At 50.2% G+C, this 461,373-nt stretch carries 419 protein-coding genes, 8 tRNA genes and 2 pseudogenes (2 of these 429 cut by a window edge); 222 read left to right on the top strand and 207 right to left on the bottom strand.

All coding sequences use genetic code 11. The features are described 5' to 3' along the window. A protein-coding gene (locus tag AZF00_RS09895; RefSeq protein WP_008249890.1) for a GNAT family N-acetyltransferase crosses the window boundary here: on the top strand, nt 1–1,911 show its 3' portion. The gene continues 189 nt to the left of window position 1, outside the view; 1,911 of the gene's 2,100 nt are visible here — the last part of the coding sequence; its start codon lies beyond the left edge, outside the window; its stop codon occupies nt 1,909–1,911. Nucleotides 1,912–1,920: 9 nt separating this feature from the next. After that, nucleotides 1,921–2,319: an HIT family protein gene (locus AZF00_RS09890; RefSeq protein WP_008249911.1), complete on the top strand. Its 399-nt coding sequence runs from the start codon at nt 1,921–1,923 to the stop codon at nt 2,317–2,319. Between the two features lie 22 nt (nt 2,320–2,341). Here the strand turns inward: AZF00_RS09890 and AZF00_RS09885 are convergent, their stop codons facing one another. After that, nucleotides 2,342–4,261, bottom strand: a complete 1,920-nt coding sequence (locus AZF00_RS09885; protein ID WP_008249913.1) for a B12-binding domain-containing radical SAM protein — start codon at nt 4,259–4,261, stop codon at nt 2,342–2,344. 220 nt (nt 4,262–4,481) lie between these two features. On the opposite strand from AZF00_RS09885, the gene AZF00_RS09880 reads away from it, so the two are divergent. Beyond that, nucleotides 4,482–4,904 carry an SRPBCC family protein gene (locus AZF00_RS09880; RefSeq protein ID WP_197465649.1) on the top strand — a complete coding sequence of 141 codons (423 nt, stop codon included), beginning with the start codon at nt 4,482–4,484 and terminating at the stop codon, nt 4,902–4,904. Here AZF00_RS09880 and AZF00_RS09875 read toward each other — a convergent pair. Beyond that, on the bottom strand, nt 4,901–6,169 hold the full coding sequence (locus AZF00_RS09875; RefSeq protein WP_008249917.1) for a CinA family nicotinamide mononucleotide deamidase-related protein: 1,269 nt from the start codon (nt 6,167–6,169) through the stop codon (nt 4,901–4,903). The genes AZF00_RS09880 and AZF00_RS09875 overlap by 4 nt on opposite strands. Nucleotides 6,170–6,314: 145 nt before the next feature. Here AZF00_RS09875 and AZF00_RS09870 point away from each other — a divergent pair, with 145 nt between their 5' ends. After that, nucleotides 6,315–6,701 (top strand): hypothetical protein, encoded by a 387-nt coding sequence (locus AZF00_RS09870; protein WP_008249919.1) that lies wholly within the window; start codon nt 6,315–6,317, stop codon nt 6,699–6,701. 159 nt (nt 6,702–6,860) lie between these two features. Here the strand turns inward: AZF00_RS09870 and AZF00_RS09865 are convergent, their stop codons facing one another. Both AZF00_RS09865 and AZF00_RS09860 read right to left on the bottom strand, forming a co-directional pair. Further along, a complete protein-coding gene (locus AZF00_RS09865; RefSeq protein WP_231856150.1) occupies nt 6,861–7,073 on the bottom strand; it encodes a DUF2789 family protein in 213 nt (70 codons plus the stop codon). A 140-nt stretch (nt 7,074–7,213) separates the two neighbouring features. After that, the gene (locus tag AZF00_RS09860; RefSeq protein ID WP_062383698.1) at nt 7,214–7,987 is read right to left on the bottom strand and encodes a glucose 1-dehydrogenase; all 774 of its coding nucleotides are present in this window, start codon (nt 7,985–7,987) and stop codon (nt 7,214–7,216) included. Nucleotides 7,988–8,105: 118 nt separating this feature from the next. On the opposite strand from AZF00_RS09860, the gene AZF00_RS09855 reads away from it, so the two are divergent. Then, a complete protein-coding gene (locus AZF00_RS09855) occupies nt 8,106–8,516 on the top strand; it encodes a hypothetical protein (protein WP_040803167.1) in 411 nt (136 codons plus the stop codon). Between the two features lie 72 nt (nt 8,517–8,588). Here AZF00_RS09855 and gltA read toward each other — a convergent pair whose 3' ends face one another. Beyond that, nucleotides 8,589–9,872: a citrate synthase gene (gene gltA, locus AZF00_RS09850; RefSeq protein WP_008249928.1), complete on the bottom strand. Its 1,284-nt coding sequence runs from the start codon at nt 9,870–9,872 to the stop codon at nt 8,589–8,591. A 521-nt stretch (nt 9,873–10,393) separates the two neighbouring features. Between gltA and sdhC the strand changes: the two genes are divergently transcribed. The 15 genes from sdhC to AZF00_RS09775 all read left to right on the top strand — a co-directional run bounded on the left by sdhC (nt 10,394) and on the right by AZF00_RS09775 (nt 28,659). Continuing rightward, a complete protein-coding gene (gene sdhC / locus AZF00_RS09845) occupies nt 10,394–10,768 on the top strand; it encodes a succinate dehydrogenase, cytochrome b556 subunit (RefSeq protein WP_008249930.1) in 375 nt (124 codons plus the stop codon). Then, nucleotides 10,762–11,130 carry a succinate dehydrogenase, hydrophobic membrane anchor protein gene (gene sdhD, locus AZF00_RS09840; RefSeq protein ID WP_008249933.1) on the top strand — a complete coding sequence of 123 codons (369 nt, stop codon included), beginning with the start codon at nt 10,762–10,764 and terminating at the stop codon, nt 11,128–11,130. The genes sdhC and sdhD overlap by 7 nt, the downstream gene beginning before the upstream one ends. A 3-nt stretch (nt 11,131–11,133) precedes the next feature. Further along, complete coding sequence (gene sdhA, locus AZF00_RS09835) at nt 11,134–12,906, top strand: succinate dehydrogenase flavoprotein subunit (RefSeq protein WP_008249934.1); 1,773 nt, start codon at nt 11,134–11,136, stop codon at nt 12,904–12,906. Between the two features lie 16 nt (nt 12,907–12,922). Then, nucleotides 12,923–13,639, top strand: a complete 717-nt coding sequence (locus tag AZF00_RS09830) for a succinate dehydrogenase iron-sulfur subunit (RefSeq protein WP_008249937.1) — start codon at nt 12,923–12,925, stop codon at nt 13,637–13,639. A gap of 268 nt (nt 13,640–13,907) precedes the next feature. Next, complete coding sequence (locus AZF00_RS09825; protein WP_008249939.1) at nt 13,908–16,742, top strand: 2-oxoglutarate dehydrogenase E1 component; 2,835 nt, start codon at nt 13,908–13,910, stop codon at nt 16,740–16,742. Between the two features lie 60 nt (nt 16,743–16,802). Continuing rightward, nucleotides 16,803–18,005 (top strand): 2-oxoglutarate dehydrogenase complex dihydrolipoyllysine-residue succinyltransferase, encoded by a 1,203-nt coding sequence (gene odhB, locus AZF00_RS09820; RefSeq protein ID WP_008249941.1) that lies wholly within the window; start codon nt 16,803–16,805, stop codon nt 18,003–18,005. 86 nt (nt 18,006–18,091) lie between these two features. Beyond that, the gene (gene lpdA, locus AZF00_RS09815) at nt 18,092–19,528 is read left to right on the top strand and encodes a dihydrolipoyl dehydrogenase (protein ID WP_008249942.1); all 1,437 of its coding nucleotides are present in this window, start codon (nt 18,092–18,094) and stop codon (nt 19,526–19,528) included. Between the two features lie 140 nt (nt 19,529–19,668). Continuing rightward, the gene (sucC, locus tag AZF00_RS09810) at nt 19,669–20,835 is read left to right on the top strand and encodes an ADP-forming succinate--CoA ligase subunit beta (protein WP_008249944.1); all 1,167 of its coding nucleotides are present in this window, start codon (nt 19,669–19,671) and stop codon (nt 20,833–20,835) included. Further along, nucleotides 20,835–21,707 carry a succinate--CoA ligase subunit alpha gene (gene sucD, locus AZF00_RS09805; protein ID WP_008249945.1) on the top strand — a complete coding sequence of 291 codons (873 nt, stop codon included), beginning with the start codon at nt 20,835–20,837 and terminating at the stop codon, nt 21,705–21,707. The genes sucC and sucD overlap by 1 nt, the downstream gene beginning before the upstream one ends. Before the next feature lie 149 nt (nt 21,708–21,856). Beyond that, the gene (locus AZF00_RS09800; protein ID WP_008249948.1) at nt 21,857–22,453 is read left to right on the top strand and encodes a TetR/AcrR family transcriptional regulator; all 597 of its coding nucleotides are present in this window, start codon (nt 21,857–21,859) and stop codon (nt 22,451–22,453) included. A 22-nt stretch (nt 22,454–22,475) separates the two neighbouring features. Next, complete coding sequence (locus AZF00_RS09795; RefSeq protein WP_062383696.1) at nt 22,476–24,155, top strand: acyl-CoA dehydrogenase family protein; 1,680 nt, start codon at nt 22,476–22,478, stop codon at nt 24,153–24,155. Nucleotides 24,156–24,257: 102 nt separating this feature from the next. Then, complete coding sequence (gene htpG, locus AZF00_RS09790; protein WP_008249954.1) at nt 24,258–26,162, top strand: molecular chaperone HtpG; 1,905 nt, start codon at nt 24,258–24,260, stop codon at nt 26,160–26,162. A 97-nt stretch (nt 26,163–26,259) separates the two neighbouring features. Next, a complete protein-coding gene (locus tag AZF00_RS09785) occupies nt 26,260–27,276 on the top strand; it encodes an NAD(P)H-dependent glycerol-3-phosphate dehydrogenase (RefSeq protein WP_062383692.1) in 1,017 nt (338 codons plus the stop codon). Between the two features lie 36 nt (nt 27,277–27,312). Beyond that, nucleotides 27,313–27,792, top strand: coding sequence for a SixA phosphatase family protein (locus AZF00_RS09780; RefSeq protein WP_008249958.1), 480 nt, complete (start codon nt 27,313–27,315; stop codon nt 27,790–27,792). Nucleotides 27,793–27,801: 9 nt separating this feature from the next. Further along, a complete protein-coding gene (locus AZF00_RS09775) occupies nt 27,802–28,659 on the top strand; it encodes an alpha/beta fold hydrolase (protein ID WP_008249960.1) in 858 nt (285 codons plus the stop codon). 82 nt (nt 28,660–28,741) lie between these two features. Here the strand turns inward: AZF00_RS09775 and folE are convergent, their stop codons facing one another. After that, complete coding sequence (gene folE / locus AZF00_RS09770) at nt 28,742–29,290, bottom strand: GTP cyclohydrolase I FolE (protein WP_008249962.1); 549 nt, start codon at nt 29,288–29,290, stop codon at nt 28,742–28,744. Nucleotides 29,291–29,438: 148 nt separating this feature from the next. Between folE and prmB the strand changes: the two genes are divergently transcribed. The 5 genes from prmB to AZF00_RS09745 all read left to right on the top strand — a co-directional run bounded on the left by prmB (nt 29,439) and on the right by AZF00_RS09745 (nt 33,501). Beyond that, on the top strand, nt 29,439–30,353 hold the full coding sequence (gene prmB / locus AZF00_RS09765; protein WP_062383689.1) for a 50S ribosomal protein L3 N(5)-glutamine methyltransferase: 915 nt from the start codon (nt 29,439–29,441) through the stop codon (nt 30,351–30,353). Nucleotides 30,354–30,458: 105 nt separating this feature from the next. After that, nucleotides 30,459–31,559 (top strand): chorismate synthase, encoded by a 1,101-nt coding sequence (gene aroC, locus AZF00_RS09760; RefSeq protein WP_062383687.1) that lies wholly within the window; start codon nt 30,459–30,461, stop codon nt 31,557–31,559. Between the two features lie 7 nt (nt 31,560–31,566). Further along, a complete protein-coding gene (locus AZF00_RS09755) occupies nt 31,567–32,730 on the top strand; it encodes an MFS transporter (RefSeq protein WP_062383684.1) in 1,164 nt (387 codons plus the stop codon). A 66-nt stretch (nt 32,731–32,796) separates the two neighbouring features. Continuing rightward, entirely contained in the window at nt 32,797–33,228 is a 432-nt protein-coding gene (locus tag AZF00_RS09750) for a hypothetical protein (protein ID WP_008249971.1), read from the top strand. A 48-nt stretch (nt 33,229–33,276) separates the two neighbouring features. Further along, nucleotides 33,277–33,501, top strand: coding sequence for a hypothetical protein (locus AZF00_RS09745; protein ID WP_008249973.1), 225 nt, complete (start codon nt 33,277–33,279; stop codon nt 33,499–33,501). A 9-nt stretch (nt 33,502–33,510) separates the two neighbouring features. Here AZF00_RS09745 and AZF00_RS09740 read toward each other — a convergent pair whose 3' ends face one another. Continuing rightward, nucleotides 33,511–34,029: a glycine cleavage system transcriptional repressor gene (locus tag AZF00_RS09740; RefSeq protein ID WP_062383681.1), complete on the bottom strand. Its 519-nt coding sequence runs from the start codon at nt 34,027–34,029 to the stop codon at nt 33,511–33,513. Between the two features lie 78 nt (nt 34,030–34,107). On the opposite strand from AZF00_RS09740, the gene AZF00_RS09735 reads away from it, so the two are divergent. From AZF00_RS09735 to tusA, 4 genes are all read left to right on the top strand, one after another. Beyond that, nucleotides 34,108–34,413: an MTH1187 family thiamine-binding protein gene (locus AZF00_RS09735; RefSeq protein ID WP_062383677.1), complete on the top strand. Its 306-nt coding sequence runs from the start codon at nt 34,108–34,110 to the stop codon at nt 34,411–34,413. A gap of 27 nt (nt 34,414–34,440) precedes the next feature. Next, a complete protein-coding gene (locus AZF00_RS09730; RefSeq protein WP_082793667.1) occupies nt 34,441–35,283 on the top strand; it encodes a class I SAM-dependent methyltransferase in 843 nt (280 codons plus the stop codon). Then, on the top strand, nt 35,276–35,500 hold the full coding sequence (locus AZF00_RS09725) for a YheU family protein (RefSeq protein ID WP_008249978.1): 225 nt from the start codon (nt 35,276–35,278) through the stop codon (nt 35,498–35,500). The genes AZF00_RS09730 and AZF00_RS09725 overlap by 8 nt, the downstream gene beginning before the upstream one ends. Before the next feature lie 72 nt (nt 35,501–35,572). Then, the gene (tusA, locus tag AZF00_RS09720) at nt 35,573–35,806 is read left to right on the top strand and encodes a sulfurtransferase TusA (protein ID WP_008249979.1); all 234 of its coding nucleotides are present in this window, start codon (nt 35,573–35,575) and stop codon (nt 35,804–35,806) included. A gap of 33 nt (nt 35,807–35,839) precedes the next feature. Here the strand turns inward: tusA and AZF00_RS09715 are convergent, their stop codons facing one another. After that, on the bottom strand, nt 35,840–36,523 hold the full coding sequence (locus AZF00_RS09715; protein WP_008249982.1) for a hypothetical protein: 684 nt from the start codon (nt 36,521–36,523) through the stop codon (nt 35,840–35,842). A 171-nt stretch (nt 36,524–36,694) separates the two neighbouring features. Between AZF00_RS09715 and AZF00_RS09710 the strand changes: the two genes are divergently transcribed. From AZF00_RS09710 to AZF00_RS09700, 3 genes are read left to right on the top strand one after another with little or no spacing between them, the layout of a single operon-like run. Then, nucleotides 36,695–37,189, top strand: coding sequence for a gamma-glutamylcyclotransferase family protein (locus AZF00_RS09710; RefSeq protein WP_082793666.1), 495 nt, complete (start codon nt 36,695–36,697; stop codon nt 37,187–37,189). Beyond that, nucleotides 37,182–37,745 (top strand): elongation factor P hydroxylase, encoded by a 564-nt coding sequence (locus AZF00_RS09705; protein WP_062383674.1) that lies wholly within the window; start codon nt 37,182–37,184, stop codon nt 37,743–37,745. Before AZF00_RS09710 ends, AZF00_RS09705 begins: the two co-directional genes overlap by 8 nt. A 60-nt stretch (nt 37,746–37,805) precedes the next feature. Further along, nucleotides 37,806–38,921, top strand: a complete 1,116-nt coding sequence (locus tag AZF00_RS09700; protein ID WP_082793665.1) for a 4-phosphoerythronate dehydrogenase — start codon at nt 37,806–37,808, stop codon at nt 38,919–38,921. Here AZF00_RS09700 and AZF00_RS19345 read toward each other — a convergent pair. Further along, nucleotides 38,887–39,039, bottom strand: a complete 153-nt coding sequence (locus AZF00_RS19345) for a PA1571 family protein (protein WP_156474856.1) — start codon at nt 39,037–39,039, stop codon at nt 38,887–38,889. The genes AZF00_RS09700 and AZF00_RS19345 overlap by 35 nt on opposite strands. Nucleotides 39,040–39,171: 132 nt before the next feature. Here AZF00_RS19345 and AZF00_RS09695 point away from each other — a divergent pair, with 132 nt between their 5' ends. Then, complete coding sequence (locus AZF00_RS09695) at nt 39,172–40,305, top strand: ATP-NAD kinase family protein (protein ID WP_008249989.1); 1,134 nt, start codon at nt 39,172–39,174, stop codon at nt 40,303–40,305. Beyond that, nucleotides 40,298–41,251: a class I SAM-dependent methyltransferase gene (locus AZF00_RS09690; RefSeq protein ID WP_008249991.1), complete on the top strand. Its 954-nt coding sequence runs from the start codon at nt 40,298–40,300 to the stop codon at nt 41,249–41,251. The genes AZF00_RS09695 and AZF00_RS09690 overlap by 8 nt, the downstream gene beginning before the upstream one ends. A gap of 28 nt (nt 41,252–41,279) precedes the next feature. On the opposite strand, the gene AZF00_RS09685 is transcribed toward AZF00_RS09690, so the two are convergent. After that, complete coding sequence (locus AZF00_RS09685) at nt 41,280–42,515, bottom strand: pyridoxal phosphate-dependent aminotransferase (protein ID WP_008249993.1); 1,236 nt, start codon at nt 42,513–42,515, stop codon at nt 41,280–41,282. 195 nt (nt 42,516–42,710) lie between these two features. Between AZF00_RS09685 and msrB the strand changes: the two genes are divergently transcribed. The 4 genes from msrB (at nt 42,711) to AZF00_RS09665 (ending at nt 43,853) form a co-directional block, all read left to right on the top strand. After that, nucleotides 42,711–43,103, top strand: coding sequence for a peptide-methionine (R)-S-oxide reductase MsrB (msrB, locus tag AZF00_RS09680; protein WP_008249994.1), 393 nt, complete (start codon nt 42,711–42,713; stop codon nt 43,101–43,103). A gap of 166 nt (nt 43,104–43,269) precedes the next feature. Beyond that, nucleotides 43,270–43,345 (top strand) — tRNA-Glu (locus AZF00_RS09675). A gap of 175 nt (nt 43,346–43,520) precedes the next feature. Then, nucleotides 43,521–43,596: transfer RNA gene (locus AZF00_RS09670), tRNA-Glu, on the top strand. Between the two features lie 181 nt (nt 43,597–43,777). After that, a tRNA-Gly gene (locus tag AZF00_RS09665) sits at nt 43,778–43,853 on the top strand. Between the two features lie 112 nt (nt 43,854–43,965). Here AZF00_RS09665 and AZF00_RS09660 read toward each other — a convergent pair. Continuing rightward, nucleotides 43,966–44,358: a PA2817 family protein gene (locus AZF00_RS09660; protein WP_008249997.1), complete on the bottom strand. Its 393-nt coding sequence runs from the start codon at nt 44,356–44,358 to the stop codon at nt 43,966–43,968. Between the two features lie 128 nt (nt 44,359–44,486). Between AZF00_RS09660 and AZF00_RS09655 the strand changes: the two genes are divergently transcribed. The 3 genes from AZF00_RS09655 to queF are packed head-to-tail and all read left to right on the top strand — an operon-like array spanning nt 44,487 to nt 47,080. Continuing rightward, nucleotides 44,487–45,401 carry an ABC transporter ATP-binding protein gene (locus tag AZF00_RS09655; RefSeq protein ID WP_008249998.1) on the top strand — a complete coding sequence of 305 codons (915 nt, stop codon included), beginning with the start codon at nt 44,487–44,489 and terminating at the stop codon, nt 45,399–45,401. Between the two features lie 32 nt (nt 45,402–45,433). Further along, complete coding sequence (locus tag AZF00_RS09650; RefSeq protein ID WP_008250000.1) at nt 45,434–46,207, top strand: ABC transporter permease; 774 nt, start codon at nt 45,434–45,436, stop codon at nt 46,205–46,207. A 42-nt stretch (nt 46,208–46,249) separates the two neighbouring features. Then, a complete protein-coding gene (gene queF, locus AZF00_RS09645) occupies nt 46,250–47,080 on the top strand; it encodes an NADPH-dependent 7-cyano-7-deazaguanine reductase QueF (protein WP_008250001.1) in 831 nt (276 codons plus the stop codon). Between the two features lie 13 nt (nt 47,081–47,093). On the opposite strand, the gene AZF00_RS09640 is transcribed toward queF, so the two are convergent. Next, entirely contained in the window at nt 47,094–47,501 is a 408-nt protein-coding gene (locus AZF00_RS09640; RefSeq protein ID WP_008250002.1) for a response regulator, read from the bottom strand. A 195-nt stretch (nt 47,502–47,696) separates the two neighbouring features. Between AZF00_RS09640 and AZF00_RS09635 the strand changes: the two genes are divergently transcribed. The 4 genes from AZF00_RS09635 to AZF00_RS09620 all read left to right on the top strand — a co-directional run bounded on the left by AZF00_RS09635 (nt 47,697) and on the right by AZF00_RS09620 (nt 49,853). Beyond that, nucleotides 47,697–48,023 (top strand): hypothetical protein, encoded by a 327-nt coding sequence (locus AZF00_RS09635; RefSeq protein WP_008250003.1) that lies wholly within the window; start codon nt 47,697–47,699, stop codon nt 48,021–48,023. After that, nucleotides 48,023–48,292, top strand: a complete 270-nt coding sequence (locus AZF00_RS09630; protein ID WP_008250004.1) for a hypothetical protein — start codon at nt 48,023–48,025, stop codon at nt 48,290–48,292. The genes AZF00_RS09635 and AZF00_RS09630 overlap by 1 nt, the downstream gene beginning before the upstream one ends. Nucleotides 48,293–48,360: 68 nt before the next feature. After that, entirely contained in the window at nt 48,361–48,993 is a 633-nt protein-coding gene (locus AZF00_RS09625; RefSeq protein ID WP_008250005.1) for a dUTP diphosphatase, read from the top strand. A gap of 2 nt (nt 48,994–48,995) precedes the next feature. Next, nucleotides 48,996–49,853 (top strand): hypothetical protein, encoded by an 858-nt coding sequence (locus tag AZF00_RS09620; protein WP_008250006.1) that lies wholly within the window; start codon nt 48,996–48,998, stop codon nt 49,851–49,853. Nucleotides 49,854–49,870: 17 nt separating this feature from the next. Here the strand turns inward: AZF00_RS09620 and AZF00_RS09615 are convergent, their stop codons facing one another. From AZF00_RS09615 to rne, 11 genes are all read right to left on the bottom strand, one after another. Next, on the bottom strand, nt 49,871–50,158 hold the full coding sequence (locus AZF00_RS09615) for a 4a-hydroxytetrahydrobiopterin dehydratase (RefSeq protein WP_008250008.1): 288 nt from the start codon (nt 50,156–50,158) through the stop codon (nt 49,871–49,873). Further along, nucleotides 50,155–51,255 carry a tRNA (uridine(54)-C5)-methyltransferase TrmA gene (gene trmA / locus AZF00_RS09610; RefSeq protein WP_008250010.1) on the bottom strand — a complete coding sequence of 367 codons (1,101 nt, stop codon included), beginning with the start codon at nt 51,253–51,255 and terminating at the stop codon, nt 50,155–50,157. Before trmA ends, AZF00_RS09615 begins: the two co-directional genes overlap by 4 nt. Further along, entirely contained in the window at nt 51,252–52,256 is a 1,005-nt protein-coding gene (locus AZF00_RS09605) for a glycosyl transferase family protein (RefSeq protein ID WP_143829391.1), read from the bottom strand. Before AZF00_RS09605 ends, trmA begins: the two co-directional genes overlap by 4 nt. A gap of 22 nt (nt 52,257–52,278) precedes the next feature. After that, a complete protein-coding gene (locus tag AZF00_RS09600; protein WP_008250012.1) occupies nt 52,279–52,614 on the bottom strand; it encodes a TusE/DsrC/DsvC family sulfur relay protein in 336 nt (111 codons plus the stop codon). 1 nt (nt 52,615) lies between these two features. Further along, nucleotides 52,616–52,825 carry a sulfurtransferase complex subunit TusB gene (gene tusB / locus AZF00_RS09595; protein WP_062383669.1) on the bottom strand — a complete coding sequence of 70 codons (210 nt, stop codon included), beginning with the start codon at nt 52,823–52,825 and terminating at the stop codon, nt 52,616–52,618. Between the two features lie 54 nt (nt 52,826–52,879). Next, nucleotides 52,880–53,233 carry a sulfurtransferase complex subunit TusC gene (tusC, locus tag AZF00_RS09590; protein WP_062383666.1) on the bottom strand — a complete coding sequence of 118 codons (354 nt, stop codon included), beginning with the start codon at nt 53,231–53,233 and terminating at the stop codon, nt 52,880–52,882. Beyond that, nucleotides 53,230–53,637 (bottom strand): sulfurtransferase complex subunit TusD, encoded by a 408-nt coding sequence (gene tusD, locus AZF00_RS09585; RefSeq protein WP_008250015.1) that lies wholly within the window; start codon nt 53,635–53,637, stop codon nt 53,230–53,232. The genes tusC and tusD overlap by 4 nt, the downstream gene beginning before the upstream one ends. A gap of 39 nt (nt 53,638–53,676) precedes the next feature. Further along, entirely contained in the window at nt 53,677–54,348 is a 672-nt protein-coding gene (locus AZF00_RS09580; protein ID WP_008250016.1) for a Bax inhibitor-1/YccA family protein, read from the bottom strand. 91 nt (nt 54,349–54,439) lie between these two features. Beyond that, a complete protein-coding gene (locus tag AZF00_RS09575) occupies nt 54,440–55,666 on the bottom strand; it encodes an EAL and HDOD domain-containing protein (RefSeq protein ID WP_062383663.1) in 1,227 nt (408 codons plus the stop codon). Between the two features lie 212 nt (nt 55,667–55,878). Further along, nucleotides 55,879–55,968 (bottom strand) — tRNA-Ser (locus AZF00_RS09570). 152 nt (nt 55,969–56,120) lie between these two features. Then, on the bottom strand, nt 56,121–58,970 hold the full coding sequence (gene rne, locus AZF00_RS09565) for a ribonuclease E (RefSeq protein WP_062383660.1): 2,850 nt from the start codon (nt 58,968–58,970) through the stop codon (nt 56,121–56,123). 531 nt (nt 58,971–59,501) lie between these two features. On the opposite strand from rne, the gene rluC reads away from it, so the two are divergent. Beyond that, nucleotides 59,502–60,455 carry a 23S rRNA pseudouridine(955/2504/2580) synthase RluC gene (rluC, locus tag AZF00_RS09560; protein ID WP_062383657.1) on the top strand — a complete coding sequence of 318 codons (954 nt, stop codon included), beginning with the start codon at nt 59,502–59,504 and terminating at the stop codon, nt 60,453–60,455. Beyond that, on the top strand, nt 60,455–61,102 hold the full coding sequence (locus AZF00_RS09555) for an HAD-IA family hydrolase (RefSeq protein WP_062383654.1): 648 nt from the start codon (nt 60,455–60,457) through the stop codon (nt 61,100–61,102). Before rluC ends, AZF00_RS09555 begins: the two co-directional genes overlap by 1 nt. Before the next feature lie 4 nt (nt 61,103–61,106). Here the strand turns inward: AZF00_RS09555 and AZF00_RS09550 are convergent, their stop codons facing one another. Then, nucleotides 61,107–61,706, bottom strand: coding sequence for a Maf family protein (locus tag AZF00_RS09550; RefSeq protein ID WP_062383653.1), 600 nt, complete (start codon nt 61,704–61,706; stop codon nt 61,107–61,109). A gap of 163 nt (nt 61,707–61,869) precedes the next feature. Between AZF00_RS09550 and AZF00_RS09545 the strand changes: the two genes are divergently transcribed. From AZF00_RS09545 to AZF00_RS09415, 27 genes are all read left to right on the top strand, one after another. Continuing rightward, entirely contained in the window at nt 61,870–62,403 is a 534-nt protein-coding gene (locus AZF00_RS09545; protein ID WP_008250022.1) for a YceD family protein, read from the top strand. 26 nt (nt 62,404–62,429) lie between these two features. Beyond that, nucleotides 62,430–62,609 (top strand): 50S ribosomal protein L32, encoded by a 180-nt coding sequence (rpmF, locus tag AZF00_RS09540; protein ID WP_008250024.1) that lies wholly within the window; start codon nt 62,430–62,432, stop codon nt 62,607–62,609. A gap of 8 nt (nt 62,610–62,617) precedes the next feature. Beyond that, nucleotides 62,618–63,625, top strand: a complete 1,008-nt coding sequence (plsX, locus tag AZF00_RS09535) for a phosphate acyltransferase PlsX (RefSeq protein WP_082793664.1) — start codon at nt 62,618–62,620, stop codon at nt 63,623–63,625. Nucleotides 63,626–63,650: 25 nt separating this feature from the next. Next, entirely contained in the window at nt 63,651–64,595 is a 945-nt protein-coding gene (fabD, locus tag AZF00_RS09530) for an ACP S-malonyltransferase (RefSeq protein WP_062383648.1), read from the top strand. Between the two features lie 25 nt (nt 64,596–64,620). After that, nucleotides 64,621–65,358 carry a 3-oxoacyl-ACP reductase FabG gene (gene fabG, locus AZF00_RS09525; RefSeq protein WP_062383645.1) on the top strand — a complete coding sequence of 246 codons (738 nt, stop codon included), beginning with the start codon at nt 64,621–64,623 and terminating at the stop codon, nt 65,356–65,358. Nucleotides 65,359–65,571: 213 nt separating this feature from the next. Beyond that, a complete protein-coding gene (gene acpP, locus AZF00_RS09520) occupies nt 65,572–65,808 on the top strand; it encodes an acyl carrier protein (protein ID WP_008250062.1) in 237 nt (78 codons plus the stop codon). A gap of 133 nt (nt 65,809–65,941) precedes the next feature. Then, on the top strand, nt 65,942–67,186 hold the full coding sequence (gene fabF, locus AZF00_RS09515; protein WP_008250063.1) for a beta-ketoacyl-ACP synthase II: 1,245 nt from the start codon (nt 65,942–65,944) through the stop codon (nt 67,184–67,186). 8 nt (nt 67,187–67,194) lie between these two features. After that, the gene (gene pabC / locus AZF00_RS09510; RefSeq protein ID WP_062383642.1) at nt 67,195–68,019 is read left to right on the top strand and encodes an aminodeoxychorismate lyase; all 825 of its coding nucleotides are present in this window, start codon (nt 67,195–67,197) and stop codon (nt 68,017–68,019) included. Next, a complete protein-coding gene (gene mltG / locus AZF00_RS09505) occupies nt 68,012–69,067 on the top strand; it encodes an endolytic transglycosylase MltG (RefSeq protein WP_062383639.1) in 1,056 nt (351 codons plus the stop codon). Before pabC ends, mltG begins: the two co-directional genes overlap by 8 nt. Next, a complete protein-coding gene (gene tmk, locus AZF00_RS09500) occupies nt 69,068–69,724 on the top strand; it encodes a dTMP kinase (RefSeq protein WP_062383638.1) in 657 nt (218 codons plus the stop codon). It begins immediately after the preceding gene. Then, a complete protein-coding gene (locus AZF00_RS09495; protein ID WP_062383635.1) occupies nt 69,717–70,706 on the top strand; it encodes a DNA polymerase III subunit delta' in 990 nt (329 codons plus the stop codon). Before tmk ends, AZF00_RS09495 begins: the two co-directional genes overlap by 8 nt. Nucleotides 70,707–70,772: 66 nt before the next feature. Further along, nucleotides 70,773–71,123, top strand: a complete 351-nt coding sequence (locus AZF00_RS09490; RefSeq protein ID WP_008250068.1) for a PilZ domain-containing protein — start codon at nt 70,773–70,775, stop codon at nt 71,121–71,123. A gap of 77 nt (nt 71,124–71,200) precedes the next feature. Continuing rightward, a complete protein-coding gene (locus tag AZF00_RS09485) occupies nt 71,201–71,977 on the top strand; it encodes a TatD family hydrolase (RefSeq protein ID WP_062383632.1) in 777 nt (258 codons plus the stop codon). Nucleotides 71,978–72,073: 96 nt separating this feature from the next. Continuing rightward, nucleotides 72,074–73,192 carry a glycine cleavage system aminomethyltransferase GcvT gene (gene gcvT / locus AZF00_RS09480; RefSeq protein WP_062383629.1) on the top strand — a complete coding sequence of 373 codons (1,119 nt, stop codon included), beginning with the start codon at nt 72,074–72,076 and terminating at the stop codon, nt 73,190–73,192. Nucleotides 73,193–73,203: 11 nt separating this feature from the next. After that, nucleotides 73,204–74,265: a beta-N-acetylglucosaminidase domain-containing protein gene (locus AZF00_RS09475; RefSeq protein WP_062383627.1), complete on the top strand. Its 1,062-nt coding sequence runs from the start codon at nt 73,204–73,206 to the stop codon at nt 74,263–74,265. Between the two features lie 119 nt (nt 74,266–74,384). Then, nucleotides 74,385–76,532, top strand: a complete 2,148-nt coding sequence (gene fadB / locus AZF00_RS09470) for a fatty acid oxidation complex subunit alpha FadB (protein WP_062383624.1) — start codon at nt 74,385–74,387, stop codon at nt 76,530–76,532. Nucleotides 76,533–76,550: 18 nt separating this feature from the next. Beyond that, nucleotides 76,551–77,726 (top strand): acetyl-CoA C-acyltransferase FadA, encoded by a 1,176-nt coding sequence (gene fadA / locus AZF00_RS09465; protein WP_008250073.1) that lies wholly within the window; start codon nt 76,551–76,553, stop codon nt 77,724–77,726. A 186-nt stretch (nt 77,727–77,912) separates the two neighbouring features. Beyond that, nucleotides 77,913–77,997 (top strand) — tRNA-Leu (locus tag AZF00_RS09460). An 80-nt stretch (nt 77,998–78,077) separates the two neighbouring features. Further along, nucleotides 78,078–79,406 carry a trigger factor gene (gene tig, locus AZF00_RS09455; RefSeq protein ID WP_062383621.1) on the top strand — a complete coding sequence of 443 codons (1,329 nt, stop codon included), beginning with the start codon at nt 78,078–78,080 and terminating at the stop codon, nt 79,404–79,406. A gap of 121 nt (nt 79,407–79,527) precedes the next feature. Continuing rightward, entirely contained in the window at nt 79,528–80,160 is a 633-nt protein-coding gene (gene clpP, locus AZF00_RS09450; protein WP_008250075.1) for an ATP-dependent Clp endopeptidase proteolytic subunit ClpP, read from the top strand. 119 nt (nt 80,161–80,279) lie between these two features. After that, nucleotides 80,280–81,554: an ATP-dependent Clp protease ATP-binding subunit ClpX gene (gene clpX / locus AZF00_RS09445; RefSeq protein ID WP_008250076.1), complete on the top strand. Its 1,275-nt coding sequence runs from the start codon at nt 80,280–80,282 to the stop codon at nt 81,552–81,554. 180 nt (nt 81,555–81,734) lie between these two features. After that, nucleotides 81,735–84,161, top strand: a complete 2,427-nt coding sequence (gene lon, locus AZF00_RS09440) for an endopeptidase La (protein WP_008250077.1) — start codon at nt 81,735–81,737, stop codon at nt 84,159–84,161. A 146-nt stretch (nt 84,162–84,307) separates the two neighbouring features. Next, a complete protein-coding gene (locus AZF00_RS09435) occupies nt 84,308–84,580 on the top strand; it encodes a non-specific DNA-binding protein Hbs (protein ID WP_008250078.1) in 273 nt (90 codons plus the stop codon). A gap of 113 nt (nt 84,581–84,693) precedes the next feature. Beyond that, nucleotides 84,694–86,571 (top strand): SurA N-terminal domain-containing protein, encoded by a 1,878-nt coding sequence (locus AZF00_RS09430; protein ID WP_008250079.1) that lies wholly within the window; start codon nt 84,694–84,696, stop codon nt 86,569–86,571. Nucleotides 86,572–86,627: 56 nt separating this feature from the next. After that, the gene (locus tag AZF00_RS09425) at nt 86,628–87,431 is read left to right on the top strand and encodes a 4'-phosphopantetheinyl transferase family protein (protein ID WP_008250082.1); all 804 of its coding nucleotides are present in this window, start codon (nt 86,628–86,630) and stop codon (nt 87,429–87,431) included. A gap of 20 nt (nt 87,432–87,451) precedes the next feature. Further along, nucleotides 87,452–88,627, top strand: a complete 1,176-nt coding sequence (locus AZF00_RS09420; protein WP_008250084.1) for a phosphoglycerate dehydrogenase — start codon at nt 87,452–87,454, stop codon at nt 88,625–88,627. Nucleotides 88,628–88,655: 28 nt separating this feature from the next. Then, complete coding sequence (locus AZF00_RS09415; RefSeq protein WP_008250087.1) at nt 88,656–89,198, top strand: DUF1285 domain-containing protein; 543 nt, start codon at nt 88,656–88,658, stop codon at nt 89,196–89,198. A gap of 81 nt (nt 89,199–89,279) precedes the next feature. On the opposite strand, the gene AZF00_RS09410 is transcribed toward AZF00_RS09415, so the two are convergent. Both AZF00_RS09410 and AZF00_RS09405 read right to left on the bottom strand, forming a co-directional pair. Beyond that, complete coding sequence (locus AZF00_RS09410) at nt 89,280–90,458, bottom strand: sulfotransferase family protein (protein WP_008250089.1); 1,179 nt, start codon at nt 90,456–90,458, stop codon at nt 89,280–89,282. A gap of 44 nt (nt 90,459–90,502) precedes the next feature. Continuing rightward, nucleotides 90,503–90,967: a hypothetical protein gene (locus tag AZF00_RS09405; RefSeq protein ID WP_062383618.1), complete on the bottom strand. Its 465-nt coding sequence runs from the start codon at nt 90,965–90,967 to the stop codon at nt 90,503–90,505. 299 nt (nt 90,968–91,266) lie between these two features. Here AZF00_RS09405 and istA (AZF00_RS09400) point away from each other — a divergent pair, with 299 nt between their 5' ends. Continuing rightward, nucleotides 91,267–92,811 carry an IS21 family transposase gene (gene istA / locus AZF00_RS09400; protein WP_040802637.1) on the top strand — a complete coding sequence of 515 codons (1,545 nt, stop codon included), beginning with the start codon at nt 91,267–91,269 and terminating at the stop codon, nt 92,809–92,811. Nucleotides 92,812–92,852: 41 nt separating this feature from the next. Then, entirely contained in the window at nt 92,853–93,611 is a 759-nt protein-coding gene (gene istB / locus AZF00_RS09395) for an IS21-like element helper ATPase IstB (RefSeq protein WP_008246814.1), read from the top strand. Between the two features lie 28 nt (nt 93,612–93,639). Here the strand turns inward: istB (AZF00_RS09395) and AZF00_RS09390 are convergent, their stop codons facing one another. Further along, a complete protein-coding gene (locus tag AZF00_RS09390) occupies nt 93,640–94,179 on the bottom strand; it encodes a hypothetical protein (protein ID WP_062383616.1) in 540 nt (179 codons plus the stop codon). A 65-nt stretch (nt 94,180–94,244) separates the two neighbouring features. On the opposite strand from AZF00_RS09390, the gene AZF00_RS09385 reads away from it, so the two are divergent. From AZF00_RS09385 to AZF00_RS09370, 4 genes are all read left to right on the top strand, one after another. Next, the gene (locus AZF00_RS09385) at nt 94,245–94,895 is read left to right on the top strand and encodes a TetR/AcrR family transcriptional regulator (RefSeq protein ID WP_008250095.1); all 651 of its coding nucleotides are present in this window, start codon (nt 94,245–94,247) and stop codon (nt 94,893–94,895) included. 459 nt (nt 94,896–95,354) lie between these two features. Beyond that, complete coding sequence (locus tag AZF00_RS09380; protein ID WP_008250097.1) at nt 95,355–96,548, top strand: sulfotransferase family protein; 1,194 nt, start codon at nt 95,355–95,357, stop codon at nt 96,546–96,548. 28 nt (nt 96,549–96,576) lie between these two features. Then, a complete protein-coding gene (locus AZF00_RS09375) occupies nt 96,577–97,773 on the top strand; it encodes a DUF1214 domain-containing protein (RefSeq protein WP_008250099.1) in 1,197 nt (398 codons plus the stop codon). A gap of 80 nt (nt 97,774–97,853) precedes the next feature. Continuing rightward, nucleotides 97,854–98,630: an SDR family NAD(P)-dependent oxidoreductase gene (locus tag AZF00_RS09370; RefSeq protein WP_008250100.1), complete on the top strand. Its 777-nt coding sequence runs from the start codon at nt 97,854–97,856 to the stop codon at nt 98,628–98,630. 60 nt (nt 98,631–98,690) lie between these two features. Here the strand turns inward: AZF00_RS09370 and AZF00_RS09365 are convergent, their stop codons facing one another. Beyond that, nucleotides 98,691–100,346, bottom strand: a complete 1,656-nt coding sequence (locus AZF00_RS09365) for an electron transfer flavoprotein-ubiquinone oxidoreductase (protein ID WP_008250101.1) — start codon at nt 100,344–100,346, stop codon at nt 98,691–98,693. A 385-nt stretch (nt 100,347–100,731) separates the two neighbouring features. On the opposite strand from AZF00_RS09365, the gene AZF00_RS09360 reads away from it, so the two are divergent. The 3 genes from AZF00_RS09360 to AZF00_RS09350 all read left to right on the top strand — a co-directional run bounded on the left by AZF00_RS09360 (nt 100,732) and on the right by AZF00_RS09350 (nt 103,147). Next, a complete protein-coding gene (locus AZF00_RS09360) occupies nt 100,732–101,481 on the top strand; it encodes an electron transfer flavoprotein subunit beta/FixA family protein (RefSeq protein WP_008250102.1) in 750 nt (249 codons plus the stop codon). Then, a complete protein-coding gene (locus tag AZF00_RS09355; protein WP_008250103.1) occupies nt 101,481–102,410 on the top strand; it encodes an electron transfer flavoprotein subunit alpha/FixB family protein in 930 nt (309 codons plus the stop codon). Before AZF00_RS09360 ends, AZF00_RS09355 begins: the two co-directional genes overlap by 1 nt. Nucleotides 102,411–102,574: 164 nt before the next feature. After that, a complete protein-coding gene (locus AZF00_RS09350; RefSeq protein WP_050985191.1) occupies nt 102,575–103,147 on the top strand; it encodes a YceI family protein in 573 nt (190 codons plus the stop codon). 22 nt (nt 103,148–103,169) lie between these two features. On the opposite strand, the gene AZF00_RS09345 is transcribed toward AZF00_RS09350, so the two are convergent. The 3 genes from AZF00_RS09345 to AZF00_RS09335 all read right to left on the bottom strand — a co-directional run bounded on the left by AZF00_RS09345 (nt 103,170) and on the right by AZF00_RS09335 (nt 106,605). Continuing rightward, a complete protein-coding gene (locus AZF00_RS09345) occupies nt 103,170–104,336 on the bottom strand; it encodes a cation:proton antiporter (RefSeq protein ID WP_008250112.1) in 1,167 nt (388 codons plus the stop codon). A 153-nt stretch (nt 104,337–104,489) separates the two neighbouring features. Next, complete coding sequence (locus AZF00_RS09340) at nt 104,490–104,969, bottom strand: DUF934 domain-containing protein (protein ID WP_008250113.1); 480 nt, start codon at nt 104,967–104,969, stop codon at nt 104,490–104,492. Further along, complete coding sequence (locus AZF00_RS09335; RefSeq protein ID WP_008250115.1) at nt 104,962–106,605, bottom strand: nitrite/sulfite reductase; 1,644 nt, start codon at nt 106,603–106,605, stop codon at nt 104,962–104,964. Before AZF00_RS09335 ends, AZF00_RS09340 begins: the two co-directional genes overlap by 8 nt. 291 nt (nt 106,606–106,896) lie before the next feature. Here AZF00_RS09335 and AZF00_RS19705 point away from each other — a divergent pair, with 291 nt between their 5' ends. Next, entirely contained in the window at nt 106,897–107,028 is a 132-nt protein-coding gene (locus AZF00_RS19705) for a hypothetical protein (protein WP_257722003.1), read from the top strand. Nucleotides 107,029–107,174: 146 nt separating this feature from the next. Here AZF00_RS19705 and AZF00_RS09330 read toward each other — a convergent pair whose 3' ends face one another. Next, nucleotides 107,175–107,942, bottom strand: a complete 768-nt coding sequence (locus AZF00_RS09330; RefSeq protein ID WP_008250117.1) for a response regulator transcription factor — start codon at nt 107,940–107,942, stop codon at nt 107,175–107,177. 386 nt (nt 107,943–108,328) lie between these two features. Here AZF00_RS09330 and AZF00_RS09325 point away from each other — a divergent pair, with 386 nt between their 5' ends. The 4 genes from AZF00_RS09325 to AZF00_RS09310 all read left to right on the top strand — a co-directional run bounded on the left by AZF00_RS09325 (nt 108,329) and on the right by AZF00_RS09310 (nt 113,580). Continuing rightward, the gene (locus tag AZF00_RS09325; protein ID WP_008250119.1) at nt 108,329–110,761 is read left to right on the top strand and encodes a TonB-dependent receptor; all 2,433 of its coding nucleotides are present in this window, start codon (nt 108,329–108,331) and stop codon (nt 110,759–110,761) included. A gap of 107 nt (nt 110,762–110,868) precedes the next feature. Beyond that, nucleotides 110,869–111,801: a DUF7064 domain-containing protein gene (locus AZF00_RS09320; RefSeq protein WP_008250127.1), complete on the top strand. Its 933-nt coding sequence runs from the start codon at nt 110,869–110,871 to the stop codon at nt 111,799–111,801. 86 nt (nt 111,802–111,887) lie between these two features. After that, complete coding sequence (locus AZF00_RS09315) at nt 111,888–113,039, top strand: phosphotransferase family protein (RefSeq protein WP_197465648.1); 1,152 nt, start codon at nt 111,888–111,890, stop codon at nt 113,037–113,039. Further along, the gene (locus tag AZF00_RS09310) at nt 113,029–113,580 is read left to right on the top strand and encodes a hypothetical protein (RefSeq protein ID WP_008250129.1); all 552 of its coding nucleotides are present in this window, start codon (nt 113,029–113,031) and stop codon (nt 113,578–113,580) included. The genes AZF00_RS09315 and AZF00_RS09310 overlap by 11 nt, the downstream gene beginning before the upstream one ends. A 114-nt stretch (nt 113,581–113,694) precedes the next feature. On the opposite strand, the gene AZF00_RS09305 is transcribed toward AZF00_RS09310, so the two are convergent. Both AZF00_RS09305 and metH read right to left on the bottom strand, forming a co-directional pair. Next, nucleotides 113,695–113,916, bottom strand: coding sequence for a DUF2970 domain-containing protein (locus AZF00_RS09305; protein WP_008250130.1), 222 nt, complete (start codon nt 113,914–113,916; stop codon nt 113,695–113,697). A gap of 90 nt (nt 113,917–114,006) precedes the next feature. Continuing rightward, nucleotides 114,007–117,705, bottom strand: a complete 3,699-nt coding sequence (gene metH, locus AZF00_RS09300; protein WP_008250131.1) for a methionine synthase — start codon at nt 117,703–117,705, stop codon at nt 114,007–114,009. A gap of 149 nt (nt 117,706–117,854) precedes the next feature. On the opposite strand from metH, the gene nfuA reads away from it, so the two are divergent. From nfuA to AZF00_RS09280, 4 genes are all read left to right on the top strand, one after another. Continuing rightward, nucleotides 117,855–118,457 carry a Fe-S biogenesis protein NfuA gene (gene nfuA, locus AZF00_RS09295; RefSeq protein WP_008250132.1) on the top strand — a complete coding sequence of 201 codons (603 nt, stop codon included), beginning with the start codon at nt 117,855–117,857 and terminating at the stop codon, nt 118,455–118,457. Between the two features lie 70 nt (nt 118,458–118,527). Further along, a complete protein-coding gene (locus AZF00_RS09290) occupies nt 118,528–118,944 on the top strand; it encodes an acyl-CoA thioesterase (RefSeq protein ID WP_008250134.1) in 417 nt (138 codons plus the stop codon). A gap of 3 nt (nt 118,945–118,947) precedes the next feature. Then, on the top strand, nt 118,948–119,412 hold the full coding sequence (locus tag AZF00_RS09285) for a YchJ family protein (protein WP_008250141.1): 465 nt from the start codon (nt 118,948–118,950) through the stop codon (nt 119,410–119,412). Between the two features lie 35 nt (nt 119,413–119,447). After that, a complete protein-coding gene (locus AZF00_RS09280; RefSeq protein ID WP_008250142.1) occupies nt 119,448–120,191 on the top strand; it encodes an endonuclease/exonuclease/phosphatase family protein in 744 nt (247 codons plus the stop codon). A gap of 192 nt (nt 120,192–120,383) precedes the next feature. On the opposite strand, the gene AZF00_RS09275 is transcribed toward AZF00_RS09280, so the two are convergent. Then, nucleotides 120,384–121,463, bottom strand: coding sequence for a 3-deoxy-7-phosphoheptulonate synthase (locus tag AZF00_RS09275; protein WP_008250144.1), 1,080 nt, complete (start codon nt 121,461–121,463; stop codon nt 120,384–120,386). 219 nt (nt 121,464–121,682) lie between these two features. Here AZF00_RS09275 and AZF00_RS09270 point away from each other — a divergent pair, with 219 nt between their 5' ends. Continuing rightward, nucleotides 121,683–121,892 (top strand): hypothetical protein, encoded by a 210-nt coding sequence (locus AZF00_RS09270; protein WP_143829393.1) that lies wholly within the window; start codon nt 121,683–121,685, stop codon nt 121,890–121,892. After that, a complete protein-coding gene (locus tag AZF00_RS09265) occupies nt 121,892–123,223 on the top strand; it encodes a class I SAM-dependent RNA methyltransferase (RefSeq protein ID WP_062383613.1) in 1,332 nt (443 codons plus the stop codon). Before AZF00_RS09270 ends, AZF00_RS09265 begins: the two co-directional genes overlap by 1 nt. 14 nt (nt 123,224–123,237) lie before the next feature. Here AZF00_RS09265 and AZF00_RS09260 read toward each other — a convergent pair whose 3' ends face one another. The 11 genes from AZF00_RS09260 to gloB form a co-directional block, all read right to left on the bottom strand. Continuing rightward, nucleotides 123,238–123,717 (bottom strand): low molecular weight protein-tyrosine-phosphatase, encoded by a 480-nt coding sequence (locus AZF00_RS09260; RefSeq protein WP_008250151.1) that lies wholly within the window; start codon nt 123,715–123,717, stop codon nt 123,238–123,240. A gap of 58 nt (nt 123,718–123,775) precedes the next feature. After that, nucleotides 123,776–124,927 (bottom strand): methyltransferase, encoded by a 1,152-nt coding sequence (locus AZF00_RS09255; RefSeq protein ID WP_062383611.1) that lies wholly within the window; start codon nt 124,925–124,927, stop codon nt 123,776–123,778. Nucleotides 124,928–124,930: 3 nt separating this feature from the next. Further along, nucleotides 124,931–125,824 carry a tyrosine-protein phosphatase gene (locus AZF00_RS09250; RefSeq protein ID WP_008250155.1) on the bottom strand — a complete coding sequence of 298 codons (894 nt, stop codon included), beginning with the start codon at nt 125,822–125,824 and terminating at the stop codon, nt 124,931–124,933. Nucleotides 125,825–125,831: 7 nt separating this feature from the next. Next, nucleotides 125,832–126,920 carry an AraC family transcriptional regulator gene (locus AZF00_RS09245; protein WP_050985192.1) on the bottom strand — a complete coding sequence of 363 codons (1,089 nt, stop codon included), beginning with the start codon at nt 126,918–126,920 and terminating at the stop codon, nt 125,832–125,834. Between the two features lie 184 nt (nt 126,921–127,104). Further along, nucleotides 127,105–128,139 carry an ABC transporter ATP-binding protein gene (locus AZF00_RS09240; protein ID WP_231856201.1) on the bottom strand — a complete coding sequence of 345 codons (1,035 nt, stop codon included), beginning with the start codon at nt 128,137–128,139 and terminating at the stop codon, nt 127,105–127,107. Further along, nucleotides 128,109–129,107 (bottom strand): ABC transporter ATP-binding protein, encoded by a 999-nt coding sequence (locus tag AZF00_RS09235; RefSeq protein WP_008250166.1) that lies wholly within the window; start codon nt 129,105–129,107, stop codon nt 128,109–128,111. Before AZF00_RS09235 ends, AZF00_RS09240 begins: the two co-directional genes overlap by 31 nt. Beyond that, entirely contained in the window at nt 129,104–130,906 is a 1,803-nt protein-coding gene (locus AZF00_RS09230; RefSeq protein WP_008250171.1) for an extracellular solute-binding protein, read from the bottom strand. Before AZF00_RS09230 ends, AZF00_RS09235 begins: the two co-directional genes overlap by 4 nt. Then, nucleotides 130,899–131,951 (bottom strand): ABC transporter permease, encoded by a 1,053-nt coding sequence (locus AZF00_RS09225; RefSeq protein WP_008250172.1) that lies wholly within the window; start codon nt 131,949–131,951, stop codon nt 130,899–130,901. The genes AZF00_RS09230 and AZF00_RS09225 overlap by 8 nt, the downstream gene beginning before the upstream one ends. Continuing rightward, on the bottom strand, nt 131,948–132,979 hold the full coding sequence (locus AZF00_RS09220) for an ABC transporter permease subunit (protein WP_008250173.1): 1,032 nt from the start codon (nt 132,977–132,979) through the stop codon (nt 131,948–131,950). The genes AZF00_RS09225 and AZF00_RS09220 overlap by 4 nt, the downstream gene beginning before the upstream one ends. A 53-nt stretch (nt 132,980–133,032) precedes the next feature. Next, nucleotides 133,033–134,616, bottom strand: a complete 1,584-nt coding sequence (locus tag AZF00_RS09215) for a lytic transglycosylase (protein WP_008250174.1) — start codon at nt 134,614–134,616, stop codon at nt 133,033–133,035. Nucleotides 134,617–134,793: 177 nt separating this feature from the next. After that, nucleotides 134,794–135,573 (bottom strand): hydroxyacylglutathione hydrolase, encoded by a 780-nt coding sequence (gene gloB / locus AZF00_RS09210; RefSeq protein ID WP_008250176.1) that lies wholly within the window; start codon nt 135,571–135,573, stop codon nt 134,794–134,796. An 83-nt stretch (nt 135,574–135,656) separates the two neighbouring features. Here gloB and AZF00_RS09205 point away from each other — a divergent pair, with 83 nt between their 5' ends. The 7 genes from AZF00_RS09205 (at nt 135,657) to gspG (ending at nt 141,745) form a co-directional block, all read left to right on the top strand. Continuing rightward, nucleotides 135,657–136,436: a class I SAM-dependent methyltransferase gene (locus tag AZF00_RS09205; protein WP_008250178.1), complete on the top strand. Its 780-nt coding sequence runs from the start codon at nt 135,657–135,659 to the stop codon at nt 136,434–136,436. Further along, nucleotides 136,429–136,881 (top strand): ribonuclease HI, encoded by a 453-nt coding sequence (rnhA, locus tag AZF00_RS09200; protein ID WP_062383608.1) that lies wholly within the window; start codon nt 136,429–136,431, stop codon nt 136,879–136,881. The genes AZF00_RS09205 and rnhA overlap by 8 nt, the downstream gene beginning before the upstream one ends. 2 nt (nt 136,882–136,883) lie before the next feature. After that, on the top strand, nt 136,884–137,615 hold the full coding sequence (dnaQ, locus tag AZF00_RS09195) for a DNA polymerase III subunit epsilon (RefSeq protein ID WP_062383605.1): 732 nt from the start codon (nt 136,884–136,886) through the stop codon (nt 137,613–137,615). Between the two features lie 149 nt (nt 137,616–137,764). Next, entirely contained in the window at nt 137,765–139,480 is a 1,716-nt protein-coding gene (locus tag AZF00_RS09190) for a FimL-related protein (protein ID WP_062383602.1), read from the top strand. A 13-nt stretch (nt 139,481–139,493) separates the two neighbouring features. Beyond that, a complete protein-coding gene (locus AZF00_RS09185; RefSeq protein ID WP_008250187.1) occupies nt 139,494–140,141 on the top strand; it encodes a hypothetical protein in 648 nt (215 codons plus the stop codon). Between the two features lie 60 nt (nt 140,142–140,201). After that, the gene (gene sohB, locus AZF00_RS09180; RefSeq protein ID WP_008250189.1) at nt 140,202–141,230 is read left to right on the top strand and encodes a protease SohB; all 1,029 of its coding nucleotides are present in this window, start codon (nt 140,202–140,204) and stop codon (nt 141,228–141,230) included. A gap of 11 nt (nt 141,231–141,241) precedes the next feature. Further along, nucleotides 141,242–141,745 (top strand): type II secretion system major pseudopilin GspG, encoded by a 504-nt coding sequence (gene gspG / locus AZF00_RS09175; protein ID WP_050985193.1) that lies wholly within the window; start codon nt 141,242–141,244, stop codon nt 141,743–141,745. Nucleotides 141,746–142,046: 301 nt separating this feature from the next. On the opposite strand, the gene AZF00_RS09170 is transcribed toward gspG, so the two are convergent. The 11 genes from AZF00_RS09170 to AZF00_RS09120 form a co-directional block, all read right to left on the bottom strand. Beyond that, on the bottom strand, nt 142,047–143,741 hold the full coding sequence (locus AZF00_RS09170) for a Na(+)/H(+) antiporter subunit D (protein WP_008250192.1): 1,695 nt from the start codon (nt 143,739–143,741) through the stop codon (nt 142,047–142,049). Continuing rightward, nucleotides 143,728–144,012, bottom strand: a complete 285-nt coding sequence (locus AZF00_RS09165) for a hypothetical protein (protein WP_008250195.1) — start codon at nt 144,010–144,012, stop codon at nt 143,728–143,730. Before AZF00_RS09165 ends, AZF00_RS09170 begins: the two co-directional genes overlap by 14 nt. Beyond that, a complete protein-coding gene (locus AZF00_RS09160) occupies nt 144,009–145,484 on the bottom strand; it encodes a proton-conducting transporter transmembrane domain-containing protein (RefSeq protein WP_008250197.1) in 1,476 nt (491 codons plus the stop codon). Before AZF00_RS09160 ends, AZF00_RS09165 begins: the two co-directional genes overlap by 4 nt. Beyond that, entirely contained in the window at nt 145,484–146,959 is a 1,476-nt protein-coding gene (locus AZF00_RS09155; RefSeq protein ID WP_008250199.1) for a monovalent cation/H+ antiporter subunit D family protein, read from the bottom strand. The genes AZF00_RS09160 and AZF00_RS09155 overlap by 1 nt, the downstream gene beginning before the upstream one ends. Further along, nucleotides 146,953–147,309 carry a cation:proton antiporter subunit C gene (locus AZF00_RS09150; RefSeq protein WP_008250200.1) on the bottom strand — a complete coding sequence of 119 codons (357 nt, stop codon included), beginning with the start codon at nt 147,307–147,309 and terminating at the stop codon, nt 146,953–146,955. The genes AZF00_RS09155 and AZF00_RS09150 overlap by 7 nt, the downstream gene beginning before the upstream one ends. Next, the gene (locus AZF00_RS09145) at nt 147,306–148,259 is read right to left on the bottom strand and encodes a Na(+)/H(+) antiporter subunit B (protein WP_008250201.1); all 954 of its coding nucleotides are present in this window, start codon (nt 148,257–148,259) and stop codon (nt 147,306–147,308) included. Before AZF00_RS09145 ends, AZF00_RS09150 begins: the two co-directional genes overlap by 4 nt. A gap of 72 nt (nt 148,260–148,331) precedes the next feature. Next, complete coding sequence (gene mnhG / locus AZF00_RS09140) at nt 148,332–148,646, bottom strand: monovalent cation/H(+) antiporter subunit G (protein ID WP_008250219.1); 315 nt, start codon at nt 148,644–148,646, stop codon at nt 148,332–148,334. Beyond that, on the bottom strand, nt 148,639–148,920 hold the full coding sequence (locus tag AZF00_RS09135) for an MrpF/PhaF family protein (RefSeq protein ID WP_008250221.1): 282 nt from the start codon (nt 148,918–148,920) through the stop codon (nt 148,639–148,641). Before AZF00_RS09135 ends, mnhG begins: the two co-directional genes overlap by 8 nt. Then, nucleotides 148,917–149,387 (bottom strand): Na+/H+ antiporter subunit E, encoded by a 471-nt coding sequence (locus AZF00_RS09130; protein ID WP_008250222.1) that lies wholly within the window; start codon nt 149,385–149,387, stop codon nt 148,917–148,919. Before AZF00_RS09130 ends, AZF00_RS09135 begins: the two co-directional genes overlap by 4 nt. Before the next feature lie 564 nt (nt 149,388–149,951). Continuing rightward, the gene (locus AZF00_RS09125) at nt 149,952–150,704 is read right to left on the bottom strand and encodes a phosphatase PAP2 family protein (protein WP_008250225.1); all 753 of its coding nucleotides are present in this window, start codon (nt 150,702–150,704) and stop codon (nt 149,952–149,954) included. Beyond that, nucleotides 150,691–152,322 (bottom strand): phosphoethanolamine transferase, encoded by a 1,632-nt coding sequence (locus AZF00_RS09120; protein WP_008250227.1) that lies wholly within the window; start codon nt 152,320–152,322, stop codon nt 150,691–150,693. Before AZF00_RS09120 ends, AZF00_RS09125 begins: the two co-directional genes overlap by 14 nt. A 365-nt stretch (nt 152,323–152,687) precedes the next feature. Between AZF00_RS09120 and AZF00_RS09115 the strand changes: the two genes are divergently transcribed. The 12 genes from AZF00_RS09115 to AZF00_RS19800 all read left to right on the top strand — a co-directional run bounded on the left by AZF00_RS09115 (nt 152,688) and on the right by AZF00_RS19800 (nt 167,578). Beyond that, complete coding sequence (locus tag AZF00_RS09115) at nt 152,688–153,188, top strand: 5' nucleotidase, NT5C type (RefSeq protein WP_008250229.1); 501 nt, start codon at nt 152,688–152,690, stop codon at nt 153,186–153,188. A gap of 694 nt (nt 153,189–153,882) precedes the next feature. Continuing rightward, entirely contained in the window at nt 153,883–154,617 is a 735-nt protein-coding gene (locus AZF00_RS09110) for a tyrosine-type recombinase/integrase (protein ID WP_008248132.1), read from the top strand. 340 nt (nt 154,618–154,957) lie between these two features. Next, on the top strand, nt 154,958–156,502 hold the full coding sequence (istA, locus tag AZF00_RS09105; RefSeq protein ID WP_040802637.1) for an IS21 family transposase: 1,545 nt from the start codon (nt 154,958–154,960) through the stop codon (nt 156,500–156,502). A 41-nt stretch (nt 156,503–156,543) separates the two neighbouring features. Continuing rightward, on the top strand, nt 156,544–157,302 hold the full coding sequence (gene istB, locus AZF00_RS09100) for an IS21-like element helper ATPase IstB (RefSeq protein WP_008246814.1): 759 nt from the start codon (nt 156,544–156,546) through the stop codon (nt 157,300–157,302). A 220-nt stretch (nt 157,303–157,522) separates the two neighbouring features. Beyond that, nucleotides 157,523–158,113, top strand: a complete 591-nt coding sequence (locus tag AZF00_RS09095) for an SLATT domain-containing protein (RefSeq protein WP_008250235.1) — start codon at nt 157,523–157,525, stop codon at nt 158,111–158,113. Further along, nucleotides 158,011–159,441, top strand: a complete 1,431-nt coding sequence (locus AZF00_RS09090) for an RNA-directed DNA polymerase (RefSeq protein ID WP_197465731.1) — start codon at nt 158,011–158,013, stop codon at nt 159,439–159,441. The genes AZF00_RS09095 and AZF00_RS09090 overlap by 103 nt, the downstream gene beginning before the upstream one ends. A 319-nt stretch (nt 159,442–159,760) precedes the next feature. Continuing rightward, the gene (locus AZF00_RS09085; protein WP_008250239.1) at nt 159,761–160,549 is read left to right on the top strand and encodes an RNA polymerase sigma factor; all 789 of its coding nucleotides are present in this window, start codon (nt 159,761–159,763) and stop codon (nt 160,547–160,549) included. Next, on the top strand, nt 160,546–161,154 hold the full coding sequence (locus AZF00_RS09080; RefSeq protein ID WP_008250240.1) for a hypothetical protein: 609 nt from the start codon (nt 160,546–160,548) through the stop codon (nt 161,152–161,154). The genes AZF00_RS09085 and AZF00_RS09080 overlap by 4 nt, the downstream gene beginning before the upstream one ends. A 1-nt stretch (nt 161,155) precedes the next feature. Next, nucleotides 161,156–164,587 carry a UvrD-helicase domain-containing protein gene (locus tag AZF00_RS09075; protein WP_008250242.1) on the top strand — a complete coding sequence of 1,144 codons (3,432 nt, stop codon included), beginning with the start codon at nt 161,156–161,158 and terminating at the stop codon, nt 164,585–164,587. A gap of 95 nt (nt 164,588–164,682) precedes the next feature. Next, a complete protein-coding gene (locus AZF00_RS09070; RefSeq protein WP_008250245.1) occupies nt 164,683–165,849 on the top strand; it encodes a multiubiquitin domain-containing protein in 1,167 nt (388 codons plus the stop codon). Beyond that, nucleotides 165,846–167,252, top strand: coding sequence for a ThiF family adenylyltransferase (locus AZF00_RS09065; protein WP_008250246.1), 1,407 nt, complete (start codon nt 165,846–165,848; stop codon nt 167,250–167,252). The genes AZF00_RS09070 and AZF00_RS09065 overlap by 4 nt, the downstream gene beginning before the upstream one ends. Then, nucleotides 167,249–167,578 (top strand): ubiquitination-like system serine protease family protein, encoded by a 330-nt coding sequence (locus tag AZF00_RS19800; protein ID WP_008250248.1) that lies wholly within the window; start codon nt 167,249–167,251, stop codon nt 167,576–167,578. The genes AZF00_RS09065 and AZF00_RS19800 overlap by 4 nt, the downstream gene beginning before the upstream one ends. Nucleotides 167,579–167,947: 369 nt before the next feature. Here the strand turns inward: AZF00_RS19800 and AZF00_RS09055 are convergent, their stop codons facing one another. Together AZF00_RS09055 and AZF00_RS09050 are read right to left on the bottom strand one after the other, a co-directional pair. Then, complete coding sequence (locus AZF00_RS09055) at nt 167,948–168,868, bottom strand: NAD(+)/NADH kinase (RefSeq protein ID WP_008250252.1); 921 nt, start codon at nt 168,866–168,868, stop codon at nt 167,948–167,950. A 16-nt stretch (nt 168,869–168,884) separates the two neighbouring features. Next, entirely contained in the window at nt 168,885–169,922 is a 1,038-nt protein-coding gene (locus AZF00_RS09050; RefSeq protein WP_008250253.1) for an SPFH domain-containing protein, read from the bottom strand. Between the two features lie 176 nt (nt 169,923–170,098). Between AZF00_RS09050 and AZF00_RS09045 the strand changes: the two genes are divergently transcribed. The 3 genes from AZF00_RS09045 (at nt 170,099) to AZF00_RS09035 (ending at nt 172,205) form a co-directional block, all read left to right on the top strand. After that, nucleotides 170,099–170,803, top strand: coding sequence for an NUDIX hydrolase (locus AZF00_RS09045; protein ID WP_008250254.1), 705 nt, complete (start codon nt 170,099–170,101; stop codon nt 170,801–170,803). 51 nt (nt 170,804–170,854) lie between these two features. Next, nucleotides 170,855–171,325 (top strand): 5' nucleotidase, NT5C type, encoded by a 471-nt coding sequence (locus AZF00_RS09040; RefSeq protein WP_008250257.1) that lies wholly within the window; start codon nt 170,855–170,857, stop codon nt 171,323–171,325. 130 nt (nt 171,326–171,455) lie between these two features. Next, nucleotides 171,456–172,205, top strand: a complete 750-nt coding sequence (locus AZF00_RS09035) for a metallophosphoesterase (protein WP_008250260.1) — start codon at nt 171,456–171,458, stop codon at nt 172,203–172,205. A 335-nt stretch (nt 172,206–172,540) separates the two neighbouring features. Here AZF00_RS09035 and AZF00_RS09030 read toward each other — a convergent pair whose 3' ends face one another. Together AZF00_RS09030 and AZF00_RS09025 are read right to left on the bottom strand one after the other, a co-directional pair. Next, on the bottom strand, nt 172,541–173,965 hold the full coding sequence (locus AZF00_RS09030; protein WP_008250262.1) for a DEAD/DEAH box helicase: 1,425 nt from the start codon (nt 173,963–173,965) through the stop codon (nt 172,541–172,543). A gap of 4 nt (nt 173,966–173,969) precedes the next feature. Further along, on the bottom strand, nt 173,970–174,320 hold the full coding sequence (locus tag AZF00_RS09025; protein ID WP_231856200.1) for a VspR family transcription factor: 351 nt from the start codon (nt 174,318–174,320) through the stop codon (nt 173,970–173,972). A gap of 250 nt (nt 174,321–174,570) precedes the next feature. On the opposite strand from AZF00_RS09025, the gene AZF00_RS09020 reads away from it, so the two are divergent. Beyond that, complete coding sequence (locus tag AZF00_RS09020) at nt 174,571–174,828, top strand: helix-turn-helix domain-containing protein (RefSeq protein ID WP_040803601.1); 258 nt, start codon at nt 174,571–174,573, stop codon at nt 174,826–174,828. Here the strand turns inward: AZF00_RS09020 and AZF00_RS09015 are convergent. Next, nucleotides 174,825–175,778 carry a site-specific integrase gene (locus tag AZF00_RS09015; RefSeq protein WP_008250274.1) on the bottom strand — a complete coding sequence of 318 codons (954 nt, stop codon included), beginning with the start codon at nt 175,776–175,778 and terminating at the stop codon, nt 174,825–174,827. The genes AZF00_RS09020 and AZF00_RS09015 overlap by 4 nt on opposite strands. A gap of 262 nt (nt 175,779–176,040) precedes the next feature. Between AZF00_RS09015 and AZF00_RS09010 the strand changes: the two genes are divergently transcribed. Then, nucleotides 176,041–177,084 (top strand): DNA-binding protein, encoded by a 1,044-nt coding sequence (locus AZF00_RS09010; RefSeq protein WP_008250276.1) that lies wholly within the window; start codon nt 176,041–176,043, stop codon nt 177,082–177,084. Nucleotides 177,085–177,190: 106 nt separating this feature from the next. Here AZF00_RS09010 and AZF00_RS09005 read toward each other — a convergent pair whose 3' ends face one another. The 6 genes from AZF00_RS09005 to AZF00_RS08985 all read right to left on the bottom strand — a co-directional run bounded on the left by AZF00_RS09005 (nt 177,191) and on the right by AZF00_RS08985 (nt 184,509). After that, on the bottom strand, nt 177,191–177,511 hold the full coding sequence (locus AZF00_RS09005) for a P-II family nitrogen regulator (protein WP_008250279.1): 321 nt from the start codon (nt 177,509–177,511) through the stop codon (nt 177,191–177,193). Nucleotides 177,512–177,604: 93 nt separating this feature from the next. Continuing rightward, complete coding sequence (locus AZF00_RS09000; protein ID WP_008250281.1) at nt 177,605–180,748, bottom strand: efflux RND transporter permease subunit; 3,144 nt, start codon at nt 180,746–180,748, stop codon at nt 177,605–177,607. Nucleotides 180,749–180,837: 89 nt separating this feature from the next. Then, entirely contained in the window at nt 180,838–181,773 is a 936-nt protein-coding gene (locus AZF00_RS08995; RefSeq protein WP_008250282.1) for an efflux RND transporter periplasmic adaptor subunit, read from the bottom strand. Further along, a complete protein-coding gene (locus AZF00_RS08990) occupies nt 181,770–183,110 on the bottom strand; it encodes a TolC family protein (protein ID WP_008250284.1) in 1,341 nt (446 codons plus the stop codon). The genes AZF00_RS08995 and AZF00_RS08990 overlap by 4 nt, the downstream gene beginning before the upstream one ends. An 83-nt stretch (nt 183,111–183,193) precedes the next feature. Then, entirely contained in the window at nt 183,194–183,532 is a 339-nt protein-coding gene (locus AZF00_RS19340) for a hypothetical protein (protein WP_143829398.1), read from the bottom strand. A gap of 59 nt (nt 183,533–183,591) precedes the next feature. After that, nucleotides 183,592–184,509, bottom strand: a complete 918-nt coding sequence (locus tag AZF00_RS08985; RefSeq protein WP_418112956.1) for a cation efflux transmembrane domain-containing protein — start codon at nt 184,507–184,509, stop codon at nt 183,592–183,594. Between the two features lie 52 nt (nt 184,510–184,561). Here AZF00_RS08985 and cadR (AZF00_RS08980) point away from each other — a divergent pair, with 52 nt between their 5' ends. After that, nucleotides 184,562–184,960, top strand: coding sequence for a Cd(II)/Pb(II)-responsive transcriptional regulator (gene cadR, locus AZF00_RS08980; protein ID WP_062384851.1), 399 nt, complete (start codon nt 184,562–184,564; stop codon nt 184,958–184,960). Between the two features lie 202 nt (nt 184,961–185,162). Here cadR (AZF00_RS08980) and AZF00_RS08975 read toward each other — a convergent pair whose 3' ends face one another. From AZF00_RS08975 to AZF00_RS08955, 5 genes are all read right to left on the bottom strand, one after another. After that, nucleotides 185,163–185,528 (bottom strand): hypothetical protein, encoded by a 366-nt coding sequence (locus AZF00_RS08975; protein WP_008250293.1) that lies wholly within the window; start codon nt 185,526–185,528, stop codon nt 185,163–185,165. A 114-nt stretch (nt 185,529–185,642) separates the two neighbouring features. Then, on the bottom strand, nt 185,643–186,224 hold the full coding sequence (locus AZF00_RS08970; RefSeq protein WP_008250295.1) for a c-type cytochrome: 582 nt from the start codon (nt 186,222–186,224) through the stop codon (nt 185,643–185,645). Nucleotides 186,225–186,285: 61 nt separating this feature from the next. Then, nucleotides 186,286–186,624: a hypothetical protein gene (locus tag AZF00_RS19600; protein WP_008250297.1), complete on the bottom strand. Its 339-nt coding sequence runs from the start codon at nt 186,622–186,624 to the stop codon at nt 186,286–186,288. Between the two features lie 51 nt (nt 186,625–186,675). Next, on the bottom strand, nt 186,676–187,521 hold the full coding sequence (locus AZF00_RS08960) for a copper resistance protein B (protein WP_008250299.1): 846 nt from the start codon (nt 187,519–187,521) through the stop codon (nt 186,676–186,678). Continuing rightward, nucleotides 187,518–189,371 (bottom strand): copper resistance system multicopper oxidase, encoded by a 1,854-nt coding sequence (locus AZF00_RS08955; RefSeq protein ID WP_008250301.1) that lies wholly within the window; start codon nt 189,369–189,371, stop codon nt 187,518–187,520. The genes AZF00_RS08960 and AZF00_RS08955 overlap by 4 nt, the downstream gene beginning before the upstream one ends. A 175-nt stretch (nt 189,372–189,546) precedes the next feature. Here AZF00_RS08955 and AZF00_RS08950 point away from each other — a divergent pair, with 175 nt between their 5' ends. The 12 genes from AZF00_RS08950 to AZF00_RS08895 all read left to right on the top strand — a co-directional run bounded on the left by AZF00_RS08950 (nt 189,547) and on the right by AZF00_RS08895 (nt 203,918). Further along, nucleotides 189,547–190,239 (top strand): heavy metal response regulator transcription factor, encoded by a 693-nt coding sequence (locus AZF00_RS08950; RefSeq protein WP_008250303.1) that lies wholly within the window; start codon nt 189,547–189,549, stop codon nt 190,237–190,239. A gap of 40 nt (nt 190,240–190,279) precedes the next feature. Beyond that, nucleotides 190,280–191,641 (top strand): heavy metal sensor histidine kinase, encoded by a 1,362-nt coding sequence (locus AZF00_RS08945; RefSeq protein ID WP_008250310.1) that lies wholly within the window; start codon nt 190,280–190,282, stop codon nt 191,639–191,641. An 84-nt stretch (nt 191,642–191,725) separates the two neighbouring features. Then, nucleotides 191,726–192,343 carry a class I SAM-dependent methyltransferase gene (locus AZF00_RS08940; protein ID WP_008250311.1) on the top strand — a complete coding sequence of 206 codons (618 nt, stop codon included), beginning with the start codon at nt 191,726–191,728 and terminating at the stop codon, nt 192,341–192,343. 240 nt (nt 192,344–192,583) lie between these two features. Continuing rightward, nucleotides 192,584–192,964 (top strand): BlaI/MecI/CopY family transcriptional regulator, encoded by a 381-nt coding sequence (locus AZF00_RS08935; RefSeq protein WP_008250312.1) that lies wholly within the window; start codon nt 192,584–192,586, stop codon nt 192,962–192,964. A gap of 2 nt (nt 192,965–192,966) precedes the next feature. Beyond that, entirely contained in the window at nt 192,967–193,920 is a 954-nt protein-coding gene (locus AZF00_RS08930) for a M56 family metallopeptidase (RefSeq protein WP_008250313.1), read from the top strand. Between the two features lie 9 nt (nt 193,921–193,929). Further along, nucleotides 193,930–195,237 (top strand): TolC family protein, encoded by a 1,308-nt coding sequence (locus AZF00_RS08925; protein ID WP_008250314.1) that lies wholly within the window; start codon nt 193,930–193,932, stop codon nt 195,235–195,237. Next, on the top strand, nt 195,234–196,466 hold the full coding sequence (locus AZF00_RS08920; protein WP_008250315.1) for an efflux RND transporter periplasmic adaptor subunit: 1,233 nt from the start codon (nt 195,234–195,236) through the stop codon (nt 196,464–196,466). Before AZF00_RS08925 ends, AZF00_RS08920 begins: the two co-directional genes overlap by 4 nt. 10 nt (nt 196,467–196,476) lie before the next feature. Then, nucleotides 196,477–199,584 (top strand): efflux RND transporter permease subunit, encoded by a 3,108-nt coding sequence (locus AZF00_RS08915; protein WP_008250331.1) that lies wholly within the window; start codon nt 196,477–196,479, stop codon nt 199,582–199,584. Nucleotide 199,585: 1 nt separating this feature from the next. Next, a complete protein-coding gene (locus AZF00_RS08910; protein ID WP_231856199.1) occupies nt 199,586–200,461 on the top strand; it encodes a HupE/UreJ family protein in 876 nt (291 codons plus the stop codon). A gap of 14 nt (nt 200,462–200,475) precedes the next feature. Beyond that, entirely contained in the window at nt 200,476–200,823 is a 348-nt protein-coding gene (locus AZF00_RS08905; RefSeq protein WP_008250334.1) for a DUF6488 family protein, read from the top strand. Nucleotides 200,824–200,833: 10 nt separating this feature from the next. Beyond that, the gene (locus tag AZF00_RS08900) at nt 200,834–201,181 is read left to right on the top strand and encodes a hypothetical protein (protein ID WP_008250336.1); all 348 of its coding nucleotides are present in this window, start codon (nt 200,834–200,836) and stop codon (nt 201,179–201,181) included. A gap of 562 nt (nt 201,182–201,743) precedes the next feature. After that, complete coding sequence (locus tag AZF00_RS08895; RefSeq protein WP_197465730.1) at nt 201,744–203,918, top strand: TonB-dependent receptor family protein; 2,175 nt, start codon at nt 201,744–201,746, stop codon at nt 203,916–203,918. Nucleotides 203,919–204,048: 130 nt separating this feature from the next. Here AZF00_RS08895 and AZF00_RS08890 read toward each other — a convergent pair whose 3' ends face one another. The 6 genes from AZF00_RS08890 to AZF00_RS08865 form a co-directional block, all read right to left on the bottom strand. Beyond that, on the bottom strand, nt 204,049–204,906 hold the full coding sequence (locus AZF00_RS08890; RefSeq protein WP_008250340.1) for a sterol desaturase family protein: 858 nt from the start codon (nt 204,904–204,906) through the stop codon (nt 204,049–204,051). A 71-nt stretch (nt 204,907–204,977) separates the two neighbouring features. Continuing rightward, a complete protein-coding gene (locus AZF00_RS08885) occupies nt 204,978–205,733 on the bottom strand; it encodes a helix-turn-helix domain-containing protein (protein WP_008250342.1) in 756 nt (251 codons plus the stop codon). Between the two features lie 300 nt (nt 205,734–206,033). Beyond that, the gene (locus AZF00_RS08880) at nt 206,034–209,219 is read right to left on the bottom strand and encodes an efflux RND transporter permease subunit (RefSeq protein ID WP_008250343.1); all 3,186 of its coding nucleotides are present in this window, start codon (nt 209,217–209,219) and stop codon (nt 206,034–206,036) included. After that, on the bottom strand, nt 209,213–211,240 hold the full coding sequence (locus AZF00_RS08875; RefSeq protein WP_008250344.1) for an efflux RND transporter periplasmic adaptor subunit: 2,028 nt from the start codon (nt 211,238–211,240) through the stop codon (nt 209,213–209,215). The genes AZF00_RS08880 and AZF00_RS08875 overlap by 7 nt, the downstream gene beginning before the upstream one ends. Further along, on the bottom strand, nt 211,237–212,655 hold the full coding sequence (locus tag AZF00_RS08870) for a TolC family protein (protein ID WP_008250345.1): 1,419 nt from the start codon (nt 212,653–212,655) through the stop codon (nt 211,237–211,239). The genes AZF00_RS08875 and AZF00_RS08870 overlap by 4 nt, the downstream gene beginning before the upstream one ends. A 680-nt stretch (nt 212,656–213,335) precedes the next feature. Further along, the gene (locus AZF00_RS08865) at nt 213,336–213,611 is read right to left on the bottom strand and encodes a metal/formaldehyde-sensitive transcriptional repressor (protein ID WP_008250346.1); all 276 of its coding nucleotides are present in this window, start codon (nt 213,609–213,611) and stop codon (nt 213,336–213,338) included. Between the two features lie 73 nt (nt 213,612–213,684). Between AZF00_RS08865 and dmeF the strand changes: the two genes are divergently transcribed. Together dmeF and AZF00_RS08855 are read left to right on the top strand one after the other, a co-directional pair. Continuing rightward, nucleotides 213,685–214,620 (top strand): CDF family Co(II)/Ni(II) efflux transporter DmeF, encoded by a 936-nt coding sequence (gene dmeF / locus AZF00_RS08860; protein ID WP_008250347.1) that lies wholly within the window; start codon nt 213,685–213,687, stop codon nt 214,618–214,620. A 571-nt stretch (nt 214,621–215,191) separates the two neighbouring features. Further along, nucleotides 215,192–215,602, top strand: a complete 411-nt coding sequence (locus tag AZF00_RS08855; protein ID WP_231856210.1) for a YkvA family protein — start codon at nt 215,192–215,194, stop codon at nt 215,600–215,602. A gap of 231 nt (nt 215,603–215,833) precedes the next feature. On the opposite strand, the gene AZF00_RS08850 is transcribed toward AZF00_RS08855, so the two are convergent. Both AZF00_RS08850 and AZF00_RS08845 read right to left on the bottom strand, forming a co-directional pair. After that, nucleotides 215,834–218,059, bottom strand: coding sequence for a DUF5916 domain-containing protein (locus AZF00_RS08850; RefSeq protein WP_008250350.1), 2,226 nt, complete (start codon nt 218,057–218,059; stop codon nt 215,834–215,836). Nucleotides 218,060–218,112: 53 nt separating this feature from the next. Beyond that, on the bottom strand, nt 218,113–218,706 hold the full coding sequence (locus AZF00_RS08845; RefSeq protein WP_197465729.1) for a hypothetical protein: 594 nt from the start codon (nt 218,704–218,706) through the stop codon (nt 218,113–218,115). 571 nt (nt 218,707–219,277) lie between these two features. Between AZF00_RS08845 and AZF00_RS08835 the strand changes: the two genes are divergently transcribed. The 3 genes from AZF00_RS08835 to AZF00_RS08825 are packed head-to-tail and all read left to right on the top strand — an operon-like array spanning nt 219,278 to nt 222,230. After that, nucleotides 219,278–220,303 (top strand): IS630 family transposase, encoded by a 1,026-nt coding sequence (locus tag AZF00_RS08835; protein ID WP_062383594.1) that lies wholly within the window; start codon nt 219,278–219,280, stop codon nt 220,301–220,303. Between the two features lie 51 nt (nt 220,304–220,354). Next, nucleotides 220,355–221,839 carry a phosphoethanolamine transferase gene (locus tag AZF00_RS08830; protein ID WP_082793663.1) on the top strand — a complete coding sequence of 495 codons (1,485 nt, stop codon included), beginning with the start codon at nt 220,355–220,357 and terminating at the stop codon, nt 221,837–221,839. Then, nucleotides 221,832–222,230 (top strand): diacylglycerol kinase, encoded by a 399-nt coding sequence (locus AZF00_RS08825; protein WP_008250356.1) that lies wholly within the window; start codon nt 221,832–221,834, stop codon nt 222,228–222,230. The genes AZF00_RS08830 and AZF00_RS08825 overlap by 8 nt, the downstream gene beginning before the upstream one ends. A gap of 2 nt (nt 222,231–222,232) precedes the next feature. Here AZF00_RS08825 and AZF00_RS08820 read toward each other — a convergent pair whose 3' ends face one another. Both AZF00_RS08820 and AZF00_RS08815 read right to left on the bottom strand, forming a co-directional pair. Further along, nucleotides 222,233–223,669, bottom strand: a complete 1,437-nt coding sequence (locus AZF00_RS08820) for a histidine kinase dimerization/phospho-acceptor domain-containing protein (RefSeq protein ID WP_008250358.1) — start codon at nt 223,667–223,669, stop codon at nt 222,233–222,235. A 105-nt stretch (nt 223,670–223,774) separates the two neighbouring features. After that, nucleotides 223,775–224,446 carry a response regulator transcription factor gene (locus AZF00_RS08815; RefSeq protein ID WP_008250359.1) on the bottom strand — a complete coding sequence of 224 codons (672 nt, stop codon included), beginning with the start codon at nt 224,444–224,446 and terminating at the stop codon, nt 223,775–223,777. A 528-nt stretch (nt 224,447–224,974) separates the two neighbouring features. On the opposite strand from AZF00_RS08815, the gene AZF00_RS08810 reads away from it, so the two are divergent. The 4 genes from AZF00_RS08810 (at nt 224,975) to AZF00_RS08795 (ending at nt 228,886) form a co-directional block, all read left to right on the top strand. Next, complete coding sequence (locus AZF00_RS08810; protein ID WP_008250362.1) at nt 224,975–225,715, top strand: phosphatase PAP2 family protein; 741 nt, start codon at nt 224,975–224,977, stop codon at nt 225,713–225,715. A gap of 118 nt (nt 225,716–225,833) precedes the next feature. Next, nucleotides 225,834–226,730, top strand: coding sequence for a polysaccharide deacetylase family protein (locus tag AZF00_RS08805; protein WP_008250364.1), 897 nt, complete (start codon nt 225,834–225,836; stop codon nt 226,728–226,730). Between the two features lie 309 nt (nt 226,731–227,039). Next, complete coding sequence (locus AZF00_RS08800; protein ID WP_008250366.1) at nt 227,040–227,888, top strand: hypothetical protein; 849 nt, start codon at nt 227,040–227,042, stop codon at nt 227,886–227,888. Between the two features lie 95 nt (nt 227,889–227,983). Further along, nucleotides 227,984–228,886, top strand: coding sequence for a DUF368 domain-containing protein (locus AZF00_RS08795; RefSeq protein WP_008250368.1), 903 nt, complete (start codon nt 227,984–227,986; stop codon nt 228,884–228,886). A 174-nt stretch (nt 228,887–229,060) separates the two neighbouring features. Here the strand turns inward: AZF00_RS08795 and AZF00_RS08790 are convergent, their stop codons facing one another. From AZF00_RS08790 to AZF00_RS08745, 10 genes are all read right to left on the bottom strand, one after another. Further along, nucleotides 229,061–230,773 (bottom strand): BamA/TamA family outer membrane protein, encoded by a 1,713-nt coding sequence (locus tag AZF00_RS08790; RefSeq protein WP_008251058.1) that lies wholly within the window; start codon nt 230,771–230,773, stop codon nt 229,061–229,063. Between the two features lie 157 nt (nt 230,774–230,930). Beyond that, nucleotides 230,931–233,948 (bottom strand): efflux RND transporter permease subunit, encoded by a 3,018-nt coding sequence (locus AZF00_RS08785; protein WP_062383588.1) that lies wholly within the window; start codon nt 233,946–233,948, stop codon nt 230,931–230,933. Beyond that, nucleotides 233,945–234,997: an efflux RND transporter periplasmic adaptor subunit gene (locus tag AZF00_RS08780; RefSeq protein ID WP_062383585.1), complete on the bottom strand. Its 1,053-nt coding sequence runs from the start codon at nt 234,995–234,997 to the stop codon at nt 233,945–233,947. The genes AZF00_RS08785 and AZF00_RS08780 overlap by 4 nt, the downstream gene beginning before the upstream one ends. Then, on the bottom strand, nt 234,994–236,199 hold the full coding sequence (locus AZF00_RS08775; protein WP_156474855.1) for a TolC family protein: 1,206 nt from the start codon (nt 236,197–236,199) through the stop codon (nt 234,994–234,996). Before AZF00_RS08775 ends, AZF00_RS08780 begins: the two co-directional genes overlap by 4 nt. A 188-nt stretch (nt 236,200–236,387) precedes the next feature. Beyond that, nucleotides 236,388–237,104: a phosphatase PAP2 family protein gene (locus tag AZF00_RS08770; RefSeq protein WP_062383575.1), complete on the bottom strand. Its 717-nt coding sequence runs from the start codon at nt 237,102–237,104 to the stop codon at nt 236,388–236,390. 5 nt (nt 237,105–237,109) lie between these two features. Next, nucleotides 237,110–238,543 (bottom strand): phosphoethanolamine transferase, encoded by a 1,434-nt coding sequence (locus AZF00_RS08765; protein WP_231856209.1) that lies wholly within the window; start codon nt 238,541–238,543, stop codon nt 237,110–237,112. A 253-nt stretch (nt 238,544–238,796) separates the two neighbouring features. After that, nucleotides 238,797–239,255 carry an RNA methyltransferase gene (locus AZF00_RS08760; RefSeq protein WP_231856198.1) on the bottom strand — a complete coding sequence of 153 codons (459 nt, stop codon included), beginning with the start codon at nt 239,253–239,255 and terminating at the stop codon, nt 238,797–238,799. Nucleotides 239,256–239,345: 90 nt separating this feature from the next. After that, nucleotides 239,346–242,366 (bottom strand): Tn3 family transposase, encoded by a 3,021-nt coding sequence (locus AZF00_RS08755; RefSeq protein ID WP_082793662.1) that lies wholly within the window; start codon nt 242,364–242,366, stop codon nt 239,346–239,348. Between the two features lie 25 nt (nt 242,367–242,391). Continuing rightward, nucleotides 242,392–243,033, bottom strand: a complete 642-nt coding sequence (locus AZF00_RS08750; protein WP_197465728.1) for a Cu(+)/Ag(+) sensor histidine kinase — start codon at nt 243,031–243,033, stop codon at nt 242,392–242,394. Next, nucleotides 243,020–243,712 (bottom strand): heavy metal response regulator transcription factor, encoded by a 693-nt coding sequence (locus tag AZF00_RS08745; RefSeq protein WP_062383565.1) that lies wholly within the window; start codon nt 243,710–243,712, stop codon nt 243,020–243,022. Before AZF00_RS08745 ends, AZF00_RS08750 begins: the two co-directional genes overlap by 14 nt. A 293-nt stretch (nt 243,713–244,005) precedes the next feature. Here AZF00_RS08745 and AZF00_RS08740 point away from each other — a divergent pair, with 293 nt between their 5' ends. The 12 genes from AZF00_RS08740 (at nt 244,006) to AZF00_RS08685 (ending at nt 259,173) form a co-directional block, all read left to right on the top strand. Continuing rightward, a complete protein-coding gene (locus AZF00_RS08740) occupies nt 244,006–245,826 on the top strand; it encodes a copper resistance system multicopper oxidase (RefSeq protein ID WP_062383563.1) in 1,821 nt (606 codons plus the stop codon). Further along, complete coding sequence (locus AZF00_RS08735; protein WP_082793661.1) at nt 245,823–246,770, top strand: copper resistance protein B; 948 nt, start codon at nt 245,823–245,825, stop codon at nt 246,768–246,770. The genes AZF00_RS08740 and AZF00_RS08735 overlap by 4 nt, the downstream gene beginning before the upstream one ends. Before the next feature lie 41 nt (nt 246,771–246,811). Next, nucleotides 246,812–247,123, top strand: coding sequence for a hypothetical protein (locus AZF00_RS08730; RefSeq protein ID WP_062383560.1), 312 nt, complete (start codon nt 246,812–246,814; stop codon nt 247,121–247,123). 32 nt (nt 247,124–247,155) lie between these two features. Further along, nucleotides 247,156–247,740 (top strand): c-type cytochrome, encoded by a 585-nt coding sequence (locus AZF00_RS08725; RefSeq protein WP_062383556.1) that lies wholly within the window; start codon nt 247,156–247,158, stop codon nt 247,738–247,740. Nucleotides 247,741–247,762: 22 nt separating this feature from the next. Next, complete coding sequence (locus tag AZF00_RS08720; protein WP_082793660.1) at nt 247,763–250,099, top strand: heavy metal translocating P-type ATPase; 2,337 nt, start codon at nt 247,763–247,765, stop codon at nt 250,097–250,099. Beyond that, complete coding sequence (locus AZF00_RS08715; protein ID WP_062383549.1) at nt 250,096–250,335, top strand: DUF2933 domain-containing protein; 240 nt, start codon at nt 250,096–250,098, stop codon at nt 250,333–250,335. The genes AZF00_RS08720 and AZF00_RS08715 overlap by 4 nt, the downstream gene beginning before the upstream one ends. Nucleotides 250,336–250,398: 63 nt before the next feature. Next, nucleotides 250,399–250,941: a DUF411 domain-containing protein gene (locus tag AZF00_RS08710; protein WP_062383546.1), complete on the top strand. Its 543-nt coding sequence runs from the start codon at nt 250,399–250,401 to the stop codon at nt 250,939–250,941. Beyond that, nucleotides 250,938–252,266, top strand: coding sequence for a TolC family protein (locus AZF00_RS08705; protein ID WP_231856197.1), 1,329 nt, complete (start codon nt 250,938–250,940; stop codon nt 252,264–252,266). The genes AZF00_RS08710 and AZF00_RS08705 overlap by 4 nt, the downstream gene beginning before the upstream one ends. 11 nt (nt 252,267–252,277) lie before the next feature. Next, on the top strand, nt 252,278–253,903 hold the full coding sequence (locus AZF00_RS08700; RefSeq protein ID WP_062383545.1) for an efflux RND transporter periplasmic adaptor subunit: 1,626 nt from the start codon (nt 252,278–252,280) through the stop codon (nt 253,901–253,903). Beyond that, nucleotides 253,896–257,018, top strand: a complete 3,123-nt coding sequence (locus AZF00_RS08695) for an efflux RND transporter permease subunit (RefSeq protein WP_062383541.1) — start codon at nt 253,896–253,898, stop codon at nt 257,016–257,018. The genes AZF00_RS08700 and AZF00_RS08695 overlap by 8 nt, the downstream gene beginning before the upstream one ends. Before the next feature lie 277 nt (nt 257,019–257,295). Continuing rightward, nucleotides 257,296–258,558, top strand: coding sequence for a putative porin (locus AZF00_RS08690; RefSeq protein ID WP_062383538.1), 1,263 nt, complete (start codon nt 257,296–257,298; stop codon nt 258,556–258,558). Between the two features lie 12 nt (nt 258,559–258,570). Continuing rightward, nucleotides 258,571–259,173: a cytochrome c5 family protein gene (locus AZF00_RS08685; RefSeq protein WP_062383535.1), complete on the top strand. Its 603-nt coding sequence runs from the start codon at nt 258,571–258,573 to the stop codon at nt 259,171–259,173. Nucleotides 259,174–259,268: 95 nt separating this feature from the next. Here AZF00_RS08685 and AZF00_RS08680 read toward each other — a convergent pair. Next, nucleotides 259,269–259,571 (bottom strand): annotated as a pseudogene (locus tag AZF00_RS08680) (tyrosine-type recombinase/integrase); the annotation flags it as partial. Between the two features lie 130 nt (nt 259,572–259,701). Between AZF00_RS08680 and AZF00_RS08675 the strand changes: the two are divergent. Beyond that, nucleotides 259,702–260,913 (top strand): annotated as a pseudogene (locus AZF00_RS08675) (DUF4158 domain-containing protein); the annotation flags it as partial. A gap of 210 nt (nt 260,914–261,123) precedes the next feature. Here the strand turns inward: AZF00_RS08675 and AZF00_RS08670 are convergent. The 8 genes from AZF00_RS08670 to AZF00_RS08640 form a co-directional block, all read right to left on the bottom strand. Further along, nucleotides 261,124–262,125: a DNA-binding protein gene (locus AZF00_RS08670; protein ID WP_008251014.1), complete on the bottom strand. Its 1,002-nt coding sequence runs from the start codon at nt 262,123–262,125 to the stop codon at nt 261,124–261,126. A gap of 155 nt (nt 262,126–262,280) precedes the next feature. Next, nucleotides 262,281–262,622, bottom strand: coding sequence for a YnfA family protein (locus AZF00_RS08665; protein ID WP_008251016.1), 342 nt, complete (start codon nt 262,620–262,622; stop codon nt 262,281–262,283). 3 nt (nt 262,623–262,625) lie between these two features. After that, a complete protein-coding gene (locus AZF00_RS08660; protein ID WP_062383532.1) occupies nt 262,626–263,513 on the bottom strand; it encodes a cation diffusion facilitator family transporter in 888 nt (295 codons plus the stop codon). 74 nt (nt 263,514–263,587) lie between these two features. Continuing rightward, complete coding sequence (locus AZF00_RS08655; RefSeq protein ID WP_008251023.1) at nt 263,588–266,704, bottom strand: efflux RND transporter permease subunit; 3,117 nt, start codon at nt 266,702–266,704, stop codon at nt 263,588–263,590. A 12-nt stretch (nt 266,705–266,716) separates the two neighbouring features. After that, a complete protein-coding gene (locus AZF00_RS08650; RefSeq protein WP_008251025.1) occupies nt 266,717–267,682 on the bottom strand; it encodes an efflux RND transporter periplasmic adaptor subunit in 966 nt (321 codons plus the stop codon). Nucleotides 267,683–267,735: 53 nt separating this feature from the next. Continuing rightward, entirely contained in the window at nt 267,736–269,007 is a 1,272-nt protein-coding gene (locus AZF00_RS08645; protein WP_008251026.1) for a TolC family protein, read from the bottom strand. Between the two features lie 60 nt (nt 269,008–269,067). Next, on the bottom strand, nt 269,068–269,433 hold the full coding sequence (locus AZF00_RS19155; RefSeq protein ID WP_081482686.1) for a hypothetical protein: 366 nt from the start codon (nt 269,431–269,433) through the stop codon (nt 269,068–269,070). 40 nt (nt 269,434–269,473) lie between these two features. Then, complete coding sequence (locus tag AZF00_RS08640) at nt 269,474–270,370, bottom strand: cation efflux transmembrane domain-containing protein (protein ID WP_008251027.1); 897 nt, start codon at nt 270,368–270,370, stop codon at nt 269,474–269,476. A gap of 70 nt (nt 270,371–270,440) precedes the next feature. Between AZF00_RS08640 and cadR (AZF00_RS08635) the strand changes: the two genes are divergently transcribed. The 4 genes from cadR (AZF00_RS08635) (at nt 270,441) to AZF00_RS08620 (ending at nt 276,961) form a co-directional block, all read left to right on the top strand. Next, nucleotides 270,441–270,866 (top strand): Cd(II)/Pb(II)-responsive transcriptional regulator, encoded by a 426-nt coding sequence (gene cadR, locus AZF00_RS08635; protein WP_008251028.1) that lies wholly within the window; start codon nt 270,441–270,443, stop codon nt 270,864–270,866. Between the two features lie 2 nt (nt 270,867–270,868). Further along, entirely contained in the window at nt 270,869–272,119 is a 1,251-nt protein-coding gene (locus AZF00_RS08630) for a site-specific integrase (protein WP_008251029.1), read from the top strand. 29 nt (nt 272,120–272,148) lie between these two features. After that, on the top strand, nt 272,149–275,157 hold the full coding sequence (locus tag AZF00_RS08625) for a Tn3 family transposase (protein WP_008251030.1): 3,009 nt from the start codon (nt 272,149–272,151) through the stop codon (nt 275,155–275,157). Nucleotides 275,158–275,728: 571 nt separating this feature from the next. Continuing rightward, a complete protein-coding gene (locus tag AZF00_RS08620) occupies nt 275,729–276,961 on the top strand; it encodes a tyrosine-type recombinase/integrase (protein WP_008248003.1) in 1,233 nt (410 codons plus the stop codon). Nucleotides 276,962–277,102: 141 nt separating this feature from the next. On the opposite strand, the gene AZF00_RS08615 is transcribed toward AZF00_RS08620, so the two are convergent. Continuing rightward, the gene (locus AZF00_RS08615) at nt 277,103–277,963 is read right to left on the bottom strand and encodes a SprT-like domain-containing protein (protein ID WP_008248002.1); all 861 of its coding nucleotides are present in this window, start codon (nt 277,961–277,963) and stop codon (nt 277,103–277,105) included. 184 nt (nt 277,964–278,147) lie between these two features. On the opposite strand from AZF00_RS08615, the gene AZF00_RS08610 reads away from it, so the two are divergent. Then, entirely contained in the window at nt 278,148–281,210 is a 3,063-nt protein-coding gene (locus AZF00_RS08610) for a Tn3 family transposase (RefSeq protein ID WP_082793659.1), read from the top strand. 492 nt (nt 281,211–281,702) lie between these two features. Here AZF00_RS08610 and AZF00_RS08605 read toward each other — a convergent pair whose 3' ends face one another. From AZF00_RS08605 to AZF00_RS08560, 10 genes are all read right to left on the bottom strand, one after another. Beyond that, entirely contained in the window at nt 281,703–282,026 is a 324-nt protein-coding gene (locus tag AZF00_RS08605; protein WP_008247997.1) for a ssr3402 family protein, read from the bottom strand. A gap of 13 nt (nt 282,027–282,039) precedes the next feature. After that, a complete protein-coding gene (locus AZF00_RS08600) occupies nt 282,040–282,333 on the bottom strand; it encodes a hypothetical protein (protein ID WP_040802709.1) in 294 nt (97 codons plus the stop codon). A 198-nt stretch (nt 282,334–282,531) separates the two neighbouring features. Continuing rightward, entirely contained in the window at nt 282,532–283,560 is a 1,029-nt protein-coding gene (locus tag AZF00_RS08595) for a hypothetical protein (protein ID WP_008247992.1), read from the bottom strand. Continuing rightward, nucleotides 283,561–283,977: a hypothetical protein gene (locus AZF00_RS08590; RefSeq protein ID WP_008247990.1), complete on the bottom strand. Its 417-nt coding sequence runs from the start codon at nt 283,975–283,977 to the stop codon at nt 283,561–283,563. It lies immediately after the preceding gene. 65 nt (nt 283,978–284,042) lie between these two features. Then, nucleotides 284,043–284,630 carry a hypothetical protein gene (locus AZF00_RS08585; protein WP_008247975.1) on the bottom strand — a complete coding sequence of 196 codons (588 nt, stop codon included), beginning with the start codon at nt 284,628–284,630 and terminating at the stop codon, nt 284,043–284,045. A gap of 250 nt (nt 284,631–284,880) precedes the next feature. Further along, nucleotides 284,881–285,507 (bottom strand): superoxide dismutase family protein, encoded by a 627-nt coding sequence (locus AZF00_RS08580; RefSeq protein ID WP_008247972.1) that lies wholly within the window; start codon nt 285,505–285,507, stop codon nt 284,881–284,883. 53 nt (nt 285,508–285,560) lie between these two features. Further along, nucleotides 285,561–286,928: an MBL fold metallo-hydrolase gene (locus AZF00_RS08575; RefSeq protein WP_008247970.1), complete on the bottom strand. Its 1,368-nt coding sequence runs from the start codon at nt 286,926–286,928 to the stop codon at nt 285,561–285,563. A gap of 209 nt (nt 286,929–287,137) precedes the next feature. Next, on the bottom strand, nt 287,138–287,596 hold the full coding sequence (locus tag AZF00_RS08570) for a hypothetical protein (RefSeq protein ID WP_008247967.1): 459 nt from the start codon (nt 287,594–287,596) through the stop codon (nt 287,138–287,140). A 415-nt stretch (nt 287,597–288,011) separates the two neighbouring features. Then, nucleotides 288,012–288,512 (bottom strand): AP2 domain-containing protein, encoded by a 501-nt coding sequence (locus AZF00_RS08565; protein WP_008247965.1) that lies wholly within the window; start codon nt 288,510–288,512, stop codon nt 288,012–288,014. Nucleotides 288,513–288,767: 255 nt separating this feature from the next. Next, nucleotides 288,768–289,520: a lipoprotein intramolecular transacylase Lit gene (locus AZF00_RS08560; RefSeq protein ID WP_008247963.1), complete on the bottom strand. Its 753-nt coding sequence runs from the start codon at nt 289,518–289,520 to the stop codon at nt 288,768–288,770. A 159-nt stretch (nt 289,521–289,679) separates the two neighbouring features. On the opposite strand from AZF00_RS08560, the gene AZF00_RS08555 reads away from it, so the two are divergent. After that, nucleotides 289,680–290,549, top strand: a complete 870-nt coding sequence (locus AZF00_RS08555; protein ID WP_008247961.1) for a CPBP family intramembrane glutamic endopeptidase — start codon at nt 289,680–289,682, stop codon at nt 290,547–290,549. Nucleotides 290,550–290,627: 78 nt separating this feature from the next. Here the strand turns inward: AZF00_RS08555 and AZF00_RS08550 are convergent, their stop codons facing one another. The 3 genes from AZF00_RS08550 to AZF00_RS08540 all read right to left on the bottom strand — a co-directional run bounded on the left by AZF00_RS08550 (nt 290,628) and on the right by AZF00_RS08540 (nt 293,444). After that, nucleotides 290,628–291,236 (bottom strand): glutathione S-transferase family protein, encoded by a 609-nt coding sequence (locus AZF00_RS08550; protein ID WP_008247960.1) that lies wholly within the window; start codon nt 291,234–291,236, stop codon nt 290,628–290,630. 69 nt (nt 291,237–291,305) lie between these two features. Then, on the bottom strand, nt 291,306–292,463 hold the full coding sequence (locus AZF00_RS08545) for an iron-containing alcohol dehydrogenase (RefSeq protein WP_008247958.1): 1,158 nt from the start codon (nt 292,461–292,463) through the stop codon (nt 291,306–291,308). A gap of 177 nt (nt 292,464–292,640) precedes the next feature. Further along, on the bottom strand, nt 292,641–293,444 hold the full coding sequence (locus AZF00_RS08540; RefSeq protein ID WP_008247955.1) for a hypothetical protein: 804 nt from the start codon (nt 293,442–293,444) through the stop codon (nt 292,641–292,643). A gap of 701 nt (nt 293,445–294,145) precedes the next feature. Between AZF00_RS08540 and AZF00_RS08535 the strand changes: the two genes are divergently transcribed. Continuing rightward, complete coding sequence (locus AZF00_RS08535) at nt 294,146–294,598, top strand: hypothetical protein (protein WP_008247945.1); 453 nt, start codon at nt 294,146–294,148, stop codon at nt 294,596–294,598. A gap of 171 nt (nt 294,599–294,769) precedes the next feature. On the opposite strand, the gene AZF00_RS08530 is transcribed toward AZF00_RS08535, so the two are convergent. After that, nucleotides 294,770–295,960, bottom strand: a complete 1,191-nt coding sequence (locus tag AZF00_RS08530; protein WP_008247943.1) for a TMEM143 family protein — start codon at nt 295,958–295,960, stop codon at nt 294,770–294,772. A gap of 139 nt (nt 295,961–296,099) precedes the next feature. Between AZF00_RS08530 and AZF00_RS08525 the strand changes: the two genes are divergently transcribed. The 3 genes from AZF00_RS08525 (at nt 296,100) to AZF00_RS08515 (ending at nt 298,400) form a co-directional block, all read left to right on the top strand. Next, complete coding sequence (locus tag AZF00_RS08525) at nt 296,100–296,987, top strand: cation diffusion facilitator family transporter (RefSeq protein ID WP_008247941.1); 888 nt, start codon at nt 296,100–296,102, stop codon at nt 296,985–296,987. Nucleotides 296,988–297,149: 162 nt separating this feature from the next. Continuing rightward, nucleotides 297,150–298,094, top strand: a complete 945-nt coding sequence (locus tag AZF00_RS08520; protein ID WP_008247939.1) for a sodium-dependent bicarbonate transport family permease — start codon at nt 297,150–297,152, stop codon at nt 298,092–298,094. A gap of 3 nt (nt 298,095–298,097) precedes the next feature. Further along, a complete protein-coding gene (locus AZF00_RS08515) occupies nt 298,098–298,400 on the top strand; it encodes a P-II family nitrogen regulator (protein ID WP_008247937.1) in 303 nt (100 codons plus the stop codon). A 96-nt stretch (nt 298,401–298,496) separates the two neighbouring features. On the opposite strand, the gene AZF00_RS08510 is transcribed toward AZF00_RS08515, so the two are convergent. The 5 genes from AZF00_RS08510 to AZF00_RS19470 all read right to left on the bottom strand — a co-directional run bounded on the left by AZF00_RS08510 (nt 298,497) and on the right by AZF00_RS19470 (nt 306,169). Continuing rightward, nucleotides 298,497–301,634, bottom strand: coding sequence for an efflux RND transporter permease subunit (locus AZF00_RS08510; RefSeq protein ID WP_008247935.1), 3,138 nt, complete (start codon nt 301,632–301,634; stop codon nt 298,497–298,499). A gap of 95 nt (nt 301,635–301,729) precedes the next feature. Beyond that, on the bottom strand, nt 301,730–302,689 hold the full coding sequence (locus AZF00_RS08505) for an efflux RND transporter periplasmic adaptor subunit (RefSeq protein WP_008247927.1): 960 nt from the start codon (nt 302,687–302,689) through the stop codon (nt 301,730–301,732). Next, nucleotides 302,686–304,047 carry a TolC family protein gene (locus tag AZF00_RS08500; protein WP_040802704.1) on the bottom strand — a complete coding sequence of 454 codons (1,362 nt, stop codon included), beginning with the start codon at nt 304,045–304,047 and terminating at the stop codon, nt 302,686–302,688. Before AZF00_RS08500 ends, AZF00_RS08505 begins: the two co-directional genes overlap by 4 nt. Nucleotides 304,048–304,131: 84 nt before the next feature. After that, nucleotides 304,132–304,494 carry a hypothetical protein gene (locus AZF00_RS08495; protein WP_008247922.1) on the bottom strand — a complete coding sequence of 121 codons (363 nt, stop codon included), beginning with the start codon at nt 304,492–304,494 and terminating at the stop codon, nt 304,132–304,134. A gap of 109 nt (nt 304,495–304,603) precedes the next feature. Next, nucleotides 304,604–306,169, bottom strand: a complete 1,566-nt coding sequence (locus tag AZF00_RS19470; protein ID WP_008247920.1) for a sigma-54 interaction domain-containing protein — start codon at nt 306,167–306,169, stop codon at nt 304,604–304,606. 193 nt (nt 306,170–306,362) lie between these two features. On the opposite strand from AZF00_RS19470, the gene AZF00_RS08485 reads away from it, so the two are divergent. From AZF00_RS08485 to AZF00_RS08430, 12 genes are all read left to right on the top strand, one after another. After that, nucleotides 306,363–307,394, top strand: coding sequence for a sulfate ABC transporter substrate-binding protein (locus tag AZF00_RS08485; RefSeq protein WP_008247919.1), 1,032 nt, complete (start codon nt 306,363–306,365; stop codon nt 307,392–307,394). 41 nt (nt 307,395–307,435) lie between these two features. Continuing rightward, nucleotides 307,436–308,305: a sulfate ABC transporter permease subunit CysT gene (gene cysT / locus AZF00_RS08480; protein ID WP_008247911.1), complete on the top strand. Its 870-nt coding sequence runs from the start codon at nt 307,436–307,438 to the stop codon at nt 308,303–308,305. Continuing rightward, on the top strand, nt 308,302–309,162 hold the full coding sequence (cysW, locus tag AZF00_RS08475; RefSeq protein WP_008247899.1) for a sulfate ABC transporter permease subunit CysW: 861 nt from the start codon (nt 308,302–308,304) through the stop codon (nt 309,160–309,162). Before cysT ends, cysW begins: the two co-directional genes overlap by 4 nt. A 26-nt stretch (nt 309,163–309,188) precedes the next feature. Beyond that, entirely contained in the window at nt 309,189–310,343 is a 1,155-nt protein-coding gene (locus AZF00_RS08470) for a sulfate/molybdate ABC transporter ATP-binding protein (RefSeq protein WP_008247897.1), read from the top strand. A 73-nt stretch (nt 310,344–310,416) separates the two neighbouring features. Then, complete coding sequence (locus tag AZF00_RS08465) at nt 310,417–310,689, top strand: heavy-metal-associated domain-containing protein (protein ID WP_008247895.1); 273 nt, start codon at nt 310,417–310,419, stop codon at nt 310,687–310,689. Between the two features lie 11 nt (nt 310,690–310,700). Further along, entirely contained in the window at nt 310,701–313,172 is a 2,472-nt protein-coding gene (locus tag AZF00_RS08460; protein ID WP_008247893.1) for a heavy metal translocating P-type ATPase, read from the top strand. A 1-nt stretch (nt 313,173) separates the two neighbouring features. Further along, nucleotides 313,174–313,590 carry a Cu(I)-responsive transcriptional regulator gene (cueR, locus tag AZF00_RS08455; RefSeq protein ID WP_008247891.1) on the top strand — a complete coding sequence of 139 codons (417 nt, stop codon included), beginning with the start codon at nt 313,174–313,176 and terminating at the stop codon, nt 313,588–313,590. 80 nt (nt 313,591–313,670) lie between these two features. Next, on the top strand, nt 313,671–314,105 hold the full coding sequence (locus AZF00_RS08450; RefSeq protein ID WP_040802701.1) for a hypothetical protein: 435 nt from the start codon (nt 313,671–313,673) through the stop codon (nt 314,103–314,105). A 149-nt stretch (nt 314,106–314,254) separates the two neighbouring features. Next, the gene (locus tag AZF00_RS08445) at nt 314,255–316,180 is read left to right on the top strand and encodes a copper resistance system multicopper oxidase (RefSeq protein WP_050985169.1); all 1,926 of its coding nucleotides are present in this window, start codon (nt 314,255–314,257) and stop codon (nt 316,178–316,180) included. A gap of 2 nt (nt 316,181–316,182) precedes the next feature. Continuing rightward, complete coding sequence (locus tag AZF00_RS08440; RefSeq protein ID WP_231856195.1) at nt 316,183–316,902, top strand: copper resistance protein B; 720 nt, start codon at nt 316,183–316,185, stop codon at nt 316,900–316,902. 52 nt (nt 316,903–316,954) lie between these two features. Next, a complete protein-coding gene (locus tag AZF00_RS08435; protein ID WP_008247887.1) occupies nt 316,955–317,302 on the top strand; it encodes a hypothetical protein in 348 nt (115 codons plus the stop codon). A gap of 24 nt (nt 317,303–317,326) precedes the next feature. Then, nucleotides 317,327–317,875: a c-type cytochrome gene (locus AZF00_RS08430; protein WP_008247886.1), complete on the top strand. Its 549-nt coding sequence runs from the start codon at nt 317,327–317,329 to the stop codon at nt 317,873–317,875. A gap of 15 nt (nt 317,876–317,890) precedes the next feature. Here the strand turns inward: AZF00_RS08430 and AZF00_RS08425 are convergent, their stop codons facing one another. From AZF00_RS08425 to AZF00_RS08390, 8 genes are all read right to left on the bottom strand, one after another. Next, on the bottom strand, nt 317,891–320,290 hold the full coding sequence (locus AZF00_RS08425; RefSeq protein ID WP_008247885.1) for an efflux RND transporter permease subunit: 2,400 nt from the start codon (nt 320,288–320,290) through the stop codon (nt 317,891–317,893). A 15-nt stretch (nt 320,291–320,305) separates the two neighbouring features. Continuing rightward, nucleotides 320,306–321,058: an MlaA family lipoprotein gene (locus tag AZF00_RS08420; RefSeq protein WP_008247880.1), complete on the bottom strand. Its 753-nt coding sequence runs from the start codon at nt 321,056–321,058 to the stop codon at nt 320,306–320,308. Between the two features lie 217 nt (nt 321,059–321,275). Then, nucleotides 321,276–322,262 carry a D-Ala-D-Ala carboxypeptidase family metallohydrolase gene (locus tag AZF00_RS08415; RefSeq protein WP_008247879.1) on the bottom strand — a complete coding sequence of 329 codons (987 nt, stop codon included), beginning with the start codon at nt 322,260–322,262 and terminating at the stop codon, nt 321,276–321,278. Further along, on the bottom strand, nt 322,263–323,909 hold the full coding sequence (locus AZF00_RS08410; RefSeq protein ID WP_008247878.1) for a L,D-transpeptidase family protein: 1,647 nt from the start codon (nt 323,907–323,909) through the stop codon (nt 322,263–322,265). 40 nt (nt 323,910–323,949) lie between these two features. Further along, complete coding sequence (locus tag AZF00_RS08405) at nt 323,950–325,452, bottom strand: GGDEF domain-containing protein (protein WP_008247867.1); 1,503 nt, start codon at nt 325,450–325,452, stop codon at nt 323,950–323,952. Between the two features lie 102 nt (nt 325,453–325,554). Continuing rightward, nucleotides 325,555–326,361 carry an acyl-CoA thioesterase gene (locus AZF00_RS08400; RefSeq protein WP_008247866.1) on the bottom strand — a complete coding sequence of 269 codons (807 nt, stop codon included), beginning with the start codon at nt 326,359–326,361 and terminating at the stop codon, nt 325,555–325,557. A 68-nt stretch (nt 326,362–326,429) separates the two neighbouring features. Further along, on the bottom strand, nt 326,430–328,058 hold the full coding sequence (locus tag AZF00_RS08395; RefSeq protein ID WP_008247862.1) for a long-chain-fatty-acid--CoA ligase: 1,629 nt from the start codon (nt 328,056–328,058) through the stop codon (nt 326,430–326,432). Between the two features lie 310 nt (nt 328,059–328,368). After that, entirely contained in the window at nt 328,369–328,764 is a 396-nt protein-coding gene (locus AZF00_RS08390; RefSeq protein ID WP_008247861.1) for a nuclear transport factor 2 family protein, read from the bottom strand. Nucleotides 328,765–328,911: 147 nt separating this feature from the next. Between AZF00_RS08390 and AZF00_RS08385 the strand changes: the two genes are divergently transcribed. Beyond that, the gene (locus tag AZF00_RS08385) at nt 328,912–331,035 is read left to right on the top strand and encodes a carboxy terminal-processing peptidase (protein ID WP_143829334.1); all 2,124 of its coding nucleotides are present in this window, start codon (nt 328,912–328,914) and stop codon (nt 331,033–331,035) included. 53 nt (nt 331,036–331,088) lie between these two features. Here the strand turns inward: AZF00_RS08385 and gorA are convergent, their stop codons facing one another. From gorA to AZF00_RS08350, 7 genes are read right to left on the bottom strand one after another with little or no spacing between them, the layout of a single operon-like run. Continuing rightward, entirely contained in the window at nt 331,089–332,459 is a 1,371-nt protein-coding gene (gene gorA / locus AZF00_RS08380; RefSeq protein ID WP_008247852.1) for a glutathione-disulfide reductase, read from the bottom strand. A gap of 54 nt (nt 332,460–332,513) precedes the next feature. Further along, nucleotides 332,514–333,917 (bottom strand): siroheme synthase CysG, encoded by a 1,404-nt coding sequence (cysG, locus tag AZF00_RS08375; RefSeq protein WP_008247851.1) that lies wholly within the window; start codon nt 333,915–333,917, stop codon nt 332,514–332,516. A 3-nt stretch (nt 333,918–333,920) separates the two neighbouring features. Continuing rightward, nucleotides 333,921–335,225 carry a serine--tRNA ligase gene (serS, locus tag AZF00_RS08370; RefSeq protein WP_008247850.1) on the bottom strand — a complete coding sequence of 435 codons (1,305 nt, stop codon included), beginning with the start codon at nt 335,223–335,225 and terminating at the stop codon, nt 333,921–333,923. Between the two features lie 45 nt (nt 335,226–335,270). After that, on the bottom strand, nt 335,271–335,648 hold the full coding sequence (gene crcB, locus AZF00_RS08365; protein ID WP_008247849.1) for a fluoride efflux transporter CrcB: 378 nt from the start codon (nt 335,646–335,648) through the stop codon (nt 335,271–335,273). Between the two features lie 45 nt (nt 335,649–335,693). Continuing rightward, on the bottom strand, nt 335,694–336,956 hold the full coding sequence (locus tag AZF00_RS08360) for a replication-associated recombination protein A (protein WP_050985174.1): 1,263 nt from the start codon (nt 336,954–336,956) through the stop codon (nt 335,694–335,696). Nucleotides 336,957–336,991: 35 nt separating this feature from the next. Then, a complete protein-coding gene (gene lolA, locus AZF00_RS08355; protein ID WP_008247846.1) occupies nt 336,992–337,594 on the bottom strand; it encodes an outer membrane lipoprotein periplasmic chaperone LolA in 603 nt (200 codons plus the stop codon). Between the two features lie 11 nt (nt 337,595–337,605). After that, nucleotides 337,606–339,906: a DNA translocase FtsK gene (locus AZF00_RS08350; protein WP_008247843.1), complete on the bottom strand. Its 2,301-nt coding sequence runs from the start codon at nt 339,904–339,906 to the stop codon at nt 337,606–337,608. Nucleotides 339,907–340,146: 240 nt separating this feature from the next. Between AZF00_RS08350 and trxB the strand changes: the two genes are divergently transcribed. From trxB to infA, 4 genes are all read left to right on the top strand, one after another. Then, nucleotides 340,147–341,097 carry a thioredoxin-disulfide reductase gene (trxB, locus tag AZF00_RS08345; RefSeq protein WP_008247842.1) on the top strand — a complete coding sequence of 317 codons (951 nt, stop codon included), beginning with the start codon at nt 340,147–340,149 and terminating at the stop codon, nt 341,095–341,097. An 18-nt stretch (nt 341,098–341,115) separates the two neighbouring features. Then, complete coding sequence (aat, locus tag AZF00_RS08340; RefSeq protein ID WP_008247841.1) at nt 341,116–341,841, top strand: leucyl/phenylalanyl-tRNA--protein transferase; 726 nt, start codon at nt 341,116–341,118, stop codon at nt 341,839–341,841. After that, a complete protein-coding gene (locus AZF00_RS08335) occupies nt 341,793–342,542 on the top strand; it encodes an arginyltransferase (RefSeq protein WP_008247840.1) in 750 nt (249 codons plus the stop codon). Before aat ends, AZF00_RS08335 begins: the two co-directional genes overlap by 49 nt. A gap of 131 nt (nt 342,543–342,673) precedes the next feature. Next, nucleotides 342,674–342,892 carry a translation initiation factor IF-1 gene (gene infA, locus AZF00_RS08330; RefSeq protein WP_008247839.1) on the top strand — a complete coding sequence of 73 codons (219 nt, stop codon included), beginning with the start codon at nt 342,674–342,676 and terminating at the stop codon, nt 342,890–342,892. Nucleotides 342,893–342,902: 10 nt separating this feature from the next. Here the strand turns inward: infA and clpA are convergent, their stop codons facing one another. Both clpA and clpS read right to left on the bottom strand, forming a co-directional pair. Next, nucleotides 342,903–345,182 carry an ATP-dependent Clp protease ATP-binding subunit ClpA gene (gene clpA, locus AZF00_RS08325; protein ID WP_008247837.1) on the bottom strand — a complete coding sequence of 760 codons (2,280 nt, stop codon included), beginning with the start codon at nt 345,180–345,182 and terminating at the stop codon, nt 342,903–342,905. A 31-nt stretch (nt 345,183–345,213) separates the two neighbouring features. Further along, nucleotides 345,214–345,543: an ATP-dependent Clp protease adapter ClpS gene (gene clpS, locus AZF00_RS08320; protein WP_008247835.1), complete on the bottom strand. Its 330-nt coding sequence runs from the start codon at nt 345,541–345,543 to the stop codon at nt 345,214–345,216. A 213-nt stretch (nt 345,544–345,756) separates the two neighbouring features. Here clpS and cspD point away from each other — a divergent pair, with 213 nt between their 5' ends. After that, nucleotides 345,757–345,972 (top strand): cold shock domain-containing protein CspD, encoded by a 216-nt coding sequence (gene cspD / locus AZF00_RS08315; protein WP_008247833.1) that lies wholly within the window; start codon nt 345,757–345,759, stop codon nt 345,970–345,972. Nucleotides 345,973–346,022: 50 nt separating this feature from the next. Here the strand turns inward: cspD and icd are convergent, their stop codons facing one another. Continuing rightward, complete coding sequence (gene icd / locus AZF00_RS08310) at nt 346,023–347,279, bottom strand: NADP-dependent isocitrate dehydrogenase (RefSeq protein WP_008247831.1); 1,257 nt, start codon at nt 347,277–347,279, stop codon at nt 346,023–346,025. A 152-nt stretch (nt 347,280–347,431) separates the two neighbouring features. On the opposite strand from icd, the gene AZF00_RS08305 reads away from it, so the two are divergent. The 7 genes from AZF00_RS08305 to AZF00_RS19150 are packed head-to-tail and all read left to right on the top strand — an operon-like array spanning nt 347,432 to nt 353,794. Continuing rightward, nucleotides 347,432–348,082 carry a pseudouridine synthase gene (locus AZF00_RS08305; protein ID WP_008247829.1) on the top strand — a complete coding sequence of 217 codons (651 nt, stop codon included), beginning with the start codon at nt 347,432–347,434 and terminating at the stop codon, nt 348,080–348,082. Between the two features lie 46 nt (nt 348,083–348,128). Next, complete coding sequence (locus AZF00_RS08300) at nt 348,129–348,575, top strand: NUDIX hydrolase (protein ID WP_008247827.1); 447 nt, start codon at nt 348,129–348,131, stop codon at nt 348,573–348,575. Next, nucleotides 348,575–349,690: a tRNA 2-thiouridine(34) synthase MnmA gene (gene mnmA / locus AZF00_RS08295; RefSeq protein WP_008247824.1), complete on the top strand. Its 1,116-nt coding sequence runs from the start codon at nt 348,575–348,577 to the stop codon at nt 349,688–349,690. Before AZF00_RS08300 ends, mnmA begins: the two co-directional genes overlap by 1 nt. Next, nucleotides 349,687–350,340, top strand: a complete 654-nt coding sequence (gene hflD / locus AZF00_RS08290) for a high frequency lysogenization protein HflD (protein WP_008247822.1) — start codon at nt 349,687–349,689, stop codon at nt 350,338–350,340. The genes mnmA and hflD overlap by 4 nt, the downstream gene beginning before the upstream one ends. Before the next feature lie 58 nt (nt 350,341–350,398). Then, on the top strand, nt 350,399–351,763 hold the full coding sequence (gene purB, locus AZF00_RS08285; RefSeq protein ID WP_008247820.1) for an adenylosuccinate lyase: 1,365 nt from the start codon (nt 350,399–350,401) through the stop codon (nt 351,761–351,763). Between the two features lie 5 nt (nt 351,764–351,768). Next, nucleotides 351,769–352,902 (top strand): cupin domain-containing protein, encoded by a 1,134-nt coding sequence (locus AZF00_RS08280; protein ID WP_008247816.1) that lies wholly within the window; start codon nt 351,769–351,771, stop codon nt 352,900–352,902. Then, entirely contained in the window at nt 352,880–353,794 is a 915-nt protein-coding gene (locus tag AZF00_RS19150; RefSeq protein WP_008247815.1) for a GNAT family N-acetyltransferase, read from the top strand. The genes AZF00_RS08280 and AZF00_RS19150 overlap by 23 nt, the downstream gene beginning before the upstream one ends. Before the next feature lie 7 nt (nt 353,795–353,801). Here the strand turns inward: AZF00_RS19150 and AZF00_RS08270 are convergent, their stop codons facing one another. Then, entirely contained in the window at nt 353,802–354,119 is a 318-nt protein-coding gene (locus AZF00_RS08270) for a Rieske (2Fe-2S) protein (RefSeq protein ID WP_008247813.1), read from the bottom strand. A 135-nt stretch (nt 354,120–354,254) separates the two neighbouring features. On the opposite strand from AZF00_RS08270, the gene AZF00_RS08265 reads away from it, so the two are divergent. The 5 genes from AZF00_RS08265 to fusA all read left to right on the top strand — a co-directional run bounded on the left by AZF00_RS08265 (nt 354,255) and on the right by fusA (nt 362,153). Next, on the top strand, nt 354,255–356,288 hold the full coding sequence (locus tag AZF00_RS08265) for a beta-propeller domain-containing protein (protein ID WP_008247811.1): 2,034 nt from the start codon (nt 354,255–354,257) through the stop codon (nt 356,286–356,288). Between the two features lie 194 nt (nt 356,289–356,482). After that, nucleotides 356,483–357,145 (top strand): DUF305 domain-containing protein, encoded by a 663-nt coding sequence (locus AZF00_RS08260; protein WP_008247809.1) that lies wholly within the window; start codon nt 356,483–356,485, stop codon nt 357,143–357,145. Nucleotides 357,146–357,199: 54 nt separating this feature from the next. Next, on the top strand, nt 357,200–358,630 hold the full coding sequence (locus tag AZF00_RS08255) for an LVIVD repeat-containing protein (protein ID WP_008247807.1): 1,431 nt from the start codon (nt 357,200–357,202) through the stop codon (nt 358,628–358,630). A 265-nt stretch (nt 358,631–358,895) separates the two neighbouring features. Further along, nucleotides 358,896–359,951 carry a UDP-3-O-(3-hydroxymyristoyl)glucosamine N-acyltransferase gene (gene lpxD, locus AZF00_RS08250; protein ID WP_008247798.1) on the top strand — a complete coding sequence of 352 codons (1,056 nt, stop codon included), beginning with the start codon at nt 358,896–358,898 and terminating at the stop codon, nt 359,949–359,951. Between the two features lie 111 nt (nt 359,952–360,062). Next, nucleotides 360,063–362,153 carry an elongation factor G gene (gene fusA / locus AZF00_RS08245; protein ID WP_008247797.1) on the top strand — a complete coding sequence of 697 codons (2,091 nt, stop codon included), beginning with the start codon at nt 360,063–360,065 and terminating at the stop codon, nt 362,151–362,153. Nucleotides 362,154–362,278: 125 nt separating this feature from the next. On the opposite strand, the gene AZF00_RS08240 is transcribed toward fusA, so the two are convergent. Further along, nucleotides 362,279–363,058 (bottom strand): crotonase/enoyl-CoA hydratase family protein, encoded by a 780-nt coding sequence (locus AZF00_RS08240; RefSeq protein WP_008247795.1) that lies wholly within the window; start codon nt 363,056–363,058, stop codon nt 362,279–362,281. A gap of 93 nt (nt 363,059–363,151) precedes the next feature. Next, nucleotides 363,152–363,754: a TetR family transcriptional regulator gene (locus tag AZF00_RS08235; protein ID WP_008247793.1), complete on the bottom strand. Its 603-nt coding sequence runs from the start codon at nt 363,752–363,754 to the stop codon at nt 363,152–363,154. Between the two features lie 202 nt (nt 363,755–363,956). On the opposite strand from AZF00_RS08235, the gene AZF00_RS08230 reads away from it, so the two are divergent. Together AZF00_RS08230 and AZF00_RS08225 are read left to right on the top strand one after the other, a co-directional pair. Then, on the top strand, nt 363,957–365,123 hold the full coding sequence (locus AZF00_RS08230; RefSeq protein WP_008247792.1) for an alkane 1-monooxygenase: 1,167 nt from the start codon (nt 363,957–363,959) through the stop codon (nt 365,121–365,123). A 63-nt stretch (nt 365,124–365,186) separates the two neighbouring features. Beyond that, nucleotides 365,187–367,736 (top strand): TonB-dependent receptor, encoded by a 2,550-nt coding sequence (locus AZF00_RS08225; RefSeq protein ID WP_008247790.1) that lies wholly within the window; start codon nt 365,187–365,189, stop codon nt 367,734–367,736. Between the two features lie 70 nt (nt 367,737–367,806). On the opposite strand, the gene AZF00_RS08220 is transcribed toward AZF00_RS08225, so the two are convergent. Beyond that, entirely contained in the window at nt 367,807–368,475 is a 669-nt protein-coding gene (locus AZF00_RS08220) for a TetR/AcrR family transcriptional regulator (protein ID WP_008247788.1), read from the bottom strand. A gap of 90 nt (nt 368,476–368,565) precedes the next feature. Here AZF00_RS08220 and AZF00_RS08215 point away from each other — a divergent pair, with 90 nt between their 5' ends. From AZF00_RS08215 to AZF00_RS08180, 8 genes are all read left to right on the top strand, one after another. Next, nucleotides 368,566–370,029 carry a flavin-containing monooxygenase gene (locus AZF00_RS08215; protein WP_008247787.1) on the top strand — a complete coding sequence of 488 codons (1,464 nt, stop codon included), beginning with the start codon at nt 368,566–368,568 and terminating at the stop codon, nt 370,027–370,029. A 10-nt stretch (nt 370,030–370,039) separates the two neighbouring features. Continuing rightward, a complete protein-coding gene (locus tag AZF00_RS08210; protein ID WP_008247785.1) occupies nt 370,040–370,906 on the top strand; it encodes an SDR family NAD(P)-dependent oxidoreductase in 867 nt (288 codons plus the stop codon). Next, the gene (locus AZF00_RS08205; RefSeq protein ID WP_008247783.1) at nt 370,903–371,844 is read left to right on the top strand and encodes an alpha/beta fold hydrolase; all 942 of its coding nucleotides are present in this window, start codon (nt 370,903–370,905) and stop codon (nt 371,842–371,844) included. Before AZF00_RS08210 ends, AZF00_RS08205 begins: the two co-directional genes overlap by 4 nt. A 71-nt stretch (nt 371,845–371,915) precedes the next feature. After that, a complete protein-coding gene (locus tag AZF00_RS08200; protein ID WP_008247782.1) occupies nt 371,916–372,734 on the top strand; it encodes an SDR family NAD(P)-dependent oxidoreductase in 819 nt (272 codons plus the stop codon). Nucleotides 372,735–372,825: 91 nt separating this feature from the next. Continuing rightward, entirely contained in the window at nt 372,826–374,370 is a 1,545-nt protein-coding gene (locus AZF00_RS08195) for a purple acid phosphatase family protein (RefSeq protein ID WP_008247780.1), read from the top strand. 318 nt (nt 374,371–374,688) lie between these two features. Next, entirely contained in the window at nt 374,689–375,801 is a 1,113-nt protein-coding gene (locus tag AZF00_RS08190; RefSeq protein WP_008247779.1) for an AAA family ATPase, read from the top strand. Then, on the top strand, nt 375,801–376,520 hold the full coding sequence (locus AZF00_RS08185) for a hypothetical protein (RefSeq protein WP_008247777.1): 720 nt from the start codon (nt 375,801–375,803) through the stop codon (nt 376,518–376,520). Before AZF00_RS08190 ends, AZF00_RS08185 begins: the two co-directional genes overlap by 1 nt. 215 nt (nt 376,521–376,735) lie before the next feature. Further along, nucleotides 376,736–377,644: a DUF808 domain-containing protein gene (locus tag AZF00_RS08180; protein WP_008247776.1), complete on the top strand. Its 909-nt coding sequence runs from the start codon at nt 376,736–376,738 to the stop codon at nt 377,642–377,644. A gap of 99 nt (nt 377,645–377,743) precedes the next feature. On the opposite strand, the gene ppsA is transcribed toward AZF00_RS08180, so the two are convergent. Continuing rightward, on the bottom strand, nt 377,744–380,116 hold the full coding sequence (ppsA, locus tag AZF00_RS08175) for a phosphoenolpyruvate synthase (RefSeq protein ID WP_008247774.1): 2,373 nt from the start codon (nt 380,114–380,116) through the stop codon (nt 377,744–377,746). A 129-nt stretch (nt 380,117–380,245) separates the two neighbouring features. Here ppsA and ppsR point away from each other — a divergent pair, with 129 nt between their 5' ends. Both ppsR and AZF00_RS08165 read left to right on the top strand, forming a co-directional pair. Further along, on the top strand, nt 380,246–381,064 hold the full coding sequence (gene ppsR, locus AZF00_RS08170; protein ID WP_008247773.1) for a phosphoenolpyruvate synthetase regulatory kinase/phosphorylase PpsR: 819 nt from the start codon (nt 380,246–380,248) through the stop codon (nt 381,062–381,064). Then, on the top strand, nt 381,064–382,266 hold the full coding sequence (locus tag AZF00_RS08165) for a patatin-like phospholipase family protein (protein WP_008247771.1): 1,203 nt from the start codon (nt 381,064–381,066) through the stop codon (nt 382,264–382,266). Before ppsR ends, AZF00_RS08165 begins: the two co-directional genes overlap by 1 nt. A 32-nt stretch (nt 382,267–382,298) precedes the next feature. Here the strand turns inward: AZF00_RS08165 and AZF00_RS08160 are convergent, their stop codons facing one another. The 6 genes from AZF00_RS08160 to AZF00_RS08135 form a co-directional block, all read right to left on the bottom strand. Then, the gene (locus AZF00_RS08160) at nt 382,299–382,751 is read right to left on the bottom strand and encodes a YiiD C-terminal domain-containing protein (RefSeq protein ID WP_008247769.1); all 453 of its coding nucleotides are present in this window, start codon (nt 382,749–382,751) and stop codon (nt 382,299–382,301) included. A 17-nt stretch (nt 382,752–382,768) separates the two neighbouring features. Further along, complete coding sequence (gene meaB, locus AZF00_RS08155; RefSeq protein ID WP_008247767.1) at nt 382,769–383,740, bottom strand: methylmalonyl Co-A mutase-associated GTPase MeaB; 972 nt, start codon at nt 383,738–383,740, stop codon at nt 382,769–382,771. 87 nt (nt 383,741–383,827) lie between these two features. Further along, a complete protein-coding gene (scpA, locus tag AZF00_RS08150) occupies nt 383,828–385,987 on the bottom strand; it encodes a methylmalonyl-CoA mutase (RefSeq protein ID WP_008247765.1) in 2,160 nt (719 codons plus the stop codon). A gap of 76 nt (nt 385,988–386,063) precedes the next feature. After that, nucleotides 386,064–386,477, bottom strand: coding sequence for a methylmalonyl-CoA epimerase (gene mce, locus AZF00_RS08145; protein ID WP_008247763.1), 414 nt, complete (start codon nt 386,475–386,477; stop codon nt 386,064–386,066). Between the two features lie 54 nt (nt 386,478–386,531). Then, entirely contained in the window at nt 386,532–389,339 is a 2,808-nt protein-coding gene (locus AZF00_RS08140) for a biotin/lipoyl-containing protein (protein WP_040802696.1), read from the bottom strand. A 103-nt stretch (nt 389,340–389,442) separates the two neighbouring features. Next, a complete protein-coding gene (locus tag AZF00_RS08135; RefSeq protein ID WP_008247759.1) occupies nt 389,443–391,176 on the bottom strand; it encodes an acyl-CoA carboxylase subunit beta in 1,734 nt (577 codons plus the stop codon). Nucleotides 391,177–391,509: 333 nt separating this feature from the next. Between AZF00_RS08135 and AZF00_RS08130 the strand changes: the two genes are divergently transcribed. After that, entirely contained in the window at nt 391,510–392,853 is a 1,344-nt protein-coding gene (locus AZF00_RS08130; RefSeq protein WP_008247757.1) for an anthranilate synthase component I family protein, read from the top strand. 28 nt (nt 392,854–392,881) lie between these two features. Here the strand turns inward: AZF00_RS08130 and thrH are convergent, their stop codons facing one another. The 4 genes from thrH to AZF00_RS08110 form a co-directional block, all read right to left on the bottom strand. Next, nucleotides 392,882–393,499: a bifunctional phosphoserine phosphatase/homoserine phosphotransferase ThrH gene (gene thrH, locus AZF00_RS08125; RefSeq protein WP_008247755.1), complete on the bottom strand. Its 618-nt coding sequence runs from the start codon at nt 393,497–393,499 to the stop codon at nt 392,882–392,884. Between the two features lie 261 nt (nt 393,500–393,760). Beyond that, complete coding sequence (gene cysB / locus AZF00_RS08120) at nt 393,761–394,735, bottom strand: HTH-type transcriptional regulator CysB (RefSeq protein WP_008247752.1); 975 nt, start codon at nt 394,733–394,735, stop codon at nt 393,761–393,763. A 71-nt stretch (nt 394,736–394,806) separates the two neighbouring features. Next, nucleotides 394,807–395,718, bottom strand: a complete 912-nt coding sequence (locus AZF00_RS08115; protein ID WP_008247750.1) for a 5'-nucleotidase — start codon at nt 395,716–395,718, stop codon at nt 394,807–394,809. A 46-nt stretch (nt 395,719–395,764) separates the two neighbouring features. Beyond that, on the bottom strand, nt 395,765–397,216 hold the full coding sequence (locus tag AZF00_RS08110) for a trypsin-like serine peptidase (protein WP_197465727.1): 1,452 nt from the start codon (nt 397,214–397,216) through the stop codon (nt 395,765–395,767). A 66-nt stretch (nt 397,217–397,282) separates the two neighbouring features. Here AZF00_RS08110 and alr point away from each other — a divergent pair, with 66 nt between their 5' ends. Beyond that, nucleotides 397,283–398,359 (top strand): alanine racemase, encoded by a 1,077-nt coding sequence (gene alr / locus AZF00_RS08105; protein ID WP_008247736.1) that lies wholly within the window; start codon nt 397,283–397,285, stop codon nt 398,357–398,359. A gap of 60 nt (nt 398,360–398,419) precedes the next feature. Here the strand turns inward: alr and AZF00_RS08100 are convergent, their stop codons facing one another. The 4 genes from AZF00_RS08100 to AZF00_RS08085 all read right to left on the bottom strand — a co-directional run bounded on the left by AZF00_RS08100 (nt 398,420) and on the right by AZF00_RS08085 (nt 402,112). After that, nucleotides 398,420–399,766, bottom strand: coding sequence for an alanine/glycine:cation symporter family protein (locus AZF00_RS08100; RefSeq protein ID WP_008247734.1), 1,347 nt, complete (start codon nt 399,764–399,766; stop codon nt 398,420–398,422). A 42-nt stretch (nt 399,767–399,808) separates the two neighbouring features. After that, nucleotides 399,809–400,852 carry a 1-aminocyclopropane-1-carboxylate deaminase/D-cysteine desulfhydrase gene (locus AZF00_RS08095; protein ID WP_008247732.1) on the bottom strand — a complete coding sequence of 348 codons (1,044 nt, stop codon included), beginning with the start codon at nt 400,850–400,852 and terminating at the stop codon, nt 399,809–399,811. Nucleotides 400,853–400,903: 51 nt separating this feature from the next. After that, nucleotides 400,904–401,242, bottom strand: a complete 339-nt coding sequence (gene yajC / locus AZF00_RS08090) for a preprotein translocase subunit YajC (protein WP_008247730.1) — start codon at nt 401,240–401,242, stop codon at nt 400,904–400,906. Between the two features lie 99 nt (nt 401,243–401,341). Continuing rightward, the gene (locus AZF00_RS08085) at nt 401,342–402,112 is read right to left on the bottom strand and encodes an exodeoxyribonuclease III (RefSeq protein WP_008247728.1); all 771 of its coding nucleotides are present in this window, start codon (nt 402,110–402,112) and stop codon (nt 401,342–401,344) included. 164 nt (nt 402,113–402,276) lie between these two features. On the opposite strand from AZF00_RS08085, the gene AZF00_RS08080 reads away from it, so the two are divergent. The 3 genes from AZF00_RS08080 to AZF00_RS08070 all read left to right on the top strand — a co-directional run bounded on the left by AZF00_RS08080 (nt 402,277) and on the right by AZF00_RS08070 (nt 405,005). Next, nucleotides 402,277–402,759 (top strand): nuclear transport factor 2 family protein, encoded by a 483-nt coding sequence (locus tag AZF00_RS08080; RefSeq protein ID WP_008247727.1) that lies wholly within the window; start codon nt 402,277–402,279, stop codon nt 402,757–402,759. A gap of 23 nt (nt 402,760–402,782) precedes the next feature. Beyond that, a complete protein-coding gene (locus AZF00_RS08075; protein WP_008247726.1) occupies nt 402,783–404,471 on the top strand; it encodes a class I adenylate-forming enzyme family protein in 1,689 nt (562 codons plus the stop codon). Between the two features lie 93 nt (nt 404,472–404,564). Further along, a complete protein-coding gene (locus AZF00_RS08070) occupies nt 404,565–405,005 on the top strand; it encodes a YkvA family protein (protein ID WP_008247725.1) in 441 nt (146 codons plus the stop codon). Between the two features lie 60 nt (nt 405,006–405,065). On the opposite strand, the gene bcp is transcribed toward AZF00_RS08070, so the two are convergent. The 10 genes from bcp to AZF00_RS08020 form a co-directional block, all read right to left on the bottom strand. Then, nucleotides 405,066–405,539 carry a thioredoxin-dependent thiol peroxidase gene (bcp, locus tag AZF00_RS08065; protein WP_008247724.1) on the bottom strand — a complete coding sequence of 158 codons (474 nt, stop codon included), beginning with the start codon at nt 405,537–405,539 and terminating at the stop codon, nt 405,066–405,068. 33 nt (nt 405,540–405,572) lie between these two features. Next, nucleotides 405,573–407,039: a DNA recombination protein RmuC gene (locus tag AZF00_RS08060; protein WP_008247723.1), complete on the bottom strand. Its 1,467-nt coding sequence runs from the start codon at nt 407,037–407,039 to the stop codon at nt 405,573–405,575. A 69-nt stretch (nt 407,040–407,108) separates the two neighbouring features. Further along, nucleotides 407,109–408,026: a PhzF family protein gene (locus AZF00_RS08055; RefSeq protein WP_008247722.1), complete on the bottom strand. Its 918-nt coding sequence runs from the start codon at nt 408,024–408,026 to the stop codon at nt 407,109–407,111. Nucleotides 408,027–408,157: 131 nt separating this feature from the next. Next, complete coding sequence (locus AZF00_RS08050) at nt 408,158–408,739, bottom strand: NUDIX hydrolase (protein ID WP_008247721.1); 582 nt, start codon at nt 408,737–408,739, stop codon at nt 408,158–408,160. A gap of 23 nt (nt 408,740–408,762) precedes the next feature. Continuing rightward, the gene (locus AZF00_RS08045; RefSeq protein ID WP_008247719.1) at nt 408,763–409,239 is read right to left on the bottom strand and encodes a flavin reductase family protein; all 477 of its coding nucleotides are present in this window, start codon (nt 409,237–409,239) and stop codon (nt 408,763–408,765) included. 130 nt (nt 409,240–409,369) lie between these two features. Further along, nucleotides 409,370–409,822 carry a molybdopterin synthase catalytic subunit MoaE gene (moaE, locus tag AZF00_RS08040; protein WP_197465753.1) on the bottom strand — a complete coding sequence of 151 codons (453 nt, stop codon included), beginning with the start codon at nt 409,820–409,822 and terminating at the stop codon, nt 409,370–409,372. 10 nt (nt 409,823–409,832) lie between these two features. Further along, nucleotides 409,833–410,093 carry a MoaD/ThiS family protein gene (locus AZF00_RS08035; RefSeq protein ID WP_062383522.1) on the bottom strand — a complete coding sequence of 87 codons (261 nt, stop codon included), beginning with the start codon at nt 410,091–410,093 and terminating at the stop codon, nt 409,833–409,835. Next, on the bottom strand, nt 410,090–410,584 hold the full coding sequence (moaC, locus tag AZF00_RS08030) for a cyclic pyranopterin monophosphate synthase MoaC (RefSeq protein ID WP_062383518.1): 495 nt from the start codon (nt 410,582–410,584) through the stop codon (nt 410,090–410,092). The genes AZF00_RS08035 and moaC overlap by 4 nt, the downstream gene beginning before the upstream one ends. Nucleotides 410,585–410,646: 62 nt before the next feature. Continuing rightward, a complete protein-coding gene (locus tag AZF00_RS08025; RefSeq protein WP_221301629.1) occupies nt 410,647–411,297 on the bottom strand; it encodes an MBL fold metallo-hydrolase in 651 nt (216 codons plus the stop codon). 251 nt (nt 411,298–411,548) lie between these two features. Further along, nucleotides 411,549–411,911, bottom strand: a complete 363-nt coding sequence (locus AZF00_RS08020; protein ID WP_008247701.1) for a hypothetical protein — start codon at nt 411,909–411,911, stop codon at nt 411,549–411,551. A 407-nt stretch (nt 411,912–412,318) separates the two neighbouring features. Here AZF00_RS08020 and AZF00_RS08015 point away from each other — a divergent pair. Both AZF00_RS08015 and rrtA read left to right on the top strand, forming a co-directional pair. Further along, nucleotides 412,319–412,408 (top strand) — tRNA-Ser (locus AZF00_RS08015). Nucleotides 412,409–412,585: 177 nt separating this feature from the next. Beyond that, nucleotides 412,586–413,191, top strand: coding sequence for a rhombosortase (gene rrtA, locus AZF00_RS08010; protein ID WP_008247699.1), 606 nt, complete (start codon nt 412,586–412,588; stop codon nt 413,189–413,191). Nucleotides 413,192–413,240: 49 nt separating this feature from the next. Here rrtA and AZF00_RS08005 read toward each other — a convergent pair whose 3' ends face one another. The 15 genes from AZF00_RS08005 to AZF00_RS07935 form a co-directional block, all read right to left on the bottom strand. Beyond that, complete coding sequence (locus AZF00_RS08005) at nt 413,241–414,014, bottom strand: hypothetical protein (protein ID WP_008247697.1); 774 nt, start codon at nt 414,012–414,014, stop codon at nt 413,241–413,243. Nucleotides 414,015–414,202: 188 nt separating this feature from the next. After that, nucleotides 414,203–414,276, bottom strand: a tRNA-Cys gene (locus AZF00_RS08000). A gap of 129 nt (nt 414,277–414,405) precedes the next feature. Further along, nucleotides 414,406–414,481 (bottom strand) — tRNA-Gly (locus AZF00_RS07995). Between the two features lie 134 nt (nt 414,482–414,615). Further along, a complete protein-coding gene (gene pgsA / locus AZF00_RS07990; protein ID WP_008247695.1) occupies nt 414,616–415,176 on the bottom strand; it encodes a CDP-diacylglycerol--glycerol-3-phosphate 3-phosphatidyltransferase in 561 nt (186 codons plus the stop codon). A gap of 41 nt (nt 415,177–415,217) precedes the next feature. After that, nucleotides 415,218–417,077, bottom strand: coding sequence for an excinuclease ABC subunit UvrC (gene uvrC / locus AZF00_RS07985; protein ID WP_050985168.1), 1,860 nt, complete (start codon nt 417,075–417,077; stop codon nt 415,218–415,220). An 18-nt stretch (nt 417,078–417,095) separates the two neighbouring features. Further along, a complete protein-coding gene (gene uvrY / locus AZF00_RS07980) occupies nt 417,096–417,740 on the bottom strand; it encodes a UvrY/SirA/GacA family response regulator transcription factor (protein WP_008247691.1) in 645 nt (214 codons plus the stop codon). A gap of 67 nt (nt 417,741–417,807) precedes the next feature. Further along, a complete protein-coding gene (locus AZF00_RS07975; RefSeq protein ID WP_040802695.1) occupies nt 417,808–418,431 on the bottom strand; it encodes an alpha-ketoglutarate-dependent dioxygenase AlkB family protein in 624 nt (207 codons plus the stop codon). Next, on the bottom strand, nt 418,397–419,413 hold the full coding sequence (gene murB, locus AZF00_RS07970; protein ID WP_008247687.1) for a UDP-N-acetylmuramate dehydrogenase: 1,017 nt from the start codon (nt 419,411–419,413) through the stop codon (nt 418,397–418,399). Before murB ends, AZF00_RS07975 begins: the two co-directional genes overlap by 35 nt. Continuing rightward, nucleotides 419,413–419,910 carry a low molecular weight protein-tyrosine-phosphatase gene (locus AZF00_RS07965; protein WP_008247682.1) on the bottom strand — a complete coding sequence of 166 codons (498 nt, stop codon included), beginning with the start codon at nt 419,908–419,910 and terminating at the stop codon, nt 419,413–419,415. The genes murB and AZF00_RS07965 overlap by 1 nt, the downstream gene beginning before the upstream one ends. Then, on the bottom strand, nt 419,910–420,674 hold the full coding sequence (gene kdsB / locus AZF00_RS07960) for a 3-deoxy-manno-octulosonate cytidylyltransferase (protein WP_008247681.1): 765 nt from the start codon (nt 420,672–420,674) through the stop codon (nt 419,910–419,912). Before kdsB ends, AZF00_RS07965 begins: the two co-directional genes overlap by 1 nt. A gap of 45 nt (nt 420,675–420,719) precedes the next feature. Further along, nucleotides 420,720–421,706 carry a tetraacyldisaccharide 4'-kinase gene (gene lpxK / locus AZF00_RS07955; RefSeq protein ID WP_008247680.1) on the bottom strand — a complete coding sequence of 329 codons (987 nt, stop codon included), beginning with the start codon at nt 421,704–421,706 and terminating at the stop codon, nt 420,720–420,722. Nucleotides 421,707–421,712: 6 nt separating this feature from the next. Further along, nucleotides 421,713–423,515, bottom strand: coding sequence for a lipid A export permease/ATP-binding protein MsbA (gene msbA, locus AZF00_RS07950; protein WP_008247679.1), 1,803 nt, complete (start codon nt 423,513–423,515; stop codon nt 421,713–421,715). 42 nt (nt 423,516–423,557) lie between these two features. Then, entirely contained in the window at nt 423,558–423,989 is a 432-nt protein-coding gene (locus AZF00_RS07945) for an ExbD/TolR family protein (RefSeq protein WP_008247678.1), read from the bottom strand. Beyond that, nucleotides 423,989–424,624 (bottom strand): MotA/TolQ/ExbB proton channel family protein, encoded by a 636-nt coding sequence (locus tag AZF00_RS07940; RefSeq protein WP_008247677.1) that lies wholly within the window; start codon nt 424,622–424,624, stop codon nt 423,989–423,991. Before AZF00_RS07940 ends, AZF00_RS07945 begins: the two co-directional genes overlap by 1 nt. Nucleotides 424,625–424,688: 64 nt before the next feature. Then, nucleotides 424,689–426,974: a DNA internalization-related competence protein ComEC/Rec2 gene (locus AZF00_RS07935; protein ID WP_008247676.1), complete on the bottom strand. Its 2,286-nt coding sequence runs from the start codon at nt 426,972–426,974 to the stop codon at nt 424,689–424,691. 104 nt (nt 426,975–427,078) lie between these two features. Between AZF00_RS07935 and AZF00_RS07930 the strand changes: the two genes are divergently transcribed. After that, nucleotides 427,079–427,600, top strand: a complete 522-nt coding sequence (locus tag AZF00_RS07930; protein WP_008247675.1) for a DUF2062 domain-containing protein — start codon at nt 427,079–427,081, stop codon at nt 427,598–427,600. A gap of 21 nt (nt 427,601–427,621) precedes the next feature. On the opposite strand, the gene AZF00_RS07925 is transcribed toward AZF00_RS07930, so the two are convergent. The 3 genes from AZF00_RS07925 to AZF00_RS07915 are packed head-to-tail and all read right to left on the bottom strand — an operon-like array spanning nt 427,622 to nt 430,811. After that, the gene (locus AZF00_RS07925) at nt 427,622–428,842 is read right to left on the bottom strand and encodes a lipoprotein-releasing ABC transporter permease subunit (protein WP_062383515.1); all 1,221 of its coding nucleotides are present in this window, start codon (nt 428,840–428,842) and stop codon (nt 427,622–427,624) included. Continuing rightward, the gene (gene lolD, locus AZF00_RS07920; protein ID WP_008247666.1) at nt 428,842–429,546 is read right to left on the bottom strand and encodes a lipoprotein-releasing ABC transporter ATP-binding protein LolD; all 705 of its coding nucleotides are present in this window, start codon (nt 429,544–429,546) and stop codon (nt 428,842–428,844) included. Before lolD ends, AZF00_RS07925 begins: the two co-directional genes overlap by 1 nt. A 14-nt stretch (nt 429,547–429,560) precedes the next feature. Then, on the bottom strand, nt 429,561–430,811 hold the full coding sequence (locus tag AZF00_RS07915; protein WP_008247664.1) for a lipoprotein-releasing ABC transporter permease subunit: 1,251 nt from the start codon (nt 430,809–430,811) through the stop codon (nt 429,561–429,563). Nucleotides 430,812–430,948: 137 nt separating this feature from the next. On the opposite strand from AZF00_RS07915, the gene AZF00_RS07910 reads away from it, so the two are divergent. Then, nucleotides 430,949–432,070 carry a 3-deoxy-7-phosphoheptulonate synthase gene (locus tag AZF00_RS07910; protein WP_008247662.1) on the top strand — a complete coding sequence of 374 codons (1,122 nt, stop codon included), beginning with the start codon at nt 430,949–430,951 and terminating at the stop codon, nt 432,068–432,070. A gap of 19 nt (nt 432,071–432,089) precedes the next feature. Here the strand turns inward: AZF00_RS07910 and nqrM are convergent, their stop codons facing one another. The 9 genes from nqrM to AZF00_RS07865 form a co-directional block, all read right to left on the bottom strand. Further along, nucleotides 432,090–432,329: a (Na+)-NQR maturation NqrM gene (gene nqrM, locus AZF00_RS07905; RefSeq protein ID WP_008247660.1), complete on the bottom strand. Its 240-nt coding sequence runs from the start codon at nt 432,327–432,329 to the stop codon at nt 432,090–432,092. Nucleotide 432,330: 1 nt separating this feature from the next. Then, nucleotides 432,331–433,392, bottom strand: coding sequence for an FAD:protein FMN transferase (locus AZF00_RS07900; RefSeq protein ID WP_040802897.1), 1,062 nt, complete (start codon nt 433,390–433,392; stop codon nt 432,331–432,333). After that, on the bottom strand, nt 433,352–434,575 hold the full coding sequence (gene nqrF / locus AZF00_RS07895) for an NADH:ubiquinone reductase (Na(+)-transporting) subunit F (RefSeq protein WP_008247651.1): 1,224 nt from the start codon (nt 434,573–434,575) through the stop codon (nt 433,352–433,354). The genes AZF00_RS07900 and nqrF overlap by 41 nt, the downstream gene beginning before the upstream one ends. 23 nt (nt 434,576–434,598) lie before the next feature. Continuing rightward, on the bottom strand, nt 434,599–435,207 hold the full coding sequence (gene nqrE, locus AZF00_RS07890; RefSeq protein ID WP_008247650.1) for an NADH:ubiquinone reductase (Na(+)-transporting) subunit E: 609 nt from the start codon (nt 435,205–435,207) through the stop codon (nt 434,599–434,601). Next, entirely contained in the window at nt 435,207–435,872 is a 666-nt protein-coding gene (locus AZF00_RS07885) for an NADH:ubiquinone reductase (Na(+)-transporting) subunit D (RefSeq protein WP_008247648.1), read from the bottom strand. Before AZF00_RS07885 ends, nqrE begins: the two co-directional genes overlap by 1 nt. Before the next feature lie 3 nt (nt 435,873–435,875). Further along, nucleotides 435,876–436,643 carry a Na(+)-translocating NADH-quinone reductase subunit C gene (locus tag AZF00_RS07880; protein WP_008247647.1) on the bottom strand — a complete coding sequence of 256 codons (768 nt, stop codon included), beginning with the start codon at nt 436,641–436,643 and terminating at the stop codon, nt 435,876–435,878. Further along, on the bottom strand, nt 436,636–437,832 hold the full coding sequence (locus tag AZF00_RS07875; protein ID WP_008247646.1) for an NADH:ubiquinone reductase (Na(+)-transporting) subunit B: 1,197 nt from the start codon (nt 437,830–437,832) through the stop codon (nt 436,636–436,638). Before AZF00_RS07875 ends, AZF00_RS07880 begins: the two co-directional genes overlap by 8 nt. 3 nt (nt 437,833–437,835) lie before the next feature. Continuing rightward, complete coding sequence (locus tag AZF00_RS07870) at nt 437,836–439,176, bottom strand: Na(+)-translocating NADH-quinone reductase subunit A (RefSeq protein ID WP_008247645.1); 1,341 nt, start codon at nt 439,174–439,176, stop codon at nt 437,836–437,838. Between the two features lie 232 nt (nt 439,177–439,408). Continuing rightward, on the bottom strand, nt 439,409–440,875 hold the full coding sequence (locus AZF00_RS07865; RefSeq protein ID WP_418112929.1) for a glyceraldehyde-3-phosphate dehydrogenase: 1,467 nt from the start codon (nt 440,873–440,875) through the stop codon (nt 439,409–439,411). 162 nt (nt 440,876–441,037) lie between these two features. Here AZF00_RS07865 and mfd point away from each other — a divergent pair, with 162 nt between their 5' ends. Then, nucleotides 441,038–444,481 carry a transcription-repair coupling factor gene (gene mfd, locus AZF00_RS07860; protein ID WP_008247643.1) on the top strand — a complete coding sequence of 1,148 codons (3,444 nt, stop codon included), beginning with the start codon at nt 441,038–441,040 and terminating at the stop codon, nt 444,479–444,481. A 43-nt stretch (nt 444,482–444,524) separates the two neighbouring features. Continuing rightward, the gene (locus AZF00_RS07855; RefSeq protein WP_008247642.1) at nt 444,525–445,289 is read left to right on the top strand and encodes a CsiV family protein; all 765 of its coding nucleotides are present in this window, start codon (nt 444,525–444,527) and stop codon (nt 445,287–445,289) included. Between the two features lie 43 nt (nt 445,290–445,332). Here AZF00_RS07855 and AZF00_RS07850 read toward each other — a convergent pair whose 3' ends face one another. Both AZF00_RS07850 and AZF00_RS07845 read right to left on the bottom strand, forming a co-directional pair. Continuing rightward, nucleotides 445,333–446,076, bottom strand: coding sequence for an S-methyl-5'-thioinosine phosphorylase (locus tag AZF00_RS07850; protein WP_008247641.1), 744 nt, complete (start codon nt 446,074–446,076; stop codon nt 445,333–445,335). Next, complete coding sequence (locus AZF00_RS07845) at nt 446,069–447,187, bottom strand: mechanosensitive ion channel family protein (protein ID WP_008247640.1); 1,119 nt, start codon at nt 447,185–447,187, stop codon at nt 446,069–446,071. The genes AZF00_RS07850 and AZF00_RS07845 overlap by 8 nt, the downstream gene beginning before the upstream one ends. Nucleotides 447,188–447,442: 255 nt before the next feature. Here AZF00_RS07845 and AZF00_RS07840 point away from each other — a divergent pair, with 255 nt between their 5' ends. The 3 genes from AZF00_RS07840 (at nt 447,443) to AZF00_RS07830 (ending at nt 449,033) form a co-directional block, all read left to right on the top strand. Continuing rightward, complete coding sequence (locus tag AZF00_RS07840) at nt 447,443–447,763, top strand: DUF6763 family protein (protein ID WP_040802689.1); 321 nt, start codon at nt 447,443–447,445, stop codon at nt 447,761–447,763. A 245-nt stretch (nt 447,764–448,008) separates the two neighbouring features. After that, nucleotides 448,009–448,611 (top strand): transcriptional repressor LexA, encoded by a 603-nt coding sequence (gene lexA / locus AZF00_RS07835; RefSeq protein ID WP_008247638.1) that lies wholly within the window; start codon nt 448,009–448,011, stop codon nt 448,609–448,611. 5 nt (nt 448,612–448,616) lie between these two features. Further along, on the top strand, nt 448,617–449,033 hold the full coding sequence (locus AZF00_RS07830) for a SulA-like leucine-rich domain-containing protein (protein ID WP_008247637.1): 417 nt from the start codon (nt 448,617–448,619) through the stop codon (nt 449,031–449,033). Nucleotides 449,034–449,081: 48 nt separating this feature from the next. Here AZF00_RS07830 and AZF00_RS07825 read toward each other — a convergent pair whose 3' ends face one another. The 5 genes from AZF00_RS07825 to AZF00_RS07805 form a co-directional block, all read right to left on the bottom strand. Further along, nucleotides 449,082–449,345 carry a hypothetical protein gene (locus tag AZF00_RS07825; RefSeq protein ID WP_008247636.1) on the bottom strand — a complete coding sequence of 88 codons (264 nt, stop codon included), beginning with the start codon at nt 449,343–449,345 and terminating at the stop codon, nt 449,082–449,084. Between the two features lie 91 nt (nt 449,346–449,436). Beyond that, nucleotides 449,437–449,922: a hypothetical protein gene (locus AZF00_RS07820; RefSeq protein ID WP_008247634.1), complete on the bottom strand. Its 486-nt coding sequence runs from the start codon at nt 449,920–449,922 to the stop codon at nt 449,437–449,439. After that, nucleotides 449,923–452,625 carry a type I DNA topoisomerase gene (topA, locus tag AZF00_RS07815; RefSeq protein ID WP_008247632.1) on the bottom strand — a complete coding sequence of 901 codons (2,703 nt, stop codon included), beginning with the start codon at nt 452,623–452,625 and terminating at the stop codon, nt 449,923–449,925. Nucleotides 452,626–452,742: 117 nt separating this feature from the next. After that, on the bottom strand, nt 452,743–453,000 hold the full coding sequence (locus AZF00_RS07810; RefSeq protein WP_008247630.1) for a DUF1653 domain-containing protein: 258 nt from the start codon (nt 452,998–453,000) through the stop codon (nt 452,743–452,745). Next, nucleotides 452,987–453,472: a hypothetical protein gene (locus AZF00_RS07805; RefSeq protein WP_008247629.1), complete on the bottom strand. Its 486-nt coding sequence runs from the start codon at nt 453,470–453,472 to the stop codon at nt 452,987–452,989. Before AZF00_RS07805 ends, AZF00_RS07810 begins: the two co-directional genes overlap by 14 nt. 84 nt (nt 453,473–453,556) lie before the next feature. Here AZF00_RS07805 and AZF00_RS07800 point away from each other — a divergent pair, with 84 nt between their 5' ends. Next, a complete protein-coding gene (locus tag AZF00_RS07800) occupies nt 453,557–453,997 on the top strand; it encodes a universal stress protein (RefSeq protein WP_008247627.1) in 441 nt (146 codons plus the stop codon). A 22-nt stretch (nt 453,998–454,019) separates the two neighbouring features. Here AZF00_RS07800 and AZF00_RS07795 read toward each other — a convergent pair whose 3' ends face one another. After that, nucleotides 454,020–455,915 (bottom strand): ATP-binding cassette domain-containing protein, encoded by a 1,896-nt coding sequence (locus tag AZF00_RS07795; RefSeq protein WP_008247626.1) that lies wholly within the window; start codon nt 455,913–455,915, stop codon nt 454,020–454,022. 96 nt (nt 455,916–456,011) lie between these two features. On the opposite strand from AZF00_RS07795, the gene AZF00_RS07790 reads away from it, so the two are divergent. After that, complete coding sequence (locus AZF00_RS07790) at nt 456,012–457,949, top strand: transglycosylase SLT domain-containing protein (protein WP_008247625.1); 1,938 nt, start codon at nt 456,012–456,014, stop codon at nt 457,947–457,949. Here AZF00_RS07790 and AZF00_RS07785 read toward each other — a convergent pair. From AZF00_RS07785 to AZF00_RS07775, 3 genes are all read right to left on the bottom strand, one after another. Continuing rightward, the gene (locus AZF00_RS07785) at nt 457,946–458,752 is read right to left on the bottom strand and encodes an MOSC domain-containing protein (RefSeq protein ID WP_008247624.1); all 807 of its coding nucleotides are present in this window, start codon (nt 458,750–458,752) and stop codon (nt 457,946–457,948) included. The two genes, AZF00_RS07790 and AZF00_RS07785, sit on opposite strands and share 4 nt — an antisense overlap. Then, nucleotides 458,749–459,021: a glutaredoxin family protein gene (locus AZF00_RS07780; RefSeq protein ID WP_008247623.1), complete on the bottom strand. Its 273-nt coding sequence runs from the start codon at nt 459,019–459,021 to the stop codon at nt 458,749–458,751. Before AZF00_RS07780 ends, AZF00_RS07785 begins: the two co-directional genes overlap by 4 nt. Before the next feature lie 84 nt (nt 459,022–459,105). Continuing rightward, nucleotides 459,106–460,410 (bottom strand): ammonium transporter, encoded by a 1,305-nt coding sequence (locus AZF00_RS07775; RefSeq protein ID WP_008247621.1) that lies wholly within the window; start codon nt 460,408–460,410, stop codon nt 459,106–459,108. 457 nt (nt 460,411–460,867) lie between these two features. Here AZF00_RS07775 and AZF00_RS07770 point away from each other — a divergent pair, with 457 nt between their 5' ends. Beyond that, on the top strand, nt 460,868–461,373 hold the 5' portion of the coding sequence (locus AZF00_RS07770) for a TrmH family RNA methyltransferase (protein WP_008247620.1). It continues 262 nt past the right edge of the window; the window shows 506 of its 768 coding nt (coding positions 1–506); it begins with the start codon at nt 460,868–460,870; its stop codon lies beyond the right edge, outside the window.

Below are 461,373 nucleotides of genomic sequence, written 5' to 3'. Positions count from 1 at the left end.
TTGTGCGGGCTTACGCCTAGCAAAACAGAAAATACGCTTGGCAGTGAGTATTCGTCGCTGCTTATCAATGCGCATAATCACCAAAAACTTAATGATTGGCTGGCTGCCGCGGGCTGTTTAACAGCGGGTGGTGTGCTGTTATTACTGTGTCCGCGCTTTTCTGAGTGGCCGGGCTATTTTAGCGATCAGTCAAACTTCGGCAATGTTCGGCCCTCTGTTTTTATGCAGCGATTGCTTCGACTCGCGGTCGGCCTAGAAGGCTGCTTCATTTGGGATCAAGAAAATGGCTTCAGTGGTAATGCGCCAAACACAGGTGATAAATGGCGGAAAACCCTGCCAACACCTAGCCAAATCGCTACCTTAGCTGCGATTAAAACCGTCGCGACGGGGCGGGCAAAGCGGCCCTTGGTGATTCGTTCAGACCGGGGCCGGGGTAAAACCAGCGTCCTCGGTTTGGCGGTGGCGGCGCTTTTTGCATCAGAAGATAATGACTGTCGACGAGTACTAATTACCGCGCCGAGCTTTGCTGCGGTGAAAGGCGCCTTTGAACATTTAGCCGGCGTGCTCACTGCGACGCAATGGCGTGACGACAGTTGCTTTGTTGGAGCTAATTTTCTCAAGTACTTGCCTTTTGATGAGGCGCTAAAAAGCCGTGATCACTGGGATTTAGTGCTTGTTGATGAGGCGGCCGCACTCCCCGTGGCAGGTTTGCGTGCCTTGCTGCTTCGCTGTCCTCGTATTGTTTTTTCCAGTACGGTTCACGGCTATGAGGGCAGTGGCCGTGGCTTTGATATTCGATTTAAGGCGATATTAGACGCTGAGCGACCTCAGTGGCGGCGGCAATCCTTGGTTGAGCCGATCCGTTGGGCGGTGGATGATCCGCTGGAACAGGCCTTGAATACCTTATTTTTATTGAATGCCGAGCCACGGTCTGGCGACGACGAGCACGGCGAGCTGACGGTTCGCGTTGTTGATCGCGAGGCGCTATGCAACGATGATTTATTGCGCCAAGTATTTGGCTTGCTGGTGCAAGCCCATTACCAAACCACGCCACAAGATTTACAGTATTTGCTTGATGGTGACGCAGTGTTAATTATTGCCCTTCGCGGCAACTGTGTTCTGGGTGTTTGCCAATTATTGCCCGAGGGCGATTTTGCGGAGGACTTGGCCGTAGACGTGATTAAAGGTCGGCGACGCCCAGCGGGGCATCTGGCTGCACAGCGCTTAGCACATTGCAGCGCCGAATCAGGCTATCTAACGGCGAAAAGTTTGCGCATAAATAGGATTGCAGTAGCGGCGGATTGGCGTCGCAAGGGGCTAGGAATGGCCATGCTGACGGCGGCGGAACGCTATGCACGCAGCCGAAATATTGCGTATTTGTCTTCGAGTTTCGCGGCGGACTTGCAAGTAATAAATTTTTGGTTGGCACAGGGTTTCGCTCCGGCCTATTTGGGTAGTCGTCGCGACAGTGCTAGCGGTTTGTATTCACTGATTGTCGTAAAAGGCCTCAGCCCACCGCGAGACGCGGCGGCGGTGCGACTCGCGCGACAATTGAATAAGGATTTGAGTTTCAGTTTAGCGAGTGTTTATGTTGGGCTAGGTCCAGATTTACTTATCGTTTTACTTGCGTCAACGCGAGATCCTGCGCGCGTTGTGCCGACATCAGCCGTTGTGGCTGCACAGCGCTACTGCGACGGTGAACTGATTTTCGAACAGGCGGCAGCAAGCTTGGCGCAGTTATGTTTAGCTTGTGATTTACGGGCAGTGAGCGATGCAGACTTGGCTGTTGCGCGCTTATTATTGGGCCATGATTGGGCTGCCATCGCGGAGCAATTTGCCTTAACGGGCAAAGCTGACATCGAGCTAAATCTTAAACGCATATTTAAACAATTAATTTCTACCCTAGTGTGAGGTTTTATTATGTCGACGCTTTTTACGAAGATTATTCAAGGTGAATTACCCGGCCATTTTGTGTGGGAAGATGAGCAGGCTGTCGCTATTATGACAATTGCGCCGATTCAGGCCGGACATGTTCTCGTTATTCCCCGTCAAGAAGTAGACCATTGGGATGATCTGCCTGAAGCTCTTGCCGCGCATTTGATGGCTGTTAGTCAGACCATTGCCAAGGCAATTAAGAAGGCATTTTCGTGTCAGCGTGTCAGCATGATGATTATTGGCCTTGAGGTGCCCCACACACATTTGCATTTAGTGCCAATCAACACCATGGAAGATGCCAACTTCGGTAATGCTAAAATGGCAGAGCAAGAAGACCTCGCCGCGGCAGCTGCAAAAATTCGCGCGGCCTTAGCAGCGAGTTAAGGCCTGAGGAGTCAACTTAGCCTCACTGAGGACTGAGCTGAGGTTTAACATTGGGATGTATAATTCGCACGGTTTGCAGCTCAATCGTGGGGCTAAGTATTTCGCCCCGCAGCCAGCCACCGCCGTCGGGGTCTTTCAGAATAGTACCGACGCCCCCCGGGCTTTTAATTTTGAAACGTTGGGCTTTAGGTGACAGGTCTTCGGGCGTTGGCAAACTCAGGCAGTCGAGTGCCGTTTTACTGCTGATAACATCGAAGTTGAAGCTGTACTCGGTTTCAGTCGGCCCGCCAACGCGGGGTGATAGGGCTTGATCTAAATCGATAATATTGGCAATGGCGTCGCTATGTTGCTTGCAATTTGCGGCATCCAAATAGGCAAAGACCTGCTGACGAAGCAGTGTGTACAGCGCATCAGGGTTTTGCAATATAGCCGTGTAGAGGCGGGCCCTGTTTTCATAGACCACCATGCGATCACTTAAATCAATATCACGTAATTCATTTTGGTATTCTGCGCAGACGGCGCGTAGTAAATTGCGCAGCAGTGGTGCGGTGGTGATATTGTCTTGCAGGGCTAAGTAGCGAATCGATAGCGGAAGCAGGTGGCCGTGGGCAAATAAAATGTGCGCAGTAATCAAAAAATAGCCTTCAATACCTTGGTCGCGATCAAAGGTATGGCAAGCGACCACATACTCGCCCTTGGCTTTGCCATAGCCAGCGACAGGAATAGTTTCGATCTTATATTCGTCGCGTCGCTCATAAAACTCAGTGCCGGGCAGCAGTGTATAGGCAAAGATATTCAAGTTGGGGAAGGTACGCAGTAATTGATCTAAATTACGTTCGAACTCCGGTAAATTGTCGCCAGGTAAGCCCCATATTAGCTCTGCCGCAATAGGAACGCCCTCGCTGGCCATCTGTTTGGCGATGGGTTCGTATTTGTTGGCGCCCATATTTTTGCGGTTACTTAATTCCAAGGCCAGTGGGGTCAATGTTTGCAAGGCCAGTTGGTAGTGGGGGAGCAGGCCATTGCGGTGTAATAGCAATACAATATCTTGAACCCGCGGGCTGTGTTTTTTTGACCAAGATGTTGCGAAGCTACTCGGTAGGCCGGTCTCGGCCTTGAGTTCACAAATGTACTGGGCTTTTTCGAGGTCTTCTTTTAATGCACCAAAGTTGGAATCTGCCAACCAGATGTCTTTAATGCCAGCGTCGACTATACGACGCCAATCGCTGCGTACTCGCTTCATAGAAAACTGATACATCTTGGTGCCAATCGCACCGGTTCCCCACTCGCAAAACGCACATTTAAACGGACAGCCTCTGCTGGTCTCGTAGGATATTGAGTCGTACAGACAGTTGCCATCCGCATCGACCAAGTCAATAACATCAAGTGCCGACGGCAATTCGTCAAGCAGAGTGCGCCGCTGGCGCTCTGGAGTTTTGACTATCTCGCCATTTTCTAAAAACGCGAGGCCTTTAACGTCTGTCCATGGATTGCCTAGAGGGGTGTCCAGAATTTCCTGAAAGGTGGTTTCGCCTTCACCGAGAATAATTAGGTCAATAGGGTCTTCAAATAGATAATCTTCGGCTTGTTGAACATGGGGGCCGCCGGCGATACAGAGCACCTCGGGGCAGGCAACTTTTATTTGATGGATTAAACTTAAAAATTCCGCCGCGTTCCACGTGTACATACTAAAGCCAACTACTGGTCGTTGGCCTGCGTCTAATGCTGATTTTAACATGGGTAATACAGTGTTGTGCCATTGGCTCTGCCAAGCGGCAACCGCGTCGCTATCGCGAAAATGTATCAACTCTAACTGATACTGTGATGTGTGTTTTCCATAGGCTTGGTAGTAAGCCTTAAGTCCGCCGGTAGTCGTCGGTGCGGCCCAAAATTGATCAGAATCCATGCTGAACAGGAATACGGGGCAGGGCAGTGCATTCATTATTATTTCATTCCGGCAGAGGCCTTAGTCTTGCCAAGGCGCGGCGTCATTCGGTGTTGGAAATGACTTACTTTAGCTAAGAGTAGCAGCCTTTTGAATACCGACCTATTACCGAATTGTCATAAATAGTGCACGGGGCTACGCCGTTCGGGTGAGGTTGCGCCGCCGCTTATCCGGCATGATTATCGCGACTTTTATAGACAATGGCTGGACTCGAAAAATGGTAAACGTACATTTGGCACGTGATTTTGATATTGCTGCAGACAAGGTGTGGGCCCTGTTAGAAGATTTTGGCAATATTAGTTGGGCGCCGGGCATCGATAAAACCGAGGTTATCGGCGAGGGTGTTGGTATGACACGCCGTCTACACATTGCCGGGATGGAGCCTATTGACGAGGTGTTAACGGCGATGGATAAATCGGCAATGACGTTTTCCTACAATATTCCCCGAGGCATACCGATGCCGGTCACGGATTACTCAGCCAATGCCAAAGTGACTCCCTTGGGTGAGGGGCGTTGCCATGTTGACTGGTACGGTCGCGCGGAGCCCGTTGGCATAAGCGAAAAGGAGCTTGGCGCGATGCTAACCGGTACCTATGAAATGTTGCTCCAATGGATTCACGATCACCTGACTGCGGCTTAACGTTGGTAGCGTTTTAGTAAATCAGGGCCTTCAGGAAGATCGAGAACAAAGCGGCGCACCAAGTCCAGGCTTAAGGCCGCTACCCAGTTTTGGAAACCTGTGCGCTCAAAGGGCAGGTGGAAGCGCTGGGTTTTGAGGTTTTGAGCTGTACCCCAAGCGATCCATACGGTGCCGACCGGTTTTTCAGGGCTGCCGCCATCGGGCCCGGCGATACCGGTTACCGCAATTGCGATATCAGCGCCGGTGCAATCAAGGGCGCCTAGTGCCATTTGTCTAACGACAGTTTCGCTAACGGCACCCTCGCTTGCCAACGTCGTTTTTGAAACCTTAAGCAGCTGGTTTTTTACGGCATTGGAGTAGCTAATAATTGCGCCGGGGAAAACCTGAGAGGCGCCGGGAATACTGGTTAGCTGCGATGCAATAAGGCCGCCAGTGCAAGATTCGGCAGTACATATCTGTAAATTTTTCTGCTTTAACGCATTTATGGTCGCTAGCGGCAGGTTAATTGGCAGCTCGCCCAGTAGATGGTCGCCCATTAGTTCGGCGACTTTTGCTCGCCACGGCGCAAGTTCGGCGCTTGCATTTTCGCCTCTTGCCGTCAGCTTGACTTCCAAAACCGGCATGGACGCCCGAAATCCGAGCTCGATGTCTGCTGGCCAGTCTGCCAATTTTTCATTAACGAGTTCTTGAATGGCGGATTCACCTAAACCAAATACGCCTAAGCGTATGGTTTTTATATGGTCTGAGTGGAAAAGCGTGACCAGCTCGGGAATTATTTCATTCGCGAGCATTGGCTTTAATTCACTGGGTACGCCGGGTGTTGCTAAAATGAGGCAGTTGCGATGTCGTAATTTAATGCCAACGGCGCTGCCTTTAGCATTGGCAATAATCTCACAGCCCTGGGGTAACATCGCTTGTTTGCGATTAGATGCATTTAGGGCGAAGCCTCTTAATGTGCACCATGCTGTTAGGTGGTTTAGTGCTTCTGGGTGTTCAGCAATGGCCGTGTTGGTGACCTTGGCTAGGGCGACTGCGGTGAGGTCGTCAACGGTAGGGCCAAGCCCCCCATTAATGATAAGCACGTCTGCAGCTGTGCAGAGCTGATCGATTTCATCACATAGAATGCTTAGCTCATCGCCCACCGTTACTTTTTTGTTGATGCGCCAGCCAAAATCTTTAATTTGTTCAGCGAGCATGGCGGAGTTGGAATCTATAATATCGCCGGCCATCAGTTCATTGCCGGTGAGGAGCAGGTTTAGCTTCATTCAATTCACATCCATTTTGATCGTTGTTTAACGGTGGCGCTAAGCGGTATATTTAGCGGAGTAAGCCGTTTAGTCATTGATAGCATAGTAATGTTTTTTGGGCCTATGCTCTAATGATTGTCGTTATTATCCTGAGAGGAAGGGTATGAAGTTGTCGTCAGGGGAAATTCTTGCTGGATGCATTGTTCTTGTGTTACTGGTGTTTGAGGTGTGGCAATACCTGGATGCCAAGGCCTACCGAGAGACGATGAATGCCCAGTTGGTATTGTTGTCGACGCGGGTAGACAGTGTTGATGAGCGGGTTCAGCTGGCACGAGATAAACTCGATAAGTTGGAGCAGTCGTCTCTTGGTGGTTTGATTGAAAATGCCAACGACGCTTTGATTCAGGGCTGGTCGGCAATGATTGATACGGTAGAAAAAGAGCTACAACGCGCTAAGAAGGGGTTTGATAAGCCGGCCGGGAATGCCGGTGGGGGTGCTGATCCTCAAGCTGATCCGTCGTTAACGCCAAATGGTAACGGGCCACTGTAGGGTGCTGCCAATGGCGTGGAACAGCATAAATGCATGATTTTTCGCCACGAACAACGCTTTAAGTGGCTGTCTTATCCGAAGATCGCGTATATTGGATTAGACGAGAGCGCCCGCTAAAAGCCTTGTTCGTGTCCCGCCTTTTAAACGACGGTTTGTTACCTAGTAGCGTAGACGGGCATCAAGTTCATCGACTATTTCAGCCCATTCGGCGTCGAGGTCAATGGACTCCTTCAGTAACTTTGCCTGTGCGGGCTTCCAAAAACTGGCTTCATGAATCATCAACCCTCTGGGAAGTGGGCGGTGACGTACAATGAATCGTTCTACTTCTTCGTCGCTGTCGGGCAGGCCGAGCTGTTGAAAAAGCATATTCATTGTGTGTAGTTCGGTTTCCATCATGTCCTCCGTAGGTGAGCGCGGTGTTGCTAAGCCCAATATAGAAGACCCCGCGCTAGCTTTCCAGTATTTGTCGGCAAGCGCGGTGAGAATAATTAGCCGTCCTTAAAAGAACTACCTTAGGAACTTGGTAAAAGATCTAATCGCATGCCTGCGCTCCAGCCGCCATCAACAATAAATTCTGCTCCTGTTGAATAGCTGCTGTCGTCTGAGGCTAAAAACAGCGTGGTGTTGGCGACTTCTATCGGGAGGCCGACACGGGGGAGTGCGTGATTGGCATAAAAAGCATTGTCTTCGGCGGTGGGCCCAGTTTTTCCCTCAGCACCATGCATTGCGGTAAAGACCCCGCCGGGGTGCACAGTGTTGACTCGAATATTATAAGGGCCTAGCTCGAGGGCTGCGGATTTGCTGATGCCTCGCACCGCCCATTTACTCGATACATAAGCGGATAAGCCGTTCTTTGCTTGAAGTCCGTCGATAGAGGAGATATTGATAATAGACCCGCCTCCGGCGCGCTTCATTGGTTCAATCGCCGCCCGAATACCGAGGTATGTACCTAGCTGATTAATTTGGATTACCCGCATATAATCGGCCGCGTCGGAGTCTTTAATTGCGGCAATATGAAGAATTCCAGCATTGTTAACGACGGTTGTTAGTGGGCCGATGGCTTCAGCCGCACGGCTTAGGCGTGCCCAGTCGTCTTCATTAGATACGTCTGCGTGAACATAATAGGCGTTATTGCCAAGCTCCTGAGCGAGTTGTTCACCCGCATCATCAAGAATGTCGGCGATAATGACGCTAGCGCCGTGCTCAATAAAAAGTTTAGCGGTAACTGCGCCCATACCGCGCGCTGCGCCGGTAATAATGGCAACTTTGCCAGTGAGTCTTTTCATGATTTTGGTATCTAATTTCGAGTGAACAAGGCGCTCACTTTAGCGATGGTTTTTTTTGCAGGCCATGCTCCAAGTGGACGATGCGGCGCTAGTAAGAGTAATTTTTTGGGGATAATGAATGCGTTTGGTCGTAATCGTTGGTTTGTATCACGTTTTAACAGCCTGTCAGGCTAGGGAGTCTGTTCAGAGTGTTATGCCGGTAGCGGGTAAGCAGATCGTTGAAAAAGTGGCTGTGTTAGCGGAAGAGTCACCGTCGCCACGCGGGAGTGCAGTTGTGCCTATTCCTGTTTTGGATCTGAGTTTGCCGAGAGCAACTGGAACTGTTATTCAAGATATTTGGGACGACGGTGCGCGAAGCCGCTATCGCGTTGGGGAGTGGTTTAATACGGATGCTAGTCGTAAAGACGCTCGACTCAAAGTCAAATCTAAGCTGCTGTTAAAAGAGGCTACTGAGTTGGAGTATTCCTTCAGTAGTTTTGCGGACAGTGTTAATGGCGCCGAAGTCGGTTTTGAATATAAAACCCGTTAAAAGCTTGTGCTACCGAATTTTAGGCAATAAAAAAGGTCGCCTAGGCGACCTTTTTTATTACTTTCATTTAGCTTAACGCTTTTCTAGGCTGACAAAATCGCGCTGGGCAGGGCCGGTATACAGCTGGCGTGGACGACCGATGCGGTAGCTACCGCTGATCATTTCATTCCAGTGTGCAATCCAGCCTGGGGTGCGGCCCAGAGCAAAGATTACAGTGAACATGCTAGTCGGGATGCCAATTGCCTTGAGGATAATGCCTGAGTAGAAATCGACGTTTGGATAGAGTTTTCTTTCAATGAAGTACTCATCTTCCAGTGCGATTTGCTCCAAGCGTTTAGCAATTTTCAGTAATGGGTCATTTTCTAGGCCAAGTTCAGCCAATACTTCGTCAGCGGCCACTTTCATTACCTTGGCGCGAGGGTCAAAGTTTTTGTAAACGCGGTGACCAAAGCCCATTAGGCGGAATGGGTCGTCTTTGTCTTTAGCTCTTGCCACGAACTCGTCAATGCGCGAAGCATCGCCAATTTCGTTGAGCATATCCAGTACGGCTTCGTTGGCGCCGCCGTGAGAAGGGCCCCACAGTGCAGCGATACCCGCAGAAATACAGGCAAAAGGATTGGCGCCAGTTGAGCCGGCGAGGCGCACAGTAGAAGTAGATGCGTTTTGCTCGTGATCGGCGTGCAATAAGAAGATTTTATCCATTGCTTTGGCCAGTACAGGGTTTACATTGCTTGGCTCGCAGGGGTTGCCGAACATCATGTGCAGGAAGTTTTCTGAATAGCTCAGGTGGTTCTGCGGGTACATGAAAGGCTGACCAATGGTGTATTTATAGGTCATGGCCGCCAAGGTTGGCATTTTTGCAATCAAGCGAATGGCAGAAATTTCGCGGTGTTTCTCGTCAGTGATGTCGAGTGAGTCGTGGTAGAACGCAGACAGTGCGCCAACTACGCCACACATGATCGCCATGGGGTGAGCGTCGCGACGGAAGCCTTTGAAAAAGGTGCTCATCTGGTCATTGACCATGGTGTGCATGCGGACTTTATTGAAAAACGCTTCTTTCTGATCGGCATTTGGTAGCTCGCCGTACAGTAACAAGAAGCAGGTTTCTAGGTAGTCAGACTGCTCTGCCAGTTCCTCAATGGGGTAGCCGCCGTGCAGAAGAATGCCTTTATCACCGTCGATATAGGTGATTTTAGACTCGCAGGCTGCGGTAGAGACAAAACCGGGGTCGTAGGTAAAGTAACCATTGCCCGTCAGGGCGCTGACTTCGATGACGTCGGGGCCGATGGTGCCGGAGTGGACTTTAAGGTCCAGTGTTTTACCATCGATACTCAGACTTGCTTTCTTATCGCTCATTGTGACGGGCTCCTGTAACTTTTAGCTAGCTTGTGGCGTTAGCTTCCTATGTCTAGCATTCGGCATGGTATTGCGTGAATGTAACACTGGAAGGTCCGCTTACGCGGGAGTGACAAATATAGAGAGATGAAATGTTTTGTCAACGGTGAGAACATTTTAACGTGCAATTGTTGTAGATGGAATTGTATTTGTGGTTTGAATCAGTGATTTTCTTGGGTGGATGTCTGTTTGCGTCTTTTTTTGTGCACAATTAGTTCTGGGAAAGACCTCCTATGGCGCCATAATGGTGCGAAATGATGTCTTAAGCCCTTGATATTGGAGTTTTTTGCCGTAAGCGAGGGGCGTTTTGGGGGGTTTGTAATTGCTCGGGCTTGGCCCTATAATGCGCGGCGTTTCTTGTGGGGTTTATTACTGCCTTGCACATACTGAAACTCAGCCGAATATGAGATTCGGAGATTTATTGATCCACTTCCTTTAAACCGCTTGAGAATTCGAGCCAGAAATTAAAAGTGTGGCAAACCGTGAACGATAAACGACCTGTAAATCTGGATATCGGGACAATCGCACTGCCGATTACCGCATATACCTCTATTTTGCACCGCGTGAGTGGTGTTTTTCTTGTAGCTGGCGTTGCCCTGCTGTTTTGGTTGCTTGGCACCAGTCTTGATGGTCCTGAGGGCTTTGAACAGGCAAAAGCTTGTTTGGCTTCGTTCTGGGGTAAGTTGAGCCTTTGGATTGTGTTAGTTGGTTTGAGCTATCACTCGGCGGCGGGTGTTAAACACTTGGTGATGGATGCCGGTATTGGTGAGTCGATGGAAGGCGGCGAAACTGGCGCGAAATTAGTTCTTGCTGCAACAGCAGTATTGGCGGTGCTTGCGGGGTTGTGGATATGGTAAATTCAGTAACGAATTTGGGTCGCAACGGCTTAGCAGATTGGCTGGTGCAACGTGTTAGTGGTGTTGTGCTGCTGGCTTATATGCTGGTGGTTGGTTTTTACCTGCTTTGCAGTGGCTCTGATTTAAGCTACGAGCAGTGGAGTGGCTATTTCGACAGCACTTTTATGCGTGTGTTTAGTACCGCAGCAGTTTTGTCCATTGTGTCTCATGCATGGATTGGTTTGTGGTCGGTATCGACCGACTATTTAACAGAGCGACTAATGGGTGGCCGAGCGACGGTTTTACGCTTGGCATTTCAGGCAGCTTCGGCTGTTGTGTTGTTCACCTACCTCGTTTGGGGCATCCAGATTCTTTGGAGTTAAGCAATGGCTAATATTCGTACAATTTCTTTTGATGGTGTGATTGTTGGTGGTGGCGGTGCAGGTATGCGCGCGGCACTGCAGTTGGCGCAGTCAGGCTATAAAACAGCAGTAATCTCTAAAGTATTCCCCACGCGTTCACACACGGTATCTGCGCAGGGTGGTATTACCTGTGCAATTGCCAGCTCTGACCCCCAAGATCAGTGGCAGTGGCATATGTACGATACCGTTAAAGGCTCTGATTACATTGGTGATCAGGAAGCGATTGAATATATGTGTCAGGTTGGGCCGGAAGCGGTTTACGAACTGGATCACATGGGTATGCCGTTCTCGCGTACTGAAGAAGGTCGTATTTATCAGCGTCCTTTTGGCGGTCAGTCTAAGAATTTCGGTGAGGGCGGTCAGGCTGCTCGTACCTGCGCAGCGGCCGACCGTACTGGTCATGCACTGTTGCACACCCTTTATCAGGGCAATCTGAAAAACAACACGGTGTTTTTCAATGAGTGGTACGCCACTGACTTGGTGAAAAACGAAGACGGCGAAGTCGTTGGCGTTATCGCTATTTGTATTGAAACTGGTGAAGTGGTTTACGTTAAGTCTAAGGCGACTGTATTTGCTACCGGTGGTGCTGGCCGTATTTACGCCTCTACTACCAATGCCCACATCAACACCGGCGACGGTGTTGGCATGGCGCTGCGTGCTGGCTTCCCAGTGCAAGATATTGAAATGTGGCAGTTCCACCCCACCGGTATAGCCGGCGCGGGTGTACTTGTTACTGAAGGCTGTCGCGGTGAGGGTGGTTACCTCGTCAATAAAGACGGCGAGCGTTTCATGGAGCGCTACGCGCCAAACGCCAAAGACTTGGCTGGTCGCGACGTTGTTGCTCGCTCAATGACCTTGGAAATTCTTGAAGGCCGCGGTTGTGGTCCTAATGGCGATCACGTTTATCTGAAGCTGGATCACCTTGGTGAAGAGGTTCTTGAGAGCCGTTTGCCCGGTATTTGCGAGTTGTCACGTACATTCGCTCACGCCGATCCAGTAAAAGAGCCAGTGCCAGTTGTCCCTACTTGCCACTACATGATGGGTGGTATTCCCACCAATGTTAACGGTCAGGCCTTGACCGTTGATGCAGATGGCAACGACACCGTCATTCCTGGTTTGTTTGCCTGTGGTGAAGTGGCTTGCGTATCGGTACACGGCGCTAACCGTTTGGGCGGTAACTCGCTGTTGGATCTTGTGGTATTTGGTCGTTCGGCCGGCTTGTTTATTGAGAAGAGTCTGCGTGAAGGCGTTGAAATGCGTGATGCTTCCGAGGCTGATATTGAGCGCGCGATGAGCCGCTTGAATAAGATCAACAACACGACCGGTGGCGAGAGTGTTTCCGCACTGCGCACTGAGTTGCAGACCATCATGCAGAACCACTTCGGCGTTTTCCGTCGCGGTGACTTCATGCAAGAAGGCATTAAGAAGCTGGCCGAGCTGCGAGTGCGTATCGATAACGCGCACTTGGAAGACAAGAGTAATGCCTACAATACCGCGCGTATTGAAGCCCTTGAACTTCATAATTTGTTTGAAGTGGCTGAAGCAACGGCGATCGCTGCTGAAGCGCGTACTGAAAGCCGTGGAGCCCATGCTCGTGAAGATTTCACTGAGCGCGACGACGAAAACTGGCTGTGTCACTCAGTTTACTTCCCCAGCGAGAAGCGGGTAGGTAAGCGTGCGGTTAACTTCACGCCGAAGACACGCGAAGCGTTTGCACCAAAAATTCGTACGTACTGATTCAGGGGAAACGAACATGTTGAAAGTCAGTCTCTATCGTTACAATCCTGAAGTCGATCAGGAACCGTACATGCAGGAAGTCGAACTGGATACCGGTGGCAAAGACCTCATGGTATTGGATGTTCTTGAACTGTTAAAAGGCAGCGACCCGTCGCTGGCTTACCGCCGCTCATGCCGTGAAGGCGTGTGTGGTTCAGATGGTATGAATATCAATGGCAAAAACGGTTTGGCCTGCGTTACGCCAATTTCCGAAGCCCTGAAAAACGGCAAAGGCGGCAATAAGCTGGTTTTGCGTCCGCTGCCAGGCCTGCCTGTTATTCGCGACCTCGTTATCGACATGAGTCTTTTCTACAAGCAATATGAAAAGATTAAGCCTTTCTTGCTGAATGACACGCCAGCGCCCGCTATTGAGCGTCTGCAGTCCCCAGAAGAGCGCGCCAAGCTTGACGGTTTATATGAGTGCATCCTGTGCGCTTGCTGCTCAACCGCTTGTCCGTCATTCTGGTGGAACCCAGATCGTTTTATCGGGCCCAGCGGCTTGCTGCAGGCTTACCGCTTTTTGGCGGACAGCCGTGACACCGCAACAGAAGAGCGCCTGAGTGATCTCGACGATCCATTCAGTGTGTTCCGCTGCCATGGTATTCAGAACTGTGTGAACGTTTGTCCTAAGGGCTTGAACCCAACTAAGGCAATTGGTCACATTCGGAATATGTTGCTAAGCAGAGCAACTTAAGTATTCCCCCGGCCTCGGCCGGGTATAAAAAACTCTGCGAAATGTAAGTCCTCGGGCGCTGTTCACGAACGGCGCTAGAACAATACAACTCGGTGCTTACCGGCACTTTACGAGCTAAAAAGCGTATTAAGAGGGAAGGGACGTTCCCTGTGGTGCGAGTCGGTTCTGCGGCGTACACTGAATGCTGCTGGACTTCACAGGATGAAAAAGGCCTTATCGGGCAATGATCATTCGGACTGCCACTTCCCTTGCTACTAGGTGGACAGGAATGCAGAAAAATTCGATGGAGCTACTCTGGAAAAGCTCCCATATATCCGGCGGAAATGCGACTTACGTAGAAGAGTTGTATGAGGCCTTCCTCACTGATCCAAACGCTGTTTCTGATGAATGGCGTAGCTATTTTCAACAATTACCCCGCGTTAGTGAAAACACAACTCACGATATCCCTCATTCGCCAATTCGCGATCATTTTGCGCAATTAGCAAAGACCCCTGTTCGCTACAATGGCGCAGTCAATAACGAAGTTAGTGACCACGAGCGCAAGCAGGTTAGGGTTATTCAGTTGGTCAGCGCCTATCGTCAGCGCGGTCATCAGGAAGCCCAATTAGATCCTCTGGGTCTCTGGCAGCGGCCCCGAGTCCCGGATCTCGAATTGCAGTATCACCAGTTAAGCGAAGCCGATTTTGATACCGTCTTTCAAACCGGTAGTCTTTACATTGGTAAGGACCAGGCAACGCTACGTGAAATTTACGACTCCTTGCGGGCAACCTACTGCCGTTCGGTGGGCACTGAATTCATGCATATTGTGGATACCCGTGAGCGCACGTGGATCCAACAGCGCATGGAGAGTGTTCGCTCTCAGCCGCAATACGGGCTCGAGACCCGTACTCATTTGCTCGAGCGATTGACCGCGGCAGAGGGCTTGGAAAAATCTTTAGGCTCTAAGTATCCCGGTACTAAGCGTTTCGGTTTGGAAGGCGGTGAAAGCTTAATTCCAATGATGGATGCGATGATCCAGCGTGCCGGTGCTTATGGCGCCAAAGAGATTGTGATTGGTATGGCTCACCGTGGCCGCCTTAATCTTTTGGTAAATATTCTCGGCAAGAGCCCTGCGGAATTGTTCGACGAGTTTGAAGGCAAGGTTAAGTACCAAGGCTCTGCGGACGTTAAATATCACCAGGGTTTCTCATCTAATGTGATGACACCGGGTGGCGAAGTGCATTTGGCGCTGGCATTTAACCCCTCGCATTTGGAAATTGTGTCACCGGTAGTAGAGGGCTCTGTACGGGCCCGTCAAGATCGCCGCAACGATCCCATTGGCGACAAAGTGGTACCCATTGTATTACACGGTGATGCGGCGTTTGCCGGTCAGGGTGTGGTCATGGAAACCTTCCAAATGTCCCAGACCCGCGCATATAAAACTGGCGGTACGGTACACATTGTTATTAACAACCAAGTTGGTTTTACCACCAGCCTACAGGAAGATGCCCGCTCTACAGAATACTGTACTGATGTGGCAAAAATGGTGCAGGCGCCAATCTTCCACGTTAATGGTGACGATCCCGAAGCGGTGTTGTTCGTTAGCCAAATGGCTGCCGACTACCGCCAGGAATTTAAAAAAGACGTGGTTGTGGATTTGATTTGCTACCGTCGTCGCGGTCATAACGAAGCGGATGAACCGTCCGGTACGCAGCCGTTGATGTACAGCAAAATTAGCAAGCAGAAAACGACTCGCGAGCTGTATGTGAATAAGCTGCTCGACGAAGGCATTATAGACAAGGCTCTCGCAGAAAAAATGGCGGACGATTACCGCCAGGCGCTAGATAATGGCGAACATGTTGCAAAAAGCCTAGTGATGCAGCCCAACTCAGAAATGTTTGTCGACTGGACACCATACCTTGGCCATGCCTGGGATGTGGCTGGCGATACATCGATTGACGCCAAGCTGCTGAAAGAAGTTTCTGAAGCGGTGAACGCGGTCCCAGAAGGTATCGTGGTGCAACGTCAGGTAGCCAAGATATATGAAGACCGCCGCAAGATGGCCGTTGGCGCGATGGATATTAACTGGGGCTTTGCTGAAGTCCTCGCCTATGGCACCTTGCTTAAACAAGGGCATAAGGTTCGTTTGACAGGCCAAGACGTTGGGCGTGGTACGTTCTCGCATCGTCATGCCGTGCTGCACAGCCAAAACGACGGTAGTCGCTACGTGCCACTGCAAAATATGAGCGCCGATCAACCGAGCTTCTCTATATTTGACTCGCTGTTGTCTGAAGAAGCCGTGCTTGCTTTTGAATATGGTTATTCAACTACTCAGCCAGACTCACTGGTTATTTGGGAGGCGCAGTTCGGTGATTTTGCCAACGGCGCTCAAGTTGTTATCGACCAATTTATTAGCAGTGGTGAGCTCAAGTGGGGCCGTTTGTGCGGCTTAACAATGTTGTTGCCCCACGGCTACGAAGGTCAGGGACCTGAGCATTCTTCGGCGCGTTTGGAACGCTTCCTTCAGTTGTGTGCAGAACACAATATTCAGGTTTGCGTGCCGTCGACGCCGGCGCAGGTTTATCATATGTTGCGACGCCAGGCGATTCGCCCATTGCGTCGGCCTTTGGTGGTGATGTCGCCTAAGAGTTTGTTGCGACATAAAGAGGCTGTGTCGACACTTGAAGAGTTAACTACTGGTCAATTCCAAAACGTGATTGATGAGACCGATGACATCGATAAGTCTAAAGTCACGCGCATGTTATTGTGCAGTGGTAAGGTGTATTACGATTTACGTGCTGCGCGCCGGGAGCACGGCAAAGACTCTATTGCGATTGTGCGCTTGGAGCAGGTGTACCCGTTCCCTTACGATGACTTGCGAAATGCGATTGCACAGTACCCGAACTTGAAAAAGGTCGTTTGGTGCCAAGAAGAGCCCCGTAACCAAGGAGCGTGGTATAACAGCCGCCATCGTATGACACGGGTAATTCGCAGCTTTAAGCCAGAAAAGAACCTATTGTTAGGCTATGTTGGCCGAGAGCCTTCGGCGTCGCCTGCAGCGGGTTATATGGCTTTGCATTTGGCGCAACAAGAAAAATTCATCACTCAGGCACTCAAGCTTTAACCGTGTCTGCACACTTATAGAGACTGTCTCGTACAGCAATATTAATTGACAGGAAAGATAATGAGCATTGAAATTAAAGCGCCAACATTTCCAGAATCCGTTGCCGATGGCTCTATTGCGACATGGCATAAGCAGGTAGGCGAAGCAGTGCTGCGTGATGAGCCGCTGGTCGATATAGAAACCGATAAAGTGGTGTTAGAAGTTGTGGCGCCCGCTGACGGCGTACTAAAAGAAATACTGAAACCAGAAGGCGAAACCGTGCTGAGCGACGAAGTGGTTGCTCTTTTTGAAGAAGGGGCGGCGGCGTCTGCAGCGAGTGCTCCAGCTGAAGCCGAAGCGGCGCCCGCTGCCAGTGCGCAAGATTTAAAAATTAGTCCAGCTGCGCGTAAAATGCTTGAAGAAAAGGGCATTGATGCGGCTGCGGTTACTGGCACCGGTAAAGGCGGTGTGATTACCAAAGAGGATGTGGTCAATCACAAGCCCGCGGTGTCTACTTCAGCGCCAAGCGCAGCTGCTGCTAAGCCTTCGGCTCCTGTTGCTGTCGATGTGCCTGCCGGTGAGCGTGTAGAAAAGCGGGTGCCTATGACCCGCCTGCGTAAGCGTATTGCCGAGCGCCTGCTGGAAGCGACCCACACCACCGCCATGTTGACGACCTTTAATGAAGTCAATATGAAGCCAGTTATGGATCTGCGTAGCCAGTACAAAGATTTGTTTGAAAAGTCGCACAATGGCACGCGTTTAGGTTTTATGGGCTTTTTTGTTAAGGCCGCGTGTGAAGCATTGAAACGCTTCCCCGCTGTGAACGCGTCCATTGACGGCGATGATGTTGTCTACCACGGTTTCCAAGACGTGGGTGTGGCTGTATCTACCGAAAAAGGTTTGGTTGTTCCAGTACTGCGCGACGCAGAAAACATGAGCATGGCCAAGATCGAAGAAAAGATTAGAGAGTACGGTCTGCGCGCTAAAGACGGCAAACTTAGCATGGAAGACATGACCGGCGGTACATTCACGATTACCAACGGTGGCGTGTTCGGTTCATTGCTATCTACGCCGATTTTGAATCCACCGCAAACCGCGATTTTGGGCATGCATAAAATCCAAGATCGACCCATGGCGGTGAACGGGGAAGTCGTTATTCTGCCAATGATGTACTTGGCCTTGTCTTACGATCATCGCTTGGTCGATGGCAAAGACGCCGTACAGTTTTTGGTGGCAATAAAAGACCTCATTGAAGATCCGGCGCGGATTTTGCTCGAAGTCTAAAGCCCCTTACGCGGCGCTTGAATCAGTTTGATTGCTGTGAGCGTCGCTATGCGCTCTCTCAGCACAAAAGGAAATAGGACAACACAATGTCAAAATTTGATGTGGTAGTAATCGGTTCCGGTCCCGCGGGCTATGTGGCCGCGATTCGCGCAGCTCAACTGGGCTTAAAAACCGCGTGTATTGAAAAAAATCGCAATAAAGAAGATAAGCTTGCCCTCGGTGGCACCTGTTTAAACGTAGGCTGCATTCCGTCTAAAGCCTTGCTGGATAGCAGCTATAAGTACCATGAAGCCAAAGATGCACTCGGTGTTCACGGTATTAGCACTGGTGATGTGGCAATTGATGTGCCAGCCATGATCAAGCGTAAAGACGGCGTTGTCGCGCAGATGATCGGCGGTATTGGCGGTTTATTTCAGGCTAATGGCGTGACGGCAATTGAAGGCGCGGGAAAAGTATTGGCGGGTAAAAAAGTTGAAGTGACTGCCGCTGATGGTAGCGTTTCAGTTTTAGAAGCTGACAATATTATTATCGCCGCAGGCTCTGTGCCGGTTGCTATTCCGCCTGCACCGGTCGATCAAAATATTATTGTAGATTCAACCGGCGCTCTAGAATTCCAAGAAGTGCCAGGCAAGTTGGGCGTTATTGGTGCTGGCGTTATTGGTTTGGAGCTGGGTAGCGTATGGTCGCGGCTCGGCAGTGAAGTAGTTCTGCTGGAAGCGCTAGAAAGCTTTTTGCCTGCGGTAGACGGCCAAATTGCCAAAGAAGCGGCTAAAGTTTTTAAAAAGCAGGGGCTTGATATTCGCTTAGGCGCCCGTGTTACCGGTACTAAAATTGTTAAAAAGCAGGTTGAAGTTAGCTATACATTTAAGGATGAAGAGAAGACCGAAATCTTTGATAAGTTGATTGTGTGCGTTGGCCGCAAGCCTTTAAGCACCGGTTTATTAGCCGCCGATTGCGGGGTTAACTTAGACGAACGTGGTTTTATTTTTGTTAATGATTATTGCGAGACCGATGCTGCCGGTATTTACGCGGTAGGTGATATTGTTCGCGGACCTATGTTGGCGCATAAAGGCTCGGAAGAGGGCGTTATGGTCGCCGAGCGTATCGCAGGCCACAAAATTGCGATGAATTACGACTGCATTCCTTCTGTTATTTATACTCATCCTGAAATTGCGGGTGTTGGTAAAACCGAAGAACAGCTCAAAGCCGATGGCATTCCCTACAAAGTGGGTACTTTCCCCTTTGTCGCGATTGGTCGCGCGGTAGCTGCAAACGACACGACTGGCATGGTGAAAATGCTAGCCCACGAAGACACCGATCGTATTCTTGGCTGCCATATTATTGGTGCCAGTGCGGCGGACTTGGTACAACAAGTTGTAATCGCTATGGAATTTGGCTCCTCAGCAGAAGATATTGGCCTGACCGTATTTGGTCATCCAACTCTTTCTGAGGCTGTTCATGAAGCTGCTTTGGCAGTAAATGGTCAGGCTATACACATGCCAAATCGCAAGAAGCGTAAATAGATTTGCGGTAGTGCGCGAAATTCGGGAAAATACGCATCCCGATTTCGCGTTGTTATTGCAATGTGCAGAGGGAGCGGGCCAAGTCACTGACAGGATCTAACTCGCTTAACACTTCCACAGACCGAGATGGTAATTCCAACATGAACCTTCACGAGTACCAGGGCAAACAGTTGTTTGCCGAATACGGGCTACCTGTTTCTACAGGTTATGCCTGTGATACCCCGGAAGAAGCTGCCGCAGCAGCTGATAAGATTGGCGGTGATAAATGGGTTGTTAAAGCCCAGGTTCACGCCGGTGGCCGAGGCAAAGCTGGCGGCGTTAAGCTGGTTAGCAGCAAAGAAGAGATCGCGGCATTTGCTGAAAAGTGGCTGGGCAAAAACCTGGTAACCTATCAGACCGATGAGCACGGTCAGCCAGTGTCTAAAATCCTAGTTGAATCTTGCACTGATATCGATCAAGAATTGTACTTAGGTGCCGTTGTAGACCGTTCATCACGCCGTATCGTTTTCATGGCATCTACCGAAGGTGGTGTTGAAATCGAGAAAGTTGCAGAAGAGACTCCAGAGAAGATTCTCAAAGCAATTATCGACCCAATGACTGGCGCACAGCCATACCAGGGTCGCGAGCTGGCCTTCCAGTTGGGTTTAAACCCAACACAGGTTAAGCAGTTTGTTAAGATTTTCTTGGGCTTGGCACAATTGTTCCAAGACAAAGATTTAGCCCTGATGGAAATCAACCCACTGGTTATTACTAGCGAAGGCAATCTGCACTGCTTGGATGCCAAATTGGTTGTTGATGCCAACGCGATGTACCGTCACCCTGAGCTGAAGGCAATGCATGATCCTTCACAGGAAGACGAGCGCGAAGCGCGCGCGGCAGAATGGGATCTTAACTACGTTGCTCTAACCGGTAACATCGGTTGCATGGTAAACGGCGCAGGTCTGGCCATGGGTACCATGGACATCGTTTCTCTGCACGGTGGTTTCCCTGCTAACTTCCTTGACGTTGGTGGTGGTGCAACTAAAGAGCGTGTTACTGAAGCCTTCAAAATCATCCTCGAAGACACCAATGTTAAAGCGGTATTGGTTAACATCTTCGGTGGTATCGTGCGTTGTGACCTGATTGCCGAAGGTATTATCGGTGCAGTCAAAGAAGTGGGCGTAACCGTACCGGTTGTGGTTCGTTTAGAAGGTAATAATGCAGAGCTGGGTTCTAAACTGCTGTCTGATTCTGGCCTCGATATCATCGCGGCAACCAGTCTAACTGACGCGGCTGAGCAAGCTGTTAAAGCAGCAGGGGGCAAATAATGTCTATTCTTATCGACAAAAACACCAAGGTAATCTGTCAAGGTTTCACTGGTGGTCAGGGTACTTTTCACTCTGAGCAAGCAATTGCTTACGGTACGCAAATGGTTGGCGGTGTAACGCCAGGTAAAGGCGGCACTGAACATCTTGGTCTTCCAGTATTTAATACTGTTAAAGAAGCGGTTGACGCAACTGGCGCAGACGCATCAGTTATTTATGTACCGGCAGCGTTCTGTAAGGATTCTATCCTTGAAGCAGCTACTTCTGGTATTAAGCTTATCGTATGCATCACTGAGCACATCCCAGTAATGGATATGCTTGAGTGTAAAGTGAAGTGTGACGAGATGGGCGTTCGCCTAATCGGACCTAACTGCCCAGGTGTTATCACCCCAGGTGAATGCAAGATCGGCATTATGCCTGGTCACATTCATTTGCCAGGTAAAGTCGGTATCGTATCTCGTTCAGGTACTCTGACGTACGAAGCGGTTAAGCAGACTACTGACTACGGTTTTGGCCAGTCTACCTGTGTTGGTATCGGTGGTGACCCGATCCCAGGCTCTAACTTCATCGATATTCTTGCTTTATTCGAAAAAGACCCTAAGACCGAAGCGATTGTGATGATCGGTGAGATCGGCGGTTCTGCTGAAGAAGAAGCGGCTGCTTACATCAAAGCAAACGTAACTAAGCCTGTTGTATCTTACATTGCGGGTGTAACTGCACCTGCTGGTAAGCGTATGGGTCACGCTGGCGCAATCATCTCTGGCGGTAAAGGTACTGCTGATGAGAAGTTTGCTGCCCTGCAAGACGCAGGCGTTAAAACAGTTCGTTCATTGGCGGACATCGGCAAAGCACTGAAAGAAATTACCGGCTGGTAAGTTCCCAAAGCGTTGTTAGAAAAGGCGGCTTCGGCCGCCTTTTTGCGTTTTAGTGATTCACTTTGTGACGATGCGTATTATTTAAAGAGAGCGCTTGTTTAAAGAAATGAATCATGATTCACTTGTTTGGTGTAAGGTAGGTAAATGGCATGGCGTATCGGGAAACGGATTTAGTTAGGCAGCGAAAAGTAGCGCAAAAATCCGGTTTATTGCATACCGCTGAAACCCTTGTGCGAAAGGGCGGTTTTGGCGCCTTAACAATTCAGGCGGTCGCCGAAGGTGCTGGGGTCGGGGTCGGTACGGTTTACCGTTATTTTAGCGGTAAGGATGAGCTTGCGACGGAAGTGTTTAAACGCGCGACGAGCCGAGAGGTCAGTGCCGTGCGAGAGGTGCTGAATGGCAGTGGTGGTCCGACTGCATGTTTGGCTGCTGCGGCAGAGGTGTTTGCCGTGCGTGCCTTTGCTGCACCCAAATTGGCGTGGGCGCTAATTGCAGAGCCGGTAGACCCCGCGGTAGATCTCGCTAGATTACAGTATAGAAAAACCTACACAGCCCTGTTTGAAACTGTGGTTCAGGCGGGTATAGCAAATGGGGAGTTTGCGCCTCAGAGCGCGGGGCTTTCTGCGGCGGCCTTGGTTGGCGCTATGGCGGAAAGCTTATTGGGGCCCCTGGATAACCGAGCTTGCGATGCGGATACGATAGCCGCGTTGCGATTATTTTGTCTGCGCGCCGTTGGTGCGCAATGATGATGTTTTAGAGGAATAAGAGATGCCAGTGATCAACTCAAATACGAGTGCCGATACCGTAAACCCCGCAGATACCCACGAGGTTTTTAATCAATCACTGGCCTTGGAAAATTACAATCTTTACAGCAGTGATCTCCCGTTGCGGCAAGCCCTCAAGGCCAATGGTGATATTGACGAAGGCCTGCTTAGCGCCTACGGCGAGCGCTGCGGTCGCGCAGATGTTATTAACTGGGGTTATGAAGCCAACGACAATAAGCCTCAACTCGACACCCATGACCGCTTTGGTCATCGCGTGGATTTAGTTCGGTTTCATCCCGCCTATCATCAGTTAATGGATATGGCCTTAAGTGCTGGGATTCACTCTGGCCCCTGGCGGAAGGGCGCCAAACACGCTCACGTTCAGCGCGCCGCGCTAAGTTATATGCAATCGCAAATAGATGCCGGTCACGGCTGCCCTTTAACCATGACCTTCGCTTCGGTGCCGACGCTAAAATTAACGCCGAGCCTTGCCGATACGTGGCTGCCTAAAATTCTAGAAAACGCCTATCAGCCTGACAATATTCCCTATTTTGAAAAGCGCGCCGTGACCATTGGCATGGGCATGACTGAAAAGCAGGGCGGATCTGATGTTCAGGCCAATACCACATTGGCAACGCCACTCAGCGGCCGTGGCAGCGGCGCGCTTTATGTGTTAAATGGCCATAAATGGTTTTTGTCCGCACCAATGTGTGACGCGTTTTTGATGCTGGCAAAAACAGACGGCGGGCTAAGCTGCTTTTTGGTACCACGGTGGCGTGAGGATGGTCAGAAAAACGGTCTGTATTTACAGCGACTTAAGAGCAAAATGGGTAATGTTTCTAATGCCTCTTCTGAAGTGGAACTGCGTCAGGCACATGGCTGGATGGTTGGCGAAGAGGGCCGGGGCGTCCCCGCGATCATTGAGATGGTCGCGCTAACTCGCTTCGATTGTATGGTTGGCTCTAGCGCTGGTCAGCGTCAGGCGGTGGTGCAGGCCGTACACCACGCGCGCAATCGCCAAGCGTTTGGCGCGCGACTGATTGATCAGCCGCTAATGCAGAATGTATTGGCCGATTTGCAACTAGAAGTAGAGGGTTCCTTGGCGCTGACCATGCGCATGGCAAGGGCCTTAGACAATGCTGATGATCCCGCTGAGCAGCTATTAATGCGCTTAGGCACCGCAGTTGGCAAGTTTTGGATTTGTAAGCGTACGCCCGGGCACGCTTACGAGGCGATGGAATGCTTGGGTGGTAATGGTGTCATTGAAAACTGCATTATGCCGCGGCTGTACCGCGAGGCGCCGATCAATGCCATTTGGGAAGGTTCGGGTAATATTCAGGCACTTGACGTACTGCGGGCCATTGCGAAAACGCCCGCGGTGCTGGAGCAGTGGTTTGCGGAGCTGGCCAGCTCGGCAGGCCTTTTCCCAGACTTGGATCGTGCCGTAGAGACGTTGCAGGACGCGTTTAAAAAGTTGCGAGATCCAGCCTGTCAGGCGCGGCAATTAGTCGAGCAACTTGCGTTGACCATGCAAGCATCGCTATTAGTGCGCTACGCGCCTCCTGCCGTTGCAGAAGCCTTTATACGTTCGCGGTTGGCGGGGCGGCAGGCCATTTACGGCTGTCTTCCCGATAGCCTTGATCTAGGAGTGATACTCGAACGGGTGCTGCCGGAGCAATATTAAGTGGTACTGAACTCTTGAAAACCATCTAAAAGTCCCCATCTTTCAAATACTGTCCGTCTTAAGCGGCGGACATACTTAATTTAGTATTAAAAGGTGGAAATAATGTCAACAGCAGAAAAAGAAACTCTGGGTTTTCAAACTGAAGCCAAGCAAATGCTTCAGTTAATGATTCACTCAATGTATAGCAATAAAGAAATTTTTCTTCGCGAGCTGATTTCTAATGCGTCCGATGCCGCAGACAAGCTACGTTACGAAGCGCTTGCCGATGGCGCGCTCTACGAAAACGACCCCGATTTACGTATCCGTATCACCCTCGATAAAGACGCCAATACCCTGACCCTGAGCGACAACGGTATTGGTATGTCCCGCGAGGAAGTGATTAATAATTTGGGCACCATCGCCCGGTCCGGTACTGCCGAGTTTTTGAAAAATCTCAGCGGTGATGGCAAGAAGGATTCTCAGTTGATTGGCCAATTCGGTGTTGGCTTCTACTCGGCCTTTATCGTTGCGGAGCGGGTTGAAGTGCTGACTCGCCGCGCCGGTTTAACTGCTGCAGACGCAGTGCGTTGGGAATCTACCGGTGAAGCTGATTTCTCTATTGAATCGTGTGAAAAAGCCGATCGCGGAACCACCGTAATTCTGCATTTGCGCAAAGAAGATACTGAATTCACCGATGATTGGCGGGTGCGCTCAATTATCAAGAAATATTCAGACCACATCAGTATTCCCGTGCAAATGCTAGAAAATGTCCCTGCCGCTAAAGAAGGCGAAGAGCAGAAAGTGGCCGAGTTTGAAGCGGTAAACAGTGCCACTGCCTTGTGGACGCGTTCGCGTAGCGAGGTTACTGACGAAGAATATCAAGCCTTTTACAAGCATGTGAGTCACGATTTCAGCCCAGCCCTTCACTGGAGTCACAACAAGGTAGAAGGTAAGTTGGAATATACCAGCCTGCTGTATCTTCCTGGTCAAGCGCCGATGGATCTGTGGAATCGCGACGCGGCGCGGGGTTTGAAACTCTATGTGCAGCGCACCTTTATCATGGACGACGCTGAGCAATTCCTGCCTTTATACCTGCGTTTCGTGAAAGGGGTTATCGACTCGAATGACCTGTCTTTGAACGTATCCCGCGAAATACTGCAGCAAGACCCAGCGGTTGATGCAATGAAAAGCGCTTTAACCAAGCGTGTACTGGATATGTTAAGTAAACTCGCCAAGAGCGATGTCGAGAAATACCAGAAATTCTGGAAAGCCTTTGGTCAAGTAATGAAAGAAGGCCCCGCAGAAGATTTCAGCAATAAAGAAAAAATCGCCAAATTGCTGCGCTTTGCCACGACCCACGACAATAAGGCTGAGCAAACCCATTCGCTGGAAGACTATGTCGCTCGGATGAAAGAAGGCCAAGCCAAGATTTATTACGTAGTTGGCGAAAGTCACAAAACCGCTTCTAGTAGTCCTCATCTGGAAGTGTTCCGCAAGAAGGGCATCGAAGTCTTGTTACTGTCTGAGCGAGTAGATGATTGGTTGATGAACCACCTCGCGGAGTTCGACGGCAAAGCTTTCCTCGATGTCGGTCGCGGTGACTTAGACTTGGGTGACCTTGAAGACGAAGCTGAGAAGAAGGCGCACGAGGCATCTGCTGAGGCACATAAGGACTTGGTTGAGCGGGTAAACACCGTACTGACTGATAAGGTCGAGAAAGTTCGAGTGACAAGCCGCTTAACGGAGTCGCCAGCCTGCTTGGTGGTTACTGAAGACGATATGGGCGCGCAAATGCGCAGAATGTTAGAGGCGGCAGGTCAGGCGCTGCCGCCAAGCAAGCCCGTTTTTGAGCTCAATCCTGAGCATCCCCTGGTGCTTAAGCTTGACAAAGAGGCTGATGAAGACCGCTTTGCCGATTTGGTTGGCATTCTCTTTGACCAAGCGCATTTGGCTGAGGGGGCGCAGCTGGATGACCCAGCGGGCTATGTACATAAGCTCAATAAATTACTGCTAGAATTAAGTGCGTAAACTATAAATTAAGGCGGCGAAAGCCGCCTTTTTTGTATTAGAGAGTATTGCTGCAGTGCTAGACTCCCTAATAATAACTAGCGGGTAGAAGTAAACTATGACCACAAAACATAAGGTTGCCGTTATTGGCGGGGGTAGTTTTGGTACTGCGATTGCCAATATTATTGCCGATAATGGCCACGACATCTGCCAATGGATGCGAACTCCAGAGCGGGTTAAAGAAGTAAATGAGCAACATACTAACGAAGTTTATTTACCCGGCATTTCATTAAATCCAGCGCTGCGTGCCAGTGCCGATTTACGTGAAACCGTGGCTGGCTGCGATACCGTGTTCTTCTCTATTCCGAGCAAGTCCAGTCGCGAAGTAGCACGGCAGCTGGCCGACTGTATCGCACCCGGAACGATTTTAATCAGTACCACCAAAGGTATTGAGTTTGAAACTAATAAGTTAATGAGCGAAGTCCTGCTAGAAGAATTGCCGCAGGTTAGGGTGGGAATTTTGAGCGGCCCGAATTTGGCAAAGGAACTCGCGGCGCGAATGATTACCGGCACTGTGGTGGCGAGTAAAGACCCTGGTGTTACCAGTACGATTCAAGACTTGCTGCAGTGTTCCTACTTTCGGGTATACGCCGGCAGTGATATGTATGGTGTCGAGCTGGCTGGTGCTTTGAAAAATGTTTACGCCATCACCGCGGGTATGGCGGCGGCACTGGGGTGCGGACATAATACAATTAGCATGCTGATAACTCGCAGCTTGGCTGAAATGAGCCGCTACGCGGTTATTAAGGGTGCAGACCCACTTACTTTCCTGGGCTTGGCCGGGGTCGGTGATTTATTTGTTACCTGCACCTCGCCGCTTAGTCGCAACTACCGTGTCGGTTTTGAGCTGGGGCAAGGGCGCGATCTTAATGAAGTAGTGGCTAGTTTGGGGCAAGTCGCGGAAGGCGTAAACACGCTGCGATTAATGAAAGAGCAGTCAGAGTTGCTCGATATCTATATGCCTTTGGTACATGGACTCTACGATATTATTTACAATGGCTGCAAGGTTGGTGACGTTATTGGCACCATGATGTGCGCTGAACAAAATCGTGATGTGGAATTTACCCTGCAATAGCAGATACAGACTGTTTAGAGCTTATATTAGGGGCTTATGGAAATTTTGCTAGTACGCCACGGCGCGGCGTCGTGGGACACTCAAACCGATATTGAACGAACCTTGACTGCGGCGGGTAAAACAGAAATCTGCGCTGCGGCGGAGTGGTTGACGGCCAGTCAGTGGCAGCCGGAGGAGCTGTGGGTTAGCCCTTATAAGCGAGCGGTAGAGAGCGCCGAAATATTTAATCGGCAATGGCAGCTGCGGCCGCGGATAAAATCCTCGCTTACCCCAGAGACGCCCTTGTCCGAATTAGAAGCGATGTTGGCGACATTTAGTGGCGAGCGTTTGATGTTGGTCGCCCATAATCCCTTGTTGAGCAATGCAATAAATCATTGGCACGGCGGCGACGCGCAAAGTTACTGGGGCATGCAAACGGCGAGTATGGCCATGATGCAGGGCGACGTGTTTAGTCAGGCTTGTGCCAGCTTGCAATGGCTGCGGCACTTCCCCAATTACGACCATAATGGGCGCTAAGGCGGATTTATGTCGATAGCGCAAGAGCGCCAGTTTTTTATTGATGGAATGACGATCAGCGCCAAGCAGTGGGGGAATAGTGGTGTCCCCGCCATTGCCCTTCACGGCTGGCTAGATAATGCGGCCAGCTTCGACGCCTTGGCGCAGGGCTTACCCGAGCTCAAGTTGCTAGCATTGGATTTGCCTGGTCACGGTTTGAGTGACCACAAACCCGCCTCAGGTAGTTATGCTATTTGGGATGATTTGCGTTTTGTTCTGGCTGTTGCGGAGCAGATGGCTTGGCCGAAATTTGTACTGATCGGTCACTCGAGAGGGGCGATAATGGCTAGTCTGCTGGCTGGGGCGATGCCGGAGCGGATTTCACATTTAATCTGTCTTGATGGATTTCTCCCGCCACCAGAAGACCCAGCTAATTTCCCTGTTCAGCTCGGTCGCTATGTGCGTGATTTTGCCCAGTTTGGTAGTGGCGATAAAGGCTATATTGCCTTGTCTGATGCGGTAGCGGCCCGGCGCGCTGCAACGCCGATGTCGGAATTGGCGGCTCGCCTAATTGTTGAGCGCGGCAGTTACGGTGGCGAGGACGGGCGGGTGTATTGGCGCAGTGATCGCCGGCTTAAACTGGCCTCGCCAGTGAAGCTTGGCTTGGCGCAGTTGCAGGCCAATATGGATGCCATTGTGGCGCCCAGTATGCTTGTCGTTGCTGATCAAGGTTTCGGGCGTGTATTAAACACATTGCCGCCAGCCTTGCTGAGTGGCTTTGAGGTTCAGCATATTGAAGGTGGGCACCACTGTCATATGGATGAGCAAGCGCGGCAAATAGCGCAGTGGGTGAAGACATTTGTAGGCTTGGGTCTGACTAACGACTAAGTCTGCGAATAGCTGGCCCTGAGCTAAGACGAAAAAAAGCCCCTTTTAGGGGCTTTTTTGCTACCAAGCTGCTTGGACTTTATTAGGCAGGCCGGTTAATTAGCGACAGAAACTCTGTGCGGGTTGCGTTATTGTCTTTAAATACGCCTAGCATGGCACTCGTGCGCATAATCGAATTTTGTTTTTCTACGCCGCGCATCATCATGCACATATGGCGAGCTTCGATAATAACGCCGACACCCTCTGAACCGGTGACATCCATAATAGTCTTGGCTATCTGCGTTGTCAGGCCCTCTTGAATCTGTAGCCGGCGGGCGTACAAGTCGACAATGCGCGCCACCTTCGAGAGACCTAGCACTTTGCCGCTGGGAATATAGGCTACATGACATTTGCCAATAAAGGGCAGTAGGTGGTGTTCACACAATGAGTAAAGCTCAATGTCCGAAACCACTACCATTTCATTGCAGTCAGAGTCGAATAGGGCGTCGTTAACAACGTCTTTTACACTGCGACGATAGCCTTCGGTCAAAAATTCAAAGGCTTTGGCCGCGCGAGCTGGGGTGTCGAGCAAACCGTCTCGGGTGGGATCTTCGCCAATCTTTTTTATGATATCTGCAAACGCTTTTTCCACGTCACTTCCTTAGCGCGTTGTCGGGGAACGAATAGTAACAAACAGACCCTCAGCTGCCAAATGCTGAGGGGTCTTTAGTTATAAATAGGTGCAGGATTATTCTGCTTGAGCAGTGTAAAATTGGTTTTTATCTGAAGGGAGTAGGTTTGTGACAAGTAACGACGAGATAGGTCGAGAGCTGCATACTCTCCGAGATTATTTGCGCTGGGCCATTAGCGAATTTGGACGTGCCGGCATATTTTTTGGTCACGGCACCGACAATGCCTTTGACGAAGCGAGAATACTGGTATTTCACGGACTTCACTTGCCTTTGGACATGGATCCGGCCTTGCTCGACGGCCGTTTGACACTCGTTGAACGGCAGAAAGTCCTGGCGCTTATTCAGCGCCGGGTAGAAGAGCGCTTACCTGCTGCTTACCTCACCAACGAGGCCTGGTTTGCAGGTTTGTCGTTTTATGTCGACGAGCGGGTTTTAGTGCCACGCTCACCGATTGCCGAGCTTATTGCCCAAGAGTTTGAACCGTGGCTGTCCGCGCGCCCCCAGCGAATTCTTGACCTGTGCACTGGCAGCGGTTGCATTGGTATCGCCTGTGCTTACCAATTTGACGAGGCCATGGTCGATTTAGTGGATATTTCGCTGGATGCGCTTAATGTCGCCGATATTAATATTGCCCGTCATGAATTGGGGGATCGGGTCAGTGCCGTGCAGTCTGATGTGTTTGACCTGCTTGGCGGTCAAACCTATGACCTCATTGTCAGCAACCCCCCCTATGTCGACGCTCAAGACTTAGCAACGATGCCCGCTGAATATCACCGCGAGCCGACGCTAGGCCTAGCCTCTGGCCCCGATGGCCTGGATATTACCCGGCGTATTCTGCGCGAGGCGGCAAACCATCTCAACGAGGAGGGTGTTTTAATTGTTGAGGTGGGCAATAGCTGCGTGGCGCTTGACGACGCGTTCCCAACAGTGCCGTTTATGTGGCTCGAATTTGAGCATGGCGGTCACGGCGTATTTGCCATGAGTCGTGAGCAATTGCTTGAATATGCAGAGAGTTTTGCCTGAAGCTCTGACCTTGGTCGAGCTTTACCGTATAATTCTCCATCAGTAATTTGGCTGGTCGCGAGTAACTGCGCGGTAAGTCGTCAATGAATAGCGTTGGGATAATCAATGTCAGGTAATAGCATCGGTAAATTATTCTCGGTCACCACCTTTGGTGAGAGCCACGGCTTGGCGCTGGGCGCCATTATTGATGGCTGCCCGCCGGGTCTTGAATTGAGTGAAGCCGATTTGCAGTTCGATCTTGATCGTCGCAAACCGGGTACCTCGCGCTATACCACTCAGCGTCGTGAAGACGACGTGGTTAAGATTTTGTCTGGGGTGTTTGAAGGCAAAACCACCGGTACCTCGATTGGCCTGCTAATTGAAAACACCGATCAGCGCTCCAAAGATTACGGCAAAATCAAAGACCGGTTCCGGCCAATGCATGCCGATTACACCTACCAGCAAAAATACGGCAGCCGTGATTACCGTGGCGGTGGGCGCTCGTCTGCACGTGAGACCGCTATGCGGGTGGCGGCTGGTGCGGTTGCCAAAAAATATTTGGCCAGCCACTGCGGTGTAGAAGTGCGCGGCTATTTATCTCAACTTGGTCCAATCGCAATTGATAGCGTAGATTGGAGCGTAGTTGAAACCAATCCCTTCTTTTGCCCAGATGCCGATAAAGTGCCGCAGATGGAAGAGTATATGCAGAAGCTGCGTAAGGCTGGTGATTCGGTCGGTGCTAAGCTCACCGTGGTAGCTAGCGGTATGCCAGTGGGTTTGGGCGAGCCCGTATTCGATAGGCTCGACGCCGATATTGCCCATGCGTTAATGGGCATCAATGCGGTGAAAGGTGTTGAGATTGGCGCTGGTTTTGATTGTGTGGATGCACTGGGTAGTGAGCATCGCGACGAGCTTACGCCTCTGGGATTTACCTCGAATAACGCAGGTGGCATTTTAGGCGGTATTTCTAGCGGTCAAGATCTGGTGGCGCATTTGGCCTTGAAGCCGACCTCCAGCATTTTGATCCCGGGGAAAACGGTTGATATTGACGGCAATGCCGTTGAGGTCATTACAACTGGCCGTCACGATCCATGCGTCGGCATCCGCGCGGTGCCTATTGCGGAGGCAATGGTCGCTATTGTGTTAATGGATCACTTGCTGCGCAATCGTGGGCAAAATAGTGGAGTGCATTCGGCTACCCCGGTAATTCCCGCCGCCGCATCTTGATGCCGGTATGACTGCTGCGCTGCCGTACTGGCGTTTGTCGGGATTTTATTTCTTTTATTTTGCTCTTTTAGGTACCTGGGTGCCGTATTGGTCCCTGTACTTAAAGTCCTTGGGCTTTAGTTCAGAAGAAATTGGAATTCTGACATCCTTAGTGATGCTCACCAAAATACTTGCACCCAGCTTATGGGGTTGGTTGGCTGACAGCTTTGGCTATCGCAGCCGTATTATTCGCGTCGGTGCGTTTATGGCGATGCTGGCCTTCTCTGGCGCGTTTTTACGTTCGGACTTTTGGTGGCTAGCCGGCGTCATTATAAGCTACAGCTTTTTCTGGAATGCGGTGCTGGCACAATTTGATGTGCTCACTTTATCTCATCTTGCCGGTCGCTATGGTCGTTACAGCCTCATTCGGGTTTGGGGTTCTATTGGCTTTATTGTTGCCGTTATTGGTGTCGGTTGGTGGCTAGACAACCACCCGATTGGTCAGCTGCTTTATCTCATCACCATTTTACTCAGCGGTATATGGCTGGCGAGTTTGTTGGTGGTAGAAAAGCCGGGTGGCTTGCGCCAAGACGCTGAGCGGCAATCGCTTAAAGGTATTTTGCGACAACCCGCCGTCATTGCTTTTTTTGCGGTGAGCTTTTTTCTGCAATTATCCCATGGTCCGTACTACACCTTTTTCAGTATCTACCTCGAGGCGCAGGACTATTCGCGTAGCTTAATAGGTAGATTGTGGTCGCTTGGTGTTATTGCTGAAGTTCTGCTGTTTTTGTTTATGCATCGACTCTTGGCGCGGTATAGCTTGCGCGGAATTGTGCTGTGGAGTGTGGGGTTGTCCGCGTTGCGTTGGCTGCTTATAGCGTATTTTGTTGAACACGCCGCAGTTTTGGTGCTGGCGCAATGCTTACACGCGGCCAGTTTTGGCAGCTTTCATGCCGCCGGCATTGAAGTTATTCGCCACTGGTTTACCGGCCACCACGGTCAGGGTATGGCTATGTACAGCGGCCTTAGCTTTGGTTTGGGGGGCGCTGCTGGTGCTTTGCTAAGCGGCTGGGGCTGGGATATTAGCGCGCAGCAATGTTTTGTTGCCGCTGCGGCGGCCGCAATTATTGCCTATATTGTGGCCTGGTTCTGGTTTGACGTAAAAGCGGAGCCGGAAGCGGCTTTAGAGTAATAATCTACTGGCTGCCAAGCGAAGGCTTTTGTAGACTCGCAGTGAGTTCTTTAAACAGGTAACACCATGGCCCAGGAATCCGTCGTTTACGGTTGCATTACTGATATGCTGTTCGCCCGAGATCTCGCTGCATTAGATAATCGGCGAGATAATAATCAGCTGGTTACGGCCTTGCTGCCCGCGGCTGAAGACTGGCCACTCTTGTGCCGAGAAATGTTTTCGGCGCCGCGTCCCGCCATTGATTTTGGCGGCTGCCAAACCGACGTCATTCATTTTGGTAGCTCTTATAAAGCCATTGAGCACGAGTGGGATGAGTGGCTGCGGCAGTTCGAAAATATGCTTCACAAAATGTACTGGGTTAGCGCTACGGTGCACTTACAAACGGCTTATAACGGTACGCATACTTTTGTATGGCAGGCGGAAGAAGATTTTCACGCGCCGGGGCAGGGGGCGGGTAAATTGCGCTGCGAGTGGGTGCGAGAGGATATATTGGGTTGATAAAGGGGTGCTGGCACTCGGAGTTTTTCTTTTAGCAAAAGGTTTAGCGTGGATAACACTGTCATTCAAGATTATGTAAAAACCTTTAAGCGTTACCGCACGCCCGTGTTGGCGGTGTTGGCAACGCTAATGCTCGTGTCCTCGGCGGTGTGGACCTTTGACGTGCCCTGGCAGGATATTGCTAGCTACTTCTTGCTCTGCGTCGCTGGCGTTAGCGTTGTCGCGCTGCTCTCGGCGGCGCTGGTTTTTACCGTAAAGCGGTTGCGGGGTTAACCCTGCAAATTAGCTTACAACAATATCAACATCGAGTTGCTCGGCAATTGCGTCGAGGCTGTCTTCCAGTTCGTCAAAATCACAGCCTGCGGGCATTTGTGCGCTAACATGGGCCTCGAATAGGGCGTCACCGCTCATGGCGGCACTGGTGATGTTAGAACTCATTTCTATTACGTTAATCTGTTGCTGTTTAAGGGCGCGGCTAACTTCGCGGACAATGCCCGGACGATCATTACCCAAGATGTGCAATTTACATTGCTTGCCACTCGCGCCGGGTGCGGGGTCGCTGACACCGGGCTGAATGTGGATGGTTAAGCCCTCTATATTTAAGCTGCAAAGTGCATTGCTGAGCTCGTCAATGTCCGTTTCATTAACGGCCACCCGAACGATGCCTGCAAACTGCCCGGCAAGTTGGGTCATACGGCTTTCCAGCCAGTTACCTTGATGGTCGGCGACAATGTCTGCGAGGCGTTCAACGAGGCCGGGGCGGTCTTGTCCTAAAAAAGTAAAAACCAATGAGCTGTTCACGGCGTACCCTTATTCTTTATTGGAGTGCTGATACTAGAGTATAGTCTGGGCAGATTGCGAGTGTAAGTGGGGATTTGTATGAAGGTGATTGTGGATTTTTGCATCATTCCCCTCGGCGGGGAATTGTCGTTGACCCCCTATATTGCTGAGTGCCAAAAAATCATTGCCGGCTTGGGTCTAGAGCATCATCTGCATGCCTACGGCACTAATATAGAAGGTGAGTGGGAGGTGGTGATGGATTCGGTTAAACGCTGTCATCAGCGTGTGCACGAGATGGGCGCGCCGCGAATATCGACTCAGCTTAAAATTGCGACGCGCAGCGATAGAGACCAAACTATGGTCGAAAAAGTTAATCATGTGCGGGACTATTTAGCGCAGTCTTAAACCCAGCAATAAATGAGGGATCAAGCAATGACAAAAAAAGTATTGCCACAGGCTCGGATATTTTTTGGTTTTTTTATGTTGCTGGCGATGCTTGCTGCTGAAGCCGAAACGCTTAGGGAAGCTCCTAGTTGGCCAGGGGTTGTTGATGGCGCGCACCGCAGCGCCGAGAATCGTGCGCGAGATGTTTATCGGCACCCAGTTGAAACCTTGATGTTTTTTGGTGTGCAGCCCTGCGACACAGTCGTTGAGTTATGGCCAGGCGCAGGGGGCTGGTATACCGAGATACTGGCACCTATGTTGCGCGATTGCGGCAAGCTTTATACCGCCCATTTTGCTCAAGACAGCGATGTCGGCTACTACCAAAAATCTCGCCGCACCTTTGAACTAAAATTGGCGGCGAATCCTGGTGTTTATGACAAACTATCGGTGACCACCTTACAAGCGCCCAAATATCTTGCCATTGCCCCGGCAGGAAGTGTTGATAAGGTACTGACCTTTCGCAATGTCCATAACTGGTTAAAGGCGGGTGTTTCCGAACAGGTATTTGCTGCGGCGTTCACGGCCTTGAAGCCGGGCGGCATTTTCGGTGTTGTTGAGCATCGGGCAGATCCTGACGCAAGCATCGCGGAGATGGTAAAGAGCGGCTATGTTAGCGAACAGTTGGTGATTGCTCAGGCTGAAGCGGCTGGCTTTTTATTGCTGGAAAGCAGTGAAGTTAACGCGAACCCAAAAGATGGTCATGACCACCCCGAAGGGGTATGGACGCTCCCGCCGAGCTTACGCTTAGGCGAAAAGCAGCAAGCAAAATACTTAGCCATTGGCGAAAGTGATCGAATGACTCTTAAATTTGGTAAACCTGTACATGAATGATAATGACTATGTTGAAATCCCCTGGCAAAAGCTCAGTCCCGACGCCTTTCAGGGTATGCTCGAAGAGTTGGTGAGTCGCGAGGGTACCGATTACGGTGAGCAAGAGCTGAGTACCGAAGCGAAAATAAGCCAGTTGCGTCAGGCTCTGACGCAAAAGCGCGCAGCGATTGCTTTTTGCCCTGACAGTGAAAGTTGGACGGTTATCGCCAAGGACTAAAGCCTAAAGTTCCTTGTGCTTTGAGCTTAAGAGCGGCAATCGTCGCTGTTACTAATTGATTTGGACAGAGTAATGACAATAGCAGTAGATCACACACTGGATACCTGCGGCCTGTTTTGCCCGGAACCGGTGATGATGTTGCACAATAAAATCCGTGATATTGCCTCCGGCGACGTACTGGAAATTATTGCTACCGATCCCGCGACGACCCGTGATATCCCGAAATTTTGCAATTTCCTTGGCCATACCTTGCTGGCTAAAGAAGAAAGCGACAAACAATATCGCTATTTTGTTCAAAAGGCCTAAACAGCGAACATAATGCTGTGTAGGCCTGCTTGTTTAGGATTGCAGTAACTGGCTTAGGGCGCGGGTAGCAACTGGGCCGCCGGCCTTAATCTGATTGGCAATGTGATATTGAAAGAAATAGCGGAAGGTTGGGGCGTTCTGTACGGCAAATAGACAGGCATCGCCGATCAGAATAGGGAAATGCGTGGCCAACTTGATATTCGCCACCATACCTTCTAAATCGCCATTTTGCTGTAAGCGCCAACTGATGACGGGTTGCAGCTCAAATTCTTTATTTTCGCCCAGCAGGGCCGCGTGACTGCCAATAAAGTCAGGGAATTCCTGTATAAACCCGCCGTCGGCTGGCAGCGGGTAATTTACCATGGCGTCGAGCGCAGCTAGGTGATGTGGAGGCACCTCGCTAAATCGCCGCTCTTTAGCGGGGTCGTAATAGCCCTGAGACTGGCCTGAAGCGGGATCAAGCAAATCAATACAGCGCGCAACACCATTAAGCCAGGGTAGCAAAGCGACATCTTTGCCATTGGCCAGCCGCGCCCAGCCTAAGATCTTGACCGCGTAGAGTTTGTCGCGGCTAAGCACGTGGTGGGCATAGAGTAGGCAGAGGCCTTCGTATTCGGGAGAAACCCGGAGGATTTTATGTTGCTCAACGCGGGATGGCCGCTGAGGAAATGGGATAATCTTCGCGGAGGAAGACTTGCAGGGGTTACGTGGAGCCATAACATCATTCCTCACGTAGCGGGCGGTACATTGCGCGGCTAAGGTCTGAAGCACGTGGCTAGAGGTGCAGAATCACCTCATTGCTCGCCATGCTCAGTTGCAAAGACGGTGCGCGGATGTCCCTTTCTGTTAAAATTACTCCCTGTTTCCTGTTTTGCCAAGTGCTTCAAGATGAGTTTTTACTATTTTGCCTATGGTTCTAATATGAACCCCGCCCGAATGCAGGCGCGGGGTCTGGTGTTTAGCGCTGCCGAAAGCGCTCGCCTGCCAGGTTACCGCCTCGCCTTTAATAAGCGCTCGCACTGCACGCCCGGCGTGGCCTACGCCAATGTCGTGCACAGCAGTTATGGCGTAGTAGAAGGCGTTTTATATGCCCTGGTAAATCCGGATGCGCTCAACATAATGGATGGCTTTGAGGGCACGCCAGTGCGCTATAGTCGTGAGTTAATGGCGGTGCAAACGGCGACGGGCGCAAAATCTGCGTGGATTTATGTTGCGAATCCCGCCTATGTTGAAGCGGGCTTGCTGCCGGAAAGCAATTACTTAAACCATTTATTGGCCGGCGCAGCGCATTTGTCTCCCCAATATTTAGTCATGTTGCAGGCTCAGGCCTGCCGCCCAGCCGTTCAGCTTCTTGGTGATAAAGGCCTGCTTTACAATGCGTGAATCCCTTGGCGCTGATGTTGGTCTGGGGAGTGAGCGCATATGCGAGATATTTGCTACTTGCTTTGCGACAAGCTACAAAACAGTGTTGGTCGGCGGGGGGGAAGAGCCGTTTTATCAGCCTGCGACCGAGTCTGATGGCCATCATAAAATTGTCTATCGCGCAGATTATGCCGCCAGCGCGCTTCACGAGGTAGCGCATTGGTGTATCGCAGGGGAGGCGCGGCGACGGCTTCCAGACTATGGCTATTGGTATGAACCGGATGGTCGTAATAGCGAGACTCAGCGTATTTTTGAGAGCGTTGAAGCGCGGCCGCAGGCTTTGGAGTGCTTGTTTAGCCTGGCTGCCGGTCGCCAATTTCGGGTGAGTATCGATAATCTCGGTGGCGATTCGTTCGATCCATTTCCCTTTCAATTGGCTGTTTGGCAGCAGGTGCAATGCTATCTGCGCCGAGGTTTACCTGGGCGCGGGGAGCAATTTCGGTGGGCTCTGGCGCGCGCTAGTGGTTCAGAAACCGACCTGGCGACGATTAATATACCTTTGGAATATATTGCATAAAATGTATTAAATTCATTTGGTTAACGATATTTTTTGATATTTATTCTAGGATAAAAGCAATTGAAAATTGTAGTGGATGAAAACATTCCCGGTGCCGCGCAGTGCTTTGCTCAGTTTGGCGAAGTAGTGACTCGCAGCGGGCGACAGATTTGCCCGGCAGATGTGCAAGATGCCGATGCATTAATCGTGCGCTCAGTTACCAAGGTCAATAGGGCCCTGTTAGCCGGTACGCCAGTGCGGTTTGTTGGCTCGACCACAATCGGCAGCGATCATCTCGATAGCGAGTATTTGCGTGAGCAGAATATCCACTTTTGCACGGCGCCGGGTTCCAACGCTGAGTCAGTGGTAGATTATGTGCTCAGCGTGATCTGCACCCTTGAGGGATTGCTGGAAACGCTACTGGGGGGCGGGCGAGTTGGTATTGTTGGTTATGGCAATGTAGGTAAGCGGCTAGGACAGCGCTTGAGTGCTATCGGAATTCCCTGGCTGGCCTACGATCCGCTGCTCGACCCAAAACAACATCCTTGCTTGGCAACCCTAGAAGAAGTGGTAAATAGCGCGCTGCTGAGTTTACATGCGCCCTTAACGGTGTCGGGACTGTTCCCGAGCTTTCATATGCTTGATGCATTGTTGTTAGCCGCTATGCCAGCGAGTAGTGTGCTTTTGAGTGCTGGACGAGGGGAGGTGGTCGCCACCGACGAGTTGCTTAGTTTAATGGACTGCAGGCCGGATATCCGCTTGGCGCTCGATGTTTGGGAGGGGGAGCCGACGTTTTCGTCGGAATTGGCGGCGCGCTGCGCAATTTCAACCCCGCATATCGCTGGATATAGCCTTGATGGCAAAAAAACGGGCTTGCGGATGGTTGCGAGCGAATTGGCCGCCTTCCTTGGGCAATCATTGCATGTCGATGACAGTGAGGCAGCGGCGTCGGCGCTAGTTGTGAGCTGTATTGGCGATGACGCGCTCAGCGTGATTCGCGAGGCGGTATTGGCGGTGTATGACGTGTCTAGCGATAGTCAGCGCTTTCGCGAAATCATTCACACACCTGATCGCAGTGAGCAATTCGATTTGTTGCGCAAACATTATCCACCGCGCCGAGAATTAGGCTACTGCCATTTACACGCCGAGAATGCCGCAATGACTAATTTGCTGCACGCTCTGCAAGGCGGCAAATAAACTCAGCGTCACTGTCTTGTAGCGCCATTAAAGCGCTTTCGATCATCGCATCGCTGATCGGCACCTCTCGGCCATTGTGGTCGATAATTGCGCCGAGGTAGTTATCTTGCTGATCCACATTGCTCTCCTATGCGTGTTAAGTTGATGAATACTTGGATTTATTGGGCCACGATATGCAGCCGATGTACCTAAGTAATTTACGCAATTACGCGCTTTTGGTTCACGACTTTACATTTTTAGAAGGGAATACATGTTTAAGTTAGGCTTAATCGTAAACCCCGTGGCTGGCGCGGGCGGCCCTCTTGGCTTAAAAGGAAGCGATGATTTGCGCAGCAGCGATGGTCGTGCGGAAGCGCGTGCCCTGCGTTGCTTGGCGCATCTGGCGGCTCGGGCTAAGGGGCGGCTCACGGTGTTTGGTTATAGTGGCGCTATGTCGGCCCATACCAGTTTGGGTGATCATGATGACAGTGATTTGGCTGGTCTTCACTTTGTCTCGGTAGGCTGCCCGGCTTCTATCGACGAGACTAGGGCAGATGATACCAAGGCCGCGGCGCAGGCCTTATTGGCCGTTGGGGTAGATTTACTGCTCTTTGTGGGGGGCGATGGCACCGCGCGGGACGTTTTTGCCGCAGTAGGCTCTAATCTGCCTGCTTTAGGGGTACCCGCCGGTGTGAAAATGCATTCTGGCGTTTATGCGGTAAGCCCAGAAAGTGCTGCGGATATCGTATTGGCGCTTCTTGATGGCGGCTTGGTCGATATTGACCTTGCTGAGGTGCGCGATATCGATGAACTTGCCTTCAGGCAGGGACAGGTACGTTCTAAGTATTACGGTGAATTATTAGTGCCTCGGGTCGGCGGGTTTTTGCAACATGTGAAAGCTGGCGGGCGTGAGGTAGAGGAGCTGGTGGTCGCAGATATAGCCGACGAAGTCATTGCCGAAATGGAGGCGGATACCTTGTATTTGGTTGGGCCGGGCAGTACCACTCAGGGCGTAATGCTCGCCCTTGGCTTGGAAAACACCTTGCTGGGTTTCGATTTAATTAAGGATCAGCAATTATTGGCTAAGGATCTCAATGCCGAGGATATCGCCGCTGCTTTGTCGAATCATCGCGGCCCAGTCAAAGTATTGATTACAGCTATTGGTGGCCAAGGTCATATCTTAGGTCGAGGTAATCAACAGTTAAGTCCAGAGCTGATTCGCCAGATTGGCAGGGAAAATTTTATAGTCTTGGCGACCAAAACTAAGATAAGCGGCTTGGCTGGCCGCCCACTGCTGGTCGACAGTAATGATTTGGCTTTAGATAAATCCTGGGAGGGCTATATTCGGGTGATTACCGGTTATCGCGACGCAATAATGTATAGGGTGAGTGCATCGGGTGAGTGATTTTAAGGCGTTTGTGAAGCAAAGTAATTTCGCCCAATGGCCACAAAAAATACAGCAGGCAGGGGATGCACTGCGGCTGTTTCACGGGCGCGGTCAATGCTTCGTGGATTTTGAATACTTCAGCGTCGACTACTTTGAGCCAGTGCTCTGGATTGTTGTTTATCGCGAGCCAGAAGCCGAATTTTGGGCGGCCTTTTGTGGCGCACTCAAGGCCGAGCTTGGTGCGGTCTGCGCCGCTGCTATAGTTCAGAGTCGATATCATGACTCTCCAGCAAGCTATTGTTTATGGGGAGATATACCTAATAATTTCTCGGTAAAAGAAGGGGCGGCGGAATACCTAGTTGATCTGGCGGCAAAACAAAATATTGGCTATTTCATGGATATGCAGCCCACACGGGAGTGGCTGGCAGATCGGGCCGACGGCAAGCGAATTTTAAATCTGTTTGCCTACACCTGTGCTTTTTCGGTGGCCGCAGAATTGGCTGGCGCGACGCGGCTAGTGAATATCGACATGAGCAAGGGCGCGCTGCAAGTGGGTCGCGAAAACCACCGCCGCAATGACGCGCGATTAACGACCAGTGGTGAGGAGGCCGAACTCAAATTTTTGGGTCACGATATTCTTAAGTCCTGGGGCCGTCTGCGTAAGCTTGGGCCTTACGATATTGTGATCTGCGATCCACCGTCGTTGCAGAAAGGCAGCTTTGACGCCGTGAAGGATTACCCTAAGTTAGCACGACGCTTTAGGGAGTTGTTGCCCGAGGGCGGTGATATTGTGGCTTGCTTGAATGCGCCGTATTTAGATGAAGCGTTTTTGCGGGAGATAATGGCGGTTCATTGCCCAGAGGCTGAGTTTGTCGCGCGCTTGGCTGGGCGGGAAGATTTTCCTGAATTAAATTCGGATCGTGCCTTAAAAGTGCTGCACTATCGACTCGCGCCCCAAGTATAGGCCACGCAAGTCGATGTGGTCGGCCGCTTCAGCCGGTCTTGGTTTTAAGCTGCTTGCGGTAGCGTGCCAGGAAGTTGCCTAGGCGTTCAATAGCATCAGCTAAGTCCAGCTTGTTGGGCAGGAATACGAGGCGGAAATGATCCGCATCTGGCCAGTTAAAGCCTGAGCCCGGTACCAGTAATATCCGCTCCTGATTCAGCAATTCAAGAATCATCTTTTCATCGTCTTTAATTGGATATATCTCGGGGTCTAACCGTGGGAACATATAAATTGCGCCCTCGGGTTTGGTGCAGCTAACGCCGGGAATTTCATTTAGCATCTTATGAGCGAGATCGCGCTGCTCCAGCAGTCGACCACCTGGCAGAATCAGCTCATTGATACTCTGGTAGCCTCCCAGTGCAGTTTGAATAGCATGCTGGGCGGGTACGTTGGCGCACAGGCGCATCGACGATAGGATGTTTAAGCCTTCGATATAGTCGGTGGCGCGGTCTTTGGCACCGGACACAATCAACCAGCCGCTGCGAAAGCCAGCGAGTCGATAGGCCTTAGACAGACCATTGAAGGTCAGGCACAAAATATCGGCTTTGAGGCTGCCAATGGGAATGTGCACCGCCTCATCGTAGAGAATCTTGCTATAGATTTCGTCGGCAAACACCACCAGGTTGTGTTCTTCGGCTATGGCGACGAGCTGCTCAAGTAGCGCACGGCTATATACCGCACCGGTGGGGTTATTAGGGTTAATGATGACAATGGCTTTGGTGTTCGGCGTAATCTTGCTCAGAATATCGTCGACCGACGGCTCCCAGTTTTGCTCCTCTTGGCAAAGATAGTGCACGGGTGTTGCCCCGGAAAGGGAAACAACCGCTGTCCACAGTGGGTAATCCGGTGCTGGAATTAGCACTTCGTCGCCTTGATTCAGCAGCGCCTGGGTCGCTAAGCTAATCAGTTCGCTGGCGCCGTTACCTAGGTAGATGTCGCCAACTTCAACGCCGGGAATGCCGATTTTCTGGCATTCTTGCATTACCGCTTTGCGGGCGCTGTACAGGCCCTTGGAGTCGCTGTAGCCCTCGCTGTCTGGCAGCATTCGGATGACGTCTTGAATGATTTCATCTGGGGCGTTAAAGCCGAAGGGAGCGGGGTTGCCAATATTGAGCTTGAGGATGCGGTAGCCTTCCTCTTCTAACTCATTGGCGCGTTCGAGTACTGGGCCGCGAATGTCGTAGCACACGTTGTTTAATTTTTTCGACTTGCTATAAAGAGCCATGTCCTGCCTTCTTAATCGGCTGTTATGCCAGATTTTATGTCCGTGTTGGCGGTGACACCTTGTGGTGTCGCGCTGGTAGTGCTTAACCTAGAATGCTAAATTTGCTCAAGCGATTAATACTGGTGAAGTATGGAAGCGCCAAAACAGAGTGCATCGATTATACGGTGTTGTAGTGCCCAAGGTGGAGAGCTTTTCGTGGAAAAAATAGTGAAATCTGAGCAAGAATGGCGGGAACTTCTCTCTAATGAGGAGTTTCAGGTTTGTCGGCAGAAAGGAACTGAGCGCGCGTTTACGGGTGAATATAACGATGAAAAAACAGCGGGCACCTATAAATGCCGTTGTTGCGGCTTGGCTTTATTTACTTCAGACACCAAGTACGACTCGGGTTCCGGTTGGCCGAGTTTTTATCAGCCAAGTAAAGAGGACGTTGTGGCAGTTAATAGAGACATTAGCCATGGCATGGTGAGAGAAGAGGTTGTTTGCGCCCGCTGCGATGCGCATTTAGGGCATGTTTTTCCTGATGGGCCTGCGCCAACGGGGCAGCGCTATTGTATTAACTCGCTGTCGCTGAAATTAGAATCAAAATAAGCTGGCTACTTGTTGCGCAGTTTGGCTGTTAATTGGTCAAAATAGGCGCAAAATTGGATTTATTTCACTTTAAATGTAAAAGCGACTTGACGTCGGCGCCTAAGGTTTCTAGAATTCGCGCCACTTTCAGACATCAAGTGACTCGGAGTCTGGAAGGGTTTGCGGCGTCCCCTTCGTCTAGTGGCCTAGGACACTGCCCTTTCACGGCAGTAACAGGGGTTCGAGTCCCCTAGGGGACGCCATTATTCAGCTTTGCTGATATGTCGGCACAGCGAAAAAGAGAAGCAGAAATGCTTCTCTTTTTTTTTGGAAAAAATTTGAAATTGGCATGAAAATATCCTTGACGGGGTGGGGTAGGCGCACTAGAATGCGCGCTCTTTCAAGGACAGCAGCTTTGTTCTGGAAAGAGCTCGCGGCGTCCCCTTCGTCTAGTGGCCTAGGACACTGCCCTTTCACGGCAGTAACAGGGGTTCGAGTCCCCTAGGGGACGCCATTTAATTTGCGTCACAGCGCGTAAATTTGTCAGTTTACAGTTGATCTGTTAATTGACAGTTTGATGAAAACTTTTTATTATGCGAGCCGCTTAGGTTTGACGTAAAAAGACTGTTTAATCAAGGCTGTACGGCATATGTGAAATTGATTTAAACTAGCTTTTAAATCTCATGTCGTGATTTGCGGGAATAGCTCAGTTGGTAGAGCGCAACCTTGCCAAGGTTGAGGTCGGGAGTTCGAGCCTCCTTTCCCGCTCCAAATTCTAAAAAGCGAAGCGTCTGCTTCGCTTTTTTTTCGTCCGTGCTTTTTGCGCTTAACGTGCGCCATGCATGACCGCCAGGGAGCAGTCCCAGCGGTGCGTTCCTGTTGCTCAATGCATGCCAAATTGCTGGGCGCGGATGTTGCGATACGAGGTGTTTGAATCCTCCGCGCTCTGTTCGTAATACAGCTCTTCAATGTTTTGATAGCGCTCTAGCTCATCGTCGCCAAGATAGTGCAGGCAGTCCCCGCCAAAAAACCACAGAAGATCGCGATGCATATGCGGGGTGATGTCTGGGTAGTGGCTGATAATGTGCGTTATAATGTCTTGGCCGAGGTTGATGTAGTCGTCGCTTTTTGCGAAGTCGGCTTCGAGCTTAGCAAGCTTGTCGAGTAGTTCTGTATTGCTTTCTTTGCTATGCGCAGGGTGCTCAGGGAGAATCTTGGCGCCGAGCGCGTGCAGCTCGCTACAGAGTTGCAGATAGTATTCATTTCGTTTTGTCACGGGGTCTCCAAAGCGGATTATTGCAGATCAGTTCTGCGAGTAGACTTCTGCTGTCTAGTGTATTCCATCGAGCTGGCGTGGCAAAATAGTCGGCTTATCAAATGAGAACCAGATTTAGGAAATCCATTATGGCGATTGCCCTAGAGATTAAGGGATTACGCAAGGTTTATGACAATGGTTTTGAGGCGCTAAAAGGCATTGATTTAGAAGTTAAAGAGGGCGATTTTTACGCCCTGCTGGGGCCAAACGGCGCAGGTAAATCGACTACGATTGGTATTGTGTCGTCGCTGGTTAAGAAAACCGCTGGCGAAGTGCGCATCTTTGGCCACTCAATTGACAGTGAATTGGCTGCGGCGAAACGTGAAATTGGCTTGGTTCCTCAGGAGTTCAATTTCTCTAGTTTTGAATCAGTCTGGGATATCGTGGTGAATCAGGCGGGCTATTACGGTTTAAACCGTAAAGTGGCCGGCGAGCGCGCCGAGAAATATTTAAAAAAGCTGGGGCTGTGGGATAAGCGTAAGGTCGCTTCGCGAATGCTGTCCGGGGGCATGAAACGGCGTTTGATGATCGCCCGGGCCTTGGTGCATGAACCCCGGCTATTAATTCTCGACGAGCCCACCGCGGGTGTAGATATAGAGCTACGCCGCTCGATGTGGGAATTTCTCACCGAAATTAATCGCAGCGGCACCACCATTATTTTGACCACCCACTACCTGGAAGAAGCGGAAAGCTTGTGTCGCCATATTGCGATTATTGATGCTGGCGTCATCGTTGAAAACACCACGATGAAAGCGCTGCTTAAACAGTTGCAGAAAGAGACCTTTATCCTCGATGTTCGCGATGGCATTAAGACCGATATCAGCGTTCCTGGTTTTGAGACGCGTATGGTCGACGAGCACACCCTTGAGCTGGTGCTGAATAAGGGGACGTCACTCAATGAGGTATTTGTGGCCTTGAATGGCAGTGGTATTGAGGTGAGCAGTATGCGCAATAAGGCGAATCGGCTTGAAGAGTTGTTTGTGGCGTTGTTAAACGCCAAGTAGCCCGCCCACGTATTGATAAGGATGAAATATTAATGACATTAGCAGAGCAGTGGGTCGCGTTTTATACGATCGTCCGCAAAGAGATTAGACGCTTTTTGCGTATTTGGATGCAAACCTTGTTGCCGCCCGCCATCACTATGTCGCTGTACTTTGTGATATTTGGTGCCTTGATCGGCTCCCGTATTGGGCAAATGGGCGGCTTCAGCTACATGGAATTTGTGGTGCCGGGCTTGATCATGATGTCGGTAATTACCAATGCTTACTCCAATGTAGTGTCATCGTTTTTTGGCGCAAAATTTCAACATTTTGTCGAAGAAATTTTGGTGTCGCCAATGTCGAATAACACCATACTCTGGGGCTTTGTTCTTGGCGGAGTGACGCGCGGTTTGCTGGTCGGCATTATTGTTACAGCGTTGTCGCTGTTCTTCACCACATTGCATATCCAGCACATTGGGGTAACGATTGCGATTGTGTTGATGACCTCAATCATGTTTTCGCTGGCGGGCTTTATTAATGCGGTTTTCGCCAACAACTTTGATGACGTCTCTATTGTGCCGGTCTTTGTTTTGACGCCGTTAACCTATTTGGGCGGTGTATTTTACTCCATCGATTTACTCCCTGAGTTTTGGGCTGGGGTGTCGCGCTTGAATCCTATGCTCTATATCGTCAATGCCTTCCGCTATGGCGTGCTGGGCGTGTCTGATGTGAATGTCACCACGGCCTTTATCATGGTTGGAGTGTTTACTTTAGCGGCATATGCATATTGTATGCATCTTCTGCGTACGGGCACTCGCCTGCGTCAATGAATTGTCTCTGGGGTAGTGGTTTAGTAAAAAAACGGATGAAACATGAGTGAACAGCTAAGTCATGGGCCACTAGGCGAGCAGGTAGATTATCCCAGTCAATACGACCCGAGCTGCTTGCATCCAATTGTTAGGCAGGCGGGGCGTGATGGTTTAGGGCTTGGTGATGTGTTGCCCTTTGGCGGCGTGGATATTTGGAATGCCTATGAATTGTCTTGCTTAAACGAGCAGGGCAAGCCCTTGGTTGCCTGTGCCGAGTTTCGGGTACCGGCCCAGTCACCTAATATCATCGAGTCAAAATCCTTTAAGCTTTACCTTAACTCGTTTAATCAAACTCGTTTAAGCGGTCTAGATGCCATGGCCGAAATGCTGCGCCACGATTTGAGCCTGGCTGCCGGGGCCGAGGTCCAGGTAGCAATCTATTGTCCCGAAGATTGGCCCGCCAATTACAGTATTGCGCTACCACGCGGCGAGTGTATTGACGGTCTAGATATTTGTCCGGATAGCTATCAACCGAGCCCGAGCTTATTGTCTGCGAATACCGGCAATGTGATCGAGGAGACCCTGTACAGCCATTTGTTGCGTTCTCGCTGCCCGGTGACTTCACAGCCCGATTGGGCAAGTATTGAAATTAGCTACCGTGGGCCGCGTATAAATCAAGAGGGTTTGTTAGCGTATTTGGTGTCTTTTCGTGAGCATGACGATTTTCATGAGCAGTGTGTTGAACAGATCTTTAGCGATATTAGTCGCTACTGCGCACCGGTGCGGTTAACGGTTTACGCTCGCTACCTGCGGCGTGGTGGCTTGGATATTAATCCTTGGCGAAGCAATGATGACTTGGCGAGTCCAGAGAATCGCCGAGGTGCGCGGCAATGACGATTAAGGCTACTTAAGCACCTTCCCGCCAGTCAGAGATGACCGCGGCCAGCTTTTTTAAATAGCTATTGAAATTGGTGGACTTGCTGATAAACGCATCTGCACCGAGGGCAATGCATTCGCTTCGCTCCCGATAGGACACAGTTTGCATCACGATATAAATGTGATCGTAGCGCTTATCTTCGCGGATGAACTGTAGAGCCGACTTCCCATTCATTCGTCGCATGCTGATGTCTAGAAATATGACATCGGGGAGTTCGCCATTTTTTTTGTGGTCGAGTTCATTGAGAAGTATTTCACCGTCGTCAATTTCACGCAGCCGCAGCTGTGTACCCAAGCGGCTGAGGGTTTCTTTGAAAATGATTCTGTCGGCCTTGGAGTCATCAACTATCCAGAAACTCGGGCTTCGGGTTTCAGTCATGCAGGTTTTCCCATTCGAAGCGGGTACTTCGCCTAGGGTAGTGATGACAGCATTCTTGAGCTGTAGGGGATTTCCCGTATGTGGTCGGCGCCTTGCGGGCCGATAGTATGCTGATGATAGGTAGTTGAACGGATTCCCTGTAGCGGGGCTTGGCAGCATAATTGCCTGCATATTTAATGCGCTCAGGAGTACCACATGCTTATCGCAAGTTACTTGCTAGGCTATGACGAGGACGGAAGTGTACGCCATATCGCGGTCGATAATATCCTGCCAGACGTAAAGCAGAGTTTTGATTACACCCTTTATCCGCGCGAATCGGCAAAAGGTCAGGAGATTCTCGATTTGGTCTTGTTGTTTGCCGAGGCTGACGAACACCGTAAAACTATCTGCTTACCTAATCTCCCGCTTCCCGTAGCGAGTCACTTGCTATCAGGTCAGCCTTTGCAAATAATTGATTTTGCTTATGGTCGGGTCGTGCGCTTGGCCTTCGACGCGCCCGTGTCTCAGCAGCGTTGTGCCTGATGAGTTTTTGGCGGAAAAGTAAATCCAGTGCCCTCGAAGCGAAATGCTATTCAATGCATGGCCCTCAGTCGACGATTAGCTTGTGTCCGATCAGTCAGCGCCTGAGCTATTCTGCTAATTTTTCTGCGCAGACTCCCGAGTCAATTGCCGGGCGAATTCAAGAGGACTACCGCTTTTCTCCCGACGCGGATACCCTAAATTATTTTATTAGCTTGTCCGAGCGCCTAACTAAAGCAAACGATGCGAAAGTGAAAGCGGCTAAACTGTAAATTTCCACTGCGTTCGCCACCATCCTTGTTTATCATGTTCCCCTAGATTTTAATTTATTGGGGTTCCCGTGTCAGATATAAATAATCGCCAAGCGTTTGTCACCATGCTGGGCCTGCAAGATCGTATGAATTCCAAGGTTCACGCTGAGTGGCGAAGCCAAGGTTTTGCTTGGTATCGCGCGGCGTGGATCGAGTGTGCTGAATTAATGGATCACTACGGTTACAAATGGTGGAAAAAACAACAGCCTGATATTCAACAAGTACAGTTAGAAATTGTTGATATCTGGCACTTCGGCTTGAGCGCTATGTTCAGAGTGGGCGCAGATGTTGATGAGCTAGCCGATGAAATTGTCGCCGAACTCGGTAATTACCGCGCTTCTGGTAAAGATGTATTGGCGGCAACGGAGTCGCTCGCAGCTTACTGCCTAACTGAAAAAGCCTTTTCGGTGAGTTTGTTCTGGGACCTTATGGCCGCGGCCGAGCTGAACTTTGATCAGCTCTATAAACAGTACGTGGGTAAAAACGTGCTGAATTTTTTCCGCCAAGATCACGGTTATAAAGACGGTAGTTACATCAAAATCTGGCAAGGTGAAGAGGACAATGTCCATCTTGTGGAAATACTGGTTACAGCCGATATGGCATCGCCGCAATTTGCTGACGATGTCTACCAGAGCCTAGCTGCTCGCTACCCCGTGGTTTAAAGATGTCTGTGGATAAAGTTTCTACTTCAGCGCTCGCTAAACTTGGTGAAATACCGGTTCAACAGCTGTTTTCAGTGCTTAAAGATTACGGTTGGATTCGCAAAGCGGACGAGGGCTGGTTCTTAACCGCCAAAGGTGAGTTTGAGGGCGGTAGCTATGTCAACAGCAAGCGTTACGGCCGCTATATTGTCTGGCCGTCAACGCTCTTAGATCACCCGCTTTTTCAAGCCTTAGAAAGCAATAAACTCCTGTCTGCCGCTGCCTTGGGGCGAGCTGAGGGGTTTAGCGGTCGAGAGATCAACCGGATGTTAGTTGAACTGGGCTGGCTAAAGCCCAGTCACCGGGGTTGGGAGTTGACCGAGCAGGGCATTAAGGAGGGGGGGCAAGTCTTTGAAAATCAGCAAAGCAGTTTGAGTTATGTGCTGTGGCCCGAAGATATTCCGCTGCGAGGGGGCTTTAAGCGCATCTTGGCACTCTGCAAGCCTGATGCCCCAAGTGGCGGTGATTTATTTGCTGCGACGAGCCTAGAATTGCGCAGTATTGATGGCAAGGCGTGTAAAAACCAGGGTCACTGGGCAATTGCGCAGTGGCTGTACCTGGCTGGCCTACGTTACGCCATGTACCGTGCTTTGCCAGTAGCGGAGTTGTTAGTCAGTGATTTTTACCTGCCACAAAGCGGCGTGTATATCGAGTATTGGGGAGCAGATGATCACTCTGATATTATTTCTGCCCGCATGCGTCGGGCTGAACTGTGTAAAAAATTGGGTTTTGCAGTGGTCGACGTGCACCCCGAAGACATGGCAAATTTAGACGACTATTTGAGTCGTCACCTGCAAAGTCTTGGGGTCGATTTTTACTAAGATTCGCCTTGGCTAAACTAGCGACTTAGCTCCTGCTTAATGGCTTCGGCTAGGGCGAGATCTTTGGCGCTTAAACCGCCAGCATCGTGGGTGGTCAGAGCGATGCTAACTTTTTTGTAAACATTGCTCCATTCCGGGTGGTGATCAATTTTTTCGGCGCGCATGGCTACCCGAGTCATAAAGGCAAAGGCGCTGATGAAATTATCAAACTCCAAATCAGTGCAAAGTTTTCCGTCGCGCAACTCCCAACCTTTTAATTCTGATAATGCATCGCTGACTTCTTGCTCGGTAAGTTTAACGGTCATATCACGCCCTTTTTTATAAGAAATACACCACATTCCATATGGTGAGTGTACGGGAACTGGTCAAACAGCGCGAAGTCCTTTACCGCGTGTGATTTTGTTAATATTTCCAAATCTCGGTGTAGGGTCTCGGGGTTGCAGGAGATATAAACGATACGGGGGAAACGAGCAATAAACGCTCGGCTCGCTTCATCTAGACCGGCTCTCGGCGGATCGACGAACACGGTATCGATTGCGTAGCTGTCCAAATCAACATTGGCCAAGCGGCGGAAGCTCCGCTCCTTGTTTAGGGCCGAGGTTAGCTCCTCACTCGACATACGCAGCACTACCGCGTTCTCTACTGCGTTCATGGCGAAGTTCTCGTGGGCGGCCTTTACCGAGGTTTTGGAAATCTCGGTGGCAAGTACCCGACGAAAATGACTGGCCAGTGGAATTGTAAAATTACCGTTGCCACAATACAGCTCGAGTAAATCTGTTTGGGGGTTGTGGCCACAGCGGGCTTTGGCCCAGCTCACCATTTTGGCATTGACTTGGCCATTAGGCTGGGTAAATCCGCCCTCGTATTGGTGGTAGGCGTAGTGCTGGCCATCGACAGGCAGCTGCTCGAGTACGTAGTCTCTCCCCAAAACCAGCTTCTGCTTTTTACTGCGGCCAATAATTTGAATATTGAATTTGGCTGCAACGGTTTGCGCGGCAGCTTGCCACTCGTCGTCTAAGCGGCGGTGGTAAATTAAGGTGACCAGAGTATCGCCGCTTAGCGTACTCAGAAAATCAATTTGGTATAGCCGCTTACTCAGTGCTAGCTGCTCGCCTAAGGCCTGCCGCAGCGGCTCCATAAGCTCACATATCGCGCGCGAGGCCGTGGGGAAGTGCTCGATGCGCACTGGCACTCTCGGCTCGGCTGGATCAAACATGGCGTAAAAGAAGCTGTCACCTTCGTGCCAAATGCGGAACTCAGCGCGCAGGCGGTAATGCTCGGCGGGCGATGGGTAAACTTCTGGCTCTGGCAGTTGGAGGTCGGCGAAGAGTGCGCTTACTGCGCCGACTTTGTCAGTGAGTAATTGTGGGTATTTCGCAGGGTCTAGTGGTCTAAAACTCATATTGATTCCGTGGCTGTGGCGGTAAGCCGCTTGCGGTTACGCTGTTGCCATATTGATTGGGCACTCGCGAGGCATTCTGTTTGACTCAGCTCGGGATTGCGTAATTGCAAAGCGATGGCGATAGTGCCTTGAATGGCGAGGCGACCATATTCGGTAACGTCATCGTCACGCCACGCGTTTAATAGATCGCTTAGGGCTAAAGTCTCAAGTTTTTCTTGGCGGCCCTCGATCATGCGCGGCCATTCCGATTCTGCTAATACACCATTGTGAACAGTTTTTACTCGGCAAGTTGCCTCGGGCTTGCGCTCGGCTTCACCCGCTTCGCCTTTAAAGACAACGGCGTGGGCTTGCGCTAATAAAGCGGCGGCTTGTTGGTGGTTGTCAGCGTAGGCAGGGTGAAAAATACTTTGTATTGAGTAATCCGCTGCTAGTGGATTAAGCAGCCGAGATAAGGTGTGTACTGGTGAGCGCAGGCCAAACTGCGCGCGGAGATCGATCATGCGCTGCAGGGGCAAGGAGAAGCGCCCGAGGGGCAAGTAAGCAAAGTTGCGGCTGTCTAGCTTTAGGCTGACATCCTGCCAGTCCTGAGCGCAGGGCTCGCCCAAGGCGTTTAGCACCTGCTCGCTATAAACTCGGTCGGCAGTGTGGCCTGCTGCGCCGTGCATGAATACCCGCAAACCGCTGTCGGCCAACGCGAGTGCGGCGAGGAGATACCAGGGCTGTTGGCGCCGCTTGCCGGCGTAGCTTGCCCAGTCTAAATCTGCCGCAATTACGGGTGCATTGAGGGTTTCGCGAATTGCGCGCACAAACCCTGCCAGCTCTTCGCAACTTTCTTCTTTTACCCGCAGCAGCATAAGAAAGGCGCCTAGCTGCACGTCTTCAACCTCGCCCCGCATAATCATGCCCATTGCGGCGTAGGCTTCGTCAGCACTGAGCGAGCGCGATCCAGTCTTGCCTTTACCGAGAATGCGAACATATTGCGCAAAAGGGTGTTCCATCATAGTGTTTTTAGCTCGGATTAATTTACAGGCAGTTGTCGGGGCGGGGCAGCCCGGCAATTTTACTGAGTAACTTTGCCGGGCTGCCGGGAAAGTGCTTAAGAAAATACAGGCTGTTACCCTTGTCGTCGCCGAGCGTTAGCTTGGCGTATTTTATCAGTGGCCGCATCGCGGGGGACAGGCCAAATTGCTGATAATAGTGCTGTACGAGCTGGATTAATTGCCAGTGGCTATCGCTAAGCTTAATGTCGGCTTCCGCGGCGAGCTCCTCGGCGACGGCGGGGGACCAATCTTTGAGGTCTTTGAGAAAGCCATCAGGGTCGGTGGCGATGCTGCAGCCATTTACGATTATCGCCGCCATCTTACCAGCTCAAGCAGTGACGGTGCTGCGCGCAGAGCGCGACAAAGCCAGGGTAGTCGACCAGCGTTATCGCCGCAATTGGGCTTATTCCGCGACGATCAACGTCGTCGCTCAATGCCGAAATACGAATATTGCGGTGCTCAAGTGTAATTTGTGTTGCGGCAAGCACGACGGCGTCTTCGATAAGGATAAGAGCATCACCGTCGCTCATACTGAAAAGGCATCGGTTTAGGCTGCTCGGGCTGCTTAATATATGTAGGCTCACCTAAAAACTCTGTATTCGATCGGCGCTGCGCATTAAGTCAGCGAGTTCTGTGGCGGAGAGGGCTTTAGCGTGGGGTGCCAAGTTTGTGGCTGATATGTTTCTGCTCGTGCAGTCGTCACTAAGGTAATAGATATTCTCAATTTCGTACAGCGGCAGAGCATTGATTACACCGATATGCGGTTTTTTTTCGGTATTGCCTTTATCTTGCGTATTGAGTAATTGATAAATCGCATCTTGAGCAAAAACGAGGCTGACGTGTTGATCGAATGCGGCGCTGGCCAAAGCCATATCCAATGCTTCTCGGGCAATGCTGTGACCGTAGGGTGCTCGTGTAAACAAATACAAAAATGTCACTGGGCATTACCGCCAAAGCGAATGACGCGGTCAGCATTTTGGCATGCGTCTACCCACTGACCTAGGCCGCCAATGCTAAAGCCATCAGCCAAGTTGTGGCCGTCAAGTTCGTAGCGGGCAGCTTCTTTTGCGTCCACAATGCCGCGGCGCAGCGCACTGGAAATACAGACAACTAAATCTAAATCAAAGGTTTTCTGCAAGTTTGTCCACTGCTTCGGTACCGCAATTTCATCTTGAGGAGGCGTCGTAAAGCGATTGGCGCAATGCACACCATCGTTAAAGAAAAATACCCGGTAAATTTGATGACCACTATCGAGGGCTGCTTGGCAAAAACGTAGGGCAGTTAAGCTAGATTGGTCGGTACAGGGTTGGCCGCTGACGAGTAAAGCGAAACTGAGGCTCATGAGAGCCTCAGTTGAGTTGCAGGTGCACTTAGGGGGTGATTAATCATCGCTACCAAAAATGCCAAGCAAATGCAGTAAGTGTACAAACAGATTGTAAATATCCAGATAGAGGGCGACGGTCGCGCGAATATAATTTGTTTCGCCGCCATGGATGATTCTGCTGGTATCAAACAAAATCAAACCAGACATAATAAATACGGCTGCGGCTGAAATTGCCAGCGATGCCGCGGGCACCTGGAAAAATAGGTTCGCAATGCTGGCAACGACCATGACCAGCAAACCGATCATCAAAAAACCGCCGAGAAAGGAGAAGTCTTTACGGGTAGTTAATACATAGGCTGAAAGGCCAAAGAACACCAGGGCGGTGCCGCCAAGAGCCTGCATTACTAGCTCGCCGCCATTGGGTAGCGAGAGGTACATTTTTAGCATTGGTCCGAGGGCTGCACCCAATAGGCCAGTGAATACAAATATGGCAATAATGCCTTTGCTTGAATCTGCGGTTTTGTGGACTACAAACAGCATGACAAAGCCGAGTATGGACAAAACTAGTCCAGTGCCATGGCCGATGTTGAGGGCCATTGCCAGGCCAGCGCAGAGTGCGCTAGTGACAAGGGTCATGCCTAGCAGCATATAAGTATTGCGCAGCACCTTGTTGGTTTCGAGAACGGGCTGGGCGTGCGCGCCTGTCTGAAAGACCGATTTGTCTTGCATGGATGACTCCGTAGTAAAAGAAGGGTTAAAGCTTTGGCAATCATACTTCGTGGGGTGTTACGACTGCAAGCCTATGCATGCCAAGGTTAACTTAGCTTAATCCAGTTAATCTTAATTGCTGGCTAACCTCGGTAAATGCTTTACTTTGAATATCGGCAAGGTCCGCTAGGCTAATATCGGGCGATAAGGCTGTAATTTGGGGCCAATTGCCCTTGCTTAGGGCAATTGCAAGGTCGAGAATTTCACCGTAAGCTCCCGAGTGATCGAGGAGGGCCGCCGTCATGGTTGCGGATAAGCCAAGTTTTGAGCAAACGTCTTCCAGCGGGATGTCTATAAAGGCGTCTAGCAGTGAAAACATGCCAGTAGTGTATGCGGTGTGCTGATCTGCGTCGCCATGTTTTTGCGCGAGCAATTGGCACAAATAGGCGCGCGATAGTGCTTGCTCTAACAGGGCGCGGGGTTTGTGGTCTAGGCGACCCAGCGCCAGCATAGTGGCCCACGACTTTATGCGATTGACTCCAGCCATGGTGGCCGCATGATGCACCGAGGTGATTTCTGTCACTTTTGCAACGCTGGCCGAGTTCATGAACTGCAGAATGCGGTAGCTTAGCTGTGGGTCGCTTTGAATCGCGCTGCTGATATCCAGCATCGTGTTTTCGTCATTGCTTAATACTTTCAATAAGCGCATAACCGCAAATTGGCTGTCATTGTTGCGTTTACCGAATAAAGGGGCTGGCCGACTGAAGAAAAAGCCCTGAAAAAGACTGTAGCCTTCTTCTTTGCAGCGCTCAAACTCTTTAACGGTTTCAACCTTTTCTGCTAGCCAAATCAAGCCATCGCGCTGGTGTTGCTGCAGCAATGATGCAGAACTGTAGCCGGGTAATAAATCACTTATATCCACTTTAACGATGTCAACGTAGGGGAGCCATTTGCCCTGTTCGGGGTCGCCAATATAGTCATCTAGGGCGACTTTAAAGCCGAGCTTACGAAGTTGCTGAACGGCTTCAATATTGGCTGGTGTGGCAGAGATATATTCAAGCACTTCACAGACGAGCTGTTGGGCTTGCACTGCGGGAGGGTTGCACAACCAAGACTCAGTGAGATTAACGAAAGCGGGGAGCCCATTGGTAATGGCGTCGATGCCGAGGTCATGAAAGGCGCCAATTAAAACTTCGCCCGTCGCCATAGTGCCATTTTCGTTTTGTGATTTTAGTGAGTCTATTTCGACTGAGCGGCAAAGCAATTCATAGGCTACGGTTTTTCCGTACCTATCTAGTATGGGTTGGCGGGCCATTAGCAGTGTGCTGCTGTCACTCATTAATAAGTCTCATGCCCATTGCGTTGCTCGGCGCTTATACATCGCGCTGTTAGACGGCTAGGGAGTGCGTCTGCTGAACATTCATTTGAGTAGAGTGTAGTGTTTAATGCGGACGTAGCGAGGACGCGCAATTAATTGGCGCATATTAACGGTTTGGATTGCAGTTTATAACGTGGGCTTGTACGTAGAGGGGGCTAACGAGGTGCTAAAAGTGGCGGAGGGGCAGGGATTTGAACCCTGGGTTGGGATGAACCAACGCCGGTTTTCAAGACCGGTGCAATCGACCACTCTGCCACCCCTCCGCAGCAGTTGCGAATTATACAGAGCTTGTTAGGCGAAACAAGCGGTATTGAGAAAAAGACTTATAAATCAGTTTGATGTATTAGGATTTGCTTAAATTTTAGGCAATAAAAAGCCCGGCACAGGGCCGGGCTAGTGGTTTTAGGCGCTTTGCTTAATTGCGCGGATCGTTTGCTGCTCGGGGTGCAGCAGGGCGATTCGGGCTAGGTTGAGCAATTATGCTTGGATCGAGTTTCGGTGCTTGCGGCTGCGATGTAACGATCTCAAGGGCTTTTAGCGGTTTTGGCGCCACTCTTGGGTCATTGCTTGCGCGGCCTACAGGCCGTGGCTTGACAGCTGCTGTTTCGCTAGCAGGCGTCTTTGCGACAGGCTTACTCACCGGTTTAGCGATTTTTTCCGCAGCTGGCTTAGCCTGTGGTGACGTATCTGCCTCGGTCTCGATTTCCGCGCTCGCTACCGTGGCTGGTATTTCTTTATCTGCGCTCGTAGCGACCTCGGGTGCAGCGACGACCTCAGAGGCTGCTGCCGTTTCTACGGTAGCTTCTGGCGCGGGAGCTGGCTCGCTAAATGTGCTGGCGACAGGTTCCGCTGGCTTAATTGTGACAGCTTCTGGTGCTGGCGCTGCAATGACGGGCTCTGGGGTGGGCGCTGCAATTGGAGCTGCTTCAGTCTGCACAGTGTTCTCTGTGGTCTTTTCGGCGGCAACAGCAGGGCTTGGTGGCGCCTCTGTTGCTACGGTCTCGTTTTGCTCTGGAACAAAGCGAGCGGTGGTTGTTGGGGTGATCGGCGTGAACTCATTCTCTTCAGCCGTGGGTTTTTTTGCCGCTGGAGCGGTATTTGCGGGCTTGGTTTCTGGCGTTGCGGTTGCTGCTTTTTCCGCAATAGCGGCATCAGTAGCGTCCGTCGCCTTGTTGTTTACTTGATTCTCAGTAGCGACGGCGGTGTCATCGCTGGGCGCAGGGGTCCGACGACGCTCTTGCTGATTGCGCGGTCTGCGGTTGCCTGGGCGGCGCTTTGGTCTCGCTTGGCCTTCATTCTCGGTGTTCGCTGGTGTTTCAGCCGCTTCGATTGGCGCCTCTACTTTAGCTGCTTGGGCCTCGACGCGGTTGCTGCGGTTATCAGTTACTCGGTTATCGTCGCGCGCTTGACGCTGGTCGGGGCTGCGGCGATTGCGACCACCACGATTGTTGCGATTTCCCTGACGAGGGTTGTTGCTATTGCGGTTGCCTTCGTTGCGGCGTTTGGGTGCTGGCGCTGGTTCGGGCTCTGGCTCGGGCTCGGCGGTTTTAAATAGCCCGCTTAGGCTTTTGCCTAGTTTGCTGAAAAAGCCTTCGCCGGTTGCGGCAGGTGTCGCAGGGGTTTTTGCTGCTACCGCTTCGGTGGCAGCGGGTGCTGGGGCCTTGGGGGCGAGGGTGCGAACGACGGCGGCAGCGGGTGCAGGTGTCGAAACAACTTCGTCAGAGATTTCTTTTTCGGCTTCGAGGTCGGCTACTATCTTGTAGCTGATCTCTTGTTCGTCACCGAGATCGCTTTCGCGCAGGCGAACCACTTCAAAGTGGGGGGTGTCGAGCGCTGGAGTTGGGATAACCATGACCCGCACGCCGCTGCGTTGCTCGATATCGTATATTGCGGTGCGCTTTTCGTTAAGCAAGTACGATGCAACATTGACTGGCACAATGGCGCGAATTTCAGCGCTTTTCTCTTTGTTTGCTTCCTCTTCGACGAGGCGAAGAATGGATAGTGCGAGAGAGTTGGTGTCGCGAATAGTACCCTGACCGCTGCAGCGTGGGCAGACTTTGGCGCTGGTTTCACCCAGTGACGGACGCAGGCGCTGGCGAGACATTTCTAATAAGCCAAAGCGAGAGATACGGCCGATTTGAATGCGGGCGCGGTCTGGCTCCATCGCATCGCGAACGCGATTCTCGACTTCCCGCTGGTTTTTTGCCGCCAGCATGTCGATGAAATCGACAACAATTAAGCCGCCGATATCGCGCAGCCGCAGCTGGCGAGCAATCTCGTCAGCTGCTTCTAAATTGGTTTGCAGAGCAGTTTCTTCAATGTCTCCGCCCTTCGTAGCGCGGGCCGAGTTAATATCGATAGAAACCAATGCTTCGGTAGGATCGATAACAATCGAGCCGCCAGAGGGGAGTTGCACTTCACGCTGGAAAGCCGATTCGATTTGGCTTTCGATTTGGTAGCGGTTGAAGAGGGGTACTTGATCCTTATACAGGCGAATCTTGCTCTTAAAGTGCGGCATTACCTGCTCAACGAAATGCATGGCTTCGTTGTAGGACTCTTCTGAGTCGATTAAAACTTGGTCGATATCGTCGCGAAGATAGTCGCGAATAGCACGGATAATGACGTTGCTTTCTTGCAGGATCAGGATCGGTGCCTTGCGCTCCTCAGATGCTTGCTTGATTGCCGACCAGAGGTGCAGCAAATAATCTAAATCCCACTGCAGCTCTTCTGAGCTGCGGCCAACCCCAGCGGTACGGACAATAACGCCCATCGCATCGGGGATGTTGATTGAGTTTAAAGCGTCGCGTAATTCAGTGCGCTCGTCGCCCTCGATGCGGCGAGAGATGCCGCCGGCTCGTGGGTTGTTGGGCATTAAGACCATATAGCGGCCAGCGAGGCTTATAAAGGTAGTGAGGGCTGCGCCTTTATTGCCGCGCTCTTCCTTTTCTACCTGAACAATGACCTGAGTGCCTTCTTTGACAAGATCTTTAATTTTGGCGCGACCGCCGCTGCCATCGGCAGGGTTGCGGTAGAAGTATTCTTTAGAGATTTCTTTGAGGGGTAGAAAGCCGTGGCGCTCAGCACCAAAATCGACAAAGGCGGCTTCAAGGCTTGGTTCTACGCGGGTTATGGTCCCTTTGTAGACGTTGGCTTTCTTTTGTACGCGGGTGCGATTTTCGATATCCAGGTCAAACAAGCGTTGGCCATCGACGAGGGCAACGCGCAACTCTTCTGGTTGAGTTGCGTTAATAAGCATTCTTTTCATGAGCTAAAAATCCCAAAAGCCGGGATTTGTCGGGCCGCTCATGCGATTGAGCATCTTTAAGCGTTCTGATGTAGGCTGTATTAGCTGGTGAGGCTGCTGATTTATTGCTGCGTGCACCTTGTACATCAGTGGGGCCGCGTTGCCTGGCCGTTATATTCCAGTTCGCTTATTCTGGCCTTGAGGCCTTCTGCGCTGGGCGTCTTTCATCTATTACTGTTGGGCGCAATTTGCGGCGCCAGTATTGGTAACGTTCTTTACGTCGCTTTCTCAGAGTTCTATCGCACTTGCGGTGCTAACAAATATCGGCAGCACTATTATTTAATGTACCGACACTACGGTAGAATGCCCGCCGGTACACTGCTATTCACTTATGTAAATAAGGCTATGCGAATGTGTCGCAATCTTTGCCTTAGTATTAGCCGGCGGTCTTCCCTCTCATCACAGCCCTGCTGTGGTGGGAACCGGACCCGGTTGCTACCGGGCGACTATACCAGTAATCAATAACTAACTCAATGAGTTACAGGAGTGTACGTGGAATCCGAAAAAGTCATCAATCCCGTGGTTCGTTTGGTGGCGGTCGAGGCTGACTATGTCGGTCAGCGTATCGATAATTTCTTAATGAGAGAGTTAAAAGGTGTCCCTAAGTCTAGGATTTATAACCTTTTAAGGCGGGGCGAGGTGCGGGTGAATAAGTCTCGCGCGAAACCAGATTACAAATTGCAAACCGGCGACGTCGTGAGGGTGCCGCCGGTGCGAGTGGCGGTGCGTGAAGAGTCCGCCGTTCCGCTGGGCTTGGATGCCGGTTTGCGCTCGGCGATCCTGTATGAAGATGCTGGTTTGCTGGTTATTAACAAACCGTCGGGCTTGGCTGTGCATGGTGGTAGCGGAATATCCTTGGGTTTGATTGAAGCGCTGCGGCAAATGTATCCCGAGCAGCGCCATCTGGAATTGGTGCATCGTCTTGATCGTGATACGTCGGGCTGCGTAATGGTTGCCAAAAAACGCAGCGTGCTCAAGCAGCTTCATGAGCTATTAAAAGCGCGTAAAGGTGTCGATAAGCGTTATTTGGCGCTGGTTGGCGGTAAGTGGCCAGCTCGGAAGCAGCAGGTGAATGCGCCGCTGCAGAAAAATGTGCTGTCGTCGGGGGAGCGCATGGTGCGGGTTGAGCTTGAGGGTAAAAAGTCGGTAACCGAATATACCCTGCTGCGCCGAGTTGCTGGCGCTAGTTTGATTGAGGCGCGACCTGTCACTGGGCGAACTCATCAGATTCGGGTGCACTGCCAATACGCGGGCTATCCGATTCTTGGCGACGATAAATACGGCGATGACGGGGCGGACGCGAATTTCCGCAAGCTTGGTTTGAAGCGCTTGTTTTTACATGCTCATTCTTTGGCGTTTACTTTAGATGGTAAGCGAATCTCGGTGGTGGCGCCGCTGCCTCCAGAGTTAGAGAAAGTATTAGAAAATGCGGGTAGTGAATTGTAATGCTTATAATTTTTGATTGGGATGGCACGATATTAGACTCCAGCGATAAGATTGTGGCCTGCATGCAGGCTGGGGCGCGGGAGTTTGGCGTGGAAGAGCGCGCCGCTGAGGACATTCGCAATATTATCGGCCTGGAGCTGAGCATTGCTATTGCTGCTTTATACCCAGAGTTGAGCGCGGATGAGGTTGAGGCGTTGCGGGCGGCCTATGTTCGCAGCTTTATTTTGGCAGATCAGCAGCCCTGCCAGATGTTTGCTGGCGTTGAAGAGAGCTTGCGGGCTTTAAAAGCAGCTGGTCATGATTTGTGCGTTGCAACGGGTAAGAGTCGTCGCGGCCTAGATCGGGTTTTTGCTGGCTTACCGATAAGCTCGCTGTTTAGTGCGAGTCGCTGTGCTGACGAAACTGCGTCAAAGCCCGATCCACTGATGCTTGCGCAGTTGTGTGCAGAGCGGGGTTACGAACCGACATCGGCGCTGATGGTGGGTGATACCGAGTACGACTTAGAGATGGCAAGCCGTATTGCTATGCCAAGCGTGGGTGTTTCTTACGGCGTGCATAGCGTTGCGCGGCTGCAGCGTTGGCAGCCTTTGGCTGTTATTGATTACTTCTCTGGCTTGCTACCTATTGTGGGTGAGCTGTCTCGCTGAGTGTTTATAGTAGGGGGTAGTCTTCTTCTTTTAAAAAGTCGATAAGCCGGATCAGTGGTAGGCCTATTAGGGTGTTTGGGTCATCGCTGTGGATGTGCCGAAATAGGCTAATGCCGAGTCCCTCTGCTTTAAAGCTGCCAGCGCAGTCGAGGGCGGGTTCTCTCTCGGTGTAACGCTCAATTCCTAAGGAGTTGAGGGTGCGAAATGCCACCGTTACCGTTTCTACGCTAATGTGCTGCTTGCCGGTTTGGCTGTTTAGTAAGCAAATTCCGGTGTGAAAGAGTACTTCGCGGCCAGAGCATTTGCTGAGCTGGTTTTGAGCGCGAGCCCTGGTGCCGGGTTTGCCGAGAATTTGTCCATCTAGCTCCGCGCATTGGTCGCTGGCGATGATGAGTGCACAGGGAAACGATTCAGCTGCGCTAAGTGCTTTGCTGATGCTTAGTCGTCTCGCCAGCGCGGTCGCTGTCTCGTTGGGTAGTGGTGACTCGTCGATATTGGTGGCGTGGCAGTGGGGGTGCAGTCCGATTTTTTCCAGCAGTATACGTCGATAGCTGGAGCCCGATGCCAAGATCAAGGGGAGTGGCTGTGGTGTGGCTGGCGGCATTTACGGTGCTTCTTTATTGCTGGGTATGATTGCTAATCTTAAACTTTTACAGTGGCCAGTCGCCAGCTTTGATGCGGAAGCCCTTGATCGCACTTGGTATTAGGCTCGTTGCAGGTGTTTTTGCTTTGACAACAGGGGGGGAAGTCCCTATTATTGCGCGCCTATGCAAAGACAGCCCCTACCTAAGTTCGTTGATGCTCGGAAATTTGTTGCTGGTGGCATGGAAATTCACGCCTCGCAACAGGTCGCTGATCTCAGCCGGTTTGCTGCCGGACTCGCTAATACTAGCGGTTCGGTAGACGTAGACTTGCGCTTTTTTCGAAGTGAGCAGGGGTTTAAGTGTATAGTCGGTACTGCTGTCAGTCAGGTTGATGTTCTGTGTCAACGCTGCATGGAAGCAATGCCTATATGCATTGAGGCTGAATTTAATTTAGCCATTGTGTGGACAGACGAGCAAGCCAAAGCACTGCCGAAATCACTGGATCCTTTGATTTTAGGCGAAGACGAAGATTTGGTTTTAGCGGATTTGCTGCAGGATGAGCTGATCATTAATACTCCTTTTGTTAGCTATCACGATGACGCTGTTTGTAAAGTGTTTGAACTGGAATCAGAACCTGAGCCAGTTAAAGTGATAAGCGATGCAGAGGAAGGCGATACGCCGTTTGCTATTTTGGGGCAGTTAAAACCCCGCGATTAATCTCTATTATGAGGAATTTTTAGGCCATGGCTGTTCAAAAAAGTAAAGTGACACGTTCACGTCGGGGTCAGCGTCGTTCGCATGACGCATTGACTGGTCCAACTTTGTCTGTGGATCAGACCAGCGGTGAGAAGCATCTCCGTCACAATATCACTGCGGATGGCTTTTTCCGTGGTCGCAAAGTTGTCGCTGGTAAAGACGACTAAGTATTTGCGTGGCATCGCTGCGACTCGCCGTTGATGCAATGAGCGGAGACCACGGTCTCCGCTCTTCTATTCCTGCCACTGTAAATGCGCTGAATCTCAATTCAGCTCTTCATATCCTCTTGGTCGGCGATGAGCCTGCCATTACGCTTGCGCTTGCCAGTGAAAAATTTGATTCGACTCGCTTAAGTGTTCATCATGCGCCCGATGTCGTGGCCATGGATGATCAACCCAGTCGAACACTTCGTAGCAAAAAAAATTCCTCAATGTACATTGCTCTTGAGCTGCTTCGCGACGGTATTGTTTCCGCTGTGGTCAGCGCTGGGAACACTGGCGCGCTCGTTGCTATGAGTTGTGTTGTGTTAACGCGTTTACCTGGCATCAAGCGCCCGGCCATCTGTGCGCCGGTTCCCGCCGTGAGCGGCCATACTTTCCTGCTTGATCTTGGTGCCAACGTCGAATGCGATGCCCAGCAATTGCATCACTTTGCGCAAATGGGCTCGGCCTTGTGTCGGGTTCTTGATGGCAGTGAGTCGCCTCGCGTAGGGCTATTGAATATCGGCTCTGAGCTGACTAAGGGAACTGCGACCATACGGGATGCTGCTGAACTTATTAGTGCGGATTCTCGTTTGAATTATTGCGGCTTCATTGAGGGTGGCGATCTGTTTTCGGCGGACGTCGATGTGGTTGTTTGTGATGGTTTTGCAGGCAATGTGGCGTTAAAGGTCTGCGAAGGTACGGCAAGTTTTATAGCGAGCCAGCTGCGAGCTCGATTCAAAAAAAACTTATACGGTATGTTCGTGGGCCTTTTGGCTCGCCCTGTAATCACGGCGTTCCAGCGCGACATTAATCCCGATCGCTATAATGGCGCGGCACTGCTTGGGCTTAACGGCATTGTCGTAAAAACCCATGGCAGTTCCGGCGCGCAAGGATTTCAGTCGGCAATTCGTCAGGCCGCAAGGGCGGTTCGCAATGATTTGCAGGCTCAAATCGAAAAGCAATTAGAAACAACATCTTAAAACTCACTGATTAAGGATACATGGAATGAATACCCAGCAACTTGCCTTGGTTTTCCCCGGTCAGGGCTCGCAAAAAGTCGGTATGCTAGCTGAGCTTGGCGCCGCTTTTCCCTCTGTTAAAGCGACTTTTGCCGAGGCCTCCGCGGCCTTGGGCTACGATATGTGGGGTTTGGTGCAAAATGGCGAGCAAGCCCAGCTTAATCTAACTGAAACTACTCAGCCGGTATTATTGACCGCCAGTGTTGCGGTATGGCGTTTGTGGTGTGAGCAGGGAGGCTTGCAGCCTTCTTTGATGGCCGGTCATAGTCTTGGTGAATTTTCTGCCTTGGTTTGTGCTGGTGCAATTGATTTTGCTGACGCGGTGCGCTTGGTGCATGCGCGTGGTCAGTATATGCAAACAGCGGTGCCCGTGGGCGAGGGCGCGATGGCGGCCGTGTTGGGCTTGGATGATGCGCAAATTATTGATATTTGCCAGCAAGCGTCAGCGGCGGGCGTGGTTGAGGCGGTAAATTTCAATTCGCCGGGTCAGGTTGTAATTGCCGGTAAGGTGGCGGGTGTCGAAAAGGCGATTGAGTTACTTAAGGCTGCAGGGGCTAAGCGCGCACTGCCCTTGCCGGTAAGCGCACCTTTCCATACCTCTTTGATGCGACCAGCGGGCGAAAAATTGGCTGAAGCTTTAGCTGCTATGAGTTTGCAATCACCAAAAATCCCAGTAGTGCACAATGTGCACGGCAAAACTGAAAGCGATCCCTCGGCGATCAAGGTCTTGTTGGTGGAGCAGATTTACAGTGCGGTAAAATGGGTGTCTTGTGTTGAGGCGATGGCTGCAGCGGGTATTACGACGACTATAGAAGCTGGCCCGGGTAAAGTGTTGAGCGGCTTGAACAAGCGCATAGAAAAATCGCTAAGTTGTTTGAATATTGAGTCACCCGAAACACTGGCTGCGGCACTGGAAGCTGTTGCCCAATAAATTAATTCTATTTAGGAGCGGGAAAATGACAGCGAAAGTAGCATTGGTCACAGGCGCAAGCCGCGGTATTGGTCAGGCAATCGCTATTGCGATTGGCAATATGGGTTATCAGGTTATTGGCACGGCGACAACAGACGGTGGCGCCGACGCAATTACCGAACATTTTAAGGCTAGCGGAATTAGCGGCGTCGGGATGATGATGAACGTGTCAAACACTGAGTCGGTAGACGCGACACTGAAGGCGATTACTGAACAGTTTGGCGCGCCAGCGGTGTTGGTAAATAACGCCGGTATCACCAAAGACAACTTAATGCTGCGCATGAAGGACGATGAGTGGTATGACGTTATCGACACCAATCTCAACTCGCTTTACCGCTTAAGTAAAGCCTGTTTGCGCGGTATGACTAAGGCCCGCTGGGGTCGCATCATTAATATTAGCTCCGTGGTTGGCGCAATGGGTAATGCTGGGCAAACCAATTATGCTGCGGCTAAAGCGGGTATGGATGGCTTCACTCGCGCGCTGGCGCGGGAAATCGGGTCGCGAGGTATCACCGTTAATGGGGTGGCGCCAGGATTTATCGACACCGATATGACCAAAAAGCTGGGTGACGATCAGCGCGAGGCGCTAAAAACTCAAATACCGCTGCAGCGCTTAGGCAGCCCGGAAGAGATTGCCGGGGTAGTGGCTTTCTTGGTAAGCGATGTTGCAGGCTATGTTACTGGTGAAACAATCCATGTTAACGGTGGCATGTATATGGCGTAAACATATGCTCAGGAAGGAAAAATCTTGCCTGAGCGTGAATTTTTCATATTTTTCTATGCACAAGCGGCATCAGTCGCGGTAGAATGAGCGCCGAAGTGCTGGCGATATGAAACACAATTTTTCGGTGGTCATGCTTTTGGCTTGTGGCCAAGTTAAGTGGCCACCGGGAAGCAGGCCCAAAATTTTAATATCAATTAGGAGTCACCAACGACCATGAGTAGCATTGAAGAACGCGTCAAGAAGATTGTTGCAGAGCAACTGGGTGTTAAAGAAGAAGATGTGTCAGAGTCTGCATCATTCGTAGAAGACCTCGGCGCAGATTCGCTGGACACGGTTGAACTGGTAATGGCTCTGGAAGAGGAATTTGAAACTGAGATTCCTGATGAAGAAGCTGAAAAAATTACCACTGTTAGACTGGCCATTGATTACATCAAAGCCAATCTTCAGTAAGTAATATAACGGCCTAGCCGTTTAAAAAGCCGTCTCTATGTAATGTAGAACGGCTTTTTTTATGTCTGAACGTGTGGCATCCGTGTCTTAAAATAGAGCGTATACAGCACGTGCTTGGAGTCGGGAGAGTATTATGGATAAGAGAAGAGTTGTCGTCACCGGGATGGGCATAATCAGCCCACTTGGAAATTCAGTAACTGAAACTTGGCGCAATATTCTTGCGGGGAAAAGTGGTATCGCGGCAATTGATCGCTTCGATGTTAGCGAGTTTGCCACCCGTATCGGGGGCGCCATAAAAAATTTCGACATTAATGACTATATGTCTGCCAAGGAAGCCAAACGTTTTGACCCGTTTATTCACTACGGTGTGGCGGCAGCAGAGCAGGCTCTTGAAGATTCGGGTATCGAGGTCAATGACACGAACGCCCACCGTATAGGTACCGCGATAGGCTCTGGCATTGGCGGCATAGGCCTGATAGAAAACAGCAGGCAGATATTAAATAATGGCGGCCCGCGCAAGATATCGCCGTTTACGGTACCCGGCGCCATTATTAATATGATCGCTGGTGTTGTTGCTATTAAGCACAATCTGCAGGGGCCGAGTATTGCGATCGCAACGGCGTGCACAACAGGTACCCACAATATCGGTATGGCGGCGCGGATGATCGCCTACGGAGACGCTGACGCAATGTTGGCGGGTGGTGCCGAAATGGCAACCACCCCGGTGGGTTTGGGTGCGTTTGCGGCGGCCCGAGCCATGTCGACCCGCAATGATGATCCCGAACGCGCAAGTCGGCCATGGGATAAAAACCGTGACGGTTTTGTACTTGGCGATGGCGCTGGGATGTTGATGTTAGAAGAGTATGAGTTTGCCAAACGCCGCGGTGCGCATATTCATGCTGAGATCTTGGGTTTCGGTATGAGCTGCGATGCCTTTCACATGACCTCGCCGCCAGAAGACGGACGCGGCGCGCGCGCGGCAATGCAGAGCGCCTTAGACGATGCACGCTTAAATGCCGATCAAGTCGATTACATCAATGCCCACGGCACCTCTACGCCCGCCGGAGATGTTGCGGAAAGCCGCGCCATTGAAAGCCTATTGGGCCCTGCAGCCGAAAAAATTGCAGTGAGTTCAACCAAGTCTATGGTCGGGCATTTGCTGGGGGCATCAGGCGCGGTAGAGGCTATATTCTCAATTTTAGCGCTGCGTGACCAAGTTGCGCCACCGACGATCAACCTCGATGACGTGGAGGAGGGCTGCAATTTAAATTACGTGCCCCACACGGCACAGCCACGCAAGTTGCAGCGGGTGTTGTCCAATTCCTTTGGTTTTGGTGGCACTAATGGCAGCTTATTGTTTGGCCAACTCAGTAGTTGAGTAAACTAATGACGTCGGCAAGCTTGGTGAATGGCCAGTTCGCCAATAGTATTAGCCTCGATAATCGAGGCCTAGCCTATGGCGACGGTCTATTTGAAACGATATTGGTTCGCAATGGTTCTGCGCTGTGGCTGGATGAGCATCTCCAGCGTTTAGCGCAAGGAGCCCGCCGCTTAAGCATTCCCTGTGATACCGATGTGCTCGCCGGGGACTGCTCGCGATTAATAGCGAATGTAGGCGCTAACGATGCAATTTTAAAAATTGTACTGACTCGCGGCGCCGTAAACCGGGGTTATAGTCCCCTAGCGGCGGCGTCGCATCGGATTGTTAGTCTATCTCCCTTGGCGCCAGTGGCAACGGGATATTGGCAGCAGGGCGTTGCGCTTGGCTTGTGTCAAACTCGGCTGGCTCGCCAACCGCAGCTTGCCGGTATCAAGCACCTTAACCGTCTAGAGCAGGTGCTGGCGGCGGGGGAGATGCAACGCCGGGGATTTGATGAGGGCCTGGTGCTTGATGAGGCCGGCAAAATTATCGAAGCCACTCGGAGTAATGTGTTTATGGTGGTAGCGGGCTGTTTAGTTTCTCCTAGCTTGAATGATTGTGGTGTCAACGGCATTATGCGCCAGCAGATCCTCTCTACGGCTAAGCGAATAGGGCTGCGGGTGGTCATCGGGGCCGTGGAAATGTCGACACTACGTAAGGCCGACGAGGTATTTATTTGCAATAGTGTTATCGGTATTTGGCCAGTAATAAAAATAGAATGTATGCATAAGGCCATAGGTCCGATGAGTCGACAGTTACAGCGGGAGTTTGAGTCACATTTCTATGCTTAAAGTATTTAAAGCCCTGCTGGCGCTATTATTCCCTCTCATACTCACTGCGCTGGCCTTGGTGTGGTATCTCAATTCTTATCTTAATAAGCCTTTACCGCTAGCAGAAAGTACCGAAGTTTTTGTTTTACCACCGGGTACTGCGTATTCGAGTATGGTGACGCTACTCGCAGAGCGCGGCTGGATAAGTAAACCTTATGTATTGAAAATATATGGTCGTCTGCACCCTCAGGCTGCCGATATAAAAGCGGGTGAGTATCGTTTTGAGGAAGGTATGACTGTCGCTGAAAGTTTGGCGATGATGCGCTTAGGTGACGTGGTTCGCCATCAGCTGACGCTTGTGGAAGGTTGGACCTTGGCTCAGTTGCTGCGTTACTTGGAGACGCAAGATTTACTTGAGAAGCAAGAGCTAAGTCAAAACGCTGACCTGTGGGCGCAATTAAATATTACCGAACCCATGGCGCAAGAGCCCGAGGGTTTGTTTTTCCCCGATACTTATGACTACTATCGCGGCGACAAAGTGAGCCTAATTTTGACTCGAGCCTACCAGCGTATGCAAAGGGTGCTGGCTGACGAATGGGAGGCTCGCGCTGATAATCTACCCTACGCTAACCCCTACGAGGCCTTGATTATGGCCTCGATTATTGAAAAGGAAACCGGCGTTGCATACGAGCGGGCAGAAATTGCCGGGGTGTTTGTGCGGCGCCTGCAGACAGGAATGCGTCTGCAAACCGACCCAACCGTGATTTACGGCTTAGGCGACAGCTATCAGGGTAATTTGCGAGGCTCGCATCTGCGGGACGACAGCAATACTTATAATACTTATCGGCAAAATGGCCTTCCTCCCAGTCCCATTGCATTAGCAGGGCGAGAAGCGATTTACGCTGCCTTGCACCCGGCGGATGGCGACGCGGTATTTTTTGTTGCTAAGGGCGACGGTACCCATTATTTTTCGGCTACCTTGAAAGAGCACGAAGCCGCAGTAAAACGCTATCAAGTGCAAAAGCGCCGCGCGGATTACCGCTCGGCGCCACCGCTTCCGGAGAAATAAATGAACACGCCAGCCAAAGGCCGCTTTATCACTGTTGAAGGCACTGAGGGCGTAGGTAAATCGACTAATATCGCTTTTATTTGCCAGCTGCTCGACGCAGCGGGAATTCCTTATATTGTTAGTCGGGAGCCTGGCGGTACGCCTCTCGCAGAAGAAATTCGCAATACCTTAGTAGTGCCCCGCGAAGAGACGATGTGCGAACTCACAGAGTTACTCTTGGTATTCGCAGCCCGCGCTCAGCACATTAATCAGGTAATTGTACCTGCGTTGGCACGTGGCGAATGGGTTTTGTGCGATCGTTTTACCGATGCTACCTTTGCTTATCAAGGTTGGGGGCGGGGCTTGTCTACCGATGTTATTGCCAGCTTAGAAACGATGGTGCAGGGCGTATTAAGGCCAGATTGCACCGTGCTGCTCGATGCCCCTGTCGACGTGGGTATGGCCAGAGCCAGCGAACGGGGTGATCTCGACCGTTTTGAACAAGAAAAACACGATTTCTTTGAAAAGGTGCGCGAGGGCTATTTGGCGCGGGTTGCCGCCGAGCCGCAGCGGTTTAAACTAATTGATGCCAGCGCAGACCTAGCGAGCGTGCAAGGAGACATTGCCGCCGCCCTGAAACCGCAACTAGCAGCGTATCAGGTCGCCGCAAATGTCTGAGCCACAACATGCCTACGCCTGGCAAATGGCGCAGTGGCAAGATGTGCAAAAGCAGATCCGCGCTGAGCGTTTGCCCCACGCCTTATTGTTGAGTGGCCCCAGTGCGATTGGTAAATTGCGATTTGCCCAGGCCCTAGCGGCCTATTTGCTGTGCGAATCACCGGGAGAATTGGCAGCTTGTGGACAATGTCGCAGCTGTCATTTTCAAAGTGATGCTTCCCATCCGGATTTTCGCGAGATTTCTCCCGAGGAAGGGAAGCGGCAAATAGGCGTCGATCAAGTGCGCAGCTTGCAACATTTTTCGGCCCAACACGCTCATCGTGACGGTGGTCGGAAGCTGGTGCTTATACACCCCGCTGAGGCGATGAACGCGAATACCGCCAACGCATTGCTTAAAACCCTTGAAGAACCGGCCAGCGGCACGCTACTCATATTAGTCAGTCACAGCAGCAGCCAGCTGCTAGCGACAATACGTTCGCGCTGTTTGCAATTAAGCTTTGGTATTCCGAGCCCCGAGCTCACTGAGCCATGGTTGCGAGATTATGTCGGCGATCAAGCCATGGCACAACGCCTATTAGCGGAAGCGGGTGGGCGGCCTCTGGCGGCGCGGCAGGTCTTTGACGACGATGGTTTGGCAAGTCGCGAGCGTTTTGACAAGGGCTTGATGGCCTTAGTAGACGGGCAGCGCAGCCCTTTGCAATTTGCGGAGGAGATGCTAGACGCAGATATATTGCAGGTGCTCGACTGGTGGGTGGCGCGCTTACTGTCGCTGTCTCGCTACCAATTGGCAGACCAAGCTTTAACTGCCGAGAGTTGGCGGCGCTTTAAATCGCTTCCAGCAAAGAGTGTCATCGGCAGTTTAGAGCGCGCCCTGAAACTGCGGAGTAGTTTTAGCCGTGGCGTTGCGCTGAATAAGCGCTTGATATTGGAAGGCGTATTCCTCGAGTGGGCGCAATTGTGCCAAAGTCGTGCGGTTGCTTAAACATATTGCTATGATGCCAATATCAACACGTTATAACGCTTCAATTCCGCAGGGTGGTTTACATTTATGAGTGGTGCGCAGGGTGCACGCAATGGCATTTTGTCACTGACTATTCGTGACAAGGCCGTATTGTATGCGGCGTATATGCCTTTTATTCGCGACGGCGGTCTTTTTGTGCCGACAACCAAGCCTTACAAGGTTGGCGACGAAGTGTTTATGCTGTTAACACTAATGGATGAACCCGAGAAATTGCCTATTGCCGGCAAAGTTGTGTGGATAACGCCACGCGGTGCACAGAGCAATCGCGCGGCTGGTGTCGGTGTTCAATTTGTTGGCGGGGACGGTATTGCTAACAAAAAAATTGAATCCTATCTTGCCGGTATCATTGAATCAGACAAGCCCACTCACACGATGTAAATCGGCGTGTCGCGTAGATTTTATTTACGTGTCGGATCTACGTTATATCTCAAACCAGAATGCCAAACGAGAAGTTCATGCTTGTAGACAGTCATTGTCATCTTGATCGTATTGACCTCAGCCCTTATGACGGGAGCCTCGATGCTGCGGTTAAAGCCGCCACTGAGCGGGGGGTTGACCGTATGTTGTGCATCGGTATCGATCTTAATAACGCGCCAGCGGTGGTGGCGATTGCTGAAAAATTTCCAAATATTTACGCTTCGGTAGGTATTCATCCTCTGGATATCGCTGACGAAATTTGCTCTAAGCAGACGCTGTTGGCGCTGGCAGATCATCCCAAAGTTGTTGCCATTGGTGAGACGGGATTGGATTATTACTACAGCAGTGAGCGCAAAGAAGAGCAGCAACAAAGCTTTACCCAACACCTACAGGTGTCGGCCAGTTGCGGAAAACCCACAATAGTGCACACCCGCGATGCGCGTGCCGATACGTTGAAGCTGATTGCTGAACATGGCTCGGCTGAGGTGGGTGGCGTGCTGCACTGTTTCACGGAGTCGTGGGAAATGGCTGAAGCCGCACTCGACATGGGTTACTACATTTCTTTTTCAGGCATCATAACCTTTAAGAATGCGCAGGAATTGCGTGAGGTTGTCCGCCGGGTGCCTATGTCGCGCTTACTTGTTGAAACCGATTCGCCATATCTTGCGCCGGTGCCTTACCGGGGTAAAAAAAATGAACCGAAATACGTTGTTGAAGTAGCCGAGTGTGTTGCCGAATTGAAAGGCTTGTCTTTTGCTGACGTTGCCCAGCAAACCACCGCAAATTTTGAACAGCTGTTTTCCTTGGGGCGCTGATAGTCCCGCCCCCGACGTTGATAAGTGAATTTAGCGAATTTGTGTTCTGTTGGCCATTGCCTAGCCTATCAGTCGCAAATCCTTTCGGAGATGTAAATGACCGTTGAAGTATTAAAAACCACTGCCCTAAATGCATTACACCGCGAGCTTGGCGCAAAAATGGTGCCGTTTGCAGGGTATGATATGCCGGTGCAGTACCCCATGGGTGTAATGAAAGAGCATTTGCAAGTGCGTAATGCGGCGGGCTTATTTGATGTGTCGCATATGGGGCAGATTCGCTTGCGCGGAGAAAATATTGCGCAAGCGCTGGAAGCCTTGATGCCGCAAGATGTGTTGGGTTTGCCACTTGATCGCCAGCGCTATGGCTTGTTAACAAATGAGCAGGGCGGCATTCGCGATGATCTTATGTTCGCCAACTGCGGCGACAGTTTTATGTTAGTGGTGAATGCCGCCTGTAAAGACCAAGATTATGCGTGGCTGCGGCAGAATTTACCGGAATCCATCAGCATGGAAATGCTGGTGGATCAGGGCTTGCTGGCATTGCAGGGGCCAGCCGCGCGGCAGGTGATGGCACGTTTGGCGCCAGCGGCTGCCAATATGGTGTTTATGGATACGCTGTCCTGTCAAGTTGCTGGCATTGATTGCTGGCTGAGTTGCTCCGGTTACACCGGCGAAGATGGTTTTGAGATATCCGTTGCTGCCGCTGACGCAGAAAAGTTAGCGCGCCTTTTATTGGCCGAAGACGAAGTGGAGTTTATTGGCCTCGGTGCCAGAGACTCGCTGCGTCTAGAAGCGGGCCTATGCCTTTATGGTCATGACATGGATGAGAGTATTTCGCCCGTCTCCGCCAATTTGCTGTGGGCGATCTCCAAGGTGCGGCGTCCCGGTGAGGCGCGGGCCGGAAATTATCCCGGCGCAGCTGTTATCGCCAAACAATTAGCTGAAGGCACCGCAGAAAAGCGGGTCTTGCTCGACGTTGAAGGGCGAGCGCCAGTGCGCGAGGGTGTTGAGATCGTCAATGCTGAGGGCAGTGTGCTTGGGCGAGTCAGTAGCGGCGGTTTCGGTCCGAGTATCGGGCGCCCTATAGTGATGGCCTACGTCGCAACAAAAGCACTCAGTCAGGGTGAGGCGCTCTACGCCAGTGTTCGAGGTAAATTATTGCCACTAACGCTACGTAAAAGCCCTTTTGTTGAGCAGCGTTATTATCGCGGTTAAAGGATATTAATATGGCATTTGCGCCCGGACTTATTGAAGGCTTCTACGGTCGCCAATGGACGTGGGCGCAGCGTTTTTCACTGCCGGGACTGCTGCGTCAATGGGGTTATGGTAGCTACATTTACGCGCCGAAGGCCGATGTTAGTCTACGCAGTGAATGGCCACAGGATTTTAGCGCAAGTCATCGTGATAATTTATTAATACTGGGCGAACACTGTCGTCGCTCGGGAATTTCGTGGGGGCTAGGCCTTTCGCCTGCGGGCCTTCAAGCCAATTACACGCCGACAGACAAAATCAAACTAGCGCGTAAAATTGCTGCAATCGCTGAGCTAAAGCCCGATATTTTGTGGGTGTTATTTGACGATTTACCCGCCGGAAATCCGCAACTTGCTGAAAACCAGCTGGCGGTGGTCAATGATATTCGCGCCCAGCTTCCCCAGGTAAAGCTCGCGGTTTGTCCGAGCTACTATAGTTTTGATCCAATTCTTGAGGAGTTGTTTGGTCGCTGCCCCGATAATTACTTTGCGGATTTGGATGCTGGCTTAGCTCCCGATATCGATTTGCTGTGGACTGGGAATCGCGTTATTAGCGAGGCGTATTCCGAAGAGGATATGGCACGAGCCACAGCATTGCTCGGGCGAAAACCCCTGCTTTGGGACAACTACCCAGTTAATGACGGGCGTAAAACCAGTCGTTTTCTGCATTTGGCTCCCTTTACTGGGCGACCTTGGCAGTTGTCGGCATGGTGCGCCGGTCATATGGTTAATCCAATGAATCAATTTCATTTGTCGGGCCTAGTCTTGCCAACGCTGGCAGCCGTCTATACTGGCAGGGCAGGCTATGATTCTGAGCAATTGTTAGATTCCGTGCTTAGCCCGTTACCCGCAGTATTGGCGTCATTGCTGAAACGAGATATGACGATATTTCAGCGGCAGGGCCTAGATGGCCTCAGCGAAAATGCAAAACAGCGCTATATTGCAGAGTACGCAGCTGTGCGGCACCCTGTAGCTGAGGAAGTTTGTGATTGGTTAGGTGAGGGCTATCGATTTGATCCGGCGTGTTTAACCGATTAAATAGCGGCTTAGCTTGCCAAGGTTTTGGTAATAAGGTAGTTTTAGCGCGCGATGTTTACATGGAAAACATGGGGCGTACGGTAAATGCCGTCGCCACAAACTCAATTTGAGGAACAACGATGATTTATCAAGGCAAGGCGTTAACTGCAAAATACCTAGAAGATGGGATTGCAGAGCTCTGTTTCGACCTTGAAGGCGATTCAGTAAATAAATTTAACCGTGTAACGCTTCAGGAGCTGGGTGAAGCCACCACGGCCCTTGCGGAGGAAGCGGGCCTCAAAGGGGTTTTGGTTACCAGCGGAAAGTCGGTATTTATTGTTGGTGCAGATATTACCGAATTTACGGAGCTGTTCAAGCTGCCAGACGCCGAGTTACGCGGCTGGGCTCAGCAAGCCAATGATGTCTTCAACGCATTTGAAGATTTGCCAGTACCAACGGTTGTCGCGATTAACGGCGTTGCCTTGGGTGGCGGTTTTGAAATGTGCTTGGCCTGTGATTACCGGGTTATGTCAACGGCAGCCATTGTTGGCTTGCCAGAAGTAAAATTAGGGATTAACCCTGGTTTTGGTGGCACAGTGCGTTTGCCGCGCGTCATCGGCTGCGATAACGCGATGTTGTGGGTAGCCACTGGCAACCAACAGAAGCCAGATGCCGCTTTAAAAGATGGCGGTGTCGATGCCGTTGTCGCACCTGAGTTATTAAAAGAGGCTTCTCTAGACTTACTGAAAAGTACTATTGCCGGTGAGTTTGACTATAAAGCGCGCCGCGTAGAGAAAACCACGCCGGTTAAGTTGAATGACATTGAGCGAATGATGTCCTTTACCACTGGTAAAGCAATGGTTGCTCAGCAAGCTGGTCGCCATATGCCTGCTCCCCTGACTGCCGCTAAGTCAATGGAACGCAATGCCGGTCTCAACCGCGCAGAAGCGATTGAAGTTGAGATAGATCACTTTATTAAGTTAGTACGCACGCCACAATCTGCAGCGCTGGTTGGTTTGTTCTTAAGCGAGCAGGCAGTGAGCAAAGCTGCGCGTGGTTTTGCCAAAGCCGGTGGCGATGTTAAGCAAGCAGCCGTGCTGGGTGCGGGCATAATGGGCGGCGGTATTGCCTATCAGTCCGCTTATAAGGGCACACCAATCTTGATGAAGGATATTGCCGAAGCGGGTATTGAGCTGGGCATGAAGGAGGCGGGCAAATTGCTGGCCAAGCGTGTGTCTCGCGGCCGTATGACCGCTGACAAAATGTCTGCGGTATTGAACAGCATTCGCCCATCATTGAGCTATGACGGTTTCGACAAGGCAGACGTTATCGTCGAGGCCGTTGTTGAAAACCCAAAAGTGAAGCGCGCAGTACTTGCTGAGACCGAAAAACATATCCGTAAAGATGCGGTTTTAGCGTCGAATACATCTACAATTTCCATTACACATCTCGCGGAAGCTCTTGAAAGACCAGAGAATTTCTGTGGTATGCACTTCTTTAATCCAGTGCATGCAATGCCTTTGGTTGAGGTTATTCGCGGTGAAAAAACCAGCGAGTCGACTGTTGCTAAGGTTGTTAAGTACGCACTCCAAATGGGTAAAACCCCAATTGTCGTTAACGATTGCCCGGGCTTTTATGTAAACCGCGTACTGTTTCCTTATTTTGCTGGCTTCGACATGCTGATTCGCGATGGCGCCGATTTCCGCAAAGTCGACAAGGTGATGGAAGGCTTCGGTATGCCAATGGGTCCAGCTTATTTGATGGACGTTGTGGGTATTGATACCGGCTACCACGCCGCTGAAGTCATGGCTGACGGTTTCCCAGATCGGATGCGTCACGACTTTACCGGTATTTCGCAGATGATGTTTGAGGCCAAGCGTTACGGTCAGAAAAACGGCATTGGCTTCTATCGCTACGAAGAAGACAAGAAGGGCAAGCCCAAGAAGTGTGAAGACGACACTGCCCTGGAAATGGCAGCTAAAGCCAAGCAAGCCAGTGTTGAGCTGAGCGATGACGACATTCAGGCGCGGATGATGATACCGATGTGTATCGAAACCGTGCGCTGCATTGATGAAGGTATCTTGCGTGACCCAGCTGACGCCGATATGGGCTTGGTTATGGGTATTGGCTTCCCTGTATTCCGCGGTGGCGCGTTGCGCTATATCGATCAGATGGGTGCTAAAGCATTCTGCGAAATGGCTGACCGCTATGCAGATCTCGGGCCCTTGTACCAGCCTACTGCCAGCCTGCGGGCGATGGCGGCGAATGGCGAAACTTTCTTTAAATAATCGGGCGGAGATACAGTAATGACTTTTAAAGCAAATGATGTGGTAATTGTCGATTGCGCCCGTACCCCAATGGCGCGCTCTAAAAACGGCGTGTTTCGGAATGTACGTGCTGAAAATTTATCGGCGGCCCTGATTGATGCGCTATTGGCGCGCAATCCCGGTGTGGATCCGGCGAGTTTTGAAGATGTGATCTGGGGCTGTGTGAACCAGACGAATGAGCAGGGTTGGAATATTGCGCGAATGATTTCTGTGCTTACCAAGCTTCCTCATGAAGTAGCGGGGCAGACTGTGAGCCGTTTGTGCGGTTCTTCAATGTCTGCACTGCACACCGCTGCTGGCGCAATTATGAGTGGCTGCGGTGACACCTTTATGGTCGGTGGCGTTGAGCATATGGGTCATTTGGCCATGAACCACGGTGTTGACCCTAACCCGCAGGCGAGCAAATACGTGGCGCGCGCTGCAGGCATGATGGGCATGACCGCCGAGGCGCTCGGCATGATGCACGGCATTAGCCGCGAGCAGCAAGACGCCTTCGGTCTGCGCTCGCATATGCGCGCGACTGAAGCGCAGGCTAAGGGACTCTTCGATAATGAGATTTTTGCGATGGAAGGCCACGCTGAAGACGGTCGCAAAATATTGGTGAAAGCCGATACCACGGTTCGCCCTGAAACGACGCTAGAGAGTTTGGCGCAGCTGCGCCCAGCATTTGACCCTCGCAACGGTACTGTAACGGCAGGCACTAGCTCGCAGATCGCCGATGGCGCCTCTGCAATGATCGTGATGTCTGGTCAGCGGGCAATGGATCTTGGTTTAACGCCGCGGGCTAAGATCACGGCAATGGCCGTTGCTGGTGTCGACCCGTCAATCATGGGCTATGGTCCAGTTCCGTCAACCCATAAAGCGCTTAAGCGCGTTGGGATGAGCATGGACGATATCCAGACCGTAGAGCTTAACGAGGCGTTTGCCGCGCAATCTCTGCCTGTGCTTAAAGACTTGGGCTTGCTGGATAAAATGGACGACAAGGTTAACCTTAATGGCGGTGCGATTGCCCTGGGTCACCCCTTTGGCTGTTCAGGTACCCGTATTGTCACTACCTTGTTGAATGTTATGGAGCAACGCGACACGTCAGTAGGTTTGGCGACTATGTGTATTGGTATGGGGCAGGGCATTAGTACGATTATCGAGCGCGTCTAAGTGCTCCTTTGGCGTATTCTTAGCAGTGAAATTGTCATTAATTAAGAATACGTCTGAAATTGTGTCGCAGCTTCGCTTGATCGCGGTCATGGGCTGTGGCACAATCTCGTTCCTCGCGGGACTGAGGTCCTGCGATTTTGTTTGTAAACCGAGATAATTCAATACCTTAAGTCGGTTTACGGGTGTGCGGATGTGGTGAAATTGGTATACACGCCAGATTTAGGTTCTGGTGCCGCAAGGCGTGAGAGTTCGAGTCTCTCCATCCGCACCATTTCAAAGAATTCTTATGAATGGCCGCTTCGATGCCGAAGTGGCCATTTGTGCTTATAAGACCTGTTTTGAGGATCATCGATGCAAGTTTCCGTTGAAACGACTTCTGGCCTAGAACGCCGTCTGATTGTAGGTGTTCCTGCCGCCCGTGTAGATGGCGCAGTTGATAGCCGTCTGCAAAAAGCTGCAAAAACCGTAAAGCTTGATGGCTTCCGTCCCGGTAAAGTGCCGATGAGCGTGGTTCGCCAGCGTTTCGGCCAGTCGGTACGCATGGAAGTACTCGGCGAAGTAATGAATGAGTGCTTCTACGAAGCCATTCAGCAGCAAGAGCTAAAGCCTGCTGGTCGCCCAGAAATCGAGCCAAAAAGCTTGGAAGCCGGTAAAGACATTGAGTTTGTTGCCACTTTCGAAGTATTCCCAGAAATCGAAGCCAAAGATTACAGCTCGATTGTGGTGAAAAAGCCGGTTGCCGAAATCACTGCCGCTGATGTCGATAAGATGATCGAAAATCTGCGCTCTCAGCGTGCTGATTGGAGTGTTGTTGAGCGCACCGCAGCCGATGGCGACAAAGTTAATATCGACTACCTTGGCACTAAAGATGGTGTAGAGTTTGAAGGTGGTAAGGCTGAAGGTTCTGATCTAGAGCTCGGTTCTGGCCGTATGATTCCTGGCTTTGAAGCGGGAATCGAGGGGATGGCAGCCGGAGAAGAAAAGGTTATTGCCGTGTCTTTTCCTGAGGACTACCACAGCGAAGACCTTAAGGGCGCTGCGGTTGAGTTTAAGATTACCTTGAACTCTGTTAGCGCCAAAGAATTGCCTGAACTCAATGAAGAATTGTTTGAGGCTTTTGGTGTGAAAGAGGGCGGTTTAGACGCTTTTCGCGCTGAAGTAGAAAAAAATATGGCTCGGGAGTTGAAAAATGCGACTAAGTCCCGCATTAAGAACCAAGTCATGGAAGGTGTGCTAAAGGTGCATTCTGATTTGCAGGTGCCTAAAGCGCTTGTTAGTCAAGAGATTGAGGCTTTGCGCGGACAGCAAATGCAGCAGTTTGGCGCAATGGCTGAAAAGCTTAATGCAGCAGACATCCTTCCCGACGAGCTTTTCCGTGATAACGCGGAGCGTCGTGTTAAATTAGGCTTGGTACTCAATGAGCTAATTAGCGCAGAAGGTATTAAAGCCGACGCAGACAAGGTTCGCGCTGCTCTTGAAGAGATGGCGGCTAGCTTCGAAGATAAAGACGAGATTATCAATCACTACATGGGTAACCCCCAGCAGCTTCAGCAGATCGAAGGTATGGTCATTGAAGAGGAAGTTGTTGAGAAATTGCTTGAAAAATCGAAGGTTAGCGAAGAAACTTTAAGCTACGAAGAAGTTATGTCGCCACCGGCGGAAGAGGCAGACGCGTCTTAATTTGCTAGATTGCTCTGCTTATCTGCGAACAAGCGACTGAGCCTTAGGGTTCCGTCGCTTGTTTTTTTTCTGGTAGGTGAAAAATCCGCTTACCCATTAACGATACGGAAGAGTGTTTACTATGTCGCGCAACTCGATTGACGGTATCAACAATAATTCTATTACTAATCTAGGCTTGGTGCCTATGGTCGTCGAACAGACGGCGCGGGGCGAGCGCTCCTATGATATTTATTCGCGTCTTCTTAAAGAGCGAGTGATTTTCTGTGTTGGTCAGGTTGAAGACCATATGGCTAACCTAATCGTGGCTCAGTTGCTGTTCTTGGAATCAGAAAATCCAGATAAAGATATTCATTTATACATAAATTCGCCAGGTGGTTCGGTAACGGCAGGCCTGTCTATTTATGACACCATGCAATTTATTCGTCCCAATGTGAGCACCATGTGTATTGGCCAGGCGGCCAGTATGGGCGCGTTCTTGCTGAGCGGTGGCGAAAAAGGTAAACGCTTTATTCTGCCAAACGCTCGCACAATGATTCACCAGCCCAGTGGTGGTGCTCAGGGGCAGGCAACGGATATCGATATTCAAGCGCGGGAGATTCTGATTATCCGCGAACGCTTGAATCATCTTATGGCTCAGCACACTGGCCAAAGCTATGAAACCATTGCTAAGGACACTGAGCGGGACAACTTCATGAACGCCCAGCAGTCTTGCGATTACGGCTTGGTTGACCAAGTTTTGACTGACCGCAAATAAGCGCACCACACATTGCCGCAGGTTTGCACTTAAGTGGGCAAACTTGCAAAAATAGCTAAAAGGCGTCATCTTTACCCTAAGGTGGATATCGCCATGCAAATAGAACAAGGTGGGAATGAATGAGTAGCAAAGACGGCACAGACGAAAACGGCAAGCTGCTGTACTGTTCCTTCTGTGGTAAAAGCCAGCACGAAGTCCGCAAGTTAATTGCTGGCCCGTCTGTTTTTATCTGTGATGAATGTGTTGACCTATGTAACGACATTATTCGCGAAGAAGTGCAGGAAGCGGCGAGCGAAGCTGGTCGCGACAAGCTACCAACGCCGCAAGAAATTAATCATACGTTAGATCAGTATGTTATTGGCCAAGTGCGTGCAAAAAAGGTGCTCGCAGTAGCGGTCTATAACCATTACAAGCGCTTGCGTGTAGGCGAAAAAGGCAAAGACGATATCGAGCTGGGCAAGAGTAATATATTGCTGATTGGTCCGACCGGTAGCGGCAAGACCTTGTTGGCAGAGACTTTGGCGCGACTGCTTGATGTGCCTTTTACTATTGCTGACGCAACCACCTTAACCGAAGCCGGTTACGTGGGTGAAGATGTTGAAAACATCATTCAAAAGCTGCTTCAGAAGTGCGATTACGATGTAGAAAAGGCCCAAATGGGCATTGTTTATATCGATGAAATCGATAAGATCTCGCGGAAGTCGGATAACCCATCAATTACACGTGATGTATCGGGTGAGGGTGTGCAGCAGGCGCTGCTGAAGTTAATCGAGGGCACTGTTGCATCTGTGCCGCCGCAGGGTGGCCGCAAGCATCCCCAGCAGGAGTTTTTGCAGGTCGATACCTCGAATATCCTGTTCATCTGTGGTGGCGCCTTTGCTGGCCTAGATCGCGTTATCCGTGATCGCTCTGAAAAAGGCGGTATCGGATTCAGTGCAGAGGTTAAGAGCAAGAGCGAAGCTCGCAATGTTGGTGAAATACTGGCTGATGTTGAACCGGATGATTTGGTGCGCTATGGCTTGATTCCAGAATTTGTTGGTCGTCTGCCAGTGATCGCAACGCTGGAAGAGCTTGATATCGATGCATTGGTCAGCATTCTGACTGAACCCAAAAATGCGCTGACCAAACAGTATTCCAAGCTTTTTGATATGGAAGGTGTGGAAGTTGATTTCCGGGAAGACGGCTTGCGCTCAGTTGCTGAAAAGGCAATGACCCGCAAAACCGGTGCTCGTGGTCTGCGTTCGATTTTAGAGTCCGTACTACTTGATACTATGTACGACTTGCCTTCAATGGAAAACGTCAGCAAAGTTGTCATAGATGGCTCGGTAATCAAGGGCGATTCTGCGCCAATCTTGGTTTACAGTGAGCAACGCAAGGTCGCTCCGGAAGAATAAACCCCGCTCCAAAGCCGCCGCGTGAGTTATTTTCGCGGCGGGTCTCTTTTTTGTCACAATCTTTGCTAGTCAAGTCTTGTTTTTACTGTGCTAAGTCCCCATCTTAGGCTTAAGCTGTCTGTATTACAGGCGAAATATCCGTTGTGTCCGGATTGTACAAATATTATGCGAGGCGATTAAATGGCCGATAAGCGAGAAATACAGGAGCTGCCACTGCTTCCTTTGCGCGATGTGGTGGTTTACCCCCATATGGTGATCCCCCTGTTCGTTGGGCGCGATAAGTCGATACGCGCACTTGAACTGGCCATGGCAAGCAATAAGGAAATTGTGCTTGCTGCACAGCGCAATCCAGATCTAGATGAGCCAGGTACCGACGACCTTTACGATATTGGTACTGTTGCCAATATCTTGCAGTTGTTGAAGCTTCCTGACGGCACCGTGAAAGTTTTAGTTGAGGGCAGCTACAGAGCTGTGCTCAACGCCGTTACTGCCGAAGAAGATTATTTCAGTGCAGAAATTGATGTATTGGAAGAGATTAAAATTGGGGAAGAAGAATCCGAAGTCATGTTGCGTTCGGCGATCTCCCAATTTGAGAAATACATTAATCTCAGCAAGAAAATTCCCGCCGAAGTGCTCACATCGCTGTCGGGTATAGACGATCCCGGTCGCCTTGGCGACACCATTGCCGCCCATATGAATATGGCGCTTGAGCAGAAGCAAGCGGTGCTGGAGATGGTTGACGAGCGCGAGCGTTTAGAGCATTTGATGGGGCTAATGGAGTCCGAAATTGACCTTTTCCAGGTTGAGAAACGGATTCGTGGTCGCGTCAAAAAGCAAATGGAAAAAAGTCAGCGCGAGTACTACCTCAATGAGCAAATGAAGGCTATTCAGCGTGAGCTGGGTGAGTCAGAGGAAGGTGTAAACGAACTCGAAGAACTCGAAAGCCGCGTAGACAAAGCGGGCATGAGCAAAGAGGCGCTGGATAAAGCTAAGGCAGAGCTGGCTAAACTGAAAATGATGTCACCCATGTCGGCAGAAGCCTCTGTGGTACGTGGCTATATCGACTGGCTAGTGAGTATTCCCTGGCAAAAGCGCTCGCGGGTTAAGCATGACCTTGCGCGGGCTGCTGAAATTTTAAATGAAGACCATTACGGTCTCGATGAAGTCAAAGACCGGATACTTGAGTATCTTGCGGTTCAGAAGCGAGTAAAGAAAGTGAAGGGGCCGGTTTTGTGTCTCGTTGGGCCGCCAGGGGTTGGTAAAACATCTCTGGGCGAGTCTATTGCGCGAGCCACTAATCGTAAATTTGTGCGTATGGCCTTGGGTGGCGTGCGCGACGAAGCTGAAATTCGCGGGCATCGCCGCACTTATATTGGCTCTATGCCGGGTAAAGTCATTCAAAAGATGTCCAAGGCCTCGGTTCGCAATCCGCTGTTTTTACTCGATGAAATCGACAAAATGGGTATGGATCATCGCGGTGATCCAGCATCTGCTTTGCTGGAAGTTCTCGACCCCGAGCAAAACCACGCCTTTAATGATCACTATCTTGAGGTCGATTACGATCTCTCAGATATTATGTTTATCTGTACCTCGAACTCCTTGAATATTCCGCCAGCGCTGATGGATCGAATGGAGGTTATACGGATTCCGGGTTACACCGAAGACGAAAAGATCAATATTGCGCGTCGTTACCTGATTCCGAAGCAGTTAAAAAACAATGGGCTTAAGGAAACTGAGGCCAGTATTGATGAGGATGCGCTGCAGGATATCGTGCGCTACTACACGCGTGAAGCCGGGGTCCGCGGGCTCGAGCGACAAGTCGCTAAAGTTTGTCGCAAGGTCGTAAAAAATCTCGCGCTGAATGGCGAAAGCGGCGTGATTAAAGTGGTGTCCGGTAATCTAGAAGACTATCTTGGCGTCCGTCGCTATAACTATGGCAAGGCCGAAGAAGAAAATAAGGTAGGGCAGGTTACTGGTTTGGCTTGGACCTCCGTTGGCGGCGAGTTATTGACGATTGAGGCAGTGTCGGTGGTTGGTAAGGGACGGCATATTAAAACCGGCTCACTTGGCGACGTCATGCAAGAGTCTATTCAAGCGGCAACCACCGTTGTGAGGAGCCGCTCTAAGCGCCTGGGTATCCCCGCGCGCTACCATGACCGCCACGATATACATATTCATATGCCAGAGGGTGCAACCCCAAAAGATGGGCCATCGGCCGGCGTTGGGATGTGCACAGCACTGGTTTCAGTGATAACGGGTATCCCGGTACGCTCCGATGTGGCGATGACTGGCGAGATTACTTTGCGCGGTCAGGTGCTGGCAATTGGTGGTTTGAAAGAAAAACTGCTTGCAGCTCACCGCGGCGGTATAAAAACCGTTATAATCCCGTCCGAGAATGAGAGGGACCTCAAAGAGATACCTGAAAACATTAAAGCCGACTTGGAAATTCGCCCCGTTAAATGGATTGACGAAGTGCTGAATATCGCACTGGAAAGTATTCCAAAAGAGATTTCTGAAGAAGCTTATTTGGCAGGTATTGACGATAACCACAAAAGTGTGGACGGTAATGATGATATCTTGGGCGAAGCGCGCGCAAACGCACACTAGCCGCAGAGATTCCTTGACCGTAAGAGGCGCAGTTGGTATAAATCCCACTCTTTGCGCATGCGGCTGTCACTGTCCTTGCGCAGGTATGTGACTGCCAGCAGTGACACTTAAAAATTTTTTTATAACAATTTGAAGGGGAAGAATAAGTGAATAAATCTGAGCTAATCGACGCTATTGCAGAATCTGCAGACCTGTCCAAAGCAGCCGCTGGTCGCGCGCTGGATGCAACGGTAGAAGCTATTACCAATGCATTAAAGTCAGATGATTCCGTATCACTTGTCGGCTTTGGTACATTTAGCGTTAAAGACCGTGCAGCTCGCACCGGCCGCAATCCTCAAACTGGCGCGCCAATCGAAATTTCAGCTGCCAAGATCCCTAGTTTCAAAGCAGGTAAAGCGTTGAAAGACGCCTGTAACTAAGGGTTATAGCCATTCCCACGGTGTTGGGAAGTCGCTATAGGGGTTAAAACCTCTTACAGAAGGCGCATCGAGAGGTGCGCTTTTTTTTATGATTCAGAGTCGGATTCGCGTCAATGCTGCAAAATATTCGGAATAATATCCAGGGAACTGCCGCCAAGTTCATTATCGCGCTCATCATCGTACCTTTTGCGCTATTTGGTATTGATAGTTTATTTGGTGGCTCAGGACAGGTTCCTGCCGCTGTCGTCAACGGCGAAAAGATTTCTGAAGGTGAATTGCAACAGGCGATTAGTCTTCAAAAGCGACGTTTACTAGGAATGATGGGGGATCAAATTGACCCCGCAATGCTAGACGACGCAATGTTGCGTAAGCCAGCATTGAATACCTTAATAAAGCAGCAGCTGCTCCTGCAAGCCGCCGCTGAAGCAGGTATTGAAATTTCGACCGCCCAGCTGCATGCAACCATCGCGTCTATGCCGCAATTTCAAGAAGACGGCCGATTCTCTCAGGCTCGTTATGAACAAGTTCTACGCTTGCAAGGCTATAGCAGTGCGTTTTTTAAACAGCTGTTGCGCTCAGATCTGACAATTCAACAGCTATCCAGCGCCGTTGCTGGCTCAGCCTTTGTGGCGGGTCCGGAATTGTCGCGGGCAATTGGCTTGCTCCACGAGACCCGCGATTATCACTTTATCACCGTTGCCCAAGCGCCTTATCGCGCCAGCATTAAGATTAGCGATGAAGAGGTCGAAGCCTACTATCAGGAAAATGCGAATCAATTTCTGAGTGAGGCCGCAGTTAGATACTCGTATGTTGAGTTATCTGAAGAGGATTTTTTTGAGCCGGTTTCAGAAGATCAAGTCATGGCCGAATACCAGCGATTGGTAGAGGCTAGTAACGCGCAAGTAGAGCGTGAAGCGGCACATATTTTAATTGAAATTAACGACGACACCGGTCGTGAAGAAGCGTCTTCACAGCTTGAAAAAATTCGCCAAACCGTTTTGGCTGGCGCAGACTTTGCAGAACAAGCGCGACAGTATTCAGCAGATGCCGGTAGCGCGGGTGACGGCGGTGCCCTTGGTTTTAGCAGTGGGGACAGTTTTCCAGCGGAGTTTGAAGAGGCTTTAGCTGGGCTAAAAGAAGGTGAAATCTCTCCTGTCATTGAAACGGAAGCGGGCTTACACCTGATTAAATTGCTGAGTGTTCGCCAGCCTAGTGTGCCGAGCCTAGAGAGCGCAAGGCTTGAGATTACTGAACGGCTGCGCCGCCAGGAGGCGATGCCACGCTTAATTGGTGCGGTAGAAGATTTACGTGACTTTGTCTTCAACGCAGAAAATTTAACCATGCCCGCCAAAGAGCTTGGGCTCGAAGTTAAGCAAAGTGAATGGCAAAAGGAATCTGACGAGAGCGGATTGTTTGCTTATGCGAGCTTGAAGTCTGCAGCCTTTAATCCAGAATTGCGCAGTAAAGGCTTAAACAGCGAAGTCTTTGAATTAACGCCGGAACACTTTGCGGTGATCCATGTCGAAGAATACAAGGCACCCGATACCCTGCCTTTAGCACAGGTGCGCGAAGAGATTGTGGGTAGTCTGGAGCAGCGCAAAGCTGAGCTTGAGGCAGAATCTCAGGCCAAAGCGATCCAAGCAGAGTTGCTTGCTGGTAAGCGAGCCGAAGAGGTCGCCAAGGCCGAGCAGCTTACTTGGAATGCGATTGCCGCAGGCAAGCGCGGCGACATTGCTGTTGAGGCGCCGATACGCAATCGCGCATTTTCAATGCCTAGACCAGATCAGCAGGCAAGCGTAAGCGTTTTGCGTTTGGCAAATGGTGATCGAGTGGTCTTGCAGTTACTTGATGTGAATTATGGCAGCCAAAGCGGGATGGACGTTGCCCAGCTTAACGAAGCAGAAAATAGCGCGTCTAGAAATAGGTCTTCACAGGATTTTTCGGCTTACTTTAATGGTTTGTGGAAAGACGCAAAAATTAAGATCAATTGATTTAGGCCCCAGTCGGCTGATTACCGCTGGGGCTACTTAATGGATACATAAAAATAATGACTTCCGCTTTACGACGGTCGCTGAGTGCAGGTGTTGTCGATGTTTGGTTTAGCTTTACCAATGACAACCGCCTGAAAACAGTGCAAAAAGATTACGAGGAAATGCTCTCGCAGTCCGAGCTCGAACAGTATCAGCAGCTTAAGCATGTCGATAATGGTTGGGATTATCTGGTGAGTAGGGCCTTGTTGCGTACGGTATTGGCTGAATACTGCGAACTATCACCGCAAGAAATTGAATTTCAGGTAAATGACTTTGGTAAACCCGAGCTAAGCAATTCTAGTGTTTCGCCAATAATCCAATTTAATACCGCGCACACCAGCGGCTTAACTGTCTGCGTCGTTACGCATGATAATGCAATTGGTGTTGATGTGGAGTGCAGGGCAGAAAACCCAGGAATACTTGATGTTGCCGAAGACTATTTTTCGGCGCTTGAACTTCAGGCGCTGAAAAGTCGAGATGAAGCGCAGCAGCTCAATTATTTTTATCGCTATTGGACATTGAAAGAAGCGTATATCAAGGCTCGCGGCGAAGGTTTGTCGATTCCATTGCATGACTTTTCAGTAGTGCTTGGCAACGACGGCGAGTTCCTGGAATTTTTTGGCCCTGATGCTGAAAGCTGGGATTTTCGATTACTGGGTCAAAATGCAGCCTACACCGCGGCGCTGAGTATGAATGGTCGCATTGCGGGATTGAACTTTTTTCACAGCGTACCCTTAGGGCCTCAGTCTGTGCAAAGTGCCGCCGATGCGTTTGACCAAGGTTCCGCGCCGGCCGGTGATCGCCGGCGTCGCATTGGCTAAAATAATTAGGAGTAGAAACCTTGTATAAAGTATTAACCCTGAACCAAATATCTGAAAAAGGCTTAAGCCGTCTACCTAGCGAAAATTATGAGTTAGCGACGGAATTTGGTGCGCCTGATGCAATATTGTTGCGCAGCCACAAACTCCAGGTCGCAGAAATTTCTGCTAGCGTGAAAGCCATTGCGAGAGCGGGCGCCGGCACGAATAACATCCCTGTATCAGCATGTACGGAACGTGGTATTCCTGTTTTTAATAGCCCTGGTGCCAATGCCAATGCGGTTAAAGAATTGGTTATTGCCGGATTAGCATTAGGTTCACGGGGGATTTTGGCCGGTATATCGTATGTGAATACTCTGGGTCATATGAATGACGCGGCTGAAATGGCTAAGCTTCTAGAGAAAGAAAAAAAGCGTTTTAAGGGCAATGAGCTGGCAGGGCGCACTCTCGGTGTTGTCGGTCTCGGGGCGATAGGCTCAATGATAGCAAATGCCGCATTAAGCTTAGGTATGGACGTTATTGGTTATGATCCTGCGTTGTCTGTTGATGCTGCATGGCGCTTGCCTAGTTCAGTAAAGAAAATGGATAATTTAAGCAGTTTATTCGCTCGAGCAGACTTCATTACCCTGCATTTGCCCGTTCTAGATTCAACCCGAGGCTTGATCAATACCGACTTACTCGCTGCCTGTAAACCAGGCTGTTGCTTACTAAATTTTGCCCGAGAAGAAATTGTGGATATCAGCGCGGTTATTCGCGCCTTAGATAACGGCAGTTTGCGTCAGTTTATTACCGATTTTCCCGTGCCAGCGCTTATCGGGCGAGCTGACGTAATTCTCATGCCGCATATCGGTGCAAGTACCGATGAGGCAGAGGAGAATTGCGCAATTATGGTTGCCGATCAGCTGGATGATTTTCTGCAAAGCGGCAATATCAAAAATTCGGTTAATTTTCCTAATTTGCAACTGGATCGCAGCGGCCGGTGCCGTCTTGCAATTGCTAACCATAACGTTCCCAAGATCCTTGGTAGCGTACTTGGTTTACTTGCGGATGCTGATATTAACGTTGTCGATATGTTGAATAAAAGTCGCGACGAAATAGCCTACAATCTAATTGACTTGGGCAGTGAGGTAAGTCCGGCACTACTAGAGCAATTACGTGCCATTGAAGGCGTTATCAATGTGCGTTTAATTCAATGGTGAAAGCGCAATATCAATAAAGGTTAGGTAAATGGCGAGCTTGGACAGTATACAAGCACTACTCAAAGATCAGCGTGGTGTGCCACCTATTAGCGACTGGCATCCTGAGCTTAGTGGCGACATTGATATTGTCATAAAAGCCGATGGCCGCTGGATTCATGAAGGAGGTGAAATAAAGCGCCATGAACTGGTTAAGCTATTTGCGTCTATTCTGCGCCGCGAGCAAGACGGCCACTACTACTTGGTTACGCCTGTTGAAAAATGGCGGCTGCAAGTGGAAGACTTCCCCTTGCTGATTGTCGACTTCGAAGTTGGCGGCGGCGCTGATTCACCGCGTATAGCGGTGAAAACCAACGTCGACACCTGGTTTGAGCTTGGTTCAGAGCACCCTTTGTGCGTTGATACGCAGGCTGATAGCAAGGAACCCATTCCTTCAGTGTTAACCCGGCATGGTTTGGTGGCAAAGGTGAATAGGGCATGTTTTTATCGCTTGGTAGAGCTCGCTGAACCTGTCGCTGAATCCTTAGTTTTGCGCGCGGGTAATAGTGTGTTTGTCTTAGGGGCCAGTAGTTAATTATTTGGATGCTCACAGAGAATAAAGTTTATTGTCTGTGAGTATTTCATGTTCAGAGAGCGATATAGCATTACAGCATATTTAGCGCTCGATAAAACGCGTTATATAGTCTGCAAATCGGTCGTTAATCATTGCCTCATTAAGCCCGAACTCCGCTAAAGAATACTCATGTTTTCCGAAGCGATGTTGCTCATTACTATTGTGCCATGCAGCCATTGCTTGCTTGGCAGGAGCATTTAAAGATCGTCCCGAGCGGTCGTACACCTCCTGAGCAATGCCGATAGGATTTTTACGAACATCTTCGTAACGGGCATCGACAATACAACTGGCTAGGTTCATTTTGTCGCGGTCGTGGAGGTAGCGGTCCATCGCCCAGTCCCAATAGCGCATTACTTGCTGTCCTATTAACTGTTTATCGATAGGCTTAGAGCGCAAGCTCCACATTGCGCTGACAAACTTGGCCCATGAGGGAATGGTAACTAACGGGTCGCGATGGGTGTGTAAGATGGTGGCGCGGGGATAACTGCTTATTAATGATTTCATATTGGCAATGTAGCCCACCCCTTTCATTACCCATGGCCGATCGCGCTTGCCGCCATCCTGCCATTGTAGGTACTGGACAAGGGTCTTAGTGTAGGCGAATGGGCCGGAACTAGAGCGCTCGGTCACCCAATCCAAATAACTGGGGCTAAACACCAGTTGATTCCATATGGTGTCGTCAAAGGTGAGCAGGTAGAGCAGCCAGTCTTCATCAACTTCTTGTTCTTCCATGTGGTGGGCAGCGTGGACGGCATTATTATCGGTTGCCACCAAGTTCGATGTTCCCGCTAATGCAATTCGTGGGTCAGCTTGGTCTTCCTGGGCTTGTGAAAACGGAGCGGGGTTCCACAGCCGCCAAAACAGCATTTTTTGAACATCGTCTGGGGCGGATAATATTTTCTGCATTTTGGTGGTGCCAGAACGGCCCAGACCCAGAATAATGATTGGGTCGTCGACATCCTCTTGCGAGATTTCCGGATGGGCTTGCAGATCTTGTTGAAACCGAAGCCGATTCACTAAACAGCGCTGTACATCGGCTACTATGCTTGCGAGCCCCTCTGGGTGTAGTGTGGAGTCTTGCACAATACATTCCAGTAGTTTTTGCATTGGCAGCATAAAGCTGTCGTCGCCGAAATCCCTTAAACCACTGGTTTCTTGAGCTTGAGTAATTAGCGTCTCGACGTTTAATGCGCTTGTTACTTCCGTTGTCTTAAGACTCATATTTGCTATCCTTATTGGCGCGTTATTTTTTGTGTGGCAGTGCTTTAGATAAACATACTTGGCCGCAGGGGAGGGTAAGTCCACAACTCTCTAATACCTGATTTCGCGGCAAGCACATCGGGTATACGGTTAAACAAGCTACTCGCAGAAGCCATATGTGAGGCTTCACGTACTACACGTACCTCCATGCTGGGTTTGCCCTGTACCTTCCAAATCATCTCCTCTTGCTCATCTTCGCGGAAATCGCGGTATTCAAAGCAGGCGTTTACGGTAATACCTTGTTTGGTGAGGATTTCGACGCTCATGCGGGTGCCAACGACGGTTCCCGCCCGGAGGTTTTGTTGCAACCAATGGCTGTAGTGGTCTTGTGTCCAAACAATGGGTTCTAAATTCTCCTTAATGTCGCTAACGTTAAGTCCAAGCGCATCTATTACGCACAAAGGAGGGATAATAGCGATGCCTGCAAGTCCGGTTTTTCCGCCAACATCGTTGCTTAGGTATTCATCCACACTCAAGCCAGCGCCGCAAAAGCGCAGCAGGTGAACACCTTGGCGGGCAATATCGGTGAAAGAAGTGTGGGTTGCGTATTCCGACCCAACCTGATCACCGCCTGCGATCCAACGTGATCACCTGTTGCGAACGAACGTGATCACTCATTGCGATTTAAAATGATCACTTTACGGGACTTATCGCAACGGGTGTTCACGTTGTCGCAATGACTGATCACCATCAATTTCCACACCACCTCATGCATTGAAATTCATCCTGTACTGCACGTTATCCTTGCCGCTTTTGCGCCGGGATGACGATGCCAAACACGAGATTAGCAATGCGACATATCAAAGAAATTCTCCGCCTTAAACTTGAGGCAAAGCTAAGTCATCGCCAGATAGCGCGCAGCCTGGGCATTGGCGTGGGCACCGTATCAACCTACGGCAAACGCGCCTCTGCGCTGGGGCTTTGCTGGCCCCTGCCCGCCGAGCTGTCAGATAACGATCTTGAGCAACTGCTGTTTCCTTCACCCCAGCTGAGTGCGCGACATGGCCGCGTTATGCCTGATTGCGCCGCCATACATCTGGAGCTAAAGCGCAAAAGCGTCACCAAACAGCTGCTGTGGGAGGAATACAAACAGGCTTATGGGGATGCGGGCTATCAGTACTCGCAGTATTGCGGGTATTACCGCGAATGGCGCGCCCAACAAAAACGCTCTATGCGGCAGATCCACCTCGCCGGTGAAAAACTATTTGTGGATTACAGTGGCGCGACAGTGCCGATTGTTAACCCAGATACCGGCGAGATCCGCAACGCTGAAATCTTTGTCGCGACGCTCGGTGCCAGCAATTACACCTTTGCCACCGCCAGCTGGACGCAACGCAAAGCGGATTGGATTGATGCCCACGTCAAGGCCTTCGAGTTCTTTGGCGGCGTGCCGGAGATCATTGTGCCTGATCAGCTCCGCAGCGCAGTGAGCAAACCTTGCCGTTACGAACCAACCATCAATGCCAGTTATCAACATATGGCCTCACACTATCGAACCGCGATCATTCCTGCGCGACCGCTCAAACCAAAAGACAAGGCGAAGGCCGAAAACGCGGTGCTGATTGTGCAGCGGTGGATATTAGCGAAGTTACGCCACCAGACCTTCTTTACGCTGGCGGAACTTAACCTTGCAATTAAGGGCTTACTGGAAGACCTCAATCAACGGCCCTTCAAAAAGCTTCCGGGTTGCCGCTTAAGCCAGTTTGAGATGCTGGACAAACCGGCGCTTAAACCACTGCCAGCGACGCGCTATGAATACCTCGAGTTCAAGCTGGCACGGGTCAATATTGATTACCACGTCGAGTTCGACAAGCACTATTACTCCGTTCCTCATCATCTGGTTAAGACGCAAGTGGAGATCCAAGCCAGCCGCGACGGTGTTGCTATCTTCTTTAAGGATCAGCAGGTCGCACGTCATGCACGTAGCCAGCGTCAAGGTGGGTTTACCACCAATACGCAGCACATGCCTGAAGCACACCAGCGGCATCAGCAGTGGACGCCGAAGCGACTGCTCTCGTGGGCGGGAACGATAGGCCCCGAAACACACGCGATGGTTGAGCTGTTCCTGCAACGAAAGCAGGTACCAGAGCAGGCGTATCGCGCCTGCTTAGGGTTACTGAATCTCGCCAAACAATACACACCGGCACGCCTAGAGGCGGCTTGCTTACGTGCACAACACATCAAAGCCCTACGCCTAAGCAATATCAAATCGATCCTGCAGAGCAATATGGATCAACTGGCCCTGCCGCTAGAACCGCAAGCGCAGGCAAGTGAGTCTCATCGCAATGTCCGTGGCGCCAATTACTACCACTAAACAAGCATCATCAACCAAACCACCCAACCCAAGGAAAGCACATGCTAGAAATACAAAGCGTACAACAACTCCGGCAACTTCGACTCACTGGCTTAGCGGACGCACTGGAAGCGCAGTTCCGCCAGCCCAACACCTACGACGAGCTTGGCTTTGCAGAGCGTATCGGCTTAGCCATTGAGCAGGAAATCACCTACCGGAACGACAAACGATTGCAGCGCTTACTCAGCGCTGCACGCCTTAAAGAAATGGCAAGATTGGCGGACGTTGACTACAGCCATCCGCGCGGACTTAAACCAAGCACCGTTGCCGCTCTGCAAAGCAATCATTGGATTAGCAAAGGGCATAACTTAGTGATGACCGGCCCGACGGGCTGCGGCAAAACCTATCTTGCCTGCGCTCTCGGCCACCATGCTTGCGTACAGGGTCATCCCACTCGGTACTTCCGTGCCTCTCGGCTGTTTGAGCAGCTTACCATCGCCCACGGTGATGGCAGCTATCTCAAGCTCCTCGCGCAAATCGCCAAAGCAGACGTACTGATCATTGACGACTGGGGTTTAGAGCCGCTGACGCAAGTGCAAAAGAACGACTTGCTGGAAATCATGGAGGATCGGCACAACAAAAAAACAACGATAGTAACGAGCCAGCTTCCGGTGGAAAACTGGCATGACTTTATCAATGATCCAACGTTGGCTGACGCCATCTTGGATCGGCTTTTACACAACGCTCACAAGATCAATTTGAAGGGGGAATCCATGCGAAAACTGATGACTACATTGACTGAAGATGATCACTTAAAGTAAAAAGACGGCACATGATGCATGAGGTGAATTAAGTGATCACGTTCAAGCGGTACGACTGATCAGGTTCAGCGGAATACGCATGGGTCATTGAGGTGATCTCGGTATTTGGTCCTACCGACAGAATTCCAGCCCAAATACGGGTCATATCCCAGATGCCGCCGCCAGTGAAGGTGACGTTATTCTTAAGCGCCAGCGCTTGCAGCTTTTCGGCAATGCCGGGATTAAGGCGGCGAGGGTTGCAAGACTCTGCGCCGTGACAGAGTATATTTGCGCCAGCAGACATCAAGCGCTCATAAGATGGGTAGTTGACCTCCAGGCGGTCGGAGACCGCGACAAAGGCAATGTCGGCCGTGAGTCGGCTGTAGTCTGCGGTGTCGCAGTCTTCCACCGTTAAGCCAATAGGGTCTCTACCAAGCAGTGAACCGAGGTCTTGGCCAATTTTCTCGCCGGCCCGATTATAGGCGCCAACAATTTCCCAGCCTTTATCTAAGGCGAAGCCCGCGAGTTGTTGGCCAACAAAGCCTAAACCATAGATGGCAATACGTGGCGAGATCTGTGAAGATTCCATATTATTATTCCTTTGTTGTGAAGTGATCGTTTCGGTTTTTTAACGTTTAGCTATGAAAAATAAAAATGACTGATGAATTTCAACTAATAAGGCCTAACGAGGCGATGCGTCGCAAGCCGATACAAGACCGCTCGAAAAAAGTTGTGGCCGCTATTGTCGATGCGGCCCATAAAATTCTGCTTGAGAATGGCAGAGAGGCGCTGTCGACGACGAGTTTGGAGGTGGTGTCGGGCGTGCCGAAATCGTCTATATACCAATACTTTCCAAATCTTGATGCAATTGTGTTCGAGGTTTACCGCGTGGTGATGCGCGCCCAGCATCTCAAGGGTTATCGTGAGTTTCCCAGCGATCAAGTGCATACGGTCCAGTCGTTTATCCATTGGTTGCTGGATTGGTCTATTGAAATTCATCGTAAAGTTCTCGAAATTGATAAAAATCTCCTGCTCGGCCACAAGGGGTTTTGGGACGCTTGGCAGGAGCTGAACGACAATTTAGCCCCCGAGGGCTCGGCCGAAGCATTTATATACGACAAGCTAAAATCCTGTTCTGACTTTAAATCGGGCAAAAACGATCTATTGCGTGTCCATGCGCTGGGCCGTGCTGCACAATTTATGGTTTATGCCCTGATTACCGATAATATCGAATTTATTGATGATCCTGAGTTTCGTTTAACTCTCGTGAAAATGTGTTGCGCTATCTTTTCTGAAGAAGAATAAATTTAATTATTTTTAAAATTTAAACCTCAATGATTCTAAATTAACCACTTTCAATTATAAAATCTACAGCACTCCTCTTAAGGCTGCTTGGTATTAGGCCGCTTTAGCCTCGCAAAACCCCTGCAAAATATAACCTCGATTTTCAGATAAATAAAAATCGATATTAATCATATAGATAAGGTGTTTTACGCGCTCTTTGAAACCTGACCTGCATCTTCTTGTTACATGGGCTTTGGCGTTGCTATATTGAGTCTCGAGACAATAACAGCTTAGGTTTAAGCAAAATCAATAGATAGTTCAGCCTATCTGCTGGTTACGTAAATTGGTGTTAAGCGATTTAAATTGATAATAATCGCATCAATTATTTGTCTTGATTTTCAAGATCTTTTTGAATTTCAGTTAGTAATGTTTTTCCTGTCGATACGCTATAACGCTGTTTAATGAAATAAGGATAATGAAATGAATAGTCAAGTTGAAAGCATTGCGACGCCTGCTGGCCCGCAGGCAATTCCGTTTTATGTTGAAGATCTAATGACTGCTGCACGGGCCGAAACAGGGCTTAGTGATTTTGGTGATTTAGGTTTTACTACTGGCCTAGACGTTTTATGCAAATCGCTTCGCACTGAAGCGAACTTGCATGAGGGGGGCGTGATTGGCCAAGGGCAAGAACTGTTGCGCTTATTGATCAATCGTTTGCGCTATATCAACGATGTGAAAAAACATCCCGAAATCTTACAAGAAAAAATCATCGCGCCAATTGTTGTTGTTGGTTTGCCGCGTACCGGCACCTCAAAATTGCAAAGAGTCATGTCCGGTGACCCTGGCGTGCAGCGTTTGGATGTGTGGCGCTTGTTAAACCCAGCGCCTTTCCCCGATGAAGAGGCGGGTAAGCCAGAAGGTCGGATTGCTTTTGCCAAAGTGGTTGAGGATACCTTTCGAACCCAGTTTCCAGGTTGGATGGCGCGCCACCCAATGGAAGCGGAAGAGCCTGATGAAGAATTATTTATTATGGAGATGTCTTTCGAATCAACGGTTTCCGCAATGCTCGCTCGTGCGCCAACATTCTTTGAATACTCAATGAACTGCGACCCGCGTCCTACCTATAAAATTTTATTTGAAATGATGCAATATCTGCAGTGGCAAGATGGCGGTAGCAAGGGCCGGCCGTGGATTATGAAGTCGCCAGTTCATATTGGTTACATGGATATTCTTTTTGAATTTTTCCCCGATGCAACCGTTGTTCATTGTCATCGTGACCCACTTAAAACCGTGCCGTCATTTGCCACCACCATTCAAGAACTGCGTAAAACCAGTACCGATCAAATAGACCCAGTGGAAGTAGGGCATGAGTGGTTTGACTACTGGGCGCGGCTAACCGATCGCTATCTCGCGGTGCGCGACAAGCTGCCCCTCGACCAAATTGTCGATGCAAAATTTGAAGAAATTTGCGACGACCCACTTGCCGTCATTAAACGAATTTATCAAAAAGCAGGCCGTGAATTGACACCTGAGGCTATTGCAGGATGCACGGAATACGATAGTCGGCGCCCAGCTAATCACTGGGGCGAGTACAGCTACACCCTAGAGGAATACGGTTTGGATGCGAAGGAAATCAGAACACGCTTCGCCGAGTATCTAAAACTATTCCCCTAGTACTTACTGCTTACAGGAAGTATCGCTTATGAATAATGACACATTCGCCGCATGGCGAGATCTGGCGCCGATGTCGCTAGACACCCCGAAAATTTGGGATGCCTTTAGCGAGGCGGTTAATGGGCTGAAAAGCTTTGTTTGGGACGATCCCCGAATTGACAGTGAAATGGCGCGGGCAGAGGGAGTTCGTTACCTGACGCGTCTGCTTGCTGGTGCCATTCCAATGACCATGGAGGCGTGGAATCCAGATTATCCAAGTTTGTTTACCTTTTTGACATCGCGCATTCAGTATGGGCTTCCCGCTGCAGATGCCTGTTATCAATGGGCGGCGATCCACGGCGATCACGTCTATCGCATCAAGGGCCAGCGCGGCAGTGCCCATATGTTGGATGTGGAATCCCGAGTAGGGCATTTTGCGCATATCAGCGGCTGGCAGCTGTGTGACCGGCGCGGCGATTTTGAAACTGATGACGATGGCAATATTGAAATTGTGTTGAGCCGAGAAGAGCAGCCAGGCAATTGGGTGAAAATACCCGAAGGGCTCGGCGATATTGTGTTTCGCCAATACTTCTACGACTGGGATAAGGAAGAGCCCGCGCGCTTGCAGATAAGCCGCGATGGCGCGCGTTATCCGGCGCCAGCGATAAGCCCAGAGACAATGGTAATGCGTACGCAGCTGCTTATTGATTGGCTGAAAAACCTACCAGCCTTCTTTGCGCAGCAATTAAACAGCTATTACGCCATGCCGAGCAATACCATGATTATTGATGAAGTATCGATTGGTTGGGCGGATTTGCGTTATGGCAAGGCAGTTTACGAATGTGCTGAGGACGAAGCGCTCATTATAGAGGTGGTGCCACCGCAGGCGACCTATTGGAGCATTCAGCTATACAGCCAGTACTGGGATGCGCGGGACTGGAACTTGCGGCAAACCTCAATTAATGGTCATCAGGCTCAATTTAATAATGATGGCGTTTTTTGTGCAGTTATTTCCCACACAGATCCCGGTGTTGCTAATTGGCTTGATGCCGCCAAGCACACCACCGGTTTGCTGTCGCTGCGCTACTTTCGGGCTGAAACCCTGCCTGTGCCATCGATCCGGCGAGTTAAGTTGGCTGAGCTTGCGAATGCCCTAGCGCCTAATTCTCCAACCGTCTCCGCAGATGAACGCAGCGAGCTGCTGCGCAAGCGAGCAGAAGCTGTTGTGCGCCGAGGCTGCTTATAAATTGATATTTTGGTAGCGAAGTGTCACGGCGATGTCGTGGCGCATTTATTTTCAGAAAATAATGAATAAAGGAAAATACTATGTCTTACATCGAAAATATGTTTTCAAACCAAGGTAAGGTCGCGCTGGTCACTGGGTCCGGCAGTGGCATGGGCGTCGCGTTTGCGCACGCGCTGGCTAAGTCGGGTGCCAAGGTGATTTGTGCGGCGCGGCGCTTAGATAAGGTGCAGCAAGTTGCCGATGATATTAATGCCGCCGGAGGCACGGCCGCAGCACTCGCCCTGGATATTGGCGACACTGAGAGCGTAACGAATGTGTTTAATTGTGCTGAAGAAGTATTCGGCACAGTCGACATTTTGGTCAATAACGCGGGTCAAATTCAGTTTAAACCCTTTCCTGATATTGATGATGAAGAGTGGATAAATCTGCTTAATGTGAACCTGACTGGCACGATGCGTATGGCGCGGGAATTCTCTAAGCGCTTAATTGCACTCGATAAGGCGGGGAGTATTATTAATGTTACCTCGGTCACTGGAATGCAAACCCTTAAAAACGTACCTTGCTATGGCAGTGTTAAAGCGGCTTTGAATCAATTAACCAAGCAGATAGCTGCGGATTTATTCGACACTAAAATTCGCTGCAATGCCATTGCGCCGGGCTATTTCATGACTGAAATGGTGGATTGGTATTTTGAAACTGAACAGGGTCAAGCCGAAGTCGCGCGGCTGCCATCTAAGCGTATTGGCGATGTTAAAGAGCTAGAAGGCGCGCTGTTACTGCTTAGCAGTCAGGCCTCAAGCTTTATTAACGGGGTAGTGTTGCCGGTTGATTATGGCCACAGTGTTTTATTGGCGTAATCGAATAATAAAGCGCATAAAAAAGGGCAGCCTGAGCTGCCCTTTTTACGTTTTACGCACTCACATATTTGGGTAGTTGGGGCCGCCGAGGCCTTCTGGTGTTACCCAAATAATATTTTGCGCCGGATCTTTAATGTCGCAGGTTTTGCAGTGCACGCAGTTCTGGCCATTGATCTGGAACTTGGGTGTGCCTTCGGCATCCTCAACAACTTCATATACACCGGCAGGGCAGTAGCGCTGCGCTGGCTCTGCATATTTCGGGAGGTTGTCGCGAATAGGTAGTTCAGGATCCTTTAATGTCAGGTGACAGGGCTGATCTTCCTCGTGGTTGGTATTGGATAAAAATACCGAGGTTAAGCGGTCGAAGGTGATCTTATTATCCGGCTTAGGATAAGTGATCTTTTTACACTCTGCCGCCGGTTTCATCTCAGCGTGATCGGGGTGATCATCACCTAAGGTCCAAGGCAGTTTGCCGTTGAACAGGTTAAGGTCGACAAAGGCGTAAGCCGAGCCAAAGAAATTGCCCCATTTGTGCTGAGCTGGGCCGAAGTTGCGTTGTTCGTGTAATTCTTTATAAACCGAGGAATTTTCAAAGGCGGTAGTGTATTCGCCTAGCTCTTGACCGGTTGCCTCGTTTTCAGTGATGGCTTTATGAACCACTTCAGCAGCGATCATGCCCGATTTCATGGCGGTGTGACTGCCCTTGATCTTGGCGAAGTTCAGAGTGCCGGCGTCACAACCAATCAATAAGCCGCCTGGGAAGGTCATTTTAGGAAGTGACTGCAAGCCACCCTTGGCGATGGCGCGGGCGCCGTATGAGATACGCTCGCCGCCTTCCAGATATTGCATAACGGTAGGGTGCTTTTTAAAGCGCTGAAATTCTTCAAAGGGCGATAAATAAGGGTTGTCGTAGCAAAGATCGGTAATCAGACCAATCGACACTTGATTGTCTTCAATATGATAGAGGAAGCTGCCACCAGCGGCGCCATTTTCAGCCAGGGGCCAGCCCGCAGCGTGCATAACCTTGCCTTCTTCGTGCTTGGCGGGGTCGATTTTCCACAGCTCTTTAATACCTAAGCCGTAGTGCTGAGGATCCTTGCCTGCGTTAAGGTCAAACTTCTCCATCAGACGTTTGCCTAAATGGCCACGGCAGCCTTCGGCAAATAAGGTGTATTTGGCATGTAGCTCCATGCCGGGCATGTAGCTGTCTTTCTCGCTGCCATCAGCGGCGATACCCATATCGCCTGTTACAACGCCTTTTACGCTACCGTCTTCATGGAAAAGTACGTCTGACGCGGCGAAACCGGGGTAGATTTCAGCACCCATGCCTTCTGCCTGTTCGGCCATCCAGCGGCACAAATTACCGAGGCTAATGATGTAATTACCTTCGTTGTGCATGGTTTTCGGTACGGCAAAGCCAGGTACCTTAATGGCCTTTTCAGCGCTGGTCATATAGTAAATGTCATCGCCAGTGACCGGGGTGTTTAGCGGAGCGCCTTTTTCTTTCCAATCTGGAAACAGCTCGTTTAACGCGCTGGGCTCAAAAACTGCACCAGAGAGAATGTGGGCACCAACCTCAGAGCCTTTTTCAACAACACAGACACTGATGTCTTTGCCAGTGCTTTCGCTTAATTGACGGATTTTACATGCTGCCGCTAATCCGGCGGGGCCAGCCCCAACGATTAGGACATCAAATTCCATTGATTCGCGTTCCACAGACGTTCTCCTATGTATGCTAAGTAGCATTGCCCTTTTATAGGGCGGTTTGTGGCTAATTAAAACAGCAAATTATAAAACCACGGGCTTTAAAACGCTACTTTAAGCGTAGTTTAATTATAAAAGTTTTATGCTAAATGAAAATCGCTTCACTCAGAAAAGCCATTTAATTACAATGACTTAATTATTTTCCTTGCCATGAGGTGCAACTGGCTTATAGAGAATATACGTCGTGTGAATACCGTACTTTTATTGACCTTGGGGCGTATAAGCGTCAATATAACCGCGCTTTTTACCGAGGCATTGTCTGCTTGAATCTGAATGCAGGTTCGCTGCGTAGGGACAATCGCCATTTCATTCCATTTACGCGAGTACTGGGGAATCCATGAAGGTTCTGGTTGCTGTCAAACGAGTAGTTGACTACAACGTAAAAGTGCGTCCGAAATCGGACGGCACCGGCGTTGATCTGAATAATGTCAAAATGGCCATAAATCCATTTTGTGAAATTGCAATTGAAGAAGCTGTTCGCCTAAAAGAAAAAGGCGTAGTGACCGAGATTGTTGCTGTGTCTATCGGCGCAAAAGTCAGTCAGGAGCAAATTCGTACCGCTCTAGCACTGGGTGCTGATCGCGGTATTCTGGTAGAAACTGACGTAGAAGTTCAGCCCCTGGCAATTGCCAAGCTGCTGAAAGCCGTTTGCGATAAAGAACAGCCACAAATGGTTATTCTTGGTAAGCAGGCTATTGACGGCGACAACAACCAAACTGGTCAGATGCTGGCTGCCTTAACCGGCATGTCACAGGGCACCTTTGCCTCTGAAGTTGTGGTTGAAGGCGACAGCGTTACGGTAACCCGTGAAGTTGATAGCGGCTCACAGGTCGTTAAACTGTCACTGCCAGCGGTAATCACCACCGATTTACGCCTGAATGAGCCTCGCTACGCTTCACTGCCAAACATCATGAAGGCCAAGAAAAAGCCAATGGATGTGATGACTCCCGAAGAGCTGGGCGTAGAGGTTACTCCTCGCGTCACTACTTTGAAGGTAGAGCCGCCTGCTGAGCGTAAAGCCGGTATTAAGGTTGCGGATGTCGCTGAACTTGTTGAGAAACTGAAAAACGAGGCGAAGGTAATCTGATGAGTATTTTAATTCTTGCAGAACACGATAACGCCTCCATTAAGGGCGCTACGCTAAATACTGTTGCTGCTGCTAAAGCAATTGGTGGCGACATTGTGGTCCTCGTTGCAGGTGAAGCCTGTGGCGCAGCCGCAGAAGCCGCAGCAAAAATTGAAGGCGTTAGCAAAGTACTCGTTGCCGACAACGCTGCTTACGGTCATCAGTTGGCTGAAAACGTTAGCTTGTTGGTTGCTGAGCTTGGTAAAGACTTCAGCCACATTCTGGCACCTGCTTCAACTTCTGGTAAAAACACACTGCCACGCGCAGCAGCTTTGCTTGATGTTGCACAGATCTCTGAAATTATCTCTGTAGAAAGCGCCGATACTTTTAAGCGCCCAATCTACGCAGGTAACGTTATTGCTACCGTGCAATCGTCTGATTCCATTAAGGTTATCACCGTGCGTACCACTGCGTTTGACGCCGTTTCTGCCGAAGGCGGCAGTGCTGCTGTCGAAGCTGTTGCCAGCGCACACGATGCCGGTACTTCTAGCTATGTTCGGGAAGAAGTTGCGAAGAGTGACCGTCCAGATTTGACAGCCGCAAGTATTGTTGTCTCTGGTGGCCGCGGCATGCAGAATGGCGACAACTTTGCCATGCTGTACTCACTTGCTGACAAGCTAGGCGCTGCTGTTGGTGCTTCGCGCGCTGCAGTAGATGCCGGTTTCGTACCTAACGATATGCAGGTTGGTCAAACGGGTAAGATCGTTGCTCCAGACCTGTACATTGCTATCGGTATTTCTGGCGCTATCCAGCATTTGGCTGGTATGAAAGACTCTAAAGTCATTGTTGCTATCAACAAAGACGAAGATGCCCCCATCTTCCAAGTTGCTGACTACGGTCTGGTTGCCGACTTGTTTAATGCCGTACCTGAGCTGGATTCTGCGCTATAAGCAGAAGTAGAGCTTTAAAAAGCCCGGTTTTTACCGGGCTTTTTTTTTATCTAAATTAAGCCTGTGTCCTCAAATCTCGCCCTAATCCTTGTCTCTTTGAAAGCAAAATGTAAAGCTTACTCGAGGCCTGCGGGCCATCGGTGATTGGATTTAATGAGGAATGGATGATGAAACAATTGTTATGTGCGGCAATGCTTTTGCTGCAGCTTGGCGCCGTAAATGCTATGGAGTTGAAAGCAGATAGCTCAAGCTTGAGTTTTGTGAGTATTAAAAATGACGCGATAGCGGAAACGATGAGTTTCTCCAGCCTCACCGGCAGCATTGATGATAAAACGGGTGAGGCTGAAATCGTCGTAGGCCTGAATAGCATTGCCAGCGGAATCGATATCCGCAATGAAAGAATGCGTAAATACCTATTTGAGACGGATAAATTCCCCGCAGCGACGTATACCGCACTGGTGGATATGCCTGAGCTGGTGACCATGTCTGTTGGCGAGCAAAAGACGATGAAACTCACGGGCGCGCTCGTCATGCACGGTACAAATTCACCGCTGAGCTTTGATGTTATTGTCACTAAGCGGGCCGACGGTGCATTACATGTCGTGACGCTTGCCCCTAGCTTTGTAGATACTCAGCGCTTTGGCTTAGTTGCTGGTGTTGCCAAGCTGCGCAGCTTGGCGGGCTTGAACAATATTGGCTTGGCTGTGCCGGTTAGCTTTTCAGTGACTTTTCAGTAGCCAGCGAGCAAAGGGCGACGGGCTAGTCTCGTCGCAATTTGTCGGAAATACCAATAGGCGTAGGGTAGTTTAAAACCACGATATAAGACGACACCACAAAACTAATAATGGCGGTAGCCTGAATCAAATGCGACGCTTCACGGCCGATTAGAGCCATTTCTGTGGCGACGTAGGCAATAAGTAAAGAAAACTCACTGATTTGCCCCATCCTGAAGCCTAAGTCCCACGCGAGTTTCTTGGTCTCACTCATGCCGTGTATTAAATAGCGGAAAATAACGGGTTTGAGTACCAGCACCAGGCCGGCAAGAATCGACGCCGGTACGATAATTTCGCTGAGTAAACCCAAGTCGAAACGCGCCCCCAGTGAAAAGAAAAACAGAATCAGGAAAAAATCTCGCAAGGGCTTTAAATTAATCGCGATGTACTGCGAGATCGGGCTAGTCGCTAGGCTAATACCGCCCAAAAATGCACCAATTTCAGCAGATAAGCCTAAGGCGTGCGCGGCCTCAGTCATACCAAGACACCAGCCAATAGCCAGCAGAAATATATATTCATGAAAGCGGTCGAAGCGACTTATCAGCGGTAATAAAACGAAGCGCACAGCTAAAAAAGCAAAGGCAATTAAGGCGGGTAAGGCGATAAGTGCTTTAAACAGACTTGCTCCAGAGAACTCCCCCAGACTCATACTGAGCAATATCATGAGCACAAAAATTGCGATTAAATCCTGTAGCAGTAGCAAGCCGACCATGAGCTCGCCGGTATGACGGTGATGCAGGGCGGTCGTTGGCAGCAGCTTAATGCCAATGATGGTGCTCGAAAACATCATGGCGGCGCCAATAACTAATGATTCGGTGGTATTGAAGCCAAAGCTCGCGGCGAGGGCATAACCAATGAGGGCAAAGGCCAATGAGCTGAGGAGGGCGACCACGGTGGCCTTTTTAAGGGTAGCTAGCAGCGCTTTGGGCTGCATGTCTAAGCCCAGCAGAAATAGCAAAAAGATAATGCCGAATTCGGCGATCTCGGCAAGCAGCTTAACGTCCGTGACCCACGCGCTACCGTGGGGGCCAATAATAGCGCCAAGGGCGATATAGGCTATTAATAGCGGCTGGCGGGTGAAGAGGGCAATCGAGGCTAATACCGCTGCACCACTGAAAATCAAAAAAAATGACGACGTTAAACTCGCTTCCACGGCTTAAACCTCTTGGCGGGGCGGGTGAAGCTTCATAATCACATAAGCTCGCGTAACGAGACAATAGTGCTGGGCTAATCGATACCGATAAGGCCGCACCCAATAAAGCAAAATGCCGCCAAAGTGGCGGCATTGTATGGTTCTCGCGTAGCCTTAGCGGCGACGAAAAATCGGCAAGGCTTGATCTATCGACGGCTGATAGGCGTCACTAAAATCATTAAAACTGGCCAAAGCTTCGTCGAGGTCGTCGCTTTGTAACGCGAAGCTATTAAAGCCACAACGCTTAAGAAAATAGAGCTGATCCCGCATAAAATCGCCAATTGCGCGTAACTCGCCAGTAAATCCGTGCTGCTCACGCAATTCTCGACCATAACTAAAGCCGCGACCATCAGCAAACTTAGGGAAGTCTACTGCGATTAGAGTGAAGCTTTGGACGTCTGTCCCCAACAGCTTGGGCGACTGATCGCTGGCTAAAAATACCGCAATATTGCCTAGTGCGAGCAATTCTTCTTTGTGCGCTTGCCATAGGCTCAGCGGTACGATGTAGCCACCGGTCGCAGGCAGCGTTTCGGTGTCGCGCCAAACCTGCCAGCTGTCCTCAACAACGTTGAGGTCTTTAATAATCTTAGGCATATGCACGCTCCTTAAATGGGTCAATACCGACGCGGCGAAAGGTGTCTAAAAAGCGCTCTTCCGGCTGGCGAAGTGAAACAAAGGTTTCGAGCACTTTTTCAATAACATTAGGCACCTCATCTTGGGCGAAGGATGGCCCAAGAATCTTGCCGATTGAGGCGTCTAAGCCCTGACTGCCGCCGAGGGAGACTTGATAGAACTCCTGGCCCTTTTTATCTACACCGAGAATGCCGATATTGCCAATATGGTGGTGACCACAGGCGTTCATGCAGCCAGAGATGTTCAGCTCTATTTCGCCAAGATCGTAAACATAGTCTAGATCCTCAAAGCGGCGCTGAATGGCTTCCGCAATTGGAATAGACTTGGCATTAGCCAGCGAGCAGAAATCGCCGCCGGGGCAGCAAATTATGTCGTTCAACGTGCCGACCACGGGAGACGCGACCTCTAATTCAACCAGCTCTTTCCATAGGGCCAACAAATCTTGCTGACGCACATCTGGCAGTACAATATTTTGCTGGTGGGTGCTGCGAATTTCGCCAAAACCGTAGCGCTCGCCCAAGTCGGCGATCACTTCCAGCTGCTCGGCGGTAACATCGCCAGGCGCGACGCCGGTGGTTTTCAGCGCCAAGGTCACAATACGGTAGCCACTCACTTTGTGAGCGTGGGTGTTGTGCTGCAACCAGCGAGCAAAGTCGGCATTTTCTAATGCCAGAGCCTGCATGTCTTGCTGTGGCAATGACTCGTAAGCAGGCGGCTGGAAAAAGGACTGAGCGCGGCTGATTTCTTCATCGGTCAGGCTCAGGGCGCCATCTTTAATATGCGCCCATTCCTTTTCAACGTCGGCTTTAAAGGCTTCGGCACCCATGGCGCGGACCAAAATCTTGATGCGAGCCTTAAACTTGTTGTCGCGACGACCGAGTTGGTTATACACCCGTAAAATCGCCTCAAGGTAAGTCAGCAAATGCTTGGGCTCAAGGGCCTCGTGAATCACGCTGCCAATAACCGGGGTACGGCCCAAGCCGCCACCCACAATAACCTTAAACGCGGTGTTGCCAGCGGCATCTTTAACAATTTGCAGGCCAATATCGTGAACCATTACCGCCGCGCGGTCTGACTCTGAGCCACACACCGCGATTTTGAATTTACGGGGTAAAAATGCGAATTCAGGATGAAAGGTCGACCACTGGCGAATAATTTCGCAATAGGCGCGGGCGTCTTCAACCTCATCAGCCGCTACGCCAGAGAACTGGTCGGCGGTGACGTTACGAATACAGTTGCCGCTGGTTTGCACAGCGTGCATCTCTACTTCAGCCAGCTCTTCCAGAATATCGGGCACTTCTTCTAGCTTGGGCCAGTTCAGCTGCACATTCTGGCGCGTACTAATATGGGCGTAGCCCTTATCATATTTACGCGTAATAGATGCTAATTTGCGTAATTGCTCAGCATTCAGGGTGCCGTAGGGGACAGCAATGCGCAGCATAGGTGCAAGGCGCTGAATATAGAGGCCATTTTGCAAACGCAAAGGCAGAAACTGCTCATCGCTAATTTTGCCTGCGAGATAGCGCTGAGTTTGGTCGCGGAACTGCGCAACACGCTGACTGACAAGCTGACGGTCAAATTGGTCGTAAGCGTACATAGGAACCTTTGTCGTAAGTGTTTGGCGGATCAATAATACTAAGTAGGGCAGGGAGTTCCGTGCATTGAGTGCGCATGGAGCTAGTAGCTGCAGTTTATAGCGGCGTAATGTTAAAGATAAAGTCGGGTTTTCGCTAACGAATTTTCTGGGTAATGCTTACGCGCGGGGTCGATAAGCCACAATCTAGGGTATTAATTAGCTCAACGATGACGGAAATTCTTGCTACAATGCGCCCTGAATTTTAGCGCCGATCTACGGCCCCAGTAATCTACCCATACCAAAGAGGCTTCCATGTCTGATCATACTTCTGAACAAACCGAAGAGCAACGCAGCGACAATTTCGCTGATGCCTGCGCCGCCATTGCTATTTTAAGCATCGTTGTGGGTACTGCAGTTTACTGGTTGGCGGGCATGCCGTCTTAATTAGCCGCATAGTCGCTAGGGACGTAAAGTCCCGATCGCGTGGCGCATATGCATAAGATCCTCACTGTTTGTGGGGATTTTTTTGTGTTTCTACCGCGTCATTAAATACAGCTAATAAAAATGAATATTTCCTATGCTGCGCAGCCTTAGGAGTGTAAAAATAACTTTGATCCACCATTATTAACGGCAGCTATTAGCTCAGTGCGGCTTTTAACGCCGAATTTTTGGTAAATTCGCCTAAGATGGTTTTCGATAGTAAAGTTTGATAATGAAAGCGTTTTTGCAATTTGTTTATTGCTTTTGCCTTGCACAATTTCAAATACTACTTGCTGCTCTCTGGGGCTAATGCCTTGCGCAATATCTTCTAAGTGGTGCAATGGCGATTCGGTTATGCATTTACTTCTTAAAATATTAATCGAATTTTCTAAAATATAGTCGCTACTGTCTGATATCCAGTCTTCCATTGCCGACAATGCCTGTTCTATGCAAAGGTTTTTGCGTTCCTGTAGCATTTGCATACCAATGATAAGGTGGAGATTCTTGCTGAGTGGATGAATCATACAGGCAGTTTGCCGGTAGCCGTAAGCTCCTAGGCCGCGCCAATAAATGCCGCTGGCGTCGGCGGAACTAGGTGTGCTCGGAAAATTATTCTCCTTTGTTTTCAGGCCAACGGCCGTACCCTGCACCGCACCGGGTTCTATTGTTTTTTGTAAAAAAGAATCGACCTTGTATAAGCGCAGGCGGTAATCATCCATCGCCTCGACTTGGGTGTGGCGCTGGTAAATAAAGCTAATCGCTTTGTCATCGTCTTGACGCTTGTCATAAATAAACAGCGATATACCATCGGCCTTCGAGCGATTTAACACCTTTTGGCTATGGCTGTGATTCATCATTTCAAAATTATTGTTATTCATTTCATAAGACCTTCTTTATGTAACGAAGAGTATATGACCTAGCTTAGACGGTAATAAGTATTTACGCCTATCCGTCAAAGCCCTAAAAAACATTCATACAAATCATAGGCTTACTGCGTTCATTATTTTACGTATTAGTTCGCTAACGTAAAAATAACGGATTTCCGTCAATGCAGACAGGGTATTGCTCTTGCTACTGTGTATTCAGACCCGATTAGGACCTGCCATTGCCAATCCGTAAAAACGTGGTGACAAGGCAAGCGCCTAATATACGTCGAAATAACTCTAATAGATAGCGAGCGAACAATTACAGCAGTATCTCCTAACCCGGAGAATATCGATGCCAATTTAGCAATCATCGAACTGCGTCACCCTGAGGGCAGTAAATGAGTCAATATCATAAGAAACATCCGTTAGTTCTTGCCATCGCCAGTGCGGCAATTCTTTCTGCCAATAGTTATGCCGCGCCAGCGCTAGAGGAGGTGATTGTTACCGCCAATAAGCGTGCCGAAAATATTAATGATGTTGGCCTGTCGATTTCCGCGGTTAGCGGAGATCAAATGGCCGAGCAAAAACTAAGTTCCCTAGAAGAGATTTCTTCGGTAGTGCCAGGTTTGGTGTTCTCTTCCAGCACCTCGAACACTCCCATATTTACCCTGCGCGGGATTGGTTTTAATGAGCAGAGCCTGGGAGCCTATCCTGCCACCAGCTTATATATAGATGAAGCGCCAATGCCCTTTCCGGTACTGGCCAGTCACGCAGCCTATGACCTAGAGCGGGTAGAGGTATTAAAAGGCCCCCAAGGTATTCTGTTTGGGCAAAATTCGACCGGCGGTGCCATCAATTTTATCACTGCCAAGCCCAGTCAAGAATTTGAAGCCGGTGGTGATGTTTCGATAGGTAACTACGCCCGCAAAGAGCTCAACGGCTATGTGAGTGGCCCCCTGACCGACGCCCTTGGCGCGCGATTGGCGATAACGTCGCTGCAAGCCGATGAGTGGCAAAAAAGTGCCTCGCGCAGTGACAAAAACGGCGCACAAGACTATTTCGCAGGCCGTTTAGTATTAGAATTTACGCCAACAGATCGCTCTGCCTACCTCTTTAATATTAATGCTTGGCAAGACAATAGCGACCCACAAGCACAGCAATATGTAGCATTTAACCCCGCTATCAAAGTAGACAGTGCAAGCGGTGCGCCACCGGCTACATTAGCGGCGATTGCCGCCCAGCCATTCACTTCTGAAGCCACTGAAGCCGCGGATTGGTCGCCCTATATCGACCCGTCCTCTGAGCGCGACTACTATCAATTAGTCGCTCGTGGCGACTGGGATTTGAACGACGAGATGACCCTAACCGCCTTGTCTACCTACCAAGATTTTGAGCAAAAGCAGTCGACCGACGGTGATGGCTTGCCTTTGGTCTTATTTGACTTGGGCCCAAGCTATGGCGAAATCGACACTTGGATTAGTGAAATTCGCTTGTCCTCCGTCAACGCCACCGCCAAATGGGTTATTGGCGCCAATCTAGAAGAAAGTAATACCGCTGAAGACCAGACCCTAAACTACATTGACTCGACCAATTACACCGATCAAAACGCCTATATCAATACCAGTGGCATTTCCCTAGCACAGGAAATTTCTACTTATGCCATGTTCGGCAACCTCGACTACAGCCTGAGCGACGATCTCACCGTTAAAGTGGGGGCTCGCTATACCGACTCAACCATTAAGGTTAATAGCTGTAACTACGCCGCGCCGAACACCCCTGGCGCCATTGACGCAGGTGACGGCGCCAACACTGCGACCTTGTTTAATATTTTAGGCAACGCCCTAGGCACTGAAGCGTTTACCCCAATTGGCATTAATGGTTGCTATACCCTCAACGACAATAGCGTGCCTGGCGACCCATACGTAAATGAGTTAAGCGAAGATAATGTGTCGTGGCGCCTAGGAGCCGATTATGGTCTGGACGACGACACCTTAATTTACGCCAACATTTCCAAGGGCTATAAATCAGGAAGCTACCCTGCACTCGCGGCGGCTAACTTCTTCCAGCTAGACCCCGTTACCCAAGAGTCGGTGCAGGCCTACGAAGTGGGTATTAAAAGCTCGCTGGCGGGTAACTCCATACAGCTAAATAGCGCGGTGTTTTACTACGACTACAAAGACAAGCAGCTGCGCACCAAAATCTTAGACCCAATCTTTGGCTTTCTCGACACCCTCGACAATGTGCCCAAGACCGAGATTTACGGTTTAGAGGCCGATGTAACCGCCCAAGTTACCGATGGCCTGCGCTTAACCGCCGCTTTCACGTACTTAAAGTCTGAGGTTAAGGACTATCAAGGGGTTAGTTTTACCAGTGAAGCAGTGCGCGACGGCAATGGCGCCTTGGTACTCGCTACCGGTGAAGCCGATTTCTCTGGCGACCCGATTCCCTTCACACCTGAGCTGACCTATATGCTCGACGCGGAATATACCATTCCACTGAGTCGCGGGGCCGATATTTACGCCGGTGTGAATATCAATGGTCAGTCTGAATCTGACGCCGCGTTTGGTGGCAATCGTCTGAGCTATAGCCAAGAGCAAAGTGACGCTGGCGCCAAGGCCATCACCGAGAAATTTAATGAGATGGAAGCGTATAGCGTGATCAATGCGCGCATGGGTTACCGCTCAGACGATGGTAACTGGCGCGTAACCTTGTGGGGTAAAAATATCCTTGACGAATATTACACCACGAACGTTATCGCCTCGTCAGACACCTCGGCGCGCTTTACCGGTCGCTCCAGAACCTTTGGCCTGACCCTTGGCTACACCTATTAAGCGCTAAGTTTACTTGGTTTTTACAGTCACCCTCTGGCGGTACGCAACACCATTCGTGTGCCGTCCTTTTTACACCCCCGCAAATCAAGCCCGCTAGGAGGCGTATCATGACCAAACACAGCATTGAATATCTCTCAGAAAACATCGAGCGTTATATACCGAACCCTGATATATACAAATGGAACCAGAGTTACTATTTCAACTTCTACGACAGAGAGCAAAAAACCGGCGGTTTTTTCCGCATCGGTATTTTAGAAAACGTTGGCGAGATAAATTGCTTTGCCATATTTTTTAAAGACGGCAAACCGCTGTTTACCCGAGTTAATATGAACCTGCCCTACAGCGATCAGCGCCTAGACCCAGGTATTACTGTGGCAGGCATTACCATGCGCGCCACCAAGTCGCTGCAAACCGCCATCGTTAAAATCGAGACCGATGATTTCAATGCCGAATTGGAATGGGATTTAATTCACCCTATGGGCGACAGTATTGCCCTTAGCAAAAGCGGTGACGACGACGCCATTGCCAAGGAGCTCACCTATGTTCACCCCGAAGGCTTTTGTCGCGTGGTTGGCGACATTCACCTTCGCACCGGCGAAACCATTCACATTGACGACAAGGGCTTTCGCGACCTCAGCGTTGGACCGCGGAATTGGACAGGGCTTATTCACTACCGCCTAGCCTGGCCAATTTTTGACAACGGCGTGAGCTGTGTCGCGGTACATGGCATTACCACCCACGGTGACAGCTACCAAAAAATACTCCACAACGGCGAGCGCTGGCTAACACTCGAAAAAGTGGAAGAAACCATTACCTACGAAGACGACGACATTGGCTTTAAGCACGTGCACTGGAAGGTTTGGGATGAGACCGGCAAGCTCTACGAATTTACCGGCGTACCTCTATTCCGTTGGCAGTTTCCCTACGACTCCTTCATGTTCGTAGAGCAAATGATGGAGTACACCATGGCCGACGGCACCAAAGGCTACGGCATGGGCGAAGGCGGCTTTAGTTTTCCTTGGCAGGGCAACGGCAACTAATTAGGCCATTAAAACATCAATAAAAAACCCGTTTTAACACCGCAGGCAGGACCATTATGAATGCAAACACAACAAGCATAAGCGACATGAATTCCGGACTTATTGAACCGCGCATGGCCTACATACTAGAGCGCAAACTGCAGCGCAGTAAATTGGGCCCCTACATACCCAAGACCGCCAAAGAGATTGAACAAAGTCTAACGCAGCTATTTATTGCCGATGGTTTGAACGATATTACTATTAGCGGCGTTAAGCGCATGACCGGCGGCGCCTCTAAAGAGCAGTTCCTATTTCAATTGCAACATAGCGGCCTAACTGCGCCACAACGCTATGTGCTGCGTATGGATCCGCTAGAGGGTATTGTGGAAACCTGTCGTTTACGCGAAGCCGAGCTGCTACAAGCGCTGGCGGGTAGTTTTCCCGTGCCCGAAATTCTGACTGTCGACGCCGAAGGCGACTTACTGGGCAGCCCTGGTTTGATTACCGGTTTTGTGGCCGGTGTCACCAAACCCAGCAGCTTAGAGGGGCAAAGTGTTTCGGGTATTGGCTCAAGCTATGGCCACTACGCCGAGCTCATAGCGCCGCAGTTTCTGGATATTCTGGTAAAGCTACACTCTTGGCAGGGCTGGGCCGATGCCGCGCTGCCTAACTATGTTATTCCCAAAAAGAACAGCACGGAAGCGGCGCTATACCAAGTTAATTTATGGGCTAAAACTTGGCAGCAAGACTGCGTTGAGCCAGTACCCATGGTGAGCTTAACCGAACAATGGCTTCGGGAAAACGCGCCAATTTGTGAAGAACCCTGCCTGGTTCACTGCGACTACCGTGTCGGCAACTTCATGTTTGAAGAGCCGTCTGGGCAAATCACCACCATCCTTGATTGGGAATTGGCACACTTTGGTGATTTTCATGAAGACCTCGCGTGGATACTGCAAAAGCTGTTTGGCACGTGGAATGCCCAAGGCCAATTTCTGGTGTGTGGCTTAATGGAAAGGGATTACTTCATTTCTGAGTATCAGCGCTTGTCAGGTCGTAAAATCAAGCCCGATGTTTTGCGTTACTACGAAGTACTCAATGCATGGAAATGCGCGATCATGGATTTATCTAGTGCCATTATTGCCGGCCAACGCGCTAATAATCACCAAGACTTGCTTATCACCTGGCTGGGCTCCGCCGGCGCAGTATTTTTAGATCAGATTGAAATGTTACTTAGAGAGGAATTGCCCAATGCTGCCTGATATTTCAAATAGAATTCGCAATCTCAGCAAGGCGCTGGAGAGCGTGATTATACCGGCCATTCCCGCCGATAATAGTTTTGCCGCTGAGCAGGCCGCGCTGATGCTAGGGCATCTGAAAATGCTCGATCAACAATGGGATTTTGCCTACCTCTACGAAAAAGGTTCATTTGAAAATATGTTAGCGCTGGCGACGCAATTGACTCAGCTTTCAGAAGGTGGCAATGAAAGCTGCTGTGCATCTGCGGAAATAAGCGCATTGATTGCCTCGCTCCCAGAACAACTTCCTCTTACGGTTAACACCGTAAATGGCCTTACCATTGCATTAGGCAAGGCTGTCGATAGACTTGTTGCGGCGGCCTATAAAGATGGTAACGTCAAATTCAAGGCGGCGATGTTAAACAGTATTCTGGATTACAACCATATTCAGTGTACGCGAGAGCGCACTTGGTTTAAGGCAAATATGCTTGACCCAGATGTGCGGGACTTGCCATCGATGCAGGAAATGTTAACTTCCGAACAATTTCGATACTCAGTTTTGTAAAGTCACGTTGTAAAACCATGGACTAAAACAGTAAACCCACCCTGGGCAAGGTGAACGGGATGCGATACGTTAAGGCAAATATGGTTTAGGGTGTGGGCTAATGACTCTAAGTTCTTAGCTAGTTTGCTTCAATACCAGCTGCACAATCGTAAACACAGTGGCAATAAACAAACCCACAAAGATAATGGCAGTGATGACGTAGTTGCGAAAGCGACCGTGTTTGAAATCGCGCTCGCGGTTGCGGCTGCTCTGCACGCCAAAGGCCGCTGAGATAATGCTGCCTACGACGGCAAGTGGGCCGGGTTTGCGTTCTTCTGGTTGTTTGTCGTCGCTCATGTGCTACCTCTGGAATACGGTATGCAAACTACTGGATAACCGAGACATTTCTTAAAAAATCTCGATTCTCCAGTTAGATCTGATAACGCGCTATGGATCGTAGTCCAGGTTAGGTGACAACCAGCGTTCCATGGTTTTCATTTCCATGCCTTTGCGGGCGGCAATGTCTTCTACCTGATCTTTACCAATTTTGCCAACGGCAAAGTAGCGCGACTCGGGGTGGGAGTAGTAAAAGCCACTTACCGCCGCTGCCGGGTGCATAGCAAGGCTCTCGGTTAGGATAATACCTGTTTCGCTAGTCGCATTGAGCAAACGGAATAAGGTTTCCTTCTCGGTGTGATCAGGGCAGGCTGGGTAGCCCGGCGCTGGTCGAATACCGCGATATTTCTCCTTGATTAGCTCCTCATTGCTAAGGCTTTCATCACTGGCATAGGGCCAGTATTCCTTGCGCACCCGCAAGTGCAGGTGTTCGGCAAAGGATTCTGCCAAGCGGTCTGCGAGTGCCTTAATCATGATGGCGCTGTAGTCGTCATTGGCGGCAATAAATTTATCGGCCAGTTCGTCTGCGCCTAGACCGGTTGTGACTGCGAAACCACCGATATAATCGGTTTTACCACTGTCGGCCGGGGCGATGTAGTCAGCCAAGCTCATGTGTGGCTTGTCGTCAGGCTTCTGAGCTTGCTGACGAAGTTGGTGCAGCACCTCAAGTGGCGCAGTGCCATCGGTGTTCATTACCGTGATGTCATCGGCGCCGCTGCGCTGGGCGGGCCAAAAACCGATAATACCGTTAGCCTGTAACAGTTTTTCTTTAATGATGCGGTCGAGCATGCGCTGGCCGTCGTCGAATAAATTGCGCGCAGCTTCGCCTACGGTCTCATCGTCAAGAATTTTGGGGTATTTACCGGCCAAGCCCCAAGATATAAAGAAAGGCGTCCAGTCGATAGTTTCGCGCAGGGTTTCGAGGGGGTAGTCCTCAAAGGTACGCGTTCCCAAGAAACTGGGTGCTGGCGGGGTGTAATTGGCCCAGTCGGTCACAAAGGCGTTTTCGCAAGCCATCGGATACGTTAATAAGCGTTTTTTGCCCTGACTTCCGGCACGGCGGGCGCGAACGCGCTCGTATTCGTCTTTGCGCTCGGCGACAAAATCGGCCTTCATGTCTTCACTGATGAGCTGGGTGGCAACCGCCACGCTGCGCGAGGCATCGGGCACATAGACCACGGCGTCATTTTGGTATTTGGGCTCGATCTTAACTGCAGTATGGGCTTTCGAGGTAGTCGCGCCGCCGATCATTAAGGGAATGGTCATTCCTTGGCGCTGCATTTCGCTGGCAACGTGCACCATTTCGTCTAGCGATGGGGTAATGAGTCCGCTCAGGCCAATGATATCGACATTCTCGCGCTTGGCGGTTTCGAGTATTTTGTCGCAAGACACCATAACCCCAAGGTCGATAACCTCAAAGTTATTACACTGCAGCACCACGCCTACGATATTTTTACCGATATCGTGAACATCGCCTTTTACCGTGGCCATTAACACGCGGCCATTGGCTTTGGCGCCAACCGCTTTACTGGCTTCAATAAAGGGGTTGAGATAGGCCACCGCTTGTTTCATTACTCGGGCCGACTTAACCACCTGGGGCAGGAACATTTTGCCGTCGCCGAATAAGTCGCCAACCACGTTCATGCCGTCCATCAAGGCGCCTTCGATAACGTCGATGGGCTTAACAGCGGCGGCGCGGGCGACTTCGGCGTCTTCTTCAATATAGGTCGAGATACCTTTGACCAGGGCGTGCTCAATGCGTTTTTCAACTGGCCATTCGCGCCATGTTAGGTCTTCTTTGTTTTCAGCGGTTGAGCCGTCGCCGCGGTATTTGTCGGCGATATTCAGCAGGCGCTCGGTGCTGTCATCGCGACGGTTGAGAATAACGTCTTCAACGTGATCTCTAAGCTCTTTCGGCAGGTCATCGTATATCGCCAACTGGCTGGCGTTAACGATGCCCATGTCCATGCCCGCTTTAATTGCGTGGTAGAGGAACACGGAGTGAATCGCCTCGCGGACGGGGTTGTTGCCCCTGAACGAGAAAGAAACGTTAGATACGCCGCCAGACACCATGGCATAGGGCAGCTCTTTTTTGATGTAAGCAGTGGCTTCAATAAAGTCGACAGCGTAATTGTTATGCTCGTCGATGCCCGTGGCCACGGCAAAGATGTTGGGGTCGAATATGATATCTTGGGGCGGGAAGCCAATTTCATTGACCAGAATATCGTAGCTGCGTTTGCAAATTTCCGCTTTGCGCTTAAACGTGTCCGCTTGGCCGTCTTCATCGAAGGCCATAACCACCACAGCGGCGCCGTACTTCATGCAGGCGCGGGCGCGATCGCGAAACTCGTCCTCGCCTTCTTTCATCGAAATGGAGTTAACAATTGGCTTGCCCTGAATACACTTTAGGCCTGCTTCGATGACGTCCCACTTCGAGGAGTCGACCATAATCGGTACCCGGCAGATATCCGGTTCTGAAGCGATAAGGTTCAAAAAGGTGACAATGGCGTGTTCGGCGTCGAGCATGCCTTCATCCATGTTGATGTCGATCACTTGGGCGCCGTTTTCGACCTGCTGACGAGCAACCGAGAGGGCCGCGTCATAGTCGTTTTCTAAGATTAGACGCTTAAATACCGCAGAACCGGTGACGTTACAGCGCTCGCCGACGTTTACAAACAGCGAGTTGGCGTCGATATGAAAGGGCTCTAAGCCTGATAGTCGGCAAATCGGCTCGCGCTGGGGCAGGGGGCGCGGCGCAATGCCGTCCATCGCCGCGCCAATCGCCTCGATATGCGCAGGGGTCGTACCGCAGCAACCGCCAACCAAATTGAGGAAGCCGCGCTCGGCAAACTCCTTTAGCTCCCCATGCATGTCCTCTGGGGTTTCGTCGTACTCGCCAAATTCATTGGGCAGTCCCGCGTTGAAATGGCCGCTAAAATAGCAGTCAGACGCTTCACAAAGTTCTTCAACAAAAGGACGTATCTCACTGAATCTTCTACCACAATTGCTGCCAATGATCAGCGGTTTGGCGTGGGCAATGGAGTTCCAGAATGCGGTGGGTGTTTGTCCCGACAAGGTGCGGCCACTGGTGTCGGGGAAGGTCACCGAGATCATGATTGGTCGCTCGTCGCCGGTGTCTTCAAAATATTGCAGTACAGCGTAAACCGCCGCCTTGGCATTGAGACTGTCAAAAATAGTCTCAATCATTAGAATGTCGGCGCCGCCGGTAATTAGCCCGCGAGTGGCTGCGTAGTAGTTATCTACTAGCTCATCAAAGTTAGTATTGCGGGCACCGGGGTCGTTTACGTCGGGCGAAATAGAGGCGGTGCGCGGGGTGGGGCCAATAACACCGGCAACAAAGCGAGGTTTGTCGGGGTTAAGCGCGGTTGCGGCATCGGCCACTTCACGGGCCAGTTCAGCGCCAACACGGTTTAACTCTTCGGCAATTTCTTGTAAATCGTAATCGCCCTGGGCAATCGCGGTCGAGTTAAAGGTGTTGGTTTCGATAACATCAGCGCCAGAATCGAGGTAGGCCTGATGAATTTCCCGAATGACATCGGGACGGGTCAGGGTAAGCAGATCGTTATTGCCTTTGAGATCGGTGTGGAAGTCGGCAAAACGCGCGCCACGGTAATCCGCCTCTTCCAGCTTATAGCTTTGAATTAAGCTGCCCATTGCGCCATCAATAATCAATATGCGATTTTTGAGCGCGGTAATGAGTTGGGCGGTGCGGGAGGTAGACTGACTCATGGATATCCTGATAATTTTAAGCGTTAGAATCAAAAGCGCTACGCGGACTGTGGCCAGCATTGGCTTCGTGGTAAACTAGCTAATTCTAACAGATACTCGGCCCAGCATAGAAATTGTTTGGCAAAACAGCGGGATATACAGAGGTTAATATGTCTACAGAACAAACAGCCGTTAATTTGACGATTACAGAGTCTGCTCAAGACTATCTGGCCGAATTGCTAGCAAAGCAAGACGACGTCATTGGTGTGCGGGTGTTTATTACGCAGCCCGGTACGCCTAAAGCCGAAACCTGCATCGCGTATTGTCGCGACGGCGATCTAAACGACGCCGATATCATCCGAGACTACCCTAAGTTTAAGGCCTATTTTGATGGTCGCAGTGTGCCATTTTTGGACGAAGGTTTTATTGACTACTCAAGCGACCGCATGGGCGGCCAGTTAACCATAAAGGCGCCAAACGCACGCCTACCAAGGGTTAGCGAGGACAGCCCACTGGAAGATCAGATTAACTATGTGTTGTATAACGAAGTGAATCCCTCTTTGGCGGCTCACGGCGGTGAGGTTTCACTACTGGAAATTACCGAAGATAAGCTCGCGGTACTTAAGTTTGGTGGCGGCTGTCAGGGTTGCGGCATGGTTGACGTGACGCTCAAAGAAGGTGTTGAAAAGACCTTGCTTGAGAAAGTACCTGGTCTGTCTGGGGTTAAAGACAGCACGGACCACACTAATACCGATAATGCTTATTTTAAATAGTCATAAGGCTTCCTGCCTCGGTTAAATCCCGCCTCCGTTTAAGGGGCGGGCACCTCAAGGACACCCCTCAATGCAGCTTCAACACTCTCGTACCGATATTCAGGTGCGTTTTTCGGATCTCGACCTTCTCGGTCACGTTTCCAATAGTTATTACGCCCAGTATTTTGATTTAGCCCGGGTGACGTTTTTTCGACAAATAGCTAAGCATATTAAGCACCCCGTTCCGTCTTATGTCGTCGCCAGCGTAAAAATGGATATGTTGAGGGAAATTCGTTTTGACGACCGCGTTGTCGTCGATACCTGGTGTTCCCGGGTCGGTACGAAAAGTATGACGATAGAGCATGTTATTTATGCGAATGGCGAAAAAGCCACTACCTGCCAGACCGTACTTGTTGGCTTTGACCGCGATACTCGCAGCTCAACCGCGTTGCCAACGGACTGGGAAGTCAGTGATCTTAGCGACGTTATACCGCCGAGTAAGACCTAAGCTTTGAACTGTTACTGCGGAGAAGACCTCGCGTTTCGAGATTGTTGCGACCGCTATATTAGCGGTTCGCAATTGGCGCCGACCGCTGAAGCCCTAATGCGCTCGCGCTATAGCGCATTCAAGGTCAGCAATGCTGATTACTTATTGGCGAGTTTGCACCCCAGTAAGCGCGCCTCAGAAAGCCGCGCTAGCCTTGAGCAAAGCTTTGCCAATACTCAGTGGTGCAGTTTGCGGGTATTAGCTCACCGTAATGGTCAGTATGGCCAAACTGTCGGTGAAGTGGAGTTCGTCGCTTTTTATCGCAGTGGCGAAGAGATTGGTCAATTACATGAGCGTTCGCGTTTTGTCTGTGAAAACAATCAGTGGCTATACTCTGATGGCGACATGCTGCCAGCGCTGAAGTTAGGTCGAAATGATGAATGCTGGTGCGGCAGCGGCCTGAAACTAAAGAAGTGCCATCCTGACTAAAGGACTGTGTTCCTTTCCGACAGAGTAGGGTATTGATGACAGTGATAAGAGTTTTGTCTTATAACGTCCACAAGGGCTTTTGCTCGGCAAATCGTCAGTTTCTTCTTAATCAAATCCGCGAAGGTATTCGCAGTGTTGATGCTGAGTTGGTTTTTCTGCAAGAGGTTGTTGGCGAAAATAGCCAACACGCAGAGCGCCATCTTGATTGGGTTGATGAAAGCCAGTTTGAGTATCTTGCCGATACGGTGTGGCCACACTTTGCTTACGGCAAGAATGCAGTCTATGACCACGGTCATCACGGTAATGCCATTCTTAGCAAATACCCAATCCTAAGTAGCGAAAATGTCGACATTTCTCTCTACCGTCGCTCTCAGCGCGGCTTATTATTAAGTGTAATTGAGCCGGGGATCTACGTGATTTGCGTGCACATGGGCCTGCTGGGGTGGGAGCGCCATCAGCAATTTAATTTGCTCACTAAATTGATAAGTGAAAAAGTCCCCGCAGATGCGCCACTGATTATTGCCGGTGATTTTAATGACTGGAGCGGCGCCCTGCATTTGCGGTTTAAGCACAGCTTGAAATTGCGCGAGGCCTCGCTGCAGGCCAATGGTAAACTCGCCAAAACCTTTCCTGCTAAACGGCCCATGTTGCGGCTAGATCGTATCTATTTTAGGGGTTTTCAGGCGCTCTCGGCTAAGCGCTTAAGCGGCGAACCATGGCGTTCCTTGTCGGATCACTGCGGGCTATACGCTGAACTCAAACTACATTTGCCGGTATAAAAACGCCAAAGCAGCTGATTGAAACTCGAATCAAAAAAAAGCCCCGATAAATCGGGGCATAAAAACCTTGAGCATCAAGGTGTAGAAGCAAGCTTCTTACGCGCAGATGCTTATCTTGGATCAATAAATTTTACGAAAAACAAAAAAAGCGCCCAAAGGCGCTTTTTCAAAGCCAGATTTGCTCACTTAGGTTTAGCGTGCGCGTTTTGGCAGTACGTCTTTCAAACGCTCGCGCATAGTGCGCAATGCGGTTTCGGTTTCGTCCCAGCCAATGCAGCCATCGGTAACCGACACGCCGTAAGCGAGCTTGGACAGATCTTCAGGAATGCTTTGGTTGCCGGCGTTGATGTTGCTCTCAACCATCAAGCCAACAATTGAGGTATTGCCCTCAATTACTTGGTTAGCCACATTCTCAATAACCAGCGGCTGCAATTGCGGCTGCTTGCTCGAGTTCGCATGGCTGCAATCAACCATGATGTTGAGCGGAATGCCGGCCTTGGCCAGTTCTGCTTCGCATAATTTAATGTGCACAGAATCGTAGTTGGGGCCTTGGCTGCCGCCGCGCAGCACAATATGGGTGTAGGCGTTGCCGGTGGTGTGAATAACCGCCACTTGGCCTTCGCCGTTAATGCCCAGAAAACGGTGGGGCTTAACTGCTGAGCCAATTGCATTAACCGCAACGGTTAGGCCGCCGTCGGTGCCGTTTTTAAAACCAACCGCAGAAGACAGGCCGCTGGCCATTTCGCGGTGAGTTTGCGACTCAGTGGTGCGCGCACCAATCGCTGACCATGCGATACAGTCCTGCAGGTATTGTGGCGAAATTGGGTCGAGGGCCTCGGTAGAAGTCGGTAGGCCCAGTTCGCTAATGTCGAGCAGCAGTTTACGACCGATGTGCAGACCTTCTTCAATTTTGAAAGTGTCGTTCAAATACGGGTCGTTAATTAAGCCTTTCCAGCCGACAGTGGTACGAGGCTTCTCAAAATACACCCGCATAATAATAACGAGGGTGTCGCTGACTTCATCGGCTAGCGCTTTTAAGCGCTTGGCGTAATCCATGGCGGCGTCAACATCGTGGATAGAGCAGGGACCAACCACCACAAACATGCGGTGATCTTTGCCGTCGAGAATATCCCGAACGGTGTCGCGGCCTTGCGTGACGATGGCTTTGGCGCGATCACTCATCGGCAGTGCGGCTTTTAAACGTGCTGGAGTAATCAGCACTTCCTGTGCGGTGACGTTTACGTTTTCAATTTTTTTTTCGATGTTAGACATAAGCCTTCCGGTTAGGCGGATAGTATAAATTTCGCTAAGCCGATCATTCTAACTGAAATGAGCGGTAATTGAATATCCACAGCGGCCTTGGCTAGGTAAAATACGGCTAAATTCAAGAGAATATTGTAAGCGATGCGAAAATGTAGCCAGATCCTGATGCTAGGACTCTTATCTTCAGCATTATTCATGTGCCCGTTAGCGTTGCTGGCGGAGGAGGAAGTGGAACTGGAACTGGAACTGCCGGTGGTGAAACTATCGCCGCAAATTCGCAGCGGTGCGGCTGGGATCCAAGCCTACACTGACTTAGCCTGTGAAGAATTGGCTGGTGTAAACGCCGAGTCAGCAGCCCAGCAACGTGCTTTAGCGGCTCGAAAACAACAGTGTCTGGAGCAATACCGGCAGTTTATCCCCAATACAGGTTTGCGTTAATGAGTAAGCAACGTCACCACATCAACACCTTTAAACCGGCTAAAAAGCCTAAGCCTGCCATAGATACCGCCGTACTAAAATTGCATATCGACAGTTTGGCCGACGACGGCCGCGGCGTCGCCCGTCACGACAATAAGGTCGTTTTTGTTGGTGGTGCCTTGCCCAGTGAAACCGTAGACGCCCAATATGTTCGCCGTCATAAACGCTATGACGAAGCTAAGTTGCTTGCAGTATCTACTCCGGCCGAGCAGAGAGTTGACGCAATTTGCCCTGTTTATCAGCGCTGCGGCGGCTGCCAGTTGCAGCACTTAAACTACCCCAGCCAAGTAAGCTTTAAGCAACAGCGTCTGCAGCGGGTTTTGGCGGCAGCGTCTGCGAATAGCGAGAGCGCTACCTTGCCTGCGGCAATCACCGGTTCAGAATTTGGCTATCGTCACCGCGCACGCCTTAGCTATCACAATGGCGTTTTGGGGTTTAAAGCTCAGGCCAGCCACAACTTAGTTGAAGTTGAGAACTGCCCCTTATTAGCAGTGGAATTGAATGGGGTTTTAAGCCAAAGCACCGCAGCCATCGCCGAGTTTTTGGGTGACAAAGCCACCGCCGAGGTGGTGTTAAGCCTAAGTGACGATGGCCGCATTGCCCTAAAAATAAAGAAAGAAGGCTTTGTCGATGCAAAGCGCAGCGCGGTTTTGGCGGACAAGCTTGCCGCTCCAGCGTTCTTGCACAGCATTGAAGGTAGTAAAGGTGCAGCCTGGCGGGGCGACAATGCGCCATTAAGCTACCCCGTTAGCGAGGCGCTGTCGCTACCATTTCAGCCCAGCGATTTCACTCAGGTAAATATCGCGGTGAATCAACAAATGATTCAGCAGTGCATGGCATGGCTAAAGCCGGAATCTGGCGAGCTAATCAGCGATTATTTTTGTGGCCTTGGTAATTTTAGTTTGGCCTTGGCCAGTGCCGGTGCGCGTGTTATTGGCGTTGATGTTGGCGAGGCCATGTTGCGGCGCGCCGCCCAACAAGCGAAAGCACTGGATTTAGCGATTGAATACCGCAACGCCGATTTGTTTGATGCTGAAAATATAGTTTTAGAAGCGACTAGCCACAAGGTGCTTCTCGACCCACCCCGCGCTGGCGCCAAGGCGCTGTGTGAAGTGTTGGCGCGGAGTAGCACCGTACAAACCATTGTGTATGTATCCTGCGATCCGGCCACTTTGGCGCGAGATCTAGCGATATTGCAGGAGGGCGGTTTTGTGGTGGCTGATGCGGTGATGGCAGACATGTTTCCGCAAACCTATCACTTGGAAAGTTTGGTTTACCTTATTCGCGAATAGCGCCGTCTTAGCTTTTAAATACCGTGGGCTTGCCTGATTGTGTCTAGTAAGCCTTTTGCCGCGACTTCAATTTGCTGAATTACGCGGTCAAAGCTGTGTTCGTCGTCGTAGTAGGGGTCGGGTATCTGGCTATTGCCATTGTGCCCGCAGTAGTCCATTAGCAGCTTAATCTCACCGTCATAATCAGCTGGGGCCCACGCTAAGACGTTGGTGAGGTTCATGCGATCCATGGCAACGACATAGCTGGCATGCTGGTAATCATGATCATCAATCTGACGGGCAATTTGCTGTGTTATGTCATAGCCGGCACGGCCCGCTGCTGCAATCGAGCGTGGATCTGGGGATTTGCCCAGGTTAAACGCCGCTGTACCACAGGAATCAACGCTGACTTTGTCAGCCAAGCCTGCCTCGAGCACGTATTTTTCAAACACGCCTTGGGCGGCGGGTGAGCGACAGATATTGCCAAGGCAGACAAAAACAACATGGATTGGCATGCAAATCTCAGGCTTTGCTAGAAAGGCTCATTTAAGCATGCCAGCGAAGGGCGAAGTATCATCCATTTGACGGGCTTGCTTTTCGTGCCCGCAGCACCACGAATTTGCTGTCGGAGTTGATTGTTTCACAGTTACCGAACAGTTTTTTGAGTAATACGTGGTAGCCAAGGTGGCGATTGCCGACCACACACAATACGCCGCCTTCGGTCAAATGCTTGTGGCTGTCGCGAAACATCTGGCGGGCGATTTGGTCGCCGACATGGTGGTCTTGATGAAACGGGGGGTTACAGAGAATTAAATCGAAGTCGTCACCTCTATAAGCGTGAAGGCAGTCACTCGCGCTAAATTGACTGCTGGAAGCGGCCGCAAGATCACCTAAGTTTTGCCTCACATTATGCTCTGCGCTGTCTACTGCCAAAAATGAATCGTCAAAGAAATGAAGCTGGGCGCCTGGCCATTGCCTGGCAGCACTGATACCAAGAACACCGTTGCCGCAGCCAAGGTCGGCGATGTGGGTGGGGGTATCGAGCACCGGCAGACTAGCAATCATGATTCGACTGCCGAGATCGAGTTTGTCCCGAGAGAATACATTTGCACGATTGGCCAGCACAATATTGTGGTCTACTAATGAGATTGTTTTAGTGTCGGATTGCGGTGATTCGCTGATAATCTCGCCGTCCAAATGGATAAGGCGTGCCTTTTTTCTCGCTAAACTGGGTTTGGCCGTTGCAATATTTTTAGCAAAGGCGCTTACAATATTCTGGTCAATATGACGAGCCATCGCGGCGCCAATAAACTGGGCGGCATCCCGACAGAGCGGGGCAAGACATTGCAGCTGGTAGTTTAGTAAGGACCGACTTTTGGGAAGTCGATAGAGTATCACATCGAATTTGCCGGTCGGTGGCGCAGTGGCAGGGATAAATTGCGGGGCGGGGCGCTTGTTGCGCTCGGCATTTTCGGCGCTACAGAGCTCGCTAATGGCTGAGTCTGCCCACAGTGTGCAGCTGTATTGTGCTAACGCGGTACTTAAACTACCAAAACTGTCATTTACGATGAGGATTCTCGTGCTGCCAGCCAAATTTAGCTCAGCGAGATAGTGGAGGAGATAGTCATCTGCTGCGTCCCACGCCTGCAGGGTTTCTCTAGGGCGAAACGGTCTGCGGAACAAGGTGAGCTCGCCATAGGCAGAATTAAATACGCGGGTTTCCATAGATTATATTCCGGCTGCGGGCTCTAGTAATAATTCACGAAGGCGCCCGCATTCAGCCTCGCCAAAGCCGAGACCGATTTCAACAAAACTGGCGAAATTGCCATAATGCTCATCAATACTTTTATAGGCCTCGTTCAAGAACCGCGACTGCACCTTAAACAGCACCCTGACAACATCTTCGTTAACCTGATGCATGGTCATTTCGTTTATGTGATGCACGATCCGCTCGATTCTTTCGCGAGTGAATGTATTGGTGGCAAGATAGTCATCCATTACGTCATCTGTGCTTACCCCAAGAATTCGCAATAGTAAGGCCGCTGCCAATCCAGTGCGGTCTTTTCCTGCGGTGCAGTGAAATACTTGTGGGTAGCTATTTTCGTCTAGTAAGGAGTGCAGCCACTGTTTATATACAGGGGCAAAGCGTTCGATCATCTCCCGATTGGCCTCAATTAAAAATTGAGCCATGTCTTCGGCGGTTACGTCTTCCTGCTGGAGACGAGCAGTGACTTTTTCTATTTGGGCGGCATCGACGGTGACTGGCAACGCTTCAATGACGATATTGCTTGTGGCTAATATGCTATGGGGCGACTCGCTGCGCTCTTCGTCTGAGCGAAAATCGATAATTTTGCGTAATTTTAAACGCTCGAGGTAGAGTTGATCCTGGTCAGATAGGCCCGCGATTTTGTCTGCACGGTAAATCATGCCCCATTTCACGCATGGTCCTGCAGCGGACTTAAAACCGCCGAGTTCGCGGAAATTATGCATATTATCAAAGGGGAGTTTGCGGCGCTTTTCCCGCTCATGGTAGGCGAGTTCGGCGGGAATGAGGCGCTGCTCTGCCAATATCGATTCGCCCTTAACGGTGGGCAGCGCGTTTATTATATCAATAGGGTTCATAAACGGATTAAAGACCTTCAGTAGGTGCCGAACCTAGGCTGGTTGACAATTGATTTTGGCTTAGGGCCTCGGGCTGGCGGCTGGCGCGGTACTCCCCCGGTGTCATTCCTGTCCATTTTTTAAATGAACGATGAAAAGCACTTGGCTCATCAAAGCCGAGTAGGGCGGAGACGGCATTAATTTTTAATTCCGGCTGATTTAACCAGCGGCAGGCGTGTTCTTGCCGTAGCTCGTCTTTAAATTGTTGATACGTGGTGTCCAGGTCTTTTAAACGCCGTCGCAGGGTGCGCACGGACATATGCAACTGCTCCGCCATAGCAACAACGCTGGGGAACTCATGACTTAAATCTGTGCCGATGATGCGCTTCATTTGCGATAGCAATGAGCTATCTTCGTCCTCTTGAGCAACCAAGAGATGATAAGGCGCATTGCGAAGGAATTTACGCAAAGATTCTTCTGTATGGATTAACGGGCAGTCGAGATTGTGTTCAGCAATCAGAAATGCGTTGTGCTCACTGCCGTAAAATATGTCACAGCCAAATAACTGTTCAAAATAATTGTCTTTGTCAGGCCCCTGAGCCTGCAAATAGACGCCTAAAAGATCGAGCGGCTTGCCTATCAGCCATTGGCAAAACCGACGCCAAATCGCCATCATTCTGGCCGTGGTGTAACTGGCCTCTAATTCGGAGTGAAGCTGGGTGGTGTCGACCAGCTCGGCGCTTTGGGCAAAGCGGTAGATGGCGGTGCCATTACTGAGTCGTTCGACCGGGCGCTTTGGGGTATTGTGCATGTCGCTAAGGCTGCGGCAAAAATTGATAAACTCCGACGCCCGTTGCAGTGCTTGCTCCAAGGTTTCACAGTGAATAATAAAGAGGCAGAGCATTCTAAAACTGCCCGCCGGTGTGCGCCGCTGCAGCCCTAGACCGAATGATTCATCTTGTAATAGCCACATAACCCGATTGTAAATTTGGCTGTAGTCGCGGCTGTCAATTAGGCTGTTTAAGTCGGCACCGGCGGCCATCGGATTAAACGAGAGTTGCAGTGAGCGCAGCAGTTCCGCGCTGCTATACCCCTGAGCTTCAGCAACCTGGAGCATACTGCGCGCATATTTAAGCGGTACGCGATCTTTATGGGGGGAATAACTGTTACGCACAAATAGCCTGCTGAAAGGGTGACGGTCTTGTTTACTCAGGACGACAAGTTTACCGCGTATCACTGTAAAAATGGATTAAATATCCCCTGTGCCTGCCTTAGCACTGAGTTTAAACCCCAGATTCACTTCATGAGCGCTGCCGCGCGGCCGTGATTTCAGGCCAGAAGTGGCAGGCGGTCGCGTGCTCGCTGCCGTCATCGGCTTGTAGTGTTGGGGCATCTTGTTCGCAGCGTGTTTGCCGATGTGGGCAGCGGGTGTGAAAGCGGCAGCCCGAGGGCGGTGCAATAGGCGAGGGGAGATCGCCACTGATCTGCGCGTCAATGGGTGACGTTTCACCTAGTCGGGGAATCGACGCTAACAGGCCCTGGGTGTAAGGGTGTCTTGGCTGGCTATAGATTGACTCGGCATCGGCGATTTCGACTATTTGACCTAAGTACATTACCGCAATGCGATCACTCATGTGTCGCACTACCGCTAGATCATGGGAAATAAAAATGATGCTGAGTTTAAGTTTTTGCTGAATATCCAAGAGCAGATTCAGAATTTGCGCCTGCACCGAGACATCGAGTGCGGATACCGCTTCGTCGCAGATTAAAACCTTGGGCTCCAGCGCAATGGCCCGAGCAATGCCAATGCGCTGGCGTTGGCCACCGGAAAATTCATGGGGGTATTTACTGGCTGCGCTTAACGGCAGGCCAACCATTGCCAGCAATTCCGCCACCCGTTGACGACGGCTTTCTCGATCACCAACTTTGTGGATGATGAGCGGCTCCTCAAGAATTACCTCAACGGTGTGGCGGCTATTTAAGGACTCAAAGGGATCTTGAAAAATCATTTGCAAGGCGCGGCGATATTTACGCATTGCGCTATCTGTGAGGCCAGCTATATCGGCCCCACCGTAGCGGACAGAACCAGCTGTGGGCTTATGCAAATTCAATAGCGCTTTGGCGAGACTGCTTTTGCCGCAACCAGATTCACCCACTAAACCGAGGGTTTCGCCTTCATACAGTTTAAAGCTGACGCCGTCTACGGCGCGCAGATAAGTGCGCGAGGGACGGAATAGCCCGCCGCCCTGGCCAAAGTGCAGTTGCAGATCATTTACTGTAAGAATTGCCTTGCCGTTGTTCACGCTCATGGCGAGATGCTTCTCCATAAATGACATGCGACGCTTACTTCCTCTTGGCTGTCGGCCCGTTTTGTGATGATTTCGTTAGCCGGGGGCGTTTGACAAATGTCTTGGGCATAGCGACAGCGGTTGGCGAACCGACAGCCCGCAGGCATATTGTCGATTGCGGGGACTTGCCCCTCTAAACTGTGCAGACGTGATTTGGGCGGATGACCCGCCCCAGGCAGCGAGGCGAGCAAACCTTGGGTATAGGGGTGGCGTGCCTGACTAAATATCTGCGCAGCGGGGCCGTATTCGACTATTTTACCCGCGTACATCACCGCTATGTGGTCGCTAAGCTGGGACACCAGCGCCAGATCATGGGTGATAAAAAGCATGGCCATGCCATTTTTTGCTTGGAGTTTTTTCAATAATCTGACGATTTGCGCTTGTATCGTCACGTCGAGCGCGGTGGTCGGCTCATCGGCGATGAGTAGCTCTGGCTCGCAGGCCAGTGCCATGGCGATCATGACCCGTTGACGCATGCCACCAGACAATTGATGGGGGTAGGCATTGAGGCGTTCTGCCGGCGCGGGAATGCCTACCTCCGTCAATAGCTCTAAAACCCGGGCGCGGTGAATTGCGTTGGACTGCTTGGGGAAATGCAATTTCAGCACTTCCATAATCTGACGGCCAATTTGCTGTACTGGATTCAGGGCACTCATGGGGTCCTGAAATATAACCGCAATTTTGTGGCCGCGGATCTGGCGTAAAGCCTTATTGCTTAACTGACTCAAGTCATCGCCATTGAAAAGTATTTTACCACCGCTGCGCAAAGCTTGCGGCTTGGGCAGTAAATCGAGTATTGCCATTGCGGTAAGGCTCTTACCACAGCCAGATTCGCCAACGAGCCCCATTGTTCGACCGGAGGCAATCGCGAAAGAGATTGCGCTTACCAATTCGCGCTGTATGCCATCGTCACCGCGAATCGCGACGCTCAATTGTTCAACCGATAGCAAACTCATGGTGCGATTACCCACGTTTTGTCCACGATGATTTCAGGGGGCAGGGAGTCTCCGTCGTCTTTAGCCTTTAGGATGTCCCGTCGGGCTTGCTTATCTATCCAAAACAAACCGCCACTGCCGCCCAGTGGATCAAACAATGAATCACTCGTGCGAGTCCCGTAAGCTTGCGGCAATTTTAGCCAGCGCCAATACGCCTCGCGGGTATAAGGGACTTTGAAGGTTGGGATAAACGAACCCTGATCGTGGATCATTTGCTCAAGCTCATGGGCAAGCTTAACGCGCTCGGCTTTATCGGTGCCCTTGCGATAGGCCATGATTTTAGCGTCCATGAGGGGGTTGTCAGTGTTCGTGACATTATTGGTCTGAGATATATGGGCGTTATCAGAATGGTAAAACTCCCAGTATCTCGGCGACAATCCGCCACCAGACCAGCCCATCCATGCAGCCTGATGTTTATTTTCCATTATTTGCTTGAAGGCCGCCGACGGGTCGAGTAGCTGCAGTTTAAACTCAATCCCAGCCTTGAGCGCCTCCTGACTCAAGATCACCAGGCGGTCATTGTGGCCGCTATTGTAATAGGTGATGCGAATACTCAGCGGCTGTCCGTCTTTAACACGTATGCCGTTTTTATTCCGCGTGTCCCAACCGGCTTTATCAAGGTATTCACCGGCTTTTTTAAGATCAAATTCGCGGGCGCGAATTTTGGTGTTGGTATAGTCGCCATAGCCCTCGTGGGCGCTTTGTAGTCTTTCGTAGTCGCCATGTAATACGGTATTGATCACTTTATCGACATTGAGTGCATGGGCAATACCGTAGCGCACATTGATGTCGTCGAGCGGCCTGGCATCTTCGTTCAGAAACAGCCCGCTGATTGGCTGTGGCACATCGTTGTAAAACTTAATTTTGCCGACATAGCCCTTTTCGTAGATATCGCCTTGCGCCTTTTTATGCCAAAAACGGGGCATCAGCAGGGGAAAGTTATCTAGCTCGCCTTTGCGGAAATACTGGTAGGCAATATTAATGTCGCGAATAAGTTTTACTCGCAAATGATCTGGATTATAACGGTATTTGAAATAGCGTTTATCGTTTGCCCACCAGTCCTTTTTGCGGCTAAATTCAACGTACTTTCCTTTGCGAATCTCGCTGATAATATAGGGGCCAGTGTTCGGCTCTACACGCCAGTTATAATCTCTAACCCAATTTTCATCTAGGGTGTGAAAGTGCTTTGGCACGGGAGATACGCTGTATTCAAATAGCATTTCATCTTGTGGCTTGGCCACTGCGCCTTCAATACCTATGGTGTGGTCGTCATATTTAACAAGATCGGTTATGACCTCGCTGAAATAATTGTTATACCACGGCGCCAGAATAAATTTCGAGCGCATAAACTCTAGACCAAAAACGTAATCGTCGGCAGTGACCGGCTTGCCGTCCGACCATCGAGCGTCGGGGTCTAAACGAAAATAGATGCTGTGGCCGTCGTCGCCAAACGCCCAGTGAGTAGCGAGTTCGGGTAGTGGGTTCAATGTATTGGGGTGTATGCCCACAAGGCTCAGATTATTGGCCCGCATATAGCCGGCAAAACTGCCATTAGAATCTGGCCCCACCAACCTCAGTGTTAACGGGAAGGTGGTGACAAAGGTTCGGTATCGGCCGCCCGGTTTCGCGCGGGGGTCTGCAAATATCGGATCGCTCAGATTGCTTTGCCACTTCAGCCCGTCGGGCAGTGCACTTGGTAATGCATGCACAAGGGACGTGTTAAAAACAGCTAAAAGCAGCAGGAATACAAATTTATTCATAGTAGCTAAATTGCCTTGGGTCATAGGCATCGCGAATGGCTTCGCCGATATAGGCGACGAGCATTAAAATAACCGTCATGGCGATAACGACCGAGCCTACTAACCACAATGATTCCAAATTCTCGGTGCCTTGTTTGAGCAGTTCACCCCAACTTGAAACCGGCGGTGGCAAGCCAAAGCCCAGATAATCCAATGCGGTGAGCGAGGTGATGCCCGAGGCAACAGAGAAGGGGATAAAGGTAACCAAGGTCGATACGCTATTGGGTAAAATGTGACGAAAAACAATTCGACTGCCAGAGGCACCGATTGCCCTAGCCGCCATTACATAGTCACGTGCGACTTCTTTATAGGTGGCGGTTCGCATATACCAGGTCATTGCGGTCCAGCCGAAAAAGGCCATGATAAATAGCAGGCTCCAGAAACTGGGCGTAATAATTGAAGCCACAATCATAATGACATACAGAAAGGGGATGTTTGACCAAATTTCAATTATGCGTTGAAAGATCAAGTCAAAGGCGCCGCCCCAAAAGCCCATTAAACAGCCTATCGCCACGCCAATCGCGTAATTAAACACCAAAAGTAGTAGGGAAAAGACAATCGCCGTGCGGAAGCCGTAAAGCAAACGAGCAGCAACATCGCGGCCACTGGTGTCAGTGCCCAGGTAATGCCCGGTGCTTAAAGAGGGCGCATGGGGAGGGAAATCGCCAGCAATCAAATCCGTTTCCAAGGGGCTATATGGAATTAGCGGCATTAACACCCAGCCATTGCCGCTCTCGCTGAGTTGATTTTGCAGCTCACGGTAGTTCACTTCGTAACTGTAATCTAAGCCGAATTCCTTACCACTGCGAACATCGCCGAATGTGGGGAAATACCATTGATTTTCATAGACCACCAGTAACGCCCGATTACTGGCAATGAGCTCGGCACCAAAGCTGCCTAGGGTTAACACGAGAAGAATCCACGTCGAGTAAAAGCCGCGTTTGGACTGCCGAAAGCGCTGCCAGCGCTTTTTGGCAACTGGGTTGCGCAGGGTAAAAATACTCATGTGCTACTCCCTCCGCCAAAGCGAATGCGGGGGTCCACCAACGCGACGCAAATATCGGAGAGGATATTGCCCAGCAAATAAAGAAGCGACGAGATAACCAGAATACCCATCACAATTGGGTAGTCCCGCTCAACAATGGCTTCGTAACCCAGTAATCCGATGCCGTCGATATTGAAAATGGTTTCTATCAAAAATGAGCCACCCAAGAGCAATGAAATATTGTTGCCAAACGAGGTTGCGACGGGAATTAAGCTATTGCGCAGCGCATGGCCACTGACACTGGCGCTGCGGCTCAGACCTTTGGCTGCGGCAGTGCGCATATAATCAGCTGACAAATTATCCATTAAGGCGTTTTTCATCATAAGCGTGGTAACAGCAAAACTGCCCGCTAAATAGGCGATGAGTGGCAGTGCCGCGTGATGGAAAATGTCGCCCGCTTTGGCAAGCGGCGAAAGCTCATCATAGTCGTCACTAATAAAGCCGCCGAGAGGAAACCAATCCCAGTATCCCGCAAATAAAGAAATGAGCGCGATACCGATCACGTAACTGGGTAGGGCGTAGCCCAAAAACACAAGCGCCGATGACCAGCTATCTAGCGCGCTGCCGTGATACATGCCCTTGGCGAGCCCCAGGGGTATACAGACTAAGTACGTGAGCACGAGGGTGCATACGCCATAGAATATTGAGACCGGAAATCGCTCTTTTATTATTTGCCACACTGGGTCTTGATAGCGGGTAGAGGTACCTAAATCGAATTGCACAACTTGTTTAAGCCAGCGCACATAGCTGCTGAGCATGGGCTGGTCAAAACCGTAGTAGTGCTTTAGTTCAGCAAGCTGCTCGTCAGAGAGGGTGCCGCCGCCTTGACTGCGCTGCAACGATCCCGTTTCGCCACCAAGCTGCGCCTGAATCATTAATTGTTCGATAGGCCCACCAGGAACTAGCCGGGTGACTGCGAATACCAATAAGGTAATGCCAATAAAGGTGGGAATAATTAATAAAAAACGGCGAACAAAATAGCCTGTCATAAATGCAGCAAAAACCTGAGTCGCGCTATGGGGCGTATACTATATCAAACCCATCAAAGGTCTGCGTGGGTAATGTCAACATACAAGGTTAGCGATTGTCCAGGACGCAAATATTGGCTGGTTTTAATCGAGTTCCATTCAGCAATGTCGCGGATGCGTAAATTGAAGCGACTGGCAATGAGTGATAAAGAATCTCCATTGCGAACCTTGTAACCAACTTTACGGATAATTCCCTGGTTGCTGGTATTGGGCGCCTTGCCCCAAATAACGAGCTTTTGGCCGGGACGAATCGTGGCGTTACTCGCCAACTTATTCCAGTTGTTAATTTGTGTTGATTTCACGCCGTACTTGTCAGCAATATCGCTGATGGTATCGCCGCTGGCTACCGTGTGCTGTAGGCGACTGGCGTCGCTGCTGGCTTGGCCGCGATTTAATCCCTTCAGGGGCGATAATCCGTTGCCAGCATCAGGTATAAGCAGTACTTGACCCACTTTTAAAAGGTCTTTGTCGAGCTGGTTGCTCGCCCTTAAGGTTGCAACATCAACATGGTGCTCCCGGGAAATACCAATTAGGTTGTCACCGCGCTCTACAGTATAGCGCTGCCAACGCACGCGGTCTCTGGGTGGAACTTTGGCTAGACGCTGTTTAAATGCCTTGGATTTACGGGTAGGGATCAGTAATCGGTGCGGGCCGTCAGGCGCGGTTACCCAGCGGTTGAAACCGGGGTTTAGGCGGTATAATTCGTCAACACTGATCTCCGCGAGTTTTGCTGCTTGGGCCAAGTCGATTTGAGTGCCGGTGTCTACGGCAACAAAGTGCGCACTATTGGGAACCTTTGGCAGCGTTAAATTGTAACTGGCCGGATTTTGGAAGATTTTAACCAGTGCGAGCATCTTAGGAACGTAGTTCTCGGTTTCTTTGGGCAAGTTCAGCGACCAAAAATCGGTCGGTAGACCTTTTCGCGTGTTTTTGTTGATGGCTTTGTTAACAGTGCCAGCACCAGCATTGTAAGCGGCTAGGGTGAGAAGCCAATCGCCGTCGAAGCGCTTATTTAAATCATTTAGGTAATCAAGTGCGGCATCTGTTGCAGAAATAACGTCGCGACGACCGTCATACCACCAATTTTGCTCTAAGCCGACGTGTTTAGCGGTACTTGGTATGAATTGCCACAAGCCTGATGCCCGGCCGTGGGAGTAGGCAAATGGGTCGTAGGAGCTTTCAACAAAAGGTAGCAGGGCGAGGTCCGCCGGCATGCCCCTGGATTCAAGGTTTTCGAGAATATAAAAAATGTAGCGGGCGGCGCGCTTGCTAACATTGGCGAGGTAATATGCGTGTTCAGCGTACCATTCTTCGCGCTCCTCCACGGCTTCTTGTTTAGTTAGGTCACCAAAACTGAGTTCCCGTGCAAGTCGGATCCAGAGTTCCTCTGGACGGGCGGTTTTCGCTGCTTTTTGTGGGGTTACATTGGCTACGGCCGTAGGTGTGGGGCGGCTTTTCTTTACTTCTTCGACGGATTTTGGGCGCGTCGGGAGATTTTTACTGTTGCTGCTGTAATATTTTGGTAAACCCTGGAGTGTATAGTTTGCGGGGTCTCCAGTTTGCTTTCTACGTTCAACATTGCGCTGGTACTTGCACATGCTTGACGTTCGGTTTTCAGCTTTTTCACAGTAGCGTGCATCGCTAGCTGTGCGGACGGCACGCCGCTGGGGTGTCTGGGCGCAAGCCGTCACCAGTGATAGCAAAAGTGCACCAATTGTGATTCTGTATATGTAGCTTTTTATTTTCATAATAGTGCAATTATTCAGTTGTAGTATTCAAAAGTCATCCTTCCATTTCCGTAGATTTGCAAAAATATCCTTTTCTTCCCGACACTTACCTTCAGTGTGGGCGTTTACGCTGGCCTGCACTGTACTTTTTCCTGTTCTCAGGAATGGATTGGTCAGCAACTCTAGTGCCAATATAGACGGTACAGTGGGTAGGCCCTCTGCACGCCGACGACTCGCGTCTGCAATCCGGTGTTCTAAGTCTTGATTCGACGGTTCTACTGCTTGAGCAAAACGAAGATTGCTCAAGGTGTATTCGTGCGCGCAATACACCGCCGTATTGGTGGGTAAAGCGGAGATTAGTCCTAAGGACCCCAGCATTTGTTCCGCAGTGCCCTCAAACAATCGCCCGCAACCACCTGCGAACAAAGTGTCGCCGCAGAATAGCAGGGGGTTGGGGGCACAGTCTGAGATGTAGTAAGCAATGTGATCTAATGTATGCCCTGGTACCGCGATGACCTCGACACGATGGCCGAATAATTGGAGCGTCTGGCCATGAGTCATTCGCTGGGTAATGCCTAGGCATTGATTTTTAGGCCCGTACACTGGTGCCTGAGGGTAATGCTCACTTAGCAACTCAATACCGTTAACGTGGTCGTAGTGGTGATGCGTAATCAGAATTGCGCTAAGCTTTAACTGATGCTCTTCTAGGTATTTTAGTACCGGCGCAGCATCGCCAGGATCGACAATAATTGCCTCTCCGTCGTGGGCGACACACCAGATATAGTTGTCGCTAAAAGCAGGTATGGGTGATATTGATAACATAATCATTATTTTTGGACCGACAGCGCAGCTTAAACATTCTGGTCACGACCTGCAATAGTAGGCCCCGGAATGTTTTGTGGAGGAATAATATGGCGAAATGGCGAATACAGCACGCTCCCGACGTATTGTTACCTGCCCTAAGGGGCTGGTTTCAAAGCAATGTTGGTCGCACAGTTTTGGCGGAAGAGCGCGCTTTAATTGCGGGCGCGATCAGTGATACCAGCACCGCCAAGTATAATCTTCTCAATTTGAGTGTAATTCCCGACCGCTGCCCGATTGATATTAATGTGTATCAGCGTCAATTTTGCCTGGGTGGCATCGGTCATTACGGCTTGAGCCAAGTGCTAGACGTGGTATGTGACTTTGAGGAGCTGCCCGTCGCTAACGAGTCGCAAGATGTGGTGCTATTGCACCATTTGCTGGAGTTTGTCGGCGACCCTCATCGCGTTCTGCGCGAAGTTGAACGGGTGATCGTGCCCCACGGCAAGGTGGTGATTTGTGGCATTAACCCATATTCTCCACTGGCGATGCGCGGATACCTCGGTCGCCTCAAACGCAGCCCTATGTGGCAAAACCACACCTTAAGTTTGCACCGCATTAGCGACTGGCTGTCGTTATTAGGTTTTGAGGTCAATATCGTCGAATATGCTTTCCACCGCCTACCTTTAAATACCCCTAACTTCTTTATGGCGCACAAAGCTGCATCGAAAAAGTTACCAATGGGTGGTGTTTTTGTGCTGAGCGCGACAAAATACCGCGCGCCCATGACCCCGACCCAAGAAAAACCCATGAGCCGCGCTAAAATTCTTCGTCATCCTGCGATGGTCGGAGCTACTCGAAACATTAAAGCACGAGCAGATTATGAGTGACGCCCCAGAACAGGTTGAAATTTTTACCGACGGCGCCTGTCGCGGCAATCCCGGGCCAGGCGGCTGGGGTGCGCTACTGCGCTATCAGGGCAAAGAGCACAAGCTGTTTGGCGGAGAGCCTCAAACTACCAATAATCGCATGGAGTTAATGGCCGCGATTGAAGCGCTGCGCGCCTTAAAGCGTCCCTGCGAGGTGGTTTTGACGACAGATTCACAATATGTGCGCCAAGGCATAACCGAGTGGATGGTGAACTGGAAAAAGCGTGGCTGGAAAACAGCCGCCAAACAAGCCGTGAAAAATGCCGATCTGTGGCAGCAATTAGATGCCGCGGCGCAAATCCACAAGGTTGATTGGCGTTGGGTGAAGGGACATAGTGGACACCGCGAGAATGACATTGCGGACGCCTTGGCGAATCGCGGTATTGATGAAATGAGGGGTGCCTGAATATGCGGCAAATTGTCTTAGATACGGAAACAACAGGCTTAGATCCAGGCCAGGGCCACCGTATTATTGAAATAGGCTGCGTGGAGCTGGTCGACCGCAAGCTCACTGGTCGTCATTACCACCAGTATATAAATCCCGATCGCGAGGTCGAAGCCGGGGCGATTGAAGTGCATGGTATTACTAATGACATGCTCAAGGACAAGCCCCTTTTTGCCCAAATTGCCGATGATTTTTTGGACTTTATTCGCGGTGCCGAGCTCGTTATTCACAACGCGCCCTTTGATATTGGTTTCCTCGATGCTGAGTTTAAATACTTGGCACGCAACACCCCCAAAATAGCGTCCATATGCGGTGTAGTTGACACCTTGGTCATGGCGCGACAAAAGCATCCTGGCCAACGCAATAGTCTCGATGCCTTATGTTCACGCTATTATGTTGACAATTCCCAGCGTGACTTACACGGCGCGCTGCTAGACGCTGAGATCCTGGCAGACGTCTACTTGCTGATGACCGGTGGGCAGACGGCCTTATCACTCGCGGCTGACGATGGGTCCCAACAGGGCGAGGGCGGCGTTGCCGGTGAGCATCGTCAAATTACCAGTATCCAAAAGCGGCCTCGCGTCATTATGGCGAGCAGCGATGAACTCGCCTTACACCAAAAACAGTTGGCAGAAATTGATAAAAGCAGTGGTGGTAACTGTGTCTGGCAGTGCCCGGTCAGCGTCGAAAACTGAGACTTTTACTATGCTGTGTTAGGTAAATTTCCTCAATAGTGCTGTGCTTCTCAGTCGTTTAGTGCTAAATAGTCTATAAATAACCGCTAGTTAAATGACTAAGTCAAAGCAAAACTTGATGACGGCCCGGCGGGCTATAAGGAAATTGTGTGGCACTGAAAGTGGAAATCAATACCAGCTCTTACGCAGTTGTGGCCGAAGAACTCGGTAAAACCCTGCAGCAAGCCACTAATGTTTTTGAAACGTTTTTGTCTGAACGCCACAACCTAAGCTTATTAGAACAATGCGAAGTCGATCTGCGCCAAATTGGCGGTACGCTGCGCCTTTTGCAAATCCCCGGTGCCGCGTTACTTGCCGATGAAATGCGCTCACTGAGTCACGCGATCTTAAATAGCACAACAGCTGTCCCAGAAGGCCAGTTAAACGCCCTTAGTACGGCGTTCTTTGTGTTACCCCGATATTTAGAGTTTGTGCAATCGCGGCATGCCGACATTCCGCTTATGGCTTTGTCTCACGCTAATGAATTGCGCGCGGCCCACAGTCAGCTTTTATTGCCGGACAGCTATTTTGATGCGGCGGCGAGCCCCTTATTTAGCCGCGACTCCAATATTCGTTTGCGCAGTAATCCATTGACTGGCGCGGAGTTAGACATTGCCTTAAAACGTATCCGCCACCTTTACCAAACTGGTTTATTGGGTTTGCTACGCGACGCGCAAATTCCGCTGCAACTCATCATAATGTCGCGAGCGGTTCGGCGTCTGTGTAATGTTGTAGAGCCAGGCCCCCAACAGCGGTTTTGGCTGCTTGCTGACGCCGTACTGGAAGCGTTTGTTAATAATGGCCTAGAACTTAATGCGCATCGGAAAAAGGTGCTTGCCGGCTTAGAAGGGCAGCTGCGCGGCCGTATTAAGAATCGTTTGACCCTAAACGAAGTGCTGGAACAAGAGTTACGGTATTTGCTGACAATTAGCGCGTATCGTGACGGTATGACCGGTAAAATCATGAAAGTGGCGCAGATTGAAGCCGCCGAGATCAATGATGAGCAAATATGCTCATTGCGTAAATTGATGCTAGGTTTGAGCTATGACACGGTTTCCTCTGTTATTAACGAACTTCGCGGAGAATTGCGCCACGCCAAAGATGTCTTAGAGTTACTGGCTCAACATCAACGCAGTGATGAAGATGAAATTCGGCCACTTGTCGCCGTGTTAAAACAAAGTGCCGACATTTTATTGGTTTTGAATTTACCCGCATTTGCCGGCAGCCTAAACGAGCATACAAGTGCCTTAGAAAGCCTGATTGGACGAGATTTAGTTCAAGAGCGCAGCCAATTAGAAGATTTAGCGGAGACCCTGCTGTTTATTGACGGCAGCCTGGCCCAGATTGACCGCCGCAAGTTAAATTATGAGGACCTCGGTGATTTAAGCATTGAGCGCCGTGATGCGATCAGTGCCGACAACCAGCTTAGTGAGGCCCGCAGTATTGTGATTGATGAGTCTAAGGCGGCCATCGGCATGGTGAAACGGGCTATCTCTGCCTATATTGAGTCTGATTTTGACAGTACTCATATTTCGAATTTACCCCAATTACTAAATTCAGTGCGGGGCGCGTTTTACATGATTGGGGTCGCGAAGCTACCCGAAGTCACTGGCGGAGCAACGGAGTTTATTCGCGGCTTTGTTGAGCGGAGCCAAATTAATCCCGCCAAAGATGTCCAATCTCTAGAGACCTTGGCGGATGCGATGATCAGTATTGAGTACTTTCTCACCGAATTTGGGCGCCGACATATTGCCGATGAGCGTATACTGCAAGTAGCAGAAGACAGTGTTGCACTGCTGCTCGCGCCCAAGCAAGTCACTATCTGATGACCTTAGCACTATGACCTTGGATTATATTCTTATACTTATTTCCGGCGCGGGATTATTGCTGTGTTTCCTAGCCGTGCTGCGTTTGCGCCGACATTTCTTCAGCGGGGCGCTTGCTGTCGTACTGACGTTTGGCTTTACCACCGGCGTTATTCTTATCAGTAAAGACGTATTGAGCTATCGCAATCTAGCCGATGAAACCATGGTCGCCCGGGTCTTCGTTGGCGCGAACAAAGACCCAAAGCAATTTTTGGTGAGTGTCGACACCCTTAATGACCAGCCACTGCAATCCTATTTGTTAATGGGTGACCAGTGGCAGATTGATAGCCGTGTGATGCGCTGGCAGCTTCCTGCCGCACGCCTGGGTTTTGATAATCTATACCGCTTAGAGCGCTTGCTGGGTCGATACGCCGATATAGAAAACGAGCGCAATGCCCCTCGCACAGTGTATTTACTGAGCCTTTCTGAGCCACTTGATGTGTGGGACTTATTGCGTAGCAATGATTTTTTCCACAAGTGGGTGGAGGCCAATTACGGCAATGCGGTTTTCGCGCCTATGGTCGACGGTGCCCAATTTGCCGTCTACCTCGGCCGCAGTGGACTCTTTATTCGCCCCGAAAACCCAATAGCGGTCAAAGCCTTACGCAATTGGCCTGCTTGACTTAAACTACCTCGCCGTATGAATATGTGGCACTTTTAAAACCTCTCTGGGAGTACTTTTTTGGAATTTCTACTGGAATACGGCTTGTTTCTAGCCAAATCCATCACTGTGGTCGTTGCTTTTGTTGTGATTGTTAGCGCTATCGCGGTGGCGAGTCAGCGCAACAAAAAAGAGGGCACTGACGGCCATATAGAGGTGACGACGCTCAATCACCGCTATGAAGATTGGGAAGACTTACTGAAGTTTGAAATTCTTGACGAAGACAGTTTTAAAAAAGAACGTAAGGCCAAAAAGAAGCAACTTAAGGCCGATGCCAAGAAAAATGCCGATCAACACCGCAAGCGCCTTTATGTCCTTGATTTCGACGGCGATGTGAGTGCTTCGGATGTCGAATTTTTGCGCCACGAGATTTCAGCCATCCTGACTGTCGCCCGACCTGAAGACGAGATACTGCTGCGCCTAGAAAGCCCCGGCGGCATGGTGCATAGCTACGGCTTGGCGGCTTCGCAATTACAGCGTATTCGCGCCCATGGGATCCCACTAACAATCGCCATCGACCGCGTCGCCGCAAGTGGCGGTTATATGATGGCCTGCATTGGCAACCGAATTATGTCTGCGCCTTTTGCTGTTATTGGCTCGATTGGTGTCGTTGCACAACTGCCGAACTTTAATCGTCTGCTGAAAAAGCATGACGTCGATATAGAATTACACACAGCAGGGGCTCACAAGCGCACCTTGACGATGGTGGGCGAAAACACTGAGGAAGGTCGCAAAAAGTTCATAGAAGAGCTTGAAGAAACCCATATCCTGTTCAAAGAGTTTGTGAGTGAAAACCGCCCACAATTGGAAATTGAAAATATTGCAACAGGGGAGGTGTGGTACGGCTCTAAAGCGCTTGAAGTGAAGCTGGTTGACGAGATTCGTACCAGTGACGACTATTTATTAAGCCAGCGTGCGGACAGTGATATATACGCCGTTAGTTACCGTCAAAAGCGCAGCTTATCAGAGCGCTTGGGCTTTGCAGCGGAAGGCGCAATAAATCGTACACTGTCGTCTTTGCTCGCTAAATTGAGCCAAAACAGGTTTTAGGCGCCTGTATCTTGCATTTGAAGTTATATCGATTGAAACCGCAGTCTAAGCCTTCTTTGGAGAATGCGCCGACGTCAATAAAACGACAGCGGGGCATTAAACTCTGGGAAGTTGCATTGGTGCTCGCCATCAGTAGCGGTATCGTTATTTTCATCAGCGTTATTGTAAATAAGCGTATCGACACCGCGCTTAAAGAGCAGGTGAACAGCGATTTTCGCCGCATTTCCATGGCATTGCATCAGTACAAACTCGACAATAAACGCTACCCAAGCAGCGAACAGGGCTTAATGGCCCTGTACTACCCGCCAGAGATTGAACCCCTAGCCGAGAAGTGGAACGGCCCATACATAAATCGTGAAACACTGATTCATGATCCGTGGAAGAAAGCCTATCGCTACCTTAGCTCTGATGCACCGCCAGGCTTTGAAATAAGGAGCTTAGGTGCTGATGCTAAAATTGGGGGTAAAGGACAAAATGCTGATTTGAGTGTTAGTTACCAGAGTGATGAACACTAATCATTCTTCGCGACTCAATTCTGCCGTTTGAAAAGCCATATCCCTGAGCTACTTTTGGCATTCATCTGATACTGCTTATTTACGAAGAGGCTTCGCCAGTTGTGTTAAGCACTGGATAGAGCGGACGTTCAGCTATTCTCTCGCCACACCAGTTAATTGGGCATGGCGAGAGATGAGTGCTTTAGTTTTGCGTTAAAGCGTGTGTGCGGTGCGAGTTAAGGTCTTACTGCTACTTCGCAGCGTTATCCCTTCCATTCCCTTAGGGCATCGCCCGCAAACATCGTGTTACGCATGCTGGGCGTTAGAAGAAGCGAATAATTAACAGCAAAGCAAGTAAGGTCACCATCCATGCCGCCATACTACTAATAGATATCGTGCGGGAAAAAACCCCTTCGCCGCTATTAAGCGCGGCTAAACGCTGCTCGAGAGTATTGCCAATGCCCATAATGCGACTGCGAATAGTGAGATCCACACGATTTACTAAGCGACCACAGGCATTGATTAGCCGCGGCAGGGGCCGTCGATACATCCAATCGAAATCTAAATTAGTAGACGGCAATTCTGGCGGATACATACCTTTTAGGTTCAGCCAAACAAACGCCAATGCAGAGAAAAACAGAAGCTGGGTCTGAGTGAGAATATGGCTCACATCATAAGCACTGTAATCCGTTGGGAACGGCAGGTGTTGGTAAAGTAGTTGCGGAAAGATACCGATCGCAAGACACAGGGTCGCCGCGATACTCATTGCGAGTAGCATATTCCAAGGTGCTTCTTTACAGCGAATACCAGAGTCGTGCGCGAAAAACGCAAAGTAGGGGATTTTGATACCTGCGTGATGGAATACCCCAGCCGAAGCGAATAATAGCAGTAGCCACACAATGTTAAAGTGCTCTTTAAGCGCTGCCGACATGATCATGGATTTGCTGACAAATCCGCTGAACAACGGGAATGCCGATATCGACGCCGCGCCAACAATACAGAGTATGGCTGTTTTGGGCATCGACTTGTATAAACCGCCCAGTTCAGAGCCGTTAATGCGCCCAGTGCGGTATAGCACCGCGCCCATGGACATGAACAATAAACCTTTAAAAATAACGTCGTTAAAGGCGTGGGCAACTGCGCCATTAATACCTAACTCCGTGCCGATACCGATGCCAACCATCATAAAGCCCAGCTGGTTGACTAAGCTGTAGGCGAGGACTCGGCGGAGGTCATTTTCAATAACAGCAAAGAATATCGGGAAACACGCCATTGTCGCGCCGATATAAACCAGCATTTCGGTGCCAGGGAAGCCCCTGGCCATTGCATACACCGCAACCTTGGTGGTGAATGCGCTCAAAAATACGGTACCGGTTGGGGTCGCTTCTGGGTAGGCATCGGTTAGCCAGTTATGAAAAAACGGGAACGCGCATTTGATACCAAATGCCAAGAACATAAACCAACTGGCAATTGAATCGAGTCCGATTTCAGTAAACATCAGACTGCCGTTCTGTTTGAAATAGAGAATGATACCGACCAGCAGTAGCAGCCCCGAGATTACCTGGATGATTAGGTAACGCATACCGGCGCTGTAAGCGGTATCTGTACGACGCGCCCAGATCAAAAAGACCGAGGTGACCGCCAGCATTTCCCAAAAAATGAATAAAGTCAGCAAATCGCCCGCAAATACCGCCCCTAATGCGCTGCCAGCGTAAAGCATCGCTGCGACCTGCTGCGTTTTATCCTTAATGTGCAGGGAATAAATAACACTGATCAAGGCCGCGATATGAAATAAATAGCCAAACAACAGGCTTAAACGGTCGATATGAATTGGCTTGAGCGCCATACCCATTAATTGAGTTTCAAGACCAAAACCGCTCGGCAGCTGCCAGAGGTTTAAGGCGCTGACAACAACAACCACAATTAAGGCAGGGCCACGCCATGTCGCGCCGCCAACTAAGGCGATTAACGCGCCAAGGTAAAAAATTAGAAACGGCGGTAACTCAATCCCCAACATGAGTTTCCTCCTTCGCGCTTTGGTTTACTTGCTGATAATAATCTTCACCGCGCATCAAACCTTTGCGCATCCACTTAGCAACGAGCACAAGTACGACGCAGCCAATAAAGCCGTATACCGGATAAAAACCATACAGACCCTCCCAGGGGTGCACAGAGTGGCGGTGAATGACGAAATCTAATCCAAACAGCACGGCGCAAATAGCGTAAAGGCTACGAAGTATCCAGCGCAGTGTCTCTGGGCGATCAAAAAAATCCTGGGAGTGGCTCATTGCGATCCCTCGGTGAAAATCTGGGATACCAACTCGAAAAGCGGGTTGGGAAAGAAAAATAATAAAATACAGGCGCCAGCCGTGATACATAGGGCAATAAGCGACGCTGTGGGCGCCTCTTTAATGGCCACTGGCCCGTCAGCATGTGGGACGCTAGGAAAGAAAGCGCGTAGCGGTATCGGCAGTAGGTAGGCGATGTTCAGCAGGGAGCTGAGTAACAGCACGGCCATTAATACCATTTGATCTGTTTCTAGCGTCGCGGTGAGTAACCACCACTTGCTCCAGGTTCCCGCCGTGGGCGGCAAGCCGATTATACTGAGTGAGGCAATGAAGAAGGCAATCATGGTGATTGGCATCCGTCGGCCAAGGCCCGCCATCTCGCTGATATTACTTTTATGGCTGGCCACTAGGATTGCGCCAGCACAGAAGAACAGGGTTATTTTACCCACTGCGTGTGTGGCGATATGCATCGCGCTGCCCACCACGCCGCTTTCAACCGCAAGCAGTGCGCCGACCGTGATATAGCCGAGCTGGCTGACCGTTGAATAGGCCAGTCTCGCCTTGAGATTATCTTGACGAAGCGCCACCAGTGACGCCAGCACGACGCCCGCACCGGCAAGATATAGCAGGTAATCGGTTGCGGGAATTTGCTGGAGGGTGTCTAGACCAAAGATAAAGACCAATATCTTCACGAGGCTAAATACCCCGGCCTTAACTACCGCCACCGCATGGAGCAGGGCGCTAACCGGGGTAGGGGCGACCATCGCCGCTGGTAACCAGCGATGAAAGGGCATTACCGCTGCTTTGGCAACGCCAAAAACATACAGCACCAGCAATACCGACAATAATGCGATGCCCGTTTGCTCGGGGAATACCCCGCCAGCTTGGAAATCTAGGGTGCCCGCAACCAGCCACGTCACAATGATGGCGGGTAGGAAGAAGGCAACAGATGTGCCCATCAATATCCCGAGATAAATCCGGCCTCCCTGTTTGGCTTTTTCGGTACCGGCATGGGTCACTAGCGGGTACGTGCACAGCGACAGAACTTCATAAAAAACAAACAGGGTAAATAGGTTTTCTGCATAGGCAATTGCCATGACCGCCGCAATGGCAACCGCAAAACAGACGTAGAAACGGGTTTGATTGTCCTCTTTGTGGCCGCGCATATAACCAATGGCGTACAAGGTGGTTACCGGCCACAGCAAGCTGGCCACGAGGCTAAACAACAGTCCCATGGCATCAATTTTAAAACTCAAGCTCAGCCCAGGCACGATATCTACCCAGTGGCGGGTCAGTGATTGCCCTTCGTTAAAACTGTTGTACAGCTCGACGTTAATCAACAGCAATGCCAAGCCGGCGAGTATGGATACCGCTTCGCGCAGATTAGGCATGCGGGCAAAAGCGAGTATGCCGACCACAGCGAGTAATGGCGTGAATATGGCGGCGTCAATTAGCATATTTGGTGCGCTCATTATGGGCGTCCCTCCTGCAATGCTATTGCCGCTTCGGCGCTTATGGACACCGGCAAGCGCGTATCAATGCCAAAATAAATATTACCGAATACCAGTAACCAGAGAGCCAGTAGCATTGCCAATGGAGCTTCCTTGAGGGGTTTGCTGTCAGTAGCTGGTTTAAAGTACAGCGCCTCTACAACCCGCCAGATGTAAACGATCGCGAGTAGCGAGCCAATCATGATCAGTAACACTAATAACCAGCGGTCAGACAGCGCCGCCGCCGACACCAGATACCATTTGCTGATAAAGCCTGCGGTAAGCGGAACACCGATTATACTGAGTCCGCCAACCACAAAACCGAAGCTGGTCCATGGCATTTTTCGACCCAAGCCCTGCATTGACGTCAGGGTGGTAGCGCCGATGCGGCAAGCGATTGCCGCGAGTGCCATAAACAGAGTGGCTTTCATTAATGCATGATTGAATACGTGCAACAACGTGGCCTGTAATCCGAGGACGCCGCCAATCCCTAGGCCAACAACCATATAACCGACCTGAGCGACACTGGAGTAGGCTATAGCGCGCTTAACTTCCGCCTGATAAATAGCGGCAATCGACGCGCCGATTACCCCAGTGATACCCAATACAATGAAAATTTCCTCAAGTGGGATGTCGATTTGGCTGAAGTGACTGGGGAATACCGTGTAAGTGAAACGGATCATCAGGTACAGCGCGACTTTGGTGGCGCTTGCAGCCAAGAATGTAGTAACGATTGATGGCGCGTGGGTGTAGGCGTTAGGTAGCCAAAGGTGAAGTGGAAACAGGGCGAGCTTTAAACTGATGCCCACGAGAATAAACGCATAGGCAGTAAATACCGTAGAGGAATCACTGGCTAATGGCAGACGTTGGGCTAAGTCCTGCATATTGAGGGTGCCGGTCATGATGTACATGAGACCGATACCAATCAAAATAAAGGTCGCGCCGATTGTGCCCATGATCAAGTAACGAAAGGCGGCCCACAGGCTCTCTCTCTTTGGCCCTAGCGAGATCAAGGTATAAGTAGACAGCGATGAAACTTCTAAAAAAACAAAGACGTTAAACGCGTCCCCGGTGGCTAATATCCCCAGTAAGCCCGCGAGGCAAAGCAGCCAAGCGACAAAAAAGATAGTTTGCTTTTCTGGGGCAATTTCAACGTTAATGCTGCTCTGCGCGGCCAGTAACGCAACCGTGCTACTGCCAGAAACAATCAATAGTAGCCAAGCATTGAGTAAATCAATGCGGTACTCGATACCCCAGGGCGCTTGCCAACCACCTAAGGCGTAGCTAATTACGCCATGATGGTAGACCGTATGCAGCAGCATGGCGGCGATACAAAAACTGAGGGCGCTGATAAGCAAGGCGAATAGCCAAGCGAGTTTGCCGCGGCCTAAAATCAGGCAAGCGGGTGCGCCGAGCAGTGGCAGAATAACTTGTAGAATGGGTAAATGGCTTAACACGAATGGTCTCGCTGCTGAATTTCAGACTCTTCAATAGTGCCGTAGGCTTTATTGATTCTTATCACGAGTGCCAGCCCCAATGCGGTGGTGGCAATCCCGACTACGATCGCGGTGAGGATGAGAACATGGGGCAGGGGGTTTGAATAAACGGTGATGCTGTCATTCAGAATAGGGGCGCTGCCGCCGTGTATTTTTCCTGCACTGATATAAAGAATAAAAACCGAGGTTTGAAAAATATTTAAACCAACGATCTTTTTAACCAAATTACCTTGTGCTATCACGATGAAGAAACCAACCATCATCAGTGCTACAACAATCCAATAGTTGTAGTGGGACATTAATAAGGTCATTCCTCTGCCTCTACTTGCTTACTCTGTTGTCCGGCGAAGCAATAAAAAATCATCACCATGACAGCTGCCACCGTGATGCCAACGCCAAGCTCGATAACAAGGATGCCAATGTGTTGACCGGTAAGAGGATTCTCTGCCAGCACTGAGTAATTTAAGAACTCACCACCGTTAAGCATGGAGACCAGCCCCACGGATCCGTAAAGCAATACACCGAAAGCAGCCAGAACCCTTAAAACAGCGGAGCTTACTACTTGTTGGGCGACATCTACGCCGAAAAACATGGTGTATAAAATAATGCCCGCAGCGAAGATCACGCCGGCTTGAAAGCCGCCACCAGGACCGTAGTCACCGTGAAACTGAACATAAAGCGCAAATAACAGAATTGGCGGAATTAAGATTTTACTGACGATACGCAATACCGTGTGGTGCCGAGCCCCATTGCTTAGGGGGACTTGGCTCGGCGCAGGCTTTAACATGAGCAAAGACAAAACGCCGATACCTGCGGTGAAAATTACGGCGACTTCCCCAAAGGTATCAAAGCCACGATAGCTGGCCAGCACAGAGGTAACAATATTGGGTATGCCTATTTCGGCCCCAGATTGTTCTATATAGCGCGGGGCTACATGCGTATGGGCTGGCGCATTGGCTGAGCCAAATTCTGGCATACCAAAAGTGCCGATAATCAGTAGTGCGCCAGTGATTGTTACCAGCATCAATGCAAAAAAATTACGACTGCGGTTGGCTTGCTCCTTACGCCCGACCATCGCTAATGTTAGTAGCATCAGCAGTGGTGATATGCCTGCTCCTACAGCAGCCTCGGTAAAGGCAACGTCGACGGCGTCCATGAGAACAAAGAAACTCGCCGACAAAAAACCGTAAATACCGGTCAGCATAACGACCGCAATCAGGTCGCGGCTGAGCACAATCCCTATTGCGGTAGCAAACAACATGCTTAGCAAAGCAAGATCGATAAATAGTTCTATGGGGAAACCCTCCCCGCCGCAGCGGTGCCATTGTTATGATTAGTCATGGCGACCTCCCTTTGTTTCGTGCTCTTGATGGCGCCAAACCGCTTTCGCTAAAGCATGGCTGGATGTGGGGCTGGTAAACAAAATGAACAATAGAATCATAATCAGCTTGAGAAGAACCAAGCTCCAGCCAGCCAATAGCATTAAACCCATGAGAAGCAGGGTAGTGGCAAGCGTTTCAGTAACACCTGCTGCATGCATGCGGCTGAGGGTGTCGGGAAATCGCAATACCCCCAGCGCGCCAGTAAAAATCAAGAAGCTGCCTAAAAGAAGCAGCGCACCACTTAGGAATCCTATTGCATCATTCATCGGCAGAGCGACCTTCCTCAGCTTTCTGAGTGTGTTCAAAGTAGCGCAAAATTGCGATCACACTGATGAAATTCATTAGCGCGTAGAGCAGCGCAATATCCAGAAACTCTGGTCTTCCGAACAAAAAGCCCAGCACAGCAATAAGTAGAACCGTTTTGGTGCCAAATAAATTCGCGGCAAGCACACGGTCGAAGATACTAGGGCCAGCAAAGCCCCGAATCAGCGCCATTGCCATAACCAGTATGAGGGTGAAGGTTGTTACAGCCAGCATCATTTTTCCAATAGATCCACCCGACGGGACATTTCACCCGCGTCGAGATCATTAAGGTTGGCTTGAGTGAGGCCGTGTACTAAAACCTCGGTGTCGGAAAGTTCTACGGAAATTGTTCCGGGCGTAAGATTGATCGAATTAGCGTAAACAACCCGTCCAATATCAGTCTTTTGCTTTACAGGAAAGCGCCTCGTACCTGGGGAGATAGTGCTGCTACCTAACCAAATGCGCTTTACTACGTCGATATTACTGATAATGATCTGCGCTACCAGCCAACTATAATACCGAGGTAGATGGCGGGTTAAGTGGACAGGCTGCGACTCGTGGTCAACGACGTCCATGCGATGACAGACCCAGACGACCAATGCTACAGACACTGCACCAAAGGACAGCAACAAGCCGGTGTAGTGGCCAGAATTGGCGAGCCATATAGTGGCTAATAGCGCAGAAATACTAACCGTATGTTTCATAGAGGCCTTAAGTATTTTTCTTGGTATTAATCGCGGCAACAGCTGCTGGTCGTTAATATTTGCATCAGCTCACTAAGCTCGTGAGCATCCATCCAAATTAAGTTTGGCAAATTTAGCACGCTTAGCATTGTTGAGTAAGCAATAACGTTCGCTTTTTAATGCTCGGATGCTCATTTCCCTTTTGAACTCAATCTATAATGACGCTCAGCGGCGTTTACACTGTAAACAATCCTGCTACAGGTTCGCCTGCCCGCAAACGGGACATTCAGTTCTAAGGGCTGCCGACAAAAGATGCCCAAGCTTAGCGTAAAGTAGCCTTTATAAACAAGCGTTTGGCTTAGTCATGCAGTAGACGAAAAGGCTCGTCGCCGTTTCAAGCTGGGCGGGGTTTAATTCATCTTACATGGAGCCCAAATCATAGGCTGTACTGCGGGGTGTAGTATGGCGAGTAATCGTTTTATAGCTTGACAGTGCAGATGGTAGCTTTATAAGCGGCGTTTGCCGGTGTGGCGTTATATTTTTTGCTCGCTGGGGAAGGCATTTTCAGCAATTTGCAGCTAAGCGTTATTGGCTCGTTTTTTCAAACAAACTTGCCAATTTAACACGAGACGCCTTGTTGCGGAATGAACCCCGTTCGGTAAGGCCCAAGGTCGGTGTTACTAGTAAGGCGATGCAATTTGTTACCAACCAGCACAGCAGCATCGAGACCAGTGTATGACTAAAAAAATGGTGGCCAAGGAGCATTTTATATCCACCCATCGCCCAACCGGCTGTTAGCGCTATACCTAGCATTTGGCGCCGTCGACGCCGAGACTTAGGCAAATAATAAAGCGCCAACAGGGCAAAGCCGCCGCTGGCGTGACCGGCGGGGAAGCATCGCTGCTGCTTTGCTGGCTGCTTTTCGGCAGGGTAGCTTTCAAATAATTTGAGATAGGGAAGCTTGCCGCCGTACTCACTAAGTGCATAAGGGCAGGCGACGTTCGTAGTACCTTTTAATGAGGATACGGCGGCTGGGCCAAGAGGCAAGGCAAGCAACACAATAAGCAAGCCACGATGATATTGTTGGACAAGTGGCGCTTTGCGAAAAAACAGTAAGCTGACTAAAAGCGCAAGCTCAAAAAGGAGTAAAAGCTTTTTAGGAGCATCGTAAAAGAAAAAATGACGCCAGGGGTTGCCGTCGATTTGAAATAGCCAATGCTGACTACTGGCATTGTAAAAGAACCCCTGAATCCATAAATCCAAATTACTCAACTCAAAGCACAATGTTACTGCGGTGAGTGCAATCAGAGCGTATTGAATATGCTTAGCGGGCGACATTGTGATCGTTCTCGTCTTCTTCGTCCTCCAGAACCACCAACTTTACTTCGGCAGCGGGCAATAGCTCAGTTGTCACTTCAAACACGTCTAGTAGCGTGTCAAACACCACGTCGTGGGAGTTTGCTTGATCTCTTAATGCCAGTGACTGCGCGTAATCAATATCTGATGATGGACTTATCCACGCGATGACCGGAACATGCGTCTGGGCCTCGGGAGCAAAGCTATAGGGCATGCCGTGCAAATAAATACCCGACTCGCCTAAGGATTCACCGTGGTCGCTAACATAGAACATAACCGCCTCATACTTTGGCGAATTGGCCTTTAGCAGCGCGATGACCTCGGAAAGGAAATAGTCGGTGTAGAGAATTGTATTATCATAGGCATTTACAATCTCATCTTGGGTGCAATTGGCGAGTTCGTTTGAGTGACAAGCAGGGGTGAATTTTTCAAACTCCGCCGGGTAGCGACGGTGGTAGGCGGGGCCATGACTGCCCATTTGGTGTAACACAATCAAAATATCGCCACTTTTAGCGTCAATATAGCCCTGCAAGCCGTCTAGCATGCCTATGTCGCGACACTCATCGTCGCAGACAGGGTTTAACTCAGCGCTGCGAAAATTTTCAAATGGCACCCGGTCGGCCACGCCTTTAGAGTCCGAGTTATTGTCTCGCCACAGCACATTTACACCGGCCTTTTGCAGCAAATCCAGACCGTTTTCGGTGTTTCTCGCACTTTTTACGTCAAAACCATCATGGGCTGAGTACGAAAACATACACGGTACGGATATCGCCGTAGACGTGCCACAAGAGTGGATATTGCTGAAACTGATTATATTAGCCTCGAGGCTAAGCCGTGGGTTGGTGGCTCGAGGGTAGCCGTTTAAAGAGAAATGGTCTGCGCGCGCAGTTTCACCAACCACGAGAATCACTAACTCCGCGTGGGCATCTTCGGATTCCAAAATATTTGCCACCGCATCTAAGGCCATAAACGGGAGCGGGGCAGAGCTTGGCGCAAAGCTGGCGGCAAACTGTATGGCCGAGTAAATAGGATATGCCGGACTAACATAGTATCGAACTGTCTTGTGCTCCCTGAAAAAACTTGCGTATTGGCTGCTGAAACCAAACACGCAAATAGCCATAATGCCCACAGCTAACAAGCCAGTGAGCGCATGAAAGGCCTTCTGGCGAACGAAGCCAGTCACTGGTGTTGGGAGCCACCAAAGCAAGGCGACAGGAACAATACCAAGGAAAAACACACGGAAAATAAGACCGCTACTGAACAAATCCATAGATTCTGCGGCGTCAGTTTCATACACATTACGAATCATATCCAAATCGATAACCGTGCCGAACTGATCAGAAAAATACGAACTAGCAGCGGCAGTCAATAAAAACAGGCTGACGGTCCATCGCCAAGGCAACGCCAAACTGAACACCGACATTAGGAGCGTCAAACAAGCCGCTAATAAAATCGCTAGCGACGCCACAAAACCAAAATTATCTGCCAGAGGATATAGCGCGAGTACGGCCCTGAAAAACGTCAGGTTTGCGGTGGCAACAAGGAATAATGCGGCGGCGATAATAATACGGTTTGGGCTTAAGCGATAAAGCAAAGACATAAGGCTTCTCTGTGGTGCGCGCTGGCCCGATTGATGATTCACAGAGCCAAATCACGCGCATTGGTAAGTTAGCTGATTCGCAGTGTAGGGTGATTAACTGTATTGGGGTAAATCAACTGGGTTTTCTAATATAAGGTGTTGATTATATAAGTAATTCATGAGGTATTTGTATAGGTAGGAGGTGTCGTGGCATAGTGAATTTGGCCACCTGATCAGAGGTGATATGATCAACTCTATTACGATACGGATGATCAATGAGAAATCGTACAAGGCCGAAAGCAAGCAGTACAGTTTGATGGATAATCGAGGGGTAGATAAAAAAGGCAACACACGTCGTAAATAGCTGAGCAGTAAGGAGAAATTCAATGTTCGATGGCAAGACGATAATCTACGTCGATATGGACCATGTTCTTTGTGACTACAAGGCCGGTTTTGCGCAGTGGCAGGCCAAATATCCAGAGATGAAGTACCCGCAGAGCCGTCCGGGGATGTATCTCAGCCTTAAGCCAATGGACGGCGCAATCGACACCTACTTGTGGCTCCACAATCATCCCAAGACAGCTGTATTTATCCTCACTGCGCCGTCGGTTAAAAATCCCCACTGCTATGCCGAAAAGCGGGTTTGGGTAGAGCAGTATCTCGGTATGGATGCGGCACACAACTTAATTATTAGTTCGCACAAAGGCCTGAATCGCGGTGATTACCTTATTGATGATAATATCGCAGGTAAGGGGCAGGACTTGTTTGAGGGGAAGCTAACTCATTTTGGCTCGGAATATTTTCCAGATTGGATTGCTGTTAGAGATTACTTTGAACAAATTTTGCCTAAAGACTGGAGGTCAATTCACCGCAAAAACAATCTGTAACCTGCGGAAATTTCTAGCCCACCTATTTTAACCCTTGGTATAAAAATCCTTAAGAATTGGGGCGATTAGACTTCGTTAGGACTTAATTATTCACGCGTACGGGAACATACATCGGGGTGCTAGCCACTTCGTACCACATTATTCCGTGAAACATATTCGTGGAACACTTTGATGCTTTCGGATAATCTAATTATATACGCTTTATACACTCGATATCAGGATGCATCGTCCTGCGCCTGAGAGATCGGTGGATGACGATTTAAGGGTAAAAACTCTTGATATATTCGATAACTAACAGAAATTAATGAACAAATCATTTCGTTTTGTACATGCGATAACTCCAAGTGGTAGTGAGAGCGGTACATTAGGATTACCTCCAGCAGGCCCATAGAGAAACTCACTGTGGTTATGTAACGTAGCTATAAACATATATTTCAAAAAGCGCTGCTCATGGCAATCAGTGCCAACGCTCAATTATCTCGACTAAGTAGGGCGCTAAGGACTCGGCCGTAACTAAGAGATGGACTGCGATATTCAACGTGTTTTCACATTAATTAAAAGAGCCGGATTTGCACCATTAACACCTATTTCGGTGCACCGGTCTGCAGCCTGTTTTTCCTCGACTATTGCGGCTTGCAACGCCCAAAACCTGAGCGTATAAAGGTAACAAATATGCACCAGGGATTTAGGTGAAATGGTACGGAATCAGGACAGCCGCGGGGCATTTCCCGCATCCCGGCCAAAACGACGCTTCACCCCGAAAGAGCTGCGCCTCGATACGTTCCCGATTCAGCATGTGCAAATCGACTGGCAGCGCCTCATGGCCAAGCGCGAACTCGTGTTGGATACCGTGGACGCGATGCCCACGTACTTACTCAAGCCCGAAGTCCTGGGCCTTCTCGACGCCGAAAAACACCCAACTTACCGCCTGATTCTTGACCTTATGTGGACTGCCGGCGCTCGGATTTCTGAGGTTCTGGCCCTCACACCGAGCCACTTCATTGATGACGGCTACGATTTCATGGTGGTGCTGCGCACACTTAAACAGCGGCCGGGGAGACCGACTAACGTACAACTCGCCCGTAGCCCAAAGCGGGCCGTGCCCATCATTGACCCGATGCTTCAAGATCGCATACAGAGCTACCTGTACGCGGGCCATTTTAGGAAGGACGAGCGGATCTTCACCATGGCGCGCCAGACAGTGAACCGGCACATCCATGATCTGGTGGATAGAGTAGGGGGCGCGCCGATCAATATTACCTGTCATACCTTTCGGCACAGCTTCGCGATCCATCTATTGCTGCACGGACGGCCGCTGAAGGTTGTCAGTCAGCTCTTGGGGCATAAATCGATCGAAAGTACCGAGATTTACACCAATGTGCTCACCGCCGATGGCGGGCATTTTTTGGACGGGGTTGATTTTCATTGATGGACGGCACCACCCAAAGCGGATATTAATTAGGTATACTGCCCCTAGAATTTGCTAGATATCTTAACAGGAAGGGTAAATTTTTAACCAGTTTTGTCCTGAGGTGTGCCTGTTGCGTATTCCGACCCAACCTGATCACCGCCTGCGATCCAACGTGATCACCTGTTGCGAACGAACGTGATCACTCATTGCGATTTAAAATGATCACTTTACGGGACTTATCGCAACGGGTGTTCACGTTGTCGCAATGACTGATCACCATCAATTTCCACACCACCTCATGCATTGAAATTCATCCTGTACTGCACGTTATCCTTGCCGCTTTTGCGCCGGGATGACGATGCCAAACACGAGATTAGCAATGCGACATATCAAAGAAATTCTCCGCCTTAAACTTGAGGCAAAGCTAAGTCATCGCCAGATAGCGCGCAGCCTGGGCATTGGCGTGGGCACCGTATCAACCTACGGCAAACGCGCCTCTGCGCTGGGGCTTTGCTGGCCCCTGCCCGCCGAGCTGTCAGATAACGATCTTGAGCAACTGCTGTTTCCTTCACCCCAGCTGAGTGCGCGACATGGCCGCGTTATGCCTGATTGCGCCGCCATACATCTGGAGCTAAAGCGCAAAAGCGTCACCAAACAGCTGCTGTGGGAGGAATACAAACAGGCTTATGGGGATGCGGGCTATCAGTACTCGCAGTATTGCGGGTATTACCGCGAATGGCGCGCCCAACAAAAACGCTCTATGCGGCAGATCCACCTCGCCGGTGAAAAACTATTTGTGGATTACAGTGGCGCGACAGTGCCGATTGTTAACCCAGATACCGGCGAGATCCGCAACGCTGAAATCTTTGTCGCGACGCTCGGTGCCAGCAATTACACCTTTGCCACCGCCAGCTGGACGCAACGCAAAGCGGATTGGATTGATGCCCACGTCAAGGCCTTCGAGTTCTTTGGCGGCGTGCCGGAGATCATTGTGCCTGATCAGCTCCGCAGCGCAGTGAGCAAACCTTGCCGTTACGAACCAACCATCAATGCCAGTTATCAACATATGGCCTCACACTATCGAACCGCGATCATTCCTGCGCGACCGCTCAAACCAAAAGACAAGGCGAAGGCCGAAAACGCGGTGCTGATTGTGCAGCGGTGGATATTAGCGAAGTTACGCCACCAGACCTTCTTTACGCTGGCGGAACTTAACCTTGCAATTAAGGGCTTACTGGAAGACCTCAATCAACGGCCCTTCAAAAAGCTTCCGGGTTGCCGCTTAAGCCAGTTTGAGATGCTGGACAAACCGGCGCTTAAACCACTGCCAGCGACGCGCTATGAATACCTCGAGTTCAAGCTGGCACGGGTCAATATTGATTACCACGTCGAGTTCGACAAGCACTATTACTCCGTTCCTCATCATCTGGTTAAGACGCAAGTGGAGATCCAAGCCAGCCGCGACGGTGTTGCTATCTTCTTTAAGGATCAGCAGGTCGCACGTCATGCACGTAGCCAGCGTCAAGGTGGGTTTACCACCAATACGCAGCACATGCCTGAAGCACACCAGCGGCATCAGCAGTGGACGCCGAAGCGACTGCTCTCGTGGGCGGGAACGATAGGCCCCGAAACACACGCGATGGTTGAGCTGTTCCTGCAACGAAAGCAGGTACCAGAGCAGGCGTATCGCGCCTGCTTAGGGTTACTGAATCTCGCCAAACAATACACACCGGCACGCCTAGAGGCGGCTTGCTTACGTGCACAACACATCAAAGCCCTACGCCTAAGCAATATCAAATCGATCCTGCAGAGCAATATGGATCAACTGGCCCTGCCGCTAGAACCGCAAGCGCAGGCAAGTGAGTCTCATCGCAATGTCCGTGGCGCCAATTACTACCACTAAACAAGCATCATCAACCAAACCACCCAACCCAAGGAAAGCACATGCTAGAAATACAAAGCGTACAACAACTCCGGCAACTTCGACTCACTGGCTTAGCGGACGCACTGGAAGCGCAGTTCCGCCAGCCCAACACCTACGACGAGCTTGGCTTTGCAGAGCGTATCGGCTTAGCCATTGAGCAGGAAATCACCTACCGGAACGACAAACGATTGCAGCGCTTACTCAGCGCTGCACGCCTTAAAGAAATGGCAAGATTGGCGGACGTTGACTACAGCCATCCGCGCGGACTTAAACCAAGCACCGTTGCCGCTCTGCAAAGCAATCATTGGATTAGCAAAGGGCATAACTTAGTGATGACCGGCCCGACGGGCTGCGGCAAAACCTATCTTGCCTGCGCTCTCGGCCACCATGCTTGCGTACAGGGTCATCCCACTCGGTACTTCCGTGCCTCTCGGCTGTTTGAGCAGCTTACCATCGCCCACGGTGATGGCAGCTATCTCAAGCTCCTCGCGCAAATCGCCAAAGCAGACGTACTGATCATTGACGACTGGGGTTTAGAGCCGCTGACGCAAGTGCAAAAGAACGACTTGCTGGAAATCATGGAGGATCGGCACAACAAAAAAACAACGATAGTAACGAGCCAGCTTCCGGTGGAAAACTGGCATGACTTTATCAATGATCCAACGTTGGCTGACGCCATCTTGGATCGGCTTTTACACAACGCTCACAAGATCAATTTGAAGGGGGAATCCATGCGAAAACTGATGACTACATTGACTGAAGATGATCACTTAAAGTAAAAAGACGGCACATGATGCATGAGGTGAATTAAGTGATCACGTTCAAGCGGTACGACTGATCAGGTTCAGCGGAATACGCACCTGTTTCGGCAGGCCACTCACTTGTGAGTGCAACTAATATTGAAGAGCTTGTCTCTTAGCCTTCGGGCTTGCCCGGCAACGGGTGTTAACTCTATGTAACTTACTGACACCTCAGGACATTCTTATTTAGGAATTTAAAATGGCATTTTCCGATAATATTTGGTGGACAAGAAAATCAAAAATACAGGCAGAGAAGCGTCTCGTGTCTAATGCTTTTCAGGCTCAGGTTGTATTGCTTTGGTATTCTTTTGCCGGAGTAGCAGCATCTGTTTATTACCTCAAATATAGTTCATCTGATGGCGATATGTCGGGAATCGCATGGGTTGTCTATTCTGTTCTGGTCCTGTGCATGTCCGGGTTTATTAATGGACTCTCGTTTAAACAGCGAGCCGGATTGATCAAAGAGTGCTATGAAACCCTCAATGACGTATACCAGCGTTGTAGGGAATTTGAAGCAGGCAAGACGCCCTGTGTAACTCTTGAAGAATTGTCTGCCGAATACGACCAAATTCTGGGTGTTTGTGAAAATCACTTGACCATTGATTATTATCTTGCCCAATGTGAGGCATACCTAACTACTCCAAAGGAAAATCGAAAAAACTTAGACAAAAAGCCGACGCCATACATATGGATATGCACCGCCTGGCACATAACAAAGCGCTGCCTGATGATGGCCTTCTTTTATCTGCTTCCTGTGTTAGTTTTCATTTTGCTGGAGTGTATGGCTTGACTGTAAAGAGGCTTTTTGAACGGCACTTCTCAAAAAAGAACTTAGAAAAAATTTTTGACGATCATATTGTTTATTCTGGAGCAACAGGGCTAGACAATCTTGATCAATATGCATTTAGGAAGCAGTTGAATAATCAAGTTGAAATACTATCAAGGAAGGCTAACGCAGGAACATATAAATTTACTAAGTACAAGCTTAAGCTGGTCAGTAAGGGCCGTAATAAAGTGCCCCGTGAGATTTCGATTCCGACTGTTCGTGATCGCATCGCACTTCGCGCTCTATGTGACTTTTTAGGCGCCCATTATAGAAAAACTATAAGTTTCGAGCTTCCTCAGAATATAGTTAAGCGCGTCAAGTCAGATGTAGGGTCGGGGAAGTATGATAGTTATATAAAGCTTGATATTGCCAATTTCTATCCATCTGTGCGGCATGATGAACTGCATAGCAGGCTTCGAAAGAAAGTAAAGAACACGGAAATTCTCGATTTTATATTCAATGCCATAACTGTTCCTACTGTGAGTAAATCCAGATCTACGGATACCCTCGTGGATCACGGTGTTCCGCAGGGGCTGGCGATATCAAACATTTTGGCGGCAATCTATTTAATAAATATTGATCGTTTTTTGGACTCATTGGCTGATGTTAGCTGTTATCGATACGTAGATGATGTGCTTATTTTCTGCAATCGGAAGGAAACGGAGGATATTGCAGATAAGGTAATCAAGCGATTTGCCAAAATTGGGCTAAAAGTTCATGACCCAATCACAATGCCGACAAAATCGAGCATGGGCGCAATTGCCGATAGATTTGATTACCTAGGGTATCAATTCGACAATTCGGTGGTTTCTGCTAGGCAGGGAACGGTAGAAAACCTAAAATCATCACTAGTTGCAATTTTTACAACACACGCACACTCCAAAAAGAAGAACGAACAGTTTCTACTGTGGCGATTAAACCTGCGCATAACTGGCTGTGTTTTTGAAAATAAGAGCAAGGGTTGGCTGTTCTTTTTTGCGGAAATCAATGACGAGGCTCTCCTGCATGTGCTTGATCATTATATCAGTAAACTTTGTAAGCGCTTTAAGATAAACGTGAAGCCGAAGAAATTTGTCAGGGCTTTTAAGGAGTTAACACATCGCAGGTATGAGACCAACTACATCCCTAATTTTGATGATTATGACCTCGATATGATGAAAGAGGTGTTGGTTGATTATTTCGGTATGGATGTATCTAAGCTGGAAGATGACGAAATTGAATTTGAATTTCATAAGCGGGTTGGACGCCAAGTCAAAGATCTTCTCGCTGACGTTAAGGATTTTGGATATTAGGGGGTAGCTTGTCTGAATATCAATTCGTAGAAAAACTATTAGTCCAAAAAGTCCTGGTCAGCTAAGGAATAACTATGGATATTCGTCGGGATCTCAGGACCTATGGGTGCTGGTCACTTCTTCCTAATTCATTCCGCGTAGCATGTTTTCATATGATATATGGATGCGCTTCGTCGTCGGGTTATAAACTGTACAAAAAGGTATCCCGCTCCCGACAAGAGCCTTTCTGTCTTAGAATGGGGCAGTTCCGTCTTGTACCAATAGTAAAGGGTAGGTAATTTACTGGCTTCCTAAATCAGATGTTAAGGGAAACCCAAGGATGGTAATACCGCTTAAAAAAACAACGCAAGAAGGTGAACCCTACCAGCGGCGCTCCGAGATTGAGCAGGCGCTTAGCGCACTTTGTGGCCTTCTGCCCGGTCAGTTGGTTGAACGTCTCACATGCACTCAGCAGGCTGTGCCGTTTGAAGTGTTAATCTACTTTCTGCGTCACACCGAGTTAGAACTGGGGTCAAAGCACCTAGAGCCGATTTTTTGCACCTTTCACGAGCGGCTTGAAGCCGCATTGCGGAAAGTCGTGTCTGAGGCCTGGATTGAACATGCCGTGGCAATCCGCGAAGAGCTTTCCGAACGGATTGTGGAAATGATTGCGAAGGATCGAAACTCACAAGAGGACAAAATGTACTACTGGGAGGTCAATTTTAATGATGCTCTGAGCAAATTGCGTACGGATGTACTGAGAAAATATGGCCCAGCACGCAAAACCGACCCCATGATCAACGCCAGGCCATTAACGGAGGAAAGCGGCAGCGGGGAGGAAGTCAGCCATGAGGTTGACATTGCAGCTGCAGAATTTATCAATCCAAATCCGTCAAAAATTGACGATATCGCTTTCCGGTCGCGGCTAATGGACGCGATTAATGAACTACCGGAGGATGAACGGCGTGCAGTTGGGTTGCGGTGGCAGGGAATGCCGATCGAGTCACAAGACCCGGAAGTCGAGAGCATTGCGAAAGCATTAGAGTGCACGGAAAGAACGGTACGTAACCGGTTAAAACGTGCTATCGAAAAACTGCGAGTCATGTTGCAGGCGGAGGAGCTACAATGAACACTACACCTCAAGCGTCAAAAGAAGACGTATTACACGCGTTCTCAGCAGAATCGAACCCCAATGCTGATACCTTGGCGAGCTATCTAAAGCGCTACCCCCAGTATCGCGAAGCGCTCATTGATCTGTCCATTGAACTTTTTACGGCTCCGAAGTTTGATGAAGTGGCTGCCGAGAAGGTTCCAAACGACAAGTCCAAACAGGCTTGGTCCAAATTTCAATCCTTGCTAAGTCCTACTGATCCCGCCTCGATAGCTTCGCTCTCAATGGATAACCCCCTGTCGAACCTAAGCGAAGAGCGTTTTCGTGAACTTGCCAGTGAGTTGAATGTTAACCGCCTGTTCTTATCCCGCTTACGGGATTGCTCTATCCAGGTGGCCACTATTCCCCAGCGATTCTTGTCCGCAGTTGCACAGGCACTGACAGTGCAACTTGAGGGGCTGACAAGCGCCTTAGAGGCCCCGCCTGTTGTTGCTTCAGGTCTGAGGCATAAGGCTTCGGGGAAGCCTAGGGCGGGTGACAAAATCACTTTTGAAGAGGCGCTGACAAGTTCTGCATTAAGCGAAGCACAACAAGCGGCGTTGAGGGAAATGAAGGACGAGTAATATGGATGCCATCGAAGCGGCTCGACAACAGGCGGCTAAGCTGCATCAGGCCGCTTGTGCTCGGGGCAGTGATACCAGCGCGTTGTTGTCTTTCGTCACGGATGAGGCAGAGCGGCGCGGAATAGATGTTTATCCACTGGCCCAGGGAGACTCCCAGCTTAATGGTGGGAGAGCCCTCTACGACAGCCAGGCAGGGATGATCCTCTATGAAAACGTGGGCAGTGATTTCGACAAAGCCTTTCTAATCGCTCATGAAATTGGTCATGTGGAGTTGGAAGGTGCTACGCAAGATGACCTCACTGAGGAAATTGATCCCGACCGATCTACCGAAGCCCCTGCGGTGGGTGCCGAACGAGTGGTTGACTATGGCAGCTACGAACGGCGCGAGATTGTTATGGATCTTTTTGCCCGCGAATTGCTACTGCCGCGCAGTGTGGCAAGATGCTGGCACATCGACGAACAGCTGTCTTCCGAGGCAATCGCTGATCGATTACAAGCTCCGTTGAGTGTGGTTCAACAGCAGTTGCTCGATGCGCTGCTGCTGCCTCCCATTACGCCACCGCGCACAGAGTCCGCAGCAACACCGGTCGGTTTGGATGATTCCCAACGCAACGCCGCCTTACACCGTGGCAGTGCCTTCCAACTTCAAGCAGGGCCGGGCACCGGTAAAACCCGCACTCTGGTGCATCGCATTGAGTCCTTGCTGGAGGACGGGGTAGATCCTGGGGTAATCCTGGTGTTGACCTTCTCCAACAAGGCCGCTGGCGAGCTGCGCGAGCGTATCGCCGCCAAGTTCCCCAGGGCGGTGGCGACTTTGTGGTTGGGTACCTTCCACTCTTTCGGGCTGGATGTGGTGCACCGCTTTCATGACAGGTTGGGCTTATCCGAAAACCCCAGAGTGATTTCGCGGTACGAAGCTATCGAGCTGCTTGAAGACGAAATAGCGAGGCTTCCGCTTAAGCACTTTCGCAACCTCTACGATCCAACCCTAGACTTGGGCGACATGCTTTCGGCTATCTCACGTGCGAAAGACGAAGTTGTGAATGCCACTGAATATCGAGCATTGGCAGAGGCTATGCTTGAGGCTTCTCGAGAGTTACCGCTGGGCGACGATGCTGATAAGCAGCGTGAGCGAGCTGAAAAATGCCTTGATGTAGCTGAGTTATATCAAGCCTATGAGACTGTATTGCAAGGTACCGACAGCGTTGATTTCGGCGATCTGGTGTCGCTACCTGTGCGCTTGGTGGAGTCAGAGCCAGAAGTTCAACAACTGCTCGCATCACGCCACAAACACATTTTGGTAGACGAGTACCAGGATGTTAACCGCGCCTCAGTGCGCTTGATTAAGGCTATTGCGGGAGAAGGCAAGCGGCTTTGGGTCGTTGGAGATTCGCGCCAATCCATCTACCGTTTTCGAGGCGCTTCGTCGATCAATATGAAGCGCTTTATTGAGGACTTTCCCGGCGCACAAGTAGCAGGGCTGGATATCAATTACCGCTCTTCGGGCGAAATTGTTGATCTCTACCGACACTTTTCGACGAGCATGAAAGCCTCTGAGGGGGCTTTGCCTTTGCAGCTCCATGCTCATCATGGCTCATTGGGAAAACGGCCTGAATTACGTGTGGCTACCACCCCTGATGACGAAATTGCCGTACTCGCTGCAGCGATAATGGAGAAGAAAAGTCAGGGTGTCGAATACAAAGATCAGGCGATACTCTGTACTTCCAACAACCGCTTGAGCGAGATCGCTGCCAGTCTTGAAGCCCTCGGCCTGCCGGTGTTGTATTTAGGCAGCCTGTTTGAACGTGAAGAAATCAAGGATCTGTTGTCACTGCTGTCGTTAGTCACCGACCGGCGTGCTACGGGCCTGGTGCGGGCGGCGACACTTCCCGGCTACACAGTTCGCTTGGAACACATCACTGCGCTACAGCAACACCTGCGCGAAGCTGATCCCGACCCCTTGAGTTGGGGAGTACTGATCGATGAGGTGCCCGGTTTAGATGAACAAGCCCGCGAAAGCCTCAAACGCCTGTCGGCGGTTTTGGGCGATGTTCCCACTAATGCCAACCCCTGGCCGGTGCTAGCAAGCCTGGTCATTGATCGCTTGGGCTGGGCCAGACAGGCGGCCATGGCCAATGACCTACAAAGCCAAATGAAGGGCGTCGCTTTGTGGCAACTGTTGAGCTTTGTCCGCAACTCCATCAATGGTAGCGGCTTGCCCATTGATAGACTGCTGTCGCGCATTCGCCGTATTGTGTTGCTCTCCGAAGACCGCGAAATGCGTCAACTCCCTCAGGCAGCTCATAGCATCAATGGCGTTCGCTTAATGACCATACATGCAAGCAAAGGTTTGGAGTTCAAGGTGGTGCACCTCCCAGGTATGATTGCCACCGGATTGCCGGGTAGCAACAGGCCGCCGCGTTGTGTGCCCCCCGATGGGCTGATTGACGGAACAGAGGGCTTAACAGGGCTTGAGGCTATCACAGCTGGGCATGAAGAAGAGGAGGAGTGTAAATTCTTTGTCGCCACCTCGCGGGCACAAGAAGGACTGTTGCTATACGCCTCTTCTGTACAAGCCAATGGCAACAATCGCAAACCCTCCAAATACATCGACCGCATCGCTTCGGTTATCCAACAGCAGAATAGTCCGACTCGGCTCAGTCTTAACTCAGTGGAGCTTGAGGTCTTAAGCCTTGATGAAGAAGCACTGCTGATCAGCGAACAACAGCTCAGCTTGTATGATCGCTGCCCCAGGCGGTTTCTCTATACCCACGCTTTAGCCTTGGCGGGCAAGCGTAGCGAGAGTGCGTTTATGCAAATGCACAGTGCGGTGCACGAGGTGCTGGATTGGTTGGGACAGGAGCACAGCGAATCCACGCCAAGTGCTGGTGAATTGGAGGCTCAATTTACACGGTCGTGGTTCAATCGGGGCCCGGTGGATCACGGCTACGCGGAGGACTATCGCCGTATTGGGGAGCGCCTGGTGCAATTTCTGATCCAGACTCGCCAGGGGCGTCAGCTGGTCAAGCCCGAGGTACTGCAGGTGTCTTTTCCAGAAGGAGAGATCAGCGTTTTACCCGATGAAATGACACTCGATACAGACGGCAAGTACAACATTCGGCGCATCAGATCCGGCAAAAAGAGCAGCGACGAATTTGACCGAATTGAATACACGCTATTGCTGGAGGCAGCAGAACGTCGGTTTGGGCATGGCACTCGAGTGGAGGCCGTGCACTTGGCGGGCGAAACCCAGGAGCAGGTCACGGTGACCGACCGCAAAAAATCTGCGCGCCTGAGCAAAGCCCAATCGGCCATGGGCGCTATTGCCCAAGGGCACTTTCCTGCAAAGCCTGAAAGTCGCACTTGCCCCCGCTGCCCGAGCTTTTTCATCTGTGGCAAAGTCCCGGCAGGAAAAATTTGTATAAAAAAGTAGATTAAGCTTTCCGGTCGGCACGATTCGCTTCGATTAACCCTTTGAACGGCTAAGAAACCGCATGTCGCGGCAAGCCATCAAGAGATTATTCGATTATGAACGATGTTACTTCCCCCAACGAAGCGCGTGTTGAGCGCGAAAACATAGCCCTTTGTCGTCAAGAGGGCCGCCCACTGCCTATTGCGGAGCACTATCTGGTACAGGTGCTTGATCCCAACGGGCAGGGCACCTTGGTTGAAATTGACGATCCGGTGCCTACCGGTCGCCAAATTTTGAGTGCAGCAGGCAAAACCCCCGTTGAAAATCACCTGCTGTTGCTGTTTGACGACAAAGGCGAACTCGAAGCGGTAGACCTCGATGACACAGTGGACGTGTATCAACGTGGCGTTGAGCAGTTTTTTGCTTTCGATAGCGATCGCCTCTTCTATGTCGCCTTAAACGGACAGCGTTTTCCTTGGGGTCAAGCCCATATTTGTGAGGATGTGCTGCGCCGCGTTGGCTACATTGCTGAGAATCAAGACATCTGGTTGGAGCGTCGTAATGAGCCGGATCAGCTGCTTGCCGACGGGGACTATGTGGATTTGGATGAGCCTGGTCTCGAGAAACTCTACACTCAACGCAAAATCTGGAAGCTGAACGTGCAGGGCGTTACTGTAAGCGTTGAACAACCGACGATCGTTGCCAGCGATGCACTTAAGGCGGCCGGGTTTAATCCAGATAAGGGTTGGATTCTGGTGCTCAAGGTGAAGGGTGAGAAAAAGCAGGTCATTGAGATGAGCGATGTCATCGACCTGCGGAAACCGGGCATTGAAAAGCTCCGTCTCACCCCAGCAGAAATCAACAATGGTGAGGCGGCAGTTGCTCCCACCTTTGAGTTTACTCTGCTGGATCAAGACGTGGCGTATTTGAACCACTTGGGGCTCGACTGGGAGACCCGCTTGGTTGGGGCTCGGCGTTGGCTGATCATTCACAATCACTCCTTGCCGAGCGGTTATAACTGCGAGCAGGTAGATCTTGCTATAGAGATTCCCACTGCTTATCCGGATGCAAAGCTCGATATGTTCTTTGTTCATCCCGTCCTGACGTTGGCTAATGGTGGCAACATTGCTCAGACTGAAAGTCGGGAAAACATTCTTGGGAACGTCTACCAGCGCTGGAGTCGCCATCTCAATGGCGTCACACAATGGAACCCCTTAACTGACAGCGTGATAACGCACTTGGCTGTTGTGGAAGAATCGTTGCTTCGGGAGGTGGGAAAATGAGCGCAACCATTAGTCAGCCCATCAAACTGGCGATCAATGAGGCTCATCATGCCAAACTGCGCGAGCACCTTTTCCCCGGCGACGGCCTGGAGGCCGCTGCTATTGTGCTCTGCGCCCAAAGCGCCGCACATCGCTATGTGGTCAATCAGATTCTGTTGGTTGATTACGCCGATTGTAGTGAGCGCTCGCATGATCGCATCTGCTGGCCTGGCACCGTCATCGAGGAGGCCATTGACCTGGCAGAGGCTCATGCTCTGTCGATAGTGCTGATGCACTCACACCCCGGCGGCCTCTTGGCGTTCTCAGCCATTGACGATGACGGTGATCGAGACGTTATGCCCGCGCTATTCGAGGCCAGCGAATCGCCTTTGACCCGACATGGTTCGGCCATCATGACATCGGACGGTGCTATCTGCGCTCGGTTCTATGATCGCCAATTGGTGACTACACCTGTCAGCGCTGTGCACCTCGCTAGCGATGAGTTGCTAACCTGGCAAGCATCTGAGCAAGGTAGTTTGCTACCTACCCCTATGGCCTTCTCAACCGAAATGGGGCGTCACCTCAAACACTTCACTGCTTGTGTGGTTGGGGTATCCGGTACCGGGTCTATCGTGGTAGAACAGCTGGCCCGTCTTGGCTTTGGCCGATTGATTTTGATCGATTTTGATGAAATTGAATTCAAGAACCTCAACCGTATCCTTAACGCCACATTGGACGATGCCCGGAACAGTACAGCCAAAGTGGCGAGATTTGCATCGGTCATCCCAACATACCGCGACGACGTCGAAGTGCTCACACTTAAAGCCAGTGTTGCTACCCGCGAGGCCATTGAGCTAGCGGGCGGAGGTGACATGCTATTTTGCTGTGTCGACAGCTTTGAAGGGCGGCAAGTGTGTGACCGTATTGCTGCAGCCTTTCTGCAGCCACTATTTGATGTGGCCGTTACTATCCCAACCCGCCAGAGTGCAGGTGGAGTCGCTGTTGGCGATGTATGCGGGCGGGTGGACTATGTGAAGCCTGGTGGCAGCACCTTGGCGGATCGCGGGGTCTACACTCCAGAAGCTCTACGCCGGGAATACTTGCAACAAGTGGCCCCAAAAGAGTTGGCCGAACAAGTAGCAGAAGGGTACATCAAAGGTGTCGCCGAAGAAGCGCCATCGGTTATCTCTCTAAATATGCGTGCAGCCAGCGACTGCGTCATGGAGTTTATTGCGCGGGCATACCCCTTTCGCCAGGAGTCTAATAGCAAACGGGCCCGCACCCAGTTTTCACTGGCCGCAGGTGAAGAGGAATTTATGGGTGAAACAGACTTTAGCTGCGCGCCGAACCCTCACCTTGGCCGTGGTTTAATTGAACCCCTGCTGGGCATGCCGCGTTTTGCTGTTAGCGAGGTGGGCGAATGAAATGGCCCCGTTGGATATTAAAACAGGTAGATAGGCTTCTTCCAGGGCGACGAGTCACCGTCGTTGAGGCAGATACACCACCCCAGAAACTACCTCGACGAAATCTGGTGCTGGCTAGAGAAGACAACGAAGACTGGGCCGTGGCTTTTCATTGTCCCTGCGGCTGTGGCAAACGGCTAGAGTTGTTATTGATCGAGGAGGCCAAGCCCCACTGGTCTATCAATATCAGTAAGGAGGGGAAACCCACGCTGCACCCTTCCGTCTGGCTCAACGGCGGGTGCAAATCCCATTTTTGGTTACGAAACGGAAAAGTTATCTGGGTTTGAAGAGCGGTAGCTGGGCGAGTGTTCCTTCAGATGTTATCGGGAGCACTTTTGATTCGTTCTTTTGGAGGCTCTTCGTATATTAGCGTGGTTGAAGGATTAACACGTCCCAAGATATTTAGGGCCACCTTGACAAACTTTTTTTGTTTGTGAATGACGTTCGTAATCAACGAGCGTCAACCGCTGTTCGGCGACAATTAGGGTGACCGCCAGTCAAGATAGTTGACGCCAGACAAAGGGCCATGTTTCCCGAAGAGTGCCCTATACTAGTAAAACGATAAAATAAGCATATCTCTAGTGCCCCTACCAAAACCGCGCTGACTGCCACCGCCCAGAACCTACACTCACGGGTAAGGGATCGATGAAGCGTAGTCACACAACTAAGTGGCCCTTCTGCTCAGCGATCGCAATAGTAACCCTTGAACCGGCATTAAACGGCAAGTAATCACTTTCAATCCCGTCGGAAAATATCACCCCATTCTCTGGCATGAGCGATTCAATACTGAGCGGATTATCGTAATTAACCTGCCCATGAACGAGGCTGACTCCAGTCTGCTTACTAGGAAAAGGCTCCCGCACGCTGTACACCAAAAAGTCAGAATTCCATGCAAAACCGGCTGACTCCGCTTGACTCGAGCTTGAATGACAAACGCCGTGCGCACCGGCCAGCACACTCTGGTACCAGCCCGTTGAACCCAGCCCTGTTGATACGATAATCCCAGATGAGCTTTGCTGCTCTTTAACGCCTCCCAGCTCTAGCGTGTAGTGGGCAGAGGTGTGGGTCTTTGGGCCAATGAATAAATCGTTAACCGCAAGCAGGCTTTGCCCGTCATTGGTGGTGGCTTTGGCGAAGGTAATCTCACGGTATGTTCGCCGCTGCTTCATTACGTCGGTAACTATGGGCAGTATATCAGCGGGTTTAAACGGCAGAAGTATGCCATCCCAACGCCGACTATCTGGGTTTAGGGCAATAACGGCGTGCCCATCCAGATATTTCAACGTATTGGCCACTAAGCCGTCTTGGCCAATAACCACCACATAATCATCGGCCCGAAATAGGTAACTCGGTAGCATGGCGCGCTCTAGCATTTGCACACTTCCAAGCTCGGCAAGTGTGCGGCGGGCAAGCTCCAGCTCCACCCCATAGATGCGATCCTCTTCCATGTAATCGTGGAAGTCAGCGCCAGATTGCTCAAGATAGAACCGCGCCTGTTGAACGGTATTAAACCGTTCAACCAACTCGGCTAGGCGCGTTTTACGGTAAACCAAAATAAAGCGTGACGTCAGTTCCATGATGAATGCCTCCCTATTACTGGCGAGCCAAGTTGCGCTCGCCAGCGTCCGCCACCAGATTGGATAAGATGTCAGTGCCAATATTCAGGGTACCGACCTTGGCGGCATTCATGGCAAAGGTATCCATGGCTGCAGCAAACAACTGCTGTGGATCCATATTAGCCATGGCCATGGCTTTGACGTATTCCACCGGAACACTACTTGATGCCTTAGCAAGGGCTGTTATCGCATAGGCCTCCGCGTCAGACTCAATCTGCCGATTCACCTGCGCTAACTCAACCAGCGCTTTGCGCTTCGCTTCGGCTTCGATATCCGCGGCCAGCTGCTCCGCCTCGGCTTCTGCCTTTTTCTTAGTAAGGGCACGCACATTGTCCAGCTTGGCTTCAGCGATTTCTTGCTGCTTAGTCTGTACAGCCATTTCTGTTTGCAGCTCTGTCTCGCGGATGGTGCGCTCTTGAACCACCGCCGACTTACGGCGATCGTAAATTGCGTCATCGGCGTGCTTAAGAATAGCTTCACGCGCCTCTGCTTCAAGGGCTTTTGCCGTTTCAGGCGTTGGACTCAGCGCAACGATCATTGCATCCAGCACTTCAATCCCTAGGCGATCCAGCGCCGGATTATCAGCCAGCGACGCTTTCAAGTGCGCATCCAAATCCCGCAGCATGGTTAATGCAGTACGAAGGGCGGTGGTTTGAATCAATTCCTGGATAACCCCCTGCGCCACACGGACTACGCGGTCACCCAAGGTACTTGGGTCTTCAGAAACGTACTCTTTGCCGTCCTGATTCAAGGTGAAGTTCAGCAATTCGCTGAGCTTCTCAGGCGCAGCGGCGCGGAACGTCAACTGACCCTGCACACGAAGGTGCTGAAAGTCCGCCGTTTGCAGGTTAAAGATAAAAGGCGCTTCTTTCGCGCTCATGGGTATAGCGGTCAATGAGGTATTAGGAGCGTAGTAGAAAAAGTTAAGGCCCTTACCTTGGCGCTTTATACGACCACTACTGATTTGAATCACGTGAACAGTGGGGTCAGCTTTGAAGTATTGAATACCTAGCATGGCGGCTCTCCTTTAATGGCTTTAAGACACTAAGTGAGCTTGATAATGTCTTAAAGACACAAATTCGTCAAGCGCTGTTAGTGTCTTTTAGACCATAACTGGCGTAATATTACGGTAAGCTATTGATGTGATGCCGATAAAAATTTATATGAAACTGGGTTTTGTAGGGGTTCTGCATGGCAGCCAAGCCGCGTAATTACAATATTCATGACTATGACGTGCCACTAACGACCGTTGATGGCGTGCTATTTACCGTGCATGAAGATCAGCTAAAAGTACTGCTGGTGAAGCGGGGTAAGGAGCCCTTTGAGGGCAAGTGGGCGCTGCCCGGTGGATTCATCGACCTAAAACAAGATGAATCAATTGAAGCCTGCGCAATCCGCAAATTGCGCGAGAAGACTGGCGTCGAACCACCGTATATTGAGCAACTCATGTCTTGGGGCGGTCCAGACCGAGATCCACGCGGCTGGAGCGTGACTATCGCCTTCTTTGCCTTAGTGGCCCATTCAGCCTGTGAGTCCTCAGTTGCATCGGTGGCAGATGTGAAATGGCAGCCCGTCCAAACCTTAAAGAAAGACCTAGCCTTCGATCACCGTGATGTTATTGCCGCCGCCCACGAACGGCTTCGCCAAAAAGCGTTGTATTCGATGGTGCCAGCCTTTGCGCTGCCCGATGAATTTACGCTGACCGAACTCCAGTCATTGCACGAAGTCATCATTGGCACGCCGCTGAACAAAAAGTCGTTCCGGCGCCGTCTAGAAAGCGCAGAACTGCTCGAAGACACTGGCAAGGCAACGGAATCACGAGGACGCCCAGCCAAGCTCTATCGAGCGAAGGCTGAAAGTAAACAGTACCGCTTTATCCGCAATCTCGAAGGGTAAACAACAGAGTGACGCACGGCCCAGATAGCGCACACTGCAAGGAGAAGTTCAATGTTTGACGATAAAACCATTATCTACGTCGATATGGACCACGTCCTATGCGACTACGATGCGGGCTTTACGCGGTGGCAGGCTAAATACCCAGAGCTGAAGTATCCGCAGAGCCAGCCGAGCATGTATCTCAGCCTTGAGCCAATCGAGGGCGCTATCGAAACCTACTTGTGGCTTCACAATCATCCCAAAACCGCCGTATTCGTCCTTACCGCACCGTCAGTTAAAAATCCCCACTGCTATGCCGAAAAGCGGCTTTGGGTAGAGCAGCACCTCGGGATGAATGCGGTAGACAACCTAATTATTAGCCCGCACAAAGGTCTGAATCGCGGCGATTACCTTATTGACGACAACATCACCGGTAAAGGCCAGGATTCGTTTGGGGGTAAGCTGATTCACTTTGGCTCGGAACATTTTCCAGACTGGGCTACGGTTAAAAATCACTTCGAGCAAGTATTAACTAAAGCATGAAGGTCAATTTATCGCCGAAATAAGCTGTGAGCTGCGCAATTTCCTAGCGCACCAGATTTTCGTCCTTAATATAAATACTTGAGTAATCGGACGGCTTAGACGTAATGAAATCAGTATCAGGGGTACGAACATGAAGTTATTAGTGTTGAGCGATCTTCACCTCGAATTTGCACCGCTATCGATCCCTGATACAGACGCGGATGTTGTTATTCTTGCGGGTGATATCAACCTGAAAACCCGCGGTCTCGAGTGGGCGATGAAGACATTTCCTGACAAGCCCGTCATCGCAGTGATGGGCAATCATGAATACTACGGCGAGAAATACCCCGGTCTCGTGACAAAGGGAAAGCAGCTAGTCGAGGGAACAAATATCCACCTGCTGGAGAACGACCATGTCGAAATCGATGGCGTCTCGTTCTTTGGCTGTACCCTTTGGACTGATCTAAAGTTATTTGGCGACCCGCGTCTGGCGGGGTATTTCTGCCAGCAGGAAATGTCCGATTTCAAGAAGATCCGTGTTGAGCCAGGATACTCGAAGCTCAACCCCATAAGTATGACGGCCATTCATAACCGGTCATTGGATTGGCTTAACGACAAGCTCTCGTCCAGCTCAACTAAGCAAAATGTTGTGGTCACCCATCATGCACCCTCTGCAAGATCAATTGCACCAAAGTTGTCAGAGGAACTCACCAGCGCCGTCTACGCCTCCCATCTGGATGCAATGATTGAAAGCCATAACATAGATGTATGGGTACATGGGCATGTGCACAACAGCTGTAATTACAACGTTGGGAGTACACGTGTCGCATGCAACCCACGGGGTTATAGCCCGGACTGGCTAAATCCCGATTTCGACGAGAGCCTAATCGTGGAAATATGAGTTACGAGTAAGCGAAAATTCCGAACTCTTGATTAAAATTTAAATGGAGAAATTCGACGAGCAGGGCTACAACAGACGAAATCATGCTAAGTCAACTCACTAAAGTCGCAAAATTTCATTATATAGAAAGTTTTTATGGGCTCGGCGCCGGCGAGTACATCTCAATTTTAGCCGATCACCAGTTCGAGTTACCGATAATTCAGAAGAATGTCAAAAATTGGCCATATTAAAGTGTAGCCCAAGAGTACGGAGTATTTTTGTTACGGCGCTACTAAAATTGAAAATCTTTTCGAGCTATCGGAGATCGCTAATTGTGTGATTACCAGTTTCATTTTTTACCGATTAATCGCAATATCCTGTATCGCCAAATTTATTATTTCTTGCCTAAATCGGCCAACAAGACCAATAGCCATATCGTATGAATCCGATAGCGTCAATTCGCTCAACACTGGAAAGTTAGGTATTTCATTTCCTTTGTTGAAGTGAAGCTGGGGATGCTCGTTCTCATCCGTAACTTGCGCGCCAGCAATATCTTGTTGTGTAAAATCTTGTTTTGATTGATCTCCAGTCATTATATTTCCTGCCATAAGCTCAATCGCTATTGAGTTTTCACCAGGTATGTTTTCTACGACCCTCTGGGCATATTCGACTAAGTTCGGTTCGGCGGGCATGAAAAAATAGCCTTCGTCATTTTTAAGACCCGTGGAACGTAATATGCGGCCAAGAACCTGCCTAAAATACAGCTCAGTTTTTACCCTAGTAAGGTGGCAGCACACTTTTAATCGAGGGATATCAGTACCCTCACTAATCATGCCAACAGAGACGATCCATTTATCGTTAGACTCGCGAAAATATTGGATTGTTTTTTGCGCATCATCGTGGAGATAGGTCACAACTCGCGCTGACTCTCCGGTTTCAAACTCGATGATTTCGGCAATTTTAATCGCGTGTTCAACGGAAGCGGCGACTACTAAGGCCCCAGAATTTGCTTGCTTTTTTCTTACTTCGATAAGTTTTTTTGCGGTTAATTTGATCATGTAGGTAATTAAATCAGTGCTATCTAATAGCTGCTGATACGGACATTTTGATTGCTTAAGTAGGTCCGCAAACGAACTATACCGTACGTTTTCATTGCCTGATATTAATGTGATATCTTCATTGTCTATAGCGATAATCTTGGGTGTTCGACATACCCCATCTTGAATTGCTCGATCTAAGCCGTAGGTGTAGTCACACTGGATATTGCCATTCACACAATAGCTAGATAAAGCGATGGGCACTTTGTCGGAACGCCACGGTGTCCCCGTTAATGCAAGGGTATAATTGGCTTTGCCTTGTATGTGTTGAATGATTTTTTGACCCCAGACATTCCCGTTGCCTAAATGGTCCCCTGCGCAGTGATGTATTTCATCAAAAATAACCAATGTTTTGAATTGGGACAGGAGGGACCAAAATGATGAATTTTGATTGGGCATTGATTGGTAAGTAAGGGATTGGCCCTTCGATCCAAGCAAACCATCTAATCTGCAATTTAGTCGAGACTCAAGTGACATTTGAATTGATGTGGCCACATTGACTGATGGCGAGAAACACAAAACCAAATCGATCATCCCGGAGACCATTAATTCATATGCGATAGTTGACGCCATCAATGTTTTACCAGCACCAGGGGTTGCCAGGCAGAGAAAGTGGGGGTTGTCGGTTTTATATTTCGCTAAAGCAGCGGTGACTGCTTCTTTTTGCCATCGCCTAAGTTGCATAGTGTTACCCTGCATACAGAGAAAGCATGTTTTCAAGTGCTTTCATCTTGCCAAGCAACATTGCACTGCGTTCGCGAGCCTCGTTATATAAGGCTTGCGCGCGCTCGCGTAACTCCGGATGCTCTTTGCAAAGCGAACTATATTCGTCTGATTCGCCTAACGCACTGAGCATTTCAGATTTACACTCACTTAGTTTTTCTTTTAGTGTGGTTTCGTGAGAATTTACTGGTGAGCTATGTGGCTGTTGGACTTTGGCTGTTTGTATTTCCTCAATGCTGGTAGCGCAATCTACACCTAAAAAAATAGATGTTAACTGGTAGCGTGGCCGTCGTTGACTGTTGCTCAATTTAATCATTTGGCCCAGCTCCATCATACTAATCATTTTGCGATAGACATATTGCCTAGCAGACGGCTTAGCCGTGTGTTCGCAGTCCGGATGCTTTAGGTAATTGTCCGTCAGCTGCCCAACGGTGAACGGCGTGACAGACATGTCGTGTAAAACATGAAGAAGTGCAGGCTTAATATGTATGTCTTTCATGAAGCAGTATGTCGTCTTTTCTGTCTCGAATTTCGCGACATTCTACATTGTCTCTATCATCGAGACAATGAAACCATCTCCCTACACTATTCACTACGACAACCTGCGAGCTTGGCTGAAGCAGCAGCGGGAGAATAGCGGCTTGTCGCTACGTGCGGCATCGGCGATGATGGGGCGGCATCATTCTGTTTTGGGAAAAATGGAACAGGATCGCAGAAAGATTGAACTGTCAGAGTTCATTGAATACTGTGAAGTTATTGGTGCCGATCCTCATGAGGGTATGGACATCATGATGAAGTCATTAAAGACATCAAAACTCGTTTAGTCGAGTCCTTTAATAAGTGGTGGCAACCCATTGTCCTTCGCTTGGCTTAAAAACGGATCATCTGCATCAATATACCGCAACGCCGTCTTGACGTCCTTCCAGCCAACATACTCCATCAGCGCCTTTATATCCCACTGCTGAGCATTGCTCCAGCTCGCAAATCCACGCCGCAATGAATGGCTGCTATATTCATCGGAGTCGGGTATACCTGCAAGCCTGCAGCTCTGCTTAATAACTGTAATGACGCTGGCAGGATGAAGTGGTTTGTCTGCGAGGTGACCCCAACGATTGATGCCGGGGAAGAGGGGGCCTTCCCGTAACTGCGCTTCGCTAACCCAGTCTAGGTAAGCCGAAACAGGGCAGAGTTGCAGCAATGCCGGTACGCGGACGGTTCGTCCCTGTGAGTTTCGGTCCGTTTTGCTACGAGGAAGAAAAATTTCAAGTCCTTTTTCCGGCGTCACGGTCACGTTTTCAATGTTGATACGAGTTAATTCATCGCTGCGAAACGCCCGCCAAAAACCAACAAGAAATAAGGCTTTGTTACGTACTAACGTCAGGCGGCGAGGGTGTGTGCATAGCTCTGATGCCAATACCATGTCGAACCACGAAACAACCGTATTCAGCTCCTCAAGTCGAAGAGGCTTAGCTTGTGTTTCTGCGTGCGGGTGAAGTTCAGCTATACCTTTGAGCACCTTTTTGACATGCGGCGACTTGGTGGGGTCGGGGAAGCCCTGATCATTGTGCCACGCAGCAAGCCCAGCCAAACGCAGTTTTAGGGTGTTGATAGCCAAAGTCGGCGCGTAGTGTGCGAGGTATTGCGCAATGCTATCTGCCGTCGCTGGCAGATATCCACCCCATACAGATTCATAGTGTTCTATTGCTGCGCGGTAACTCTTTCGGGTGTTTTCGCGTGTCGCGGCATGAATGTATCTATCGGTGGGGTTAGTCATTAGGTGCCTTATATAGTGGCGGTTTATCCAGAGAAATGTCGTGCGTGTGGCGGCCTACTCCTGCATGTCTTCACCGCGATTACCGAGCCAACGCCGATTCTGTACTGAAAAGAGCCTCAAGATTACGTTTTTTTGCCATGACATTAAATAAGTCTCCCTTATTTAATGTCATATAAGCACTATCATACGAATAGATCTAGCTTTAATATAGTATGTATATACATGATACGTAATACAGTACGAAATATACTGGAGATGATTTATGGCTAGGGGTGGAATCAACAAAGCATTAGTCTTAAAAGCGCGGGAAGAGGTTCTCAAAAAGGGGCAAAACCCCTCCATAGATACGATAAGAATCGCACTTGGCAACACTGGTTCTAAGTCTACCATTCATCGATATCTCAAAGAATTGGAGGAAGAGTCCGCCATCAAAATGGACGATGCCTCGCTACTCAGTCAACCTATTAAGGAGCTTGTTACACGTTTGGCCGCTGGATTAAGGGAGGAGGCGAACGTTATCGTTGAGCAGCAAGCAGTTAAATTTGAACAACAATTACAGGACCTTCGTGCGCAAAACAGTGAGTCAACACAAGCGCTAGAAGCACTCAACAAAAAGTATACCTCACAGTCTGATACGCTAGAGTGCTTAGAAACTGCACTGGTAGGCAAAAATGCCGCGGTGGCTAAATTTGAAGTTGATATCGCTAAGGCAACGCAAACGGAGGCCAAATTAACGGCATTGCTCAAGGAAAAACAGACCCAAATTGAATCACTTGAAGAGAAGCACCACCACAATAGGGAAGCGCTTGAGCATTATAGGCAATCTGTAAAAGAACAGCGTGAACAAGATCTGCGCAGACACGAGCAGCAAGTTCAGCTATTGCAGGGAGAAAATCGTGTTTTAAATCAAACGTTGTCGCTTAAGCAATCGGATGTCACACAACTAAATAAAGATAACTCACGATTGGTCTCGGAGCTTGGCGCCGCTCAAAAAGCACTGAGTCACCTGACATCCGCGAAAAATGAACTTGAGAGCAGAGTAAAAGCATTGGATTTGTCTGAGCAGTCACTAAATATCGAGTTACTCACCTCCCGAGATCATATTGAATCCTACTCTGTAGAAAACGGTAAATTGAGGCAAGAATATGGAGATCTGCAGTCCAAACAACAGGCTTCAATCGTTAAAATAGCTATGTTGGAGGCCGGGGTCAGTGCTAAAAATGACGTAATTAATCAACTTATCGCTGGGGCCTCTGGTACTGCAGGGGTAATCAATGATAATGCCCCAGACAATCACACCAAATAATTTACCGCTCGATTATATCCGTAAGCAGTTCACAGGGCTGTTATTGAAAGGCCTATGATTACCTACGGAGATAAAATTTAGCTGACTTTTGGTACGAATCTCGCTGTCAGCTACCAGGCCCGCCGATAGGCAGTGCTTGCTCTATGGGGCTAACATAAACCCAGCCGGAGATATGTGGGCCAATTCTTCCAGCCGTACGAATAATGCCAGTGACATCATCAACTTGAGAATCCTCACAGACTAGTGAGATTCGAACCTCAGAAATAACAACGCCAGCATCTGTTGAATACGATTGTTCGGATTCGCTAAGTGGTTTTAGCGTCCCCTTTACATCTAGCAGGGTTAGATTTTTATAGCCGGCATCGCGCAATGCTTCAACTACAATGGCGGATCTGACATGGTGTATAAATGCTTTGATTTGTTTCATAACGGTACTCCATGAATTAGTAAAGCGATATTTATGGTTGAGCATTTGTCTGGCCATAAGTACTGCACAGCCTTATGGCCAGACGGTGGAGCATCAAGATGCCATTTGACTCTCATCACTCTCAGGGATGTTTTTTGGCTTGCGGTAAGCCATACGGTATAAACCGGGCAAAACCAGTAGGGTTAATAGGGTAGAGGAGATGATTCCCCCGATAACCACCGTCGCGAGTGGCCGCTGCACTTCCGCACCCGTGCTGGTGTTGAGGGCCATCGGCAGAAATCCGAGCGCGGCTACCAATGCGACCATTAATATTGGCCGTAGCCGTAACATCGCGCCTTCTTTGATCGATAGATCGATATCATCACCCTGCTCCAGCCGATCTCTAAACGCCGAGACCATCATTACGCCGGTGAGTACCGAAACACCGCATAGCGTAATGAAGCCAACGCCTGCGGTGATTGACAAGGGTATATCACGCAGCCAAAGCGCAATGACACCGCCAGTTAGCGCAAGTGGCACACCGCTGAATACGAGTGCCGCATCTTTCGCAGAACCAAAGGTCATCATGAGTAGGGCAAAAATCATGACAAGTGTCACGGGTACTAAGAGGCTTAACCGCTCGGTTGCGGATTGGAGTTGCTCAAACGTACCACCGTATTCCAGCCAATAGCCGGGCGGCAAGGTCACCTCTCGTTCAATTTGAGATTGCACATCGGCGACAAAACCACCTAAATCCCGGCCCCGTACGTTGGCACTCACAACAAGGCGACGTTTGCCGTTTTCACGGGAAATTTGGTTCGGCCCCGGTGCCAGCGTGAGCGTGGCGACTTCTTGGAGTGGTACGTAGCCTCCTTGCGGGAGCGGTATCGGCAACTGTTCTAGCGCTCGCAAGTCGTTGCGGATTTCCTCCGCTACCCGTACAACGATGGTAAACCGTTGGTCGCCCTCAAAGATTAATCCGGCTTCTTCGCCACCTGTTGCAGCGGCTAATACCTCTTGGACATCAGCGACGTTCAGACCGTAGCGGTATAGCGCCGGCCGATTGGCTTCAACCGACAATATAGGTAAACCAGAAACCTGCTCTACTTTGACGCCTTCAGCACCTTCAACTCCGTTAAGCGCCGTTGCAATCTCAGAACCTGATTTCAATAACTGATCTAGATCGTCGCCGTAAATCTTAATGCCTAGGTCTGAGCGAACACCTGAAATCAGTTCATTAAAGCGAAGCTGTATCGGCTGGCTGATCTCGAACGCGTTACCGGGAATGAGCGTCAGTTTTTGCCGGATATCTTCTAGCAATTGGGCTTTAGACTTGTCGGGGTCGGGCCAGTCTGTACGATCTTTCAGCATCACATAGCCATCAGAGATGTTTGGCCCCATGGGATCACTGGCAACCTCTGCGGTGCCGACACGTGAGAAGTAGGTTTTTACTTCCGGTATTTCCAGCACGGCGCGTTCAAGCCGAAACTGCATATCGAGGGATTGGGTGAGGCTGGTGCCCGGAATCCGCAAAGCCTGAATGGCAATATCACCTTCATCCAGATTCGGAATAAACTCTGTGCCCATTTTTGTGGATAAGCCACCAACCGCGATAACGAGCAGCACCGCGCCAGCTAATACACCGAAACGGAATTTGAGTACCCACGTCAGAATTGGGGTATACACCCGTTTTGATTGACGAACAATGATGTTGTCCTTTTCTTCAATACGACCAGTGAGCAACAGTGCGACTGCAGCGGGCACAAAGGTTAATGACAGCACCAAGGCCGACAATAAGGCGATGATCACGGCCATTGCCATGGGCGTAAACATTTTCCCCTCCACGCCGGTGAGAGCGAGGATCGGTAAGTTTACTAAAATCACCACCAGAACGCTGATCAAGCTTGGCGTGAAAACTTCCCGTGTCGCGGCGAAAACGGTTTGGAAGCGCTCATCCAGTTTGAGTATGCGGCCGAGTTGATGCTGCCTACCAGCCAGTCTTAGTATGCAGTTCTCAACAATAATCACTGCGCCGTCGACAATAAGACCAAAATCGAGCGCACCCAAGCTCATCAAGTTGGCGCTGACTTTGGCTTGTACCATACCGGTCATGAGCATTAGCATTGACAGCGGAATGACCATCGCAGTGAGTAAAGCGGCGCGGACGTTGCCGAGCATGACTAATAAAACAACGACAACCAGTACGGCACCTTCAAGCAGGTTCTTCTGTACGGTTGTAATGGTTTTATCGACGAGTACGGTGCGGTTATAGACGGGCTCGGCGGTGATCCCTTTGGGCAGTGTTTTATTGATTTCCACCAACTTTGCGGAAACCGCCTCTGAAACACTGCGACTATTACCGCCCAACAGCATCACGGCAGTGCCGAGTACGGTTTCTTCCCCATCGCGGGTTGCCGCACCGGTACGGAGCTGTTTGCCAAAACCGACGTCGGCCACATCTGCTACCGTTATCGGAATGCCGTCTTTGTGCGCGACAATGATCGTCTCAATTTCAGCGATGTCCGTAACTTGTCCAGGTGCGCGAATAAGGTATTGCTCACCATTTTTTTCAATGTAACCCCCACCAACATTGGCGTTGTTTTTTTCTATGGCCTCAACCAAGTCATCAAAGCTTAATCCGAAGGTTAATAGGCGGGCTGGGGTTGGAGTGATGTGAAATTCCTTTTCAAAACCTCCGATCGTGTTGATTTCCGTCACACCATTGACCAGGCGCAACTGGGGACGAATGACCCAATCTTGCAAGGTGCGCAAGGCAGTCGCATCATATTTCTCGCCGTTTGGCTGTCGAGCATCGTCGTCTGCGTGCACCGCGTAGTGAAAAATCTCCCCGAGGCCGGTCGCTACTGGCCCCATCACGGGTTCAATGCCCGAGGGCATATCACTTTTGGCCTGCTGCAAACGTTCATTGATCAGGTTGCGGGCAAAGTAAATGTCCGTCCCTTTTTCAAATACAACGGTGACCTGAGAGAGCGCATATCTCGACAAAGAGCGGGTACTCTCTACGTAAGGTAATCCGGTGATCGCCAGCTCGACCAAGTAGGTAATACGCTGCTCTACTTCCAGCGGTGAGTAACCGGGTGCACTTGTATTAATTTGTACCTGTACATTGGTGATATCGGGTACGGCATCGATGGGCAGGTTTTGATAATTCCAAACACCGAGTGCACTGATGGCGATCGCAAAAAACATGATCAGCCAACGGCGGGCAATGGAAAATTGAATAAGTTTATCGATCATAGCGAGGCCCTACTACGGTCTCGCACCACGAAATATCGTAGTGCTGGTGGCAAAAACTGCGCTTGGAGTTCGCAGTGCGGCGGATGTGATTAATGGCCATGCTCAGCATCCTCCTTGCCCATTTCAGATTTCAAAACAAAGCTGTTTTTGATTACATATGTTTCGCCAACTTTTAGTCCACGCAGTACTTCGCTGGCGTCGCCATCTGTGCGGCCTAAGGTGATATTGCGAGGTTCAAAACCTTCGTCTCCTTGCACGAAAATGACGGTTTCACCTTCGATCAGTTGAACAGCTTCATTGTTGATAACAGTTGCAGCGGCAGTTTCTGTTTGGGTGATTTCGGCATTAACAAAAAGTCCGGGTTTCCATAGGTTGTCGACATTTTTCAGCAGGACGCGTGCTGTGGTGGCTTGATTCGAAGGGTTACCCTGAGTGGCAATAAAGATAATTTTCCCTTCGCCCGTGCTGGAGTGGTTAGTGCTTTTTATCCTTACCGTTTGCCCCAATGCGAGCTTGGCGATGTCTTTGGGGAACACGGAAAGATCTACCCAAACGCTAGAGTAATCTTCAACAACAAGCAGTGTTTTACCGTTTGTTTGTTCGCCAATATTGGCGTTGCGCTGGCTAATGACGCCATTAAGTGCAGAATAAATAGGGTAGGTTTTTAGGCTTTCATTCGCTTCAACAGTGACAAGTACATCACCTTTACGGACGTTATCACCAATGGTTTTATTAACGGAGCGGATGACGCCGTCGAACCGGGCCGTGACGGCTTGGGCTTGTTCCGCGTTGCTCGTAATAATCCCGTAAACGGCTAAGGTTTCTCGAATTGCGCCAGGCCCAACTTGGGCTAGGCCGATACCCGCGTGCTTCATTTGCTCCTGAGAGAGTTCAATGTGCCCCTCGTCATGATCTTCTTCATCGCCATGTCCGCTTTCGGCAAGCGCGACTGACGCTGAAAAACAAATTGTGGCGTAGAAAATGGCATTAATAATGGGTGTTTTAATCGTATCGTATATATTCATTGTACTGTTCCTGAGAAATCGCTTGATACGCTATAGAGCGTCGATGACAAGGGCTCTGCTGTTAGTTGTTCAATTTCGGCGCCATAAGTGAGTGCAGACGCAGCCGCTTCGATCAGTGTGCGCTGAGCATTCAGTAACTCCTGCCGTGCAGACACGTAATCTAAATAGCCATAGCGCCCACGTTCATAGGCAGCTTGCGTTTCTTTGAGTGCATCTCGCAGCGCAGGGATGATGGTGCTTTGTAGTGTTTTGGCCGCGAGAATTGCTTGCTTTCTATTGTGGAATGCACGGAACAATTGTGTGTGCATACTCAGTAAAGCCACTTCTTTTTGGACATAGATTTCATTGCGCTGGGCACGTGCTGCGGAGACCGCCCCTGTGTTTCTTCTGCCGGAAAACAGCGGCATGCTGAAGCCGGCCACCAGTGCAGAATCATCGTTTGCTTGAAATCGACGCACGCCTAGCGACCAACTGACATCCGCTTTCGACTGTGTTGTGGCAACGCGCAGTTCGGCATCCTTGAGGCGCTCTTCAGCCGCAAAAATGAGGATTGCTGGATTCTTCTCCATTTTTGCGAAGAGTGAGTCAAACTCAATATCGGTGCCAAAGTGATATAAATCACCTTCAAGTGTCACAAAAGTAGGCGTTTTTTCACCCCAGAGCGCAGCGAGGGAAACTTTTAAGTAGTTAAGCTGCTGTTGGGTGGACTGTAGCGTTAGACCTGCCTGTGACGCGGCCGCGAGTGCTCGTTTCACCTCTGCTTCAGGCGCTGCCCCAGCTTTGGCGCGCCGTCTGACGATCTTAAGCGTTTCATTGGCAAGCCTATTGGCTTCTCTCGCTAGGGTAACCTGCTCCTGTGCAGCAAGCGCATCCACATAACGACGGGTCACTTCGCCTAATAACTCCAATGATGCCACTTGTCGCTGTGCATCGATCACTGAGCGACTGTTAGAAACAATGCCGAGCCTTGCTGCGCGTTTATCGCCCATTTCCAAAGCAGAGGAGAGCGAAACGGTAAGTTCTGCGCCGTCAAACCCACTGAGTTCATCTGCGCCAGAAAAGTTTTCTGCGTCAATTCCTAGCTCATAGGCAGGTTTTAGCGCCGCAATTTGCATCTGCCCACTTAGCGCAGAATTGCGAAACTCAAAAACCTTTAATGACGGGTTTAGCTCGATAGCACGCTTAAGTGCGGCATTGAGCGTAAGGGAGTTATTTGTAGCTTCAGCGTGCGCAAAAGATACTTGCCAGCCGAAAAACAAACATAAAAGCACCAGCTTTTTAAAGCTGTGTTGCGTGCGCCATACGAATCTCGTAGGCATAAAAAAGCGAATAGCCATGTAAAAATCCACGTTTAATAGACGGAATCATGCTAAACATTACGGAAATAACCGAAATGTCGTTAGATTAGTAAAACGTAGGCTTAAACTTTGGGAGGGCGGTAGAAGGAGAATAGCGGGTCGTTAGGAATCGCCATATTATATTGTGTTTTGAGTAATACAGTGCTCGGAGCGGGTGAAAATGACAGGAGAACAGGAACTAGCTGGCCATGATGACAAAAACCGCAGTGGTCGCAGTTGTCTATATTTGTCGCATCTTTGGTATTAAGTTGGTTAACAATTAATTCGTTTTGAACGATGTCACTTTGATCAAATACTGCCAATGGACTTGTGTCTTGAACCTCATGGTTATCCGCAAAAGCAAATACTGACTGGCAAGCAATCAGTATTATCAGCAGATAAGATGTCCAGTGTTTAGTCACAATTAACCTTTTAAATGAATGCGGTTTGGTATCTGTTAGCGGTTGAGGCGCCGAACTGCTTAAGATTTTAACTTCAGAATTCGGTGCGCGCCATGCAACACAATGACGGAAATAACCAAGCCAATAAGCAAGTCAGGGTAGCGCGAACCTGTGGCTGCGACAAGTACACCGGCTAAAATAATACCCACATTGGAGATCACATCGTTTGATGAGCAAATCCAGCTGGCCTTCATGTGTGCGCCATCATCTTTGCTTTTAGATATCAAAATTAGGCATATTACGTTAGCTATCAAAGCGATAAAACCAAAGCTCATCATCAAAGTGGAGGCAGGTTCACTGCCAAACATAAATCGTCGTATCACTTCACTTAGCGCACCTAAAGCTAGCGCTAGTTGCAACCAGCCTGAAAGGTGAGCAGCCTGCAGCTTCCTTTTGACGCTGTGACCAACTGCGTAGAGTGCCACGGCATAAATTGAAGCGTCAGCGAACATGTCTAGCGAGTCTGCAATAAGCCCCGCAGATTGTGCCGACCACCCAACCAAAAATTCAACGACAAACATGGTTGCGTTAATCGCAAGTAACCATTTTAGGATGGTACCTTCTTTTAAACTTGCTTCTTTTGCTGACGCTATCGCTTGCGACAGTTCATCGCGGTCTAAATTGTGAGTATCTTTAATTTTCGCGCCGAGGCTAAGCGAATCCAAACGAGACTGTATGGCGACAAGGTTGCCACTGTGAAATACCTTTAGCATGCGATTGGGCGTGTCAAATTCTAGAACTACATCCGGTTCAATGCCCTCTAGAGCCATCTGAATTATGCGTTCCTCAGAAGGACAATCCATCTTAGAAACCACAAACTGGCTAACGTAGATTTTATCGGGCTGCAGGATGCTTATAGTACCTTTATCATCGATATTCTCTGCAGATTGCCCGTTGCCAGTCAGTGTCATTGCGCCGCTCCTTTTACTTTCAATCATGCTTAGCCTAAACTCTATGGTAACTATAGAGTCAAGTGTTAAGGTGAGATTGGTGAAAATTGGAGAGCTAGCTAAGTTAACTGGGTGTTCTGTGCAGTCCATACGCCACTATGAAAAAGAAAAACTGTTGGCCACGCTGCGGCGCAGTGACGGTAACTTTCGCTTGTATGATTCGGCGACGGTAGACCAGCTAAAGTTCATCAAGCATTGTCGAAGCCTTGATCTTTCGCTTGCCGAAATTCGGCAACTTATAGCGCTAAATCAGCAGCCAGGAATAGGATGCGATGATGTGAACAGAATGGTTGATAGCCATATAGAGCAAGTTGCACTTCGAATAAATGAGTTACAAGACCTCCAAAACAAATTGATGACGCTTCGAAATAGCTGTTCAAATCAAAGTACTGTTAAAGAGTGCGGGATTCTTCAAACTTTATCGGTATCTCGAAAATAACTTGAGAGTTAATACACTCACTCCACTATTAAAAGCTTGTCCATGCCAGGTGATATGGAAGCGACCGCCGAATTGTGACAGCGGTAGCGATCGAGAAAATTGTATTTAGCCGATTAGATTAGTGCGTACAAAATACAGAGAGTCGTTTGAAGCTTCCTACTAGAGCTTGTTGACTGCGCTCGACGCAATTTACGAACCATCACTATTGATTAAGTAATGTATCAGTTTGCTGTAATGTGTTTTTTAACTGCGCTAGTGATTCTTCTACACTTTTAATGTAGTCGAAAGAGTACTTGCTCATTTTTTCCTTGATATGAGGATAATCGCTAGCCATCAAATTTCTTATCATAAGTATTTTACTTTCCATGGCGGTAATTTGATCTTGGAGATTTTCTATTTTTTGCGCTGAGAACCGCAATTGATCAAATTCTGATTGTCGGCTCGCAATCGTCTGATCTTTTTTGTGAATTTCCTTAACAGGGTCATGTGCTGAGTGGGCCGCGGCGAAAAGGGGACTAAGGATGAATACTGCCAGCATGTATTTCAAAGTATAATTAGCGCTTGCCATGGCTATTTCTCTGGTTGTTAGTAGAGTTTTTAAATGTCATCACAGAAGGGTAGTGCGGTATTCATATTGAATTATCGAGTGTATAGCGTTAATTGGAACATTGATTAGGCAGTATCAATGTTCCTGTTTTTTGGTGTTGTCACTACGTGCAGTGAGAACCTGGTACTGCCCAGTACTTAGTTCAGGTAATCGTTGTAAAAATGACACCATATTCCATATACGCTCATCGTCATGCCCAGGTGCCCACGATGGCATGCCCGATGCTTTAATACCGTGCTTAATAATCCAGAATTGACGTTGCAAAGCATAGGTGTTGTCATCGTGGCCGCCATCATGGCCATGATCATCACCCTTCTGTGCGAGATTGGGTGGGGCAGGGTAGAGGCCCAAAGTAAAGTCGCTTTGGTTTTTACCAGGTTGCAGGTGGCAGCTCGCGCACATCGCATTGTAGTCAGCAGCACCTTTTAGCAGTCGCTCTGATGAGGCTAGATCATTGGGAACCTCAATCGTACTTGCCGCTCGGGAAATGGAGCGTTCCCGCATCGTTTCGAGCCCCCAATATGTTAGGCCATTGTGCGGCACATCAGCTCCCATCGGGTAGAGACCAGAGTAAAGAAATGCTAGACCGCCCAACATCGCGACAACGGCGGTAATCATCAAACATTTACCACAGCGTAGAAATTTGTTTGCGGCCATAATATTTCCAAATCGTCTAAAGAGTTAATGAAGTCTTGCTGGGTGACTCGAAATAGTTATATCAGTGATTATGGCCAGTCTGTTCCGTGCTACTTTCATTTCCGTGTTGCGCCGGTTTATCGCCTTGAGGCGCTTCACTGCCACTCATACCTTCCATACCTTCCATACCTTCCATACCTTCCATACCTTCCATACCTTCCATGTCGCCCATGCACTGTTTCATCATGGCTTGCATGACAGGGTCGTTCATATCCATTTTGCTGTGATCCATATTTTCCATGGCCGCGCAATCTGGCTTTTCTGCGTTGTTCATGTGCTCTTTGGGATCATGAGCCTGGGCTGACAAAGTAAAAGCCAGCGTAGAGATTGCAATTGACAATGTTATAAATTTTGAGCGCATTGGAATAATCCTTAATCTTTGAGTTGGGAATATGAGTAATCGATAATTTAATTAAAACCAGAACCGCAGGCCTGCTACTAATTGCGTATCGTTTATGTCCTGTCCTGCAGCTTGTCGATAATCAGCGGTACCGCCATATGCGTCCGACCACTCCACGCCGACATAGGGCGCGAACTGGCGATTTATTTCATAGCGCAAGCGCAAGCCAATAGATGCAGTTGACAAACCACTGCCGAGGCCATTGCTAGGATCATCTTTACCGTAAAGATTAAGCTCCGCACGAGGCTGCAATATTAGCTTTTGTGTTAGCAGTAATTCGTATTCTGCCTGAAGGTTCAGTGCTGTACGTCCATCGTCACCGAGGTAAGCGGTAGCGTCTAGTTCAAACCAGTACGGTGCTAAACCCTGGATGCCCGCAGCGAGCCACTGGCGATCGCTACCTTCTTTGTACTGATCCAGCCGCACACCCAGCTGAGTATCAAAGAAGACACTGATAGCGTGACTCCAGAGTAGATCTGTCTGACTTTCCTCCAATTGACCACCGTTAGTATCACCTTCAGCTTTTATAACGAGACTATCGTAAGTAGTGCCATACCGAGCTAAAAGGTCGAAGGTCGTACTGCCACTATCCTCGCTGTATTCAAGGCGGTCGCCTAATACAGACAGCAAAGCGTGTTCGTCAGCCAATTTTAGTTGCCTTGGGCCTTGTTGGGCATATGGGCCTTCGGTAAGCGTATAGCCATCTGAATAAGCATGTGGATCACGAGCATCATCGGGTGCACTGCCACCTTGCATTTGCATCTTTCCACCATCCATTTGGGCCCATGAGGCCGATGTCGTAAAAAAAGTTGTGACTGCCATTAGGCTGATGATGTTTTTCATTTTCGTTTTACTCATGACACCACCACTTCGCGGAACATCCCCGCATCCATATGAAATAACAGGTGGCAATGCCACGCCCAGCGACCAAGGTCATTGGGAGTTGTTAAAAAGCTGATACGTTGCGATGGCTGAACCGAAATGGTGTGGCGCCGAACCCGCAGCTCACCCTTGTCGGTTTCGAGTTCACTCCACATGCCGTGTAAATGCATTGGATGCGTCATCATGGTGTCATTTTGCAAAATAACCCTAACGCGCTCACCGTGTTTCAACGACACCGGTGTGCTTTTGCCAAACTCCAAACCGTCGAATGACCAGCTGTAGCGCTCCATATTGCCAGTGAGGTGTAGTTCAAGTTCCTTAGTTGGGGTGCGACGATCATCCAGCAGCCCGTTAATCGATTTCAGGTCGGCTAGGGTCAATACTCGTCGGCCGTTGTTACGCAAACCGATACCTGGGTCATCAAGATTGGTGCGTGGTGTATCCACTCGCATATCGACAGACGCGCCGTATTCACTACTGGCATGGTTAACAGTGCTAGAGGGCTTGGCCAAAGGATTCTTTGGCTGGTGATTCATGGCGGAATGATCCATACCATTCATTCCCGCCATTCCCTTCATACCTTCCATGCTGCCCATTCCCTGCATACCCTTCATCGAGCCATGATTCATTCCTTCCATACCTTTCATGGAATCATGATTCATGCCGGCCATGCTGCCCATTGCACCCATCATGTCTGACATCGTCAGCCACTCTGCCGGATCAAGCGCAGGGACTGGCGCGGATAGACCTTGCTGCAATGCTAATGTGCCTCGGGCATAACCGGTGCGATCCATACTCTGGGCAAAGATCGTGTAGGCATCGTCTGCGGGTTCAACCAATACATCGTAGGTTTCGCCGGGGCCAAAGCGAAATTCATCGACGGAAACCGGTTCGACATCTTGGCCGTCGGCCTGAATGACGGTCAATTTTAAGCCGGGAATACGCACATCATAAAAGCTATTGCTTGCCGCATTAATAAAGCGCAGGCGTATGCGTTGCCCTTTCTGGAACAGTCCCGTCCAATTACCATTAGGCGCTGTACCGTTCATGAGGAAGGTCAGCGTGGCCGCCGATAGGTCGTTCAAGTCGGTTGGATTCATGCGCGCCTTGTTCCACATCTGGCGCTTTTCCAGTGCGGCCTGTAAACCAAGCTTTGAAACATCTTCGCTAAAGTCAAAGAAGGTGGGCTGATTGAAATTGTACACATCGCTCTGAATTTTCAATTTACTGAAAGCGCGCATAGGATCTTCGTCAGTCCAATCTGAAAGTTGCACCACATAATCCTGGTCAGAACGGTGTCTTTCGCCTGCTCTAGGCTCAATGATGAGTGCGCCATACATCCCCGTCATTTCTTGAAAACCGGAATGGCTGTGATACCAGTAGGTACCGCTTTGCTGTAGGGTAAATCGATACGTAAAGGTCTCGCCCGGCGCTATGCCTTTGAAACTGATGCCAGGCACGCCATCCATTTGGTAGGGTAGAAGAATGCCATGCCAGTGGATGGAGGTGGCAACTGCTAAGTGATTGGTGACGCGAATCGTCACTTCATCGCCTTCGCGCAGACGCAAAGTAGGAGCGGGTATGGAACCGTTGATCGTTGTTGCCATACGTGTCACGCCGGTAAAGTTGACGGGACTTTCGGCTATAACAAGATTGATTTCACGCCCACTTAGAACAGGCGTTTGCCCCTGTGCCACTTTGCTGCTCATTGCTGCCTGTAACCAAGTGGGTGTTGCTGCCAGTACGCCACCAGCCGCAAGGCCTTGTACAAAGCGACGGCGGTTTGGTTGTAAAGATCGTTTTTGTTGGGGAAGCCATTGGCTCACGGGCAACTACCTCATACATTCAGTGATTTGTGTTCGTAATACTAGAGACCTACACCTGTCACTCGCATGACTTAAAGATTACAAAGCTGTAATCTTTAAGTCATCTTGGTGTTGGAAAGCCTCATCCATAATGTTTATCAAACTGACTTAAGCCAAACGACGGAGCGACGCAATTTTGCGGATATTGGTAGTGGAAGATGAACTCAAGACCGGCGATTATTTGCGTCAGGGGCTTTCTGAGGCAGGATTTATGGTCACGCTGGCGCGCAACGGCCTCGATGGCCATCATCTTGCAATGACGGAAGTTTTTGACCTGATGGTGTTAGATGTCATGTTACCCGATGTTGATGGCTGGCGAATAATGCAGTCCCTTCGGGAAGCTGGTCGGCAAACTCCAGTACTTTTTCTTACCGCCCGAGATAGCGTAGAAGACCGGGTTAAAGGGCTTGAGCTTGGCGCAGATGATTATTTGGTTAAGCCATTTGCCTTTGCTGAGCTACTAGCTAGAGTTCGTACCTTGCTGCGCAGAAGTGTAGCGCCTGTGCTTTCAGATCAAATTACTGTTGCAGACCTCACCTTAGATCTTCCGCGCCGCCGCGCTAGCCGTGGAGGTAAAAAAATTAGTCTTAGCCACAAGGAATTCTGCCTGTTGGAGCTTTTAGCGCGTAGAGAGGGCGAGGTATTACCACGATCCCTGATAGCCTCCCAAGTTTGGGATATGAATTTTGATTCCGATACAAACGTTATTGACGTTGCGATTCGCCGTCTGCGTGCCAAAATCGACGACGATTTCCCAGCAAAGTTGATTCACACTGTGCGTGGCATGGGCTACAAACTGGAGATCGAAGACGATAATGAAGTGGCTTAGTCGAGTTAAGCGTCGCCCGTTATCGCTAACAACAAGAGTGATGGTCTTCGTTGCCCTTGCCATCGGCCTAAGCCTACTGATGACTGCACACCTTGTTCAACAAGCCGTAAAACGTCACTTTGCTGAGCAGGATGCCGATGAGCTCATTGTTATTACTCAGGCCGTGGAACGGGCGTTACGGGCAGGCGCAGACGACATCCCGCGGCTACCTGAAGTGCTATCCCACGCGGTTTCAGGACATCATGGCGTATATTTCCAAGTTTGGAGCCCAGACGGACAACTCATCTACGGGCCGAGTGATGACGAACTGCTCACGCCAGTGACTCTCTATACGCCCGTCTCCCGTATTTTAGCAGCTAATTTACATAGCTGGGGCGCAGGGGGAAATGCTTACCGAGGTGCCATTACCCAAACTCTAATTAGTGGACGTAATTATCGTATTGTCGCGGCCATGGATATGAACTTCCATATCTTCTTTCTCGATAATTTTAGGCGCAGCCTGTGGCTTATTATGACTTTAGCTGGCGTCGTCACGTTGTTGGCCGCTTGGTTTGGCGTACATCAGGGGCATGCGCCGCTGCGCGGCTTAAGCGACACTATGCGCGATGTCCAAGCCGATCGCCTGCATGTGCGAATAGACCCAAATATTGTACCGGGTGAGCTGCGAGGGCTTGTTGACTCATTCAATTACATGATCGGTCGTTTGGAAGACAGCTTTGCTCGACTTTCGCACTTTTCTGCTGATATCGCCCACGAACTGCGTACACCCTTAACAAATTCCATTACCCAAACCCAAGTCGCGCTTAATCGGGCCAGAAGCTTGGAGGAATACCAAGAGTTACTATACTCAAATTTAGAAGAACAGGAGCGCTTAGCGAAAATGGTCAACGACATGCTGTGGTTGGCTCAAAGCGAACACGGTTTACGTAATCCAGTACGTGAGTGGCTGGATCTCGGGCATGAAGTGCGGGAGTTATTTGACTTTTTTGAGGCTTTGGCAGAGGAGAAACAGATTGTTCTGACTTTAGACGGAAGCACACCCATGCTGAGTGGCGATCGGGCTATGTTGAGGCGCGCCATATCTAATTTGCTATCAAATGCATTGCGATATACACCGGCCGGGCAAACAATTAACGTGAAACTAAAAAAAACAGATGATGCATGGGTAGAGCTCCGTGTTGAAAACCCCGGTTTAAAGATCCCCCCAGAACATCTACCAAAAATATTTGATCGATTCTATCGCGTTGATCCTTCGCGTCAGCGACTCAGTGAGGGAGCTGGCCTGGGCCTGGCAATAGTTAAGTCCATTGTTGAAGCTCATGGTGGTAGGGTCGATGCTGACTCTAATAGCAGCGTGACATACTTTTCAATACGTTTACCTATCAGCATGATCGAAAGTTAAGATATATTAGTGCGTATTGGATATTTACTATAAAGCAGTGCGCCAAAAAAATTCGCGGTTTTTAAATTCGATGAAGGGGCCTTTATGGACACCAAAGCGCATTGGAATGCAGTATACACAACAAAATCAGCTGACTCTGTAAGCTGGTTTCAGCCCCACGCATCCCGTTCGCTGCACATTATTCAACAAATCAATATTGAGAAAACAGCAAAAATAATAGATGTCGGCGGCGGTGCATCCACTCTTGTAGATTCATTGCTGGAAAATGATTTTGTTAATGTAACCGTCATGGACATATCTGGGGCCGCGCTTAACGCGGTCAAAAAACGACTAGGAGATACTTCTAAAAAAGTACAGTGGATTGAGGGGAATGTTCTTCACTTCCTTCTTCCTATGCAGGGTATCGACTTATGGCATGACCGTGCGGTGTTTCATTTCCTGATAGAGGGAGCCAATAGGCGCAGCTATGTTGAAACAGTATTAGATTGCGTTAAATTAGGTGGGCACATGATCATTGCGACTTTTTCCGAGAATGGCCCCGAGCAATGCAGCGGTCTGCCTGTGCGCCGTTATTCTCCGAGTACGTTACACGCCGAATTAGGTGCGCAGTTTGAATTATTAGGCCACGAAGAAGAATCTCACCAAACGCCGATAGGCAAAATGCAGAGTTTCATTTATTGTCATTTCAAGCGGATAAATTAACTCACCCACCCTAAATTCGTTGCGCTCGTCATCGCTGATAATTGGTCGACCTCGCATGAATTTATCTACGTTGGGTATAGCGGGGGATTTGGCGCCTCAACCTGCGATCCCTCAGCGGTTCCGCTTCTGTTTATCATTTAACCCATTTTCTTCGTTGTAGTGCCTACGAAAAAAACGATTGACGATCGGTTTTTTCGTAGGCACTATACTATTCTTCTGTAAACCTAGGTCGAATGTGGCATGCAATTGGGATATTTGGAAAAATTGGTTCTCCAGTATTTTTGGGATACAGATGAAGCAGACGCTAAGCGGGTACATCGCGAGCTTACGGATGATTCGGTGAGAACGTTAAACACGATCCAAAGTACCCTTGACCGGCTATATAAAAAGAAGCTCTTAATCCGTAATAAAGCTGGCCACGCCTTCATTTATCGTGCAGCTATGGCCAAAAATGCTTTTCTGGCGCAATTGATGCGCGAAGTCGCCGCCGATTACACTGACAATGAAGACACCTTATTGGCCGCATTTAGCTCCCTGTCAGCAGAAATGACTGAAACGCAATTGCAGGCATTGGCATCGCTTATTGATCAGCGCCGCGCCAGCGATAAATCGGGGAAATAAGAATGCTTGTCGGCGGTTATGCGATTACCCTAAATAGCGTGTTTATTGCCGCATCGGTGTTTTTCTATTGCTCACTAATTCTTACTTTCGTTTTTCGAACTACTGAACAGTGGCGGGTCAAATTATCCGCAGGCGCTCGCCAATGGGTGTTGTGGTCATTTGTTTTGATCCCTTGGCTTGTTGCTCTAAGCGTTGCAAGCGTTGTACTAATGCCTGATTCTGCCGCGGTTATGCCCTCGTGGTTCTTGGCGCTTACCCATTGGCACCATATTAATGTTTTCAACTTATATAGCTGGCACAGCGCGATAGTACTTCTATTTTCCGCGGCGTCTTTTCTAGCGATAGTTCGCCATACTCACCAATTGCTTAAGCATCGGTCTGCCCTTGGTGCGCTGCTTACCCTTGATGGTTTTACTAAAAATAGTAGCGTGGACTCTACGGTGATTTATGCGTTCACCGCTGGTCTTTTTCGGCCTAAAGTCTTCATTAGTTCTGCCTTGCAAGCACAATTATCTGCGGCTGAAAATGACATCGTTTGTCGCCATGAACTCGCCCACCAGCAGAGGTTTGACCCTTTACGGAAGTGGTCTTTTTCCTTTCTTGCGGCGTTTTACCTACCATTCACTAGCAACCGGTTACGCCGCGAATTTTCTTTGTGCTTGGAGCTTGCAGCAGACGATTATGCGGCTGTGGGCGGATCGGGTGGCACCACCGTTGCTAGTACCGTGATAAAACTATGCCGCTTGTCGCGAAATCAGCAGCAATTCTCCAGTCCCTTGTCTTGTCATTTCTATGCGTCTGAAATTGAAGCGCGTGTTCATTATCAGCTGAGGTCTGAACCAGGCCGCAGTTTCCCCTTATCGTTGTTTGTTGTATTTCTGTGTGTACTTTTGGCTTCCTGCCTTTTGAGTGTGGATAGCTATCATCATGCGGTTGAAGCAATTTTTAGTCATTGAGGCGTATTTATGTATGTTTTTAGTCCGTTTCTAACGCCAAAAAAACCGATTGTAGATCGGTTTTTTTGGCGTAAAACGCTTGCCCTAATTCCGTTATTGCTGACTATGTCGACGGCCTCTGTGGCAGAGAAATCCTTAACGTTAAACGAGGCCATTCAACGAAGCTTTACTAAACACCCAGAGCTCCAAGCCTTTTACTACCGTCGCGCAGCTGCCGATGGAATGGCGCAGCAGGCACGGGTCGGCAGTCGCCCCCAGCTTGGCTTAAGTGTTGAAGATGGATTTGGCTCGGGGGACTACAGCGGTTCTGACAGCCTTCAGTCAACGCTCAGTATTAGTTGGGTTTTAGAGGGTGACTTACTGCAGCAGCGCGGACATAGTGCTGACGTGCAAAAACAGGTGATTAGCGATGAGCAAGCGATAAAGAAGCTGGATGTGGCCGCCGAGACTGCCCGTCAATTTCTCACCGTAGTCGTTTATCAGCAGCGTAAAGAACTCGCTGCAGCCGCAAGAGCGCAAGCGGATTCAGTGGTTAAAGAACTGTCAAAGCGCATGGATGCAGGCAAATCGCTGCTCGCTGACAAGCTTCGTGCTGAAGCCGAGTTAGCGCGGGCAGAGATAACACTCGAAGATCTGGATCATGAAATTCGTGGCGCTAAGCGGATGTTGGCGACCCAGTGGAGTGCGCGACAACTCGATTTTGATACAGTATCAGGCTCCCTCGCCATTGCCACCGGCAAACTGAACTACGAGGAGCTAGCGCTGCAGCTAAGCAGTCATCCGCGCGTGCAGAAACTACTCAGCCAAGAGCGCATTGCGCAATCCGAGATCGCCTTAGCAAAAACGGAAGCCCAGTCACGATGGCAGTTTTCAACCGGTGTAAGGCGTTTTGAAAATACCGACGACTACGCCTTAGTAGCTGGTTTTACTATGCCCTTAGGGGGCGAACAGCGTAATCGTGGACGTATCGCCGCCTTAGCTGCGAATCGTGATGCTTATCGCGCAGATGCTGATGCAGTGCAATTAGTGCTGGAAGCGCGCTTGTATGTTTTGCTTCAAGAGTTTCAGCACGCGCAGCATGTGGTTGGCGCACTGCGTGAGCACATTATCCCAACGCTTGAACAAGCCCAGAAAGAAGCCCGAAACGCCTACCAGCTTGGCCGGTACAGCTACCAAGATTGGCGCGGGGTGCAGCAGGAATTGCTCGTGACACGCAGTCATTTACTGGATAGTCAGTTTAAAGCACAGCTCACACGCGTCGAAATTGAACGTCTAACCGGTTTGCCACTGCTGGGCAACGATGAGGTAAATCCATGAGTAATTCAGTAAAACGATCGTTAATCGTCAGTATGCTTGTCTCGCTATTAATGAGTTTAAGTAGCGCTGCACTCGCCGTTGGCGCCGAAGTGCAGGAAATTGAACCTGAAAAAGGCCCGCACCGGGGGCGTATGTTGCGCGAGGATGACTTCGCGATTGAATTGGCCATCTTCGAGACCGGTGTACCGCCAGAGTTTCGGGTGTGGGCAAGTCAAGGTGGCGAGGCATTGCCTCCAGAAAACGTCAAGGTGAGCGTTACTTTGGGGCGCCTCGGTGATGGCGACGATCAAATCAATTTCAGGCCGCAAGAAGATTTTTTGCGCGGTGATATGGAAATAGTCGAGCCACATTCTTTTCTAGTTACGCTCAATGCGGCCTACGGCGATAAGCGCTATGAGTGGCAGTACGATAATTTTGAGGGACGAACTCGGATTAATGCCGACGTGGCTGACGCCATGGGTATCACCACTGGTACTGCACGTTCACAAGTGCTCGTAGAGCGGCTGCCGCTCTTCGGTCGACTGGCAGCCGATACCAATGCTTTAACGCAGTTAAGCGCCCGTTTCGACGGTGTGATTAAAGCCATTCACGTTAGCTTAGGTCAGCAGGTGAAAGCGGGCACTCCGTTGATGAGCATCGAGAGTAACGAAAGCCTGAAATCCTATGTGTTGCGCGCCGATATTGCCGGTGAAATTGCGGCCCTGCCGGTTAATATCGGCGAAGCGACTGCTGGCCGTACGCTGGTGAGTATTGTTGATCGCTCCCGCCAAGTGGTTTTACTCAAAGCCTACCCTGACGACCGTCGTCGAATTGCGCTAAACAACAGCGTGCAGTTGCTCAACGATGCGATGGAAGAAATTGGAGAAGGTGACGTGCAGTGGATTTCTCCACTGCTGAATGCGGATCAATCTGCGGATATACGCGTCAGTGTTGACGCCAGCAATCTTGCGCTGCCAGTGGGGAGCTTTGTTCGCGGCGATGTGGAAGTTGCTCGCTATGAAGTGCCACTCGCGGTAAAGCGCCAAGCACTGCAAGGCTTTCGGGATTTCACCGTGGTCTACGCCAAAGTAGGCGACCAATACGAAGTTCGGATGCTGGAGCTCGGTCGCGAGGCGGGCGACTGGATTGAAGTCCTAGGTGGGCTAAAGCTGGGAACCGAATACGTTACCGAAAACAGCTACATCATCAAGGCCGATATCGAAAAATCTGGCGCTTCACACGACCACTAAAGGACGTCCCATGCTTGATGCAATTATACAATTTTCCCTAGCGCGGCGCGGTGTGGTGATGGCCGCCGTGCTTGCGCTTTGTGGTCTGGGTTTATGGAATTTCAACCGACTGCCGATTGATGCCGTTCCCGATATCACCAATGTTCAGGTCATAATTAACACTGAAGCGCCAGGCTACACGCCGCTGGAAGTCGAGCAACGCGTTACCTACGCCATTGAAACATCGATGGCAGGCCTACCCGAGCTGCAGTACACCCGATCTGTTTCTCGATACGGACTTTCCCAAGTCACAGTAATATTCGGTGATGACACCGATATTTATTTCGCACGTCAGCTGGTGAACGAAAGACTTGGCAACGTGCGGGCAAAATTGCCAATAGGACTGGAGCCGGAGCTTGGGCCGATTGCGACGGGGCTGGGTGAAATCTTCATGTTCACCGTGGACGCTGAACCGGGTGCGACCGACGCCGATGGCAAGCTGATTACGCCAACGGATTTGCGCTCAGCACATGATTGGATTATTCGCCCCCAGCTATTGCGTGTGCCCGGTGTGGTTGAAGTAAACCCAATTGGCGGCTACAAACGGGAAGTGTTAATTGGGCTGCAGCCTGAAAAAATGCTCGCCTATGGTATCTCGCAGCAAGAGCTGATCGATGCGGTTGCCGACAATAATCAAAACCGTGGGGCTGGCTTTGTTGAGCAAAAAGGCTCGCAGTGGCTGTTACGTATTCCGGGACAAGCCGAAACGCTTGCGGATATTAGCAAGATAGTGATTAAAACGGTTGATGGTCAGCCTCTGCGTGTTGGTGATGTTGCGACTGTTGGCGAGGGTAAGGAGCTACGTACTGGTGCCGCCACCCAGAATGGTCGTGAGGTCGTAATGAGCACGGTATTTATGCTCGTTGGCGAAAACAGCCGTACCGTTGCCAAAGCGGTCGGTGAACGGCTTGAGGAAATTAAGTCGAGTTTGCCCGCAGGCATTACCGCGACGGCGGTATACGATCGCACTGGCCTAGTGGACAAAACTCTGAAAACGGTAACGACTAATCTGCTCGAAGGGGCATTGCTGGTTATTGTTATTTTATTCTTATTACTGGGCAATGTGCGTGCAGCCATAATCACTGCTGCGGTCATCCCAGTTGCTATGTTGATGACCATCACCGGCATGGTGCGTAGCGGCGTTAGTGCCAACTTGATGAGCTTGGGCGCATTGGATTTTGGCTTGTTGGTCGATGGCGCCATTATCATCGTGGAGAACTGTCTACGTCGTTTGGGCCTTGCCAGCGACAAGCAGACCTTGTCGCTGAATGAGCGCCTCGACGTTGTGTTCAGCGCCACCAAAGAGGTGATACGGCCTGCACTGTTTGGGGTGTTTATCATCACTGCGGTATATTTGCCGATCTTCTCCTTAACGGGTGTAGAAGGCAAAATGTTCCACCCCATGGCCATGACGGTGGTCATTGCTCTGAGTGCCGCAATGCTACTGTCCATCACCTTTGTGCCAGCGGCTATCGCCATGATGTTCAAGGGGCCGGTAGTCGAAAAAGAGAATCGCGCATTTTATGCAACAAAAAACCTTTATGGCCGCCTGCTGGGCAAAGCGATCGCCATGCGCGGCGCTGTGGTTGCAGCTGCGTTGGTATTACTTGTTGTATGTGCAGGCTTGGCCAGTCGCCTGGGCAGTGAGTTTGTGCCAAATCTCGATGAAGGTGATATCGCGATGCACGCACTTAGAATTCCGGGCACCTCGCTTAGTCAGGCAGTAGCCTTACAGGAAACATTGGAAGTCGCAATTAAGACCATGCCTGAAGTAGAGCGGGTATTTGCCAAGATCGGCACCGCCGATGTTGCGACTGATGCGGTTCCGCCGAGTGTGGCAGATAATTTTATTATCCTAAAACCGCGCGATCAGTGGCCTGATCCGAGTAAGCCTAAAAACCAGATAGTGGAAGAGCTTGCAGCGTTGGTCGAACCCGTGCCGGGCAATCGCTATGAATTTCTTCAGCCGATCCAGATGCGCTTTAATGAGCTGTTGTCAGGCGTACGTGCCGAGCTAGCGATTAAGATATTCGGTGATGATTTGTCTCAGCTCGAAAGCCTTGGTGAAGAAATCCAAAGTGCCATCGGCTCAGTGGATGATATTGTCGATATTCAAATGGAGCAGACTACGGGTTTATCCATGCTAACGCTTAAGCCTAAGCAGTCTGCCCTAGGTCAATATGGTGTTGAGCTTAATAGTCTGCAAGATCAAGTTGCCACGGCAATGGGCGGCCAGGGCGCGGGGTTTTTCTACGAGGGTGATCGCCGCGCCGAGATTGTTGTGCGGCTACCGGAAGACCGACGCAATGATATTGACCAGTTGGGCTCACTTCCCATTCAAATATCTGGTGGTGGCTATGTGCCGCTGAAAGAGTTGGTGGATATTGGGCTGACGACGGGGCTGAATCAGGTCAACCGAGAGAACGGTAAACGTCGGGTGGTGGTGACTGCGAACGTTCGGGGTCGTGATCTTGGTAGCTTTGTCAGTGATGTGAAGGAAGCCATCGAATCGCAAGTAACGCTGCCAGCAGGCTATTGGGTGGAATACGGTGGTACCTATCAAACCTTGCAATCCGCTTCGCAGCGACTGGCCGTGGTTGTACCTGTGACACTGCTCATGATTATCGGCCTCTTATTGTTAGCACTTGGCTCATTGAAAGACGCAATGATTATATTTAGTGGTGTTCCTCTCGCGCTAACTGGTGGGATATTGGCGCTGGTGTTTAGAGATATACCCTTTTCCATCTCTGCCGCGGTGGGCTTTATCGCCTTATCGGGTATCGCCATTTTAAACGGTTTGGTGATGGTGTCGTTTATTCGCGAGCTGCGTCGCGAAGGCTTGGGGCTAGAGCCTGCGATTATCGAAGGTGCGCTGACTCGGTTACGGCCGGTCATTACTACTGCGCTGGTTGCGTCATTGGGCTTTGTACCAATGGCATTAAACACGGGGATTGGCTCAGAAGTGCAGCGCCCTCTCGCTACCGTGGTGATTGGCGGTATTTTGTCGTCGACACTGCTTACCTTATTTGTGCTGCCGTCCTTGTACCGGATGCTGCACCGCACCGATAAAGGAGCATAATGTGAAGAAAACAATGTTTGCAGGTCGTTGTTACGCCCTCATTGCTGCAATAGCGATGTTGATGTTCAGTAGTATAAATGTGCTCGCCCACGGCATGTCTGAGACAGATAAACAGCGCGCGATAGAAGCGGGGTTACCAGATTATGTTCTGTTGGGTGCGGGACATATGCTCACCGGCTATGACCATTTGCTCTTTCTGTTTGGCGTTGTTTTCTTTCTCAGCCGCTTTAGCGATATTGTGAAATTCATTACGGCGTTCACTGTGGGCCACTCGATTACGCTGGTCTTTGCCACGCTTTATTTCGTGCAGGCAAATTACTTCCTGATTGATGCTGTTATCGCGCTAACCGTCTGCTACAAGGGCTTCGAGAATCTCGATGGCTTCAAACGTTATCTCGGCGTAGCGTCACCTAGCCTAATGTGGATGGTGTTTGGCTTTGGCTTGATTCACGGTTTTGGTTTGTCGACTCGACTGCAACAGTTGCCCATGGGTGAGGGCAGTATCGTTATGAAAATACTGGCTTTCAATGTCGGTGTCGAAGTCGGTCAGATCGCGGCACTCACCGTAATGCTGGCACTGTTAGTAGGGTGGCGCAAAACTGCCTCATTCAAGCGCTTTAGCGTTATGGCCAATACATTGCTGGTCATCGTTGGTGGCTTGCTATTCTTGCATCAATTACATGGCTACCAGCACACGGAGCTTGCCGATAATTTCCCGATTAATACCGATGATCACTCACATATACATGAAGATATGGCTGCTGAAGCGAAATCAAATATCCTCGATCGCTATCCTCGGCGCATAATAACCCCTCAGCCTTCACTGCAGGACGAAGCACCCCATGAACACGGCGATGGCGCTTACCACAGCCACTAAATAAAGGTGAAAACATGAAATACCGAATTACTTTATGTTTGCTAGCAAGTTTATTTATAAGCTCAAATCTATTGGCGCATGGAGGTGGCCATGCGCCAATTACCGAAAAAAAAGCCTTAGCCATAGCAACTCAAATTGTTCAGGGTTTTGCCAATATCGACCCGCAGCTTGGCTTTGGCAAAGTACCCGCGAGCTGGGCAAGTATCAGTAATGAGGCAGCAACAATTTTTCAGAGTGGCGATGGCTACTATATTGTTAAGCTTGTAAATCCCAGCGATGAGCGCACGCTTTATATTCTGATGTCAGCTGAAGGTGAAGTATTTGATGCGAACATCAGCGGTAAGTTTGAAGTCGTGAACTAAAGGTGAGCCTATGACAGCCTATATATTTGCCGCAAAGCTGCTTCTTGCCGCAGCGGTTATTGGTTATGCGTCGTGGCTATCGGATAAGAAGCCAGTGTTGGCGGGATTTATAGTCGCATTACCATTGGTTTCCATTTTGGCTTTATTTTTTTCCTACATCGAACACAAAGATCCACAAGCCAGTATTACCTTTGCCAAAAGTATTCTTTTTGGCGTGCCGATTTCTTATTTATTCTTTCTGCCTTTTTTACTGGCTGATCGGCTTCATCTTGGCTTTTGGCAAAGTTATATATCGGGTTTGCTGTTGCTGGTTGTGGGTTACTTTGTACACCGCGCGATAATGATTGCCATTGGGTGATTTTCAAATTTTCTATCAAACTCATAACCAATTTCAGTTAAGAAGTCAGCCTCCCTCCCTCACTATGCAAGAAGGGCCGGCACAGTGTTGTCACTAAATTTCCGCTATTGTGAGAGGCTGTGTGAAAACTCCTATAACGAAATTAATCACGCGATCCTACGTGAAATGTGTATACGATTGGCTAGAAAACTTGGTCAGATTTTGATGTAAGACACATATTCACATCAATCCTTGTCTAAATTATGACTTGAAAATAGTTTTCACACAGTCTGGTGACGCAGGAGCTTTCGAAGAACTAGATTCTAACGTTACTTGGTGTCTAGCAAACCCTAGGAAGTCCAATTTGGCGCAATGACTAAAAGGCTGCACCCTAGAAACTCCATTCTAAGCGCATAGCGGCTCCATTCTCATTCTCGTTTAGCCGCTCAAAGTCGCTTAATTCTCAATTGCGATCAAATTCATCATAAGTGCCTGTTTCGCTGTATTCGCCGAGATAAAGATGCACAAGCTCGCGCCCCTTATTGACCCTCATTATGATAATCATTATCATTACGATTCGTAAATGAATAACATTAACAGAATGGGGTTGGGTGTGAAGAAGTCGCTATTGTATACGTGTATCGTGTTGTCGCCCGTAGTTCCGGCATTCGCAGATATCGCTAGTATCGAAAAAATGCTTGTCATTGGCAGTGTTGAAGGAGCGCGAAGTCTACCTGGCTCAGGTGCTGTTATAAGCTCAGAACAGCTGCAAACAGAAGTCACCACAGATATTAACCAAGCACTTAAAACTGTTCCCGGTATTTATATCCTTGAAGAAGACGGCTTAGGTCTCCGTCCAAATATTGGTATTCGCGGTGCGACCAGTGAGCGCAGTGGTAAAATTACCTTGATGGAAGACGGTGTGCTAATTGCGCCTGCGCCGTATTCAAACCCAGAAGCCTATTATTTCCCAACGGCGCTTCGTATGTCGCTGTTTGAAGTACTGAAGGGCGCCCCCTTGTTACGTCACGGGCCTCAAACGACTGGGGGTATTGTAAATATGTTGTCTACACCGATCCCTGAGGAAATGAGTGGATCAGTGTTAGTCACCGCCGATCAACGCGGTTCTTCAGATATACATGCTTATTTTGGTGGCCAGACAGGCGATTGGCGCTTTTTGATCGAAACCGTTGAGCGTAATGGAGTGGGCTTTAAGGATGTCGACCGCAGCAGTCAGAACCCAGGATATGATATTTCTGATTATGTGTTTAAGCTCGGTTGGAGCGGTGAGCGTCAGAGTGTCTTGTTGAAATTACAATCTTCGAATGAAATTTCCAACGAGACCTATCTTGGACTAAGTGATAAGGACTTCAATGAAGACCCCAATCGACGGTATGGCTTAAGCAGTATTGATGAAATGGATAATGATCATCAATCGCTCAACGTCAGTCACGTTTTTAATTGGTCTGATACGGTGACGTCCACCGCAACGGCATATAGAAATGACTTTGCTAGGAATTGGTTTAAGTTAAGTGGTGGCGGAGATATCGTTCGAGCTGCTAATGAGGGCGGAGCGCTTGAGCAAGCCATATTAGATGGTAACGCAGAAAAAGATGGTCTGAGCTATAAGAACAACAATCGGAAGTATATTTCGGAAGGTGTTCAGCTTAATTTTGATATCGAAGCGGGCGCTCATCAGTTCGCTGTAGGGTTAAGGCGTCACAACGACGAAATGGATCGTTTTCAAGTAGTAGACACCTACAAGCAAGAATCAAACGGTGACTTAGTATTCCAATCTCGCAGCAGTGATACTGGACAGGTTTCGGGTAGTAACAACCGCGAGGAAGAAGCCGACGCCCTTAGTTTTTGGTTAACCGATTCCTGGCAAGTAAGCGACGCGTTAAATATTAATTTGGCCCTGCGATATGAAGATATTGAAAGTAGCAGGCTAGAATATTCTGATACCGCTCGCACCACGTTTGCCACTGATAAAAATCGCCAAAACGACACGGCTATTTGGTTGCCCGGGGTATCATTTAGCTTCGACGTGAACGACCAAATACAATTGCTAGCCGGTGTTCACAAGGGTTTTTCGCCGCTAGGTGGTGGTGCCAAAGTATCGCAAGATCCGGAGGAAAGTAAAAACTGGGAGGCGGGTGTTCGCTTTAATAACGACCATATATTTGTCGAAACAATAGCATTTTACAGTGACATTACCGATACCACTGAAAACTGCTCAGTGGCTGCGCCATGCAGTAATGGTGATACTTCTGGTTCTTTCGCCCTTGGCGAGTCGGCGGTGTCAGGTCTTGAACTACAAGTAAGCGCAGAGGCTGCAATCGGTGCTTTTCAGATTCCACTGGACGCTGCATTCACCTACACCAAGGCCGAAATCACCAAAGACAACGCCGTTTCTGGCTTTGAATCAGGTGACAAGCGAAAAGATGTTCCTGGCCGGGTTTTTAGTTTGCGTGCGGGCTTCGAGCACCAAAGTGGTTGGAATAATTACATCGTAGCCAAATACATTGATGAAATGTGTTCTGTTGCTGGCTGTAATCGGACTGGTGACTCTTATGAAGAGACTGAAGAACTATTCGTGATGGACTTCATCAGCCGTTACCAACTCTCGCAAGATGTTGAAGTATTTCTGAAAACTGAAAACATCTTTGACCAGCAGCGAATAGTCTCACGTAATCCTGACGGCGCCCGTCCAAATCGACCGCGCACCACACTAGTTGGCATCCAGTACGATTTTTAATATTGGCCTCCGATAATAACTCCCGAGTAATACCCTGCATCTGAAAAGTCCGCAGATGCTTGGTACTGTAATAAGGGTTAGTGGCTATATATTTAGCAATGCCGTGAGATAATTGCTGCGGGACGGCGGTTCAGTGACGGCGCTTGAACGGTGCTAGCATTTGTGGAATATAAGCTACAGGATAATCCGGCGCGGTTCCGATGCCCAGATCTTCTGAACGGATAACCCTCTCTTTGTCATAGTACGCAGTGCCTAAGAGATGATCCGTTAATGTTGTGAATAGACCAAAGTTGACATCGCCTTCTTTTGCCGTATTCAGGTGGTGGAAGCGATGAACTTGATTGATAGCTAGAACAGATCTGAGCGGCCCTGCGAAATAGGCAACATTGGAATGTTGCAGTAACAGCTGGATAACCACCGCAACAACCAGCAGCAGTAAGACTTCTTGTGGAGCGCCCATCAAGAGTAGCGGGGCAGTACCTGCAAGGGTTTCAATGGTTTGATGCAAGGGGTGTTTCATAAGACCGTTAAACCCATACATACGTTTCACACTATGATGTACTGCATGTAGCTGCCACAGCGCGCTGTACCTATGACTGGCGTAATGTGCCAGTGTAATGCCTATATCAGCGATGATCACCGCCAACAGCACTTGCAACCACAGCGGTGCGTAGGAGGGCCAAATTGAATTAAATGGGATAAAACTAGCAATGATTGGCACACTTAATACGCCGACAATACTCAGTGATTCATTGACTAAGGCATGAATAACATCACGCCCAGAGTCTGCTTGAAGCTTGTTGAATTCGGGGCTGAATGGCATCCATTGTTCAATTAAGAGCGACACTGCGATGAGTAAGCCGACCCATGCCGCCAAGGCAAATTTCGAATAATCTTGCTCCGCCATATAAATAGCGATGCCATTTCCTACGATCAGAAAGAAAGGCAAGTAGAGGACTTTGACAAACATTTCCAATTTGCTTTTCATATGCAAAATCTTCCAGAGCTACAGAGTGCTTAGTTTGTCATTTTTCAATGGTGGCGCATTGAACGAAAAAGCTATTTTGGTAGCAGCAGTTGCTTAATAGTTGTAGCGCTTACGCCAAATGCCTGCGTAACAGCTCGGCAGAAGTGGGCCTGATCAGAAAAGCCAGATAAAAATGCTGCATCGGTAAGAGGCATCTGCCGCGATAGTTCAAATCCGACCAGCAGTTTAAGCCACTTCCTGTAACTGCGTAATGGCATGCCTGTTTGCTCTGTAAACCAATGTGAGAATCTGCTGGGTGAGAGATCTACCAAGCTCGATAAGGTTTTCTGCGTCGTATTGTTACCGCTACTAATATCATCTTTAAGTGCTGCCAAAATGATATTCAATCGCTCGTCTGGAGTGTCACTGAATTGACAGCGACATTGTTTGTCGAAGCTAATCAACGCTGCTTGGAGGTTTTTTACTTTGGCAAAGCGCGTTACATACTCGGATGAAATTTCTTCATTCAACAAGGATATAGACCATTCCTCTATTGCTATCTGCGGTAATAGGGTTTTACAAAAATCATGTGTTGGGTCGATATAGATGCATAATACATGTGCAGTTTCTAGTTGATGAGCGGTACCTGCAGGTATCCATAGCCCGCGTTCGAAATATCGTGTTTTGTCAGATAGCAGCGCTATTGGTTCTTCTAGGCCAATAGCGATTTGATGAGCCCAATGTCGGTGAGGTTTGTTGTCGCCCGAGGCGCCAAGAAATACCCCCATGCCTGCAGTTATGGCCACTGACCCTAACCAAGGCTGTGATAAAAATTGATTTTGATGCATTTTTTCGAGTCCTCAGTGCCTATCGTTGCCCCAATATTTCGATCCGGTATCTTTAATAAAATCGTTGAGGGTCAGCGTAAATCGCTAAATTCATATAACCGCTAGCATGCGCCTTTTCCAGAACATTTCTAATGCATCAGCAAACCTTAATATTTCCCACCCCATTCAATTAGAGTGGCCGACTTTAAATTGAAATTCACTCAGGTTCCATTGTGATACGATATTTCGGAGGGTGACTTGCTGTGAACTTATAATAATGCCGAGTAGCCTTAACTACCCGGCCAGCGTTAAACAGTAATTTTATGGGGATTCGATAGTGGGCCCACCTCTTTTAGACGCTTCCTTCCAGATCACGAACAACGCAGGAAAAACCACTAAGACCATAATGAGTGAGGTCGCAACCCCGCCCACCATCGGCGCGGCGACCCGTTTCATTAGATCAGCGCCACTGCCATTACTGAGCATGATTGGCACTAAGCCCATGAGTAATGCGAGCCCGGTCATTAATTTGGGGCGTAGCCGCTTGGCTGCACCGTCGACTACTGCCTCAGTAAGGTCATTAAAGGTGTTGAGCTGCCCGTCATCACGACGTTGTCGCCATGATATATCTAAATACAGCATCATCAGTAGACCAAGCTCAACCGCTAAACCGGCCACGGCTATCATGCCTACGGCCACGGCGACTGATATCTTGTATTCCAGCATCCACAAAAACCACAAGCTACCAACCAGAGAAAAAGGCAGCGCGAGCATGACAATAAGCGTTTCGATTAGCGATTTTCGATGAAAGTACAGCATCATAAAAATCAGCCCTAGGGTCATCGGTACGAGAATTTCTAGACGCGATTTTGCACGCTCGTAATTTTCGAACTGGCCAGCCCAGGCGAGGCGATAGCCAGTGGGGATGTCGACTTTTTCATCAACCACTTTTTTGGCTAGCGCGACGTAGTCCGGAATGCCGATATTGTCGGCAACGTCGACAAAAACAAAGCCGACTAACTGACCGTCTTCATTGCGAATCATTGGTGGGCCTTTGCGATACTGTAACGTCGCGACTTGGCTTATTGGGATTTGGCTACCATGGCTGGTAGTGACGTAAGTACGCTCTAAAGCAGCTATCGAGTCGCGATAGTCACGGTTATAACGCATTAAAATATTGTATCGCTCACGTCCTTCAACTGTCTGGGAGACTACTTTACCTCCGATGGCCATCTCAATAACATCTTGAATATCCGCAACATTCAATCCGTACCTCGACGCAGCGTCTCGGTCAATATCAAAATCTAAGAAGTAACCACCCGTGGTGCGCTCGGCAAATGCGCTTCGCGTAAAGTCAGTGGTACGACTATCACTTTGAAGTGCACGCTCGATCGCGGTCGCGGTGCTTTCAATCGTCGCGAGATCCGGCCCAAACACTTTTATGCCCAATGCTGAGCGAATCCCTGTAGCGAGCATTTGTGTGCGCGTCTGAATGGGCATCCACCAAATATTGGGCATGCCGGGGAAGCGTAACTTTTGATCCATCTCGGCGATTAAGCTATCCCAGTCCATTCCTTCGCGCCATTCGCTTTTCGGCTTGAGGGTAATATTGGTTTCAATCATCGATAGTGGCGCGGAGTCAGTAGCACTTGTTGAGCGACCAATTTTGCCAAACACCGTTTTTACTTCCGGGAATGTCATTAGTTCTCGGTTCATTGTGTGGAGCGTCTTTTGAGCTTCACTAATCGACATGCCGGGTAGGGCTGTGGGCATATACAAAATACTACCCTCATTCAATGGCGGCATAAATTCACTACCAAGTCCACGGAAGGGGATGATCGCAGAAAGCAGCACGAGAACGCTGACACCCACCACCAGCCAGCGACTATTTACCACCCAGCGCACCACGGGCGCATATAGCGCAATCAAACTGCGATTTAACCAGCTGTGCTCGCCGCGAATACGCCCGCGAATAAGTAAAACCGCGAGCGCGGGTATGAGTGTGACAGACAGCAGGGCAGCAAAAAACATGGAGTAGGTTTTGGTGTAGGCCAAGGGTTTGAAAAGCCGTCCTTCACTGCCTTCAAGGGCAAACACCGGCAAAAATGAGACGGCAATAATTAGTAATGCGAAGAATATAGATGGCCCCACTTCTTGCATCGCGGCAATGATGACGTCTGTCCGGCTCTGTGAATTATCAGTCTGCTCACGCCACAGTGCGAGACGGCGGTGTATGTTTTCTACAATGGCGATCGCCGCATCGACCATCGCGCCAATGGCAACCGCAATTCCGCCTAGCGACATAATATTGGCAGTTAATCCTTGGTAATACATAGGAATAAACGCTAATAATATGGCGATGGGTAGGGTGATAATGGCGACTAGCGCCGAGCGCAGATGCAGCAAAAACACAATAATAACGAGCGAGACGATGAGGATCTCTTCACTCAACGTTCGGCTTAAGGTGTCGATAGACCGTTCAATCAGGCCGGAGCGGTCATACACGGGGATAATTTCAACTCCCTTAGGTAAGGATGCCTTAACCTCCTCCAAGCGAGCTTTAACTCGATTTATGACGTCTAAGGCATTTTCGCCAAAGCGCATGACCACGATGCCGCCGACGGCTAAGCCTTCGCCATTAAGCTCGGCACTGCCGCGCTGCAGTGCGGGCCCTAGTGACACGGTCGCAATGTCTGACACCTTTACAGGAATACCATCGCCGGTAGTGCGAAGAACGACGCTTTCTAGATCTGCCGTTGAGGTGATGTAGCCTCTACCACGAATAAAATGCTCATGGCCTGATATCTCCAGAACTCTGCCACCCACATCATTATTTGAGCGTCGTAGTGCAGCGGCGACGTTTTGTAGCGGAATGTTATAGGCGGCCAAACGATCAGGATCGATATTAACCTGATATTCTTTTTCGTAGCCGCCAACGGATGCCACTTCCGCAACACCTTGTACCGCCTCCAGCGCATAGCGTAAATTGAAGTCTTGCAGACTGCGCAATTCCGAGAGGCTAGTGTTCCCCGTTTTGTCACTAAGAGCATATTGATAGACCCAACCAACACCGGTCGCATCCGGCCCTAAGGTCGGGGTAACGCCATCAGGCAAATCTGCACTGGCGCTATTGAGGTATTCCAATACGCGCGAACGCGCCCAATAAATATCGGTGCCATCTTCAAAGATGACATAGACAAACGATAAGCCCATAAAGCTTTGGCCGCGCACAAATTTCACTTCAGGTGCTGCGAGCAGGGTAGTGCTTAACGGGTAAGTGATTTGATCTTCCACTAAATCGGGACTGCGCCCCGGCCAGTCGGTAAAAACAATGACTTGGGCGTCTGACATATCGGGAATGGCGTCAAGAGGGGTGGCCATGAGCGATCGCCAACCCCAGAGTGATGCTCCCACACACAGTAGTATTGTGAGTAGCCAGTTACGGGCACAAAAACTAATTAGCGACGCAAGAAAGCCCTGCGGATGATTGTTTTGAGAATTTACCATTGCGCAATCCCCGTTTTCAGTTTAGCTTCAGCGGCAATTAAGAAATTACCAGACGTGATTACCTGTTCACCGCCGGATAAGCCCTCTGTAATTTCTATCCAGCCTTTTGTTCTCTGGCCAGTGTTGACTAAGACGGGTTTTATTTTCCCCTCGCTTCCTAAATCCACAAAGACAACACGGGTTTCTCCCGCAATCATGACGGCTTCGTCTGGCACCCAAAGGCGCTTGCCTAATTTCCTGCTGAAGTGAACCTGAGCGTACATGTCAGGCCTTAGCTCGCCATCGCTGTTATCGAGAATCAATCGAATGCGGGTGGTGCGGGTGAGGGGGTTGACGCTCGGATAAATGTAATCAATCTTAGCGCTGTATTCTCGATCACTGAGGTTTTGCATACTAACGGTAGCGGACATTCCCTTTTCCAGTAACGGTAAATCCGCCTCATAGACCTCCGCCTCAACCCAAACAGTCGAGAGATCAGCCAATTGCAGCAGCGTACTGCCCGCTTTTGCATAGCTGCCACTTACAATGGATTTGTTCACCACGACACCACTTTTTTCGGCGTAAATTGGCAGAAACTCGATTGGTCTACCGCGCTGTTCTAGTGCGCGTATGTCAGCACTGGAAATATCCCATAGACTTAGGCGGGAGCGAGCAGCCTTTAGCAAGCTGTCGTCTGATCCACGACTTGCTAATCGACCTCGAGTTTCTAAATACTCTTGTTGTGCTGATAGCAGTTCGGGGCTGTAAACCGTGAACAATACTTGGCCACGCTCGACACGGGCACCAATAAAATCGGCTTTTAACTCACCAATCCAGGTATCGAATTTCAAATTTATTTCGCTAGCACTGTGCTGGTCGTAGGCAATACGTCCCACCGCCGTGATCGATTTACTGAGCTCTCGATATTCTGCTGTCGCCGTTTTTACGCCGATTAATTGTCTTCTGCGAGCATCAATACTAATGACTCCAGACTGGGTTTGTTGTTTGCTGACCGGCACTAAATCCATGCCGCAGATAGGGCAAGATCCCGGGGCGGCCGCGCGAACTGAGGTGTGCATTGAACAGGTGTAATGCGAAATTCCCGCAGGTGTTGCTGTTGCAGCATGTAATTCGCTGCTGCCAGTTTGGCCGGTCAGAATTAAATCGCCGTGGCCCAGTAATTCACTGGATACGTCGATAGCAAAGTCGTAATCCCCTGCTTGTGGCAGGACAATAGTGCCGTGGTAACGACCATCCGTACTTGGCAGCAATGTCACAAGGGCGGCATTGTCTTGCGCTGGAGTGCCCTCGGTACCGGGGTTTGTCATCGACTGCTCAAGTGCTGATTTGACTAGCAGGCGAACATCGAGATTGTTCAGCGTATTATTCTGCCTGTCCTGCACAGTAATTATCAGCGGATTATCACCTTGGCGGAGTTTGGCATTTTCTAATAACGCCACTTTGATAAGGTATTTTCCAACGGTATAGAAACCTTGCTTATTTAAACTAAGGTCGACACCTGACGTAGAGGGGAATGTGGCTTGGTTGTCGTTGACGGGCATTTCACCGGCCATTGATACTCCGCCGCTACTGATTGTGAGGCCTGACCGTCCCGTCGCCATATCAAAACTGAGATCGGCTGACTTATTGTCTTTGCTGATCTGTAATTTTAATGGCCATTCACCGCGCATAGCGAGGTCGAATTCAGCTGTGTAAAGGCCGGGAGAAACCTCATTAAATACCACGGGAGCCCGCATTGATGGCATGCTGCCCATTGCGGCCATTTCTGCCTGCCCGCGAATTGTTGCCTCGGGAATAGGGTTTCCCTTGGTGTCCCTCAATCGCAAAATGGCAGTGTTGTTGCCCACTGCGGGGAGGTCATCCTTGAATGCAATGGCGATGTGATAATCGTCCGTGCGATATTCTTTTGCGTCATTCATTTGCTGAGTGAAGGCATCGGTAGATGAACGATAAACATAGCTAAAATAACTTAAAGCCACGACCAAAATAATAATGATGCTGACAAGCAATCGCTGTTTCATTGTGCGTGCTCCGAGGTGATATATGTTTTGATATTTGCGGTAGCGCTATTTTGCCTCGTCGCCATGTTGGCGTGCTGCTGGCTATTCTTTGGCAAGGCCAACGGCCCGCCGAGCGCGTTCTCAAGTGCGGCTTTAGCAATTTGGTAATCAGCGCGAGCGCGCTGTAAGCTCAATTCGGCATCGAGATGAACTTGCTCGGCGCTTATCAATTCACTAAAACGGCCGCCCCCTGCACCATAAGCAGCGCGCGCCGCACTTAGACTCTCGGCTGTTCTCGGCAATAAATCGTGTTCATATAGGGCTATGGTATGCAGTGATTCGTTGACGAGGACACGGGCTTCTTCTAAATCCCCTAGCACCTGTGAGCGCAGCTCATCTAATTCAGATTGCCAGCCAACGGTGTTCGCCCGGGACTCATCCCTAGCGGCGCGATATTTATCCCGCCCTAGTGGTAAGTTAATACCAATACCGACTACCCAGCGTTTGGCCGTTTCATCCCAAAGGGTGTTATAGCCAGTGAATAATTTAAAATCCGGATAGAAATCTTTGTCAGCAAGTTGTTCCCTATCGCGACTCGCTGCTATTCGTTGCTCGGCAGCTGTTAGACCGGGGTGCTGACTCAGGGCGATAAGCCGTAGCGTATCGAAATCAGGGATTGCCGTTGGCGGGGGGAGAGCGTTTGAAAGCGCAATGTCTGCGGTTGTACTGCGATTGAGCAAGGTGTTTATTTGCGCACGCAGGGTCGCCATTTGCCGTCGCAATTGAACGCTTCGGTGGCGAATATGCTGAAGTTCTACCTCTGCGAGCAGCACGTCTGGTTGATTGGTTATCCCCGCGGCGTAGCGAGCTTCTGCCACGCGACGAAGTTCATCAACTAAGGTGCTATTGTGCTCATTGATGGTAATAGCCTGATGAATGTAGTTCCACTGCGCATAGTAGCTGAGCGCCACTGTACGTAGCTCTAGCCGCCGCAGCGCGAGATTACCACGCTCCGCCTCCGCTGTTTTAGTCGCCGCGTCGCCGCGTAAACGAAGCTTTCCCGGCCATGGAAGCGTTTGCGTTAATTCCACTCGAACATTGCTGCCGCGCCCGTTCGGCGAGTTGTAACCGCCGATGGTGTCGGGGGCAACCGCAGTAAACAGTTGTGGGTCGGGCAAGGCAGTAGACTGAACGATTCGTGCTTCAGCCCCCCGAATAGCGGCTTCAAGGGCAGTTATTCCAGGGTTGGCACGCAGCGCTTCGTCAACGAGCGCCTGGGCAGACATTGCGGCCCCCGATGACGATGACAGCGTTACCGAGTGGGTGTATTCCGCAGCATACAGCGCTGGGGCAAAAATCAGGGACAACGCTGCGACGACCGCAACAATAAAACGTCGGGACAGGGCGGCGATACACCACCAAAATTGGGCGAACATAATCAATCCTCATAAAATACCTGTTGAATGGCGCTATAAATAGGCCAAACCGCGCACCGTTAACCGGTGCTTATTAGTAAATTATGAAAATTTTGGGGGTCTGTGCAGTAAGCGTTGAAACGCTGGATTGGGCGGAAGCGGGAGGGAGAATGTCGGGGACGCCGGTATTTTCTCTAGTGCTGGGATAGGGAGGGGTGGTAGAAAACTTGCCGTTAGTCCGCCAATGCCACAATCGATGTTTTCACAACTATTGTTGCTATCCACACAACAGCAGTTTGCTGGTGTATCGCAATCACCCTGCATATCAGTGGTTTGCATGTTCGGCGTCATGTGCTCAGCCGCAACGGCCGTTGTTGGATCACAATAGGCCGCCTGCAATACGCTGCCCCAGCCCGATGTGGTAAACAACATCAGCGAAAGGATAAGTATGTAGGTGAGGCGCTTTTTCATGTGCCGATTTTAATCTTTCCTTGCTTTAGGTGCAAGGTGCTCATTTTAGCAAGGCATTTAACAAAAGTGGGGGAACTGATTTTAAACTCTGTAAATTGACCTGCAATGAGAGAATTAAAGCATTGCAGTGCTTTTCTATAGCTACCCAGAAATCTGGAGAGATCGCATGTAAGTGGCCGTGGCCGTCGCTTGCTGGTTGTGGATAATCCCAACTTTTGTTTAATCTCTTGTCATTTTAGATAACTTTTTAGGATTGCCATAACGTCCACTAGCTCTTGTTGTCGCTGTGCCGGAGGAATGTCGTCGGCACCTAGATGCTCTCGCATATGGCCTTCCAAAACGTCCATCATTAGCCCATTGGTCGCTCCGCGGATAGCTGCGATTTGTTGCAATACTTTATTGCATTCATGCTCTGAGAGTAGCAGCCGTTCAAGTCCTTCAACTTGGCCTTTGATTCGCCGTATGCGGGTTAGTATTTTTTTCTGGTTCTGAATTGTGTGAGACATGCCATGTTGACCTTTTACTATACTGGGGTATAGTATCATAATTATTCTCTCATTAATCAAGTAGCCTAATCCAATGAGCCTTAATACAGTGAAAAAATCCTTTCATAGCAAACATGCTCATGATTTTGTCGGGAACTCCGCTCATAACGAGCGAAAAGTACTTGCGGTGTTTTGGCTAACGCTAATTACTATGGTCGCAGAAATTGTCGTTGGCACTTGGTCAGGGTCAATGGGGTTGCTAGCCGACGGCTGGCATATGGGAACACACGCGGCCGCGTTCGCATTAGCCATGTTTACCTATAGTTATGCTCGAAAGCATCGAAATGATGATAGCTTTAGTTTTGGCACAGGAAAAGTAAACTATCTAGGTGGTTTCGCTAGTGCAATTGCATTGGCAATGGTAGCGCTGTACATGGCAGTTGAATCTATTGAGCGCCTTATTAACCCGCAATCCATCCACTATCTCAGTGCGATAACGGTCGCAATAGTTGGTTTAGTAGTCAATATAATATCAGTGCTAATCCTTCATGACGGCCATGAGCACGATCTGGAAAGTCATCATCACGATCACAATCTAAAGGCTGCGTATTATCACGTATTAGCAGATGCACTGACTTCCATATTAGCGATTTTTGCCTTGCTAGCGGGGCGCTACTTGAACTGGTTGTGGATGGATGCGGTAATAGGGATTGTCGGCTCCATTATTATTGCTCGTTGGGCCTATGTTCTTCTCGGTGACACTGGAAGAGTGTTATTAGACCGCAATGTAACAGGGGTTAATCCAACAGAAATTAAGCGCCAGCTTGAATGTGATAATGGTCTAGTTGTTAATGACCTCCATATTTGGACAATTGCGGAACACCACAACGCAGTAATTTTATCTGTCACAGCGGGCAAAAGTAGCTCCGTAGCGAAGATAAAAGAAAATATTCGAGCACTTATCCCGAACTTATCCCATATTACGATAGAGGTGGAAGCTAGGGTGCCGGCTGTATTGGGTGATACCTAGCAAGTATGCCCTATGGATATGTCCTGCATTGAGTTTGGGTGCGTGGTTACACGTGCTTGACGTGCCAGCACGGATATTTAATGGTTAACGTAAGCATTAAATAACGCTGTTGCCACCTGGCCTTCTAATTTTTGGTGTAAACTCGAATTCCGCAGTTAACTGCATCATCAGCAACAATTTTAGAAAATTCCTCTCGAATAACTTGAAGAAACTCATCGAGAAACATTGGCCTATCAGGTGAGAAAGTGAACTCGTCAACTATACCTGCGGGCAATTGGCTGGTAACGAGTCCATGCCATATCAGAGCGCGTGTTTGCAGTTGAGGATAATAGCGTCGCATCGGCTTTCCCGGCCAATATTCGATAACCAAGCGGCGTTTTTTCACCTTTTTTATGCGTTTGACTTGTCGTGATTTTGGCATTAGTTATATGTGGTGAAAAGTAATCTTGACGAAGCATAGCACGAAGGTTTTAATTACGATAAAAGTTATTGTGGTGGATACTAATTCGCTATTAGTGCTGACGCTTGTGCTCGTAGTGGGCTTGTTTTACCTGGAGCTGCTATATTGCCAGTGTCGATTGGCAAATTGTTCCGTGTTATGAATATTAAGTCACTAAAAGCACATGCACAGAAATTGAAGATACATACACTGACAGTTTATTTTGCTGCACGCGACCCCAATATGCCTGTTTTCGTCAGGTTACTTGCCATCATCGTGGCGGCGTATGCACTTAGTCCGATAGATCTGATTCCTGACTTTATCCCCGTTATAGGGTATTTAGATGATCTTATTATTGTTCCCCTTGGCTTGGCCCTTGTTATCCGATTTACGCCACCTAAAGTAATGGAAGCTGCTCAATTAAAAGCGGCACAATCGGCGAATAAGCCGGTGAGTTATGGCGCCGCCGCGTTTTGTATCGTTATCTGGGTCATTACGGCGTATTTTTTCATGCGCTGGCTGCTACTATCCTACAACGCTTAAGGAACGACTTAAATGTAGTACGTTTTACTCGGGGGGATTGTGTGCGAGGCTGGTGTAGTTTTGATGGGGTGACTGGCGCCTTAATTGCCAGTAAGCTAAATTAAGCCACCGCCATGTTATTACTCATGAAATCATGTAATCTGATCTGCCTTGGAAGCTATGTGGGCTCTCGCTTTATTCGGCTATTGGATAACAGTTTGACCGGCCATGCATCTCGCCCCTAAATGCCATTCAGTAGTGCAGTTTAATCTTGAATAGTAGTCGTTCCGCGTTCTCCTTGCTAATCGCTGAGTTGAAACTACGAATCGACGCTGGACGCAGCTCGTCCTCTTCAGCTTCGCCACCGCGCGCATACACAATGTAAATTTCTGATTGATTGCCAAGGTCGTATCGATAGCGAATTTGGGTAGCGAATTCGCTGATAAATAAGTCTTTGTCACGTCCATCCACGGCCAGTTGGCCGGTTTCGCCGACGATGTACGTATTGTTGTTCACCGCATTGATAGAGATGGCTTCTGTTTTCCAGCGCAGTTCGTGGGGGCCGGATTGGAGTGTGAAATTCAACCCCAATTCAAGTTCACGGCTGGTGTAATCGCCTAGATAATTTGTATCGAGCAGTATTAGCCAGCTATCACTCTTCTTATAAGTCGCTGACGCGCCGATGTTGAATGTTTCCGATATTCTGATTTCGGGGGAAAAATCGATTTGGTGAAAAGCCCCCCATAGCCCCGTCTTGCCACTGGTTACGCTTAATTCGTAGTGCAATCGATCCTGAGTTTCATCAATATAGCCGGCACTCAGCTCATAAAATCGGCTCAATCTTGGTGAATAGCCATCGGGGTTTATGAGGTCGTCTACACCGCTGGTATTGTATTCAGCGCCTAGAAAAAGCATGCCTGAATGGCTTGAGTTGAACTCGAGTAAACCGCCAATTTGTGTTGGTAGGTGCTGATTGTCCTCCGTTGTGCGGTATTCCAACTCTGTCTCGATGACAATGAATTCTACAAGTGGATTGCTTAGCTCATTTATCTGGTACTCATTGCTGTATTCAAGTTGTTCGCGATTAACCCGCGTAACGTAACCGAAGTCGTTTAGTTCGAGGTCGCGGCCATAGTGGAATACGGTCAGCTCATGCTCCCAGTGATCGTTGATTTCGTGCTCAACTGACAGCCAGGTACCAATATCTTCCCGGCGTGGGGTGCCATCGCGTTCTATTGAGGAATGGATGAGTTGTGAACTTACCCGTAGTTGCTCGCTTAGCTTGGTACTTAGGTCAAGCGCCGCGACGGTGGCTTCTCTACTCTCGAATGGTTGGTAGACATGGCTCAGTAAGCCTCCAATCAGGAAATTGTCACCCTTGCGGCGAATGCGTGCGGCGAAGAAGTCTCTTCCATCTACAGCATCTTCATCTTCTTCGGTCGCGAACATAAAACCGAGATCATAGTTTTGAAAGAGTTGGGTGTACCGCGCCGCCCCAGCAATCTCAGGTGTCGCAGTGCTGTCGTCAATTGCTCCCCCAATTCTGGGTGTGTGGATTAAGCGTAATGATTCGGGGCCTTGCAAGTCGAATAAATCATGATTTTGGCGAAAGAAAGGTCTTTTCTCTTCGTTAAAGGTCTCAATTGCCGTTAGGTTCACTGCGATGGCGTCATTTTCGACTTGGCCAAAATCGGGGTTAATTGATAAGTCGAGCTGTATACTATTGCTGGGTTTCCAAAAGATATCGACACCAGATGTTGTTGATATATCGTTGCCCCGAACAAAATCTTTCGCGGCGCTAAAATAAGGGTACAGGTCTGTGGCTGTGCTATCACTCGGGCTGAGTGGCACACTCGTAAAGTCGCTTAGGAACGACTGTTTGTCACGATCGATAGCTGGGAAGGATTGCCGATTCTGCTCTGATTGATTCCAACGGGAAAAATAGACATTTATTGACTCCACGTTGCGTGTATAACTGCTTGCAACTGACCATGGGATAAGAATTTCGGTTGTCCATTGGCCGTTCGCCTGGTGGGTTGCGTGCTGCCAATTGCCGTCCCAATCCGTGTCCTCCCGATTTTCATCGCTCCAGACTGAGTCCTGACTATCGTTGGCATGACTAACCCTAAATCCGAATGCGCGTACACCCAAGCCGTCGAAATCGACAATGATCTCATTGTAATCAGTACGCAACGCTTCATCTTTTAATGAGATGAAGCTAGGGCTCGGTCGGCGTTGCTGATTAATAAATCCAACATGTAAGCCACTTTTGTCGGCATAGAGCTTTGCTACAGTCTGCTCATTTGCCGGCGCTAAAGTATAAGGGCTAGTAAGTAAAAAGCCAGATTGGCTGTATGCAGTTGACCACTCAATTTCATCAAGTATGCCGTCAATGACCCAGTCTTTACTAAAGCCGGTGATCGGTATAGCGGCTAAAAGAAAGACTAGAATCGACTTGAGTGATTTACAAACTGGCACGCACGTAGTGTCCTGACCGAAAGATATGTAGCTGCTACTGGCCAAATTTGGCCTTAAAATATGGCAATATCGCGAGATACTTCAGAAGTCGTTACATTTCCGTCCTGATTCCTAGCTTGAATATTGAAACTGTAGGTCTCGTTGCCTGTAAACCAATAGCGTGGGATGGAAATGCTGGACGTTGAAGCTGGCAGGGTAAGGTGGATTCGATTGGATTTCGACTTGTTTTCGACTTCAAGGTAGTAGGCCGTGATCCTTGGTTTTAAAGCCCAGCTGACAATAATCTCCTGATTCGGTAGCGGAGCCGTCGACGGATTGCTGCTGGAGGGCTTCGCGTTTACGGATAGTGCCATTTGGGAAGGTAGGCTGTGTGACAGGGTCGCGGTGGAGACTAGCCATTTATTATCAACCGTTTGGCCGATAAACGTGTATAGGCCTTCGGGGTATTGTTCGGTAATGCGTTTTGCGTTTTCTGGTTCAGGGGTCTCAAGGTCGATTTCACGGAGGCCTAGGTCTTGATTCTCTGCACTTATATTAAGTACCTCCTTGCCGTCTGGATTTCGAAGCCAGACGTTTTTAAGGCCAATGTCATTGCCTTTAGCCGAAATAACGATTTCAGTGTCATTGTCGCTGGCGTTATGTTCCATGTAGATAGATACTTTTTGAAAAGTGCCTTGGTGTTCAGAATTTTTTTGATTTTGAAAGTTATCATAAAAGGAAGTTGAGCTACTTGAGCAGCCCATCAATAGATAGAATGCGGCATAGGTAAGTAGTGGCGCGAGCATCCGGTGTTTACTACGAATTAACATAAATACTATCTCTCAATGAGCAATGAAAAGAGTATAGCGGGTCAGTCTTAATAAATACTTAAGAAAAGAAAGAGGTTAAATCATAAAATAATGGCCTCGTCCTCAGTTGATCTTAAGGGCTGATGGCTAATCTATCACCAAAGTAATTGGTAGGTAGATCAGCAATGTCGAATTATGCAGCACCGATCGCATTTGTAAAAAGTATCGTTAATGCGCGCAATGTAAATCCCGTTAGCATCCATAAAGTAAATTTTATAATTTCGATTTTTCTGGCATTGATATACAACGCCTCGCTCTGGACGCGATTGAGTCAGGAAGTTGGTGAGCTGTCAGTATCGTCGCTTGCTGTTTACTTGGGCTTCTTTGCGTTATTAACCCGGCGATCAAAAGTATCTGATATAATGCGCGAATGGACGAAAAAATTGATGCAAGAAAATTATCCTTAGAAGTTCTTGAAGAAAAACGTCGACAGGCGCATCGACTTCGGAAACGCGGAATGACGAGAGCCGAGATTGGCGAAATAGTGGGCATTCACGCGGATACGATTGGTCGTTGGTTAAAGCGCGACAAGAATCAACTAGGATACGATAAGCCGGGGCGAAAAGCCGGTAGTGGGCGGCGGTTAACGGCTGAACAGGAACAGCATATTGAATCGGTGCTGATCGACAAAACGCCGGATCAATTAAAAATGCCCTATGCGTTGTGGACGCGGGAATCGGTTCGCGAACTGATCCTTAATTGCTATGGGCTGGCGCTACCCGTACGCACCGTTGGCGATTACCTAAAGCGCTGGGGCATGACACCGCAGAAGCCACAAAAGCGTGCGTATGAACAACGCGCGCCGGAAGTGAAAGCATGGCTAGAGGAAGAATATCCGGCGATAAAAGTGCAAGCGAAGCAGCAAAATGCCGAGATTTACTGGGGCGATGAGACTGGTCTGCGTAACGACTGCCAGCATGAGCGGGGCTATGCGCCCAAAGGAAAGACCCCAGTGATTCGTCTAAATGCCAAGCGTGAATCGTGCAACATGATTTCAGCAGTGACCAATCAGGGCAAAGTAAGATACCAGATATTTGAAGGCAACATGAATGCGGATAGACTGATTGATTTCATGATGCGATTGCTCAAAGATGCGAAGCGCAAAGTGTTTTTGATTCTGGATAATCTGCGGGTGCATCATGCCAAGCCGGTAAAAGAATGGTTAGAGGCGCACAAAAAAATGATTCAGGTATTTTATCTGCCAGCTTATTCGCCAGAACTAAATCCTGACGAGTATTTGAATTGTGACCTCAAGGGTGGTGTGCATAGTGGGCAGCCCGCACGCAATAAAGAGCAACTCAAACAGAAGGTATCGAAGCACATGCGTATGCTGCAACGGAAGCCACATCGTGTCCGCAAATATTTTAAGCACGAGAAAATTCGTTATGCCGCATAACAGATACCAAAATCCGCCGGGTTAATAGTTGTGTCAATAAGCTATTTGGTAATGAGTTTAGCAAGCCTCGCTCCGTATCCGCGTGTGTTTATGTCTGCAATTTTCACTTGTTCGTCAGCGTCAGCCTACTATATAGCTCAATATGGTATTTATATTGATGCCGAAATGATCGTCAATGTCTTCGCAACTGATACAAATGAAATGATGGACCTATTGAGTTACAAGTTTATCGTTTATATTGCGATGCTTGGCATCGCGCCATCGATATTCCTTTTTTATACATGTATTGATTTTCAAAACACTTTAGGCGGGACGATCAAGAAAGTTCTCTTACCTATGATCGGCCTTGTTCTGGCCGTCGCAATGATATTCCCCAGTATGCAAACATTTGCTTCGGTTATGCGTAATAACAAAGAAATTCGATACTTAGTGGTGCCCGGTAACTTCGTTTATGGGTCGTTGCGTGTGCTTGGCGATGCGATAGCGAATGGTTCTAATAATGGCGCGGTCACTACTCTTGGTGATGATGTGGCGCTGGGGCCGGCTTGGGGTGTAGCGTCGAGCAAAAAGCCTAAGCCAGTACTGATGGTTCTGGTGGTGGGCGAAACGGCAAGAGCACAAAACTTTTCGCTTTCTGGCTACCATCGGGACACGAATAAGAATCTTAAAGACAAGGACATAATCTATTACTCGGATGTAGATTCTTGCGGAACATCAACAGCGGTATCATTGCCATGTATTTTCTCAAACCTATCACGACAAAAATTCTCCCGTGAGGATGCTGCGAACAGCGAAAACTTGCTCGATGTGCTTAAAAAATTACCTTTAGACGTGGCCTGGGTCGACAATAATAGTGGTTGTAAAGGCGTATGTGCAAATATCGACTTTAGCCACGTTGTCTCTGGCGGCCAATTTTGCGATGGTGATAATTGCTATGACGAAGCCTTATTGGGTGCACTCGATAGACCTCAGCTGACCGACAAAGTAATTGTGCTGCATCAGTCTGGGAGCCATGGCCCCGCGTACTATAAACGCTCACCTGAAGGTAGCAAGGAATATCTCCCTGAGTGTCGGACGAATCAATTGCAGGATTGCACGAGAGAAGAAATCGTTAATGCCTATGATAACTCAATAGCCTATACCGATTTATTTGTTTCTAAGCTGATTGAGCGCCTTCAGGTGCTTTCAAAAGACTTTGATACCGCAATGATCTATGTGTCAGACCACGGTGAGTCCCTTGGGGAGAGCGGTATGTACTTGCATGGCGCGCCCTATTTCATGGCGCCAGAAGAGCAAACGAAAGTGCCAATGTTGATGTGGCTTGGTGACGCCTACACCAGCCGATTCGGAATTGACCGAGACTGCCTAAAGAATAACGCCAGCTCTAATTATTCCCATGACAATGTGTTTAGTACTGTTTTAGGGATGCTCGATATTGAGACAAAGGAAAAGAATAGGAGCCTTGATATCGTTGGGCCTTGCATGGCCGGGAATAAAGCAATGAAACTGTCCGAAGCAGGCTACAAGCATGATTGAAAATGAGGTGAAGAGTTTGGAAATAAAAACCTATACTGGATTAAAACGTATTGTTTACGCGGGTAAAAATTCCTATATGGGAATGCGCTACAACCTACTAAATGAAGCCGCCTTTCGGCAAGAAGTAATTCTGGCAGCAATTCTTATTCCAGTTGCTGTGCTACTAGACCTTGGTCCCTTGGAGACGGTAGCATTAATTGTCGCGGTGTTGTTTGTACTAATTGTCGAGTTGTTAAATACCGCCGTAGAAGCGACAGTCGATAGAATTGGTAAAGACTATCACGAGCTCTCAGGCTTAGCTAAAGACACCGGGTCTGCAGCGGTAACATTAAGTCTCATAGTATGTGTGTTGGTATGGGGAGGAGTCATCACTAGCCGCTATTGGGCTTAGTGCTAATTTGGGTTCGATATAATGATGTTGTCAAGGCATATGTGTAGCGTGTTCTGATCATCTAGACGGGCTGTCACAGTTATTTTTAGGTATGAGCAGAGGGTTGCTATTATCGACATACCCAGCCCAGAATGATTTGAGGGTGAGCGGGCTTTGTCTTTTCGCCACAGCCGGTCAAACATTTTAGCAATGTCATCTTGGTCAAGGTCGTGTGATTTGTTACTGATAGTCAGCTTACCGGTGCCAATGTTGCTGTTCGATTCCCAAGTACAGTAAATAGCGCTCTCGCTGACCGCGTACTCTGCTGCATTCTGTACTAGATTTTGCAATATAAGATTGAATTCGGTACTGCTGCTTTTAATGACGATATTCGGGTCTATATCGATATCCCAAGTTACCAGGCTAGCGTTATTACTTTTTGAGTATGAGCTAATTAAACCTGATATTAATTGGCCTAAATTGATGTCGTCTTCCAGAGTAGTACTAACACCCTCATAGCGTGACAATAACAGCATGTTTTCCGTAATTTTCTGCATGTGAAGTGCGATTTCGAGTGCGTCACTATAGTATTCCTTATTCTTTGCTGAAGAGGTTTCATCCAAGGTCATTGAGGCGACTTCAGCGAGCAGGCGCAGCTCTGAAATCGGCGTCTTTAGCTCGTGGGATACATTCGAAGAAAATGCTTTTTCCCGCTCAAAACCACCGTGTAAGCGAGCTATCATATGATTGAAATCATTTTGTAAGGGAATGAGTTCATTTGGACATTCTTTAAGCGCAATTTTTGCTGTTTCACTGTGTGACCGCACATCGGAAATGGCTTTACTCAGTTTTTTTATTGGCTTTAAACCACGGCGAATTATTCGCCGTATGAGAAGATTCGTCGAAAAGATAATGATGAGGCAGCTAATAAATAAGGCGACTCTCACCAGCATCTGCAGCTCATGAAGTGACTCTGTTTCGCGGCTAGCGCTGAGTGTCATGGGCGTTTGTTTGGCGAGATTATTTTCTGTTCTTTTGTCGTGATCTGGAATTTGGGGGATAAAGGTAGTTTGAATTTGTCGTCCTTGCCGGCCATCGGGCAAGACAACATTCTTTAACTGGCTTTTGGTAATGTCTATGGGGAGTAGCTTTAGATCTTTGTTGCCAAGCTTTATTGAGCGTTCAAAAGTACTACCGTCGTGATTCCAAAGTTGAAAGTACTCTGGGTCAATGTCGCGCTCGAACTCGGGCAGAAATTCATCGGCAAAATCGAAATCGATATGATCTCCGTAGTCTTTAACCAGGGTAATGAGTACACCTGATTTAGTGCTTAAACTCTTATCAAACTCATGGATAAGCCATTTTGATAAAATTTGGTCAATAACTAGCGCAACAACCAGCATCATGGTGATGATGACGAGAAGGGAGCGATTTGCAATCTTCCTTTCTATGGAGTACATGAATTTCTACTTGGGCAAGTTAGATAGCTAATCTTCATACCTTGAGATCGTATACCTTTTTCGAGCCAGGGCCAAATCTTCCATGTGACCGCTTTTTAGATCGGGCTATTCGATATAGTAGCCAAAACTGCGCTGTGTTTTGACCAAGTCAATAACATTTTGAGCTTTGAGTTTTTTGCGCAAGGCCGATACATGTACTTCGATAGAGTTTCGGCTGATTGACGTCGCACTATCGTGGGTTTGTTGCTCAATTTGATCGTAAGTAATTGTTCGACCTTGATTAAGCGATAACATTTCTATAATTGAGAATTCGTTCTTTGTTAACTTGATATCTATATCATCAACCTTGAGCGATTTTAAGGCGAGGTTGAGTACTACTCGGCCGTCAAGTAAGTAGATGGTGTCTGATTTTACATTGCTTTTACGCCGAATCAGGGTATTGATTCGAGCATGAAGCTCCTTGAACGAAAATGGTTTGCACAAGTAATCGTCCGCGCCGGCATTTAAACCGTCTACTCTGTCGTCGATATTATCCTTGGCTGAGAGGATTAGTATGTTGCAGAATATTGATTTTTTGCGTATTTCCCGAAGAATCGTTAAACCGTCGATATCTGGTAGCATTAAATCTAATATAATAGCGGCATAGCTTTCGGTTAAGGCGTAAGCGAGACCATCTTTGCCATTTTGCGCGCAGTCGACAACAAACCCCAAGCTCGTAAAACCCGTTTCGAGGGTTTTAGAAAGGCGGGGGGAGTCCTCAATTATCAGTAGCTTCATGAACTACATATCTCCTTTTCTCGCTGGTGGCAGAGCATAATTCATGTTTTCTGGCTCCCGCACTGCAGATGGCCCTTGTTAGGCAATGCGCCCAGATTTTCGCGCGCATACCTAGCGCGATGGTATATGATAAACACCATTATATAGTTCAATTCTTAACATTTACTTAAGGCGTCGCTGCGATGTTCTTAGGGTCACTTGAACATGCTAGGGCCTGGTGTAGCACGCTTGAGCGGGCTTGCCTGCTGATTTAAATGAGATTTCGCGGGTTTTCAATCCTGAGCTTGACTATCTCGACGTGCAAAATTGCTCATCTCGACTCAGGCAATAAATTCATTTAGAAGGTTAGTTTGAGAGTGCTATTGATTTTTAGTCTTCTAAATATTCCTCAGTAGATATTAAGCTTTAATCGCTATAATCCATTTCATTCAGCCTTACTACGTGGCTTTAAAGAGTACCTTACCAACACTGACGTTAATATACCTATTGTTGCGACGGTAAATCATGAAAAAGACAAAGGAATTTATAATGTCTCCGGCGAAACAAATTCTATATTCTCTGTTAGCTCTTTTTATTGTCACGCTGTATTTTGAATTCAGCGACTTGGATTTGTGGGTACAGAGTTTTTTTTATGATTTTAGCCGGCAAAGCTGGGCGTTGAGCATCGAGGGCCATCCCTGGCGACATATATTGCTCTACGACGCGCCTAAAAAAATACTGGGAATTCTTGAGCTTTCTCTACTGGTCAGCTTATTGTTTTTCCGAAAACACACTCTAATTCAGAAATACCACAGCGGTTTGCTAATCGTAATGCTGACACTTCCACTTGGCCCTTCAGTAGTGTCATCATTAAAAGGCACCACTAATGTTGCCTGCCCGTATGACCTCACTCAATACGGTGGCGACACGCCATATATTCGACTGTTTGAACGCTACCCGGCCGGGAAAAAGCCGGCCAAGCAGCAACGTTGCTTTCCTGCAGGACACGCCAGCGGTGGCTTTGCACTTTTGGCTTTGTACTTTTTACCTCAATCCCGACGCCGTCGCCGCCAAATGTTGGCCGTAGCGCTATTAGCGGGGTGGACGATGGGTATGTATAAAATGCTGCTAGGTCACCATTTCTTCAGTCACACATTAACATCTATGATTTTGTGCTGGCTCGTAGCGAATTGCATTGCGCTGATAGTAACCCCCCATTCGTTATACGAGCGTCAAAAACAACCTCGATCAACAGAATCGGTCGACGCACCGAGTTTCGCGACAGATTAAGCGAGAGCAATGAACGATGTCCCCACGTTAACTGCGGGCTATATTCGAAGCTTACCGGCATGAAGTTGGCGAAGCTGAGAAGCTTGTGGCCTAACGCGAATATTCTGATGAGAAGCCTATGTCGATAGTATTAAAGGTAGATGTTGACACCTATCGTGGTACACGTGAAGGCGTGCCACGACTGCTTGCCTTGTTCGCTAAATATGATATTAAAGCCACATTTCTGTTCAGCCTTGGCCCAGATAATACTGGCCGTGCACTGAAGCGTATTTTCAGGCCGGGGTTTTTCAGTAAAGTAGCGAGAACCTCAGTACTGGAACACTACGGTTTAAAGACGTTGTTATATGGGGTTCTGCTGCCTGGCCCTCACATCGCAAAAAACACTGAGCAAATTATGCGTTCGGTCGTCGATGCGGGGCACGAGGTTGGCGTACATTGCTACGATCACGTGCGCTGGCAAGACAATGTCCGCAATCAGGGTGAAGACTGGACTCGTAATCAGTTGAACTTGGCAATGCAGGCCTTCGACCAGTATCTTGGTTGTAAACCCACCACAATAGGTGCGGCTGGCTGGCAGCTAAACGATTTTGTGCCGCACTTGGAGGCGGAATTGGGCTTTACATACGCAAGTGATACCCGTGGTGATACCCCATTTTTTCCGCAGACCTTAGCCGCGACAAGCTCTTGCATGCAGATCCCCACTACATTGCCGACCATGGATGAGTTACTTGGTGCCAACGGCATAAGTGGTACCAATATAGCGGAATGCCTCTTTCAGCATAGCTTAAAGGCCAATGAGTACGGTCACGTGTATACCCTGCATGCCGAAATGGAAGGGATGAAGCTGCTGCCCGCAATGGATCAGCTAATACAATACCTCATTGCTGGTGAACAGCAGTTCCAAACACTCGCCGAACGGCATGCTTATCTCTCTGATCGGGAAATTCCGATGCTTCCCATTACATGGGCGGAGATAGAAGGGCGGAGTGGTGAGTTGGCGATGAGTAGTTTTTGAAATTTCAATAATGAATTAGTCACTATCTCGCTACGTTCTGTCTGAAATAGAAATAATATTTATAGTGATTTTGTGCGGATTACCGGGCTCTCTGCATGAAGTCAAAAGGCTAGAACTCGTCGTGTGCCAATATTTTTGCAGCACGTATTCTTCTCTCAGTGGTATGACGACGAGTGTGTACAGTATTCAGTGAATATTAATAATATGAAATTCTGCATGTGAATTTGGCAACGCCACGGGGTTAGCATGAAGCGGAATTCGAAACTAACATTTCATACCATTGTTCTATGTGTTCTAGGGTCAACTACGATGGCCCAAGCAGAAAGCTCTTTGTCAAAAGGCGATGGGGATCCCATTCTTCCCTGGTCGAGGCTGCAATACTCTGCCAAAGCATTATTTGTTTCATTGGAACTCGATGTTCACTTGCAGCACATATTAAGGGATGAAGCGCAAAAGAGGCTGATTCCGAGTACTGCAAGCTGCGCGATTCCTGAGGATATCTTAAATCTCGTAGAGCTTGGGGTGACTACTGAGGTGCTCGGCCGCCATACTGAAACATCTACTATCATGACTTCAGACAGTAGTGTCATTCAAAACTCTGCACTTCGCTCTGGTAATAAAAATCGTCAGCGCAGTTTTCGCTATTGTGCCGACGAGATTGTTGTTCAGAAACGCAGGCCATTATCTCGTGATGAAGAGAAGCGAAATTGGAGCGAATGGAGTGATGTAAGGGAGATGAGTCTCCAATCACAAACTTTGGCCCCAGCGCCAATAACGGAAGCGGAAGCGCTTTTCTACCGTTTGGCTATGCTGGATGCCCCCGAGTTGGGTGACACCCTTCACCTGTACTTCTACGAGAAAGGTCGCGTGACCGATTTAAGTGCTTCCGTTAGCGGTAGGAAAAGTGTTCGTGTACGCTTTAAGGAGCGAACGCTTAGCGGAACAGTAAAAGTTAAACAGTCGATTAACGCTCTAGTCATAGAGATTAGCGCTCGGCCCTACGGTGAGGAAACGAATTCGAAATCCGACTCGTTGGGCTTTAAAGGCGACTGGGTGGCATATTACGACCCGGAGCGTCACGTCATTTTGGAGATGGTAGGGAAAGTGGATTATCTTGGCACCATTCATATTAAATTGGATCGTTTGGATAAGCGATAATTCTGTATTTCGCAGGGGAAGCTATTTAGTTTTATCTCTAGTACTAAGTTCGTTGTGGCGAGTAACTAACAATTTAAATTAACAAGGAATGAAGAATGGGTCGCTTCCCTGGGGTATTTTTACGTGGAATTTTGATGGGGGCTGCTGACGTTGTTCCCGGTGTTTCTGGCGGTACTATCGCTTATATTACGGGTATTTACGAGGAGCTGATTGAAAGTATCAAGTCGTTTAACCTAGACGCCGCGAAGGTGTTGTATAGGGGTGGCATAAAAGCCTTTTGGACGCATATCAATGGCAATTTTCTGCTTAGCCTTGGCTTAGGCATCGTGTTTAGTGTCTTGTCGTTAGCGAAGGGGATATCTCATGTTTTGGAGTTTTACCCCTCTCAAATATCGGCCCTATTCTTCGGTCTTGTACTAGCGTCAAGTTCGTTTGTATATCGTCAGATGCCTAAGAATAGTGGCCGATTATTATGGCTGGTATTTGGTATTATATTTGCAGCTAGTATTGGGGAAATTCGACCAGCGCAATTCGACGTCACCCCATTGGCCTTGTTCTTGTCTGGGGCGATAGCAATATGCGCAATGATTCTCCCAGGAATCTCTGGTAGCTTTATTCTCTTACTATTGGGAATGTACCAACCTGTGATTACAGCTATTAAATCACTGGATATCATGACAATACTGATATTTTCTGCCGGATGTGGGACTGGGCTTCTCTTATTTGTACGGCTTTTATCGTGGCTACTACACGAACATCGGAATCGAATTTTATCGTGGCTGACAGGTGTTCTAATTGGATCTTTAACGTTGCTTTGGCCCTGGAAGCAGACTGGCAATACAGATGGTAGTAGCATCGCAACGATTCAAAATGTGTTTCCATGGAATAGCGTCGAGTATCCTGTATCACAAATTGCCCTATGTATAGCGCTCATGACTGCGGGTCTTGGGATTGTATTCGGTATGGAATATGTTTCATCGCGACGACAGCCAAATTGATTGGTAGCAATGCTATGAAATTCCTACCTTCTGAGTTGATAGATAGCGATATTGACGAAGTTTTGAGTAAGTAAGCCGGTTTAGCCGTGCCAAGAGGAAGCAAAATTGTAAAGCCTCATCTCGCCCGCATAGCAAGGCCGAGCTAAGTTCAGTCAAATTAGCGTGCTGCTTATATCAGAAACGCTTCTCTGTTTTTACTCTGAGCTGGTAGCTCGAAATATCACTTTTACCATCTAGAGGCGCTACAATATCCATGTGTAGCACATTATGTTCGCCTTCTTCTCTACTGCCATTCCTCGTGCCAGAGAACCTAAGACCGACACCAACGTCTTTTACCCAATCGGGTGAATTACTCGTTGTGCCCCATGCCGACCCGGCATCAAAAAAGACAGCTGCACCGGCATAAAAGAGCGATAGCCATTCAGTGTTGCCAAAGAAATGTTGTTCCATGGTGAATAAAAGACTCTTATCTCCTGACTGATAGTGTGACGGGTAGCCTCGTAGGCCAGTGTCGCCGCCAAGTTCGATGATGGTATCTTGGTACAAGTTGTAGCCCTTCAATCCAGATAATTTGGCAAAAAACTGGCCACGCTCCATGTTTTTCCAGTAGTACGATACATCACCTTCAATAGCACTATTAAGTAGACCGGAGTCGGTGTATCTACCGGTGAGTTTTGTAGAACCTATAATCAGATGATTGTCTTTTAGTTTGTATGCGTAGCTATCTTCGATATCGAGCAGGTAGGCATTAAAGTCGCTGCTAATATTAGAGTTCGAGTAACCGAGTCGAGCAGTAAACTTTCCGCCAAGATTGAAGTATTCAGGGCGGTTTATTTGTTTGATGTTCGTTGTTGAAATATAGTCATCTATTTCTTTTTGGTACTCTATCCATGCAATGTTTTCGTCTCTATCCGTCGGTAAGTAAAAACTACTATTAGGGACTATGGTATCGGGAGTGAACGTTTCAGCGCTTGACGTTACGCCGAAGACAATGCGTCTCGCATACTCGTTATCGACAGATGCGGAATCTAATCGCCGGCCATAAAATACAGACGCAGATTTACTCTGCTGCTCGTAGTTGAAAACTTTCTTTCCTAGATCATAAACCGACGCTACTTCACTTTTGTCACCATAGAAGATTCCGCCGCTCCAGTCAGTACTGATGTCTAAGAAATCACGGTAAAGCTGAAATTTCTTTTCTATGCCATCGGAGTTTTCCGAGTATCGAAGTTTTAATGCACTTTTGTATGCGCCGGTATTTGGGTCGTAGTAACTATATACTTGACCGGAACGTTGGTCATTGTTGAAACGCATTATTGATACGCTTTTGCCAGTACCAAAGAAGTTAGAATCTTCAAAGCCGGCACTGCTATTATTGTTGCCGCCAGAGCGAGATAAGCTCAATTTGGGTTTTAATGTCCATACATCTCTGGTGCTTACAGTAACATTTGAAACGCCGTTGCAAGGAGGAGCAGTCGAAATCTTTGCGTTGGTAAGGTATCGGCGAGTATTGAGTGTACGTTCACTTGCCGATATGGACACGTCTTGTAGATTGTCGCCGGGCTTAAATAGCAAGTCATCTTTAATGACTCCGGCTTTGGTTTTTACGTGTAAGCGGTTTACAAGTCTAAATGCCCAATTGTTTTCGTCGGGGTTGTTTTCATCGAAAATAGGGCTGGCATCGATGTCGATTTTCCCAACGGTCGCACTGCCATAATCTATGCCAGTAGCTTTGAAGTTGACGTCTGTTAGCTCGCTGTGACGTTCAGTATCGCTTTGGTCGCATGACCCAATGGATTCTTTTTCCGCTATTTCAGAAGCATAAGCGGTGTAGCTTGATAGCAAGGTAAAGTAACATAGAGCGTGCCATAGTTTATTCGTTAGCATTTCTCTGTATACCCAATTTGTATGGTTTATTAATCTCCATCATAGTGTTTGTTTCTTAGGTATTCTTGAAGAAAACGAGAAAGTTTAGACTAACTTTCCTTATTAATTTATACATATACGTATACGTACAGACTTATTTTCAGTGCAATTCGGGGTTTTAGGTGTTTCTCTCGATCTGCATTGCGCTGTGAAGTAGCGGTGCCGCTACTAATACAAGCGGCGCGCCAACTAAGAGTCCAGATATGATGGCGACTGCCATTGGTGCTAAAAGCGCAGACCCTTGACCAAACTGTAAGGCGAGCGGCGCTAAGGCCAGAATGGCGATGCTTGCCGACATGAAAATTGGTCGCAATCTAGCGCGACCAGCGGCTATGCGGTGAGTGTGTTCAATGTTGGTTTCGGGGAGTTCTGCAAAGTAAAATACACCCAGCTCTGCGATTATGCCGATGACCATTGTGACGCCCATCAAGGCTGCTATATTGAGTTCGGTACCGGTGATGACTAAGCCGCCGAGTACGCCGGTGACAGAGAGTAATACCACGCCAAGTATCGACGCTGTTTGAGTGAAATCTCTAAACAGAAACAGCAAAAGCAAACCAGATAGGATAAACGCGGCGATGAACACAGCTATTAGATCGCGGAAAGACTTTTGCTGCTCAAGAAAGAGTCCTCCAAATTCATAGCGCACGCCGGGCGGTAAAATAATTCCCTGCATTTTTGTAGTAATTTCCTTCATGGCAGAGCCCATGTCCCTGCCGTCGAGGCGCGCCGTCACGGCGGTCATGGTTTGCAGGTTTTCGCGGCTAATTTGGGATTGCCCTTGGATAATATCGATAGATGCGATTCGTTTAAGGGGAATCAAGTGGCCGTCATTGGATTGCACTTTAGTATTTTCGAGATTACTAATACGCTCGCGCATCGACTCTGCTTGCCACACTTTAATGCCAATGCTGCGCTCACCGGCCTGAATCTCGCCAGTCAAACTTCCGTTCATAAGTGATTTAACTTGCGCGGTAACCTGAGATGGATCCATATTTTCTAGAGCTACGCGGCGGCGGTCTAAGGTCACCACAATGGCATCGCCGGAGATACGATCAGATATCTGTACTTCGACTACGCCGCTAATATTTTGCAGTGTATCCATTACGGTATTTGCGGCTATGGCAAGCGATTTGGGGTTGCTGTTGTAGAGTTTCACTTCTATGGGTTGTGGTACTGCTGTTAGGTCGCCAATGATATCGCCCATGAGCTGTAAGGTTTCTATAGATAGACCGGGAATGTTGAGCTCCACCCGCTGGCGTATGTCAGCCATCACTTCTTCTATTGGGCGTCTTGGTAGCGGTTTTAGTTTGATAAACATATCGCCTTCATTGGCTTCGCTTAGCCCACCACCGAGTTGTAAGCCTGTGCGGCGGGAGTAACTTTCGACCTCAGGCACTGCGCGAATGAATTCTTCCATTTTTGAGACCATCTGGTCTGTTTTAGTTAGCGATGTTCCCGGTGGGGCGACGTAGTCGAGTATTAGGCCACCTTCATCCATTTGCGGCATAAACCCTGAACTCACAAAGCTACTGGAAAGGCCTGCGATTATCGACGCTACGGCGATCATTGATATTGTCCAGATCCGTGAGTGTGCGAACAGCCGGTGCATGAGGTTTTCATATGCATCAGCGATTCTGTCTAACCAGTGATTCGCGTTCTCTGCTCGTATAGCATCGTTCTCGTTTGCGAGCTTGGTGGCGAGAAGTGGGCATATCGTCACGGTATAAATCATTGAGAAAATCAGGCTTGACGCCATGGTAATAGCGAGTGCCTTAAAAAAGCCTCCCGTCACACCGCTTAAAAATGCGAGTGGCGTGAAGACGATGATAGTGGCCAGTGATGAACCCACTAAGGGGCTTGTCATTTCAGCTGCTGCGCTTAACACGGATATATTTTTATCACTTAGGCGACGGCTGATGTGCTCTAGCATCACGACAATGTCATCAACTATCAGTCCAACAGCGGCTGCCATGCCTCCCAATGTCATAATGTTTAGGCTTAGATTCAGAAGATTGAGTAGTAAGGCTGTAGACACCAGTACGGCAGGCAGGATCACCGCAACGATAAGCACCATTCTTATGCTGCGCAAAAATAGAAACAGCACGAGACCAGCGAGGATTGTGCCGATAATTATAGAGTCTCGAACACTGCTCGCCGCAGCGCGTACCAGGTCTGATTGGTCGTAATAAGGTGTGATAACGATGGAGGAGGGGAAGCGCGCGGCTTCCCGAGCCATTAATTTCTTAATACTGTCGGTAAGCGCAATTGAATTAGCATTTGGTGTCTGCCGAATATTCACCAATACCGCTGTTTTCCCGTCTGCGGTGACACGCGTCCACTCTTGAGCGGTATTCAACTGAATGTCAGCCACATCCGCCAGATCAATAATGGTGCCGTTTTGAGCTTTTACAATTATGGTGCCAATGTCGGCAATTGTGGTTAATCGACCATCAACTAAGGAGAGATACAATCGCGACCGGTCTTCAAATCGCCCTACGGCCTCAACCTTATTGTCGGCTTGAATCGCTGCTTCAATGTCGGTAATAGACAAGCCGACTGATTGCAGGCGCAGTGGATCAACGATCACCTGGTATTCTGCGTCATTGCCGCCAAGCACTGTCACCTCAGCGACACCGTCAACAGTGGCGAGTATGGGTTGGAGTTCAAAGCGGGCGAAGGTTTTTAAGGCGACTTGGGATAGCTCCGTCGATGTTAGTGAGTAGCCTAATACTGGGAAAATTGTTGGATCCATCCGCCTTACAGTAAAGGCTAAGCCACTTGGGAGGCTCGGCGATAAGCGGGAGATCTCTGATTCTGCGCGAAGTGCTGCGGTGCTAATATCACCACCCCAATCTAAAGAAATCGATATTTCAGCGGCCCCTCGACTGGTCTGCGAGCGAATGTTTTTAACGCCGGGAATGCTGCGCAGGGCTTCTTCAACGGGCCGTGTTATTTGGGTGACCATCTGGTCAGCAGGGCGGTCGCCAGCTTCCAATGAGATGGCTATACGTGGGAAGTTGATTTCAGGAAACAGGCTCACCGGCAATTGAATAAATGAAACGCCGCCAGCAATCACCAAGACAATGAAGCAGGCGACAAGAAACCGAGCTTGGCGCGCGAGCATCCAGTTCATTGCTGTGGCTCCGCTAATACATCCTTAAGACGTGTTTTCATTCCATCTGTTAGCACTGCAGCGGCATCTACGATGATGCGCTCGCCGGCAGTTAGCCCGGTGGTCACTTCAATCGTTGATTTATTACTGACCCCTGTTGTGACACGTCTTAATACTGCCGTGTCGTTTTCAGAAATAAACACATACTGACCACGCTCATCATAAAAAACGCTGTTGACGGGAATAAGGGGTACCTTTGAATGTACGAGAGTCGTAATTTCGGCCCGTACTGCCTGCCCGGACAGTAAGGTAGAATGCGGTGGCAGCTCGGCGTACGCGGTAACCATTCGCGTAGCGGGGTCTACCCTCTGGTCTTTAGCAGTTAAGTTGCTTTCTATACTAAGCCCTGAATTATCAAGGCCGTTAAGTCGCACTGGGCTACCAAGTTCTATTACAGCGGCGTCTTCTAATTCTAAATTTAGCCTAGCCCGTAAGTGAGGCCCAATTGAGAGGCGAAGCAAGGTAGAGCCCGGTGCGACAATTCCGCCAGATTCGACCAGTATCGACTCAATGATCGCGTCCTCAGGTGACCTGACCTCAGAAAGCGTGTTCGATCGTTGCTGCAAACTGTCGGCAAGACTTTGCATGTCTTCTGCCTGACTGCGTGCCTGTTCGATATCGGCGTTACTGGCAAGGCCGTCATCTTTTAGCCGTCGCACACGCGCCGCATTGGCTCGCGCGGTTGACGCGTCCCGCCGCGCCCGCTCGATATCTATTTTCGCGCTTTCTGATGGTTTGAGTTTCAGTAGGACTTGGCCTTTCTTAACAGAACTCCCTGCTTGAACTTGAAGGTCGGTAACATGTGCTTCGATTTCGGAATTAATATTGTGTAAAAACTGGGGGTCGTATTCGACGACGCCGAAGCTGGGCACTATGCTTGCAATGTCGCCGAGTTCAACCACGCCGATAGATACCAGTGCCGTCGGCTCTATGACGGTGTCTAAAGGCGCTTTCCCGCAGGCGGATAAGCTACTTAGCAGCACGGCGGAGCATAGATACATTAATCTCATTTTATATTCTCCAGCGGTACACCTAGGTTTAATTCTAGTGCGATTAAGAGTTCGGCTTGTTTCATTGCTAGTTCAATCGCTTGAATGTGCTTGTTAATGGACGCTATGCGCAATTCGTTTGACAGCGATGCGGCGTAATCACCACGCGCAACAGCCGCTAGGGTTCCTGACACTAATGCATCCATTTGCAACGCGATTTCAGTCGCGTCGCGTGCTTGTTTGTTGACCAATAGCAGGGCGGAATAGGCAGCATCGAGGTCTGCATAGATATTGAGTAGGCGGGCGGAATAAGCCGCATCAGCTTGTTCTTCAGTGGCTTGCGCAATGGCAAGGTCGCCGCGACCGCGATTCCACAGTGGCAGTGTGATCGACACACTAGGCCCAAGCGTTTTAAGATTGCCCGTGTCCCGCGCGGCATTAAGCGCGATCACGGGTAATGGATACTGCTTCATTCGAGCTGTATTTGTGTTTTCAGCCGCGCTCTTACGTTCCATTCGCATTCCGGCTAAGTCAGCGCGATGAATGGTTGCCAGCTTGAATAGAGCATCAGTTACAGGGAGTTCGAGTTGTTCTGTAGTCGGTGTTGGTGATGCCAATGTTAAGCCGACGGAGGGCGGTAAACCCATTAAACGATGAAGCTCTTGGGTGGCGACCAGGAGGAGGCTCTCGGTATTTCTTGACTGGGAGCGAGCGTCGGTATTGACGAGAAGCGGAAGTTGTATCGCGCTACGGGGCAGGTCGCCTCGTAATACAGCGGTTTCAGTACGCATTAGCTCTTCATGGGATAGCGCTAAAGCCGTCTCGCTAAGGTGATGGATTTTGCGTAGGTAGCTTATTTGGCTTGCGAGTAGTTTTGCATTTTCGGCGGTAAGCCACTCAGCCCAGGCAATATCAAATCGTACGCTTTGCAAATGGGCTTCACTGGCGCTAAGCGTGCTTGATCGCGTCAAGAGCGCGCCGACATCAAGGCCGATGGATGCGCTAATCGCGTTGACCAAACCGCTGCCGTTAATCGGGGTGTCTACACCAAGGGAGAAACTTGGGTCAGGGAAAAGCCCGGCGGCGAACACTTGTGCACTTGCAAGGTTCTCGGATGCTCGCAACACTTTTAATTCAGGGTTGCTGAGTACTGCGATGCTTGCCAAATCTTTTGCGGTCAGCGGTGCGGACAAGTCGATGTTGTGACGCCTTGCAGATTCCACAACTCGGCTCTGCTGCAGGTCTGGTAGGTAATTCGGTTCGGGGCGTGGTGGGGCAGTGGAGCAGGCTGATAAGGCCAGAGTACAAAGGAGCACTTTTCCACTCAGGAACCTTTCCCTTGAATAATTCGCATTTCCACCAGTTCGCAAAGTAAGTACCTTCAGTTAGTTGGCTGCAATTGAACGCAGGCTTAGCCTGTCTGGCTTTTAATGGCCGTGTATTCAGATTGTTCTAAGTTTGAGAATCGCTGTGTACATAAGGCGACGATATTCACCATTAACCAGCAGAGCACCATTGTGATTAGTGTGTGGCTGATAAAGTGGTGGCCAACCAGCATTTTGTAAGTACCCATCGCCGTGCCAGCACCTAGTGCTAAAGCAAGGAATTGATTTTTCCGCTTTCGGGTCTTTGGCAAGTAATACAGCGCCAACAAGGCAAATCCAGCACTCGCGTGCCCCGCTGGGAAGCAGCGCTGTTGTTTTTGAGGGCGCTGACCTTCAGGGTAAGGATCAAAAATGCGGACATAGGGGATATCCCCGCCATAATGGGTTAAAGCGTAAGGGCAGGCGATATTGGTCGAGTTTTTAAGGACTGAAACCACGCCTGCCGACAAGGGGATGGCAATTAAAACGATAGTGATTCCCTGTCTATACGCTTTGACGAGCGGTTTATTTCTGAAAAAGGTCAGCGCAATAAGCAGTAATAGTTCCCAGCAAATAACGGCGGCCTTGGCACCGTCATATAAAAGAAAGTGCAGTACTGGATGCGTGGTATCTAAAATCCATTGCTGGGTGCTGCTGTTGTAGAAGACATCTTGAACAAACAGGTCGAGGTTCGTTTTCTCAAAGCAGAGCAGCAGCACGAATAGCGCGAGAATCGACCACAATATTTGCTTTCTGGGGTTCATTAGTCTTACTCGTCTTCCTCTGACAAAACGATGAGTTTGTCTTTCGCTGATGGCAGCAGGTTGGTGTTAACTTCAAAAACTGTCAGTAGCGTGTCAAATACCTCGTCGTGGGTATTGTCGAGATCCTTCAGCCGCTTCGATTTTTCGTAATCTATGTCGGAGGATTCTCCAATCCACGCAATTACGGGTACATGCGTTTGGGCATCAGGGGCAAAGCGATAGGGCATACCGTGAAGATAGATTCCCGATTCACCTAAGGACTCGCCATGGTCACTGACATAGAACATCGCGGTTTCGTACTTAGGGGTATTTGCTTTAAGGAAATCGATCACCTTCGATAAAAAATAATCGGTATACACAATAGTGTTGTCATAGGCATTGATGATCTCCTGCTGACTGCAGTCAGAAAGCTCAGCAGATTGACATGCTGGGGTGAATCGCTCGAACTCTGGGGGGTAGCGCTGGAAATAGGCGGGGCCGTGGCTCCCCATTTGGTGGAGAACAATGAGAATGTCACCCGTCTGATCATTGATGTAGGTCTGTAAGCCATCGAGCATGCCTTCATCACGGCATTCTGGGTTGCAAATGGGGTTTTTGTCAGCCGTTCGGTAATTTTCGAATGGGATACGATCAGCCACACCCTTAGAGTCTGAGTTATTGTCTCGCCATAAAACATTCACACCCGCCTTTTGGAGTAAATCTAAGCCATTTTCGGTGTTGCGAGCACTCTTTACGTCAAAGCCGTCATGGCCAGAATAAGAGAACATGCAGGGAACTGAAATCGCGGTGGACGTGCCGCAGGACTGGATGCGGCTATAGCTGATGAGGCGACTTTCCTTCGCTAATAATGGGTTGGTGACGCGCGAATAACCATTTAGGGAAAAGTGGTCTGCGCGGGCGGTTTCACCAACAACGAGGATGATAAGTTCTTTGTGGTCAGTTTCGTCTTCCAGAATACTAGAAATAGCGTCGAATGACTTGAAAGGTAGGTCTGTGTCGATATGGGAGAAACTCGCTGCAAATTGCAAAGCCGAATAAATTGGATAGGCTGGCGTGACGTAATATCGAACAGATTTGTGTTCTCTAAAGAAACTAGCGTACTGGCTGCTATAGCTGAGTACGCACGCCGCGGCTACACATAGGGATACGCCAGTGACTAAGGCATGCGCAGCTAAGTAGCGCTGGATTTTTACTTTCTGGAGTCGGAGGCGAAAGACAATAATGGCAGGCAGCAAACCGAGTACGAGAACTCTCGACATCAATCCCCAAGTAATCAAATCGGCGGTTTCCGATGTGTCGGTTTCGATCATATTACGTATCATTTCAATATCGATAACCGTGCCGTATTGGTCGGAAAAGTAGGCACTGAACGCAGCAACACTGATAAAGAGGATCGCCACATATTTGCTCGGCATGATTAAGCTGAACAGTGAGAGCATAAATAATAGGGCAGAAAAAAGCAGGACGAACACTGACAGAAGAAGAGGGTCGGCCGTCATTCTGGAAAAATTCGCCAAAGTTCATCTAATTGCATGTTTTTAATATAGTTTTTTACTACATCTTGATGTCCTTACTAGTCTAGTTAAGCTCACTGCGGACTGTGTGGGAGCCTTACACATCGTAAAAAAATTAAGACAATATAAGAAAATACCCAGCAGTCGGTCATCTGTGCTCACCGTCCAACTCTTTATTTTATTTTGGCTCCGGCGCTTTTGTTTTTTCCTCCAGTAAACGATTCATCATATCAGTCTTGATTGAAATTTCTGCTTCCAGTTTGCCTATCGATACCGACGCTTCTGCCTTCCAGGCTTGCAGCTCTTCGTTCAGCTTCTTAACTTTATCGAGTTCCTCTACTTGAGCTGCGAGCTCGGAAAGTTGAATTTTAAGCGAGTCAGACTCTTCCGCTTTGGAATCCAGATCCGTGGTAAGTTTACGTTGCTCGGTTTCCAGCTTTGCTGCTGCTTTCTGTATGGAGCCAAGCTCAGCCGCGAGCCGCCCGTTGTCCTTGTTTAACTGCGTGATATCAGATTGTTTAACTGAAAGAGTTTGATTCAGGGCGCGAATTTCAGACTGAAGCTGTTGGCTGTATTGCTCGTGCTTCCGTTGATCCTGATCGCGCTGTTCTTTTACCGACTGGCGATAATGCTCCATTGCCTCTCGACTGTGGGGTACTAGGGATTTTCCGTCCAAAAACGACAAGAATCGCTGAAAGCCCCGCCATCCGAGGCCTCCCAGGGGGTATTACTTTTCCCGAACCGGTAAATATCCCTCGATTGTGCGCATCAGTTCCTCCAGATCCGGTAGTTTTTCACTCATTTCGAAGGTATAGATACCCTTCAAGTTGATGTTATACCAAGCCACTGGAGAAGCCTGTTTGACAATCTGTATTCGCTTATCGTCATTCTGATATTCGAAGCTCGTCAGCAGCTGGCTGAGTATGCTGGAATTGAAGTAAATAATGGCGTTGGTGACCAAGCGCGCGCATTCGTTCCATAGTTGGATTTCTTCATCAGAGCTGCCCCGGAACTGATCCCCATTGACGTTGCTGATTGCTCGACGCAGCTGGTGGTAAGCTTCCCCCCGATTAAGGGCTCGCTGAACGTAGTTACGCAGGCTGGCATCATCGATGTAGTTCAACAAGTAATTCGCTTTTACCAAGCGGTTGTACTCCGTTAGGGCCTCCAGCAAGGGATGGTTTTTCTTGTACCCGGAGAGTTTACGAACCAGCGTGGCCTGTGTCGTTTTTCGCTCCTTGAGTGACACTGCGATCCGTTGGATGGTGTCCCAGTGCTGCATGATACGTTTGGTATTGATGGCTTTTTTCAGGCGTAGCTGAATTCTCTGATCTTTGTCTTCTTTTACATCAAACATCTCGTTGATGACGCGACTAACCTGCGCGTAACGCGGTGCAAAGCTGTATCCAAACAAGTCTAGCAGAGCGAAGTTGACGTGATTAACTCCGTGGGTATCCGTAGAGAGCACGTCCGGAATGATTTCCGAGCTGTTATTCATCAGCAAGTCAAAGATGTAATGGGATTCGTGTTCATTCGCTCCGATCACCCTGGCGTTAATAGCGGCATGGTTAGCGATTAAGCTCATGGCCGAGACGCCTTTCTGAGTTCCAAAGTACTTCGATGAATAGCGGGTTTTGAAGGTCTCTCGCCGGGCCTCAAACTTTTGACCATCGGCACTGGCGTGGATAATATCCTCTTGGATATTGTAATGCTTGAAGATTGGAAGCATGGCCGTCGCATTGTTGATGTTGTCGTTGGCAGCATTCAGGGTTTCCAGTCGCAGGTAATTCGCTTGGATGGTACTGAGCTGATCATAAGTGCGATCGGAGATTTGAGCCATGCCGTAGATGCCTTGGTTCGTTGCATTCCCCACCAGAATCGCCAGAAGGTCATATTCGTGGGCTCGGTTCTTGGACTGAGCGCCCAGCACATGTTCAAAGCACTCAATGAAGCCGGTATCACGGTCCACCATGCGCAGCACATCGGCAACGCCCGTCGTCGGTATCTGCTGGAAGAAGGGGTTGTTGACCAAGTACTTTTTACTCCCCGTCGGCAACCGCCATAGGCGCTTACCCTTCGGATTACGTAGGATAATGTTCCGGTTGTCATCCTGTTCCAGGTAGTCACTGACCTCATACAAACGGATCTCCAGATCATTGGCTGTTCGCTCGATCAGCTTACTCGGTTCAGCGGTCAACTTTGGTAGCTGAGTTTGCTCCAGCAAATTGTGCTTTTCTCTTCGCCAGCGTTCTCGACTCACCAGATCTGCATCCAAGGCCCGGTATTTAATGACATCAGGCAAGGTCAGCTGGCCATTCAACCGATCGGGGATCTGTAGATACAGGTACCATTCGTAGCGATCTGGGTTAAACGTCCCACCCTCGTCCTGCAAGAACGGTAATTGTTTCTTGGAGGGCAACCGGGCGTCTATCGTTGCATTTGAGATGACCCCTTGTGCTGCAAGATCAAGCCGAGCGTGATTCAGTGCTGCTGCCAGGCGTTGGGCGCCTGCGCTGGCTTCATAGCGTAGGCAAAGAAACAGCTGCCGAAGCAACCCTTCCCTTAAGCTATCTCTCTGGTCATAGTATTGCCACATAGCTTCCTCAACGGAACGCTTTTGTTCATTCAGGAACAGGTAGACAGACTTCAGATCTTTCTCCGCAAGCAGCTTCAGCGCTTTCTGTCTTACCGCCCCAAACGGTTGCTGTTGATCGATGCTATCATCAATGAACAGATGTAGAACTTCCGCAGCCTTGCTGACATTTTTAGCGGCTTTTTGCCAATCTTGATAAACTACTTCCTGCGCATAAGCCTTCGATTTATTCTTGGCCTGTCGGACATGATGAACAAAACCATCGGCTATGCGTTCCAACGCCTGCTGCCAGCGGAACTGCAAATAGCACAGGAGATAAAGCCTCTGATTTCCCACAGACTGCCGCTTCAGTTTAGCCCCATAGTAATCGACCCGTTCTGCAAAGTGCTGCTGATTTTTCTGGGACAACGATAGCGTACTCAATATGGCATTCACTTGCGACATCCAGTGCTGGATGTGGCGATGTACGGTCAGCTCCTTCTCCAGCTCAGTTCCTGTGAAGTTACGGGCAGATTGACGTAACTGTCGCAACGTTAGCGATCCGTCTACGTTTACGAGGGCAGCCAATGCGTCTTTTAGCTCCTGAGGCAGTTCGAGATCTACGTGGGTAATCAGCCGATCTCGCTCCTGACCAACAACCTGGCTGATGATCTTTTGCAGGGTGCTGTAGGCAGGGATCGCAATTTTCTGCCCTGATAAATACTCAATCGCTGCGTCGAAGAGGTGCCTCGGAGCAGACCAGGCTTTGGCCTGCTGCGTTAGGTGGGCTACCAAAGCAGATCCATGGGCTTTAAAACTCCAGCGCTGGTATTCGCAGAGTTCGAATATCCGCTTGTAAATCCTCTCGTTTTCTTTCTGCGAGAGATTGAACGGTCTGAAGCCGGGTCCTGGCAGTACCGTTTCGTGGACGTGCTTTAGATCATGTTTTATCTGATGAAATCCAGGATTCAGCACTACAGGTTTAGCCTTAAAATAACCCAGCAGCACAATAAACATGTAGCGCTGCCCACGATTTCGGAATTTATTAGCGACAGCCAGTTCCTTGTCGTTCAGAGCGAAAATGAAGCGTTGATCGTTGGACGTGAAAATTGGGGGCCCATAAAAATCGTCTTGTTCTGCATCGGACAAGATTTGAACACGTTCTTCATATGCCATACGTTTAGCCTAAAAAGGCCAAATCTTAACCAAAATTGGTGTAAATATGGACTTCAGAAAAAGCAATCCCCTCTTGGAGGCCCCGGATGGCGGGGCTTTCGGCGATTATTGTCGTTTTTGGACGGAAAAACCCTAGTACCCCAGTAAGCAACATGATAATCCAGAGACTGCGGCGAAACCCTTGCAGAAAATGCAGGTGGAAGTCCATGCCGATCGCCGTGGCAATGCGATATTCCCGGCTGTCGCTGACAAACCGTGTGACGACACCCCGATAGGCATTTCCGTCAAAGTGCCAAGTAGCCAGGTTATCGGCATGGATCCGCTTAACGGGGGAAAAAGCTACTATAGCCTGCGCGAAGTCAGCCCCCGGTGTAGCGAACACCAACTGGCCACGGCCATTCCACACCTGAAAATAAACACCGTGGTGTCCCGACACCGCCTGCGACAACGCCACCGGTAACCGGAGCGGATCATCCACCCTTTGCAGGGTCTGCGCTACCGCCTGGTTGATCACGACCAACTCGTCCGCGTCCTGCTCGGCGAAATGGCGCTCGACGGCACCGAGCACCAGATTGCCGATCAATACCAGGCTGATGCCGATGGCCAACGCGACAAAGACCATGACCCTGGCGGTTAGCGAAAGCGGACGCCGCTCAGTCGCCATCATCTTCAGCTTCCACATCGAGCTTGTAACCCATGCCACGCACCGTGTGGATCAGCCTGGGCTCGAAGTCGTCGTCGATTTTGGCGCGCAATCGACGGATGGCCACGTCGATCACGTTGGTGTCGGAATCAAAATTCATGTCCCAGACCTGCGAGGCGATCAGCGAACGCGGCAACACCTCACCCTGACGGCGCACCAGCAGTTCCAGCAGGCAGAATTCCTTGTGGCTGAGATTGATTTTTCGGCCGGCGCGCGTGACCCGGTGCCTGGGTAGATCCAGAACGAGATCGGCCACCTTGAGCTGATCCGACAGAGGCGGTGCCGAGCCCCTTCGCAACAGGGTGCGCACCCGTGCCAGCAACTCGGCAAAGGCGAAGGGTTTTACCAGGTAATCATCGGCGCCCAGCTCCAGCCCCTTGACTCGGTCATCCACGCGGTCGCGCGCGGTAAGGAACAATACCGGTGTCTGACGTCCCGCTTCACGCAGCGACTGCACAATGCGCCAGCCATCCACGTCGGGCAGCATGACATCCAGCACGATCAAGTCGAAGGACTCGGTCATCGCCAGATGGTGGCCATCGAGACCATTGCGCACCAGACTAACCTGAAATCCAGCTTCAGCCAGTCCTTGGCGCAAATAGTCGCCTGTTTTGATTTCGTCCTCGACCACGAGTAGTCGCATCTATGTCTCGCCCTCCACATTTTGTTTCAACCTAACGGGTTATTCCCCACGGCAAGATTACACACAGATTACATTAATGTAATGTTTGGGTCATCTGGCTGACAGGGGGGGGCAGTTAACTTGATTACACTAGGCATTACTTATGTTGATGCAGTCGGCATTCCGGTCGCTGTTGCCGGCCTGTCAGATCGGGCGTGACTCGAAAACGACAGTATCATCAACAAGCACTTCGCCACGGTTGATGTGATCGAGGGCAAGGTTATGAAAAACGATATCGCTGAATTGGAGCATTGATGAAAACGTTTAGTGCGACACGCCGTCACTTCGTACAGGGGCTGGTGGCTGGCGGTGTGCTGGCAAGCTTTCCAGCCCTGCTGCACGCAGGGGGCCGTCTGGAGAACCAGACACACACCGGTACCGCGCCCGTGCTGAGCGGCCAATCGATTGATCTGGTCGTCGCCGAAACACCGGTCAACTTTACCGGCGTGATCCGTATGGCGACCACCATCAACGGCTCCATTCCGGCCCCGACACTGAGGTTGCGTGAGGGAGATGAGGTCACCATCCGGGTAACCAACCGGCTCAAGGTTCCTACCTCCATCCACTGGCACGGGATCATTCTACCTTTTCAGATGGACGGCGTACCCGGCATCAGCTTCCGTGGCATAGCACCGGGCGAGACCTTCGTTTACCGTTTCAAATTACAACAGAGCGGCACTTATTGGTACCACTCCCACAGCGGCTTCCAGGAAATGACCGGCATGTATGGCGCGCTCATTATCGAGCCGCGTGATGGTCAGGTTCGCCCTGCAGCGGGGCATCTGCGTGCCGACCGCGACTACGTGGTGCAGCTTTCCGATTGGACCGATGACGATCCGATGTCAGTGTTTGCCAAACTCAAGGTTCAAAGCGACGTCTACAACTTTAACCAGCCCACAGTGGGCGACTTCTTTCGCGACGTTTCCACACAGGGGGTTTCCGGCGCGCTGGACAAACGCCAGATGTGGAACCAGATGCGTATGAACCCCACCGATCTGGCCGACCTTTCCGCCGCAACCTTGACCTACCTGATGAACGGCCGAACGCCAGCGGGCAACTGGACGGGGCTGTTCACGCCCGGTGAGCGCGTGCGCTTGCGTTTTATCAATGCAGCCAGTAACAGTTTTTACGACGTTCGCATTCCTGGCCTGAAGATGGCCGTAGTGCAGGCTGATGGGCAGAATATTGAGCCGGTCGAGGTTGACGAGTTTCGCTTCGGGCCGGGCGAAACCTACGATGTGCTGGTGGAACCAAAGGATGACGCCCATACCATCTTCGCGCAAAGCATGGATCGCACCGGCTATGCGCGCGGCACTCTGGCGGTGCGGGACGGTTTGAACGCGCCGGTGCCAGCGCTCGACCCCGTGGAGTGGCTGACCATGGCCGACATGATGGGGCGGATGGATCACGGCGCCATGAATCATGGAACCATGGGACACGACACCGGCATGGATCATTCAAAAATGGACCATTCTCAGATGGATCCCGGTGGCATGGCGATGGATCACAGCCAGCATGGCATGCAACAGGCTCCGATGGCCAAGCCGTCACAAAAGGTCAACCACGCCCGCAGTGAATACGGTACATCCGTGGACATGCGGGTCGATAGGCCGCGCACTAACCTGGATGATCCGGGTATTGGCCTCCGCAACAATGGCCGGCGGGTGCTTACCTTGGCTGATCTTCGGTCACAAGAGGGCGTGCTGAATGACAGCCGCTCCGCCGTCAGAGAAATCGAATTGCACTTGACTGGCAATATGGAGCGCTACAGTTGGTCCTTCGACGGGCTGGAATTCGGCAAGAGCACGCCGGTGGCCATGAAACACGGCGAGCGTGTTCGCGTTATCTTGCAAAATGACACCATGATGACCCACCCCATGCACCTGCATGGCATGTGGAGCGACCTGGAGGATGATCAAGGTCGGTTGCGTGTACGTCGGCATACCATCCCGGTACAACCGGCACAACGCATCAGCTTTCTGACCACCCCGCATGATCTGGGGCGCTGGGCGTGGCACTGTCATCTGTTATTCCATATGGATGCGGGGATGTTCCGCGAGGTGGTGGTGTCATGAGTGTGAAGGATTTCGCCAGATATTGTTTGCATGCAGGCGTTATTGCAGGGCTGTTGTTTTCGGCTTCCGTCTTGGCGCAACAGGAGGATCCACATGCAATGCACGCAAATGATGCCGATGTGCCGTCCCATGAGCCCCCTGATGACAGCTCGGATACTCGCGCCACGGGTCACGCCGCCATGGCGCAGGGCGACATGCAAATGCAGGGCGGAGACGCCCCCAAGGATGCCCGCGATCCTCACGCATATTCCGATGGCTACACGCTGACGGAAGGCCCCTATGCGCTGCCGGGTCCACGGCAACTGAAACTGGCCGATGAGCATCGATTCTGGTCGCTGCTGGGCGATCGCCTCGAATACGACGCCGATAATGACGTCACGACCTTTGACCTGCAGGGCTGGTATGGCACCACCTATGACCGCTTGGTGATCAAGCTCGAAGGCGATGCCGTGGACGGGCGCCTGGCGGAAAGTCAGACTGATCTGCTCTGGGGCCACGCACTCAATGCCTATTTCGACACCCAGCTGGGCGTTCGTCTTGATCAATACGATGAAGGCACGGGCCGCGAGTGGCTCGCGTTCGGTATTCAGGGCCTTGCCCCCTACTGGTTTGAACTGGATCTGACCGCCTACCTGGGCGAGGGCGGACGTACAGCTCTGTCGTTGGAAGCGGAATACGAATTGCTACTCACCCAGCGCCTGATTTTACAGCCTCGGGCTGAACTGACCGCCTATGGCAAAGACGATGCGGTTAACGGACTGGGTCGCGGTTTGTCCGATGTCGCCCTGGGACTGCGATTGCGCTACGAGTTTTCACGCCAGTTCGCCCCTTATGTCGGTATCGAGTGGAACGGCACCTTTGGCGCCACCGCCGATCAGGCGCGGGCCAACGGCGATGCCACCAAGGATACCCGGTACGTCGCCGGGATCCGGTTCTGGTTTTAATCAAACGACTTATGTTTTTAACACAACCTAGGAGTCACATTATGAAACGCCAATCACTCAGCTATTTCGTCGCCCTGCCGGCATTATTGCTTGCCCTGTCAGCCCAGGCCCACGATCCCAAGGAGCACATGAAGGAGGCGCAGGCGCCGGACTGTGCGGCCATGAAAGACATGGATCATTCCAAAATGGACATGAAAGATCCGGTCATGCAGGCCATGATGAAAAAATGCATGAAGGCCATGCACAAGGATGAAGCAGAATCGCATGAAGCGCATGGGGACAAAGGCCAAACCGATCACGGTAACCATGACGAAAAAGCCGATGAAAAAAAGCCGGCCAAACACCAGCACTAAAAATAACGGGTAGCCATTCCTGAGGAGATAACATGACGTCCTTTAAGTTTTTATCCTGCTTTAAATGCCTCGCCGTTGCGGCAGGCGTGGCGGCGGTGACCGGTGTGGGGTTCCTCTATTCGGGTCTCTATCCGATGGGAGCCGATGACCATCACAACGACTTGACTTATTGGGCGCTGGAAACCCTGCGCGAGCGATCCATCGCCCGCGCATCAAACGACATCGAGGTGCCGACCGACCTGAATTCGTCCGAGCGCTTGCTGGCAGGCGGCGCCGACTACAACGACATGTGCACCGGCTGCCATCTCAAACCGGGCAAGACCGAAAGTGATTTTACCCTGGGGCTGTATCCCGCGCCGCCCAATCTAACACTGACGGGTGATAGGCATGGGCATGAGCATGCCGGTGACACTGATAATGATGACGAGGCCATTAAGCGACAATTCTGGATTATTAAACATGGCATCAAGGCTTCCGGGATGCCGGCCTGGGGGCCGGGTCATGACGATCAGCGCATCTGGAACATGGTGGCGTTCCTGCAGCGCCTACCCGAGCTGTCGCCGCAGCAATACCAGATCCTGACCGCGCGCGGCGCGGATGACGCCGGGCACCATTAAGGCTGGCTTCAGGAGGATACCCATGTCGCATGCCAATCACAGACACCAAGCCCGTCAGCGCGGCGAGTCCAACAGCACTGAATTGACCGACCCCGTGTGCGGCATGGCGGTCAAGAAGACATCCTTCCACAAGGTCGAGTTTCAGGGCCGGCTGTACTCCTTTTGCAGCACGCATTGCCGAAGCAAATTCATGGATAACCCACAGCGCTATCTTACAGGGTCCGAACCCCCCGAGGGCGATGCCAACACCGAGTACAGTTGTCCTATGCACCCGGAAGTGAGGCAATTGGGTCCGGGCACCTGCCCGAAGTGCGGCATGGCGCTGGAACCGGTGATGCCCAGCGCCGACGCCGGAGACAATCCGGAACTCGCGGATTTCAGGCGTCGTTTTTGGTACACCTTGCCATTGACCCTGATGGTAACCCTGATCGCCATGTCGGGCGGGGCTTTTGACCACTTTCCGGGAGCGGCGCGACCCTGGGTGGAGCTGGCGCTGGCCACTCCGGTGGTGCTCTGGTCCGGCTGGCCTTTCTTTGTCCGCTGGTTCCAGTCACTCAAGCGGCGTTCGCCCAATATGTGGACTTTGATCGGTACCGGTACCGGCGCGGCTTATCTGTACAGCGTTATTGCAACCGTCGCCCCCGGCATTTTCCCGGCTTCGTTCCGTCTCGATGGCCAAGTGGCGGTGTATTTCGAGGCCGCGGCCGTGATCATTTCGCTGACCTTGCTCGGTCAGGTGCTGGAGCTGAAGGCCCGCTCGGAGACCGGTGCCGCCATTCGCGCTCTGTTGGGTCTGGCGCCCAAGACCGCGCGGCATATCCGCGACGATGGCACCGAGGAAGATATTCCACTGACCCATGTCCATCCTGGTGATCGCTTGCGTGTCAGGCCCGGCGAGAAGGTTCCCGTGGACGGTCAGGTGCTGGAAGGTGAAAGTGCCATCGATGAATCCATGCTCACCGGCGAGCCCATGCCGGTGAGCAAACGACCCGGAGATGCGCTGATCGGCGCCTCGATCAATACCAGCGGCGCGCTGATCATGCGGGCCGAAAAGGTTGGCTCGGCCACCGTGCTCGCCCAGATCGTGCAATTAGTCTCCAATGCCCAGCGTTCCCGTGCTCCCATGCAACGCATGGCGGACGTGGTCGCGGGGTATTTCGTGCTGGTAGTGATGGTGATCGCGCTCGCCACGCTGGTGCTTTGGGGGCTGTTCGGACCCGAGCCGAGCTGGGCGTTCGGGTTGATCAACGCGGTAGCGGTGTTGATCATCGCCTGTCCTTGCGCGCTGGGCCTGGCGACGCCCATGTCGGTCATGGTGGCCACTGGCAACGCCGCTACCCGAGGTGTGCTGTTCAAAGACGCGGCTGCCATCGAACATTTGCGCCAGGTGGATACCCTGATCGTCGACAAAACCGGCACGCTGACCGAGGGGCGTCCCGCTTTCCATGCGGTGATCTCGGCGGGCAGACTCGCACCCAATGAGGTTTTACGCTTGGCGGCCAGCCTGGACCAGGGCAGTGAGCACCCGTTGGCGCAGGCGATTGTGGCCGAGGCGCACAAGCGGGGACTGAATTTGAGTCCTGCGGTTGATTTTGAGTCGGCTTCCGGGATTGGCGTACGTGGCAAGGTGGAAAACCACCCTGTCGCCCTGGGCAATACCGCCTTGATGGAGGAACAGCAGGTCGAGTGGCGCGTCGTGGCCGATGAGGCGGAAATACTGCGCAGCAGAGGCGCCAGCGTGATCTATCTGGCCGTTGACGGCCTGCTGGCTGGCTTGCTCGCGGTCGCCGACCCCATCAAAGCCTCCACGCCACAAGCCATCAGCGAACTCAGGGCCAGCGGCTTGCGCCTGGTGATGGCCACGGGCGATGGCTTGACCACGGCGAAATCTGTCGCGCGCGAACTGGGCATCGACGAGGTATACGGTGAGGTACGCCCCAAGGATAAGGATGACCTTGTGGCTCGCCTGCAAGCCAAGGGTCACAAGGTGGCCATGGCTGGCGACGGCATCAATGACGCTCCGGCCCTGGCCCGCGCCGATGTCGGGATCGCCATGGGCACGGGCACTGATGTTGCCATGAGTACGGCGCAGTTAACCCTGGTGAAAGGCGACCTGCGTGGCATCGCCATTGCCCGGCAAATCTCGGTCGATACGGTAGGCAACATGCGCCAGAACCTGTTGTTCGCTTTCCTCTACAACGCCATGGGCGTGCCCATCGCCGCCGGCGTTTTGTATCCACTGACGGGCTGGCTGCTGTCACCGCTGATCGCCGCGCTGGCCATGAGCCTGAGTTCGGTGTCGGTGGTAGGCAACGCGCTGCGGCTGCATCTCACCAGGACTATAGGAGGTGAAGCATGAACAAGCCCAGCGGAAGCTTCTGGCTCAGCACCAGGGGCTTGGCGGCACTCGGGCTGATCGCGGCGGCGAGTTATTTCCTGCTGGTCGAACATCGTGAGCACCTGTTGGCGTTTTTGCCCTATGCAATCCTGCTTGCCTGTCCTTTCATGCACCTATTCATGCATCACGGCCATGGTCATCACGGCGTGCAGTCGCAGGAAAAGGAAAGATACAAGGCGCTTCGCCTGCACGACTGAAGTCTGCTCGTTACCTTGTCATCCATTACTTAATGTTCTATTCAATTGTCTTCGGAGGCAACTATGTATCGAGTTAAATTAACGGGCTTGGTGTTGGGGCTGTTGACGCTGCCCTTGATCGCGGCCTGTAATGATGGGCCTAAAAACCCAAAAACATCTGACCCATCCGCTGGTGCAGTTGAAACGCTTACCGTCTACAAAAGCCCTACCTGTGGCTGCTGTAAAAAATGGATAGGTCACCTTGAAGCCGAGGGCTTTGAGGCCAGTGTCGAACACCCGGCTAATCTGGACGCCATCAAGGATCGCTATCGAATCGCAAACAACCTGCGTTCCTGCCACACAGCGGTGTCGTCACAAGGCTATGCCTTTGAGGGGCACATCCCGGCCCGCTATATTCATCAGTTTCTGGCTAATCCGCCAGCCGACGGGATTGGGCTGACAGTGCCCGCCATGCCCGTTGGCAGTCCGGGTATGGAGGTGGGTGACAAGTTCATGCCATACCGGGTTCTGCTGATGAAAAAAGACGGCAGCACTGAAGTGTTTGCCAGTGTCGAGAGCGCGGCTCAACAGGTTCAGCCACTCCAACAACCGGAAGCGCAGCCATGAAAATATTCGTCACCATGCTTTTTATCCTGCCGCTCGGTATAGGCAGTGTCATAGCCTTTGCGCAATCCCTTCCCGAGACCCTGACGCTGGACGAGGCGATAACCCTCGCCATAGATACCGATCCCTGGCTCACCGGTAGCCAGTACACTCAGCAGGCCCTTACCGACGAAGCGACTGCCGCGGCGACTTTGCCGGATCCCCGCATGAGCCTGATGGCCGGCAATTTCCCTGTTGATTCTTTTGACATCAATCAGGAAGGCATGACTCAGTTGTCGGTGGGGATCAGCCAAATGTTTCCCCGGGGTGACAGTCTGTCGCTCACCCGCCGACAAAAGCAGCAGCTAGCCGAGCAGCATCCCTTACTAAGGCTGGATCGTCGGGCCAAGGTAGGCGCTACGGTCAGCCAGTTGTGGCTGGAGGTCTTCAAGGCGCAGGAGAGTATCCGGCTGATCGAACAGGATCGCGCACTGTTTGAGCAACTGGTGGATGTCGCCGAGGCCAGTTATTCTTCGGCATTGGGCCGGGCGCGCCAGCAGGACGTAATTCGCGCGCAGTTGGAGCTGATTCGTCTTGAAGACAGACTGACGATGCTCAGGCAGCAACAGCAAGCCGCACAAAAGCGTCTGACCGAATGGATCGGTGCGCCTGCCACTGTCCCTCTGGCTCCGGTACTACCGACACAGTCTCTTTCCAGGCCACTGTCGGCACCGACCATTGAGTACGCCAACGAGCATACGCGCTACGAATGGATCCGTCATCATCCCGCGTTGCGGGCGCTGGATCAGCGTATCGATGCCACGCAAACCGGTGTTGATCTGGCCAAGCAGAAATACAAGCCCGAATGGGGCCTGACCGCCCAATACGGCTATCGCGACAACGATCCCATGGGGCGCGACCGGGCGGATCTGCTCTCCATAGGCGTGAACTTCGACCTGCCCATTTTCACCGGTAACCGGCAGGACAAGGAAGTCAGCGCCGCCGTCAATCGAACCGAGGCCATCAAAACCGAAAAGCACTTGCTTGGTCGTCGGCTAATGGCGGAACTGGAAACCGCGAGCGTACAACTGGCACGTCTCGATGAACGCCAGGCGTTATACACCGATCAGCTGTTGCCGCAAATGGCCGAGCAGGCAGAGGCTTCACTTTCGGCCTACAACAACGACGACGGCGACTTCGCCGAAGCCGTGCGTGCCCGCATTGCCGAATTGAATGCCAAGATCGACGCGCTCGCCATTGCCGTGGATCGGCAGAAGACCATCGCCCAAATCAATTACCTGCTCGCCGAGGCGTCGTTCGACGATGCACGGCCGGCGGAACCGTTTTAAAGGAGTTCAACATGAATACATTCACCAAAACCTTGCTGGGCACGGCCGTCGGCGCGCTGCTCGGCGCATCCGGCGTCTGGCTACTCGGCAACCCCGATGAGGGGGATATGACAGCAACCGGCGGTGAACGCAAGCCACTTTACTGGGTGGCGCCCATGGATCCCAACTACAAGCGCGACAAGCCTGGCAAATCGCCCATGGGCATGGATCTGATCCCTGTGTACGAGAAATCCGCCGGAGAGGATGAAGCCGGCACCGTCAAGATATCGCCCGAGGTCGTCAACAATCTCGGCGTGCGCACCGCCACGGTTAGGTCCGGGTCTCTGGATCTGGATGTCAAAACCGTCGGTTACGTGCAATACGATGAGAACCGGCTGGTGCATATCAGCCCGCGCGTGGAAGGCTGGATCGAGAAGCTCCATGTCAAGGCCGCCGGGGATCCGGTCAGACAGGGCGACCCCCTGTACGCGCTCTATTCGCCGACCCTGGTCAACGCCCAGGAAGAGCTTTTGCTGGCTTTGAAGCGCGACAACCCGGTGTTGATCGGTGCTGCCGTGGAACGCTTGTTGGCGCTGCAAGTACCTCAGGCAGATATCGACCGGCTGCGTAAAACCCGCAAGGTCAGCCAGACCATCACCGTTGCCGCGCCGCAGTCCGGGGTACTGGACAATCTCGCGGTGCGTGAGGGCATGTTCGTCAAGCCTGGCTTGAGTCTGATGAGCATCGGCCAGCTAGAACATATCTGGGTGATCGGTGAGGTGTTCGAACGACAGGCAAGCCTGGTCAAGACCGGCGACCAGGTGCGGATGCGGCTCGATTACCTGCCCGGTCGGGATTGGTTGGGCCAGGTGGACTATGTCTATCCGTCTTTGAATGCCAAGACACGTACCGCGCAAATCCGGGTGCATTTCGACAACCCGGACGACTTCCTCAAGCCGGGCATGTTCGCGCAGATGGTCATTGAGACCCAGGCGGGGGCTGAAGCACTGTTAATCCCGCGAGAAGCGCTGATCCGTACCGGCAGCCAGGCGCGCGTGGTGTTGGCGCTGGGTGATGGCAAATTCAAATCGGTGGCCGTTGAGGTCGGGCGTGTGGGCGAACGGCAGGTGGAAATTCAGTCGGGACTCAAAGAAGGGGAACGCATTGTGACCTCTGCTCAGTTCCTGATCGACTCGGAATCCAGCAAGACGTCGGACTTCAAGCGCATGGCCAAGCGCGATCAGCAAGGCGAATCAATGGATGTAAAGGCAGACGCTGATTCCCGCTCAGTCTGGGTGGCCGCACGTATCGACAGCCTGATGCCGGATCACCGCATGGTGACCCTGGAGCACGAGGCCATCCCGGACTGGCAATGGCCCACCATGACCATGGATTTCACCGTCGCTGAGGCTGTGGACATGGATGCGCTCAAACAGGGAATGCGCCTGCATGTGCAGATCACCAATAACAACAGTGGTGGATACCAGATTACCCAAGTGCATATTCCCAATGAGCAAGGCAATGATGCCATGCCTGCAGGAATGGATCACGGTCAGCACGAGGGTATGGATCACGGTGATATGTCGATGCCGGAGCACAGCGAACACCAGGGCATGAACCACGGCGGTCACGATCAAAAGGAGCACAATCATGATTGAATCGATAACCCGTTGGTCCATCGGTAACCGTTTCTTCGTGCTGCTGGCTACTTTGATGCTGGTGGGGATGGGTCTCTATTCGCTGAAAAACACCCCGGTGGACGCCATTCCCGATCTGTCCGATGTACAGGTCATTATTAAGACCAGTTTTCCTGGGCAGGCACCGCAGGTGGTGGAGGACCAGGTCACGTATCCACTGACTACTGCCATGTTGTCGGTACCCGGTGCGGTTACCGTGCGCGGTTATTCCTTTTTTGGCGATTCCTTTGTGTATGTCATTTTCGACGAGGATACCGATGCCTACTGGGCACGTTCCCGGGTGCTGGAGTACCTGTCTCAGGTCGCGCCCACATTACCGCCCAGCGCCCGGCCGCAACTGGGACCGGACGCCACCGGTGTCGGCTGGGTCTACCTCTATGCCTTGGTGGATCGCAGCGGTCAGCATGACATCAGTCAGCTGCGCAGCCTGCAGGACTGGTTCCTGAAATACGAGCTGCAAACCGTGCCGGGTGTTTCCGAAGTCTCGGCGCTCGGTGGCATGGTCAAGCAGTATCAAGTGAAGGTAAACCCGGAGAAACTGCGCGCCTTCGGTATTCCCCTGTCTCTTATCCAGATGGCTATCCAGCGCGGCAACCAGGAAGTGGGCGCCTCGGTGGTGGAAATGGCCGAAGCCGAGTACATGGTGCGCGCCAGCGGTTACATCCAGAGTATCGATGATCTGGCCAACATTCCGTTAGGGTTGGATGTTAACGGTACGCCGCTGTTGCTCAAGGATGTGGCGGATATCGAATTGGGGCCGCAAATGCGCCGTGGCATCGCCGAGTTGAACGGCGAAGGTGAAGTGGTGGGCGGTATTGTGGTGATGCGTTTCGGTGAGAACGCCCAGAAAACCATTGATGGGGTCAAGGCCAAGCTGGAAAAACTCAAGGCGGGTTTGCCCGAGGGCGTGGAGATCGTAACCGTTTATGATCGTTCAGGGCTGATATCTCGCGCCATTGACAGTTTGTGGAAAAGTCTGGCCGAAGAACTCGCTATTGTGGCGTTGATCTGTGCCATTTTCCTGTTTCATGTCAGGTCCTCACTGGTGGCGGTCTTCAGTCTGCCGCTAGGTATACTCACGGCTTTTACCGTGATGTATTGGCAAGGTCTCAATGCCAATATCATGTCATTAGGCGGTATAGCGATTGCGATAGGCGCCATGATTGATGGCGCGATTGTCATGATCGAAAACATGCATAAGCATATGGAACGTACGCCCTTGACGCCAGAGAACCGTTGGAAAATCGTGGCGGCGTCAGCCAGTGAAGTCGGTCCGGCGCTGTTTTTCAGTTTGCTTATTATCACTGTGAGCTTTGTACCAGTATTCACCCTGGAAGCCCAGGAGGGCCGGATGTTCAGCCCGTTGGCCTTTACCAAAACCTATGCCATGGCAGCCAGTGCGGCGCTTGCTATCACGGTGGTGCCGGTTTTGATGGGATATTTCATCAGAGGCAAGGTGGTAGCGGAAAACAAGAATCCCGTTAATCGATTACTGATTGCCGGGTACATGCCCCTGCTGAAAACCGTATTGCGTTTTCCGAAAATCACACTTGCCATGGCGGTTGTGATTTTCCTCGTTGGGATCTGGCCGGTTAACAAGATTGGTAGTGAATTCATCCCCGATCTGGATGAAGGTGATCTCATGTACATGCCCACCACTTATCCGGGGCTATCTATTGGTAAGGCCAGGGAATTGCTTCAACAGACCGACAAGCTGATTGCGACTGTCCCCGAGGTGAAGACTGTTTTCGGCAAAATCGGCCGTGCCGAGACAGCCACGGATCCCGCTCCGCTGACCATGATCGAGACCTTTATTCAGCTCAAGCCCAAAGAGGAATGGCGCGAGGGCATGACCACGGAGAAGCTCAAGAAGGAGCTGGATGCGCTAGTGAAATTCCCCGGTCTAACCAACGCTTGGGTGATGCCGATCAAGACTCGCATCGACATGCTGGCCACCGGTATCAAGACGCCGGTAGGCATCAAGGTGGCGGGCGAGGATCTGCGAGAAATTCAGAAGATTGGGCAGCGACTAGAGCAGATCCTCAAGGATGTACCCGGCACAGCCTCGGTGTATTCCGAAAGGGTGGCCGGTGGGCGTTACATCAAGGTGGATATTCAGCGTGCACAGGCGGCGCGCTATGGCCTCAATATTGCTGATGTGCAGCAGGTAATAGCCACGGCCATTGGGGGAATGAATGTGGCGCAGACCATTGAGGGGCTGGAGCGTTATCCGATCAATCTGCGCTACCCGCAGGACTATCGAGACTCGCCAGAACAGCTGGCGCTGCTGCCCATCGTTACGCCCAGCGGCCAACGCATTGCGCTCGCCGATGTGGCCAATGTCTATGTGGAGGACGGCCCGCCAGCGATCAAGAGCGAGAACGCCAGGCTGAATGGCTGGACCTTTGTAGATATCGATGGGGTGGACGTGGGCAGCTATGTACAAGCGGCCATGGCAACGGTCGAGCAGCAGCTGGATTTACCGGCCGGCTACTCGGTGGCCTGGTCCGGTCAGTACGAATACATGCTGCGCGCCAAAGAGAAACTGACCTATGTGGTTCCTTTGACGCTTGCCATCATTATCATTCTGTTATACATGAATTTTCGTAACTTCACTGAAATAGCCATTATTCTGGGAACACTACCACTGGCGGTAATTGGTTCAATCTGGCTGATGTACCTGCTTGGCTATAATTTTTCTGTCGCGGTTGCGGTTGGTTTTATTGCACTGGCGGGGGTTACGGTGGAAATAGGTATCATCATGTTAACTTATCTTAACCAAGCATATCACCAATTGATAGATACCTGTCGTGAGCGTGGAGTGCAACCATTAAAAGAAGATTTGCTCGAAGCCGTGACACAGGGCGCGGGACTTCGTGTAAGACCCGTAATGATGACTACGGTCTCCACTATCGCTGGATTGTTGCCCATTATGTTCAGTTCCGGAACAGGTGCGGAAGTTGTTAGCCGGATTGCGGCGCCTATGGTGGGCGGAATGGTGAGTGCTGTGATTTTAACGTTGTTGGTATTACCCGTCGTGTATTACCTATGGCGCACCCGCTCGCTGAAAGCATAATATTGCCAAACTAAATGGGGCAGACTTGTCTGCCCCTGCCGGAGCTCTGTGGTATAAACCAATAAAGCACCAAATGCACAAATAGGTTAATGCTATTTGGTTGATCTGAATCAATCAAAACACCTAAACATTACAGAAATGTCATGTTGGAGTCATCCATCCGTAATCATCACCCCATGACAATAAACAAAGAAGCTTAATAAAACACACCTTAGGCGACAACTAGCTTGACAGCTACCGGTGTAGAAGTTGGGCAAATCAACGATAGGGGAAAACCATGAACATGAAGAAGTCAAAACTCAAATGCTGCCTTCTGACTTTAAGTGTTACAGCGGCAATAGTTCCTGCCGCTGTTTACGCAGACAATCAGACCGACAATCTCAGGCAGCAAGTCGACGATCTTCAAAATCAAGTTGATCGCTTGGAAAACACGGCAGCGGAACGTAATACAGATTCGTCATTTCATATGGCAGGTTATGGATCGGTCGAGTACGCCGATCCGGATTCAGGCAACGCCGCTTTTAACAAGGTATTGGTCGCCCCCATCATCCACTACAATTACCAAGACTGGCTAATGTTCGAAACAGAATTTGAGCTGTCGAACACAGCTGATGGGGGCACTGAGCTGGCGTTGGAATATGCCTCTATCAACCTGTTCCTGAATGACTATGTAGCGCTTGGCGCGGGAAAATTTTTAAGTCCCATAGGTCAATTCCGGCAGAATTTGCACCCTAGCTGGATCAATAAGGCTGTCTCGGCACCCGCTGGCTTCGGGCATGGCGGAGCTGCGCCCCTAACTGAGACCGGCTTGCAATTGCGCGGCGGGTTTCCACTCGGCGAGATGCGCGCCAATTATGCTGTTTATGTTGGTAACGGGCCCACCCTGGCCGCCGGTGTAGAGGATGATGAAGGGGAATACGAACTGGCTATCGAGGAAGTGGAAACCGAAGGCCGTACCAGTGACCCTGACGGGAAGAAGTCATTTGGTGGTCGCCTTGGGCTATTGCCGTTTTCTGGTCTGGAAATAGGGATTTCCGCCGCTAAAGGTAAAGCCACAGTGACGGATGCTTTTGCGGGTGGACATGATGGGCCTGAGCTTGATATCGAATCCACAGGCGAATTTGATTATGATGTTATCGGTGCCGATTTTCGCTATGGCTGGAACAACCTAGAGCTGCGAGGCGAATACCTCAAAACAGAGATTGGCGAAGGTAGTGCCGGTGTCGAATTTCATAGCGATGACCTACCTGACGGTTATGCAGGCCCCGCAGAGTTTGACGATGTTGAGGTAGGTCAATGGAAAGCCTGGTATCTGCAGGCAGCCTATAAAATCCCCTCGACATCACTCGAAACCGTCGTTCGCACCAGCGAATTACAGACGCCTCATTCTGGGGAAAACTACTCTCAGCGCACACTGGGGCTGAATTACCTTTTTGCACCCCATGTTGTCGTTAAGCTCAATTATGAGATAAAAGACTACGACTCATCAGGCGCAGATGATGAAGACACTGTGCGAGTGCAACTGGCTTACGGTTTTTAGGGGAGAATTGATATGAAAATCAGCAAATTTATTACTAGCAAACTTTTCGGTGTAAGTATTACGGCTTTGTTACTGTCTGCAACCTTCCTCACACCGGCTCTGGCCGAAGCAAAAGGCGATGCGGGAAAGGGGGCTCAGAAATGGGCCGATAACTGCGCCCGTTGTCATAACATGCGCGATCCGAAGGAGTTGTCAGATGATTACTGGGAAACCACTGTCAATCACATGCGTATCCGCGCCGGTCTGTGGGGTCAGGATACGCGAGATATTCTTGCTTTCCTGCAGGCATCGAACACACCCGCCAAAAAGGTAACAGTAAAGTCTGTATCGGTGGATCTGGCCAACTCCGGTCTATCCGGTGAGGCAGTCTACAAAAGCACCTGTATCGCATGCCATGGCGGCGACGGCAAGGGTGCCTTTCCTGGCATTCCGGACTTCACCAAGTCGAAAGGCCCATTGAGCAAAAATGATGCAGAGTTACTGAGCAACATGATCAATGGATTTCAGAGCCCAGGCTCGCCGATGGCCATGCCGCCGCGGGGCGGCAATGTCAGTTTGACCGACGCCGACCTGAAAGCCGTACTTGGTTATATGCGAACCACCTTCGAGAAATAGGGCTTTATCTGTGGGCAGAGTGCTCGGTGTCAGCCGGGCACTCTGCCCCACGTTATATTCTCCAGCCCTTTCCCTTGCTCGCCGCTCCATATTCTTCAGACATTACCAACAAGTGCCCCCAATTTTTCCATCAGAACCAGCGCGGCATTGTTGTTGAACTGCTGTCCTTCCTCAATGTATTCCCAAACCGTCGCATCGCTTTTCCAGCCTCCTTGCTTTTTAATCAGTTCAAAATCGACTCGCTCTCTTGCAGCCGATGTGGAAAGACCACGCCGGAAGCTATGGCTGCTCAAGTCCGATACGAAATCGAACTGACAGGCATTACCCAGCGTCTTGAGTAATTCATTAATGGCACCGGAATTCAACGCTTTGGGTTGAACCTTATCCCAGCGGTTAATGGGGTCCTAGGGATTTTGCCCCCAAATACTGCAAAAACCGCTGAAGCCCCCGTATTTACTGGCCTCCAAGCCACTATTAATTTTAATTTAGCTCAAGTTTCAGTATCTTCTTCGGCCTTTGGGTCAAAGAATGAGCAGAAACAAGCGACTATCGATTCTCACTGCCGCTGAAATCGAGGATTTATACGGCGTCCCGTCCTTCAACGAATCGTATCAGCGGTTTTACTTCACATTGAATGATAAAGAGCGTGCTGAGCTGGCCAGAATAAGGCAACGCAAGTATCGCTGTATCGCCATCGCATTGTTGGGCTACTTCAAATGCAAGCCCATCTTGCTCAATCCGACATTTAAATCCATGCGGGATGACCTGGAATTTATTGCGCAAAATCACTTCGATGGCCTGAAATTTCGGCGCTTCAGTCTGAAATCTGATCAAAAGTCCCGCATTTATGAGCGGATTTTTTCCATGATCGATTATGAAAATTGGAAAGATCCTGAGCATCAACCCCGGCTTGTTGAACACTTACTGGTCTGCGCTGAAAGCTGGGTCGCGGCGCGTGCTCTCTTTGATGCTGCCATTGAGTTCCTGGCTCACCAGAAAATCGCCATTCCTGCCTATAGCACCCTGCAGAAGATCGTCAGCCAGGTGGTTAACCAGCATCAGCAGCGACTGCATGAGAAGATCGGTGCCGCGTGTAGCCCAAAATTGACGGCTATACTAAATACACTGGTATCCGGTAATGACCAGCTTACGTTAACACAATTGCGCGGCAGCGCGCGCAATTTCACCGGTACCGAGTTGCAGAAAGAACTTGCAGTGTATCACCACATTCAACCGCTGATGGCAGAGGTGACCGCTGTCCTCGACTCGCTTTCTCTGTCTCAAAAAAATCAGCAGCACTATGCCGAACGGATTCACTATTACGGCGCCAAAATAAAACGTCAGTCGCCTGAGAATCAGTGCCTATATCTGCTTTGCTACCTACAGTTTCGATACCAAGAGGGGCTGGAACGGATGGCCGAAGGGTTCATTCATCACGTTCGACAGGTCAAGCAACGAGCGCATCAGCTGGCGCAGGACCGAGTTTATCGGGATTGGCAAAAGGCGGCTACCAATGTGAGTAAAGCTGCGGAAATCTTGCGTCTGTTCGTTGATGATCGTATCGATCCCAATACGTCATTCCACTCTGTACAGAAACAAGCATTCCAGGTTCTCAATGCTAGTGAGCTGAGCTCCGTCTGCCGGTATCTCGGCAATCAGAAGCAGTCGGCGGATGAGGCGTTCTGGCAACACCTGGATACAGAATCTACGTTGAGAACCGGCCTGTTACGATCACTCTTTTGAGGGTCGGCCGTCATTCTGGAAAAATTCGCCAAAGTTCATCTAATTGCATGTTTTTAATATAGTTTTTTACTACATCTTGATGTCCTTACTAGTCTAGTTAAGCTCACTGCGGACTGTGTGGGAGCCTTACACATCGTAAAAAAATTAAGACAATATAAGAAAATACCCAGCAGTCGGTCATCTGTGCTCACCGTCCAACTCTTTATTTTATTTTGGCTCCGGCGCTTTTGTTTTTTCCTCCAGTAAACGATTCATCATATCAGTCTTGATTGAAATTTCTGCTTCCAGTTTGCCTATCGATACCGACGCTTCTGCCTTCCAGGCTTGCAGCTCTTCGTTCAGCTTCTTAACTTTATCGAGTTCCTCTACTTGAGCTGCGAGCTCGGAAAGTTGAATTTTAAGCGAGTCAGACTCTTCCGCTTTGGAATCCAGATCCGTGGTAAGTTTACGTTGCTCGGTTTCCAGCTTTGCTGCTGCTTTCTGTATGGAGCCAAGCTCAGCCGCGAGCCGCCCGTTGTCCTTGTTTAACTGCGTGATATCAGATTGTTTAACTGAAAGAGTTTGATTCAGGGCGCGAATTTCAGACTGAAGCTGTTGGCTGTATTGCTCGTGCTTCCGTTGATCCTGATCGCGCTGTTCTTTTACCGACTGGCGATAATGCTCCATTGCCTCTCGACTGTGGCGATGTTTCTCTTCCAGTGACTCGATTTGGGTTTGTTTTTCAGCTAATAGCTCTCGAAGCTTTTCTTCGGTTTGAGTGGCTTTGGCTTCTTTTGCTTTTAGCTCTTCTTCGGAGGCTTTGCTCTCCTTCAGTTCAGCGAGCGTGCTTTGTAATTCGTGTTCTTTCTCTGAGAACGTTTTATTAATAGAGGCAAGCGAGCTTTCGAGTTCTTGAATTCTACCTGTAAGGGACTGCACTTGGTGCTGATGCTTGGACTGGCTTTCATCAATTGCGGCTTGTGCTTCCTGTTTCAGCGCTGAAGCTAAACGACCAATTAGTTCCTTGATGGGCTGACTGAGCAATGCTTCGTCATCCAGGCGGGCCGAAGCCTCTTCCTCTATCTCTCGTAGGTATCGATGAATGGTGGACTTGGAGCCAGTATTGCCAAGTTCCACGCGAATAGCGTCAATTGAGGGGTTTTCGCCTCGACGGACCAAGGTTTCACGCGCTTTGGATACCAGTGCTTTGTTGACGCCGCCTCTTGCCATATACCACCTCTCACTATATTTCGTACTGTATTACGTACCACGTATATACATACTATATTATATCGCTTTTCGAGACTTGAATAGCTTAAATTTAACTTTAAATAATCAAGAGTTATTGAATGTCAGGTGGATTTCGAGGCGGATTCCTTCAAAATTCAGTACGAATTTGGCACATTCCAACCAATCACGATAATACCCATACCGATCAATGCGATGCAGGCTCCCAGCCAGTCCATAGGAGAAAGTCGTACCCCATCAACCACGCGAAGCCAAACCAACGCTGTCGCCACATAGACCCCGCCATAGGCCGCATATACCCGACCGCTGGCGGCGGGATGCAGTGTTAGCAACCAGACGAATAGCCCAAGGCATAATGCAGCAGGTAACAGAAGCCAGGTAGATCCCCCCTTGCGCAGCCAAAGATAAGGCAAAAAACACCCTACGATTTCCGCAATCGCGGTGAACACGAAAAGGCCAGCAGTTTTGATTAACAGCATACGTCACTCCCTTGGCACGTCATCACGACAAGGCTCATTGTGTAGTTCAAACTCAACGGTTGTGTGACTTAACTCAAACTCGGCCAGCACAGCGGACAAACGGCGTTTTAAATTTCTTTGATCCTCCAGTGATACATCTACTGCAAGTTCGATATGAACCGTTAATACATGGCTTTCGCCATCCAGCGACCACAAATGCAGATGGTGAAAATGTTTAAACTCAGAAATGCTTTTAAGTTTCTCTTCGATTCCTTTTGCAATGCCTTGATCGGGTACGCCCTGTAAAAACAGCTTTAAGGTTGAGCCGATGTTTCGAACAACATTCACCAAAATAAATAAGGTGAAGCCGATCGCTAAAATGGGGTCGAGGATCGGCCACTCCACAAACATCAACACAACTGACACAATAAAAACAGCAACCCATCCGAGGACGTCCTCTAGCAAATGCCAGTTGAGCACTTTTTCATTCAGTGTCTCCCCTTTGCTGAGCTTAAATGCGGCGAACCCATTCACGGCAATACCGAAAATGGACAGCGCCAACATACCTTCTGTTACAGGCATTTCCGGATTGAAAAGACGAGGAATGGATTGATATAACACCCAACCTGAACCGGCGATAAGGACAATACCATTGATGAGCGAACCCAATAGCGATAAACGTTTGTAGCCGTAGGAAAATGAACTGGAAGCGGGCTTTTTTCCCAGTTTCGCGAGGACCCACGCCAAACCAATAGACAAACTATCTCCGAGGTCGTGGACGGCATCCGCCATAATCGCGGTGCTATTGGTCAGCACCCCGCCAATAAACTCAATAATCGTGAATCCAACATTGAGAAAGAATGCCCAGCCGATTCGTGTACTACTGTTGTCGTCGTGTGAATGAGAATGCATTGTTCCTCCAGCTCTTTTCTTTTTCTGTTTAGATTCAAAAAAAGTCGGCTCCGGCTTGTGCCGGAGCCAGACGATTATTTTTTGATTTTATTCTCTCGGCGATGAACCCACTGATACAGTACAGGCAGAACCAACAACGTCAGAATCGTTGACGAAATAATGCCCCCGATAACCACGGTTGCGAGTGGTCGCTGAACTTCTGCACCGGTACCAGTGTTTAAGGCCATGGGGACAAAACCGAGACTGGCCACGAGAGCAGTCATCAACACCGGGCGTAAACGAATCATCGCGCCGTCAATAATTGAGTTGGTCAATTCCCCTGTCTCATGCCAAAGCTGACGTATAAAGGCCAACATCACCAGTCCATTTAGTACCGCCACGCCGGACAGTGCGATAAAACCTATTCCAGCAGAGATCGACAGCGGCATGTCCCGTAAATACAGCGATAAAACACCACCAGTGAGCGCGAGCGGCACACCACTGAATATGATCAACGCATCCTTCACTGAGGCAAAGGCCATGACCAGAATACCCAATATCACCAACAAGGTAATCGGTACTACGACGGACAAGCGCTGGCTGGCAGACTCCAGCTGCTCAAAAGTGCCGCCATAGTCCAGCCAATAACCTGGCGGGATATCCGCGTTTTCACGAACACTCGCTTGTACCTCATTGACGAAACTCCCCAGATCACGTCCACGAACATTAGCGGTGACTACGATGCGGCGCTTACCGTTTTCACGACTGATTTGCGCTGGTGCAGGTGAGATGTCCAAGGTCGCGACTTCTTCGAGGGGCACATAATCCCCGTTCGGGAGTGGTACCGGCAGAAACTTCAAACGGTCGATATCGCGACGCGTTGTTTCCGGCAAGCGCACCACCAGTTCAAAGCGCCGATCACCTTCATAAATAATCCCGGCGGATTCACCGCCAATCGCAGCGGACACCCAATCCTGAAGTTCGGCAACATTCAAACCGTAGCGACCCAGGGCGGTGCGGTTCGGAATAACAGAAAGTGTTGGCAATCCCGTTACTTGTTCAACCCTAGCATCCGCAGCACCTTCAATCGAATTGACGACTTTAAGCACATCGTTGGCTGTTAACACCAACTGATCCAGATCATCTCCGAAAATCTTGATACCGAGATCCGCGCGTACACCGGAAATTAATTCGTTAAACCGCATTTGGATGGGTTGCGTAAACTCATAGTTATTGCCCGGCAACTCCTCTAGGGCTCGCTCCATTTCCTCAACAAGTTCCGCTTTGGTTTTGGACGGGTCTGGCCATTCACTATGCGGTTTTAAGGTCACAAAATTATCGGCGACATTGGGCGGCATCGGATCGGTGGCAACTTCCGCCGTGCCGATTCGGGCGAAGACTTTATCCACCTCAGGAAATGCTTTTATTCTCCGCTCAAGAATTTCCTGCATTTCCACGGCTTGCTCCAAACCTGTGCCTGGAATGCGCATCGCGTGCAATGCAATGTCACCCTCATTCAATTGAGGAATGAACTCTGAACCCAGAGTCGTAGCCAACCATAAACAAGACACCACCAAGACTGAGGCAAAACCGACCACGGCCCAGCGAAACTTTAGAGCGAGATTGAGCAGCGGTTTGTAGGCAGATTTTGCCTTGCTGATAACGATGCTTTCTTTTTCGCTGATTTTGCCGTTCATGAACACGGCAACAGCAGCAGGGACCACCGTTAACGAAAGCACCATAGCAGACAATAACGCCATCACTACGGTCGCCGCCATCGGGTGAAACATCTTGCCTTCCACACCGGTCAAACTAAATATCGGGATATAGACGATAGTGATAATGGCCACACCGAATAAGCTGGGACGAATCACTTCGGAGGTTGCGTCAAAAACAGTGTTCAATCGCTCCCGTAAATCTTGTTGACCGCTTTTGTGCTGATTCTCGGCCAGACGACGAACGCAGTTTTCAACAATAATGACCGCTCCGTCTACGATCAAACCAAAATCGAGTGCCCCTAGGCTCATCAAGTTGGCCGATACACCCGTTTTCACCATGCCGGTGATCGTCATCAACATAGCCAGCGGAATAACCGCCGCTGTGATCAAGGCAGCACGGAAATTGCCCAACAAGAGAAACAGCACCACGATAACCAGTAGTGCGCCTTCCATGAGGTTTTTGGACACGGTGGCAATGGCTTTGTCGACTAGCGCGGTGCGGTCGTAGACGGCTTCAGCCACCACGCCCTCCGGCAATGAGACCTGAATTTCTTCGAGCTTGTTAGCTACGTCTTGGGCGACCGTACGCGAATTAGCGCCGATCAGCATCATGGCAGTACCCAATACCGTTTCTACACCATCTCGCGTAGCGGCACCGGTACGTAGCTCTTTGCCAATCGCAATTTCGGCCACATCTTTTATTTTTATCGGTACAGAGTCATGTTCGGTAATGATCACATTACCGATGTCGTCCACCGTTGCGAGCTGACCTGGCGACCGCACCAAAAGCCGCTGACCGTTTCGTTCGATATAGCCCGCGCCCCGATTGTCATTATTGGCCTGCAAGGCTTGCACGACGTTTTCAACACTAACTTTGTAAAGTAGTAATTTTGTGGGGTCGGGCATCACATGATATTGCTTGTTGTAGCCACCGATGCTGTTGACCTCGATAACGCCTTTTACCTGAGCGAGTTGGGGCTTGATAATCCAGTCCTGAATTTCTCGCAATGCGGTCGCGTTATAGGACTCACCGTTAACCATGCGGGCATCAGGATTGGCTTGCACCGTATACATAAAAATTTCGCCCAAGCCGGTAGAAATCGGCCCCATTTCCGGTTCAAGCCCAGGCGGTAAGGCACTTTTGATTGCACCCAGCCTGGCGTTAATCAGGTTGCGTGCAAAATAGATATCAGTGCCTTCTTCAAACACCACCGTGACTTGAGACAAGCCATAACGTGACAGCGAGCGTGTATAGGAAAGTTTGGGTAAACCCGCTAGCGCAGTTTCTACCGGATACGTGATTCGCTGCTCGGACTCTAGCGGCGAGTAACCCGGAGCAGCCGTGTTAATTTGTACCTGCACATTGGTGATATCGGGTACCGCATCAATGGGGAGCTTTTGATAACTCCACACGCCGACTCCAACGATGACAAAAATAAAACAGAGAATTAACAAGCGCCTTTCAACGGCTAGGCGCACAATAGAATCAATCATAATGCGTCCCTTTTAGTGTTCGTGTTCGGCTTCGGATTTTTCGATATCGGCTTTGATCAGGTAGCTGTTTTTACTGACATATTCATCGCCGGACTCAAGCCCATCGACGACCTCATAAAAATGGTCGTCACTTTGACCCAGCACGAGCGGTTTAAAACGATATTCATCATTGATCTTTACAAAAACACCCTGCCGACCACCAAGTATTTGCACCGACTCTTTTGTAACAGCCAAAGAAACTGGAAAGCGACCGACCTGTACACGCGCTTCTACCATCATTCCCGGAGATAAGGTTTGCTTGCTGTTGTCCAGTTTGACTCGCGCTAACTGATAAGGGGATTCCAGCGAGGGCACAATATGATTTACTGTGGATTCGACACTGCCATCGGCAGTCAGAATATGGACGTCCTGACTTTCTGCAACCGAGGACTGCTGAGCGGGATAGACCCGCAGTTCCGCCCACACAGTGTCAAAGTTAGCAATGGAAAACAGAATTTGATCCTGGGTTACTTCGCCGGTGTTGGCGTGACGCTGAACGATGCGGCCTGAAATAGGCGAGTGGAGTTGGTAAGTCTTAAGGCTTTCATTGGATTCAATTTCCGCCAACAGATCACGGGTTTTTACTCGATCACCAATGGTCACACGTACAGATTTGACTAAGCCTTCGAAGCGGGCACGCACATGACTTAATTGTTCTGGCCCCGACACCAACGAGCCGTAAACAGTAATGGTTTGATTAAGTTCCTGGGAACCTGCACGACTGGTTACGATCCCCACTTGCTGTGCCATCTCGCCATCAATACGACTGCTGTTTTCTTCGCCGTGGCCATGCTCATCCTCTCCATCATCCTCATGGCCATATTCTTTGTGATCTGCCGAGGGATTCTCTTCGTGATTAATATGGTCGCCAGCCGCGTGTAGGTAAGTGCTGAAAACAAGGATTAAGACTGTAAGACCGGTGATAATTGCATTTTTCATAGTCATAAATTCCTGAGGTCTGATGGTGATCAAACCCGATGTAAACGATTGATTTAGCGGTTAAGAGCTTCACTGGATAGCTTTTCTATCAGCGCCTGACAGATGAGAGCTGTCGATGCCGCATCGATACGCGCCTGCTTGGTCGCCAGCAACTCTTCCTGAGCGGCAATCAAATCGAGATAGCGATAACGACCATTTTCGTAAGCTTCACGGGTTAATTTAAGTGCGTTTTCTAGCGCTGGGATCACCACATTTTGGGTTTTATTGGCGGCCGCGATGCTTTGCTTTCTGAGCGACCAGGCTTCAAAAAGTTGGGCATGCAAACGCAAGAGCAGATCCTGTCGGGCATAATCCACGGCATTGCGATTGGCCAGAGCCGCTTTCACTTCACCGCTGTTTCTCTTATTAGAGAACAAGGGAATGGAGAGCCCCACGGTGAATGCTGAATCGCCTGTTTCTTCGAAGCGTTTGATGCCTGCACGCCACGTCAGATCACTGCGTCCACCTGCGCGAGCCAATGTCACTGCGGCATCCCTGATCCGCGCCTCACTTGCAAACACCTGAATAGTCGGGGAAGTTTTTATTCGCGCATACAGCTGCTCAAAGCCTGAATTTTCTCCGAATTCAAAAAGGCTCCCCTCCAGTGTGCTAAATGCCGGGGTGGTGTCACCCCAAAACCGAGCGAGCTGCACTTTCTGGCGCTGAAACTGTTCCTCCAACGAAGCAAGACGGATTTCCGCACGCGCAACGGCGGCTTGCCCACGCATGACTTCCGCTTCAGGTGCCGCTCCCTGTTTGGAGCGTGTTTTGAGGGTTTTTAACAACGATTGGGACAGTGCTAGAGATTCCTCAGCGAGCCGAATGTTGGCCTGGGTTGCCAAGCCCTCTATATAGGCGGTCGTCAGCTCACCGAGCACATCAAGGGTAGTGGCTTGTTGTTCCCATTCCGCCTGATTGATACGAGCATCTGTATAGGAAACGCGGGCCTGACGTTTACCTGCCAGTTCAATCACTGACGATATCGCCAGTGTGGTTTCTGCTGAATCAAATCCTGCCGTACTGCCGGATCCAGCGAAGTTTTCTACCTCAAGTTCAAATGCCATCGCTGGGCGTAAGGCGCTGGTTTGCCTTCGGGCGCTCAGCGCTTCCTGTGTGAATCTGTATTGGTAGAGTTGTGGATTGTTTGACAGCGTGCGGGCTAGCGCGTCATTTAGAGTCAGCTTGGTATCGGCGTACGCAGCATTTGCCGTGATGGTCAAACTGCAGAGTAGAAAAGCAAGCCACGCACAGGGCTTATGGCACCTGTAAAAAGTGAGTAATTGCATGGATAAGTCCTAATATAAGTCGTAATTCCGCAAGTGCGGGTAAAAAACGGTACTTAGGGCTTATGCTTTAGGAGGGCGCAGGATGGTTTCGAAGGTATTGGGAAAAGCGCTTTCCGAATAAAAGGAAACAGGTGATGAACTCTTCGTCAATAAAAGCTGATCGGTAGAGACTAGAATAGCGGGACAAAAATGAGCGTGACCGTGGCAGCAGTGATGACAATCCAATGTCGAAGAGGCCGACGTATCTGTAGTAAGAGTTTTGACGTCGTGTTTTTCAACTTCAAGCACGCCAAGATGTTGATGGGCCTCGTCGAAAGTCACATGCTCAGAACTTGACTGGTGCAGTTGATGTGCGTCGCCCATAGACATACCGGATTGCAAAACAATCAGTGCAAGCAAAAAATATGTCAGGACACGTTTAAGCATTTTTTAATCTATCTGATCACTTGATCTCGAAAACAGGTCGCTATCGTAGCAGAAGTATACGCCGAGCGCCGTTTAAAACAATAAAGCCAATAATAACCCCAACCACCAAATCCGGAATGTGTGATCCCGTCATCGCCACTAGAATGCCGGCAATGATGACGCCGGTATTGGCCAACACATCATTGGCTGAGAATATCCAGCTGGCCTTCATATGTGCCCCTTGGTTACGCGATTTGAAGATTAGCAAGAGGCAAGCAATATTCGCTACCAAGGCAACGGCGCCTGCCCCCATCATGAGTACTGAAACGGGTTCGCTCCCGTAGACAGCTCGCCTAAAGACTTCGAGTAGGACGCCCACAGCAAGCGCGAGCTGTAGCCAGCCAGAGAAATGGGCAGCCTTGAGCTTAAGTCGAGCGGCCTTACCCACCGCATACAGCGACGCACCATAGACCGCAGCATCGGCAAACATATCCAGCGAGTCAGCGATTAAGCCAGTGGATTGCGCCACAATGCCCACGCCAAACTCAAGTGCAAACATGACCGCGTTGATTGCCAGCAACCACCGTAATACCCGCGCCTCTCTTACTTCGTCGGACTTTGCCGTTACCTGGGCTTGCCGAACGGCATCAAAATCTACCGGCTCCAATGAAATCAGTTGTGCCCGAAGACCAACAGAGATCATGGTTTTTTCCACTGTCTCCGCAATATCTGGGTGATATATCCGCACCCTGCGGTTGGAAATGTCGAATTCGAAGGTGAGCCCCTCATCAAAACTAGCAAATGCAGTGCGAATCAGGTTCTCTTCTGACGGGCAATCCATATCAGTGACATGAAACACGCTTACGTGGCTGGCTCCAGCCTGCATATCGCTGTTCGCTTCAGCCTGTGTTGGCGCTGTGCTGCTAGAGCCGCAGCACACTTTCGAATCTGTTGACATAGCCGACTCTTGTTAGATGGATATACCAAGGCTACACTCTATAGTAACAATAGAGTCAAGGGGGAAACCTATGAAAATTGGTGAGCTCGCTAAACGCAGTGGCTGTTCGATCCAAGCGATACGCCACTACGAAAAGGAAGGCTTAATCTCCGAGCCTGCTCGTACTGACGGCAACTTCCGTATATATAGTACTGGCGCGCTTGAAAAATTGTCATTCATCAAGAATTGCCGTGCGCTGGATCTGACGTTAAGCGAAATCAAACACCTCATCTCGCTACAACACTCACCAGGCACACCGTGTGAAGCGGTGAATGACATGATTGATGCTCACCTGCACATTGTCGAGACCCGTATCACGGATCTCCAAAATCTTCAGCGTGATCTAAAGCGGTTGCGACATAAATGTGGTCGCGCACGATCTATCGATCAGTGCGGAATATTAAATGAACTATCGCCAAAATCGCAGCATACGTTTACAGATAACAAAAGGAAGTAAGGGTGACAGACCTTGATCACTATATCCGGGCGGCAACACGCGATAACACGCGTTTAAGTTACCGTGCGGCTGTTGAACATTTTGAAAGTCACTGGGGTGGTTTTCTTCCTGCGACCGCCGATAGCGTGGCTCGCTATTTGGTGGATTATGCAAATACTTTGTCAGTAAACACACTGCGTCAACGACTAGCTGGTCTAGCGGCCTGGCATCTTGATCAGGGCTTTCCTGACCCGACCAAAGCCCCGCATGTAAAAAAAGTGTTAAAGGGCATCGCCGAATTGCACCCAGTCGTCCCAAAGCAAGCCAAACCAATTCAGCTTGACCAGCTAACGCTACTGGTAAGCTCGTTTGATCATTTTATTGAAACTGGCTCACCAAAAGAAGCGCTGCAATCGATCCGGGATAAAGCCCTATTGTTGATCGGTTTCTGGCGTGCGTTCCGCAGTGATGAATTAGCCCGACTTAGTGTAGAGCATATTCAGGCGGAGTCTGGAAAAGGGATGGACATATTTGTCCCCCGCAGTAAAGGCGATCATTCTAGACTGGGGCGGCGATACAAGGCTCCTGCATTAAAACAACTTTGTCCTGTCGAAGCTTATTTAGATTGGGTCAGTGCGGCGCAAATAAAGGTCGGGCCGGTTTTTCGTTCGATTAATCGTTGGGGACATATATCCGAAGACGCACTTCATCCCGCAAGCATCATCGGCATTATTCAGCAGTGCTGTTCACGAGCCGACATAGATGAGGCGAACTTGTTTAGCAGTCACTCTCTAAGAAGAGGTTTCGCCACCTGGGCAAATGCGCAAGGTTGGGATACGAAATCCTTGATGGAATACGTGGGTTGGAAAGATGTTCAGTCCGCGATGCGATACATAGACTCGCCAGATCCATTTGCTCAGTATCGTACAGAAACGGGAATTGCTACGGTAATTGCGCCAATCGAACAAGATGAACAAAAAACCATCCAAACGCTATTGGAGGTTCTTCTCGTTCTAGAGCCTTATAGCAAGCTTTCCAAGCGCACTGACAGAGCAAAAAAATTAATCGAGGGGTATTGCTTGTCGCCGTTGTCAATGAATAAAGTCAATTTAGAAGGAAGGCATTACGAGATTATGGTCGAGCACAGTGACTACGATTCATTGGATGAAATCCTAGATGAACTACTTCACCGAATGCACGAGATCGCGTCAGAGAATCAATGCATGCTGGAGGTTAGCGTTCGCGATCCTCGCACCGATAAACACTGGGATTAACAGACTCTGTTTTTAAAGGAATTTGAAATATGAGCAGTCTGCATGAAACTGCCTATCCTCGACTGCGCAACACCATCACAGATAAAGAGCTCAAGGAGTATTACACTCCAACACCAGAAGAACTAATACTGATCTCATCAGAAAAAAGGCCGATTCTACGTGTCGGGCTCATTCTGAATTTAAAATTACTTCAACGACTCGGATACTTTGTGCCTGTGGCCTCAGTGCCACGCTCGATTATGCAGCATGTGCTCGATGCGATGGGTATAAAACGACCGATTACTCTTAAACAGCTCAAAGACTACGACCGGTCGGGGTCTCGATCACGTCAGCAACAACAATTAAGGGAATATCTCGGCATAAAGCCATTCGATTTAAGCGACCAGCCTTGGCTCACTCAAATTGCTGAAAATGCATCAGAGACAAAAGAGATGCTCGCAGATATCATCAACGTGATGCTAGAGGAATTGGCGCATCATCATTTCGAGCTGCCCGGATTTACAGTCCTCAAACGAATCGCTCGCGCAGCAAGAAATAAAGTCAATGATGCCTGTTTTCGCGAGATTGGACTGGATCTCTCGCCAGAAGCCAAACAAAAAATTGATGAATTACTGAACCCGTCCGATGGCGCTTACAGTGCCTGGAATATTCTTAAACGTGAACCCAAAAAGCCGGGTAACAAAGAAGTTCGAAGTTATCTTCAGCATGTTCATTGGCTCCAAACATTAGGTGAAACTCTCCCTGAGGCCAACATTCCGGTTGTGAAATATCGGCAGTTTGCCCTAGAGGCTCGTGCATTAACAGCCCCCGAAATGGCACGACTCAAAGTCCATAAGCGCTATGCACTTGCCGTAATATTGATTCGCCAACAACATAGTAAAGCCTTGGACGATGTTGCAAACTTGTATATCAAGATGCTGCGAAGCATGGAAGCTGGTGCCCAGGCCGCATTGAACAAATATATCCTGGAGCACCAAAAACAAATCGATGCCTTGATTGCAAAATTTCGCGACGTTCTTATCGCTTACGACCAAGATTCTGAACAATTAGCCAAACTGCAAGCGATTGGAGGTGTCTTGGGCGATGACGCTAGCGCGCTGATTGATCGTTGCAATCAGCACATTGCTTATGCCGGAAACAATTACTACCCCTTCATGTTAAGCAATTACCGCCAGAAACGCGCTTTGCTTTTCAATTGTCTGGATATACTGGATTTGCAATCAAGCTCCAGCGATACCAGCAGCACGACATTGCTTATCCTGCTAAAGAGTTTGCGTAGTACTCGATCAGAATTTATCAGCGAAGAGACACTTAATCAGCATTTGCCTGAGCCATTTGATACCAGTTGGTTTACAGAAAAATGGCGCAAGCTGATCCTGTCGAACACGAAGAACGAAACCGGAATAACTCAACGACTTTTCCATAGAAAATACCTTGAACTCTGTTTGTTGTTACACATCAAGCACGAGCTCTCATCGGGCGATTTGTATATTCCGTTTAGCGTCGAATTTGATGACTATCGCGAGCAACTGGTGGACGATGAAACATTGGATGACGAATTAGACGAGTATAGTGAACAGGTGGAGATGCCACTGAATAATGCGCATTTGTTTGTTACTAACTTAAAGCAGGAGCTATCAGATCGATCAAAACAGGTAGACGAGCGATTTCCTGCCAATCTTCACGCCTCGATCAAAGAGGGTAAGCTGTCGATCAGTCCGATAAGAAGTGAACAACCGTTAGCCGAACTGCAAAAACTCGATGCACTGATTACGGAAAACCTCCCTGAAGTAAGCATTATTGACATCCTTACCGACACTGAAAAGTGGCTTGGTCTGCATAAACTATTTGGGCCGTTGTCAGGGAATGAATTACGTATAGATGAACCCGAAAAGCGTTTCATCACCACGTTATTTTGCTATGGCTGTAATCTAGGGCCAGTTCAAACAGCCAAGTCTGTGAAGAATATCAGCAGAAAGCAGATTGCCTGGCTCAACCTTAGACATGCTTCCGAAGATCGCTTGGACAAAGCGATCACCCAAGTCGTCAATGCTTACAATAAATTTGATCTACCTAAATACTGGGGCAGCGGCAAGCACGCGTCGGCTGATGGAACGATGTGGGATCTGTACGAACAGAACCTGTTAACGGAATACCATATTCGATATGGCGGTTATGGTGGTATTGGTTACTACCATGTTTCCGATACCTACATTGCATTGTTCAGTCATTTTATTCCATGCGGTGTCTATGAAGCGGTGTACATACTAGACGGACTAATGAACAACAAATCTGACATCCAGCCCGATACGTTACATGGCGACACACAGGCGCAAAGCTATCCAGTATTTGGTTTGTCACATTTGCTGGGCATCAATCTCATGCCTCGAATCCGCAACATTCAGGATTTGTTGCTTTTCCGACCTGACAATCGATATCGATACAAAAGTATTGAGCCCTTGTTTGCAGGAAGCATAGACTTCAAATTAATCGAGCGGCATCTTCGAGATATGCTTCGCGTCGTCATATCGATCAAGAAAGGCAAAATTACCGCCTCAACGATTTTGCGTAGGCTTGGGACCTACAGTCGTAGAAACAAGCTATATTTGGCATTTAAAGAGCTGGGAAAGGCGATAAGAACACTCTTTTTACTGCGCTATATCGATGAAATTGAGCTTCGAAAAACCATTCAATCAGCCACAAACAAAAGTGAGGAATTTAACGGTTTTATTAAATGGCTCTTTTTTGGAGGTGAGGGCATCATTGCAGAAAACGTCCGTCATGAGCAGCGGAAAATCGTTAAATACAACCAGCTAGTAGCTAATATGGTGATTCTCTATAACGTTGAGAAAATGACCCATGTTCTGAAGCATTTGTCGAAAGAGGGTGTGATAATCAACAAAGAGCTGCTTAATGGGCTCTCACCATACCGAAATTCTAATATTAATCGCTTTGGTGACTACAATTTGGATCTGGAAAAAGTAATTCCGCCGCTGGATTTTGGAATCAAGATACTGGAGACAGAAAAAGCGAAATAAGACTTATATATCAATAATTTAAGGTACAATTGGCGAATTTTTCCAGAATGACGGCCGACCCTCAAGAAAGCCAGCATTGTCCTGCAAAGGGTATATCTGCAGTATGTTCTGAAAGAACGTGGTGTTTGCGCTTAGCGCTAGGAATAGGGCGACGGCAATCAATAGCTGATATGACGTTAGGCGACGGCCAAAGTGCATTGTTATAGCTTCTCGTTACGTAGGTGGAGTGTTGGGAGAAGCGCTTTTGCTAATCCACATTCAGTCAATGTACGTAACGATAGGCTATAATTCTTAAGATAGTCTTAAGTGGGCTTGTCTAAAATTCCTAATTGGGCATTTTTGTCTATAAGTTGAATCTGGGGGGTTATGACGCTGGTTTGCGCCAGAGAACTAATGTTCGCTATTTCGGGTGGGAATTGGCCTAACGAATTATCATGGGGGCCGTCTGGCAAAAAGGGCTCCAGCAGACTCAAAAATTCCGATACCCTGACGTATTGGAAATAGGGCGTGCGGGGTGCTAGAATACTGATAGTCGATTATATACTCTTATCTGTAGATGTCAGGAAAATTCATGGCCATCCCTAAACCTGTCCCGCTGTACCCCACATACAAAGACCTCAAAGATGTAAGGATTGAAGAGTTTCCTGACCTCGTAGCGGTTTTAGCCGATACCGATCAATGGAAATATAAAGCGTGGCTATGGGGTCAGGAATTTCTATCTTATATTGGCCGCAACAAATCAGAACACACATTTACGCGATTTCGTTCTGAAGTCGAGAAATTTCTCCTCTGGGCATTTCTCATCAAGGATAAGCCAGTCGACCAATACCGAAAAGCCGATATTTTGGAATATGCAGATTTCTGCTGGCGACCGCCATTAACGTGGATATGTTTATCGAATGTTGAGAAATTTCTGATTAAAGGCGGCCTGTACACAAGTAACACTGAATGGGCACCATTCCGGCTGATGATTGCCAAAGGCGACATATCAAAGCCGGACAAGAAAAAATACCGTCCCTCGCAAGAAACCTTACAAGCGACGTTTACCGCCGTTAATGCCTTCTATAAACATCTAACTGATGAAGAATACTGCTACGGCAACCCTGTTCAATTAGCCAAGAAGGATTGTCGATATTTGATCAAAGATGCACAGGTCAAGGACGTAAAACGCTTAACGGAAGACCAGTGGAATTTCCTGCTGGAGGTTGCTCATACCATGGCCGATGACGACTCGCGATATGAGCGAAGCCTGTTTCTCATTGCATCATTAAAAACCCTTTTTCTGCGCATTTCTGAGTACTCAGATCGCGCAGAATGGTCGCCCACCATGAGTCACTTTTGGAAGGATAATGACAACAATTGGTGGCTGAAGATCTATGGTAAAGGCAGGAAAGTCCGCGATATTACGGTTCCTCCAAGCTTTCTAAGCTATTTAACACGCTACCGGCTCTACCGAGGCTTAAACAAGTTACCTGTGCCTGGTGAAAACCACCCTATTATTGAAAAACTCAGAGGTCGTGGGGGAATGACGGCGCGACAATTATCAAGGTTAGTGCAGGAAGTATTTGATCAAGCATACGACCAAATGAAAGCACGCTACGGCGAAGATAATGCCAGTAATTTCAAGGAAGCAACGTCACATTGGCTACGGCATACCGGTGCGAGTTTAGAGATCGAACGCGGCCGCTCACTTAAAGACGTATCCGAGGATCTGGGCCACGCGAGTATGTCCACCACCGACACCGTTTATGTCCAGACTGATGACAAAAAGCGAGCTGCTAGTGGTAAAGAGCGCAATGTTTAGCCTTATAGGTGCAACATTCTGCCAATTAACCGCCGGTACTTTTGAGCCGAGTTGGAACACCATGCTGCCTATATTATTCTACTAACTGGCTAATCATGTGATTAAAAGTAACGCACAAGGCCAGCGCTACCTGGCAATAATTTATTGATCGACAGCGTAGAAAGAGCGGCTACAATCGTCACAACTAATGTTCAACTTCGTCTTTCCATAAATCTTGGTACCACAACCTTCGCAAATATATTTTATTCGAGTCGGTTTCTTTGGCGCTTCGTGGATGACAAACGCATCTGGGGCCATTCCTGCGAGAGTCTCACGGTCTTGATAACCTTCATAGTTGACCAAAGTTCGAACCGCGCCATTCTCGATCAACCCTTGGGTTAGTTCTGAGGGAAGCGTACTTTCAGATTTCAATTTCAATCCACCGGCCACTGCTTGATGTTCGTCTTTCCTAGGAAACGCAGCTATAACGGGGTTATATAACCTTGGTAAAGCCTTTCTATCAAACCAAGGGAAGTCGAACTTAATACTCTCAGTCAACGCTTCAAACGCCTTAATGAATTGTCCCTCTTCAATAATGTAGTCACCCATCGCCTGTCCTAGAATTTCGCCTCCTGGCTCACCCGTTGACGATGGCATTAGACCAACGCTCATCATTTTCTTTGCCCACTCTAGGTTGTGATAGCCCTTTCGACTGGGTTTACCATATTGATGCTGCCAGCAATGGACCATTTCATGGACTAACGTTTGACAAATTTCAATCAGGCGGGAACTGGCCAAAAACGAGGGGTTAATAGCGATTTCATTACGTGTATCACCGGCTGCATTTCCCCACCGCTCAGGTGAAAAGTACCCCATTATTCCGCTTTTTCGTTGAAACGTAAAAATCACTTCGGGTAGGGCTTTATCGAACAATTCGCTATTGAAATGCCCGTAAGCTTTTTCTAAGGCTTGATAAAGGTCTGTGGTTGGATTCATTGACTGCGCATTTAATAGAAATAACACACATTACATCCTTCAGCTTATTGAAGAAAGGAAAAAGCGCGCCAAACCAGCCTTATAGGAATAACAAATCCCGACATTATAACCAAAATCTAGTTAATTTGTTTTGTACAAAACATTTTCAGCGTTGGTTATATGAAAAGAAGGCAATATAAAATAATCTAATAACTAGGAAAAGGAGCCAATCTTGTCAGATTTAATCATATTAAGCCGACATCGTCGAAGAATATTCGACAGTATCCCAAGCCTAACAGTCGATGAGCGGATGGTTTATATAAACCTTGATACGGTTACCCGCAAATACCTGCGTAATAAGAAATCTCACCGTAAAGTTGGCTACTTACTTCACAAAGCATATTTTCAGTCCAAAGGCAGGTTCTTCGATTTATCAACCGCACATAAACGAGATATAAATTCAGCTGTAAAACGTTTGAACTTGGGCTCTAGCTACTCTTTTGAGCCTAGCGAGTACTCTACGACGCTACAAAATGAAGACAAGCAACACATTCTGCAGGCACATGGTTGGCATGCTTATAAATCTTCTTTCGCAAATGAACTGATGGGTGTAGCTCGGTTACTGGTTGCACGGAGGTATGAGGCCGAAAGAATCTTATTCTCGTTGTTGGATCACTGCTGGGCTAAGCGCGTAAGTATCCCTTCTTATGCAACGTTAACGAAGATCGTTACCGAGAGTATGCGGGAATATGAGTCATCCGTGCTGGATAAATGGCATCAGCACAGCACTAGCTCCCTTCGGGAATTGCTTTTAAACCAAGTTCATTCAAACAAAACGTCGTTCTCACTAAGTCATCTAAAAACAATCGATCAGGACGACTCCCTTCAAGCAATGAGCAGGAATGCAAGAATACTTTCATACTGTCGCGATATGTTTTTTGCTGCTGAATCGAGCTTGACGTCTGTTAATCTAATGCCGGAAGGCATTCGTCATTTTTCAGACCAAATCAGCAAGAATGATATTGCTCAATTACGTCGCCAAAAGAACGAAGCAAATTTAAGTCTTAATCTAGCCTGCTTTGTCCAAGACCAATTCTATCAACGGCAAGACGCCACCTTCATCGCATTCAAGAAGGTGATTCGAAGTGCCGTCAATATGGCAAAGAAGAAAGATCAGACTGTTAAAGCGCAACGTGAGGAGGAACATCTAGAAGCGAATCGGCAAGTTGTAGATACAGCCAAACAATCGCGCGCCGTGATTCGGGAAATTTACACCATTTCCAAAGACGGAAAAAAGCCACTTTCGCAACGAAATGAGCAAGTAATCCATTTGATTGAAGCTTTCTTTGGGGAAGGTGACGAGGACGACATCAGCCGCGTGTTCGACACATTCGAAAATGACTTGATCAATATGCAAAAACGTAAGGGGTATTACCATTATCTGTTTGATCAACATACGAGCCTAATACGCAAGCTTTCTCCTGCACTTCGAGCATTAACCTTTGACAGTGAGAATTCCAACCCTGATCTCATCGAGGCTATCGAGTACTTTCGTTCTAACGAAAGCGAGTCCAATAAAAAAGCTCCCACCGAGTTTTTGAATGAATCAGAAAAAGAGCTCGTCATGGAAGAGTCTAATTTACCCACCATTTCACGCTGGAAAATACTTCTATTTTGCGCGGTTATAATAGGGATTCGAGACAAGAAATTAATTTTAAAATACTCGTATAAATACAGAGAGGACCAAAGCTACTTGATCCCCCTGCAGGAATGGCTTGCAGATCGGGAAACATTGATTCGCCGAGCAAATCTTGAGTCGTTTGTCGACGGACCACAGGTCTTGGAGAAAATCGGTCGTCACCTGAATCAACAGTACTACTGCGTGAACGACATGATTGATCGGAATGAGATCGAGGGATTTCAGAAGCGACCATCAGGTTGGTTGCTGAAGAAATTAGACGCCGATTACGATAATTCGAAATTCATACCAACACTGCTGAGCAACCATAAAGCGGTGACACTTTACGAACTGTTGGCCGAGATAGATAAATACTCGGAGTTTTCTAAGGTATTGCAAACTGATAAATCGGGAAAAGAATTATCTAGCATCAAACTAAAACAAGTTTATGCCACTATCATGAGTTTAGGCACTAACCTTGGACACCACAATATGGCCAGAGCTGCCCGGAATATATCTGAAAAGCAACTGCGTGACACTGAGAAACAGTGGTTATCCCCCTCTTCACTCTCGAAAGCCAATGAAGCTATGGTGTCATTTATTCAGTCACTGCCTCTGCCGAAGGTGTTCCACAACAATGAAGGTGAATTACATACTAGTAGCGACGGCAAAAAAATTACAGTTGCTGTTAATTCCCTTCTAGCCAATTTCTCTTATAAATATTACGGCAAAGAACAAGGTATCACTGCGAACTCTTATACAGATGAATTCCAAGCGTTCTTTAACATCAATGTTCATACTTCATCTGATCGTGAAGCCGCATCAATGCTCGACGGTATGGTTGAATCAACGCGGGCGCTGTATCCAGAGGGTGAAATGAGACACTGGCATTCAACAGACCAGCACGGCTTTACCGAAGCAGTGTTTGCAGGAATGCATTTTATAAATGTGTCGTTTGCACCCCGATTTGCCAAAATCCATAAACAAGCCTTATGTACCTATGACGACAAAACTAAACAGGCCATGAAAGGGCGTGTATTGAAGCCAGGAAGCACCATTAATAGGAAAAGTATCTTAAGCCAATGGGATAAAGTTCTACATCTCATGGCATCAATCAAACTTGGTTATTGCTCTGCAGCACATATATTCAGGATGATGTCAGCTCAATCACCAAAATCAGATGTTTATAAAGCCCTTCAGGGCTTTGGTCAATTATTGAAGTCCTCTTACATTCTAAGTTATTTAGAGCACCCAGAAATACGCCGCCATGTTCAAAAGCAATTAAATCGGGTCGAACATGGCCAGAAACTATCTGAAGCGGTCTTTTTTGCACGTCAAGGAAAGCTAAGGGTGGGTACTGAAAGTGATATACAGAAAGCGATGTTGTGTAAGACTCTTCTTAAGAACGCCATTATTATCTGGAATTACCTGTTCCTTTCTGACTATTGTTGTCAGCTAGATGATAGTCAGCGCCAAGAGGTAATTAATTCAATTTCTAATGGCTCAGTCATAGCATGGGCGCACGTCAATATGCACGGGGTATACGATTTTGACAGGTTGCCAAGTAAATCATTTAAATCAACGATTACTCAAATGAGAGCTTTGAAAGTTGCATGAACTTTATCAGCATATTAATTCAATTAAAACAATGAGTTAATGTATTATTTCAGGCCAACTTCTCTGGAAACAGTCAAACACCCAGTGTATCTAGCGTATAGGCCAATAATTAAGAAACACTTAAGATTGGCGAAGTACCGAACATCAATAACTTCGCATAATGTATATTATGTTAAATACAAAAATAAGCTGATCTAACTTATGCTGGATATCTAGTCACCTGCGGAAGAAATACCGCCAAACGATAATGACGGCGCTACTCATTAGTATTACTGACGCCACATAGAACACGGACTCAAACACAGTAAACCAGTCCGCGTAGCAATGCCCTGATGCGCGAAAATACGGTGCGCAGTAACCTCGTTCAACCCACAAAAAGAATTTGAGCAAGCTTACTGCTATTAATATTTCAAGCAGCAATAAACTTAAGCCAGATAGCAGCCATTTATTCACAGACTTTAATGGTGCCTTACTGTCGTGCTGTGTTTGAAATCATTGGGAGGTTTCATTGGTTTCAGTTAATGGGCAAGTACTGCGTTCAAACTCGATGCCAGGCTGCGGGCCTGCTGGCCGCCCTAGACTTAACAAGCTAGGCTTGCTTCGTACGAATTTTGCCTCACAGTTATTGTTGTAATAAATCGTTAGTGATACTAGATCGATGCTTTCTAGGCTCATCGCGACATATTGATGTTTGTGAATAAACTCAAGCATCGTGTCCAAGTCTCTTAGATGAACTGCCGATGGTGCTAATGCCGCATTGCCTAAGACACTCCATCCGAGCAACACAGTGATGGCCACCCTTTTTATTACCTTCATGTTCCCACCTGTTTTAATTCTGAATCTTATCTGAGTTTTGAAGTAGCGCACGTTCAATTTCTCGTACTGTAGCTAATGCATAGCCACTTTCATCGAGTTGACTCAGGCGATAATGGTTGGCCAAAGCCGAAATGGCAGGCAAAACCCGGGCAAAATAGTGCGCTACATCTTCCGAATCTGACGAACGCAATATTATTTCACACTCTGCGGCAGCATTTTCTACCTGCCAGCCAATTTCACCCCAGTGGTACGACTTCTTTTGCTTCCGCTTGGCATCCTGAAATTGCTTAATAAGTACTGCATTCATTTCAAGCTGGACGCGTATTTTACGTGCGCGATATTTGGCAAGCGGCGCCCTCTTCGACGTAAAAACACCATGCAGCCTCGCCACAAGCTGCTGGTATTCCAGAGAGATTTGTAATCTTAGCCGAGCCCACGTGTTCACGAAGTTTCCTTTAATTTTAATGCACTCAAATCAATAGCTGATCTTGTGCACAAGGCCTGCTCATTCTCGTTCATTCACCTTGAGGATTAAGGTATCAAGACCAATATCAACGCTTTCTGACTTGTCCCACCAATCGCACTCCTTGATACACAGCGTGGCAGATAAAAGATTTGCTTTTACGTTTTCGATATCATTGATCGTATTAAAGGACTTGCTATTGCCGCGTACGTAATACCAAACAGACCAGTAATTTTCCTGCTTAATTAGACCAAGGGAAAAGGAACCGTAGATACTATTTTTATGCTCAATAATGAGCCATCGGCGCCCTTTTACCGCTTTTTCAAATCTAATCGACTTGTTAGCACGCGCGCGCTCCAACAAGGTCTCTATATGAGCCGTATTCTGTATTAGCCTTGGCTTAATCTCGCTTGTTGATTCATTTAAATACAAACCGGTTTGGTAGTCGCTAAGTAAGTCAGCCCATTGGTCCGTAAATAACTGCGGTTTGCTAAGCTCGTCTACATCACACTCACAATCAATGGCGTCACCATCCAAGGACCAATTGCTCGCCGCGCGATAGCAGCCTGCAATCTCATCAACCCGCGATATACCCTCTACACTAGGAATCGCCAGTAACTGCCAGCCGTTATTTTTTCGTAGCATATACGCTTGCTCAAGCCCTACCCCTTCCATAAGCTCGCTAACGATGAAACGAGGTGCGTGCGTACGCTTCTCTTGGCAAGCGCCCAACAACTCAGCGTGACGCATAGGCTTTTCAAAAAGCGTATGCCCATCAACACTGAGTGTTAAGATCCGAGGTTGATCCAGGCGGCTTGCTATACTTAGCGTCATTGCTTTTTGCTCAGGCGCGGTTAGTTGCCAATTGCGGCTAGAATGCTCTAGCGCATGGCTGGAGGAAGCCGCCAGTAAAGATAGGTAAATAAGGAATAAACGGATGACTCGCGCGGTGGTCGTCACCGTATTATCTAGCACCACAAACTGGCTTTGAGCTAACAAACTGCGGGAGGACTCAGATATGTCCCGACGGTGGCGACAAGAATTATGCTTGATCCCTGCTAAGCAAAACATTTACTCAGCTTTCGTCACAATAAGCTTAACTTTATCGTCTGGCAATTCAGGGCTGCTTATATCTAAATTGTATTTATTCCCGTGTATCAACCAGGTTTCACCAAGTTTGTTCGCCGTTAAATAGCAAACTTCGCCACCCAAAACCACGCCTGGGGAACGAAAAGGAATTATGCTTCGCTCTGCATTACAGCTCACGCTCGCAATGTCGGGTGAGAGCGACGCGATTCCAGGATAAATACCCCACCAACCGGGAAAACCATTACTAATCGCCAAGACCTCCTTGGTTTCACCCACAGATAAATAAATGGCGGCGGTATCATTTTTTGTTTCTATTAAGGCCTCATAACTCGCCCTGCTGCCAGCGCAAGCCTGCAGTAGCACACAGATTCCAGCTAAAATTATAATATTAACGCGCATTATACGAACCTCGTTAGCGTGCAGATATAAACAAGAAAGGGCCTTTTACGGCGCAACGGGAATACTTAGCAGCCCATAGGTACACTCATATTGATAAGACTTAGCACACGCCAGTTTACGCCTATTTTTTCCTCAATTTTTATGCGAACAGTACTAAGCGAAATTTCCACGGGCCGATAAGCTTCGGGCCAGCCTTCACCCTCTAAGATGCCTAGCCAATGTTCACCGCCGACGCGTAACACTTCTGCTTTAAGCTCTTCATCAGAAACCCTTGGGAAACAGTCGACATTAATGTCATCGAAATTGGGCAGCGAATACTCCCCGTTCTTTGCTTCCGTCAAGCTATGCCATTGCGAGGTGCAGTGCTTCCAGTCGATTAAATCAAGGTGAGGACCTTCAGCTGTAACCGTCATACTGGTTTCGAGCTGAATGGTAGCGCGATAATGTAGATTATTTTTGTTGATCAAAAGTAGTGTGCCGTTCGACAGGCTGTCACCAATGTCTAGTGAGTCGCTTATCTCCTTTTGGAGTGGCGCAGCGTATTTAATCGCTTTCTGCGGCAAGGCGTCAGCGTTAGTTATTAACTCAATACCGTCGAGCGCATAGGTGAAGCTTGCGACTAAGAGACCTAATACTGCGATGCAATATTTCATATATGCGCTCATTTTAAATTTTGCCGATACACGTGCTATTGCCCAGCTCAGCGCTTTGTTTTGGCACGCTATCATTTGCAGTTATTCAAGCTGGTGCTGCAAGCCCTGCGCCTAAATAAGCTATTGAAAAATTACACACTGTAAAGTAAGTAAGCGCCCCTGCGGCATGCTGTCAGTTAAAAGAGTAATAGAAATAAGCCGCTGAGGCACTTATTTTTTATAGCCAATTACACTATCTAATTGAGCGTGGTTACTTTTGACTTGCACGGACCAGCACGTCCTGTGTAGGCCGAATCACACCACAAGCAATACGCTCGCCAGCATCGCCACTAGGTTGGCTACGGAGGTCATCCCTTCCGGCATGGACAACGACTGCGCGATTTAACACATTATTTATGCCTGAAAATGCAAGGGATTTACTTATTAGGCGTGCCTCAACCTTACCGTATTCGTCAGCCCGTATATTTCCAAGATCGCCTGCGTGATGCTCGTCTGCCTCTGGTGCTGCATGGACGCTTTTGCTAGGACTAAAGTGAGGGCCCGCCGCATTTCCAGCATCGCCACAATCAGGCCGTTGGTGAATATGAAAGCCATGGAGCCCAGGATTGAGACCTTTTAACGATATCTCGATTTGCATGTCTTTTTCACCCTCGCCTGGCGAAAAATAAACTGTGCCGTAAACGTCTTTTTCCCCCGTGGGCGCAATCTTGGCTTCGGCGGCGGGAATGCTGGCAAATTTCGCGTGGCCCATGGCCCCGACTTCGGGCCCGGTGTTACCTTCAAGAGTATTACTTACTTGCTGCTTAGACTCCTCACATCCAAGTAGGGCTGTGAACCCGATGGCTAGAGCCATAGATTTTTTGCTTAGTTTCACCATTACTCCTCCTATTTATGTATACGCGTTTGTGAGTTCGCATTTAAACGGCGAAGCTAGTTTTGCGTCGGCAAATCAATCGCCTTCCAGGCACTCATACCGCCGATTAAATTAATTACGCTTTTATAGCCCGCTCTGAGTAAAATACTCACGCCCAAGCTAGCACGGTGTCCGACCCCGCAAGTCACCACTACCGGTTTTTCCTTATCGAAAGGTAATTTTCCGAGCTGCGCTTCCAAGCTACCGACAAACATATGTGTAGCGTTCGGTATATGACCGGCGTCATACTCGTCGATTTCACGAACATCGAGTATTTGATAGCGCTCTAAATTAGCAGATAAGTCTCTTGGCGAAATCGTGCCGGACATTTGAATTGGTAAACCAGAACTCCGCCACTTACCAAAGCCCCCGGCAAGACCTGCCCGAATATTATCGATACCAATGCGCGACAAATGCATGGCCGCGATATCAATATCCGCCTGCCGTTCAGTAAGCAAGTAAATCGGCACGTGCTCATTGCCTATCCAACCACCAAATACCGAAAGACCGCCAAGCCATATACTGTGAGCATTATCTATATGGCCGCCAGCAAAGCCTTCAGGATCGCGGGTATCTATAATTAGCTCGCCCCCGCTTTGGTTGGCAAATTCCGCAGCATTTAATATTTGCACTGAGTTGGGCTGAAACTGAGATTTGATCCCGCCTTGGAGATTGACTTTTTCCATGTGTCTAAAATAAGGCGGTCGTGATAAGCGTTCACCGCCCTTCTTCTTAGAAAATTCCTCACGACTTAATGTAAAAACCTCGTTATATTGCTTTTCATCACCTATTGTGGAGTAGGAGCGATCTGCCATACCGCTACCACACACCGAACCTGGGCCATGGGCAGGTAAAATTAACGCGGTATCGCCTAAATCAAAAATTTTCTCGTGAACAGAGTCGTGTAGAAGCGCAGCATTTTCAATAGACGCGTTTTCATCCGGCAGATCGGTTCGTCCAGTTGTGCCAAAGAAAAGCGTATCGCCTGTGAATACACACCAAGGCGAATTTTTATTCTGAGGCGAATAGACAGCGTAGCAGGTACTTTCCGGCGTATGTCCCGGCGTGTGTAGGGCCTGAACGGTTAAACGACCAACCGAAAGTGTTTCATTATCGTCCAATTGCACATCGCCATGGCCAAATAATTTGTGACCGCTATTAACGATACGCGCGCCGGTTTGCTCAGCCAGGTAGGCAGAGCCCATAACAAAATCTTCCTGACGATGTGTTTCCAGCACGTATTTGACTCGTGTGCCCATATCTCGCGCCGCGTCGAGATATTCGCCAATATCGCGCCGAGGATCAACTATGACCGCTTCACCGCCATCAGCCAGTAAATAGGCATAATGAGCAATTCCAGGGGTTTCAAGGCGCTTTAATTGCATACTGATCTCCTTTTACAGCTATCATTTAACGTTCAGTGTCAGTTCCGTTCCTTTTTGCGATGACGGAATTAGCGGCTGCTCGCTCTCTTGAATCATTGTTGCTTTTGTTGAGCACTGTGATTCCCAACTAAATAATCTTGCGGTTAAATGATTAAATCGCACGGGAATGAGATAGCTAAATCAAGACAATGACGACGAGCAGCGCACATTTAAATGTCTTGTAAGCGATTCACGGAGTGCGCCATCAGCTTCAATTGATGCTCATGAATATCGATGAGCTGCTGCAGCGTTTCAGACGCTGGCGTCGCTGCACAGCGGCTTAGTAAATACCGATAAAGATCAACTAGCTGTTCGTAAATCCCATTCACATCAGAAAATATTTCATCGGCTGATAATTCAGCCCAGCGCGGATTTATTTTTGCGGTATTTGGCAGCGGTTGCTCGTTAAAATACTCAGTGCACCAAGTACCCAAGGCATTCGCACTCTCAGTGGGTGTTAATGCATCTATGGTTTTGGCTAAATTAAGCTGATGGTCGCCAATATAATGACTGAGCATCTTCGCGCGCTCATCTTGGCTGGTCGCCACACTCGCTTGTAAATGTGTCCTGAAGGATCGGTGAAATGCCGCCGACCACTCCACAATATCTTGGATGGTTTCAATATGCATATTGGCCTCCCCGTGGTGTTAATATTTTTCTTTAGTTACCCATGGGACAATGAGAAATGCCGAGATACTCACGAGGTCGCCAAAAAAGCTGAGATGATGGCCTGCTAAATGGCAACGTAGATTGCAATAGGCCTAAATTAATTTTATTAACATAAAAGTAAAATTTATTATCAATGCGTCGCATTGCTTTCGCGTTTTCAATGTCGCCTGAAACTGTCAAGTTTCAAATTTCGTCTTATGCGGATTATTTTGTTGATGGCTTTTTATACACACTTAACGGCTGGTTTAGGTGTGCGTTGCGCCAAAGAGCCGCAGTGGCTTCGTTAATGTAAGGCGGGAAAGGTCCTTTCAGAGGGGTTACGAGTGCGGCAGGTGGGCTGCATAGTGCGCGCCCACGGCATTTATATTTATATAATTAAAATAAAGCGAGTTGCGATGCGCCCCGTTCACTTGCCCAAAAGACGCCTTTTAATTGTTGAACTCCGGCTTCCCGAGCGGCCACGGCAAGTGCTTTTGCTTGTTTCTCGCCATAACGCTGTATCGAGAATGTCGCTTTACCAAAATCTCCCGGCTTTTTGGCAGGCCAGTGAGCCTCCCAATACCAGATTTCTTTAATACAGCCATCTTTAAGTTTGTAACGCTTGGCGTAGCGATAAACGCCGGGAATGCCAGATGTGTTATGGCGTCGAGGAGCGTTGCAAAATTGTTGGCGAGTCGTAGGTGGGTATTGGTCAATGACCTCGTCCCGATGGGCTTTTGCCGCGAGCAGGGCTTTGCGCTTTCCGCCATAGGTTTTATCGGGGAAATTTTTAACCAGTAACTTGTTCTGACGCCTTAGACTGACCCGCCAAGCATGAGTGCGGTAAATCTCATCGTCAATTCTGGAAATGCCATACATGGCTTTACGTTTAGACATGTGTCCGGTAAGTCTCACTTCTTTAATGGTTTAGCAATATATAAGCAATTTATACACCAATTGTAACCAAGTCGGCCTGTGCGGTGCAATTGACGTTTCATTGACTAGGGCCGCGCCGGGCCGGCTAATCTAACATCATATGGTAACATTCAAATGCGCTCTTCCCTAGTATTTAGCTAGCTAACGGGATATCCGACATGCTGTGCACACCACAGTTCCCGGCTTCCCCCGATTTGCTTCCAGCATGCGTTTAGTTTATGGCTCGTTACTTGGACGTCGGCGCCGCCAATGCCGCTGTAAGACACGATTTAGACAGTGTAGACAGCAAAAAAGTAATGCGCTCACCCCAGCCAGAGAAAGTCCGATATACAAAAATAAATCGGGTGCTTGCATCATGGTCGACATCAGCGACTCATGATAATAAAAGAACCACTGGTGCTCATCTGGGAAGATAAGTGTGTGAAGCTTATAAAAGACACTAACCCACCCAACGACCATGATCAGTGCTGCGACGGCGACGATCCAGAAGACATTTGCCAGTAATAGCTGGCGCCAAGATGGCAAACGCCAGGATTTAGCAATGAAGCTAGCGAGAAGAGCCGCCCACAGCAAAAACAGTAGGGGCTCGCCTTTTTGTAGCGCGCTAATTAAATTGGCGACATCTTGTAAGTGAATGATTTCAGCCTGGTGTAATAAGGGGCTGTTAATGCCTTTATCGGGAATTGAATAGCGTATATCAGCCAGACCCGCGCCCTGATGGCTAATCGAGTGGCAAATTTGGCTAAATAAATCAATGCGTTGCGCGCGCGTCGTGTCTGCAAAGCCCGTTCGATAGATATTCTCTGGGCCATACTGACTAATATTCTCAGCAATCCCGATATGGTCATGCCAAAAGCCATAAAAAAAATCGCCTGCCAAGAGTAAATGCCACGCAATAAACAAGCTGACGCCGAGCGTAAGTATGTTGTAGAGCATGTTACGGCTAATAATGGCAATATTCGGCACCATCTCTGGGTATTCCTATAGGGTTCGGCGCCAAGCTTAGCTGATCTGTCCTAGGCTTTGTACCGTCTCCGCAATTTGCGTCTGCATTGCTACATCGCCTATAAAAGCCGAGTAGAATGAGGGGTTAAAATTTGCGCTAGGCTATTTAATAGAGAACTGCTGATGAGTATGACGAGCACCGGTATTGGTAAACGCATTATAAAAGATCTGCATCCTAAGCAAATCTTGCTTGCACTAGATGAAATAGATGCCAATGCGCCGAGCTATACGCTGAACCGTCCCCAAGCCCTGCGCCGAGTATTTGTGGTATTAGCCTGTGTTTCGGTCTGTTTGTTAATCATTCACTACCTTAAATACTCTTCGGTATTCGTCGCCCTACTGCAAATGTTGAGTGAAACAATCGATAAACCATCGCATTATCTGTATCAGTCCCTTAGGCAGACGGGCTTTGTCGAGCTAATTACCTACGCCTGGTGGACAGCCTGGCATGTGCTTGGTTATGTACTGATTCCGGCACTCGTCATTAAGCGCTATATCAAATTGCCGGTGGCTGATTTTGGTTGGCGCTGGAATAACACCAGTCAGCACTGGGCGGGCTATTTATTACTGCTCTCGCCAATATTACTGTTTGTTGTCATTGCCGCCTCTAACCGAGACTTTGTTGCCCACTACCCCTTCTATCGCTTAGCTGGCCGAAGCTGGTTCGATTTTCTCGCCTGGGAATGCCTTTATCTTGGTCAGTTCATTTGCCTCGAATTTTTCTTCAGGGGATTTTTTCTGCAGGCGCTACGGCCGGCGGTGGGCGCTAATGCGGTATGGATAATGTGCGTACCGTATTTAATGATTCACTTTCCTAAATTATGGCCGGAAGCCGGGGGAGCGATACTGTTTGGGCTGTTTTTAGGAATTTTGGCGCTGCGTTCAGCGTCAATTTGGGGAGGATTCTTTGTGCATGCCGGTGTTGCGGTGGGTATGGATGTGGCGTCCCTTTTAAAGCAGGGAAACATCCCCAAGGTTTTTTGGCCTTTCTAGCGCAGCGCTTGTTCCGCTCAGCGCTAAGATGGGCTAAGCAAGCGCCAGTGCAGCTAGCCACTAGCGCTGGATAAAACCTTAAGCAAAACTCGCCGCTTTTTGGTATGCCTCTCTGCCTTGTAGCTTACTCAAATACGCTAGGGTCTTCGCTTTATCAGTAAGCAAGCCATGCGCATAAGCGATCTCCAAAATCATGCACATCATGATATCTGCCGCCGTGAATCGGTCCCCTGCAAAATAGTCCCTGCGGCCCAATGTCGCCTCTATGTAAGCAAAATCGAGGGCGAGCTCTTTGGCAATATAACCGTCGAGGGGCTTATTGCCTGCCCGTTCTTCGCGTTTCATAATCATATTTATAATCACTGGCATGGCCAGAGAACCTTCTGCGAAATGCAGCCATTCTAGGTAGTCGTAATAGCATGGCTCGCTTTTAGCCGGACGTAAGCTGTGTTGGGGAGTTTGATCTAACAGGTATTCCATCACCGCCCCCGACTCACACAAAGTGCGCTCACCATCGACAATAACCGGTGATTTAGCCAGCGGATGAATTGCCGCAAGGCTAGCAGGTGCAAGATTTGTTTGCGGGTTGCGCTGATGATGCACCACTTCGTAGGGTGTTTGCAGCTCTTCTAAAAGCCAGATTACGCGCTTTGAACGCGATTGATTTAAATGGTGAACAGTAATCATATTGGCGCCTTTTAAAGGTAGTGCGGCTTTTTTTAACTAAAAGCTGACGGGGCAGCTCACAAGGGGCTGTTACAGCGCCATCTCTAAAATTTGGCGACTAACAAGCGGGGTAACTTCGCCCTGCTCGCCGAGTTTCACCATGCCATGTTCAGTAAGCTTGGCAAGTAGTTCATCGATGTGCTCAGCGCCGAGATCGACCTCTGCCAACCTAACAGGCAAGCCCATCGCGCTAAAAAACGCTTCGGTTGCGGCAATTGCCTGATCAATTCTGGCTTCTTCGTCGCCGTCCCTAATCCCCCAGACCCGATCAGCGTATTGAAGCAGTTTTGCTCGCTTAACACTCCGCCGTACTTTTAAAACCGCTGGCAGCACAATAGACAAGGTACGAGCGTGGTCAATTCCGTGCGCTGCGGTGAGTTCGTGGCCAATCATATGGGTAGTCCAGTCTTGTGGAACACCGGCACCAATCAGGCCATTAAGGGCGAGACTCGCGGCCCACATAATATTGCCGCGCACGGCAAGATCATTTTTAGTTGCGAGCGCCAGTGCCTTTGGGCCCTCTTCGATCAAGGTTTGCAAAAGCCCTTCAGCAAAGCGATCTTGCACTTTGGCATTTACGCTGTAAGTGAGGTACTGCTCCATGGTATGAACAAAGGCGTCGACCACGCCATTACCTATTTGACGATCTGACAAGCTCAAAGTCACTGCGGGGTCGAGTACAGCAAACTTAGGCCTAACGAGGGGGCTAGAGAATGTGCCTTTGTGGCCGTGGCGGGTAACCACCGCGCCAGCATTACTTTCGGAGCCCGTCGCGGGCAGGGTCAATACCACACCGATGTCCAGCGCCGCACGAATACGCTGCCGCTTTGCAATGATGTCCCATGGGTCTTCGCCGTCATAACACGCCGCTGCGGCAATAAATTTTGCGCCGTCAACCACGGAGCCACCGCCAACGGCTAAAATATAGTCAAGATTATTTTCAGTAATCAGGGCTTGCGCCTTCATTAAGGTTTCATAGCTTGGATTGGGTTCAATCCCGGAAAATTCCACAACGCTATGATTGGTCAGTGCTAGGGAGAGCTGTTCGTAAATGCCATTATTTTTTATTGAGCCACCGCCGTAAACTAAAAGGATCTTTGCGTCGGCGGGTATTTCCTTGGTAATAACCTGAATTTGGCCCTCACCGAAATGGATGCGGGTTACGTTAGAGAAACTGAAATTCAACATGAAATAGCCTTTTAATGACTCAAAGAAAGGTTTGTACGGGCAGTCTACGCAAATCGTTTTTATATCGACGATAAAAGCTTAAGGAATATCTTAGCAAAGCGAAGACGCCACGGTAAGACTGTCCGATTGCGGTAAGGAAGCATAGCGACGCGCAGCTTAGGCCATCATAATTTACACTTAAGGAAGAATCGTACAGCTTCCAATACCTTCTGCGGCCAAATCCTCGATATAAATTTGGCCAGCGCTCGCTGTGGCCAAACGAGCCATACAGTCCGCAATGCTCACACGATCCGTGGTAAGACCGGTAACAGGGTCAATTAATAATAGAAATACAATATTTTCAATGTCCGCAGGAATGGTACTTGGATCGGGCACTTCGTTTATTAGCACTTCACACTGACCAGTCAAATCGCCACCAAGCACTTTGGCAATATTAATATTGTAGCGAGTGGCGCTGGATATACAGTCCAAGATACTGACCTTCTCCGTTATAACCACCAATGCCAAGGGGTCAGGATCGACAACATCTAGAAATGGGATTTCCGTATACACTGGCGCGCTTGGGCCTGGATCGGTTGGCGTCACAGGGTCAACAACGGGGTCGAGGGGGTCAATTGGCGGGTCTACTGGATCTGTGGTGGTGTCGTCGCCACCCCCATTAATTAATACTACCCCGCCCTCACCATTGTTGTTCGCAATATACGCCGAACGCCCCGAAAAATTAGTCGGCGAGGAGTTTTCGAATGCGTTGGGCTGCTGACCAGCAGACAAGCCATCAAAAGCGAAATAGGTATTTGCCTCAATGGCAGAGGCGAAATCAAACATTTCCTGCAAGAGTGCGTCGCGTATGGCGATCCAACCAATGATTGTACCCACCAGCAAGGCAGCGGCGAGAAGCACCAGTTCTGTGGTAATCACATAGCCGGCCTGTTTAGCGCCTCTTACTTTAATTCGCAAATTGCGACGCAAGACTGAGCTCATTGCTCACAGCCAAACAATGCCGATGCATCGTCTAAAAATAAGGATATATTAATCAATGTGTTACGCATATCACCGTCATCTTTTATCGGATTTAATTATAGAGTAGCAAGATGCGAGCCGTTGTAGTTGTTAATTTCGCAAAGCCTAATATCCTCACTTTGCAACGAGGGGTCAAACCGAAGATCAACTTCTGCGTAAGAATCGCTCTGTGCCATCACAAAAAGACGACTTATGCTCCGTGACGCTTAAACGCAATTTTCGGCTTTTTACTACATTAACGGCTAATAATTGGCGCAATCTAGTTTTTTGATTTTATAAGGCCACTGAATAGCCCAGGTTCACATTTAGCCCTAGACTCAGGGTGCTATGTCGCATAATTAGCGCTGCGTGTAACGCCCCAGCTTAGTTCAAGCGAAAGGCCATCTTCACGATATTATGCCCAAATATAATCCATTCTTATCACGCAAGCCCCATGGGCATACTTGTCGCAGCGGCAATTTGAGCTGATTTTGAATTTTACGCCAAATTCTCCCTATAACATCAGAGTCTGATATACCCGATTTATAAGGCTTAAATCACCTGTCATAGGTAATCACTTTTACAGCGACACCGGCCAAGATCAGCCTTTGGCACCGAATTTGCTCAGCCATGGTTGAAAACCAACTTGTGTCATAGTTATTTATCTACGTGAGGAAATTACCATGAAAAAGCACTTCGTCGCCTTAACACTACTTTTATCAATTAGTACCGTGAGTCACGCTCAAGACTTGCTGTCTGGAGCGCTTGGGCCCCTTAGCGGAAGCGCAATACCGTCATTAAACCTACTTGATACTGGCCTGCCAACGGCAGCTATCTTAGGCGGCTTAACCCCGCTCGCGATTGATTCAGTTAATACGGCATTGCCACTGGTAAATAGTGTTCTGGTGAGCACACTCCCATCCGTAACAGGTTTAAGCAGCAGTGTTTTAGCGGGATTTGGCCCTGTTGCAATAGACACGGTGAATACTGCCCTGCCCTTGCTTAATAGTGTTTTGGCCAGCGGTTTATTAGATGCAGGTATTCCATTGGTTGGCGGAGATTTAACCGCTGGCTTACTCCCCGTCGCCATTGACTTGGTAAATGCAGCTGCTCCCGTGCTAGCTACCGTTTTGTAATATTAGTCGCACTGCTCAGCTAATTTAGTGTGACTAAGCAGTGCGACTTTTGTCTGCTATTTAATCCTAATCATGACTTGCTCGATTTTATTAAAATGTGACATAGAGGGAATTCGCTCTCGGTACTGCATGCCATCTTGAATTAGTTTCGCCTTACTTATTTGGTTTTCGCTAGGCGGTTTCGTCCTTGCAAATATGCCAGTAATTGTCCTCCAAATACGCTAGCTTTAACGCCGCAAGTTTACGTAGCGCGTCATCAACATCAAAGTCTAATTGGCACTGCCAGCGCTGGGAAAACCAAACTTCGATTCGCTGATCCAGTTCTTGCGCACTGAGGGGCTGGTGGGCCGCCAATAGAAAGTAATAGGCTAGCAAGCTCTCTTTACACTCAGCTTCTTCGGCGTCGTCGAGTAGGCGGTACAGAACCCCCGCATTATTATCCAGTAATTTGAAGTAGAGATTCCTCGTCAGCGCTTCAGTAAAGCGCAATTTACGATTCTTGAAATTACTGAACTGCTTAAATAAATAGGCGCCAATGGTACCGGCGCCCGCCAACAGTACAATGATGGCGTTGCGGTCTAAAGCTACCGATTCCTTGTGCCATCCCAGCCAAAAGCCTAACAAAGACGCAGTTAAGACCAAGGTCGCACCGAGTTTTGTGGTGAGCACAATGCCACCACTAACGAGTGCGGGTATGCCTATCATTAATTTGTCGCGCAAACGCATCCCAACTTGGGTATTGGGAAACAGCATTTCTAAGTCGGCATCGGGCACGTTTTGGAATAGTTTCAACATCGTTGATCCGGGCCGACAATCCGCCGCCGCGCTGCTTCCGTTCGCGGTGTCTTTAAAGCGTAAATAGAGGACAACTCTATCGTAGTTAATGAAATGAACCGTTTTGCGCCACAAGTTAAACGGACCGCGTATTTCCTCTGAGCGCTCGCTGGCGCCACGGGTATACAGTAAGACCTCGTCAAAATCATCGAGGTTTACCATAAGCCTAATATGGAATAAGGACGCTGAATCCAGCGCATTAGCGAGGACCTCAGGGGTTACCTTGTCGTAATTCGCACGCTCGAGTAATTGCGCCACCTGCTGCGCTAGGTCTTTTGCGCTAGCCAAACTATCGCTGTTGTCGAGATACACCAGGCGGGTGTCTGCATCGGGATCCAGGCTGAAATAGGTATCTTTAAGAGCGTGCTTTGTGCGGTGGAAGTCGTCGCGAAAATGGCTTTCAATATGGGCGGCACCGGCTCTAAATTGCACCAAACTTTCCGCGTCTAACTGCCCTTCTTGTAGACACATTTGTAAAATATCTGCACGACGAAATGGGATAAAGTGGAGTAAGGCCAGATTTGGCATGGCAACAACCTTTTGTCTTTATAGAGAGCGTTTTGTTTGATTTAGAGGATTCCCTGCCTCGACATTGCCACGCAGCATAGGCTATTGTTTTTGCGAGGGGTAATGTTTTTGTCCAACAGCCATCAATCTGAGATTAAACATGCACGATCATCACCATCATAGCGCCTCAGAACGCATCGGTTGGGCCTTCGCCCTCAATTTTGGTTTTACCATCGTTGAGTTTATTGGTGGTTATTTAACCAATAGCACCGCGATAATGGCGGACGCGGTGCATGATCTGGGAGATTGTCTTGCGATTGGCTCCGCCTGGGTGCTCAATAAAATCTCAGACAAAGAGGCCAGCCACCACTATAGCTATGGTTATCGCCGTTTTTCCTTACTCGGCGCGCTTATCAACGGCGTGGTGTTGGTGCTGGGCGCAATGTGGATTTTGAGCGAGGCGGTTCCGCGCTTGGCGCACCCAGAAATGCCTAATGCAACCGGGATGCTGGGCTTGGCAATTCTTGGAGTGGCGGTTAACGGTTATGCCGCCTACAAGTTAAGCCACGGTAAAACCCTAAACGAGCGCATGCTCAATTGGCATTTACTGGAAGATGTTCTGGGCTGGGTTGCCATCCTAGTATTGTCCTTGGTGTTAATGGTGGTTGAACTCCCCATTTTAGACCCCCTGCTCTCCATCGGGTTTACCGTGTTTATCCTCTTTAATGTGGTGAAAACCCTAATCGAAACCCTGCGCCTATTCTTGCAAGCAACCCCAGACCGCGAGCTGCGCAGCCAAATTCAGGGCGATCTGCAAGCCATTGGCCACGTGAGCGATATTCATCACCTCCACCTATGGTCTTTAGACGGCGAGCATCATGTGTTAACCGCGCACCTAATTCTGAACCAGCATTACGCCCAGCCCGAGCTGGTATCACTCAAAGCGGATATCGCGGCGGCCATGGCCAAGTACCAGTTGAGCCACACCACCATTGAACTGGAGTTTCCCGACGAGTTTTGTCGTGACACTCCTCAGCATTCACATTGAGGAAAAAGACCGGCGGCACTCACTATTTCACTATCGTGAATATTCCCGCTGCTATTCGTGGTTCGAAGCCAGAAAATCATTGGCTTATTTCATCGCCATTCGCTAGATTGCGCGCAATCGCTAGCCCGTCCAGCTAGCGTCTGGTAAGAGGTTTGGTGTGGCATGATAGATCCCGTGATTTTGTTTTTTATCTTCGGTCTCAGTGCCGGCTTGCTCCGCTCTGAGTTACGACTTCCCCCCGCCATTTACGATCTTGTTAGCATTATGTTGCTGCTAACCATTGGCATGAAAGGCGGTATCGAACTCGCCAAACAGCCCTTTTTGGAACTGTTACCGCAGATGCTGGTGGTTATTGGCCTCGGTATCCTTTTACCCCTCATTGCCTTCCCTCTCCTGCGCTACCTAGGCCGCTTTAGTCGGGTGGACGCGGCCTCTATCGCCGCACACTACGGTTCGGTGAGCATGGGTACTTTTGCGGTCGCGGTGGCCTATATGAGCGCGCGTGGGATCTACTACGAGGAGCAAATGCCACTTTTTGTGGTAATGCTCGAGATACCTGCCATTCTGGTCGGCATCGTGATCGCCAAGGGATTCTCCAAGCAGACAAATTGGGCGCAAGTTGGCCACGAAGTGCTACTGGGTAAGAGCATCATTCTCATGATCGGCGGCCTGCTCATTGGCTGGATTGCCGGTGCCGAGCAATTGGCGTCGATCAAACCCCTGTTCTTCGATTTATTTAAAGGCATTTTAGCCCTCTTCCTCTTAGAAATGGGCCTAATCACCTCTAAGCACGTGGGCAGCCTGAAAAAGTACGGCGTTTTCCTGATCGTGTTTGGTATTAGCATGCCGATGCTGTCGGCGGTACTTGGTGCGGCCACTGGCTGCTTACTGGGCTTCTCCGTGGGCGGTACCGCAATGCTCGCCATACTCGCCGCCAGTGCATCCTACATCGCGGTACCTGCGGCAATGCGGATCTCGGTGCCCGAGGCAAACCCGACCTTGTCTTTGGCGGCGTCACTGGGTATCACCTTCCCCTTTAACGTGGTGATCGGCATCCCCATTTATTACGCGATGGCGGAATACATACACGCTTTTTTTGGAGCTTAAACAATGAGCGACAACATAAAAAAACTTTTAACCATTGTCACCGAAGCGGCGCTAGAAAATATCTTAATCAAGGATATTGAGCGCCTCGGCGCGCAGGGCTACACCATTACTGATGCCCGTGGCAAAGGTGGTCGAGGTAGTCGCAGTGCCGCCTGGGATGCCAACGGCAATATTCGGATTGAGGTAGTTAGCGACGCGGCTATCGCCAGCCAGATTGCCAGCCACCTAAAAGAAACCTACTACGATAACTACGCCATGATTCTGTTTATGAGCGATGTTGAAGTGATTAGACCAGAGAAGTTTTAGCACGATTTGAATTACGCTACGTTAAGCCCTAATACAAATCTGCCGCAAAACGTATTGTTTGTGGGGAGGATCGCGGCTCCGCGATCCTCCAAATTTTTATGACAGCAAATCGCCGCGTTCATGGCTCACTTTGGGTTTGCGCCATGCCAGCCTGTATAAGCCGGGAAGCACAAACAAAGTGAGCAACGTCGACGAGATAATGCCCCCTATAACAACCGTCGCTAGCGGTCGCTGAACCTCGGCCCCCGTGCTGGTGTTAAGCGCCATCGGCAAAAAGCCCAGCGCCGCCACAAGGGCAACCATCAAGATTGGCCGTAGGCGGAGCATGGCGCCGTCGTGAATCGCTTTCTCTATTGGCGTGCCGCGCTTTAGTTCATCTATAAATGCCGACACCATCATTACCCCGGTCAGCACGGAAACCCCGCACAGGGTAATAAAGCCAACCCCAGCGGTAATAGACAAAGGAATATCCCGTAGCCATAGCGCAATTACTCCGCCAGTTAAGGCCAGCGGCACACCGCTAAACACCAGTGCGGCGTCTTTTGCTGAGCCAAAGGTCACCATCAACAGCGCAAAAATCATCACCAATGTGACCGGCACTAATAGGCTTAAGCGCTGGGATGCGGATTGTAGCTGTTCAAAGGTGCCGCCGTATTCAAGCCAATAGCCAGGTGGAAGCCTTAGCTGCTGCGCAATTTCGCGCTGTACCTCGGCCACGAAGCCGCCTAAATCTCGGCCTTTTACGTTGGCACTAACCACGAGCCGGCGCTTGCCGTTTTCCCTTGAGATCTGGTTCGGGCCAGGGGCTAAGTTAAGGCTAGCCACTTCTCGCAACGGTACATACCCGCCTTCGGGCAGTGGTATTGGTAGGCGCTCTAATGCTTGTACGTCGCCCCTGATCTCTTCGGTCAGGCGCACCACAATGGCGAAGCGGCGATCACCTTCAAAAATTAAGCCCGCGGCCTCACCGCCGGTCGCGGCGGCAAGCACCGCTTGGACATCGGCCACATTTAAACCATAGCGATAGAGCGCGGCGCGATCAGCCTCAACCGACAGTATTGGCAAGCCAGAGACCTGCTCCACCTTCACACCATCTGCGCCGTCGATGCCATTTAATACCGTTGCGATCTCGGCGCCGGTTTTAAGTAGCTGCGTCAAATCATCGCCAAATACCTTTATGCCCACGTCTGAGCGCACGCCCGATATCAACTCATTAAAACGCAGTTGAATCGGCTGGCTGATCTCAAAGGCATTGCCCGGTAACAGCGCCAACTGCTCGCCAATATCATTTAGCAATTCAGCCTTGGTTTTAGTGGGATCTGGCCAGTCACTGCGTTCTTTGAGCATTACGTAGCCGTCGGAAATATTCGGCCCCATCGGGTCACTGGCAACTTCAGCGGTGCCGACACGGGAGAAATAGGTTTTCACCTCTGGAATTTCCAGTACCGCTTTTTCCAGCTGAAACTGCATCTCAAGAGACTGGCTTAAGCTGGTGCCAGGAATGCGTAAAGCTTGAATCGCGATATCGCCCTCATCCAGATTGGGAATAAACTCGGTACCCATTCTCGTTGCCAGCACGCTCACCAAGGCCACAAAGATTAAGGCAGAAGATAATACCGCTACGCGAAATTTAATCGCCCAGGTAATTACCGGCGCGTAGATCTGCTTTGAATAACGAACAATGGCATTGTCTTTTTCTTCAATGTGGCCCGTCATAAACAGTGCCACCGCGGCGGGAACAAAGGTCAGCGACAAGACCAAGGCCGATAGCAAAGCCATGATGACCGTCATGGCCATTGGAGTGAACATTTTGCCCTCTACACCGCTTAAGGCCAAAATCGGTAGGTTCACCAAGATCACCACCAGCACGCTAATCAAACTCGGTGTAAATACCTCGCGGGTGGCGGTAAACACGGTTTTAAAACGTTCTTCGAGTTTCAAAATGCGGCCAAGCTCATGCTGCCGTCCCGCCAAGCGCAGAATGCAGTTTTCGACAATAATAACGGCGCCATCCACAATCAAACCGAAATCGAGGGCGCCTAGGCTCATAAGATTGGCGCTCACTTGTGCCTGCACCATGCCTGTCATTAGCATTAGCATGGACAGCGGAATAACCATTGCCGTTATTAATGCCGCGCGAATATTACCCAGCATCAGCAATAACACCACAACCACCAATACCGCACCTTCGGCGAGATTGGCCTGCACTGTTGCAATGGTTTTATCAACCAGTACCGTGCGGTCATACACTGGCTCGGCAATCACGCCGTCGGGAAGGGTTTTGTTGATCTCCTTTAGCTTGGCCGACACCGCTTGGGAAACCGTTCGGCTATTGCCGCCGAGCAGCATCACGGCAGTGCCCAACACCGTCTCTTTACCATCGAGGGTTGCCGCGCCAGTGCGCAACTCTTTGCCAAAGCCAACGTCGGCTACATCGGCTACGGTTATCGGTATTCCCCCACGGCGGGCAAGGATAATGCGCTTAATTTCGGCAATGTCGGCGACCTGCCCAGGTGCACGAATTAGGTATTGCTCGCCGTTTTTCTCAATATAGCCCGCGCCAACATTGGCGTTATTGGCTTTCAGTGCCTGCACCACGTCATCAAAGCTAAGCCGGTAGGCCAGTAGTTTTGCGGGTTCTGGGCTGATATGAAATTGCTTTTCAAAACCGCCAATGGTGTTCACTTCGGTTACGCCCGCAACCAGGCGCAGCTGTGGCCGAATCACCCAGTCCTGCAAGGTGCGCAGCGCGGTAGCGTCATAAGCTTCACCGCTTGGCTGCACCGCGCCTGGTGTAGCGTGAACCGCATAATGAAATATTTCACCGAGGCCCGTGGCCACCGGCCCCATAACGGGTTCAATGCCCGCAGGCATTTCGCTTTTTGCTTGCTGTAGGCGTTCGTTGATTAGATTGCGGGCAAAGTAAATATCGGTGCCCTTTTCAAACACCACCGTTACCTGAGACAGGGCATAGCGTGAAAGCGAACGGGTGCTTGCTACATTCGGCAATCCGGTGATGGCTAATTCCACCAGATACGTAATGCGCTGCTCTACCTCCAATGGCGAATAGCCTTGGGCCTCGGTATTAATCTGCACTTGCACATTGGTAATGTCGGGTACGGCGTCTATCGGCAGCTGCTGGTAATTCCAAGCGCCTAAGACCGCCGTAGCAAAGACCAGAAACATCACTAGCCAGCGCCGCGCGATAGAAAACTGAATTAATTTATCGATCATAGCGAACTCCTGCTTGCAGTTCGTATGCGCTGGTACCGTCACCGCGCCCAGCGCCTTGCGGGCTGGGTGTTAAACAGTGGGCTGATTGTTTTTGATTAGTGTCCATGTTCAGCGTCCTCTTTGCCCAATTCGGATTTCAGTACAAAGCTGTTTTTGCTGACATACACTTCATCAATGCTAAGCCCGCTCAAGGCCTCACTCACCTCACCATCGCTGCGCCCCAGTGTCACAAGCCGCGGCTCAAAGCCCTCCTCGCCCTGCACAAAAATAACCGGCGCATTGTCGATAATTTGAATAGCCTCGTTGCGAAGGATCACCGGCGCCGCAATTTCAGCGCGGGTGATTTGCGCTTTAACAAAAATGCCAGGTTTCCACTCGCCACCTTGATTATCAATAAGTACCCGCGCAGTAATAGCCTGGTTAACACCACTACTTTGCTGGGCAATATAAATAATTTTGCCATCGGCAGTCTGTGTTGAATCAAGGCTAATAATACGCACACTTTGACCTAGTTTTATGTCGCCAAGGTCTTTTGGAAAAATTGAAAGCTCCACCCAGAGAGTGGAAAAATCCTGCACAACTAACAGTGGCGCATCGCCAGTTTGTTCACCAACATTGGCATTGCGCTGGGTAATCACGCCATTTAGCGCCGACGTGATTGCATAGGTTTTTAAACTCTCGTTGGCCTCCACGGCCACCAGCGCTTCACCTTTGTGAACGGTATCGCCAAGACTTTTATTAAGATCGCGAACAATACCGCGATACCGCGCGTGTACTGACTGCACTCGCTCGGCATTCGCCGCAACCACGCCATAAACCGGCAACACCTCGCGAATAGTGCCTCCTGTGGCGCTTGTTAGCGAAAGACCCGCGTGGGCTATTTGCGCCTGCGTCAGCGCGATATGAGCTTCTTCGCCATGTTCTTCATGCTCGTCGTGGCTGGCCTGCTCACGTTCACTGCCTGCTGCGCAGACCTGAACCGCGAACAACATCATTAACAAGCACGCACTAAGCAGCTTAAAAGCGGAATGAGTTTTCAATGTAATTACGTTCATTGGAATGTTCCTGAATAGGTATTGGCTCTGTCGTCATGCGCCTCAGCACGATGGTTTGCGCGCAGAGCTTGTGCGGAAAGGGATTGACCGGTTAGCTGTTCAATCTCGGCGCCATACTGCAAAGCGGCAGCGGCCGCTTCAATCCGTCCGCGCCTTGCCGCCAGTAACTCCTGCCGCGCACTAACGTAGTCGAGATAGCCATAGCGCCCGCCTTCATAAGCCGTTTGGGTTGCGCTTAAGGCCTGTTCAAGTGCAGGAATAATCGTGATGCCTAAGGTCTTAACCGCAACAATCGCTTGTTGTCGGCTATAAAATGCGCGGTACAACTGTGTGTGTAATTCAAGTAGCGCCGCTTCGCGCTGTATCAATATTTGATTTTTCTCGGCGTAGGCCGTTTTGATCGCGCCGGAATTTCGCTTGCCTGAAAACAAGGGCACGCTGAATCCTGCAAGCAACGCCGTGTCGTTATTTGCTTGGAATTGACGCACACCAAATGACCAGCTGATGTCTGCACGCGCCTCGGTTCGCGCAAGTCGAAGCTCGGCCTCTTTGAGGCGAGACTCAGCAGCGAAAACTTCAATTGCGGGATTTTTTTCAAGCTTGGTATACAGGCTCTCAAATCCCACATCCGCGCCAAACTGGAATAGGTCACCTTGCACAGCATTGAAGTCTGGCGTAGTCGAAGCCCACAGTGCAGCCAAGGCCATCTTCAAATAGGCAAAATGCTGTTGTTCTGCGAGCAAGCTCAGCTTCGCCTGCGCACTAGCCGCCTGCGCACGCTTCACTTCCACCTCCGGCGTAGCGCCCGCCTTAGCCCGCTTAGCGACGACGGCTAAGCTTTCTTCGGCCAGTTCAACGTCTTCTGCTGCTAAGGCGACCTTTTTCTGGGCAGTTAACACCGCAACGTAGCGACGGGTAACTTCGCCCAATAGCGCAAGTGATTCCACCTGCCGCGTGGCCTCCAGCACTGCGTAGCTATTCGACACAAGCCCTTGCCGCGCAGCCCGCTTATCGCCCATTTCGATAACCGAAGACAAGGCAACAGTCAGTTCTGCGCCGTCAACCCCCGCGAACTCGCCAGAGCCACCAAGATTCTCTGCATCTACACCAAGTTCATAAGCTGGGCGCAACTTGGCGGTTTCGGCCTGCCCTTGCAGGGCCGCAGCGCGAAACGGAAAGACTTTTAAACGTGGATTTTGGGCCAGGGAACGCTGCACAGCATCCGCCAAAGACAGCGCTGGTAGCGCTGCACTTAGCCCTGAAGAAAAAGCAAATAATAAACAACACAGAATACAGCGGGCGCTTAACACCCGCCGATTCCACCCGCCGAAACTCGGCCTTGTGGGCATGGCTAACATAGTTCGATCCTACTTATTTAAGAAAATTAATTCCGTGCATTGCCGCGAAAAGCGCAATACCGGTAAATGACTTAATGAGTAAAATCAGACTATTGGAGGGCGGTAGAGCAAGGAAAACGGGGCCGTAGGAATACTGGCGTGGTAATGACTATGAAATTGATTGTGTTGCAGAAAATCTGGCTCTGCGAGCTTGCCAGACAAGTAGAAATGACCAAGACAGCCATGGTGATGACAATGAGACAAACCGTCTGCGGTAAGATCAAGTTGCGAGGGGGCGGTAGTTTCTTGCCCTGAGTCCTCGCCTTTTTCCGACGCGTTGCTATGCGCCTCATCGCCAGAAAAATGAACCGTGTCCGCGTGATTTATGGGATGCACATCGGCCATTGTTGTCAATGACTGCAAAGCAATCAAGACTAACAATATATAGGACAATGCTTTTTTATGCATACAGATACATAAACCCGTTGAAATCAAATAACTCTGAAAAGCATAACATTTTTGGTCGTGGATTAAATCCCTAGACCCGTTAACCCTTAGTTAATAAAACAAGGAGCGTTTAGAACTGTTCATTATTTTTAAATTCATTGGCATCAATACCCAACCTTCGCAACTTGGCGCGCAGGGTACTGACATTGATGTCTAAACGTTTAGCCGCGCCATAAGGGCCGTCTACTCGACCCTTGGTCTCGGTGAGAATATGCTTGATATGCGCGGCGATGACCGCCTCTAAAGACTCATTTTCCGGGGCATTATTCTTGCCAGCCGGGCTAGCTTGGTTAAGAACAGCACGTGGTTTGGGCGATGGCGCGCCCAGCGCCATCTCTAAATCAAGGTATTCTCCGTGACCCAGTATTACCGCACGCTCAAGTACCGAGCCTAACTCCCTGATATTACCAGGCCAGCTATAGCGCTTTAAATTGCGCACATCTGCGGCCGACAGCGGTGGTACGGGCACCCCCATGCGCATCGCGGCGCGCTGAATAAAATGCTTGGCGAGGTCTTCAATATCGTCAAGTCGTTCGTTCAGGGTTGGTAAGATTATCGGAAACACGGCGAGGCGATACCACAAATCCTCGCGAAAACTGCCCTCTTGTACCATCTTAGGAAGGTCGCGATGAGTGGCTGCAATCACCCTAACATCAACTTGTACATCATGCTCACTGCCGACTTTTTGAATAATCCCGTCTTGCAACACCCGCAGTAACCGCACCTGCGCGGCGGGGGGAAGCTCACCGACCTCGTCGAGAAATAATGTGCCTCCCCCTGCCCGTTCAAACCACCCGCGTCGGCTGGCTAGCGCGCCGGTGAAGCTGCCTTTTTCGTGACCGAATAATTCGGAGTCAATCAGTTCTGGGGGCAGCGCGCCGCAGTTAACGCGCAGAAACGGCCCGTTATGGCGCGCTGAGCGCTCGTGAATCGCGCGGGCGATGACCTCTTTGCCCGCGCCGGTTTCACCTAGAATAAGGACCCCAGCAGGGCTTGGCGCAACTTGATTAACACGGCGCATCACCTGCTTTAACCCGCCATCGACGCCGACAATATTCTCTGAAATAGAACGCAGCCCCAAACGGCCCAAAAGGTTTTGACGATCCGCCTCAGCCTTGGCCCGCAAGCGCTGAATATGAGTAAGTTGTTGGTCATTTTCGATGCAGGCCAGCAGTGGTTCGGCAAGGGCCATGAGCTGCTCGCATTGACTACGCGTGCATGCCGATTCGCAAATCAAGACCGCAACACCCAGCATGCCGGTGTCACGCCGCAGCGGTATTAACAGGGATATTCCATCGTCGTAATCTGAGCCCAGCAGAACCTTGAGCGCAGCCCGATGCCTGGCATCGCTTTGCTCACTTAGCTGTGCAGTAGCGCGCGCCCAGCGCTGGATTGTGTCTAACGCCGAGGCATCAGTAATCGCCTGCTGGCTTAATCTCTCGGGCACATGCTCATCGCGCCAACCACCGCTTAAGCGCCACTCATCGGCGCCATTAAACGCAAATAAGTACAGCTCGTCGATGCGCGCTATTTCCCGTAACACCTCAATAAGCGACGGCATTAAGTCGCTAAGCACGGCATGCTTTCCCGCTTCAGTCCACAGGGCAAGGAGGTGTTTGTCAGCTTTAACGGTCATTTATGGCGTCTTAATTAGCGTAAATTCCGCCAAATATAGCGCACAAATACTTCATATATGACTAATTATTTCTAAATCAATAAAGTGATATAAAAATATTCTTATAAAACAATAGCTTAATATCACCATTGAATCTGGCATAAAGTTTGATAACAAGATGACAAACGCCACTTTCTGTCTTATAGGACGCTAAATGAAAACCTCACGCCGAACTCGTTTGTTTGCGCCCTTTGCGGGGTCATTAGTACTCGCCAGTTTGCTATCCAGCACAACAGTTGATGCCAAAGATTACAGCTTACTAAATGTTTCCTACGATCCAACCCGGGAACTGTATCAAGAGTTTAACGCTGAGTTCAGTCGCTACTGGAAGGAAAAAACCGGTGACCAAATTGCCATCAAGCAGTCTCACGGCGGTTCCGGCAAACAAGCTCGCTCAGTAATCGATGGTTTATCCGCCGATGTGGTGACGCTGGCGCTGGCCTACGACATCGACGTCATCAGCAAGCAAACCGGCAAATTGGCGGAAAACTGGCAATCGCAACTTGCCAGTAATAGTGCCCCCTACACGTCCACCATTGTGCTGCTGGTACGCAAAAACAACCCCAAGAAAATCCACGACTGGCCAGACTTAATCAAACCCGGCATTAGTGTGGTTACCCCCAACCCGAAAACCTCGGGGGGCGCGCGCTGGAATTACTTGGCCGCCTACGCGTTTGCTAAGCACGCCTACGGCAGCGATGCCGCTGCGGAAGAATTTATCAGCACCTTATTCAAACGGGTCAGCGTATTAGACACCGGAGCAAGAGCTGCAACCACCACCTTCGCCCAACGCGGCATTGGCGACGTGCTTATTACTTGGGAAAACGAAGCGTATTTAGCCCTCAATGAATTTGGCGCCGACAAATTTGAAATTGTACTGCCGTCCATATCGATTAAGGCAGAACCGCCGGTTGCCGTGGTTGCTGCTAACGCCCAAAAGCACGGCGTGGCCACTATTGCGCAAGGCTATCTCGAATATTTATACAGCCCCCAAGGGCAAACCATTATCGCCAAACATTACTTCCGCCCAGCCAAACCTGAGCTGATAAGCAGCGCGGAGATCCCTCATTTACCCGAACTCAAGTTAGTCAATATCAACCAAGAATTTGGCGGCTGGGAGCAGGTGCAAGCCAAGCACTTTAAAGATGGCGGCGTGTTTGACCAACTCTATCGGCCACGTCGTTAATTACGGTGACCTCAACAATAAAGGCTAAGGCTGAAATCAGTATGAAATTCAAAACTAAGTCGCCGCTACCGGGCTTTGCGCCCGCGCTATTTTACACCGTGCTATATCTCGCGCTCATCGTCGTTATTCCGCTGTCGGGCTTATTCTTTAAAACCGCCGAATTAGGTCTGGCGCAATTTTGGGATTTAATCACGGGTGAACGGGTGACCCACGCCTTGATGATCTCCTTCACCACCGCCTTAGCGGCGGCCATTATCAATGCAGTGTTTGGTCTAATTATTGCGTGGGTGTTTGTGCGTTATGACTTTACTGGCAAGGGTCTATTCGATGCCATTATCGACCTGCCCTTCGCTCTACCAACGGCGGTTGCCGGTATTGCGCTAAGCACTCTTTACTCGGGTAGCGGCTGGCTCGGTAACTTGTTTAACATGGTCGGTATTGAAATTGCATTTACCCCCATTGGTATTGTGATTGCGCTGACCTTTATCGGCTTACCCTTTGTGGTGCGCAGTGTAGAGCCGGTGTTGCGGGAACTGGAAAAAGAACTTGAAGAAGCCGCCGCCTCGCTTGGCGCCAGCCGTTGGCAAACCCTGTATCACGTGGTATTTCCCACCCTGCTACCGGCTTTATTAAGCGGCTTTGCGCTGGCCTTTGCACGTGGCGTTGGCGAATACGGCTCGGTGATTTTTATTGCTGGTAACGTGCCCTATGTGTCCGAAGTAGCACCCTTACTCATTGTGATTAAATTAGAAGAATACGATTACGCTGGCGCCACCGCAGTGGCCGCCGCCATGTTGCTCATTTCCTTTGTGCTGCTGATTCTCATTAATGCCTTACAAGCCTGGAGTCAGCGTTATAAAGCTAGCTCGGGCAATGTAAATGCTGCTCCAGATAAGGGGTTTGTCGCATGAACCCGTCTACGCAGAAAAATAGTATAAAAGTGGCAGGCCATTCGGCTATTAGTGAAGGCAAGCTCACGCGCTGGGTATTAACGACTATTGCGCTGAGTTTTTTAATACTGTTTTTGCTACTGCCCTTATTTACCGTGTTCGCCGAAGCATTACGCAATGGCTGGCAAACCTACGGCAAGGCCTTGAGCGATGCCGACGGCCTAGCGGCAATTAGGCTCACGATCATCGCCTCGGCGATTTCCGTACCCTTGAATCTTATTTTTGGGGTCGCAGCAGCCTGGTCAATTGCCAAGTTTGAGTTTCGCGGCAAGGTCTTATTAACCACCCTGATTGATTTGCCATTTTCGGTATCGCCAGTGGTCACCGGTTTGATCTTTGTGCTGATGTTTGGCGCCAGCGGCTGGGCGGCGCCCTTACTAGACAACACCGATATTCAAATTTTGTTTGCCCTGCCCGGCATTGTGTTGGTCAGTATCTTTGTCACCTTTCCGTTCATTGCGCGGGAGTTGATCCCGTTAATGCAGGAACAAGGCAGCGACGAAGAACAAGCTGCCCTGAGTCTCGGCGCCAACGGTTGGCAGACGTTTTGGCATGTCACCCTGCCCAATATTCGCTGGGGCCTGCTCTATGGTGTGCTGCTCTGTAATGCACGGGCCATGGGTGAGTTCGGTGCGGTGTCGGTGGTGTCTGGGCATATTCGCGGTGAAACCAATACCCTGCCCCTGCACGTGGAAATTCTTTACAACGAATACAACTTTGCCGCCGCCTTTGCCATGGCCTCGATTTTAGCCTCATTGGCACTCGTGACGCTGGCCATAAAAGCCGTGCTCGAAAAAGCCCACGGTTTAAAACATTAATCTCGACCTTATTGGAAACACAAACAATGGAAATTCAATTAAGCGGCATAAGCAAACAGTTTGGCCAATTCAAAGCCCTCGACAATGTGGGTCTTAATATTCAGTCTGGTGAACTACTCGCGCTGCTCGGGCCATCTGGTTCAGGCAAAACCACCTTACTGCGCATTATTGCCGGCCTAGAAAGTGCCGACACTGGCAGCGTTTACTTTGATGGGGTCGACATGGCCAACACCCCATTGCGTGAGCGGCAAATTGGTTTTGTGTTTCAGCATTACGCCTTGTTCAAGCACATGACCCTGCGCGAGAACGTGAGCTTTGGCTTGCGGGTTAAAACCCGCGCCTTTCGTCGCCCCGCTGCAGCGATTCGCGCCCGCGCCGATGAATTATTAAAGCTAGTGCAATTGGGCGGTTTAGAAGATCGCTATCCCCACCAATTGTCTGGCGGCCAGCGTCAGCGGGTGGCCCTTGCCCGCGCTTTGGCTATCGACCCCAAAGTTCTGCTTCTTGACGAACCCTTCGGCGCCCTAGACGCCAAAGTCCGCAAAGAACTGCGGCAATGGCTGCGAGATTTGCACCAGCAAACCGGCGTCACTACGGTGTTCGTTACCCACGATCAAGAGGAAGCGCTAGAATTGGCCGACCGGGTGGTAATTATGCAAAAAGGCGAAATCGCCCAGCTCGGCAGTGTCGATCAAGTTTATGAACAACCCGCCTCGCCTCTGGTGTTCGACTTTTTAGGCGACAGTAATATTATCGCCGCGCAATGGCGGGGCGACGTAGTGCATGTTGGCGACTCAGCAATCGGTGCCTATCCAAGCACGGCAAATACTGCCGTGCTGGATGAGGGCGCGGTCGATGTTTATGTTCGCCCCAGCGATTTACGCATTGCCGACGCTGAGCAAGCGGGCATAGACGTGGTGGTAAATAGCATTCAACGCACCGGGCCAATTGTGCGCGCCGAAGTTAGCTTTGCACATAGCACTTTTGCCCAAAGCCATTCCACCCTTCGTGTCGAGTTGCCGCATTTACATCACGATGTGCCCCGCTTCCAGATCGGCGCCACCTTGCGGCTACGTTTAATGCAGTTCAGCGTGTTTGCCCCGCAAACAATCACGCCAGTACGGGAGCAACTCAGCGCGCCAATTCTCATTGGCAGAGAGCGCGAACGTCTCGCCGGATAATGTTAATAAAGCCCTTGACCTTACCATTGTGGTAAGGTCAATGATCAAGCCTCGATCAACGGAGGGCTTAATCATGAGCGCATCTAAACGTAATACCCCTAGCAGTGTTCACAATAAAACGACGTTGCAACTGACTATTCTTGGCATGAACTGCGGCGCCTGCGTAGGCAGGATCACACGGGCGCTCAATGAACTTGACGGTATTGACGGGGTCGAGATTAATTTGGCGGCTAAAACAGCAGACATCATCGTTAACGACGCCGACATTGATTCCGACACCATCATTGCCGCCATAGCTGAGGCGGGCTATCAGGCGTCACCGATAGCACTCGCTAACCATGAGTAAAGGAGCTAGCCATGACTGCAGCCGCACCTAACACCCACTCGACTCACCAGAAACTCCGCTTTGGCATAGAAGGCATGAGCTGCGCTTCCTGCGTCAGCCATATTGAAAAAGCCTTAAACGCCGTCGATGGCGTTGCCAGCGTTAGCGTTAATTTAGCCACCGAAACGGCGCAAATTACCTTAGCCAAAGCGGTGCCCAGCGAACAACTGAGCGCGGCAGTTGAAAATGCCGGCTACCATGTAAGTACTAGCACGGTTCGCCTTAACATTGACGGCATGAGCTGCGCCTCTTGCGTTGGCCGAATTGAAAAAGCCTTGCAGGCAACACCCGGTGTGCTTGCGGTGAGCGTAAATTTAGCAACAGAAATCGCCAATATTGAAATTGCTAAAGATGCCATTAGCAGCGCCGAATTAATCGCGGCCGTCAGCAATGCGGGTTACCAAGCATCGCTAGACACTGAGCACGCCAAGGTAAAATCAGATACACAAAACAGCGCCTCCAATAAAGAAGCCCGCGCCGTTATTATTGGCGCCATTTTATCGGCGCCCTTATTTTTGCCGATGGTTTTCAGCGTGTTTGGCAGTCAGTGGATGGCGCCGGGCTGGCTGCAATTTCTACTCGCGACACCGGTACAGTTTTGGCTGGGCGCGCGCTTTTACCGCGCTGGCTGGGCCGCGATTAAAGCCAAAACCGGCAATATGGATTTACTGGTCGCGCTCGGCACCAGCGCCGCGTACGGCCTGAGTGTGTTTGAATTAATGCGCCCGTATTTTGCGGAGCAGGCGCATGGCGGCGGCCATGCTAGCGGCCACTATTACTTTGAAGCCTCTGCGGTTGTTATTACCTTGGTGCTACTGGGTAAATGGTTAGAAGGCCGCGCCAAACGCCAAACCACAGCGGCCATTCAGGCCCTGCAATCCCTGCGCCCCGCCACCGCGCGAGTTCGTGGCGAGAATGGTGACAAGGAAGTGGCCGTCGAGAATATCCGCAGCGGCGATTTGGTTATTGTAAAACCCGGCGAGCAGATCCCCGTAGACGGCGTAATTAAAGAAGGTGCCAGTCACATCGACGAGTCTATGCTCACCGGCGAGAACCTGCCTGTTAGCAAAGACGTGGGTGATAAAGTCACCGGCGGCGCGATCAATGCCGACGGCGTCTTACTGATTGAAACCACCGCAATCGGCAGCGAATCAACCCTGTCGCGCATTATTCGCATGGTCGAAAATGCCCAAGCCGCCAAAGCGCCGATCCAACGTTTGGTAGATCAAGTCAGCGCGGTGTTTGTACCGGTAGTGTTAATTATTGCCCTCGCTACCTTGGTCACCTGGTGGATTTATAACGGCGATATTCAAGGCGCAATAATCAATGCGGTAGCGGTATTGGTTATCGCCTGCCCTTGCGCACTTGGTTTAGCCACGCCCACGGCGATCATGGCCGGTACTGGCGTGGCAGCAAAATACGGCATATTGATCAAAGACGCTGAAGCGCTTGAAATCGCCCACAAAACCACCACGGTGATTTTCGATAAAACCGGCACGTTAACAGTGGGCAAACCAAGCCTTACCGCCACCAAGGCTGTAAATGGCGATGAGCGCGAATTAATTCGCCTTGCGGCCGCCGTGCAATCCGGCAGCGACCATCCACTGGCAAAAGCGGTTATGGCGAGAGCCGAGGAACAAAATATCAGCGTTGACCAAGCCAGTAATGCCAAAGCCTTGGCCGGTCGCGGGGTGAGTGCCCATGTTAATGGGCAGCAACTAAGTCTGGGCAATACGCGCTTAATGAAAGAGCTGAATATTGATCTTGGCGATTTAGCACAAACCGCCGAAGACTTAGAAGCCCAAGGCAATACCCTGTCATGGTTGGCGGTTGAAGGTGCTAGTCCACAACTGATTGGTTTACTGGCCTTTGGCGACGAGATCAAAGCCTCCGCTGCCCAGGCCATCGCGCAACTGCGCGAGAAGGGAATAGAAACGATTATGCTCACCGGCGACAACCAAGGCAGCGCCAGCGCAGTTGCCAAAAAATTAGGCCTGAGTGATTTTATCGCCAATGTTTTGCCCGATGACAAGGCTAAGAAAGTCAGCCAACTGCGCAGCGAAGGCCGCGTTGTCGCCATGGTCGGCGACGGCATAAACGATGCCCCTGCCCTCGCCGCGGCCGATATTGGCATTGCCATGGCAACCGGTACAGACGTTGCTATGCACACCGCAGGTATTACCTTAATGCGCGGTGACCCAGCACTGGTGGCGGATGCGATTGCGATTTCCCAGCGCAGTTACCGTAAGATTAAACAAAACCTTTTTTGGGCCTTTATCTATAATGCTATCGGCATCCCGCTGGCCGCGTTTGGCTTATTAAGTCCCGTTATAGCCGGTGCGGCGATGGCCTTTAGCAGCGTGAGCGTGGTCAGCAATGCCCTACTATTGAAACGCTGGAGACCAGACAGCGTTAGCTCAAACAATGAGAAGGAAGGAGCCTGAGATGAATATTGGTGAAGCCGCCAAAGCCAGCGGCATATCGGCAAAAATGATCCGTCACTACGAGGGGATTGGTCTTATTGAGCAATCTCACCGCAGCCCTGCGGGCTACCGTATCTACTCAAAAAATGACCTGCATACGCTGAGTTTTGTAAAAAGCGCCCGCTCTTTAGGTTTCTCTTTAGACCAAATAAAGCAATTATTGTCGCTGTGGCAAGACCGCGAACGGGCCAGCAGCGATGTAAAAGCTCTCGCCGAACTTCATTTAAAAGAACTAGACGACAAAATTGCCGAGCTCAGCGCCATGCGCAATCTATTGCAGAGCTTAACTACCGAGTGCCATGGTGATGACCGTGCCGAGTGCCCCATACTTCAAGGTTTAGAGCAACCATGTGTTGGCGCTAGCACTAAAAAGACCTAGTATTAATGTTAGATCGCAAACATATCGAACTTGTCTTTAGAAAATGAGTCTTATTAATACGCGTAAACTGCTGACAAATTATGAAGAAGATTCTTAACATCCATGTGCTTAGCTTCTTGATATTGATTTATTTCAGTAAATCAGTGCTTGCTGCTGCGCCGATGTTAATGATGAACCACCCTACTACCAGTCTAACTAACCCCCAGGCAATCGCGTCAGCAGATGGCCACTGTCTCGGCACAAGTCACAGTGAACATAACGGTCAACACCTCGGCCCAGAACAGCATGTCGAAATGAGTCAGCATTCCGCGGCCCACGGTGCAGGTGCAGGCGCAGGCGAGATTCAATGTGAGGCCACATGCCAATGCTGCGTCGGCAGTTGCAGCACCTTCGCCCTGCTTTCCGCAGACAACGCGAATCAGGCTATTAATTCACGTGATGTAACATCAGATTTCGATCTCCAATTACTTCCCCAGCACGCTTCCTCACTATTTAAACCCCCCATTTTTAGCTAATCACAGGCAAGTTGTGCCTGTATTACTAGCCAACTTATTAGCGCGTCGCACATGTGGCGTTACGAATTAATTGTTTACTGACCCTGCTTAGTCGGCGTTATAAGGTTTGATTGGCAGGTTTAGATTTCAACTTATTTTGGAAGTTTTCGATGAAGCATACTACGCACATTTCATCACCAACCCTAAGTACATTGGCCACCACAAGCGTATCCCGGCGTCGGTTTGTGACCGGCGCGGCGAGCGCTGGTGCGCTTATTGGCTTAAGTGGCAGCCCCTTAAGCTGGGGCATAGAGAAAGCACCCACAGCAGTGGAGCAACAAACCTTAAGCGGCAAACATTTTGATTTGGATATTGGCTATCAGCCAGTCAACTTTACTGGTAAATCGAGAATAGCTACGGCTGTTAATGGCAGTGTGCCCGGCCCGATTTTACGGTGGCGGGAAGGCGACGACATCACCCTGCGAGTGCGCAACCACCTTGCCCACGACAGTTCCATTCACTGGCATGGCATGATTTTACCTGCGGAAATGGATGGTGTTCCGGGAATGAGTTTTGCTGGTATTAAGCCCGGTGAGTATTTTGACTATGCCTTTAACGTTCAGCAAAGCGGTACGTATTGGTATCACAGCCACTCTGGGTTTCAGGAGCAGACCGGCGTCTATGGCGCCATTGTGATCGAACCGAAAGGACCCGATCCAGTCGCTTACGACCGGGACTACGTGGTGCAGCTTTCTGACTGGTCAGATGAGGCGCCAGAAGCTATTTACGCCAAGCTGAAAAAACGCGGTGATTACTATAATTTTAACGAACGTACCGCCGGTGATTTATGGCGAGATATTAAAGAAAAAGGGCTAAGCCAAACATGGTCTGATCGCAGCATGTGGAATCAAATGCGCATGAGCGAACGAGATATCGCCGACGTAACTGCATACACCTACACCTACCTAATGAACGGCGCAACGCCAGACCAAGGTTGGACGGGACTCTTTAAGCGCGGCGAAAAAATTCGTTTGCGATTTATCAACAGCGCCGCCATGACGATATTCGATGTGCGTATTCCCGGCCTTAAAATGACCGTGGTCGCCGCCGATGGCCAAAACGTCGAGCCCTTTACCATTGATGAATTCCGGATCGGCGTGGCAGAGACCTACGACGTCATTGTTGAGCCCAGTGACGACAGTGCATATTGCGTATTTGCGCAAAGCATAGACCGCAGTGGCTTTACGCGTGGCACCCTCAGCGCCAACCCAGCCTTAAGTGCAGCCATTCCTAATATGGACCCCGCCCCGGTTCTAAGCCACCGCGACATGGGCATGGCGATGGCAGGTATGAGCCATGGCGACCAAAACATGGGGAGCATGGCGGGAATGGATCATAGCCAGCACGCTATGGGCAGCATGAAAGAAATGGATCACAGTGGCCATGATAGGAGCAATATGAAAGGCATGGATCACAGTCAACACGGTATGGCCGCCATGAGTATGGCGATGCCAGCGCCCTTGGGCAAAGCGGGGTTTGGCAGCAATAATGAAATCACCCATGTAAAAACTGAATTTGGCCCGCAGGTAGACGCCCGCGCCGACAGCCCGCAAAGCGGACTCGATGACCCCGGCATTGGTCTGCGCAACCACCAGCAGCTATATGGTCGTAAAGTGTTGCGCTATAGCCAACTCCGCAACTTGCATCCAACGGAAGACCGCCGCGAACCCAGTCGTGAGATTCAGCTACACCTTACCGGCAATATGCACCGCTATATGTGGTCGGTAAATGGGATCCCCTTTGCGGATGCCGAGCCGCTCGCACTGAGTTTTGGCGAGCGCGTGCGCATTACCCTAGTAAACGACTCTATGATGACCCACCCTATCCATTTACACGGTGTGTGGAGCGAACTAGAAACCGGCGACCCTGAATACATTCCCCGTAAGCACACAATTATGGTTCAACCCGGTTCAAAAATCAGTTACCTCGTGACGGCAGATGCAATGGGCCGCTGGGCCTATCACTGCCACCTGCTCTACCACATGCCCGGTATGATGCGCGAAGTGCGCATCAGCCATGACGGAGGTGCAGCATGAAAATGACTAAACACAGATTCACCGCGAGCATACTGTGCATGGCGGCAAACAATATCAGCCTTGCCCACGAGGCAGCCGACCCGCTTATTAGCATGGTGTCAATAAACCAACTGGAACAGCGTCTTAACCACGATGCCCAAAGCAACGATCGCGATATTAGCAACTGGAATGCCGAAGTATGGCTCGGTAAAAACCTCGACAAATTATGGCTAAAAACCGAAGGTGAATTTGTCGACGGCCAGCGCGAAGAATCTGAACTGCAAGTGCTTTACAGTCGCGCAATAGCCCCCTACTGGGACCTTCAAACCGGGTGGCGCGGCGACTTTAATCCAGAGCAAAACCAGCACTGGTTTGCCGTTGGCTTACAGGGCTTAGCACCCTATTTCTTTGAAATAGACAGCGCGCTATTTTTTGGCAAAGGCGGCCAAACTGCATTGCGCATCGATGCCGAATACGAGCTCATGTTTACCCAGAAACTGATCCTTAGTCCCGAGCTAGAAACCACCCTTTATAGCCGCAATGCGCCAAAGTATGAGCAAGGCAGCGGCCTGGCTAAAATCGATGCAGGATTGCGCCTACGCTACGAAATTCGCCGCGAATTTGCGCCCTATATTGGCATTAATTGGTCAAAAAAATACGGCAATACTGCGGACCTTAGCAGAGCCGACGGCGGCGATATCGAAGCACTGCAATGGGTAGCCGGTATTCGCGCTTGGTTCTAATCACTATTTATCCGAGCCGCTGGCAATGCCAGCGGCTTGCGAGGCAAACACTATGACAAGATTAGTAATTAAGAATTGGCTATACCCCGCCCTCCTAATAATATTCGGCAGTGTTAGCCCGAGCTTTGCAGGCAGCGGCCACCAATCCTCTGCGGGCAAGGCAGATTGCGGCACACTCAAAACCTTACTCGACAATGGTGTCGCACCGCAGGATATTGCTAAAGACGCATTAGTCATGCAGGCAATGATGAGTAAATGTGCATCTCACTTCAAACCTAGCGTTGATCCCACTGCTCACGACAGCCCGAGTCAACAGGGCCAAACTCCGGTTGCCCCTAAAGCTCAGACTGAAAGTGAGCCGGTAAAGAGCCACGACGATAGCCACGCTCATCAGCACTAGGCCTGCAAAAAAAAGGAACACCAAATGAAAATGCTAAAATCATTATTTGCCTTGGCAATGTTTGCTCTGATAGTTATTGCCGCAACAATATATGCAGGTGTCTACCCATTTGGGGCTGATACGCCCCACCATAAACTCACCTATTGGTTGCTGGACACCGCGCGGGATCGCTCGGTCACCGTAGCGTCTAAAGACATCACCGTTCCTGACTTACAACAAGTCGATTTGTTGATTAACGGCGCTACTGACTACAATGAAATGTGCTCTGCCTGCCACTTACAACCCGGACAGCAAAGCAGTGAGATGAGTCTTGGGCTTTATCCTGCCCCACCCAATCTCAGTACGCAGAACAGTGGAAAGATAACTAAGGAGAACCTGGCCAAACGACAATTTTGGACGATAAAACACGGTATAAAAGCATCTGGCATGCCCGCGTGGGGAACAACTCATAGTGACGATCGGATATGGGCAATGGTGGCTTTTTTACAAAAACTGCCGGACATGACCGCCCTGCAATACCAAGTTTTAAGCCAGACTGATTCCAAGCAAGAAAATGGCCACGAAAATCATTAACGTATAGGGATCATATCACGCCTTACTCGCAGCTGGCCCACGTACAAACTTTTGAAGCATTGCAGGCAGCAGTGTTAAATCTGCGATTAGCGCGATGATAATCGCCAAGCCAGTCAATAAGCCAAATAGCACGCCGGGCACAAAATCGGAAAATACCAATAGCCCAAAGCCAAGCGCAATAATGAGCGACGTATAAATTAAGGCATAGCCTACACTGCGGTGACTGCGGGCAACCGCCTCCTCTGGCGTGTGCGTGGCAAGTTCCTGCAGGTAGCGATGGGTGTAGTGGATGGTGTCATCTACCGCTATCCCCATCGCGATGGCGGCAATTGTCATGGTCATGAAATCGAGTGGAATACCCGCCCAGCCCATAACGCCTAACACCGCAATCGCCGAAATAATATTGGGGACAATGGCGATCAAGGCGATGCGAATCGACCTAAATATTACGCAAAAGGCAATGCCAAGAGCGAGAAACACCGCGCCTAAACTAAGAATCTGGGAGGTAAATAGCTGATCTAACATTGCTTGATATAGTACAAACAGGCCGCTGAGCTTGTAGTCTTCTGGCGCGACGCCCTGAGCCTGAATCTGCTTGTGGATGTCGGCAAGTAACACACCGCGATCAAGGTTCTCGGTACTGTCTTTAATTCGGGCGCTAATACGCAGCTGCGCCGGCGGCTCAATAAAATAGCTACTGAGCAAGTCTTCGCGCACGTTTTTATCAAGCGTCCAATAAATGGCGGTGAGTTCGTATTCTGTTAGTGGTTTATTGTTGTTTAGCTGCTTTGCGAGTTGGGTGAAATTCACCACCGACAGTGTAGTACCCATGGCCTCAAACTCGGCCAGTGATTTTTGAATACTGTGGGCAGTCTGAACGTCCCCTGCCCTTAGCAATAAATTTTTGTCTGGATTCGCTGTTTTTGGCGGCGTATAGACAATGTCTAGCTGAGTTGAACCGCCAAATTCCTTGTCGATAAAGCTCAGTTCTTTGTGAACATCGGTATCGCTAGCAAAATAATTGATAAAGCTGTTTTCGACATTTAAGCGCAATGAGCCAAAGACACTGACGGCAAAAAAGGCAATGCTAAACACCATAATCAGGGTGCTGCGCTTGGTGCAAAACCCTTGCGCGGTTTGCATAACGCCGCTAAAAATACTGCTCGATTCTGTGACGTGTTCCCGAGGGAATAGCAGCAATAATGCGGGAAATAGTAGCAGCGTACAGACAATAGTCACCACCATGGCAATGATCATCATTAAGCCAAAGGTACTCACCGGCTCTATATTGCTGAGTAGCAAGGATGCAAAGCCCAAGGAGGTGGTAAAACCAGCAAAAAAACATGGCGCAATTTTTTCTTTGAGTGTTTGCAAGACAAGTTCTTTTTGGGAGGCCTCTGCTGCCTTTTCTGCTTCCTCGCGATATTGAACAATTAAGTGAATAACAATGGCGAGGCTTAATATTAGCTGTAGAGAAATGAAATTAGATGAAATAACCGTGGCTTTTAAACCCAAAAGCCCAAAGGCACCAACCGTAATAAATAGATTACTCGCGCAGCACGCCACCGTAATCAAAATCCAGCTGAAGCGGCGAAATATGGCATAAATTAAGATGCAAATCGCAAGGCCAATCGCGCCGCCAAACACTTTTAGGTCGTTCTGAATAATATTAATGAGCTGGTAGCCCAGAACATGCACGCCGCCGAGGTAAAGGTCGGCGTCATTCCGGTATTGTTTGATGATCTCACGGAGTTGCTCTACTTCTTTGTTGCGGCTGTCACGCAATGCATTTTCCAAGGGGGCAGCCTGTTGCTTTAGGCTCTTTAGCTTGGCTTTATCTGCTTTGCTTAAAGGGCCTTCGAGTCGCTTTTCCTGAATGGCAAGAATATCAGCATTGAGCTTTTGTAGCGTTAAATCTGGTTTAAACAGAACTTGAATGCCGCTGGCGGTTTGTTCGTGATTCACCAGCAGTCCGTCATAAATGGGGTGGTCGTTAAACAATGCCTTGAGTTCACGCTCGCTAAGATTAAGCTTATTTTGAGTGAATTCGCTTGGGTCTAAATTGGCATTGAGGGCCTCTCCTGCCTTGCTCAGTAAGGGTACGTTCATTACCGAGCGCACCGCTTTTACGCGCTCTAGCGCTGAGACTTCGCGACTAATACGGCTGATATTTTCTAAACTTTGTGCAGAAAAAACGCCTCCGGCTTTGGGCTTATAAGCAATGATCAGAAACTCTTCTGGCGAAAATTGCTGATTGATTTTTTGACTGTGAATATAGTCGCGATTGTCTTCAGAAATTAGCGTGTCGGCAGAGGCATTAATTTCAAAACTCTGGCTATGCCAAGCAAAAAAGCCAACGAGCAAGGTAAACGCCAACAAAATCAGCTTATAACGGGCAAACAACGACGCAAGCATTGACGGTTTCCTTGTTTATTTATTGTCGGGCTTATTGTTGTCAGCAGACGGTTGATATTGCTGGTCACGCAAGATGCCTTGTAAATACATGTTTCTGAAAAACAAATAGGGGTCGTCACTTTTGGCGCGCAGCGTCTCGTAACTTTCGGCTTGGGGCGCAAATGCCTGTAACTTATCGCCCGCCATAATATAACTGGAGTCGGGCTGTTCAGTGATATAGGGGATGGGGTTGAGGAAATAATCTGCCACTATTCCGGTGCCGCTTCGCAGGTCCGCTGGGCCAACAAAAGGTAATACTAAGAACGTGCCGTAGCCGCTGCCGTAATGTGCCAGGGTGTCAGAAAATCCAGTTTCGTTCTTAGGCAAGGAAAACCACGCCGCCGCTGGGTCAAAAATGCCCGCGATACCAATGGTGGTATTAATCAGGAAACGTGCCGTGCTACTCCCCGCTTTACGCGGCTGCCATTGCAGCAAGTGATTAACAATATGAATGGGCGCTTTGATATTGGCGAATACGTTGCTAATACCCGTTTCAACGGGGTCCGGGGTAATGTAGCGGTAACCTTTGGCAATGGGGATCAAGGCGTAGCGGTAACTCACGTCATTGAACGCAAATATCGCGCGATTAAAGCCCATCAAAGGGTCGTTATAGTCGCTTTCGTCGTAACTTACTACGGTGATTTCGTCGTCATTTAAGGCTTGCGGGGCGGTCGCTTCACTGGCGTAAAGTGCTTGGCTACTGCTTATTACGCCATAGAAAATCAGCATAACAAGCAGACTTGCTAGTCGTTCCCGTGCAGATTGCCCAAGAACTCGGCTTGCGCTATGCAAGGGAGGATTATCGAAAAATAGCATCCATTCACCACACCTTAATTTTTATTTCTGCTGATACAAACCTATTCAGCGCCAAAATTTAGAAGGCAGTGTTGCTTAATCGTTCCCTTTTGCGATGGGTAGTTGTTGGCAGTGATGCCAATGCTTAAAACTACTTGTGTCCCCAGCGAGCTGGCGTGCCCCGCACGTCCACATGCACGAAAGGCCCATGCGCCGAATTTTTATCGTAAAGACCTACCCCGCCCATTAACTCCGGATGCTTACTGTGGCTTACCAATTTGTCGGCGATGGCATAGAGGTATTCAGCGTCCTTAATGTTCACCGCGCCGTCGTGGTTAATATCATCCATATAATCGTTAACCGGATTTACATCGATAAAAATATCGGCAGCGCCGCCGTAGATATGTCGGCTATTGGTAACATTGCCAATAGCCTTATTGTAGTACGGGGTGCGATAGCCGCTCATGACCACAAAACTGTCAGTGCGAATACCCTTGGCGTTGACGGTTCTTAGGAGCAGCTCTAACTTCTCTAGCAAGCCGGTGTGCAAAAGTAAATACTTGGGGTAGCCGCCCTGCTGCTTACACAAGAATTGGCCGAGTTTAAAATGGGGTGAAACAAATAAATTTTCTAGCTCTGGCGTGACCTCAATAAAACCTTTAGGTGGCTGATAGGTTTCAAGCCCTTTTAATGCACTGGGGTAGCTGCCAATCTGGTAGCCATTCAGCTTGCCGTTAACAATCTGATTTGCTGGCCGCAAGACAAACATTTGAAGTGCGATTTGGGCCTTGTCTTTATTGCGCACAAGGCGAATGGGGTAATAGCCCGGTTTCGCGGGCGCGGTCCAAGCAAGATGTCCCGCCGCACTGAGTTTTAAATTTTGGCCGCCTAAACTGGCCGAGTACTCACCCAGTTTTTGCTGTGTAAATTGAATGCTGACCGTTTTACCCGGCATAACAGTCCGCATATTGGTGCTTGCGCGCAGTGGCTTTCTGTCAACCATGACGCTGAATGACGCCAAGCCGGGATCAAATGCAGGGCTGTCTTTTGCCTGCAATAAGGGCGCGCAAACGCTAGTAACAGCGATTGCAATTAACAGTAAGACATGGCGTTTTACACTAAGACGATTTATGAACATTTAGTGCTCAATACGAATTAAGGGTTTATTTAATGCTTGCCACAATGGCTGGTCACGCTCGTAGATATCATTTCGGAAATTTAGAACACCTTGGCGGTCTACCCACGCCGTCCAATATTCAATATGGATGGGCAGCGGTGTTTTTAAACTCACCGTTTCTGTTACGCCTTTGGCGATAGACGCCGCAATTCTTTCCTTATCCCAGCCTTGATCGCGCAATAGAAATTCGGCCAGTTCTAGGGGGTCTGACACCCGTATACAGCCTGAACTAAACGCCCGCTCGGCCTTTTTAAACAGCTCCCGCGACGGCGTGTCATGCAGATACACATCATGCGGATTGGGAAACATAAATTTCACTTGGCCAAGTGCATTTTGCGGGCCCGGCCCCTGCACTAAGCGGAACGGAAAATTACGCGTGGTAATTTCGTTCCAGTGAATCGTATAGGGGTCTATCGCCACGGCTGAGTCACCGCGAAATACCCGGATGCCTAGTCGATTTAAGTAGCCAGGGTCTTTTTGAATATCCGGTAGTTTGTCTTGAACGGCCAATTTATACGGCACCGTCCACGTTGGGTTTAACACCAAATAGCGGATTTTATTGCTAAATACCGGCGTCTTGCGGTAATTGCGGCCAACCACCACGGGTTTAACAAACACAGTTTCGTTGTTGTCGATGATTTTAAGCTCAAACGCTGCGATGTTAACAAGCAAGTGCTTGTCGCCCAGATCTGCCGCCAGCCAACGCCAGCGTTCCATATTGACAATAATCTGTTTGGCGCGTTCCTCGGGCGAAATATTTATTGCTTTAATGGTTTCGCGGCCAATGATGCCGTCAGCTTCTAAGCCATGGCGGCGCTGAAACACTTTTACCGCCTCCGCCAAGGCCGGGGTATACATTAGCGGAGACTCATCGTCCGCCGGGCCGTCGCTCTCGAGCCCGGGACCACTGTGCAGATCCCCCCATACTTTTAGCCGCTCGGTGATGGCGGGAATACGATTGTCGCTAGTGTTGGGTTTAAGCACTGGCGCCTCGGCGAGCGGACGCTGCCAGGCTAGATTAGATAGCGCGCTGACTTTAGCAAGGGCGATTTTCAAACGGTAATAGCGGCTTTGCTTGGGACGAAGACTATCTAATGCTGTAGCAACATCGCCGCTATCCGCTACCCGTTGTAGTAGCGCTGGCAAATTACTGTGACGCCGATTTGCCTCCCACTCAGTACTTATTAAGGCGAGGGGATCGACCTTCCCTGCCTGCAAATGGCTGGCAAGACTCAGAAAAGCATCACTGAGTAAAATGTCAAATGCCGCGACATCCTGAGTAGGTGCATCCGTGTTCAGTAGCGTTTGAATTTTGGCACTGTGGTAATCCAGCGGCAACAGCCCTTCTTTTGTTATGCCCGCAATACTCGAAACCAGCACCCGCCCTTGGGCAGACAAGGTGTTAGCGGTAAACCAAGCGAATTCAAATTGGCGGTTGATATAAAAACTATTAATAATGTCTTTGTTGAGAACCGTCTCGTTTAACGCCACCGCGGGGTAACCACTTGACCAGTTTTCAATAGTCTGACGGATTTGATCGTTGGCCACGCTAATATTAGTGAACAGAAAACCACTAAGTAGCAGGATGCATATTTGAATGTGTTTCATAAAGTGCAATTGTCTCGAATGAGTTGCCGTCGTGCCCCGCTTAGTCAGCGTCGTGATTAAATTCAACCACAGGGCTTGCCGGTGTTAATTTAGCGGTATGAAGCGCCGCTTGGGCGGCGTTCAATAGCTCTTCTGCATTGCGAAACTCACAGCCTAGACCATGGGTAGCCACGCCGATACACAGTTTAATACCAATATCTGTAACGCCGCCGAGTGGCCCTTTTTTGCTGGGCTGACTCAGTGATTTAACGGCGTCGTACATACGCTGACAAACCATTTTTGCTTGGTCTACCGTGGTTCCCGCAAGAATGATAAGAAACTGCTCATCGCGATAGCGGCTGAGAACGTCGCCAGAGCGCACCGTCCCTTCTAATACTTGCGCCATCTCGCTAATAATGGCGTCTGGATCGGCAAGTCGTTTGTGTATCTCCTTTAAATTCACAACTTCGATGAGCGCAAAACTAATATTTCGATCCGTTCGCACCGCGATATCGAAGGCATCGGGAATATAGCCATCGGCAAACCTGCGCGAAAAGGCTTTTGTGGTTTTGTCGTAGCGCTCTTCTTTGCTTAATTTAGCCCCCCCACCGTGTTCCGCCTTGTGATGGCTGCGTTGCAAGCTTGCAATATTCATTGCTGCCAGGGTGGCATTCGCCTCCTCCAGTAGCTTGGATTGGCTGCTACTTTCGGTGAGTTTAAGCTCGAACAAGGCTTCCATTTCAGGGATTTTTTCGTGCATCCGTGCAATCAGGGTGTCGATTTTTGCGGTGTTAAATTCCAGTATGCGCTGACACTGGATAACTAATTGAGTTCTCGCGTCACTGGTTTCGCCAAAAATAATATAGTCGGCTACCACGCCAGATAAGGCGACGCAGCGAACAAATAGCCCGTCGCGGTCGCCAATGGCAAAAACGCCCGGTCGATGGCTGTTTGCTATTGCCAACGTTGTGCGGTCGGCGAGGCCCCAATGCTTGCTCAGCCATGCCCCCGCCTCAGCGTGGTCACCGCCCATGCGCTCAAGCTCGTATTCTCGGACCCGCTGATGAAATATCTGGTCGCTTTGTAGAGAGCCGTAAAAGTCATCTTGAATGCGGTCGATAGCAATCATGCCAATATCTTGCAATAGCCCCGCTAAAAACAGCTCCTCTAGCCCTCGCTCTCCCGCCAACCGTCCCAATTCAAGTGCGGCGCTGGCCGCCAACAGGGAGCGCCGCCAAAATAGGGGGTAATGCAGGCCAGAACCCCGGGGTTCTGTAATCGAGGATTTTAATGAAAAGCTTAAAGCGAGATTAACGGTGGTATTTAAACCCAGTAGTACGATGGCTCGACGCAGGTTTTCGATCCTGTGTTCGTTTCCGTATAAAGGTGAGTTAGCGTATTGCAGGGTCTTGGCGGCCAGTGCCGGATCGCTAGCGACAAGGTCAGCGATATTCTGCATATCGATCTCACCCTGCTGAGCAAGCGTAACGATACGCGTCACTACCCGGGGAATAGAAGGCAGGCGAGCGGTGTTTTCAATAAAAGGGCTTAAATCTATCGCCACAATCCCGTCCACATTTAGAATTTACATAAAATACCGGTATATGTAATCGCCGCCCGAAACTTGTTGATATACCACCAAGGTATAGTCAGCGCAGTTTTGCTATTAGTTCTTTTCAAATACTGTGGCTACTTGACGGCTAAACATTACTGCTTGGCCATTCGGCCCCCAAATCGTCGCATTATTATGAAAATAACCATTCCCTGCAGCGACGCATCGATAATCACAATACCACCAATCCGATGCATCGGCAGTGGGTAAGTCACAGGGAAACTCCAAATACCAACTCAGCGAGCTGCCTATACCCGGCGGTTTTATCATATTCAATCCAGGCATAGGTGGCGCATCAGCCAAAGCAATCAAGGAGCTTATATCAATGTCTTGAGGCCGGGGAAAGCGTAGCCAGATACCAAAATCGGCTGAGTCGGCGCCGCTAAACGGCATTTCGCCGTATTCCATTCGCATATCGAAATGTTGGGTAAAAGCCGGTGTAAGGCCCTCAATATAGGGTAGCCGCGCCAATAATTCAGGGTCACCTACCGCAGGCATCTCGGGGCCTGCGAGCTTGATGTCTGACGAGCGGTCCTTGCCATAAGCCGCACTAGCACTCAGCGCTACCTCGTCGCCACATATCAATTCGCCCTGCAAATGGCTTACAGAACCGCCAACCCGTAATTCGCGAAGCTGGATTTCATGTTTACCTGCCGGAACCGGTCCAACAAAAAGCACTGACAAGGCACGTAAGCGGCGATCTGCCGCGACCTGCTTATTCATCGCCGCAACGACCAGCGCAGCACTCAGACCACCAAAGGCGGTTCTACCTTGCAGCCAAGTATCGTCGACGTTAACACTGTAACGATTTTTGTCTGTGGTGCTAGCAACGCTGCTCATCAGCGTTTGAAAATCACTCATTACTGCTCCTGTCAGGGGATATGCTAAAACCAGTACCGGAGGCTAAGCCTCCGGTTTTAATGCTGACCTCACGCAGGCCACTGGTAATCTTTATAGGTTTCACGGATATCTTTTTTGCTGAGTTTGCCAGTTGCGGTATGCGGAAGTGACTCAACAAATAAGCAGTCTTCCGGAATCCACCATTTGGCGACTTTACCGTCGAACCAGGCCAGCATCTCCTCGCGACTTAGGCTTTCGCCGTCTTGTAATATCACTAATAGAAGCGGGCGCTCGCTCCATGTTGGGTGCGGCATACCGACAACGGCAGCCTCGGCAACCTTAGGATGGTTTACCGCGCAATTTTCCAGCTCAATCGAGCTTATCCACTCGCCGCCTGACTTAATTACGTCTTTAACGCGGTCGGTGATTTTCATGTAGCCGTATTCGTCTATGCTCGCCACATCGCCAGTTTCAAACCAACCATCGGCGTCGAGGGTTTGGCCGTCGTAGCGATAGTATTCCGCAATAATCCATGGCCCACGGACTTTTACAGCCCCGGCACTCTCGCCATCCCAGGGCAGCTCGTTGTTTTCGGCGTCGACAATTTTCATTTCAACACCAAATACTGGACGACCTTGTTTCAGGCGCATTTTGTCGTATTGCTCTGGCGGCAATTCCGCAACAGCTGGTGCGACATTGCCGTTAAAGGTTCCCAGGGGGTTCATTTCAGTCATTCCCCAGCCCTGCTGAACATCTACACCATGTTTGCGGCGAAAATCATCAAAGATGGTGTACGGGCAGGCCGCCCCGCCGACGGTTAAGCGATTAAGACTTTCGACTGTTTTGCCGGTTTTTTCAAGATAGTTGAGCAGCGCCAACCACACCGTAGGAACGCCGGCCGATACCGTGACTTTTTCTTCGTTAATTAACTCACAAAGGGTCTCGCCGTCGCCCATTTTCGGCCCAGGCATGACCAGCTTGGCACCGGTCATTGGCGCGCTGTACACCATCCCCCAACCGTTCACATGGAACATGGGCACTATTGGCAAGGCCACATCTTTAATCGACAAGCCGAAAACGTCCGGCGCAATACTGGCATAGCAATGGAGTAAGGTTGAGCGATGGGTATACATAACGCCTTTAGGGTTACCCGTTGTGCCCGAGGTATAGCACAGTGCCGACGGCGTATTTTCGTCGAGTTCGGGCCAATTGAATTCGTCACTTTCTGCCGCCAGTAGCTCGTCGTAGCAATGGGCATTGCGCAGGCTGGTTTCCGGCATATGCGCGGCATCAGTTAACACCACAAAGCCTTTTACGTCAGGCATTGTGTGCTGTAATTTTTCCAGTAAGGGGACAATTGTGAGGTCTACAAATATCCACTGATCTCGTCCGTGATTAACAATGTATTCTATTTGCTCGGGGAATAAACGCGGGTTAATGGTGTGGCAAATCATGCCGCTACAAGATACCCCGTAGTAAATTTCTAAGTGCCGATAGTCGTTCCAAGCAAAGGTAGCAATTGTATCGCCCGGCTTAAGACCGAGGCTAACCAGTGCATTGGCGAGTTGCCTTGCCCGTGCAAATGCCTCTCGATAAGTGCAGCGATGACGAGGATTGTCTGCGGTAACAGACACTATTTCTACCCCGCCATTCACGCGTTCTGCATGTTTCATTAACGATGTGATGGTGAGCTGGGTGTTCATCATGGCATTTGTCATTATTATTACTCTCCTAAAAGCGTGCAGCGATTGCCGCTACTATAAAGTGTCGTGAATTAGCTGCCGAATAAAACGCTTACACTTATCAATATTAAGTGCTGAAAGCGCTAGCTCAAGCATTAGGTCTGCGCTGTTGCCTGCATATTGATGCAAGAATACAGCGCAGTTGCCACCAGCCCAAAACCTCCCATGGGTGTCTAGGCCCGGCACATATTTACTGATATGAGACTTTAACTAAACCAATTAACTTATTGTAAATATAATGATTTTTAAAGGAATATAACAGCACTCTGGGCAGTTTATAGCGCGCTCAGGGTGTGCTCATATTGGCTTCGCTCCAAAATGCCTTCATCGCGACAACCTTGGTTTCGTCATTGAAACTAAACTGATCGATGATTTCCATACGCACTTCGCCGTTACCTGGATTTAGCTCAACCACAAAGGGAAAAACCGCATGATTAGCGGCCAAACGCACCGCGCCGTCAAGCCGCGCAGAAATTCCGGAACTAAACCCCACTTCATAGAATCGAAGGATGGCAGCTTTACCGATAATCAGCTCGCTACCAACGGGGTCTTCAATTGTGGCATCGTCTGTAAACAAGTCATCGATGGCGGCTATATCATGGGTCGATAGCGCTTTTATATACCGCTCTACTGCTGCAATTTTGGGGTTTTTACTCACTTCAACTAGCTCCAACAGGTTCATTAGTAGACCTTTTTAGTGTAACGCGGTATATCGATAAGGAATATGTCATTTTTTATTAATAGACCTCCGGATGTCGCTCAGCGCTGCAATCAGTGCCGCAGCGGTGTAAGATACTTAAGATCACTAGGCTTTTAGATGCGGTATTTAATGGTTAATAAAAGATTCACCCGCAGTTACTGCGTTGTAGTTGCCCTTTTCCTTCAATTGAGCGCTGCTTGGGTTTCGGCCGAAGCGATAAAGCCACTCGCGCCGGAATCAAGTCATGCCACCGCTATTCGCGACATGGTTAAGCAGCTCGACACCCGCCACTACGTAAAACTGGCGTTAAATGATGACTTGTCTGCTCATCTGCTCGACTCATTTTTAGATGACCTAGATCCAAATCGCCAGTTTTTGTTGCAAAGTGATATCAACGAATTCCAAAAATACCGAACGAGCTTAGACAACGAGCTTAAAAAGGCGCAACTTGATGCGGGCTTCGCGATTTTTAATCGTTACCGCCAGCGCATGATCGACCGTCTCCAAAGCGCGCTAGACACCCTGCCAGAAACCATTAAGGCCATGGACTTCGAGGTGGATGAAGACATTCAACTTGACCGCGCCAAAGAGGCTTGGCCAAAAGACAGTGCCGCCGCCGATGAAATTTGGCGTAAACAAATCAAAAATCGGGTGCTGGGTCTCCAGCTTGCTGGCAAAGACCAAGCGGGCATAATCGACTTGCTCAGCAAGCGCTTTAAAAACCAAATAAAGCGCATGAGCCAGCTTGAGTCAGAAGATGCATTTCAGCTTTATGCTAATGCTTTTGCGTCACTCTACGACCCACACACCGACTATTTCTCTCCGCGTCTATCGGAAAACTTCCAGATCAATATGAGCCTGAAGCTCGAAGGTATTGGCGCCGTATTACAAATGGAAGACGACTACACCAAAGTCGTTCGCTTAGTGCCTGCAGGCCCCGCTGATAAGCAGGGGCAATTGCAGCCCGCCGATAAAATCATTGGTGTCGCGCAAGGCAAAAACGGTGAAATGCAGGATGTCATCGGCTGGCGCTTAGACGACGTCGTCGACCTTATTCGTGGCGCCGCTGGCTCCTTTGTACGCCTGGATGTCATTCCTGCGGTCGCGCAAAGCGAAGAGGCCCGCCGGGAAATCATAATTGAACGCAATGAAGTCAAACTCGAAGACCAAAGCGCCAAGGGCGAATTGATCGAGTTTAAAGATAGCCACGGTGTTACACATCACGTCGGCGTGATTGATGTACCCACTTTCTATTTGGATTTTGAGGCCTACCGTTTAGGCGATACGGAATTCCGCAGCACTACCCGCGATGTTCACCGCATTCTTGGCGAATTGCTCAGTCAGGGCGCCGAAGGCATTGTGATTGATCTGCGCGATAATGGCGGCGGCTCTCTTGCAGAAGCGAACGGCATGGTCGGCTTGTTCATTGAATCTGGCCCAACCGTACAAATTCGTCAGTCTAATTCACGGGTCATTCGTGAAGGTAAACGCCGCAGCTCAGCCTACTATTCAGGGCCGCTGGCGGTATTAATCAACCGGATGAGTGCCTCTGCGTCAGAAATTTTTGCTGGTGCCATTCAGGATTATCAGCGCGGTATCGTCATTGGCACTCAGTCTTTTGGTAAAGGCACAGTGCAGTCGGTTAACCCCCTGAGTCATGGCCAACTCAAACTCACGGAGTCAAAATTCTATCGGGTTTCAGGTGACAGCACTCAGAATCGCGGCGTCATTCCCGATATCGCCTTTCCCCCGCTGTACGATCAGGACAAAATTGGCGAGAGCATCCTCGACAACGCCCTGAGCTGGGATCGCATTGAGCGCGCTAATCACCGCTACTACTTCGACCTAAAAGCCGGTCTGCAAACCCTGCAGCGCAAACACGATAAGCGTATTGCAAAAGACCCTGACTTCTTGTTTTTGCAGGAGCAAATCGCGGTTATTGAAAAAATGCGCAGTAAAACGCATTTGTCGCTGAATATCGATAAGCGCCGCAGTGAACGTGACGAGCAGAAAGCCCTGCAACTGGCGATGGAAAATCGTCGCCGGGTCGCCAAAGGTGAAGAACCATTAAAAGCCTTAGAAGAAGACAAAACCGACGATGAGGGCATCGCACTCAATGGGGAGACCCCGGCGGACGATACTAACGACAAAGATAAGAAGAAAGAGCCTGATCCGCTGCTGATTGAAGCCAGCCATATTCTGGTAGATGCCATTCCTTACTTTCTACCAGAGCGTCTGGCTAAACAGCCCTAGTTTGAGAATCCCTAGCGGCAAGATTTGCCGCTAGGGATCTGATACGCAGAACGCTATCGACTCGCCTCGCGCATGGTAACAAACTCTTCCGCTACCGTTGGGTGAATGCCAATTGTAGAATCAAAATCAGCCTTGGTGGCACCTGCTTTAATCGCTACCGCTAAGCCCTGAATAATTTCACCCGCTTCGTCGCCCAGCATATGAGCACCAACGACCTTATCGCTCGCTTTATCGACTATTAGCTTTAATAAGGTCTTCGCTTTATTGCCGCTTAGCGTGTGTTTGAGGTGAGTGAAGCGCGAGGTAAATACCGCAATGTCGGTAAATTTGTCTCTTGCCTCTTCTTCGCTATAGCCAACGGTGGCCAAGTTGGGCTGCGAGAAAATCGCGGTAGGAATAAAATTGTAATCAACGAGTTTAGATTCCCCTTTGTATAGGCGTTTTGCAAGGTTCATCCCTTCTGCTAGGGCCACCGGTGTCAACTCCATGCCACCAGTGACATCGCCTACGGCATAGACCGACGGCTCGCTCGTTTGAAAGGTTTCATCAACGGCGATATAGCCCTTGTCGTTGAGTCTTACACCGGTATTCTCCAACCCTAAGCCTTCCAGCAATGGCTTGCGGCCGGTGGCGTAAAGCACTTGATCGGTAAGCATGCTCTCGCCATTTTCTAAGCTCAGGCGATAGCGATCGCCCTCCTTTTCAATCGCGGTAACATTTTCATTGAAACGCAGCTTCACACCTTTGTTGCGCATTTCTTCGGCAAGCTGCTCTCGCATCTCCATATCAAAGCCACGCAGAAACAAATCTCGGCGGTAGATTTGATCTACCTCTACGCCTAAGCCGTGAAGAATACCGGCAAACTCCGTGGCGATATAACCGCCGCCGACAACGACAGCATGCTTCGGCAAGGTGTCGAGATAAAACACTTCATTTGAGCTAATGGCAAATTCCCGGCCTGGAATATCCGGAATAAAGGGCCAGCCGCCTACCGCGATTAAAATGCGCTTTGCGGTGTATTTCTTGCCGTCTACACTAAGCGTGTGAGCGTCGACAAAACTGGCATGACCATTGAGCAGCTCAACTCCTGCATTACTCAGCAAGTTGCCGTATATACCGTTTAAACGCTCAATTTCGCGGGTTTTATTGTCCCGCAGGGTCGGCCAATCAATCGGTTCGACCGCACTACTCCAGCCAAAGCCCTTAGCATCGTTAAAGTCTTCGCGGTAATGGGCCGCATAGCTAAACAGTTTTTTAGGGACGCAACCCACATTCACGCAGGTGCCACCCAAATAGCGGGACTCGGCAATGGCAACCTTGGCGCCAAAACCGGCCGACATCCGCGCGGCTCTCACGCCGCCGGAACCGGCGCCGATCACAAATAAATCGTAGTCGTACTCAGTGTCAAAACCTTGCTGCGTCATTGCGCCTCCATAGACGGGTGTTATCGGAGATGAGAGTCGATTGCCGCGGCGATGTTACACCGAGGCATTGGCGAGGTCGTAATGTTCGTACCAGGCAAGCTTTTCACGGAGTTTCACCACTTCACCAACGATGATGAGGGTTGGTGCTTGCACAGGCTCCTCAGCGAGGCGCTCAACCATGGTCGCCAAGGTTGCCACCACAACCTTTTGCTGGGGCGTTGTGCCCTGCTGAATAACCGCGATTGGCGTGTCACCACCGCGACCGTGGGCAATCAGCTGCGCGCAAATACTCGGCAAGCCCACCAAGCCCATATAAAACACCACGGTTTGCGTCGGGTGTACTAGCTCCGCCCACGGCAAATTCAAACTGTGGTCTTTTAAATGGCCGGTAACAAAACGCACCGACTGCGCGTAATCACGGTGCGTAAGTGGTATACCGGAATAACTCGCACAGCCAGAGGCGGCAGTAATCCCCGGAACTACCTGAAAAGGAATTTTTTCCTCTGCAAGCTCTTCTATTTCTTCGCCGCCACGGCCAAAAATAAACGGGTCGCCGCCCTTCAGGCGCGCAACCTTCTTACCTTCTTTGGCGTATTTGACCAGTAGCTTGTTTATATCTTGCTGGGGAACGGCGTGATCGGCTCGCGCTTTACCCACATATACTCGCTCAGCGTCTTTGCGGCACATATCAACGATGGCCGGCGCAACCAAGCGGTCATAGAGCACCACATCTGCCCGTTGCAACAGGCGCAGCGCTTTAAAAGTCATTAAATCGGGATCACCGGGACCCGCGCCTATTAAATACACTTCACCGCCCGCCGAGACTGTAGCCTTATCAATGGCCTTGCTGAGCATGTCTGCGGCAACCTTGTCCTTGCCCGCAAACACCATTTCGGCGATTGGCCCCTGAAGCGTTTGCTCCCAAAAATGCCGACGCTCTTCAATGTCGTCAAAACGGGCCTTAACGGCATCGCGGAAATTGCCCACGAGCTGCGCTAAACGGCCAAAGGACGCCGGAATACTCGCCTCTAGGCGTGACCGCATCATCCTTGCTAATACTGGGCTCTTGCCACCACTGCTCACCGCAATCACCAGTGGTGAGCGATCAATAATCGCGGGCAATATTACACTGCAAAGTTCAGGATTATCGACCACATTCACCGGAATCTGGCGAGCGTGACAGGCCTCTGAGACCTGCTTGTTTAAGGCCTCGTCATCCGTTGCGGCGATAACAAGAAACACCTCATCCAAAAGGTGGTCAGCGTAATCGCCGCGAATACATTCGCCACCGGAGTTCATGCACAGGGTCGACAGCTCCGGCAAAATCTCATGGGCAACAAGCCGTATTTTCGCACCGGCTTTGCACAGTAATCGCGCTTTGCGGAGCGCTACTTGCCCTCCACCCACCAATAAGCAGGGCTTGTTACGCAGATCGGTGAACAGCGGCAAAAATTCCATGGCTTAGCAGTCCCCAGCTTGCAGGCGTTCGAGTCCACCCATATAACCGCGAAGCGCCTGTGGCACGAGCAATGAACCGTCGGCCTGCTGATAATTTTCCAAGATAGCAACCAAGGTGCGCCCCACGGCCAAACCAGAACCGTTCAAGGTATGAAGCAACTCGGGCTTGCCGGTTTCAGGGTTGCGCCAGCGTGCCAACATTCGGCGAGCTTGGAAATCGCCAAAATTGCTGCAAGACGAAATCTCTCGGTAAGCACTCTGCCCCGGCAGCCACACTTCTAAATCATAGGTTTTCCGCGCTGAAAAGCCTAAGTCACCACCACACAAGATGACTTTGCGGTACGGCAGTTCTAATAATTGCAAAATAGCTTCGGCATGACCGGTTAATGTTTCCAAAGCCTCATCTGACTGATCTGGGCGCACAAACTGCACCAACTCGACTTTTTCAAACTGATGCTGACGAATCATGCCCCGAGTATCACGGCCGTAGCTACCCGCTTCACTGCGAAAACAAGGCGTGTGACAAGTAAAACGAAGGCCTTTATCCAGATCACTGGTTTCGACAATTGCATCACGAAACATATTGGTGACCGGCACTTCGGCCGTCGGAATTAAGTAGTACTCGGAATCGCCCTGCAATTTAAATAAATCCGCTTCAAATTTGGGCAACTGCCCGGTGCCACGCAGAGACTCGGCATTGACCATATAGGGCACATACACTTCTTTGTAGCCATGGGCGCGGGTATGGGTATCCAACATGAGTTGAATAAGCGCCCGATGCATCCGCGCGAGCCCGCCACGCATAACCGAAAAACGGCTACCGGTAATTTTGGCGGCGGTATCAAAATCTAGGCCGCCCAGGCTTTCGCCCACATCAACGTGGTCTTTGACCTCAAAATCAAATTCCCGGGGCTGCCCCCAGCGCAATACTTCAACATTACAGCTCTCGTCCTTGCCCTCGGGTACCTCATCGGCAGGTAGGTTCGGTACCGCCATCAATAATTGATCGAGGGCATCATTGGCGTCTTTTGCTTGTTGTTTAAGGGCTTCGAGCTCAGATTCTATTTTGGCGAGGGTTTCGTTTACTTGGGCCTTCGCGTCATCAACACTCATACCGGATTTAATCAGTTCGCCAACTTGTTTGGAGGCCTTTTTACGCTCAGCCAACAGGTTCTGGCTATTGATATCGGCTTGCTTGCGACTGGCATCAAGGGCGTCGAACTCGGCAGCATCAAAGGTGAAGTACTTTTTATTCAGCGCCTCGGCAATGGCCTTTGAGTCTTGCCGAACCTGCTTAATATCTAACATTAAAATAAATCTCCAAGCATCTGTATTTGTTCATTAAATTTTTAATTAAATAGCACGTAAAAAAACAATCCCTAACCAGCAGGCGAGCACGCAACTAATCACCGTGCTAAGCATATACGCCAAGGCCAAGATCACTTTTCCGGCCTCGAGCAACGCAACCGATTCAAGTGAAAACGTGGAAAAAGTGGTGAATGCGCCCAGAAAACCCACGATCAAAACATAGCGCCAATCGGCATGCAGTGCCGATTTTTCCGTGATCAGCACATAAACCGCACCGATCACGAAAGAACCAATAAAATTGACCGCAAAAGTGCCCAGCGGCCAATAGGCCTGAGCCAAGCAATGACTCACAATACGGCCGACACCGTAGCGGCTTAGCGCACCAGAAGCCCCGCCAAGGGCGATTAGTAGATATATTTGCACGTAAAAACGGTCTCCAGACTGGGTGACTATTCTACCCCATTCAAATCAACGATAGCGCTTGTGGCTGGCACTATCATCAAGCGCTTGCAAATATCGCAGTTTTTCGGCGATTTTTTTCTCAAGTCCACGGTTTACCGGCTGATAGTAGACCCGATCTTTGATCTCTTCGGGCAGGTAACTCTCTCCTGCCGCGTAGGCATCTGGCTCGTCATGAGCATAGCGGTAGCCCCCACCAAAGCCCTGCTCCTTCATCATACCCGTGGGCGCATTGCGTAAATGCATGGGCACGTCATAACTCGGTGACGCCGCAATTTCTTTGCGCACCGCATTATACGCGGTGTAGACCGCGTTACTTTTGGGGGCGGCGGCGAGATAACACACCGCCTGCGCCATGGCTAACTCTCCTTCCGGGCTGCCAAGGCGCTCTTGGGTTTCCCATGCATCTAAGCATAACCGCAATGCCCGAGGATCTGCATTGCCAATATCTTCACTGGCCATACGCACCAAACGCCGGGCAATATATAAAGGTTCACAACCGCCGTCGAGCATACGTGCAAACCAATACAGGGCGCCGTCTACCGAGCTGCCTCGCACAGATTTATGCAATGCGGAAATTTGTTCGTAAAACAGATCGCCGCCCTTATCAAAACGCCGGGGCTGACCACTGAGAACTTGGTCGATAATCTCCGCACTTAATTCCGTGCTACTGCTATTACGCCCCAGCATGTCGCCCGCAATCTCAAGGACATTCAGCGCGCGGCGACCATCACCGTCAGCGTGGCGAGCAATGCGTTCAATTTGATCTGGGGCAAGTTGCCAGCCCTCACAGCCAGCCGCGTGGCTGACAATATCCACAATTGCGGCGTCGCTGAGGGGGTTTAATTGATAAACCCGCGCTCGGGACAACAAGGCATTATTGATTTCAAAGGACGGGTTTTCAGTGGTCGCGCCAACAAAAATAATCGTACCGTCTTCAACAAAAGGCAAAAATGCATCTTGTTGAGACTTATTGAAACGGTGCACTTCATCGATAAATAAAATGGTGCGGCGCTGGAAAAACTGCTGCTGCTTTGCGTCATCGACCGCCGCGCGAATATCTTTCACTCCGGCTAAAACAGCTGAAATACTAATAAAGTGCGCGTCACAGAGCTGGGCGATGAGTTGCGCCAAGGTGGTTTTACCCACCCCGGGTGGGCCCCAGAAGATCATGGAGTGCAGCTGACCGGAATCTAAGGCACGTCGAAGCGGTTTATCTGGCGCTAGCAGATGATCTTGACCAAGGTAGTGATCAAGGGTTTGGGGTCGCATCCGCGCAGCCAGCGGTGCCTTGCTGGCTGTTTCAGTCAAGACTTCTTAGCCTCGGCCTCGTTGAATTCAAATTCCCGATCACTAAAACGATTATTGTATTTGGGATTAATAAACTCGATTTTAGTGGTTTGCTCTAGCGTGTCGGTCAAGCGCATTCCTGTGAGTTTACCCCAGGTAAACATCAGCACCATTTCAGTAAAGGAGCCAGGCTCCTTGGGCAGCAGGATAAATTCACGGGCATTGCCATTCTTTTTAACGCGAACATCGTACTGCGCGGCGAGCTGGTCAATCGTCATACTGATAATCATAGCCGGTGTTTGCGCCAAATTAGCGTCAAATGGCTCGGTATTCAGCTGCTCTAGATCTGCGTCGTAGCGCCACACGGTTTTACCGTTACTGACTAAGAGGTAATGAAAGGGCTCGGTGCTTTCCCAGCGAATTTTATTCGGCCGCTTTAACGCGATAGTGCCCTTGCTCTCTTGCAGCAGTTGACCGTCGACATCTTTTACTTGCTGAACAAATTTCGCGTTCAGGCTTTGCGCGCCAGAGAGATGCAGGTGCAGCTGCGCCACGTCGCCCTCGGCAAACACGTTCATGGTAAAAACAGACAAACACAAAACAATTAAGAATTGGCGCATGGATTCTACTTCTATTCAAATGGAGGTGGAGCCAGTACTTCGCGACTACCGTTACTGGCCATCTCAGTTACGACACCGGCAGCCTCCATTGTTTCAATTAATCGGGCGGCGCGATTATAGCCGATTCGCAATTTACGCTGCACTGCTGATATTGACGCCCGCCGACTTTTGGTTACATAGGCAACAGCTTCATCGTAAAGCGCATCCGATTCGCCGTCATCGCCGCCACCTTCAGGCGGCATGCCAGGCATAGCATCGGTGGTGCTGCCCTCTTCCAGCAAACCATCGATATATTGGGGCTCCCCGCGGCGCTTCCAATCTGCGACGACACGGTGCACTTCTTCGTCAGAAACAAAGGCGCCGTGTACCCGGATGGGAATACCTGCTCCCGGTGGTAAATACAGCATATCGCCGTGACCAAGCAGCTGTTCTGCGCCACCTTGATCCAAAATGGTCCGAGAATCGATTTTAGAAGACACCTGAAAACCAATCCGCGTCGGTACGTTGGCCTTAATCAAGCCGGTAATAACATCAACCGAGGGCCGCTGGGTTGCGAGCAAGAGATGGATACCGGCTGCGCGCGCTTTTTGAGCGATACGCGCAATCAGCTCTTCAACTTTTTTACCTACAATCATCATCATGTCGGCAAATTCGTCTATAACGACAACAATTGACGGTAAAACTTCTAAATCTGGCGCCTGAGCTTCCTCTAGGCCTGCCTGATAGTGATCTTCAGGCTTCCACAGCGGGTCTTTGATCGGCTCCCCCGCCAAGATGGCGTCTTTAACCTTGCGGTTAAAACCAGCCAGGTTCCTGACGCCCATTTTCGACATCAACTTATAACGACGCTCCATTTCCGCCACACACCAGCGCAGACCATTGGCCGCGTCTTTCATGTCGGTAATAACCGGCGTAAGCAAATGGGGAATACCGTCGTAGACCGACAGCTCCAGCATTTTGGGGTCAACCAGCATCAAACGCACTTCTTCCGGCGTTGATTTGTACAAAAGACTGATCAGCATGGCGTTAACACCAACCGATTTACCCGAGCCCGTGGTACCCGCGACCAATAAGTGAGGCATTTTGCCGAGGTCGGCACAGACCGGCTCGCCGGAAATATCATGCCCTAAGGCAAGTGTTAGCGGCGACTTGCAGGCATCGAAGGCTTCGGATGACAGCACATCGTGAAAATTAACAATCTCGCGGTCTTCATTGGGAATTTCGATGCCAACATAGGGTTTGCCAGGGATGACCTCCACGACCCGAACACTGACCACGGCGAGCGAGCGCGCTAAATCCTTGACCAAATTAGATATCTTACTAACTTTCACCCCCGCATCTGGCTCTAACTCAAAACGCGTAATAACCGGCCCGGGGAACACGGCGATGACTTTTGCCGACACACCAAAGTCGAGCAATTTAATTTCCAGTAGGCGCGACATAGCCTCAAGGGTCTCGGGCGAATACCCTCGGTCAGGGTTGTGAACAGCCTTGTCGAGTAAACTTAAAGACGGCAAGGTCCCCGTGACAGGGCCTTCGAACAAAGACTTTTGGCGCTCTTTATCTGGCCGTGCAGACTTTACTACCGGCTTTGGCGGCGGTGCAATTTGTGGTGGTATGCGGGTCTTTTGAATTTCCGTCTTTTTCGCTACGGATTCGTGGCGCTGCTGCTTGGCCGCAGCAGCCTTACGACGCTCTTCGCGCGCCATTTTATAGCTATACACAGCTTCACGGCCACGATCAAACAATCGCAAGGTGACAGCGCCAAGCGTATCCATGAGCCGAATCCACGATAAATCGGTAAACACAGTTAAACCAAATAACAGTATGGCAATTAATAATAAGCGACTGCCAAACTCGTTAAAGGAGCTCATCGTGGCATTGCCGACGGCGTCGCCCAATACTCCGCCTGCGCCAAAGGGCAGCCCGCTATTGCCATAATCGCCATTGGCCGCTAAGCCAGTACTGGAAATCATCACCAAAATCAGGCCGATAAAACGCAGTACAAAAATCAGGGTATCAAAGCCCGCCGGGCGGTAGCGCTCCTTAAATAGCCGCCAAGCCCTAAAACCCAGCATCGCCGGAAATAAATAGGCCATATACCCAAATAGGGCGAAGAACACGTCAGCCAACCACGCCCCTACCGGGCCACCGGCATTCGCAATCCGATCGCCATTGCCGGTGCGCGACCAGCCCGGATCATTGCCGCTATAACTAAGTAAGGACACAAAAATGTAAATGCACACAGCAACAAAGGCGATCAACAAGCCCTCGCGCAAGCGCAAATTCAAAATTTCACGGTTTTCTACCATGGCTGCTGATGTTGGTTTTGGCAAAAGAAAACGATTTCCTAAATTTACACGTAAAAGACGCAAACCCTATGACAGGCGTTGAAAAAGCGAAAAGCGGCCCAATATTAGCACTATGTCATAAGACTTGTCGCCGCACACAGTTTTTGCCGCGCCTATGGAATTACCCTATGATATGCGTCTATTTTCAGTCATCCCGGTTTGAACTAAGTTCAATCCCCCTGCTTGGAACACAGTGAATCTATGAGCGACAGCCAACACCACCGTTTGATCATCCTCGGCTCCGGCCCTGCCGGTTACACTGCTGCGGTTTACGCTGCCCGCGCCAATTTGAACCCCGTGGTCATCACCGGTATTCAACAAGGCGGCCAATTAACGACCACCACTGACGTCGACAACTGGCCTGGCGACCAAAATGGCGTGCAAGGCCCCGAGCTAATGCAGAGAATGCAGGAGCACGCCGAGCGCTTCGACACCAAGGTGCTATTTGATCACATTGAGTCTGTAGATCTAAAAAACAAGCCATTCACGCTCAAAGGCAGTAAGACTTATACCTGCGATGCGCTGATTATCGCGACGGGCGCCTCAGCGCAATACCTCGGCCTCCCCTCTGAAGAAGCATTTATGGGCAAGGGTGTATCGGCATGCGCGACCTGTGACGGCTTTTTCTACCGTGGCAAGAAGGTCGCGGTTATCGGCGGCGGCAACACCGCAGTAGAAGAAGCGCTATACCTGTCGAACATCGCATCTGAAGTCACGCTGGTACACCGCCGCGACAGCCTGCGCTCTGAAAAGATTTTGCAGGACAAACTGCTAGAGCGCGCCGCAAACGGCAATATCAATATTCTCTGGAATCACCAGCTGGACGAAGTCCTCGGCGACGACAGCGGTGTAACAGGCTTGCGCTTAAACAGCACCAAAGGTGAAGGCAGCCAAGAAATTGACGTCGCCGGTGTATTTATCGCCATTGGCCACAAGCCCAACACAGATATTTTCCAGGGTCAGCTCGACATGAAAGACGGCTACCTGAAAATTCACAGTGGCACAGAAGGCAACGCGACCCGCACTAGCATCGAAGGTGTCTTTGCGGCTGGCGATGTCGCCGACCACATTTACCGCCAGGCGGTCACATCTGCCGGTTTCGGCTGTATGGCTGCACTGGATGCTGAGCGTTATCTCGACGACTTAGTGTAATCGCGAGTACATCAGCCGATGTCTGGCATACCTTGGCTTGATCCGGCTGATCTAAGCTTTCCCCCGATTGAGTCGGCACTCGACGACCCCGACGGCCTTTTGGCCGTTGGCGGCGATCTCTGCCTGCCCCGCTTGCTTAATGCATATCGGCAGGGCATTTTCCCATGGTATGAAGAATCTCAGCCGATATTGTGGTGGTCGCCGCAACCTCGTGCTGTACTGCATCCCGAACGCTTGTATATTAATCGCAGCCTTCGCAAAGCCCTGCGCCGAAATGATTTTGAGGTGAGTTTTGACCGCGATTTTGCCGGCGTCTTACTCGGCTGCGCCCAGCTTAGCCAGAAACGCCCAGGCACGTGGATCACCAATGACATGCGCAAGGCTTACCAAGACCTGCACGACGCCGGCTGGGCACACTCAGTCGAGGTCTGGCGCGACAATAAATTAATAGGCGGGCTGTACGGCGTGGCGATTGGCCGTATGTTTTATGGCGAATCGATGTTTAGCCGGGCAGCCAATGCCTCCAAGATCGCCTTTGTCCATCTCTGTGGCCAACTTCAGGAGTGGGGCTTCCCACTCATTGATTGTCAGGTGAGTAACGATTATCTTGACAGTATGGGCGCGGAGGAAATGGATCGTGCGAGCTTTAAACAATGCCTACAAATATACACCAGCAAGGAATCCAAACCCGCTAAATGGACTTTGGACTGGTATTACGGCAAACCGCCACCGGCCTGCCCATGACTGACGCGCAACAACTTAAGCTTTACGCGACTCACCCGCATCCCTGCAGCTATTTTGCTGACCGGGAAGCCAAGACTATTTTCATCGATCCCGAGGCCAAAATTTCTGGCCCGGTGTACAGCGAATTATCACGGCGTGGGTTTCGGCGCAGTGGCAACCATCTCTACCGTCCCGACTGTGGCGCCTGCAAAGCTTGTATTGCCAGCCGGGTTCCCGTTACGCTATTTAGACCTTCACGCACCCAGCGTCGCGTTGAGAAGCGCAATAATGACTTGGTCGCCCACATACTATCGACACCCAACGCCGATGCGTATCCGCTTTATGAAAAATACATCAATGGCCGCCACCGTGATGGCGACATGTACCCACCATCCAAAGACCAGTTTGATAGCTTCTTAGGCCTCGGCACCGAAGACACACAATATGTCCATTTTTATCTTGGCGACGCATTAGTTGCCGTTGCGGTTACCGATGTGCTAAATGACGGCTTATCGGCAATTTATACCTTTTACGACCCTGAATACCCCCAGCGCAGCTTGGGTGTTTACGGTATTCTTTGGCAAATCGCTCGCTGTCGCGACCTCACGCTGCCCTATCTTTACCTGGGTTACTGGATTCGAGACTGCCAAAAAATGCGCTACAAAACCGACTACAAGCCCATCGAACTGCTTATGAGTGACCGCTGGTTGCGCTTAACGTAGTGATATTAGCCCAATCGCCCCTGCAAATTGCCAACACGATCAAATTAGGGCAAAATGCGCGCAGTTTTGACGGCCACCAAGGCTAAAGTGCATCGCACTCAATTTTAAAAACTCTCGAGGATAGTTGCCGAATGGCGAAAGAAGACCAGATCGAAATGGAAGGCGAAGTCATCGACACCTTGCCGAACACTACTTTTCGCGTGCGCTTAGAAAACGGCCACGTTGTCACTGCCCATATCTCAGGCAAAATGCGTAAGCATTACATCCGGATTCTAACGGGTGATAAGGTCAAGGTGGAATTAACCCCCTATGACCTAAGTAAAGGCCGCATCACTTTCCGCGGCCGCTAATAGATACCTGCTAATCGCAGGTCTGGCCCGCCTCTTCTTCAACTGCTTCCGCAGCAAGGGCCAGCTTGTCACCTTTCACGCTGACATTGACCACTCCACCGCATTTTTCTAAGCTGCCAAACAAGACCAGTTCGGCCAGTGGCTTTTTAATATGCTCTTGGATAATCCGCGCCATTGGCCGGGCACCCATGTGCTTATCGTAACCGTGCTCCACCAGCCAGTGCCGCGCATCGTCGTCTACATGCAAGACCACTTTCTTGTCGTCTAATTGAGCCTGCAATTCCACTAGGAATTTATCAACCACGGTCAACACAACTTCGGGTTGCAGCGACTCAAAGGCAATAATGCTATCAAGACGGTTGCGGAACTCTGGCGTGAACAAGCGATTAATCGCTTCGGTTGAATCCGTCTGATTGTCCTGCTCAGTAAAGCCAATTGAACGACGACTAATGCTTTCAGCGCCAGCATTCGTGGTCATCACAAAAATAACATTGCGAAAATCTGCCTTGCGACCATTGTTATCGGTCAGCGACCCGTGATCCATAACCTGTAATAACAGATTGAACAGATCGGGGTGAGCCTTTTCGATCTCGTCCAGCAACACGACCGAGTGCGGGTGCTTGGTGACCGAGTCAGTTAACAAGCCACCCTGATCAAAACCAACATAGCCTGGAGGCGCGCCGATTAGCCGAGAGACCGTGTGGCGCTCCATGTATTCAGACATATCAAAGCGAATAAGCTCTAAACCGAGCAATTTAGCTAACTGACGGCAAATCTCAGTCTTACCAACACCAGTGGGGCCTGCCAGCAAAAAGCTGCCTATGGGCTTTTCAGGGGACTTAAGACCCGCCCTAGCCAATTTAATTGAGGCACTGAGTTCAGATACCGCCTTATCTTGACCAAAGACCACCATTTTTAAATTGTCTTCGAGCTTAACAAGCGAAGCGCGATCGTCTGACGACACGCTCTTCGGCGGAATTCGGGCAATCTTTGCAATGATCGCTTCAATTTCCGGAACACCGATTTTCTCAATCCGATTCTCTGGTTTCTGCAGGCGCTGATAGGCCCCTGCTTCATCGATGACGTCGATTGCCTTATCGGGCAAAAAGCGATCATTAATATAACGCGCAGATAATTCGGCCGCTGAGCGCAAAGCGCCATCGCTGTACTTTAATTCATGGTGGCTTTCAAAGCGCGAGCGCAAACCCTTCAAAATCAAAAAGGTATCTTCAACAGAGGGCTCATTAACATCGACTTTCTGGAAACGCCGACTTAGGGCGCGGTCCTTGTCAAAAATACCGCGATATTCTTGGAATGTAGTCGAGCCTATGCAACGCATCTGCCCAGAACTCAGCAGTGGTTTTAGCAAATTCGACGCATCCATTACGCCGCCAGAGGCGGCGCCAGCACCAATAATGGTGTGAATTTCATCAATAAACAAAATGGCGCCGGGGCGCTTCTTAAGATCGGCAAGCAAACCTTTAAGGCGCTTTTCAAAATCGCCACGGTATTTCGTGCCCGCCAGTAAGGCACCCATATCAAGAGAGTAAACCACACTGCCAATGAGCACGTCCGGCACTTCGCCGTCGACAATGCGCTTAGCCAAACCTTCAGCTATCGCGGTTTTACCGACACCCGACTCGCCAACCAACAAGGGATTGTTCTTGCGGCGACGGGTTAAAATCTGGGCAACCCGTTCCACCTCTTCGGCGCGACCAATTAAGGGGTCGATACGACCGGCTTTAGCCTCGGCATTTAAATTAGTGGTGAAATTATCTAGGGGCTTCTGCTCTGGATCACCGCCCTCACCTTCGGCATCTTGATTTTGGTCGTGCTCAATACCTTCCGCACCAGACACCTTGGAAATACCGTGGGTAATATAATTAACCACATCAAGGCGATTGACACTCTGCGATTTCAAAAAATAAACCGCCTGGCTTTCTTGCTCACTGAAGATCGCCACCAAAACGTTCGCGCCGGTGACCTCCTGCTTACCAGAAGACTGAACATGAAAGACTGCGCGCTGCAGCACCCGCTGAAAACCTAAAGTTGGCTGGGTGTCGCGCTCAACGTCCGTTTCGGGAATTCGCGGCGTCGTGGCCTCAACAAATTCTTTTAACTCGCCCTTGAGTTGCAGCAAGTCTGCACCGCAAGCAACAAGCACCTTAACGGCGGCCTCGTTGTCTGCCAGCGCGAGTAATAGGTGTTCGACGGTCATGAATTCATGCCGACGGCTACGGGCCGATTTAAAGGCCTGACTCAGAGTTGTTTCTAGGTCTTTGCTCAACATAGACTACATTCGCCTTCTGCAATTACCAGTTTTAGTCATCACTCTCTTCTATCTCAGCAAGTAATGGATGACCGTTGTCTCTAGCGTACTGATTCACCAGCGCCGATTTCGTCTCAGCAATGTCCTTGGTAAATATTCCACACACGCCTTTGCCCTTAGTGTGGACCGCCAGCATGATCTGTGTTGCGCGTTGACGATCCAAATAAAAAAAGTCCTCTAAAACCTCGATCACAAACTCCATGGGCGTGTAATCGTCATTTAATAAGACCACAGCGTACATACGCGGTTTCTTGAGTTCTGGTTTCGACTCCTGAACTGCAACACCATTTCCGTGATCGTCCTCGTCGGACTTATTCGCCATATTCTGTATATTAATTCGCATTTTCACTGACTTTACCTGAGCTTAGCACCACTGTAACCCTTCGCAATAGGGAAATTCACCAACATCATATCTTACACGCCTTTACTTGACGTCGTGGCCGGACTGTTTTAAAAATGGGGGCGGTATTAACAAATACAAGGCAGTTTTTGTAAACGTTAGAATAACTATAACGACAATTAAGGAAGAAAGGCTATGCAAAGCGGTGTTGTAAAGTGGTTCAATAACGCCAAAGGTTATGGATTCATCGTCTCCGAAAGCGGCGAAGATGAAATATTTGCTCACTACTCAGCAATTACTATGGACGGATACAAGACCCTTAAAGCAGGTCAAAACGTCGTATTTAAGGCTGAGCCAGGACCAAAGGGGCTGCACGCTACCGACATAAAAGCAGCCGAAACGTCAGAATAGAGTTTACAGAAAAGAATACGCCACCAGCCTAGGCTGGTGGCGAGGGCTTTTTACGCCATGTGCTTAACGATTGCATCACCAAACTCAGAACACTTCAGCAAGGTTGCACCTTCCATCAAACGTTCAAAGTCGTAAGTTACGGTCTTGGCCTGAATTGCACCGTTCATACCAGTGATAATCAGATCTGCCGCTTCGTTCCAACCCATGTGACGCAACATCATTTCGGCAGACAGAATCAATGAACCGGGGTTCACTTTGTCTTGGCCGGTGTACTTAGGCGCAGTACCGTGAGTTGCCTCAAACAGTGCGATGTTATCACTCAGGTTTGCACCTGGCGCGATACCAATACCACCAACCTGGGCAGCCAGTGCATCAGACAGGTAATCACCGTTCAAGTTAAGAGTGGCAATAACGCTGTACTCGTCTGGACGCAGCAGCACCTGCTGAAGCATCGCGTCAGCAATAACGTCTTTAATAACGATTTCTTTGCCGGTATTCGGGTTTTTAATGCTCACCCATGGACCGCCATCAATCAATGTACCGCCAAACTCTTCCATCGCCAGCTCGTAAGCCCAGTTCTTGAAAGCGCCCTCGGTGAACTTCATGATATTGCCTTTGTGCACGATGGTCAGTGACGGCAAATCTTGATCAATGGTGTACTGAATGGCTTTACGCACCAGACGCACAGTACCTTCTTTGGAAACTGGCTTAATGCCGATACCGCATTCCTGCGGGAAGCGGATTTTAGTAACACCCATTTCTTCCTGAAAGAACTCAATCACTTTATCTGCTTCTGGCGTACCCGCCTTCCACTCAATGCCCGCATAGATATCTTCAGAGTTCTCACGGAAGATAACCATATTAGTCTTGCCTGGCTCTTTAACAGGTGAAGGTACACCTTCGAACCAACGCACTGGACGCTGACAAACATACAGATCCAATTCTTGACGCAGCGCCACGTTCAATGAACGGAAACCGCCGCCAACTGGCGTAGTTAACGGGCCTTTAATGCCTACTACGTAGTCTTTGATTGCGTCTAGCGTTTCAGCGGGAAACCAGTCGCCTTCATACAACTCAGCGGCTTTCTCGCCAGTGTAAATTTCCATCCAGCTGATTTTTTTCTTGCCTGAGTAGGCTTTTTCTACGGCTGCATCAACTACGTTGATCATCACCGGAGTAATGTCGACCCCGATGCCATCACCTTCGATAAAAGGTATTACTGGCCGATCGGGTACGTTCAGGGAAAGATCCGCATTAACGGTGATTTTCTCGCCCTCTGCAGGTACCTTGATATGTTGGTATCCCATTTTTGACTCCATGGTTTATCAGTTAGTATCTGTGCTCGCACTTGCTCACAATACGAAGATTAACTGTATTAGGTACAATACAGCTTCGGTAAAAAGCGCGACATTGTAACACTTTATACCGAGATTTCTTCTATGAATGAGCCTATTTTAACGTGAGCGACATTTTTATTTTCAACAAGCCCTTTCAAGTAATGAGTCAATTCACTGACTCAGATGGCCGGGCCACCCTAGCTGATTACATCAGGATACCCGCCATTTATCCAGCGGGGCGCCTCGATTATGACTCCGAAGGCCTAATGATATTGACTGGCGACGGTGAGCTGCAGCACCAAATTAGTCACCCCCGGCATAAATTGCGTAAAACGTATTGGGCGCAAGTGGAAGGCGAAATCAGTGACGATGCCCTCGCTCAGCTGCGTCGCGGGGTAATGCTTAAAGACGGACCCACCCTGCCCGCTCACGCCGAACGCATCACCGAACCCTCCTCACTGTGGCCACGAGACCCCCCAGTGCGGTACCGGGCAGCCATTCCGACGTCATGGCTTAGCTTGCAAATAAGTGAGGGCCGCAATCGTCAAGTTCGGCGTATGACCGCCGCAGTGGGATTTCCGACCCTGCGCCTCGTTCGCGCCGCAATAGGCGACTGGAGCGTCGACAATCTCGCCCCCGGCGAACACCGCAAAATCACCCTTGGCGATGAATTCAAACGTTACGCCAGCCCCAGGAAACCGGCAGCAAGAACACCTTATCGGAAAACCAAGGGCAAAACCCTTGGCGCCAAACCGCGCAAACGTAGTCCTTAAGGCGTGGCAGCTGTTACAATTCCGCTTTTAGCACTTGGACTCCTCTATGGATTGGCAGCCCCACGTTACCGTGGCTACTCTCGTTGAGAATGACGGCAAGTTTCTCTTTGTTGAAGAAATCAAGAACGGACAACGAGTAATCAATCAGCCAGCAGGCCATCTTGAGCAAAACGAAAGCTTGCTAGAGGCGGCGCAGCGAGAAACGCTAGAAGAAACCCAATGGCGGGTTGAAATACTCGGCATCGTTGGCTTTGGCCTCTACACCGCCCCAGCCAACGGCGTAACCTACCAGCGCACCAGCTTTTTTGCGCGGCCCGTGGCGTTTTGTCCTGAACAAGCTTTAGACAGCGATATCGAGCAAGCTATTTGGCTCAGCTATGACGAATTAAAGGAACGCCGAGCAATGTTACGCAGCCCGCTGGTATTGGAATGCCTAGAGCGCTACCTCAGCGGCCACCGCTATCCCCTATCTATGATTTACGGAACGCGTTGATGCACGAGAACACGCAACAAGACAATAGCAAAATCAAAGTGATCGTCGGTATGTCCGGCGGTGTCGACTCCTCTGTTTCAGCCCTGCTTTTAATGCAGCAAGGCTATCAGGTCGAAGGCCTGTTCATGAAAAACTGGGACGAAGACGACGGCACCGAATACTGCACTGCCAAAGATGACTTGGCCGATGCCGCCGCCGTCTGCAAAACCTTAGGCATTCATTTACACACCGCGAATTTCGCCAGCGAATACTGGGATAACGTTTTTGAGCATTTTTTGGCCGAATACAAGGCTGGACGCACTCCTAACCCAGATATTCTGTGTAATCGCGAAATTAAGTTTAAAGCCTTCCTCGATTACGCCTTGGTTTTAGGCGCCGATTATATCGCTACCGGTCACTACACCCGCCGTCGCGATGTTGATGGTCGCAGCCAGCTCTTAAAAGGCCTAGACGCAAACAAGGATCAAAGCTACTTCCTGCATGCCGTGGGGAGCGAACAGCTCGCCCGAACCCTATTCCCTGTTGGCGAAATTGAAAAACCCGAAGTTCGTGCTCTGGCCGAAGCAAACGGACTAATCACTCACAACAAAAAAGACAGTACCGGCATTTGCTTTATCGGTGAGCGCCGCTTTAAAGACTTTTTACAGCAATACCTTCCCGCCAAGCCCGGTCGTATTGAGAGTTTAGATGGCGAGGACATGGGCCAACACAGCGGCCTGATGTACCACACCATTGGCCAGCGCCAAGGCTTGGGTATCGGCGGCGTTAAAGGCGGCGGCGAAGAGCCTTGGTATGTGGTCGATAAGGATTTAACGCGCAATGTTTTGCTGGTCGCCCAAGGCGGCCAACACCCAGCGCTGCTAAAACAAGCGCTACAGGTAGGCGAAATTCACTGGATTACCGGCCAAGCACCGCAATTCCCCTACGTTTGCAAGGCTAAAACCCGCTACCGGCAAGCAGACCAAGATTGTGAGATTCGCGCCATCGACGGTCGCTATGAAGTGCATTTCAGCGAAGCCCAGCGCGCGATTACCCCCGGCCAATCGGTGGTCTTTTACGATGGCGACATTTGCCTTGGCGGTGGCGTAATCGAAGCAGGGTTTAATTTATTATGAACACCCTATTAAGCAAACCCGAGCAACTCGCTAGACAACAAGTTCTGGCCCTCGCGGCTATTGTGCAAGGTACGGTATTGGTGGATCAAATCGCCCGCACCGGTCAAGCCGAACCCCAGGCGCTGGAAGCGTCAATCAACAGCCTATTTGCCTTCTCAGCCACCACGGTCGAAGAGGCCTATGGCGGCATCGAAAATCTTGAAGTGGGTATTCGCGGCCTGCGCGACCTCTTAAGCGGTAATGATTACGGAGAGCGCCGCGCAGTTATGCGCTATTGCCTCGGGGTTTTGCACCTGCACAAAAAGCTGCGGGGCGACGATACAACCGCCTCGCTGCTGCGCAACCGGCTGCAGCATGCAGCCAAAAATAAAGAGATGAATAATATTGATATCAGTAGCTTAAGCTCGTCTCTTTCATCAATTTATCAAGATACGATTTCCAAATACAATTTCAGAATTCAAATTACCGGCAGCGCCCAAGAGCTGCAAAACCCGAACAATGCCGCTCGAATTCGCAGCCTACTGCTGGCATCAATTCGCGCCAGCTATTTGTGGCGCCAAGCTGGCGGCAGTCGCTGGAAACTTATATTCCAACGCAACCGACTTTTTGCCCAGACTAAACAGCTACTTGGCACTGAAATCCCTCGTTAACTCGTGTATTATTGCGCGCTTTCCGCAATAGCCGCCCCGCACAAAAAAGGTATTGAACATGGACTTATCCGCGCTTTCCGCCGTCTCCCCCGTTGATGGCCGTTACGGCAGTAAAACCGCGCCACTGCGCCCCGTATTTAGTGAGTTTGGTCTAATCAAATACCGCTTAATCGTTGAAGTGCGGTGGCTCCAGGCCCTAGCGGCAAACCCTGGTGTGGTAGAGGTTCCCGCACTCAGCGAAGCAGCCAATGCCGCCTTAGAAGCCTTAATTAGCGGCTTTAATGAAAGCGGCGCGCAAAAAGTAAAAGACATCGAAGCCACCACCAACCACGATGTCAAAGCTATTGAATATTTTATTAAAGAAGCGATCAGCAGCAATGCCGAACTGGCTGCAATCTCTGAATTTGTGCACTTTGCCTGCACCTCAGAAGACATCAACAACCTATCCCACGCTTTGATGCTGCGTGAAGGCCGCGAGATTCTGCTCGCTGACGCCGACGCGATCATCAATAAGCTCGCCGAGCAGGCCCGCGAATTTGCCGCTGTGCCCATGCTCGCCCGCACCCACGGCCAAACCGCCAGCCCTACGACCATGGGCAAAGAGTTCGCCAATGTGGTTGCTCGCCTGCGCCGCCAGCGCGATGCCATCGCCGATGTGGTGCTACTAGGCAAAATCAATGGCGCGGTCGGTAACTACAATGCCCACCTATCTGCCTACCCCGATATTGATTGGGAAGCCCATGCCGATGCATTTATTAGCAAGCTTGGCATCACCTGGAATCGTTACACTACCCAGATCGAGCCTCACGATTACATCGCCGAGTTATTCGACGCTATTGCGCGCTTTAACACTATTTTGATCGACCTTGATCGCGATATTTGGGGCTATATCTCCCTGGGTTACTTCAAACAGCGCACAATTGCAGGCGAAGTGGGCTCCTCCACCATGCCTCATAAAGTGAACCCCATCGACTTCGAGAACTCCGAAGGCAATTTAGGCCTAGCCAATGCGGTGCTAAACCACTTAGCCGCGAAGCTACCAATTTCACGTTGGCAGCGGGACCTTACCGACTCCACCGTACTGCGTAATATGGGCGTCGGCATTGCCTATAGCACCATGGCGTATGCCGCCACGATGAAAGGTTTGAGCAAGCTGCAAATCAACGAGGCGCGTATCGCCGCCGACCTCGACGACAGCTGGGAAGTGCTCGCTGAGCCAATTCAAACGGTTATGCGCCGCTATGCCGTCGCAGAGCCCTATGAGAAGCTTAAAGCCCTTACTCGCGGCCAGCGTATTACCGCCGAGATTCTCAAAGAGTTTGTTGAAACCCTTGAGATTCCAGAGTCCGCTAAAGCCGAATTGCGCGAGCTGACACCGGCGAAATACATCGGCAATGCCGTCGCCCAAGCACTGCGGATCTGATCGCCATGGCGCTGCAAGGATTTGATGCCCAGCATTTTCTGGATACCGCCTGGCAGCGCAAAGCAGTCTTAATCAAGGCCGCCCTGCCCGGGTTTGAATGCCCCTTAGACGGCAATGACCTCGCGGGCCTCGCCTGCGAAGAAGACGTCGATAGTCGTATTATTATTGAAGCTAAAGACGGCTGGGAATTGCGCAACGGGCCTTTTCAAGAAGCCGATTTCGCCACCCTGCCAACATCTCACTGGACTTTATTAGTTCAGGGCGTAGACCAATACCTGCCGGAATTAGCCGATTTAATGGCGAAGTTTCGCTTCCTGCCCCGCTGGCGTACTGAAGATATTATGGTCAGCTACGCCACCGATGGCGGCAATGTTGGCCCCCATTACGACCAATACGATGTTTTTCTCGTTCAGGGCAGTGGCCAGCGCCGCTGGAAAATTGGCAGTCATTGCGGGCCAGACACCCCGCTGCACAACCACCCCCAGCTTAAACTGCTACAGCACTTTGAGACCGAACAAGAGTTTCTGCTCGAAGCGGGTGATATTCTCTATGTGCCGCCCGGCGTCGCCCACTGGGGCGTGGCCGAAGGCGACGATTGCATGACGCTGTCGGTGGGTTTTAGAGCGCCATCAGAAGCCGCACTGCTTGGGGATTTCAGTGATGAAATTGCCAGTCGCAGCGATGAGTCCAAGCGCTATCAAGACCCTCAGCTTAGCGCTGCCGCCAATCCTGGTGAAATATCCCCTGCCGTTCACGCGCAATTAAAAGCTGTATTGCTTAAACAACTCGACAATGACGCCCTGCTCGCGCGCTGGTTTGGCGAAATGATGACCCGGGTGCCGGATCAGAGTGAATTTCGCGACGACAGCCTCAGCCGCGACGACTTTGCAGAGCTGCGCGCCCAAGGTATAGACCTTCACCTGCGCCTAGGCGCCCGTTTGGCCTTCGATGAACAGCACCTCTTCGCCGACGGTGTGGCCTTTGCCTACCCACCTCAGGATCGCGACGATGTGCGAGCGCTGTGTCAGATCGAAAGCGGCAAATCGATAGGTAATTTCCGCAGTTTTAGCGAAGAAATGCTGTACGCCTTGTATTGCAATGCTACGCTCTACTTTGATGACGACACTTACGATAGCTAAAGCCGATTGGGCACACCACGCCGGACTTCTCTCTGAAATCCGCCACCGCGTATTTGTCGACGAACAAGGTGTCCCAGAAGCGCTTGAACTCGACGAATTTGACTCCCTAGCCAGCCACTGGCTCGCCCGCATAGAAGATAAAGTCATTGGCACGGCCAGAATGTTAGACGGTGGCGCTATCGGCCGCATGGCGGTGCTTAAGCCCTATCGTGGCAAAGGCGTTGGCAAAGCACTCATCAACGCTATTATCAAGGAAGCGAAAACGCGCCAGTATCCGGCGGTAGAACTTGGCGCCCAAACTCACGCCATCGCCTTTTACGAAACCGCAGGCTTCCGGGTTAAAGGCCCGCGTTTTATGGACGCAGGTATTGCCCATCAACACATGTATCTACAACTAACATCGGACGCGCCACTGGGCTTTAACGTTGACCCTGGCCTGCGCGCCAATCCAGCGCAAGGCGTACTCGAACTGTGCAAAAATGGCCGCTGGGAACTGCGTATTTTCAGTCATAGCCTCGAGCCAGCGCTGTTTGCAAATGCCGAGTTTATTCGCTGTATTTATGAATTTGCCCACCGCCATCAAGACAGCAAGGTGTTCCTCATGATTTGCGAGGAGCGCCCGCTACGGGAGACTCATCATCCGCTGGTTGAACTAAGCAGGCAGTATCGACATATTTTGCAATTGCGCACTCTTAGCATCGACTATACCGTGAATGCCGATGAGTATTTTGTTGTGAGTGACGAAGATCACCTCATCACTTATCCCCATCAAAGCGAAATAGCACAGATTTTATCCTCAGATGACGAAGCCATTGCACGTCAGTATCGTATGAAGTTTGACCAGCTATGGCGCCACGCGGCAGAACCGCGCTCACTAAAGCCTTTTTATTGATTAAGCCTCACTCGGCGAGCATGACACCCACTTCATTGTCTCTGTCCGCCAAGGTATAGCAGCGCAGGTTGCGGCAGGGTTCTTCACTTGCCGCCAGCAATTCGCCGCTGCGAATATCAAAGCGATAGCCATGTTGGGGGCAAACCAGTTCACCGCCTTCAACGTCCGAGCTGCGCAAAGGGTATTCACGGTGGGGACATTGGCTTTCAATGAGATAGCGCTGCCCGTCGATTTGCAGCAGCATGAGGTGATGGCTGTCTATTTTAAAGACCTTACGATAACCATCATAAAGATTGATCAATTTTTCGAGGCTGTAATATCGCATTGCAAGGCTACTGATTGATTTTCATCAGCTTAACCCATACCAAGGCCGCACGAAAAGCCTCCTTGACAGCCAGCGCAGCGCGGGCCCAGACTTTATGTAGCTCCTTTCATCCTACTCGCGAATAAAGAGATGAACATGGTGAGATTAAGATTGAACTTCCCCCGGCCGCACAACAGCGCACCCGCCTTATTATTCGCGCTACTGGCGCTATCAGCCTGCGGCGGTAGCGGCAGCGCCAATAGCCCTCCGAATACGACAACCTCAGATGACGAGGGCTTACTGCGTAGCATTGTCAGTAATGAGGAGTTCGTCAGTCAATTTCGCGCGGCATATATTCGTCCAGCGTCCAGTAATAAACAGCAAAATAGCACCATGCAGCCCGTTGCTGCCGAGGCAGGCGGCGCTACAGATAGCGGTGGCAGCTACAGCACCACCTATACCCTTGAGTCCGATGTAGACGAATTTGATGTATTAAAGTATGACGGCGACCATCTTTACATCGCGCCAACATTACAAGCCCGCTGCTGTTTTATAGCCCAGAGTGCAACTACCGCCGAAGCCAGCAGCTTTGCCCCGCCCTCGCCAGATCAATCAGGCGGCATTCGCATACTAAGCACCAAGCCAGATACGGCCAGCGCGGTAGCGGTGGCCACTATTCCCCTGCAAGAAGATGAATACGTGCAGGGCTTGTATATTAGCGGTCCGCAACTGATCAGTATTGGCAGCACCCAATATTACGGCCCCTATGGCCGCCAATGGCTGGGGATTGCCAGTTGGCTACAGCAGAATTTAAGTATTAAAATTTACGACACCACAACCATTACCGCGCCCGAGCTAAAGTGGGATATTGGTATTGAAGGCGGCTTAGTGGACAGTCGCCGTATTGGCGACACCCTCTATATCATCAGCCGCCACAGCCCCCAATTCGAGAATATTTACTACTACCCGAGCAATCAAAACGAGGCGGACGCCAATGCTCAGAAATTGGCGGCAATTCAACCGCAAGACCTGATTCCTGTGTTGACGGTTAATGGCGAATCCAGGCCGCTGTTTACGCCACAAAACTGTCTACTTAGCCGCGACGATCAAGACCAGACCTACGCATACCCCGTTTATACTAGTGTTACCGCAATCCCCCTCACCTCACCTGGCGCGGCAGAGTCGGTGTGCTTCAACGAAGAAAGCAGTGGTATTTATGTTTCTCAAGAAGCCCTTTACCTCAGCCAATATCGTTATAGCGACAAAGGTGAGAGCACCCGCATTCATAAATTCAAGCTCACTCTCGGCAGGCCCGAATACCGTGGCTCCGCCGACATTGCTGGTCAATTGTGGGGGCCGGGACAAAGCGATTTTAGAATGTCTGAGCGCAATGGCCTGCTCCGCATCGTTACCACGGTATTCACCCATGACAACGAGGATCTTCGCGACCACCAGCTCAGTATATTAGGTGAAGCCTCCCAGTCTAAGACCTTGGAGCTTGTGGCTAGCCTGCCAAATACTCGGCGTCCTCAAGAAATTGGCAAAGCCAATGAGGCCCTCTATGGCGTTCGTTTTATCGACGAGCGCGCCTACGTCGTTACCTTTGAACAAATCGATCCGCTATACGTGATTGATCTCAGCAATCCGGCAGATCCCTATATTGCCGGTGAACTAGAGATTCCCGGCGTCTCAGATTTTCTCCACCCGGTCAGCAAGGACTTATTATTAGGACTCGGCCGCGGCGGGCCTCAACAACAAAGTATAAAGTTGAGCCTATTTAATATCGCCGACATCACCCAGCCCCAAGAACTTAATAGTGTGCTGCTAGGCGTTGACGGGGGCTGGAACTACTCCGAAGCCCAGTACAACCGGCACGCATTCACCTATTTGCCGAGCAATACTGGCCCCGACCGCCTGGCCGTCCCAGTGCAATCCAATTATCAAAAACCAGACAACAGCTATAGCAGCGAAAATCGCCTATATCTCTTAGAAATCAATGCTAAAAGCATGCCTAGCGCCGCGAGTGTCGACCTCGTTGGCAGCATCATTGCCAGCCCAGCGCCCAATGCGGCTTGGTACGGCGGCCAAAACAGATCCGTTCTAGACGGCAACGCAGTCTATTTCTTGTCAGGAGACGCGATATGGAGCGGCATATGGGGTGATCCTACAATACAATCTGGCCCCTACTGACGGCAGCAAAAAGCCATAACAAGCCATTGGCGCTATCACTGCGACGCCCCCAACACACGCCACTCCTCGCGGCGGTTACATTAGATTAACTAACTCGATGTTTTCGCATCTCACATTTGCTATTATTCCTAGCGCCAACATTAAAACACTAACAATAATCCCTAGGCCATCCACTTTAAAATGTCGGAATTACGTTGAACCTACGAAGACTGAGCTACGGCATTGGCGTCGCATTTGCGCTGGCCATTGGTATTTCTGCGGGCGCCCAATATCGGGAATTGCAGCACGCCCGAGCGCAGCTCAAAGTATTACAACCCAGTGAAATTGATATCGGCTTCAGCCAGTCGATGAGTTTCCATCACCGCCAAGCTATCGCCATCGCGCAACTATTATTAGACGGCCGCCCAACGGGCTTGGCCCCATTGGCGCAGTCAATTGCGAGCAGCCAAATACTCGAACTGGGCGAAATACAAGGTTGGCTTCGGCTCTGGAATCAAACACTTTTGCCGCCAACACAAGAAATGACCTGGATGCTACTTGGCAACGAGCCTCTAGACGAGCAACTCAATCAATACTTAATTGCCTGCGGGCAATCGGCTGCTGGCATGCCGGGAATAGCGAGCAGTGAAGAACTTATGCAGTTGCGGCGCTTAGACGGCCGGGCAAGAGACGCGCTATTTTTGCGTTTAATGCTAAATCATCACCAGGGCGGCATACCCATGGCGCAATTTGCAGCATCGCAAGCCAAACTGGCGGTCGTTCGCAAAATCGCGGCACAAATGACCCTAGACCAATCGCAAGAAATTCACCAGATACAAACACTGCTTGCCGCGATTTCTGCGCCGGCAGGGGACTAAACCGGCCACAATTTCGCCACCATTAATTCGCTAAGTACGATGGGGATCTTAATCATGAAACGCAATATTTATATAAGTCTAATGCTCATTGCTGCCGGCGGACTCCTAGCCTGTAATTCAAACAATGGCTCATCACCCACTCAAGCACAGCTCGTCGACGAGCCGAGTACGCCTCGCGCCGAATGCGGCCCTGGCTCACGCCCCGAAACTGGCATGCAGGGCCGCGTGTCCCAAGCCGACCATGACGCAGGCCTCGCCGAACTTGGCTTTAGCTGTAACACAGAACTAGCGGGATCGTATTTTACCGCCAATGCAGTCGGCACCGTTGGCGGTTTTAAGGTCGAGCGCTATGTCGACAAAACCGGCCGCGAATGCGCTTATTACGACAGTACCCTGCTATTCCCAAGTAATTTGCTTGATATGAATGCTGGCGTAAACGTGCTGGACATGAGCGACCCAACGAAGCCTCTCATGACCGCGCGCTTGGTAACACCGGCAATGCTTTCCCCACACGAATCTGTGGTGGTATCTCAGCAGGCGGGTATTCTGGCAGCGGTTATGGGCAACCCCGCCTTTTACCCAGGTATAGTCGATGTTTATGACGTGTCGGAAGACTGCCGCAATCCAGTCTTAAAATCATCTGCCCCTCTTGGCGTGCTAGGCCATGAAAGCGGCATAACACCTGACGGCAAGACCTTTTATTCATCATCACCAGGAACGCCGACCCTGACGGCAGTGGATATTTCGGACCCAGCGCTCCCCAAACATTTATGGACCGGCAACTACACTTCTCACGGTCTGTCGCTCAGTGATGACGGCAACCGCGCCTATCTCGCATCGGGCAATGGCTTCGGGGTATTAATTTTAGATGTCTCAGAAATTCAAGCACGCAAAGCCAGCCCCCAAGTGTACGAAATTGCGCAGATCTCCTGGGACAATCAAACCATTCCCCAAAATGCCATGCCCTTTACCCGTGATGGCAAAGCCTATCTGCTGGAAATTGACGAATACTCAAGCAACGAGCCCGGCAACAACGCCTCAGTCACCTCCCACGGTAAATTTGTCGGCGCAGGCCGTATTATTGATATAAGCGATGAGACTCAGCCGCGGGTCGTATCTGACCTGCGCTTAGCGGTACACGAGCCTGAAAATAGAGATGCCATTGCCAACGATCCCGGCGCCTTTAACCCCACCGGTGGTTATGCTGGGCACTATTGTTCAGTACCAAGCCGGGTCAACCCCGACATCGCCGCCTGCAGCATGATCCTTTCTGGCCTACGGGTATTTGATATTCGCAATCCAGAAAAGCCAAAAGAAATTGCGTACTACAATGCCCCGGTTCAACCTCGAGTCCTCACCGTACCCGCGCCAGCCAGTAACTGGGCCATGTCCCGCCCCGCTTTTGTCCCGGAGCGCAAAGAAATTTGGTATACCGATGGCTATAGCGGCTTCTATGCCGTTCGTGTCACAAATGGCGTGTGGTAAGCCAAAGCAAGGAGAAAGCACCGTTCAACAGGAGAGCGGTGCTCGGGACAGCTGAGCACAGCAAATTTTCCCTAAAAAAATCAATGTAAAAGCCATATCAGTGTTTACAATGGTGCCCCACGATGTCGACGCCTCGGTAAGCATTTTACCCAGCGGAAGAATTGCCTAAATTTCGAGCGGTTTGTCACTGCAATTTCGGCTTTAACTCCTGTACTCGACCCCCCCAATAAAACCCCACACACTGTGTACCGACAGCGAGAGAATCATGGGCAATATTAAAAAAAGCTTGGCAGATTTGGCGGAGTATCTCGACGCCGAACTCGTGGGCGATGCAAACCATATCATTTCCGGCATAGCGGATTTACAAACGGCAAACAGCGCCGAGCTATCGTTTATCAATCAAGAGTCCTACGCCCAACATCTTGCCCAGTGCAAATCTGGCGCCGTCATTTTAAGCAGCGACTTTGCCGACAAATACAGCGGTAATAAACTCATCGTTAGCAACACCTACCTAGCGTACGCAAAAGTGTCAGCCCTGTTCGAATCACTGTCTGTGCTAGCTTCAGGTGTACACCCCACAGCAGTGATCGCGGCCAGCGCCAAGATTGACGCCAGTGCGATGATTGGCGCGAATTGCGTGATTGGTGAAAATGCCATCATTAGCGCAGGCGCTAAACTCTATCCCGGCGTCGTTGTCGGTGATCGCGCCAGCATTGGTGACAATACGTTGATTCATCCAAACGCCGTCGTTTACCACGGCGTCACACTAGGCAAAAATTGCATTATTCACAGTGGCACCGTTATCGGCTCAGATGGGTTTGGCTTTGCACCAATGCGCGGCGGCTGGCAAAAAATTCACCAACTCGGCGCCGTTGTCATCGGCGACAATGTCGAAATTGGCTCAAATTGCTCAATAGACCGTGGCGCACTCGGCGACACCGTCATTGGCGATAACGTCATCATCGACAACCTCGTTCACATCGCCCACAACGTTAAAATCGGTAAAGGCTCCGCCATAGCAGGCTGTGTCGGCATCGCCGGTAGCGCGATCCTTGGCGAAGGCTGTACAGTAGCGGGCGCCGTGGCCATCAATGGTCATATTACAATTGCCAGTAACACCCATTTCCACGGCGGCACCATTGTCACCAAGGGCAATACCGAGCCTGGGGTTTTTGCTTCGGCACCACCCCAGCAAGATGTTAAAAAATGGCGCAGAAACTCCGTGCGCTACACCCAGCTCGACGATATGTCAGGCCGGATTCGCCAGTTAGAAAAGCAATTGCAGGCCCTAATGGCCCAAAATCAAACTGACGAGCACTAAAATCCACATAATTTCACCTAAATAATTTAGACAAACTCATTTATAGGGGCAAACCCGCTCAATATCCTGTATATTAGCGCCCTATTTTCAACCCAGCTTACAGAGAGCGCCATGACTGATTTATCCCTTTACAGAAATATTGGTATTTTCGCCCACGTCGATGCCGGTAAAACCACCACCACCGAGCGTATCCTTAAGCTGACGGGTAAAATTCATAAATTGGGTGAGGTTCACGAAGGTGAATCAACTACCGACTTTATGGAACAGGAAGCTGAGCGCGGTATTACCATTCAGTCCGCGGCGGTAAGCTGCTTCTGGAAAGGCCACCGCTTCAACGTTATCGACACACCGGGACACGTTGACTTCACCGTAGAAGTTTATCGCTCACTGAAAGTCCTCGACGGCGGTATCGGCGTATTCTGCGGTTCTGGCGGTGTTGAGCCCCAGTCTGAGACCAACTGGCGCTACGCGAACGACTCTAAAGTATCGCGCCTGATTTTCGTTAACAAGCTCGACCGTATCGGCGCTGACTTTATTCGCGTTACCGATCAAGTTAAGAAAGTTTTGGGTGCCACCCCGCTCATCATGACCCTGCCTATTGGCCGTGAAGATCAGTTCTCTGGCGTTGTTGACCTGCTGAGCCGTAAAGCCTACGTATGGGACGAAACTGGACAACCCGAAAACTACGACGTGGTTGATGTGCCAGCCGATATGGTTGACGACGTTGAGATGTACCGCGAGCAGCTGATTGAATCTGCACTCGAAGTAGATGACGACCTGTTAATGGCCTACATGGAAGGTGAAATGCCTTCAGACGAAGACGTTAAGCGCTGTATCCGTAAGGGCACGCTGGAACTGGCGTTCTTCCCAACCTACTGTGGTTCTGCTTTCAAAAACAAAGGCATGCAGTTATTACTTGACGCGGTTGTTGAATACTTGCCAACACCAACTGAAGTTAATCCACAGCCGTTAACTGACGAAGAAGGTAATCCAAACGGCAAGTACGCAATCGTTTCTGCCGACGAGCCCTTCCGCGCGCTTGCGTTCAAAATCATGGATGACCGTTTTGGCGCCCTGACTTTCGTACGTATCTACTCTGGTAAGTTGAACAAGGGTGATACCATCCTTAACGCCTTTACTGGCAAATCAGAGCGCGTTGGCCGCATGGTTGAAATGCAAGCTGATGAGCGCAACGAATTGAGCAGCGCACAAGCCGGTGACATCATCGCGATCGTGGGCATGAAGAACGTGCAAACTGGTCACACCCTGTGTGATCCCAAGCACCCATGTACCCTTGAAGCCATGGTATTCCCAGAGCCTGTTATCTCGATCTCTGTTACGCCAAAAGACAAAGGCTCAACTGAGAAAATGGGTATTGCGATCGGTAAAATGGTTGCAGAAGATCCTACATTCCGCGTTGAGACTGATGTCGACTCAGGTGAAACCATCCTTAAAGGTATGGGCGAATTGCACCTCGACATTAAAGTCGACATCCTTAAGCGTACTTACGGCGTTGACTTAACTGTAGGCCAGCCACAGGTTGCCTACCGCGAAACCATCACCAAAGAAATCGAAGACAGCTACACCCACAAGAAGCAGTCTGGTGGTTCTGGTCAGTACGGTAAGATCGACTACATCGTTAAGCCTGGCGAAGCCAACACTGGCTTTACCTTCACCTCTAAAGTTGTCGGCGGTAACGTTCCTAAGGAATTCTTCCCCGCAATCGAGAAAGGCTTCCGCTCGATGATGGTTGTTGGCCCTCTGGCTGGCTTCCCCGTACTCGACGTTGAAGTAACACTGGTAGACGGTGGTTTCCACGCAGTTGACTCCTCGGCAATCGCGTTTGAAATCGCGGCAAAAGGCGCATTCCGCCAGTCTATGCCCAAAGCCGGCCCACAGCTCCTTGAGCCAGTGATGAAGGTAGACGTTTACAGCCCAGAAGATCACGTTGGTGATGTTATCGGTGACCTTAACCGTCGTCGCGGCATGATCTCTGGTCAAGAAGCTAACGTCTCTGGTGTACGTATTAAAGCCGATGTACCGCTTTCCGAAATGTTTGGCTACATCAGCACCCTGCGTACCATGACCTCTGGTCGCGGTCAGTTCTCAATGGAATTCTCTCACTACGCTGCTTGCCCAGCTAACGTAGCTGAAGCAGTTATTGCCAAAGAGAAAGAAAAGAAAGCCGCTGCTGCTAAATAATTTAAGCCTGCAGTAAAAAAGCCCTGCCAGTGCAAACTGGCAGGGCTTTTTAATAAGCGGCGCTTTTTATTTCATTGCTAAGTACATCACAATGCCACATCACGTAGCTGCAACGTAGGCTGGGCTCAGCGACCTTTGAATACCGCCTGACGCCGCTCTTTAAACGAGGCTACGCCTTCCGCGGCATCCTCACTTTGCATTAGCGGCACCTCTCGAGCAACTAGGGCTGCGCACTCATCAAGACCATTCAATAAATAATTGCGCGACGAGTCGAGACTGGCCTGGACCGCCAGTGGCGCTTGAGCAGCAATATTTTCTGCCAGCGACAAGGCGGTATCAAACACCTTATCGTCATCTACTACTTCCTGCACCATACCTATTCTAAGCGCGGTTTCGGCATCAAATTCATCACCGGTAAGCAAGTAGCGCTGAGCATTGGCGTAGCCAAATTCTTGAACCATTCTAACGGTGGCGCCGCCGCAGGCCATAATTCCTCGCCTAACTTCAATCTGCCCAAAGCGAGTTCCTCGCCCGCAAATTCGCACCTCGGCACCCAGGGCAAGCTCAATCCCAATGGTGTAACAAATACCGTGTATTGCCATGACAATCGGTTTACGGCAGCGATGCTCGGGGCGTAACCCAAGGGGGTCGCACTCATCTGCGGGAATCGCTGGCCATTCGCCCGACGAAAAAACATCAGTCCATTCTGGCAAATCTAAACCGGCGGTGAAATGCTTGCCATTTGCGTACACAAGGCCGCAATGCAAATTACTGCTCGACTCGAGAAGCTTGTAGGCGCGCGCGACCTCATGCCAAGTATCATGATCAAAGGCGTTGTATTTCTCTGGCCGATTAAGACCGATCAAAAGCACTTGACCGCGCTCTTCTATAATTACTTTGCTCATGGGCCTTATTCCATCTCTGTGAATAATTTATATGGCGAGTAGATTGAAAATACTCAATTTCAAAGATAGTAGCGCGATTGCCATAAAATGCCATCACGACAAAATAAACTGCACCTGATACTCAAACTCGGCCAAAATCGCATCACCCTCAGCAGATGATTCCCGCGACACATCGAGCAAATCTGGAATTAGGCTCAAACCTAGAGAAACAATTGCCGCTACGGCAGCGCGTTTTTCTGGCAAGCTAAACCGCTCAAAGAGCCCGCGCTCATGAAAATCGCTGGCCATCTCTTCAACGATTTGTCGCACCTCATTGCGAATGGCGCCGCGAATTAAGGCCGAACTGCCTGCCCGCTCCCGCGCAATGAGAATAAACAAGGCCTCGTTGCCCCGAATATAAGTAAAGGCCGCCTGTACTGACGCGGTGACAACGGCCGCCTCTGTGTCAGCATCACGCACCCCTTTTAACAAAGCTCTTAACGTACTGCCGACGTCGCTTACCAACGCCAGACCAAGTTCTTCCATGGACGCAAAATGCCCATAAAATGCTGGCGGACTGAGGCCGCAAGCCTTGGTGATTCTGCGCAAGCTTATTCCCGCCAAACCGCTCTGGTCTTCTGCGAGGAGTTCTAGAGCTGCATTCATTAATTTCTCTCGATTTCCTTTGCGGCTCTGCTTCGGTTTGACTGCGCTCATACCTTCCCCGTCTGCATGATATTTACTCAACACTAAATCTCGGCCGACATTATGTGTGAAACAGTGACGCAAGGACAAGTTCCTAATAAGTCGGCAAATATTGAACACAGTATACCTTAATCAAACACATATATTGACACTTGTTAAGTTAGCTCTTAAAGTACAACTTTACACATGTAAATATAACAAAGGGCAATAATAAATGAACTCCTCAGGCGAAGCACATTGGCAAGACCCAAAACGTTACCTTTGGTCACTCGGCCTACTGGTTCCACTTCTTCCGATCTTTGGCGCACTGATTTACCTCCAGACCGGACAAATATGGGGCTGGTGGTTAGCGCCTGTTATCGTGTATTTCATTATTCCGGTCTTAGATTATGTGATCGGAACAGATCGCTCTAACCCACCAGAGTCAGCGGTTAGCCAACTCGAGGCCGACAACTACTACAAATACATTGTTTACGCCTACATCCCGCTGCAGTATGCGGGCACATTGATTACGGTGTGGTTCGCCGCCACCGAGTTAGGCGCACTAGGTATCATCGCCGGTTTATTTAGCTGCGCTTATGTAAATGGCATCGGTATTAACACCGGCCATGAATTAGGTCACAAGCGCGATGCGCTAAGTCAGTTTCTTGCCAAACTTGCACTCGCCCCAGTTGCCTATGGCCATTTCTATGTAGAGCATAATTTTGGCCACCATCGCCGAGTTGCCACACCAGAAGACCCCGCCAGTTCAAAAATGGGTGAAAGCTTTTGGCGTTTTCTACCCCGCACGGTAATTGGCAGCCTGCGCTCGGCCTGCGAGATTGAACGCCAGCGACTCGATCGCAAAGGCCTAGGCTTTTGGCATTGGCGCAACGATGTCTTACAAGCTTGGGCTATGACGCTCATACTATTCGGTGGCTGCACCGCCGTATTAGGCTGGCCAGCCCTTGCCTTTCTTGTTGTACAGGCCGCACTGGGTTCGTCTTTACTCGAAGTTATTAACTACGTTGAGCACTACGGCCTCTTGCGTGAGAAAGACGCCAGCGGTCGTTATGAACGCTGCCTACCCAAGCACTCCTGGAACAGCAATCACATTGTCACCAACCTGGTGCTCTACCAACTGCAACGTCACTCCGACCATCACGCTCACCCGAATCGCGCATTCCAAGCCCTGCGTCATTTCTCAGACAGCCCCCAGCTACCATCGGGTTACGCTTCAATGATGATGCTCGCCTACTTCCCTCCTCTGTGGTTCAAAGTCATGGACCCACGGGTTGTAGCGCACCACCGAGGCGAGTTTGCCAAGGCCAATGTACACCCACGCAAGGCCGAGAAATTAAAGATGTACTTCACCTCCAGACAGAGCGGCATCAGTGCATGAACGACCATAAAACCAATAACGCGGAATATTACGGCGTAACCGCCCTGACCGAGGTGTACTAAAATGATAAAAAACAAAATTGGTATAATTGCGATATCTGCTGCAGCAATGCACAGCGCAAGCAGCGCAGCCGCTCAGCTCGAAGAAGTAGTGGTTACGGCCCAGCTCCGCGAGCAAAGCCTGCAAGATGTGCCCGTATCTGTCAGTGCAATTAGCGGCGCTAAAATGATGGAAGCTGGCTTGTCTAAAATTGAAGATCTACAGGCCTATGTGCCTAACTTCACCATGACCGAATCGAGCATCGGCACCGATATTTATATTCGCGGCATCGGCTCTGGAGAAAACCAAGGCTTTGAACAATCCGTTGGCATGTATGTAGACGGCATCTATTATGGCCGCGCGCAACTTGCCCGGGCCCCCTTTCTGGATTTAGAGCGGGTTGAAGTACTGCGCGGACCGCAAAATATTTTGCTCGGTAAAAACAGTATTGCTGGCGCCATTAACATCAGTACCGCGTCGCCAAGCGATGAAACTGAATTTTACGTGCAAGGTACTTTTGAGCCGGAACTAAACGAGCAGGTTATCGACTTTGTCGCCTCTGGCCCCGTAAACGACAATCTCAATGCACGTTTTTCAATGCGTCAGCGCCACACCGATGGCTTCGTAAAAAACCAAATACTTAATCGCGACGAGGCGCAGCGCGACGAAGCGACCTATCGCCTAAAGCTGGGCTGGGATATTGGCAATGACGCCGATGCCATGCTGAAATTTGAGCTTGGTAGTTTTGATGTTATCGGCCGCCAGTCAGAAATCATTAGCGACTACCCATCCGACTCCGACATATTCTTATTCACGGGCCGCACTTACGGCGAGATTTTAAACGACACCGTATTCCCAGATTTAGGAGCGGTTGGCGGTTTGCTCGGCTCCCTGCCCGCCGGTATTCGCAATTTAATACAGCTGCAAGATAACGGCTCGATTCTGAATATGCAGGCCGACGATTCGGTACTTGATGTTAAAGCGGATCGCAAACGCCACTCCAATGGCGACTTCAGTAATAACGATACTCAAAACATCACATTGAATCTGAACAAGTATGCCGACGGCGATACCTTTACCTCGATCACCTCGTATATGGCTTACCAATACGACGAGGAATGCGACTGCGATTTTACCGGCGCGCCGCTGTTTCAAGTGGTTATGGAAGAAGAGTACGAGCAATTTAGCCAGGAATTTCGGTGGATTTCAGCCCCTGGCGAAAATTTCGATCTGATTGCTGGCGCCTATTTTCAATATAACGATGTCTATTTCTTCGACTCCATTGTGCTCCCCTCAACCCTCATCCCGCAGTTGATAAACGCCGCCGATATTTTAGAGGCTGGCGGTCGCGGTGACATCGACCCGGGCGCCAATGGCAACACGGGGTTTGAATTACTCGGCATCGGCGACGCAGGTAACTCCTTGATCGATATCCGCTCGCCACGGGATTTCAAAAGCGATTCAATCATTGCCTCCACCTTTGTCCAAGGTACCTGGATCATGAGTGACAGCTGGCGCTTAACCTTGGGTGGTCGCTATACCTTTGAGAAAAAGAGCGGCAGTCGCAGACTTGAATTCGGCTTGCCCGACGGTTCGGTGCTGCCCATTGGTGAAACCGACACAGCGGCGGCAGTCACTTTTGCCGCAGAGCGGCACGATCTCGCGGGTAAACGCACCGAGTCACAGTTTGCGCCATTGCTCAATTTACAATGGGATATCAACGACGCCGCCATGGCTTATTTTTCTGCGCGACGCGGTTTTAAATCGGGGGGCTACGATGCCAGGTCAAACTCCTCGCCCAGCGCTGAGCCCACCGCGACGAATCCAACGGCGACCATCCCTAATCCGAGGGTGTTAATCGGTAGTTTTGAATTTGAAGAAGAGCGCGCAACTTCCTACGAATTTGGTTTAAAAACCAGCTTATTCGACGGTGTTGCGGAATTGAACTCAGCACTCTTTTACACCCAATTCGACAATTTACAGGTGAGCGTATTTGACGGAACCCTCGGCTTCAACGTAGGTAATGCAGCGGGCGCTGTCACCCAGGGTGTCGAGTTTGATGGCCGGATCGCCTTAAGTGAACACATCATTTTAGGCGCAGGGCTCGCGTTTTTAGATTTTGAGTTTCAGGATCATAAATTAGGCACCTGTATTCAAGATCAAATTCCCGACAACGCCAACGGCATCAACTGCGACTACAGCGGTAAAACCAACCAGTATGCCGCGGATTACTCCGGCAACGTATTGCTGGGTTACGAGCGCGATTTAGGTAAATCACTGATACTGCGCGCCAACCTAGATGCTATTTTCAGCGACGAGTATCACCCTTCGCCAAACTTGGATGACCGGGTAAAACAAGACGCTTTTGTTCAATTCAACGGGCGTATTTCAGTATCGTCTAATGACGGTGTGTGGGAAGTGGCGCTGCTGGGTAAAAACCTGACGGATGAGCTCATCATTCTTTACGCAATCGACACGCCTGTCGCCAAAAAAGTCATCGCGGGCACAACCACCCATCACGGTTTCACCAATCCCCCACGGACATTTGCGCTGCAAGCCTCATACCGCTGGTAAAGATCAGGTGCTTGCCGGTTTTGAGCTTAAACACTTAAAACCGGCTTTTTTAATATTCCGCAATAAACGCTTAGCTACCCTTCGGTAAGATATTAATCAGCCCATGGATCAATCGGCTATTAGCACTTATCAAGCTAGAGCGGGAGGAGTGATAATCTTCCAATAACCAATGCAATGCCGACTGACTAATAGCGCCAATCAGCGCGAGACCAGTAATACGCGTCTCCTCTTCTGGCAACCGCCAATCCGCTAACATCGACTTACCGAGGTCCAGCAGCAAATCAGCAAACTGCTCAATTCGCTTGGTATACAGCGCATCGATACGAGGGCTAACGCCAAGTACTTCCAACCAGCAAACCCGTGCAACGCGCGCATTTTCAAAGGCAGTAAAAAATGCCTCAAGGCCGGCGTCTACCACGCCGCTCGCGGGCTGCTTATTCCTTGCGGCGTTAATTGCAGCGATGACCTCAGTTTGAATCTGATCTAGCGACTCGGTATACACCGCCGCCAACAGGTCTTCGGTGTCGGTAAAGGTTTTATAAAAATAGCGGTCAGTTAAGCCCGCCTGTTTACATAGCATTCGCACGGTAGTTGCGCGGTAGCCAACAGTACCGAAGAGCTCCAAGCCCGCGTCCAAAAATTGACGGCGCTGACGCGCAAGGCGCTCCTCAGCACTTTCGCCGCCATAGATTCGCCCAGATTGCTTATTCTGAGTTGCAGTTTGTCGTGTATTTTCCATGCCAGTATTTGACGACAAGCGCCATCAGAAGTAAAGTGACGTCAACTGTCATCAGATAAAAATACTAGCCCTCAAGGAGAGGATTCAGCCATGCCAACTCAGCGCTATCGGGTAGTCATCATTGGCAGCGGCTTTGGTGGCCAATGCGCAGCTATCCGCTTGCAGGAGCAGGGTGTCACCGACATCCGTATTCTTGAGCGCCGCGACTATATGGGTGGTACCTGGTGTCAAAACAGCTACCCCGGCGCAGCGGTAGATGTACAGTCGCCCCTGTATTCAATCTCGTCAGAGCCCTACTCTTGGTCGCAGATGTTTGCCGAACAAGATGAACTGCAGCGCTACACCAATGCGGTAATAGACAAACACGGGCTGCGCGACAAGACCACGCTTAATGCCAATGTAAAACAAGTGGTTTGGAATGACGCGGCCAAACATTGGTTAATAGAAACCGACGCGGCTGGCAGCTTTGAGGCGCAGATATTAATTAACGCCTCAGGCCCGCTGAGTACACCGGTTATTCCCCAATTCCCGGGCCGCGATACGTTTAAGGGTAAAAGCTTCCACACCAATAGCTGGGATCACAACTATAATTACACCGGTAAACGTGTGGCGATTATTGGCAGCGGCGCCAGCGCGGCCCAAGTCATTCCTGCCATTGCCAGCGAGGTTGATAAGCTGCATGTTTTCCAGCGCAGCCCCCACTGGGTTCTGCCCCGCGCCGATCGCAAATTCTCCCCGTTACAGCGCAAGCTCCTTGGCTTTAAGCCCTTTTACAAAGCGCTACGCTGGTCGATTTACTGGGGACTTGAGACCCGCGTGCTCGGCTTTAAGTACTCAAAGACTTTGTTAAATCTGCTCGCTGGCCGCGTGGCCTTAAAGCTGCTTAAAGAACAGGTGCCCGATCCAGCGCTACGCAAAAAGCTCACACCGGATTTCACCATTGGCTGTAAGCGGGTCATTCTATCGAGCACCTTGTACCCTGCACTCTCGCGCAGCAATGTAAGTGTTCACGACAAGCACGATGGCATTAGCGCAATTACCGAAAGCGGCATACTCACCACAAAAGGCCAGCAAATAGATGTCGACCTTATTGTTTGGTCTACCGGCTACGATGCCACCGATGGCCTGATCTCCTACCCCGTCATTGGCAAAGACCAAAAGCACCTCTCGAGTTTCTGGGCAGAATATCCCCGCGCCTACCTAGGCACGACGATACCGGGCTTCCCCAATTTGTTTGTGGTCACCGGCCCCAACACCGGCATCGGCCATACCTCGGCAATTTTCGTGATTGAGTCGCAAATTAAATACATCACCGACAGCATTCGCCGTCTCGACCAATCTGGCAAACAAGCCATAGAAGTGCGCGCGCACGCCGAAGATGAATACACCCAAATGGTGCATTCCGAAATGGAAAAAACCGTGTGGAAGTCCGGTGGGTGCACCAGTTGGTATCAAAGTAAAAGCGGTCACATCGTCGCCATGTTCCCCGGCTTTAGCTTCACCTTTCGCCGCTTAGCCAGCCGCTTTAAATCAAAACACCACCAGTTCAGCTGAGGCCGATAAGATGAAAGACTTTAATAACAAACTCATTGTTATTACCGGCGCGGGCTCAGGCATGGGCCGAGCCTATGCGCTAGAATTTGCCAAGCTCGGCGCGCGCCTCGCCCTCAACGACTACGACAGCAAAGGCCTCGCTGAAACCATCGACCTCGTGCGCAAGCAAAGCCAAGTCGAGCTGTTTAGCGCGATCTTCGACGTTGCCGATCGCGGCGCGATGGAGGGCTTCGCCGCCGACGTAAAAACTGCGCTTGGTAACGCCCATGTCATTATTAATAATGCGGGGGTGTCTGGCGCAGGCAAGCCGGTATGGGCGACACCGCTCTCGGCCATTGAGCGGGTTATGGGGATTAACTTTTACGGCGTCGTGCACGGTACCCAAGTGTTTTTACCCCAGTTAATTGAAAATGGTGAAGGCGCAGTGGTCAATGTCTCCAGCATCTTTGGCTTGATCGGCCCGCCCAATCACTGCGACTATAGCGCCGCCAAGTTTGCGGTGCGCGGCTTCACCCAAGCGCTTATGGTCGAGCTACACGACAGCCCCATCAGCGTACACCTTGTGCATCCCGGCGGCATTGCCACCAATATTGCCAACGTGCCCCAGCACCAAGCGTTTTCAAACAAATATCTATCTACGCCGCCCGAGGCGATTGCACGCTATGTCATTCGCGGCATTCGCAAAGGCAGCCCTAAAATTGTTTACGGCAGAGATTCTTTTAAGACGCGACTAGGATCAAATTTCGCGCCCCTGCGCCTACTAAACAAACTTATATGGCGCGACATGCGTGACGTCATCGACCGCAGTGACTACCCGCTAACACCCTCCGCCAAACACACTATTTCCACATCGATTAAAGAAAGGAATGCAGGATGAAGAAGTCCATTTTATTTGCCGTACTCGCAGTCACGGCCAGCCTCGGGATTTGGGCCAGTGTCACTTACCCACGCATAGGCGGCGACGTGCTGCACTTAGCCAGTAGCATTGAAACCAGAATTTACGGCCTTCATCGCGCCGAGGTCGACATCAGCGACAGTCGCATGATGACTTGGCAAGGAGGCCCGCAAGAAGCCAAAGAAACCGTGGTCATGATTCACGGCTATAGCTCCGAGAAAACCGTGTGGATGCGCTTTGCCAGCCACTTCACCGACAGTTACCGGGTTTTAATTCTAGATTTACCTGGCCACGGCGAAACCGCCTTTGATCCCGCGTTAAAATACGACACAGTGAGTCAGGCGCGGCGTGTCGTAGAAGCAATGGACACACTTAATATTGAACGCGCCCATATTATTGGCAATTCAATGGGTGGTTTTATCGCCGCGCAATTAGCCCTGCACCACGCTGACCGCGTGCAAAGCGCCGTATTAATTGATGCCGCTGGCGTTGTTGCCCCCCAAGAAAGCGACATGGCAAAAATGCTCGCATCGGGTCGCAACCCTTTTGAAATTCACAATCGCGATGAATTTATCGAATTCTACGCCATGACCATGGCCCAGCCCCCATACTTACCAAAGATGATCTTAGACTATATGGCAGACGACTATATTGTTCGCCGGGAGTCTCTCATCCGCATCTTCCAAGACTTCCACAACAGCGACTATCTGGACACCCGCCTGGCGGAAATCCACGTACCCGTGCTGATACTGTGGGGCGAGCGTGATCGTCTGTTGCACATCAGCTCAGCACCGGTGTGGCAGAGCGGCATAGCCAATGCCGAACTCATCACCTACCCAAAGCTTGGCCACATGCCAATGCTAGAAGCCCCGAGCCAGAGCGCAGAAGATGTTCTGGCATTTCTTGCCAAGCATCCCTAAGCCAGCAATACCCAAACTCCGTACAGGCGCAGTAAGCCAGCGAAAATAAGAGTGAGGATATAGGTTCAGGCATGAAAACATTTAAGGGCAAGGTCGCCATCGTCACTGGCGGTGGTGGCGACGGGATTGGTCATCACCTGGTCATGGCACTTGCGCGGCAAGGCGCTAAAATCGCCTTTTGCGATATTGCAAAGCTCGATACCACAGCAACAAAATTGGCAGAACTTGGCGCCAACTACTACTGCGAAATGGTGGACATGGCCGACAAACAGGCTATCTCCCAGTTCATTGACAATGTACTCGCCCGCTTTTCCTGTATCGACCTGTTAATTAATAATGCCGGCATTGCCCTTGGTGATCTCAGCTTTGGCGAAGCGAGCGAGCAAGACTTTGAGAAAATCACCAACATCAATTATTGGGGTGTCATTCACACCACCCAGCGCTGCTACCCCCACCTGCTTAAGCGACCAGAGGCGGCGATTGTTAATCTCTCAAGCTCTCAGGGAATCCTTGCACTACCCTATCTTGTACCCTACTGCACCACAAAATTTGCAGTTCGCGGTTTCACCGACAGCCTACGTGCAGAGCACCACATACGCGGCATTCGCAATGTGACGGTCCACACCGTGCACCCCGGCGCCGTCGCAACCAACATCACCCTCAATGCCGACCATCACAATAGTGGCACCCAACAATTTCACGAAGACCTACAGCGCGGAACCCAGCCCGCCGACGCCGCCAATATTATTCTGCGCGGTGTGCAGAAAAATGTCGGCCGAATATTTATCAGTGATGGTCGCGCCCAAGACATACTCGCAAGACTGCTACCCACTGCCTCGGTTTATATTGTAAAAATGATGATGCGACTCCGCGGGATTGCCGCCCGCTAAGCGATAAACCCACGTCGGGTTATTTTATCGATGTCATCATTTCTTCACAGCCCATCCTTAGACTCTGCGAGCATCATTTCCGGAGTCTGTTATGTCATCACCTCGCGATCCAAAATCCCGTCAATTTCCATTGCGCCCCTTAACGCGCCGCCGCTTCGTGACGGGAAGTCTTGCGGGCGTGGCGTTAACCGCGTGCAATAGCGGTAGCAGTCGGCGCGCTGACAGCAATGTCGACCAAGCAGAACTAATGCCTACACCAAGCCCCGAGCCAGAACCCATACCTGACACCGAAGTACCTGGCCCGATGATGCCCCGTGGTCTACATGCTAGCTTGGTTGGCGACAGTCATACGTCAAGAACCGTCACCTGGTTTACCGATGGTGAAGACGCACCGGTGTCGTACTTAGAATATTCCTCATTTGTGCTAGGCCTAGACGAGTTCGCCATTCAGGACGAGGCCTTTGAATTTAGCGTTGAGGCCAGCACATCGCAAACCACCGGCACCGAAAGTTTTACCCATCGCGCGAGTGCTGAAGGCATAGATCCAGACCGCCCCCTGCGCTATCGGGTTGGCTCCGACGATGGTGGCTGGTCGGCAGTGTATGTGCTTATGCCAAGTCCCCGCGACGAATGGAGCTTTATTCATTTTGGCGATCACGGCACTGGCGAACTGGCCCAGTTAGTCACCGCTGAAGTTATGCGTACCCCCGCTGATTTACTCATGTTGGCCGGAGACCTGTCTTATGCCAATGGCGACCAGCCAATATGGGACCTGTGGTTTGAACAAATGCAGCCACTGCTGGCACGCCGGATTACCATGGCTGCACCAGGTAATCACGAACAAAAAGACTTTGGTGGCGACACCTTTAAAAATCGCTTCACCCACCCGCCCAAGCCATTAACTTCGTCGTTTGGGCCTAGCGATCCGGGTAGTACCTTTTACTCCTTTGATTTCAATCGCGTGCACTTTTTAGTAACTACCGCTGGCGCCCTGATCGGCGACGGCACCCTACCAGAAGAGTTATTAAATATAGAAGCTGACCTTGCCAGTGCCGCGTTGCGGCGTCTGCGCGGTGAAATAGATTTCATCATAGTGATGCAACACTTCACCATTTGGACAGACCAGCTTGATCGCAGCCCTGCGAATTTCAGCTTGGTGGCCTTAGAAGAAAATATATTTATGCGCTACGGCGTCGACATTGTCATTGTTGGTCATGACCACGTGTATCAGCGCTCAGCCCCCATGTTTTTGGGCCTTCCCAATCCTCTGGGCTATGTGCAAATGATGGTCGGCACTGGCGGCGCATCGATACGTTTATTCGATGATGACGGTCCGCAAATATGGTCGGAGAGCACCTTTGTTGGCATTGGCTTTGCGCGTTACAAAGTCAGTAAAGGAAAAATCAAAATAGACTATATTGGCGCACCGCCACTAGACATGTCGGACGTGGGCCGCGAATACAGCGAAGGCAATTTCGAGGTACTCGACAGCGTAGAAATCAATGCTAAATCAATACTCGCCTGCAGCCAATGCGCAATGCCTGCGCGAGGCCCCGAGGCCTTAATGCATAATTTTGAGGCCATTGCTGCCCACACACGGGACCGCAACCGCCGCGCTTTGTTGCATTGTGGTTAATGTTTAGAGGGCTTAACGAGTGCACCCAAAGAACTCTAAACCTATATCGAAATATACCGGGGCTTTAGGCCGCACACAATAATCGAATTTAGCCTTTTGACAACACTTGGAGACAACCTGGCAGAATATCCCCTTGTCACGAGCTATTTCCCACTGGCTGCACTTATTGCACATACGCAATATCGTTTTGACGTCTAATTCAATCCATCGTGAGCAACAGGGAATCGGCGAAATTCCACTCACCTCCTCAACCGTAGTTTTTTTACGGCAACCAATAAAGCTGCTATGCTAGTATCGTCGATCACTGGGGAAAGTCAGATGCTAAGTAAATTTTCCGTTAAAAATTTTCGGAACTTCACCGACTGGCTAGTCTTTGACCTATCTAGCCAGCAATACGAATTCAATACTAATGCAGTGAACAACGGGATCATACAGCACGCTATGATCTACGGCCCTAATGGTGGTGGTAAGTCTAATTTAGGACTCGCGATGGTAGACCCTTTGCTCCATTTGACAGATTCACCTAACTATCTCAAGTCGCTCGACATCAACTATCTGAATGGCGGGATGAACGTGACGATTGCAGAGTTCGCATTTGAGTATCGTATTGATGGGGCGAATATTCGATATAACTATGGGAAAAAGTCACGTGAAGCTATGGTATACGAAAGCCTGTTCATCAACGAAGAGCGGATACTTCATGTAGACCGCCGTGAATCAAACCAGGCTAGTATTCACTTGCAAGGCGCAGAACATCTAAAAAGCGATGTTGGCACATCTAAAATATCATTGCTCAAATACGTGCGCAGCAACACCATTTTAGATGAAACCCCTACTAACCAGCTATTTTCAAAGTTGCTTAGCTTTATTGAGGGCATGGCATTTTTCCGTTCGCTAGACTCTACCAAGACGGGCGATTACGTCGGCAAGAATATTGGCGTGAAACGCTTATCACAAAGCATTATTGATGACAACTCCGTTAATGACTTTGAACAATTTCTTAATAACGCTGGCGTAAAGTGCTCCCTTATAGTCAAGACCAACAATAACGGAGAAGAAAGCATTTATTTCAATTATGGCAAAACCTCACTTGAGTTTGGCTTGGCGGCATCTACAGGCACGTTGTCACTTGGAATTTTTTACTTCTGGTGGTTACGCCTTTCAAAAAAGGAAATCACCTTCGCCTATATTGACGAGTTCGATGCTTTTTACCATCATGCGTTAGCCGCAAAAATTGTCGAACGAGTTACCAGTACAAGTTGCCAAACTATTATGACTACCCATAATACTGGCATTATGAGCAATGATTTGCTGCGGCCTGACTGCTACTTTGTACTAGACAAAATCATTTCCCCGATTACTGCATTAACAAGTAAGGAGCTGCGTAAAGCTCACAATCTAGAGAAAATTTATAAAGGATTGTCGAGTTAATGGAACGGACACTATTTATATTCGAAGGCGAGAAAACCGAAAAACTTTATTTTCAAAGTCTAGAAAAAGCCTTTTTTAACGGCGAGGAGAGTCGACTATTAGCCAGTTTTCGGAATGATATTTATGACTTATACGCGCAAATTGACGGCGATGAAGACTTAGATCTTTTCCAGCTTGTTAAGGAGTTAAATCCCAACCCTAATCAAGGGGTAATACTGGAGGGTCTTCGACGTGATCAAATCGGCCAGATTTACCTTTTCTTTGACTTCGAGCCACAGGACAATAAGTTTAACGGCGCTAAGCTACTGGATATGCTAGCCCGCTTTGACAACGAGACCGACAACGGCAAACTGTTCATAAGTTACCCCATGATTGAAGCCATACGGGATATTAATGACCCAGCCAAATACTTGGCCCTTACAGTTAACCTCGGAGAATGCAAAGGACGAATATACAAGCGGCTTTCTGCCAACCGTGGTCACCAAATTTTTCAGGACGCAAAGCGAATTAATAAGCTGGCCTGGCAACTACTTATTGAAGCCAATTTAAAGAAAGCCAACATGCTAATCAATGAAGAGGTTAGCCTACAGCCGATTGATAATCAGCAACTAATAGCCCAAGCTCAAATTGATCGCTATTTACCTGTTGATCAGGTTGCGGTGCTCAGTGCCTTTCCCATTTTCCTGGTAGATTACTTTGGGTTAAGTATTTTGGAGTAAAACCTTCAATTCACACACTTTACGAGTCACCCTAAGCGCCTAATCAGCTTCCTCTACACTGTATTTATGACGACACAAAAGCCTTTGACTGTTAAACTTTTCAATTCAATACTCCCCTTCCCATACTTAAGGGCTTGAGCAATTCCTAGTCCTAATTATGTAGTATGCTCAACTAGATTTGTATTCATCCAGTTTTTAACTACGAGTATTTTTCAATGGCAGCAGGCTCACTTTTAGCCCTATTTGACGATATTGCGACTTTATTAGACGACATCGCAAGCATGTCGAAAATTGCCGTTAAGAAAACAGCGGGGGTTTTGGGCGACGATTTAGCGGTAAACGCCGAACAAGTGGGTAATGTTCGCGCAGAGCGCGAGTTGCCCGTGGTGTGGGCGGTTGCGAAAGGCTCACTACTTAATAAAATTATTATTGTCCCCGTCGTATTATTAGCCAGTATGTTCATGCCGTGGTTGATTACCCCGGTATTAATGATAGGTGGCATCTATTTGTGCTTTGAGGGTGCCGAAAAGGTTTGGCACAGCATTACTCATCGCGGTGTTAAAGATCATTCCCAAAGCCGTGCGCTCTTACACAATAGCAATGCCGACTTACTAGAGTTAGAAAAGAAACGCGTCAAAGGCGCAATTCAAACCGATTTCATTCTGAGTCTTGAAATCATCGTAATCGCCTTGAGTACCGTGCAGGAAGAAGCCTTTGCCAAGCAAGCTATGGTATTAGCCGTAGTCGCCATTGGCATTACCATTGGCGTTTACGGCTTGGTTGCGTTAATTGTTAAAATTGATGACCTTGGCTTGGTGTTACTTAAGGCAAAAAGTAGCTTGGCTACAGCAGCCGGTAATTTCTTGCTGTGGTTTGCACCGGCATTAATGAAAACCTTAACCGTGGTTGGCACCTTAGCGATGTTCCTAGTCGGTGGCGGCATTCTAAGCCACGGCTTTGATCACTATGCCAAGCTCGAATTCACGCTGGGTCACTTACACATTTTTAGCAATAGTTTTGCAAACGGCATTGTTCAAAACCTGTTCAACGGCCTTATTGGTATCGCTGCAGGGGCTGTTGTTGTGGTCTTGGTTTCACATTTTCACCGCCATCAGCCAGAATAATTCCACTGGTTTAAAACGAGATTCAGCCAAGCACATCTATTTTAAAAACAAAAAAAGGCCGCATTTGCGGCCCTTAACATGAGAGAACAAAGCCTTTGTTTAGGCTTTAAGCTTCTCTGACAAGAATAACCAGGTATCCAATACCGAATCGGGGTTCAAAGAAACGCTATCAATGCCCTGCTCCATTAGCCACTGGGCAAAGTCCGGGTGATCCGACGGACCTTGACCACAAATACCAATGTATTTGCCGTGTTTTTTACAGGCGTCTATCGCCATTTTAAGCAGAGCTTTTACCGCGTCGTTGCGCTCGTCGAATAAATGCGCGATCAGGCCAGAATCACGATCTAAGCCAAGCGTGAGCTGGGTTAAATCGTTGGAGCCAATTGAGAAGCCGTCGAAGTACTCAAGGAATTGCTCAGCCAGTAAAGCGTTGGCGGGCAGCTCGCACATCATGACAACTTTTAAGCCGTTTTCGCCGCGTTTAAGACCATTGGCTTCAAGCAGTTCGATAACTTGCTTAGCTTCACCCACGGTGCGTACGAAGGGCACCATGATCTCGACGTTGGTGAGATCCATGTCGTTACGGACTTTTTTCAGGGCCCGGCATTCCATTTCAAAACATTCCCGGAAGGAGTCTGAAATGTAACGTGAGGCGCCACGGAAACCCAGCATGGGGTTTTCTTCCGATGGCTCGTACAAGCTGCCGCCAATCAAGTGAGCGTATTCATTGGATTTAAAGTCGGACATCCGCACAATGACGCGCTTGGGATAGAAGGCGCTAGCGATAGTAGAGATACCTTCCACCAGTTTTTCTACGTAGAACTCGGTTGGGCTTTCGTAGCCAGCAATACGACGCTTAATGGCGGTTTGCACGTCCCGGGGAATATCATCGAAATTGATTAGCGCCTTGGGGTGCACGCCAATCATGCGGTTAATGATAAATTCCAAACGCGCCAAACCAACACCGGCATTGGGGTAGCCTTGGAAGTCAAAGGCGCGATCGGGGTTACCGACGTTCATCATCACTTTAAACGGCAGCTCAGGCATGGCATCGAGCTTATTGCGATTGATGTCAAAATCGAGAATACCTTCGTAAACCATACCGGTATCGCCTTCGGCGCAAGATACCGTCACAGCTTTGCCGTCAGGCAGAAGCTCAGTCGCATCACCACAGCCCACCACCGCAGGAATACCCATTTCACGGGCAATAATCGCGGCGTGACAGGTGCGGCCGCCGCGGTTGGTAACAATCGCTGAGGCGCGCTTCATAACCGGTTCCCAATCGGGGTCGGTCATGTCAGTTACTAGCACATCGCCCTGCTGAACCTGATCCATTTCGCTAATGTTATTGATGATCCGCACCGGACCGGCGCCAATACGTTGACCAATTGAGCGGCCCTCGCACAGTACTGCGCCCTTTTCTTTAAGCAGGTAGCGCTCCATTAAGGTCGTAGACTCGCGGCTCTTAACGGTTTCAGGCCGAGCCTGAACGATGTAGAGCTTGCCGTCGTCGCCGTCTTTCGCCCATTCAATGTCCATGGGACGACCGTAGTGCCGTTCAATAATCATGGCTTGTTTAGCCAAGCCCAGCACTTCTTCGTCGTTAATACAGAACTGATTGCGCTCGCCTTCGCTGACGTCGACGGTATCGACCGAGCGCCCCGCACTGGCATCGCTGCCATAAACCATTTTAAGCATTTTGCTGCCGAGGTTACGGCGCAGCACTGCGGGACGGTCTTTCGCTAAGGTCGCTTTATGAACGTAGAATTCATCAGGATTCACTGCGCCCTGCACTACCGTCTCGCCCAAGCCGTAAGAAGCGGTGATAAATACCACACCGTCAAAGCCCGACTCTGTATCCATCGAGAACATAACACCCGCAGCGCCTGTTTCAGAACGCACCATGCGCTGAATCCCCGCCGACAAAGCGACGTCGGCGTGTTCAAAGCCTTGGTGAACTCGGTAGGCAATGGCCCGATCGTTGTACAAGGAGGCAAACACTTCCTTGATCGCGATCATAATATTGTCGAGGCCGCGAATATTCAGGAAGGTTTCCTGCTGGCCGGCGAAGGACGCGTCTGGCAAATCTTCGGCGGTTGCCGATGAACGCACCGCGAAAGACATAGACTGATTGCCATCTACCAGTTGCTCATAGGCCTCAACCACGGCAGTATTAAGCGCCTGTGGGAAAGGTGTTTCAACAATCCACTGGCGAATGTTTTTACCGACCACGGCAAGACGTTTGACGTCGTCGATGTCGAGGTCTTTTAACTCGGCGATAATGCGATCATTTAAGCCGCTTTGCTGAAGAAAGTCGCGAAACGCGTCGGCGGTCGTAGCAAAGCCACCGGGAACCGAAACACCGGCCTGTGACAACTGGCTGATCATTTCGCCTAGGGATGCGTTTTTACCGCCAACGCGGTCAACATCGTTCATTCCTAGATCGTTGAACCAGATTACGTATTCAGACACGTTATTATCTCCCGTATTACAAGACCGCGACGCGGTTAAAAGAGTGCATAAACTAAGCAGGGACTATACTAAGTGATGTAACTTGGAAATTCCCGTCGAAAAACACAGAGCATCAGGTAAAAAAACTACATGACTCGCGCGGCCATATTTATATCAGACAGTACCGGAATTACAGCAGAGACCTTAGGGAGCAGTATTCTCTCCCAATTTGAGAACCAAAAATTCGAACATATTGTTATTCCCTACGTGGATACCATGGCCAAAGCGCACTCGGCGGTTGAAAAAATCAACCGCGCAGCGGCGGAAATGGGCAATCAGCCCATTGTTATTGACACCTTGGTGGACGAGCACCTGCGAGCTGTCATTGCCACCAGTCAGGGCTTTATTATCGATGTGCTGGGCACCTTTGTTAGTCAGCTGGAGATCGCCTTGGGGGAAGCGCCTTCCCGCACGGTAGGCCGAGCAAAAAGTGCAGTACGCGACGCTGAATACAAGCTGCGCATCGATGCGGTTAACTACGCCCTAGATAACGACGACGGTGCCCGCTTAAACCGCTATGACCAAGCTGAAGTTATTCTGATAGGTGTTTCTCGCAGTGGCAAAACGCCCACTTGCCTGTATCTTGCGATGCAATCAGGTGTGTTTGTCGCCAACTACCCTATTACCGAAGAAGACATGGAAAACGACCGTTTACCCAAACCCTTGCTAGAACACCGCAACCGACTTTTTGGTTTGACCATTGATGCCGGACGCTTGGCGGCCATCCGCAGTGAGCGCCGCCCAAATAGTCGCTATGCGTCCCTGCGCCAGTGTGAAGATGAATTGCGCCAAGCAGAGGCCATGTTTATCCGCTTCGGTATCCCTTATTTGGATATTACCCACGCCTCGGTAGAAGAAATCGCCACGCGGGTACTTCTTGATACAGGTTTGCGGGGGCACAAACGCTAGTGACTATCTCAGACCAGCACAATACAGCTAATGAGCCAATGTATCGCGCCAATACCGCAATGGTTTTACCCGGCGGCGGTGCACGCGCGGCCTACCAGGTCGGCGTATTAAAAGCGCTTGCCGAAATCCATGGCAAAAGGCCCGGCAACCCCTTCCCAATTCTGGCTGGCACGTCTGCGGGTGGAATTAACGCGGCCTCGCTGGCGGCGGGTGCCCACCACTTTACCGGCACCATTCAACAGTTGGAGTTACTGTGGCGGGAATTGTCGACAGATAAGATTTACCGCGCCGATTTATTTGGCGTGATGCGCAATGCCCTAAGACTCGCGCACTCACTGTTTAATCCAAGCCAAACCGTCGTTAAGCCCGTTGCGCTGCTAGATAATAGCCCACTACGCAAATTGCTGAGTGAGCACGTGCGATTCGAAAATATCAGTCGCAATATCCTCAATCGTGATTTAGAGGCCTTCTGTCTTACCGCAATGAATTACACTGAAGGGGTCTCAGAGACATTTTTTCAGGGAGGCCCACAATACGCGGGCTGGCAACGCTGGCGCCGCCAAGGCGTGGCAACCCCGATTCAGCTGCAACACTTAATGGCCTCTACAGCGATTCCGACCATATTCCCACCCGCCAAAATTGGCCGATTTTTCTATGGCGACGGTGCACTACGCCAGTTAACCCCCATCAGCCCGGTGATCCATTTAGGCGCCAATCGGGTATTGGTTATTCCTGCTAACGGCCACAAACGCCAATACCCCAAGCTGCCCAAAACCATCCAATCTCCCGGCTTTGGTCAAATCATTGGGCATCTGCTGAACAGCGCGTTTATCGATAGCATTGAAACCGACATTGAACGCCTAGAAAGAATCAATGAGCTAATTCGCCTGGTGCCAGAAGAAAACCTCAGTATGATGGGCAAGGAGCTATTGCCCATAGATTGTTTGGTCATTAGCCCCAGTGAAGACATTGATCGAATCGCCGATGAGCACGTAAAAGAACTACCGCGCAGCCTGCGGATGTTTTTGAGTGGCTCCGGCAGTAATGGCGGCGGCGGTGTCAGTATTTCCAGCTATCTACTATTCACGCCGGAGTATTGCGGCAAGTTGATTGACCTCGGCTACCGCGATGGCATGGAGCAGCGCCAGGAGTTGAGCGACTTTCTTTACCGCCCAGAACTAGACGAACACAGCAGCCATTAAGCAAGCCCCAGCAGCGCAAAGCCTAAGCGCGCTTAGGCTCCTTTTACACCGACAATGGCATAAAGCCCCTTAAAACGAACGGCGACTTCACCATTCACTTTAATCTCTGAGCACAGATTGATTTTAGCGCGCCCTCGCTCTTCAAAATGCTGAAAAAAGCGCTGCCAATCACTTTCAGCAGTGACCAGCGACTCTGCCACAAGATCTTCTGGAATGGGCTTTAAATACTCAATACTCGCCTCGGCCACCACAATATCGGGATCAAGACCGTAATCAACACAGCGCAAATAAGTCATGCCCCAACATGCCATAACCGCCACGCAGTATATGCTGCCGCCAAAGGCCGTAAGCTTGTCGTTAATACTTGGCCCCAGTGGCGCGTGCAATTGCAGACGTTTACCGTCGTAGCTTTTTACACTGAGCTGCATATGTTGGGCTGTCGGCAAATACAAGCCAATAAAGTCGTCGAGGGCCTTACCGTTCATGATTTAACTACCTGAGCTTACTTGCCTGACTGAAACAGCAAGTCTATTAGTTTGCTTGCCGCAAGATACGGCGTGGTTTCACCGTTGGTGACCTTATCGTTTAGCTGCGGCAGTAACTCCCGGACTTCTGGGTTTTGCTTTAGCTTCATTTCTAACATTTCGTGGAGTAGCTTGTTCATCCACTCGCGGGCCTGACGTGAGCGTTTGTCCTGCAGCGAACCATTTTTGGTGGCATCTATTTTAAAGCCGCTAATCATGCCCCAAATGGCTTCGATATTTTCGTTCTTGATCGCCGAGCAGCTCATTACTTGCGGCGTCCAAAAGGTATTGTGCCGCAGCAAATGCAGAGCATTTTCATAGTGGCGCCGAGTTTGCTGAGCAAGATTAATACTCTCGCCGTCGGCCTTGTTAATCACCAAGGCGTCAGCCAATTCGATAATGCCCTTTTTAATGCCCTGCAATTCATCACCCGCATTGGGCAGCATTAGCACCATAAAGAAATCGACCATGCTGGCGACTTCGTACTCAGATTGCCCTACCCCAACAGTCTCCACCAAAATTACGTCGTAACCCGCCGCTTCGCAGAGCAACATGGTTTCACGGGTTTTTTGGGCGACACCGCCAAGTGAACCCTCGGAGGGAGACGGCCTAATAAAAGCGTCTTTACTGCGCGACAGCATTTCCATACGGGTTTTATCACCCAATATGGAACCGCCTGCAATTGGGGAACTGGGGTCAACGGCCAATACAGCAACCCGCTTCCCCTGGCTTAAAAGGTAGAGGCCAAAGGCCTCAATAAATGTCGATTTACCGACACCGGGAATGCCGGTAATACCAATGCGAATACTGTTGCCGGTGCTGGGCAGCACTTGCTCTAGGAGCAACTGCGCCTCAATGCGGTGTTCTACCCGCTTACTCTCGACCAAGGTAATGGCCTTGGCCAAGGCGCGGGAATTGCCGGCTTGGAGTGCTTCAATGTCTATAGCCATAATATGCGTTACGCTTAACGGGAGACGGAAGACGCAAAAGCCACTATCTGTTGGCGTTTACCGTCTCCCGTAGAGCGTCTCCCCTTGCTAGCCTTTATACGCCTCATTAATTGCATCCAACACGCCGCGTGCAGCGAGGGGGATTTTGGTACCGGGGCCGAAGATGCCTTTAACACCCGCCGCATTGAGAAAGTCGTAATCTTGGCGTGGAATAACACCACCCGCGATGACGATGATGTCGTCGGCACCGGCTTTCTTCAGTTCTGAAATCAGTTCCGGGATAAGCGTCTTGTGACCAGCAGCCTGTGAAGATACACCCACAACGTGCACGTCGTTCTCAACGGCTTGTTTGGCGACTTCTTCAGGGGTTGAGAACATGGGCGACAAGTCGATATCAAAACCAACATCGGCAAAGGCGGTTGCGATTACTTTGGCGCCGCGGTCGTGACCGTCTTGGCCCATTTTGCAGACCAGCATACGGGGACGACGGCCGTGCTTTTCAGCGAAGTCTTCGATGTCTTTACTAATGCCCTGCCAGTTTTCGTCATCTTGGTAAGCGCTACCGTAAACGCCAGATACCGTTTGTGACTGAGCGTTAAAGCGGCCAAATTCACGTTCCATAGCGAAAGAGATCTCCCCAACTGTTGCCCGCAGGCGCGTCGCTTTTACGGCCAGATCCAGCAAGTTACCTTCGCCGCCACAGGCGCACTGGTAAATCGCTTCCAGTGCATCTTCAACAGTGGCTTCGTCCCGTGATGCGCGAATTTTCGCCAGCGCCGCAACCTGAGATTCACGCACGGCGTTGTTGTCGATGTCGAGTACATCTACATCGTCTTCTTCGGCTAGGGTGTATTTGTTTACGCCAACGATCACGTCTTCGCCGCGGTCGATACGGGCTTGCTTGCGCGCTGCAGATTCTTCAATACGCAGTTTTGGCAGGCCGGTTTCAATGGCTTTAGCCATGCCGCCCTTCTCTTCGACTTCTTGAATCAATTCCCAAGCGCGGTCTGCGATGTCCTTGGTCAGTGATTCCATCATGTACGAACCGCCCCAGGGATCGACCACATTGGTGATGCCTGTTTCTTCCTGAATAATCAGCTGGGTGTTACGGGCGATACGTGAAGAGAACTGTGTTGGCAGGGCAATCGCTTCATCCAGTGCGTTGGTGTGCAAAGACTGAGTGCCGCCAAATACCGCGGCCATGGCCTCGATGGTGGTACGCACAATATTGTTGTAAGGGTCTTGCTCAGTCAGCGACCAGCCTGAAGTCTGGCTGTGGGTACGCAGCATTTTGGAACGCTGATCCTTAGGCTCAAACTCAGAAACAATTTTGGCCCACAGCAAACGTGCGGCGCGCATTTTGGCGATTTCCATATAGAAATTCATACCAATGCCCCAGAAGAAGGACAGACGGCCCGCGAACTTATCGATATCCAAGCCCGCAGCAATCGCGGTGCGAATGTATTCCTTACCATCAGCCAAGGTGTAAGCCAGCTCAAGTGCGGCATCCGCACCCGCTTCCTGAATATGGTATCCAGAAATGGAGATGGTATTGAATTTAGGCATATTGCTCGACGCATAAGCAATGATGTCGCCGATGATCTTCATGGAAGGGGCTGGCGGGTAAATATAGGTATTACGCACCATGAATTCTTTGAGGATATCGTTCTGGATGGTGCCAGACAATTTGTCCTGAGGAACGCCCTGCTCTTCTGCGGCAACGATATAGCCGGCCAGTACGGGCAGTACTGCACCGTTCATGGTCATGGAAACCGAGACTTTGTCTAAGGGAATCTCGTTAAACAAGACCTTCATGTCTTCAACAGAGTCGATAGCAACACCAGCTTTACCGACGTCACCAGTAACACGGGGATGATCAGAGTCGTAACCACGGTGAGTTGCCAAGTCGAAGGCAACTGACACACCTTGGCCACCAGCGGCTAGCGCTTTACGGTAAAAGGCGTTGGATTCTTCAGCGGTAGAGAAACCCGCGTACTGACGAATTGTCCAGGGGCGACCAGCGTACATGGTGGGCTGGGGGCCACGAATAAAAGGCTCTATGCCAGGTAAGGTATTGGTATAGGGCAGATCTTTAACATCTTCCTGAGTGTATAAGGGTTTAACATCTATTCCTTCAGGGGTGTGCCAAACCAAGTCGTCGAGGGTTTGATTGCTTTTCGCAAGGGCTTTATTGGCCAGTGCTTTCCACTCGTCTACGGATGTCTCGGGAGCTTTGTAATCTGCCATGGGTTTACCTGTCATTGTCAGTGAGTTTGCGCCGCTTTTTGCATATTCAATGCGCGGCTACAAATCGGGCTAATAATTAGTGGTGGTCGTCGCCGGGCTGGCTGAGCTCGATGAGCACGCCGTCACAGGACTTAGGATGAATAAAGATAACTTGGCAACCGTGGGCGCCCGGTGATGGCGCATCAGCCAAGAATTGATAGCCTAGGGCTTTGAGCCGTGCCACGTCAGCCACAATATCGTCGGTGCTGAAACACAGGTGATGCAGGCCGCCAGGCTTCTTTTCCAGATATTTGGCTATCGGGCCTTCGCCGCGCAGCGGGCTTACTAGCTCGATACTGGTTGATTTCAGCGGAAAGAAAGCGGTTGCGGTTTTGGCGCTCTCCACTTCTTCACTGCCATCGTAGTGCAGGCCAAAATCCGCCATAAATCGGGCAATAGCTTTTTCTAAATCGGGTACGGCAACAGCAATATGATCAAGACCAGTAATCATTGAAATTCTCCTTAGCTTAAATAGCGCTGGCAGCGGTGCTGCCAGCGCAGACAATCACTTCAATGTGGCGAGAAACTCGATGGTTTTCACGCGACGCATTTCGGCGACTTCCTCAGGGGTTTCAATAACAATCATCTCGTCAGGTATGATTTTAAACAAAGGCTGGCCTTTCTTAATGATCACCCCATCGCCCTCAACCAAGACCTTGGCAATGGTGCCGGAGAATGGCGCAATGACCTTGTTGAACATTTTCATGACTTCAACAATATACAGCGTATCGCCAGTATTAAAATGATCACCCTCGCTCACGAATACATCCATGCCTGGCGCTTCGCGGGGATAGTACATACCGCCACTGGCTGCCAATACCTCGTCTGACTTCGCGGCAGGTGGTGGCACTAATACTTTAGCCATCTGCTTTTGCAAGTCTTTGTTTGTGAGGCGCTCTGGAATGGTAATACTCAAATCAGGATTAACGCTCAGTTCACAGAAGCCGGTTTCAGTGGCGATATACATCAGCACTGCCAAGACTTCGGTGCCGGCGTAATAGCCCGCGTGAGCGCTGCGCACGGCAGCCCATTCGTCACTACTAAAGCCTTTTGGCGCTTTGTCGCTTGCCAGCAGCGCTTGCAAGGCTGGGAAATCAGCTGCGTCGACTTTCTCGTTCAATGATTTATAGAAGCTTACCGCTGCCGTGAGGATATCGTGATCGTGATCCCAGATCATATAACGAGCGGGCTTGCCCTTTTCAAAATCCATATTGAGATAGTGGTAAAGCTTGTCCAGCATTTCAATAGGGTTAGTCTGCCACTTAATTTCGCCATCATCGATATGCAGACTGTCTTTGTTCATGCTCAGCCAGCCAGACATATAGTGAGGCTCAGCGAACAGCCGCTCTAAGGGGCGAATTAACAGCAGCTTTTTGGCATCGAGGGCTTCTGCCCACGCCTTGGCATTATCGCCTGCCGCCGCGACATACTTCTGGCGAATTTCGTTAAAGGCCACATCTAAATCGATCTGATTGGCCTGTTCCTTCAATAGGCCCACCGCAGTCAGATAGGGGACGATGAAGTTGGTCGACGGGCGAGCGTTAATGCCGTTACCGATAAACCAGTGAACCAAACCGTAATGAAACTCCAAATTGGTAGACAAATCCTTGCCGCGCAACTCGGTGCGACGCAGAATTTCGGCCAGGCGCTGGTAACTGCTCAGGCGGGTTTCACCGGTGGTCAGCAACAAGGCGATGTTAGAGTCGTACGCACCGGCTAAGTGGTATTTCATAAAGACATCAGTGTCTGGGTTGTGCGTTGAAATGCCCTGATCGTCGCGAATTTCACCCGGAATCGCATTGGACCAATTTTCAATCACACCACCAGCGTGGGGCTGAAGCGCCTGGTTGGTCGCGTTCATGCGCGCTTCAACCGAGGTTTTCTCGCGCAGAATACGGGTAGGCTTAGGCAGCTTTTTGCCGTGGCGCGCCAGTAAAACCATCACTTCAACCAAGCTTTCGGCAATGAAATAATCGCCGGAGTCGTCTGGGTTGGTGAATTTCAATTTGTAGCACAGCTCGGTTACGCGGTGCTCAACCTGAATACGGGTATTCATTTCCATGAAGTAATGGGCTTCGCCATCAACGATACACTCAAAGGTACCGAGAGAATCGAGCTTAACGGCCTCACCGAATATTGCCCCTTCCCGCTCCATATGCTGAAGAATAACCAGGTCTTTCTTGAGCTGCTCGGCTTCTGCGGTCTTGCCTGCAGCTGTGGCAACGTCAATCGCAGCCTCAAGCTCTTCTTCGGTTACCGACACTTCCAGCAATTTCTGCTCGTGCATCTGCAATGAACAGTCGCGACCGCCCATGGTCATGCACCACTCGCCATTGCCCACCACCTGAATTTCCTGGTGACGGGTGGTGTCGATGTTCATTTCAATCAAGACGTTTTTGTTGTCGCCAACGCCATTGGTTTTTAATTCGACCAAGCACTCCAACACCAATGAAGGCACATTGGCAGCCGCTTTTTCGACTTTCTCTTCTAGGCTTGCACCTTCATAGGAGTTTGCCGATTGCAAAATGCGCTGACCTTTACCACCACCACCGGCAATCGCTTTTAAGCGGAAGCGATTATTGGGCTTTTCCATCAGCATGCGCTTGGCTTCAACTTGCAGGGCGGCACCGATATCAGCGGCATTGATGATATCGATATTGGCTTCGTATGAGGCCGCCAACAATGCCAAAGCCTGCTCTTCCACGTCTTTACACGCACTAAAGTCAACGTCAAGCTTGTGGTCTTTAGCACACTTTTCTAAGCCATCTTTGCCGTACTTAGCGAACAAGGCCAAGCTAGTGGCGTTATTCACGCCAGGAGTCACCGATACACCGGTTTCCAGCGCGGTGCGCTTGGCCTGGTCCTTCATACCGGCAGATTTCTGGGTGAAGGAGCAAGGTCCAATAAAGTTCAGCCCCGCCTTCTCCATGGACTCGACCATTTCAGCGTCTTCTGACATAAAACCATAACCCGCAAAAATCGAGTTATAGCCATTGTCGTAGGCAATGCGGATAATCTGCTGAATACGCTTTTGACGTTCTTCTTTAGTGGCGCCGCTGTAATCTGGCACACGGTGAACCCGATCTGGGTCTGTTAAGGTGCGCAGCTCCGGGGCTAAGGCATTGGTATAGGTAATGGAATCTTTTTCAGAGAGCAAAATACCGTAGTGAGTGATGCCCATTTCATCGAATACATCCATGGCTTCCTTGCGGATTGGGCCACGGCAAATAATCAATGGTTTCATATCGTTACAGGCGAATGCTCTCACCCATTCTGATTTTGACTTGGCCAGTTTCCGGTCTTTATGGACCATGGGATTGTTCAAATAATAATTGTTACTTGCTTGCACGTTGAATAACCTCGTTAGCGAATCGTCTAATTCAATGGATTAAGAAACCGTTGCACGCAACGGGGGATTAATGGAACTCCCGCTGCACACCACCCATTGGCTCAGGTTTGTAGGCCTTGAGGTGCAGTTCCAGTTGCTCACCCAGTACCTTGCGCAGGTCTGAGGGCATGACGATCTGGGATATGGATCCCAGGCTTAGTGCTTCATTTGGATTCATCAGCTCGCGTTCATAACGCTGGGTCAGTAGCAGCTCCTCCTGCTTCTGCCAGGCGCCAACCGCTTCTTTCGCCGCGCTTGCCGCTTCAGCCTCAGACATTCCAGCTTTAACATTCTGGGCTGTCGCCTCGGCGATCTTAGCTTTAAGCGAACCGCGAATTTTGCGAACTTCATCTTTGTAAACGTACTCAACACCGGCTGGTCCCATTACCGCTAAGCGGGTGGTCGGCAGTGCGCAGACAAAGTCGGCACCTGTTGGGTAGTTGTTAAAGGCAGCGTAGGCACCGCCGAAGGCGTTGCGCACAATCATCAAAAAGCGCGGAGTGCGCAAATCAATAATCGCGTCGAGCATGGCGCGGCCTGCTTGCACAATACCGCCCGCCTCTTGCTCTTTACCAGGCAGGAAGCCGGTGGTGTCTTCCATGAAGATCACTGGGATATTGTATACATTGCAGAAGCGGATAAAGCGCGCGTTTTTGTATGCCGCGTCGATATCAATCTGACCGGAGGCCACTGCTGAGTTATTGGCAACAAAGCCAACCACATTGCCACCCATGCGACCCAACGCGCAGACGGTGTTGCGCGCCCGCTCCGGCTGGATTTCAAAGAAATCGCCGTGGTCACACATCTGCTGAATGATAATACTGATATCAAACGGTGTGTTAAAACCGGTGGGGCTATTGAATGCTTTCTTTAACAGCAGGTCGATATCCCATGTCTTGCGGGTAATCGGATCAGACGTCGGCTGAAAGGCCGGTGCTTCGCTACTATTGCTCGGCAGGTAATTTAGCAATTCTTTTACTTTGCGCAGTGCGGCAACTTCGTCCGGCACAACAAAGTCGGTTACGCCAGATTTAGAGTGAACGCTTGGTCCGCCCAGTTCATCAGCAGTAACATCTTCACCCAAGACCGATTTAACAACGCCCGGACCAGTTAAACCAAAGAAAGTGTCATTAGGCTGAATAACAAAGGAGCCCTGACGGGGCAAATAAGAACCGCCACCCGCGTTATAACCGAACATACACATGATCGAGGGTACAACACCATTGATCTTGCGCAGCGCAGTAAAGGCTTCAGCGTAACCGTCTAGACCACCGACACCAGCCGGAATATAAGCACCTGCGGAGTCGTTCATGCCAACCAGCGGAATGCCTAATTTACCTGCTAGGCGGAATAAATTGGCCAATTTGGTGCCATTGGTCGCATCCATAGAGCCCGCGCGCACAGTGAAGTCATGCCCGTAAATAGCCACGTCGCGGCCATTCACTTTCAGCACAGCAGTCACTAGAGACGCGCCATCGAGGTTTTTGCCCCAGTTTTGGTAAAGAATCTTAGGTTCGGTACCGGCATCGGCTAAGACATCAATTCGTTCCCAGATCGACATCCGCTTCTTTTCATGCTGCTTTTGGAAGCCTTTAACACCCGCCATTTTACGGGGGCGCTGCTGCAGGTCGTAACCCGCCTTTAGCGCGGCTTCGTATAGACCGGGGTCGTAGTCGATTTGACCGGGAACAGTGAATTCAAGCTCAGATTTCTGCTCAAAGGGGTTTTCTAATGAGGGAGTGAGTTTTGCTATTTTTGTCATGCCTGTCAGTTCCAGCTACATTTAAATGGTAACCCGCGAACATGCCGCATGCGTGTTCCCTTTTTTCGTTTCTGGGGTTCAGAAACCGGGGATTTGCGCCTGCAGGCATATTTAAGGTGCGGATATAATGAGAACTAACCGTTCTGTGTGGTGCATCGACGGCTTGGTGTTTCTCAAAGCGGCGGCTAACAGTACTGGGAACAGGCCCCTCTGTCAATCTGGACAGGCCTGCCGCGCGCCCCGAGTCTTTGATAAAACACTAGATTTTTCAGGCTCATAGCACGTAAAATCAGCGACTGGTTACAGTCTCGTATTACTTCTGAGCAACACTTCATGGCTAGCCTTTGCCGCGTATCCCTACCCTACCACCGCGATTCCAGCCGCTATTTTGCCGCAGTGAAGCATCTTCCGCTGCCAGTTTATTTAGACAGTGCTGCCGAATATAACGAGCGCGGACGCTGGGACATTATTTGCGCCGCACCTGAAGACGTTATAATAATAAATACAATAGATTATGGCGATATTAATACATTCAACATTAAGGTAGAGAATCGCTTAAATCACATTAATCAAGCCTACCTCGACGCCCCGGACCTCCCCTTTAGCGGCGGCGCCGTCGGTTATTTAAGCTACGACTTTGGCGAACAGTTCCAAGCTCAGCTCGGTGGCCAAACGGACGATATCCCACTCGCCCACATCGGAATCTACCCTTGGACTGTTATTGTCGACCACGAACTCCAGCGCTGCGAGCTGGTTGCTCAAGCTCATTTGAGCAAATCCCGGGTCAGTGAACTTGAGGGACTTTTGCGTAAGGCAGCTCCCGAGACCCCCGCAGGTAAATTCAGATTGACCAGTGCCTTTCAAAGCTCACTGAACCCCGACAGCTACGCCGAGGCGTTTCACAAAATCAAAGCTTATATCGACACCGGTGATTGCTACCAAATCAATTTAACCCGGGAATTTTGCGCTGACTTCAAAGGCGACCCGTGGTCGGCCTATTTGCGCCTGCGCGACGTTGCGGCAGCGCCATTTTCAGCCTATATGGACTTTGGCAACAGCCAATTTCTGTGCCTGTCGCCCGAGCGCCTGCTGGCTGCCCAGAACCGCCAATTACAAACCCAGCCAATTAAAGGCACCGCAGCGCGCAGCGAAGACCCAGATAAAGATTTGCTGTTGGCGACGACACTACAAGACAGCGCCAAAAATCGCGCAGAGAACATCATGATCGTCGATTTATTGCGCAATGATTTTAGCAAGAGTTGTCAAACAGAAACGGTAATCACCGAGGCCCTTTGCGAGCTGCAAAGCTTTCGAACCGTACATCACCTTGTGAGCACGGTAACCGGGCGCTTACGTGATGATCGCAGTGAATTTAGCGCCCTCCTCGACTGTTTTCCTGGCGGCTCGATAACGGGCGCACCCAAACAACGCGCTATGGAGATCATTCGCGAAATTGAGCCCCACCGCCGCTCACTGTATTGCGGGAGTATTTTTTACCTGGGGCCAAAGGGCAAACTGGACAGTAATATTGCGATCCGCAGCTTCGTCTGCAATCAAGAAAAAATCAGAGGCTGGGCGGGTGGCGGCATTGTCGCCGACTCGATACTTGAAGAGGAGTTTATTGAAACTGAAACCAAGATCAGCAAGCTACTCGACGCACTTGCTGACCTTGATTAAGTCTTAATACCGGCGTTTAGCCAATATTTTAAAGACTCAGATTGCGACTGGAGGCCTTAATAAACTCAAGCTTAAGGGCCTCGTAATCATGTACCGCAGGAAATTGCGGAAACTCTTTAATGACATTTGGCGGGGCCATAAACAAGATACCGGCATCGGCTTCAGCCAACATAGTGGTGTCATTGTATGAATCACCGGCCGCGATAACGCGGTAATACAAAGTTTTTAACGCCAACACCGCCTGACGCTTGGGGTTAACCTGACGAATTTTGTAATCCACCACCTTGCCCAAGCTATCCGTTTCCAATTTATGGCACAGCAGCGTCGGCCAGCCCAGTTGCTTCATTAACGGCGCTGCAAACTCGTAAAAGGTGTCAGACAAAATTACGACCTGAAAACGCTCACGCAGCCAGTCCAAAAACTCCCGCGCGCCCTCCATAGGCTCCATATCCGCGATTACCGCCTGAATATCTGGCAAGCCCAAACCATTCTCTTCGAGTAAACGCAGGCGCTGCTGCATCAATACATCGTAGTCAGGAATATCACGGGTGGTTGCCTTCAAGGCCTCAATACCGGTGCGCTCGGCAAAATCGATCCAGATTTCAGGGATCAATACCCCTTCAAGGTCAAGACACGCAATTTCCACAAAAATACTCCTAAGAAAATGAATAGATGCGCTGGGCGCAATAAAAACCGCGTCAATCTAACGGCTTGGGCTTAATAAAGCAACAAACTCGCAGGATGCTTGACGGGAGATGGGAGACGCTTAACTGCATGCGCTGCGCTTATTTCGGTGCTTATATTCACAAGCATGACTAAAATTCACTACGGCACTCCGCCATTCGAATGCGAGGGCTCGCTTTTGACTTAGCGTCTTCCGTCTCCCGTCAAGCATAGCGCGCACCCGTCAATACATTGGCAACTCAATATCCGCAAACAACTCATCCAACTCCATTTTTGTATGGCATTGATAGGCTTTATCAACCAAGTCTGGCGTTAGATGCGGCGCGAACAGTTCTACAAAGTCATACATAAATTTGCGCATATAGGTGCCCCGGCGGAAGCCAACTTTGGTAACACTGGGTTCGAATAAATGACTGGCATCCAGAGCAACCAGATCTGCGTCAGTTACGGGGTCGTAGGCCATCTCAGCAACAATACCGATGCCGAGGCCGAGGCGAACATAGGTTTTAATTACATCGGCGTCGGTCGCAGTAAACACCACCCGCGGCTCAAGGCCTTTATTTAAAAAGGCCTCATCTAGTTTGGAGCGTCCAGTAAAGCCGAATACATAAGTGACAATTGGGTGGAGCGCTACGTCTTCGATGCGCAGGGTTTTAAAGGCTGCTAGCGGGTGATCTTTAGGTACCAGAATTGTTCTATTCCAGCGATAACAAGGCATCATAATGAGGTCGCTAAACAGCTCAAGAGCCTCGGTAGCGATGGCAAAGTCGACACCAAAATTAGCGGCGAGCTCAGATATTTGCATCGGCGTCCCCTGGTGCATATGCAGGGAAACCTCTGGGTAGCGCTCAATAAAGGTTTTTATCACCTTAGGCAGCGCGTAGCGCGCCTGCGTATGGGTGGTGGCGATGGATAAACTGCCTTTTTTGGGGTTTTTAAACTCTTGAGCAATATGCTTTATGCTTTCAGTTTTATAGAGAATTTCACCGGCGGTTTTCAAGATCGCCTCCCCCGCAGGGGTAATACGGGTTAAATGCTTGCCATTGCGGGCGAACACTTCCACACCCAGCTCATCTTCCAACATCCGGATTTGTTTGCTAATTCCCGGCTGCGAGGTAAACAAGCTTTGCGCAGTTGCCGACACATTCATTTCATGATGCGCAACTTCCCAGATATATCGCAGCTGTTGCAACTTCATAAGGTAAACCCCCTAAAACAACACAATCTGAAATGAGCCAACTCGATTTTTATTATTGCGCGCTAACCGCACTAATTATCAATAATATTGGCAATACCATGAGGCACATGCCCCGTCGACACATGCTCTTTAGCCGATTCACAATGCGCCGGCTGATCGTCAAAAAACACGTCTGCACCGTAAGCGGCCAAGAATTCGCCCTTTTCCAAGCCCCCTAAAAACAAAGACTCGTCAATACGAATATTCCATTCACGTAAGGTTCTAATGACCCGCTCATGAGCAGGCGCAGATCGCGCTGTCACCAGCGCTATTCTTATTGGTGGTGCATTATCTGGAAACTCCGACTGCAAGGTATTTAGCGCCGCAAGGAAAGCTTTAAACGGCCCGCCACTCAACGGCGTGTTCGCCGCGGCAACCTCACTAGCGGTAAAGGCATCGAGTCCGTCGCGCTTGAAAACTTGCTCGGCTTCGTCGGAAAAAATAACCGCGTCACCGTCAAAGGCAAAGCGCAATTCACGCTTGCTTTGTTGGCTCGCTTTTTTAGAGCGCGGCAACAAAGTCGCCGCCGCCACGCCGCTGTCGAGCGCGCGACGAACATCTTCCGCATTTGTCGATAAAAACAGATGACAACCAAAGGCAGACACGTAACGGTAGGGACTTTCACCGCCACTAAACGCTGCCCGGCTAATATTAAGGCCGTAATGTTTAATCGAATTAAACACCCTCAGGCCGGTATCCGCTGAGTTGCGAGACAGCAGGATGACCTCAACTTTTGCGTCATCCAAGTAATCATTTAGTTGCAGTAAGCGTTCGACAATACCAAAGGCCTCACCCGGTGCAAGCACCTCGTCTTCGTGATCAATTTGGTATTTCTGGTAAGCGGCCAAACCTTCGGCCTCATAAACACAATGGCTTTCATCCAGATCAAATAGCGCTCTGGATGAGATTGCAACAACAAGCTTGTTCTCTAGACCTTTGGACATAAACGTATTTCTAAGGACGATAGGTTCACTATACAAGAAGCCTCGGTTAAGGCAACAATTCCGGCGCCACGTCTGCGAGTATCGTCGCGGCGTTATAAGCGCGGAAATTTACAGGTATCTCGGCTTCATCCGCTATTACTCGGCCAATATCGGCGATAAGCCCGGCATTTAAGGCTGCGAATATCGGCTTATTTATTTTTTCATTGTGAATCCTAGACGATAAAACCCCGATGATACGGGGGGTTCCGGAGATCGTTTGCAATAGCGCCGCGCCGCTTTGACCTTCATGACTAAAGCAATCCAAGCTGTATATATCGCTTAAAGCCGGCTCTCCGCGCTGCCATAAGCTAGCACGGCAACGTGAAAACCACAGGCTATGGCGAGCTTTGTCGCTTGGGTAGGCAAAACTGTCTACCCAATTCACCGGATTATTTGCGAGCGGCGCAGCCAAAATGGGTCGTTTATTGATCGGTAAGGACTGGGCCAACTTAAACAAGGCGATATCCGAGCCACTATAGCTCGCCACGTTCCCAGTGGTTTGATCGCCTGAGTCGTGTTCTCGGTGCACCCAAACACGAGTCACTGCAATTGAATTTGCCAACGCGAAGGGCGATGCAATATAGCGCAAGCTCAGTATTTGCCGAGAGCCATCCGGGGCGAACAGACAATGGGCAGCCGAAATCAACCACTGCTCACTTAATTGACTTGCCGTGCAGCGAGACTCAAATAAGCTGCCATCTCGCTGCCGAAAACGGCTAAGCAGCACCCCCGTGCTCGGCGCAGATTGAGGCGCCCGCCAAACTTGTTGACGGCTATCCTCCGCGCCGGTAGCACCTAGGGTCGGGCGGCGCTGCACATATAAGCCATCGATGGCACCTTGTGCACGCGGCACTTGATCCCCCCCGCCCACTGGCATCCAAGCCAGTTGCGGCATGCCCTGGGCATCACTCACTAACACCCGCTGGTGATTTTCACGCCGCGCCAATATCACCACACCATCGACATCTGCATAGGGCTGGCGAAAATCGCGGTCTTTAAAGACACCCCCAGCGCCTGCTGTAGAATACGGCAGTAAACTCGACAATTGATTAAGCACCGCCAGAGCTTTATCTCTGCGCAGAGCGACACCGCTGTCTATTTCACGCTGGAAGTGTCGCAACGCTTCTTCTGGGCTAAAGGACTGATCAAAATCAGCGAGTACAAAAGCGCTGTGCAATAAGCGCAAATCATATCCCCAGCGCTCGGCCGTACGGCTCTTTAAAGCGTAGCCATACGAACGGACTAAATTTACATTAACGCTGGAACCACCCCAAAAATACAGCTGCGCTAGATCTTGGGCGCGCACCGGACAAAGACGCGCGGTACTCTTTTCAGCGGCAAGTAATTCAGCAATAAGATCGGCGCCGACAAGCAATTCCGGCGATGCACTTTTAGGGAAAACACTCCGCTCGCAGTCGGCACTCGAATAACTGGCGCTCAGTAAAAAAACACCCAGCACGCACCGGCGCGCTATTAACTGCAGGCCAAGCCCGCTAAAATTCAGCAAAGTTTTGAGTCGGTACTTATGCATAGCACAACATGGATAGAACTCAGTAGCGAGGCGCTTCGTCACAATGCCAGCATCGTGCGTCAGCTCGCCCCCAAAGCCGCCATTCTAGCCATGGTTAAAGCCAATGGCTATGGCCATGGCGCTAGCTGGGTAGCCGAACACTTAAAGAACACCGTCAATGGTTTTGCCGTGGCGCGGCCCTGTGAAGCAAGGCTATTACGCGCAGCGAATCCGCGAGCCCGCATTCTCCTGCTCGGCACCCTGCTCGATTCCGACATTTTGCTTGAATGCGCCACCCTTAATCTGGATGTCGTGGTGCATGATCTTGCCACCGCCAAGCGCCTCGCCCACACCCCATTACCAAGACCCATTGCGGCGTGGCTGAAGCTCAATATTGGCATGAACCGCTTAGGTATGTCGGCCACAGAATTCAATGAAGCGCACAAATTGCTCGGTGCCACAGCCCATGTCAGCACCGTACAGCACATGAGCCATTTCAGTGACGCCGAAGATATTGATCCAAGCCTAAGCCAGCAGCAAAGCCAAAAACTGCTGACGCTAAGCAATAGCTTGGGTGAGTATCCGATTAGTATGGCCAATTCAGCAGCGATTATTGCCCACCCAGACACCCATCACGACTGGGTTCGACCCGGCATTATGCTCTACGGAGACGACCCCACCCAGCGCTTATCCGGTGCGCAGGCCTTAAAACCCGTTATGAATTTCAAAGCCAGAGTCATCGCTGTACGCGACGTCGCTGAAGCGGAAGGCGTAGGCTATAACCGCCGCTGGCGCGCAAAAACAGCGGCAAGAATCGCCACCGTGGCCGCAGGCTATGCCGATGGCTACCCCCGCAACGCACCTGACGGCACGCCGGTTCTGGTTAACGGTCAGCGCGCGAGTGTGGCCGGTCGGGTATCTATGGATCTAATGACGATTGATGTAAGCCATTTACCGACTACCGCCATCGGCGACGAAGTAAGCCTGTGGGGCGAGGGGCTCCCCGCTGCGGAAGTCGGAAAACACTGCGGCACGATTAGCTATGAGCTGTTTACACGAATCACTGAACGAGTCGATCGTTTTTATCGATAAGTAAAATAAGTAGCCAGTGAATAGCGCGCCTGTGGCCCCCACATTGAGCGCGCAGCAAGCCTATTGCGCAAGAATACTCGGCAAACGCTCTTTAGTAAGACGAAACACCACCGGGCTCAGCAATAACAAGGCAATTAGATTCGGGATGGCCATTAAGGCGTTAAGGGTATCGGCCAGCAGCCAAATAAAGCCAAGATTCGCCATTGCACCCATTGGAATCGCTAAAACCCACGCGATTCTAAACGGCTTAACGCCTTTCTCGCCAAAAAAGTAAACAACACAGCGCTCTCCGTAATAGGACCAGCCCAGCATCGTGGTAAACGCAAAAATGGCCAAGCCAACCGCAACAATATAGTGACCGCCGGGTATCAAGGATTCAAATGAACTGGCCGACAGGGCCGCGCCGGTTTCCCCTGTTTGCCATTCCCCCGACAGTAAAATCACAAAGCCGGTCACCGAGCACACCAAAATAGTATCAATAAAAGTGCCCAGCATTGCGATCATGCCCTGACGCACCGAATTATTGGTCTTTGCCGCAGCGTGGGCTATTGGTGCGCTACCAAGTCCCGCTTCGTTTGAAAAAACACCGCGAGCTACACCGAAACGAATTGCCGCCACAATGCCCGCACCCGCAAAACCGCCCACCGCAGCAGTGCCATTAAATGCCGAGTAAAATATTAACTCGACCACCCCCGGCAATGCCGATAAATTCATTAACAACGCCAGTATTCCAACCGCCATATAGGCAATTGCCATAAATGGCACTAAATAACCGGCCACGCTCGCAATACGTTTCACGCCACCTAATATCACCAGTCCCACGCCAACAAACATAACTAGAGCGCTAATCCACACGGGCACACCAAAGGCACCGTTCATCGCGTCAGCGACCGAGTTTGCCTGCACGGTATTGCCTATGCCAAAACCGGCAATAGCGCCGAACACGGCAAAACACGTTGCCAACCACTGCCAGCGCTTACCAAGGCCATTTTTAATGTAGTACATTGGCCCGCCGCTAAAATTACCTTCGCTGTCCTGCTCTCGATAATGCACGGCGCAGACTGCCTCAGCGTATTTGGTGGCCATCCCCACTAAGGCCGTGCACCACATCCAAAACAATGCGCCAGGCCCACCTAATGCAATTGCCGTCGCCACCCCCGCAATATTACCCGTGCCAATGGTCGCCGAAAGCGAGGTCATTAAGGCCTGAAAAGGGCTTATCTCCCCCTCCCCCGGCCCACTCTTACGCCCTGCCAGCATTAATTTAAATGCCGGCCCAATTTGCCGTATCGGCATCAAGCGCAGACCCACCATCAGGTAGGCGCCCGTGCCTAAAATGAGCACCAGCATCAGCGGCCCCCAAACGATGCCGTTGATAACACCGACAAATCCGCTTATCTGCTCCATTAATATTCCTTTAGTTTGTTGTTATTCGTTAGCAATTGGCGCTCAGGTATTTAAAAAGTCAAAATGGCTGCGCTGGGGAAACAAGCCGTAAACCCCGCCCGTATGAACAAATACAATATCACCGGTGCTACCAAAGAGGCCTTTTTGCAGTTGATCTAACATGCCGAAAAAGGCCTTTCCGGTATAGACCGGGTCGAGGACCAAGCCCTCGGTCGCAGCCACGTCGGCAATACAGCGGTAAATCTCATCGTCGGCTTGGGCGTAACCCGGGCCGACGTAACCGTCGATCACCATTACCGACAAACAATCAAGGTCTATGCCAGTTTGGTAGCGACGCTCCCAACTCTGCAGGTCGCTGTTCACTTTATTGACAAACCACGCCTCGTCGTCACAAACATTCACACCCCATACTTGGGCGTCAATGCCGTAAGCCGCTACTCCGACAGTCAATCCGGCCTGGGTGCCGCCCGAGCCAGTTGCGCAAATAATATGCTTTGGATCGATACCGTGACGCTGAAAATCTTCCTGTAACTCGGCGCAGGCCTGCACATAGCCCCACACGCCAATGGCATCTGAGGCACCAGTGGGAATAATAAAGGCTTTACGACCACTGCTCGCATAGGCTTGTTGACAGTCGAGCAGCAAGGAATCAAGTTCTCGCTGAAACTGCGCTGGCGGATAATAAGAAATCTCAGCACCAGCCAATTGATCTAGCAATAAATTGCCGTCGGCGCTATCGGCTCGATGGCCGCGCAACAATAAATGGCATTTAAGCCCTAATTGCGCGCAGAGCAAGGCCGTTGCCCTGCAGTGATTCGACTGTATGCCACCACACGTAATGACCGTGTCACAGCCTTCGGCAAGGGCTTGGGCGAGATTAAATTCCAATTTCCGGATTTTGTTGCCCGACAGCACACTGCCGCTTAGATCATCCCGTTTCACCCAAATGCGCGGCCCACTATAGCGTTCACTAAGACGACTGAGGAGTTGCATAGGTGTGGGCAATTGGGCTAAATGCAGACGAGGTGGATTGTTGGCGCTTACAAAATCTGGCGGTGGGATATTGCTACGTGATTTCTCAGGCATATTGTCACCTGTAAAGAAAAGCGCCCTGCGATCACAGAGCGCGGGCAATGTTTAAATTGCTTTTAGAGTGCCTTTGGGCAGAACGGCATGAATTGATGAGCGTTGAAATTTCAATTCAACATTATCGGTAACACTCAGTGCAACATAGCTGTCGTCAATCTTGGTGACCTTACCCAAAATACCACTGGTGGTCACAACTTCGTCACCCTTGGCCAGTGCCGCAACCATAGCGGCGTGTTCTTTCTGGCGCTTGCGCTGAGGGCGAATAGCAATGAAGTAAAACAGACCAAACATTAATACCAAGAAGCCTATCTGGAATAAATCGGCACCGGCGGGGGCGCCTGCTGCACCAGCAGTCTGGGCATGGGCTTGGGAGATGAAAAAACTCATTACACGTCCTTCTCAATCAAACTATTGCTAAAAATAACACCGCAGGCAACGCGCCTGCAGTACTGAAAATACGCCTGCCATAGTACACAAGGCCAAACTTCAAAGCGAGTAATCGTAGTCCATGGTAAAGGGCGCGTGATCTGAGAAACGCTCGTCAGTATAGACGTCTGCTGCCTTAATCGTGGGTACTAATCCCGGCGTAATAACATGGTAGTCGAGCCGCCACCCCACATTATTGGCATAAGCTTGGCCACGATTCGACCACCAGGTATACACCGCCTCTTGATTAATCTCACGAAAGGCATCAACAAAGCCGCCCTCCTCATAGACTTTATCCAGCCAGGCGCGCTCGTGAGGTAGAAAACCCGAGTTCTTTTGATTGGCCTTCCAATTCTTTAAATCAATTTCTTTGTGGCAAATATTCCAATCGGCGCAAATCACTAGCTCCCTACCACTGGCTTTGAGTTCAAGAAAATGAGGGTAGATTTTGGCGAGAAAAACATCTTTGCGGGCCTGCGCTTCCTCTCCACTAGAGCCCGAGGGCAAGTACATGGAAATAACGCTGATATTATCGTAGTCAGCACGAATATAGCGTCCTTCGCTATCTAGCGGGTCCCAGCCCAGCGCCGTCGTCACTTTGTTTGGTGGCTTTTTGCAGTACATAGCAGTACCGCTATAGCCTTTTTTGATCGCATCGCAGTAAATGGTGGTATAGCCTTCGGGGTGATACAAGGGGTCTTCTAGCTGATCGCGCTGCGCCTTGGTTTCCTGAATACAGACAACATCCGCATCTTGCTTAGCCAGCCATTCAAAAAAGCCTTTGCGGCCTGCTGATCGAATACCATTGGTATTCGCAGTAATGATACGCACCAGTGCAACTCCTCTTAAAAAATTCGGTGCTCAGCTTACCAAAAACCGCAAAGGCAGGTTCACTTATTTACTATTGACCCTATTCATCCATTTGGATCATGCCCAGACCTGCCTACTAACCCTAATATGGGCGTCTAATACCTGAACAGAGATGGACAATAACAATGACTCAATCCGGCCTAGAAGCGCTACTTGCAATTGAGCAAATCAAAAAACTCAAATATACCTACTTACGCGCAGTCGACACCCACGACTGGGATCTACTCGCCAGTACCCTGACGGCCGATTGCACCGCGCGATACGATGACGGTAAATACAGCTTCGATAACCGCGACGAACTCATCAGTGGTTTACGCGGCCACATGGGCTCGCCGTCGGTACTGACCATGCATAATTGTCATCACCCCGAAATTGAGCTGGAGAGCCCCACTAACGCCAAGGGAATCTGGTATTTGCAAGACCTCGTATTCAATAAAGAACAAAACTGGATGCTCTTTGGTACCGCTATTTACACTGACCACTACCGTATTGAAGATGGCTTATGGAAGATCTGCCACACCGAATACGCGCGAATCATGGAAACCGTAAATGCACCAATCCCTGCTACCCTGACATTTACGCACAATATGTTTGAGCCAAAGCCGTAAACCAAACGAATAAGTGATTAAAGATGAATGATATTGCCGCACGCCTACACTCCGCCACCGAACAGCTTTGCCAGCCCGGCGCCCCCTTTGAAATAGAAACTCGGCAATGCGGTGATACCGAACTACGATTCTATAAAAATGCGCCAAACACCCTGCGCGCGCTACTTGAGCCCGGCCGTGGATTTGGCCCCCAGGAGTTTTTGGTTTATCAGGATCAACGCCTGAGCTTCGATGATTTTTTCGCCCGCGCCGACGCACTAGCCCACTACTTAGTTTCCGAACTCAGTATCAATAAAGGCGACCGCATTGCGATTGCGATGAGAAATAACCCCGAGTGGATGATTGCCTACTACGCGATTGTCAGTATCGGCGCGGTGGTGGTGCCATTGAACTCCTGGGGCAGCGCCGACGAATTGGCTTATGGCCTCGGTGACGCTATGGCCAAATGGGTGGTTTGCGACCAAGCACGCTATGACACAATTACCGCAGCGCCCAGCGAACTTGCTTGCCAAGTTATATTGGTTGGCGCCACCGGCTCGGCAGAATGCTTGAGTTTCGACGCTATTATTAACGCCCATCTCGGCGCGGCAATGCCGGAAGTGGATTGCGAAAGCGACGATATTGCGCAGATTATGTACACCTCTGGCACGACCGGTCGACCCAAAGGTGCAGTGTCTAGCCACGGTAACATCTGCCAAGCGATCTTTAGCTTTGAATTTCACGGCACCTGCTCGGCCATGGCCAACCCAGAGGCCATTCGCAAAATGTTCAGTACCGGCTTTGCGCCCTGCACCTTACTCAGCGTACCCCTCTTCCATGTTTCCGGTTGTTACGCGGCCTTCTTACTCAATCTACGCGCTGGTCGTAAAACCGTCATGATGTACAAATGGTCTGCGGAAGACGCGCTCGCCTTGATCGAAAAGGAACGTGTCACTATCTTTAGCGCCGTGCCGTCCATGGTCGTGGATTTATTGCGCCATCCCAAGTTCAAGGCAACCGACACCACCAGTTTGTTCTCTATTGGCGGCGGCGGCACGGCCTGCCCACCGAGCTTTAAAAGCACAATTAGCGAAAACCTCGGCGACGCCTACGTTGGCACTGGTTACGGCATGACCGAAACCAACGCAATTTGCGCCAGCTGCACCGGTGATGCGTATTTCTATAAGCCCAAAAGTGCCGGCACACTATCGCCGCTAGTCGAATGGCAAACCAGAAGCCCCGAGGGCGCTACGCTTCCTAAAGGTGAAGTAGGCGAAATTTGGCTGAAATCAGCCTGTAATATCACTGCCTACTGGAATAAACCAGAAGCCACCGCCGAAAATTTTGCACATGGTTGGATGGCCACGGGCGACATCGGCTATCTGGATGATGAAAACTTCGTGTTTTTGGTAGATCGAGCCAAAGACCTCATTATTCGCGGCGGTGAAAATATCTACCCCGCGGAAATCGAAGCCTGCCTCAGCCAGCACGCAGCGATTGCCGACAGCGCGATTATTGCAGTGCCCGATGAACGTCTGGGTGAAACGCCCGGCGCCGTCATCCGTATTCGCGACGGTGCCACGCTTAGCGAAACTGACGTCAAAGACTATTTGGCGGATAAGCTCGCGGCCTTTAAGCAACCGAGCCATGTGTGGTTTGTGGAAGAGGAATTGCCGCGCAACGCCACCGGCAAAGTCCTCAAACGCGATCTCGTTCAGCGTTTCGTGAAATAGACTGCCTAATACCCCCCTCTTTAAAATGAGGGGTTTGCGCTACTGCCTATAAGCCGTAATATCAGCGACATCATCTTTAATGTGAGTGTCGCTATGTTGTTTTTCTCTAAAAAGCGCGCCAAGCACGTGCTTGACGAAGGTGCCGCCGAACTCGACGACGCCACTCTTCAAAAAGCCCTCAGCAATCGCCAAGGTATTCTCAACAGGGTGACCAACAACGCGTCACTCGCGCCGTATATCAACCAAGTGAAAATACTGTTTAATTTGGTTCAGGATTACGTAAAGGGCGACTATAGGGAGGTGCCGTGGTGGTCACTGGGTTCAATAAGCACAGCCCTACTCTATATATTAATGCCAATGGACGCCCTGCCCGACTATATCCCGGTAGCAGGCTTTCTCGATGACGCCGTGGTATTAAAACTGTGCCTCGATATGGTCGCCAAGGATTTAACGAAATACCTAGAATTTAAGCAGGAAGGAAAGTCACCCGGCAACACAGCTACAGACAATACTGAAGACAAGCTCAGCACCTAATACTCACCGGCCAGACGCCAGTTTTCAGCGCGCGGCTAGCCGGTGCATGCAAATAGACTACTAGGACAATTCGTCCAGCACTTCCATAAGTGTTTCGTGGTGCGATTTAGTTTTAAATTTATCCATGATTTTAAGTAAGCGGCCGTCTTCACCAATAATAAAGGTGGTTCTAACAGTGCCCATATTTTCTTTACCCATAAACTTCTTCAGCTGCCAGCACCCGTATTTATCGATAATGGCGTGATCTTCGTCGGAGAGTAAGGGGAAGTTTAGCTCGTACTTGTCATGAAATTTCTTAATTTTGGCAACCGGATCAAAACTCACGCCCAGCACTTGGTAGCCCAGCTTATCCAATTCGCCGTGCACGTCTCGTAAGCCGCAAGCTTGCATGGTGCAACCCGGTGTTGACGCTCGTGGGTAAAAATACAGTATCACACCTTTTTTGCCCTTAAAGTCTTTTAAGCTAACGGTCTCTCCGTCTTGATTTTGCAGGCTGAATGCAGGTGCAAGATTGCCAACTTTTGGTAAAGCCACGTCAATTCTCCTTTGCTAATACACGTTGATTGATTAATTCGGTTCGCTATCGAGGTCAGTATTGTCCTCAAAGTCCACATCGGCGCGATCTGTCAGTGCAACCGGTAAAGATTTTTTGACCTTGGCGCCAAGCGCCTCCAGACGGCTTACTCGGCCAACCAGATTGCCACGCCCAACCGTCATTCGACTCATGGTTTTATCAAAGGCATCGCGGCCGCGATCCAAATGTTTGCCAATATCTTCTAAGGACTGCACAACCAGCGCAAACTGGTCGTGCAGCGCGCCGGCCTCTTTTGCGATTTTTTCAGCGTTTTGATTTTGTCGCTCATAGCGCCAAATACTCTGCACCGTGCGCAAGGTGGCGAGCAGGGTTGTTGGCCCCACCACAATGATGTTTTTCTCATACGCACTGCGGAATAGTTCTGGATCATGTTCAAAGGCCGCCATAAATGCGGCTTCTACTGGAATAAAAATAAACACAAAATCGAGGGTGCGCAGGCCTTCAATATGCTCGTAGCCCTTGGTGCTCAAACCATTAATATGCGCTTTCACCGACTGGGCATGCTCTCGTAAAAACGCCTGCCGCTCGCCCTCATCGTCGCTACTGCAATAACGTTCATAGGCAAGCAAAGAGACCTTGGCGTCAATAACAATGTCTTTGTCGTCGGGCAGGCGCACAATAACATCGGGCTGACGTCGCTTGCCGCTCTCATCTGTAAAACTCTGCTGGGTTAAATACTCATGCCCCTTGCGCAGCCCAGACTCTTCGAGCACCCGCTCTAGAATAACCTCACCCCAATTGCCCTGGGCTTTGTTGTCGCCTTTTAGGGCCCGAGTGAGGTTTTGGGCTTCTTTGCTAATATTGCGGTTCATCTCCTGCAGGTTTTTAAGCTGCTCTTTGAGCTCACCGCGCTCGCGATTTTCATCGCTATAGATATGATCTACCCGACCACGAAATTCAAGGAGCTGATCGCGAAAGGGTTTTAACTGTAACTCTAATGCTTCGCGACTGTGGCTCTGGAAACGCTGACTTTTTTCATCAAAAATACGGTTTGCTAATTGCTCAAATTGATCCGTTAATTGCTTTTTGGCGTCACTGAGTAAGGCGATCTGTTCCGCGGTCGCGGATTGCAAATGTTGATAGGCGCTCTGCTGGCGGGCAAGCTCCGCTTTTAATTCACTGCTGTTTTGCTCGTATTGGCTCAGGCTGGCGCGGCTCGCCGCCAGTGCGTCGGCTTGCTGGGCCACGCGATCAACATTTACTGCAAGGTCGCGCTGACTGGTCTGCAATTGCTCTCGGCACGTCGATAGGCTGTGCTGCACCTCCGCCAATTGCCTTGTTTGCTGCTCTATATTTAGCTGCAAACCCGCTATCTCCGCTTGTCGCGCCTCAAGCTGAACTCCAGCAATTTTACGCTGAATCAAGAGTCCTGCGCCAAGACCAAGGCAAAGTGCTATTGCCGCGATACCGGCAATGATAAGTATTAATTGTTGATCCATGTAAACGTGGTCCCGAACTAGTCGACAACGCCACGCCGCAAATTACAATAATCTGATGAACGTGGCTTATTATTCATTTTCAGGGGCGCGCATAGTGCCGCTGGCTACCAGTACCGCATCGCCGCCAACCCTTACGACCATTGCCGCCGTCGCTTTTTTAACAAACTCTACTTTTAACACACTCTGGCGTTGGGCTTTGCGGCCACGCTCAAGCCAGAAGGCATGAGTGCCATCGGCCAAGCCTCGGGTTTCACATAAGCTCGCCACAAAGGCGGGAATAGCAGCGCCCACCGGCGGACTTTCGTCTTGCGCGATATGGGCGCCCAGTATACGCAGATGAAAGTCTGTCTGCAGCGATTCCGTTTCGCTGCAATATACCAGCACTTCGTTTACGGGCGCCGATCCCGCACTGCTGCGCGACCACGCTTCTAAATTAAATCGCGCCCGGTAAACTGCGTCGAGCGAGCGCAGCGGGACAATTAAATAAGAGGAATCGCAACTCACAAACAAGGTTTTCGCTTTTAGGGTTTCAATGTCGTGAGCACCCAAGCCCAGCGCTGCTTGCAGCTCCTTGGTGTCTGGCACATAGCGGTCAACTTGGGCACTCACCGACATCGACAGCTGGGTTATTAAGCGCCCTTCATGCTGAGCCAACACCACATCAAATACTTTATTGCCTTGGGAGAATTGAATCGTCGAATTTTCTTTGCTCGTTGCTAAGGTCTTGCTGTGCACCAAGGCGCGCGCCGCCGCAACAACACTATGGCTACCTACCGCCCTTTCACTTAAGGGAGAGAACACCTTTAATTCCGCACTTACTGTGCTTTTGCCGGGTAACACAAACACGGTTTCAGGATGGTTGATTTCCCTAGCAATTACCTGCATTTGCCTTGCGCTCAACCCTTCGGCTTGCGGAAATACGGTAATTTGGGCGCCGCTGAACGGCGTGGGGGTAAATACATCAACGGTGTGAAATGCATAATCCATAGTGCAGTCCTCGAACAGGTAGAAACGAGCGTACTGTTTTAGTGCAGTATAAGCAGCAAAAATACAGCAGCGGTATTATCTTAACCATAGCCAGATTTATACTTTAGCCCAAACAGCAAATGTATATTATTTTATTCGTCGACGGTTTTCTTTGTATTCGGCTTCCAGCCTACCTGTTTAGCCCACAACGGACTTGGGGTACTCACTCTGATCGGGTATTGACCGGTTTTGCGGTCTTCAAAATATTCCGTCAGCACATCGGTGACAATCGGAAACGCAAGTTCTGACCACGGTATATCTGCTTCGCTGAATAATTTAGATTCAAGACTCTCTGGCCCAACACCGAAATCGCCGTCTAAATTACCTCGATAAAACACATACACTTGGTTGATGTGGGGAATATCAAATAAACGGTAGAGAACTTCATCTTTTACTTTGGCGGCGGCTTCTTCAAGGGTTTCGCGAAGCGCTCCGTCGAGCATGGTTTCGCCATTTTCCATGAAGCCAGCAGGAATTGTCCACGAGCCAATTCTCGGCGCAATAGCGCGACGACAAAGCAGTACTTGGTCGCCGGCAATGGGTAAACAACCCACAACAACTTTGGGGTTCACATAGTGTATTACGTCGCACTCGGGACAAACGTGGCGGAGACGATTATCGTCTGCGGGTATTTGCTGTATTAGCTTAGCCCCACAATTACTGCAAAAATTCATCAAGCCGCCACACTCCTCGTTACTTAGCGCAATTCACTGTATTTGCCCGCGTGAAACACCAAAGGCTTGGCACCGGGTTTGGTTTCCATCTCAATGACTTTTCCGACCACAATGATATGATCGCCGCCATCGTAGCGCGCCCACGTCTCACACTCAAAGCTTGTTAAACAATTACGCAAAACCGGCGCACCACTTTTACCAATGCGAAACTGCTCGGGAACAAGGTCGTGATCATTCTTTTTAGAATACGCATTGGAAAGCGCCACTTGGTCACTGGCCAAAAAATTTACCGTGAACATCTTGGATTTATTAAAAGCATCGAGACACTCTGAGTCATTGCGCAGACTCCACAGTATCAGAGCCGGGTCCAAGGACACCGATGCAAAGGAATTAACAGTCATACCAAATGGCTTATAGCCTTCAGGGTTAGCCGTTATTACACATACGCCGGTCGGGTATTGGCCAAGGGCATTTCGAAATTCACGCGGATCGAGACTCATAAGGTTTCCTGTCATTTTTCATATATGGCTTTTCGCCACTTTATTTGTGCGCTGCATTATACACAGCGCCATGCGCTTTGTTCATCGGCCTAGCTACGCCAAGTGGACGACAAAGCTTAGGAAAACCGCGCTAGTCCTGCCAACGCTTACGTGCCTGCTGGTCGGTTTGACGCGCGTCTACCCAACGCTGCTCACCATTGAGAGTACACTCCTTTTTCCAAAAGGGCGCCTCGGTCTTTAAATAGTCCATAATAAATTCACAGCTTTGAAAGGCATCCAGACGATGCGCTGCGCTCACCCCAACAAAAACGATTTGATCCTGGGGCTGAAGTACACCAACCCGATGGATGACGGTAACAGCAAACAAGGGCCAGCGCTGCTGCGCACGATTGACTATTTCAGTAATGCATCGCTCGGTCATGCCAGGGTAATGTTCTAATTCCATGGTCAGCACATCATCGCCCTGATTACTGTCTCGCATCAGCCCGACGAACTGCACAATCGCCCCGCTCTGGCGCGAGTGTGAGGCTAGGGCTCTGCACTCTGCACCCACATCAAAATCAGCTTCGCCAACACTAACGATTACGCTCACATTAACCCCCTGTGACCGGTGGGTAGAACGCGACTTCGTCACCGAGACTAATTGGGGTATCGTCTCCAGCGAGATCTTGATTGACCGCGCACAGGGTGTTCTCCGCCGCTAAGACATCACGCCACAGCGCACCACGCTCAGCTAAAGATGCCTTTAGCGCCGCCACGGTACATGCTGTTAAATCGATGTCAGCCGCAGACAAACTAATTTTGGCAGTACCGAGCAACTCGCGGTATTTAGCGAAAAACAATACCGTAATCATGGTTTAGCCGCCCCATCAAACCGCCAGTCACCCGAGCGACCACCCGACTTTGCCAATAGGCGAATGTCGGTTACCTGCATCGCCTTATCAACGGCCTTGCACATGTCATAGATGGTCAATGCGGCCACAGACACCGCAGTCAAAGCCTCCATCTCGACCCCGGTCTGCCCTGCCAATTTACATATTGCTAAAATATCTACCGCGCTGCGCTCGTGGTCTAACGCAAATTCAAGTTTTACCGACGACAGCATAAGTGGGTGGCACAGGGGAATGAGGTCTGCGCAACGCTTGGCACCTTGAATACCCGCAATTCTCGCTACAGCCAAAACATCGCCTTTTTTATGGCCGCCGCTCGCGATTAGTGCGAGCGTTGCCGGCGCCATAATCACCGACCCTGCTGCTCGGGCCTCCCGCTGGGTAACGGCCTTATCGGTCACGTCGACCATCTGGGCGTTGCCTTGGGGATCAAAATGGGTCAATTCACCGCTCATATGTTTACCACTGCACTCATTTACATTTCACTGCCAAATAAGATAATTACTAACGCCAAAACTTAAGCGAATTTACCATCGGCGACAAAGGGATTGGTTTCCCGCTCATGGCCAAACGTCGACGTTGGCCCGTGGCCCGGTATAAAGGTCACGTCATCACCTAAAGGCCAAAGCTTGGTTTGTATCGACGCTATTAGGGTGTCGTAATCACCCCGTGGGAAATCTGTGCGACCAATAGAGCCTTGGAATATCACATCGCCAACAATCGCTAGGCGAGCTTGCTCATGAAAAAAAACAACGTGGCCGGGGGTGTGGCCGGGACAAAACTTAACCTGTAATTGCTGATTGCCAAAGCTGACCGAGTCTTCGTCGTCGAGCCAGCGGTCGGGCGTGAAAGGGTCTGCATGAGGAAACCCGGTCATTTTGCACCATTCGGGCAGCTTATCTATCCAGAAGGCATCTTCCTTTTGGGGGCCAATAATTTGAACACCGTATTTTTTCCGCATGACATCCGCCGCAGCGCAGTGATCCATATGGCCGTGGGTCAAGTAAATAACCTCTAGGGTACCCCCGAGAGACGCAATAGCCGCCTCGATTTTATCAATGTCACCACCGGGATCAAAAATCGCCGCCTTGCCGGTTTCTTCACAAACCATAACAGAGCAGTTCTGCTGATACGCCGTCACCGGCACGATTGAGCACTTTATCGTCATAAGTCGCCAGAATTCATTCTATAAAACCACAATGATAAGCAGTAAGCCGACAAGTTAATAGGCTTGAACATTAAATGCGGTTATAGATATAAACAATAGCGACCCACTTATTGATCAAGCGGGTAAATCACTTAAACCAGCGACGGCCTAGCCAGATAAACATTGCAGCAATAAGGAGAAGCGACTGGCGAGTTGGCACGCTAGTGTCGCAGCCTGCTTAGAAAGGAAAACGTAGATCACTTTAAAACCGCTTATTTGTACACTACCTGACCGCGGTACATTTGCCGAGACTGCCGCTCAAGCGCCGCGTCCACCGACACAGTGCCACTTGGCTTATCCCTTACAATCTTTGCGCCTCGATAGGTCATTTCCACCGATTGCGCGTCGCGTGGCGAAGCAGCAGCCTGCGCCGGTTCGATTTGATACGAGATACCCGCCAACTTCATAATCTCTATCACCGTTTTACGGGTGAAAGGATCCCGGCTTTTTTTCCCCAAGTCTCCCACGGTTGTCAGCAACGCCGGGTCGGCCAAGCGTATTCGCGTCCCAAACTCGGCGAAAATTCGAGAACGCAACTGCTGCAAGAGCGCCACCATTTCCGGAGAATACACCATAGGATCCCTTAGAGTATTTAACTTCCAATCTACAATGCAGCAGATCACTGCCCATCATACTCCAGCAATAAATGTTCCAGAACATAAATATATACTAAATCAACCAGTTAACGTAAATCGCCCATGTAATTTGCACCTATATGACGCAGCCTTAACTTGGCGCACCACCAAGAAGCATTAACGAAAATGAAAACACATTGGCAATTGCCATTAAGTTGAAACTTCGTTAGAGTAGCCGCCCTTAAAACCAGCTCCACAACGGTTTTAAGTAAAGATTTTGGTGAGGTGTCCGAGTGGCTGATTCGGAGGCTTTGCCGGAGAAAGCGCCCCTAGGGCGATAACGAGCACGCAGGCGTGTGATCCTGACGCTCGTAAAACCATCTAAAAGGCGCACGAAAAACGATTTTGGTGAGGTGTCCGAGTGGCTGAAGGAGCACGCCTGGAAAGCGTGTAACGGGTTAAACTGTTCGAGGGTTCGAATCCCTCCCTCACCGCCATTACAAAAAAAGGCCCTAGTCGCGAGACTAGGGCCTTTTTTTGTAATGGCGCGGCGGCATTTTCTTCCGCTAAAACTAGCATTCAACGCCTAAACCCTTAACTTGAATATCTAGCCGCGCTACATTACACCGTCGTCGCCAACAAGCGTGACGGCACATCATAAGCAGCGGTGAACAATGGCGTTATTTAAAAAAGTCTCTGTAGGCCAATTCACTTTTCTGCGAATTATCGCGGCCCTTGCTTTATTAACCGCCACGCAGGCCTGCCACCTTTACTGGGACATGGCCTGGGATAGGGCAAAAATTGGAAATGGGGAATTTTGGCGACTCATTACCGGTCACTTTGTTCACAACAATAGCAACCACATATTACTCAATAGCATTGGGCTTAGCGTCGTACTGCTCCTGATCGGCGACAAATTTTCTACGCGAACGCTCTGCGGCCTAAGCGTGTTTATTGCATTTTTAACCGGACTGTTACTGTATGTATTTGAGTTGCAGCTTCTTTATTACGTAGGCTTTTCGGCAGTACTCCACGGTCTAGTCGCCAGCTATAGCATCACTGCACTGAGAAAAACCCCAGGCTACGCCTGCCTCATCTTGTGCTTGCTTGGCCTTAAATTGGCATTTGAAGGACAGCCGCAGTTCACCGCAAATTTAATTGGGATTAGGGTCGCGACTGAGTCGCACTGGTGGGGTTTTGTCAGTGGCATCCTCGTTGGCGGCATTTACACGGGCATATTACTAAAGCGAAAAATCACTACCCAAATGGAGCAGGACTAAAACGACGTCTTCGTTCGTAATAGCACACCCTTTAAAAGCCAAAACCCGCTCAAGGGTACTTTTTCTCATGCGCCCGCAATGTCTTTTCAGTTTTTTGTAAGGCTCGACGTATTCGGTGGGCAATCGCGGAATTTGGCTCAGCGAGCAAGGGCGCAGAATGCGCCGCACAGAGATTTTCTGCGTCGGCCCAGCGCTCACTCAACCGTGTTGCCCACTCGCGAAAATCGCGAGCCGCCCCTGCTCGCTTCTCTAAGGTTTTTGCCAGTGTGATATGAAAACTAACTTCAGGCTTTTTCAATTTTCCCAATAAGCCCGGCAGCGGTAGGTACATTAGCGTGTCATCTACATGGATCGCTTTAGACGATTTATGGTACGCCAGCACTGACGAAAAATGCAGATGCTCATTATCAGAGATAAAATCGACCCCAGCGGGAACAGAGAATTCAAGGTCATTAGCAAACAATGCCGCACACTCAGCTGACTCAGTCAGTTCTGGCTGCCAGGGCAAATTTGGAAATTTCTGGTGGTGCCGCTGGGTACCGTACAGCCGAGCCTTTGGGTACTGCTCATGCATCTGTGCAACATGCACGGTGTGAAACGGATGCAAGTTAATAATGGCTTCAATATCGGCTCCGTTATTAGTCAAAGCATCAACTTCTGTTTTGAGGGAAGCATTTAGCGTATACGCGTCTAGCAACACATACTTGCCACTCGCGCAGCGCAGCAATGATGCTTGGGTGCCAATATTTAACAGGCCACCAATTTTGAACTCTCCACGAATATTCCAGAAATCGTCCGCTATTTTTACAATTTTCTCACTCATAGCATTACTCACCCGCGCCAACCCGTCTTTTGATGCACGATGCCATAGCGATTCAGCAAATGATAGCAAAGAGCGCCGAGCATTCGAAAAAGCAAGAAATAAGAAAACGCAGGATAAAACAATGCTGAAAGAATGATTTACAGCTATAACGTGGAATATAAATTACTGAAGAGAGAACCGTTTGTAAATGGAGGCGCGGGTCGGAATCGAACCGGCGTACACGGAGTTGCAGTCCGCTGCATGACCACTCTGCCACCGCGCCTAAAATCGCTTTTTTCTACACTTTACTTGTGTACGCCGGTCGATACCGGTCCTTTCTAAATCGCTACTGGCGCTGGAGTTAAAATACCACTCAACCACCGCGTCAATATTGCTGAACTGCATAATGAATTGGAGCGGGAAAGGAGGCTCGAACTCCCGACCTCAACCTTGGCAAGGTTGCGCTCTACCAACTGAGCTATTCCCGCGTCACTACACTTGGATGTTTAGCTTGTTCCCACAAGTTCCAAAACACCTTTAAGCTGTGCTTTAAGAAGGCGCCTATTCTAGTCAGTCACCAAATTCTGTCAAGGAAAGTTGCTGATTTAACGTGATTTTTTTCTCAATCACCTGCTGTATCGCGTAAATCTGGCCATGCCGCATGGAGATAAATCAACATTGACCATAAAGTAAGCAGCGCCGCCGTGTATAAGCACACAATATTTGCGTAATACAAATAGCCTTGATGCTCAGGCGAAACCAAAAGCAAGCCAAATATTGCGACCATTTGCATCGTTGTCTTAATTTTGCCCAAATACGATACCGCCACACTGGTGCGTTTACCCAGCTCGGCCATCCACTCACGCAGCGCGGAAATCACTATTTCGCGGCCAATAATAATAATTGCGGGTATGGTAAACCACGAGGCGTCGTAGCGTTCAATGAGCAAAGCCAGCGCCACCGCCACCATTAGCTTGTCGGCAACAGGGTCGAGAAATGCGCCCAACGCCGTACTCTGTCCGAGTTTGCGGGCAAGGTAACCGTCTAACCAATCGGTCATGGCCGCCACCGCAAATACCGCCGCGGTTAAAAAATAGGTATGCGCGATAGGCATATAAAATAAAACCACCAGGACCGGAATTAGCACAATTCGGAACAGGGTCAAGGCATTCGGTATATTCATAGTGGTCTCATTAAAGCAGCAAGTCGTATTCTATTCGTTTTCTAAGCGCTGCGCAGGTCTTCGTAGATTTGTAAGGCAATTTTCTCGCTAATTCCCGGCACTCGTTGTAAATCTTCTACCCCAGCTTGCTTCACACCCTGTAAACCACCGAAATAGCGGAGCAATTCTCGTCGTCGCTTTGCACCAACCCCCGGTATACCCTCAAGCGTAGATTGACGCCGGGTTTTATCTCGCCTTGCCTTGTGCCCCGTGATGGCAAAGCGGTGAGACTCATCGCGAATGTGCTGAACGAGGTGCAGAGCCGGACTATTGTCCGGCAAGCTGATTTCACGGCCATCATCACCGCGAATGAGTATCTCTAAACCCGCGCGGCGATCACTGCCCTTCGCCACCCCGACCATCAGTAGATTGTCGATGCCAAGTTCGGCCATCACCGCTTTTGCCTGGGTCAACTGGCCCTTGCCACCATCGATGAACAAAATATCTGGCACCAATACTTCGCCCGCTTTAACCCGCGTATAGCGGCGGCTAAGCGCTTGGTACATCGCCGCGTAATCGTCACCTGGGGCAATGCCGTCAATATTCATTTTACGATAATCAGACTTTAGCGGCCCGTTGCCATCAAACACCACACAGGAGGCCACAGTCGCCTCGCCGCTGCTGTGACTGATATCAAAGCACTCTAGGCGCTCTGGAAGTTTTTCCAAGCCCAAGACCGCCTGCAAGGCCTTAAAGCGCTTCAGGCTGCTGGCAGACGACGCTAGGCGATTCTTGAGGTTTTGCTCAGCGGCGGTCAGCGCTAAATTTTGCCATTTAGCCCGATTGCTGCGCACCTTGTGACTAAGTGACACTTGGCGCCCTGCCTGTTCAGTAAGGCTTGCCGCCAGTAAATCGCTGTCGTCGAGCATGATATTGCTGATAATTTCCCGTGGAATATCACTAGCGCCGCTACCAATTAGGTAGTGCTGAGCCACAAAAGCCTCGATCTGCATCGCCAGCGGCTCTTCCAGCTGGCTTTTGGGGAAGTAACTACGACTACCCAGCACTCGACCGCCGCGCACGCACACCAGCTGGATACAGACTTGGCCACCGTCCATGACGCCGCCGAGAATATCCATATCGCCGGTTTCACCTTCAATGCATTGCGTGGACTGCACCTGCTGTAAATGGGCAATACGATCGCGTAAATCAGCGGCTTGTTCAAACTCCAGCGCCGCTGCGTGGCGCTCCATTTGATTCGCTAAATCGGCCTGTATATCTGAGCTTTTTCCCTTTAAAAACAATTCGGTATAGTTAACATCTACAGCATATTCTTTGTCGCTTACAATACCGACACAGGGCGCCGAACAGCGCCCTATTTGGTACTGCAGACAGGGTCGGCTGCGGCCTTTGTAATAGCTGTCTTCACACTGGCGCACCCGAAATACTTTCTGTAACCAACTCAAGCTTTCGCGCACCGCCGCCGCACTGGGGTAAGGGCCAAAATACTGACCTTTACCGGTTTTACGGCCGCGATGAATGCTCAAGCGTGGATGCTCGTGATCGGTGCTCAAATAAATATAGGGATAGGATTTATCATCCCGCAGCAGAATATTATAGGCCGGCTTGTACTGCTTAATAAGATTTTGTTCTAGGAGCAGCGCTTCACGCTCACTCGCGGTCACCGTCACTTCAATCTCGTGAATACGCCCCACCAAAGCCATGGTTTTAGTGGTTAATCCACTGGCCCGAAAATAGCTGCTCAAGCGCTTGCGCAAGTTCTTTGCCTTGCCGACGTAAAGCACCTCGCCAGCGACGTTGAGCATTACGTACACCCCGGCCTTCTCCGTGACAGTTTTTAAGAAGCTCGCAGAGTCGAATGACGTCGGCTTCGAAGCGGTTTCATTGGGGATAGCAGTCATCTCATTCAATATATTAGGCTAGGCGCCGGGAGAGTCGATCAGGCCGTGACGAATAGCGAGGAGTGTGAGCTCTACGTCACCACCAATATTGAGTTTTTCAAAAATTCGGTAGCGGTAGCTATTCACCGTTTTCGCTGAAATATGCAGCTGCTCAGCAATGTCCAATACCTTTTGGCAGTTAGCAATCATCAGGCTAATTTGCATTTCGCGCTCAGAGAGCGACTCAAAGGGTGATTCGACATCGCCACTAAAGCCCTTCAATGCAATCGCCTGTGCCACGCTCGGACTTAAATAGCGCAGCCCTTTAGCAACTTGCCTAACCGCCAAGACCATTTCTTCTTCCGAGGCGCCCTTGGTGACATAGGCCGAGGCACCAGCCTTAAGCAGGCGACTGGGCATAGGTTCTTGATCGTATGCGCTCAGCGCAATAATGCGCGTTGACGGCGACACCAATCGCAGTTTACGCGTTGCCTCTAAGCCGCCAATACCTGGCATTCGCACGTCCATTAGCACTACATCGGGGCTTAATATTCGACAGCTGCTAATTGCTTCTTCACCACTTGCCGCTTGGGCGATAACCGCAATACCGTCGGCATCGTCGAGCATTCGCACTATTCCGGTACGCACCATGGCGTGATCGTCGGCAACCAAAACTGTAATCATGTATTTCCCTGCATCCAATGCCTGTAACAATACCACCGCGACCATGACCTAACCAGCCTGCTGTGGGTCAATCCGCCAGCGATAATACCACTTTACGAAAAGTGATATTAATTCTTCCTTGCGCTAGCCCCTTTCGCACTGGAAGCGCGTGCTGCCAGTGGCGCTGGGTGGGCGGCAACATTAACAGCAATGATCCCGATGCTAAATGTATTTTACGTGATTTGGTTTTTAGCCCCTTCGGCTTCAGAAGGAAATCTCGACCACACCCTAAACTGAGTGACGCAACACAGGGATCACTGCCCAAGCTGGCTTCATCGTCGCTGTGGTAACCCATACTGTCTTCGCCATTGCGGTAGTAGTTGAGCAAGGCACAGTTAAAATCGTAGCCAGTATCGTCGGCAATACGCTCTCGTAGCGCCAGCACTTCCGGCGGCCATACATCTGCATAATGGCGGTGACCACTGTAGCGATAACTCAAACCAGAATCCCCAACAAAGGCAACTAACCGTGGCGTCAGGTGGCGTCGGCCATATATGTCTAATATCGGCTGTTGCCAAGAGATATTCTCGCGCAGCTGCTCATACAAGGGATCGGGTTCGGGGATATACTGGGGATAATAATGTAAACCACCCCCCGCTAAAGGAATATGTTCGGGCTCAATAAACACGGGGCTCAATTTCGAGGTCGACATTGAATCGCGCGAGCACATCGGCCTGTATTGCATCGGCGAACGCCAAAACTTCCGCGCCGTCTGCGCCGTCGTAATTAACCAGCACAATGGCTTGGCGCGGGTGAATTCCCACCGCGCCACGCCGCTTACCCTTCCAGCCAGCCTGATCTACCAACCACGCTGCCGCGACTTTAAAGCGGCCATCGGCCATCGGCCAATGGGGCAACGCCGGATATTGCGCGACCAGTTCTTGGGCAAGATTTTTGGAAATAATCGGGTTCTTAAAGAAGCTTCCGACATTCGGCTCCCGCCGATAATCTGGCAGCTTATCAGCCCGCACCATAGCCACGGTCGCAGCGATCAGTTCCGGGCTGGGCGCTTGCTCGGGGGCTTGCGCCGCTATGGCCTCAAGCAAGGCGGGATAACTAAGATTCGGCGCTGGCTTAGCACTCAAGCGCAATGTTATTGCGGTGATAATAAACACATCCCGCAATGCCCCCTTAAATACACTATCGCGGTAGGCTAACTGGCAATCGTCGGCACTTAAGGTGCGTAAGCCATTGAGGTTAATATCCCAGCCAGTAACCGAGTCCAGTACGTTGGCGAGCTCTACGCCATAGGCGCCAATATTTTGTATTGGCGCGGCACCCGCCTGACCGGGGATAGAAATTAAGTTTTCCAAGCCATACCAGCCTTGTGCCAAGCTATATTTCACCAGCTCGTCCCAATTCTCGCCAGCGGCTACGGTAACGAGGCGCTCATCACCACTACTCTCGCAGCTAATACCTCGCATCGCCATACGAATAACCAAACCGTGAATATCGCCGCGTAGCACTAAATTGCTGCCACCGCCGATAAACACTCGCCGTAAACGCCGACGGCTACTAAATTCAATTGCCTCACTAAGGCCATCAAGGCTGCTTACTTCAATAAAATAATCAGCAAGAACGCTAATACCAAGCGTGTTATACGGCCGCAAATCAACATGACGCTGAATATCCATTACAGCGCCGCGCCGTTGCCAAGGCCGTGATGAGCACAAATATGGTGTAATAAGCCTTCAGCGGCGTCTTCCACCAAGTCCAGCACCTCATCAAAGCCCTGCTCCCCACCGTAATAAGGATCCGGTACTTCGCGTCGTGCGGTGTGTTTCGCATAAGTCAAAAACAAAGCTAGCTCACACTTCGCCTGGTGAGTGTGCATAGCTTGTAAATCCGCCAAATTACACTCATCCATGGCCAAGATATAATCAAAGGTTTCGAAATCAGCTTTGCAGACCTGTCGCGCGCGCAATGACGAGAGATCATACTGGCGGCTCAGCGCTGCTGCCTGGCTGCGTTGATCGGGACTGCGACCGATGTGCCAGTCACCCGTGCCCGCCGAGTCAACCTGTATCTCGTCGTGTAGACCGGCATCGTTTAGGAGCTTCTGAAAGACACCGTGAGCCGTCGGCGAGCGACAAATATTGCCAAGACATACAAATAATACCTTGATGGCCATTAGCTGCTCGCCGCCAAAATTTTCCTGACATTTTGTAAGTCGGCTTCAGTATCAACGCCGCCCGGAATATCTACACAGGCCGTGGCGATATGAATACGCACACCGTTTTCCATCGCCCGCAATTGCTCTAATTTTTCAAAGCTCTCTAACACCCCCATGGGCCAGCGTACAAATTCGTGAAGAAAACCCACCCGATAAGCATAGATGCCAATATGACGTAAAAAGGGTGCATTATCTGGCAGACTCAATTCCTCGCCAGCCCAGTCATCGCGGCACCACGGCATGGGTGCACGACTAAAATACAGCGCATAACCCTGCCTATCGGCAACGGCTTTAACAGCGTTGGGATTAAAGACCACCTCAATATCGTTAATAGCCTCGCCCAGCGTTGCGATACCCGCGCTAGGCTTGGCGGCCAAATTTTCGGCCACCTGCGCAATAGCCGCCTTCGGGATCAGGGGTTCATCGCCCTGCACATTGACGACGATTTCCTCGTCGCTGAGCTGCAACTTACTCACCACTTCTTGCAAGCGATCGGTGCCAGATTCATGGGTCGCAAGGGTCATAATCACTTCTGCGCCAAACCCTTGGCAGGCATCAAATACCCGCTGATCCTCAGTGGCAATCACCACCCGACTGGCATCGCTATCGACGGCTCGCTCCCAAACATGCTGAATCATGGGTTTTCCAGCAATATCGAGCAGCGGCTTACCCGGCAAGCGGCTGGAAGCGAAACGGGCGGGAATGATAACGGTGTAAGACATGCTTGCTCCAAATGTAATTGATACTAGCGCGCTACTGCTGAAATATTAGCGGTTGATGTCGACTTCTGCCAAACGCGAGCGCAACTGCGCATAAAACGCTTTATCTATCTCGCCAGTAACCGGCAACATCCAATGGCTTCTCTCGGCAAATAGCCGACATTTAACAGCATCCTTTTCCGTCATTAGTACTGGCAGTGACTCATCAAATTGTAAGTCGGCCACAGTATAAGGATGGTGGTCAGCAAATGGATGCTCAATAAGCTCAAAGCCCGCCGCTTGCAGGCTGTGAAAAAACCGCTGAGGATTACCGATTCCCGCAACAGCGTGGATTCGGCGTTGGCTTAATGGCCAATCGACTAAGGCGCGCTGCTCACCGCTGGCCAAATTTACCGCCGTCACGCCCCGCAAATCCATGGTATAACCACGCAAGCGACTATTGCCGCCATTGATTATGCGCAGGTCGATAGCGTTTGCGCGGCTTACCGGCTCGCGCAAAGGCCCCACGGGCAAGCAGTGGCCATTGCCAAAGCCCCGCTCGCCATCAATAACGAGAACCTCTATGTCGCGAGCTAGACGATAATGCTGTAAACCGTCGTCGCTAATAATGAGATCGCAAGCGTGCTGCTCTACAAGCAATTTTGCTGCCGCCACGCGATCTGGCGCCACCGCCAGCGGCAAGCCACTGCGCTGGTACATTAGATAAGGTTCGTCCCCCGCTTCAGCGGGTGTTGACTTGGCGGTGACTAAATAAGGGTATATTGGTGCCTTTCCGCCGTAGCCGCGACTAACAATTCCGACCTTATAGCCTAGGCCTTGGCAGTATTCGGCCACCGCCAACACGACCGGAGTCTTACCACTGCCACCCACAGAAATATTGCCGATCACAATCAGCGGCGCGCCGCAGGACTGCGGCCGAATTAGACGGCGCCTCACTGCGGCGATTAGGCGATACAAATACGCCAGCGGAAGCAAAAGTAGCAAACTTTTCGGCTTGCCATACCAGGCGCGATTCAGGCCTTGTTCCAATGCCACCTAAATCTATTCCTCAAAATTCTTGTGGTATAGCTGGGCGTAGCGCTGATTCAAGGCCAGCAGCTCATCGTGGCTGCCCTGCTCTTTTATTTGCCCGGCTTCCATTACCACAATTTGATCGGCCATTTCGATGGTACTCAGGCGGTGGGCAATAACAATAGTAGTGCGGCCTTTCATCACCTCTTCCATCGCTTTTTGAATATGACTTTCAGCGCGATTATCGAGCGCCGACGTCGCCTCGTCAAAAATCAAAATTGGCGCGTTTTTAAGGAAGGCGCGGGCAATGGCCAGACGTTGACGCTGGCCACCAGACAACATCACGCCGTCTTCGCCAATAACGGTTTCTAAGCCGAGGGGAAGTTGGTCTATAAACTCGCTGGCGTGGGCCGCCTCTATAGCGGCACGTACCTCTTCACGACTCGCCCCGGCCATCTTGCCGTAAGCAATATTATTGAAAACAGTGTCGTTAAACAGCGTGACCTGCTGAGTCACCAAGGCCATTTTGTCGCGTAGATTACTTAGCTGGTAATCTCGAACATCAACACCATCAAGCAAGATATCACCCTGGTCATGTTCATAAAACCGCGACAACAGACTCACCAAGGTGGACTTGCCGGAGCCAGACAAACCAACCAAGGCCAAGGATTTACCCGCCTCAACTTTTAAATTTATATTGCGTAATACCAGCTCAGAATCAGGGCTATAGGCGAAGTTCAAATTACGTATTTCAATATCGCCGCGGGTTACATCACTGCGGTAAGTACCCTCGTCTTTCTCTTGCTCTGCGTCTATAAAATCAAAAATATCTTCTGCTGCCGCCAAGCCTTTTTGAATAGTGCTGCTAACATCCGCCAGCTGACGCATAGGTTTTGGCAAAAACAAGGCCGCCGACAAATACGCGACGAAGGCCCCAGGCGACATTGAACCGCCCAGACCCAAGGCTATCCAAATTAGCACGCCGGTGGCGAGTACAACTGGAAACTGAATCACTGAAGGACTGATCGCGTTGTAATAGGCCATCTTAATGTTTTGACTGCGGGTCCGACCACTCGCCTCAACAAATCGAGCGGTTTCAAAGGCCGTGCCGTCGTAGAGGCGAATTTCACGATAAGCGCCAATCGACTCATTGGTCACTTGGTTGACATCGCTCATCGCGTTTTGAATGTTTTTACTGAGCTTGCGAAACCGTTTACCCACCCAGTATACGGTGACAGCAATAATCGGCAGGGCAAGGAAAAACACCATGGTGAGTTTCCAGTTGCTATACAGCAAGTAGGCAATAAGTCCGATCGCAAAAGTGCCCTCACGCAGCACGACTTTGGTCGCATTAACCGCCGCACCGGTGACTTGTTCGACATTAAAGGTAATTTTGGAAATCATCATGCCCGTGGAGTTTTGATCAAAATACCGACTGGGCATATGCAGCATTTTATTAAACAGTTCACAGCGCAAATTGTGAACCAAGCTATTAGAAACAATCGCGATAAAATAATTACCGGCAAAGTAACCCAGGCCTCGGACTAAGCCGAGCACAACCATCATTAACACAATCCACAAGCGAGCGTCGGTTAGGACAAAGTCTTTGCCCCCCAAAGCCCACATTAATTTTGCCGACATACCACCTTCGCCGGGCACCATATTGCCGCCGATATAATCGACAATCAGCTGCATCATATCGGCAAGCAATACCTGAACACCGGAAAATACCGAAAAGCCCAAAACGCTGAATAAGAACATGGCCCACATCGGTATCACGTATTTCAGCAAGCGACCGTAAATAACGAGATCGGATTTATTGTTGTTACTCATATTACCGGGAATTCCTAGCGTTAACGGAGACGGAAAATAAAATCAATTGGCTGGCGTACTGCTGTCGGGATCTTGGGTGGTTAGGCTAAGCTTAGCAAAGCCCAATCGCCCCGCCGCATCCATCGCGGTGATAACGGACTGGTGAGGGCTTTTCGCATCAGCAGTAATAATGACCGGCAACTCAGTGTCGTCGCCAGCAATCTCGCGCATGCCAGCCATCAAACCTTGTACGGTGTGATCGACCAAGGCATGCTCATTAAGGCGGTAACGCCCTTGGGCGTCGATCACGACCTCCAAAACCTTCGTTTCCTGAGGAGCGATGTCACCTTGCGCGCTGGGCAACTCCAAATTAAGACGACTTTCTTTGGTAAATGTTGTCGACACCATAAAAAATATCAGCAGTAAAAACACCACATCAATTAGCGGGGTAAGATTAACCCCACTGTCATCCATGCGCTGGCGCTTAAATTTCACTATTTTTTACCCGCTGCGCTGTCTTTAATTTGCACTTCGCCGTGCATCGCATTGATCAGTTTCATCGCGTCTTGCTCCATTCGAACTACCAGCTCGTCAATGCGGCGCAAAAAATAGCGATGCATAATCAAGGCGGGAATGGCCACACAGAGGCCTGAGGCGGTTGTGATTAAGGCTTCGGAGATACCACCAGCGAGCACCCCTGCGTTACCTGTGCCCTGCACCATAATCTCGGTAAATACTCTAATCATACCCAGTACCGTGCCTAGCAAACCAAGCAGCGGCGCAACCGCAGCAATAGTGCCCAGCGCGTTAAGGTAGCATTCTAGGTCGTGAATTATGTGAGACGCCGTATCTTCAATACTCTCTTTCATAATATCGCGCCCAAATTTGGCGTTGGCCAAACCGGTGGCGAGAATTTGCGCCAGTGGCGAGCCGCGTCGTAGCTCACGTAATTTCTCTGCATCGAGCTGCTTATTTTGCAACCACGCCCACACTTGATTTAATAAATTACGGGGAGCGACCTTATCGGGATTCAGTTTGAGAAAACGCTCTACACAGATAGCCAAAGCAATAATTGAAGACAAAATAATTGGCAGCATTAACCAGCCACCCGCTTTCACCAATTCAAGCACATCAGATCCCTACCATTTTTATGTGAGGGCATTATACGGAGGGAATGCCTCGGTAAGAAGTGAATCAGCCCTCGGAATTGAATTTCCGGCATAATTCAGGGTTTGTTACTGGCGTTTCCCAGTAATAACGCCAAGCTCTAGCATAGCGAATATCCGCTAGCTCGCCGCCTTGAAAGCGAAATTGAATCGCGCCATGCAGGCCGGTATGCCAGCAGCGACTGCCCTGAGCTTGATAGCGACGAAGAACGGCTGTCGCGGGGTGGCCGTAGTGGTTATTGCGCCCAGCCGAAAACACCACCTCTGCGGGTGCAACCGCCGCAATAAACGCCGCTGATGACGAGGTATTGCTGCCGTGGTGTGGCGCCACCAATACATTTGCCGATAAGTTATTATCATGGGCATCCATCAACTTGCGCTCTATATCTGCCTCGATATCCCCAGTGAGCAGAATAGCGGCAAGACCGGCACTGATCTTCATAACACAAGAAGCGTTATTACCGCGCTGATCGCTGACAGCGCTGTGCAAAAACTCAAATCGCACACCATCCCAATTCCAGGCTGGCGCTGTGTGACAATCGCGCCCTATTCTTTCAAACTTCTCAATATCTTCGCCACGAAGAAATGTGACCACCGGCTGCTTAGCAAGCAATGCGGACGCGGCACCCGCATGGTCGCGGTCACCATGGCTTAGCACCAACGCGTCTAAACGGTCTATGGCGAACTCCGCCAACGCGGGCAAGACCACGGCATCGGCGGTATTAAAGCCGCTGCGAAAATCTGGCCCAACATCGTACAGCAGGGATTTCGTTTGGGTTTGCAGTAGCACCGCCAAACCCTGCCCAACATCGAGCACGGTCACCCAGAGATCACCCTTGGTCGGTCGCGGCGCGGGCCAATAGAACAAAGCCAACAAGGGAATTACAGCCAGCCACTTAGCGGGTACCCCGCGGGGTAAAAGTATGACGAGTACTGCGCCAAGGCCTAAACCCAGGGCAGACGGCGGAGGATAAAAATGAATTACTGGTTGCCACTGCGCCGCCAGCGCTAGGCCTAGCTGCAAATATTCAAATAAGGCGTCTGCACAGGAAAAAAGCAAATCTGCCAGCCAAGGCCAGACCTTAAGTAACAATAAGCCCGCAAACAAGGCGGGTAAAATCAAAAAGGCCACCAGTGGGATCGCCACCAGATTTGCGGGGATACTCGCCACACTAAAACCCAATCCCCATAGACCCAACACTGGCAGCAAGCCAATAACGACCACCCACTGAGATCGCAGCAAGCTTAAACTACGAGGCTGACGCTGCCCCTGGAATGCCCACAACAGTATCGCCACAGCCGCAAACGAGAGACTAAAACCCAGCTGATGGGGCGCCAGCGGGTCGATAACCAACACCAGCAGCATCGCGGCAAAATAGGACCGCCAAGGGCTAATCTGCCGCCTAAAGCCATACGCCAACAAGGCCATCGCCGCCATTGCTACCGCTCGCTGGGTCGGCACGGAAAATCCCGCCATTGCCGCGTAGCTCAAGGCAAAGCCCATTGCCAACAGGGGCTTTAGCACTAAACCACGCTGACACAAAAATATCGCGACGCGACCAAGCCCCCAGCCCCACAGCAGCACCATGCCAATATGCATACCCGAGATGGCCATTAAGTGGCTGGTACCCGTTTGGGCAAACAAGGCCCAATCTGCGGGGTTTATCCCACTGCGGTCAGCAAACAGCAAGGCCTTCATTACCCCACTGTGATGATACCGGTCGAGATACGCGCTGGGGCCAGCTATCAAATTCTGCCGAAAGATCTCCGGCGAAAATGGGGCTGCCGAAGGAGTGAATACCGCGGTTTCAGGATGGCGAACATAGCCAGTAGCGGAATAGCCCGACACAAACAACCAGTGTCCATAATCAAAAGCGCCGGGAGATCGATAACCGTGAGGACGGCGCAAGCGAAGCTGCGCATGCAGGCTATCACCTAGGCTAGGCGGCTCCTCGCCGTACCAACTTAGCCGTACCCGACCCAAGCCTTTAAGGTCGGTTTTAGCGTCAAAACGGTAATGTGGCGGAAACTCACTGCGTCGTTCAGGCGGCGTCAACACCCGAAAGCTTAACGTAATATCCCTACCTTCAAGTGCCGGTGGCAACAGCTGCGCGGTTCGCCACACGCCGTAGCTTGCGGCGTAGGCCGCAGCAATTAAAAACGCCACTAAAGGCCCGCGCCAGCGCAGCCGTAACGCGGCGCTGGCGATTAAACCACTCAAAAGGCAAACAGCAATAATCGTGTATGCTGGCAGCGCTGGTGCAAACGCTACGCCGACTATTGCTACTATCGCCGCTGTCATCCATGACAACATGCTGGAGTACCCCAGTAGATCCGTGCATAATGGCGCCGCCCCGCTTATCGAGTACGCGGCTGGCTAAATTTCAACTGTCACACATGTGAACTAGAATTGAGCGGATGGCTCGTAAATTATTTAAACGTTGGTTACCGACGCCCGAAAAAATGCGCGAGCACCCCTCGGTCCGTATTTTTGGCAGTCTGTTACACGACCCCAATCTTTGGCACTTGAACCGCCGCTCAGTGAGCTTGGCGTTTTTCTTGGGCCTGTTCATTGCGTTTGTACCAATACCAACGCAAATGTTACTTGCCGCCCTCGCAGCCATTGTCTGCCGCGCTAATTTACCTATTTCAGTGATGCTGGTATGGATTACCAACCCCATCACCATGCCCGCTATCTTTTACTTTACCTATAAAGTTGGCGCTACCGTAATGGGTATTCCTCCCAATTCATTCCACTTTGAATTGTCATGGGCCTGGCTGGCCGAGGAATTCACCTATTTATGGCGCCCCTTGCTCGTGGGCTGCTTTTTAACCGGCTTACTAGCTGGCCTCGTTGGCGCCGCGAGCATTCATATTTTATGGCGCGTCCACGTCACACGGCGCTGGCGAAAACGCCGGGAAAGCCGTCTAAACCGCTAAACACAATACCGCAAACATCGTCTAACTCGAGCGTAACGCTTCTGCTGGCGCCATTCGCGACGCTCGCCACGCGGGATAAATCGTTGCCAACAAACTCATAGCGTAGGCTAGCGCGCAGACGGCTAAAACATCCGGCATACGAATATCAGCGGGCAAATAGTTAATGGGATACACATCGCTCTGCAGCAACTGCAAGCCCCAAAAATGCTCAACAGCGGCAACTACATCGCCGATAAACGTTGCCAGCACCACCCCCAGCACCCCGCCAGCAGTCGACCCCACCGCACCGATAACGGCACCATAACTCAAAAAAATACGCAAAATATCGCCTTGGCTCGCTCCTTGGCTGCGCAGAATACCAATATCAGCACGCTTGTCATTGACGACCATGACCAAGGTAGAAACCACATTAAACACCGCAACCCCCACCACGGCGAGCAGCATAATAACCACTAATTTACGGGACATTTGAATGGCGTGGTACATATTGCCAAACTGCTGACTCCAATCCTTGAGCATAAAGTCACGACCGTGCACCGAGGCCAATTCCCATGCAATTTGTGGCGCGGCAAACACGTCTGTAACTGAGACGCGCAGCGACACTGGTGGCGGTTCGGCGAATAATGCCTGGGCATCACTGATATGCATCAGCACCATTTGCTGATCCAGTTCTGTACCCGTGGCCACCAACGCCGCAACCGTCATCTGTACAAAACGCACATTTTGACTTCCCGCGGCCTGCGGCACACCCAAGGTCACCCGCTCCCCCTGTTCAACACCTAGGCGCTCGGCCAGAGCCTTACCTAAAATCACCATCTTGCTGCCGGTGCTTAACACGTCTAAATCGACATAATCTCGGATAGTGGACACGCGCGCCTCGGCTACAGGCTCCACGCCATAGAACAAACCGGGCTCAACCAAACCGCCCTTTATCAACATGGCGCTGCCCTGCACAAACGGCGCCGTTGCGAGTACAGCGGGATGGCGCTCGACGTCGCCTTGCAGGGTTTGCCAATCGCTCTCACCCACAGCCCAAGGTTGCAGCGTAATATGCGGTACCAAAGCCAATATTCGAGTCCGCATCTCACGATCAAAACCGTTCATCACCGACAACACCGTTACCAGGAGGGCAACCCCCAGAACCAGCCCTGCCATAGACAGCCGCGACAAAAACGACACCAACTGACTTCCTGACCGGCCCGAGCTATATCGAAGACCAATAAATACCGCCAGTGAGCGCATCAGGCCGCCGACTCCTGCAATTGGCCATCGGCGAGACTAAGTACCCTGTCCATCCGCCGAGCAAGCCGCATATCGTGTGTGACAATCACCAAGCTGGTTTGCAGCTCGCGATTTAATTCGAGTAACAGCGCCTGCACAGATTCTGCCGTGTCGCCGTCTAAATTGCCGGTGGGCTCATCCAATAATACACAGGCGGGACTATTCGCCAATGCGCGGGCAATGGCGACCCGCTGCCGCTCCCCGCCCGATAATTGCGCGGGCCGGTGCTCTAAGCGGTGGCCCAAACCCACCCGCTCCAGTAACTCTCGGCTGCGAGCAAACGCCACCGCGCGCTTTTCACCGCCAATAAGCAAGGGCATCGCCGCATTTTCCAGCGCAGAAAACTCAGCAAGCAAATGATGAAACTGGTATACAAAACCCAACTCGCGATTGCGCAACCGGCTGCGATCTCGGTCATTCATCTTTGCAATGTCTTTGCCGCTAACCAGCACGCTACCTTCTGAGGGGGTATCCAGTCCGCCAAGCATATGCAGCAAGGTGGTCTTACCGGCCCCCGAGGGACCGACAATCGCAATTCGCTCGCCACGACCAATATCGAGGTTTATGTTATTCAGTATGGTGAGCTGCTCTGGCCCCTGAACAAAAAACTTATGTAGATCACGACAGGCAAGCACTGAATCTGCCGGGACACTGATATTAGACATAGACACCGTACTCGTTATTCATAACGCAGAGCCTCAGCGGGTTGCACTCGCGAAGCCTGCCAGGCTGGATATAGCGTTGCCAGTAAGCTGAGCAGTAACGCAAAGCCACTGACAACCGCCACGTCTGACCACTGTAAATGGGAGGGAAGATGAGTAATAAAATAAACTTGCGGATTAAAGAGCTGCATACCGCTTACCTGCTCGATAAACGCGACTACACCACCGATATTTTGCGCGAGAGGCACGCCGATGAGCAAGCCAAGACCAAGACCAATCAGGCCCGTCGCCATACCGTAAACAATAAAAATAGCCATAATTGAACCCGGCGTACTGCCCATAGTGCGCAGCACCGCAATTGAGCCCCGCTTGGCAGACACCGCCATACTCAAAATGGAAACAATATTAAAGGCGGCAATCAACACAATAAACAGTAGCAGCAGGCGCACCATTTGTTTTTCCATTTTAACGGCCTGAAATAGGCTGCCCTGACTGTCACTCCAGCTTACAGCGAGACTGCCTTCTGGCAACTCAGCAGCGAGCACTGGCAGCAATTGCGGCGCCGCAAACATATCGGTCAATTGCAGGCGCAAGCCCTCAACATCGTCGCCGAGCTGGTAGAGCCGCTGAGCGTCGCGAATATGGATAAACGCACTCGTTGCATCAAGCTGGGCACCCGCGCTGAAGACCCCGCTAACCGTAAACTCTTTTTCGCGAGGGTACAAACCAAACGGTGTCACGGTCACTTTGGGCAAAATAACGGTTAGACCGTCACCAATACTCACCCCCAGCTGCCGCGCGAGAATATCGCCAATAATAATTTGATACTGGCCGCTGCCGTCATCGCTGAGGTAAGTACCGGCGATCATGTGCTCTGCAACTGAGGATACCCCACGCTCCTGTTCAGGATCGATGCCGTACAAAGACACACCACGCAAACGCTTAAAGACCGCCAGCATAGCCTTACCGCCCACATAGGGCGCAACCCCGCTAACTTGGGGCTTATCGGCCAGCGAACTCGCGTAAGCCTGCCAGTCCGCTAAGCGGCGCTGAGGACCTTCAATATAACCGTGGGGGACAACCGATAGGACTCGCTGCTGCAGTTCACGCTCAAAGCCGTTCATCACTGACATCACAACAATCAATGAGACCACGCCAATTAACATGCCCAGCAGTGAAAACCACGAGACTAGCGACAGAAAGCGGTCATTTCCCGAGGCACGTCGAAAATACCGAATACCAATCCGTAAATATAAGGGCACAGCCATAGGAAACTAATCGCAATCCAGATCGTAAATCAGAGCCTATACTATCATTGCATGCGGGAATTATGAGAAAAGATATTTGTGCAATTTATGCGCCTTTTCACCCGCTAACGCCAAAGTATTCGTACAAGGGGATATTCATGTTACTCATACTACACCCTAATATTCAGGAGTCAGATCCAGCATTTAAGAAAACCATGAGTCATCTCCAGCAATTATCCGGAGTAAAGATCAAACAGCATGAGGTCAGCGGCCAGCTACAAAGCCTCAGAGAAATTTATTTGCTCGGCGATACCCACGCGCTGGATATTGAAGAGATTGAAAGCCTACCCGCGGTGGAGAAAGTCATTCGGATCTCAGAGGAATACCGTATTCTCGGCCGCCATAAGACCCAAGGCGGACGCAGCGGCTTTCATTATCAGGGCTTAGCCTTTGATCAAGAGTCGCTACACATCTTTGCCGGGCTGTGTGCAGTAGATAATCCCAAGCACGTCGAAGAAATGCTCCGCGCCCTGCAAGCCAACGGTCTGAATTGCACGCGAATGGGCGCCTACAAGCCCCGCACCAATCCTTATGCGTTTCAGGGTCACGGCAAAGACTGCCTGCCTTGGGTATTTGATCTTGCGGGAAAATACGGCATTAAAGTCATTGCCATGGAAGTCACCCACGAAAGTCATATGCAGGAGATTGACCAAGCCCTCTCCGATGCCGGGCGCCCTTGCGGCGTGATAATGCAAATTGGCACTCGTAACACCCAAAATTTTGAGTTGCTCAAAGCCATTGGTAAACAGAACGACTACCCCGCCCTACTAAAGCGTGGCTTTGGCATTACCCTTAATGAATCCTTAAACGCCGCAGAATATTTAGCCAGCGAAGGCAATAGCCAAGTGATATTTTGCTTACGAGGAATGAAAAGTGAGTTCGGCGCGCCCCACCGCAATATGGTGGATTTTGCACAGGTACCGACGGTAAAGCGACTTACAAGAATGCCAGTCTGTATCGACCCCTCTCACTCGGTCGGTAGCCGCGATATCGCCCCCGATGGGGTTTTAGAACTCTGCCACGCCACCGCCCAAGGGGTATTAGCTGGCGCCAACATGGTATTGGTCGATTTTCACCCAGCCCCAACAAAAGCCCTAGTCGACGGACCTCAAGCGCTAACGCTTAATGAGCTAGAGCCGTTTTTGAAAGACATGGAGATTGCGAGGAAGGCATATTTGGAGCGAGTCGGGGTTTGGCAGCACGCCGCGTCGGACGTCTGACGCCCGACGCCCGACGAATTCAACTAGCGTCGTAAAACGTCGTGCTCGATTTATTCCGCGCCGCGGCCGCCGCATCATTTTCTTCTGTGCATTTCTTCGGATCATTACCGCACAAATCACAGATATAGTCAGGGTCGCTCAGTGCAGCGCCAACCCCTCCGCAGGACCCAGCAATGGGCTTGCGGCCCATTAATACTCCAATCGACATTGCGCCGACAATCAGTAGCATCACAAAAAACGCAGCAAATATCGTTGCCATTTTACTTCTCCTGCTCCAGATACGGAGCAAACTCGGAACTGTAGCGGCGGGCAAAGCCCGCGTCGCTCTTTTCTATAATATAAACCGGTATGGCCATTTGTTCAGCCAACTTCAGTGTTTTATCACCACCCATTACCGAAAACGCAGTGGCCAAGGCATCAGCATACGCGCACGAGGCGTCCAATACCGTAACTGAGGCCAAATTATGGGTAATCGGGCGCCCGGTGTTCGGGTCGATAGTGTGCGAGTAACGCACTCCCTCTTCTTCAAAGTAATTACGGTAGTCACCCGAGGTGGCTATGCCTATATTACCCAAGCGGATCGGCGTGGTTTCTGGGTTTTCCACATCGGGATTCTCCACCCCAATTCGCCATTGATCGCCGCGCGGACTCAAGCCAGCAACGCGCATCTCACCGCCAATCTCGACCAAATAGTCCTTGGTGCCGAGGGATTCCAGCCATAAAGCGACCACATCAACACCGTAGCCCTTGGCAATAGCCGACAAGTCGATGTGAAGATCTTTATGCTTAAGCACCTTTTTATCAAGGATATCCAGCTCAATTTCACCAAAGCCCACGGTTTCGAGCGCTTTGGCAACAGCCTCATCACTCGGTTTGCCGTCGTGTTTAACGGGCCCAAAGCCCCACAAGTTCACCAGCGGTGCAACCGTAATATCAAACGCGCCATTTGTGACCCAACTCACTTCAGTCGACAATACTAAGATATCGAACAGCATGGGCATGACCGGGTACCACTCATTCACCTGTGCGTCATTTAAACGGTTCAATTCAGAGTCTGGGATGTACGTTGAAGCGAGCTGATTAAACGCCTGCAAGCGCAGGTCCAGCGCCTCCTTGAGACTTTGCTCGGTCCACTCATCGCTCGGCTGACGCAGAGTAATGTGATAAGTGGTGCCCATGGTAGTGCCATTCACTTGTAAAAATGGCGCTTGTTTCGCTGAGCAGCCCACCATAAACAATAAAAGCAGCACTAAGGCTGCTTTTATTGTGTTGCGAGGCGAATTACCCACCGAAATCATCGAGAAGTATATTGTCTTGTTCAACACCGAGATCTTCCAACATTTTGATAACAGCCGAGTTCATCATCGGCGGCCCACACATATAGTACTCGCAATCTTCCGGTGCTTCGTGGTCCTTCAGGTAGTTTTCAAACAAGACCTGATGGATAAAGCCGGTCATACCAGTCCAATTATCTTCGGGCTGGGGATCAGAGAGCGCCAAATGCCACTCAAAGTTCTCATTCTCTGCTGCCAGCTTGTCGTACTCTTCCACGTAAAAGGCTTCACGCATTGAGCGCGCGCCGTACCAGAAAGTAATTTTGCGCTTGGTTTTTAACCGCATCAGCTGATCGAAGATATGCGAGCGCATCGGTGCCATACCAGCACCACCGCCGACAAACACCATTTCAGCATCGGTCTCTTTGGCAAAGAATTCACCAAACGGGCCGTAAACTTTCACTTTGTCGCCAGGCTTAAGATTAAAGACCCAAGATGACATCTGCCCCGGTGTTAAGGCTAAGTTATTTGGTGGTGGCGTCGCCGCACGAATATTAAACTTAACAATGCCCCGCTCTTCAGGATAATTGGCCATTGAGTAAGCGCGGATAACGGTCTCTTCCACTTTCGACTCAACATTCAAGAAACCGAAACGCTCCCAGTCGCCTTTGTATTCGGCCGGAATATCAAAATCCGAATACTTAACATGGTGCGGTGGGCATTCAAGCTGCACGTAACCGCCAGCGCGGAAGTTAACGTTCTCACCCTCTGGCAGCTTCAAAGTCAGCTCTTTAATGAAGGTTGCCACATTGGGGTTGGACTCAACAGTACACTCCCATTGCTTAACACCAAAGACGTCCTCTGGCACTTCAATCTTCATATCTTGCTTAACCGGAGTCTGGCAAGACAAACGCCAGCCTTCGCGAGCTTCGCGAGGGCTAAAATGCGCTTCTTCGGTAGCGAGCATCGAGCCGCCGCCGTCGCTAACAATACACTTACACTGGGCGCAGCTACCGCCGCCGCCACAGGCTGACGCCAAGAACACGCCCTGGCCAGACAAAGTGTTTAATAATTTATCGCCTGCAGGCACGGTAATGGTTTTTTCGCCATTGATCTCGATGGTGACATTGCCGCTGCTCACAAGGCGCGAGCGTGCGAACAAAATAATGCACACCAGCGACAATACAATCGCGGTAAACATGCCCACACCGAGAATAACTACTGTATTCATTAATTCCTCTCCAGTCTTCTCGGTTAGAGATCAATACCGCCGAAGGACATAAAGCCCAACGACATTAAGCCAACAGTGATGAAAGTAATACCCAGACCTCGCAGGCCCTCGGGAACATCGCTGTATTTGAGTTTTTCGCGGATACCTGCCAAGGCAACAATAGCTAGCGCCCAGCCAGTACCGGCGCCCGCACCGTAGACGACCGAGTCGGCAAAGCCGTAGTCGCGCTCTACCATGAACAGCGAGCCGCCCATAATTGCGCAGTTAACCGTGATCAACGGCAGGAATACACCCAGTGCGTTATAAAGCGCTGGTACATATTTATCCAATACCATTTCCATGATTTGAACTATCGCGGCAATAACACCGATATAGCTCAGCAAACCCAGGAAGCTCAAATCTACGTCAGGGTAGCCAGCCCAGGCCAACGCGCCTTCGCGGAGCAAATGGTTGTAAATTAGGCTGTTAACCGGGACGGTCAGCGCCATAACTACGATAACCGCAATCCCCAAGCCAATTGCGGCCTGAATTTTTTTGGAAATCGCCAAAAAAGTACACATGCCCAGGAAAAAGGCCAGCGCCATGTTCTCAATAAACACCGAGCGCACGAACAGGCTTATAAAGTGTTCCATTAAAAGGCCTCCTTAACGCTGCGGGTATTTTTAGTGATTTTAAATTCTTCCTTTTCCACCTGTTCGGGTTTAGCCGAGCGCAATACCCAGATAAAAATACCAATCAGGAAGAAGGCGCTTGGCGGTAACAGTAATAGGCCGTTAGGCACATACCAGCCACCGTCGGTAACCAGCGGCAGTATCTCGAAACCAAACAACTTACCAGAACCAAACAATTCACGAACCACAGCAATACTGATTAGTACCACACTGTAGCCCAGACCATTACCGATGCCGTCAACGAAGCTCGCCAGCGGCGGGTTCTTCATAGCGTAACCTTCGGCGCGGCCCATAACGATACAGTTGGTGATTATCAAACCAACAAACACCGACAACTGTTTGCTGATCGCAAAGGCATAGGCCTTTAACAGTTGATCCACCACGATTACCAGCGAGGCTATAATCACCATCTGCACAATAATACGAATACTGCTTGGGATCTGCTTGCGGATCAGCGATACCGCAAAGCTTGAACAAGCCGTCACCAAGGTCACAGAGATACACATTACCAGCGTTACTTTAAGGCTGGAGGTCACCGCCAAGGCCGAGCAGATACCGAGTATCTGCAGCGCGATGGGGTTGTTCTGTAAAATTGGCTTGCTTAGGGCTTCTCTCATTGTCGACATGGCTTATGCCTCCCCTGAACGCAAGTTGCTTAAAAAAGATTTATAACCCAGCTCACCCATCCAGAAGCGCAGCAAATTGCTAACACCGCGGCTGGTTAACGTCGCACCAGAAAGTGCATCCACCTTGTTTTCGGCATTAGGTGTGCTGCTGTCTACATTGCCTTTGACCAGTTCAATAGCAACATCGCCATCACTGTAGATCTCTTTACCGGGCCAAATCGCCTTCCACTTTGGATTGTCGACTTCGCCACCCAATCCAGGCGTTTCGCCGTGATCGTAAAAACCTAAGCCCGCAACCGTATTGAAATCATTTTCCAATGCCAGAAAGCCGTAAAGTGTTGACCACAAGCCATAGCCGCGAACCGGCAAAATCACCTTATCGTATTTGCCATCTTTCTCGATCAAATACACCATAGCGAAGTTTTCACGACGGCGAATTTTGGCGAGATCGTCATCACCCAGCGCAATTGACGTCGCTGAATCTTTGGCCACTTTAGCTTGCTCAAAACCTTTTATAGCCAACTCATCGGTAAACTTACCGGTTTCTAAGTCAACAATTTTAGTCGTGACCTGCTTAAACTGCTCCTCGACACTTTCACCGGGGACTAGCAGTCCAGCCGCCGCCAAGATATTGGCTTTGCGGTCTAGGGCTTTATTAATTACTTGCGCCGGTTTCAGCATAACTGCCGCGCTGGCAACAACCAGAGCGCAGACAATACACAGGGTAACGGCAACCAGCAGCGTTCTTGGGATACTGTCGTTATTAGCCACGTGCCAACCTCCGCTTGATATTTGCCTGCACTACAAAATGATCGATTAGCGGCGCGAATAAGTTAGCGAACAAAATTGCCAACATCATGCCCTCTGGGAAAGCGGGGTTAACTACGCGAATCAACACCACCATACAACCGATCAAGGCGCCAAAAATCCATTTACCAGTATTGGTCATCGACGACGACACTGGGTCAGTCGCCATAAACATCATGCCGAAGGCAAAACCACCCAATACCAAATGCCAATGCCAAGGCATGGCCATCATTAAATTGTCGCTCTGCATGGAGTTGAACAGCATCGACAGGCCAAACATACCGATCAATACGCCGAGCACAATGCGCCAAGAGGCAATGCCGGTCCACAAAAGTACGCCACCGCCGAGGAAAATTGCCAAGGTCGACACTTCACCCATTGAGCCGTGCATATTGCCGAGGAAGGCGTCCATCCACGTCATTTTTTCTTGCAGAACCGCCATGCCATCGCTTGCCACTACAGACAGCGGTGTTGCGCCGGTAAAGCCATCAACGGCCGTCCATACTGCGTCACCAGACATCTGCGCGGGGTACGCGAAGAAGAGGAACGCGCGGCCCGCTAATGCGGGGTTTAAGAAGTTTTTGCCGGTGCCGCCGAATACTTCTTTGGCAATAACCACACCAAAGCTGATACCCAAGGCAACCTGCCACAGCGGAATACTCGGCGGGCAAATCAGGGCAAACAGAATTGAAGTAACAAAGAAGCCTTCATTAACCTCGTGGCCACGCTTCATGGCAAAAAGTACTTCCCAGAAACCGCCGACGACAAAGGTCACGGCGTAAACGGGAATAAAATACCAAAAGCCGTGCCAGAAATTATCCCAAAGGCTAGCGGGGTCATAGCCCGCCATCATCGAGATCATTACATGACGCCAGCCTTCACCGCCGGCAATGCCAGCATCGAGCATAATTTGGTTAGCCTGAAAACCAATATTCCACATCCCGTAGAACATCGCCGGGAATGCACAGAACCAAACGGTAATCATAATCCGTTTTAGATCGACACCGTCGCGGACATGCGCATTGGCTTTAGTAACACTTGATGGTGAATAAAAAATCGTATCTGCCGCTTCGTACAGCGCATACCATTTTTCATAGCGGCCGCCTTTCTCAAAATGCGGCTCCATATCGTCGAGAATTTTTCTCAGCCCCATGACTTAACCCTCTTTCTCTATGCGGCTTAAATTGTCGCGAAGGATCGGGCCGTACTCATACTTGCCTGGGCAAACATAGGTACATAGCGCGAGGTCTTCCTCGTCCAACTCTAAACATCCCAATGACTGCGCCATTTGGGTATCGCCCACAATAATTGACCGCAGCAACTGCGTTGGCAAAATATCTAATGGCATTACTCGCTCATAGGCCCCAACTGGCACCATGGCGCGCTCACTACCATTGGTATTGGTCGTATAAGCAATCGACTTTTTAAAGAACTGCGACAAATAAATACGCAGTGCCGAGTGTTTGTTAACACCGGGCGACAACCAACCCAGAAAATCACGGTGATTACCTTCAGCCAAGACGCTTACTTGGTTGTGGTAGCGGCCGAGGAAAGCCACAGCGCCACGCGCAGTGCGCCCGCCCAGCACAGACCCGGAAATAATCCGATTGTTGCCCGGACGAATTTGACCCGCGCACAATTCATCTAAGCTCACACCAAGACGAGTGCGAATCAAGCGAGGGTTTTCCACCTGGGGGCCAGCAAGCGCAACAACACGCTCGGTATTTAATTGGCCCGTGGTAAACAATCTACCCATGGCGATAACATCTTGGTAGCCAATAGACCACACCACTTTTGTCGCGCTAGCGCCTTCCAAAAAGTGGATGTGCGTGCCAGCCAATCCGGCCGGATGAACACCGCCAAACTCGGCAACCCGCAGTTGTTCATTGTCTAGGCTCGGCACGCTACTGCCTGGGGCAACACATAAGTGCACTTTCCCTTTGGTTAAGCGGCACAATAGTTCCAAGCCGTTACTAAAATCAGCATCCGCTTCGGCAATCACCACTGTTGGATCCGCAGCCAGCGGGTGCGTATCTATTGCGGTAACAAATATCGCCGCAGGACTACTGCCAATCGCCGGCACTTTACTAAATGGCCGAGTCCGCAGGGCTGTCCACAAACCGGACTGCTGAAGGTTCTCAGCAACCTGCTCTGCACTCAGGGTGCTAAGCGCACTGGCATCATATTTAGCAAAGGTTTCGAACTCATCGTCTTCAACGTCGATAACCACCGACTGCAACACCCGCTTTTCACCGCGATTAATCGCAGAGACAAGACCGGTTGCTGGCGCGGTGTAGCGAACGCCGGAATTTTTCTTGTCGGTAAACAATAATTGACCGGTTTTTACCCGATCACCGACTTTCACCGCCATGGTGGGCTTCATACCGAGGTAATCGAAACCGAGCACAGCTACCGCACGCACCTTTGAGCCAGGCTCAATACGCTGTGCGGGACCACCGGATATGGGCAGATCTAAGCCCCTGGTAATTTTGATCATAAGGCTGTCTAACACTCTTATGGTTGAACGCGAAATTGCAAATCTGCGTAAACTCGGGCGTGAAAACGCGCCGGGGGCAACGCACAAACGACTTAATCATTGTGCGTCCCAAAAACTGCGGCAAGTATAAAGACTCGCCGGACTGCTTACCACTGCTTGACTGATGATATCGGTCATCAGCGTAAACATTTACGGTCAGGGCTGGTTGGCGGCCAACTCAGCCCTCCCCCAATTAATCTTGGGGGTAAACCGCGTATTCAACACCGGCCATTTTCTCAAGTACGCGATGTACTTGGCAGCTATAGCCAAACTCATTGTCATACCAGCAGTATAAAATAGCGCTTTTGCCATTCACGATGGTTGCCTCGCTATCGAAAACGCAGGCGTGACGCGAACCAACAAAATCACTAGACACTACTTCTGGCGAGTTAGAGTAGTCTATTTGCTTACGCAGTGGCGAGTGCAGAGCGACTTTACGCATAAATTCGTTAAGCTCTTCTTTAGTCGTCTCTGCCTTCAGGTTCAACTTAAGAATGGCCAAAGACACATTGGGGGTCGGCACTCGAATTGCGTTGCCGCTCAATTTACCCAACATCGCTGGCAATACTTTACCAACCGCCTTCGCTGCACCCGTTTCAGAAATAACCATATTTAATGGCGCGCTGCGACCACGACGATCACCTTTGTGGTAATTGTCGATCAAATTCTGGTCATTGGTGTAAGAGTGAACGGTTTCAACGTGACCGTTTTCAACGCCAAACTTGTCGTCGAGCACTTTAAGTGGCGGCGCAATAGCGTTGGTAGTGCAACTAGCAGCAGAGATAATAGTGTCTTCAGGCAGAATTTGATCACTATTAACACCGTGTACAATATTCTTCATATCGCCCTTGCCAGGTGCAGTCAAAATAACCTTGGCGATACCCGGACGACCGAGATGCGTAGACAAGCCCTCGACATCGCGCCACTTGCCGGTGTTATCAACCAAAATAGCGTCGTTGATGCCATAGGCAGTGTAGTCCACCTCGTCCGGTGAATTGGCGTAAATCACCTTCACTTCGACGCCATTGGCAACGAAGGACTGGCGCTCCTCATCAACACGGATTGTGCCGTTAAAGGGGCCGTGAACGGAGTCGCGGCGCAGCAAGCTAACCCGCTTTACCAAATCATTTTCGGCGCCACCGTGACGAACAACAACCGCACGCAGGCGTAAATTAGCGCCACCACCGGCCTTTTCTATCAATAGGCGGGCAACCAAACGGCCAATACGACCAAAACCGTATAAGACTACGTCACGTGACGGACGGCCCGGCTCTTTGGCGCCACCAATCAATTTAGCCACCTGGCTGCGAACAAAATCTTCAACAGACTGGCCGCTAGCCTTAGCTGTTTCCTCGTAATTAACCGCAATACGCCCAGCATCGATATGTGCAGTACCGAGGTCTAGCGTGGAGAGCGCCTGAATAATTGGAAAGGTTTCAAACTCGGAAATTTCGTTTTGCTCAACCTGACGCACGAAGCGGTGGGCCTGCATGATATCCAGCACCGAAAGGTTGACCAGATTCTTACCATAAATGTAGGTTTTAACGTTATTGGAGCGGTAAAGTTTACCAATTAGAGGGATCATCCCCTCTGCTAACGCTTCGCGTTCTTTCCAATCGGCGAAGTAATCATCAGGACGCTCACGTCTTCTTTCAGTCACGGCAGATACCCTTTGCATGGCGGGGAGGAGAAAATTGTGCGCGTATTATCTTTATTACTGCCCTCAAGTTCAACCGCCCATCGCCATCTGTGCAATGTAATAACTACCAATAGCGGGTTACAATGCAGCATTTATCACTGACCAAAGCAGAATTCCCCGACTGTGATTGAATTACCCGCAATTAATACCCCCCCTAAAGCTGGCGTTCTGCGCTGGGGACAATGCCCCTCTGCGAGCCACGGCCTCGTTGCCGCTGAATTAGCAAGATCGCTAAACCAGCCGGTACTCCTGCTGACTGCGGACACAGCCTCCGCCTATCAGCTTGAACAAAACCTGCGGTTTTTTGCTGCCGAGCTACCCGTGCGCCTGCTGCCTGACTGGGAAACACTGCCTTACGATAATTTTTCACCACACGAAGACATTGTTTCGGAGCGCCTGCGCACCCTGAGTGAACTGCCAACAATGGCAAACGGCATTTTGGTTGCCCCCATCAGCACCCTAATGCAGCGGATTGCGCCACCCGACTATGTACGCCAACACAGCTTACTTCTTAAACGTGGCCAACACGTCGACATCAGCACCTTCCGCCTAGAACTCGAAAAAAGCGGCTATCACCACGTAGATACGGTTTATCAGCACGGGGAATACGCTAGTCGCGGCGCGATTATTGACATATTCCCAATGGGCAGCGAATTTCCCTATCGCCTAGACCTCTTGGATCAAGAAATAGACAGTCTGCGCAGCTTCGACCCAGAAACCCAGCGCGGCATTGAGTCCGTTAACGAAATACGCTTATTACCGGGCAAAGAATTCCCGTTAGACGACAACGGCATCGCCCTGTTTCGCCGCCAATGGCACGAACGTTTTAATGTCGACCATCGCAAATGCCCCGTTTATCAAGATGTCAGTGATGGCATCGCGCCTGCTGGCATTGAATATTACCTACCGCTGTTCTTTCAGCAAACCGGCACCCTATTTGACTACTTACCCAATAACACATGGGTGTTAAACACCACAGGGATTGAAGGGGCCGCCGAGCATTATTGGCAAGACATACAACAGCGCTACGAACAACGTATAGGGGATTTACAGCGGCCCGTTTTGCAGCCAGCGGGGGTATTCCAAACCGTACCGGAACTCTTCGCCACACTCAAAAACTATCCGCGCATCAGCTTGAGCGAAGGTGAGCTTCCCGCCGCTGCGGGCAGCTTTAACTTTGCTATTGCGACAGCGCCACCACTGAGCATAGACGCCAAACACAGCGATCCCATTGCCGCCTTACGGAGCTATAGCCAGCACCGTAAAGTCTTGCTATGCGCCGAATCGGCCGGGCGACGCGAAGCCTTAATTGATTTATTGGCGCGCCACAAACTGAAGCCAGAGTCCTTTGCCAGCTGGCGAGCCTTTGCCGACAGCAAATGTGAATTTGGCATTACCATTGCTCCTATTGACGAAGGTATCTCAGGCGATGCCCCCTACGCCTTTGCCCTCATTGCGGAGTCGCAACTCTTCGGCAAGCGGGTATCTCAGAGCCGTCGCCGCAAGAAAGCCGCCGCCAGCACAGCCGAGAGCGTGGTCAAAAACCTCGCGGAACTGCGTGTCGGCGCCCCTGTGGTGCACGCCGATCACGGCGTTGGCCGCTACTTAGGTTTGCAGTCACTCAATGTCGACAATCAAGCCAGCGAGTTTTTAGCCCTTGAGTACGCCGATGGCGCCAAGCTCTATGTGCCGGTGGGCTCGCTGCAATTAATAAGCCGCTACAGTGGCGCCGACGACGACAACGCGCCCCTGCACCGACTCGGAACCGAACAGTGGAGTAAGGCCAAACGCAAAGCAGCGGAAAAAATTCGCGATGTCGCCGCGGAATTATTGGATATTTATGCCCGCCGCGAAGCCCGAGAAGGTCGCGCCTTTGAACTCAGCGACGAAGACTATCAACAATTCGCGGACGCCTTCCCCTTTGAGGAAACACCCGATCAGCAAGTCGCCATTGAAGCGGTCCTGGGCGATTTAAAATCACTGCGTCCCATGGATCGCCTGGTTTGCGGCGATGTTGGCTTTGGCAAAACCGAGGTCGCGGTGCGGGCCGCCTTTGTCGCGGTACAAAATGGCACTCAAGTAGCTATTTTAGTACCCACCACCCTACTCGCTCAGCAGCATTTTGAGTCCTTTCGCGACCGCTTTGCTGACTGGCCCGTGAACATAGAAGTGCTGTCGCGGTTTCGCAGCGCCGCCGAACAGAAAGGCGTCATCGCCGAACTTCACGCCGGCAAGGTCGACATCTTAATCGGCACCCATAAATTACTAAGTAACGACATTCACTACAAAAACCTCGGCTTAGTTATTATCGACGAGGAGCACCGCTTTGGGGTACGCCAAAAAGAGGCCTTGAAAAACCTCCGCGCCGAAGTCGATGTATTAACCATGACGGCCACGCCGATCCCTCGCACATTGAATATGTCGATGGCGGGCATTCGCGACTTATCTATTATCGCCACCCCGCCCGCCCGACGCTTATCGGTCAAAACCTTTGTTAGGGAGTCTGACGACGGGCTAATTAAGGAGGCAATCCTTCGCGAGATTTTACGTGGCGGCCAAGTTTACTACCTCCACAACGAGGTCAAAACCATTGAAAAAACCGCACGCGACCTGGAGTCCATGATTCCCGAGTTACGGATTGGCGTTGGCCACGGCCAAATGCGCGAGCGTGAACTCGAACAGGTGATGAGTGATTTTTACCACAAACGTCACAATGTCTTGGTGTGCTCAACGATTATTGAAACTGGCATCGACGTACCCAATGCCAACACCATTATTATTGACCGCGCTGATAAATTTGGCCTCGCCCAACTTCATCAGCTGCGCGGTCGCGTAGGTCGCTCACACCACCAAGCCTACGCGTATTTATTAACGCCACCCGTGAAACAATTGACGAGTGATGCCCAAAAGCGCTTAACCGCCATCAGTGAAGCTGACACCTTAGGCGCGGGTTTCACCCTTGCCACCCAAGACATGGAAATCCGCGGCGCTGGCGAGCTATTGGGCGAGGGCCAAAGTGGCCAAATCCACTCTATAGGCTTCACCCTGTATATGGACATGCTCGACCGCGCCGTAAACGCGATAAAAGCCGGCAAGAAAATAAACCTAGAAGATAATAACGCTGACCACATTGAGGTGAATTTACGCCTACCGGCACTAATACCGGACGAATACTTACCCGATGTCCAAAGTAGGCTCATGCTCTATAAACGCATCGCGAGCGCCGTCGACAGCCACGAGTTGCGAGAATTACAGGTTGAGATGATCGATCGCTTTGGCCTGCTACCCAATCAGGTCAAAAACCTGTTTCGCTGCGCCGAAATCCGACTTCATGCCGGCGCCCTAGGATTAAGTAAAATTGAAGCCTCAAACCAAGGGGGTCGAGTGGAGTTTGCGGAAGACACCCAAGTTCACCCTTTAAATATCGTCAAACTCGTGCAAATGGCACCAGCGCGCTATCAACTCGACGGCGCCAATGCCTTAAAATTCAAAGAGCCCTTAGAAGACCCTGCGCAACGCTTTGATTTTGTTGAAGCACTGCTCAGCAAGCTGGCAGCAAAACAATAGAACTGCGATAGTAAGACCGCATTTAAAAATGAGACCGAGCACTATGAGTACACTAGATCACCGCCGCTACTACGCCCTACTCCTACTACTGCTCTGGGGATTTAGCGCTGCGGCTTTCGGCCAAAATACCGATCGATTTCATATTGATATGGTGGTCTATGCCAATAATGATCCCGGCAATATGTATGAAGAAGACTGGCCCGACAATGTGCATTTACGCTACCCCAGAAAATGGGTGCGCCTGCAGACCAACAGCAGCTCACCGCGCATTGTCGACAGCAGCGACCCGGAGTTTGCTAAAGCGGCCCAATCCCTGCGCATGTCGTCCCGATACAAACCCCTATTTCTCGCCAGCTGGGAGCAAGACCTGCTACCGCGCAAAAAATCCCCGGCTATTTTGATACAGGGAGGCAGGCAATTTGGAAAACATTATGAACTTGAGGGCTATATTCGCATTGCTGTAGAACGCTATCTGCACGTCGATACTAATCTATGGCTGGTGCGCTACGGTAGCCGCAGCGGCAATTATTATTTACCACACCAACCGCAAAGCTATGATGAACCTGAAGAACTGTCTTCACTGGCCGACAAGGCCTTTGAAAGCAGCCCAGAGTACCTCCAATTTAAGCAGCAAAACCCAGATTTTGAGCCCAGTGTGCAATCTCAGCAAGATATAGACCATCCCATTGAGCAAATCGTGGTGATGAAACAACAGCGGCGGATGCGTAGTGATGAGCTGCACTTTATTGACCACCCAAAATTTGGGGTCATTATTAAAGTAACAAAAATTAAAGCGCCAAAAGAATAAGGCAATGACCGGAGCAATGCTCCGGTCATAAACTTAATAATAATCAATACTCGGCGATACAACGCGCCAGAATGGATTTGACCTGCACCATACCAGTATCGATAACAGCGCGGATATCTTCGATCGTAATCAGATTATCACTTAGCCCTGCGCCAGGGTTGACGACTAAGGATATCGACGCGTAGTCAATCCCAGCCTCTCTGGCTAAAGCCGCTTCAGGCATTGCGGTCATACCCACAATATCGTTGCCGTCTCTAGCAAGACGGCGTATTTCCGCTGCCGTTTCTAAACGCGGCCCCTGGGTCACGGCATAAACCCCGTAATCTTCAATGGCAATATTGGCATCAACCGCAGCATTCGCCAGACGAGAACGCAAATCCTGACTATAGGGAAAGCTAAAATCAATATGCTCTACTTTGCCATTTTCACCATCAAAAAAGGTGTGCTGGCGCCCCCAAGTGTAATCATTAATTTGATCTGGAATAGTAATAACACCCGCAACAAAGCGCTCGCTAATGCCCCCCACCGCATTGACCGCGATCAAAGCATCTACACCAGCTTGCTGCAGCGCGGCAATATTCGCGCGGTAGTTAATCGCATGTGGCGGTATTTCATGCCCGTGACCATGACGGGCAAGAAACAAAAACTCAGCAGACTCATAGCGTATCCGTTGAAGCAAGGCACTGGGTTCACCGTAGGGCGTCTCCAACGCGGTCTCTTCAAGCACCTCGGCACCAGGCCAGTCACATAATCCCGTTCCGCCAATAACCGCTATTGTTTTACCCATTTTTAAACTCCGCAGTGTGCCCTTGGGCGCTTTCTATTGTAATAGGATCAAGCTTAATAGTGGTTGTAGGAAAGGCCACGTCGCCACCAAGCTCATGAATGATATTTAGAATTTTCAGCAGTACATCTTGTTTAATTTTATGGTATTCAACCCAATTTGTGGTTTTGGTAAATGTATAAACAAAGAAATCTAAAGACGACGCGTTGTACGTATTGAAATTAACGATCAGAGTTTTACCTAAGTCGATATCGGCATGATCTTCTAACATCGCCCTAACCCGATTGATAATTTCCGGCAGACGCGCGGCATCTTCATAACGCACGCCAATCGTTTCATAAATACGGCGATTCAACATTCGCGACGGATTTTCTACCGAAATTTGCGCAAAAGTAGCATTAGGCACATACAAAGGACGCTGATCAAATGTACGAATTCGCGTTTGTCGCCAGCCGATATTTTCTACCGTGCCTTCAATATTTTTGTCGGGAGAGCGTATCCAGTCGCCCACCGAAAAAGGTCGATCTAAATACACCATTAGACCACCGAAAAAATTAGCCAGTAAATCTTTAGCGGCAAAACCCACCGCAATACCACCAATACCCCCGAAGGCCAAAACGCCGGAAATACTGTAGCCAAGATTTTGTAAAATCATAAGCCCAGAAACAATAATCACCGCAGTGCGCACTAATTTACCAAGCGCCATGACCGTTGTACGGTCAACTGCCTCGTCGCGAGCGGTGTATTCATCGGACAGCAAGCGCAGTTCAACCTGACGCACCAGCGCCACTAAAAACCACGCTAAAATCAATACCACACCAACCGCGCGCAGCGAGTCCAGTGCCGAAAAAATTTCCGCCTCCGTCGACCGACCAATAATTTCTAATACATGGCTCGCACCTACCGCCCAAACCATCAATACCGCCGGGCGCCGCGCTGCCTCCAACAAGGCATCATCCCAGAGGTTATGCGTTGTCGAAAATTTATGTGCTAAACGAGCCATTAATCTACTAACAATTAAATTTGCTACCAAAATAATCAGCACAACAATAAATACATCGCCCAACCACGGATATTGATCTGGCTGAAAACTGTCCCACCACTGCTTAAACATCACTGTAATCCGTCATCATTTCTATACAATTTCATTTCTAAGCCAGCTCGGCTTATACAAATGCACCATAAAAACCTTACTTATAAATAAATAAGCGGTTTAAAAAAAGAGGCTAGCCCACTGAATATACAGTGAATTGTCGTAAAGACCCACAGTCAGCAGCACGGACACCTTACTCGGCTAGCGAAAAATACCTACTAGACAGCATTTCCCTAAGTGTTAGTTTGAAGGCAGGCTTTAGCAGAGGTGGCAATCATGGCAAGACTAAGACCCCTAGTCGGTAAATGGTACAAGGATATGGAATCTGAGCAACTTTTTGAAGTTGTTGCTGTTGACGATGACAGCGACTCAGTTGAAGCACAATTAATTGATGGCGAATTATGCCAATACGACATGGAAAGCTGGCGACAATTAAGCTTAGAGCAAGTTGAAGAGCCAGAAGACTGGCGGAATGCTTTTGAATTGAGTGATGATGACTATCGTTTTCTCGACGACACAATGGTTCCCGAGAATTGGAATAACCCCTTATCCGAAATCGAAAGTGACGTAATTAACGGTCTACTCGACGAATACTAAAAGCAAATTCATGCTTTAGCCGCAAGCGTATAGCAAAAGGCCGCCCTAGGTGACTATGGGCGGCTTTTTTATGCCTTGCAAATGATGCGCGACGCACAAACGCATGCGCTCAAGCTAGAGAGCAAGTAAATGGCATCGGGAGTTAAATGCAAATCGCTTAGGTCAATTTTTCTGTCAAAGTCTTGCCATCCCAAAAACACTGTATATACTACCAGTACCTGTATAGATAAACAGATACTAAAATTATGGAAAAGCTAACTGCACGGCAAGCCCAAATTTTGCAACTAATCAAAGACCATATCGCCGACACCGGCTATCCGCCGACTCGCGCAGATATTGCCCGGGTACTCGGTTTCCGCTCGCCTAACGCCGCAGAAGAACACCTAAAAGCCCTCGCCCGCAAAGGCGCTATTGAGATTATTGCCGGCGCATCCAGAGGCATACGCCTACCCGAAAATTTAGGTATTCCTATTATAGGGCGTGTCGCCGCAGGTAACCCCATTCTGGCTGAAGCCAACATTGAAGATTACTGCGATATGCCCGCGTCAATTTTCTCTCCCAGCGCTGACTATTTCCTGCGAGTTAAGGGCGACAGCATGATCAACGTCGGAATTTTTGACGATGATCTTTTAGCAGTACACCGCTGCAGTGAAGCGCGCAACGGCCAAATAGTGGTCGCGCGGATCGACAATGAAGTCACCGTAAAACGCTTTCAGCAGCAAAAAAGCAAATACCACGTTTCTCTGATTGCAGAAAATCCAGACTACGAGCCTATTCAAGTAGATTTGCGAGAACAGGAATTTGCTATAGAAGGTTTAAGTGTTGGTGTACTAAGACGCGGGAGCTAAATGACATGACTTGTATAGAACAGATACCACTACACTACGCATCTGAGTCGGCTGTTGCCGCAGGCCAGATTACTGAAATCACTATGCACAGCGATGCACACCTATCCAAACCCTTATTGGCGGCCATGCTCATACAGCTCAGTGCTAATTCCGACCAACGCTGGCTATGCTGGGTTGCAGACCGCCCCTTAAAACCATTACTGAGTGCATCTAGCCATCAGCACGGTCAAAAAATTCTGCAGGTAGTGTCTAACAGCCAACGGGATTTGAGTGAAATTGCTATCCGCGCCCTTGAGCGTGGCAAAAGTCACACTGTAGCGATATTGCTAGAAAGACCACTGCGCGACGATGAACGTCGAGCACTGGCTACGGCAGCTAAGGCTGGTGCGGCAGAATGCTTAGTGATTCTGATGCAGGCCTAGAGTAGAAACTAAACGCGCTAAGCCACTATGACTGAGGCGTATAATCGTTTAATGGATAATTTTAGACTGTAATTCCGACTCATCTAAATCGGCTTCAGCCTCGTCGGCAAAGCCTTCATCAGCAGCGGCAATAGACACTGCCTCAATACCAGCCTGCACCATGGCGCGGGCAATTTCGAGACATGAGCCGTTAATATGCTCGCGGGTCTCCTCGGAAAAACGAATCGTCACCAAAGGGTTTTCATCACCTTCCGAGCGCTGTAAAACAACGTCACCGTTAGCAAGTTCAACCAATTCTAAATATGACAGCACAAAGGATTCCTTGATATTTCAAACGTCAACGCGACGCCGTTGACGGCATTGTATCAAACCTCGTCAGCCTGACGCCAATTGCAGGCCTAATTCAATACTCCATCAAGGTCGCGCGATGGCGGGCAATTGTCGATTTCAACTCGATAAGACAGTCGGCTAAATCAGGCTTCACTGCCGATTCCGACTGACCATCCCACGCTAAAACACCTTGTGGTGCACGATTAGTAGTGGCCGTTTGGACAAAGGGATAATTTATAATTGTCGCAAGCCAGCCTGGCTCAACTTCCCGCCCAGCCAACTCCTCGATCTCTGGTGGCAGCTCATCGGCCACCAGCGAGCGCGCATTAAACTGCCCCAGCGGCAATAACAGTCCAAACTTAGGCTGTTGATCAATGAGATCGGCAAGATGGCACTGGTAAGCCAGTAGAAGCTGCCATACCAGCGAATCCGCTATCGCTCGCTGAATATGTCCACCCCAATCACGCGGATCAGAGGCCTCTAGCTGGGCGAGGTACTGCTCAGCAAAGTAAATATGCAAATTGCACTGACCGCGATAACTTTCCTTTACACTAGCCAATTATTTGCTCGCCTTCGTCTTTTTAGCAGGCGCTTTCTTAGCCGCGGCCTTTGTTGAGGTCGCTTTTGCCGCCTTTTCGCGCACCACCCATTTATCGTTTTCGTAAAACGCCGCCCAGCCTGACGGTTTACCCTCGACCTCAGTCTGCACATACTGTTCTTTCGTTTTTCGGCTGTAGCGAATAACAGCATCTCGACCCGCGCTATCTTGAGCTGGCGCCTTGAACAAAAAGGCGTATTTCTCGTCAATTTCACTCTGATGAGGCAGTATTTCTTTAACCAGCGGCGCCCTAGTCTCCCGATTGCGGGGGAAGCCGCTTGCGGCCAAAAATAGCCCCGCCGCGCCGTCGCGAAGAATATAGTGGTCATCAACTTTTTCGCACTGCAACTCAGGCATAGGCACTGGATCCATCTTCGGCGGCGCGGCTTCACCACTGCGTAACAACTTGCGGGTGTTTTTACAGTCTTCACCGGTGCAGCCAAAATACTTACCAAAGCGACCGGTCTTGAGCTGCATATCTAGCCCACACTTGTCGCATTCAATGAGTGGGCCTTCATAGCCTTTCACTTTAAAGCTGCCCTGCTCTATCTCATGACCACTGCAATCGGGGTTATTGCCACAAATATGTAATTTCCGCGTGGCGTCGATAACGTAGCTTTCCATGGCGGTATTGCATATACCGCAGCGATGTTTGCTGCGCAGCACCTTAGACTCCGCCTCTTCGTCATCACTATCTATACTGACAAAGTCTTCGGCGGGCACCAAGTTTATGGTTTGTTTGCAACGCTCCTTCGGCGGCAATGCGTAACCGGAACAGCCTAGGAATACACCGGTGCTGGCGGTGCGAATCTGCATAGTTCGACCGCAATTCGGACATGGGATATCTGTCCCAGTCGGCACATTATTTCGCATGCCCGCATCTTCGGCTTCGGCAGCTTCAAGGGTTTTGCGAAACTCTGAATAAAACTCGTCGAGCAGTTTTTTCCAGTTTTTGTCACCCGCAGCCACTTCATCGAGCAGCTCTTCCATGCGCGCAGTGAAGCTGTAATCCAATAAATTGCTAAAGCTTTCTACGAGGCGATCGGTAACGATATCGCCCATTTTTTCAGCATAAAAGCGCCGATTATCGACCCGCACATAACCCCGATCTTGGATCGTAGAAATGATCGCGGCGTAAGTTGACGGTCGGCCAATCCCGCGTTTTTCCAATTCTTTAACCAGTGCAGCTTCAGAATAACGCGGCGATGGCTTGGTAAAATGCTGGCTAGGATCAACTTTAACAAGCTCAAGCCGGTCGCCCACTTTGACATCAGGCAGCTCTTGATCTTCTTCCTTTTTGCTCACATTCGGCGGCTGCACTTTCATAAAACCATCAAACAAAACCACACGGCCGCGAGTGCGCAATTCATAATCACCAGCCGTAACCACGACAGAGGTGCTGGTAAAGCTGGCAGACGCCATTTGACAGGCTACAAATTGCCGCCAAATCAATACATAAAGCCGCTCGGCGTCCCGCTCCATACCCGCCAATTGGGTCGGTTCAATATTCACATCGGAAGGCCGAATTGCTTCGTGAGCTTCTTGCGCCCCCTCCTTGCTCGAATACGACTTCGGAGCCTCGGGCAAATATGCCTTAGGGAAATTACTGCTGATATAGTCCCGGCAAGCCGCTACCGCGTCGACACTCAAATTCGTCGAATCGGTACGCATATAGGTGATGTAACCCGCCTCATAGAGTCGTTGCGCCATCATCATGGTTTTCTTAACACCAAAGCCTAGCCGTGTGCTCGCGGCCTGCTGCAGGGTCGAGGTGATATATGGCGCACTCGGGTGACTTTTTGTTGGCTTATCTTCACGCGCAGTGACCGTGTATTCAGCACTGCGTAAAGCCGCTGTTGCAGCCATGGCATCAGCTTCATTATCAGGACGAAAATTGGCGCCCGCCTGCTTTTTCACTTCAAGACGAAGCTGACCTGCAGCGGAGCTGTTGTCGGTATGAATTTGCCAGTATTCCTCGGGTATAAAGGCCCGAATTTCTTTTTCGCGGTCAACCACCAAGCGCACCGCAACCGACTGGACTCGGCCTGCAGAAAGGCCCCGCGCAATTTTTGCCCACAGCAATGGTGATACCATGTAGCCCACCACGCGATCTAAGAAACGGCGCGCTTGTTGGGCATTAACCCGATCAATATCCAGCTCGGTTGGCTTTTCAAATGCGGCCTGAATGGCCTTTTTGGTAATTTCATTAAACACCACACGCTTGTAACGGCTGGCGTCACCGCCAATAGCCTCGCGTAGATGCCAAGCTATAGCCTCTCCCTCGCGGTCCAAATCCGTTGCGAGGTAGATGGTGTCGGCATTTTCGGCCAATTTTTTCAGCTCGCTGACAACCTTTTCCTTGCCCGGCAAAATTTCGTAGTGCGCAGCCCAATCCTTTTCTGGATCAATACCCATGCGCGCAATAAGTTGCTGACGCGACTTCGCCTTTTTATGGATTTCTTTTTCTTCAGGCGCCATTTTACGTGTCAGCGCGGCGGCTTTAGCACGCTCTTTAGGGTCAACCGTGCTGGCTTTTGCACTACCACTGGTTGGCAGGTCACGAATATGGCCAATACTGGACTTGACGATGAACTCGGAGCCCAAATACTTGTTAATGGTCTTCGCCTTAGCTGGCGATTCCACAATAACCAAAGATTTGCCCATATTATCCTTCTGCGATTAAGGTAAGTGCATGACGCCTTAGCGGCGAGAGGCGACATATATAAGTGTTCATTTCGTCAGGGTCAAGGGGATAGCCATGGCTTTTTTATGTCAAGGGGTTCACACCAAGGCATCATTAGCGGGTTTGACCAGCTCAAAGCGAGGCAATGTTTTTCCTTTATATTCAACAAGTTCCGTAAACATCGCCAGGGGTCTAACCCAAAGTGCAGCAGCGCCGTAAAGCGGCCGATAAACAACCAGCAATTCTTCTGTCTCGCTGTGGGTTGCCACTTCGTATACTTGGTATTCACCCCCTTTATAGTGGCGATACAAGCCCTTCGGAATATCCGCAGGCGTCAAACTTTTATCTTGTGGCAATTTCCAGCTTTCCTTTTTCAATAATCGTGTTGAGACACAGGGCGATATCCGCCACAACCTTTTCATCTGCCTGACGTTCCCGCCAGTAAACATGGAGACCAATTGGCGTGAATTCAAGCATCGTTGCATCATTTGGTAGTAAATCGCGACATTCATTAATGAGCGTCAAGATTTCTGGGCTGCAGGGCTGCAGATCATCTTCCCCCTCAGGAATATCCAGCAGCCAGCACTTCCACGCCGGTAGCGGCTTTTTGTTGTGCACTGGGCGGGTATAACAAACACCAAAAACATCGTCCTCGCGCCGAACCCGCTCGCGGCGAGACTTTGGCATGGCAACAACTTTTACCGACAAGCCATGCGCACGAGCAGCAGCCCTCACTGCGGCCTGCTGGGATTGCCGCCGTGAAGGCAAAATCCACATGATTGGCGCCAACATAAAGCCAATTACTGCAAAGCCGATTAACCAGGCCATAAATTTCCTTTGGTAAATACTGGACAGTTGGCAGGCTTTATACCTTAATAAGCGAGTCAATTGCGAATATAGTTGGAGCCCAAAATGCCAAACTACCGGCGCATCCTAGCCGCGATAGATCTCTCAGATGAAGCCGACGCTGTACTAGAGCGGGCCGCAGGCATGGCGAGTCAACACGGCGCGGAGCTACATTTATTACACGTGGTAGAGCCGCTCAGTCTCGCCTACGGCGGCGACATTCCCATGGATTTCTCTGAAGTCCAGCAGCAACTGCAGCAACAGGCTGAGGCTGCCTTAGACAAGTTCGCGCAGCGTTTAAATATTGCCAAAAAACAATGCCATTTACTCACGGGCAGACCCGACGCACAGATTCATGACTTATGCGAAAGCCTAGGCGCCGACCTGATTATCGTCGGCAGCCATGGCCGCAAAGGCTTGGCACTGCTCTTGGGGTCCACCGCGAACGGCGTATTACATGGCGCCGAGTGCGACGTGCTCGCCGTGCGCGTTGGGCGCCAAGACTAAATAACGAGCCCTAAGGCGCTCACTACTCCGCCAGTTCGAGCCAGCGCTCCATACAGTGATCTAACTCCGCTTGCGTCGCTGTGATTTTATCCAAGACTTCGGCAATAACGCTGGGATCTTGCTGATAAAATCCCGCACTACCCGACTTCTCAGCGAGTTTTTCAAGACTTAGCTCTAAGTTTTCAATTTTACTTGGCAGTCCATCTAATTCGCGCTGGTCTTTGTAGCTAAGCTTGCGGGCTTTGGGGCTAGCCTTTGGCGTCGCCACAGCTTGAGCCGACGACGACGGTGACGGATTAGCCGGTGCCGCCTTTTGCTGTGCGAGCCTGCGCGACATATAAGAAGACACCTCGCTATAGCCACCAATATGCTCGCTGATGACGCCCTGGCCTTCAAATAACAAGCAGCTACTCGCCACACTATCGACAAACGAGCGATCGTGACTTACCAGCAGCACCGTACCGCTAAAATCAACCAAGAGGCTTTCGAGCAGCTCGAGGGTTTCCATGTCCAGATCGTTGGTTGGTTCATCCATTACCAGCACATTTGCTGGTTGACTAAACAAGCAGGCTAGCTGAACGCGGGCGCGCTCACCGCCAGATAAGACCCCAAAGTGGCTGCGCGCCCGCTCCGGGCTAAACAAGAAATCACCAAGGTAACTCATGATATGACGGTCTTTACCGTTGATGGTGACCGCATCACGGCCCTGCCCAACAATATCAACGACTCGCTGACTTTCATCTAAACGATCACGAAGCTGATCAAAATAGGCCACCTGCAGATTGGTACCGGCCTTCACGGTACCGGATTGCGCCTCTAGCTCCCCTAAAATCAAGCGCAGCAAAGTGGTTTTACCGGCGCCATTCGGACCGATAAGTGCCAACTTATCGCCGCGACAAACCAGCAGGGATAAATTATCCACGAGCAGTTTACCCGGCACCGAAAAGGATACATCGGTGAGTTCAGCAACAACCTTACCGGTACGATCTGCCTGATTGACGCTGAGATTGGCTGACCCAGACTGAACGCGGCGCCGCGACCGCTCAGAGCGCATACGTTCCAGGGCTCTAACACGCCCCTCATTCCGCGTGCGGCGCGCCTTAATACCTTGGCGAATCCACACTTCCTCTTGCGCTAAGCGCTTATCAAACAGGGCGTTATGCTCAGCCTCAATTTCGAGTGCATGTTCACGAAGTTCTAAGTAGCGAGTGTAATTGGTGTCGTAATTTGTCAGTATGCCGCGATCGAGTTCAACGATACGAGTAGCGAGCTTTTCAATTAAGGCCCTGTCGTGCGTAACAAACAACACGCAGCCCTGAAAGGACATTACACACTGCTCCAGCCACAATATACCATCCAGGTCCAAGTGGTTGGTCGGTTCGTCCAGCAGTAAAATGTCGGGATCGCAAACTAGAGCGCGAGCCAAGGCCACACGGCGCCGCCAGCCCCCAGACATGCTGCACACCTTGGCGTCGGCGTCTAATTCAAGGCGCGTTAAAATATTGTCGATTCGCTGCTGGAACGACCAGCCATCATTGGTCTCGATTTCCCGCTGCAAATGCTCGAGCTCTTTTAGCTCGGCGTCGCCCATATCACCGATAATAAGCTCATGATAACGGCGTAACACCTTACCCAAACCCGCAAGACCATCGGCGACTACGTCGTAAATAGTTTCATCTGGGGAGGCAAAATCCAGGGTTTGTTCCATACGCGCAATTTTAACGCCAGGCTGGCGCCAAACTTCACCAGCATCAACAGCGGCACTGCCTTCCACAATTCGCAGCAAAGTCGATTTTCCGCAACCGTTTCGTCCGAGCAAGCAAACTCTATCACCGGCTTCGAGTTGTAATTCGGCGTTATCCAGTACAATCTGTTGTCCAATACTATGCTGTAATTGTGTAGCACGTAACAAAGGCATATATTTGATCCAATATAGGGTCGGCAAAGGCTGTAAGGCCTCAGCAAAGTCTTTTAACTCATCGAAAATTCACACGTCATGCAAGGCTGCAGGGATATGAACCGCTTTTTTACACTCTTGGTCGTACTGGCAATCCAGGCGACAACCGTTATTGCCGATCCCGCGACGGATAACAGCAGGAGATTATACCGCGAAGCACTCACTGAAATCAGCCGTGGCCGCATAGCCAATGCCGAAAAGCTGACCCCACAGCTCAGCAATTACGCTTTATACCCCTATTTAGAGCTGGAATTACTCAAAGCTCAGATAAACCAGGTCTCACAACAAACAATTGACGTTTATCTACAGCAGTATGGTGACACCATTACCGGGCAGCGCATCAGGCTAACATGGCTTAATAAATTACTGCGTAATCGCAACTGGACGCTTTACACCCAGTACTACCAAAAAAGTTCATCAATCCAAAACCGCTGCCACTACGCCCATGCACTACGTCAAATTGGCAAACAGAGCGAGGCCAACGTCGCAGTGAGCGAACTTTGGAGCACACCCTACTCGCTCCCCAAAGAATGCGATACCCCGATCAAAGAGTGGCTGAGCACCCTCAGCCCCGCCCAAACTGAACAGCAGTATTGGCACCGCGCCAATTTGGCCCTTAGCAGCGGGCAAACGGATATGGCCTTTTATCTGCTCAGCAAGGTGAAAGGCAGCGATACCTATGTCGAAATTTTGCGCAACCCCAATTTACTCTTTAGTAAAGGACTTACATTAAGCCCCAATGATCGCAGCCGCGACATCGCCGTGCATACCTTAAAACGCCTCGCTAAAGGTGACTTTGAACGCACTAACACCTTGTGGCAGCAATTAGACCGCCAGCTAAAATTCACGCCAAGCCAGAATTATGCCCTGCGCGACAGCATGGCGCGTCAGATTATTGCCAGCGACGCGGACTACACCCGCGACTGGGTTATGGCCACCGACCCCAACTATGAAGACCCCTACCTTACCGAGTGGCGGATTAGACTCGCCCTAAAAGATGGTGACTGGGCCGCCGTTCAACATATTGCGCAATTTCTACCTGAAGATAAAAAGCAGAAGGCAGACTGGCGCTACTGGGCTGCCAGAGCGGATATTGAGCTGCGCGGCGAACTCACCGTTAGCACCCAATTAGCCCTGCAAAAACTCGCGGCAGAACGTGGCTACTATAGTTTTTTAGCAGCGGATATTCTTAACGAAGATTATCAGCTAAGCGCTAGCCGCACTTTAGACCCCGCATTAATTAGCGAGGTTGAACAACACAGCGCCATTGCCCGGGCGCGTGAGCTCTACCTGCTCGGTGACACCGGCACCTCAAACCTTGAGTGGGCTTATGCGATGCGAAGCTTAAATAAGGCAGAGCAAGTCGCAGCGGCGCAACTGGCACTGAACTGGGGCTGGCATTACCAGTCAATCATGACGGCTTTGAAGGCCGACGCGTGGGATGATTTAGAGCTCCGCTTCCCAACGCCCCACCAAGACAATTTTCGCAAGGTTGCCAAGCGCGAAAAAATCCAGCTTAAATGGATTTACGCTATCGCCCGTCAAGAAAGTGCCTTCGCGCCCGCCGCCAACTCACCGGTTGGCGCTCGCGGACTCATGCAATTAATGCCCGGCACAGCCAAACTCGTCGCCAAACAAATGGGACTGCCCAGCCCGAAAACTGAAGATCTACTCACTCCAGAAAAGAACATCGCGATGGGCGGCTTTTACCTCGGCCAATTACTGGAGCAGTTCGGCGGCAATCGCATATTGGCAACCGCGGCCTACAACGCCGGCCCCGGTCGTATTGAACGTGTCTTATTACGCCAAACCAAAGATATGCCCGCCGACATATGGATAGAGAACCTACCTTACGGCGAAACCCGTGAGTACATTAAAAACGTATTGGCCTTCAGTGTGATCTACGCCGCCAAACTTGATTTAGAGCGACCACTACTAGCTCGAGAAGAGCGCCAGATCGGGCCAAAAAACAGCGCTACCGCACTGAAAAACTAGTTTAATGCTAGCACTTCCACCGCGTCGCCGAGCTTAATCTCACCCTCGCCGCGGTGGATCATATTTTGCCCAAAATAAACATCATCTCCGCGCTGGCGGTGGGTTTTTAACAATCGGAACACATCCGGCTCTCGCGAGGCATCATCCAGATTCACCGTCGGAATTGCACATCGCGCGCAAGGTTTCACCACATCAAACTCAATACCACCCACTCGAATCCGCCGCCAATCGTCCTCCGCGAACGGCGCCGCGCCTGAAATAACAATATTGGGACGAAAACGCTGCATATCCAAGTTACGGCCAAGCCCAGAACTGAGTTGCTGCAAAGACGCTTCATTACAAAGTAAAAAGGGAAAGCCATCGGCAAAACCGAGTCTGTCACCACGTTCGGCAAACCGCAGATCTACCTGGCGGTAGCTATAATCTGGCATATAACAAAGCCGCAATGAAACACCAAGCTGGTCACTTAGCCACGCTGCCGCCGCATCACCGGCGTCTAGCGCAGTGCAGTAATCTTCCCAAACGCCGACTTGTCGCTCCTTTTCGCTACCCGCGAGGCAAACCTCAATCGCCTCAGCAGGGGCGTCCAAATGCCACAGACAGATATCATTACCTCGATAGCTCGCGCCAATTCGACACATCTGCGGAAGCTGGCGCTGAGTCATAAACCGACCATTGTCGTCCACCACCATCCAGCGCCGATCACGGTCTGGCCCCCAACTCGTTATACGGGTACTCTCTTGATCGTGTCCGCGCAGCGACTTAACGGGATAGGAATAAAGCGCAGAAACTACAATACTCATCCCGCCACCTCCTCACTGGCAAATGCCAAGACCGCCGCTCCGTCAAACGGCCAGCGCAACTCAACGCCACTGCCTGCGCGCGTCAACACCGGAATAGACAGTGCATAGCGCTCAAGCAATTTATCATCGTCAGCGATATCAACAACTTCAATCTGCCAATCGTAACCCTGCGCCAAAAGCTCACTTAAAACGGCTTCAGCCAATTCACACAGATGGCACGCAGAGGTGCCATACAGTACAAAAGGCGTCACCGACGCCTGCGCGTCCATGCTAATACTCCTCAATTGATATAAGCCAAAGCAAAACAGCCCGGCATTGCCGGGCTGTTTTTAACAAAGATCGACAAGGTCTTATTATAAATCGTAACCCACTTCGTTGTGACAAGTAATATCCAAACCCTGCCCCTCTTCGTCTGCGCTAACACGCAAGCCAATCAATTTATCGATTAGCACGAATAAGCCGTAACTAATAATAGCGGTATAGGCGAAGGTTGCACCAATACCAATCAATTGTACTTTGAGCTGCGACGCTATCGTCATACCTTCGGCGAGCCCCTGACCACTGAATACGCCCAGCTCACTGCTGGCAAAAATACCCGCCAAGAATGTCCCTAAAATGCCGCCAACACCGTGTACGGGAAATACATCAAGGGAGTCGTCAATTTTCCATACCTGCTTCATTGCTAAAGTAATGTAAAAACACACAATACCCGCACTTAAGCCAATCACCATAGCGCCCGCTGGGCCCACATAACCAGAAGCTGGCGTAATAGTACCCAAGCCCGCCACCATACCGGTTACCGCACCTAAAGCACTTGGCTTGCCATAGCGCTTCCACTCAATTGCCGACCAAGTTAAACAGCCCGTTGCCGCAGAGAGATGCGTCACCAGCATTGCCATACCGGCATCGCCATTAGCACCCAGAGCGCTGCCAGCGTTAAAGCCAAACCAGCCCACCCACAGCATTCCCGCACCGATAAATGTCATGGTCAAATTGTGTGGCGGCAAGGCCATTTGACCGAAACCCTGACGCTTACCGAGTACTAGCGCGGCCACCAACGCGGCAACACCAGCGGTTATATGCACCACGGTACCACCGGCGAAGTCGAGCAAGCCCATTTCCGCCAACCAACCACCGCCCCACACCCAATGGGTTACGGGCGCATAGACCAACAACAACCACAGCGCAGAAAATAACATTACCGCTGAGAATTTAATTCGTTCTGCAAAGCCACCAATAATCAAAGCCGGGGTGATAATGGCAAAGGTCATCTGGAACATAATAAAAACAGTTTCCGGAATATCACCACTGACGCTGTCTTCGCCTACGCCCGCCAGAAAGGCTTTACTCAAGCCTCCGACAAAGGCGCTGCCCTCGCTGAAAGCCAGGCTATACCCAGCAACCACCCACAACAGCGAGGCCAGGCAGGTAATACTGAAACACTGCATCAATACACTTAGTACGTTTTTGCTCCGTACTAAACCGCCGTAGAACAAGGCTAAACCGGGCAATGTCATAAACAGAACAAGGGCTGTTGAGGTTAACATCCACGCGGTATTACCGGTATCCAGACTCTGGGCGAATCCCCACTGTGGTGCAAAAATAGTAGCGAGCAAACCTGCAATACGCAGAGGGCGCCAATTTCCCTTGTTTTTCATCAACAATATCTCCAAGTGCTAAATTAAACGCACCAATTTAGGTCGTTAATTATTTAATCGCTCGATATTGGGGCGAAAATGACCTGCCCGAGATAGTCAGGCACCATCGCAAAATCCAATAAAAAATAACTTAAGCCACTGTTTATAAAAAACTTTAATCCCTAGAGTCCATTCCGAATACAGCAACTTAAATCAATACGACATAAGATTTATGGGCTGAAGCTTCAGCAACGCACAAACAACAAGCAATATCTATGCCCAAACTTAGTGCGCAAGCACCATAAAACAGCAGCCACCCCGAGAAGACAATCATTCCCGCAATTTAAATAGCGTAAAACAAGGTAAGCCTTGGCATTTTCAATTAATATTCTCTCGCACGCCTAGCGTGCCGCCTAAGCCCCCTTAATACCGGTAAAAGGCCTCTTTAGCCTAGCCGCCAGCAATATAAGCGAACTCTATGAGCAGCGAGAACTATCAGCAACGTAAGACCTTTTTCGACCAGCTACTAACAATCTATGGTCGCAAGCCGGTACTGGAAGCCCTGCAAGATCCTGGCATGCAGGTTTACAAGCTTCATCTCGCCCACAGCAACAAAGAAGACGGCATTATTCGCGAGTTACGCCAACTTGCCGAACAACGCGGCATTGCGATTGAAATGCACGAGCGTAAAGCCCTGTCGCGCATTTCTAAAAACGGCAAACAAGATCAAGGAGTTGCCGCCGATCTGCAGCTCAGCGCCTACCAGCCCTGCAACGCCATTAGCGCCGATCATTTACAGGCCGCGCCGCGCCGTTATATTGCCCTAGACCGCATTACCAACCCGCAGAATCTGGGTATGATTATTCGGTCGGTGGCAGCCAGCGGTATTGACGGCCTGATCTTACCGCGTCGAGGTGGTGCGCCACTTACCGCCTTAGTCATCAAAGCCAGCGCTGGCACCCTCTTTAAAGCGCCGATATATCA

The sequence above is a fragment of the Zhongshania aliphaticivorans genome (assembly GCF_001586255.1).
Classification (GTDB): domain Bacteria; phylum Pseudomonadota; class Gammaproteobacteria; order Pseudomonadales; family Spongiibacteraceae; genus Spongiibacter; species Spongiibacter aliphaticivorans.
This window is presented reverse-complemented; position numbering and strand designations above follow the sequence as displayed.

What these genes read in the sequence shown, in the direction of transcription:
- cysT (WP_008247911.1), top strand. Translation starts at nt 307,436, where the DNA reads ATGAAATTCAAAACTAAGTCGCCGCTACCGGGCTTTGCGCCCGCGCTA.
- AZF00_RS09725 (WP_008249978.1), top strand. Translation starts at nt 35,276, where the DNA reads ATGAATGATAATGACTATGTTGAAATCCCCTGGCAAAAGCTCAGTCCC.
- AZF00_RS09170 (WP_008250192.1), bottom strand. Translation starts at nt 143,741, where the DNA reads ATGTTGGGGATTGAGTTACCGCCGTTTCTAATTTTTTACCTTGGCGCG.
- AZF00_RS08695 (WP_062383541.1), top strand. Translation starts at nt 253,896, where the DNA reads ATGATTGAATCGATAACCCGTTGGTCCATCGGTAACCGTTTCTTCGTG.
- AZF00_RS07850 (WP_008247641.1), bottom strand. Translation starts at nt 446,076, where the DNA reads ATGGGTAAAACAATAGCGGTTATTGGCGGAACGGGATTATGTGACTGG.
- AZF00_RS08755 (WP_082793662.1), bottom strand. Translation starts at nt 242,366, where the DNA reads ATGGCATATGAAGAACGTGTTCAAATCTTGTCCGATGCAGAACAAGAC.
- trmA (WP_008250010.1), bottom strand. Translation starts at nt 51,255, where the DNA reads ATGAGTTTTAGACCACTAGACCCTGCGAAATACCCACAATTACTCACT.
- AZF00_RS09265 (WP_062383613.1), top strand. Translation starts at nt 121,892, where the DNA reads ATGAGTAAGCAACGTCACCACATCAACACCTTTAAACCGGCTAAAAAG.
- gcvT (WP_062383629.1), top strand. Translation starts at nt 72,074, where the DNA reads ATGACCGTTGAAGTATTAAAAACCACTGCCCTAAATGCATTACACCGC.
- AZF00_RS09220 (WP_008250173.1), bottom strand. Translation starts at nt 132,979, where the DNA reads ATGACAGGCTATTTTGTTCGCCGTTTTTTATTAATTATTCCCACCTTT.
- AZF00_RS08225 (WP_008247790.1), top strand. Translation starts at nt 365,187, where the DNA reads ATGATAAAAAACAAAATTGGTATAATTGCGATATCTGCTGCAGCAATG.
- AZF00_RS08750 (WP_197465728.1), bottom strand. Translation starts at nt 243,033, where the DNA reads ATGATGGCGACTGAGCGGCGTCCGCTTTCGCTAACCGCCAGGGTCATG.
- AZF00_RS08580 (WP_008247972.1), bottom strand. Translation starts at nt 285,507, where the DNA reads ATGGTGAAACTAAGCAAAAAATCTATGGCTCTAGCCATCGGGTTCACA.
- AZF00_RS08575 (WP_008247970.1), bottom strand. Translation starts at nt 286,928, where the DNA reads ATGCAATTAAAGCGCCTTGAAACCCCTGGAATTGCTCATTATGCCTAT.
- nfuA (WP_008250132.1), top strand. Translation starts at nt 117,855, where the DNA reads ATGTCTACAGAACAAACAGCCGTTAATTTGACGATTACAGAGTCTGCT.
- AZF00_RS09495 (WP_062383635.1), top strand. Translation starts at nt 69,717, where the DNA reads ATGTCTGAGCCACAACATGCCTACGCCTGGCAAATGGCGCAGTGGCAA.
- AZF00_RS09650 (WP_008250000.1), top strand. Translation starts at nt 45,434, where the DNA reads ATGACATTAGCAGAGCAGTGGGTCGCGTTTTATACGATCGTCCGCAAA.
- AZF00_RS19150 (WP_008247815.1), top strand. Translation starts at nt 352,880, where the DNA reads ATGACGACACTTACGATAGCTAAAGCCGATTGGGCACACCACGCCGGA.
- AZF00_RS08865 (WP_008250346.1), bottom strand. Translation starts at nt 213,611, where the DNA reads ATGTCTCACACAATTCAGAACCAGAAAAAAATACTAACCCGCATACGG.
- AZF00_RS09635 (WP_008250003.1), top strand. Translation starts at nt 47,697, where the DNA reads ATGCTTATCGCAAGTTACTTGCTAGGCTATGACGAGGACGGAAGTGTA.
- AZF00_RS09795 (WP_062383696.1), top strand. Translation starts at nt 22,476, where the DNA reads ATGCCAGTGATCAACTCAAATACGAGTGCCGATACCGTAAACCCCGCA.
- AZF00_RS07780 (WP_008247623.1), bottom strand. Translation starts at nt 459,021, where the DNA reads ATGGACGCGCAGGCGTCGGTGACGCCTTTTGTACTGTATGGCACCTCT.
- AZF00_RS09355 (WP_008250103.1), top strand. Translation starts at nt 101,481, where the DNA reads ATGAGTATTTTAATTCTTGCAGAACACGATAACGCCTCCATTAAGGGC.
- AZF00_RS08055 (WP_008247722.1), bottom strand. Translation starts at nt 408,026, where the DNA reads ATGGATTATGCATTTCACACCGTTGATGTATTTACCCCCACGCCGTTC.
- AZF00_RS08800 (WP_008250366.1), top strand. Translation starts at nt 227,040, where the DNA reads ATGGCCCAAGCAGAAAGCTCTTTGTCAAAAGGCGATGGGGATCCCATT.
- dmeF (WP_008250347.1), top strand. Translation starts at nt 213,685, where the DNA reads ATGAGCCTTAATACAGTGAAAAAATCCTTTCATAGCAAACATGCTCAT.
- AZF00_RS08230 (WP_008247792.1), top strand. Translation starts at nt 363,957, where the DNA reads ATGAACTCCTCAGGCGAAGCACATTGGCAAGACCCAAAACGTTACCTT.
- AZF00_RS09375 (WP_008250099.1), top strand. Translation starts at nt 96,577, where the DNA reads ATGAATAATGACACATTCGCCGCATGGCGAGATCTGGCGCCGATGTCG.
- AZF00_RS08705 (WP_231856197.1), top strand. Translation starts at nt 250,938, where the DNA reads ATGAAAATATTCGTCACCATGCTTTTTATCCTGCCGCTCGGTATAGGC.
- AZF00_RS08440 (WP_231856195.1), top strand. Translation starts at nt 316,183, where the DNA reads ATGACTAAACACAGATTCACCGCGAGCATACTGTGCATGGCGGCAAAC.
- AZF00_RS09330 (WP_008250117.1), bottom strand. Translation starts at nt 107,942, where the DNA reads ATGAATAACAATAATTTTGAAATGATGAATCACAGCCATAGCCAAAAG.
- AZF00_RS08845 (WP_197465729.1), bottom strand. Translation starts at nt 218,706, where the DNA reads ATGGAACATAACGCCAGCGACAATGACACTGAAATCGTTATTTCGGCT.
- yajC (WP_008247730.1), bottom strand. Translation starts at nt 401,242, where the DNA reads ATGAGTTTTTTCATCTCCCAAGCCCATGCCCAGACTGCTGGTGCAGCA.
- AZF00_RS09090 (WP_197465731.1), top strand. Translation starts at nt 158,011, where the DNA reads ATGGATATGCACCGCCTGGCACATAACAAAGCGCTGCCTGATGATGGC.
- AZF00_RS07870 (WP_008247645.1), bottom strand. Translation starts at nt 439,176, where the DNA reads ATGATCAAAATTACCAGGGGCTTAGATCTGCCCATATCCGGTGGTCCC.
- AZF00_RS09120 (WP_008250227.1), bottom strand. Translation starts at nt 152,322, where the DNA reads ATGTCTTTGCTTTATCGCTTAAGCCCAAACCGTATTATTATCGCCGCC.
- AZF00_RS09715 (WP_008249982.1), bottom strand. Translation starts at nt 36,523, where the DNA reads ATGGCTCCACGTAACCCCTGCAAGTCTTCCTCCGCGAAGATTATCCCA.
- AZF00_RS08925 (WP_008250314.1), top strand. Translation starts at nt 193,930, where the DNA reads ATGTATGTTTTTAGTCCGTTTCTAACGCCAAAAAAACCGATTGTAGAT.
- AZF00_RS08050 (WP_008247721.1), bottom strand. Translation starts at nt 408,739, where the DNA reads ATGAATTTTTGCAGTAATTGTGGGGCTAAGCTAATACAGCAAATACCC.
- AZF00_RS08185 (WP_008247777.1), top strand. Translation starts at nt 375,801, where the DNA reads ATGGAACGGACACTATTTATATTCGAAGGCGAGAAAACCGAAAAACTT.
- AZF00_RS09235 (WP_008250166.1), bottom strand. Translation starts at nt 129,107, where the DNA reads ATGAGTTTGCTATCGGTTGAACAATTGAGCGTCGCGATTCGCGGTGAC.
- AZF00_RS08335 (WP_008247840.1), top strand. Translation starts at nt 341,793, where the DNA reads ATGGACTTTGGACTGGTATTACGGCAAACCGCCACCGGCCTGCCCATG.
- AZF00_RS09640 (WP_008250002.1), bottom strand. Translation starts at nt 47,501, where the DNA reads ATGACTGAAACCCGAAGCCCGAGTTTCTGGATAGTTGATGACTCCAAG.
- AZF00_RS08035 (WP_062383522.1), bottom strand. Translation starts at nt 410,093, where the DNA reads ATGATTACGGTATTGTTTTTCGCTAAATACCGCGAGTTGCTCGGTACT.
- AZF00_RS08430 (WP_008247886.1), top strand. Translation starts at nt 317,327, where the DNA reads ATGAAAATGCTAAAATCATTATTTGCCTTGGCAATGTTTGCTCTGATA.
- AZF00_RS09775 (WP_008249960.1), top strand. Translation starts at nt 27,802, where the DNA reads ATGTCGATAGCGCAAGAGCGCCAGTTTTTTATTGATGGAATGACGATC.
- htpG (WP_008249954.1), top strand. Translation starts at nt 24,258, where the DNA reads ATGTCAACAGCAGAAAAAGAAACTCTGGGTTTTCAAACTGAAGCCAAG.
- AZF00_RS08970 (WP_008250295.1), bottom strand. Translation starts at nt 186,224, where the DNA reads ATGGCCGCAAACAAATTTCTACGCTGTGGTAAATGTTTGATGATTACC.
- AZF00_RS09080 (WP_008250240.1), top strand. Translation starts at nt 160,546, where the DNA reads ATGAACACTACACCTCAAGCGTCAAAAGAAGACGTATTACACGCGTTC.
- AZF00_RS07775 (WP_008247621.1), bottom strand. Translation starts at nt 460,410, where the DNA reads ATGAAAAACAAGGGAAATTGGCGCCCTCTGCGTATTGCAGGTTTGCTC.
- AZF00_RS08975 (WP_008250293.1), bottom strand. Translation starts at nt 185,528, where the DNA reads ATGGCAAGCGCTAATTATACTTTGAAATACATGCTGGCAGTATTCATC.
- AZF00_RS09095 (WP_008250235.1), top strand. Translation starts at nt 157,523, where the DNA reads ATGGCATTTTCCGATAATATTTGGTGGACAAGAAAATCAAAAATACAG.
- AZF00_RS07855 (WP_008247642.1), top strand. Translation starts at nt 444,525, where the DNA reads ATGAGTACACTAGATCACCGCCGCTACTACGCCCTACTCCTACTACTG.
- AZF00_RS07840 (WP_040802689.1), top strand. Translation starts at nt 447,443, where the DNA reads ATGGCAAGACTAAGACCCCTAGTCGGTAAATGGTACAAGGATATGGAA.
- queF (WP_008250001.1), top strand. Translation starts at nt 46,250, where the DNA reads ATGAGTGAACAGCTAAGTCATGGGCCACTAGGCGAGCAGGTAGATTAT.
- AZF00_RS08280 (WP_008247816.1), top strand. Translation starts at nt 351,769, where the DNA reads ATGGCGCTGCAAGGATTTGATGCCCAGCATTTTCTGGATACCGCCTGG.
- AZF00_RS09860 (WP_062383698.1), bottom strand. Translation starts at nt 7,987, where the DNA reads ATGAAAAGACTCACTGGCAAAGTTGCCATTATTACCGGCGCAGCGCGC.
- AZF00_RS08990 (WP_008250284.1), bottom strand. Translation starts at nt 183,110, where the DNA reads ATGGCTATTCGCTTTTTTATGCCTACGAGATTCGTATGGCGCACGCAA.
- AZF00_RS08265 (WP_008247811.1), top strand. Translation starts at nt 354,255, where the DNA reads ATGGTGAGATTAAGATTGAACTTCCCCCGGCCGCACAACAGCGCACCC.
- AZF00_RS08395 (WP_008247862.1), bottom strand. Translation starts at nt 328,058, where the DNA reads ATGACAAATGCCATGATGAACACCCAGCTCACCATCACATCGTTAATG.
- uvrC (WP_050985168.1), bottom strand. Translation starts at nt 417,077, where the DNA reads ATGACTGCTATCCCCAATGAAACCGCTTCGAAGCCGACGTCATTCGAC.
- AZF00_RS08725 (WP_062383556.1), top strand. Translation starts at nt 247,156, where the DNA reads ATGACGTCCTTTAAGTTTTTATCCTGCTTTAAATGCCTCGCCGTTGCG.
- icd (WP_008247831.1), bottom strand. Translation starts at nt 347,279, where the DNA reads ATGGGATACCAACATATCAAGGTACCTGCAGAGGGCGAGAAAATCACC.
- AZF00_RS08880 (WP_008250343.1), bottom strand. Translation starts at nt 209,219, where the DNA reads ATGGTAAATTCTCAAAACAATCATCCGCAGGGCTTTCTTGCGTCGCTA.
- aat (WP_008247841.1), top strand. Translation starts at nt 341,116, where the DNA reads ATGTCTGGCATACCTTGGCTTGATCCGGCTGATCTAAGCTTTCCCCCG.
- AZF00_RS08465 (WP_008247895.1), top strand. Translation starts at nt 310,417, where the DNA reads ATGAGCGCATCTAAACGTAATACCCCTAGCAGTGTTCACAATAAAACG.
- lon (WP_008250077.1), top strand. Translation starts at nt 81,735, where the DNA reads ATGGCCGATAAGCGAGAAATACAGGAGCTGCCACTGCTTCCTTTGCGC.
- fabF (WP_008250063.1), top strand. Translation starts at nt 65,942, where the DNA reads ATGGATAAGAGAAGAGTTGTCGTCACCGGGATGGGCATAATCAGCCCA.
- AZF00_RS08435 (WP_008247887.1), top strand. Translation starts at nt 316,955, where the DNA reads ATGACAAGATTAGTAATTAAGAATTGGCTATACCCCGCCCTCCTAATA.
- istA (WP_040802637.1), top strand. Translation starts at nt 91,267, where the DNA reads ATGCCAAACACGAGATTAGCAATGCGACATATCAAAGAAATTCTCCGC.
- mnhG (WP_008250219.1), bottom strand. Translation starts at nt 148,646, where the DNA reads ATGAATGATGCAATAGGATTCCTAAGTGGTGCGCTGCTTCTTTTAGGC.
- AZF00_RS08160 (WP_008247769.1), bottom strand. Translation starts at nt 382,751, where the DNA reads ATGAACGGTAAGGCCCTCGACGACTTTATTGGCTTGTATTTGCCGACA.
- fadA (WP_008250073.1), top strand. Translation starts at nt 76,551, where the DNA reads ATGACTTTTAAAGCAAATGATGTGGTAATTGTCGATTGCGCCCGTACC.
- AZF00_RS08760 (WP_231856198.1), bottom strand. Translation starts at nt 239,255, where the DNA reads ATGGAGCATTATCGCCAGTCGGTAAAAGAACAGCGCGATCAGGATCAA.
- AZF00_RS09020 (WP_040803601.1), top strand. Translation starts at nt 174,571, where the DNA reads ATGAAACCATCTCCCTACACTATTCACTACGACAACCTGCGAGCTTGG.
- alr (WP_008247736.1), top strand. Translation starts at nt 397,283, where the DNA reads ATGCATAGCACAACATGGATAGAACTCAGTAGCGAGGCGCTTCGTCAC.
- murB (WP_008247687.1), bottom strand. Translation starts at nt 419,413, where the DNA reads ATGGATATTCAGCGTCATGTTGATTTGCGGCCGTATAACACGCTTGGT.
- AZF00_RS19600 (WP_008250297.1), bottom strand. Translation starts at nt 186,624, where the DNA reads ATGCGCTCAAAATTTATAACATTGTCAATTGCAATCTCTACGCTGGCT.
- AZF00_RS08095 (WP_008247732.1), bottom strand. Translation starts at nt 400,852, where the DNA reads ATGCCTGAGAAATCACGTAGCAATATCCCACCGCCAGATTTTGTAAGC.
- AZF00_RS08900 (WP_008250336.1), top strand. Translation starts at nt 200,834, where the DNA reads ATGACAGCCTATATATTTGCCGCAAAGCTGCTTCTTGCCGCAGCGGTT.
- AZF00_RS09360 (WP_008250102.1), top strand. Translation starts at nt 100,732, where the DNA reads ATGAAGGTTCTGGTTGCTGTCAAACGAGTAGTTGACTACAACGTAAAA.
- AZF00_RS09085 (WP_008250239.1), top strand. Translation starts at nt 159,761, where the DNA reads ATGGTAATACCGCTTAAAAAAACAACGCAAGAAGGTGAACCCTACCAG.
- AZF00_RS09750 (WP_008249971.1), top strand. Translation starts at nt 32,797, where the DNA reads ATGGCCCAGGAATCCGTCGTTTACGGTTGCATTACTGATATGCTGTTC.
- AZF00_RS08645 (WP_008251026.1), bottom strand. Translation starts at nt 269,007, where the DNA reads ATGCAATTACTCACTTTTTACAGGTGCCATAAGCCCTGTGCGTGGCTT.
- AZF00_RS08180 (WP_008247776.1), top strand. Translation starts at nt 376,736, where the DNA reads ATGGCAGCAGGCTCACTTTTAGCCCTATTTGACGATATTGCGACTTTA.
- serS (WP_008247850.1), bottom strand. Translation starts at nt 335,225, where the DNA reads ATGTTAGATATTAAGCAGGTTCGGCAAGACTCAAAGGCCATTGCCGAG.
- AZF00_RS09695 (WP_008249989.1), top strand. Translation starts at nt 39,172, where the DNA reads ATGTTTAAGTTAGGCTTAATCGTAAACCCCGTGGCTGGCGCGGGCGGC.
- AZF00_RS09255 (WP_062383611.1), bottom strand. Translation starts at nt 124,927, where the DNA reads ATGGAAACCCGCGTATTTAATTCTGCCTATGGCGAGCTCACCTTGTTC.
- AZF00_RS08670 (WP_008251014.1), bottom strand. Translation starts at nt 262,125, where the DNA reads ATGGCAAGAGGCGGCGTCAACAAAGCACTGGTATCCAAAGCGCGTGAA.
- hflD (WP_008247822.1), top strand. Translation starts at nt 349,687, where the DNA reads ATGAACACCCTATTAAGCAAACCCGAGCAACTCGCTAGACAACAAGTT.
- AZF00_RS08205 (WP_008247783.1), top strand. Translation starts at nt 370,903, where the DNA reads ATGAAGAAGTCCATTTTATTTGCCGTACTCGCAGTCACGGCCAGCCTC.
- AZF00_RS08735 (WP_082793661.1), top strand. Translation starts at nt 245,823, where the DNA reads ATGAGTGTGAAGGATTTCGCCAGATATTGTTTGCATGCAGGCGTTATT.
- AZF00_RS09620 (WP_008250006.1), top strand. Translation starts at nt 48,996, where the DNA reads ATGTCTGTGGATAAAGTTTCTACTTCAGCGCTCGCTAAACTTGGTGAA.
- AZF00_RS08730 (WP_062383560.1), top strand. Translation starts at nt 246,812, where the DNA reads ATGAAACGCCAATCACTCAGCTATTTCGTCGCCCTGCCGGCATTATTG.
- nqrM (WP_008247660.1), bottom strand. Translation starts at nt 432,329, where the DNA reads ATGGCAACGATATTTGCTGCGTTTTTTGTGATGCTACTGATTGTCGGC.
- AZF00_RS09335 (WP_008250115.1), bottom strand. Translation starts at nt 106,605, where the DNA reads ATGTACGCTTACGACCAATTTGACCGTCAGCTTGTCAGTCAGCGTGTT.
- uvrY (WP_008247691.1), bottom strand. Translation starts at nt 417,740, where the DNA reads ATGATTACAGTTTTGGTTGCCGACGATCACGCCATGGTGCGTACCGGA.
- AZF00_RS08070 (WP_008247725.1), top strand. Translation starts at nt 404,565, where the DNA reads ATGTTGTTTTTCTCTAAAAAGCGCGCCAAGCACGTGCTTGACGAAGGT.
- AZF00_RS08450 (WP_040802701.1), top strand. Translation starts at nt 313,671, where the DNA reads ATGAAGAAGATTCTTAACATCCATGTGCTTAGCTTCTTGATATTGATT.
- AZF00_RS08905 (WP_008250334.1), top strand. Translation starts at nt 200,476, where the DNA reads ATGAAATACCGAATTACTTTATGTTTGCTAGCAAGTTTATTTATAAGC.
- AZF00_RS09385 (WP_008250095.1), top strand. Translation starts at nt 94,245, where the DNA reads ATGACTGATGAATTTCAACTAATAAGGCCTAACGAGGCGATGCGTCGC.
- AZF00_RS08585 (WP_008247975.1), bottom strand. Translation starts at nt 284,630, where the DNA reads ATGAAATATTGCATCGCAGTATTAGGTCTCTTAGTCGCAAGCTTCACC.
- AZF00_RS08220 (WP_008247788.1), bottom strand. Translation starts at nt 368,475, where the DNA reads ATGGAAAATACACGACAAACTGCAACTCAGAATAAGCAATCTGGGCGA.
- AZF00_RS09000 (WP_008250281.1), bottom strand. Translation starts at nt 180,748, where the DNA reads ATGATCGATAAACTTATTCAATTTTCCATTGCCCGCCGTTGGCTGATC.
- AZF00_RS08565 (WP_008247965.1), bottom strand. Translation starts at nt 288,512, where the DNA reads ATGTCTAAACGTAAAGCCATGTATGGCATTTCCAGAATTGACGATGAG.
- AZF00_RS07930 (WP_008247675.1), top strand. Translation starts at nt 427,079, where the DNA reads ATGGCTCGTAAATTATTTAAACGTTGGTTACCGACGCCCGAAAAAATG.
- AZF00_RS08895 (WP_197465730.1), top strand. Translation starts at nt 201,744, where the DNA reads ATGAATAACATTAACAGAATGGGGTTGGGTGTGAAGAAGTCGCTATTG.
- gloB (WP_008250176.1), bottom strand. Translation starts at nt 135,573, where the DNA reads ATGATTATGTTATCAATATCACCCATACCTGCTTTTAGCGACAACTAT.
- AZF00_RS08525 (WP_008247941.1), top strand. Translation starts at nt 296,100, where the DNA reads ATGCACGATCATCACCATCATAGCGCCTCAGAACGCATCGGTTGGGCC.
- AZF00_RS09250 (WP_008250155.1), bottom strand. Translation starts at nt 125,824, where the DNA reads ATGAACCCTATTGATATAATAAACGCGCTGCCCACCGTTAAGGGCGAA.
- AZF00_RS08115 (WP_008247750.1), bottom strand. Translation starts at nt 395,718, where the DNA reads ATGTCCAAAGGTCTAGAGAACAAGCTTGTTGTTGCAATCTCATCCAGA.
- AZF00_RS09045 (WP_008250254.1), top strand. Translation starts at nt 170,099, where the DNA reads ATGGCAGCCAAGCCGCGTAATTACAATATTCATGACTATGACGTGCCA.
- AZF00_RS09580 (WP_008250016.1), bottom strand. Translation starts at nt 54,348, where the DNA reads ATGCAAGACAAATCGGTCTTTCAGACAGGCGCGCACGCCCAGCCCGTT.
- AZF00_RS09260 (WP_008250151.1), bottom strand. Translation starts at nt 123,717, where the DNA reads ATGCCAATCCATGTTGTTTTTGTCTGCCTTGGCAATATCTGTCGCTCA.
- AZF00_RS08665 (WP_008251016.1), bottom strand. Translation starts at nt 262,622, where the DNA reads ATGCTGTTAATCAAAACTGCTGGCCTTTTCGTGTTCACCGCGATTGCG.
- fadB (WP_062383624.1), top strand. Translation starts at nt 74,385, where the DNA reads ATGATTTATCAAGGCAAGGCGTTAACTGCAAAATACCTAGAAGATGGG.
- AZF00_RS08785 (WP_062383588.1), bottom strand. Translation starts at nt 233,948, where the DNA reads ATGAACTGGATGCTCGCGCGCCAAGCTCGGTTTCTTGTCGCCTGCTTC.
- AZF00_RS09605 (WP_143829391.1), bottom strand. Translation starts at nt 52,256, where the DNA reads ATGATGGAACACCCTTTTGCGCAATATGTTCGCATTCTCGGTAAAGGC.
- AZF00_RS08605 (WP_008247997.1), bottom strand. Translation starts at nt 282,026, where the DNA reads ATGAAGGTAATAAAAAGGGTGGCCATCACTGTGTTGCTCGGATGGAGT.
- AZF00_RS08945 (WP_008250310.1), top strand. Translation starts at nt 190,280, where the DNA reads ATGGTCTTCGTTGCCCTTGCCATCGGCCTAAGCCTACTGATGACTGCA.
- AZF00_RS09275 (WP_008250144.1), bottom strand. Translation starts at nt 121,463, where the DNA reads ATGTCTAACATCGAAAAAAAAATTGAAAACGTAAACGTCACCGCACAG.
- AZF00_RS09825 (WP_008249939.1), top strand. Translation starts at nt 13,908, where the DNA reads ATGCAGAAAAATTCGATGGAGCTACTCTGGAAAAGCTCCCATATATCC.
- AZF00_RS08870 (WP_008250345.1), bottom strand. Translation starts at nt 212,655, where the DNA reads ATGTTCGCCCAATTTTGGTGGTGTATCGCCGCCCTGTCCCGACGTTTT.
- AZF00_RS09390 (WP_062383616.1), bottom strand. Translation starts at nt 94,179, where the DNA reads ATGGAATCTTCACAGATCTCGCCACGTATTGCCATCTATGGTTTAGGC.
- AZF00_RS08060 (WP_008247723.1), bottom strand. Translation starts at nt 407,039, where the DNA reads ATGGATCAACAATTAATACTTATCATTGCCGGTATCGCGGCAATAGCA.
- AZF00_RS09245 (WP_050985192.1), bottom strand. Translation starts at nt 126,920, where the DNA reads ATGCTCCAGGTTGCTGAAGCTCAGGGGTATAGCAGCGCGGAACTGCTG.
- AZF00_RS08810 (WP_008250362.1), top strand. Translation starts at nt 224,975, where the DNA reads ATGTCTCCGGCGAAACAAATTCTATATTCTCTGTTAGCTCTTTTTATT.
- odhB (WP_008249941.1), top strand. Translation starts at nt 16,803, where the DNA reads ATGAGCATTGAAATTAAAGCGCCAACATTTCCAGAATCCGTTGCCGAT.
- mnmA (WP_008247824.1), top strand. Translation starts at nt 348,575, where the DNA reads ATGCACGAGAACACGCAACAAGACAATAGCAAAATCAAAGTGATCGTC.
- AZF00_RS09600 (WP_008250012.1), bottom strand. Translation starts at nt 52,614, where the DNA reads ATGGCGGCGATAATCGTAAATGGCTGCAGCATCGCCACCGACCCTGAT.
- AZF00_RS08510 (WP_008247935.1), bottom strand. Translation starts at nt 301,634, where the DNA reads ATGATCGATAAATTAATTCAGTTTTCTATCGCGCGGCGCTGGCTAGTG.
- sdhA (WP_008249934.1), top strand. Translation starts at nt 11,134, where the DNA reads ATGGCTAATATTCGTACAATTTCTTTTGATGGTGTGATTGTTGGTGGT.
- AZF00_RS09410 (WP_008250089.1), bottom strand. Translation starts at nt 90,458, where the DNA reads ATGAGTCTTAAGACAACGGAAGTAACAAGCGCATTAAACGTCGAGACG.
- AZF00_RS08540 (WP_008247955.1), bottom strand. Translation starts at nt 293,444, where the DNA reads ATGAGCTCAGTCTTGCGTCGCAATTTGCGAATTAAAGTAAGAGGCGCT.
- AZF00_RS08135 (WP_008247759.1), bottom strand. Translation starts at nt 391,176, where the DNA reads ATGACAAAAATAGCAAAACTCACTCCCTCATTAGAAAACCCCTTTGAG.
- AZF00_RS09485 (WP_062383632.1), top strand. Translation starts at nt 71,201, where the DNA reads ATGCTTGTAGACAGTCATTGTCATCTTGATCGTATTGACCTCAGCCCT.
- gltA (WP_008249928.1), bottom strand. Translation starts at nt 9,872, where the DNA reads ATGAGCGATAAGAAAGCAAGTCTGAGTATCGATGGTAAAACACTGGAC.
- AZF00_RS08940 (WP_008250311.1), top strand. Translation starts at nt 191,726, where the DNA reads ATGGACACCAAAGCGCATTGGAATGCAGTATACACAACAAAATCAGCT.
- AZF00_RS08190 (WP_008247779.1), top strand. Translation starts at nt 374,689, where the DNA reads ATGCTAAGTAAATTTTCCGTTAAAAATTTTCGGAACTTCACCGACTGG.
- rpmF (WP_008250024.1), top strand. Translation starts at nt 62,430, where the DNA reads ATGGCTGTTCAAAAAAGTAAAGTGACACGTTCACGTCGGGGTCAGCGT.
- cadR (WP_008251028.1), top strand. Translation starts at nt 270,441, where the DNA reads ATGAAAATTGGTGAGCTCGCTAAACGCAGTGGCTGTTCGATCCAAGCG.
- AZF00_RS09310 (WP_008250129.1), top strand. Translation starts at nt 113,029, where the DNA reads ATGCTGCCTGATATTTCAAATAGAATTCGCAATCTCAGCAAGGCGCTG.
- AZF00_RS08470 (WP_008247897.1), top strand. Translation starts at nt 309,189, where the DNA reads ATGGAAATTCAATTAAGCGGCATAAGCAAACAGTTTGGCCAATTCAAA.
- AZF00_RS19800 (WP_008250248.1), top strand. Translation starts at nt 167,249, where the DNA reads ATGAAATGGCCCCGTTGGATATTAAAACAGGTAGATAGGCTTCTTCCA.
- tusB (WP_062383669.1), bottom strand. Translation starts at nt 52,825, where the DNA reads ATGAGCGACGGTGATGCTCTTATCCTTATCGAAGACGCCGTCGTGCTT.
- AZF00_RS09890 (WP_008249911.1), top strand. Translation starts at nt 1,921, where the DNA reads ATGTCGACGCTTTTTACGAAGATTATTCAAGGTGAATTACCCGGCCAT.
- AZF00_RS08985 (WP_418112956.1), bottom strand. Translation starts at nt 184,509, where the DNA reads ATGATTGAAAGTAAAAGGAGCGGCGCAATGACACTGACTGGCAACGGG.
- AZF00_RS09885 (WP_008249913.1), bottom strand. Translation starts at nt 4,261, where the DNA reads ATGAATGCACTGCCCTGCCCCGTATTCCTGTTCAGCATGGATTCTGAT.
- AZF00_RS08640 (WP_008251027.1), bottom strand. Translation starts at nt 270,370, where the DNA reads ATGTCAACAGATTCGAAAGTGTGCTGCGGCTCTAGCAGCACAGCGCCA.
- cysW (WP_008247899.1), top strand. Translation starts at nt 308,302, where the DNA reads ATGAACCCGTCTACGCAGAAAAATAGTATAAAAGTGGCAGGCCATTCG.
- metH (WP_008250131.1), bottom strand. Translation starts at nt 117,705, where the DNA reads ATGAGTCAGTCTACCTCCCGCACCGCCCAACTCATTACCGCGCTCAAA.
- AZF00_RS08935 (WP_008250312.1), top strand. Translation starts at nt 192,584, where the DNA reads ATGCAATTGGGATATTTGGAAAAATTGGTTCTCCAGTATTTTTGGGAT.
- lexA (WP_008247638.1), top strand. Translation starts at nt 448,009, where the DNA reads ATGGAAAAGCTAACTGCACGGCAAGCCCAAATTTTGCAACTAATCAAA.
- AZF00_RS09115 (WP_008250229.1), top strand. Translation starts at nt 152,688, where the DNA reads ATGTTCGATGGCAAGACGATAATCTACGTCGATATGGACCATGTTCTT.
- lpdA (WP_008249942.1), top strand. Translation starts at nt 18,092, where the DNA reads ATGTCAAAATTTGATGTGGTAGTAATCGGTTCCGGTCCCGCGGGCTAT.
- kdsB (WP_008247681.1), bottom strand. Translation starts at nt 420,674, where the DNA reads ATGTCTTACACCGTTATCATTCCCGCCCGTTTCGCTTCCAGCCGCTTG.
- AZF00_RS08825 (WP_008250356.1), top strand. Translation starts at nt 221,832, where the DNA reads ATGATTGAAAATGAGGTGAAGAGTTTGGAAATAAAAACCTATACTGGA.
- AZF00_RS08530 (WP_008247943.1), bottom strand. Translation starts at nt 295,960, where the DNA reads ATGCCAAATCTGGCCTTACTCCACTTTATCCCATTTCGTCGTGCAGAT.
- AZF00_RS08485 (WP_008247919.1), top strand. Translation starts at nt 306,363, where the DNA reads ATGAAAACCTCACGCCGAACTCGTTTGTTTGCGCCCTTTGCGGGGTCA.
- AZF00_RS07925 (WP_062383515.1), bottom strand. Translation starts at nt 428,842, where the DNA reads ATGCGCTCACTGGCGGTATTTATTGGTCTTCGATATAGCTCGGGCCGG.
- AZF00_RS09225 (WP_008250172.1), bottom strand. Translation starts at nt 131,951, where the DNA reads ATGAGTATTTTTACCCTGCGCAACCCAGTTGCCAAAAAGCGCTGGCAG.
- AZF00_RS08815 (WP_008250359.1), bottom strand. Translation starts at nt 224,446, where the DNA reads ATGAAGCTACTGATAATTGAGGACTCCCCCCGCCTTTCTAAAACCCTC.
- AZF00_RS09865 (WP_231856150.1), bottom strand. Translation starts at nt 7,073, where the DNA reads ATGAATATGCTTTTTCAACAGCTCGGCCTGCCCGACAGCGACGAAGAA.
- AZF00_RS08300 (WP_008247827.1), top strand. Translation starts at nt 348,129, where the DNA reads ATGGATTGGCAGCCCCACGTTACCGTGGCTACTCTCGTTGAGAATGAC.
- AZF00_RS08690 (WP_062383538.1), top strand. Translation starts at nt 257,296, where the DNA reads ATGAACATGAAGAAGTCAAAACTCAAATGCTGCCTTCTGACTTTAAGT.
- AZF00_RS09010 (WP_008250276.1), top strand. Translation starts at nt 176,041, where the DNA reads ATGGCTAGGGGTGGAATCAACAAAGCATTAGTCTTAAAAGCGCGGGAA.
- AZF00_RS09035 (WP_008250260.1), top strand. Translation starts at nt 171,456, where the DNA reads ATGAAGTTATTAGTGTTGAGCGATCTTCACCTCGAATTTGCACCGCTA.
- AZF00_RS08560 (WP_008247963.1), bottom strand. Translation starts at nt 289,520, where the DNA reads ATGGTGCCGAATATTGCCATTATTAGCCGTAACATGCTCTACAACATA.
- AZF00_RS09475 (WP_062383627.1), top strand. Translation starts at nt 73,204, where the DNA reads ATGGCATTTGCGCCCGGACTTATTGAAGGCTTCTACGGTCGCCAATGG.
- AZF00_RS09755 (WP_062383684.1), top strand. Translation starts at nt 31,567, where the DNA reads ATGACTGCTGCGCTGCCGTACTGGCGTTTGTCGGGATTTTATTTCTTT.
- AZF00_RS09205 (WP_008250178.1), top strand. Translation starts at nt 135,657, where the DNA reads ATGGCGAAATGGCGAATACAGCACGCTCCCGACGTATTGTTACCTGCC.
- AZF00_RS09185 (WP_008250187.1), top strand. Translation starts at nt 139,494, where the DNA reads ATGACCTTGGATTATATTCTTATACTTATTTCCGGCGCGGGATTATTG.
- AZF00_RS09425 (WP_008250082.1), top strand. Translation starts at nt 86,628, where the DNA reads ATGACTTCCGCTTTACGACGGTCGCTGAGTGCAGGTGTTGTCGATGTT.
- AZF00_RS08420 (WP_008247880.1), bottom strand. Translation starts at nt 321,058, where the DNA reads ATGCTGATTTTCTATGGCGTAATAAGCAGTAGCCAAGCACTTTACGCC.
- ppsR (WP_008247773.1), top strand. Translation starts at nt 380,246, where the DNA reads ATGACTCGCGCGGCCATATTTATATCAGACAGTACCGGAATTACAGCA.
- AZF00_RS08625 (WP_008251030.1), top strand. Translation starts at nt 272,149, where the DNA reads ATGAGCAGTCTGCATGAAACTGCCTATCCTCGACTGCGCAACACCATC.
- cueR (WP_008247891.1), top strand. Translation starts at nt 313,174, where the DNA reads ATGAATATTGGTGAAGCCGCCAAAGCCAGCGGCATATCGGCAAAAATG.
- AZF00_RS08685 (WP_062383535.1), top strand. Translation starts at nt 258,571, where the DNA reads ATGAAAATCAGCAAATTTATTACTAGCAAACTTTTCGGTGTAAGTATT.
- AZF00_RS08005 (WP_008247697.1), bottom strand. Translation starts at nt 414,014, where the DNA reads ATGAGTGAGAAAATTGTAAAAATAGCGGACGATTTCTGGAATATTCGT.
- AZF00_RS09705 (WP_062383674.1), top strand. Translation starts at nt 37,182, where the DNA reads ATGCGTGAATCCCTTGGCGCTGATGTTGGTCTGGGGAGTGAGCGCATA.
- AZF00_RS09615 (WP_008250008.1), bottom strand. Translation starts at nt 50,158, where the DNA reads ATGACCGTTAAACTTACCGAGCAAGAAGTCAGCGATGCATTATCAGAA.
- AZF00_RS08025 (WP_221301629.1), bottom strand. Translation starts at nt 411,297, where the DNA reads ATGACGATAAAGTGCTCAATCGTGCCGGTGACGGCGTATCAGCAGAAC.
- AZF00_RS09070 (WP_008250245.1), top strand. Translation starts at nt 164,683, where the DNA reads ATGAACGATGTTACTTCCCCCAACGAAGCGCGTGTTGAGCGCGAAAAC.
- AZF00_RS08415 (WP_008247879.1), bottom strand. Translation starts at nt 322,262, where the DNA reads ATGTTCATAAATCGTCTTAGTGTAAAACGCCATGTCTTACTGTTAATT.
- AZF00_RS09130 (WP_008250222.1), bottom strand. Translation starts at nt 149,387, where the DNA reads ATGAAACATACGGTTAGTATTTCTGCGCTATTAGCCACTATATGGCTC.
- AZF00_RS09135 (WP_008250221.1), bottom strand. Translation starts at nt 148,920, where the DNA reads ATGATGCTGGCTGTAACAACCTTCACCCTCATACTGGTTATGGCAATG.
- cysG (WP_008247851.1), bottom strand. Translation starts at nt 333,917, where the DNA reads ATGGAATTTTTGCCGCTGTTCACCGATCTGCGTAACAAGCCCTGCTTA.
- AZF00_RS09370 (WP_008250100.1), top strand. Translation starts at nt 97,854, where the DNA reads ATGTCTTACATCGAAAATATGTTTTCAAACCAAGGTAAGGTCGCGCTG.
- AZF00_RS08235 (WP_008247793.1), bottom strand. Translation starts at nt 363,754, where the DNA reads ATGAGCGCAGTCAAACCGAAGCAGAGCCGCAAAGGAAATCGAGAGAAA.
- AZF00_RS08505 (WP_008247927.1), bottom strand. Translation starts at nt 302,689, where the DNA reads ATGAACGTAATTACATTGAAAACTCATTCCGCTTTTAAGCTGCTTAGT.
- AZF00_RS09710 (WP_082793666.1), top strand. Translation starts at nt 36,695, where the DNA reads ATGAGTTTTTACTATTTTGCCTATGGTTCTAATATGAACCCCGCCCGA.
- AZF00_RS08080 (WP_008247727.1), top strand. Translation starts at nt 402,277, where the DNA reads ATGACTCAATCCGGCCTAGAAGCGCTACTTGCAATTGAGCAAATCAAA.
- AZF00_RS09055 (WP_008250252.1), bottom strand. Translation starts at nt 168,868, where the DNA reads ATGGAACTGACGTCACGCTTTATTTTGGTTTACCGTAAAACGCGCCTA.
- AZF00_RS08590 (WP_008247990.1), bottom strand. Translation starts at nt 283,977, where the DNA reads ATGCGCGTTAATATTATAATTTTAGCTGGAATCTGTGTGCTACTGCAG.
- AZF00_RS09005 (WP_008250279.1), bottom strand. Translation starts at nt 177,511, where the DNA reads ATGAAACAAATCAAAGCATTTATACACCATGTCAGATCCGCCATTGTA.
- clpX (WP_008250076.1), top strand. Translation starts at nt 80,280, where the DNA reads ATGAGTAGCAAAGACGGCACAGACGAAAACGGCAAGCTGCTGTACTGT.
- AZF00_RS09050 (WP_008250253.1), bottom strand. Translation starts at nt 169,922, where the DNA reads ATGCTAGGTATTCAATACTTCAAAGCTGACCCCACTGTTCACGTGATT.
- AZF00_RS09240 (WP_231856201.1), bottom strand. Translation starts at nt 128,139, where the DNA reads ATGTCATTTATGGAGAAGCATCTCGCCATGAGCGTGAACAACGGCAAG.
- AZF00_RS08390 (WP_008247861.1), bottom strand. Translation starts at nt 328,764, where the DNA reads ATGAACCTGTTGGAGCTAGTTGAAGTGAGTAAAAACCCCAAAATTGCA.
- AZF00_RS08515 (WP_008247937.1), top strand. Translation starts at nt 298,098, where the DNA reads ATGAGCGACAACATAAAAAAACTTTTAACCATTGTCACCGAAGCGGCG.
- AZF00_RS08140 (WP_040802696.1), bottom strand. Translation starts at nt 389,339, where the DNA reads ATGGTCCATAAAGACCGGAAACTGGCCAAGTCAAAATCAGAATGGGTG.
- AZF00_RS09290 (WP_008250134.1), top strand. Translation starts at nt 118,528, where the DNA reads ATGCAGCTTCAACACTCTCGTACCGATATTCAGGTGCGTTTTTCGGAT.
- AZF00_RS08045 (WP_008247719.1), bottom strand. Translation starts at nt 409,239, where the DNA reads ATGAGTCTCGATCCGCGTGAATTTCGAAATGCCCTTGGCCAATACCCG.
- AZF00_RS08520 (WP_008247939.1), top strand. Translation starts at nt 297,150, where the DNA reads ATGATAGATCCCGTGATTTTGTTTTTTATCTTCGGTCTCAGTGCCGGC.
- AZF00_RS09550 (WP_062383653.1), bottom strand. Translation starts at nt 61,706, where the DNA reads ATGCCGCCAGCCACACCACAGCCACTCCCCTTGATCTTGGCATCGGGC.
- AZF00_RS09630 (WP_008250004.1), top strand. Translation starts at nt 48,023, where the DNA reads ATGAGTTTTTGGCGGAAAAGTAAATCCAGTGCCCTCGAAGCGAAATGC.
- AZF00_RS19155 (WP_081482686.1), bottom strand. Translation starts at nt 269,433, where the DNA reads ATGCTTAAACGTGTCCTGACATATTTTTTGCTTGCACTGATTGTTTTG.
- AZF00_RS08460 (WP_008247893.1), top strand. Translation starts at nt 310,701, where the DNA reads ATGACTGCAGCCGCACCTAACACCCACTCGACTCACCAGAAACTCCGC.
- lpxD (WP_008247798.1), top strand. Translation starts at nt 358,896, where the DNA reads ATGGGCAATATTAAAAAAAGCTTGGCAGATTTGGCGGAGTATCTCGAC.
- AZF00_RS08410 (WP_008247878.1), bottom strand. Translation starts at nt 323,909, where the DNA reads ATGAAACACATTCAAATATGCATCCTGCTACTTAGTGGTTTTCTGTTC.
- AZF00_RS09215 (WP_008250174.1), bottom strand. Translation starts at nt 134,616, where the DNA reads ATGTGCAAGTACCAGCGCAATGTTGAACGTAGAAAGCAAACTGGAGAC.
- AZF00_RS08210 (WP_008247785.1), top strand. Translation starts at nt 370,040, where the DNA reads ATGAAAGACTTTAATAACAAACTCATTGTTATTACCGGCGCGGGCTCA.
- cspD (WP_008247833.1), top strand. Translation starts at nt 345,757, where the DNA reads ATGCAAAGCGGTGTTGTAAAGTGGTTCAATAACGCCAAAGGTTATGGA.
- AZF00_RS08740 (WP_062383563.1), top strand. Translation starts at nt 244,006, where the DNA reads ATGAAAACGTTTAGTGCGACACGCCGTCACTTCGTACAGGGGCTGGTG.
- cysB (WP_008247752.1), bottom strand. Translation starts at nt 394,735, where the DNA reads ATGAAGTTGCAACAGCTGCGATATATCTGGGAAGTTGCGCATCATGAA.
- nqrF (WP_008247651.1), bottom strand. Translation starts at nt 434,575, where the DNA reads ATGAATACAGTAGTTATTCTCGGTGTGGGCATGTTTACCGCGATTGTA.
- scpA (WP_008247765.1), bottom strand. Translation starts at nt 385,987, where the DNA reads ATGGCAGATTACAAAGCTCCCGAGACATCCGTAGACGAGTGGAAAGCA.
- AZF00_RS07790 (WP_008247625.1), top strand. Translation starts at nt 456,012, where the DNA reads ATGAACCGCTTTTTTACACTCTTGGTCGTACTGGCAATCCAGGCGACA.
- AZF00_RS08215 (WP_008247787.1), top strand. Translation starts at nt 368,566, where the DNA reads ATGCCAACTCAGCGCTATCGGGTAGTCATCATTGGCAGCGGCTTTGGT.
- AZF00_RS09380 (WP_008250097.1), top strand. Translation starts at nt 95,355, where the DNA reads ATGAATAGTCAAGTTGAAAGCATTGCGACGCCTGCTGGCCCGCAGGCA.
- AZF00_RS09165 (WP_008250195.1), bottom strand. Translation starts at nt 144,012, where the DNA reads ATGAGCCACTCCCAGGATTTTTTTGATCGCCCAGAGACACTGCGCTGG.
- AZF00_RS07875 (WP_008247646.1), bottom strand. Translation starts at nt 437,832, where the DNA reads ATGGGGCTGAGAAAAATTCTCGACGATATGGAGCCGCATTTTGAGAAA.
- AZF00_RS09870 (WP_008249919.1), top strand. Translation starts at nt 6,315, where the DNA reads ATGAAGTTGTCGTCAGGGGAAATTCTTGCTGGATGCATTGTTCTTGTG.
- AZF00_RS08445 (WP_050985169.1), top strand. Translation starts at nt 314,255, where the DNA reads ATGAAGCATACTACGCACATTTCATCACCAACCCTAAGTACATTGGCC.
- AZF00_RS08795 (WP_008250368.1), top strand. Translation starts at nt 227,984, where the DNA reads ATGGGTCGCTTCCCTGGGGTATTTTTACGTGGAATTTTGATGGGGGCT.
- pgsA (WP_008247695.1), bottom strand. Translation starts at nt 415,176, where the DNA reads ATGAATATACCGAATGCCTTGACCCTGTTCCGAATTGTGCTAATTCCG.
- lolD (WP_008247666.1), bottom strand. Translation starts at nt 429,546, where the DNA reads ATGTCTAATATCAGTGTCCCGGCAGATTCAGTGCTTGCCTGTCGTGAT.
- AZF00_RS08545 (WP_008247958.1), bottom strand. Translation starts at nt 292,463, where the DNA reads ATGTTGAATTTCAGTTTCTCTAACGTAACCCGCATCCATTTCGGTGAG.
- AZF00_RS08720 (WP_082793660.1), top strand. Translation starts at nt 247,763, where the DNA reads ATGTCGCATGCCAATCACAGACACCAAGCCCGTCAGCGCGGCGAGTCC.
- AZF00_RS09160 (WP_008250197.1), bottom strand. Translation starts at nt 145,484, where the DNA reads ATGAGCGCACCAAATATGCTAATTGACGCCGCCATATTCACGCCATTA.
- AZF00_RS08770 (WP_062383575.1), bottom strand. Translation starts at nt 237,104, where the DNA reads ATGAACCCCAGAAAGCAAATATTGTGGTCGATTCTCGCGCTATTCGTG.
- AZF00_RS09315 (WP_197465648.1), top strand. Translation starts at nt 111,888, where the DNA reads ATGAATTCCGGACTTATTGAACCGCGCATGGCCTACATACTAGAGCGC.
- clpA (WP_008247837.1), bottom strand. Translation starts at nt 345,182, where the DNA reads ATGTTGAGCAAAGACCTAGAAACAACTCTGAGTCAGGCCTTTAAATCG.
- sucD (WP_008249945.1), top strand. Translation starts at nt 20,835, where the DNA reads ATGTCTATTCTTATCGACAAAAACACCAAGGTAATCTGTCAAGGTTTC.
- clpP (WP_008250075.1), top strand. Translation starts at nt 79,528, where the DNA reads ATGTCGCGCAACTCGATTGACGGTATCAACAATAATTCTATTACTAAT.
- AZF00_RS08495 (WP_008247922.1), bottom strand. Translation starts at nt 304,494, where the DNA reads ATGCATAAAAAAGCATTGTCCTATATATTGTTAGTCTTGATTGCTTTG.
- AZF00_RS08570 (WP_008247967.1), bottom strand. Translation starts at nt 287,596, where the DNA reads ATGCATATTGAAACCATCCAAGATATTGTGGAGTGGTCGGCGGCATTT.
- rne (WP_062383660.1), bottom strand. Translation starts at nt 58,970, where the DNA reads ATGAAAAGAATGCTTATTAACGCAACTCAACCAGAAGAGTTGCGCGTT.
- AZF00_RS08715 (WP_062383549.1), top strand. Translation starts at nt 250,096, where the DNA reads ATGAACAAGCCCAGCGGAAGCTTCTGGCTCAGCACCAGGGGCTTGGCG.
- msbA (WP_008247679.1), bottom strand. Translation starts at nt 423,515, where the DNA reads ATGAGTAACAACAATAAATCCGATCTCGTTATTTACGGTCGCTTGCTG.
- AZF00_RS09025 (WP_231856200.1), bottom strand. Translation starts at nt 174,320, where the DNA reads ATGATTAAATTGAGCAACAGTCAACGACGGCCACGCTACCAGTTAACA.
- AZF00_RS09655 (WP_008249998.1), top strand. Translation starts at nt 44,487, where the DNA reads ATGGCGATTGCCCTAGAGATTAAGGGATTACGCAAGGTTTATGACAAT.
- AZF00_RS07975 (WP_040802695.1), bottom strand. Translation starts at nt 418,431, where the DNA reads ATGTCGACCTCGAAATTGAGCCCCGTGTTTATTGAGCCCGAACATATT.
- AZF00_RS08995 (WP_008250282.1), bottom strand. Translation starts at nt 181,773, where the DNA reads ATGAATATATACGATACGATTAAAACACCCATTATTAATGCCATTTTC.
- AZF00_RS08655 (WP_008251023.1), bottom strand. Translation starts at nt 266,704, where the DNA reads ATGATTGATTCTATTGTGCGCCTAGCCGTTGAAAGGCGCTTGTTAATT.
- tusA (WP_008249979.1), top strand. Translation starts at nt 35,573, where the DNA reads ATGACAATAGCAGTAGATCACACACTGGATACCTGCGGCCTGTTTTGC.
- AZF00_RS19705 (WP_257722003.1), top strand. Translation starts at nt 106,897, where the DNA reads ATGTCTGATCATACTTCTGAACAAACCGAAGAGCAACGCAGCGACAAT.
- AZF00_RS09735 (WP_062383677.1), top strand. Translation starts at nt 34,108, where the DNA reads ATGAAGGTGATTGTGGATTTTTGCATCATTCCCCTCGGCGGGGAATTG.
- AZF00_RS08535 (WP_008247945.1), top strand. Translation starts at nt 294,146, where the DNA reads ATGAAAAAGCACTTCGTCGCCTTAACACTACTTTTATCAATTAGTACC.
- istA (WP_040802637.1), top strand. Translation starts at nt 154,958, where the DNA reads ATGCCAAACACGAGATTAGCAATGCGACATATCAAAGAAATTCTCCGC.
- AZF00_RS08425 (WP_008247885.1), bottom strand. Translation starts at nt 320,290, where the DNA reads ATGCTTGCGTCGTTGTTTGCCCGTTATAAGCTGATTTTGTTGGCGTTT.
- AZF00_RS07800 (WP_008247627.1), top strand. Translation starts at nt 453,557, where the DNA reads ATGCCAAACTACCGGCGCATCCTAGCCGCGATAGATCTCTCAGATGAA.
- AZF00_RS07785 (WP_008247624.1), bottom strand. Translation starts at nt 458,752, where the DNA reads ATGAGTATTGTAGTTTCTGCGCTTTATTCCTATCCCGTTAAGTCGCTG.
- aroC (WP_062383687.1), top strand. Translation starts at nt 30,459, where the DNA reads ATGTCAGGTAATAGCATCGGTAAATTATTCTCGGTCACCACCTTTGGT.
- fabG (WP_062383645.1), top strand. Translation starts at nt 64,621, where the DNA reads ATGACAGCGAAAGTAGCATTGGTCACAGGCGCAAGCCGCGGTATTGGT.
- AZF00_RS08240 (WP_008247795.1), bottom strand. Translation starts at nt 363,058, where the DNA reads ATGAGCAAAGTAATTATAGAAGAGCGCGGTCAAGTGCTTTTGATCGGT.
- AZF00_RS08550 (WP_008247960.1), bottom strand. Translation starts at nt 291,236, where the DNA reads ATGATTACTGTTCACCATTTAAATCAATCGCGTTCAAAGCGCGTAATC.
- AZF00_RS08075 (WP_008247726.1), top strand. Translation starts at nt 402,783, where the DNA reads ATGAATGATATTGCCGCACGCCTACACTCCGCCACCGAACAGCTTTGC.
- istB (WP_008246814.1), top strand. Translation starts at nt 156,544, where the DNA reads ATGCTAGAAATACAAAGCGTACAACAACTCCGGCAACTTCGACTCACT.
- AZF00_RS07885 (WP_008247648.1), bottom strand. Translation starts at nt 435,872, where the DNA reads ATGTCGACAATGAGAGAAGCCCTAAGCAAGCCAATTTTACAGAACAAC.
- AZF00_RS08790 (WP_008251058.1), bottom strand. Translation starts at nt 230,773, where the DNA reads ATGCTAACGAATAAACTATGGCACGCTCTATGTTACTTTACCTTGCTA.
- AZF00_RS09545 (WP_008250022.1), top strand. Translation starts at nt 61,870, where the DNA reads ATGCAAAGACAGCCCCTACCTAAGTTCGTTGATGCTCGGAAATTTGTT.
- AZF00_RS09555 (WP_062383654.1), top strand. Translation starts at nt 60,455, where the DNA reads ATGCTTATAATTTTTGATTGGGATGGCACGATATTAGACTCCAGCGAT.
- AZF00_RS09430 (WP_008250079.1), top strand. Translation starts at nt 84,694, where the DNA reads ATGCTGCAAAATATTCGGAATAATATCCAGGGAACTGCCGCCAAGTTC.
- AZF00_RS08885 (WP_008250342.1), bottom strand. Translation starts at nt 205,733, where the DNA reads ATGCATCAAAATCAATTTTTATCACAGCCTTGGTTAGGGTCAGTGGCC.
- AZF00_RS09145 (WP_008250201.1), bottom strand. Translation starts at nt 148,259, where the DNA reads ATGTTGTTTGCTACCGCAATAGGGATTGTGCTCAGCCGCGACCTGATT.
- AZF00_RS09125 (WP_008250225.1), bottom strand. Translation starts at nt 150,704, where the DNA reads ATGTCGCCCGCTAAGCATATTCAATACGCTCTGATTGCACTCACCGCA.
- AZF00_RS08555 (WP_008247961.1), top strand. Translation starts at nt 289,680, where the DNA reads ATGAGTATGACGAGCACCGGTATTGGTAAACGCATTATAAAAGATCTG.
- AZF00_RS09800 (WP_008249948.1), top strand. Translation starts at nt 21,857, where the DNA reads ATGGCGTATCGGGAAACGGATTTAGTTAGGCAGCGAAAAGTAGCGCAA.
- fusA (WP_008247797.1), top strand. Translation starts at nt 360,063, where the DNA reads ATGACTGATTTATCCCTTTACAGAAATATTGGTATTTTCGCCCACGTC.
- AZF00_RS08830 (WP_082793663.1), top strand. Translation starts at nt 220,355, where the DNA reads ATGAGTTTAGCAAGCCTCGCTCCGTATCCGCGTGTGTTTATGTCTGCA.
- AZF00_RS08700 (WP_062383545.1), top strand. Translation starts at nt 252,278, where the DNA reads ATGAATACATTCACCAAAACCTTGCTGGGCACGGCCGTCGGCGCGCTG.
- AZF00_RS09350 (WP_050985191.1), top strand. Translation starts at nt 102,575, where the DNA reads ATGATGAAACAATTGTTATGTGCGGCAATGCTTTTGCTGCAGCTTGGC.
- AZF00_RS08595 (WP_008247992.1), bottom strand. Translation starts at nt 283,560, where the DNA reads ATGTTTTGCTTAGCAGGGATCAAGCATAATTCTTGTCGCCACCGTCGG.
- AZF00_RS09730 (WP_082793667.1), top strand. Translation starts at nt 34,441, where the DNA reads ATGACAAAAAAAGTATTGCCACAGGCTCGGATATTTTTTGGTTTTTTT.
- AZF00_RS07935 (WP_008247676.1), bottom strand. Translation starts at nt 426,974, where the DNA reads ATGTTGTCATGGATGACAGCGGCGATAGTAGCAATAGTCGGCGTAGCG.
- AZF00_RS09325 (WP_008250119.1), top strand. Translation starts at nt 108,329, where the DNA reads ATGAGTCAATATCATAAGAAACATCCGTTAGTTCTTGCCATCGCCAGT.
- gorA (WP_008247852.1), bottom strand. Translation starts at nt 332,459, where the DNA reads ATGACGCAGCAAGGTTTTGACACTGAGTACGACTACGATTTATTTGTG.
- AZF00_RS08890 (WP_008250340.1), bottom strand. Translation starts at nt 204,906, where the DNA reads ATGAAAAGCAAATTGGAAATGTTTGTCAAAGTCCTCTACTTGCCTTTC.
- mltG (WP_062383639.1), top strand. Translation starts at nt 68,012, where the DNA reads ATGCTTAAAGTATTTAAAGCCCTGCTGGCGCTATTATTCCCTCTCATA.
- lolA (WP_008247846.1), bottom strand. Translation starts at nt 337,594, where the DNA reads ATGCGCCAATTCTTAATTGTTTTGTGTTTGTCTGTTTTTACCATGAAC.
- AZF00_RS09685 (WP_008249993.1), bottom strand. Translation starts at nt 42,515, where the DNA reads ATGGCTCTTTATAGCAAGTCGAAAAAATTAAACAACGTGTGCTACGAC.
- AZF00_RS09830 (WP_008249937.1), top strand. Translation starts at nt 12,923, where the DNA reads ATGTTGAAAGTCAGTCTCTATCGTTACAATCCTGAAGTCGATCAGGAA.
- AZF00_RS09320 (WP_008250127.1), top strand. Translation starts at nt 110,869, where the DNA reads ATGACCAAACACAGCATTGAATATCTCTCAGAAAACATCGAGCGTTAT.
- AZF00_RS09230 (WP_008250171.1), bottom strand. Translation starts at nt 130,906, where the DNA reads ATGAATAAATTTGTATTCCTGCTGCTTTTAGCTGTTTTTAACACGTCC.
- AZF00_RS08805 (WP_008250364.1), top strand. Translation starts at nt 225,834, where the DNA reads ATGTCGATAGTATTAAAGGTAGATGTTGACACCTATCGTGGTACACGT.
- rrtA (WP_008247699.1), top strand. Translation starts at nt 412,586, where the DNA reads ATGGCGTTATTTAAAAAAGTCTCTGTAGGCCAATTCACTTTTCTGCGA.
- trxB (WP_008247842.1), top strand. Translation starts at nt 340,147, where the DNA reads ATGAGCGACAGCCAACACCACCGTTTGATCATCCTCGGCTCCGGCCCT.
- sucC (WP_008249944.1), top strand. Translation starts at nt 19,669, where the DNA reads ATGAACCTTCACGAGTACCAGGGCAAACAGTTGTTTGCCGAATACGGG.
- topA (WP_008247632.1), bottom strand. Translation starts at nt 452,625, where the DNA reads ATGGGCAAATCTTTGGTTATTGTGGAATCGCCAGCTAAGGCGAAGACC.
- AZF00_RS08835 (WP_062383594.1), top strand. Translation starts at nt 219,278, where the DNA reads ATGGACGAAAAAATTGATGCAAGAAAATTATCCTTAGAAGTTCTTGAA.
- AZF00_RS09075 (WP_008250242.1), top strand. Translation starts at nt 161,156, where the DNA reads ATGGATGCCATCGAAGCGGCTCGACAACAGGCGGCTAAGCTGCATCAG.
- tusD (WP_008250015.1), bottom strand. Translation starts at nt 53,637, where the DNA reads ATGAGCCTCAGTTTCGCTTTACTCGTCAGCGGCCAACCCTGTACCGAC.
- AZF00_RS09855 (WP_040803167.1), top strand. Translation starts at nt 8,106, where the DNA reads ATGCGTTTGGTCGTAATCGTTGGTTTGTATCACGTTTTAACAGCCTGT.
- AZF00_RS08255 (WP_008247807.1), top strand. Translation starts at nt 357,200, where the DNA reads ATGAAACGCAATATTTATATAAGTCTAATGCTCATTGCTGCCGGCGGA.
- purB (WP_008247820.1), top strand. Translation starts at nt 350,399, where the DNA reads ATGGACTTATCCGCGCTTTCCGCCGTCTCCCCCGTTGATGGCCGTTAC.
- istB (WP_008246814.1), top strand. Translation starts at nt 92,853, where the DNA reads ATGCTAGAAATACAAAGCGTACAACAACTCCGGCAACTTCGACTCACT.
- AZF00_RS07845 (WP_008247640.1), bottom strand. Translation starts at nt 447,187, where the DNA reads ATGTTTAAGCAGTGGTGGGACAGTTTTCAGCCAGATCAATATCCGTGG.
- AZF00_RS08130 (WP_008247757.1), top strand. Translation starts at nt 391,510, where the DNA reads ATGGCTAGCCTTTGCCGCGTATCCCTACCCTACCACCGCGATTCCAGC.
- AZF00_RS08820 (WP_008250358.1), bottom strand. Translation starts at nt 223,669, where the DNA reads ATGTACTCCATAGAAAGGAAGATTGCAAATCGCTCCCTTCTCGTCATC.
- AZF00_RS08930 (WP_008250313.1), top strand. Translation starts at nt 192,967, where the DNA reads ATGCTTGTCGGCGGTTATGCGATTACCCTAAATAGCGTGTTTATTGCC.
- AZF00_RS07910 (WP_008247662.1), top strand. Translation starts at nt 430,949, where the DNA reads ATGTTACTCATACTACACCCTAATATTCAGGAGTCAGATCCAGCATTT.
- AZF00_RS09110 (WP_008248132.1), top strand. Translation starts at nt 153,883, where the DNA reads ATGGTACGGAATCAGGACAGCCGCGGGGCATTTCCCGCATCCCGGCCA.
- AZF00_RS08500 (WP_040802704.1), bottom strand. Translation starts at nt 304,047, where the DNA reads ATGTTAGCCATGCCCACAAGGCCGAGTTTCGGCGGGTGGAATCGGCGG.
- AZF00_RS08385 (WP_143829334.1), top strand. Translation starts at nt 328,912, where the DNA reads ATGGTTAATAAAAGATTCACCCGCAGTTACTGCGTTGTAGTTGCCCTT.
- clpS (WP_008247835.1), bottom strand. Translation starts at nt 345,543, where the DNA reads ATGGCGAATAAGTCCGACGAGGACGATCACGGAAATGGTGTTGCAGTT.
- AZF00_RS08745 (WP_062383565.1), bottom strand. Translation starts at nt 243,712, where the DNA reads ATGCGACTACTCGTGGTCGAGGACGAAATCAAAACAGGCGACTATTTG.
- tmk (WP_062383638.1), top strand. Translation starts at nt 69,068, where the DNA reads ATGAACACGCCAGCCAAAGGCCGCTTTATCACTGTTGAAGGCACTGAG.
- rnhA (WP_062383608.1), top strand. Translation starts at nt 136,429, where the DNA reads ATGAGTGACGCCCCAGAACAGGTTGAAATTTTTACCGACGGCGCCTGT.
- mce (WP_008247763.1), bottom strand. Translation starts at nt 386,477, where the DNA reads ATGATTACTGGTCTTGATCATATTGCTGTTGCCGTACCCGATTTAGAA.
- AZF00_RS08195 (WP_008247780.1), top strand. Translation starts at nt 372,826, where the DNA reads ATGTCATCACCTCGCGATCCAAAATCCCGTCAATTTCCATTGCGCCCC.
- AZF00_RS07915 (WP_008247664.1), bottom strand. Translation starts at nt 430,811, where the DNA reads ATGGCTGTGCCCTTATATTTACGGATTGGTATTCGGTATTTTCGACGT.
- AZF00_RS09340 (WP_008250113.1), bottom strand. Translation starts at nt 104,969, where the DNA reads ATGCCTAAGATTATTAAAGACCTCAACGTTGTTGAGGACAGCTGGCAG.
- AZF00_RS09575 (WP_062383663.1), bottom strand. Translation starts at nt 55,666, where the DNA reads ATGAGTGACAGCAGCACACTGCTAATGGCCCGCCAACCCATACTAGAT.
- acpP (WP_008250062.1), top strand. Translation starts at nt 65,572, where the DNA reads ATGAGTAGCATTGAAGAACGCGTCAAGAAGATTGTTGCAGAGCAACTG.
- AZF00_RS07965 (WP_008247682.1), bottom strand. Translation starts at nt 419,910, where the DNA reads ATGGCCATCAAGGTATTATTTGTATGTCTTGGCAATATTTGTCGCTCG.
- moaC (WP_062383518.1), bottom strand. Translation starts at nt 410,584, where the DNA reads ATGAGCGGTGAATTGACCCATTTTGATCCCCAAGGCAACGCCCAGATG.
- AZF00_RS08920 (WP_008250315.1), top strand. Translation starts at nt 195,234, where the DNA reads ATGAGTAATTCAGTAAAACGATCGTTAATCGTCAGTATGCTTGTCTCG.
- AZF00_RS19470 (WP_008247920.1), bottom strand. Translation starts at nt 306,169, where the DNA reads ATGACCGTTAAAGCTGACAAACACCTCCTTGCCCTGTGGACTGAAGCG.
- AZF00_RS09040 (WP_008250257.1), top strand. Translation starts at nt 170,855, where the DNA reads ATGTTTGACGATAAAACCATTATCTACGTCGATATGGACCACGTCCTA.
- AZF00_RS09490 (WP_008250068.1), top strand. Translation starts at nt 70,773, where the DNA reads ATGAGTGGTGCGCAGGGTGCACGCAATGGCATTTTGTCACTGACTATT.
- AZF00_RS07805 (WP_008247629.1), bottom strand. Translation starts at nt 453,472, where the DNA reads ATGGCCTGGTTAATCGGCTTTGCAGTAATTGGCTTTATGTTGGCGCCA.
- fabD (WP_062383648.1), top strand. Translation starts at nt 63,651, where the DNA reads ATGAATACCCAGCAACTTGCCTTGGTTTTCCCCGGTCAGGGCTCGCAA.
- AZF00_RS08660 (WP_062383532.1), bottom strand. Translation starts at nt 263,513, where the DNA reads ATGCATTCTCATTCACACGACGACAACAGTAGTACACGAATCGGCTGG.
- AZF00_RS07795 (WP_008247626.1), bottom strand. Translation starts at nt 455,915, where the DNA reads ATGCCTTTGTTACGTGCTACACAATTACAGCATAGTATTGGACAACAG.
- AZF00_RS08400 (WP_008247866.1), bottom strand. Translation starts at nt 326,361, where the DNA reads ATGAGTGATTTTCAAACGCTGATGAGCAGCGTTGCTAGCACCACAGAC.
- AZF00_RS09280 (WP_008250142.1), top strand. Translation starts at nt 119,448, where the DNA reads ATGACAGTGATAAGAGTTTTGTCTTATAACGTCCACAAGGGCTTTTGC.
- AZF00_RS08620 (WP_008248003.1), top strand. Translation starts at nt 275,729, where the DNA reads ATGGCCATCCCTAAACCTGTCCCGCTGTACCCCACATACAAAGACCTC.
- pabC (WP_062383642.1), top strand. Translation starts at nt 67,195, where the DNA reads ATGACGTCGGCAAGCTTGGTGAATGGCCAGTTCGCCAATAGTATTAGC.
- AZF00_RS09065 (WP_008250246.1), top strand. Translation starts at nt 165,846, where the DNA reads ATGAGCGCAACCATTAGTCAGCCCATCAAACTGGCGATCAATGAGGCT.
- AZF00_RS08360 (WP_050985174.1), bottom strand. Translation starts at nt 336,956, where the DNA reads ATGCGACCCCAAACCCTTGATCACTACCTTGGTCAAGATCATCTGCTA.
- AZF00_RS08710 (WP_062383546.1), top strand. Translation starts at nt 250,399, where the DNA reads ATGTATCGAGTTAAATTAACGGGCTTGGTGTTGGGGCTGTTGACGCTG.
- AZF00_RS09415 (WP_008250087.1), top strand. Translation starts at nt 88,656, where the DNA reads ATGGCGAGCTTGGACAGTATACAAGCACTACTCAAAGATCAGCGTGGT.
- meaB (WP_008247767.1), bottom strand. Translation starts at nt 383,740, where the DNA reads ATGGCTATAGACATTGAAGCACTCCAAGCCGGCAATTCCCGCGCCTTG.
- AZF00_RS09030 (WP_008250262.1), bottom strand. Translation starts at nt 173,965, where the DNA reads ATGCAACTTAGGCGATGGCAAAAAGAAGCAGTCACCGCTGCTTTAGCG.
- AZF00_RS08765 (WP_231856209.1), bottom strand. Translation starts at nt 238,543, where the DNA reads ATGCTCTCACTGTTCAGCTTAATCATGCCGAGCAAATATGTGGCGATC.
- AZF00_RS09305 (WP_008250130.1), bottom strand. Translation starts at nt 113,916, where the DNA reads ATGAGCGACGACAAACAACCAGAAGAACGCAAACCCGGCCCACTTGCC.
- AZF00_RS08915 (WP_008250331.1), top strand. Translation starts at nt 196,477, where the DNA reads ATGCTTGATGCAATTATACAATTTTCCCTAGCGCGGCGCGGTGTGGTG.
- AZF00_RS08960 (WP_008250299.1), bottom strand. Translation starts at nt 187,521, where the DNA reads ATGAGTAAAACGAAAATGAAAAACATCATCAGCCTAATGGCAGTCACA.
- AZF00_RS08200 (WP_008247782.1), top strand. Translation starts at nt 371,916, where the DNA reads ATGAAAACATTTAAGGGCAAGGTCGCCATCGTCACTGGCGGTGGTGGC.
- AZF00_RS08600 (WP_040802709.1), bottom strand. Translation starts at nt 282,333, where the DNA reads ATGAATGCAGTACTTATTAAGCAATTTCAGGATGCCAAGCGGAAGCAA.
- AZF00_RS07830 (WP_008247637.1), top strand. Translation starts at nt 448,617, where the DNA reads ATGACTTGTATAGAACAGATACCACTACACTACGCATCTGAGTCGGCT.
- AZF00_RS09150 (WP_008250200.1), bottom strand. Translation starts at nt 147,309, where the DNA reads ATGACCTTATTAATGTCCCACTACAACTATTGGATTGTTGTAGCACTG.
- AZF00_RS08270 (WP_008247813.1), bottom strand. Translation starts at nt 354,119, where the DNA reads ATGCGATATTACAGCCTCGAAAAATTGATCAATCTTTATGATGGTTAT.
- infA (WP_008247839.1), top strand. Translation starts at nt 342,674, where the DNA reads ATGGCGAAAGAAGACCAGATCGAAATGGAAGGCGAAGTCATCGACACC.
- sdhD (WP_008249933.1), top strand. Translation starts at nt 10,762, where the DNA reads ATGGTAAATTCAGTAACGAATTTGGGTCGCAACGGCTTAGCAGATTGG.
- tig (WP_062383621.1), top strand. Translation starts at nt 78,078, where the DNA reads ATGCAAGTTTCCGTTGAAACGACTTCTGGCCTAGAACGCCGTCTGATT.
- AZF00_RS09785 (WP_062383692.1), top strand. Translation starts at nt 26,260, where the DNA reads ATGACCACAAAACATAAGGTTGCCGTTATTGGCGGGGGTAGTTTTGGT.
- AZF00_RS08650 (WP_008251025.1), bottom strand. Translation starts at nt 267,682, where the DNA reads ATGAAAAATGCAATTATCACCGGTCTTACAGTCTTAATCCTTGTTTTC.
- nqrE (WP_008247650.1), bottom strand. Translation starts at nt 435,207, where the DNA reads ATGGAACACTTTATAAGCCTGTTCGTGCGCTCGGTGTTTATTGAGAAC.
- AZF00_RS08875 (WP_008250344.1), bottom strand. Translation starts at nt 211,240, where the DNA reads ATGAAACAGCGATTGCTTGTCAGCATCATTATTATTTTGGTCGTGGCT.
- AZF00_RS09875 (WP_008249917.1), bottom strand. Translation starts at nt 6,169, where the DNA reads ATGAAGCTAAACCTGCTCCTCACCGGCAATGAACTGATGGCCGGCGAT.
- AZF00_RS08020 (WP_008247701.1), bottom strand. Translation starts at nt 411,911, where the DNA reads ATGGTGTATTCTCCGGAAATGGTGGCGCTCTTGCAGCAGTTGCGTTCT.
- dnaQ (WP_062383605.1), top strand. Translation starts at nt 136,884, where the DNA reads ATGCGGCAAATTGTCTTAGATACGGAAACAACAGGCTTAGATCCAGGC.
- AZF00_RS08780 (WP_062383585.1), bottom strand. Translation starts at nt 234,997, where the DNA reads ATGAGATTAATGTATCTATGCTCCGCCGTGCTGCTAAGTAGCTTATCC.
- AZF00_RS09015 (WP_008250274.1), bottom strand. Translation starts at nt 175,778, where the DNA reads ATGACTAACCCCACCGATAGATACATTCATGCCGCGACACGCGAAAAC.
- AZF00_RS09780 (WP_008249958.1), top strand. Translation starts at nt 27,313, where the DNA reads ATGGAAATTTTGCTAGTACGCCACGGCGCGGCGTCGTGGGACACTCAA.
- AZF00_RS09880 (WP_197465649.1), top strand. Translation starts at nt 4,482, where the DNA reads ATGGTAAACGTACATTTGGCACGTGATTTTGATATTGCTGCAGACAAG.
- AZF00_RS08100 (WP_008247734.1), bottom strand. Translation starts at nt 399,766, where the DNA reads ATGGAGCAGATAAGCGGATTTGTCGGTGTTATCAACGGCATCGTTTGG.
- AZF00_RS08350 (WP_008247843.1), bottom strand. Translation starts at nt 339,906, where the DNA reads ATGGTAGAAAACCGTGAAATTTTGAATTTGCGCTTGCGCGAGGGCTTG.